Annotated in this window: 396 protein-coding genes, 1 tRNA gene and 1 pseudogene (1 of these 398 only partly in view); 172 read left to right on the plus strand and 226 right to left on the minus strand. The window is 67.1% G+C overall.

Annotation, left to right across the window (positions count from 1 at the left end):
* A protein-coding gene (locus AC1DFR_RS00530; protein WP_476872455.1) for a hypothetical protein crosses the window boundary here: on the minus strand, positions 1–253 show its 5' portion. Its footprint begins 134 nt before the window's first position; 253 of the gene's 387 nt are visible here — the first part of the coding sequence; the start codon lies at positions 251–253; its stop codon lies off the left edge, out of view.
* Between the two features lie 118 nt (positions 254–371).
* The gene (locus AC1DFR_RS00535; RefSeq protein WP_476872456.1) at positions 372–1,733 is read right to left on the minus strand and encodes a DJ-1/PfpI family protein; all 1,362 of its coding nucleotides are present in this window, start codon (positions 1,731–1,733) and stop codon (positions 372–374) included.
* A gap of 289 nt (positions 1,734–2,022) precedes the next feature.
* Here AC1DFR_RS00535 and AC1DFR_RS00540 point away from each other — a divergent pair, with 289 nt between their 5' ends.
* The 6 genes from AC1DFR_RS00540 (at position 2,023) to AC1DFR_RS00565 (ending at position 6,596) form a co-directional block, all read left to right on the plus strand.
* Positions 2,023–2,412, plus strand: coding sequence for a VOC family protein (locus AC1DFR_RS00540; RefSeq protein ID WP_476855789.1), 390 nt, complete (start codon positions 2,023–2,025; stop codon positions 2,410–2,412).
* A gap of 123 nt (positions 2,413–2,535) precedes the next feature.
* Positions 2,536–3,726 (plus strand): Fic family protein, encoded by a 1,191-nt coding sequence (locus AC1DFR_RS00545; protein ID WP_476855790.1) that lies wholly within the window; start codon positions 2,536–2,538, stop codon positions 3,724–3,726.
* 110 nt (positions 3,727–3,836) lie between these two features.
* Positions 3,837–4,244, plus strand: a complete 408-nt coding sequence (locus tag AC1DFR_RS00550; RefSeq protein WP_476872457.1) for a MerR family transcriptional regulator — start codon at positions 3,837–3,839, stop codon at positions 4,242–4,244.
* Entirely contained in the window at positions 4,226–4,597 is a 372-nt protein-coding gene (locus AC1DFR_RS00555; protein WP_476872458.1) for a hypothetical protein, read from the plus strand. The genes AC1DFR_RS00550 and AC1DFR_RS00555 overlap by 19 nt, the downstream gene beginning before the upstream one ends.
* Before the next feature lie 115 nt (positions 4,598–4,712).
* A complete protein-coding gene (locus AC1DFR_RS00560) occupies positions 4,713–5,162 on the plus strand; it encodes a cupredoxin domain-containing protein (RefSeq protein WP_230009278.1) in 450 nt (149 codons plus the stop codon).
* Positions 5,163–5,222: 60 nt separating this feature from the next.
* Positions 5,223–6,596 (plus strand): FAD-binding oxidoreductase, encoded by a 1,374-nt coding sequence (locus AC1DFR_RS00565; RefSeq protein WP_476872459.1) that lies wholly within the window; start codon positions 5,223–5,225, stop codon positions 6,594–6,596.
* A gap of 46 nt (positions 6,597–6,642) precedes the next feature.
* On the opposite strand, the gene AC1DFR_RS00570 is transcribed toward AC1DFR_RS00565, so the two are convergent.
* A complete protein-coding gene (locus AC1DFR_RS00570; protein ID WP_476849243.1) occupies positions 6,643–7,695 on the minus strand; it encodes a S66 family peptidase in 1,053 nt (350 codons plus the stop codon).
* Between the two features lie 141 nt (positions 7,696–7,836).
* Between AC1DFR_RS00570 and AC1DFR_RS00575 the strand changes: the two genes are divergently transcribed.
* From AC1DFR_RS00575 to AC1DFR_RS00585, 3 genes are all read left to right on the plus strand, one after another.
* Entirely contained in the window at positions 7,837–8,169 is a 333-nt protein-coding gene (locus AC1DFR_RS00575; protein WP_476849242.1) for a hypothetical protein, read from the plus strand.
* A gap of 160 nt (positions 8,170–8,329) precedes the next feature.
* Positions 8,330–8,569 carry a hypothetical protein gene (locus AC1DFR_RS00580; RefSeq protein ID WP_476849241.1) on the plus strand — a complete coding sequence of 80 codons (240 nt, stop codon included), beginning with the start codon at positions 8,330–8,332 and terminating at the stop codon, positions 8,567–8,569.
* A 201-nt stretch (positions 8,570–8,770) separates the two neighbouring features.
* Positions 8,771–9,259 (plus strand): GNAT family N-acetyltransferase, encoded by a 489-nt coding sequence (locus tag AC1DFR_RS00585; RefSeq protein WP_476872460.1) that lies wholly within the window; start codon positions 8,771–8,773, stop codon positions 9,257–9,259.
* A 451-nt stretch (positions 9,260–9,710) separates the two neighbouring features.
* Here the strand turns inward: AC1DFR_RS00585 and AC1DFR_RS00590 are convergent, their stop codons facing one another.
* Positions 9,711–10,385 carry a ScbR family autoregulator-binding transcription factor gene (locus AC1DFR_RS00590; protein ID WP_476870871.1) on the minus strand — a complete coding sequence of 225 codons (675 nt, stop codon included), beginning with the start codon at positions 10,383–10,385 and terminating at the stop codon, positions 9,711–9,713.
* Positions 10,386–10,826: 441 nt separating this feature from the next.
* Between AC1DFR_RS00590 and AC1DFR_RS00595 the strand changes: the two genes are divergently transcribed.
* Positions 10,827–11,621 carry an MBL fold metallo-hydrolase gene (locus tag AC1DFR_RS00595; protein ID WP_476872461.1) on the plus strand — a complete coding sequence of 265 codons (795 nt, stop codon included), beginning with the start codon at positions 10,827–10,829 and terminating at the stop codon, positions 11,619–11,621.
* 101 nt (positions 11,622–11,722) lie between these two features.
* Here AC1DFR_RS00595 and AC1DFR_RS00600 read toward each other — a convergent pair whose 3' ends face one another.
* Entirely contained in the window at positions 11,723–12,445 is a 723-nt protein-coding gene (locus tag AC1DFR_RS00600) for an AAA family ATPase (protein ID WP_476872462.1), read from the minus strand.
* Positions 12,446–12,568: 123 nt separating this feature from the next.
* Positions 12,569–12,994, minus strand: a complete 426-nt coding sequence (locus tag AC1DFR_RS00605) for a GNAT family N-acetyltransferase (RefSeq protein WP_476855800.1) — start codon at positions 12,992–12,994, stop codon at positions 12,569–12,571.
* A 191-nt stretch (positions 12,995–13,185) separates the two neighbouring features.
* On the opposite strand from AC1DFR_RS00605, the gene AC1DFR_RS00610 reads away from it, so the two are divergent.
* Positions 13,186–13,515: a hypothetical protein gene (locus AC1DFR_RS00610; RefSeq protein ID WP_476872463.1), complete on the plus strand. Its 330-nt coding sequence runs from the start codon at positions 13,186–13,188 to the stop codon at positions 13,513–13,515.
* A gap of 37 nt (positions 13,516–13,552) precedes the next feature.
* Here AC1DFR_RS00610 and AC1DFR_RS00615 read toward each other — a convergent pair whose 3' ends face one another.
* On the minus strand, positions 13,553–14,248 hold the full coding sequence (locus AC1DFR_RS00615; RefSeq protein ID WP_476872464.1) for a class I SAM-dependent methyltransferase: 696 nt from the start codon (positions 14,246–14,248) through the stop codon (positions 13,553–13,555).
* 96 nt (positions 14,249–14,344) lie between these two features.
* On the opposite strand from AC1DFR_RS00615, the gene AC1DFR_RS00620 reads away from it, so the two are divergent.
* Positions 14,345–14,935, plus strand: a complete 591-nt coding sequence (locus AC1DFR_RS00620) for a helix-turn-helix domain-containing protein (protein ID WP_459384676.1) — start codon at positions 14,345–14,347, stop codon at positions 14,933–14,935.
* Between the two features lie 23 nt (positions 14,936–14,958).
* On the opposite strand, the gene AC1DFR_RS00625 is transcribed toward AC1DFR_RS00620, so the two are convergent.
* The 8 genes from AC1DFR_RS00625 to AC1DFR_RS00660 all read right to left on the minus strand — a co-directional run bounded on the left by AC1DFR_RS00625 (position 14,959) and on the right by AC1DFR_RS00660 (position 23,117).
* Positions 14,959–15,498, minus strand: coding sequence for a dihydrofolate reductase family protein (locus AC1DFR_RS00625; protein WP_476855802.1), 540 nt, complete (start codon positions 15,496–15,498; stop codon positions 14,959–14,961).
* A 32-nt stretch (positions 15,499–15,530) separates the two neighbouring features.
* The gene (locus AC1DFR_RS00630; protein ID WP_476872465.1) at positions 15,531–15,983 is read right to left on the minus strand and encodes a hypothetical protein; all 453 of its coding nucleotides are present in this window, start codon (positions 15,981–15,983) and stop codon (positions 15,531–15,533) included.
* 215 nt (positions 15,984–16,198) lie between these two features.
* Entirely contained in the window at positions 16,199–18,844 is a 2,646-nt protein-coding gene (locus AC1DFR_RS00635) for a PEP/pyruvate-binding domain-containing protein (protein ID WP_476872466.1), read from the minus strand.
* A gap of 239 nt (positions 18,845–19,083) precedes the next feature.
* Positions 19,084–20,259, minus strand: a complete 1,176-nt coding sequence (locus AC1DFR_RS00640) for a PRC and DUF2382 domain-containing protein (protein WP_476872467.1) — start codon at positions 20,257–20,259, stop codon at positions 19,084–19,086.
* A 605-nt stretch (positions 20,260–20,864) separates the two neighbouring features.
* Positions 20,865–21,212 (minus strand): hypothetical protein, encoded by a 348-nt coding sequence (locus AC1DFR_RS00645; protein WP_476858480.1) that lies wholly within the window; start codon positions 21,210–21,212, stop codon positions 20,865–20,867.
* 159 nt (positions 21,213–21,371) lie between these two features.
* Positions 21,372–21,818, minus strand: a complete 447-nt coding sequence (locus tag AC1DFR_RS00650; RefSeq protein ID WP_476849222.1) for an Hsp20/alpha crystallin family protein — start codon at positions 21,816–21,818, stop codon at positions 21,372–21,374.
* Between the two features lie 326 nt (positions 21,819–22,144).
* Positions 22,145–22,411, minus strand: a complete 267-nt coding sequence (locus AC1DFR_RS00655; RefSeq protein ID WP_028276267.1) for a GlsB/YeaQ/YmgE family stress response membrane protein — start codon at positions 22,409–22,411, stop codon at positions 22,145–22,147.
* A 202-nt stretch (positions 22,412–22,613) separates the two neighbouring features.
* Entirely contained in the window at positions 22,614–23,117 is a 504-nt protein-coding gene (locus AC1DFR_RS00660; RefSeq protein WP_476872468.1) for a MarR family winged helix-turn-helix transcriptional regulator, read from the minus strand.
* A gap of 316 nt (positions 23,118–23,433) precedes the next feature.
* On the opposite strand from AC1DFR_RS00660, the gene AC1DFR_RS00665 reads away from it, so the two are divergent.
* The 4 genes from AC1DFR_RS00665 to AC1DFR_RS00680 all read left to right on the plus strand — a co-directional run bounded on the left by AC1DFR_RS00665 (position 23,434) and on the right by AC1DFR_RS00680 (position 26,551).
* Positions 23,434–24,273 (plus strand): hypothetical protein, encoded by an 840-nt coding sequence (locus AC1DFR_RS00665; RefSeq protein ID WP_476872469.1) that lies wholly within the window; start codon positions 23,434–23,436, stop codon positions 24,271–24,273.
* Between the two features lie 8 nt (positions 24,274–24,281).
* Positions 24,282–24,683 (plus strand): phage holin family protein, encoded by a 402-nt coding sequence (locus AC1DFR_RS00670; protein WP_043435594.1) that lies wholly within the window; start codon positions 24,282–24,284, stop codon positions 24,681–24,683.
* A gap of 18 nt (positions 24,684–24,701) precedes the next feature.
* Complete coding sequence (locus tag AC1DFR_RS00675) at positions 24,702–25,310, plus strand: DUF3618 domain-containing protein (RefSeq protein WP_476849219.1); 609 nt, start codon at positions 24,702–24,704, stop codon at positions 25,308–25,310.
* An 83-nt stretch (positions 25,311–25,393) separates the two neighbouring features.
* Positions 25,394–26,551 (plus strand): YihY/virulence factor BrkB family protein, encoded by a 1,158-nt coding sequence (locus tag AC1DFR_RS00680; RefSeq protein WP_476849218.1) that lies wholly within the window; start codon positions 25,394–25,396, stop codon positions 26,549–26,551.
* Here AC1DFR_RS00680 and AC1DFR_RS00685 read toward each other — a convergent pair.
* The 4 genes from AC1DFR_RS00685 to AC1DFR_RS00700 form a co-directional block, all read right to left on the minus strand.
* Positions 26,548–27,195: a CG0192-related protein gene (locus tag AC1DFR_RS00685; protein ID WP_476849217.1), complete on the minus strand. Its 648-nt coding sequence runs from the start codon at positions 27,193–27,195 to the stop codon at positions 26,548–26,550. The genes AC1DFR_RS00680 and AC1DFR_RS00685 overlap by 4 nt on opposite strands.
* A gap of 215 nt (positions 27,196–27,410) precedes the next feature.
* The gene (locus tag AC1DFR_RS00690) at positions 27,411–27,758 is read right to left on the minus strand and encodes a DUF6510 family protein (protein ID WP_243177459.1); all 348 of its coding nucleotides are present in this window, start codon (positions 27,756–27,758) and stop codon (positions 27,411–27,413) included.
* Positions 27,755–28,492 carry an FAD-binding oxidoreductase gene (locus AC1DFR_RS00695; protein ID WP_476872470.1) on the minus strand — a complete coding sequence of 246 codons (738 nt, stop codon included), beginning with the start codon at positions 28,490–28,492 and terminating at the stop codon, positions 27,755–27,757. Before AC1DFR_RS00695 ends, AC1DFR_RS00690 begins: the two co-directional genes overlap by 4 nt.
* Before the next feature lie 10 nt (positions 28,493–28,502).
* On the minus strand, positions 28,503–29,096 hold the full coding sequence (locus tag AC1DFR_RS00700) for a sulfite oxidase-like oxidoreductase (protein WP_476849338.1): 594 nt from the start codon (positions 29,094–29,096) through the stop codon (positions 28,503–28,505).
* 257 nt (positions 29,097–29,353) lie between these two features.
* Here AC1DFR_RS00700 and AC1DFR_RS00705 point away from each other — a divergent pair, with 257 nt between their 5' ends.
* From AC1DFR_RS00705 to AC1DFR_RS00725, 5 genes are all read left to right on the plus strand, one after another.
* Entirely contained in the window at positions 29,354–30,754 is a 1,401-nt protein-coding gene (locus tag AC1DFR_RS00705) for an MFS transporter (protein ID WP_476872471.1), read from the plus strand.
* 125 nt (positions 30,755–30,879) lie between these two features.
* Positions 30,880–31,440, plus strand: a complete 561-nt coding sequence (locus tag AC1DFR_RS00710; RefSeq protein WP_476872472.1) for a Chromate resistance protein ChrB — start codon at positions 30,880–30,882, stop codon at positions 31,438–31,440.
* A 5-nt stretch (positions 31,441–31,445) separates the two neighbouring features.
* The gene (locus AC1DFR_RS00715; protein WP_476872473.1) at positions 31,446–31,910 is read left to right on the plus strand and encodes a DUF1232 domain-containing protein; all 465 of its coding nucleotides are present in this window, start codon (positions 31,446–31,448) and stop codon (positions 31,908–31,910) included.
* Positions 31,900–32,505, plus strand: a complete 606-nt coding sequence (locus tag AC1DFR_RS00720; protein ID WP_476872474.1) for a cation efflux transmembrane domain-containing protein — start codon at positions 31,900–31,902, stop codon at positions 32,503–32,505. Before AC1DFR_RS00715 ends, AC1DFR_RS00720 begins: the two co-directional genes overlap by 11 nt.
* Positions 32,506–32,545: 40 nt before the next feature.
* Positions 32,546–32,698, plus strand: a complete 153-nt coding sequence (locus tag AC1DFR_RS00725; protein WP_028276278.1) for an LPXTG cell wall anchor domain-containing protein — start codon at positions 32,546–32,548, stop codon at positions 32,696–32,698.
* 170 nt (positions 32,699–32,868) lie between these two features.
* On the opposite strand, the gene AC1DFR_RS00730 is transcribed toward AC1DFR_RS00725, so the two are convergent.
* Positions 32,869–33,504 carry a LysE family translocator gene (locus AC1DFR_RS00730; protein ID WP_476872475.1) on the minus strand — a complete coding sequence of 212 codons (636 nt, stop codon included), beginning with the start codon at positions 33,502–33,504 and terminating at the stop codon, positions 32,869–32,871.
* Between the two features lie 167 nt (positions 33,505–33,671).
* The gene (locus AC1DFR_RS00735; protein ID WP_476872476.1) at positions 33,672–34,490 is read right to left on the minus strand and encodes an alpha/beta fold hydrolase; all 819 of its coding nucleotides are present in this window, start codon (positions 34,488–34,490) and stop codon (positions 33,672–33,674) included.
* 97 nt (positions 34,491–34,587) lie between these two features.
* Between AC1DFR_RS00735 and AC1DFR_RS00740 the strand changes: the two genes are divergently transcribed.
* On the plus strand, positions 34,588–35,652 hold the full coding sequence (locus tag AC1DFR_RS00740) for a hypothetical protein (protein ID WP_476872477.1): 1,065 nt from the start codon (positions 34,588–34,590) through the stop codon (positions 35,650–35,652).
* 27 nt (positions 35,653–35,679) lie between these two features.
* On the opposite strand, the gene AC1DFR_RS00745 is transcribed toward AC1DFR_RS00740, so the two are convergent.
* From AC1DFR_RS00745 to AC1DFR_RS00770, 6 genes are all read right to left on the minus strand, one after another.
* On the minus strand, positions 35,680–36,693 hold the full coding sequence (locus tag AC1DFR_RS00745) for a patatin-like phospholipase family protein (protein WP_476872478.1): 1,014 nt from the start codon (positions 36,691–36,693) through the stop codon (positions 35,680–35,682).
* A gap of 256 nt (positions 36,694–36,949) precedes the next feature.
* Positions 36,950–37,477, minus strand: a complete 528-nt coding sequence (locus tag AC1DFR_RS00750) for a DUF427 domain-containing protein (protein WP_476855816.1) — start codon at positions 37,475–37,477, stop codon at positions 36,950–36,952.
* 87 nt (positions 37,478–37,564) lie between these two features.
* Entirely contained in the window at positions 37,565–38,500 is a 936-nt protein-coding gene (gene ppk2 / locus AC1DFR_RS00755) for a polyphosphate kinase 2 (protein WP_028276283.1), read from the minus strand.
* A gap of 211 nt (positions 38,501–38,711) precedes the next feature.
* On the minus strand, positions 38,712–39,479 hold the full coding sequence (locus AC1DFR_RS00760; RefSeq protein ID WP_476872479.1) for an SDR family NAD(P)-dependent oxidoreductase: 768 nt from the start codon (positions 39,477–39,479) through the stop codon (positions 38,712–38,714).
* 105 nt (positions 39,480–39,584) lie between these two features.
* The gene (locus tag AC1DFR_RS00765) at positions 39,585–40,019 is read right to left on the minus strand and encodes an SRPBCC family protein (RefSeq protein ID WP_223916232.1); all 435 of its coding nucleotides are present in this window, start codon (positions 40,017–40,019) and stop codon (positions 39,585–39,587) included.
* An 81-nt stretch (positions 40,020–40,100) separates the two neighbouring features.
* Positions 40,101–40,463, minus strand: coding sequence for an ArsR/SmtB family transcription factor (locus AC1DFR_RS00770; protein ID WP_028276286.1), 363 nt, complete (start codon positions 40,461–40,463; stop codon positions 40,101–40,103).
* Between the two features lie 419 nt (positions 40,464–40,882).
* Here AC1DFR_RS00770 and AC1DFR_RS00775 point away from each other — a divergent pair, with 419 nt between their 5' ends.
* The 13 genes from AC1DFR_RS00775 to AC1DFR_RS00835 all read left to right on the plus strand — a co-directional run bounded on the left by AC1DFR_RS00775 (position 40,883) and on the right by AC1DFR_RS00835 (position 51,718).
* Positions 40,883–41,269 (plus strand): hypothetical protein, encoded by a 387-nt coding sequence (locus AC1DFR_RS00775; RefSeq protein ID WP_476858762.1) that lies wholly within the window; start codon positions 40,883–40,885, stop codon positions 41,267–41,269.
* Between the two features lie 58 nt (positions 41,270–41,327).
* Complete coding sequence (locus AC1DFR_RS00780) at positions 41,328–42,005, plus strand: PAS and ANTAR domain-containing protein (protein ID WP_476849203.1); 678 nt, start codon at positions 41,328–41,330, stop codon at positions 42,003–42,005.
* Between the two features lie 145 nt (positions 42,006–42,150).
* Complete coding sequence (locus AC1DFR_RS00785) at positions 42,151–42,768, plus strand: TetR/AcrR family transcriptional regulator (protein ID WP_018772833.1); 618 nt, start codon at positions 42,151–42,153, stop codon at positions 42,766–42,768.
* A gap of 193 nt (positions 42,769–42,961) precedes the next feature.
* Positions 42,962–43,354, plus strand: coding sequence for an ArsR/SmtB family transcription factor (locus tag AC1DFR_RS00790; RefSeq protein WP_476872480.1), 393 nt, complete (start codon positions 42,962–42,964; stop codon positions 43,352–43,354).
* The gene (locus tag AC1DFR_RS00795) at positions 43,351–44,331 is read left to right on the plus strand and encodes a TIGR03086 family metal-binding protein (protein ID WP_476849202.1); all 981 of its coding nucleotides are present in this window, start codon (positions 43,351–43,353) and stop codon (positions 44,329–44,331) included. Before AC1DFR_RS00790 ends, AC1DFR_RS00795 begins: the two co-directional genes overlap by 4 nt.
* Positions 44,332–44,379: 48 nt before the next feature.
* Entirely contained in the window at positions 44,380–44,718 is a 339-nt protein-coding gene (locus AC1DFR_RS00800) for a YciI family protein (protein WP_476872481.1), read from the plus strand.
* A gap of 481 nt (positions 44,719–45,199) precedes the next feature.
* Entirely contained in the window at positions 45,200–46,255 is a 1,056-nt protein-coding gene (locus AC1DFR_RS00805) for an ABC transporter substrate-binding protein (protein ID WP_476872482.1), read from the plus strand.
* The gene (locus AC1DFR_RS00810; RefSeq protein WP_476872483.1) at positions 46,252–47,190 is read left to right on the plus strand and encodes an ABC transporter ATP-binding protein; all 939 of its coding nucleotides are present in this window, start codon (positions 46,252–46,254) and stop codon (positions 47,188–47,190) included. Before AC1DFR_RS00805 ends, AC1DFR_RS00810 begins: the two co-directional genes overlap by 4 nt.
* Positions 47,190–48,083 (plus strand): ABC transporter permease, encoded by an 894-nt coding sequence (locus AC1DFR_RS00815; protein ID WP_476872484.1) that lies wholly within the window; start codon positions 47,190–47,192, stop codon positions 48,081–48,083. The genes AC1DFR_RS00810 and AC1DFR_RS00815 overlap by 1 nt, the downstream gene beginning before the upstream one ends.
* A 28-nt stretch (positions 48,084–48,111) precedes the next feature.
* Complete coding sequence (locus AC1DFR_RS00820) at positions 48,112–49,059, plus strand: TauD/TfdA dioxygenase family protein (protein WP_476855826.1); 948 nt, start codon at positions 48,112–48,114, stop codon at positions 49,057–49,059.
* Positions 49,056–50,480, plus strand: a complete 1,425-nt coding sequence (locus AC1DFR_RS00825; protein WP_476872485.1) for an LLM class flavin-dependent oxidoreductase — start codon at positions 49,056–49,058, stop codon at positions 50,478–50,480. The genes AC1DFR_RS00820 and AC1DFR_RS00825 overlap by 4 nt, the downstream gene beginning before the upstream one ends.
* Positions 50,481–50,568: 88 nt before the next feature.
* Positions 50,569–50,871, plus strand: coding sequence for a DUF4193 domain-containing protein (locus AC1DFR_RS00830; RefSeq protein WP_028276296.1), 303 nt, complete (start codon positions 50,569–50,571; stop codon positions 50,869–50,871).
* Between the two features lie 94 nt (positions 50,872–50,965).
* A complete protein-coding gene (locus tag AC1DFR_RS00835) occupies positions 50,966–51,718 on the plus strand; it encodes a lytic transglycosylase domain-containing protein (protein ID WP_476855828.1) in 753 nt (250 codons plus the stop codon).
* A gap of 86 nt (positions 51,719–51,804) precedes the next feature.
* Here the strand turns inward: AC1DFR_RS00835 and AC1DFR_RS00840 are convergent, their stop codons facing one another.
* The gene (locus tag AC1DFR_RS00840; protein ID WP_476855829.1) at positions 51,805–52,242 is read right to left on the minus strand and encodes a hypothetical protein; all 438 of its coding nucleotides are present in this window, start codon (positions 52,240–52,242) and stop codon (positions 51,805–51,807) included.
* Positions 52,243–52,724: 482 nt separating this feature from the next.
* Between AC1DFR_RS00840 and AC1DFR_RS00845 the strand changes: the two genes are divergently transcribed.
* Complete coding sequence (locus AC1DFR_RS00845; RefSeq protein ID WP_230009858.1) at positions 52,725–53,303, plus strand: histidine phosphatase family protein; 579 nt, start codon at positions 52,725–52,727, stop codon at positions 53,301–53,303.
* 9 nt (positions 53,304–53,312) lie between these two features.
* On the opposite strand, the gene AC1DFR_RS00850 is transcribed toward AC1DFR_RS00845, so the two are convergent.
* A complete protein-coding gene (locus AC1DFR_RS00850) occupies positions 53,313–54,212 on the minus strand; it encodes a C2 family cysteine protease (RefSeq protein WP_476855830.1) in 900 nt (299 codons plus the stop codon).
* A gap of 266 nt (positions 54,213–54,478) precedes the next feature.
* Between AC1DFR_RS00850 and AC1DFR_RS00855 the strand changes: the two genes are divergently transcribed.
* The 5 genes from AC1DFR_RS00855 (at position 54,479) to AC1DFR_RS00875 (ending at position 58,544) form a co-directional block, all read left to right on the plus strand.
* Complete coding sequence (locus AC1DFR_RS00855) at positions 54,479–55,201, plus strand: DNA alkylation repair protein (RefSeq protein WP_476849191.1); 723 nt, start codon at positions 54,479–54,481, stop codon at positions 55,199–55,201.
* Positions 55,202–55,322: 121 nt separating this feature from the next.
* On the plus strand, positions 55,323–55,811 hold the full coding sequence (locus AC1DFR_RS00860; RefSeq protein ID WP_476849190.1) for a histidine kinase: 489 nt from the start codon (positions 55,323–55,325) through the stop codon (positions 55,809–55,811).
* 77 nt (positions 55,812–55,888) lie between these two features.
* Entirely contained in the window at positions 55,889–56,734 is an 846-nt protein-coding gene (locus AC1DFR_RS00865) for a DUF4097 family beta strand repeat-containing protein (RefSeq protein WP_476849189.1), read from the plus strand.
* 32 nt (positions 56,735–56,766) lie between these two features.
* Positions 56,767–57,711, plus strand: a complete 945-nt coding sequence (locus AC1DFR_RS00870; RefSeq protein WP_476872486.1) for an ATP-binding cassette domain-containing protein — start codon at positions 56,767–56,769, stop codon at positions 57,709–57,711.
* Entirely contained in the window at positions 57,708–58,544 is an 837-nt protein-coding gene (locus tag AC1DFR_RS00875; protein WP_476849187.1) for an ABC transporter permease, read from the plus strand. The genes AC1DFR_RS00870 and AC1DFR_RS00875 overlap by 4 nt, the downstream gene beginning before the upstream one ends.
* Before the next feature lie 504 nt (positions 58,545–59,048).
* Here AC1DFR_RS00875 and AC1DFR_RS00880 read toward each other — a convergent pair.
* Positions 59,049–60,422 carry an MFS transporter gene (locus tag AC1DFR_RS00880; protein ID WP_476872487.1) on the minus strand — a complete coding sequence of 458 codons (1,374 nt, stop codon included), beginning with the start codon at positions 60,420–60,422 and terminating at the stop codon, positions 59,049–59,051.
* 93 nt (positions 60,423–60,515) lie between these two features.
* On the opposite strand from AC1DFR_RS00880, the gene AC1DFR_RS00885 reads away from it, so the two are divergent.
* Complete coding sequence (locus AC1DFR_RS00885; protein WP_476872488.1) at positions 60,516–60,896, plus strand: ClpX C4-type zinc finger protein; 381 nt, start codon at positions 60,516–60,518, stop codon at positions 60,894–60,896.
* A 185-nt stretch (positions 60,897–61,081) separates the two neighbouring features.
* Here the strand turns inward: AC1DFR_RS00885 and AC1DFR_RS00890 are convergent, their stop codons facing one another.
* The 11 genes from AC1DFR_RS00890 to AC1DFR_RS00940 form a co-directional block, all read right to left on the minus strand.
* A complete protein-coding gene (locus AC1DFR_RS00890; RefSeq protein WP_476872648.1) occupies positions 61,082–62,104 on the minus strand; it encodes an LLM class flavin-dependent oxidoreductase in 1,023 nt (340 codons plus the stop codon).
* Between the two features lie 120 nt (positions 62,105–62,224).
* Complete coding sequence (locus AC1DFR_RS00895; RefSeq protein ID WP_476872489.1) at positions 62,225–62,527, minus strand: hypothetical protein; 303 nt, start codon at positions 62,525–62,527, stop codon at positions 62,225–62,227.
* A 411-nt stretch (positions 62,528–62,938) separates the two neighbouring features.
* Positions 62,939–63,877, minus strand: a complete 939-nt coding sequence (locus AC1DFR_RS00900) for an NmrA family NAD(P)-binding protein (protein WP_476855835.1) — start codon at positions 63,875–63,877, stop codon at positions 62,939–62,941.
* A gap of 146 nt (positions 63,878–64,023) precedes the next feature.
* The gene (locus AC1DFR_RS00905; RefSeq protein ID WP_476872490.1) at positions 64,024–64,404 is read right to left on the minus strand and encodes a hypothetical protein; all 381 of its coding nucleotides are present in this window, start codon (positions 64,402–64,404) and stop codon (positions 64,024–64,026) included.
* Positions 64,405–64,410: 6 nt separating this feature from the next.
* Positions 64,411–64,728, minus strand: coding sequence for a hypothetical protein (locus tag AC1DFR_RS00910; RefSeq protein ID WP_476849183.1), 318 nt, complete (start codon positions 64,726–64,728; stop codon positions 64,411–64,413).
* 44 nt (positions 64,729–64,772) lie between these two features.
* Positions 64,773–66,071 carry a Y-family DNA polymerase gene (locus AC1DFR_RS00915; protein ID WP_476872491.1) on the minus strand — a complete coding sequence of 433 codons (1,299 nt, stop codon included), beginning with the start codon at positions 66,069–66,071 and terminating at the stop codon, positions 64,773–64,775.
* Positions 66,072–66,079: 8 nt separating this feature from the next.
* Positions 66,080–66,511: a LexA family protein gene (locus AC1DFR_RS00920; RefSeq protein WP_476849181.1), complete on the minus strand. Its 432-nt coding sequence runs from the start codon at positions 66,509–66,511 to the stop codon at positions 66,080–66,082.
* Between the two features lie 259 nt (positions 66,512–66,770).
* A complete protein-coding gene (locus tag AC1DFR_RS00925; protein WP_476855838.1) occupies positions 66,771–67,538 on the minus strand; it encodes an SCO1664 family protein in 768 nt (255 codons plus the stop codon).
* Positions 67,538–68,092, minus strand: coding sequence for a DUF3090 domain-containing protein (locus tag AC1DFR_RS00930; protein ID WP_476858506.1), 555 nt, complete (start codon positions 68,090–68,092; stop codon positions 67,538–67,540). Before AC1DFR_RS00930 ends, AC1DFR_RS00925 begins: the two co-directional genes overlap by 1 nt.
* Before the next feature lie 24 nt (positions 68,093–68,116).
* Complete coding sequence (locus AC1DFR_RS00935; protein WP_476872492.1) at positions 68,117–68,809, minus strand: histidine phosphatase family protein; 693 nt, start codon at positions 68,807–68,809, stop codon at positions 68,117–68,119.
* A 479-nt stretch (positions 68,810–69,288) separates the two neighbouring features.
* Positions 69,289–70,449 (minus strand): hypothetical protein, encoded by a 1,161-nt coding sequence (locus AC1DFR_RS00940; protein ID WP_476872493.1) that lies wholly within the window; start codon positions 70,447–70,449, stop codon positions 69,289–69,291.
* A 208-nt stretch (positions 70,450–70,657) separates the two neighbouring features.
* On the opposite strand from AC1DFR_RS00940, the gene AC1DFR_RS00945 reads away from it, so the two are divergent.
* Together AC1DFR_RS00945 and AC1DFR_RS00950 are read left to right on the plus strand one after the other, a co-directional pair.
* Positions 70,658–70,990 (plus strand): DUF1648 domain-containing protein, encoded by a 333-nt coding sequence (locus AC1DFR_RS00945; protein ID WP_476872494.1) that lies wholly within the window; start codon positions 70,658–70,660, stop codon positions 70,988–70,990.
* 42 nt (positions 70,991–71,032) lie between these two features.
* Positions 71,033–71,305 carry a DUF5808 domain-containing protein gene (locus AC1DFR_RS00950; RefSeq protein WP_476872495.1) on the plus strand — a complete coding sequence of 91 codons (273 nt, stop codon included), beginning with the start codon at positions 71,033–71,035 and terminating at the stop codon, positions 71,303–71,305.
* Between the two features lie 25 nt (positions 71,306–71,330).
* Here the strand turns inward: AC1DFR_RS00950 and AC1DFR_RS00955 are convergent, their stop codons facing one another.
* Both AC1DFR_RS00955 and AC1DFR_RS00960 read right to left on the minus strand, forming a co-directional pair.
* Positions 71,331–71,921 carry a dihydrofolate reductase family protein gene (locus AC1DFR_RS00955; protein WP_476872496.1) on the minus strand — a complete coding sequence of 197 codons (591 nt, stop codon included), beginning with the start codon at positions 71,919–71,921 and terminating at the stop codon, positions 71,331–71,333.
* A gap of 77 nt (positions 71,922–71,998) precedes the next feature.
* Complete coding sequence (locus AC1DFR_RS00960) at positions 71,999–72,442, minus strand: VOC family protein (protein ID WP_476850875.1); 444 nt, start codon at positions 72,440–72,442, stop codon at positions 71,999–72,001.
* 214 nt (positions 72,443–72,656) lie between these two features.
* Between AC1DFR_RS00960 and AC1DFR_RS00965 the strand changes: the two genes are divergently transcribed.
* Both AC1DFR_RS00965 and AC1DFR_RS00970 read left to right on the plus strand, forming a co-directional pair.
* Positions 72,657–74,588, plus strand: coding sequence for a glycoside hydrolase family 15 protein (locus AC1DFR_RS00965; RefSeq protein ID WP_476872497.1), 1,932 nt, complete (start codon positions 72,657–72,659; stop codon positions 74,586–74,588).
* Between the two features lie 147 nt (positions 74,589–74,735).
* On the plus strand, positions 74,736–75,173 hold the full coding sequence (locus AC1DFR_RS00970) for a DUF5956 family protein (protein ID WP_476872498.1): 438 nt from the start codon (positions 74,736–74,738) through the stop codon (positions 75,171–75,173).
* 224 nt (positions 75,174–75,397) lie between these two features.
* Here the strand turns inward: AC1DFR_RS00970 and AC1DFR_RS00975 are convergent, their stop codons facing one another.
* Positions 75,398–75,967 carry a hypothetical protein gene (locus AC1DFR_RS00975; RefSeq protein ID WP_476872499.1) on the minus strand — a complete coding sequence of 190 codons (570 nt, stop codon included), beginning with the start codon at positions 75,965–75,967 and terminating at the stop codon, positions 75,398–75,400.
* Between the two features lie 329 nt (positions 75,968–76,296).
* On the opposite strand from AC1DFR_RS00975, the gene AC1DFR_RS00980 reads away from it, so the two are divergent.
* The 4 genes from AC1DFR_RS00980 (at position 76,297) to AC1DFR_RS00995 (ending at position 79,223) form a co-directional block, all read left to right on the plus strand.
* Entirely contained in the window at positions 76,297–76,755 is a 459-nt protein-coding gene (locus AC1DFR_RS00980; RefSeq protein WP_476872500.1) for a T6SS immunity protein Tdi1 domain-containing protein, read from the plus strand.
* A gap of 262 nt (positions 76,756–77,017) precedes the next feature.
* Positions 77,018–77,332, plus strand: coding sequence for a hypothetical protein (locus tag AC1DFR_RS00985; RefSeq protein ID WP_476872501.1), 315 nt, complete (start codon positions 77,018–77,020; stop codon positions 77,330–77,332).
* A 182-nt stretch (positions 77,333–77,514) separates the two neighbouring features.
* On the plus strand, positions 77,515–77,640 hold the full coding sequence (locus tag AC1DFR_RS00990; protein ID WP_476870821.1) for a hypothetical protein: 126 nt from the start codon (positions 77,515–77,517) through the stop codon (positions 77,638–77,640).
* Positions 77,641–78,125: 485 nt separating this feature from the next.
* Complete coding sequence (locus tag AC1DFR_RS00995) at positions 78,126–79,223, plus strand: AAA family ATPase (protein ID WP_476872649.1); 1,098 nt, start codon at positions 78,126–78,128, stop codon at positions 79,221–79,223.
* A gap of 251 nt (positions 79,224–79,474) precedes the next feature.
* Here AC1DFR_RS00995 and AC1DFR_RS01000 read toward each other — a convergent pair whose 3' ends face one another.
* Complete coding sequence (locus AC1DFR_RS01000) at positions 79,475–80,761, minus strand: FAD-dependent oxidoreductase (RefSeq protein ID WP_476872502.1); 1,287 nt, start codon at positions 80,759–80,761, stop codon at positions 79,475–79,477.
* On the minus strand, positions 80,754–82,079 hold the full coding sequence (locus tag AC1DFR_RS01005; RefSeq protein ID WP_476872503.1) for an MFS transporter: 1,326 nt from the start codon (positions 82,077–82,079) through the stop codon (positions 80,754–80,756). Before AC1DFR_RS01005 ends, AC1DFR_RS01000 begins: the two co-directional genes overlap by 8 nt.
* Positions 82,080–82,128: 49 nt before the next feature.
* On the opposite strand from AC1DFR_RS01005, the gene AC1DFR_RS01010 reads away from it, so the two are divergent.
* The 4 genes from AC1DFR_RS01010 to AC1DFR_RS01025 all read left to right on the plus strand — a co-directional run bounded on the left by AC1DFR_RS01010 (position 82,129) and on the right by AC1DFR_RS01025 (position 85,794).
* The gene (locus AC1DFR_RS01010; protein ID WP_476872504.1) at positions 82,129–82,950 is read left to right on the plus strand and encodes an IclR family transcriptional regulator; all 822 of its coding nucleotides are present in this window, start codon (positions 82,129–82,131) and stop codon (positions 82,948–82,950) included.
* Between the two features lie 119 nt (positions 82,951–83,069).
* Entirely contained in the window at positions 83,070–84,200 is a 1,131-nt protein-coding gene (locus AC1DFR_RS01015) for a cupin domain-containing protein (RefSeq protein WP_476872505.1), read from the plus strand.
* Positions 84,200–85,036, plus strand: a complete 837-nt coding sequence (locus AC1DFR_RS01020; protein ID WP_476858537.1) for a fumarylacetoacetate hydrolase family protein — start codon at positions 84,200–84,202, stop codon at positions 85,034–85,036. Before AC1DFR_RS01015 ends, AC1DFR_RS01020 begins: the two co-directional genes overlap by 1 nt.
* Positions 85,036–85,794, plus strand: a complete 759-nt coding sequence (locus AC1DFR_RS01025) for a maleylpyruvate isomerase family mycothiol-dependent enzyme (protein ID WP_476872506.1) — start codon at positions 85,036–85,038, stop codon at positions 85,792–85,794. Before AC1DFR_RS01020 ends, AC1DFR_RS01025 begins: the two co-directional genes overlap by 1 nt.
* Positions 85,795–85,879: 85 nt before the next feature.
* On the opposite strand, the gene AC1DFR_RS01030 is transcribed toward AC1DFR_RS01025, so the two are convergent.
* The 7 genes from AC1DFR_RS01030 to AC1DFR_RS01060 all read right to left on the minus strand — a co-directional run bounded on the left by AC1DFR_RS01030 (position 85,880) and on the right by AC1DFR_RS01060 (position 92,960).
* Positions 85,880–87,343, minus strand: coding sequence for an MFS transporter (locus tag AC1DFR_RS01030; protein WP_476872507.1), 1,464 nt, complete (start codon positions 87,341–87,343; stop codon positions 85,880–85,882).
* 84 nt (positions 87,344–87,427) lie between these two features.
* A complete protein-coding gene (locus AC1DFR_RS01035) occupies positions 87,428–87,901 on the minus strand; it encodes a MarR family winged helix-turn-helix transcriptional regulator (RefSeq protein WP_476850889.1) in 474 nt (157 codons plus the stop codon).
* Between the two features lie 35 nt (positions 87,902–87,936).
* A complete protein-coding gene (locus AC1DFR_RS01040; protein ID WP_476872508.1) occupies positions 87,937–88,551 on the minus strand; it encodes a TetR/AcrR family transcriptional regulator in 615 nt (204 codons plus the stop codon).
* Between the two features lie 28 nt (positions 88,552–88,579).
* On the minus strand, positions 88,580–89,824 hold the full coding sequence (locus AC1DFR_RS01045; protein ID WP_476872509.1) for an NAD(P)/FAD-dependent oxidoreductase: 1,245 nt from the start codon (positions 89,822–89,824) through the stop codon (positions 88,580–88,582).
* On the minus strand, positions 89,821–90,015 hold the full coding sequence (locus tag AC1DFR_RS01050) for a ferredoxin (RefSeq protein WP_028276320.1): 195 nt from the start codon (positions 90,013–90,015) through the stop codon (positions 89,821–89,823). The genes AC1DFR_RS01045 and AC1DFR_RS01050 overlap by 4 nt, the downstream gene beginning before the upstream one ends.
* Positions 90,012–91,184, minus strand: a complete 1,173-nt coding sequence (locus AC1DFR_RS01055; protein WP_476872510.1) for a cytochrome P450 — start codon at positions 91,182–91,184, stop codon at positions 90,012–90,014. Before AC1DFR_RS01055 ends, AC1DFR_RS01050 begins: the two co-directional genes overlap by 4 nt.
* A gap of 54 nt (positions 91,185–91,238) precedes the next feature.
* Positions 91,239–92,960 carry an MFS transporter gene (locus AC1DFR_RS01060; protein WP_476872511.1) on the minus strand — a complete coding sequence of 574 codons (1,722 nt, stop codon included), beginning with the start codon at positions 92,958–92,960 and terminating at the stop codon, positions 91,239–91,241.
* A gap of 317 nt (positions 92,961–93,277) precedes the next feature.
* Here AC1DFR_RS01060 and AC1DFR_RS01065 point away from each other — a divergent pair, with 317 nt between their 5' ends.
* The 6 genes from AC1DFR_RS01065 to AC1DFR_RS01090 all read left to right on the plus strand — a co-directional run bounded on the left by AC1DFR_RS01065 (position 93,278) and on the right by AC1DFR_RS01090 (position 100,160).
* Positions 93,278–94,288, plus strand: a complete 1,011-nt coding sequence (locus tag AC1DFR_RS01065) for a phosphotriesterase family protein (RefSeq protein WP_476872512.1) — start codon at positions 93,278–93,280, stop codon at positions 94,286–94,288.
* A gap of 50 nt (positions 94,289–94,338) precedes the next feature.
* On the plus strand, positions 94,339–95,292 hold the full coding sequence (locus AC1DFR_RS01070) for a phosphotriesterase family protein (protein WP_223916327.1): 954 nt from the start codon (positions 94,339–94,341) through the stop codon (positions 95,290–95,292).
* 77 nt (positions 95,293–95,369) lie between these two features.
* Positions 95,370–96,512, plus strand: a complete 1,143-nt coding sequence (locus AC1DFR_RS01075; protein WP_476872513.1) for an FAD-dependent monooxygenase — start codon at positions 95,370–95,372, stop codon at positions 96,510–96,512.
* Between the two features lie 3 nt (positions 96,513–96,515).
* A complete protein-coding gene (locus AC1DFR_RS01080) occupies positions 96,516–97,448 on the plus strand; it encodes an alpha/beta hydrolase (RefSeq protein WP_476872514.1) in 933 nt (310 codons plus the stop codon).
* Positions 97,445–98,413, plus strand: a complete 969-nt coding sequence (locus AC1DFR_RS01085; RefSeq protein WP_476872515.1) for an MBL fold metallo-hydrolase — start codon at positions 97,445–97,447, stop codon at positions 98,411–98,413. Before AC1DFR_RS01080 ends, AC1DFR_RS01085 begins: the two co-directional genes overlap by 4 nt.
* The gene (locus AC1DFR_RS01090; protein WP_476872516.1) at positions 98,406–100,160 is read left to right on the plus strand and encodes a CocE/NonD family hydrolase; all 1,755 of its coding nucleotides are present in this window, start codon (positions 98,406–98,408) and stop codon (positions 100,158–100,160) included. The genes AC1DFR_RS01085 and AC1DFR_RS01090 overlap by 8 nt, the downstream gene beginning before the upstream one ends.
* A gap of 62 nt (positions 100,161–100,222) precedes the next feature.
* On the opposite strand, the gene AC1DFR_RS01095 is transcribed toward AC1DFR_RS01090, so the two are convergent.
* The 4 genes from AC1DFR_RS01095 to AC1DFR_RS01110 all read right to left on the minus strand — a co-directional run bounded on the left by AC1DFR_RS01095 (position 100,223) and on the right by AC1DFR_RS01110 (position 104,231).
* Entirely contained in the window at positions 100,223–100,810 is a 588-nt protein-coding gene (locus tag AC1DFR_RS01095) for a TetR/AcrR family transcriptional regulator (protein WP_476858548.1), read from the minus strand.
* A 36-nt stretch (positions 100,811–100,846) separates the two neighbouring features.
* Entirely contained in the window at positions 100,847–103,261 is a 2,415-nt protein-coding gene (locus AC1DFR_RS01100) for an ATP-binding cassette domain-containing protein (protein ID WP_476872517.1), read from the minus strand.
* A 104-nt stretch (positions 103,262–103,365) separates the two neighbouring features.
* Positions 103,366–103,785 carry a VOC family protein gene (locus AC1DFR_RS01105; protein ID WP_223916337.1) on the minus strand — a complete coding sequence of 140 codons (420 nt, stop codon included), beginning with the start codon at positions 103,783–103,785 and terminating at the stop codon, positions 103,366–103,368.
* Positions 103,782–104,231, minus strand: a complete 450-nt coding sequence (locus tag AC1DFR_RS01110; protein WP_223916339.1) for a helix-turn-helix transcriptional regulator — start codon at positions 104,229–104,231, stop codon at positions 103,782–103,784. Before AC1DFR_RS01110 ends, AC1DFR_RS01105 begins: the two co-directional genes overlap by 4 nt.
* Before the next feature lie 104 nt (positions 104,232–104,335).
* Between AC1DFR_RS01110 and AC1DFR_RS01115 the strand changes: the two genes are divergently transcribed.
* The 5 genes from AC1DFR_RS01115 to AC1DFR_RS01135 all read left to right on the plus strand — a co-directional run bounded on the left by AC1DFR_RS01115 (position 104,336) and on the right by AC1DFR_RS01135 (position 109,192).
* Positions 104,336–105,574, plus strand: a complete 1,239-nt coding sequence (locus AC1DFR_RS01115; RefSeq protein ID WP_476872518.1) for a type III polyketide synthase — start codon at positions 104,336–104,338, stop codon at positions 105,572–105,574.
* Positions 105,575–105,636: 62 nt separating this feature from the next.
* Complete coding sequence (locus AC1DFR_RS01120) at positions 105,637–106,347, plus strand: class I SAM-dependent methyltransferase (RefSeq protein WP_476872650.1); 711 nt, start codon at positions 105,637–105,639, stop codon at positions 106,345–106,347.
* A complete protein-coding gene (locus tag AC1DFR_RS01125; RefSeq protein WP_476872519.1) occupies positions 106,340–107,518 on the plus strand; it encodes an FAD-dependent oxidoreductase in 1,179 nt (392 codons plus the stop codon). The genes AC1DFR_RS01120 and AC1DFR_RS01125 overlap by 8 nt, the downstream gene beginning before the upstream one ends.
* A gap of 42 nt (positions 107,519–107,560) precedes the next feature.
* Positions 107,561–108,511 carry a hypothetical protein gene (locus AC1DFR_RS01130; RefSeq protein WP_476872520.1) on the plus strand — a complete coding sequence of 317 codons (951 nt, stop codon included), beginning with the start codon at positions 107,561–107,563 and terminating at the stop codon, positions 108,509–108,511.
* Positions 108,512–108,520: 9 nt separating this feature from the next.
* Positions 108,521–109,192 (plus strand): peptide deformylase, encoded by a 672-nt coding sequence (locus AC1DFR_RS01135; protein ID WP_476872521.1) that lies wholly within the window; start codon positions 108,521–108,523, stop codon positions 109,190–109,192.
* A gap of 27 nt (positions 109,193–109,219) precedes the next feature.
* On the opposite strand, the gene AC1DFR_RS01140 is transcribed toward AC1DFR_RS01135, so the two are convergent.
* Positions 109,220–111,289 (minus strand): S9 family peptidase, encoded by a 2,070-nt coding sequence (locus AC1DFR_RS01140; protein ID WP_476872522.1) that lies wholly within the window; start codon positions 111,287–111,289, stop codon positions 109,220–109,222.
* Positions 111,290–111,442: 153 nt separating this feature from the next.
* Between AC1DFR_RS01140 and AC1DFR_RS01145 the strand changes: the two genes are divergently transcribed.
* The 4 genes from AC1DFR_RS01145 (at position 111,443) to AC1DFR_RS01160 (ending at position 114,795) form a co-directional block, all read left to right on the plus strand.
* A complete protein-coding gene (locus AC1DFR_RS01145; protein WP_476872523.1) occupies positions 111,443–112,306 on the plus strand; it encodes a methyltransferase domain-containing protein in 864 nt (287 codons plus the stop codon).
* Positions 112,307–112,543: 237 nt separating this feature from the next.
* On the plus strand, positions 112,544–113,005 hold the full coding sequence (locus AC1DFR_RS01150) for an NfeD family protein (RefSeq protein ID WP_028276336.1): 462 nt from the start codon (positions 112,544–112,546) through the stop codon (positions 113,003–113,005).
* Between the two features lie 88 nt (positions 113,006–113,093).
* Entirely contained in the window at positions 113,094–114,050 is a 957-nt protein-coding gene (locus AC1DFR_RS01155) for an SPFH domain-containing protein (protein ID WP_028276337.1), read from the plus strand.
* Positions 114,051–114,447: 397 nt separating this feature from the next.
* Positions 114,448–114,795: an RNA polymerase-binding protein RbpA gene (locus AC1DFR_RS01160; RefSeq protein WP_026266329.1), complete on the plus strand. Its 348-nt coding sequence runs from the start codon at positions 114,448–114,450 to the stop codon at positions 114,793–114,795.
* A gap of 152 nt (positions 114,796–114,947) precedes the next feature.
* Here AC1DFR_RS01160 and AC1DFR_RS01165 read toward each other — a convergent pair whose 3' ends face one another.
* The 19 genes from AC1DFR_RS01165 to AC1DFR_RS01255 all read right to left on the minus strand — a co-directional run bounded on the left by AC1DFR_RS01165 (position 114,948) and on the right by AC1DFR_RS01255 (position 137,005).
* The gene (locus AC1DFR_RS01165; RefSeq protein ID WP_476872524.1) at positions 114,948–115,685 is read right to left on the minus strand and encodes a VOC family protein; all 738 of its coding nucleotides are present in this window, start codon (positions 115,683–115,685) and stop codon (positions 114,948–114,950) included.
* Between the two features lie 47 nt (positions 115,686–115,732).
* Positions 115,733–116,479: a polyprenol monophosphomannose synthase gene (locus AC1DFR_RS01170; protein WP_223916354.1), complete on the minus strand. Its 747-nt coding sequence runs from the start codon at positions 116,477–116,479 to the stop codon at positions 115,733–115,735.
* Between the two features lie 465 nt (positions 116,480–116,944).
* On the minus strand, positions 116,945–118,624 hold the full coding sequence (locus AC1DFR_RS01175) for an amidohydrolase (RefSeq protein WP_476872525.1): 1,680 nt from the start codon (positions 118,622–118,624) through the stop codon (positions 116,945–116,947).
* Between the two features lie 116 nt (positions 118,625–118,740).
* Positions 118,741–121,746, minus strand: a complete 3,006-nt coding sequence (locus AC1DFR_RS01180) for a DEAD/DEAH box helicase (RefSeq protein WP_476872526.1) — start codon at positions 121,744–121,746, stop codon at positions 118,741–118,743.
* A gap of 24 nt (positions 121,747–121,770) precedes the next feature.
* Positions 121,771–122,565, minus strand: a complete 795-nt coding sequence (gene tatC, locus AC1DFR_RS01185) for a twin-arginine translocase subunit TatC (protein WP_028275586.1) — start codon at positions 122,563–122,565, stop codon at positions 121,771–121,773.
* Between the two features lie 48 nt (positions 122,566–122,613).
* On the minus strand, positions 122,614–122,883 hold the full coding sequence (gene tatA / locus AC1DFR_RS01190; RefSeq protein WP_018772900.1) for a Sec-independent protein translocase subunit TatA: 270 nt from the start codon (positions 122,881–122,883) through the stop codon (positions 122,614–122,616).
* Between the two features lie 35 nt (positions 122,884–122,918).
* Positions 122,919–123,314 (minus strand): hypothetical protein, encoded by a 396-nt coding sequence (locus tag AC1DFR_RS01195; protein WP_476858558.1) that lies wholly within the window; start codon positions 123,312–123,314, stop codon positions 122,919–122,921.
* 5 nt (positions 123,315–123,319) lie between these two features.
* Positions 123,320–125,353, minus strand: a complete 2,034-nt coding sequence (locus tag AC1DFR_RS01200) for a helix-turn-helix transcriptional regulator (RefSeq protein ID WP_476872527.1) — start codon at positions 125,351–125,353, stop codon at positions 123,320–123,322.
* A gap of 108 nt (positions 125,354–125,461) precedes the next feature.
* Entirely contained in the window at positions 125,462–125,857 is a 396-nt protein-coding gene (locus AC1DFR_RS01205) for an FKBP-type peptidyl-prolyl cis-trans isomerase (protein ID WP_028275583.1), read from the minus strand.
* Between the two features lie 48 nt (positions 125,858–125,905).
* Positions 125,906–126,841, minus strand: a complete 936-nt coding sequence (locus AC1DFR_RS01210) for an FKBP-type peptidyl-prolyl cis-trans isomerase (RefSeq protein ID WP_476872528.1) — start codon at positions 126,839–126,841, stop codon at positions 125,906–125,908.
* Between the two features lie 111 nt (positions 126,842–126,952).
* Positions 126,953–128,317, minus strand: coding sequence for a Pup--protein ligase (pafA, locus tag AC1DFR_RS01215; protein WP_026538699.1), 1,365 nt, complete (start codon positions 128,315–128,317; stop codon positions 126,953–126,955).
* Position 128,318: 1 nt separating this feature from the next.
* On the minus strand, positions 128,319–129,026 hold the full coding sequence (prcA, locus tag AC1DFR_RS01220) for a proteasome subunit alpha (RefSeq protein ID WP_028275580.1): 708 nt from the start codon (positions 129,024–129,026) through the stop codon (positions 128,319–128,321).
* A 1-nt stretch (position 129,027) separates the two neighbouring features.
* Positions 129,028–129,870 (minus strand): proteasome subunit beta, encoded by an 843-nt coding sequence (prcB, locus tag AC1DFR_RS01225; RefSeq protein ID WP_028275579.1) that lies wholly within the window; start codon positions 129,868–129,870, stop codon positions 129,028–129,030.
* An 86-nt stretch (positions 129,871–129,956) separates the two neighbouring features.
* The gene (locus AC1DFR_RS01230) at positions 129,957–130,160 is read right to left on the minus strand and encodes a ubiquitin-like protein Pup (RefSeq protein ID WP_026266331.1); all 204 of its coding nucleotides are present in this window, start codon (positions 130,158–130,160) and stop codon (positions 129,957–129,959) included.
* Between the two features lie 90 nt (positions 130,161–130,250).
* Complete coding sequence (gene dop / locus AC1DFR_RS01235) at positions 130,251–131,924, minus strand: depupylase/deamidase Dop (protein ID WP_476850914.1); 1,674 nt, start codon at positions 131,922–131,924, stop codon at positions 130,251–130,253.
* Complete coding sequence (gene arc / locus AC1DFR_RS01240) at positions 131,921–133,732, minus strand: proteasome ATPase (RefSeq protein ID WP_459384756.1); 1,812 nt, start codon at positions 133,730–133,732, stop codon at positions 131,921–131,923. Before arc ends, dop begins: the two co-directional genes overlap by 4 nt.
* 84 nt (positions 133,733–133,816) lie before the next feature.
* Positions 133,817–134,914 carry a tRNA (adenine-N1)-methyltransferase gene (locus AC1DFR_RS01245; protein WP_476855878.1) on the minus strand — a complete coding sequence of 366 codons (1,098 nt, stop codon included), beginning with the start codon at positions 134,912–134,914 and terminating at the stop codon, positions 133,817–133,819.
* Between the two features lie 101 nt (positions 134,915–135,015).
* A complete protein-coding gene (locus tag AC1DFR_RS01250; RefSeq protein ID WP_476850916.1) occupies positions 135,016–136,203 on the minus strand; it encodes a site-2 protease family protein in 1,188 nt (395 codons plus the stop codon).
* Positions 136,196–137,005: an HAD family hydrolase gene (locus tag AC1DFR_RS01255; RefSeq protein WP_476872529.1), complete on the minus strand. Its 810-nt coding sequence runs from the start codon at positions 137,003–137,005 to the stop codon at positions 136,196–136,198. Before AC1DFR_RS01255 ends, AC1DFR_RS01250 begins: the two co-directional genes overlap by 8 nt.
* A gap of 153 nt (positions 137,006–137,158) precedes the next feature.
* Here AC1DFR_RS01255 and AC1DFR_RS01260 point away from each other — a divergent pair, with 153 nt between their 5' ends.
* Both AC1DFR_RS01260 and AC1DFR_RS01265 read left to right on the plus strand, forming a co-directional pair.
* The gene (locus AC1DFR_RS01260; protein WP_476872530.1) at positions 137,159–138,064 is read left to right on the plus strand and encodes a PAC2 family protein; all 906 of its coding nucleotides are present in this window, start codon (positions 137,159–137,161) and stop codon (positions 138,062–138,064) included.
* A 174-nt stretch (positions 138,065–138,238) separates the two neighbouring features.
* On the plus strand, positions 138,239–138,757 hold the full coding sequence (locus tag AC1DFR_RS01265; protein WP_476850919.1) for a DUF1269 domain-containing protein: 519 nt from the start codon (positions 138,239–138,241) through the stop codon (positions 138,755–138,757).
* Positions 138,758–138,833: 76 nt separating this feature from the next.
* Here AC1DFR_RS01265 and mshC read toward each other — a convergent pair whose 3' ends face one another.
* Together mshC and AC1DFR_RS01275 are read right to left on the minus strand one after the other, a co-directional pair.
* Positions 138,834–140,114: a cysteine--1-D-myo-inosityl 2-amino-2-deoxy-alpha-D-glucopyranoside ligase gene (gene mshC, locus AC1DFR_RS01270; RefSeq protein ID WP_476872531.1), complete on the minus strand. Its 1,281-nt coding sequence runs from the start codon at positions 140,112–140,114 to the stop codon at positions 138,834–138,836.
* A 15-nt stretch (positions 140,115–140,129) separates the two neighbouring features.
* The gene (locus tag AC1DFR_RS01275) at positions 140,130–140,963 is read right to left on the minus strand and encodes an undecaprenyl-diphosphate phosphatase (protein ID WP_079549659.1); all 834 of its coding nucleotides are present in this window, start codon (positions 140,961–140,963) and stop codon (positions 140,130–140,132) included.
* A gap of 50 nt (positions 140,964–141,013) precedes the next feature.
* Here AC1DFR_RS01275 and AC1DFR_RS01280 point away from each other — a divergent pair, with 50 nt between their 5' ends.
* Positions 141,014–141,949 (plus strand): aldo/keto reductase, encoded by a 936-nt coding sequence (locus AC1DFR_RS01280; protein WP_223916377.1) that lies wholly within the window; start codon positions 141,014–141,016, stop codon positions 141,947–141,949.
* A gap of 24 nt (positions 141,950–141,973) precedes the next feature.
* On the opposite strand, the gene AC1DFR_RS01285 is transcribed toward AC1DFR_RS01280, so the two are convergent.
* A complete protein-coding gene (locus AC1DFR_RS01285; RefSeq protein WP_223916379.1) occupies positions 141,974–142,246 on the minus strand; it encodes a hypothetical protein in 273 nt (90 codons plus the stop codon).
* Positions 142,247–142,285: 39 nt separating this feature from the next.
* On the opposite strand from AC1DFR_RS01285, the gene AC1DFR_RS01290 reads away from it, so the two are divergent.
* The gene (locus AC1DFR_RS01290; RefSeq protein WP_018772920.1) at positions 142,286–142,519 is read left to right on the plus strand and encodes a DUF5703 family protein; all 234 of its coding nucleotides are present in this window, start codon (positions 142,286–142,288) and stop codon (positions 142,517–142,519) included.
* A 72-nt stretch (positions 142,520–142,591) separates the two neighbouring features.
* Here AC1DFR_RS01290 and AC1DFR_RS01295 read toward each other — a convergent pair whose 3' ends face one another.
* Together AC1DFR_RS01295 and AC1DFR_RS01300 are read right to left on the minus strand one after the other, a co-directional pair.
* Complete coding sequence (locus AC1DFR_RS01295) at positions 142,592–143,755, minus strand: acyl-CoA dehydrogenase family protein (RefSeq protein ID WP_476872532.1); 1,164 nt, start codon at positions 143,753–143,755, stop codon at positions 142,592–142,594.
* A 16-nt stretch (positions 143,756–143,771) separates the two neighbouring features.
* The gene (locus AC1DFR_RS01300; protein WP_476850923.1) at positions 143,772–145,088 is read right to left on the minus strand and encodes a M20/M25/M40 family metallo-hydrolase; all 1,317 of its coding nucleotides are present in this window, start codon (positions 145,086–145,088) and stop codon (positions 143,772–143,774) included.
* Between the two features lie 164 nt (positions 145,089–145,252).
* Here AC1DFR_RS01300 and AC1DFR_RS01305 point away from each other — a divergent pair.
* The 5 genes from AC1DFR_RS01305 (at position 145,253) to AC1DFR_RS01325 (ending at position 148,872) form a co-directional block, all read left to right on the plus strand.
* Positions 145,253–145,335, plus strand: a tRNA-Leu gene (locus AC1DFR_RS01305).
* 668 nt (positions 145,336–146,003) lie between these two features.
* Positions 146,004–146,477 (plus strand): hypothetical protein, encoded by a 474-nt coding sequence (locus AC1DFR_RS01310; protein WP_476872533.1) that lies wholly within the window; start codon positions 146,004–146,006, stop codon positions 146,475–146,477.
* Positions 146,478–146,541: 64 nt separating this feature from the next.
* Complete coding sequence (locus AC1DFR_RS01315; protein WP_476872534.1) at positions 146,542–147,027, plus strand: hypothetical protein; 486 nt, start codon at positions 146,542–146,544, stop codon at positions 147,025–147,027.
* The gene (locus AC1DFR_RS01320) at positions 147,024–147,989 is read left to right on the plus strand and encodes a hypothetical protein (RefSeq protein WP_476872535.1); all 966 of its coding nucleotides are present in this window, start codon (positions 147,024–147,026) and stop codon (positions 147,987–147,989) included. The genes AC1DFR_RS01315 and AC1DFR_RS01320 overlap by 4 nt, the downstream gene beginning before the upstream one ends.
* Positions 147,990–148,014: 25 nt before the next feature.
* Positions 148,015–148,872 (plus strand): oxygenase MpaB family protein, encoded by an 858-nt coding sequence (locus AC1DFR_RS01325; protein WP_476858568.1) that lies wholly within the window; start codon positions 148,015–148,017, stop codon positions 148,870–148,872.
* Between the two features lie 183 nt (positions 148,873–149,055).
* Here AC1DFR_RS01325 and AC1DFR_RS01330 read toward each other — a convergent pair whose 3' ends face one another.
* From AC1DFR_RS01330 to AC1DFR_RS01340, 3 genes are all read right to left on the minus strand, one after another.
* The gene (locus tag AC1DFR_RS01330; RefSeq protein ID WP_476872536.1) at positions 149,056–151,035 is read right to left on the minus strand and encodes an APC family permease; all 1,980 of its coding nucleotides are present in this window, start codon (positions 151,033–151,035) and stop codon (positions 149,056–149,058) included.
* A gap of 121 nt (positions 151,036–151,156) precedes the next feature.
* A complete protein-coding gene (locus AC1DFR_RS01335) occupies positions 151,157–152,311 on the minus strand; it encodes an AI-2E family transporter (RefSeq protein WP_476858570.1) in 1,155 nt (384 codons plus the stop codon).
* 30 nt (positions 152,312–152,341) lie between these two features.
* Positions 152,342–153,859 carry a CYTH and CHAD domain-containing protein gene (locus AC1DFR_RS01340; RefSeq protein WP_476872537.1) on the minus strand — a complete coding sequence of 506 codons (1,518 nt, stop codon included), beginning with the start codon at positions 153,857–153,859 and terminating at the stop codon, positions 152,342–152,344.
* Positions 153,860–154,100: 241 nt separating this feature from the next.
* Here AC1DFR_RS01340 and AC1DFR_RS01345 point away from each other — a divergent pair, with 241 nt between their 5' ends.
* Positions 154,101–154,370: a hypothetical protein gene (locus AC1DFR_RS01345; RefSeq protein ID WP_230011455.1), complete on the plus strand. Its 270-nt coding sequence runs from the start codon at positions 154,101–154,103 to the stop codon at positions 154,368–154,370.
* 130 nt (positions 154,371–154,500) lie between these two features.
* Here AC1DFR_RS01345 and AC1DFR_RS01350 read toward each other — a convergent pair whose 3' ends face one another.
* The gene (locus AC1DFR_RS01350) at positions 154,501–155,559 is read right to left on the minus strand and encodes an alkaline phosphatase family protein (protein ID WP_476872538.1); all 1,059 of its coding nucleotides are present in this window, start codon (positions 155,557–155,559) and stop codon (positions 154,501–154,503) included.
* Between the two features lie 120 nt (positions 155,560–155,679).
* Positions 155,680–157,923 carry a 4-alpha-glucanotransferase gene (gene malQ / locus AC1DFR_RS01355; RefSeq protein WP_476872539.1) on the minus strand — a complete coding sequence of 748 codons (2,244 nt, stop codon included), beginning with the start codon at positions 157,921–157,923 and terminating at the stop codon, positions 155,680–155,682.
* A 155-nt stretch (positions 157,924–158,078) separates the two neighbouring features.
* Here malQ and AC1DFR_RS01360 point away from each other — a divergent pair, with 155 nt between their 5' ends.
* The 5 genes from AC1DFR_RS01360 to AC1DFR_RS01380 all read left to right on the plus strand — a co-directional run bounded on the left by AC1DFR_RS01360 (position 158,079) and on the right by AC1DFR_RS01380 (position 162,718).
* The gene (locus tag AC1DFR_RS01360) at positions 158,079–158,432 is read left to right on the plus strand and encodes a TraR/DksA family transcriptional regulator (protein WP_476850934.1); all 354 of its coding nucleotides are present in this window, start codon (positions 158,079–158,081) and stop codon (positions 158,430–158,432) included.
* Positions 158,429–159,217, plus strand: coding sequence for a M50 family metallopeptidase (locus AC1DFR_RS01365; protein ID WP_476850935.1), 789 nt, complete (start codon positions 158,429–158,431; stop codon positions 159,215–159,217). The genes AC1DFR_RS01360 and AC1DFR_RS01365 overlap by 4 nt, the downstream gene beginning before the upstream one ends.
* A gap of 9 nt (positions 159,218–159,226) precedes the next feature.
* A complete protein-coding gene (locus AC1DFR_RS01370; protein ID WP_476872540.1) occupies positions 159,227–160,294 on the plus strand; it encodes a glutathione S-transferase family protein in 1,068 nt (355 codons plus the stop codon).
* Positions 160,295–160,347: 53 nt separating this feature from the next.
* Complete coding sequence (locus AC1DFR_RS01375; protein WP_476872541.1) at positions 160,348–161,472, plus strand: serine hydrolase domain-containing protein; 1,125 nt, start codon at positions 160,348–160,350, stop codon at positions 161,470–161,472.
* Positions 161,473–161,554: 82 nt separating this feature from the next.
* Positions 161,555–162,718: an FUSC family protein gene (locus tag AC1DFR_RS01380; protein ID WP_476872542.1), complete on the plus strand. Its 1,164-nt coding sequence runs from the start codon at positions 161,555–161,557 to the stop codon at positions 162,716–162,718.
* Positions 162,719–162,816: 98 nt separating this feature from the next.
* Here AC1DFR_RS01380 and AC1DFR_RS01385 read toward each other — a convergent pair whose 3' ends face one another.
* Genes AC1DFR_RS01385 through AC1DFR_RS01395 form a run of 3 tightly spaced genes read right to left on the minus strand, consistent with a single transcriptional unit; the run spans position 162,817 to position 166,464 of the window.
* On the minus strand, positions 162,817–163,731 hold the full coding sequence (locus AC1DFR_RS01385) for a MaoC family dehydratase (protein WP_230009567.1): 915 nt from the start codon (positions 163,729–163,731) through the stop codon (positions 162,817–162,819).
* Positions 163,728–165,068 (minus strand): 3-oxoacyl-ACP reductase, encoded by a 1,341-nt coding sequence (locus AC1DFR_RS01390; RefSeq protein ID WP_476872543.1) that lies wholly within the window; start codon positions 165,066–165,068, stop codon positions 163,728–163,730. Before AC1DFR_RS01390 ends, AC1DFR_RS01385 begins: the two co-directional genes overlap by 4 nt.
* A gap of 10 nt (positions 165,069–165,078) precedes the next feature.
* Positions 165,079–166,464, minus strand: a complete 1,386-nt coding sequence (locus AC1DFR_RS01395) for an acetyl-CoA C-acetyltransferase (RefSeq protein WP_476858579.1) — start codon at positions 166,462–166,464, stop codon at positions 165,079–165,081.
* A gap of 61 nt (positions 166,465–166,525) precedes the next feature.
* On the opposite strand from AC1DFR_RS01395, the gene AC1DFR_RS01400 reads away from it, so the two are divergent.
* Positions 166,526–167,266, plus strand: coding sequence for a TetR family transcriptional regulator (locus AC1DFR_RS01400; RefSeq protein WP_476872544.1), 741 nt, complete (start codon positions 166,526–166,528; stop codon positions 167,264–167,266).
* A gap of 75 nt (positions 167,267–167,341) precedes the next feature.
* The gene (locus AC1DFR_RS01405) at positions 167,342–169,522 is read left to right on the plus strand and encodes an acyl-CoA dehydrogenase family protein (protein ID WP_476872545.1); all 2,181 of its coding nucleotides are present in this window, start codon (positions 167,342–167,344) and stop codon (positions 169,520–169,522) included.
* Positions 169,523–169,647: 125 nt separating this feature from the next.
* On the opposite strand, the gene glgA is transcribed toward AC1DFR_RS01405, so the two are convergent.
* On the minus strand, positions 169,648–170,853 hold the full coding sequence (gene glgA, locus AC1DFR_RS01410; protein WP_476850944.1) for a glycogen synthase: 1,206 nt from the start codon (positions 170,851–170,853) through the stop codon (positions 169,648–169,650).
* 102 nt (positions 170,854–170,955) lie between these two features.
* Here glgA and glgC point away from each other — a divergent pair, with 102 nt between their 5' ends.
* The 3 genes from glgC (at position 170,956) to AC1DFR_RS01425 (ending at position 174,505) form a co-directional block, all read left to right on the plus strand.
* The gene (glgC, locus tag AC1DFR_RS01415) at positions 170,956–172,371 is read left to right on the plus strand and encodes a glucose-1-phosphate adenylyltransferase (protein WP_476850945.1); all 1,416 of its coding nucleotides are present in this window, start codon (positions 170,956–170,958) and stop codon (positions 172,369–172,371) included.
* A 61-nt stretch (positions 172,372–172,432) separates the two neighbouring features.
* The gene (locus AC1DFR_RS01420; protein ID WP_476858582.1) at positions 172,433–173,941 is read left to right on the plus strand and encodes an SDR family NAD(P)-dependent oxidoreductase; all 1,509 of its coding nucleotides are present in this window, start codon (positions 172,433–172,435) and stop codon (positions 173,939–173,941) included.
* 96 nt (positions 173,942–174,037) lie between these two features.
* Entirely contained in the window at positions 174,038–174,505 is a 468-nt protein-coding gene (locus tag AC1DFR_RS01425) for a pyridoxamine 5'-phosphate oxidase family protein (protein WP_079549614.1), read from the plus strand.
* A gap of 34 nt (positions 174,506–174,539) precedes the next feature.
* Here AC1DFR_RS01425 and AC1DFR_RS01430 read toward each other — a convergent pair whose 3' ends face one another.
* The gene (locus AC1DFR_RS01430; RefSeq protein ID WP_476850948.1) at positions 174,540–174,983 is read right to left on the minus strand and encodes a universal stress protein; all 444 of its coding nucleotides are present in this window, start codon (positions 174,981–174,983) and stop codon (positions 174,540–174,542) included.
* Between the two features lie 309 nt (positions 174,984–175,292).
* Here AC1DFR_RS01430 and AC1DFR_RS01435 point away from each other — a divergent pair, with 309 nt between their 5' ends.
* Positions 175,293–176,024, plus strand: coding sequence for a response regulator (locus tag AC1DFR_RS01435; protein ID WP_026538734.1), 732 nt, complete (start codon positions 175,293–175,295; stop codon positions 176,022–176,024).
* Between the two features lie 33 nt (positions 176,025–176,057).
* On the opposite strand, the gene AC1DFR_RS01440 is transcribed toward AC1DFR_RS01435, so the two are convergent.
* Positions 176,058–177,758, minus strand: a complete 1,701-nt coding sequence (locus tag AC1DFR_RS01440; protein WP_476858584.1) for a GAF domain-containing sensor histidine kinase — start codon at positions 177,756–177,758, stop codon at positions 176,058–176,060.
* Positions 177,759–177,915: 157 nt separating this feature from the next.
* Between AC1DFR_RS01440 and AC1DFR_RS01445 the strand changes: the two genes are divergently transcribed.
* Positions 177,916–178,413: a pyridoxamine 5'-phosphate oxidase family protein gene (locus tag AC1DFR_RS01445; RefSeq protein ID WP_476850950.1), complete on the plus strand. Its 498-nt coding sequence runs from the start codon at positions 177,916–177,918 to the stop codon at positions 178,411–178,413.
* A gap of 100 nt (positions 178,414–178,513) precedes the next feature.
* Here AC1DFR_RS01445 and AC1DFR_RS01450 read toward each other — a convergent pair whose 3' ends face one another.
* The 3 genes from AC1DFR_RS01450 to AC1DFR_RS01460 are packed head-to-tail and all read right to left on the minus strand — an operon-like array spanning position 178,514 to position 181,879.
* Positions 178,514–179,365, minus strand: coding sequence for a transglutaminase family protein (locus tag AC1DFR_RS01450; RefSeq protein WP_476855902.1), 852 nt, complete (start codon positions 179,363–179,365; stop codon positions 178,514–178,516).
* Complete coding sequence (locus AC1DFR_RS01455) at positions 179,362–180,288, minus strand: alpha-E domain-containing protein (protein ID WP_026266338.1); 927 nt, start codon at positions 180,286–180,288, stop codon at positions 179,362–179,364. The genes AC1DFR_RS01450 and AC1DFR_RS01455 overlap by 4 nt, the downstream gene beginning before the upstream one ends.
* Complete coding sequence (locus AC1DFR_RS01460; protein WP_476858586.1) at positions 180,281–181,879, minus strand: circularly permuted type 2 ATP-grasp protein; 1,599 nt, start codon at positions 181,877–181,879, stop codon at positions 180,281–180,283. The genes AC1DFR_RS01455 and AC1DFR_RS01460 overlap by 8 nt, the downstream gene beginning before the upstream one ends.
* 142 nt (positions 181,880–182,021) lie before the next feature.
* On the opposite strand from AC1DFR_RS01460, the gene AC1DFR_RS01465 reads away from it, so the two are divergent.
* Positions 182,022–183,047: a YeiH family protein gene (locus tag AC1DFR_RS01465; RefSeq protein WP_476872546.1), complete on the plus strand. Its 1,026-nt coding sequence runs from the start codon at positions 182,022–182,024 to the stop codon at positions 183,045–183,047.
* A 34-nt stretch (positions 183,048–183,081) separates the two neighbouring features.
* Positions 183,082–185,733, plus strand: coding sequence for an aminopeptidase N (gene pepN, locus AC1DFR_RS01470; RefSeq protein ID WP_476872547.1), 2,652 nt, complete (start codon positions 183,082–183,084; stop codon positions 185,731–185,733).
* A gap of 128 nt (positions 185,734–185,861) precedes the next feature.
* On the opposite strand, the gene AC1DFR_RS01475 is transcribed toward pepN, so the two are convergent.
* From AC1DFR_RS01475 to AC1DFR_RS01495, 5 genes are all read right to left on the minus strand, one after another.
* Entirely contained in the window at positions 185,862–186,968 is a 1,107-nt protein-coding gene (locus AC1DFR_RS01475; RefSeq protein WP_476872116.1) for a lipoate--protein ligase family protein, read from the minus strand.
* Between the two features lie 132 nt (positions 186,969–187,100).
* A complete protein-coding gene (locus tag AC1DFR_RS01480; protein ID WP_018772953.1) occupies positions 187,101–187,358 on the minus strand; it encodes a type B 50S ribosomal protein L31 in 258 nt (85 codons plus the stop codon).
* Positions 187,359–187,527: 169 nt separating this feature from the next.
* Positions 187,528–188,337, minus strand: a complete 810-nt coding sequence (locus tag AC1DFR_RS01485; RefSeq protein WP_476849643.1) for a TrmH family RNA methyltransferase — start codon at positions 188,335–188,337, stop codon at positions 187,528–187,530.
* Between the two features lie 33 nt (positions 188,338–188,370).
* The gene (locus AC1DFR_RS01490) at positions 188,371–189,156 is read right to left on the minus strand and encodes a sulfite exporter TauE/SafE family protein (RefSeq protein ID WP_476849642.1); all 786 of its coding nucleotides are present in this window, start codon (positions 189,154–189,156) and stop codon (positions 188,371–188,373) included.
* A gap of 18 nt (positions 189,157–189,174) precedes the next feature.
* On the minus strand, positions 189,175–189,960 hold the full coding sequence (locus AC1DFR_RS01495) for an ABC transporter ATP-binding protein (RefSeq protein WP_476849641.1): 786 nt from the start codon (positions 189,958–189,960) through the stop codon (positions 189,175–189,177).
* 132 nt (positions 189,961–190,092) lie between these two features.
* Here AC1DFR_RS01495 and serB point away from each other — a divergent pair, with 132 nt between their 5' ends.
* Positions 190,093–191,025 (plus strand): phosphoserine phosphatase SerB, encoded by a 933-nt coding sequence (gene serB, locus AC1DFR_RS01500; RefSeq protein ID WP_476855908.1) that lies wholly within the window; start codon positions 190,093–190,095, stop codon positions 191,023–191,025.
* 98 nt (positions 191,026–191,123) lie between these two features.
* On the opposite strand, the gene AC1DFR_RS01505 is transcribed toward serB, so the two are convergent.
* The 3 genes from AC1DFR_RS01505 to AC1DFR_RS01515 form a co-directional block, all read right to left on the minus strand.
* Positions 191,124–191,900, minus strand: a complete 777-nt coding sequence (locus AC1DFR_RS01505) for an SDR family oxidoreductase (protein WP_476872548.1) — start codon at positions 191,898–191,900, stop codon at positions 191,124–191,126.
* Positions 191,901–192,048: 148 nt separating this feature from the next.
* On the minus strand, positions 192,049–192,468 hold the full coding sequence (locus AC1DFR_RS01510) for an Hsp20/alpha crystallin family protein (protein ID WP_028275538.1): 420 nt from the start codon (positions 192,466–192,468) through the stop codon (positions 192,049–192,051).
* A gap of 289 nt (positions 192,469–192,757) precedes the next feature.
* Entirely contained in the window at positions 192,758–193,483 is a 726-nt protein-coding gene (locus AC1DFR_RS01515; protein WP_230008961.1) for a beta-ketoacyl-ACP reductase, read from the minus strand.
* Between the two features lie 150 nt (positions 193,484–193,633).
* Here AC1DFR_RS01515 and AC1DFR_RS01520 point away from each other — a divergent pair, with 150 nt between their 5' ends.
* The 4 genes from AC1DFR_RS01520 to AC1DFR_RS01535 are packed head-to-tail and all read left to right on the plus strand — an operon-like array spanning position 193,634 to position 195,750.
* Entirely contained in the window at positions 193,634–194,098 is a 465-nt protein-coding gene (locus tag AC1DFR_RS01520; RefSeq protein WP_476872549.1) for a DUF3099 domain-containing protein, read from the plus strand.
* The gene (locus AC1DFR_RS01525; RefSeq protein WP_476849638.1) at positions 194,095–194,388 is read left to right on the plus strand and encodes a hypothetical protein; all 294 of its coding nucleotides are present in this window, start codon (positions 194,095–194,097) and stop codon (positions 194,386–194,388) included. The genes AC1DFR_RS01520 and AC1DFR_RS01525 overlap by 4 nt, the downstream gene beginning before the upstream one ends.
* Positions 194,389–195,267 carry an SURF1 family cytochrome oxidase biogenesis protein gene (locus tag AC1DFR_RS01530; RefSeq protein WP_476872550.1) on the plus strand — a complete coding sequence of 293 codons (879 nt, stop codon included), beginning with the start codon at positions 194,389–194,391 and terminating at the stop codon, positions 195,265–195,267. It begins immediately after the preceding gene.
* Positions 195,268–195,270: 3 nt separating this feature from the next.
* Entirely contained in the window at positions 195,271–195,750 is a 480-nt protein-coding gene (locus AC1DFR_RS01535) for a YbaK/EbsC family protein (protein ID WP_476855913.1), read from the plus strand.
* A 95-nt stretch (positions 195,751–195,845) separates the two neighbouring features.
* Here the strand turns inward: AC1DFR_RS01535 and AC1DFR_RS01540 are convergent, their stop codons facing one another.
* A complete protein-coding gene (locus tag AC1DFR_RS01540; protein ID WP_476855914.1) occupies positions 195,846–197,444 on the minus strand; it encodes an ABC-F family ATP-binding cassette domain-containing protein in 1,599 nt (532 codons plus the stop codon).
* Between the two features lie 327 nt (positions 197,445–197,771).
* Here AC1DFR_RS01540 and AC1DFR_RS01545 point away from each other — a divergent pair, with 327 nt between their 5' ends.
* From AC1DFR_RS01545 to AC1DFR_RS01555, 3 genes are read left to right on the plus strand one after another with little or no spacing between them, the layout of a single operon-like run.
* A complete protein-coding gene (locus AC1DFR_RS01545; RefSeq protein ID WP_476849634.1) occupies positions 197,772–198,419 on the plus strand; it encodes a biotin transporter BioY in 648 nt (215 codons plus the stop codon).
* On the plus strand, positions 198,416–199,222 hold the full coding sequence (locus AC1DFR_RS01550) for an energy-coupling factor ABC transporter ATP-binding protein (RefSeq protein WP_476849633.1): 807 nt from the start codon (positions 198,416–198,418) through the stop codon (positions 199,220–199,222). Before AC1DFR_RS01545 ends, AC1DFR_RS01550 begins: the two co-directional genes overlap by 4 nt.
* The gene (locus AC1DFR_RS01555) at positions 199,219–199,851 is read left to right on the plus strand and encodes an energy-coupling factor transporter transmembrane component T family protein (protein ID WP_476849632.1); all 633 of its coding nucleotides are present in this window, start codon (positions 199,219–199,221) and stop codon (positions 199,849–199,851) included. The genes AC1DFR_RS01550 and AC1DFR_RS01555 overlap by 4 nt, the downstream gene beginning before the upstream one ends.
* 79 nt (positions 199,852–199,930) lie before the next feature.
* Here AC1DFR_RS01555 and AC1DFR_RS01560 read toward each other — a convergent pair whose 3' ends face one another.
* The 8 genes from AC1DFR_RS01560 to AC1DFR_RS01595 all read right to left on the minus strand — a co-directional run bounded on the left by AC1DFR_RS01560 (position 199,931) and on the right by AC1DFR_RS01595 (position 207,155).
* A complete protein-coding gene (locus AC1DFR_RS01560) occupies positions 199,931–200,920 on the minus strand; it encodes a cyclase family protein (RefSeq protein ID WP_476855917.1) in 990 nt (329 codons plus the stop codon).
* Positions 200,917–201,174, minus strand: a complete 258-nt coding sequence (locus tag AC1DFR_RS01565; RefSeq protein ID WP_476855918.1) for a hypothetical protein — start codon at positions 201,172–201,174, stop codon at positions 200,917–200,919. The genes AC1DFR_RS01560 and AC1DFR_RS01565 overlap by 4 nt, the downstream gene beginning before the upstream one ends.
* 12 nt (positions 201,175–201,186) lie before the next feature.
* Positions 201,187–202,524: a TRAP transporter large permease subunit gene (locus AC1DFR_RS01570; RefSeq protein WP_476855919.1), complete on the minus strand. Its 1,338-nt coding sequence runs from the start codon at positions 202,522–202,524 to the stop codon at positions 201,187–201,189.
* Between the two features lie 81 nt (positions 202,525–202,605).
* The gene (locus AC1DFR_RS01575; RefSeq protein WP_476855920.1) at positions 202,606–203,394 is read right to left on the minus strand and encodes an NAD(P)-dependent oxidoreductase; all 789 of its coding nucleotides are present in this window, start codon (positions 203,392–203,394) and stop codon (positions 202,606–202,608) included.
* A gap of 20 nt (positions 203,395–203,414) precedes the next feature.
* A complete protein-coding gene (locus tag AC1DFR_RS01580; RefSeq protein WP_476872551.1) occupies positions 203,415–204,044 on the minus strand; it encodes an RraA family protein in 630 nt (209 codons plus the stop codon).
* Between the two features lie 36 nt (positions 204,045–204,080).
* On the minus strand, positions 204,081–205,082 hold the full coding sequence (locus AC1DFR_RS01585) for a tripartite tricarboxylate transporter substrate binding protein (protein ID WP_243177689.1): 1,002 nt from the start codon (positions 205,080–205,082) through the stop codon (positions 204,081–204,083).
* A 64-nt stretch (positions 205,083–205,146) separates the two neighbouring features.
* On the minus strand, positions 205,147–206,649 hold the full coding sequence (locus AC1DFR_RS01590; RefSeq protein WP_476872127.1) for a tripartite tricarboxylate transporter permease: 1,503 nt from the start codon (positions 206,647–206,649) through the stop codon (positions 205,147–205,149).
* Positions 206,650–206,651: 2 nt separating this feature from the next.
* The gene (locus AC1DFR_RS01595; protein ID WP_476872552.1) at positions 206,652–207,155 is read right to left on the minus strand and encodes a tripartite tricarboxylate transporter TctB family protein; all 504 of its coding nucleotides are present in this window, start codon (positions 207,153–207,155) and stop codon (positions 206,652–206,654) included.
* A 122-nt stretch (positions 207,156–207,277) separates the two neighbouring features.
* Here AC1DFR_RS01595 and AC1DFR_RS01600 point away from each other — a divergent pair, with 122 nt between their 5' ends.
* The gene (locus tag AC1DFR_RS01600; RefSeq protein WP_476855923.1) at positions 207,278–208,081 is read left to right on the plus strand and encodes an IclR family transcriptional regulator; all 804 of its coding nucleotides are present in this window, start codon (positions 207,278–207,280) and stop codon (positions 208,079–208,081) included.
* Between the two features lie 196 nt (positions 208,082–208,277).
* Here AC1DFR_RS01600 and AC1DFR_RS01605 read toward each other — a convergent pair whose 3' ends face one another.
* Together AC1DFR_RS01605 and AC1DFR_RS01610 are read right to left on the minus strand one after the other, a co-directional pair.
* Entirely contained in the window at positions 208,278–209,432 is a 1,155-nt protein-coding gene (locus AC1DFR_RS01605) for a thiolase family protein (RefSeq protein WP_476872651.1), read from the minus strand.
* A gap of 118 nt (positions 209,433–209,550) precedes the next feature.
* The gene (locus tag AC1DFR_RS01610) at positions 209,551–210,963 is read right to left on the minus strand and encodes a class I adenylate-forming enzyme family protein (protein WP_476872553.1); all 1,413 of its coding nucleotides are present in this window, start codon (positions 210,961–210,963) and stop codon (positions 209,551–209,553) included.
* A 58-nt stretch (positions 210,964–211,021) separates the two neighbouring features.
* Between AC1DFR_RS01610 and ypfJ the strand changes: the two genes are divergently transcribed.
* Complete coding sequence (ypfJ, locus tag AC1DFR_RS01615) at positions 211,022–211,909, plus strand: KPN_02809 family neutral zinc metallopeptidase (RefSeq protein WP_476849629.1); 888 nt, start codon at positions 211,022–211,024, stop codon at positions 211,907–211,909.
* 56 nt (positions 211,910–211,965) lie between these two features.
* Here the strand turns inward: ypfJ and AC1DFR_RS01620 are convergent, their stop codons facing one another.
* From AC1DFR_RS01620 to AC1DFR_RS01650, 7 genes are all read right to left on the minus strand, one after another.
* Entirely contained in the window at positions 211,966–212,562 is a 597-nt protein-coding gene (locus AC1DFR_RS01620; protein WP_476872554.1) for a hypothetical protein, read from the minus strand.
* A 181-nt stretch (positions 212,563–212,743) separates the two neighbouring features.
* The gene (locus AC1DFR_RS01625; protein ID WP_018772973.1) at positions 212,744–213,076 is read right to left on the minus strand and encodes a metal-sulfur cluster assembly factor; all 333 of its coding nucleotides are present in this window, start codon (positions 213,074–213,076) and stop codon (positions 212,744–212,746) included.
* A 13-nt stretch (positions 213,077–213,089) separates the two neighbouring features.
* Positions 213,090–213,887: a Fe-S cluster assembly ATPase SufC gene (gene sufC, locus AC1DFR_RS01630; RefSeq protein WP_476858597.1), complete on the minus strand. Its 798-nt coding sequence runs from the start codon at positions 213,885–213,887 to the stop codon at positions 213,090–213,092.
* A gap of 88 nt (positions 213,888–213,975) precedes the next feature.
* Positions 213,976–214,335, minus strand: a complete 360-nt coding sequence (locus tag AC1DFR_RS01635) for a non-heme iron oxygenase ferredoxin subunit (RefSeq protein WP_223917407.1) — start codon at positions 214,333–214,335, stop codon at positions 213,976–213,978.
* 31 nt (positions 214,336–214,366) lie between these two features.
* Positions 214,367–215,653 carry a Fe-S cluster assembly protein SufD gene (gene sufD / locus AC1DFR_RS01640; protein ID WP_476855926.1) on the minus strand — a complete coding sequence of 429 codons (1,287 nt, stop codon included), beginning with the start codon at positions 215,651–215,653 and terminating at the stop codon, positions 214,367–214,369.
* Complete coding sequence (sufB, locus tag AC1DFR_RS01645) at positions 215,653–217,116, minus strand: Fe-S cluster assembly protein SufB (protein WP_476872555.1); 1,464 nt, start codon at positions 217,114–217,116, stop codon at positions 215,653–215,655. Before sufB ends, sufD begins: the two co-directional genes overlap by 1 nt.
* Positions 217,116–217,979, minus strand: coding sequence for a helix-turn-helix transcriptional regulator (locus AC1DFR_RS01650; RefSeq protein ID WP_476858598.1), 864 nt, complete (start codon positions 217,977–217,979; stop codon positions 217,116–217,118). The genes sufB and AC1DFR_RS01650 overlap by 1 nt, the downstream gene beginning before the upstream one ends.
* Positions 217,980–218,150: 171 nt before the next feature.
* Here AC1DFR_RS01650 and AC1DFR_RS01655 point away from each other — a divergent pair, with 171 nt between their 5' ends.
* From AC1DFR_RS01655 to AC1DFR_RS01675, 5 genes are all read left to right on the plus strand, one after another.
* Positions 218,151–219,119 (plus strand): ABC transporter ATP-binding protein, encoded by a 969-nt coding sequence (locus AC1DFR_RS01655; RefSeq protein WP_028275511.1) that lies wholly within the window; start codon positions 218,151–218,153, stop codon positions 219,117–219,119.
* On the plus strand, positions 219,116–219,928 hold the full coding sequence (locus tag AC1DFR_RS01660; RefSeq protein WP_230008147.1) for an ABC transporter permease: 813 nt from the start codon (positions 219,116–219,118) through the stop codon (positions 219,926–219,928). The genes AC1DFR_RS01655 and AC1DFR_RS01660 overlap by 4 nt, the downstream gene beginning before the upstream one ends.
* Before the next feature lie 7 nt (positions 219,929–219,935).
* Entirely contained in the window at positions 219,936–220,880 is a 945-nt protein-coding gene (locus tag AC1DFR_RS01665) for a COX15/CtaA family protein (RefSeq protein WP_476872556.1), read from the plus strand.
* A gap of 307 nt (positions 220,881–221,187) precedes the next feature.
* On the plus strand, positions 221,188–221,691 hold the full coding sequence (locus tag AC1DFR_RS01670) for a hypothetical protein (RefSeq protein WP_476855930.1): 504 nt from the start codon (positions 221,188–221,190) through the stop codon (positions 221,689–221,691).
* Between the two features lie 307 nt (positions 221,692–221,998).
* Positions 221,999–223,159: an acyltransferase family protein gene (locus tag AC1DFR_RS01675; RefSeq protein WP_476872557.1), complete on the plus strand. Its 1,161-nt coding sequence runs from the start codon at positions 221,999–222,001 to the stop codon at positions 223,157–223,159.
* 45 nt (positions 223,160–223,204) lie between these two features.
* On the opposite strand, the gene AC1DFR_RS01680 is transcribed toward AC1DFR_RS01675, so the two are convergent.
* Positions 223,205–224,152 carry a threonine/serine dehydratase gene (locus tag AC1DFR_RS01680; RefSeq protein WP_476855932.1) on the minus strand — a complete coding sequence of 316 codons (948 nt, stop codon included), beginning with the start codon at positions 224,150–224,152 and terminating at the stop codon, positions 223,205–223,207.
* Between the two features lie 131 nt (positions 224,153–224,283).
* Positions 224,284–225,246, minus strand: a complete 963-nt coding sequence (locus AC1DFR_RS01685) for a heme o synthase (protein WP_026266346.1) — start codon at positions 225,244–225,246, stop codon at positions 224,284–224,286.
* Between the two features lie 497 nt (positions 225,247–225,743).
* Here AC1DFR_RS01685 and tkt point away from each other — a divergent pair, with 497 nt between their 5' ends.
* The 6 genes from tkt to pgl all read left to right on the plus strand — a co-directional run bounded on the left by tkt (position 225,744) and on the right by pgl (position 234,005).
* Positions 225,744–227,861, plus strand: coding sequence for a transketolase (tkt, locus tag AC1DFR_RS01690; RefSeq protein ID WP_476872558.1), 2,118 nt, complete (start codon positions 225,744–225,746; stop codon positions 227,859–227,861).
* A gap of 63 nt (positions 227,862–227,924) precedes the next feature.
* Positions 227,925–229,040 carry a transaldolase gene (gene tal, locus AC1DFR_RS01695; protein WP_476872559.1) on the plus strand — a complete coding sequence of 372 codons (1,116 nt, stop codon included), beginning with the start codon at positions 227,925–227,927 and terminating at the stop codon, positions 229,038–229,040.
* 6 nt (positions 229,041–229,046) lie between these two features.
* Positions 229,047–230,681, plus strand: a complete 1,635-nt coding sequence (locus AC1DFR_RS01700) for a glucose-6-phosphate isomerase (protein ID WP_476872560.1) — start codon at positions 229,047–229,049, stop codon at positions 230,679–230,681.
* Between the two features lie 15 nt (positions 230,682–230,696).
* Positions 230,697–232,259, plus strand: coding sequence for a glucose-6-phosphate dehydrogenase (zwf, locus tag AC1DFR_RS01705; protein ID WP_476849618.1), 1,563 nt, complete (start codon positions 230,697–230,699; stop codon positions 232,257–232,259).
* Complete coding sequence (locus AC1DFR_RS01710) at positions 232,256–233,197, plus strand: glucose-6-phosphate dehydrogenase assembly protein OpcA (RefSeq protein ID WP_028275501.1); 942 nt, start codon at positions 232,256–232,258, stop codon at positions 233,195–233,197. The genes zwf and AC1DFR_RS01710 overlap by 4 nt, the downstream gene beginning before the upstream one ends.
* On the plus strand, positions 233,187–234,005 hold the full coding sequence (gene pgl, locus AC1DFR_RS01715; RefSeq protein WP_290370274.1) for a 6-phosphogluconolactonase: 819 nt from the start codon (positions 233,187–233,189) through the stop codon (positions 234,003–234,005). The genes AC1DFR_RS01710 and pgl overlap by 11 nt, the downstream gene beginning before the upstream one ends.
* On the opposite strand, the gene AC1DFR_RS01720 is transcribed toward pgl, so the two are convergent.
* The 17 genes from AC1DFR_RS01720 to AC1DFR_RS01800 form a co-directional block, all read right to left on the minus strand.
* Entirely contained in the window at positions 233,958–234,353 is a 396-nt protein-coding gene (locus AC1DFR_RS01720) for an RNA polymerase-binding protein RbpA (RefSeq protein ID WP_079549567.1), read from the minus strand. The two genes, pgl and AC1DFR_RS01720, sit on opposite strands and share 48 nt — an antisense overlap.
* 118 nt (positions 234,354–234,471) lie before the next feature.
* A complete protein-coding gene (secG, locus tag AC1DFR_RS01725; RefSeq protein WP_018772994.1) occupies positions 234,472–234,729 on the minus strand; it encodes a preprotein translocase subunit SecG in 258 nt (85 codons plus the stop codon).
* A 48-nt stretch (positions 234,730–234,777) separates the two neighbouring features.
* The gene (gene tpiA / locus AC1DFR_RS01730) at positions 234,778–235,593 is read right to left on the minus strand and encodes a triose-phosphate isomerase (RefSeq protein ID WP_018772995.1); all 816 of its coding nucleotides are present in this window, start codon (positions 235,591–235,593) and stop codon (positions 234,778–234,780) included.
* Between the two features lie 108 nt (positions 235,594–235,701).
* Positions 235,702–236,928 (minus strand): phosphoglycerate kinase, encoded by a 1,227-nt coding sequence (locus tag AC1DFR_RS01735; protein WP_476872561.1) that lies wholly within the window; start codon positions 236,926–236,928, stop codon positions 235,702–235,704.
* 10 nt (positions 236,929–236,938) lie between these two features.
* Positions 236,939–237,949, minus strand: a complete 1,011-nt coding sequence (gap, locus tag AC1DFR_RS01740; RefSeq protein ID WP_028276841.1) for a type I glyceraldehyde-3-phosphate dehydrogenase — start codon at positions 237,947–237,949, stop codon at positions 236,939–236,941.
* A gap of 287 nt (positions 237,950–238,236) precedes the next feature.
* The gene (locus AC1DFR_RS01745) at positions 238,237–238,860 is read right to left on the minus strand and encodes a superoxide dismutase (protein ID WP_028276840.1); all 624 of its coding nucleotides are present in this window, start codon (positions 238,858–238,860) and stop codon (positions 238,237–238,239) included.
* A gap of 169 nt (positions 238,861–239,029) precedes the next feature.
* On the minus strand, positions 239,030–240,010 hold the full coding sequence (gene whiA / locus AC1DFR_RS01750; RefSeq protein WP_018772999.1) for a DNA-binding protein WhiA: 981 nt from the start codon (positions 240,008–240,010) through the stop codon (positions 239,030–239,032).
* A gap of 10 nt (positions 240,011–240,020) precedes the next feature.
* On the minus strand, positions 240,021–241,040 hold the full coding sequence (locus AC1DFR_RS01755) for a gluconeogenesis factor YvcK family protein (protein ID WP_028276839.1): 1,020 nt from the start codon (positions 241,038–241,040) through the stop codon (positions 240,021–240,023).
* On the minus strand, positions 241,040–241,963 hold the full coding sequence (rapZ, locus tag AC1DFR_RS01760) for an RNase adapter RapZ (protein ID WP_018773001.1): 924 nt from the start codon (positions 241,961–241,963) through the stop codon (positions 241,040–241,042). The genes AC1DFR_RS01755 and rapZ overlap by 1 nt, the downstream gene beginning before the upstream one ends.
* A 119-nt stretch (positions 241,964–242,082) precedes the next feature.
* Entirely contained in the window at positions 242,083–244,092 is a 2,010-nt protein-coding gene (uvrC, locus tag AC1DFR_RS01765) for an excinuclease ABC subunit UvrC (protein ID WP_476872562.1), read from the minus strand.
* A gap of 85 nt (positions 244,093–244,177) precedes the next feature.
* Positions 244,178–244,846 carry a lysophospholipid acyltransferase family protein gene (locus AC1DFR_RS01770; RefSeq protein WP_026266350.1) on the minus strand — a complete coding sequence of 223 codons (669 nt, stop codon included), beginning with the start codon at positions 244,844–244,846 and terminating at the stop codon, positions 244,178–244,180.
* Positions 244,833–245,609 (minus strand): HAD hydrolase-like protein, encoded by a 777-nt coding sequence (locus AC1DFR_RS01775; protein ID WP_476872563.1) that lies wholly within the window; start codon positions 245,607–245,609, stop codon positions 244,833–244,835. Before AC1DFR_RS01775 ends, AC1DFR_RS01770 begins: the two co-directional genes overlap by 14 nt.
* A gap of 189 nt (positions 245,610–245,798) precedes the next feature.
* The gene (gene uvrA, locus AC1DFR_RS01780; RefSeq protein ID WP_476855939.1) at positions 245,799–248,747 is read right to left on the minus strand and encodes an excinuclease ABC subunit UvrA; all 2,949 of its coding nucleotides are present in this window, start codon (positions 248,745–248,747) and stop codon (positions 245,799–245,801) included.
* Between the two features lie 67 nt (positions 248,748–248,814).
* Positions 248,815–249,207 (minus strand): GntR family transcriptional regulator, encoded by a 393-nt coding sequence (locus tag AC1DFR_RS01785; RefSeq protein WP_476849612.1) that lies wholly within the window; start codon positions 249,205–249,207, stop codon positions 248,815–248,817.
* Entirely contained in the window at positions 249,204–251,045 is a 1,842-nt protein-coding gene (locus AC1DFR_RS01790; protein ID WP_476872146.1) for an ABC transporter ATP-binding protein, read from the minus strand. The genes AC1DFR_RS01785 and AC1DFR_RS01790 overlap by 4 nt, the downstream gene beginning before the upstream one ends.
* Positions 251,046–251,158: 113 nt before the next feature.
* Positions 251,159–252,949, minus strand: coding sequence for an ABC transporter ATP-binding protein (locus AC1DFR_RS01795; protein ID WP_476872652.1), 1,791 nt, complete (start codon positions 252,947–252,949; stop codon positions 251,159–251,161).
* 134 nt (positions 252,950–253,083) lie between these two features.
* The gene (locus tag AC1DFR_RS01800; protein ID WP_079549556.1) at positions 253,084–253,863 is read right to left on the minus strand and encodes a trans-aconitate 2-methyltransferase; all 780 of its coding nucleotides are present in this window, start codon (positions 253,861–253,863) and stop codon (positions 253,084–253,086) included.
* A gap of 156 nt (positions 253,864–254,019) precedes the next feature.
* On the opposite strand from AC1DFR_RS01800, the gene AC1DFR_RS01805 reads away from it, so the two are divergent.
* The 3 genes from AC1DFR_RS01805 (at position 254,020) to AC1DFR_RS01815 (ending at position 258,605) form a co-directional block, all read left to right on the plus strand.
* Positions 254,020–256,566, plus strand: a complete 2,547-nt coding sequence (locus AC1DFR_RS01805; RefSeq protein WP_476872564.1) for a DEAD/DEAH box helicase — start codon at positions 254,020–254,022, stop codon at positions 256,564–256,566.
* A gap of 112 nt (positions 256,567–256,678) precedes the next feature.
* Positions 256,679–257,227: an N-acetyltransferase family protein gene (locus AC1DFR_RS01810; RefSeq protein ID WP_476872565.1), complete on the plus strand. Its 549-nt coding sequence runs from the start codon at positions 256,679–256,681 to the stop codon at positions 257,225–257,227.
* 19 nt (positions 257,228–257,246) lie between these two features.
* On the plus strand, positions 257,247–258,605 hold the full coding sequence (locus tag AC1DFR_RS01815; protein WP_476872147.1) for an alpha/beta fold hydrolase: 1,359 nt from the start codon (positions 257,247–257,249) through the stop codon (positions 258,603–258,605).
* A 151-nt stretch (positions 258,606–258,756) separates the two neighbouring features.
* Here AC1DFR_RS01815 and AC1DFR_RS01820 read toward each other — a convergent pair whose 3' ends face one another.
* The 3 genes from AC1DFR_RS01820 to coaE form a co-directional block, all read right to left on the minus strand.
* The gene (locus tag AC1DFR_RS01820; protein WP_028276830.1) at positions 258,757–259,785 is read right to left on the minus strand and encodes a TerC family protein; all 1,029 of its coding nucleotides are present in this window, start codon (positions 259,783–259,785) and stop codon (positions 258,757–258,759) included.
* 163 nt (positions 259,786–259,948) lie between these two features.
* Positions 259,949–262,030: an excinuclease ABC subunit UvrB gene (uvrB, locus tag AC1DFR_RS01825; protein ID WP_476872566.1), complete on the minus strand. Its 2,082-nt coding sequence runs from the start codon at positions 262,028–262,030 to the stop codon at positions 259,949–259,951.
* Between the two features lie 40 nt (positions 262,031–262,070).
* On the minus strand, positions 262,071–263,372 hold the full coding sequence (coaE, locus tag AC1DFR_RS01830) for a dephospho-CoA kinase (protein ID WP_476872567.1): 1,302 nt from the start codon (positions 263,370–263,372) through the stop codon (positions 262,071–262,073).
* Between the two features lie 22 nt (positions 263,373–263,394).
* Here coaE and AC1DFR_RS01835 point away from each other — a divergent pair, with 22 nt between their 5' ends.
* Positions 263,395–264,096 carry an IMPACT family protein gene (locus AC1DFR_RS01835; protein WP_476872568.1) on the plus strand — a complete coding sequence of 234 codons (702 nt, stop codon included), beginning with the start codon at positions 263,395–263,397 and terminating at the stop codon, positions 264,094–264,096.
* 4 nt (positions 264,097–264,100) lie between these two features.
* Positions 264,101–264,829 (plus strand): GNAT family N-acetyltransferase, encoded by a 729-nt coding sequence (locus tag AC1DFR_RS01840; RefSeq protein WP_476872569.1) that lies wholly within the window; start codon positions 264,101–264,103, stop codon positions 264,827–264,829.
* Between the two features lie 768 nt (positions 264,830–265,597).
* Here the strand turns inward: AC1DFR_RS01840 and rpsA are convergent.
* The 3 genes from rpsA to polA form a co-directional block, all read right to left on the minus strand.
* A complete protein-coding gene (rpsA, locus tag AC1DFR_RS01845; RefSeq protein WP_018773018.1) occupies positions 265,598–267,073 on the minus strand; it encodes a 30S ribosomal protein S1 in 1,476 nt (491 codons plus the stop codon).
* A 238-nt stretch (positions 267,074–267,311) separates the two neighbouring features.
* On the minus strand, positions 267,312–268,598 hold the full coding sequence (locus AC1DFR_RS01850; RefSeq protein ID WP_476872570.1) for a GNAT family N-acetyltransferase: 1,287 nt from the start codon (positions 268,596–268,598) through the stop codon (positions 267,312–267,314).
* Positions 268,599–268,683: 85 nt separating this feature from the next.
* Positions 268,684–271,563, minus strand: coding sequence for a DNA polymerase I (polA, locus tag AC1DFR_RS01855; protein WP_476872571.1), 2,880 nt, complete (start codon positions 271,561–271,563; stop codon positions 268,684–268,686).
* On the opposite strand from polA, the gene AC1DFR_RS01860 reads away from it, so the two are divergent.
* The gene (locus AC1DFR_RS01860) at positions 271,562–272,026 is read left to right on the plus strand and encodes a hotdog fold thioesterase (RefSeq protein ID WP_476872572.1); all 465 of its coding nucleotides are present in this window, start codon (positions 271,562–271,564) and stop codon (positions 272,024–272,026) included. The two genes, polA and AC1DFR_RS01860, sit on opposite strands and share 2 nt — an antisense overlap.
* A gap of 47 nt (positions 272,027–272,073) precedes the next feature.
* Here AC1DFR_RS01860 and AC1DFR_RS01865 read toward each other — a convergent pair whose 3' ends face one another.
* The 7 genes from AC1DFR_RS01865 to AC1DFR_RS01895 all read right to left on the minus strand — a co-directional run bounded on the left by AC1DFR_RS01865 (position 272,074) and on the right by AC1DFR_RS01895 (position 278,774).
* On the minus strand, positions 272,074–272,622 hold the full coding sequence (locus AC1DFR_RS01865) for a dihydrofolate reductase family protein (RefSeq protein ID WP_476872573.1): 549 nt from the start codon (positions 272,620–272,622) through the stop codon (positions 272,074–272,076).
* 74 nt (positions 272,623–272,696) lie between these two features.
* Complete coding sequence (locus tag AC1DFR_RS01870) at positions 272,697–272,918, minus strand: hypothetical protein (protein ID WP_028276822.1); 222 nt, start codon at positions 272,916–272,918, stop codon at positions 272,697–272,699.
* Complete coding sequence (locus AC1DFR_RS01875) at positions 272,915–274,120, minus strand: inorganic phosphate transporter (protein WP_476872574.1); 1,206 nt, start codon at positions 274,118–274,120, stop codon at positions 272,915–272,917. Before AC1DFR_RS01875 ends, AC1DFR_RS01870 begins: the two co-directional genes overlap by 4 nt.
* A gap of 265 nt (positions 274,121–274,385) precedes the next feature.
* Positions 274,386–275,072, minus strand: coding sequence for a hypothetical protein (locus AC1DFR_RS01880; protein WP_476872575.1), 687 nt, complete (start codon positions 275,070–275,072; stop codon positions 274,386–274,388).
* A 103-nt stretch (positions 275,073–275,175) separates the two neighbouring features.
* Complete coding sequence (locus AC1DFR_RS01885) at positions 275,176–276,045, minus strand: universal stress protein (RefSeq protein WP_476872576.1); 870 nt, start codon at positions 276,043–276,045, stop codon at positions 275,176–275,178.
* A gap of 33 nt (positions 276,046–276,078) precedes the next feature.
* Positions 276,079–277,395, minus strand: coding sequence for an erythromycin esterase family protein (locus tag AC1DFR_RS01890; RefSeq protein WP_476872577.1), 1,317 nt, complete (start codon positions 277,393–277,395; stop codon positions 276,079–276,081).
* Positions 277,392–278,774 (minus strand): MBL fold metallo-hydrolase, encoded by a 1,383-nt coding sequence (locus AC1DFR_RS01895; protein WP_476872578.1) that lies wholly within the window; start codon positions 278,772–278,774, stop codon positions 277,392–277,394. The genes AC1DFR_RS01890 and AC1DFR_RS01895 overlap by 4 nt, the downstream gene beginning before the upstream one ends.
* A gap of 339 nt (positions 278,775–279,113) precedes the next feature.
* On the opposite strand from AC1DFR_RS01895, the gene AC1DFR_RS01900 reads away from it, so the two are divergent.
* Positions 279,114–280,853, plus strand: a complete 1,740-nt coding sequence (locus tag AC1DFR_RS01900; protein WP_476872579.1) for a long-chain-fatty-acid--CoA ligase — start codon at positions 279,114–279,116, stop codon at positions 280,851–280,853.
* Between the two features lie 42 nt (positions 280,854–280,895).
* Here the strand turns inward: AC1DFR_RS01900 and AC1DFR_RS01905 are convergent, their stop codons facing one another.
* From AC1DFR_RS01905 to AC1DFR_RS01925, 5 genes are all read right to left on the minus strand, one after another.
* Positions 280,896–281,780 carry a hypothetical protein gene (locus AC1DFR_RS01905; protein ID WP_476872580.1) on the minus strand — a complete coding sequence of 295 codons (885 nt, stop codon included), beginning with the start codon at positions 281,778–281,780 and terminating at the stop codon, positions 280,896–280,898.
* A gap of 1 nt (position 281,781) precedes the next feature.
* On the minus strand, positions 281,782–283,491 hold the full coding sequence (locus AC1DFR_RS01910) for a multicopper oxidase family protein (protein WP_476872581.1): 1,710 nt from the start codon (positions 283,489–283,491) through the stop codon (positions 281,782–281,784).
* 117 nt (positions 283,492–283,608) lie between these two features.
* Positions 283,609–288,987 (minus strand): peroxidase family protein, encoded by a 5,379-nt coding sequence (locus AC1DFR_RS01915; protein ID WP_476872582.1) that lies wholly within the window; start codon positions 288,985–288,987, stop codon positions 283,609–283,611.
* Positions 288,988–289,600: 613 nt separating this feature from the next.
* Positions 289,601–290,797: a glycosyltransferase family 2 protein gene (locus AC1DFR_RS01920; RefSeq protein ID WP_476872583.1), complete on the minus strand. Its 1,197-nt coding sequence runs from the start codon at positions 290,795–290,797 to the stop codon at positions 289,601–289,603.
* Complete coding sequence (locus AC1DFR_RS01925) at positions 290,736–291,848, minus strand: SDR family NAD(P)-dependent oxidoreductase (RefSeq protein ID WP_476872584.1); 1,113 nt, start codon at positions 291,846–291,848, stop codon at positions 290,736–290,738. The genes AC1DFR_RS01920 and AC1DFR_RS01925 overlap by 62 nt, the downstream gene beginning before the upstream one ends.
* 382 nt (positions 291,849–292,230) lie before the next feature.
* Between AC1DFR_RS01925 and AC1DFR_RS01930 the strand changes: the two genes are divergently transcribed.
* Complete coding sequence (locus AC1DFR_RS01930) at positions 292,231–294,579, plus strand: FdhF/YdeP family oxidoreductase (RefSeq protein ID WP_476872585.1); 2,349 nt, start codon at positions 292,231–292,233, stop codon at positions 294,577–294,579.
* Positions 294,580–294,772: 193 nt separating this feature from the next.
* Here AC1DFR_RS01930 and AC1DFR_RS01935 read toward each other — a convergent pair whose 3' ends face one another.
* Together AC1DFR_RS01935 and AC1DFR_RS01940 are read right to left on the minus strand one after the other, a co-directional pair.
* The gene (locus AC1DFR_RS01935) at positions 294,773–295,090 is read right to left on the minus strand and encodes a DUF6457 domain-containing protein (RefSeq protein WP_476871529.1); all 318 of its coding nucleotides are present in this window, start codon (positions 295,088–295,090) and stop codon (positions 294,773–294,775) included.
* A 115-nt stretch (positions 295,091–295,205) separates the two neighbouring features.
* Entirely contained in the window at positions 295,206–296,195 is a 990-nt protein-coding gene (locus AC1DFR_RS01940) for a LysR family transcriptional regulator (protein ID WP_476871539.1), read from the minus strand.
* Between the two features lie 131 nt (positions 296,196–296,326).
* Here AC1DFR_RS01940 and AC1DFR_RS01945 point away from each other — a divergent pair, with 131 nt between their 5' ends.
* The 9 genes from AC1DFR_RS01945 to AC1DFR_RS01985 are packed head-to-tail and all read left to right on the plus strand — an operon-like array spanning position 296,327 to position 305,937.
* A complete protein-coding gene (locus tag AC1DFR_RS01945; RefSeq protein WP_476858629.1) occupies positions 296,327–297,205 on the plus strand; it encodes an FAD binding domain-containing protein in 879 nt (292 codons plus the stop codon).
* Positions 297,206–297,210: 5 nt separating this feature from the next.
* Positions 297,211–297,762 (plus strand): (2Fe-2S)-binding protein, encoded by a 552-nt coding sequence (locus AC1DFR_RS01950; RefSeq protein WP_476872586.1) that lies wholly within the window; start codon positions 297,211–297,213, stop codon positions 297,760–297,762.
* On the plus strand, positions 297,759–300,152 hold the full coding sequence (locus AC1DFR_RS01955; RefSeq protein WP_476872587.1) for an aerobic carbon-monoxide dehydrogenase large subunit: 2,394 nt from the start codon (positions 297,759–297,761) through the stop codon (positions 300,150–300,152). Before AC1DFR_RS01950 ends, AC1DFR_RS01955 begins: the two co-directional genes overlap by 4 nt.
* On the plus strand, positions 300,152–301,141 hold the full coding sequence (locus AC1DFR_RS01960) for an XdhC family protein (protein WP_476872588.1): 990 nt from the start codon (positions 300,152–300,154) through the stop codon (positions 301,139–301,141). Before AC1DFR_RS01955 ends, AC1DFR_RS01960 begins: the two co-directional genes overlap by 1 nt.
* Complete coding sequence (locus AC1DFR_RS01965; RefSeq protein ID WP_476872589.1) at positions 301,125–301,775, plus strand: nucleotidyltransferase family protein; 651 nt, start codon at positions 301,125–301,127, stop codon at positions 301,773–301,775. The genes AC1DFR_RS01960 and AC1DFR_RS01965 overlap by 17 nt, the downstream gene beginning before the upstream one ends.
* Complete coding sequence (locus AC1DFR_RS01970; protein WP_476849588.1) at positions 301,772–302,695, plus strand: AAA family ATPase; 924 nt, start codon at positions 301,772–301,774, stop codon at positions 302,693–302,695. The genes AC1DFR_RS01965 and AC1DFR_RS01970 overlap by 4 nt, the downstream gene beginning before the upstream one ends.
* The gene (locus AC1DFR_RS01975) at positions 302,688–303,995 is read left to right on the plus strand and encodes a vWA domain-containing protein (RefSeq protein WP_476872590.1); all 1,308 of its coding nucleotides are present in this window, start codon (positions 302,688–302,690) and stop codon (positions 303,993–303,995) included. The genes AC1DFR_RS01970 and AC1DFR_RS01975 overlap by 8 nt, the downstream gene beginning before the upstream one ends.
* A complete protein-coding gene (locus AC1DFR_RS01980) occupies positions 303,985–304,800 on the plus strand; it encodes an SRPBCC family protein (protein WP_476872591.1) in 816 nt (271 codons plus the stop codon). The genes AC1DFR_RS01975 and AC1DFR_RS01980 overlap by 11 nt, the downstream gene beginning before the upstream one ends.
* A 9-nt stretch (positions 304,801–304,809) precedes the next feature.
* A complete protein-coding gene (locus AC1DFR_RS01985) occupies positions 304,810–305,937 on the plus strand; it encodes an XdhC family protein (protein ID WP_476872592.1) in 1,128 nt (375 codons plus the stop codon).
* Positions 305,938–306,146: 209 nt separating this feature from the next.
* On the opposite strand, the gene AC1DFR_RS01990 is transcribed toward AC1DFR_RS01985, so the two are convergent.
* Positions 306,147–306,692 (minus strand): NAD(P)H-dependent oxidoreductase, encoded by a 546-nt coding sequence (locus AC1DFR_RS01990; RefSeq protein ID WP_476871521.1) that lies wholly within the window; start codon positions 306,690–306,692, stop codon positions 306,147–306,149.
* Entirely contained in the window at positions 306,689–307,558 is an 870-nt protein-coding gene (locus AC1DFR_RS01995) for an SDR family NAD(P)-dependent oxidoreductase (protein WP_476871520.1), read from the minus strand. The genes AC1DFR_RS01990 and AC1DFR_RS01995 overlap by 4 nt, the downstream gene beginning before the upstream one ends.
* Before the next feature lie 209 nt (positions 307,559–307,767).
* Between AC1DFR_RS01995 and AC1DFR_RS02000 the strand changes: the two genes are divergently transcribed.
* A complete protein-coding gene (locus AC1DFR_RS02000; protein WP_079549522.1) occupies positions 307,768–308,388 on the plus strand; it encodes an L-threonylcarbamoyladenylate synthase in 621 nt (206 codons plus the stop codon).
* Between the two features lie 70 nt (positions 308,389–308,458).
* Here AC1DFR_RS02000 and AC1DFR_RS02005 read toward each other — a convergent pair whose 3' ends face one another.
* From AC1DFR_RS02005 to AC1DFR_RS02015, 3 genes are all read right to left on the minus strand, one after another.
* A complete protein-coding gene (locus AC1DFR_RS02005; protein WP_476855967.1) occupies positions 308,459–308,722 on the minus strand; it encodes a hypothetical protein in 264 nt (87 codons plus the stop codon).
* A gap of 181 nt (positions 308,723–308,903) precedes the next feature.
* Positions 308,904–309,842, minus strand: coding sequence for an AfsR/SARP family transcriptional regulator (locus AC1DFR_RS02010; RefSeq protein WP_476849580.1), 939 nt, complete (start codon positions 309,840–309,842; stop codon positions 308,904–308,906).
* 356 nt (positions 309,843–310,198) lie between these two features.
* Positions 310,199–311,182 (minus strand): S1C family serine protease, encoded by a 984-nt coding sequence (locus AC1DFR_RS02015; RefSeq protein ID WP_476871519.1) that lies wholly within the window; start codon positions 311,180–311,182, stop codon positions 310,199–310,201.
* A gap of 184 nt (positions 311,183–311,366) precedes the next feature.
* Here AC1DFR_RS02015 and AC1DFR_RS02020 point away from each other — a divergent pair, with 184 nt between their 5' ends.
* On the plus strand, positions 311,367–311,870 hold the full coding sequence (locus AC1DFR_RS02020; protein ID WP_476849578.1) for an HtaA domain-containing protein: 504 nt from the start codon (positions 311,367–311,369) through the stop codon (positions 311,868–311,870).
* A gap of 24 nt (positions 311,871–311,894) precedes the next feature.
* Here AC1DFR_RS02020 and AC1DFR_RS02025 read toward each other — a convergent pair whose 3' ends face one another.
* Positions 311,895–312,644 carry an ABC transporter permease gene (locus tag AC1DFR_RS02025; RefSeq protein ID WP_476872593.1) on the minus strand — a complete coding sequence of 250 codons (750 nt, stop codon included), beginning with the start codon at positions 312,642–312,644 and terminating at the stop codon, positions 311,895–311,897.
* Between the two features lie 166 nt (positions 312,645–312,810).
* On the opposite strand from AC1DFR_RS02025, the gene AC1DFR_RS02030 reads away from it, so the two are divergent.
* Together AC1DFR_RS02030 and AC1DFR_RS02035 are read left to right on the plus strand one after the other, a co-directional pair.
* Entirely contained in the window at positions 312,811–314,736 is a 1,926-nt protein-coding gene (locus AC1DFR_RS02030) for an alpha-amylase family protein (protein ID WP_476872594.1), read from the plus strand.
* Positions 314,737–315,080: 344 nt separating this feature from the next.
* Positions 315,081–316,553: a sensor histidine kinase gene (locus tag AC1DFR_RS02035; RefSeq protein ID WP_476872595.1), complete on the plus strand. Its 1,473-nt coding sequence runs from the start codon at positions 315,081–315,083 to the stop codon at positions 316,551–316,553.
* On the opposite strand, the gene AC1DFR_RS02040 is transcribed toward AC1DFR_RS02035, so the two are convergent.
* Together AC1DFR_RS02040 and AC1DFR_RS02045 are read right to left on the minus strand one after the other, a co-directional pair.
* Entirely contained in the window at positions 316,501–317,211 is a 711-nt protein-coding gene (locus AC1DFR_RS02040; protein WP_230008877.1) for a response regulator transcription factor, read from the minus strand. The two genes, AC1DFR_RS02035 and AC1DFR_RS02040, sit on opposite strands and share 53 nt — an antisense overlap.
* Positions 317,212–317,306: 95 nt before the next feature.
* Positions 317,307–317,552 carry a hypothetical protein gene (locus tag AC1DFR_RS02045; protein ID WP_230008878.1) on the minus strand — a complete coding sequence of 82 codons (246 nt, stop codon included), beginning with the start codon at positions 317,550–317,552 and terminating at the stop codon, positions 317,307–317,309.
* A 316-nt stretch (positions 317,553–317,868) separates the two neighbouring features.
* Here AC1DFR_RS02045 and AC1DFR_RS02050 point away from each other — a divergent pair, with 316 nt between their 5' ends.
* Together AC1DFR_RS02050 and AC1DFR_RS02055 are read left to right on the plus strand one after the other, a co-directional pair.
* Positions 317,869–318,171: a DUF4193 domain-containing protein gene (locus AC1DFR_RS02050; RefSeq protein ID WP_028276793.1), complete on the plus strand. Its 303-nt coding sequence runs from the start codon at positions 317,869–317,871 to the stop codon at positions 318,169–318,171.
* A 219-nt stretch (positions 318,172–318,390) separates the two neighbouring features.
* Entirely contained in the window at positions 318,391–320,682 is a 2,292-nt protein-coding gene (locus AC1DFR_RS02055) for a putative bifunctional diguanylate cyclase/phosphodiesterase (RefSeq protein ID WP_476872596.1), read from the plus strand.
* Between the two features lie 38 nt (positions 320,683–320,720).
* Here AC1DFR_RS02055 and AC1DFR_RS02060 read toward each other — a convergent pair whose 3' ends face one another.
* Entirely contained in the window at positions 320,721–321,668 is a 948-nt protein-coding gene (locus AC1DFR_RS02060) for a cation diffusion facilitator family transporter (RefSeq protein ID WP_476872597.1), read from the minus strand.
* A gap of 202 nt (positions 321,669–321,870) precedes the next feature.
* Here AC1DFR_RS02060 and AC1DFR_RS02065 point away from each other — a divergent pair, with 202 nt between their 5' ends.
* The 3 genes from AC1DFR_RS02065 to AC1DFR_RS02075 all read left to right on the plus strand — a co-directional run bounded on the left by AC1DFR_RS02065 (position 321,871) and on the right by AC1DFR_RS02075 (position 323,642).
* Complete coding sequence (locus AC1DFR_RS02065; protein WP_476849573.1) at positions 321,871–322,236, plus strand: cupredoxin domain-containing protein; 366 nt, start codon at positions 321,871–321,873, stop codon at positions 322,234–322,236.
* Between the two features lie 44 nt (positions 322,237–322,280).
* A complete protein-coding gene (locus tag AC1DFR_RS02070) occupies positions 322,281–322,691 on the plus strand; it encodes a hypothetical protein (RefSeq protein WP_476872598.1) in 411 nt (136 codons plus the stop codon).
* Positions 322,692–322,805: 114 nt separating this feature from the next.
* Positions 322,806–323,642 (plus strand): CDP-alcohol phosphatidyltransferase family protein, encoded by an 837-nt coding sequence (locus tag AC1DFR_RS02075; protein ID WP_476872599.1) that lies wholly within the window; start codon positions 322,806–322,808, stop codon positions 323,640–323,642.
* Here the strand turns inward: AC1DFR_RS02075 and AC1DFR_RS02080 are convergent.
* Positions 323,639–325,141, minus strand: coding sequence for an FAD-dependent oxidoreductase (locus AC1DFR_RS02080; RefSeq protein WP_476872600.1), 1,503 nt, complete (start codon positions 325,139–325,141; stop codon positions 323,639–323,641). The two genes, AC1DFR_RS02075 and AC1DFR_RS02080, sit on opposite strands and share 4 nt — an antisense overlap.
* A 28-nt stretch (positions 325,142–325,169) precedes the next feature.
* The gene (locus AC1DFR_RS02085) at positions 325,170–326,609 is read right to left on the minus strand and encodes a DUF2252 domain-containing protein (RefSeq protein WP_476871511.1); all 1,440 of its coding nucleotides are present in this window, start codon (positions 326,607–326,609) and stop codon (positions 325,170–325,172) included.
* Positions 326,610–326,933: 324 nt separating this feature from the next.
* Here AC1DFR_RS02085 and AC1DFR_RS02090 point away from each other — a divergent pair, with 324 nt between their 5' ends.
* On the plus strand, positions 326,934–327,263 hold the full coding sequence (locus AC1DFR_RS02090; RefSeq protein WP_476849568.1) for a carboxymuconolactone decarboxylase: 330 nt from the start codon (positions 326,934–326,936) through the stop codon (positions 327,261–327,263).
* Positions 327,264–327,344: 81 nt separating this feature from the next.
* Positions 327,345–327,923 (plus strand): TMEM175 family protein, encoded by a 579-nt coding sequence (locus tag AC1DFR_RS02095; protein WP_028276784.1) that lies wholly within the window; start codon positions 327,345–327,347, stop codon positions 327,921–327,923.
* A 30-nt stretch (positions 327,924–327,953) separates the two neighbouring features.
* Here AC1DFR_RS02095 and AC1DFR_RS02100 read toward each other — a convergent pair whose 3' ends face one another.
* The 3 genes from AC1DFR_RS02100 to AC1DFR_RS02110 form a co-directional block, all read right to left on the minus strand.
* Positions 327,954–328,301, minus strand: a complete 348-nt coding sequence (locus tag AC1DFR_RS02100) for a GNAT family N-acetyltransferase (protein WP_476872601.1) — start codon at positions 328,299–328,301, stop codon at positions 327,954–327,956.
* Between the two features lie 97 nt (positions 328,302–328,398).
* On the minus strand, positions 328,399–329,436 hold the full coding sequence (locus tag AC1DFR_RS02105) for a pirin family protein (RefSeq protein WP_476872602.1): 1,038 nt from the start codon (positions 329,434–329,436) through the stop codon (positions 328,399–328,401).
* A 71-nt stretch (positions 329,437–329,507) separates the two neighbouring features.
* Positions 329,508–330,791, minus strand: a complete 1,284-nt coding sequence (locus AC1DFR_RS02110) for a class I SAM-dependent methyltransferase (protein WP_476872603.1) — start codon at positions 330,789–330,791, stop codon at positions 329,508–329,510.
* Between the two features lie 211 nt (positions 330,792–331,002).
* On the opposite strand from AC1DFR_RS02110, the gene AC1DFR_RS02115 reads away from it, so the two are divergent.
* Entirely contained in the window at positions 331,003–331,350 is a 348-nt protein-coding gene (locus AC1DFR_RS02115) for a hypothetical protein (protein ID WP_043436051.1), read from the plus strand.
* A gap of 210 nt (positions 331,351–331,560) precedes the next feature.
* Positions 331,561–331,827 carry a hypothetical protein gene (locus tag AC1DFR_RS02120; RefSeq protein WP_476849564.1) on the plus strand — a complete coding sequence of 89 codons (267 nt, stop codon included), beginning with the start codon at positions 331,561–331,563 and terminating at the stop codon, positions 331,825–331,827.
* Here the strand turns inward: AC1DFR_RS02120 and AC1DFR_RS02125 are convergent.
* Positions 331,817–331,954, minus strand: coding sequence for a hypothetical protein (locus tag AC1DFR_RS02125; RefSeq protein ID WP_164468558.1), 138 nt, complete (start codon positions 331,952–331,954; stop codon positions 331,817–331,819). The two genes, AC1DFR_RS02120 and AC1DFR_RS02125, sit on opposite strands and share 11 nt — an antisense overlap.
* A gap of 67 nt (positions 331,955–332,021) precedes the next feature.
* Complete coding sequence (gene ligD, locus AC1DFR_RS02130; protein ID WP_476855982.1) at positions 332,022–333,047, minus strand: non-homologous end-joining DNA ligase; 1,026 nt, start codon at positions 333,045–333,047, stop codon at positions 332,022–332,024.
* A gap of 70 nt (positions 333,048–333,117) precedes the next feature.
* Here ligD and AC1DFR_RS02135 point away from each other — a divergent pair, with 70 nt between their 5' ends.
* A complete protein-coding gene (locus tag AC1DFR_RS02135) occupies positions 333,118–333,807 on the plus strand; it encodes an alpha/beta hydrolase family protein (protein ID WP_476872604.1) in 690 nt (229 codons plus the stop codon).
* A gap of 23 nt (positions 333,808–333,830) precedes the next feature.
* Here AC1DFR_RS02135 and AC1DFR_RS02140 read toward each other — a convergent pair whose 3' ends face one another.
* The 4 genes from AC1DFR_RS02140 to AC1DFR_RS02155 form a co-directional block, all read right to left on the minus strand.
* Positions 333,831–335,054: a macrolide family glycosyltransferase gene (locus tag AC1DFR_RS02140; protein ID WP_476872605.1), complete on the minus strand. Its 1,224-nt coding sequence runs from the start codon at positions 335,052–335,054 to the stop codon at positions 333,831–333,833.
* Positions 335,055–335,228: 174 nt separating this feature from the next.
* Complete coding sequence (hrpB, locus tag AC1DFR_RS02145; RefSeq protein ID WP_476872606.1) at positions 335,229–337,922, minus strand: ATP-dependent helicase HrpB; 2,694 nt, start codon at positions 337,920–337,922, stop codon at positions 335,229–335,231.
* 63 nt (positions 337,923–337,985) lie between these two features.
* The gene (locus AC1DFR_RS02150) at positions 337,986–338,702 is read right to left on the minus strand and encodes an anti-sigma factor family protein (protein WP_230011360.1); all 717 of its coding nucleotides are present in this window, start codon (positions 338,700–338,702) and stop codon (positions 337,986–337,988) included.
* Positions 338,699–339,205, minus strand: coding sequence for a sigma-70 family RNA polymerase sigma factor (locus AC1DFR_RS02155; protein WP_230011359.1), 507 nt, complete (start codon positions 339,203–339,205; stop codon positions 338,699–338,701). Before AC1DFR_RS02155 ends, AC1DFR_RS02150 begins: the two co-directional genes overlap by 4 nt.
* Before the next feature lie 158 nt (positions 339,206–339,363).
* On the opposite strand from AC1DFR_RS02155, the gene AC1DFR_RS02160 reads away from it, so the two are divergent.
* From AC1DFR_RS02160 to AC1DFR_RS02170, 3 genes are all read left to right on the plus strand, one after another.
* Positions 339,364–339,792: a hypothetical protein gene (locus AC1DFR_RS02160; protein ID WP_476872607.1), complete on the plus strand. Its 429-nt coding sequence runs from the start codon at positions 339,364–339,366 to the stop codon at positions 339,790–339,792.
* On the plus strand, positions 339,743–340,414 hold the full coding sequence (locus AC1DFR_RS02165) for a hypothetical protein (protein ID WP_476872608.1): 672 nt from the start codon (positions 339,743–339,745) through the stop codon (positions 340,412–340,414). The genes AC1DFR_RS02160 and AC1DFR_RS02165 overlap by 50 nt, the downstream gene beginning before the upstream one ends.
* A 130-nt stretch (positions 340,415–340,544) precedes the next feature.
* Positions 340,545–340,811, plus strand: a complete 267-nt coding sequence (locus tag AC1DFR_RS02170; RefSeq protein WP_476871500.1) for a hypothetical protein — start codon at positions 340,545–340,547, stop codon at positions 340,809–340,811.
* Between the two features lie 70 nt (positions 340,812–340,881).
* On the opposite strand, the gene AC1DFR_RS02175 is transcribed toward AC1DFR_RS02170, so the two are convergent.
* Positions 340,882–341,214, minus strand: a complete 333-nt coding sequence (locus AC1DFR_RS02175; RefSeq protein ID WP_476872609.1) for a YegP family protein — start codon at positions 341,212–341,214, stop codon at positions 340,882–340,884.
* A 263-nt stretch (positions 341,215–341,477) separates the two neighbouring features.
* Positions 341,478–341,633, minus strand: a complete 156-nt coding sequence (locus AC1DFR_RS02180) for a hypothetical protein (protein ID WP_476849555.1) — start codon at positions 341,631–341,633, stop codon at positions 341,478–341,480.
* Positions 341,634–341,952: 319 nt separating this feature from the next.
* On the opposite strand from AC1DFR_RS02180, the gene AC1DFR_RS02185 reads away from it, so the two are divergent.
* Positions 341,953–343,020 (plus strand): quercetin 2,3-dioxygenase, encoded by a 1,068-nt coding sequence (locus AC1DFR_RS02185; RefSeq protein WP_476872610.1) that lies wholly within the window; start codon positions 341,953–341,955, stop codon positions 343,018–343,020.
* A gap of 117 nt (positions 343,021–343,137) precedes the next feature.
* On the opposite strand, the gene AC1DFR_RS02190 is transcribed toward AC1DFR_RS02185, so the two are convergent.
* From AC1DFR_RS02190 to AC1DFR_RS02255, 14 genes are all read right to left on the minus strand, one after another.
* A complete protein-coding gene (locus tag AC1DFR_RS02190; protein ID WP_476872611.1) occupies positions 343,138–344,379 on the minus strand; it encodes a DUF3500 domain-containing protein in 1,242 nt (413 codons plus the stop codon).
* Positions 344,357–346,105, minus strand: coding sequence for an FAD-dependent monooxygenase (locus AC1DFR_RS02195; protein WP_476872612.1), 1,749 nt, complete (start codon positions 346,103–346,105; stop codon positions 344,357–344,359). The genes AC1DFR_RS02190 and AC1DFR_RS02195 overlap by 23 nt, the downstream gene beginning before the upstream one ends.
* Complete coding sequence (locus AC1DFR_RS02200) at positions 346,105–346,950, minus strand: fumarylacetoacetate hydrolase family protein (protein ID WP_476872613.1); 846 nt, start codon at positions 346,948–346,950, stop codon at positions 346,105–346,107. Before AC1DFR_RS02200 ends, AC1DFR_RS02195 begins: the two co-directional genes overlap by 1 nt.
* 125 nt (positions 346,951–347,075) lie before the next feature.
* A complete protein-coding gene (locus tag AC1DFR_RS02205) occupies positions 347,076–347,939 on the minus strand; it encodes an alpha/beta hydrolase fold domain-containing protein (protein ID WP_476872614.1) in 864 nt (287 codons plus the stop codon).
* 97 nt (positions 347,940–348,036) lie between these two features.
* A complete protein-coding gene (locus AC1DFR_RS02210; protein WP_476872615.1) occupies positions 348,037–349,056 on the minus strand; it encodes an alpha/beta hydrolase fold domain-containing protein in 1,020 nt (339 codons plus the stop codon).
* Entirely contained in the window at positions 349,053–350,951 is a 1,899-nt protein-coding gene (locus AC1DFR_RS02215; protein ID WP_476872616.1) for a glycoside hydrolase family 3 protein, read from the minus strand. The genes AC1DFR_RS02210 and AC1DFR_RS02215 overlap by 4 nt, the downstream gene beginning before the upstream one ends.
* Entirely contained in the window at positions 350,948–351,967 is a 1,020-nt protein-coding gene (locus AC1DFR_RS02220) for an alpha/beta hydrolase fold domain-containing protein (protein WP_476855995.1), read from the minus strand. The genes AC1DFR_RS02215 and AC1DFR_RS02220 overlap by 4 nt, the downstream gene beginning before the upstream one ends.
* Complete coding sequence (locus tag AC1DFR_RS02225; protein WP_476872617.1) at positions 351,964–354,651, minus strand: family 78 glycoside hydrolase catalytic domain; 2,688 nt, start codon at positions 354,649–354,651, stop codon at positions 351,964–351,966. Before AC1DFR_RS02225 ends, AC1DFR_RS02220 begins: the two co-directional genes overlap by 4 nt.
* 6 nt (positions 354,652–354,657) lie before the next feature.
* Positions 354,658–357,156 (minus strand): beta-glucosidase, encoded by a 2,499-nt coding sequence (locus tag AC1DFR_RS02230; RefSeq protein WP_476872618.1) that lies wholly within the window; start codon positions 357,154–357,156, stop codon positions 354,658–354,660.
* Between the two features lie 104 nt (positions 357,157–357,260).
* The gene (locus AC1DFR_RS02235) at positions 357,261–359,588 is read right to left on the minus strand and encodes an alpha-L-rhamnosidase (RefSeq protein WP_476872619.1); all 2,328 of its coding nucleotides are present in this window, start codon (positions 359,586–359,588) and stop codon (positions 357,261–357,263) included.
* A gap of 110 nt (positions 359,589–359,698) precedes the next feature.
* A complete protein-coding gene (locus AC1DFR_RS02240; protein WP_476872620.1) occupies positions 359,699–360,706 on the minus strand; it encodes an oligopeptide/dipeptide ABC transporter ATP-binding protein in 1,008 nt (335 codons plus the stop codon).
* A complete protein-coding gene (locus AC1DFR_RS02245) occupies positions 360,703–362,841 on the minus strand; it encodes a dipeptide/oligopeptide/nickel ABC transporter permease/ATP-binding protein (protein WP_476872621.1) in 2,139 nt (712 codons plus the stop codon). The genes AC1DFR_RS02240 and AC1DFR_RS02245 overlap by 4 nt, the downstream gene beginning before the upstream one ends.
* Positions 362,838–363,791: an ABC transporter permease gene (locus AC1DFR_RS02250; RefSeq protein WP_476849541.1), complete on the minus strand. Its 954-nt coding sequence runs from the start codon at positions 363,789–363,791 to the stop codon at positions 362,838–362,840. The genes AC1DFR_RS02245 and AC1DFR_RS02250 overlap by 4 nt, the downstream gene beginning before the upstream one ends.
* 62 nt (positions 363,792–363,853) lie before the next feature.
* Entirely contained in the window at positions 363,854–365,410 is a 1,557-nt protein-coding gene (locus AC1DFR_RS02255; RefSeq protein WP_476872622.1) for an ABC transporter substrate-binding protein, read from the minus strand.
* Between the two features lie 248 nt (positions 365,411–365,658).
* Here AC1DFR_RS02255 and AC1DFR_RS02260 point away from each other — a divergent pair, with 248 nt between their 5' ends.
* Positions 365,659–366,504 (plus strand): IclR family transcriptional regulator, encoded by an 846-nt coding sequence (locus AC1DFR_RS02260; RefSeq protein ID WP_476872623.1) that lies wholly within the window; start codon positions 365,659–365,661, stop codon positions 366,502–366,504.
* Between the two features lie 196 nt (positions 366,505–366,700).
* Positions 366,701–366,997: a hypothetical protein gene (locus tag AC1DFR_RS02265; protein ID WP_223916956.1), complete on the plus strand. Its 297-nt coding sequence runs from the start codon at positions 366,701–366,703 to the stop codon at positions 366,995–366,997.
* Between the two features lie 24 nt (positions 366,998–367,021).
* Here the strand turns inward: AC1DFR_RS02265 and AC1DFR_RS02270 are convergent, their stop codons facing one another.
* From AC1DFR_RS02270 to AC1DFR_RS02280, 3 genes are all read right to left on the minus strand, one after another.
* A complete protein-coding gene (locus AC1DFR_RS02270; RefSeq protein WP_476872624.1) occupies positions 367,022–368,020 on the minus strand; it encodes a hypothetical protein in 999 nt (332 codons plus the stop codon).
* 99 nt (positions 368,021–368,119) lie between these two features.
* Positions 368,120–368,572, minus strand: coding sequence for a universal stress protein (locus tag AC1DFR_RS02275; RefSeq protein WP_476849536.1), 453 nt, complete (start codon positions 368,570–368,572; stop codon positions 368,120–368,122).
* Positions 368,573–368,671: 99 nt separating this feature from the next.
* A complete protein-coding gene (locus AC1DFR_RS02280; protein WP_476872625.1) occupies positions 368,672–371,236 on the minus strand; it encodes a helix-turn-helix transcriptional regulator in 2,565 nt (854 codons plus the stop codon).
* Positions 371,237–371,463: 227 nt separating this feature from the next.
* Between AC1DFR_RS02280 and AC1DFR_RS02285 the strand changes: the two genes are divergently transcribed.
* Positions 371,464–372,024, plus strand: a complete 561-nt coding sequence (locus AC1DFR_RS02285) for a potassium channel family protein (protein ID WP_243177831.1) — start codon at positions 371,464–371,466, stop codon at positions 372,022–372,024.
* A 254-nt stretch (positions 372,025–372,278) separates the two neighbouring features.
* Positions 372,279–373,796, plus strand: coding sequence for a transposase (locus AC1DFR_RS02290; protein WP_476872626.1), 1,518 nt, complete (start codon positions 372,279–372,281; stop codon positions 373,794–373,796).
* Positions 373,797–373,895: 99 nt separating this feature from the next.
* On the opposite strand, the gene AC1DFR_RS02295 is transcribed toward AC1DFR_RS02290, so the two are convergent.
* A complete protein-coding gene (locus AC1DFR_RS02295; RefSeq protein ID WP_476872627.1) occupies positions 373,896–374,726 on the minus strand; it encodes a class II glutamine amidotransferase in 831 nt (276 codons plus the stop codon).
* A gap of 282 nt (positions 374,727–375,008) precedes the next feature.
* Here AC1DFR_RS02295 and AC1DFR_RS02300 point away from each other — a divergent pair, with 282 nt between their 5' ends.
* The 4 genes from AC1DFR_RS02300 (at position 375,009) to AC1DFR_RS02315 (ending at position 377,892) form a co-directional block, all read left to right on the plus strand.
* Entirely contained in the window at positions 375,009–375,452 is a 444-nt protein-coding gene (locus AC1DFR_RS02300; protein WP_476872628.1) for a hypothetical protein, read from the plus strand.
* A gap of 94 nt (positions 375,453–375,546) precedes the next feature.
* On the plus strand, positions 375,547–375,933 hold the full coding sequence (locus AC1DFR_RS02305; RefSeq protein ID WP_230010772.1) for an SHOCT domain-containing protein: 387 nt from the start codon (positions 375,547–375,549) through the stop codon (positions 375,931–375,933).
* Positions 375,934–376,029: 96 nt separating this feature from the next.
* On the plus strand, positions 376,030–377,184 hold the full coding sequence (locus AC1DFR_RS02310) for an AI-2E family transporter (protein WP_476858668.1): 1,155 nt from the start codon (positions 376,030–376,032) through the stop codon (positions 377,182–377,184).
* A 39-nt stretch (positions 377,185–377,223) separates the two neighbouring features.
* Positions 377,224–377,892: a GAP family protein gene (locus AC1DFR_RS02315; protein WP_476858669.1), complete on the plus strand. Its 669-nt coding sequence runs from the start codon at positions 377,224–377,226 to the stop codon at positions 377,890–377,892.
* Positions 377,893–377,981: 89 nt separating this feature from the next.
* Here the strand turns inward: AC1DFR_RS02315 and AC1DFR_RS02320 are convergent, their stop codons facing one another.
* On the minus strand, positions 377,982–379,577 hold the full coding sequence (locus AC1DFR_RS02320; protein ID WP_476856009.1) for an MFS transporter: 1,596 nt from the start codon (positions 379,575–379,577) through the stop codon (positions 377,982–377,984).
* A gap of 341 nt (positions 379,578–379,918) precedes the next feature.
* Between AC1DFR_RS02320 and AC1DFR_RS02325 the strand changes: the two genes are divergently transcribed.
* Both AC1DFR_RS02325 and trxB read left to right on the plus strand, forming a co-directional pair.
* Positions 379,919–380,560, plus strand: coding sequence for a LysE family translocator (locus AC1DFR_RS02325; RefSeq protein WP_476872629.1), 642 nt, complete (start codon positions 379,919–379,921; stop codon positions 380,558–380,560).
* Positions 380,561–380,692: 132 nt separating this feature from the next.
* Entirely contained in the window at positions 380,693–381,685 is a 993-nt protein-coding gene (trxB, locus tag AC1DFR_RS02330) for a thioredoxin-disulfide reductase (protein ID WP_476872630.1), read from the plus strand.
* A 75-nt stretch (positions 381,686–381,760) separates the two neighbouring features.
* Here the strand turns inward: trxB and AC1DFR_RS02335 are convergent, their stop codons facing one another.
* From AC1DFR_RS02335 to ribA, 5 genes are all read right to left on the minus strand, one after another.
* Positions 381,761–382,891 carry a hypothetical protein gene (locus AC1DFR_RS02335; RefSeq protein WP_476872631.1) on the minus strand — a complete coding sequence of 377 codons (1,131 nt, stop codon included), beginning with the start codon at positions 382,889–382,891 and terminating at the stop codon, positions 381,761–381,763.
* Between the two features lie 260 nt (positions 382,892–383,151).
* Positions 383,152–383,658, minus strand: a complete 507-nt coding sequence (locus AC1DFR_RS02340) for a universal stress protein (RefSeq protein ID WP_223916985.1) — start codon at positions 383,656–383,658, stop codon at positions 383,152–383,154.
* A 141-nt stretch (positions 383,659–383,799) separates the two neighbouring features.
* Complete coding sequence (locus AC1DFR_RS02345) at positions 383,800–384,657, minus strand: SDR family oxidoreductase (RefSeq protein ID WP_476872632.1); 858 nt, start codon at positions 384,655–384,657, stop codon at positions 383,800–383,802.
* Positions 384,658–384,774: 117 nt separating this feature from the next.
* A complete protein-coding gene (locus AC1DFR_RS02350) occupies positions 384,775–385,572 on the minus strand; it encodes a dioxygenase family protein (RefSeq protein ID WP_028276744.1) in 798 nt (265 codons plus the stop codon).
* 43 nt (positions 385,573–385,615) lie between these two features.
* Positions 385,616–387,535 (minus strand): GTP cyclohydrolase II RibA, encoded by a 1,920-nt coding sequence (ribA, locus tag AC1DFR_RS02355; protein WP_476872633.1) that lies wholly within the window; start codon positions 387,533–387,535, stop codon positions 385,616–385,618.
* Between the two features lie 225 nt (positions 387,536–387,760).
* On the opposite strand from ribA, the gene AC1DFR_RS02360 reads away from it, so the two are divergent.
* Together AC1DFR_RS02360 and AC1DFR_RS02365 are read left to right on the plus strand one after the other, a co-directional pair.
* Positions 387,761–388,099, plus strand: a complete 339-nt coding sequence (locus tag AC1DFR_RS02360) for a YnfA family protein (RefSeq protein ID WP_476872634.1) — start codon at positions 387,761–387,763, stop codon at positions 388,097–388,099.
* Positions 388,100–388,132: 33 nt separating this feature from the next.
* Positions 388,133–388,537 (plus strand): type II toxin-antitoxin system VapC family toxin, encoded by a 405-nt coding sequence (locus AC1DFR_RS02365; RefSeq protein WP_476872635.1) that lies wholly within the window; start codon positions 388,133–388,135, stop codon positions 388,535–388,537.
* A 15-nt stretch (positions 388,538–388,552) separates the two neighbouring features.
* Here the strand turns inward: AC1DFR_RS02365 and AC1DFR_RS02370 are convergent, their stop codons facing one another.
* Positions 388,553–389,968: an aminotransferase-like domain-containing protein gene (locus AC1DFR_RS02370; protein WP_476872636.1), complete on the minus strand. Its 1,416-nt coding sequence runs from the start codon at positions 389,966–389,968 to the stop codon at positions 388,553–388,555.
* On the opposite strand from AC1DFR_RS02370, the gene AC1DFR_RS02375 reads away from it, so the two are divergent.
* Positions 389,967–390,971: a DMT family transporter gene (locus AC1DFR_RS02375; RefSeq protein WP_476872637.1), complete on the plus strand. Its 1,005-nt coding sequence runs from the start codon at positions 389,967–389,969 to the stop codon at positions 390,969–390,971. The genes AC1DFR_RS02370 and AC1DFR_RS02375 overlap by 2 nt on opposite strands.
* A 68-nt stretch (positions 390,972–391,039) precedes the next feature.
* Positions 391,040–391,714, plus strand: coding sequence for an FMN-binding negative transcriptional regulator (locus tag AC1DFR_RS02380; protein WP_476872638.1), 675 nt, complete (start codon positions 391,040–391,042; stop codon positions 391,712–391,714).
* 160 nt (positions 391,715–391,874) lie between these two features.
* Here the strand turns inward: AC1DFR_RS02380 and AC1DFR_RS02385 are convergent, their stop codons facing one another.
* The 6 genes from AC1DFR_RS02385 to AC1DFR_RS02410 form a co-directional block, all read right to left on the minus strand.
* Positions 391,875–392,276, minus strand: coding sequence for a hypothetical protein (locus AC1DFR_RS02385; RefSeq protein ID WP_476872639.1), 402 nt, complete (start codon positions 392,274–392,276; stop codon positions 391,875–391,877).
* Positions 392,277–392,316: 40 nt separating this feature from the next.
* The gene (locus AC1DFR_RS02390; protein ID WP_476849520.1) at positions 392,317–393,039 is read right to left on the minus strand and encodes an SDR family NAD(P)-dependent oxidoreductase; all 723 of its coding nucleotides are present in this window, start codon (positions 393,037–393,039) and stop codon (positions 392,317–392,319) included.
* 20 nt (positions 393,040–393,059) lie between these two features.
* Positions 393,060–393,827 carry an SDR family NAD(P)-dependent oxidoreductase gene (locus tag AC1DFR_RS02395; protein ID WP_476849519.1) on the minus strand — a complete coding sequence of 256 codons (768 nt, stop codon included), beginning with the start codon at positions 393,825–393,827 and terminating at the stop codon, positions 393,060–393,062.
* Positions 393,817–395,205 carry an MFS transporter gene (locus AC1DFR_RS02400; protein ID WP_243177850.1) on the minus strand — a complete coding sequence of 463 codons (1,389 nt, stop codon included), beginning with the start codon at positions 395,203–395,205 and terminating at the stop codon, positions 393,817–393,819. The genes AC1DFR_RS02395 and AC1DFR_RS02400 overlap by 11 nt, the downstream gene beginning before the upstream one ends.
* Entirely contained in the window at positions 395,205–396,092 is an 888-nt protein-coding gene (locus AC1DFR_RS02405) for a polysaccharide deacetylase family protein (RefSeq protein ID WP_476849518.1), read from the minus strand. The genes AC1DFR_RS02400 and AC1DFR_RS02405 overlap by 1 nt, the downstream gene beginning before the upstream one ends.
* A gap of 102 nt (positions 396,093–396,194) precedes the next feature.
* Entirely contained in the window at positions 396,195–397,214 is a 1,020-nt protein-coding gene (locus tag AC1DFR_RS02410; protein WP_476872640.1) for an asparaginase, read from the minus strand.
* 287 nt (positions 397,215–397,501) lie between these two features.
* Here AC1DFR_RS02410 and AC1DFR_RS02415 point away from each other — a divergent pair, with 287 nt between their 5' ends.
* Positions 397,502–398,542 carry a LacI family DNA-binding transcriptional regulator gene (locus tag AC1DFR_RS02415; protein WP_476849516.1) on the plus strand — a complete coding sequence of 347 codons (1,041 nt, stop codon included), beginning with the start codon at positions 397,502–397,504 and terminating at the stop codon, positions 398,540–398,542.
* Between the two features lie 214 nt (positions 398,543–398,756).
* Here the strand turns inward: AC1DFR_RS02415 and AC1DFR_RS02420 are convergent, their stop codons facing one another.
* A complete protein-coding gene (locus AC1DFR_RS02420; RefSeq protein WP_476849515.1) occupies positions 398,757–400,202 on the minus strand; it encodes a PucR family transcriptional regulator in 1,446 nt (481 codons plus the stop codon).
* 228 nt (positions 400,203–400,430) lie between these two features.
* Between AC1DFR_RS02420 and pxpA the strand changes: the two genes are divergently transcribed.
* The 6 genes from pxpA (at position 400,431) to AC1DFR_RS02450 (ending at position 405,165) form a co-directional block, all read left to right on the plus strand.
* Positions 400,431–401,138 (plus strand): 5-oxoprolinase subunit PxpA, encoded by a 708-nt coding sequence (gene pxpA, locus AC1DFR_RS02425; protein WP_308288969.1) that lies wholly within the window; start codon positions 400,431–400,433, stop codon positions 401,136–401,138.
* A gap of 36 nt (positions 401,139–401,174) precedes the next feature.
* The gene (locus AC1DFR_RS02430; RefSeq protein WP_028276237.1) at positions 401,175–401,414 is read left to right on the plus strand and encodes an acetyl-CoA carboxylase; all 240 of its coding nucleotides are present in this window, start codon (positions 401,175–401,177) and stop codon (positions 401,412–401,414) included.
* A 2-nt stretch (positions 401,415–401,416) separates the two neighbouring features.
* Entirely contained in the window at positions 401,417–402,769 is a 1,353-nt protein-coding gene (locus AC1DFR_RS02435; RefSeq protein WP_476872641.1) for an acetyl-CoA carboxylase biotin carboxylase subunit, read from the plus strand.
* Positions 402,766–403,671, plus strand: coding sequence for a 5-oxoprolinase subunit B family protein (locus AC1DFR_RS02440; RefSeq protein ID WP_476856024.1), 906 nt, complete (start codon positions 402,766–402,768; stop codon positions 403,669–403,671). The genes AC1DFR_RS02435 and AC1DFR_RS02440 overlap by 4 nt, the downstream gene beginning before the upstream one ends.
* A complete protein-coding gene (locus tag AC1DFR_RS02445; RefSeq protein WP_476872642.1) occupies positions 403,661–404,647 on the plus strand; it encodes a 5-oxoprolinase subunit C family protein in 987 nt (328 codons plus the stop codon). Before AC1DFR_RS02440 ends, AC1DFR_RS02445 begins: the two co-directional genes overlap by 11 nt.
* Positions 404,648–404,880: 233 nt before the next feature.
* Positions 404,881–405,165 (plus strand): hypothetical protein, encoded by a 285-nt coding sequence (locus AC1DFR_RS02450; protein ID WP_476872643.1) that lies wholly within the window; start codon positions 404,881–404,883, stop codon positions 405,163–405,165.
* 3 nt (positions 405,166–405,168) lie between these two features.
* On the opposite strand, the gene AC1DFR_RS02455 is transcribed toward AC1DFR_RS02450, so the two are convergent.
* From AC1DFR_RS02455 to AC1DFR_RS02465, 3 genes are all read right to left on the minus strand, one after another.
* Positions 405,169–406,380, minus strand: coding sequence for an alanine racemase (locus tag AC1DFR_RS02455; protein ID WP_476872644.1), 1,212 nt, complete (start codon positions 406,378–406,380; stop codon positions 405,169–405,171).
* A 113-nt stretch (positions 406,381–406,493) separates the two neighbouring features.
* Positions 406,494–408,395: a primary-amine oxidase gene (locus AC1DFR_RS02460; RefSeq protein WP_476872645.1), complete on the minus strand. Its 1,902-nt coding sequence runs from the start codon at positions 408,393–408,395 to the stop codon at positions 406,494–406,496.
* A 35-nt stretch (positions 408,396–408,430) separates the two neighbouring features.
* A complete protein-coding gene (locus AC1DFR_RS02465; protein WP_476872646.1) occupies positions 408,431–409,282 on the minus strand; it encodes an MIP/aquaporin family protein in 852 nt (283 codons plus the stop codon).
* A 198-nt stretch (positions 409,283–409,480) separates the two neighbouring features.
* Here AC1DFR_RS02465 and AC1DFR_RS02470 point away from each other — a divergent pair, with 198 nt between their 5' ends.
* Positions 409,481–410,260: a potassium channel family protein gene (locus tag AC1DFR_RS02470; RefSeq protein WP_476871461.1), complete on the plus strand. Its 780-nt coding sequence runs from the start codon at positions 409,481–409,483 to the stop codon at positions 410,258–410,260.
* A 70-nt stretch (positions 410,261–410,330) separates the two neighbouring features.
* The gene (locus AC1DFR_RS02475; protein ID WP_476871460.1) at positions 410,331–412,034 is read left to right on the plus strand and encodes an alkaline phosphatase D family protein; all 1,704 of its coding nucleotides are present in this window, start codon (positions 410,331–410,333) and stop codon (positions 412,032–412,034) included.
* A gap of 51 nt (positions 412,035–412,085) precedes the next feature.
* Here the strand turns inward: AC1DFR_RS02475 and AC1DFR_RS02480 are convergent, their stop codons facing one another.
* The 8 genes and pseudogenes from AC1DFR_RS02480 to AC1DFR_RS02515 all read right to left on the minus strand — a co-directional run.
* Entirely contained in the window at positions 412,086–412,403 is a 318-nt protein-coding gene (locus tag AC1DFR_RS02480) for a hypothetical protein (RefSeq protein WP_476856032.1), read from the minus strand.
* Positions 412,404–412,499: 96 nt separating this feature from the next.
* A complete protein-coding gene (locus AC1DFR_RS02485; protein WP_230008446.1) occupies positions 412,500–413,771 on the minus strand; it encodes an MFS transporter in 1,272 nt (423 codons plus the stop codon).
* A gap of 128 nt (positions 413,772–413,899) precedes the next feature.
* Positions 413,900–414,415, minus strand: coding sequence for a hypothetical protein (locus AC1DFR_RS02490; protein ID WP_476849503.1), 516 nt, complete (start codon positions 414,413–414,415; stop codon positions 413,900–413,902).
* A gap of 74 nt (positions 414,416–414,489) precedes the next feature.
* A complete protein-coding gene (locus AC1DFR_RS02495) occupies positions 414,490–414,798 on the minus strand; it encodes a hypothetical protein (protein ID WP_230008448.1) in 309 nt (102 codons plus the stop codon).
* Between the two features lie 265 nt (positions 414,799–415,063).
* Positions 415,064–416,149: a DUF3616 domain-containing protein gene (locus tag AC1DFR_RS02500; protein ID WP_476849501.1), complete on the minus strand. Its 1,086-nt coding sequence runs from the start codon at positions 416,147–416,149 to the stop codon at positions 415,064–415,066.
* Positions 416,150–416,186: 37 nt separating this feature from the next.
* Positions 416,187–418,151, minus strand: coding sequence for an aconitate hydratase (locus AC1DFR_RS02505; protein ID WP_476872647.1), 1,965 nt, complete (start codon positions 418,149–418,151; stop codon positions 416,187–416,189).
* Between the two features lie 123 nt (positions 418,152–418,274).
* Positions 418,275–419,336 carry a hypothetical protein gene (locus tag AC1DFR_RS02510; protein ID WP_476856036.1) on the minus strand — a complete coding sequence of 354 codons (1,062 nt, stop codon included), beginning with the start codon at positions 419,334–419,336 and terminating at the stop codon, positions 418,275–418,277.
* Positions 419,337–419,524: 188 nt separating this feature from the next.
* A pseudogene (locus AC1DFR_RS02515) lies at positions 419,525–419,923 on the minus strand (3-oxoadipyl-CoA thiolase); the annotation flags it as partial.

A 419,923-nucleotide genomic window follows, 5' to 3' on the forward strand; every position in this document is an offset into this window, starting at 1 on the left:
CGGTGATCGCAGTAAATGATTCGCTGACCAACAGCGGGACAAAGCCGGACTTGGCCAGCGCCGCATAAGCGAAGAGGGCGTACAGGGGTATGGATGCTGCGCTCCCGATTCTGAGTTTGGCCGGGAGGACGCGGTGTTGTCCGCCCCATGCCATTCTCCCCAGCGGTGCTCCCGCGATCAGCGCCACCTGGAAAACAGCCAGGCCGGCCAAGAGTGCGCAGGCGAGTATTGCGGAAAGCTGGTCCAACAGCATCTGGATCCATCCCCTTGTCGAGTCCCAGGCAGCAACGCGTGGTGCGCCGTGCGATGCACGCCGTGTTGTGGTGGCTGTGGAGAGCATATTCGCGAATCCGAGGCAATCACGGGACCCGCTAGCCGCGCCCTTCCCTTCGGCGCCGGATTGCGCTTCGAATGACCGCTGGGATTGAACCGATCAAGGTGGCGAGCAGGAGGCCGACCGCGATCAGTCCGGGAACCCGGCCAGAAGCTTCTCCGGCCGGAAGGTTGAGGTGCGCCGTCGGGTAGTCGATCATCTTAGCTGCCGATACAGCGGTTGTACGGTCGGTGTGCTGCGCCAGATACGTGATGGCGCCGTCGAACCCGAGCACCCCGCCGGCGCCAGCAAAAGCATCCACGGGAATGTCGCGGGACGCGGCCCAGCCGCGCAATTGCGGATCAATGCCCTCGTCCCCAGCCGCGCCAGGGGCAATGACGTTGTCCACCGGAGGTGCCTCGTGTTCCGGGACGGTCAGGAGAATCATCCCGTGTTTGGTGGTGACCGTGTCCGTGGCGGCAACCGCCACCGTCCGGGCAGCGAATGACATGTTGTAGACCTCGAATGCGCTGGCGACGTCGATTTCACCCACCCCGTTGAAGAGGCCGACGGCGATCGTCGGCCGGAACCAGGGGAGGAGGGCGTTGAGCCCGACGGGAATATCCGAGGCGGCGAAGGACTGGTCAGGTATCTGGGCTGCCGCCGCCACCTGCCAACCCGGGTAATTCATCAGCCGACCGACTCGCTCGGCTTCGGCCGTGCCGGCCAGGTCCTCCAAGACTTTCAGGGCACCGGGGATGCCGGAAGACACACCGGCCGTGGTGGTGATCCTGCCGTCCTGAACGAATCGCAGGCCTCCCATCCATTGGACCTCGGGATGGCTCCGCTTGAGCGCACCCAGGCGGGACCAGTGGCTCGTAGCCTTACGCCCGTCCAGCACACCGGCTTCGGCCAGGACCATTGATCCGCTGCACACGCCAAGGATGCGGGCGCCGCGCCCCGCTTGTTCCGCGATCCAGTCCCGCATGGGTGCTTCTTTTGTGCTCTCCGGGGCGCCGACGGCCGGGACCACCACCAGGTCAGGCTGCCGCGCCCTGCCCGAACGGATGTCCTCGAACGTGTACGTGGGCACAATCGCCGGACCCCCGTCGACGGCGGCAGGGACGGCCCGCGCTGCGATTGTGTAGACCGAAAAATCCGGGGAACTGGCAAACACTTCGTAGGGGGCCAGAACGTCACTTCCCACGGTGCCTGACGATCCCAGGACAACGGCGACAACTATCGCGCCGGAAGAGGAGGGCCGGTTCGTGGGCAGGTTGGTCAGTTCTTGAGCGGCGGGGCGGACGTGACTTTGCGCGTCCGCCACCACCGCGCCCGCGAAAGCCATCGCGGTCACAGCTAAGAGGGACAGGCCAACCGAGAGAGCGGCGTGAATGAGTCGTCCAGAGAGGGGAGCCATGAGTGAGTCTCGATTCCGTGTGAAGTTGCGGGGCTTGTGCCGTCCATGTCCCCAGCGTTGTTCTTTCACGCTACGGATCGCCCAATCCACACACATCGGCCCCGAGGACACTCCTGAACAGGGACAAGTGGTACCTGGGTACTACCCGGGCGCTCCATCGGATGCTTCCTGTACGCCGCAGGTTGCACGTCCCACTCCGCGGTGACCGACAAGAATCTGGCATCACCTGTAGGGCGCGCCTTTGATCCACGGCCTGTGCGCAGCTGGAAACAGGGGTACTGTGAGCCGCATGGAGATGCGCCTCGAGGTAGTGCAAGTACCGGTCAGTGATGTGGACCAGGCCAAGTCGTTCTATACGGACCGGCTCGGGTTCGTTCTGGACCACGACGTCGAATACATCCCGGGAATGAGGGTCGTGCAACTCACGCCACCGGGCTCCGCCGCCTCTATCGTCGTCGGTACCGGAATGACCAGCATGCCGCCGGGCAGCCTGGAGGGCCTGCAATTGGTGGTCCCCGATATGGCGTCCACGCGGGCTGAGCTGCTTCGGCGGGGAGCCGAAATCAGCGAAGTCCAGGACATGGGTGGAATCGCCTTCGCCTACTTCAGCGACCCGGATGGCAACCGCTGGGTGCTGCAGGAAGCCACGCGGCCGGACGTGAGGGAAGCCGGCTCCTAGGGCTGGACGATCGAGGGCAGCGCGCCCCGCCAGGGCAGGTTTTCCGAAGCACGCGTCGCGTTATTCATGTTTAGCCCCTAAAATCTAAATAGTAGGGTGACTATTTAGACTTCCGGAGGATCCATGACCCGCTGGCCCGCGCACGGCAGCAAGATGATGCCCTGGAAGTCGTCCGGGCGGCCGCCGCGCGAAGACCGGGAATTCACCGAGGTGGTGGTCTCGCTGCCACCCTTGATCGCCGGGAGCTGGTTCGATCCGGGGCGTGAGACCATCGTCGCCCTGGAAGAGGCCGCCGTCGCCATCGCGTCCCTGGACGTCACCGCCGGCACGCGGATGGCCGCCATTAGCGGGTTCCTGCTCCGCAGCGAGGCGGTCTCCTCCTCCAAAATCGAGCACGTCAACGCCAACCGCGACGACTACGCCCGGGCCATGATCGGGCTCAAGGCCAGTGACGACGCCCGCTCCATGGTGGCGGCCGCCGACGCCGTACAAGGAATGATCGACGACGCCGGGCGAACCGGCGAGATCCGGCTGGAGGCAATGCTGGCCGCCCATCGCACGCTCATGAAGGACGACCCGATGGACGGCCCACACGCCGGCCGGTTCAGGGAGGTTCAGAACTGGATCGGTGGCAGTGACCATTCACCACGCGGCGCCATCCACGTCCCGCCCCCGCCAGAGCTCGTGCCGGACCTGATGGAAGACCTGATGGTCTTCTGCAACCGCCGCGACGTGCCGATCATGGCGCAGGCGGCGATCGCCCACGCCCACTTCGAGTCCATCCACCCGTTCACCGACGGCAACGGCCGGATCGGGCGGGCACTCATCGGTGCGATTTCCCGGCGTCGTGGGCTCACCAGGAACACCGTCACCCCAATCGCGTCGGCGATGGTCGCCGACGTCGACACCTACTTCAGCCTGGTCAATAACTACCGCTCCGGTGATGCCGATCCGTTCGTGCTCTACCTGGCCCGTTCCGCTGTCCGTGCCTCGGATGCTGCCCGCGAATCCGTCGCCGCCCTCGATGCGCTGCCGGCGATGTGGCTGGAGCTGGCCAGGCCACGCAGAGGATCCGCGGACGAGAAGATCATTCCGTGGCTGCTGGAGCGGCCCGTGTTCGAGGCCCACAGCGCAGCCCACATTGCCGGCGTCGCCGAAAGCTCCGTGTACGCCGCACTGCAGCGGCTCTCCGCCGCCGGGGTCATTACCCCCGTCACCCAGTCCAAGCGCAGCCGTGCCTGGGCGGCGACCGAAGTCCTCGACGAGGTGGACCGGCTGAACAACCGGCTGGCCGACGTCGGTAAGGCTGGCTGACGCCGGGAAGACGGGCTGACCGGACGGGACGGGACGGGGCCGGCGGCCGGCACGCGGGGCCGGCGTAGGGTCTTGATCCTGACGCGGGGTGAGGATCTACGGTTGTTCCCATGACAGAGACGAGCGGTGCCGCGGATCAATGGAGCATCGGCGAGCTTGCCAAAGCGTGTGGCGTAACGGTCAGGGCGCTCCATCACTACGACGAGATTGGGTTGCTGCCGGCAGGCCGGCGGACGGCTTCCGGCCACCGCCGCTACACCGAGGACGACGTCCGGCGGCTCTACCGGATCCGGTCGCTGCAGATGCTCGGCCTTCCGCTGGCCGAAATCGGCGCCGCACTGGGAACCCCTGCCGAGGACATGGGCTCGCTGCGCACGCTCCTGGAAAGGCAGTTGCTGCACCTGCGCCTGCACGCCGAGCAGGTCCGGGCGGTGCAGGACCGGATACGCGACCTGCTTTCACGCATCGACGGGGCCGCATGCCGGCGCCGGAACAGTTCATGGCAACTTTGGAGATGATCACTATGCTCGAAGACTACTTCACCCCAGAACAGCGCCAGGAACTGGCCGGCCGCAGGGCCGAACTTGGCAGCGACAGCATCGAGGCCGCCAAAGTCCGGTGGGCCGCATTGGTCGAGGAGGGTCTCAGGCACGTCGAAAACGGGACGCCGGCATCCGATCCGTCCATCCGGGAATGGGCCACGGCATGGGACGAGATCGGATCCATGTTCCACGCAGGCGAAGAGACCAAAGCCGCTGCCCGTTCCATGTGGCAGGACAATAGGACTGCCCTCAGTGCCGGTCTGCCCTGGACCCCTGAGCAACTGGCCGGACTCATGGCCTACCTGCAAGAGTCCAGGACGCAGCCCTGATGGCCCGTGCTCTCTGTCGGAGCTTTTCAGCGGTGCTTTTTGATGGTGGCGGATGCAGAATGGAAGGAAGCCGGGCTGATTTCTCAGCCCCCTCCAGCGTCGAGGACGGCACATCATGACGAGCAACAAGACACGGACTGCACTTGTGTTGGCGACGGTACTGATCGGGTTGAGCGGCTGTGCCGGGGGCGGCGGAACGCAGGCGTCGGCGCCCGCCACGACCGCCGGGACCTCGCCCAGCATGTCGATGGAACCGTCTGCCCCGGCCGGCTCCACCGCTTCGGGGCCGGGAAGCGGGGCGGCAAACGCCGCCGCCGCCGCAATCACGATCAGCAACTTCGCCTACGAGATACCGGGTGCGGTGGCTCCCGGCGCGGAGGTGAAGGTGATCAACATGGACACCGCAGAGCACACGGTAACCGCAGACCAGAATGCGACCCTCTTTGATGTCGAGGTCAAGGAAAACGGCGGGACGGCCACATTCAAGGCACCTTCCGAACCGGGGACCTACGCCTTTCACTGCAACTACCACCCCAACATGCACGGCTCATTGACGGTCAAATGAGCGCGACGCCGCCGGCCGGCGCGCGTCCTTGACGATCTCGAACGAGAAAGGTGCCGTGGCGTGGCTTTCGGGACCTCCGCACCGTCGCTTGACCCATCCGCCGTCGATGGCCTGGGCTCGGCGCTCCGGGGCCGGCTGTTCCGGCCCGGAGACGCCGGCTACGACGAAGCCCGGAAGGTCTTCAATGCGATGATTGACCGCCGGCCGGACGTCATTGTCCGCCCTGCCGACGCCGAGGATATTCGCCGTGCCGTGACCTTCGCCCGGGAAAATGATCTCCCTGTCTCCATCAAGGGCGGCGGCCACAACGTGGCAGGGAACGCCGTCGGCGCCCATGGGCTCATGCTGGATTGCTCCGGCATGAAGAACGTTCAGGTCGACGCCGAACGGCGCGTCGCCGTGGCCGGAGCGGGTGCGCTCCTGGCCGACCTTGACGTCGCCACCCAGGCGCACGGCCTGGCCACGCCGCTCGGAGTCGTGTCGGTTACCGGCATCGCCGGTTTGACCATCGGAGGTGGCATCGGCTGGCTCAACGGCAAACACGGGCTCGCTTGCGACAACGTGCTGGCCGCCGACATCGTGACTTCGGATGGCAGGCTGCTGACGGCGAGCCCCGACCAACACACCGACCTCTATTGGGCCATCCGCGGAGGCGGAGGCAACTTCGGTGTTGTCACGTCTTTCACCTATCGTTTGCATCCGGTCGGGCAGGTTCTTGCCGGAGCGCTCTCATTCCCGGCCGAACGGACAAGGGAGGTCCTGGGCTTTTATCCCGGATTCGCCGCTTCGTGCCCCGACGAACTCTCGATGTCGGCCAGTCTGGGGTGTGACACCTCAGGACGCCCTGTCTTCGGCGTCGGCGTCTGCTGGAGCGGCGGGCATGATGAGGCGGAGCTGGCGCTCCGGCCCCTGCGCGACCTCGGCCCAGATGTGGACGCGGTGGTGCCCACCGACTATGGCGTTTGGCAAAGCGCCCACGACGGCGGCTTTCCGTCGGGCCGGCACCACTATTGGAAATCGAGCTTTTTGACTGACCTCACCGCCGACGCCATCGATGTCCTGCTCCAGTTTGCGGCCGAGATGCCTTCAACGGCGAGCGGCATCGGAATGCAACAACTGCACGGTGTGGCCGCTCGGGTTCCCCCTGCGGCCACGGCATTTCCCCATCGCCGGTCCCAGAGCGAACTCCTCATCCTGGCCCAGTGGTCCAATCCAGCAGAAACGGAGCGACACGTCGGCTGGGCCCGCGCCTTCTTCGAAGCGATGCAGCCCTTTGCTGCTAGCGGGGTGTACGTCAACGATCTTGGCCAGGAAGGGGAGGAGCGGGTGAGGGCAGCCTACGGCGCCAACTACGACCGGCTGGCCGCCGTCAAAGCCGCATACGACCCCATCAACCTCTTCCGGTCAAATCAGAACGTGCGTCCGACCGCATAGGAAATGATGATGATCCGACGTGTGCTCACGGCACTGCCTGCCACGATCAGGCATAGCTGGCTGTAACCCTCCTGGCTTCGCCGTCGAGTTGGATTCGACCGCCGTAGGGGAGGATCCACTGCGGCCGGGTGTGTCCGAAGGGGACCCCGACGCACACGACGGCGTCCGGGTTGTATCGTGCGATTTCGGTGCTGACCACATCGCGTTGTGCGGTGCGGAGCCGAGCCCGTTCGGCGGCAGGCGGAACCTGCCCGTGGCTGCTGACTGGAGGCCTGGCGACCATCACGCCGTCGACCGCCCCCAGGACACCACGCTCGCCGAGCGCTCGAACCCATCGCTTGACCCAATCGGCGGGAACCAGCAGTTCGCTGGATTCGAGGATCAGGATTGTGCCCCGGAGCGCGTCGACGGCGGGCAGCCTGTCGGCGATGGCGAGCTGGTCGAGGACTTCGATGCAGCCACCCCAGGTGTAACCGGAGACCGTGCGTTCGGGACCTGTCCACGTCCAGGGTTCGGTGGGTTCGCGGTCGCCGTAGTCGACGAGTGCCCGCGGCTCGAGCCAATCCGGCCCGAAGTCCTCCGACTCCCCGGGATCGGTGATCTCGAGCTCGCCTCCAGTGAGCAGCGCGGCCCGCAGGGAAGCGAGGTGGACGTCGTCAGCACCCGGTCCGGCGCCGAGGTGGACCTGGGTCGAACCGCCATAATATCCGCGTATCCCGAGTGACCACAGCCAGTTCAGCAGGTTGGTGTTGTCGCTGTATCCGACGAAGATCTTTGGATTCGCCCGGACGGCCGCCTCGTCGAGATGAGGTACGACCGTGATCTGGTCGTCGCCGCCGATCGTGGCGAGAATCGCGTGGATGCTGGGATCGGCGAACGCCGCATTGATGTCCGCCGCCCGTTCCTCGGGACTGGATCCGAGCTTGCGCGTCGTCGGGAATTCCACAGGAATCAAACCCGTAGCCGATGTAAGCCGCCGCATCGCCTGCTCATGCACGGCCGGGGCGAACCCGGGGGCGGCGAACGACGGGGAGAGAACCGCGACTCGATCGCCCGCATTGAGTTTCGGGGCGGACAGCTTCAGTTGCGAATGATCCATGCACTCATCGAACCAGACGGGACGCGGTTCGAGGCAACTCGACGACCCGACGTGCCGGTGCAGGATCCTTTAACGTGCTGCGGAGAGGAGCAGACCAAATAGCGGTGCCGATGACACGCCCAATAACTCCGTGATTCAGAAATGGTGTGGGTCAAAGCCGTATCTGGCGCGCACCCATTTTCGGTATTTGGTGCAGCCAGTGCTGTAGGCTCCGATTCGAACCTTGGGGGACTGATGCTGAACTACTTTCGCGAAACGCAAGAGGCACGATTTGCAACCCGTGCACGCCGGATCTATGGCTACGTCTCCGTCGGCTTCGTTGTTGCTGTCGGGGTCTTGGTGATTGCCGGACTGGCGCCGGTTTGGACTTCCTGGACGATCCTCGGCGTTTCTTGCGTTCTGGACGCTTTCCTGACCCGAAAGTGGATCAGAGAAGACGCACTCAGGGCTTATCGAAGCGACCGGGCCGGCTGACGCCGCCCCGGCGGTGGGCAACGGGCAATGCATTCACGGCGGCCGCAACGGCCACGGCCGACACTAAACGGGGGAAGCTATGGACAAACGTCCGTTAAGCCACAAGGGAAAGCCGTCAGTATGGTCCGTCGTCCAGCTGGCCCTCAGTCTCTGCGCGTTGGTGGCAACCAGTGTCGCGGCCATCCTGTGGAATCCGATCGACGCAGACTTCATCAATCGCGCCGACAATGCAGGGTGGGACGAATCCATGCTTCTCCCGCACCAAATGGAACTCTCGCTCGTCCTCAACGCGTCAGTTCTGGCAACGTTTGTCGTCGTCATGACCGCGATCATTGGCGTGCTGGCCTCACGCCGGCGGACCAACGCCACGCAGCCCGGAAATCCGTCCGCTATCGCCTGATCCGTGCCACTGCAGTTCCCGGCCCGATATTCCGAAGGTCTAAATGGACTCGTGAAACGGTGGCCCGAAAGTTGGAGCCGCAATGTCGCGTGGCTCTAGCCTGCGGCTTTTTGGCCAGCGGCAGTCCAGAATTCACCACGTAGTTTCGAGTCGACGGAGGCCGGCGCCTGACTGATTCGAGATGGCTGGAATACTGGGGAAATGACTCTCGCTGAACTGGAACTGCCTGGCGGCCCATTCACCATCAGGAAAGCTGAATCATGTGATGTGGCTTCGATTGTTGGGCTTCTGGCTGCCGACCAGCTCCGGGCCTCTGTCGACTCGATTGCAGTCGAGCACCGGCGTCCCTACGATCTTGCTTTCCAGGCAATTGATGCGGACCCCGCGCAGCTTCTTCTCGTAGTTGTCTCAACCGACTATGAAGTGGTTGCGACCATGCAACTGACATTCATTCCCGGCCTCGCCAGAGGCGGAGCGACACGACTGCAGATCGAGGCAGTGCGGGTCCGGTCTAGCCTCCGGAGCAACGGCCTTGGAGGGGCGATGATTACGTGGGCGATCGCTGAAGGGCGCCGGCGTGGCGCAAGGCTGGTTCAGCTCACGTCTGACGAGTCCAGGGTCGCGGCACACCGGTTCTATGAGCGTCTTGGCTTCGAAGCGTCGCACGTGGGCTTCAAACTGCCCCTCTGAGATTGCGTCTCGACGGTAAGCGGCGCAGTTTTGGCGTGGGTAGTGGCCTAGGGAAGGGCTCTCGAACGGCCTCACTCGTCCCGCTTCACGCCTCGGCACATGGGGGCGCCCCGATGCTATTGGGGGATGCATCGGGGCGCCACCCACAACCATAGGCGGAGGCCTGTTCAAGTTCAAACGTGACGGCGGCGGCCGCCGCCGTCACGTTTGGATCGCCATGGCGGACAGTCCAGGCCAGGGGTCCGTGCCGGCGCCCCCCAAAAAATGCGCGCCGACACAGCCGCTCTCCGAGCGGAGTCCCCGATGGATCCGAGACAAGAATAAATGACCACTCACCCTAAAACAAGGCGGTCATCCGGTTTATGGGAGGTGGACTCGCTGAAAGTCCCGCGGATGGCAAGCAAGGCGCCACCTGCCCGGGGCTGCAGTACTCGGTGGCCGTGTGAGCCCGTCACGGTGCTGGTGGGGTGGGATTCCGCGGCGGGTTGGGGCTTCCAGCGGAAACCAGTCCGGAGAGAGCATGGGGGTCACCGTTGAAATCGTCATGCATGATCCCCGGCAGCACGATCTCCCACATCTCTTCGATCCGTTGCATGACGTCCGCTCGGTCGGTAAGTACTCCGGAGACCATCTGAACCCCGGTGAACGAAGCAACAAGGTATCGGGCAAATGTCCCGGCGTCGACGGAGGGCCGGACCTGCAATTCTGCCTTGGCCCGTTCGGTAAGCTGCTCCATGACGGCGATCCAGTCCTCGTAGGGGCCGCGCACGGGCGGACCAAAAGCCGTCGCTTCAAACGTCAATCGGATGCCGGCCCTGACAACTGGCTCGTGCACGAGCTGAAGACCGAAAGCGCGGCACAGCAGGATCATTGCCGTCAGGCCTGGCCAATCCCCGGCAAGGATGCTCTCGCTTTCGGCCACGACGATCCGATGCTGCTCCTCGATGACCGCCCTGGCGAGATCTTCCTTGGACTGAAAGTGGAAATAGAGGGCGCCCTTGGTCACCCCGGCTGTCTCAGAGACCTGGGTCAGGCTGGCACTGCCGTAGCCGTGCTCCTCAAAGACCGCAGCGGCACCGACGACAATGGCACCGCGGGTGGCCTTCGCGCGATCCTGAATGACCATCTGTGAACCTCAACTTCAACTCTGGGATGTGGAAGCAGGATCTTTACCCACCCGCTGCGCGAGTTGATCGGGAGTTCCGCTGGCCTTCTCTGAAGCACCCTGGCGCGCATTTCCGGGATCCACCGGCCGCCAACTGAAAGGTAGGGGACGAAAGACTGGTCCGATCCTAGCAAAACGGTCAACCGTCTTGGTGCGCCAGCCGAGGCCCCAGCTGGCGACGGTGTACTGGGACCGAGGTTCCACGATTCCTCCTTGACAGGTATTTAGTCCTCAATATATGAGTTGCAGAACCTATCACTGTTAGGAAGAGGAGATGATGGGCCGCATCGACCATTGGATGAATGTCTCCGCCGAGCTGCGGGTCGAGCAAGTTCCGGGGGACAACCACGCCGTCCGCGATGTAAACGAGGCCAGCTCGTGTTGAGGCAGGTCGCGGAGGGTGTGCTGATCCACGAGAGCGAGTTCTGCGAGAGTAACGCCGTCGTCGTAAAGGGCCGGGCTGGCGTGTTGCTCATCGACGCCGGGGTGCACGGCTACGAAATGGACTGCCTCGCGAAGGATCTGTCCGATTCGGGCCAGACCGTTGTGGCAGGCTTCTCGACGCATCCTCATTGGGACCACCTGCTTTGGCACGCCGGGCTCGGCGCGGTTCCCCGTTACGGCACCGCGCGCTGCGCGGCTACCGCCCGGGATCGGCTGTCGGGCGGAGTGGACGCGGTCGCGAAGGCGGCCGGCATCCCCGAACAGGTACCGCTGGACCTCCTCGGCCTTATTACCGGCCTGCCCGTCGGGACGGTGCAGATTCCTTGGGATGGGCCCCAAGTCCGCATTCTCGAGCATCGAGCACATGCCCCGGGCCACGCGGCGCTGTTGATTGAGGAACGTGGGGTTCTCGTCGCCGGCGACATGCTTTCTGATGTTTTGATCCCGATGCTCGATTTGAACGACACCGAAGACCCGATCGAGGACTACCTCGCCGCGCTGCGGCTGCTCGAGGGCGTGGCGGGCGACGTCGATGTCCTTGTCCCCGGACACGGGTCCGTCGGCGGAGCTGAACAGGTACACGCACGGATCGACCAGGATCGGGCGTACGTGCACGCCTTGCGTGACGCCCATGAGCCCAGCGACCCGCGGGTCGGCCCATCGGCCGCTCCCGGGTGGGACTGGGTGAGCGGCGTTCACGCACGGCAACTCCAGCGCCTCGCCCAAAGGAAGTCTGGAAAGCTCGACACATGACATGAGCGTTGACCGCGGTCGGCGGTTCGTTTTTCCCCTGTGGCGTTGTCTGGCATTTTCCGTTCGGGGACGCCGTTAGTTCAACCCCGACCGGGCCGGCCTTATAGGTGTCTCAGGTATCTTTCGGGGGAGTCCATGAATGATCGCCAGTTGGAAACCAGATCGAGGTCCGACCATTCCTGCTGCCGAAGTCCCCACGGGCCGACTTCGAGAATCTGCGCGCCTGGAAGCGCTGCAAGAACTGGGGAGTGCGTGGACATGATGACTTGCGAGGAGCCTTCGGCGAGGAGATCTTTCAAGACCGCAAGGAGGCTGAGGCATCCCGCGAAGGACAGCGCTGATTCCGGTTCATCGAGCACCCACAATCCGGGTCCCCGGAAACGATCCACGGCCAGTTCCAGGAACGATTCACCGTGTGACATGTCGTGGAACGAGATGTCCGGACCCGCGGTGCTCGGGTTCTTCTCGAGGTAGGTGAAGAAGCCGTGCATGGTTTCCGCGCGCAGGAAGTAGCCGCGTCTTGTGGCGCCGGCGGTGCGGACAAGCTGCAGGTGATCGGCAAGTATGGACTCCGTGGATCGGGTGCTGTGGCGGGCGCCTGTAGATCCGCCTTCTGGAGACAAGCCATAAGCCAGTGCGATGGCTTCCACGAGAGTGGATTTTCCCGACCCATTTTCGCCTACGAAGATTGTGGCCGGGGTCAGGTCGAGCCCTTGGTCCAGAACCTGTGCGACAGGGAGCAGGTTGCCTGGCCACCGACGGCGGTCGAGGACGTGGGCCGGGTCTTCGGCCAACCGTCTGATCGGAAAGCTAGGCGGGGGCATGCCCCATTCTTACAGGCACCTCTCGCGGTCCTGCCCCACCGGGCAGGGTCACTGGGGAGTTCGCAGCGGCTCATTACGAAAGGTCCTGGAACATACCAGTCATTTCGAACTGAAACTCCGGGACTACCGAAATAGAGCGAAGACACGCACGGGTTCCGGAGCGAAGTTCGACCCCTCCGTAAAACCCATGGCTTCGTAGAAGGCGCGTTGCCCCGGTTCATTGTCAGTGATGAGTACTGTTTGCCGGACATGCGCGTATCGTGCCGTGACGTGCTCGACCAGAGCCCGGCCTACGCCCGTGCCTTGGAAAGGCGGCCGTACAAGGATGTCCTGCAGATAGCAGATGGTCGCATCGTCGGACACAACCCTCGCGAGGCCAACAAGCTCACCATCCGCAGTCCGGGCCGTCACGACAAACGAGGAACTTCGGATCGCTCTGGCGAGCAGTTCCGGATCCCGGGTATAGGCGGCCCACCCCACAGATTCGTACAACGAGAGAACCTCGGCATCGGAAAACTCGTTGGATGTGAGGATGCTGAACGCCGGCATCCGACCAGTGTTGCATGGCCTTGCCATTTGTTCATGGACACCGTGCGCAACTCCGATTACGGCGCCGACGAGAACGATCCGAAGGTCGCCCAGATCGAGCGCGAGGACCCGCTCGGCGGGTCCGGAGCATCCACATTCTGATTAGCTGGAACCCTCGGCGCTGAGAGGCACCCGGTGGCAGACTTTCTGCCATGGAGCCCATGGATTGTCTGGTCATTTACGTCCCCACCAACTCTGCGCCCGCGGTCCGGCAGGCCATTGGCGACGCCGGGGCGGGCAGGCTGGGCAATTACTCCCACTGCTCGTTCAGCCTCGACGGCACCGGGCGTTTTACCCCGTTGCCCGGCGCGAACCCGTCCGTCGGCGTCGTCGGTTCCCCCGAGGAGGTGCCGGAAACCCGGATCGAGGCCATTTTCCCCCGCTCCCGGCGTAACGCCGTCGTCAATGCCGCGTTGTCCGTTCATCCGTACGAGACGCCGGCGTTCATGACCTACCCGGTAGATGCCAGCCGGCCGGACTGAGCAACACCGGGGGTGCAGCGCGGCGGAAACTGTGAGGTCACCCGCGCCGGGTGGCACGCACGACGACGTCGTGCAGCGGCAACGCACGGTCACCGGGTCCGGGGAGTGTCCGCGTGATCTCCTCGGCACTCGTGATGCTCCATACGGCAGCGTTGAGACCCCCGGTGATGTCCGCGAGGGTGACAGTCGCTTCCGGGGGAGGGCGGTGCCCGTGCCCCGGGGAGGCGGGAGCGTGCAGGTGCCCGACGATCAACAGCGTGCCGCCGGGGGCTACCCAATCCGAAATGCGTTCGTAGAAGGCAAGTTGCGGCATCGCCGGGTGAGCGTAGTGGGTGGTCACAAGGTCGAACCGATCACCCGGTGCCCATGACGTCAGGTCCGCCTCGACCCAGGTCACCGCGCCGGACACAGACTGCCCTTCGGCACGCTCGGCCGCTTGGGCGAGGGCAGCGCCGGAGATGTCGGCGCCGGTGACCTGCCAGCCGTGCGCGGCGAGCCAGGTCGCCTCTGCCCCTGTCCCGCACCCGGCATCCAGCGCCGTTCCCGGTGCGATTCCGCTGGTTTCGCGGATGAGATGCGGGTTCGGGGCAGCCCCTCCCGAATCTGCCTGGGCGGGATCGTGGGCATGCTCCCAGTGCTGTTGCCAGTAGTCCTTGTCGAAGCTGTGCGTCATCGCGTCACCGTCGCGTCCGCCCGCTGCTTCCCCTGGCGATGTCTTTGCCGTCCCGGCCATGTGGAACCCCTTGCGATCTGATGTGCCTTCAGATTCCATGCTCCCGGGCCGGCAGGTGGATGTGCAAGCGGTATTGCCGAATGGCAAAATAGCCTCATGAATGACGATCTCGACCACACACTCAGCGCCGTCGGGCCGCGCCTCAAGCGCCTGCGACTCCGCCGGGACGTCACCCTCGCAGACCTCGCCGAGCAGACAGGCATCTCCGCCAGCACACTCTCCAGACTCGAAGCAGGCCTGCGGCGGCCCACTCTCGAGCAGCTGCTCCCGCTGGCCCGCGTGCACGGGGTAACCCTCGACGAACTCGTCGATGCGCCGCCGACCGGCGACCCCCGGCTCAATCTGCGTCCCGTCGCCGGTCCGGACGGGTCGACGATCTTGCCTCTCACGCGCCGCCCGGGCGGCATTCAGGCCTACAAGTTCATCCTCCCCAAGGGCAGGGATGGGCAGGAGCCTCAGCTGCGTACCCACGAAGGCTACGACTGGGCCTATGTCCTCAATGGCACCTTGCGCCTGGTCCTCGGTGAACATGACCTGATCCTGAGGCCCGGCGAAGCCGTGGAGTTCGACACCCGAACCCCGCACTGGTTCGGCGCAACCAGCGCCGGTCCGGTCGAATTCCTCAGCCTTATCGGCAAACAAGGTCAGCGCACCCATGTCCGGGCGGCACCCAAGCGCGATAGCTAGGCGCATCCTCTGATGTGCTCTCCTTAGGACCCTGCCGGCGCCATTCGGAGGGCCAGCATCCCGCCTTCGAGGAGTTCAAGTTCGACGATCCGCAATGTGTGCCGGGTTCCGTCCTCCGGCAGCATTTTCTTGCCACGCCCGAGCACGATGGGGGAGACCAGCAGGACGTACTCGTCCACGAGGTTCTCCTCCATGAGCGTCTTGGTCAGCGTCGGGCTTCCCCACACGAGCACGTTCTCCCGCTCGCGAAGCTCGCGGACCTGGCCGGGTATGTCGTCGGCGATAATCGTGCTGTTGTTCCAGCCGGCGTGGTCCAGTGTGGTCGACACGACATACTTCGGCATCGCGTTGAAAGTGTCGGCGGTGAAGTCGCCCGACCGCGACGGCCAGGAGGCGGCGAAGCCGTCATAGGTGACCCGGCCGAGCAGCATCGAATCCGCCCCGGCCAGAACTTGTTCGTTGTAGGCCACGGTGGCGTCGCTGAAGAACGGGCCCGACCAGAGCTGGGGCTCCTCGGCGACGTTGTCCAGAGTGGAAAAAGCCGTCACTGTCAGCTTGCCCATGAAGATCTCCTTCAGGTTGCGGCGCCTGGCTATTATCCGCGGTTTCGGAGCCGGAGTGTTCGGGCCTCGTGGATGGCGGCCAGGGCAACTGCGCTGGCGGCGAGCCTGAGGGCGTGGACCCTGTACCACCGCTTCAGCAGGGGGTTGCGGCGCGTCTCACTGAGCGGTTGCGGGCTGAAGAACAGGTCGGGGTTGATGGACCGGAGCAGATAGGCGGTCGCGGCCGCACCCGTCGTCGAGCTGGCCGCAGCGACTAGCAGCCATGGCCTGTTGTCGGCATGATTCCAGCCTGCCACGAGGGCACCGATTGCCGCCGGCGCATTGATCGGTGCAATCGGTGCGTAATAACGGCCCGGGCTTCCCGCCCCAAAGGGCGAGCGGGGCAGTTCACGGCTTGCTTCCGCCGCCGCGACGCGGTGCGGGATTTTGACGAGGACCTCATATAGATTGCCGAAAAACCAATGCGCGTGACTGAACTCCGCCACGCCCAAGATCCGATCAGCGAATAAATCCCGGCGGCCCGAGGAAGCCTGTCCCATGCCCACAATCTACCGCCGATGCCCACCGCCGGGCCATGGTGACCAGCTCGCGCGCCCCGGGGCGGAGAGTGCAGAACCCCGCGCTGTTGCCGTCAGTTCTGCTGAAATTCTGGCTGGCCTCCGTGGTCGGCGGAACTCGGGGAACTGTCCTGAGAACGCGGTCAGTCTGCGACCGTGACGGTGCCGGCGTCGCCGTCAACGCGGATCCGTTGGCCGCTGGTGAGCCGCTGGGTGGCCACACCGGTGCCAAGCACGGCCGGGATGCCGTACTCGCGGGCCACGATCGAGCTGTGGCTCAACGGCCCGCCGACGTCGGTCACCACGGCGGAGGCCATCGCGAACAGCGAGGTCCAGGCCGGGGTGGTGATGCGGGCTACCAGGACGTCCCCGGGCTCCATCTGACCGAAATCCTGCGGGCCCCTCAGGACGCGGGCCGGGGCGGTGACCCGGCCCGCGCTGGCGCCGACGCCCTTGATGGCGTCGCCGAGCTGGTCCTGTGGGCCCGCCGGCATCATTGAGCCGAAGGCCCGCTCCATCCACCGGCTCTCCGGCAACAGTTGCGGGGCAGCGGCCTTGGCCTGGCCCCGCCACAGCATCTTGCGCTCCTCGACGGCGCCGGCGCGGACGGGCCGGTCTGCCCCGGTAATTGCCACGGCTGCCGGTGTGCCCGACCCGGCAAGGCCGAACTCGACGGCGCTGCGCAACTCCCGGTGGCGCAGCCAGAAGACGTCGGCGGGCTCGGCGATGACAGCGGAGCCGACGAGCCGTCGTCCTAGCTCGAACAGCATCCGCCGCAGCAGCGGCCACGCCAGTCCGACGTCGGCAAGGGCGTCCTCGCGGATCGGAGCCGCATTTTGCGCCCACCGAAGCAGCCGGAGGAATGCGGCCCGGCGCCGCGGCCCGAGCCGGGCGATGATTTGGCTGGTTTCATCTTCGCGGCGGGCGGCCGAGAGCCGCTGGCGCTCGTATGGGTCATTGCCATGTCCCCGCAGGTAAAACTTCACGGTCTCCAGCAGCGGCGAGGGATCGTCAGCAGGCACCGGACTGACGAAGTCCAGGTTATAGACCGCATGGCCGAACCGGCCGAGGTGCTCCTGGAAGCGGGCCTGCCATTGCTGCCAGGGTGCCGGGTCCACTCCGGCAGGCGTGGACCCGGTGCGTTGCGGCCCGGCCAGCGCAGCGGTGGGGGCGTTGAGGATCGCCGGGGCCAGCCCCGGCACGTCCCGGGCCCAGGCCGCGAGGTCGTACAGCGACTTCTCTGCGCGGATGGGTTCGCTGTCGTAACCAAGGAGGAAGGTCTGGGCGGGGGGATCGCCGTCGCGCCGAACGAACTTGTCGTAGTAGGCCCGGAAGGAGATTTCGCTTGTTGCGGCGATCGGAATGATGGACTGCACGGCCGTGTAGTACACCGTGCCGGCGTCAAGCAGCGTCTGCGCACCCGCCAGCAGTTCCTCTCCGGAGAGCTCCCCGATGGGCTTCGCGGACCAGTCCTTGATCACCTGCTCGTAGCGGGGATGCGAAAATTCCCGCCAGCCGGCCACTCCCATATGCGCCTTGCCACGGGCCAGCGCACGCATCGCCGTCAGCGACTTGCCCATCACCCGCCACATTCCCGAGTTGCGGTAGTAGTAATAGGCGTAGCCGTTGATAGTGGGCAGCCCGACGTCGTCCTCGCGGATGACCTCCTTGCCGACGGCGCCGGCCATCAGGGCCCTCAGCGACCGTGACACCGAGCCGTCAATGAGGTCGGCGAACAGCGGCGAGAGCGGGTCGGGCAGCTGTTCAACGATGCTTGCCCGGAAGTACAGCCCGTGCCGGTAGGGCACCGGCCAGGTGTCCGGGATGTCGGCTGCCGGTTCGGGCAGAGCGGTGATGGGCCGGGATTGCAGGATGAAGAACTCGCCAGCGGCGCGTGCCCACTCGATGTCCTGCGGCGTCCCGAAATGCTCCGTAATCCGTGTTCCGTAACCGGCCAGCTCGGCCGCCGCCCGGTCGTCCAATACGGCCTGCCGGCGGCGCGTCGCCGGCACCGGCTGCTCCAGGGTGCCGCGCTCCGCGTAGACGGTCATGACCTCCTTGTCAGCTGTCCGGCGGGACAGCACACGGCCCGTCCCTGCTTCGACGACGACGTCGTCCGTGGTGACCGATCCGCTGACAACGGACTCGCCCAGGCCCCACGCGGCACTGATCACCGTCTGGTCGCGGCGCCCGTTGGCCGGATTGGCGGTGAACATCACCCCGGCAGCCTCGGCGTCGACCATCTGCTGGACCACGACGGCGAGGCGCACCGTGTCCGGGTCGATGCCTTCACGGGCGCGGTAGGCCATGGCACGCGCCGTCCACAGGGAAGCCCAGCACTCAGTCACGGCCGCGGCCACAGCCTCCGTCCCCCGGACGTTGAGGTAGGTTTCCTGTTGGCCGGCGAAGCTGGCTGAGGCGAGGTCTTCGGCCGTGGCGGAGGAGCGCACCGCCACGGCTGTGTCTCCGTCGCCGAGCCTCCCGTAGGCGGCGCCGAGTTCCGCCGCGATGGTGTGTGGCATGGTGCCGCTGGTGAAAAGGGCGCGGATCCGTTTCGAGGCTTCCTCGTACTCCTGTGGCGCCGCGTGCGGCGACAGTACAGCCAGTTCATGGATGCCGGCCTCGAGATGGTTGGCAGCCACATAATCCGCGTAGGCTGCGGTGTTCAGCACGAACCCCGGCGGGACCGGGAGCCCTCCCTGGCTGAGGCCGCCCAGTCCGACGCCCTTGCCGCCTGCCACGGCGACGTCGCCGCGCCCCACATCGCCGAAGTTGTTGATGTAGGTCATGACCTCGAGTCCTTTCCGCCCGGAGCCAGGCTCCGTGGTTCAGCCTGATTCCCAACATACTGGCACTGCCGCAGGCGAGAGGCCATAGCCGTACCGGTGGGCAGGGGATCCAGTTAATCCAACCGGCCGAGGGGTGTGGCCGGGGGGCCACCAATCGCTCGCACCCCCGTTCCGACAACAAAATGCCCGGGGCTATGGGTCGCAGCCCTTGCCCCGGGCATCTAAAACAATCCGCATTTTCAGCCGCGGCTGGCGTCGGTTCCCTCGGAGCCCTCTGATCCCTCGCTGTCCTCGCCGTCAAAGTGTTCCTTGTGGACCTTCTCACGGATGGTGACTTCATCTGCGACCGTTTCAGTAACGATGCGGACCCGTTCAACCGGGACGGTCTCCTTGGTCACTATGACTCGCTCTTCGTGAAGGATTACCTCGTCGTCGCTGGCCGGACGGTTCGAGACCTCGTCGCGGTCTTCCTCGGCAATCGGTTCCCGCTCGATACGAACCTCTTCGCGCTGCACTGGCACCGTCCTGGTGACGGTTTCCGTCGTGACGTATTTGCGCAGGCGCCCCCGGCCCTTGGCGTCGCGGGTTTCGGCGCGGTCCTTATCGGTGTCCTGTGGTGTGGCTGGGGTAGGGGCGGTGTCGGTGGCTGGCGTGGTGGTGCCGTATCCGGCTGTGCCGGCGGCGTCGCGGGTTTCGGCGCGGTCCGTATCGGTGGTGTCCTGTCGTGTCGTGGGTGGCGGGGCGGCGTCGGTGGTGGGTGTCGCTGTGCCGTATCCCGCTGGGCTGGTGGCGTCGCGGGTTTGGGCGCGGTCGGTTCCGGTGGTGTCCTGTCGTGTCGTCGGTGGCGGGGCGGCGTCGGTGGTGGGTGTCGCTGTGCCGTATCCCGCTGGGCTGGTGGCGTCGCGGGTTTGGGCGCGGTCGGTTTCGGGGGTGTCCTGCCGTGTCGTGGGTGGCGTTGCGGCGTCGGTGGTGGGTGTCGTTGTGCCGTATCCGGCTGGGCTGGTGGCGTCGCGGGTCTCGGCGCGGTCCGTTCTGGAGGCGTCCCGTCGTGTGGCGGATGCTTCGTCAGCTGTATCCGCGTCGGTGTAGGCGCGTCCGCTGTCCATCCGGTAATGCTGGTAGAGCCGGTCTTCCTCGGCAGGCTCCAGAGGCCGATCGGCGTCGATCCTTGGCGCGTCCTTGACCTGATTTTTGTTGTACGGGACGACGATGTCATTGCCCTCCAGCCGAGCACCCTCGAGGGGAACAAATGATTCGGACATCCCGAACAGGCCCGTACGGACGGTTACCCAGCTGGGCTGGCCGGCTTCGTTGTCTACGAACACCTGGCCGATGGAGCCGATCTTTTCTCCGTCTCCCGACAGGACATTTGCGCCTTGGCTGAGCAGACGGTCAATTTGTTCGGTGGTGAGCATGACGTCTCCTTGGATCTCTTAGGTTGAAATAGTGGGTCCGATCGGGAGCCCTTGATGGGTCGCCCGACCGGTACCGGACAGGTCGCTTTGGTGCTGTCCGGTGCTTGGGAAGCGTACGCGGCAATGCGAACCACGGGAGTGGGCGATGATTAGTCGGCAGTGCGCTCAGCTGAGGTTTTCCGAGGCCGACCCGCAGTTCTGGCAAGGTTGGGGTCCTGCGCGAGACCTTCGCGAGCGGGGGCCTGAAGTCGAAAGGGAGCGCAGACTGGGGATGAACGTTGTCGCCACCGCCAGTCCGGCTTGGAGCCGGTGGGAAATGTCCAATGGAATGCGCCGCCATTCGATCAGGAGGCTGGGACCGGTCCCGTTGCGCAGGGAGTTCTCCTGCGCCGTTTTTCGTGTTATATCACGAGCCCGGTTAGATTAGGAAGCCCCCTTATGAATAGGTGAGCTCCCGGTGGTTGGGCTCCGCCGGAGGGCACACGGGGGAAGCCCGGGCGCCCAGGAGACGGCCCGGTGAGGACACCCGCGGCGGGCATTCCGGGCCGTACAGGTGGGGTCCTTGCGCGAGGCGATGGCGGAAAGAGAATTGTGCTGGACCAAGTCTAGTCTTGGTCCAGTTCGTCGAGTAGGGACTTCGCTGCGGCGGCGACGTCGTCGTGGTTATTCTGGGCGGCCCGGCTCTCGATGGCGAGAATCGCGCAGCGATGCAGCCGGCGGAAATCACCGAAGGGAAAGCTGTAGCGCCCCTTCGTGTCGTGCGTCTTCTCGGCGTCTTCGCCCAGATGCCACGTGCCGTACTCCTTGTACCCGTGCTTGTCGATGAATGCATTTTCTGTCTCAGCGTCGGGCGCGTGCTCGCTCCAATCGTCACGGGTATCCCGGGCAAACCTCGAGTCCTTGATGAGCTGCCGAGCATGACGCAGCGCCGCGTCGTTGATCTTGATAGTCATGAGATGGTTTCCGCTCTGTGGCAATTTTCGGAGGCGGGGGCTGCGGAGGCCGTGGCGACGCAGGGCACCGGAAAGAATACCGATGGCCCCCTACGCCATGCCAGAAGGAGCCCGTGGTCGCTGGTCGGTGCCGGGCGAGTCAAGTGCCGAAAATGCCGTTCAGGTCACGAAGTTCTCTGGTGCTTCCGGTGACTGGTTTCCACCGCGGGAGACATGGACTTTCGTGGCGGACGGTCCGGACTGCTCCGGGATCTGGGCGCGGATTTCCAAGACACCGTCGATGTAGCTGGCCTCGACGGTGTCGGGGTCCGCGCCGCGGGGCAGCGGGACGCTTCGCGAATATTCGCCGTACCGCACTTCGCTTCGGTAACCCGGTTGATCCTTGTGCGCGGGCTCGGTGCGCCGGGCAGCGATATTCAAGTTGCCCTCGGTGACGGTGATATCGATGTCCTTGTCCGGGTCGATGCCGGGGATATCGGTTCTGACCACCAAGGTGTTTCCGTCCCGGTATTCCTCGACCCTGAGCCAGGTGTCCGTCTCGCCTTGCAGGAAGCGCCGGACTGGTTCGGGCACGTCGATGCCTGTGCGGCGGAATAGGTTGTCCATGTCTATCTCCTTGCTGTTTAGCATCTCTGGTCGCATGGTGTCGGATGCGCGCGGAGCAATGACTTCTGCCGCTTTGGCGATTACTACTTACGACAGCGGAACCGGCCGCCGGGGCTGCGCTCGGAGGCTTTCGAAGCTTGTTCTCGACGAAGCGTTGCGGGCGGGCGCCCGGCGTGAGGTCAACCGTCATGCCGTTGGACTCGGCGGCGCGGGCCGAGAAACGCCGGGTGGTTCCTCCCGGGGTGTTTCAGCAGCGGCCCGCAGCCGTCTAACAGAAGTCGCAGGGCGTCCTCAGTGGCAGCCCTGCATCCGGAGGATCGAGGCTGCTACGCCCTGGTCCTCCGACCGGCAAGAGCCCCATAGATCAGGAGCACAATAACGGCCCCGAGGATGGAGAGGAGCCAGGTCCGCAGGTCAAAGAAGTCAGCGAGCCCTCCGCCGAAGATCAACGAGCCGATCCAACCTCCGAGGATTGCGCCCACGACGCCAACAACGAGTGTAATCAGCCAGCCGCCTCCTTGACGGCCGGGAAGGACCGCCTTGGCGATAGCTCCAGCGATAAGGCCGAGAATGAGAAAAGCGAGAATTCCCATCTTTGTACTTCCTTTCGGTAGACCGGTCGTGGAATGCGGCCGTAACGGCGATTTAATCAGCATGCATAGTAACGCGCAATACCCGGCTCATGGGCCTTCTGTCTTGCTCGCCCCTTGCCGGTCCGAACTGCAATGGAAGCGGCGACTGCCCGTGGGCGCCGGGCGGGGGAGGCCCAGAGGCACCCAGCCGCGGGCGGCTAGTTCATTGGCGCCGGAGGCCGTCTTGGGCAAGGGAGGGCACGTCGAGCCTGGAGTTCCTGGTCGTGGAGCCTTGGGTGCCGGGCCGTGGAGCCTGGAAGAAATCCACAAACCGGGCGAGTTGCTCAGACAGGGCCTCCCACCCGTCGAAGTCGGCAGGAACGGCTGCGCGCTCAGCCTGGGAGGCTGCTTGCAGTGCGGCTGTGCCGGCGTCGGTAATCTCGACCTGAAATTGGCGCCGATCGTCCGGGTTGCGCGTCCTGGTGACGAGACCCGCGTCCTCGAGCCGGGCAAGGACGCGGCCGAGCGTTTGGCTTTGGACATGAACTCTTGCGGCGAGCTGTTCCTGGTACATGGGGCGGGGAGCCACGGCTTCCAGTGCGATGACGGCGGCACGCGTCAATCCCAGTGGCGCCAGGGCATCGTCGTGGAGGCGTTGCACTAAACGGGCCGCTGCGGTTAGAAGCCGGTAAACGTCCCGGGCGTGGGGCTCGCGGGCGAGGATCACGAAGACGACCTTCCTGATTGGGTGGCAACGAAAGTCACGCTACCTGCGACGGCGGCACAAAGCGCCGACGCTGGACCCCCACCATATGCATGCCGGACTCCTTTTTGGCAAGTATGCTTACTATTTTTCACGCGCGGCTTGCAGTGCGCGCCGCGCGTCACCAGACGGGCGGGAGGCGGCCCGTCCGATTTTCGATCGAGGCCTTGCGCGACATATAGCAAGTGTGCTTAGTATTTGGTTAGTAACCGTGCTTACTAATTTCATCCGGTAGCGCTAGTCACGATCCCAAGCGGACCATTCCTGAAAGAGAGCAACGATGACACAGAACCCATGGGCCCAGGCAGCACCCGAAGCTTCCCCGGACCGGTACGCCGGCGTTGGAGTTATGCCCCCACAAGGCACGGGACGCGCTGACTCCAAACAGGAAGCGGCCAAGGACGAAGCTGCGGACGTAACGCGGCACGCGGCAGATGCTGCCCAGAACGTCGCCGAGACGGCTAAGACGGAGGCAGTCAACGTTGCCGCCGAGGTCAAGACCAATGCCCGGGACCTGCTTCACCAGGCCAAGTCCGATCTCACCGAGCAGGCAGGAACCCAGCAGCAGAAGGTCGCCGAAGGTCTGCGGTCCGTCGCCGGCGAACTGCATTCCATGGCTGCCGCCTCCGACCAGCCCGGCGTGGCCACCGACCTTGTCCGCCAAGCTGCCGAGCGGTCCTCCGCTGTTGCGTCCTGGCTCGATGGCCGGGATCCGGGTTCGCTGCTGACCGAGGTTAAGTCCTTTGCCCGCCAGCGCCCGGGAACCTTCCTCCTGCTCGCGGCCGGAGCCGGTGTTCTGGCCGGGCGTCTCAGCCGCAGCTTGAGCGCTGGCGCCCCCGAAGCGACGGGCGCTACCGCTACGGGCACGTCCACTGGCGGCCGGATCCCCGATACCGGGGTAGCGGTTCCGCCGCCGCCGGTACAGATGCCCGCTCCGCAAACCACGACGGCGGGCCTAGCCGACACCTACCCGCCGAATCCGCTGGACTCCGATTTGGGAACCCCCGATCCGCTCCGCGACGCCGGGCAGGGGCGCCGGTCCTCAGAGTCCCTGGCCGGTGAGCCCTTGCAGCAGGCTGATCCGCTGCGCGATGACCCCTTTGACGGTGGCCGTCGATGAGCAGCGAAATGCCTCCCACAGCCGCGCAGGCGAAGGCTGAATCGACTTCCCTGGGTGACCTCCTCGGTGAGGTCACACGGGACATGTCCACCCTGATGCGACAGGAAGTGGAACTGGCCAAGGTCGAACTTAAGCAGTCCGCCACCCGGGCAGGCAAAGGCACCGGCATGCTCGCCGGCGCCGGCGTCGCTGGCCATTTCGTGCTCCTGTTCCTGTCTTTGGCGCTCTGGTGGGCGCTGGGGATCGTGATGGGACTGGGCTGGTCCGGCGTTGTTGTCGCCGTCATCTGGGCAGTTGTAGCCGCCGTTCTGGCAGCCATGGGCCGCAAGGAACTGAACGCGATCAAGGGCATGCCGAGGACGGCTGAAACCCTCCAGGAAATCCCGCCCACCCTAAAACCCAACTCCTAGATTCAGCGAGGAAACACGATGAGTGAAAACCCGGATGTCATCCGAGCAGATATTGAAGCAACCCGTGCCCGCCTGGGCACAAACGTGGACGCCGTCGCTGACAAAGTCACGCCGTCGCATATCGTCCAGCGGCAGACGGACAGAGTCAAAGAGAACGTCAAAGACGCCGTCTTCGGAGTGAAGGATAAAGTCATGGGAGCCGCAGACCACACCGCCGACCACGTCCACTCCACCACCGGAAGCGTCGGCTCGCATGTGAGCGACGCGGGCTCCGCAGTTGCGGGCGCGCCGGGCCAGCTGAAGAACAGGACACAGGGGAACCCACTGGCTGCCGGGCTGATCGCCTTTGGTGCCGGCCTGCTCGTTTCCTCCCTGATCCCGGCCAGCCAGAAGGAGCGTGAAGCCGCTGATGCCCTCAAATCGGCGGCCGAGCCACTCACCACGGAACTGACGGACGCCGCCAAGCAAGTGGCCGAAGGCCTCAAGGCGCCCGCCCAGGAAGCCATGGAGAACGTCAAGGCCACTGCCGCGGACGCAACCGATCACCTCAAGGCAGACGGGCAGGCCGCTGTGGAGGACGTCAAGGATCGGACTGCCGAAGCCAAGGACAACGTTCAGCAGGCCTGAGGCCGCGTCTGAATAAGGCCGGCTGCCCTCGCTGATGCGCTGGGCGGCCGGCCATTTCCCTTAACCCCACGAAGGAATTTCCAATGGCCAAGAACCCAACCAAGGCAGAAAATGAATCCATGACCGACGCCGAAACGGACGAGAGCAGCACCGCCAAGGCCCGGACGGCACCTGCCCCGGACGACTCCCGTAAACCGGACAGCCCGGCCGACGTCACTAAGCCCTCGTGGAAGTACATCGCCAAGAAGACCCTGCGTGAGTTCACCAAGGACCAGTGCCCGGATCTCGCCGCAGCCCTGACCTACTATTCGGTTCTCTCAATTTTCCCGGCGCTGTTGGCACTCGTGTCTTTGCTGGGCATCTTCGGGCAGGCAGAGAAGACCACGTCCGCGCTTCTGGAGGTCGTCCAGGGTTTCGCGCCTGCTGAAACTGTGCAGGCGATCAAACAACCAGTCGAGCAGCTCAGCAGTTCCTCCGCTGCCGGACTCACCCTGGTACTCGGCATCCTCACCGCCCTCTGGTCCGCCTCCGGCTATGTCGGAGCCTTTGGCCGGGCAATGAACCGGATCTACGAAATTGACGAGGGGCGGCCGTTCATCAAACTTCGGGGCACGATGCTCGCCGTCACCATTGCCACCGTGCTGATCGTTCTTGTGCTTTCGGCCATGCTGGTGCTGAGCGGGCCGGTGGCCGAGGCCGTCGGCAACGCGATCGGCTTGGGCGGGGCCGTCCTGACGGCGTGGAACATTCTCAAGTGGCCGGTGATTCTGTTGCTCGTGATTCTGGCGATCGCCATCCTCTACTACGCTACGCCGAACGTGAAGCAGCCCAAGTTCCGCTGGATGAGCCTGGGTTCCGCTATCGCCTTGGTCATCTTCCTGCTGGCGTCCCTGGCCTTCGCTTTCTATGTGGCCAACTTCAATAGCTACGAGAAGACCTATGGTGCGATCGGCGGCGTCATCATCTCGCTGCTGTGGCTCTGGATCCTGAACATGTCGTTGCTGTTCGGTGCCGAGTTCGACGCCGAGATGGAGCGTGGACGCCAACTCCAGGCCGGCATTGAGGCCGAAGAGACCATCCAATTGCCGCCACGGGACACGAAACAGAGCGACAAGCTCCAGGCCCGCGAAGAAGAGGACATTCGCCGCGGGCGCGAACTGCGGGAACAGCACGGGATCCAGCCTGAACGGCAGGAAGGCAATACCCAACCCCGGAACACGGACGGAGTGGGGCGCCCCTAACCCGCGGAACTGTCAGGCATCACTAAGGCGGCGAGTTTGACGTTGTCCTTCTGACCTTCCCAGGTGCCGGTCAGAGCGAGCGGGCCGACCGGTTGCTCATCCAGGTCCAGCCGCCGGATAACAAGCAAGTGAAGGTCAGCAGTCTCGATGGCGGTGCCGGCGTCGGTGGCGCGCGGTGCCGCTGAAGAGACGTCAGGGACTGCCTCGAGTTTCGGTCCGGTGCTTCGCACGAAGACCGTCTGGGCCAGAAGTTCCAGATTTTCCCCCTTTTGGAGGTATTGCTCTGCCTGCGGCCGGCCCAGCATGATGCTCGCCGCCAGCGCTGCCACGTAGATTGGATCGGCGCAGGCATCGTAAACCCACCTCGGGCCGAGAACCGAGTGCTGCATGGTTCCGACCAACCAGGATTCCGCTCCGGCCAAGGGCTGGGCCCTGTACGTGAGTGGGACTTGAAAAGTGGAGTTGCCCACCGACACGATGATGGTTTCTATGCCGACCTCGCCGGCGGGGTCGTCGAACCGGTAGGAGCCTACTTTGTGCAGCGCTGCCGTGCCGGGTTGCGTGAACCACGGCTGGCGGGGCAGCCACTGTGCGAGAAGTTCAAGTTTCGTCGGCTGCAGTTCTGCCTGGTGGATGATCGCCATGACTGCAAGCCTAACCGTGCACTGGCGACACGTTGATCAAATAACTAGAGGAAAGGTACTGACCACTGGTTGGCGATCGCCCGGCCGAGTGTCGTTGTTCCAGATCCACTGGCTCCCATGATGAAGGGTTGAGAGTGTTCAGCATCGTCGCAGGCTACCCCTTCACGCCCCCTGCGGTCTTGAGCACGCCGGGGTGCGGATAGCAGAGCAGCGCGTTAGGTCTCCCGGTCGATCTGGAGGTAGCTGAGTCCGCTGACATCGAGCCAGAATTTAGTCGGAGTCTCTACGAGACGCAGCAGGACGCCCCCGCAGGAACTGCAGCGCACAACCATTCCCGGGGCATCGGCATAGACCGCTGCTTCGCCGAAGACCCTGACAGCGCCACAATTCTTGCACCGACCGATCGCTGCAATGATGTCGATGCGGAACAGTTCCCACAAGGGTCCTGCTGCCGCGTTCCCGTCAAGATGAGGTATCGGATTGCCTGCGGTCCCGGCGATGTCCTGGTCCTCGAGGCGCGGGTCCTCAGCACCAGGGGAAGCGGAGCCGTTGTTGCCAGTCACCGTATTCCTCCCGTTCCGCCAAAGCGTTCGGTCTTGATCGAGGAGGCCGGGTAGCCCGCCTGCACCATCCACTCTGTGACCGTTTCGACAAACATCGTCTGACCGCAGATGAAGATGTCGGGTGCCATGTCTGCCGGCAGGATGCTTGCCAACAGTGTTTCAGCGGTAAGTCGCTTCGGGGCCATTGGCCAGCCCTCCGGAACTTTGCGTGTGTAGACATAGTCGACCGTCAGCTTGGGAGATCCCTGGTTCAAGGTGAGCAGCTCCTCCCGATAGAACCCTGCCTCGGGCGATTTCAGCGAGTACAGCAACCGGAACTGTGAAGGATTCCCGGATGCCTCGTGGGCGCGGATCATGGACATGAGCGGGACAATGCCGGATCCCCCGGCGATCAGCTGAACCGGGTTGGGGTCGGTCGGAAGCCAGACGAACCAGCCGCCGACAGGCCCCCGGATCTCCAACTGGTCCCCGACCATCAGGTCTCTGACCAGGTAGGGGGAGACCTCCCCGTTGGCCAGTTCGTCGACCGTGATCTCCAGGAGTTCGTCCATGCCGGCCGTGGCCACTGAGTAGGACCGCACTGCCGTGTATCCGTCGTCCGCCGTGAGCCGGATATCGATGTGCTGGCCGGCAAGGTTGCCGTTCAGCCCGTCCACGCGCAGGCCGATGGTTCTGGAGGATTCCGTTTCTGGAACGCCACGAATCACCTCGGCGACGCGCCACAGGGTGCTCATCTGTCCTGCCTCATGAGTAACGCTCCTCGCGCCACGGGTCGCCATAGATGTGGTACCCGTTCGATTCCCAGAAGCCGGGAACATCGTGCGGCATCAGCTCGATGCCATTGATCCACTTCGCACTCTTCCAAAAGTACAGATGGGGTATCAGCAGGCGGGCAGGGCCACCGTGGGCCCGTTCCAATGGCTCACCGTCGAATTGCCAGGCCACCCATGCCTGGCCGTCCAGCAGGTCCTGCAACGGGACATTGGTCGAATAGCCGCCGTAGGAGTGAGCGGTAGTGAACTCGGACGTTGTTTCCACATCCGCGAACAAGGTGTCCAGGGACACCCCGCGCCACGAGGTGCCCAGCTTGGACCAGCTGGTCACGCAATGAATATCGGTCCGGATATCAATCTGCGGTAGCGCCAAGAGCTCATCCCAGGACCAGGCGCGGCGCTGCCCAGTCTCCGTTGTAATAAAGAATTCCCAGTCAGCCCGGGCGATATAAGGTGCAGGGCCCGCCGTCAGTACGGGAAAGCTTGGCGTCTCGTATTGGCCGGGTGGTAACGCTGGATTGCCGGTGCGCCGTTTTCCATGAAAACCAGACGAGATGATTCCCATCATGTACCTCCGATGCGGAGCTCCGCCGGTCGAATGTAATCGGTGCCCCAACGATAGGGCAACGGCGGGACAGAGACCAGACATAAAAATATACTCCGGTGCCGCCAGGATACGCCGAGTACGTAAACGCAGCCGACGGCGTCGTCTGTCGCCAGAGCGACGGGCTGAACGTCCTTCCATAGGTGAGTCCGGCAACCGCCGGGGCGGGTGTAGCTTGAAGGATGAGTTCCCTACCGTCGGCGCGTACGCAGAGGCTCGTGCTGTGGATCGCGATTCTCGCTTCCTTTGTGTCGTTTCTCGACGGCAGCGTCATCAACGTAGCGCTGCCGGCCATTTCCCGTGAACTGGGCGGCGGACTGACAACGCAGCAGTGGGTTGTCGATGCCTACCTGATCACCCTGGGTTCACTGATCCTTGTCGCCGGTTCGCTCTCTGATTTGCTGGGCCGGGTTGTCGTTCTCCGGGCAGGCCTGATCGGGTTCGGCGCGGCATCAGTGATGTGTGCGCTGGCACCGACAGCGGACTGGCTGGTCCTGGCCAGGGCGCTTCAAGGCGTCGCGGGCGCCCTGCTTGTGCCCAGTTCCCTGGCTCTGATCACATCAAACTTCGACGAAGCGCCCCGGGCGAAGGCAATCGGCCAGTGGACTGCCGGTACAACCGTGGCTTTCATCGCGGGACCCCTGCTCGGCGGAGTGCTCGTTGATTCGGTGGGCTGGCGTTGGATTTTCGGAATCAACGTCCTGCCCATTGCCGTGACCTTGTACCTGCTAGCCGTGTTGAGGGTCAAGGACGTTCGCAAGGAGGGCGTGCGGATCGACTACGCGGGTGCCGTGCTCTGTGTGCTCGGGCTGGCGGGGCCGGTCTACGCGCTGATCGAACAAGGCAACTACGGCTGGGGGAGCCCCCTCATTCTGATGCCCTTCGTCTTCGGCATCCTGTGCCTCGCCGGGTTCATTTGGCGGGAAAAGACCGCGAAGTACCCGCTCCTGCCGCTCAGCCTCTTCTCCGTCCGAAACTTTGCCGTAGGCAACGTGGCTACGGCCTTCGTCTACGCCGCGCTGTCGATCGGCGGGTTCATCATCGTGCTTTTCCTGCAGCAGGTTGCCGGTTTTCCGGCGACGTCGGCCGCTCTGGCCTTGCTTCCCGTCAGCCTCGTCAACATCCTCCTGGCGTCATGGTTTGGCTCACTGGCCGGGCGGTTCGGCCCGCGGTGGTTCATGGCATTCGGACCTGCCCTCGCCGGGGGCGGCTACCTCCTGATGCTCGCGTCGGAAATCCCGGTCAACTACTGGACCCAGCTGATGCCCGGGATCCTCCTGTTCGCAGTCGGGCTATCGGCGACAGTCGCACCGCTCACCGCCGCCATTCTCGGTTCGGTCTCGGAACAGCAGGCCGGCATCGGCTCGGCAGCGAATAACGCCGTCAGCAGGGTTGCCGGTCTGATCGGCATCGCGCTGGTGGGCCTCGTCATGGGCGGCAAACTTGATCTCGACGGATTTCACCGGGTGGTGACCGTGACGGCGGTGCTGCTCATCCTCGGGGGCATCGTTTCCGCCGTCGGCATCCAGAATCCGCCTAAGCGGCCTGCACTTCGGGCCAGGCAGAAAGTCCCATCCCAAGGCACCCGGAGCTACCGTATTTTCAGACCGGGCCGATAGGGCTAAGGGATTCCATCGGACCGACCGAACGTACCGGCCGAGGCCCTCGGGTACCTGTGCCGTCCAGAGCAGCTGGTGATGTAACAACAGTTACTTACTTTGTTGTAGCAGTATATGATTGACGCATGGATTGGTTGGTTCTTGTTGTCCGGTTGACTGGTGAGGCCTCACGGACGAGGGTCGGTGTGTGGCGGGAGCTCCGGAGGATCGGTGCTGCGCCAGTGGCCTCAGGGGTGTGGACCGTTCCCGACACGCCGTTCTTCTCGGAAGCCGTGCCGAGGGTCGTGGAGCTGGCCGGCCGCGGAACCGGCAGTGTCCTTGTCCTGCCCACGCCGGGCAGCGGCGATGCGGGAGTGGAAGGCCTGCGCTCGGCATTCGAGGAGCTCAGGTTGGATGAGTGGAAGGAATTCACCGGCGATTGCGGGGCGTTCGAGGCCGAAATCGCCAAGGAAACCCGAAGCCGCAAGTTCACTCTGGCGGAGCTGGAAGAGGAAGAGCAGAGCCTGGACCGCTTGCGGCGCTGGTACCGTGATCTGAAAAGCCGTGACGTTCTGGAACTGCCGGAAGCGCAGGCCGCAGACGAGCTGTTGCGCGAGTGCTCCGCTGTATTCGACGAGTACGCCGAGAAGGTCTACGCGACTCTGCATGCCCCGGCAGGCCATGGCCTGCCGGGGGCCGGGGAGTAGGGGCCGTGCAGTGGTGGCAGACGGCGCTGGGTATCCTGGCCGGGCTCGTTGGCGTCTACGCGGTTCTTCTGCTCGGGTTGTGGGCCTATGCGAGGTCCCATCCGGAGACGGTGGGTATGCGGGACGCGTTGCGGCTGCTGCCGGATGTGTTGCGCGTGTTGAGGCGTTTGGCGGCCGACCCGGCGGTATCCCGCGGCGCCCGGATCAAGCTGTCGCTTTTGCTGGGATATCTGCTCTTGCCGCTGGATCTTGTCCCGGACTTCCTCCCGCTGATTGGCTATGCCGATGACGTGATTGTCATGGCCCTGGTTCTTCGTTCCGTGATCCGCTCCGCGGGTCCGGAGTCTTTGCGGCGGCATTGGCCGGGCACCCCGGCCGGGCTTGCCGTCATCGAACGGCTGGCCGGCCTGCCGGCACCCATCGCCGGAAACGCCGGGGGCGCCGGGAAAGAGAGCACAGATGCTGCCTGAAATCTTGGTGCGCCCTGAGATGGCGCGCCTGAGACGTCGCGGGTTCATCCTTGAGGGCATCACGCTGGGCTGGAACGTCGTCGGCGTGGCAGTTCTTGCCGTCGCTTCCATCACGGCCGGATCGGTGGCGCTGGCCGGCTTCGGCCTGGACAGCCTGATCGAGATCGGTGCCAGCACCGTGGTGATCTGGGAACTCTCCGGGACCGGGGAACGGCGTCAACGGTTCGCGTTGAGGCTGATCGCCGGGGCGTTCGTTGCCCTGGCCCTCTATCTGCTCATCCAGTCCGGACTTGCCTTGGCGGCCGGGCACCACGCACGGCCGAGCCCCGCCGGAATTATCTGGACGGCTGTCACGGCAGTGGTGATGTTCGCCCTCGCAGCCGGAAAGGCCCGCACGGGCAAGGCGCTGGGCAATCCCGTTCTGATAGCAGAGGGCAAGGTGACGTTTATCGACGGTCTTCTGGCGGCCGCCGTGCTGGCCGGTATCTTGCTGGACACCTTTGCCGGTTGGTGGTGGGCCGACCCCGTGGCCGGCATGGTCATCGTCTACTACGCGGTCCGCGAAGCCGTGGCCATCTTCCGCCACGATCACTGATCGTTCGGAATCAGCCACCTGGGTGGCTTAGGCTTTCCGTATGGGACTAATAATCACACTGCTTATCATTTGGCTTATTCTTTCGATCCTTGGCTTCGCTGTGAAGGGTCTGCTCTGGTTGGCCATCATCGGACTGGTGCTCCTGGTGGCTACGGCTGTATGGGGCTGGGTGAAGCGCAAGGCCAAGGCCTGACGCAACCCTGATCTTCATTCGGCGGCGGCCGGTCCTCTTCAGGACCGGCCGCCGTTTTCGTGAAATTCGCGGAGTCAATGAGCCAACTCGGGGGTGGCGTCCTCAACAGGAGTGGGTTGGCTTTCTGCCGCATAGGGAACGGCACGTGTCCGTCGAGGTCCGGCGCGCCGCTACGAGCTGGTGCTGGATGCCAGTACACCCAGGCCGAGCGCGGCGATGATGCCGCTGCTGCCGCGTTCGAGCCAACTGCTCACCCGGGGGCGCTGCAGCCAGGCCATTGCCTTCGCTGCCGCGACGGCTACAGCCGCCAGGTAGAGGAATCCAATGGCGCTTTCGATGGCACCGAGCACCATGGCTGTGTCCAGCGTGTTGCCGCCGTGTGGAATGAACTGCGGCACGACGGCGAGGTAGAACAGGCCGACCTTGGGGTTGAGCAGTGTGGAGAACGCGCCGGCGCCGAAGCCGGTCCTTCGGCTGTAGCTCCGGCGGGGAGCGTGCCCGGCCGTCGGGGATGGAGTTGTGCGGCGCGCCCGGATCAGCGACGAGATTCCCAGATACAGCAAGTACAACCCGCCTGCGATCTTCAGCCAACGGAACACTTCCGCCGAGTCCTCCAGCACGGCGGCGAGCCCCACTCCCACCAGCGCGGCCCAGACCAGGGATGCCAGAGCTGAGCCCAGCGCCGCCGCCAGGCCGGCCCCGGCACTTTGCAGCGAGATCCTCAGCACCAGGAAGGTATCCGGGCCGGGGGTAACGGAAAGCAGCAGGCACAGCCCGGCAAAGGCCAGGAGGGTCACGGCGGTCATGGGCACCATTGTCCTTTCGCTGGCCGCCCGACTGCAATCCGTCGCGATGGTTTGCTGCTTACCGGGCATTGCATGACGCCGGTTGGACGCCGCGGACGCATCGCCTTGCCCTTCTTCGGCGGAGCCATGACACAGGGATTCCGTCCGCATGCGGGCGCCACTGCCCGCTAGCTTTTGTCGTCTGACGCCTCACGCACGCGCATGAGCCAGTCGGCGGCAAGGGCTCGCACGAGGTTGGGTTGCTCATGGATCAAGGCGTGGCCGGCGCGGTCGAGTACGGCCAACGTAGCGCGTGGGTAGTGCAGGATCAGCTCCGACGGTCCTGTGTGCCCGGCGGTGGCATCCTGTCGCCCGGCAACGACCAACACCGGATGAGGATAGGCTTTCGCGGCTTCCGGCCGATCCCGCAACTCCCAGTGCGAAAAGATCCGCATCAGGCTCGACTCGTCAGCCAGGGACGTTGCGGGAGCCACATACGCCTGGAACCGACGCAGCGTTTCAGGCGTCTGCACAACGAAGTAGCTGCGGTAAGTAGCCTCGAGATCCGAGCCGAGTGCACCGGTCAGATCGACCGACGAAACAAGGACCTCGTGCTGAGGCACGTCGCGCGTCTGTTGGCCAACAGGGCAGATTAGCGCCAGCCCGACGGCCTGATCAGGTCGCAGACTCGCAATCGCACGGGCCAGGTAGCCGCCGTAGGACTGACCCACGATAAGAAACGGTTCATCACCAATAGTGCTGGCGATAAGGCCGAGCAGAATGTCCACGACGTCGTCATTGCTCGTGATCGTCTCAGGCGCCGGGGTCCGGCCCATCCCGGGCAGGTCCGGATACAGGCGCCGGTAGCCAGGCACGTCGTCGAAAATCGGTTCAAGGGCACCGGCGATCTCGCGATGATCCACACCGGCGCCGTGCAGAGCGAGAACCGGCGTGCCACTGCCGTACTCGGCGTAATGCACAGAAACTCCGCTAACCGTGGTCTCCATCACGCTATGGTAAAACGCGTTGCGACGATACCCGCCATCATCGACGGCACCTGAGACCGCTCCAGATAAAGCTGCGCTGTGGTGGGAGGATGATCTGATGACGCCAAGTGTGGACGTATTTCTGCGGGGGCCCCGGGGGCGCCGTCTGTGCCTCGAACTGGCGATGCAGCTGGATCCGGAGGTCAAAACGGCGGCCTTCTGGTTGGGATACGAACTTGATAGTGGACCGGGGACCTCGCGGATCCTGCTGAGCGCTGCTGCCTCCGGGGAGACCGCGACGCCGGCCTTTGCCGCGTCACCAGAACAGCTGGCTGCCAGGCTCGCCTCACTGGATTTTACCGACCTTGACAGCGACCTGGTCCAGGCGGCCCTCGAGCGGTCCGTGGACGCTGCAAGGTACTGGCAGGCACCCGATGGAGAGGACGTGCTCGCGGATCTCCCGGGTGTGACGGCGGCCCTGTCGCCCGTCGCGGAACAGGTCATGGCGCTGCCCGACATCCAGTGGTTCTGGCAGCCTCGCCGGGCGGAGCAGTGGGCCATCGACTGGCGATCGACAGACGGCCAGGCACTGCTGCCGAAGAATCCGCGACAAACACTGGCTGGGTGGGGCCGAGACGAACGAGCCGGTGAATTGCGGGCCGCGCGCGAACGCCCGGGCGACCCTCGCGCCAACTGGTCAGGAACCTGGTGGTCGATACCGCACGGGCTAGTCCACACCGTCGGGCAGGTCCCGGCCGCACTGAGCCTCGTGGAAGATTCCCTGGGGTGGGAGCAGGCGACCACGGTTCCAGTTCAGGGAGCGGGCCGGACACTTGAGATCGGCACAGCAAAAGACTGGATAACGCTGTGCCGCAGGTTCCCAATGGAGGTCACTGCATCCCGGCGACACGACTGGTTCCGCCTGACTGGACGCGACGGCCGGTGGGTCATCCCGGATTGGGAACAAGTGGCAGGGGAGTGGGACGCCGCGCACCTCTCCGTCCTGGGTTACCTCGACGGCGCGACGCGCCCACTACAGGTCGACGCCGAAACGGCGACGGTCATCGCCGGATGGGCCCCGGACAGCACGATCTGGCTGACAGATGTCGCGCACGAATCGGGTGGCCCGCGGCAGGCATGGCACCGCGCCTCGCACGGCGACCCCTGGACTCGCGCGCCGTAACAGTCGAACACCGACAGGTTTCGGCCGTCACCGCCAGATTTCGGCGACCAGCTCCGCGAGGGCTCTGCCCTGGCTGTAACCAGCTCGAGCCGCAGGCGGACGCAAGGACAGATCCATCGCATTGGCGCCGAACATGTGCTCGGCGGCGCTATCCGGGAAGATAGTTTGGACCCTGCTGCCCCCGGCGCGCAGTTCGTCGACTTGGGTGGCGAGATCCATGCCCCACTCGAGCGGCATCCGCGACCTGCCGCCGAAGGGTGACAGCACCAGCACAAGCCCGTATCCAGCCGCCAGGTCGGCGTTCTCACTGCGTCGATAGCCGCCGTTGATGTACCGGCTCCCGCCGATGCGGTAGCCGTTGCTGGTGCTGGCGGCGACGGCGTCCACCAGATCGATTCCGCTGTGGCGGTCGAACACGACCGGTTCCCCGGTATCCGCATCAACAGCCGCGATCAGCACGGGCTGTTGCGGCCAGTGCCGGCTGGGAAGCCGGGCCGCGACGGTGTCGCGCCAGCGCATCTGGGCAGAGCCGTCCGAAGCTTCCATCTCGAGTGCCGCGGCGCCCATCCTGCTGCGCATGTCGGTGGCATCCGCAGCAGAACCAATGATTCCGTTGGACCACTCCAGATAGGTCTGCCCCGAGAAATTCGTTGCGCGTCCCTTGTCCGGTCCGGAATGGCCGGCTTGTGGCCGAGGCACCTCGGCGAGGATGGCGGCGTACAGTTCGGCCGGCCGTGTCCCGCTGGTGATCTGGGCAGCCACTGTCGATCCTGCCGATGTCCCGATGATGAGATCGGCCTCGGCGACATCGATGCCGGCATCGGACAGGCCGGCGATGAGACCGAGTTCCCACGCATTGCCTGCCGCTCCGGCGCCGGCGAGCACCAAGGCCCGCGTGTGTGTGTTGCCGGTCCGTCGTGCGGCGCCGGTCTGTTGGCCGGGAACGGGCCAATTTCCGGGCTGTGGTGTCCGCGTCACTGCAACGGCACCGGATGCGGTCGTCGAACGGATGCGCGGAGTTGAAGAAGATGTTGTGTTCATGGGAGTCGCCTTTCGCGAATTTGCCCTGCGGCACTCCCGGAGACGACTACTTCAGTCGCGCGACCGTGTACTTCGGGGGAGCGCCCATTACGGATACTGCTTTCATGGGTCTCACCTCCTGAAGATTGATCACGATCACCGGAAAGCTATCACGCCGGCAAGGCGGGGCACAACGGGCTTCAAGCCGCCAGAGCGAGCACCGGCTGAGTCGCCACACGCACCGGCAGCAAGTCTTGCCGGCGTAAGCGCGATGTGCTCACCACCCGGCCGTGCCCGGGCCGCCCTTGAAAGGACCAACGATCTGCGTGGTGATCCAACCGCCGTAGAAGTCACCTTCCTGGAAGGTCACCTGCTCGCCGTCGACTTGGCAGGAGTCCATGTGAGCCGGGTAGAGGGCCACTCGGGAGCTGAGTGCCCCGAAACCCAGGGTGGGTTCGGGGTAGGTCCACCCGCCACGGGGAACGACGACTCCGCCGGCAACGACGTCGAAGTAGTGCGCTTCTCCCTTGAACTCGCAGAAGCTGGTGCCCCCGACCGGGACGAGTACACCGGCAGGGAATGAGTCCAATGGCAAGTAGTAGACAGGCGGGTGACTTGTCTCCAGGACGCGCACCGCATCGGTGGTGTCGGCAATCACCTGCCCGCCAAGCCGCACGATAACCCGTTCGGATCGGGGCTCCACCCTCGGCGGCCGCGGATAGTCCCACACCGATTCCTGGCCCGCCTTGGGTTTGATGGGCTGGGGACGCCGGAAAAGGCCTGAAGAACCGTGTGCAGGAGTCATGTCCCCATGGTGCCATCTTCTGCTGGGATCCCACCGTGAGCGCGACGCAGCCGTGCGTTCGCGCATCCGCCGACCGCGAGCCAGCCGCTAGTCGCCGGCGGCTTCGCGGCCGCGGCGCACGATCAGCCGGTCGGGGCTGTGGACCACTGACGTGTCCTTGTCCTCGTAGTCGAACTGGTTGAGGAAGTAGCGCATGGCGTTGATCCGACCCCGCTTCTTGTCGTTGAACTTGATGGTGATCCACGGCGCATGGTCCGTGTCGGTCCGCAGGAACGTCTCCTCCTTGGCGGCCGTGTACTCCTCCCACCGGTCCAGGGAGGCGAGATCGATGGGCGAGAGTTTCCAGCGCCGCACCGGGTCGATCTGCCGGATCGCAAAACGGGTGCGCTGCTCGTGGCGGGTCACCGAGAACCAGAACTTGGTCAGGTGGATCCCGGAATCCACCAGCATCCGCTCGAAGAGCGGGGCCTGAACCATAAAGGTGTCGAACTCCTGCTCCGTGCAGAAGCCCATGACCCGCTCCACATTTGCCCGGTTGTACCAGGAGCGGTCGAACATCACGATCTCCCCGGCCGTCGGCAGGTGCTGGATGTAGCGCTGGAAATACCACTGGCCCAGTTCACGGTCAGAGGGTTTACTCAATGCCACTGCCCGGGCCGAGCGGGGATTCAGGTGCTCGGTGAAGCGCTTGATTGTTCCGCCCTTGCCGGCCGCATCCCGGCCCTCGAAGACGATCACGTGCCTGAGCTCCTGGTCCTGGCCCCAGTACTGGAACTTCAGCAGTTCAACCTGCAGCCGGTATTTCTCCAGCTCGTACTCTTCGCGGGACATCCGTTGCTCGTAGGGGTAGTCTTCCCGCCACGTCTGGACGGCCGAGCCGCCGGGGTGAATCAGTTCCGGATCTTCGCCTTGCCCCCCGCGCACCGTGTACCCCATCTCCACCAGGTGGTCGATGGCCTCACGCAGGTTTTCCCGGAGCCAGCCCTGGTCCTCGGGTGTCCATGTCCTGTCCGCCGGCGTCATCCCGGCCCCCTTCCGGCCCCCTCGAACCAGCTGCCGGCCTTCCAGATGCCGGCGGTGTTCGATGCTCAACTGCGTTCATAGAATGCGACCAGCCTAAGCCGACAAGTGGAGCTCACGATAGGGACGGGCTGGGGGATACTTTCCGCCACCTGACCTGCCGGCAGGGACTACCTACCCTTGCGTGCCGGTCGGGCCGGGTCGATGGTTCGCTTCAGAAGAGCGTGATGCCGGTGAGTTCGGCCAGTTTGTCGGTGAGCTTGTCCTGGAAATCAGCGTCGGTGACCTCCGGGGCCGGTTTCCGCGGCCGGCGGTGGTGCCAGTACATTCCGGAGACCTGGGCGACCGGGTCAGGGCTGACGGCGAGCCAGCCCTGGGTGTCCTGGCCCAGGGCGAGGTCGTCGGGGGCGCCGGCGCCGCCCATCTTGGTGGGCACCCAGCCGGGGTCAACGGAGTTGCTGAGCACGTTGGTCCACTGCCGGGCGACGGCAGCGGAGAGCGCGGAAACGTAGAGCTTGCTCTCGGAGTAGGCGGCGCTGGCGTCCCAGCGCCGCCGGGTCCAATCGATGTCCTGAAGGTTTCCGCCGGCCGCGCGGTGCATCCCGCTGCCGAGGTAGATCAGGCGGTGCGGCCGCTCGATCAGCGCGGTGAGAATGTAAGGGGCCAGAACGTTGATGGCCAGGGTGCGGGAGTGTCCCTCCGGGGTCGCGACGCGCCCCGGCGAGAGGTAGACGCCCGCGTTATGGATGACGGCGTCCATCCGCCCGTGAGCGTTCACCTGCGCGGCCAGTTCCCGGGTTTCGGAGGCCCTGCTGAGGTCACCGATCACGATGCCGATGGCAAGCGGCGCGAGTTCTTCGAGGGTGGCGGCGCGTTCCCTGGAGCGGGCGTGCAGCAGGACCTCGTCGCCGCCGTTCAGGAGCGTCCGGGCGGTGGCGAGGCCAAGTCCGTCGGTGGAGCCTGTGATGAAAATCCGAGCCATGAGGATGGTCCTTTCTTCACCGTTACCTATGAAGGTTGCTGCTTGCCACTTGATGGCCTTAGCTGGGACGGGTCACCCTCAAGAATGAACGCCCTGCGCCCTCATCTAGGCGGATTCGAGAACGTTCTTGAGATTGGTCAACTGAGCGACCTCGGCATTCATGGTGCGGACAATCACCGGGCCCACGAGCTTCATGAGTCCCTTGGGCTCCAGGTCCAGGCTGAAACGAACGGTCGTTCCGCCCGGCGCTTCACTGAGCCGGTACGCACCGGCCGGACGGGCCGGACCGGCCACCACCTGGAAGCCCAGGAGCTTTCCGGGGTCCGCCGCGGTGATTTCATAGTCTCCGACGATCGGCCGGCCGCCGGGGCCCGAGAGGGTCTGGCTGTACACGGCACCGAGGTCCCCGGGTGTTCCACTCTTCAGTGCTATGTCCTGAACCCCGGAGCGCCATGCGCGGTTATTCAGCCCATCCGCGAGGAACGCATAGACGTCCTCCGGTGATCGGTTGATGGTGGTCTCGTTCTCGGCGTGAGCCATTGCTACCCCTGCTGGTTTTAGTCCGGACGCGTCCAGGCCGGTCGATCGATGTTGTCCATACAGTCCGGCGTGCGCCGGCATTTAGCGGATTGCTTCTTCAGGCTCTTCAGCCATGGGGCTCAGGGTCATCCGGGTGGTGACCAGGAGAGATCCGAGCAGGGATCGGGCGGCCGCGAGCAGCACATTAACCTCAGGGCTGGCCAGTTCATAGAACAACCTGCCCTCGCGCCGTGAGGGGACAATCAGGCGCTGGCGGCGGAGAATGCTCAAATGTTGGGAGAGGTTCGACGGCTCAAGGCCCGTGTTGTCGCGCAGTCGGCTTACGGCAACTGGTCCGTCGGCGAGCATTTCCAGCAACTGGATCCGGGCAGGGTGGCCCATGGCCTTGAACAGTTCTGCCTTCACATCGGTCTGGACCGGACTTGCAGGAAGATCATCCGGCATGGGTGCCTCCCTCCTTCACATTCAACTATTCTGAACCGTGCGTCTGTGCAGACCCCGGCGACAGGAAAACTAGCACGTGCAAGACAGAAAAGTCTGTCTTGCACACCCATCAATTGGTCAGCCCGCTTACATATCGTAGCGCCGGACCGCTGCAGTGTCGTCGCCGCCGCCGGACAGGGTGGTACCTCTTGCGCAGGTGAGTTGCATAGTTCAGACTTTCATGAATTCATCAATTCGATCCGGCCGGTACGAGTGACTGGCATCGTTCGGGTGGATTCTGCTGTTCCCGGTGACAACGGCGTCGCCGGGAACAATCGGGTCCCGGCTTCCAGGAGGGTTCTATGACAGGCATGTTCGAACTGTTCACCGATTCCGACACGTCCTACCGATTTCGACTTACGGCCCCGGACGGGACCGTCATGGCCCTCTCCAGGCCCTTTCCAGACCTGCCGGCGGCGGTGGCCGGGATCGCAGCAGTACGGGAGTATGCCGGCATGGGGCTGGTCTCGGAAATTTCGGCACCGCGAGATGACGCGCTGCTCCAGTCCGTAGCCGAGGGCATTCCCGTGGAACCCAGCGCTCAGAGGCGCGGAGTTCACGAAGCGCACGTGAAGGGCCAGCGCGCCCGGGCGAGACCGGCCCGCGGCTGGGCGCCCAGGTCTCCTGAAGGGCCGCCGCGCCTCCGCATCCCGTCCGCAGCGCGCTTCTTGGGCCGACTCGCAGGGACCCGGAACCAGCAGCTGATCGTGCGGTGGCGGCAGGCATTGGAGACGCGGACTGCGCAGGTTGGGCTCAGTTCGTGCTGACCGTGTCCCGGGACAGGGCGTCCGCCGCCGCCGGCGGGCCGGGCAGGCAGGCCCGGCCATGACGGAGTTGAAGGCGTTGCAGGCCTATTCCAGCGCGCTGGCCACCGAGGGCTGCCTCGCCGGGACCTTTCGCTACGATGCTGCCTCGGGGGAGCTGCAGTGGTCCGAGCAGATGTACCAGATCCACGGCTATCACCGCGGCGAGGTGGTGCCCACGGTGGGTGTTCTTATGCAGCACGTGCATCCTGACGACCGGAAGCCGTGCAGGGAAATCTTTGAGGATGTGTGCCGTGGCGGAGGTTTTTTCGCCAATTATCATCGTCTCTTCGACGCACGCCGGCGTGAACGCCGCGTCCTGACGGCGGGGGAGGGCGTGCTGGACAGTGACGGGAAGCTGCTGTTCGTCGACGGGTTCATCCTGGACCTCACCAGAACAGTTCAACTTGAAACGGACCGGTCCGCCCGCGAGGCCGTCGCCGGAGCCATCGGCACCCGAGGCCTTATCGAACAGGCCAAGGGCATCCTGATGGGAATACTCCACATCGGTTCCGACGACGCCTTCGAACGGCTTTCCGCCTACAGCCAGCACCACAACATCAAGTTGGCCCACACGGCTTCGGCCATCGTCCGGCTGGCCAACAGCACGCACGAATCCGCGACCCTCCGCAGCTTCGTCCACGCACTGGACGGTCGTTTCTCACAACGCCGCGATGGCGACCGGGTTCTGCATCCCTAGGTGGGGGTAAGGCGCCGGGCGGGTCCTCGGCCGGCCCGCCGGCGTCGTGCTGGCCGACAGCGCCGGTGGAATCCGGCGGAGACTGATAGCACACTCCGAGGCAGACCGGTCTGTACGCCTCGGTCCGGTGTAAAATTTTTTTATCATGACTGTCAACGACGCCGAGGGTCCTACGCTGTTGCCCGCCACAGCCATGGCCGGACGCGACGAGCCGGTGGACCGTATCCTCGCCACTGCTTACGAGTTATTCTCCCGCCGCGGCATCCGCGACGTAGGGGTCAATGAGCTGATCAGCAGTTCAGGGGTATCCAAGGCAACCTTCTACCGGCACTTTCCGTCCAAGGACGCCCTGGTGCTGGCCTTCCTGGAACTCCGCGACCAGGTGTGGACCGTGGACCTGATCGTGGCCGAGGCCAGCCGGCGGGGCAACACCCCCGAGGAGAGGCTGCTCGCCGTCTTTGACGTGTTCGGTGACTGGTTCCAGCGCGAGGATTTCGAGGCGTGCTCGTTTATCAATGTGCTGCTGGAAATGGGCGCCGGGCACCCGCTGGGCAAGGCGAGCATCGATTACCTCAGCCGCATCCGCGGGCATATCCAGGCGCTGGCCGAAGAAGCCGGGCTGGACCGCCCCGAGGAATTTGCCCGGTCCTGGCACATCCTGATGAAAGGCTCCATCATTTCCGCCACCGAAGGGGACGCGCTGGCCTCCAAGCGCGCCCAGCAGATGGCGCGATGGCTCATCGAGCACCACCGGGGCCTCTAGCCGCTGCGCCCGGGGATTCCCCGTCCCGTTTACCGGCATCTCTTTAACCCGGGACGCGGTAACCCGGCACGCGCCATAGCGCCCTGACAAACCGCTCCGATAACAGCTGCGCCATGCCCGGGCCGCGATCCGCAAGGGTGCCGGCCTGCGTTCCCTGATCCCTCTGACTGCTGGGCACTTGCGGAATACGTTAGTGATCACTAACGTATTAGTTGTGTTGGATGCCTTGGAGATTGCTGCGGAGCCGAACCGGCGACGCCTGCTGCATCTTCTCGCCAGCCACGAACAGGCTGTCGGGGAGCTGGCCGCCCATTTCACGGTCAGCCGCTCCGCGGTGTCCCAGCACCTGCTGCTCCTGGAGCAGGCCGGCCTGGTATCTGCCCGCAAAGAGGGCCGGAACAGGTACTACCGACTCGACCCAGGCGGCATGGGCCGGCTGCGTGACCTTGTCGAACAGTTCTGGACCTACGAACTGGACCTGCTGGCATCAGATGCGGCCGCACTTGCCGCCCAGCGTCACCGGCCCCCTCAACATCACACGACCACTTCCGATGCTTCGCCTCAAGACAATGGACCACTCTCATGACGTTCGATAAAACCATTCACCTGCCCGTCAGCGCCGACGAGGCCTTTGCGCTCATCACCGAGCCGGAACGTCTGCGCCGCTGGCAAACGGTGGCGGCCCGCGTTGACCTTCGGATAGGCGGCGACTACCGCTGGACCGTCACTCCCGGCCACCACGCCGCCGGCACATTCCAGGAGATCGAGCCGGGCAAGCGCATCGTCTTCACTTGGGGCTGGGAGTCCGGAATGGACCTGGCGCCGGGCGCGTCCACCGTGACCATCACGCTGGAGCCCGACGCCGGGGGCACCACGCTCCGCCTGGTCCATGCCGGCCTCAACGCCGAACAGGCCGCAGCACATGCCGAAGGCTGGAACCACTACCTGGGCCGCCTGATCGCCGAGACCTCCTCCCCGGACGGCGCCGGTCCGGACGCATGGTCGGCTGCCCCGGACCCGATCGATCACCTCAGCTCGGCCGAGGCTTCGCTCGCCGTGCTCCTGGGCGTGCTGCGCAAGCTCACCCCGGAGGACCGTGAGAAAGCCACTCCCTGCGAAAATTTCACGGCCCACGAGTTGCTGGAGCACCTGGCCGGTTCGCTGAAGCAGATCGGCGGGGCGCTGGGCGCGGACGTAAGCGACGACGCCGGGGCGGGCCCGGAAGTTCGCATCGCCGGACTCGCGCAGGCCACCCTGGAGGCGTTCAGCCGCCGCGGCTTCGAAGGCACCATCGACATGGGCTTCGCCGAGCTGCCCGCGACCGTCGTCGCCGGGATCGTCAACCTCGAGCTGCTCGTCCACGCGTGGGACTTCGCGAAGGCCACCGGCCAGGAACTAGTAGTTTCCGACGTCGTCACGGATCACGTTGAGGCCCTGGCCTTGGTGACCATCTCGGACCAGGTCCGCGCCAGCGGCAGCTTCGCCGCTGTCCAGCCGGTCGCGGAGACTGCGAGCAGCCTGGAGCGCCTGATCGCGTTCACCGGCCGCACCGTCGCCGTCTGAAGTTTTCCAACCTAAGCCCGTCAAGACCGCCAGGAAAGTAGGAGCAACATGACCAAGTTCGTCTTCATCTATCACGCCCCGATGACCCCCGCCGAGGCCGCGCCGCCCGCACCGGATGACATGGCAGCCGCCATGGAACAGTGGAACAACTGGGCCGCCAAGGTCGGCAACGGCCTGATCGACTTTGGAACGCCGCTGGCCAACGGTGTCCGCGTTTCCGCGGGCGGAGCCACTGCGCCGAGCCAGCGTGAAGTCGCCGGATACAGCATCATCGAGGCCGACAGCCTTGAGGCGGCCGTGGAACTGGCAAAGGTGCACCCGCACCTGAACATGCCCGGCGGCTGCGAAATCGAGGTTCACGAGGCGCAGCAGATCCCCGGAATGTAAGCAGCGGCTCGGCCCGATGATCAAGGCGTGTTCGCCGCTGCTTAAGAGCAGGGGCGGACACGCCTTTATTCGTCCTGTTGTGTGCCTGGTCGTGCTGGGCCCTGACCGCCGGTACCGCGCCGGCGCGCAACATTCGGCCACATCTCCAGCAATCTTTCCTCCCATGCACGACAGTGGCGCGGCGCCGGCCCCTTCACGCGCCGTCGCCGGGCGTCACCAAGACTTCACAGTGCCGGGCCGGTGTGGCACGGGTGTGTCCCAGGATGGGCGCAAATGACCGCGTGAGTCTTGCCCTGTTACGGACTGCTTCGCGCTGCGTCCGATCGGGTACCGGGGGTGCGTCCATGGCTGTTTCCGTCGCCGGATTACGCGCGGTTTCCTCGGGTGTCGAGGCACCTGCGGAACGGATTCGACTCTGCTCTGATGGTGGGCACGGTCCGGTAGCCCCGGTCCGCACCATCGAATCCAGAAAGAATCCGCTATGAAAAACCGACACCTACCCGCAGGACTTTTCTCCACCTTGGGCGTTGCTGCCGCCGTGGCGGTCTCGCTGGTGGTCTCCGGTTGCGGCGGCCCTGCGAGCGCCCAGTCCCCGGCCGGAAATACCCCCGGGGCACCCGAAGTGACCGAACTCCGCTACGAGGGCTCGGCCAACAACGTGAGCCTGCCGGAGCTGGCCGAGGACCTCGGCTACCTCGGCGACGTCAAGCTGAACTGGGTGGGCAACACCATCAGCGGGCCGGCGAGCATCCAATCAGCCGCCACAGGAGCCACCGACCTCGGCGGCGCCTTCTCCGGGGCCGTGGTCAAGCTCATCGAAGCCGGCGCGCCGGTCACTGCGGTGATCAACTACTACGGCGAGGACGAGAAGACGTTCAACGGCTTCTACGTCACCCAGGACAGTCCGATCCCGACGCCGCGGGATCTGATCGGCAAGAAAGTCGCCGTCAACACCCTGGGCGCCCATGCGGACGCCGTGATCAACAGCTACCTGAAGAAGAACGGACTGTCGCAGGAGGAAATCAGGCAGGTCCAGCTCGTCGTCGTTCCGCCCAATGACACCGAAGAGGCCATCCGCCGCGGCCAGGTCGACGTCGGTGCGCTCGGCGGAGTGCTGCAGGACAACGCTGTCGCCACGGGCGGCCTGCGGTCCCTGTTCAGCGACTTCGAACTCTTTGGAACCTTCGCCGGCGGCCAGTACGTCCTGCGCAAGGACTTCATCGAGAAAAACCCGGAAACCACGAAGATCTTCACCACCGGTGTGGCCAAGGCCATCGAATGGGAACGCACCACCCCCCGCGACGAGGTGATCGCGCGGTTTACGAGCATCATCAACAAGCGTCAGCGCTCCGAAAGCACCGCGGCGTTGAAGTACTGGAAGAGCGTCGGAGTCCCGTCCAAGGGGGCCATCAGCGACCAGGACTTCACCCGCTGGTCAGCATGGCTGAACGACACCGGCATCGTCAGCGGCGGGATCACCCCGTCCAAGTACTACACCAACGATTTCAACGGACTGCTGAACGGGGCGGCATCATGACCCGCGGTACCGGACCGACGCCGAAAATCAGCCTCCGCAACGTCGGGAAACAGTTCACCGTCCGGCCCAGCAAGGACCAGCCCGAGGGCTCCACCCTGACGGCGCTGGAGGGCATCACCCTGGACGTCGCCGCAGGCGAGTTCATTACTCTGGTCGGACCGAGCGGCTCCGGCAAAACCACCCTCCTGGACCTCCTCGCCGGGCTCACCCGGCCGGACGCCGGCCAGGTGCTCGTGGACGGCAAGGAGGTGACCGGGCCAGGCCGCGACCGTGCAGTCGTCTTCCAGCAGTACGCCCTTTTCCCATGGCGCACCGCGGCCGCCAACGTCGCCTTCGGCCTCGAAGGAACCGGCAGCGACGGGCGCCGCCCGAGCCGGAGGGAACGGGCCGACAAGGCCCGCCACTACCTCGAGCTCGTCGGCCTCTCCGGGTTCGAGGACCGGTATCCCCATGAGCTATCCGGCGGCATGAAGCAGCGGGTTGCCCTCGCACGGAGCCTCGCGTACGAACCCGACGTCCTGCTCATGGATGAACCGTTCGCAGCGCTGGATGCCCAGACCCGGGAACAGCTCCAGGAGGAACTCCTGCGCATCTGGCGCTCCACGGGCAAGACCATCATCTTCATCACCCACGGCATCGACGAGGCCGTGTACCTGGGCCAGCGGGTCGCCGTGCTTAGCTCCCGACCCGGCCGGCTCAAGCAGATTGTCGACATTGACCTGGGGGAGCGGAGCGGTGACCGGGACGTCCGCTCCGACGCCGTCTTCGTCGAACACCGCCACGAAGTCTGGTCGCTGCTGCACGACGAGGTCCGGAAGGCCCAGGCAGCCGGGCACGCCAAGATCCGGCCCGACGGGTCCGCGCCCGACGAGGCACCCCAGCTCAGCAAGATCGAGCCCAGCAAGGGACAGCTCAGCACGGGAAGGGCAGCCTGATGACCGCACCAACACTGACCAAAGACCTGACAGCCCCCGCGGCAGCCGCAACCGGGCGGCCCCCACAGCCCGCCGCCGCAACCCGACGCCTTCCCGCCCTGGTCCGGTCCGGCGCCCGCAGGGCCGGGCGGGGGATCTGGGCCTCGGGCGCGATCGTGCTGTTCCTCCTGCTCTGGGAACTGGGTCCCACCTATCTCGCCTCGGCCTCGACCAGGGTATTCCTTCCGCCGCTGCACGAGGTCCTGCGGGCACTGGGATCACTCGTCGCCAAGGGCCAACTGCAGAACCATCTGGCAGCCAGCCTGACCCGCTCCGCCAGCGGCTTCGGCATCGCCGTCGTGGCCGCCGTCACCCTTGGCCTGCTGGTCGCCTGGTACCGGTCCCTTGACCGGTTCCTCAACCCACTGCTGGAGGTCTTCCGGAACACCGCGGCACTGGCGCTGCTCCCGGTCTTCACCCTCCTGCTGGGGATCGGGGAGACCTCCAAGATCAGCATCGTCGCTTACGCTGCGTTCTTCCCCGTGCTGCTGAACACCATCGCCGGCGTCAGGACCGTCGACCCGCTGCTCGTCCGGGCCGCCCGCTCGCTGGGACTCTCCAACTTCCGGCTGTTCCAGAAGGTCATCCTTCCCTCGGCGGTGCCGACAATTTTCACCGGAATCCGGATGGCCGGAACGTCCTCGATCCTGGTGCTCATTGCGGCGGAGATGGTCGGTGCCAAGGCCGGACTCGGGTACCTGATCGTCAACGCACAGTCCAGTTTCCTGATCCCGGACATGTACGCCGGGATCCTCACCGTCTCGCTGCTCGGCCTGCTGGTCAACTACCTGCTGGTCGCCGTCGAACGGCACTTCTCCCGGTGGCGGACCGCCGTCGGATCCCAGTCCAATTAACCCCCACAGACCAAAGGACACAACCACCATGTCGACAACCACCGAAACCCGGCTCGAATTCCGGCAACTCAGCGCCCGCATCGGCGCCGAGATCCGGGGCCTGGACCTCAGCAATGACCTCAGCGACGCCACCATCGCCCAGATCCGTGCGGCCCTGAACACCCACAAGGCCCTGGTCTTCCGTGACGCCAACGTCCACGACGACGAAGCCCAGGTCCGCTTCGCCGCCCGCTTCGGCCCGCTCACCCAGGCACACCCAACCGTGGCCTCCGTCGAGGGCAAACCTGCCGTCCTGCCGGTGGACAGCGAAAACGGCAGCGCGAACAACTGGCACACCGACGTCACGTTCGTCGTGAACCCGCCGCAGGCCTCCACCCTGCGCAGCATCACCTTGCCGGCCTACGGCGGCGAGACCCTGATCGCCTCGGCCGCCGGAGCCTACACCGATCTGCCGGAGGAGCTGCGGAACTTCGCCGACACCCTGTGGGCCATCCACACCAATGATTACGACTACTCCGTGCCGAAAAACCTCGAGCACGCCAACGCCGGTGAGCGGCGGAAGGAATTCACCCGGATCCACTTCGAGACTGCCCACCCCGTGGTCCGGGTCCACCCACTGACCGGCGAGCGCGGCCTCTTCATCGGCGGCTTCGCCCAAAGGCTGCGCATCGTGGGACTGTCCAACACCGAATCCAAGGACATCCTGCGGCTGCTCCAGGCCTACGTCACCCGTCCCGAGAACGTGGTCCGCGTCAACTGGGAACCGGACCAGCTGGTGCTGTTCGACAACCGCATCACCCAGCACTACGCCCCGGACAACTATGACGGCCAGCCCCGGCAGCTGAACCGGGTCACGGTGGCCGGCGACGTACCCCGCGGCGTCGACGGACGCAGCAGCACGTCCATCCAGGGCGATTCATCCGTCTATTCCGAGACGGTGGAACTGCGGGCCGACGTTCCCGGAGTTCAGCTGTGAGCGGGGCACGGCAGTTGCACCTGAACGCGTTCCTGATGAGCACCGGTCACCACGAGGCCTCGTGGCGGCTGCCGGAAAGCGACAGTTTCGCCGGGACGGACGTCGCGCATTTCCAGCAGCTGGCCCGAACGGCGGAACGCGGCACGTTCGATTCGATCTTCTTCGCGGACTCACCGGTGCTGCACGGCGACGTCGGCCAGCGGCCCTACGGCACACTCGAGCCGACCGTCCTGCTCGCCGCCATCGCCGCCGTCACCGACCGCATCGGGCTGATCGCCACGGCGTCCACAACCTACAACGACCCCTACAACCTGGCCCGCCGGTTCGCTTCCGTGGACCACATCAGCGGCGGCAGGACCGGGTGGAACGTGGTCACCACCGCCGGAGACGCCGCCGCGAGGAACTTCTCCCTGCCGGACCAGCCGGCCCACGCGTTGCGGTACGAGCGGGCCGCGGAATTCCTCGACGTGGCCCGCAAACTCTGGGACAGCTGGGAGGACGACGCCGCTCTCGGCGACAAGGAAGCCGGGACCTGGGGAGACAACACTCGGGTCCACCCGGTCAACCACTCCGGCACGTACTTCAGCGTCCAGGGGCCGCTGGACGTGCCACGCTCCGCCCAGGGCCACCCGGTGATTGTCCAGGCCGGCTCCTCAGAGGACGGCAAGGACTTCGCCGCCCGCTACGCCGAAGCGGTGTTCACGGCGCAGCAGACGCTGCCGGACGCTCAACGCTTCTATGCCGACCTGAAGCGGCGAACCGCCGCCGCCGGCCGTGACCCGGGAACGATCAAGGTGCTCCCGGGCATCGTTCCCGTCATCGGCTCCACCGAGGCCGAGGCCGAGGCGCGGCGGCTGGAGCAAGAACTCGACGAGCTTATCCACCCGGAGCACGCCAGAAGGCAGCTTGCCGGGGTGCTGCGGGTCCCCGCAGCATCCCTGGCCCTGGACGCCGAGCTGCCGGACGACCTGCCCTCCGAGGACGAGATCGAAGGGGCCAAGAGCAGGTACACGCTGATCGTAGACCTCGCGCGGCGGGAACGGCTGACCGTGCGCCAGCTCATCGGCAGGCTCGGCGGCGGCCGCGGCCACCGCACCTTCTCTGGCACCCCTGGGCAGGTGGCCGACGCAATCCAGGAATGGTTTGAGGCCGGGGCGGCGGACGGCTTCAACATCATGCCGCCCGTGCTTCCGTCCGGCCTGGACGCCTTCGTGGACCACGTCATCCCGATCCTGCGGGACCGCGGACTCTTCCGGCGCGCATACAGCGGACGGACGCTCCGCGAACTCTACGGGCTGCCCCGGCCGGCCAACACCTTCGCCTCGGCTGCCCGCAGCAGTCCGGCGGGCCCGGGCCCGGCGGGATCCCAGGACCCCACGCCGGTGCCGGTCGACGAGGTCCCGGGACTCCGATCGGCCTGAAGGACTTGGTTCACATGAGGCAGCGACGCGCGCAATGGTGTACGTTGGCTTCCCGTCAGAACTAAACACAGGAATGAGAGTCACCCCCGTGGCAACCGATTACGACGAAGTCCGATCCGACGTCAAGGAGTCGCAGGATAATTCCCTGCAGGCACTGCAATCCGCCAACGCCCCGGATGCCCGCAGCGTTGTCCGTGAACTGGATGAAGCCGACGCTTTTGACGATGCGATCAGCCCGGGCGGGGAAATTGTCGCCGAGGAACTCGTCGTGCAGGTCATCCCGCAGGCGCAGGACGAATTCACCTGCTACTCCTGCTTCCTGGTCCGGCACCGGTCCCAGGTTGCACGCGAAAAGAACGGCCACGCTTACTGCGTCGAGTGTGTTGGCTAGGGCCATGGCCTCCCGCGTGTCCGGCGCCGGGGCGGTTTTCCGTGCCGCGCCGGACACGCGGGCCAGCACCGTCGCCGGCCGGCCCGCTTAGTCCATGCTCCGTCTGAAACGCCTTGCCGTGCTCGGCCTGTTTGTATTTTGCGTCATCACCGGGTTCTTGTTTTGGGTCTTCCGGTTCTCCGGGGCGGAGACCCGCGTGGCCCTGCCTGCGCCGCCGCGGGCAGAGGCGAAACTCGAATCGCTGTCCGCCGGCATCACCTCCGCCGTGAACATCACCCGGAGCGCGGACGCCGAGTGGCTCACCCATGCCGCCGCGCAGACCGGCATCCCCGCCCGGGCGCTCCAGGCCTACGTGGCGGCGGCCACTGCGGCCAACACATCGGCCCCCACCTGCGGGATCGGCTGGAATACGGTGGCAGCGGTGGGCTTCGTCGAATCCGGCCACGGAACGTACGGCGGCGGCAGCCTGACCGCCACTGGTCAGGCGAGCGGGCCAATTGTCGGTCCGAGCCTGAACGGTGACGGCTTCGCCGCGATCCCTGATTCGGACGCCGGAGCCCTGGACGGTGACGCCCGGTGGGACCACGCCGTCGGACCCATGCAGTTCATTCCCTCCACGTGGCAGATCGCAGGCCGGGACGGGAACGGGGACGGAACAGCCGACCCGTTCAACATCGATGATGCCGCGCTAAGTGCCGCCTCGTACCTGTGCGCACACGGTGGTGACCTGACCACCGCCGCGGGCTGGGCCGACGCGATCTACTCCTACAACCAGTCCGATCCGTACGTGGACCATGTCCGCGACCGGGCCACTGCCTACGCAGCACAGTCGGGCACTCCCGGATAGCGCCACCGTGCAGCTCGACTTAGTCTCCGGACACCTTGCCGGCTCCCATAGTGATTGGCAGCGGCCGGCCGCGGTCCGGCCGGGCCCTAAGCCCATGCCCTGGCAACCAGGTCTCCTGTAGGACCGAGAATGAAGTCCACATTGAGGGATGCGCTGGGCCCCTCACCCATAGAGATCTTCTGGTCGAAAGACCCAAAGGTTGCCGGCAAGAAGTACCCCACGTTGTCCCAGTAATACTGGAAGACATACAGGAGGGGATCTTCGATCGTATCCAGGTCCTCCCCAAGGCGGTACACAACAATGGCCTTCCGGCGGACCTCTTGCGAATTCGAGCACCAGGGCAGAATCAGCCCTCCCGCATTAGCCATATTTCCAGGCGGAACCTGATCCGTTTCCCTTGGAATGATCCCCGAGGGATCGCCCGGGCCAAAGAGGGGATTCCACTCAAGGTCCTCGTAGAACAGGTTCACGCCCACATCGGCTGGCTGTCCCGGCAGACGGGTTCGGTTGGTGAGCCTTTCCAAGCCTGAATTCCACAGTAGTGGTCCTCTGCGGTCCTGGGCACCGTACGAAACTTTCTTCCGCGACGCGGAAGTGGACGCCAGCGCCGCCTCTTTGGCGGCCCTGGCCGCAGTTACCGTCTTTGGGCCTGGGGGCGGTTGCTCGAGATCCATCCTTACTTCTCCTGTCCAAGAGGTGACCGGAGCGCTCCCGTTGTTGACCGCAAGCGGCTCCGCCTGGGAGGGGCTCAAGGGATGCAATATGCTCCGCCGTGCAGCGGTTGTTGCGGCATGAGGGCTGGGCCCGGACGGCTATCGGCCATCTGAGGAATGACTCTCGTGTGAACTTTGCGTCCGGTGCTTGCCATGCGTCAAGGGACTATGCGAAGTGGCGGTGTATTGTGATCGCTCTTTGCCGCTCTTTGCCGATGACGAGGATGCTCGCGGCGGCTCCCAGACCGGCGCCTCTGTCATCACCAGCCTGCCGTCAGGGCAGAATGGAAGGCATGACATCTACGACGTTCGCCCTCATCCGCCATGGCCAGACGGACTGGAATGCACAGCGCCGGCTGCAGGGATCCACCGACATTCCTCTGAACGACGTCGGCCGCGGTCAGGCTCGCGACGCCGTCGCCGTCCTGTCCGGCTATGAATGGGACGCGATCGTGTCGTCACCGCTGAGCCGTGCCGCGGAAACCGCCGATCTCATCGCCGCCGGGCTCGGCCTCAGCGTGGCCCGGCGCGTGCCGGAGCTCGCCGAGCGCAGCTTCGGACCCGCGGAGGGCCTTCAGGACGGTCCTGAACTGGACGCACTGCGCATCCCCGACGGGTTCCGCGGCGCAGAGAGCGAGGACGAGGCCGCCGGCCGAGGGTTGGCCGCGCTTGAGGCGCTGGCCGAGGAGTTCCGTGGCCGCCGCGTCCTGGCCGTCGCCCATGGCACGCTCCTGCGCGTGAGTCTCAGCCGCGCCGTCGGCCGCACCCTGGACAGCATCGACAACGCTGTGCTCAACCTGGCCCACCACCATGCCGTCGACGGCTGGCAGCTCGAATACTTCAACGGCGAGCGGGCCATGGCTGCCGTTTAGGGCTGCCGCTCAAGGATATGTTGGTATCGCGATGTACTGGTTGATGTTCGTTGACTGGAAGGTCGCAAAAGCCAGCGTGGTGTGGCCACCCTCCGGGTCACCTACCACAACCGTTTGGTCGGAGGGATTCAGACCCAGCAATGCGTAGGAATGGTCGGAGACCAGCTCGCCGTCGGAGTTGGACGTCCCAAAGGTCACGAGGCCTTTCGTGAAATCCTGCTGCATCTGCTCAAAGCTCACTCCCGTCATGGGGCCGCCGGGGTTGCGGTCGACGCCCACTTCGCCGGTGATGGCATAGAGGGCATTGTGTACATCATGATCCTGGGCGTTGCTGAGGTCGGTGCCATCGATGCCGTTGTAGCTGTTGCCGTTCGCGGCCGCCCACCCTTTCTCGATAATCGCGGCCCATGACACGTTTTTGCCATCGATATTTTCGATGCCGTTTTCGAAGGGCTTGCCGCGGCGGTACGGAAGATCACCGTTGACCGTGACCGTCACCGGATTGGACACCCCGTCGTACTTGCTGTGGAAGGAAATGGTGTAGGTGCCGTTGCCGTTGTCATGGACCATGTTCAAGACGGTCGCAGGGGCCCGTGACGCCACTGTCATCAACGCTGCGAGGAAATAGCAATCGCCGGCGTCACCCTGCTTGATATTCGTCAGGTCTCCGGAGAGATCCGGGTTTCCGGAATCATCAAGCGCAAACAGAACCTGATTCGGGACCTTCTGGAAAGCCGCACGTCCCGATACCGAAGGATTACTCACCGGGGCCCCGGACGCTCCCGGAGGCGGCGTGACCGGTGAACGGGTAGTCACGATCCACGCAATTCCAAGAATTACCATCACCGCCACCACTGAGAAAATGACGGCGGCGCGAATTTTTGCCGGCCTGGATCCTGCACGTTCCATGTTCCGAGCCCTCCCGTCCTGCGGGGTTCCAGCCCCGCAACGGCACCGCCGCGGCAACCTTCCGGGGGCTGCCGCCGTCGGGTCTCTCCCGGTTGATCAATTCATCACCTGATCAACAGCTTGCCGCAGGCAACCAGTCTGGGGCAAGGGGCAGCGGGCGATTCACAGGTGAGCACCGGACGCTCACCGGCGTGCGCGGCAACGGTGCAGTCGTCTGTTTTCGTCGCCAAGCCGCTTATTGCCGCGGGCGGCCGAACCGCCGACGTATGCTGAATCGCACAAGCAACGGACAGGAGGCCGAGGTGGCCCAGACGACGGAAACCGGAACGACGGCGGCCGAGGTGATGGCCGAGCTGGCTGACCTCGAGGACCCGAGGATCCGGGACGTGAACGCCAAGCACGGTGACGACCACGGGGTGAACCTCGGCAAGCTGCGGGCGTTGGCCAAGCGGCTCAAGACGCAGCAGGAGCTGTCCCGTGAGCTGTGGGGGACCGGTGATACCGCGGCGCGGCTCCTGGCGCTCCTGATCTGCCGTCCGAAGGCTTTCGACCGTGATGAGTTGGACGCCATGTTGCGCCAGGCGCACACTCCCAAGGTGCAGGACTGGCTCGTCAACTATGTGGTGAAGAAGAACCCGCATGCCGAGGAACTGCGCGTGGCCTGGTTTGCCGATCCGGACCCGCTGGTGGCAAGTGCCGGCTGGGCGCTGACCACCGACCGCGTTGCGAAGAAGCCGGAGGGCCTCGACCTGCCAGGACTGCTCGACATCATCGAGGCGCAGATGAAGGACGCCCCGGACCGCTTGCAGTGGGCGATGAACCACTGCCTGGCCCAGATCGGGATTGAGCACCCCGCACACCGCGCCCGCGCAATCGGCATCGGCGAGCGCCTCGAGGTGCTCAAGGATTACCCGACGCCGCCGAACTGCACCTCTCCGTTCGCGCCGATCTGGATCGCCGAAATGGTGAACCGACAGGACGCCAACTAGGACTCAGGGCGGGGGGCCTTTCACCCGTACTCACCCTCTTCGAGCCGCCGCACCAACCTGCGGATCACCCGTGACACCACGAAGGCTTGACGTGACACCACCGTGGTGTCACTATGGTGGCATGGAACTCGGACAATACGTCAACGACCTACAGCGGCAGCTAGTGGATGCCGCGGAGAACGGCTCGGAGGACACCCGCGCCGTGGCCGAGCGGCTCGCCGCCGGACTGGACGCCGCGACCCGGCTCGTGCTCCTCGACGTTCTCTCGGCTGCGGTCGGCGAGATCACCCGCGACCTCGCACCCGGATCAGTCGACATGCGGCTGCGCGGACGCGACGTCGAGTTCGTGGTGACCCAGCCGAACCCGGAATCTGACACCGACGAGCGGCCGGCCGCACCCCTCGACCTCGACGACGCGAGCACCTCACGCACGACGCTCCGCCTGCCGGATGCCCTCAAGACGCGGGTGGACGAGGCCGCGGCTGCTGACGGCCTGTCCGTCAACACCTGGCTGGTCCGTGCGGTCGCGGCCGCTCTCCAGCCCAAGCAGCGACGATCCGCGCAGCGCACGCTGCGCACCGGCGACAACTTCGCCGGCTGGGCGCGCTAAACCGCGCACAGCACCACACCCACCAACCACGCGGACCCGCGGGGTCGATCAAACACACCCAAAAGGAAGGCGCCAGCATGCCCACCTACGACACCCCCACTCCCATCGACCTCGCCATCAAACTGCAGGTCGGCGCGATCGAAATCATCGCCACTGACCGCGACGACACGGTCGTGACCGTCGCGCCGACGAACCCCGCGAAGGCAGTCGACCGCCGGGGCGCGGAAGAGACCAGGGTCGACGTCGACGGCCAGCGGCTCATCATCACCGGCCCCCGGCCCCGCATCAGCTGGATCGGCCCAACCGAGTCGGTCGATGTGAAGGTCGAGCTGCCTGCCGGGTCGCGGCTCACCGCCGAGATCGGGGTCGGCGGCGTGCGCGCCGTCGGACGCCTCGGCGCAACCCGGATCAAGAGTTCGATGGGCCGCGTTGATCTCGACTCCACCGGAGACCTGTGGCTGCGCGCCTCGCACGGCAACGCGACCCTCGGCACCGCCGAGGGCGGCATCGAGATCACGGCCGACCACGGTCAGATCCGGATCGGCAAAGTCACCGGCGACGCCATCCTCAAGGCGTCGCATGGCACCATCCTGATCGGGGAGTCCGGCGGCGACCTTGAAGCGAAGCTCTCCTACGGCGACCTCGAGATCTCGAAGGCACTCGGCTCTGTCGCGGCGAAGACCGCCTACGGCAGCATCCAGCTCGCAGAGGTCTCGAGTGGTTCCATCCAGGTCGAGAGCGGCTTCGGCCAGGTCACCATCGGCGTGCGGCCCGGCGTTCCCGCCTGGCTCGATCTGTCCTCGAAAGAGGGGCACGTCCGCAACCAGCTGGACAGCGACCGCGCTCCGGACGCGTCCGAACAGACCGTCGCAGTGCGTGCACGCACCCAGCACGGCGACATCAGCATCCAGCGCGCTCAATGACTCCGGGCCACCAACAGAAGGGAACCAAGCACATGAACACGCCAGCAATCGACGTCCGCGGGCTGCGGAAGTCCTACGGCGCAAAGGCAGTGCTCGACGACGTCGACCTCACCGTGGACGCGGGCACAGTCACCGCGCTGCTCGGCCCGAACGGCGCCGGCAAGACGACGACCGTGCACATCCTGTCCACCCTGGTGCGGCCCGACGGCGGCACGGCACTGGTGAACGGATGCGACGTCGTGCGCGACCCTGACGGCGTCCGCGCCGCGATCGGCCTCACCGGCCAGTTCTCCGCGGTGGACAAGCTGCTCACCGGCGAGGAGAACCTGCTGCTGATGGCCCGGCTGCGCCATCTTGGAGCGAAGCGCTCGAAGGCCCGGGTGGCCGAGCTGCTTGAGCAGTTCGACCTCGTGGAGGCCGCCCGTAAGCCGCTCGCCACCTACTCGGGTGGGATGCAGCGCCGCCTCGACCTCGCCATGACCCTCGTCTCGGCGCCCAGCGTCATCTTCCTGGACGAGCCCACCACGGGCCTGGACCCGCGCAGCCGCCACACCATGTGGGACATTGTCCGCAGCCTGGTCGCGGACGGCACCACCGTGCTGCTCACTACCCAGTACCTGGACGAGGCGGACGAACTCGCGGACCGCATTGCGGTGCTCGACGGCGGCCGGCTCGTCGCCGAGGGGACGCCGGACGAGCTCAAGCGCCTGGTGCCCGGCGGACATATCCGGCTCCGGTTCGCTGACGCCGGGCGGCTCGACGCCGCCTCCCGCCTGCTCGGCGAGTGCGCCCGCGACGACGCCGGGCTCTCGCTCACGGTGCCGAGCGACGGCGGTGTCGGCGCGCTGCGCACCGTGCTGGACCGCCTCGACACGGCCAACCTGGAGGTCGACGACCTCAGCATCCACACCCCGGACCTCGATGACGTGTTTTTCGCGCTCACCGGCCGGGTCGAGACGAAGGGAACCGAATCATGACCACCATCGCCGCCAAGCGTCGGACGGCCCAGGGCACCCGCCAGCAAGCGCACGTCATTGCCGACTCGGTGACGATGCTGCGCCGCAACCTGCTGCACATGCTGCGCTATCCGGGCCTGTCGGTGTTCACCATCGTGGGGCCGGTAGTCCTGCTGCTGTTCTTCGTGTTCGTGTTCGGCGGCACGCTCGGGGCCGGCCTGCCCGGCGCGGATCCGGCCGGCGGGCGCGAGGCGTATGTCGCCTACGTCATGCCGGGCATCCTGCTGTTGACCATCGCCGGCAGCGCAGGCGGCATCGCGACGACCGTGTCGATGGACATGACCGAGGGCATCACCGCGCGGTTCCGGACGATGGCGATCTCGCGGGCCGCGGTTCTCGCCGGGCACGTGCTCGGCAATACCATCCAGGCGATTATCGCCGTCGTGCTCGTGCTCGGCGTCGGCCTCCTGATTGGCTTCCGCCCGACCGCCGGGTTTGTCGAATGGATCTCCGCCGCAGGTCTGATCGTGCTCATCGCGTACGCGATCAGCTGGCTCGGGGTGGCCATGGGCATGCAGGCGAAGTCGGCCGAGACCGCCAGCAACCTGCCCCTCGTGTTGACCTTCCTGCCCTTCCTCAGCAGCGGCTTTGTGCCGACCGAGTCGATGCCGGAATGGCTGCAGTGGTTCGCGCAGTACCAGCCCTTCACGCCGTTCATCGAGGCCATCCGCGGGCTGCTGCTCGGTACCCCGCTCGGCTGGAGCCCGGTGCTGGCAATCGGGTGGTGCGTCGTGATTGTGGTCGCCGGGTACGCCTGGTCGATGGCGATCTACGAGCGCAAGTCGGTGCGCTGAGCCCAGGGTGCACCCGGTTTCTGCGGGCGGTCGCGAGCGCATCGCGGCCGCCCGTCCTGTGCTTCAGCCGAGGTGGCGTTCGGCGTCAAGGCTGCCCCGCGGGTGAGTGCCGGCCGGACCGGCGTCGTCGCAGTCGCACTGGCGTTGCAAGGCTGGATCCCGCAAGTGTCGACGGCGCGGTGCCCTTCGGGATGACGCGGGACCAGCCCAGTCATTTAGGCGGAAGACCTGGCCTTGTCCACGTATGGCTCAGGAACGCCCGTCATAACCTCCGCCAATCTGGCATGACCGAGATCGTTGGGGTGCAGGTGGTCCGGTTCCGAGTAGAGGAACGGCAAATGGTCGCCGTCGAAGACACCGTTTTGGCCCAACGGAAACGGTAGTCCGGTCTCCTCGGCACACTCGGCATGGAGATCGAACACCCGGCGGATCCGCGGTGGCCATTCCAGGGCAGGCCAATAGGGCTCGACGACGAGCTGTCTCCGTACACCCCAAGTCGCAAAGTCATTCCAGGAACGTACCACCCCTCGCTTTACGTCTTTGGCGGCGGCACGGCCCGAAGCCCAGGCTGCGAACCGGCGAGCAAGCTGGGCCGGCAGTCGGGGCGGTGGCGCAATCGAAGTCGGCCGGGAATTTGGTCCAGGTCCGCATCGGCGAGAAGGCGATGGGGACTGCGGAGGCGCCAGCGAGCAGGGCCCAGATCCAGAGCACGGGTTGGACGCCAATCCATGTGGCCAGGGCACCCCCGGTGAGGCTGGCGACCGGCATGACTCCGAGGGTAAAAAGTCTGTTGCTGGCCATGACTGTTCCGAGTCTGTGCGGCGGAGCGATGCGGGGGATGATGCCAGCCCCCGCAATGGAGATGACCACGATGAGGAAAGCCCAGCCGAATACGGACACGCCGAGCCAGAGGGCCGGGGACCAAGGCAGGACCGTGGCGAGAGGGTATATCGCGACGGCCGCCACGCAGGCGATGCTGGCGAGAATTCTGGTCTTTCCGATGCCGAGCTGCGTCAGGATGGCCGGTGCCGCGACGGAGGCGACAAACCCTCCCGCCGCGGCGAAGCTGCTCAGGAGCGCAAAGACGGCGGGGCTGAGTCCCAGAACGTTGAGGGCGTACACGGCTGTGGCGGCGCTGCCGAACATGGTGGCTGCGTTGAGAAACATCCCGGAGAGGAAGAGACCCTTGAGCACCGGGTGGTGAATGGTGAAGGACAGCCCGGCCCGTGCTGCCGGCCAGAATCCCTCGTGCTCCAGGGGTGGCTTGATGTCTTCGCTGACGTTGATGCTCTTGAGGGTCAGTGCAGACACGGAGTAGGAGATTCCGGCTGTCAACAAGGCGAACGGCGCGGCCATGGCGCTGAGGAGCGCCCCCGTCAGGGCGGGGGAGCCGACGGCGACCGTGCTGGCGGCCGTTTGCAGCCGGGCGTGCGCATCACTAATCCGTTCCCGTCCGACGACGGACGGGACGAAAGCTCCGTGGGCGGTGGTGAACACGACGTCGGCGACGCCGATCAGCGCCACGCAGACCAGCAGGTGTCCCATCGTCATCGCGCCGGCGATGAAGGCCGCCGGAACGCTCAGGACCGCCAAAGCGCGGATCACGTCCGCGGTGATCATCAGCCGGCGCCGCCGCAGCCGGTCCACCCAGACGCCGATCGGGAGGCCCAGGACAAGGAACGCGCTCATGCCGATCGCATTTATGGCCCCCACTTCCAGAGTGCCGGCACCGAGCATCGAAACGGCAACGATCGGGATCACGACCCGGCTTGCTTCGTCGCCGATGCCCTCGAATGCGCTGGCAACCCACAGCTTCCGGAACGCCGCCAGCCGCCTCAGCGGCGTTTTGGTGGGTGGCCGGGCTCCGGTATCAGCCATTCGTTGTAAGGTCACGCCTGACAACTTGTCAGGATTCACCTGACAAGTCAACTATGCTGAACTCTGTCAACTGTTAGCCGCCAGGAGGATGCCGTGGAACTGGAACCGCCGTTGACCGGCCCGATGATGTGCAGCTTCTGCGCGAGACCAGCCAGGATCTCGGGGCATCTCGTGGCAGGTCCCGGCGTTGCCATTTGTCAGGACTGTGCCGAGGCGTCCATGAGGCTGTTCAGCAGTTCGGACGGCTCACGGAGCGAAACGCCTTGGTTGCAGATGACTGATGATGAGCTCCTGGCCCACCTGCCGGAAATCGCCGCCGTCGCCTCCCAGGTCGAAGAGCGACTGACCGCCTGGGTGGGAACCGCGCGTCAACGGCGCATCAGCTGGGCGCGCATTGGCGCGGCTCTGGGCATGACCCGGCAATCGGCGTGGGAACGCTTTCAGCCCCCGCCGCCCATTACCCCCGGCGGCTGACGCACCTGAGGGTGAGGCCGCGTGCCAGCATCTCTTTCGCTCTGACCTGGTGGCTTCCGCCGCGTTGTTGTGGGATCGATGCCGTCCGAAATGGACCTCAGGTGCACACAGCGGTCCCGCAGTAGAGCGTCGACACCGCCGAAATTAACCGCGACTGCAGTGCCCGGGGAATCTGTCACGAGGGGTCAGCGCCAGCCGAGCTGCGGCGCCACATACTTCAGGATCGACTCGATGACGTGGGCGTTGTAGTCGACACCGAGCTGGTTCGGGACCGTGAGGAGCAGGGTGTCTGCCGCGGCGATCGCCTCGTCCTCGGCCAGCTTCGCGGCCAGCTCGTCCGGGGCACCGGCATAGGAGCGGCCAAAGACCGCGCGCGTCTTCTCGTCGATGTTGCCCACCTGGTCGGAGCTGTGGCGGTCGCGGGCGAAGTATTGCCAGTCGCGCTCGTCCATTAGCGCGAAGATGCTGCGGCTGACCGAGACGCGCGGCTCCCGCTCGTGCCCCGCCTCCTTCCAGGCCTGCCGGTAGAGCTCGATCTGCTCGGCCTGCTGGACGTGGAAGGGCTTGCCGCTCTCATCATCCTTGAGCGTGGAGCTCTGCAGGTTCATGCCGAGCTTCGCCGCCCAGATGGCCGTGGCGTTCGAGCCGGAGCCCCACCAGATGCGCTCGCGCAGGCCCCTCGAGTGCGGCTCCACGCGCAGCAGGCCCGGAGGGTTCGGGAACATCGGGCGGGGGTTCGGCGCCGCAAAGCCCTTGCCAGTGAGCACCTCGAGCAGACGCTCGGCGTGCCTGCGGCCCATGTCGGCGTCCGACTCGCCCTCGGCGGGGGCGAAGCCGAAGTAACGCCATCCGTCGATGACCTGCTCGGGTGAACCCCTGCTGATGCCCAGCTGCAGCCGGCCGCCCGCGATCAGGTCGGCCGCGCCAGCGTCTTCCGCCATGTAGAGCGGGTTCTCGTAGCGCATGTCGATTACGCCGGTGCCGATCTCGATGCGGCTTGTCCGGGCCCCGATCGCGGCGAGCAGAGGGAACGGGGAGGCGTATTGCTGCGCGAAGTGGTGGACTCGGAAGTAGGCGCCGTCCGCACCCAGCTCCTCGGCCGCGACCGCGAGGTCGATCGCCTGCAACAGCGCGTCCGACGCGGTGCGCGTGCCGGAATCCGGGTGGTCGGTCCAGTGGCCGAAGGACAGGAATCCGATGTTCTTCACACCGGAAACGAACATGGTGGCGGCGGTTCTTATTCCCACTGGATCGTGTCAGGTATTTCTGGCCCCCAGCCTCGCACCCCTCCCGCGGCACGCCTGGCGCCCTTAGGCGGGACCGGGGGATCAGCCGGCCGAGTAGGGGGTCCGGAACAGGGTGATTCCCCATTCCGGGTTGTGCAGCACGATTCCAGTCTCCCGCTGTGCAAACTGAAACGGAGCCTGAAGGTATCGATTCATCCGCGCCTGTTCCTGGTCCCACGGGAAGTTGCACGTGCCCAGGGAACTTTCCAGTGTCCCCACATCCGGCGTGATCGTTTCGCCGGCAATGCTGACCGTGACCGCATACGAAGCGCAGGGGATACGCACGGACATCACCGTGCGGCCGCCAACGCTGCCGAACCGTACCGCGTAATCGCCGGAGCTCATTCCCGGATCACGGGGCACAGAAGCCGGCGTCATGGAACCGGATGTGAAGTACTGGCACTCCAGCGCTCCATTGCCTACGACTTTCTCTGCACGCTGTGGCCGGCATTCATCTAAACCGTGCCCGGGGGCAGGCGGAATCGGCGGAGCCGGGGCGAGGGTCATGCCTGGTGACAGTCCGGCGCCCGTCGATGGTGCGGCCGTGGCGGCGGGCGGTTTGGTGACGGTTTGCTCGCCTGCCGACGTGCTGAGTGGGGGAGTTGACGCGCAGGCCGCGGTTAGCGCGACGACGGCGAGGCATACTACGGACAGCAGTGTCGGCGTCGTGTGCAATCCATAACGAGCGGGTCCCCCGGGCGCGGCCATGATCCGAACCCTAGGGGTTCGGGGCTTGTCCGTGCAACAACCCCCAGGCTAGGGGACCGGGGCCGGTGAGCTCTGCTGAACGTGCTGGTCCAGGACGTCCCGGGCGGTGGTCCACGTCCGGCTCCCGTACCGGTCGTTGCTGACGTAGTTCAGGGTCGCGTCGCCGCTGAACATGCTGGCGAAGTACTGCATGCCCTGCCACGGCGGGAACGGCTTGTCAGAGGCCGGCATGAGGGCTTTGACGGCCCGGCTCATAGCAGTCAAGGAGCCGACGCTGCCCGCGTAGAGGAGCCCGAATTGCGTTCCGGTCAGGTCGGACATGGTGGCTGCCAGGGTCCTTGCCGTGACCTGGTCTCCGGCGATCTGAAGGACGCGGGGCGCCCGCTCGTCGAGGGCGGCGGCGGCGGTGTAGGAGGCAGTGTCATCCTTCGTGGTGAAGTCGAGCACCTGGTCGGCGTCGGACCAGAAGAGCACCCGACGCCGCGAGAACAGGATCATGGGAGCCTGCCCGGAGAGCATGTCGGTGAAGGCGCCATTGAGGATGGAAGTGGCCCGGATTTCGGTGGCATCCAGCCGCTGTGCAAAGTCTCGGCGGAACTGCAAGTTCCGGTTGCTTCGGGGGCGGATTCCGCGGTAATCGATGGAGTAATCGGAAGGGATGAAACGCGGTACGCCCACCGCGGCCGCCGCCTCCAGCAAGCGCGATTGGGCGTCGAAAATTGCGCTGTCCACGCCGTTGATCGCGGAGACTACGCAGTCAACATCCGCGCAGGCCCTTCGGAGGGCCACCGGATCGTCGTAGCCCGCCTGGATCACTTCGACGCCTTGGGCGCGGAGCTGCGCAATGCGCTCCGTGCTGGTCCCAGGCCGTGTCAGGACCCGAACGGTGGCCCCCAGGGCGACCAAATTCTGCAGGATACGCCCGCCGAGATCGCCGGTGGCGCCGGCCAGAAGGACAGTGCCCGGAGTGGGAGTCGTCGGGATCATGGTTCGCACCTCAAGTGTCGGGCGGAAAGGGATGGTGGGCTAAAGACTACCAACGGCAGGGCAGCTGCGATTCCCGCGTGTGACTCAATGCATCCCGGGCCGGACTGATCAGCGGAACCGTTGGACGTCGGTTCGCGGGTCGGCCTCTACTGCCAGCGGTGGGATTCCAGCGCACGAAACAGGGGAGCGCGGCCGCTTTTCAGATGGTCAACGGGGCGGGACCCGCCGAGTTCCCGGCAGGGTGTAACCATCCAGGCCGTGAAGTAGTTGTGCGGAACCTTCAGTTCTATGGCGCGCTGGAAGAGGTCGACGACGGTCGGGTGGAGGTGGCCGCCGGCGACGAATTGGAATCCCGGGCAGAACGTGCCGTCGTCGATGAAGACGCGGACGAGCTGCTGCATTACAGGGTCGGGGTCGTCCATCAGTTCGGCGAGGCGGCGGCGGACCTGTTCCAGGGCGGGCAGCGTGAATTCTGCCCTGATCCCCGCCCAGGTCTGGTCGTTGATCGGCTGACGGTTCAGTGTCACCGTTGCCTAGCCGCCGTCGCTGATGTCGTCCAGGAGCCACTGGACGGAGCGTGGATTCCGGCGCAGCGTGAAGGTGCGCAGCGCTGAATTAGCCCCCAGCCGGGCCTCGACGCGCCAGTATTCGGTACCGGCCGGGTTGGCGCCAGCGGCGGCCGTGCATCGGGTGCCCCGCCCGGCGTCACCGCCGATCCAGTGCCGGGATTCGGTGGCCGGATCGACAAGCCAGATCCGTCCGTCGTGCCGGATGGCAAGGGGCTTGCCTGCCGGGTCGAGCCGGACTTGAAGGTCAAGGGTTCGTGTGGGGTTTTCGGTGCTGAGGGTCATGGGGGTGGTCTTTCGTGGTGCGGTGCTGCGGGGGCGTGTTGGCGTTAGGCGGCTTTGACGAGGGGGAGTTCGTCCCAATGGGTGGTGTAGCGGGGGGAGAGCATGTCCCGTTTCATGGTCCAGTCCGGTCCGCCCCGTATGCCGGCGTGGCCGAGGCCGATGGAGCCGCGCCCGTATCGGCGGGTCACATCCTCCAGGAGGGTTCCGATGTGGCGTTCCTCGTGCGGGTTCTGGAACAGGGCCAGCGGTGCCTGGTTGCCGGTGGGCCGCAGGTCGGTGACCATGATGCCGGCCCGGGCGTATTTGATGCCTTCCTGGATGTGGGGCAGGAGGGCGTGGGCGGCCCGGGTGAGCAGGACGGGATCGGCGGTGGGCATCGGCAGCGGCACGCACACCGAGGGGTAGGAGGTGTCGTTCGGGTTGAAGTGCGAGGTGCCGGCGAAGGCGGTGAGGACCTTGGCCTGGAGGCCGTATTTGGCCAGCCGTGCCGATGCCTGCTGGCCGTAGACGGACAGGACCTGCCGCATGCCGGCGGCGGTGGTGATGGGGGTGGCGAAGGAGCGCGAGAAGATGAGCTGGTCCCGGCCGATCCGTTCTTCCTCCATCGGGATGCACGGCGTGCCCTGCAGCTCCAGGACGGTGCGCATCATGACCACGGAGAAGCGGTCCCGGATCATCACCGGGTCGGCCCGGGACAGGTCAAGGATGGACTGAAGCCCTAAGGCGTTGAGGCGTTTGGTCAGGCGCGTCGCGACGCCCCAGATTTCGATCACAGACAGCCGGCCCATCAGCGCTTCCCTGGTGGCGGCGGGCACGGAGTCCCAGTGGCAGACCCCGTCGAAGGCCGGGTTGTGCTTTGCCCATTTGTTGGCCAGTTTCGCGAGGGTCTTGGTCCCGGCGATCCCGACGCACACCGGAACCCCCACGTTGCGCCGCACGGCTGCCTTCATGGTCTGGCCCAGGACCAGCAGGTCCCCCGGCGCGCCTTTGACGCCCAGGAAGGCCTCGTCGATGCTGTAAACCTCCAACCAAGCGCTGTAGCGGCCCAGCAGTTCCATCACCCGGGCGCTGATGTCCCCGTAAAGCTCGTAGTTGCTCGAGAGGGCAACAAGTCCCCACTCCTTAGCCCGCGGGGCGAGTTTGAACCATGGTTCACCGAGGCCGATGCCGAGAGCCTTGGCTTCCGGGGACCGGGTGACGGCGCACCCGTCGTTGTTGGACAGTACGACGACGGGCCGGCCTTCGAGGGACGGGTCGAATACCCGCTCGGCCGAGGCATAGAAGCAGTTCACATCCACGTGCGCGATCTGCGGCATCCGCCGCATCGGGGAGGGCTTAGACATGGTGTGCCTCAAACATGGTGCAGGCAGCGGGTCGCGACACCCCAGATGACCAGATCCGACACGGACGGAACGCGGATGTCCGGGTAGGCCGGATTCTCCGCCTGCAGCACCACCCCGGTTCCCGTGATCCGCAGCCGTTTGATGGTCAGCTCCCCGTCCAGGACCGCAACGACCACGGACCCGTCCACCGGTTCCAGGGCACGGTTGACGATCAGCTCATCGCCGTCGCTGATGCCGGCGCGTTCCATAGAGTCTCCGGAGACCCGCACGACGTACGTGCTGGTGATGTCCTTGATCAGATGCTCGTTCAGGTCAATCCGCCCATCAAAGTAGTCCTGCGCCGGCGATGGATACCCGGCCGCGACGGGGACCGGAGAGATCAGCACCGACAGCAACGACATGCCCGCGTCTATCACGCGGGGACCGACAACAACGCCCACAACACACCCTTATTCGAATATATGTTCGATGCATTCAGTGTAGCCGGATGGACCGACAAAAGATGGACTCTGCCCATATCCCTCGGCTGCGTGGGCAGCGCGGTTTCTCCTCAATATCGCAACACCTGACTGAAGGGGAGCTGTATATGGGACGCTCGGCGTGTCGTCTGCGGAAGGTGGGGCCCGCGGGCTTGGTTGAGCGTAGGCGCTGTTATCGGCGTATGGGCAGCCAAATTTTGACAGTTGAGCCGCAATTCCCTTAGAACAGCGGCCAGGGCACCGCCGACATCTCACCGCTCGGAGCCGGAAACCGCCCTGCCAAGCGCAACCGTGCGCAGCGCGCGGCGAGCGATGCGATTTCTTCGGCGCTGAGCAAGTCCGCCAGGTTTCGGCCCAGCCCACCGTGCAGTCCTTCGCTGACACGATCGATGCCGTCGCGTTCCTCGGCGGTCAGAGCGTCTCCCAGCCATCCCCACAGCACCGTGCGCAGCTTGTGGTCACGGTGAAAGGTGAGCCCATGGTCCACGCCGTGCCGGTGTCCGTCCGTCATGGCAAGAATGTGGTCGCCTTTGCGGTCGGCGTTGTTGACGACCATGTCGAACACCGCCATGCGTCTGAGCGCTGGCGAGTCTTCGTGAACGAGGGCGACCATCCGTCCGTTCTCATCCCGTCCCTCGAGAACATGTTTCCAGCCCGTCTCCGGCACCTGGTCCGTCGCGACCAGGTTCACGGCGCTTTGGGCGGGGTCTTGCTCCTGCCAGAGCTGCACCATTCCTTCGCCCAAAGGACCATCGCGCAGCCAGGTGCGCGGCACCACGTCCCAGCCTAAGACTTGCGAGACCAGGTAGGCGGCCACCTCCCGGTGAGCCAGGGTGCCGTGGGGAAAATCCCACAGCGGACTTTCGCCTGCTATCGGCTTATAGACGACCACCACGTCGCCGATGCTGCCCAGAAATGTAGCGTTTGAAGCCGTCGTGATGCGTCCGGTGAGCGTCAGCTCGGCGGTCACTAGGTCCGGCGCTGGCATCAGACCTCGGGAAGGGTGCAGATGTGCCCGTCGGCGTCTATGGGGTAACCGCAGAGCGGGCACGTCGGACGCCCGGCGCCCACGATCTCACGGGTGCGCTTGGCGAATGCGCGGGCGGTGCCGACCGGCATTCGCACCAGCAGCATTTCGGACTCGTTAGCGCCGCCCTCATCAAGCGGTTCCTCGTTGTCATCAGCATCGACATCGGCGATGGGGTAGGCCTCTATTACGACCTGGGCCGTGGTTGGGTCCCAACCTAAGCTCATGGCGCCGGTGCGAAACTGCTCCTGAACGGCCTCGAGCTGGTCATTGTCGACAAGTTCAATGGGAGTGCTCGTGGGAACGCTGAAGGGGTTGCCCTCGACGGTGATGAGCTGGTCGAGAATTTCGTCGATCTTCTCCGCGAGCAGAGCCGACTGCTGCTTCTCCAGGGCAATACTCACGATCTGCGTCCCTGCGCGCACCTGCAGGTAGAATGTGCGCGCCCCTGGAAGGCCAATGGTGCCGACGACGATTCGATCAGGCCAGGCAAACTCGTGAACACGTGTAGGCATGTCAGTATTTTAGGCACATGAGGTTCATGGCGCCTTTTGCCCTGCACCGCCGCCCACCGGCGCATCGCCAGAGTGGATGCCGTTCGACAGCCACGACAGGTCACCCGCGTCGGTGTTGGTCGCGTAGACGCTCGGCCGACTAGCGCCGTAGCGCACGATCGATACGGAGGCGGGGCCTACGTTAATACGCTGGAACAGGTCAAGGTGCATGCCGAGCGCGTCGGCGAGGATTGACTTGATGATGTCACCGTGACTCACCGCCACCCACACGGCCCCTGGCCCGTACTCGGCTTCGAAGGCTGCATCGTGGCGTCGAATCGCTGCCACCGACCGAGCCTGCATCGCGGCCATGGATTCACCGCCGGGAAAGACGACGGCGGACGGTTGCGACTGCACAACCGGCCAGAAATCCTCGGTCGCGAGATCACTGAGCGTGCGGCCCTGCCACTGGCCGTAATCGCACTCGGTGAGATCGAGATCGACCGGCGCGTACGGCGTGCCAGCCTGGCGATCGAGGATGAGCTGGGCGGTCTGCTGACAACGCTCAAGAGGGCTCGACACCACCCCGACTACGGGCACGGCCGCGAGCCGGTCTCCGGTCAGAGCCGCCTGGTCGCGCCCGATCTGGTCCAGGCTGACGCCGACGGCCCGACCGGCCAGCAGTCCAGTGGCATTGGCTGTGGTGCGGCCGTGCCGCACGAGAATAACTGTCGCCATTCACCCAGCCTAACCACCCGGTCGATGGCGGTGTGAACCGTACCGGGTCGCGCCTTACGTCCGCGACGCAGGAGCGGGTCATAAAGCGTGGGGGAGCCCTTCAAACACGCCGGCACGCTCAAAGCCGCCCAGACGGACTCGGCACGGATCAACCAGCTCATGGCCGGCGCAGCAAAACCGGAAGAACCGGCACAGCCAGACCCCCGGCCGAAACCGACCCCCGCATGGAGGACGTCCTGTACCCGCTCCGCGCCGGATCCAGTAGTTCCCGCCCTCTCAGAGCGGTTGCGTCAAGTAATTCTGGCCCCGGTAGGACGGTTATCGCTGGCCCCACTTCGTGCATGGAAAGACAGTTCCGGCAACGTCAAGTAGCGCGGTCAGATGGTTCGCGGTTCGACGGGGATGCTTCGTTGTCCGGACAGAATGCCGATCGTCAAATTTTGATGAGAAGCAGTCCTGGGACCATGGTGGCGCTTTGGTCAGGCCCACTTGGACAGGAGGGCCGCATTGGCTTCTCGCAGGAAGATTAGATCCTCTTGTGGTGGGGCTTGCGGAGGGGCTGCCCACCACTCGGTGAGGTTGTCCGCAGTCACTAGCCTCCGCCCAGCATCGAGAGGAGTTACACGCCAGCGGTCGGTGGGCTGGAGGTCTGGGTGGTCGGGTCCGAGGACCTGAATCGCGAAGATGCCGGGCACGGAGCTCTTCACGAATCCGTGGTCGGCGCTGAGCTCCAGGTCTCCGGGGCCGGGGACGAGTATCGCGTGGTGACCGCGGATGTAATTGTCCGGTAGGTCGGGGCCCGGGGTTGCCCTTTGGAGCATCACACTCCCCGGGGTGACTAGTCCGAAGATGATTGGGGACATTTGGGCGTAGTCGTACAGAGAGGCCGAGTCGGCGAGGAGCCGCATCAGGGACGCCCCGGCGTCGTCCTTGCCCTTCTTGATCTCGGTGCCGGCGAGGATCCAACCTTCACCGGTGAACCGGACGTACCAGTCCCCGTTGACTGTGGGGAAGATCAGGTCCGCCCATCCGATGTCCTCGCAGCAGCGGGTCAAGACGCCGGCGACCTGGTGTGGTTCGCATTGGGTCATCGTGAAGTGGATTCCCGCGAGGATCGGTGCGGTCGCGTTGGCTGCTGCCCAGCCGGCGATCTGGTCAACAATGTTCTGGAAGGCGGGGCTGTCCACGGCCCATCGGTCCAGGTTCTTCTTCACGGGTCGAAAGAAGAGGGGCGTCTCGTTGTTGTCCAAGGCTGCGTCGACGGAGCAGATCGCGGCGCAGTACGCGTAGCGCCCTGTGCGGGGTCTGGGGCCGGGACGGTCGGCGCATGCCGTGATGGTTCCGGTGAATCCGAGGGGCGCGATTGCGTCGGCGATCATGGTCGCAATCTCTACGGCGTGTTTGGGCGTCATAACGGGGTGCACGTAGATTGCCGTCCCCTTGCTCACTTCAACCGCATGGAACCGTTGATCGAGGTGCTCCGGCATTCTGATTCCGGTGATAGCGCCGTCGATGTCATCAGCTGATGGCTGGTCCGATCCGCCGTCAGGCTTGCAGAGGAATCCCTGGGTGAACAGTGCGTCGGTGTTCACCCTGCGGATCTTGACCTCGTCGATGGTGATGCCTGTGCGATCACCCATTGAGAGCCCTCTTCAAGCTGTGTAGGCGCAGTAATCCTCGGAGACCTTGGCCCCGCTCGCGACCGAGGTGAGCTGCCTGGCTAGACCTAGATCAGGATTCTGTTCACGGGCGGCATTTTCTCAAGAAGTTATGGGCCAAGGCAACACAGTGGACACCGGCCTGAGGCCAGATCCTCCGCGGTTTCCCTGGCTCTGGCCGGCCCCTGCAGTGATCGTCATCGTCGGCACGGTCATAACAGGCGTGATCAGCTACCCGTCGGTGCCCGACGCGCTCGCGGTCCACCAGGGCGCGAACGGCGCGCCCAACCGGCTGGCAGCCAAGTCGGTGGGCTCCGCGTTCTCTCAGGTGTTCGTGCAACCCGGTGTGACCGGGTTGCTAGTGGGTCTCGCGGCGGCCACCTTCCACAGCCGGCCCGACCTCGACCCGGCGCGCCCGCTGGCCTCGGCGCGCTGGTACCGGCAGTACATGTCGCTGGGCGTCAAAGCGCTCTTCGGGCTGGTCGCGATGATCGACGTGGGGATGCTGGGCTCGTCGCCTTGATGTGGACCGGGACGGTCACGCCGTGGGCAGTGGGCGGGACTGGTGGTCGCGCTCCCGATCCCGGCCGCCGTCGTGGTTGCCGTCGTGGTCCTGGCCAGGAACAACCGCGAGCGCGATGAGGGTGAGAAGGACACAGTGCTGACCCACCGGGACGACGACAAGTACTGGCACGGTGGCCTGGTCTATATCAACCGCGAAGACCATGCGCTGATGGTTCCGCGACGGTTCGGACTGGGGTGGACGCTCAACTTCGGCAATCCAAGGTCAGCGATGCTTCTGGACGGCGCCGCGGGCGCCCCAGCGTCCGGCGAGTGACCTCCGAGAACCAAGGGTCAGCCTGTCAGCGGATTACCCGATAGCGCACGTGCGTGACGAGGCGGGAACCGCTCACGTCCGTGGGCTCAAGCTTGAGGTCCGTCACGCCGTCCAGCAACCGCTCGCCCGCTCCCAAAACTATGGGCGCAATGTGGAACCGCAGCTCGTCGATCAGCCCCGCCGAAAGGAATTGTCGGGCGGTCTGCGCTCCTCCGGCTATGGCCACGTCCTTACTGCCAGCGGCCTTCCGCGCCTGGGCCAACGCCGATTCGATCCCATCGGCCACGAAGTTGAACGTTGTGCCGCCCTCCATCTCCAAGGGCTCACGGGGGTGATGGGTGAGAACGAACACAGGTGCGTGATAGGGCGGTTCCTCACCCCACCATCCCCGCCACTGCTCATCCCATGCCCCGGGACCGGCGTACATGTTCCGGCCCATGATGTAGGCGCCGGCGGCGAGGATGCCGTCGAGCTCCGCAGCGTTGGACTCGGCTTCTTCGAACATCCACCTGTGGAGGAGTTCTCCGCCCCGGCCCAAAGGCTCCGTCATGCTTTGGTTTGGGCCCGCAACGAATCCGTCGAGGGAAATAGTCAGATCGCATGTGACTCTGCTCATGCGCCCATCATGCCAGCACTCGGCGGGGCCCTGACATATCAAGGCGCAGGCGTGCTAGCGGGTTTGGAGTTGGCGAATCAGCCGATCCGCTCGGCCAGGGACACGATAATCCCCTCCGGACCGCGCACATAGGCCATGCGCCAGATGTGCTCGTACTGGCCGATGTCGCCGACCAGCCCGTAGCCGTCCGCGGCCAGCCGGTCGACGACCGCCTGGAGGTCGTCGACCTCGAAGGCCACGTTGCGCAGCCCCAACTCATTGGCCATCGCCGCGGGCGATCCAGGCTGGTGGTCGGGCCGGACAAAGCTCGAAAGCTCCAGCCGGGTACCTCCGTCGGGCGGCCGGAGCATGACGATCTCCGTACGGGAGTCGGGGATGCCGATCACCGTGTCGAGGAACTCGCCCTCGACGAACATCGGCGCGCCCTCGACCTCGAGGCCCAGCCCGACGAAGAACGCCGTCACCTCTTTGAGATCGGCAACGGTGATACCAACATGATCGAAACGCCGTACCTGTGACATGAGATCAATCCTCCGTTGTTCATCTTGTCGATCCATCGGAATTGCTGAGCCGACGGGGATTCTCAGCACAATCATCGGCGAAATCCTTCAGAGCCGCATCGCCGTCGTCCTCTGCGATGAAGCACTGACCGTTGATGAAGCACTGACCGTTGGGGAGGAAGCCGTCCAGGTAGCCGGGGTCCCGTTTCCACCCTGAGGGGAACATACTGGGGTGGTGAGCATCGACGCCCGGTCACGGGCGGAGGGGAGGCGGCGGCCCGGGGCCGGCACGAGCCCGTATCCGCCGATCGCCGACTATGGGTTTTTGTCTGACTGTGAGGCCAACTGCTTGATTGCATCGAGCGGGCAGGTCGAGTGGATGTGCGTGCCGCGTCACGACTCACCGAGTGTGTTCTCCACTATCCTCGACCGCGCCGCGGGTGGCTTCAAGGTGGCACCCTACGGCGTCCGGGAGCCCACTGCGCGCCGCTATCTCCCCGGCAGCTTGATCTTGGAGACCACCTGGCAGACCAGGACGGGCTGGCTGATCGTGAGGGATGCCCTGGTGATGGGTCCGTGGCACCACACCGACGAGAGGGCCGGCCGGTACCGCCGCCCGCCGACGAACTACGAGGCCGAGCATTGCCTGCTGCGCACCGTACGGTGCGTCAACGGTGCGGTTGAGCTGTCCGTGCTGTGCGAGCCGGTCTTCGGCTACGGCCAGCGCCGGGCACGGTGGGAGTTCTCCAGCCCCGCATACGGAGAGGCCGTGACCGTCAGCGGCGATGAGGGGGATCCGGTGCTGCATCTGACTACCGACCGCCGGCTGGGCATCGAGGACTCCATCGCGGTCATTCGCAGCCGGATGACCGAGGGCGAGCAGGCCTTTATCGCGCTCTCCTGGGGGTCGCTGCCCCCGCCGCGGACGTGGGAAGAAGCCACACGCAAGCAGTGGCAGACCACTGAATTCTGGAGGCAATGGATCACCGGGGGCGAGTTCCCGGACCACCCGTGGCGGGAGCAGCTGCAGCGCAGCGCGCTGACGTTGAAGGGCCTCACCTACGCGCCGACTGGAGCTCTGGTCGCGGCGCCCACCACCTCGCTGCCCGAGACACCCGGGGGAGAGCGGAACTGGGACTACCGGTACACATGGGTGCGCGATTCCACGTTCGCGCTCTGGGCCCTCTACACCCTCGGCCTGGACCGGGAAGCCGACGACTTCTTCGCTTTCATCCGCGACGTCGCCGCCGAGGACGACCTGCAGATCATGTACGGCATCGACGGCGAAAGGGACCTTCCCGAGGTTACTGTCGAGGGACTCGGCGGCTACGACGGCGCCCGCCCCGTCCGGATCGGCAACGCTGCCGCCCACCAGCGCCAGCTCGACGTCTGGGGCATGATGCTGGACTCCGTCTACCTCCACGCCAAATCCCGTGACCAGCTTCCCGAGCCGCTCTGGCCCGTCCTGCTCCGCCAGGTCGAGCAAGCCGCCGCCCACTGGCGGGACCCCGACCACGGGATCTGGGAGGTCCGTGGCGAACCGAAGCACTTCACCTCCTCAAAGCTCATGTGCTGGGTCGCCCTGGATCGTGGTGCCCGGCTGGCGCGCCTGCACGGTCAGGCTGATTACGCCCGAAAGTGGGACGCCATCGCCACGGAGATTCATGAGGACATCTGCCGCAATGGTGTCGACGACCGAGGCGTGTTCGTCCAGTCCTACGGCACAACGAACCTCGATGCCTCGCTTCTCCTTGTTCCGCTTGTCCGATTCTTGCCCGTCAACGATCCTCGCGTGCGCGCCACGGTCGTGGCCATCGCCGATGAACTCACCCGGGACGGACTCGTCCTGCGCTACCGTCCCGAGCAGACCGACGACGGTCTCACCGGCGACGAAGGGACCTTCACGACCTGCTCGTTCTGGCTCGTCTCGGCCCTTGTCGAGATCGGGGAGGTGGTTCGCGCCAAGGCACTGTGCGAACGTCTGCTGTCCCTTGCCAGCCCCTTGGGCCTCTACGCTGAGGAGCTGGATCCGGTGAGCGGCCGTCACCTCGGCAACTTCCCACAGGCGTTCACCCACTTGGCCCTCATCAACGCGCTCGTGCACCTCATCCGCGCCGAAGAAACCAACCGCGCGGCGCAGTTCGCCCCGGCCCACCGCACGCCCTGAGACGCAGACGAAGGTCAAGGTACGGATTGCAACGACGGGCTCAAGCTTCCACGGGAAGCCGCCCTGACGCGGGTCCCGGAACCGGATGTTCTGCCCCGCCGCAGCCGTGCGGAGACGTGACCCATTCGGAGAGGCAAGGAGCAGCCCATGTGGAGTGACGTGCAGGAATCCKAGCCCTCAGCTTCCTGGCTGGACCTGCCCGAGAATGGCTGGGGGGCGCTCATCGGCTGGGCAGCCGGCCTGGACAACTTACGCCGCCGCCCGTCCTCGGACGCCGGCAGGACAATCACCGGTTACACCGAGCGCGGGGGTAAGCAACAACCCTTCGAGGAACCGTTCACAGCTGCCGACCGGCTGGGAATCGACGATGACATCGACCGGTACCTCCGGGATGCCGGCCTCCCGCCGCGGCCGAGGGGCTACGTCTGGATGATCCGTGTCCCGGAAGGGCACGCATCATCCGAGGCCTTCTTGGCTGAGGTAGACACCGCAATCCTTCGAACCGCCGAAGGCTCTGTCAATCCGGAGCAGCTGCGGCCGATCGTCGCGGCTATTCTCCGCGATTTCTATGCGAAGGACATTTGATCAATCAATACGGAGACCTGAGAACGGGTGGTGGGGGAGCTGGGCTGACAGGACCGGGAGCGATCTAGGGGAGTTCGCCCGGTCGTGAATCCGGCAGCCCAATGGTAGCCGTGCAGGGAGCCTCCCGTGGATTCGGCGCCTATCCGGCAGCTCATTTGTCGCCGTCGGGGGCGTGCAGGGAAGCGGACCGCCCCGGGACGTCCGTAATGATCTCAAAACAGTGGTTACTCAGCTTGGAAGCTGAGCGTATTTATCCCGCTCGTCCAGGTCAAAGTGTCCTGCGTATAGGTCATTGAAATGGGACGTTTCAATAATTCATGAATCCAAGCTTGATGGTCACCGGAAGTACCGATGCAGCCGCTGGCGCCAGTGGCGATTTTTCCGAGGGTCATGATGTTTCCAGCAATTGTGGCTGGCCCGCTGATGGGGGAGCAGTCTGTTTTCATGGCCAGCTGCAGGGTACCTTCGACGGAGCTCAGTCGCACCTTGATGGTCCCGGCGGCCGCCCAGGGTAGAGCCATACCGTTTGATGTTGCGGCGACGCTGCTGTAGGTGGAGCAAGGCGCGGTAGGCAGGAAAGCTGCACACGTTTCCTGCGGCGGGCCGGAGGTGGCCGGGACGGGGCTGTTACCCACGGAGCTGGTCAGGGCACCCGGTGATGTTGCTGCGATTCCGGAAGTGGTGGGCGTGGAGGCTGCTGATCCCGGCACCCCTGATGGGGTGGCTGCGCATGATGTCATGAGCAATGCCGCCAGAACCGAAATTCCTATTCGAAGGCGCCAGGCGCGATCCATTGTTCCCCCTTGAGAATGAACGCTGAACCCGAGCATAGGCTCCCAAACCTAGGTTGTCTTTGGCTTCTGCTGATGAATTTGACGGTCAAGATTCACGCCCATACCCCAGTCAAGGGACAAGAAATTGACATGGCGTTTCCCGAGGCGGCCCAGACGCCCGAAACGGAGGCTGACGGGGTGGCCATTTTCTTGCCATGAACCCTGGTCCGTCCTTACATACCGCCTACTGGCATCTCTGCGATCAAGTTCGGGCGTATTTGATATGGAATAGCGCCCAACTTCTGGGAATTTCGCACGTGGGCCGCGAGTCTCTCCGCTAATGTCACGTTATGCAACATCTTCGTCGATTCCCGCCGGCTCTCTATGCCGAGGCTCTCGAGTCCTGGACGTTCCTCGATCTTGCCGACAAGCGTCCGCTTTTCACTTCGCCGTTCGGTGACGTGTTCTTGCAGACGGAGAGCGGATTCTGGTTCCTCGACGTCATTGCCGGTGAACTTACTCGGCTGTGGTCGAGCGAGGGTGATCTGATCGCGGTACTGAACTCTCGCGAGGGGCAAGCCGAGTACCACATGGTCGGTTTGGCCGACCAGGCAGAGAACGCGGGCCTCCAACCGGGCGAGGCCGAAATCTACGGTTTTCGCATACCACCAGTTCTCGGAGGTCCAACCGAACTTAGCAACGTCGAGTTAGGCGAATTTGTCGTGACCCTGAACATTGCTGGCCAGATTCACGATCAGGTCCGAAGTCTTCCCCCCGGAACACCGATCAGCGGAATATCCCTGGCCTAAAGGCGATGTACGAAGACGCATTGGCTGCGTGGTCCGAATGGTCGGGGGAGAGGGGGGCTGCCTGATGCATCTGATGAGATGCAGACTACAAGCGGGAAAGTACCTTACCGGTCTGAGTCCAGTTCGTCGGAGTTGGGTGGCTAGATCAGTCGGATGTTAGCGGCGAGAGGTCATGGGAATCCCATGCGGGCTGTTTCATGCCTTCCCCTGCCTAGCAGCGACAGGTACGCTCACGGTGAGAAACACTGGGGGAAAATTCCGCATGGACGTTGAGGGCACCGGCAAGGCTAGGTCCAGCAAGGCGACGTGGCAGTCCGTCTACTCCATGCTCGGGCCCTTGAAAATCGCCAATCTCACGATGCTGGTAGCCATCATCTTGGCCGTCGTGTTCCAACCCAAAGCTAATGATCCGAGCACCTACTGGGCAGCAGCTATGGTGGCCTTCGTTATGCTTGTGGCCGGCTTTTTCCTGGTTCGGGGAGGGCTCCGGTTGAAGCGCGTCCGGACATCCGCCGCGGAGGACCGGCGGCGTATCGCGGCGGGTCTTCCCCTGGACCCAGAAGACCCCGAAGACTAAATAGGCAGGGGCAGATAAGCCGCCCCCGGGGGAGAACCATATTCGTCGAACTCTGCCCCCGGTTCCGCCGATCGATTGCCCCTACGTCCCGAGGCCAGGACCCGTTCAACTTCGAGGTCGGCCAGATCGAAGACGCCTTGCAGCTCTGCCCGGGTGAACGCCAGATTCAGGATCGAGCGCTCATGGGCGAAGAACCCGTCGGCATCATCGACGGTCCAGTTCTAGCTGCACGGTACCTCGAACCAGTTGACCTTTACACGCCCGGGCTGTTGCCCGGCGCGGCGCCGGACGGGCCCGGATGCCTGTAACGGCGAGGACTTCGGCGTCCAGTCAGTCGAAACCGGGGAGTGCGTATCACCGGGTCCTAATCTGCAGATTCTGCACTTGGATTGATTCAACTTGACATAATGTTGATTATCGGCACTTAAAGGAGGATCGGAAAGTGGGGGTCATCTGGTTAGCCAGCGAAGGTGTCTGGGTCGTCCACAGTGGATAGGTCCGGCCGCGGATGAGCGCCCCGGCCAGTACCCAGACTGTGGACACAAAGCGCTGGGCGAACCGAACGTCGTATCTGTCAGCTTGCCTGGCCGCAGCCTGACTGCTGCAGTCTCAGGTGGTCAGAACCGAGACTGCATAGGACGCATGGTCGACTTGTTTTTCGTACAGGGATGGCCCGACGCTGCATATTCGCCCTGCAGGAGCTCCTGAGACTTTGCGGGATATGGCGCCTGATAGTGTGATATCGGTTTCACCACTTTCACCACTTTCACCTACTTTCACCCTGGAGGTCCCGGTGCGGAACCCGTTCAAGCCCACCGCAGGAGCCACACCGCCGGACTTGATTGGGCGGGCCGGGCTCTTGGATGAATTCGAGTACGGCCTGCAGCAAGGCTCGGGAGCACCCGGGCTTTTGACCATCATCACCGGATCCAGAGGCATCGGCAAGACAGTCATGCTGAGCGCCGCGGAACGGATCGCAGGGACTCACGGCTGGGCGGTTATCTCCCGAACAGCAAACCCCGGTTTCCTCGCCGGAATCGGCGACGACATGCTCCGGCTTGTCGAGGAGCTCGGAGACGGGCCCCCAACACGGAAAATCACAGCATTCTCGGCGGCAGGGTTCGGACTAACAACGCAACTCCCCCAGGAACGGAGTGCCGACTGGCGACGGACCGGGAACGACCTTCTGCGGCTGTTGGACGCAAAAGGTACAGGACTCGTTATCACCATCGACGAGATACATGCGGTCGACCGCACAGAAATATCCCAACTGGCCGCTGAAGTGCAGCATTTCATCCGCGACGGACTGCCCATCGGCCTCATCTTCGCCGGCCTGCCATCCGCCGTCTCCGACCTCCTAAATGAAGGAGTGGCGACCTTCCTGCGACGCGCCGACAGGATCAATCTCCACGAGGCAGCCATCGCCGAAGTCACCGCATCCTACAGCGAGCTCTTCAGCGAGGGAGGAATGGGCGTCTCCCCCGGCCTCGTCAGTGAAGCCGCGGAGGCTACCGAGGGCTACCCCTTCCTTATTCAGCTTGTGGGCTACTACCTCTGGCTGGAGGCGGGAAAGGCCAACTGGAAACTGGATGAGAGCAGCGTGCAGAGCGCCATCACCGCCGCTCAAAGACGAAACACATTAGTAGTCGTCGAGTCAGCACTATCGGATATCTCGGACAAGGACCGCGAGTTCCTCGACGCCATGGCCCTTCAGGATGGAGCATCGGCAGCGGGCCTGATCGGAAACATCATGACGGCCAAGCCCAACGTGGTGTCCAAGTACCGAAAGAGACTCATCGCCGCGGGACTGATCGAGTCAGCCGGCTACGGCAGGGTGGACTTCGCAATCCCCGGACTCCGCCAATACCTCCGCGAAACAGCGTCGGCCTGAAGCAGTGACATAACGTCAGCGGAGCTCCTCGACCAGCCCGATGATGATTCCGGCGGGGCCGCGGACGTAGCCCAGCTTAGGGGACCGGGAATTCTTGCCGTTGACGAACACCGTGCGTCGACAACATCCAGGAATCGGCGGAAAGTCCGCACTGGATCATGACCGAAGAAGCTCCGGGCCGGCTCCTTGAAGAAGCCGGCCCGGAGCTCGTAACGGGTCACCCAACGACGGCCCGTCGCCCGGAGCCCGGATTAGGCGGAAATCTTGTCCGCCATGCCGGATTGTGCCGCGCGGGCCGCCGGCACGCCGTCGCCGTCCTGGCCGTACAGCCAGTCGTTGTACCGGAAATCGTTGTCCATCCGGCTCTTGAAGAGCAGGTTGCGCAGCGTCCGGGCCAGCCCGGAGACGTGCCAGGATTCGCCCCAGACGCGGGCGCTGCGCTGGACCCTGGCGGTGCGGCCGGCGCGGAGGTTGTTGAATTCCTTGATCGCGCCGTCCCAGGCCGCGGGGTTGACGCCGTCGGCGGTGAACACGGTGCCGTTGGTGACGTCCTGCAGCACTGCCGCGTCCTCGAGCGCCTGGCAGGCGCCCTGGGCCAGGTACTGCAGCATCGGGTGCGCGGCGTCGCCCATCAGCACCATGCGGCCGGCCACCCAGTTTTCGATCGGATCGCGGTCGTACATGGGCCAGCGCATGCTGGTGCCCAGGTTTTTCAGCGCAGCCTGGACAGCGGGGACGCAGTCCTTGTACGCGGCCTCGAGCTCGTCGACTCCCCCGTACTGCTCCTCGCCGCGCTCAAAGGAGGCGGACTTGAAGACGGCCACGGTGTTCAGCAGCTCGCCCTTGCGTAGCGGGTACTGCACGAGGTGGCAGTCCGGTCCGAGGTAGACAATGACGTCCTCGAGGTCCGCCTTGGGTGTGTGTTCGGTAATCGGCACGGTGCCGCGGTAGGCGACGTAGGCCGAGGGGACCGGCTCGTCGCCGGCAACGAGCGGGCGCAGGGTGGACTTGAGCCCGTCGGCGCCGATGACGACGTCGGCCTCGTAGTCCACGCCGGCGGCCGTGTGGGCCACTCCCCTGCCGTTCACGGTCTCCACGCTCTCGACCATGACATCGTTGACCAGTTTCACGCCCGCCGCTTCGCAGCCCTCGAGCAGGACCCGGTGCAGGTCGCTGCGGTGGATCACCACGTAGGGCGCACCGTAGCGTTCCTCGAATTCCCCGCCGAGGCTCTGGCGCGTGAGCTCCTCGCCGGTGACGGCGTCGCGGAAGACCAGGTGCTTGGGCTGGACGCCAATCTCCAAGGCCTTGTCCAGCAGGCCCCAGCGTTTCAGGACACGGGAGGCGTTGGGCGCCATCTGCAGCCCAGCGCCGACCTCGCCGAATTCGGGCGCCCGCTCCACGAGGGTGACGTCGGCGCCGCTTTCCCGCAGCGCGAGGGCTCCGGCCAATCCGGCCATTCCCCCTCCGATGACGAGGACATCGGTGGACCGGCCGTCGGTGGACAGGAAACTGGTGGACGGGACGTGCTCAGACATTGCTTGCTCCTGTTAGTGAAGGGGAGGTTGAGAGTTTTGATTTGAGTTTGAGCCCGACGGCGGCCAGCAGGACCGCTGCTATCGCGGCTGCACCGGCGAAGGCCAGGAAATTGGAATTGACGCCCAGACCGGCAGCCAGCAGGAGGCCACCGATCTGGGGTGCGGCGACGGCGCCGATGCGGCCGGTCCCCAGTGCCCAGCCCAGCGCGGTCCCGCGCAGGTGCCCGGGATAGTGGCTCGCGACGGCGGCGATGATGAGGCACTGCGTGCCGTGGGTGCCGACGCCGGCGAGGACCAGCATGAGGTACACGACGGTGACCGGCGGTCCCGCAACCAGGACCACGAGAGCGCCGGCGGCGACGGCGGCCGCGGCGATCGCCGTCGGAATCGGACCGAAGCGGGTCCCGGCCCAGGCCGTGATCACCGAGCCGGCCACCGCACCCAGGTTGAGGGCCAGGGCGAAGGTCAGGGCGGAGCCCAGGTTGTAGCCGGCCAGCTGCATGAGGTTGGGCAGCCAGGTTCCCAGCCCGTACCAGGCGAACAGGGTAGCGATCGTCGCGAGGGCGAACAGCAGGCTCACCCCCAGGTAAGGGGCGCGGAGCAGGGACTTGAAGCCGATCGGCTCTTTGAGGTTGCGAGTTCCCCTGTCCGCGGCACTGACCGGGGCCAGCGTCTCGGGCAGGTATTTCAGTCCGAGAGGCACCACGATCATCAGTGCGAGCACGGCCACGAGGAACATGGACTCCCAGCCGAAGGCAGGGATCAGCTGGATGCCGACGAGGGCGGCGATGGACCCGCCGATCGGGACGCCGGACATCATCAGGGTGGCGATGGTGGACCGCCACTTAGTGGGGACCAGTTCGGCAACGAGGGCGTTCGCCGAGGGCACCAGGCCACCGAGCCCGATGCCCGCCAAGAGCCGCAGCCCCCCGAAGGCGGCCGCATTGGGGGCGAAGGCGCAGAGGATGGTGAAAATCGAAAAGACGATGGCGCAACCCAGGATGGTGCGGCGGCGGCCCCACGAGTCGGCCATCCGGCCGGCGAAGATCGCCCCGATCATCATGCCGACGAAAGCCATGGAACCAATGGTCCCGGCGGTGGCCTTGGTCAGCCCCCATCCGGTCTCGGAGATCAGGGAGGACTGGACCGTGCCGTAGACGATCAGGTCGTAGCCATCGAAGACCACCAACAGCCAGCAGACCAGGACGGCGGCTGCCGAGCCTTTGGAGAACCGTGATGCGGGCCCACCAACGGTTAAGGGGGCAGGGGCCCCCGGCGAAGACCGTTGCGGCACTGCAACAGATTGTGTGTGATTCATGCCACTCACTGTCCTAGCCGCCGCAGGTGAACCACAATACAATTCTGATGTGCAGAACAACCCATCCGCCAGAGCGGCCCGCAAGCCCGTCCAGAAACGGCCCACCTATTCCATCGAGGCGGTGGACAACGCGCTGCAGCTCCTCCAGCTGCTCCGCGACGGCGGAGCACTCCGGCTCAAGGACGCCGCCGAGGAGCTGGGCGTGGCGCCGTCCACCGCCCACCGCCTGCTGGCGATGTTGGTCTACCGGGGATTCGCCGTGCAGGATGAAACGCGCCGCTATGTCCCCGGCCCGGCAATGGGCGTCGGGCCGGCCGGCCTGAGCTGGACCCGGCTGCTCCGATCCCTGGCCCAGCCGCACATGGAGCTTCTCTCTGCACGGCTCAACGAGACGGTGAACCTCATGGTGCGGGTGGGGACGAAAGTGCGCTTCCTGGCGACGGTGGAAGGGAGCAATGTGCTGCGGGTTGGTGACCGGCAGGGGACGGTGATGGCCGCCAACAAAACGTCCGGAGGCAAGGCCATGCTCGCCGAACTGGAACCGCCGATGATCGATCAGCTCTTTCGCAGCAACAATGCCGAAATTGGCGGGGACACCATTGCGGCCGCGGAGTACCCGGCGTTCCTGCGTGAGCTTGAATCCGTCCGCAGTAACGGATTCGCGGCCAATTTTGAAGGCACGGAAGAGGGCGTGAGCGCGCTCGGGATGGCCCTGCACAACCGGCACGGGCACGTGGTCGGCGCACTCAGCGTCGCCACCCCCGCGACCCGCTTCCGCCGCGTGTTTGACGCCGGGCTGGTCCCCGCCCTGCGGGAAACCTGCCGGCAGCTGGAGATCGACATCGCGGCCAACCCGGCCGAGCCGGACTGAGCGCCGCGGGAGCCCGGTTCCGGGAATTCTGACCAGCAGAATATGTTGGGGGTCACACACCGGCATCCGTAGAGTCGAACTACGCCAACGAACTGTTCTGACCTACCGAGGAGGCCCACGTGTCCATCAGCGCCGAGAACACGACTCACGAATCAGTGGCCGCGGGGCACACTGCTCCGGAGCCGACGCCCGAAGAAGCTGCCCAGCTCAAGGAGCTGTACCGGGATTTTGACCGCGAAAACCTGATCCCGCTGTGGACCGAGATCGCAGACCTCATGCCGATGGTCCCGACCCCCAGGGCGGTCCCCCACGTCTGGCGGTGGAGCGACCTGTACCCGCTGGCTGCCCGTGCCGGCGATCTGGTCCCGGTGGGCCGGGGCGGGGAACGCCGGGCCATCGCCCTGGCCAATCCCGGCCTGGCCGGGACGCCGTACGCCACCCCCACGCTGTGGGCAGCCATCCAGTACCTCGGCGCCCGCGAAACGGCGCCCGAGCACCGGCACTCGCAGAACGCCTTCCGCTTCGTCGTCGAGGGCGAAGGGGTCTGGACTGTGGTGAACGGGGACCCGGTGCGGATGTCCCGCGGCGACTTCCTGCTGACCCCGGGCTGGAACTTCCACGGGCACCACAACGACACCGATGAGCCGATGGCCTGGATCGACGGCCTGGACATCCCGTTCGTGCACTACGCTGACGCCGGCTTCTTCGAATTCGGCACCGAGCGCGTCACCGACGAGGCCACCCCGGACATCTCCCGCTCCGAGCGGCTCTGGGCGCACCCGGGCTTGCGCCCGCTGTCGGGCCTGGATGACACCACGAGCTCCCCCATCGCGGCCTACCGCTGGGAACACACGGACCGTGCCCTGTCCGAGCAGCTGCTGCTCGAGGACGAGGGCCATCCGGCCACTGTGTCCCAGGGCCACGCCGCCGTCCGCTACACCAACCCCACCACCGGCGGGGACGTGATGCCGACCATCCGCGCCGAATTCCACCGGCTCCGCGCCGGGGCCAGCACCGAAGCGGTCCGCGAGGTGGGCTCCAGCGTCTGGCAGGTCTTTGAAGGCTCGGGCTCGGTGGTCCTCAACGGCGAAACCCGGACCCTGGCCAAGGGCGACCTCTTCGTGGTCCCGTCCTGGCAGGAATGGTCGCTGCAGGCCGGAACCCAGTTTGATCTGTTCCGCTTCAGTGACGCCCCCATTTTTGAACGGCTGAACTTCAACCGCACCTACATCGAAGGACGCAACAAGTAATGAGACTCCTCACCCTCCGCACCTCTGTTGGAGACAAAACAGTTAATAAGGCTGTCCGCCAGGACGGCGACACCCTGACCGAGATCGACGGCTTCGCCGACGTCGGAGAACTGCTCCGCACCCAGGACTGGGAAGCAACCGCTAAGGCGGCGGCCGGCGCCACGCACCCTCTCGAGGGCGCCGACCTGGACGCCGTCGTGCCCTCCCCCGGCAAGATCATCTGCGTGGGCCACAACTACCGCAACCACATCAAGGAAATGGGCCGGGAAGTCCCCGAGTTCCCCACCCTGTTCGCCAAGTACCAGGAATCCCTGATCGGCCCCAACGATGACCTGGCGCTGCCGCAGGAATCCGACGCCGTCGACTGGGAAGCCGAACTCGCCGTCGTGATCGGCAAAAAGGGCCGCCGGATCAGCGAAGCCGACGCCGCGGACCACATCGCCGGCTACGCCGTCCTGAACGACGTGTCCATGCGCGACTACCAGTTCCGCACCATCCAGTGGCTGCAGGGCAAGACCTGGGAGAAGTCCACCCCGTTCGGCCCCGCCCTGGTCACCAAGGACGAGTTCACCGCCGGGCCGCTGATGACCTCCGCGGTCGACGGCGAAGTCCAGCAGAGTACCCCGACCGGTGACCTCGTGTTCACCCCGGAGTTCCTGGTGTCCTACATTTCCACGATCATCACGCTGAACCCGGGCGACGTGATCGCAACCGGCACCCCGGGCGGCGTGGGCCACGCCCAGGACCCGAAGCGCTACCTGCAGGAAGGCCAGATCCTGGTCACCACCATCGAGGGACTGGGCCAGCTGAAGAACCGCGTCATCAAGGAAGCCTGATGGTTGCCCGCCAGGACCAGACGACGGACCCAGAACTGCTCGCGGCGCTGCTGCAGGCACGGCGCGGCACGGCGTTCTTCGCCCGCAAGCTCAACGAGCTCTCCGACGCGGAACTCGACGGCGACTCGCTGCTGCCGGGCTGGACCCGCCGCCACATCACCGCGCACATCGGCTACAACGCCCGGGCCATCGCCCGGCTCATCGAATGGGCTGCCACCGGGGTGGAGACCCCGATGTACCCGTCCACGGAGGTCCGGGACCACGAGATCGACTTCGGCGCCACGCTGAGCCCGATCGCGCTCCGGCACCTCTTCGACCACTCCGCCGTGCACCTGAACGTCGAATGGCGCGACCTGCCTGGGGACGCCTGGCACCACAAGGCCCGCACCATCCAGGGCCGGGAAGTGCCCGCCACGGAAACGGTGTGGATGCGCAGCCGCGAAGTCTGGATGCACGCCGTCGACCTCGCCAACGGCGCGAGCTTCGCCGACATCCCGGCGCCGGTGCTCGAACGGCTGCTGACGGACATTACCGGCGCCTGGACCACCCGCGGCACCGATCAAGGCCTCGTCGTCACGGTCACAGACCGCGGTCTGACCTTCGGGGACACGGCGTCGGCGACCCCCACCGTGGTCTCCGGACCGCTGGCCGCCGTCGTCGAATGGGCCGCCGGACGCGGCAATGGCGGCGTCACCGCCACCGGGCCCGGCACTGAAGCGAACGACGGGACGGTTCCAGCCGCCCCGAAGTGGATTTGAGCACTGGCTAAACGGCAGTAAAACGGTCGTAAAAGCGGAAGGCCCCCTCGCCGAGGGGGCCTTCCGCTTTTCGTGCCTGGTTGGCTCAGCCCAGGTGCACGACTGGAGTGTCGCCAGCTGATCCGGTGAACGTCTCGCGGTCGATGTTGATGAGCAGGAGCGCTACCGGGGCAATCAGGATCGCGACGCCTGCGGCCCAGAGGAACACCATGGCATAGCCTGCAGAGAGGGCCGATAGCGTCGCGCCACCGGCCGTGGCTGCTGCGGCGATGGTGCCGAACAGGGCGATGCCGAGGGAGCCGCCGATCTGCTGCGAGGCGTTGACCAACGCACTGGCCACACCGGAGTCATCCTTGTCCACGCCGAACAGGGCGAGGTTCTGCATGGGCACGAACACCATGCCCAGCCCGATGCCAAGCAGAAGCAGGGCGGGAAGCATGTTGACGAAGTAGCTGCCCTGGGCGCTGACCTGTGTGAGCCACAGCATCGCAGCCGCCATGAAGACCGGCCCCGCGGCCGTCGGGATTTTGGCCCCCAGTTTCGGCAGGTTCTTCGCGACGAGCGCTGCCGTGATGATTACCGCAACGGTCATCGGCAGCGAAGCCAGCCCGGCGAGGAACGGAGCGAAGCCCAGCACGATCTGGATGTAGAAGTTGATGAACAGGATGCCGCCAATGAGGACAGCGCCGGAAAGGAACGACGCCAGGAAGGCGGCCGCGCGGTTTCGTTCGGTGGCCACGCGCAGCGGCAGGAGCGGATGCCTGACTTTCGTCTCGACCAGGACGAAGAGTGCCAGGAGAACTGCGCCGCCGGCAATGAAGCCCCAGGCTTCGGGGGCACCCCAGCTGTGCTCGGCGTTGGTGAAGCCGTAGACAAGGGATCCCGGGCCGAGGGCTGCCAGAATGACCCCGGGCCAGTCGTACTTGGTGGACCCCTGGGCCTTGCTTTCACTGACCAGGGACCACACGCCGAAGAGGGCGATGGCGGCAATCGGCACATTCACGAAGAAGCACCAGCGCCAGCTCACGTGTTCGGTCAAAAACCCGCCCAGCAGGACACCGGCGGCCGCGCCGACGCCGGTAATGGAACCGAAAATCGCGAACGCCGTGCCGCGGTCCCTTCCGCCAGGGAAGGCGACGGTCAGGAGCGCCAAGGCTGCCGGGGCGAGCAGCGCAGCGAACACGCCCTGCAGCCCGCGGGCGCCGATCAGCTCCCAGGGCTGCTGCGCGATGCCGCCGACCAGGGACGCGGCGGCGAAGCCGACGGCGGCCACAAGGAACGTCCGCTTGCGGCCCCAGAAGTCTGCGATGCGTCCGCCGAGCAGCAGGAAGGCACCGAAGGCCAGCGCGTAGGCCGTGACCACCCAGGAGCGGGTCGAGTCGCTGATCCCCATCTCGAGCTGGAGGCGCGGAAGCGCCAGATTCACGATCGTGCCGTCCAGCACCACCATGAACTGCGCGAGGGCGAGGAACACCAGCGCCCACCAGCGGTTCCCTGGCCTGCTCCCCCGCCGGACGACTGCCTCTCCCAACTGCGTTGCCATACCCATGTCCCATCCTCCAAAGTAGTAATACTTATAAAAGTATAACTAGCAGGGGCGACGCGTCATGACCGTGGCAGGGGGTGATGTGGGTTACTCGGGTTCGGAGAGTATCGAGGCGAGGCGCTGCAGGGCCGGGAGGCTGGCGGCAATTTGCTCGCGCTCTTCAGGCAGCAGCCGGGAACTGGCCGACTCCAGCGCCTCCGCCCAGGCGCCCTCGAGGAGCGCCTTGATCCGCTGGGATTCGGCCGTGGGGTGGAGGGCGACGTAGCGCTTGTCCGCGGCGTCGCGGATCCGGGTGACGAGGCCGGCGGCGACCAGCTCACGCAGCTGGACGCTGACATTGCTGAACTGCCGGCCCAGACGGGAAGCGACTTCCGCGACGGTGATGCCCGGGTGGCTCTCGATGACGCGGAGGATTTCCAGGACGCCGTTGGACAGCGGCCGGACGCCGGTGTCATTGTGCGACTTCCGCCGGACGTCGGCGGAAATGTCGATCACGGCGACGGCCAGGGCCCGGTGGTCGACGGCCTCGTCCAGCACTTCGCCTGCGCCAATACTTTCCATTCCATAAGCATAGGCGTCCGTCTGCGAGGGCAGGCTTAGCCTTCGTCGCAGAGCAGGTGATACCAGTTATCGGCGAGTACCTCGAGGGCGTGTTCCCGGTTCGGTTCAAACTTCCGTCGGGTCCAGAGCGTGGCCACGTAGTCGAGCGAGGTGAAGGCAAGGGTGCCGCGAATGTGGTGCGTCTCCTCCGGGAAGCGCCCTGCCAGCTCCATTCCGCGCACGAGGTCCGAGATGACCTCCTCATGCCATCCCTCGACCAAGGCGCGCACTTCGCGATCGTTGGCGGCGGCCTCCTCGAGCACGTCGAGATACGGGCGGAAGACCGGCCAGAGCGCCGCCCGCGACTCCAGCCAGGCCAGGATGCCCGCCAGCTCGCCCGCACGCACGACGTCGACGAGCTCGGCCGCGGTCGATCCCCGTTCGGGGCCGGCCGCGCGGTCCAGTACGGCATTGACGCGGGCCATGAAGTCCCGCATCAGGTCGCTGCGCGTGGGGTAATAGGCGTAAAAAGTCACCCGGGTGGTACCGGCCGCAGCGGCGATCTCATCGATCGTCGTCGCGGCGTACCCCTTCTCGGTGAAGAGCTCCAGCGCCCGCTCGACGATCACGTCGCGGGTCAGCTGCTTCTGGGCTTCTCGCAACGACGACATGGATCAATCCTAACGGTGTTGTGCGGCGTCAGGTTCGAGCGGGCGCCGCCGCACGCAGCGCGGCCGGACCGGCGTCGGCGAACCGGCGCAGCTTGGGGGCGGGGATCCGGTAGTTGAGCGCGGCGGCGGTACCGGAACCGTCCGTGTTGTCCCAGCGAAGCAGCATCGAGTCCGCGCCCCCGCCGGGCTCGCAGTAGTCGGGAGGCCCGACAGCCGGCGCGAAGCCCGCCGACTTGAGCGAGAGGCCGAAGCCCTCCGTCCAGAAGTAGGGCTGGAAGTCGAACTCGGGCGCCGTGTCACCCTTCAGGAGGCCGACGCCGGCGACCCTGGCCTGGTCGATAGCGCTGGTCCACAGGGGCACCCGTTCCACCCCGCGGCGGGTCGGGAAGGACGCCACATCGCCGGCGGCGACGATGTCCGGCCGGAGCCTGCCGCGCGAATCGACCCGCAGCTCTCCGTCGACGAGAAGGTTCGAGCCGGCGAGCCAGCCGATGTTCGGCTCATCGCCGATGGCGGTGACCACCAGGTCAGCCTCCAGCACGGTGCCGTCGGCCAGGACGACCTTTGCCCCGGCACCGTGATCGACAAGCCGGGCCTTCCCGCCGCCAACCACGCGCAGTCCGTGCCGGATGGCGGCGGCGGTGAAGATGTCCGCCAGATGGTCGCCAAGCTGACGCGCCAGGGGCTTGCCGTCGGAGACGAGGGTGACCTCGCAGCCCACGTGCACGCAACCGGACGCGACCTCCATGCCCAGCGCTCCGCCGCCGATCACGATAACCGACGGGCGCGATGCGACGCGTTCCTTGAGGAGGATCGCATCCTCGATGGTGCGCAGGGTGAGTTCCCGGTGGGAGCCGTCCCGTTGCGGTCCGGCTGTTCCCTTCTTCTGCGTCTCTTGCGCACCCGCCCCGAGTCGCTTTGCCCGGGAACCCGAAGCGATGACGAGGCCGTCATACGGCAGCTCCCCTCCCCCGTCCAGGCGCACCAGCCGGGCCCCGACGTCCAGGCCCGTGGCGCTGACTCCGAGCAGCTCCGTTGCTTCGTGGGTCGGCTCGGGGAGCACATGGGGTTGGAGTCCGCCGTCGCTGTTCCCGTCGCTTTGCCCGTCGACAGCGTGCAGCAGCGCCTTGGAGAGGGCCGGCCGGCTGTAGGGCTGGTGGCGCTCCGCGCCCACAACGGTGAGCTCGCCGTCGAAGCCGGCCGAGCGCAGTGAGTCGCAGGCCGTGAGTCCGGCGATGCCGTTGCCGACCACCACGATCTTTCGCATCGTCATGCCGCGGCCAATCGCAGTGCGGCAACCGGGCAGACCCTTACCGCCGCCTTCGCGGCGTCCAGGTCAGCGCCTTCGACGTCCGGGACGTCGAGTACCAGCTCGCCGTCATCGTCGAGGTGCATCAGCCGGGGCGCGGCTTCTTCACAGAGGCCGTGACCCTCGCAGCGCGGCCGGTCAAGTTCGATCCTCATGCTGCCACCACCTTGGCGACCTGGAGCGACTCGAGGCTCCGCGTGATGTTGCTCGGCTCCCGGACCTCGTCGGTAACCGTCAGCGTTTTCACCCTGCGGGCAAGCGCCTCAATGATCGCATGCGCTTCCAGTTTCGCCAGGCCCTGGCCGGCGCAGCCGTGCGGTCCGTAGCCGAAGGACAGGTGGTCCACCGGGTTCCGCATCACGTTGAAGGTGTCGGGATCCCCGTAGTGCCGCGGGTCGCGGTTGCCGGCCCCAAAGAGGATGCCCACCTGCGCACCTGCCGGAATCGTGACGCCCTCGATCTCCACGTCGCGCATTGCCTTGCGGCCCCAGATGTGGACCGGGGCCCAGTAGCGCAGCACTTCGGCGAACGCTGCGGGGACCAGGTCCGGGTTCTTCCGGACCAGGTCGAACTGCTCGGGGTGGCGGCCGAACAGCGCAATGATGTTCCCGATTGACGCGATTGTCGTGTCAACGCCCGCTCCCAGGTACTGGTGGATGATGTGCCCCGCAGAACCCTGGGGTATGTCGCCGCGTGTCTCGGCATCGAAAATACCTCGGCCGATCGAGCCAGGCGCCAGGTCTTCTGCGGTGACCGACGAGCACCAGCCGTAGAGCTCGCCGGCGATCGGGAAGCTCTCCTGGGTGCGCTGGTTCAGCGGGCCGAGGACCTGCATCGCGGCCTGGCCCCAGCGCAGCATGTTGTCCTTGACGTGTCCCTGGAAGCCAATGAGGTCGGCAACGATTTCGATCGGGAAGGCGCGGGCCAGGGAATCGATGGCCTCGAAGCTGCCGCTGGCGGCAAGCTCGGCGACGAGCTTGTCAGCCTTTTCGTCGATGACGACTTTCAGGCCGCGGAGCGCCCGGGGGGTGAGGTTTTGGGACAGCGTGGCGCGGAGCTGGGTGTGGACGGGCGGGTCGGAGGCAAGGGAGGTGCCCTGCAGGGCCTCGTTCACCATGGGGTTGAAGCCGATGCTGGTGGACGAGAAGGTCTCCGGATCGCCGAGCGCGTCGCGGATGACGTCGTAGCGCGTCAGGAGGTAGAGGTCGTTCTTGGGCAGGTGGACCACTGCGGCCTGCTCGCGGAGCGCGGCGTAGGTGGGGTAAGGGTCGACCAGGACGTCGTCGTCCCAGATGTCGATGCCGGATTCGGTGGGTGCAGTCACGGTGTTCTCCTTGTGGATTTTAGGTGGTCAGGTCAGTGCCGGAGGCCGTCAGGCTTAGACGGCGGCCTCGGCGTTTACTTCGGTGGTCTCGGCGATGGCCTCGGGCGCGGGCGCCGAGGACCGGGCAGAGATGAAGAGGGTGAGAGTGGCGGAGAGGATCGCCGCGATGCCCGCGGTGAGGTATACAGCCTGGAACCCCTGGCCCAGTGAGGTCCCTGCCACGCCCTGGATTTGCGGCTGTGCGGCGTTGAGGGCCTGGACCATACCGTCGACCGCCGGGGTGGGCGCGCCGCCGGCCAGTGCCTGGCCGGAGAACTGGGCGATGACCCCGTCCCAGCCGGCGAGGAAGCCCAGCGGCGGCACGTTCGCCAGCCCGCTGACGGCCTCTGCGGGCAGTCCCGCCCCGCCGAGGATCCCGGCAAGGGGACCCGCGAAGGCCGTGGCTCCGATGCCGAAGGCGATGGCTGAGCCGACAACGGGGCCGAGGGCGAAGCCGAGGTCGCGCAGGAGGTTCGTCGTCGCCGAAGCCATGCCGATCTGCTGGGGCGGGACGGTGTTGATGGCAACAGCGGTGACGGAACCGACGGTGAGCGCGAATCCGATACCCAACAGCAGGAGCGGCGGAATGAAGGCCGTCCAAGGGGTGCCGCCGAAGGCCTCCGGAGTGCCGAGGGCGAATGTCGAGAGCCAGAAACCGGAGACTGCCATGAAGACGAAGCCCGCGGTGAGCACCCAGCGCGGTGCTACGTGGTGGATGAGCCACCCCACCACCGGGATGAAGGCGAATGCCGGGCCCTGGATGAAGACGAACAGCACACCGACCTTCCAGGTCTCGGCCAGTGCGAGTCCACTGACGGCGACGCTGGTGCTGAAGCAGATCGCGAGGAAGGCGAACATGCCGGTGACCGCCACAATGCCGGTGATCGAGTAGGCGCTGTTCTTGAACAGCGACAGGTGAATCAGGGGCTGCGCGGTGCGTGATTCGATGACGACGAAGGAGACCAGGAGGATTCCGCCCGCGACGTAGCTTGCAATCACCTGGGCGCTGCCGAAGCCGGCATCAACCGCTGTCACCGTGGCGTAGAGGACGGCGATAAGTCCGAGCGCGAGCGTAATCTGGCCGGGGATGTCCAACTTGCGCCCCTCGGCTGCTGCGGAGTCCTTCGCCCGGAGCGCGACGAGGAGTACGAGCACGGCAATTGCGGCCGCAATCAGGTAGGCCGCCCGCCAGCCGCTGAACTCGTTCGGCGCACCCGGCGCAGCACCCGGCACGGTGAAGAACTGCGCGGTGAAGCCAGCGAGCACTGGGGAGATCACCGCGCCGAGGGACAGGAACCCGGCCCACGTGGCGATGACCTTCGCCCGTGCGCGGTGATCCGGGGTGATCGCGGCGATCATGGACAGCGAGATGGGGAACAGGATGCCCGCCCCAATGCCGCCGACGGCCTGGGCGGCGATCATCATCTCGGTTGTCGGCGCCAGCGCAGCCATGACGGAGCCGACGATGCTGACCCCGGCTCCGATGTACAGAAGCTTCTTGCGTCCGAACAGGTCGCCCAGGAGGCCCCAGCTGAGTTCGAACACGACAATACCCATCAAGAACATGCCCGCGATCCAGGTCAGGCCCGCGCCTGAAGTATGGAATTCCGCGGCGAACGTGCCGCTGAGGGCGCCCGGCAGCGCGTTGGTGATCTGGGCCAGTGTGACCGCGCTGTAGGCGGCTATGAAAGTGGCTCGCACCGAGCTGCGGCTCGGTACCGAAATGGTCTGACTCATCGATGAAACTCCTTTGTTCCGGGTCGATCCTCCGGTGACGCGCCATGACTGGTGCCCTGCCGGAGCAAGAGCCGGCAGGCGGAGGTGGATGTGGCGCTCACCACAGTCTGATATCAATCTTTACGAGATGTCAAGAAAACATACTCAACGTTTGCTTCATGAACGCATCGACACCCAAGGGACGTGAACGGCTCGTCTGTTTTCTTGACACAATGTAAAGAAAGATGTGATGCTGGCTACACCGCAACGGGGCTACGGCACGGTCAGGCACCCCGGCGCCCCTGTATTCAGCACCCGATCTTCAAGGGAGAAGCCAAGTGAGTCACACCACACCCGTCGATAGCGGGGACGCGTTCCACGCCCCCACCGGGCAAACCGTCAATACGGTATTGGGTCCCGTCCCTGCCTCGGAACTGGGCGTAGTCGCGCTCCATGAGGCCCTATTGTCAGTGGTCCCGGGCGCCCAGTACGCACCAGAGATCTCCATGGACAGGGCACAGATCTTCGAGGCCCTGGCGGCCAAGCTCGCGGACTTCCGCGAGCACGGCGGGCAGACGATCGTCGACAGCACGGGCATGTTCCACGGCCGCGACCTCAAGCTCTACGAGGCGTTGTCCCGCACCACCGGCGTCCACATCGTCGCCTCCACGGGCCTGGGCCCGGAGGAAGAACTCGGCGGATACTTCCTGACGCCGCAGACCAACCCGCCCACCCCGTGGCCGGCCGAAAAGTTCGCCGATCTCTTCGGCAAGGAGGTCACTGAGGGGATGGTGGTTCCCCGGGTCGAGCGCCGCGCCGCCGCCGGCATCGTCGCGACCATTGCCGACCGCGCCGGCATGACCCCGACCGAGGAAAGCCTGTTCCGCGGCTCCGCCCGCGCCGCCAGGAACACCGGCGTCCCGGTCTCTATCCGCTTTGGCGCCGATGTCCTGCACGATCTGGACATCGTCCTGGACGAGCAGCTCGGGGCCGACCGGGTGCTCGTCGGCGACCTCGACCGCAGGGACGCTGCCGGCTCCGCCATCGAGGTGGCCCGCCGGGGAGCCTTCGTCGGCATCGACCATGTGGGCCTGAACGACCACGCGGACTACCTCACCGACCATGGCCGCGCCGAACTGGTGTTCGGGCTCGTCAAGGCAGGCCATGCCGACCGGATCATCCTGTCGGGCAACTCGATCGGCGTTGCCAAAGGGCTGCCGGAGTACAACCTGCCCTACAGCCACGTCCTGACGACGTTCATGCCGTACCTCAAGGCCCACGGCCTGAGCGACGAAGACGCCCGGCGCATCCTCGTGGATAACCCGCGCAACCTGCTGACCGTGCGCTAAGCACCGCTCGGTCCACACACAACAAGCTTTCGAAACCCTGAGGTGAACGAATGACCAAGGTCAACACCGTGCTGGGAACCATCCCGGCCGAAGAACTGGAAATCGTGGCGGTCCACGAGCACATCGGCTACGGCATGCCCGGGTCCGAACTGGATACCAGGTGGTGGAAGTCGCCGGAGCAGGCTTACGAGGAAACCGTGCCGAAGCTGCGGAAGTTCCGAGAATACGGCGGCGGTACCTTCGTGGACGCCACGGGCATCTGCAACGGCCGCGACGTCGACTACTACAAGTCCCTGTCCCGGAAGACGGGCGTGCACATTGTTGCCTGCACCGGCTTCGTCGGCGGAGACACCGCCCTGCCGCACTTCTCCCGCGCAAGCGTGGACTACCTCACGAAGGTCTTCATCCACGAGATCACCGTCGGCATCGGCAACACGGGCGCCAAGGCCGGCGTCATCAAGGTCGGCGTGAGTCGCGGCGGACGCATGACGGATCTGGACAAGCGCATTTACCGGGCCGCGGCCCGCGCCGCCGTCGTCACCGGCGCTCCGGTCCTGACCCACCTGGCCATCGACCCGGAACCGGCAGTGAACATCTTCAACGAAGAAGGCCTCCCGCTGGACCGCGTGCTCTTCGGCCACGCCGACGACGGCCTGAACGCTCCGGTCACCCCGCACGATTGGATCTACGAGCAGGGCGGCCGCATCGGCTTCGACACTTTCGGCTACGACCTCGAGCTGCCTGATCCGCCGTTCTGGGGCCGCAAACGTGCCGAACGCATGGAGCACTTCGTCAACCTCGTGAACAAGGGCTATGCGGACAAGCTCCTCGTCTCGGCGGACGCAAACTGCAGCCCGCTGGGCTGGCCGGGCGTGAAGGGCCACACCATCAACTACATCTTCGAGGACATGATCCCCGACATGCGCGCGGCCGGCATCGACGACGCCACCCTCAAACTCCTGCTTGAGGACAACCCGGCCGGCTTCCTGTCCCTTCACGCCTGACCGGACAGACCCCCACAACTTGCCCGTTCCGCCAGACATGGCCCGGGCCCAGAAAGAGTCAAGAAAGAGATGAAACCATGAAGGCTGAAGACATCAAGAACCTCAAGATCGCCATCGTCGGCGCGGGGTACGGCGGCGCAGCGGCGGCCAAGGCCCTGAGCCTGCTCGGTGCCGACGTCAGCGTGTACGAACAGGCATCCCAGATGCGGGAGGTCGGCGCCGGCATCGGGCTGCGTCCTGCCACCATGCACCGGTTCAGCCAGTGGGGCATCTTCGACACGATCGCGAACGTAAGCTCCCCGAGCGACTACTTCGAAATCCTCACCGCCACGGGTGAGCCGATCATGAAGGACACCTGGCCGGAGTTCGGCGGGCAGAGCCAGACCCACCTCATCCACCGCGGCGACTTCATCGATGCACTCCTAAGCGTGCTGCCGCAGGGCATGGTGCACCTTGGCCACAAGCTGGAGACCATCGAGGACAAGGGCGGCCGTTCCGTCCTGACCTTCACCAACGGCACGACGGTCGAGGCGGACCTGGTGGTCGGCGCCGACGGCATCAAGTCAGTGGTGCGCGAGCAGCTCTTCAGCGACAAGGGCCCGGTGTTCTCCGGCGAACACGCCTACCGCGCTGTGATCTCCGCCGACGACGCCCACGGCATGGTGGTGGACGACAACCTGCGGATGTACATGGGCAGGGGCACGAAGGTCTACCTGCTGCCGCTGCGCCACCGCAACCAGATGTCCTTCGATATCACCGCACTGTGCCCGGACAGCACCTGGGCCCCCACCATCACGAAGGATGACCTCGTGGCGACGGTGGAGGGCTTCGACGAGCGGATCGTCAACATCGCCCGCGGCCTCGACATGGACACCGTCAACATCCGCGCCGTCTACGACATCGACCCGGTCGGCACGTGGCACACGGACTCCGTCGTGCTCATGGGCGATGCGGCCCACTCGATGCTGCACCACCAGGGCCAGGGCGCCAACTCGGCCATCGAGGATGCCGGTGCGCTCGCCGATGCCTTGGCGGAGGCTGGCTCTGTCAAGGATGCACTGGCCCTGTTCCAGGCAACCCGCAAGCCGGTAACGGACGAGCTGCAGCGCATCTCGCGTCAGGGGTGGACCGAGGACGAGGTCAATGACGTCTTCCCGGGGCAAAAGCCCACGTCCCAGAAGCCCGCCGCCGTCAACGCACCAGCAGAGTCGAAGGCCTGACCCATGACCATCCATCCCGAAATTGCCAAGATCCTCAGCACCCTGCCGGCGCCCGACGGCTCGCCGCTGAACCCGGGGACCATGCGCGCCGGCGAGGCCGCGCAGGTTCCCGCATTGGAGGACCGTCTGCCGCTGCACTGCGTCGAGGACGCCACCGCAGTGACGCCATCGGGCGAGGTGCCTGTGCGGATCTACACGCCGGCCGGGGCCGACGCTCATGGGCTTCTGGTGTACCTCCACGGCGGGGCGTTCTTCCTCGGCAGCCTGGACACGCACGACCACGTTGCCCGGGCCCTGGCCAAGGAGACAGGTCATAAGGTCATCTCTGTCGGCTACCGCCTGGCGCCCGAGGCTGCTTTCCCTGCCGGCCTCGACGACTGCTACGGGGTGGTCCGGTGGGCCGCCGAGCAGGGTACGAGCCTGGGCTGGGACGGCAAGAACCTTGCCATCGCCGGCGACAGTTCGGGCGGCAACTTCGTCGCTGCCGTCGCAGCGATGGCCCACGACGACGGGTTCGACCGGATCACGCATCAGGTCCTCTTCTACCCGTCCCTGGACCTGGACTTCGACGTCGACCGCTACGCCTCGCTGCGGGAGAACGCCGAAGGATTCGGGCTGGAGACGGCGGGCCTCAAGCCGTTCAACTCCTTTTACCTGGAGAGCGGGGCGGACCCGGCGGACCCGCTGGTCTCCCCCATCAAGCGCGATGACCTCACAGGCCTGCCGGCGGCGCTCATCATCACCGCCGAGCACGACCCCCTGCGCGATGAGGGCGAACTTTACGGCCAGCGACTGGCGGAGGCCGGCGTCGTGGCGGCCGTCAGCCGCTACCCGGGGGCCAACCACGGCTTCGTCCAGAACTTTTCCTGGATCCCGGAGTTCTACCGGGCCTTCGAGGAAGCAGGCGACTTCCTGAACGCGGGGGCCGGGCAATGACGGGGCCAGTCGCTGTTCATCCCCTGGTCTCGCCGTGGGGCCGGTTCGGACTCTACAGCTTCTTCATCGACGCTCCCGAGCCCGCCATCGTCGACACCGGGATCGCGTCCTCGCCTGCCGAAGGCATGGTCCCGGCACTGGAGGCGATCGGCCGCCGGATCGAGGACGTGCGCTGGATCCTGCTGACCCACGGCCACATCGACCACCTCGGCGGTGCGCACGCCCTATGGGAGCTCACCGGACGGCGCGCGAAGGTCGTGATCCACGTGGCCGACGCGCCTCTGCTGCGCTCCCGGCGCGCGCACGTCGACCAGTACGTGGACGTGCGCCAGCAGTACATCGACAATCCGAATGCCATCGAGGAGCAGACGAAAGCCGCGAACCACGTCATCTCCGGCGAGATGGAGCCGACCATGCTGGTTAGGGGCGGCGAGACCATCGCCCTGGGCGGGGACGTCACCGTCTCGGTCCACCACATCCCCGGCCACACGGCCGGGTCCGTCGCCTACGTCGTGGACGGGCAGCAGTCGGTCTTCGTCGGCGACGCCGTGCAGATCCACGGAGCGGCCAACGGCTTCCCCGGCTACGAGGATCCGGCCGCCTACCGCTCAAGTCTGCGGTACCTGCGCGACGACGTCCGCCCGCAACACCTGTACCTGGGCCACCCGTACCGGGGCGCTGACGGCGTGCCGTACGGCGTTGAACTGGACCGTGAGGCGGCCCGGAATGCCCTGCAGGGAAGCCTGGACCTCGAGACCCGAATCGACGACGCCGCCCGCCGGTACCTTCGCGACGGCCTCCAGGAGACGGACTCGCCATACTCGCCCTTCGCCCACGTCGCTGCAGAACTCGGCTACGCGGGCGACCCCAGCCTCGAGCCGTCCCCGTTCTTCACGACGCTCCACGGCTACCGCACGGCCTTTGACCGCCTGACCAAAGATGAGGAGCTTCGCACCCATGGATGACCTGAAGATGTTGGATGCCGGCGCGGAGAAAATCGCCGTCCGCAAGGACCTCCGGGTCCCGATGCGGGACGGCGTCGAGCTCGCCGCGGACGCCTATCACGGTACCGGGGACAAACCGCGCCCCGCCCTCGTAGCCCTGAGCCCCTACGGCAAAGAACTGCAGGCGCTGGCCCTCACAACCCCGCCACAGCGGCGCCCCAGCCCGATGTGGGACGGCTGCATCGAGGCCGGCGACATCGCCCGCATCGTCAAGGAGGACTACGTTCACGTCATTGGCGACCTGCGCGGCTCGGGTCACTCCGGCGGCGAACATATCGGCAATTACAACGCCGGTGGCGTGTCGCTTGGCCAGGACGCCTACGACTTCATCGAGTGGGTCGCCGCGCAGCCGTGGTGCGACGGCAACGTCGGCATGGTCGGCATCTCCTATTTCGGCTCCATGCAGGTGCTGGCAGCGGCCGAGCGGCCGCCGCACCTGAAGGCGATCTTTGTCTCCGGCGGCCACTACGACTTCTACGAGACCACCTACCACGGCGGCATCATGTGGTTCATGCCCCGTGCCGCCCGCGAGGGCCGCGGCGGCGACTCCGGCTGGGCGTTCACCGACGGCGTCAAGTCCCGCATGATCGAGAAGTACTCCCCCGGGGAATTGACGAAGCTGGTTGCCACGCGTCTTGCGGACCCGGACGTGGCCGCCTGGCCGAACCTGGTCCATGTCCTGAACTACCCGAAGAACCACGAGGCCTGGTTCGACATTGTGATGAACGAGCTCGACGGGGACTGGTACGAGGAGCGCAACCCCATCACGCTGGCCCCGAACATCGACATCCCGGTCTACCTGCAGATCGACCAGGGCCGTGGCTGGACGATGGACGGCACCATCGAGCTGTTCAACGCCCTCAGGGGCCCCAAGAAGCTGGACATCGGCCCGTACCCGCCGATGCAGTCGCGTCCCTTCATCGAAGAACACGACAAGATGTTCCGGTGGTACGACTACTGGATCAAGGGCATCGACAACGGCGTCATGGACGAGCCGGCCGTGAGCGTCTTCGTGGAGGGCTCGCGTGAGCTGGTAACTGCGGAGGCGTGGCCGCCGAAGGACGTCGAGTACAAGTCCCTCTATCTGCGCCCGCGGCACAAACTGTCGACCGAGCCCGAGCTGATGGGCGCGGAGTACGCCGCCCCGGACGGCTTCTACCAGGCGCCGCTGACAGTGACCGACAAGGTGGAGATCATCAGCTGGTCCACGCCTGCCTTCGAGGAGGACACGGAGATGATCGGCACCGGTGCCGCGCACATCTTCGCCGAGATCGACCAGCCGGACACCAACTTCATCCTCCGCCTGTGGGATTACGCGCCCACCGGCGCGCGCCAGCTGATCACCAGCGGATACCTGAAGGCCTCGCACCGCGAACTTGACGACCGCAGCACCGAGGGCAACCCGCTCCACCCGCACACCCGCAGTGTGCCGGTGGAGCCGGGGACGATCGAGGAGTACGTCCTGCGCCTCTATCCGTTCGCGAACACTTTCAAGCCGGGCCACAAGCTCATCGCAGAGCTCTCGAACGGCGAGCCGCTGGCCGACGAGCACAACGCGCTGCTGCCGCCGGATGCCTTCCATCTGCCGGTGGGTCGGCCCGTCACCCACAAGATCTACCGCGACGCCGCCCACCAGTCCAGGCTGGTCCTGCCGTTCACCTCCCGCCAACCGGCGGAGGGCCAGCCGGCGGTCGTCCAGGCGCGCTGATGCCATGCGGCAGCTGACAACACCAGGGCGCAGCCAACAGGCTGCGCCCTGGTGTTGCCTGCTCACTCAGCCAGCAGGAAGCACCAGTTCTCGACCATCAGATCCAGTGAAGTATCGCGGTCCACGGTCCAGCCGAGCCGCATCCAGCGCCGGGAAAAGAACTCCAGCTCGCCGAAGGCCAGCGCGCAGCGGACCCGGCGGCTGGCCGGGGCAAAACGCCCGGCGCTGTCGAGGCCCGCCTGCATGTCGTCGATCGCCGTGTCGAACCACTGGTCCAAAGCCGCCTGGATGTCCGGTTCGCTGGCCGCGGCCTGGTGAGCCGCCACAACATAGGGGCGGATGTCGGCCCACTGGTCAAATTTCCGGGCCAGCCAGACCCTGATCAGCTCGCGGTCTCCGGACTCCACCACCGAATGCAGCGGCGGGACATCGGCCTCCGTCAGCATCTCGTTGGACCGCTCGACGAGCGAGCGCATGAGCTGGGCTTTGGACGGAAAATGCGAATAGAAGGTTGCCCTGGTGGTGCCCACGGCAGCGGAGATGTCATCCACCGTGGTGGCGGCGAACCCTTTCTCCTCGAAAAGCTCCAGCCCCTTGTCGAGGAAAAGCCGGCGGGTCATCTGCTTTTGAGCGTCTCGAATGCTTGCCACGCCCCCCAGATTAGTCCCCCGATTCACCGCATTCGTTCACTTGATGCTGTTTTCAGCCACTGAACCGACGTAAGCCGCGAGGTGCTCGCCGGTGAGGGTGGAGCGGGCGGCCACAAGGCTGCCGGGCGTGCCCTCGAAAACGATCCGGCCGCCGTCGTGCCCGGCGCCGGGACCAAGGTCGATGATCCAGTCGGCGTGCGCCATGACCGCCTGGTGGTGCTCGATGACGATGACCGATTTGCCGGAGTCGACGAGCCGGTCCAGGAGTCCCAAAAGGTTCTGGACGTCGGCGAGATGCAGGCCGGTGGTGGGCTCGTCGAGGACGTAGACATCACCCTTCTCCGCCATCTGGGTGGCGAGCTTGACGCGCTGCCGCTCGCCACCGGACAGCGTGGTGAGCGGCTGGCCCAGGGTGAGGTAGCCCAGCCCGACGTCGACGAGCCGGTCGAGGATCTTGTGGGCCGCCGGGGTGCGGGCCTCCCCTTCGCTGAAGAACACCGCGGCTTCGGTCATTGACATGGCCAAGACCTCGGCAATATTCCGGCCACCCAACGTGTACTCCAGAACTGCCGCCTGGAACCGCCGGCCCTCGCAGTCCTCACAGGTGGATTCGACCGTGGCCATGACACCGAGCTCGGTGAAGATGACACCCGCGCCGTTACAGGTGGGGCAGGCACCCTCCGAATTGGAGCTGAACAGCGCCGGCTTCACGCCGTTGGCCTTCGCGAACGCCTTGCGGATCGGCTCGAGGAGGCCCGTGTACGTCGCAGGGTTGCTGCGCCGCGAACCCTTGATGGCGCCCTGGTCGATCACCACCACACCGTCCCGGCCGTCCACCGAGCCGTCGATCAGCGAGCTCTTGCCCGAACCTGCAACACCCGTGACGACGCAGAGCACGCCGAGCGGGACGTCGACGTCCACGTCCTTGAGGTTGTGCGTCGAGGCGCCCCGCACCTCGAGCGTGCCGGACGGGGTACGCACGGAGTCCTTCAACCTGGCCCGGTCGTCGAGGTGCCGCCCGGTGATGGTGTCGCTCGCCCGCAGGCCCTCCACGGTTCCCTCGAAGCACACGCTGCCGCCCGCCGTACCAGCGCCGGGGCCAAGGTCAATGACGTGGTCGGCGATGGCGATGGTCTCCGGCTTGTGCTCGACGACGAGCACGGTGTTGCCCTTGTCCCGCAGCTGCAGCAGTAGCTGGTTCATCCGTTCGATGTCATGCGGGTGCAGGCCGATCGTCGGCTCGTCAAAGACGTAGGTGATGTCGGTAAGGGACGAGCCCAGGTGCCGGATCATTTTGGTGCGCTGGGCCTCGCCGCCGGACAGGGTGCCCGCCGGACGGTCCAGCGAGAGGTAACCCAGCCCGATTTCGGCGAACGAGTCGAGCAGGTGCTGCAGGCCTTTCAGCAGGGGTGCGACGGAAGGGGCGTCAAGCTCGCGGATCCATGCGGCGAGGTCGCTGATCTGCATTTCGCAGAGGTCCGCGATGTTCTTGCCCTGGATCTTCGCGGACCTGGCCTCCGGGCTCAGCCGGGTGCCGTCGCACTCGGGGCAGGCCTGGAACGTGATGGCGCGTTCCACGAAGGCCCGGATGTGCGGCTGCATGGCGTCGACGTCCTTGGAGAGCATCGACTTCTGGATCTTCGGGATCACGCCCTCGTAGGTCAGATTGATGCCCTCGACCTTGATCTTGGTGGGCTCCTTGTAGAGGAGGTCGTGCATTTCCTTCTTGGTGAACTTCGCGATCGGCTTGTCCATGTCGAAGCCGGCGCCGCTGAAGATCCGGCCGTACCAGCCGTCCATGCTGTAGCCGGGGATCGTCAGGGCACCCTCCCTGAGCGATTTGCTGTCGTCGTACAACGCGGTGAGGTCGAAGTCCGAAACCGAGCCCATCCCCTCGCAGCGTGCGCACATGCCGCCCAGGTAGACCACATCGCGCACCACGCTCCGCTCGACCCGGCCGCCGGCTTTCTCGGTACTCATCACCCCGCTCGCCTTGCGCGTCGGGACGTTGAAGGAGAAGGCAGTGGGTGGCCCGATGCGGGGCATGCCCAGACGGCTGAAGAGGATCCGGAGCATGGCGTTCGCGTCGGTGGCGGTGCCGACGGTGGACCGGGGGTTGGCGCCCATCCGCTCCTGGTCAACGATGATCGCCGTCGTCAGCCCCTCCAGGTGGTCCACCTCGGGCCGCGCCAGGTTGGGCATGAAGCCCTGCACAAACGCGCTATAGGTCTCGTTGATCATCCGCTGCGACTCGGCGGCGATGGTGGCGAAAACCAGCGAGCTCTTGCCCGAGCCGGACACGCCGGTGAACACCGTCAAGCGGCGCTTCGGGATCTCGACGCTGATGTCCTTGAGGTTGTTCTCCCGTGCGCCCTGCACGCGGATCAGGTCGTGGCTGTCCGCTTCATGCAGCGCGGGCGGCTGCGTGTCCGTGCTCGTGGCAATGCTCATCGTGTCTCCATCTGTTGGGCGGGGCAGCCCCAAGCGTCCCCGTCGTCGTCGACTGGCTCTATCTAACCAGCTGGCGGCTGGTCCGGCGGTGGCCGGCGGGCACCTTAGATCGGCTGCTGGATGCGGATCAGGTTGCCCGCGGGATCGCGGAAGGCGCAGTCGCGCACCCCATAGGCCTGCTCTGTCGGTTCCTGGACCACCTCGGCGCCGCTGGCCTGCAGCCGCTCGAAGGTGGCGTCGACGTCCTTGGTGGCCAGGAGGATGCGCGCATAGGTGCCCTTGGCCATCATCTCGTCGATGGTGCCGCGCTCTTCGTCGGTGACGCCGGGATCGGCGGCCGGCGGTTCCAGGACGATGGATGTGTCCGGCTGGCCGGCCGGGCCGACCGTGATCCAGCGCATCCCGCCGTAGCCGACGTCGTTGCGGACCTCGAAGCCGAGGGTGTCCCGGTAGAAGGCCAAGGCGGCGTCGGGATCGTTGTGTGGGAGGAAACTCGCGTGAATGTTGATGTCCATGGACTTCATGCTAGTTGCGGTTCGGGGGCCGGGACTTCTCGATTCCTGACCGGTCTGGTGACCTGTTTCGCGACGCATGAGGGCATCCCTGCGGTTGCCCTGGCTGCCTCGCGCCGGTAGACGCTGGGCGGCACGCCAACCAGTTCGGTGAAGCGGGTGCTGAAGGTGCCCAGCGACGAGCAGCCGACCGTAAAGCAGACCTCGGTGACGCTCAGGTCGCCGCGGCGCAGCAGGGCCATCGCGCGTTCTATGCGCCGTGTCATGAGATAGCTGTACGGCGACTCGCCGTACGCCAGGCGGAACTCGCGGCTGAGGTGCCCGGCGGACATGTGGGCGCCGCGGGCGAGGGCCTCGACATCCAGCGGCTGTGCGTATTCCCGGTCCATTCGGTCGCGGACGCGGCGTAACAGCGCGAGGTCGCGCAAGCGCTGCGCCCGGTCGGGTTTGCTGGTCACAAGTGCGATCGTGCTACGTCGTGCCGGAGTTGTCCAGCCCGGAGGTGTTCCTGAATCTCCGGCCGTTCCATTGTCTTTGGCGGCAGGCTCGCTGAGAATGAACCATGACGGTCTACCTGAGGTCTCTGGAAACTGCAGTCCCGCCAACCATTCTGGTCCAGCCCGAGGCCAGGGCCGTGTTCGCCGCCCAGCCGGGCCTCACCCGGCTCGGATCCCGGCTCGTCAACACGTGCTTTGACTCTGCAGCCATCGACACGCGGCACACGGCGGTGGAGGAACTCACCGCGGACAGCAAGGCGGAAAACCCCCAGTTCTTCGACCCCGCCACCGGCCTGGTGCTCAGCCCCAGCACCAAGACCCGGAACGGCATTTTCGCCACGGAAGCGACCAAGCTTTTCATTGAAGCAGCCCAAAAAGCCCTCGATGCCTGCCCGGGCGTCGAGGAGCGGGACATCACCCACCTGATCACGGTTTCCTGCACCGGATTCTTCAATCCCGGCCCGGACTACAAGATTGTCCGGGCCCTCGGCCTGAATCCGGCTGTCCAGCGGTACCACCTCGGCTTTATGGGCTGCTATGCAGCCTTCCCGGCGATGCGGGCGGCGAAGTCCTTTTGCGAGGCGGATCCGCAGGCGACGGTGCTGGTGGTCTGCGCCGAACTCTGTTCCCTTCACGTCCGGACCTCCAATGATCCGGACACCATCATGGGGTCGGCGTTGTTCGCCGACGGCGCTGCCGCGGCCATCATCACAGCGCGGGACATCCCCGGGGAAACGCCCCTGCTGCGGCTGGACCACTTCGAAACCGTCCTGACGCCCGTCGGGGAGGACTCGATGGCCTGGAACATCGGTGACGAGGGCTTCGAGATGGTGCTGGGCAACTATGTCCCGCACATCATCGATGATCACATTATTGGCGCGCTGGAACCGCTCCTGTCCCGCGACGGCTCGCTGAAGGGGCTCCCCTACCGGGAGATCGAGCACTGGGGCATCCACCCGGGCGGCCGGAGCATTCTGGACAAGGTCCAGTCCAGGCTGGAGCTCAGCGACGAGCAGCTGGTCCCGGCCCGCGAAACCCTCCGGAATTTCGGCAACATGAGCAGCGCCACCGTCCTGTTCGTCCTCAAGCACATCCTCGAACTGCCGGCAGCGGACGATGCCTCAGACGACGCCGGGGCCGGCCCGGGCGCGGAACGGATCTGTTCCATGGCCTTCGGCCCGGGCCTGACGGTCGAGACGGCGCTCTTCACCCGGGTGGCGGCCCCGCGGCCCGCCGCAGCTCCGCGGCAGGAGCCGGCGGCGGAAACGGCGGAACCAGCACAGTCCGTAGCGGTGCGGGTCTGAAAGCGGCCACGCTGAAACCGTTCAGCGCGAAGCGGGGCAGGGAACACCTTCGGGCGGCCCTCCTGCGGGACCGCGCATCCGACGCCGTCGAGGAAATGGACCTGCCGGGCTGCGACCCCGGCCGCCTGGAGCGCACGTATGCCCAGTTTGCGCTCGTCAACCGTGCCGTCGCCGGCTGGCGCGGCATCTACCGGTCCCGTATCAGGCCCCGGCTGTCCACCGCTTCCGCCACGTCCTTGCTGGATATCGGGTGCGGCGGGGGCGACGTTTCCGTGCTGTTGGCCCGGTGGGCGGCCCGGGACGGACTGCGTCTCGAGGTCACCGCCATTGACCCGGATCCGCGGGCGATCCTGTTCGCCCGCGCCCGCCACGCGACGGCGGACGTGACGTTCCGCCAGGCGGCCAGCGCGGAGCTGCTCGAAGAGGGCAACCGGTACGACCTCGTGGTATCCAACCATGTCCTGCACCACCTTGACGGGCTGGAAGCGTTTCTCGCCGAGTCGGCCCGGTTGTCCCGCGGCACAGTGGTCCACAACGACATCCGCCGCAGCCCCGCCGCCTACGCGCTGTTCTCTGCCGGCTCCTGGGTGCTCACCGGCTCCTACATCCGGCAGGACGGGCTGACCTCGATCCGCCGAAGCTACACCGCCGCGGAGCTGGCCGCCGCCGCTCCCCCGGGCTGGACCGTCGCCCGCCACGCCCCCTTCCGGAACCTGCTGCTGCACGGCACTCCCGGCGGCGCCAACCAGTCAGGGCCCGGTGCCAGTGGCTGAGGTTCTGATCATCGGTGCCGGTCCGGTGGGGCTGTTCATGGCCGCGCTGCTGCTGCAGGACGGCGTGGATGTGCAGGTGCTGGAACAGCGGGGCGCACCGGAGCCGCAGTCGCGCGCCATCGGCATCCATCCGCCGGCGCTGGCCGCGCTCGCGGGAACCGGAGTTGCCGAGGCCATGATTGCCGAGGGGGTCCAGATCCGCCGAGGAATGGCACTGGCCGGCGGAAAATGCCTCGCCCGGATGTCTTTTGCCGGCGTCTCGGACCGCTTTCCGTTCGTCCTGTCCCTGCCCCAGGCCCGTACTGAGGCGCACCTGGAACGGCGGGTCAACGAGCTCGGCGACGGCGCCCTGCACCGCGGCGTCCGCCTCACCGGGCTGTCCGACGACGGCGGCCGGGTCAGCGTGGAAGCCGACTCCGGGAGTGGCACCCTGCGCTATTCGGCGCCGCTGGTCATTGCTGCCGACGGCGTGCGTTCCACGGTGCGGGCGCTGCAGGGCGTCGACGTGCGCGTGAAAGAGTACCCGGACAGTTACCTGATGGGTGACTTCGCGGACGGGACGGGGTTCGGTCCGGACGCGGCACTGTTCCTCTCCGGCGCCGGCATCGTGGAGTCGTTCCCCTTGCCCGGCCAGCTCCGCCGCTGGGTGGTCCGGCTCGGTACCGGCGACTCAACGGCCGGCGGCTCCCCGCCCGGCGGACCTGATGCCGGAGGACCCGGCGCCGACGCCCGGTGGCTCACGGGCTGCGTGCGCGAACGGACGGGGCTCGCCATCGACGCCGGGACCAACAGCATGCTCAGCCGCTTCGGCGTCCGCACGCGCCTGGTCCCCCGGATGGTGGCCGGCCGGGTGGTGATGATCGGGGATGCGGCCCACGAGGTGAGCCCCATCGGCGGGCAGGGCATGAACCTCGGCTGGCTGGATGCGGCGGAGCTGGCACCGATCGTCTCGGCGGCCGTGCGCGGCCAGGATGTCACGGATCGCCTCCGGAGCTTTGAGCGAACCCGGTTGCGGGCGGCGGCGAGAGCCGCACGCCAGGCGGAAATAAACATGGCCCTCGGCCGGCCCCTCACGGACCGTCTCCTGGCGCTGCGGAACCGTGGCATCTCAGGCGTCGCCGCAGTTCCGCCGGTGAATTCCCTGATCGCCCGCCGTTTCACGATGCACTAGGCAACGCATTGGCACGGGTTTGCCCCGGAATAGACTGTGCGCATGGACGGACTTCCCGTGATGCGCGGCGCCGCATCGTATTGGGTGTTGCGGGCAGCGGCCGCCACGGTGCTGCTCGGCGCGGCGGCGTCATGCAGCTCCGGAACGGCCGGCGGCACCGCCTCCCCGGCAAGCGCGCCGGCGTCGGCGACCCCGATCCCCGCAGGCCCCGTGACCGCGGAAATCAGCCAGTTCCGCGACAACTACAGCAAGCAGATCATCGAAATCCAGCTCACGAACACCACCGGCCATGCCCTGACGGTCCTCGGTGCGGAACTGACCAGCCCTCTCTTCGCGGCCCCGATCATCTGGTCCGCCCGCACCGGCGGGATCGAGCTTCCGCCCGGACAGCCCAAGAGCCTGCCGGCGCAGCTGCCCGCCCCGGATTGCGGCAGCCCGGCCGGACCGGGAGCCACCTCCGGGGCTGCGGGGGACGCCCGTGTATCCCTGCGGCTGGCCACGCCGGAAGGTGCCGTGCCGGTCCCGGCCATGGCCCCGGCAACAGACCCGTTCGGCGTCCTGGCGCGGAACAATTCGGAGCTGTGCCTTGCCCAGGAAGCCTCGGCCGTCGCCACGATCGCGCTGGATCCCGAGCTCGAGGTCGCCGCGGACGGTCAGACCGCCGTCGTGCGTCTGCTGCTGCAACCGCGCGCCGCCGGCGCCGGTGAACTGGTGATAGACCGGATCGAGGAAACCACGCTGCTGGCGGAGGCCTCACAAGCCCCGTGGCCCCGGTCGGTGACGGTCCGCGCCGGCGGTGCCCCGGCCCAAGTGCGCCTCGGCATCAGGCCCTCCCGCTGCGATCCCCATGCAGTGGCCGAAGACAAGGTGGGCACACTCCTTCCCCTGCAGGTCAGGGTGGCGGGCCGCGAGGGAATTGTGAAGATCGACGCCGGCAGCCAACTTCGCGCCCGCATCTACGACTTTGTTACAAAGGCGTGCGGGCGCCAGTAGTGTGGGGGCATGCCCTATGACGCCAGGCCCACTGACTACAGCGCCGCCCGGATAAGCGAGACCGTCCAGGAGATCCTTAGCGCCGGCATCCTCCCGCCGATTGTCCAGGCCGGACACCCGGTGCTCCGGCACGTGGCGGCGCCGTACGATGGCCAGTTGACTGATGCCGAGCTCGGTCACCTCATCGACCTCATGCGCAGCGTGATGCACAAGGCCCCAGGCGTGGGCCTGGCGGCCCCGCAGCTGGGGATTCCGCTGCAGATCGCTGTCCTGGAGGACCAGTTCGACGTCGATCCCGACGTCGCTGCCGTCCGCGGGCGGGAGGCGCTGCCGTTCTTTGCCATGCTGAACCCGGGCTATCGTCCCCTGGGCGCGAAGTCCGCGGCGTTCTACGAAGGCTGCCTCTCCATTGGCGGCCTGCAGGCGGCGGTCGTGCGGCCGGAATCAGTCCAGCTCGATTTCACGGCGCCGGACGGCACGAAACTCCAGCAGACTTTCTCCGGCTGGCAGGCCCGGATTGTCCAGCATGAAACCGACCACCTCCAAGGGATCCTCTTCCTGGACCGGGCCGAGCTGCGCTCCATCAGCAACAATGCCGAATACTCCGCCCGCTGGGCCCAGCCGGACATCAGCCGCGCCCGGCAGGAACTCGGGTTCCTGCCGGACCCGGCCGCGGACTAAGCCTGCGGGCCAGGGCCAGGGCCAGGGCTAGGGCTGCGGCGCCGGATTCGATGCGGACGGCAGGTAGCGGGCCCACCACTTCAGGATTTCATCGAACCGCTGCTTCCGGTGGTGCGGGGTGCCGGAGCGGGACAGCTCATGGTTCTCGCCGGGGAAGACCAGGAATCCGGTCTCGACCCCCTGTTGCTTGAGGGCGGTGAAGTACCGCTGGCCCTGCTCCACGGGACACCGGAGGTCCTCCTCGCTGTGGATCACCAGCGACGGCGTCCGTACATGCTGCACGCGCGCCATGGGACTCTGGGCCGCCATTTGCTCCGCCGCCGGGCCGGTGTATTCGCCACCGAAGAACCAGCCGATGTCGGAAGAACCGGTGAAGCTCACGGGGTCCAGGAAACCACGCTCGACTATGGCGGCCCGGAAACGGTGGTCGTGGCTGATGGTCCACGCCGTCAGGTAGCCGCCGTAGGATCCGCCCATGATGCCGACATTGGCGGAGTCCAGATCCTCGAACTTCCCCACTGCCCCGTCCAGGAACGCCAGGACGTCCTGCATGTCCACGGTTCCCATCCGCTCCTTGATGGACCGGCCATGTGCCTGGCCGTAACCGGCAGAACCCCGCGGATTGCACATGAGCACGGCGTAACCGGCCCCGGCATAGACCTGCGCTTCGTCGAACAACGCCACTCCGAACTGGGCAAACGGGCCGCCATGGATGTTCAGCAGCACCGGGTGCGGGCCAGGGCCCGCCGGCTTCACGAGCCAGCCATGGACCGGGTACCCGTCCGCCGCGGGCAAAGTCAGTTCCTGCGGCTCGCTGATCCCCGCCACGCTCCGCAGCTGGGCCGAGAAGTCCGTCAGGCGGCGCACCTGCCCGCGCTCGAGCACGGCAACATCACCGGCCGTCGTCGAATCGCTGAAACTCACCACGAGCGTTCCGCCACCCTCCGCGGCGCCGGTCACCACCCGGCTGCCTTCCAGGAGGACGGTGTGGCCGCCCGTCGCAACGAATTCGTGCAGCTCCACGGTTCCCCGCGCATTGTTCAGCACCAGGGCGCCCGCGCCGCCGCGCAGCTCCAGCCGGCTGCCGCCGGACAGGTCCAGCGCCTCGGCATCGCTGAGCGCCGTGGCGTGTCCGCCGGCGGCAGGCATCGCATAGAGGACGGTGTTCCTGGCCACGAAGTCCAGCCCGGATGCGCCGAGATCCTGGGCCAGGAAGAAGATCCACAGCCCATCGGCGGATTGGCGCACGGCGCTGATGCTCTGCCGTCCGGCGTTGGCCGGCACCACAGCCTGCGGCTGCCCTCCGGTAACAGGCAGCGCGCAGATTCCGCTGACGAGGTCAGTATCCCGCCCATCGTGCAGGGCTGCGGTGAAGTAGATGGTGCCGCCGTCGGCGCTGAAGCCGGCGCCGTTGTGGTCCGCTGGTGCGGTGGTGAGTTGTTTGGCGGCCGGCAGCAGCCCGGCAGCATTCTCCGCGGGATCGGCCGCGGTGCCGAGGGCCTTCAGGGCGCGTCCGGCCGGCGCCACCTTCGGTTCGGCGTCAAGCTGCGGGACCTCGAGGATGAACAGCTGAAGCGGCTTGTCAGCGGTGTAGCCAACACCGTTCATCCGGTACTGGAAATCCGTGATCAGCCGGGCGTCCTCGCTGCCCGCACTCACGCCGTCGATGCTGCCATACCGGCCCTCGTCAGGCGTCCTGGCGCTGAAGAGAATACTGCGGGAATCAGGCGACCACGTGAAGGAGCTGACCCCCAGTGGGGCCGCCGTCAACAGCTGGGGTTCGCCGCCGGCGGCTTCCACCACGAACAGCTGCGGCTTTCCGTCCGCTGCCGCACGCAGGAAGCCAAGGGCACGGCCGTCAGGTGAAAAGTTCGGTGCTGTGTCACGGAAGCCCCGGGTCAGCCGGCGTGGCCTCTGGTCCGGGTCGTTGAAGTCCGGGTGGGTCGGGTCCTGGCCCAGGGGCACGGTCCAGAGCTGGCCCACGTAGGCATCGGCATCGAAGTCCGGGCGGAGCACGGAGACCACGGCGCGGGAACCGTCGGGGTGCACGGCAGGGGCGGACACGGAATTGAGCAGCGGAAGATGTTCAGATTTCACGATTGCGAGCCTAGCCCGTGGCGTGCCCGCTGTGAAACACCTCACGTTGCGCCGGTGCGGCGAGGCACGCCGCGGCGTGCCCGGTGCCCGGCACCCCTGTAGCCAATGTCCCGTCCGCGCGGCGGGCCGGGGTCCGCGCATAGGATGAAAGCTATGCCCGCCGCCGATCTCCCCCTCCTGTGCCCGGTGTGCCGCCAGGGCCTCCGTTTCACTGGCGGCGCCCGCACCCTGGTGTGCGGAGCCGGCCACAGCTTTGACGCGGCCAGACAGGGCTACTTCAACTTCCTGGTCGGCAAGGGGACGGTTTTTGAAGCCGACAGCGCAGAAATGGTGGCGGCCCGCTTCGACTTCCTCTCCGCGGGGCATTACCAGCCGCTGGCCGATGCCGTGGCCGGGCTCGCCACACCGGCGCTCCGGGAGGCCCCCGCCGGCCGGCCCCTCGTGCTCGACGCCGGAACGGGCACCGGCCACTACCTCAGGGCCGTGCTGGACCGGGCCGCGGACAGTGGTCCGGCCGCGGCAATCGGCCTGGACATTTCCAAGTTCGCCCTGCGTCGCGCAGCCAGGCTGAACCCCGAGGCTTTGAACGTCGTCGGGGACGTCTGGCAGCCGTTGCCGGTCGCGGAGAACGCCGTCGACGTCGTCACCGTGGTCTTCGCGCCGCGCAACGCGCCCGAGTTCGCCCGGGTCCTCCGCCCCGGCGGCCGCCTTGTCGTGGTCACACCGCGGCCCGGCCACCTGGTGGAGGTTGCCGGGCCGGCCGGGATGCTGGGGATCGAGCCGGCCAAAGACGAGCGGCTCGCCGCGTCCCTGGGCCAGCACTTCGCGCCCGGCGCAGCATTTGATCTGGACCTGGCATTGAACCTTGGCCCGCGCGACGTCGCCAACCTGGCCTACATGGGACCGGCCGGCCACCACCTGGACCGCCCCGCACTGGTAGCCCTCGAGGCCGCGCTTCCGGAGCGGACCTCCGTCTCGGCCCGCTTCCGGATCAGCGTCTTTCAACCCATCTGCTGAACATTCCCGCTCCCGCCGCTTCGCGGGTGCCGTCAGGTACGCCCTGAAACCACCCCCGGGAGGGGACGGGGACGGGGGCGGAAGGCCAGGCCGGGGAATCGACCCGCGAAATAACGACTTGGCCACTTTGGCCATCAATTCCCTACCGCCGGTCCCAGCTATTGCCTTTCCGCTTAGGATGGAATCACAGTTACTGGGGACCTGTGCCTGCAGCTCCCGGAACTCTAGGGGGAATTGATGTCTGAATGGCTGATCGAGAATTGGTGGGCGTTGTGGCTCACGCTCTTTCTCCTGTTTGCCGTGGTCGAGATGATCACACTCGATCTGTTCTTCATCATGCTCGGCGGCGGCGCCCTGGCCGGGCTTGTGGCGGACTTCGCCGGCGCCGATCCGTGGCTGCAGATCATCGCCTTCTGCGTGGTGTCCCTGCTCATGATCGGCTTCGTCCGGCCGGTGGCCCTCAAGCATCTCCACCGGGGACCGGCGGATCAGCGCACCAACATTGAACGCCTCATCGGCGAATCCGCCGTCGTCATGGAGGCTGTGAGCGAAAACGGCGGGCTCGTCAAGATTGGCGGGGACGTCTGGAGTGCGCGGTCCGAATCGGGAGTGCTGGCGCCCGGACAGCAGGCTGTGGTCAGTGCCATCGAAGGGGCCACCGCGATCGTGGCTCCGCAACCGGAATCCGCCGTCCAATAAAGGGCGCTGTCCGGCGGGCACTGCTGTCCGGCCGGTGCGGCGCTGCCGGCGCGAGACTAAAACAAAACAACTGGGGAATAGGTGATGTATGAATATCGCAGTCGCAATTGTGCTGCTGGTACTAATTGTGTTTGTAATTATTGTGCTGGTCCGGTCGGTCCGGATCATTCCACAGGCCCGTGCCGGCGTCGTTGAACGGCTGGGTAAATACCAACGCACCCTGAATCCCGGACTTACCCTGCTGATCCCGTTCGTGGACCGCCTGCTGCCATTGCTCGACCTGCGGGAGCAGGTGGTGTCCTTCCCGCCGCAGCCGGTCATCACCGAGGACAACCTGGTGGTCTCGATCGACACCGTGGTCTATTTCCAGGTCACGGATGCCCGGGCCGCCACCTACGAAATCGCCAACTACATCCAGGCAGTGGAACAGCTGACCACCACCACTCTGCGCAACGTGGTTGGCGGCCTCAACCTGGAGGAAGCGCTGACCTCGCGCGACCAGATCAACGGCCAGCTCCGCGGCGTCCTGGACGAGGCGACCGGTCGCTGGGGCATCCGGGTCTCCCGGGTCGAGCTCAAGGCGATCGATCCGCCCCACTCGATCCAGGACTCGATGGAAAAGCAGATGCGGGCCGAACGTGACCGCCGCGCCGCCATCCTGACGGCCGAGGGCACCAAGCAGTCCGCGATCCTCACCGCGGAAGGCCAGCGCCAGTCCTCCATCCTGAAGGCCGAAGGCGACGCGAAGGCGGCCATCCTGCGGGCCGACGGCGAGGCGCAGGCCATCCAGAAGGTCTTCGACGCGATCCACAAGGGCAACCCGGACCAGAAACTGCTGGCTTACCAGTACCTCCAGACCCTCCCGAAGATTGCCGAGGGATCCTCGAACAAGCTGTGGATCATTCCCAGCGAGGTTGGCGAGGCGCTCAAGGGGATCGGCAGCGTACTGGGTGCAGGCGCGGTGCAGGAGCAGACGGCCTCAACGCCGGACGTGGCACCGTACTCACCGCCCGCCGCAGCCGACGGCCAAGGGAACCGGCCCTGATCCTGCTCCCGCACTGGGTCTCTCGGATCGGATAGTTCCGTCCTGGCCCCCGCAGACCGGCCGTTTCGGCCCGGCTGCGGGGGCCAGCCGGCTTAAGGCCGGCCCGGTCGGGTACAGGATACGCAGTTCACGCCGCGGGGCTACTCGCTTTACCGCGCCCGCACCACTCCCGTATACTTGAATATTTGTCCGGTCAGTTCAGCCGTCCGGAACAAAAACGCTCCGCACAGCGTTGATTCCAATGACGTTCCAAAGAGTTTTGTCCACTGGTGACTGTCATCTGGCCGGGCCACTCCGGGCCAGGTACGGTACAGCGCGGTGCAACCAGAAGTCCGGCGCCTGACGGTCCCCGGACAACGCAGGGCTTGACCCTGCGAACCGAATAGAGGGAGAAAAGATGAGCGATCGCAGCCTGCGGGGTATGCGCCTTGGCGCACAGAGCATGGAGACCGAATCCGGCGTCGAACCGGCTCCGCGCCAGCGGGTTGAATACCGTTGCGAGGATGGCGAGCAGGTGTTCGTGACATTCTCCTCGGAAGCCGAGATCCCCCCGGTTTGGGTTTCGAAGACGGGCAAGGAGGCGTTGCTGGTGGACGGCGAACGTCCCGTGAACAGCAACGAGAAGGCAGTGCGCACGCACTGGGACATGCTGCTGGAGCGCCGCTCGCTTCCCGAGCTTGAGCAGATCCTCGAAGATCGCCTCACCATCCTGCGCGAACGCCGCGGCGAACGCCGCTCGGCCTAGTCCCCCAGCGCACCGGCTACGGCAAGGGCCGGGCCCGCATCGAATGATGCGGGCCCGGCCCTTTTTCTGTTCCTGCGCCTCCATGCTCTGCGCCTCCCCTGCGCATCCTGCGGCTGCACCGTCTGGACGCGCACAGGAGCAGGGATTCTGCGTCAGCCGGGGGTGAGGACGCAGAACTCGTTGCCCTCCGAGTCGGCGAGGCAGACCCAGGGCACATCGCCTTGGCCGACGTCGGCGTCAGTGGCGCCCAGAGCCCGCAGCCGGGCCACCTCCGCCGCTTGATCATCACCCGGGTACGGCATCAGGTCGAGATGGACACGGCCCCACACGGTCTGCACGCCGGGCGTGCGAAGGAACTCAAGGTACGGCCCGACACCCTGGGCCGAACGCAGTCTCGCATGATCATCGCCCACCTCGTGCAGGGTCCAGTCCGTCGCCCCGCCCCAGAACCGGGCCATGGCCCGCGGGTCTGCGCAGCGGACCACCACCGCGGCGATCGGCCCGGTGTCCTGGTAGATCGGGCGGGGCTCCAGCACGCGGAACAGGTTGCCCTCCGGGTCGGCCAGAACCGTCCAGGGCTCAGCACCCTGGCCGACGTCGGCGGGCGTCGCGCCGAGCCCCAAGAGATGAGCGACCAGCTCCGCCTGGTGGGCCGCAGAGGTGGTGGCGAGATCGAGGCGTGCCCGGTACCTCACCGTCTCGGGGTCCGGGACGGTGACGACATCGATGCAGACGGCGGCGGGGTCCGGCCAGACGAAACCCAGGGGTTCAACATTGGTCACACCGGGTCCCTCGCTGGACACGCCCCAGCCGAGTGCCTCCGCCCAAAACCGGCCGAGCGTTGAGTCATCCCGAGCCTTGAAATTCACCTGAACAAGTCGCAGCGCCATACCGCCCGACCCTATACCCAGGCGATGCCCGGACCGGGAGACACGCCTCAGGCGTTCTGCCTGCTGTCCTGCTTGCCCCGGAGCTTGTTCCAGCGGGCCGTGAGTCCCCATTTGGTGACGTTGATCATGGCTTCGACGACGATGTTGCCGCTCATCTTCGAAGCGCCGAGCTCGCGCTCCACGAAGGTAATGGGCCGTTCCACGATGGTCAGGCCGAGTTTGGCCACGCGCCAGGCCAGATCCACCTGGAAGCCATAGCCTACCGAGTCGACCGCATCCAGGTTCAGCTTCTCCAGGGTGGTCCGCCGGAAGGCGCGGAAGCCGCCGGTGACGTCCTTGATCTTCACTCCGAGCATGATCCGCGCGTACGTGCTGCCGACGCGGCTGATGGCCTGGCGGTAGAGCGGCCAGTTGACCACACGGCCGCCGGGAACCCAGCGGGAGCCCATGGCGAGGTCCGCGCCCTGCTCCACGGCCTCAATCAGCTGCGGCAGCTGCTCGGGCTGGTGCGAGCCGTCAGCGTCCATCTCCACGAGGATGTCGTAGCCGGCGTCCAGGCCCCACTTGAAGCCCGCGATGTACGCCGCTCCCAGGCCGGCCTTTCCGGCGCGGTGCAGGACGTGGACCTGTCCGTCTTCTGCGGCCATGCGGTCCGCCAGCTGCCCCGTGCCGTCAGGGCTGTTGTCGTCGACAACCAGCACGTCGGAGGCGGGCACGGCTGTGCGCAGGCGACCGAGGGTCTTGGGCAACGATTCCAGCTCGTTATAGGTCGGGATGATGGTGAGGACACGCACAGCGAGGCCTTTCCTTGAAGGGAGCGGTCGGTGCGCCGAAAGTCAATGGTTCCGGATATTCAGGCGCAACTTCCCATTATAGGGAGTTGCGCGCCCGTGGGGCGCCCGTGGGGCGGCCGTGCGGCCGCCCGGGCAGGTCCACCCGCTTCGGGCCAGTTCCGGCAGGCCACGAATTGCGGCGCCGGAACCGTTTTCTGCTGCGAAGTAGACCCGCCCCCTGGGGGTGCCCGTGGTCATGGCCAAGTAAAGCTCCCGCGGGTGCGGCAACCTGGGAAGGACCGGGGACTGCCGGAGTCTGCGCGGTACGCAACCCTCCGTTGCCCCTCAATGCTACGGGGGCGGGCCGATCTGTCAACCGAGCCGTGACCTGCCGTTTCGTCTGTCGGTGCAGGTCAGGGCGGGGTCGCGGGTGGAAATGTTTCCGCTCCGTACGCTGGATGACGGGCCGGATCAGGCGCCAGGTGGTCAGGCGTGGAGGGCGCCGCTGGCATAGAGTTCCTGGCCGTCCCGTACCGTCAGGAGGCAGGCAGGGTCGCTGCCGGTGTCCAGCGCCGGAAGCAGCGGGGTGCGGGCGCGCGGGTCGGTGCTCCACGACTGCACGCGCCCGTCGGCCACCTGGACCATGAGCTCCTCAACCTCCCAGACCGCAAAGCTGGCCGGAGCGCCCGGCACCAGTTGCCCGGCAATGGGGTTGGGGTAGCGGGCTGCCCGCCAGCCGGCCCGCGTGTGGCCGAGGAACGCGGCGCGGGCGGAGATCTGTTCGGCGGGATTGGTGTGCTGCAGGCACGCTCGCACGCTGGACCACGGCCGGAGCGGCGTCACCGGGCTGTCGCTGCCGAAGCAGATCGGCACACCGGCCGCGTAGAGGCTGCCAAAGGCATTCATTCCCAGCCGGCGGGAGCCGAGGCGCTGCTGGTACAGGCGGTCCCCGCCACCCCACAGGGCGTCGAAGACCGGCTGCGCGCTGACGCTGACCGAATAGCGGGCCAGCCGGCTGATGGCCGCGGCATCGGCGAGTTCGACGTGCTCGAACCGGTGCCCCGCGGCACGGACGCGCTGCTCCCCCACCTCAGCCGCGGCGAGGTCGAGGGCGTCGAGGGCCGCGTCCAGGCCGGCGTCGCCGATCACGTGGAAACCCGCCTGGATCCCCAGGAGGGAGCACGCCGCGAGGTGGGCGGCTGCCTCGGCCACGGAGAGGTACAGGTTGCCGCGCTCTCCGGGCGCGTCGGTGTAATCCTCCCGCAGTGCGGCGGTCCGTGAGCCGATCGAGCCGTCGATGTTCAGGTCACCGGCCAGGCCCAGTACAGGCAGGCCCAATTCGTCCAGGATGGACTGGGCATGTTCGGCGGATCCGGCGAGCTCGCCCCAGTACGGCAGGATCTCCGGCGCTGCCACGCCGTCCACCCCGGTCGGTCCTCCGCCGGAGGTGCTGTTCCAGGCCACCGCGAGCCGCAGGTCCTCGATGCTTCCGATATGCGGCGCGGCCATCTCGGCGAGGGCCACGTAGCCGTTGGCCGCAGCCTCGGCGAGGGCGCGCTGCTGGTACGCGCGCAGGGCGTCCGCCGGCAGCCGGCGGGCCGCCAGGCGGGCCGCGGTGTGGGCATCGCGTTTGACCTGGCTTCCGGCGCCGCCGCCGTCGAGCCCGTCCAGTCCGGCCGATGCGGCCAGGGAGTTCGATACCAGGGCCGAGTGGACATCCACTCGGGACAGGTAGACCTGGCGGCCGCCGGCCGCGCGTTCGATTTCGTCCCGGGAGGGCAGGGCGGGATCGGCCCAGGTGGTCTCGTCCCAGCCGTGGCCCAGGACGGGACCGTCCGCGCTGGAGGCGGAGGCGGCGGCGACGGCGTCGAGCAGTTCAGCGGAGGAGCGCACCCCGGCCAGCTGGAGGCCCTCCAGCGCGATTCCGGTTTCCGTCAGGTGGATGTGGGAGTCGACGAAGCCGGGTGCCAGGAGCGCGCCCTGCAGATCGATCACCTCCATGGAGGAATCGGCGATGGACGTGGCGGCCTGCTCGGAACCAACCCAGGCGACGGTGTCGCCGTCAACCAGCATCGCAGTCGCAAAGGGATCGGCAGCTGTGTAGACCGAGCCGTTGCGGTACAGCGTGACGTTGCGGGGGGCGGGGGCGGCCGGCGAATCGGTCATGGGGCGGGAACTCCTTGTTGCTGGGGCCGGCCGAGCGCCGGCGGGTTCGAAAATCTGGGAGGCCGCGGCAGCGGCCCAGCGAGTGGTGCAGGCAGCGGGCCGGTCCGGCCCGCGCCCTAGGCCACGGAGGAATAGGCGACGACGCCGCGTTTGACGAGCTTGATGGCCTCCGCGCACAGCCGCGCAATCCGGGGGTCGAGGTTCGGGATGTCGGCGAGCTGGTCCAGGAGGTCGATCACCTGTTTGACCCAGCGGACAAAGTCGCCCGCGGCCAGGTCGGTGCCGCTCAGCACGTCCTGGAGGTGCCGGCCCTTGGCCCATTTGAAGATCGGCCACACGAGGCCGAGCTCGGGCTCGCCAGTGAGGGGCAGCTTGTTGGCTTCCTCGACGTCCTCCAGCGCGGACCATTCGCGGACCACGGTGTCTACCGCGGATTCCAGGGACACGCTCGGCATCTTGGGCCGCAGGCCGCGGTCCTCACGCTTGGCCTGGTAGACGAGCACACTGGCCAGCGCGGCGATCTCGGCGGCGTCGAGGTCGTTGAAGGCCCCCATCCGCAGCGACTGCGAAATCAGCAGGTCCTTTTCGCCGTAGATCCGCCGCAGGCGTTGCCCGTCCGGGCTGATGGACAGCGCACCGGTGTCCGAGGTTTCCAGGTAGCCGTAGCCCGTCAGGACGCCGCACACACGGTCGAACGTCTTGGCGATGGTGTTGGTCCGGCCCTGGATCTGGCGGATGAGCCCGTCCGTTTCCTGGCGGAGTTTCCACCAGCGTTCGGACCACCGGGCATGGTCCTCGCGTTCGCTGCAGCCGTGGCACGGATGGGCGCGCAGTTCCCGGCGCAGCTCGGCGATCCGCTTCTCCTGGTTGGGCGCGGCGGAGGCCCGGCCGAAGTCGTCGTCGCGGCGCGGCGGCGCCGGCGGCCGGTGCTCGCGGATGGCGTTGCGCACCGAGGACGCCAAATCGCGGCGGGACTTGGGAACCTTGGCGTTGAAGGTCTTGGGAATCCTGATCCGCGTGATCGGCGACAACGGACCTTCGACGTCGTGCAGGCCGATCCGGCGGAGCTGGTTGTCCAGAGTCATGACGGCGGGGCGGGGCTCGCGGGATTCGTGGTCGGAGCTGAGCACCACCGCGAGCCCGGGCGACTTCCCGGCCGGAACATCCACCACGTCGCCCGGAAGCAGCCTGCTCAGGGAGTCCTCGGTCAAGGACTTCCTGGCCCGGGACGTGCTCCGGGAGGCCATGGTTTCGGCATCGCCCAGGGCCCGCCGCAACCGCGCGTATTCGGTGAAGTCGCCCAGGTGGCAGGTCATGGCCTTGCTGAACCCGGCAATGGATTCTTCCCGGCTCCTGACCTGCCGGGCCAGTCCCACCACGGAACGGTCCGCCTGGAACTGGGCAAAGGATGATTCGAGGATCTCCCGGGCGCGCGGCCGGCCGAACTGCGCCAAAAGGTTGATCGACATGTTGTACGTGGGCCGGAAGCTGGAGTTCAGCGGGTAGGTCCGCCGTGAGGCCAGGCCGGCGACGGCGGCCGGATCCGTTCCGGGCTGCCACAGCACGACGGCGTGGCCCTCGACGTCGATGCCGCGGCGGCCGGCGCGGCCCGTCAGCTGGGTGTACTCCCCCGCCGTGATGTTGACATGGGCCTCGCCATTGAACTTGTCCAGCTTTTCGAGCACGACGCAGCGGGCCGGCATATTCACGCCCAGGGCCAGTGTTTCGGTGGCGAAGACGGCCTTGACCAGCCCGTCGACGAACAGCTTCTCCACAACCTCCTTGAAGGTCGGCAGCATGCCGGCGTGGTGCGCGGCGAGCCCGCGGAGCAGGCCGTCCCGCCAGCTCCAGAAGCCGAGCACATCGAGGTCATCCGAGGGGATGTCCTGGGCCGCCTCGTCGACGCGCCGGGCGATGATCTGCTGTTCGGCTTCGCTGGTCAGCCAGAGTCCGGCCGCGACGCACTGGGCCACGGCGGCATCGCAGCCGGCGCGCGAGAAGATGAAGGTGATGGCCGGCAGAAGGTCCTGCCGGTCCAGGCTGGCGATGACCTGCGGCCGGCTGGCTTTCCGCACCGGGCTGCGCTGGGCTCCCTGCGGTTGGTCCCGCTGGCTGCGTTGCTGCCGGCGCTGGTTCCGGCCGCCGTGGCCGAAGCGGCCACGGAAATTCATCTGGCTCTCGGCCCGGGCCATGGACAGCAGTTCCGGGTTGACCTCGAAGCCGGCCCGCCCGGGCACTTCCGAGGTGACGGCGGCCGCCCGGCCCCCGACGACAGCCTCGGCTACGGCATCGGCGGACGCCTCACTGGCACTTGTCTCACTGGCAGTTGCCCCCCTGGCACTTGTCTCACTGGCAGTTGCCCCCCTGGCACTTGTCTCACTGGCAGTTGCCCCACCAGGCAGGGCGATCTCGTCAAAGCTCGTGTCGCCGGCAAACAGGTCCACGATCTTCCGGCCCACCATGACGTGCTGCCACAGCGGCACCGGGCGGTGCTCGGAGACGATCACATCGGTCTGCCCGCGGACGGTGTCGAGCCACGCACCGAACTCCTCGGCGTTGGAGACCGTGGCACTCAGGGACGCCACCTGGACCTCGCTGGGCAGATGGATAATGACTTCCTCCCACACTGCGCCGCGGAAGCGGTCGGCGAGGTAGTGGACTTCGTCCATGACCACGAAGCCGAGATCATCCAGGGTGTCCGAATCCGCGTAGAGCATGTTGCGGAGCACTTCGGTGGTCATCACCACCACCGGGGCGTCGCCGTTGATGCTGGTATCTCCGGTGAGCAGGCCCACCTGGGCGGCGCCGTACTTGGCGGCCAGTTCGGAGTACTTCTGGTTGCTCAGGGCTTTGATGGGGGTGGTGTAAAACGCCTTGAGCCCACGCTGGAGGGCCAGATAGATGGCGAACTCCCCCACAATCGTCTTCCCGGCGCCGGTGGGGGCGGCCACCAGCACGCCCCGGCCGGCCTGCAGGGACAGGCATGCTTCGCGCTGGAAGTCATCGAGTTCAAATTCGAGCGAGCGGATGAACCCGCCCAGATAGGTCTTGGCTTCAGCAGCCCGCTCGACGCTGGCGCGGTAACGTTCGGACGGTGATTCCGGCCCGGGGTGTGAGGACATGTTTCCAGCCTAGTGCGCGAAAGGCTAGAGATTCTCCAGCTCGGAGCTGGGGGTGGCGTGGTCGGCGGTGGCTTCGGTCTCGGCGTCGCGTTTGACGGCGCGCCGCTCGCGCCGGCGGTCGTTGAGCAGGCACAGCCCGATCGCGGCGAAGAACAGCGCCAGCATGGGTCCGGCCAGGTAGAACATGCTCATGGCGTCGGCGCCGGGAGCGGCCATCGCGGCGAACAGGCAGACCAGGAAGACTGTGATCCGCCAGCTCTTGAGCAGCTGCTGGCCCTTGATGAGCCCGGCCAGGTTCAGCCCGAACAGGACCACCGGGAGGAGGAAGGCGATGCCGAAGGCGAGCAGCAGCCGCAACACGAAGGACAGGTACACCTGGGCGCTGATGAAGTTGGAGCCGCCCGACGGCGTGAAGTCGGTCAGGACACGGACCGCGTTGGGCAGCACGAGCCAGGCCAGCAGGACGCCGCCGACGAAGAGCGGCACGGCCGCCGCCACGAAGGACAGGGCCAGGCGGCGTTCCTTCTTGTGCAGCCCCGGCACGATGAAGGCCCAGAGCTGGTAGAGCCAGACGGGGCTGGCGATAATCAGGCCCAGGAACACGGAGACCTGGATCATGAGGTCGAAGGAGCTCGCGACGCCGTCGAAATTCAGGGTCGCCTGGCGGCCTTCGTGTTCATTCAGGTCGCGGATCGGCTTGATCAGCGCCGCCAGCATTGGCTGGTAGACAAGGAAACCCACTACCGTCCCAAGGACGACGGCGATTGCCGCCTTGAAGAGCCGGTTGCGCAGCTCTTTGAGGTGGTCGAGGAGCGCCATCCTCCCCTCGGGGTTCGATCGACGGCTCATGGTTACTGCCATGCGGTCTTAGGCGCGGGTCGACGGCGGAACGTCGGTTCCGTCGCCCGTGCGGCTTTCCGGTGCGCCGGCCTGCGGGTGGTTGATGACCCGTCCTTCAACCGGCTCGGAGCCATCCTTGGCATCGGTGGTGCCGTCCTTCTTCATTTCCCGGACTTCCGACTTGAAAATGCGCATCGACTGGCCCAGGCTGCGGGCCATGCCCGGCAGCTTCGGCGCAGCGAACAGCACCAGTGCCAGAACGATGATGATGATGAGATGCCAGCCTTCAAGCCTCATGGGGAGAGGTCCTTTCGTTTGAATACATCCTATGTCTAACGCGTTTCGATGTCGCGCAGTGCCTGGGGTTGCCCGCGGTCCTTCTTGCGTTGGATGCGGCGCAGCCGGCGGGCGTTTTGCCGGGCGAGCTTGGATGCGTGGTAATCATGTCGCATCCGCGCGGGCGAGGCAAAAATGGCGTCGCCGGGCGCCGGCCGAAGAGACTCGTCCGCGCTGACCGGGTCACCAACGCCGGCCGCTGTCGAACCGGCCGCTGAAACGGTGCCGGTGCCCGCTGGTGAAGGCAGGGTGGAAAAGCGGTCCGCGGCTTCACCCAATTCGGTGAGCGTCGTCGTGGCCTGCCGGAACAGCCGGAAGCCGAGCACGCCGAAGAACAACAGCGACAACGCGACAAGCGCTATCCAAATAACGATCCAGGACCACCAAGGCATGCTGATCAGTCTATCGGGCGATCCGGGAAGGCTTCGTATTGCGTCAGGGCCGCGGCGAGCCACTCCCGCGACGCGGCCGCGAGGGCCTCTGGCTGCAGGATCCGGACCATCCCGCCGTGCTGGGCCACGAACATCGGCAGCCAGTCCGTGCTGCCAAACCGGATTTCGGCGAGCATTCCGCCGCCAGGCAGGGCCGCGGTCCGCTCGGCGTAATAGTCGTCAGCGAGGCCGGTGCCGCGGGGTGCGAGTTCCACCACCACCACCGTGTCGTCGTCGTTCGGGGTGAACAGTTTCACCGGAAAGCTGTCCGCCGGCTTTGCCGTCGCGGCCGCCCGCCGGCCGTTGGGCTCAAGGGCTTCGATCCTGTCCAGCCGGAAGTTACGGAGGCCCTGGGCGGAGTGGCAGTACGCCTCGAGGTACCACGTGTTGTCCAGCGAATAGAGCCGCAGGGGGTCCACGTCGCGTTCGGACACGGCGTCGCGCTGCGCCGAGAAGTACCTCAGGTGCAGCTGCGCGCCGGATTCGAGGGCGGCGCGGGCGGTGTCGAGGACGGCGGAATTGCCGGGGGCCACCTCGGGGCCGGAGAGCGCCGCCGCTTTGACGCCTTCCTCCCCCGCCGCGGCCATGAGTTTCAGCGTCACCGATTCCAGGGCGCCGCCTTCGGCGAGTTCGGGCAGGCTGTTGAGGGTCTCCAGGCCGGTCAGGAGCGCACAGGCCTCGTCCACGGTGAACCGTACGGGGCGGGTCAGGTCCAGTGCCTGGGTGATGAATACGTGGTCATCGTCCCACTGGATGTCCAGCAGATCGTCGGGGTACCCCTCCGGGAGGCCCGAGCAGATCAGGATCCGCAGGTCGTCCTCGAGTGCCTTGCGGGTGATGCCAAACCTGGCGGCGACCTCGCTGATGTGCAGTCCCTGGTTGTGGACAAGGAACGGGACGAGTTGCAGCATCCGCTTGAGCTGGTCCTCCGAGGTTCGTTTCCGGGTACGGCCGGCGCGGCCCGCCGCCGGGAAGGCCACATCCGGCAGGGGCCTGTCGGCGAACTCGGCGGCTGCCGTGAGGCGGCGGTGGACGGCGCCGGCGAGTTCGGGGGGTGAAATCACGGTGACGCGGGGACCATAGGAGGCCAGCTCCTCGCCCAGGGTCTCGGCATCGCGGAAGGGCACCGCGAGGCGGTCCGTCCCGGCCGAATGCCCCGGTGTTCGGGCTTCCGGCGCTGCGGCTTCCGGCGCTGCGTCCGGAAGCGGCTGGGCGCGTTTGCGGAGGCCCAGGAGCCGCCCGTGTTCGACGTCGACCACGGCGCTCTGCACCGGCAGCTCGGCCAGGCCGGCCAGCTCGGCGCGGACGTTGAACCCGGCCGGCGGCGTGAAGCTCTCCTTGTCCATGACGGTCACGGCGGACGTCAGGCGGGACAGGCGGAAGAACCGTTTGTCCCCCCGGCCCCGGTCGTGGCCCACGAGGTACCACTGGCCGAAGCGGCTGCCCAGGCCCCAGGGCTCCACCAGGCGTTCCTGGTCCTGGCCGGTGCTGCCGGCGAGGTAGCTGAACCGGACCGGGTGCTGGGCGTGTATCGCGGCGACCAGGTCCTCGAAGGCCTGGCCGGCGGGGCGGATGCGCGGCTGGACGCCGGTGGAGAGTTCGGCGTCGACCAGGCCGCCGGCGGCCTGCAGCTTCCGGACCGCGTCGACGGCGGCGGAGCCGAGGGCGGCGTGCTCCCAGAGCTGGGCCGCGAGGATCAGGACCGTGCACTCTTCGGGGGTGAGGGTGACGTCGGGCAGCCGGTTCGATTCCTTGCCGATCCGGTAGCGGGTGGTTGCCGGGTCGTCGGAGCCCCAGCCCGTGTCCGTCACGGCCTCGACGTCGAAGCCAAACTGGCGCAGCTCGCCCTTGTCGCGTTCGAACATGCGGCCGAAGGCGACGTCACTGCTCGTGGTGTCGTGGTAGACCTTTTCGCGCAGCTCGCTGCGGCGCAGGCCGTACTTGGTGTTGAGCAGGGCGATGAGCAGGTTCAGGAGGCGTTCTGTACGTGAGGCGGACACCCCGCAAGGGTACTAAAGCCGGTCGCGGAAAATGACGAAAGCGCGGCAACAGCCGGAAGAACTTTTCCGATTGTTACCGCGCTTCGTTCCCCGGGGGGCGGGTGGGGACTAGCGGACGGCGACGAGGTCCACGACGAAGATCAGGGCCTCGTTGGGGCCGATCGCCCCGCCGGCGCCACGGGAACCGTAGGCAAGCTCGGACGGGATCTCGAGCCGGCGGCGGCCGCCGACCTTCATGCCCAGCAGGCCCTGGTCCCAGCCCTGGATGACCTGGCCGACGCCGACCCTGAAGTCCAGCGGCGCGCCGCGGCCCCAGGAGGCGTCAAATTCTTCACCGGTGGACCAGGCGACGCCCACGTAGTGGGTGGATACGGTGTCGCCGGCTTTGGCCTCGGCGCCGTCCCCTTCGATCAGGTCGGTGATGACCAGTTCGGTGGGGACGTCTCCTACGGGGAAGTCAATTTCCGGCTTCTCGCGGTCGAGGTTGCGCTGTCCAAATGACATGGTTACTCCTTTGAGGTGACGTGTAGTGGTGGCAGATGTAGCGGTGGATTACTTGACGCCGAGGATATCGACGACGAAGACGAGGTCGCCCTTCGCGTCGCCCTGGCCCTGATCTCCGTAGGCGAGGTCCTTCGGGACGACCAGGAGGACGCGGGAGCCGACCGTCTTGCCGGTCAGGCCCTGGGTCCAGCCCTTGATGACGCCGGTCAGCGGGAAGGTGGCCTTCTTGCCACTCTCGAAGCTGGAGTCGAAGACCTTGCCGGTGGCGAGGGCGACGCCGACGTAGTTGACGGTGATTGTGTCGGTCTCCTTGAGGGCCTGGCCCTTGCCGGTGATGAGGTCCTGGGAGACCAGCGCGGTCGGCGCCTTGACGCCGGCGACCGAGACCACCGGAACGCCCTTGTCGTTTTCCTTGACGGTCGGCAGTCCGGCCGGCGGGGTGACGGCGTCGCCTTCGGGCTTGTCCAGGACCGGCGGTGCGTCCTTGGCTGAGAGCACCTTGACGATCAGGAGCTGCGTCGGCTTGGCCTCGGCACCCTCGGCTGCGGCCTGGCCGGGAACGGCGAGGGCGAGGTGCGAGCCGATCTTGGCGCCCACGAACGCGTTGTAGATGACGGGGCTGCTGCCCTTGAGCTCGTCGTTCAGTTCCAGCGGCTCGGGATCGTTCGGGAACGTGTCCTCGAGGGTGGAGCCGTCCTTGCCGTTGAACGCCACAATCGAAATGTCGGCGATCTGGTTGGCCTTGACCCGGTCGCCACTGCCCTCGGTGACCACCTTGACAGTGGGTTCCTTGACGTCGAGCGGCTTGGTGAAGTCGACACCGGGAGCCTTCTTGTCACCGTTCTCAGTCAATTTGACCGAGTCCAGCTTGGCGGTCTCACCGGCGGACTGGCTGGTGGGTTCCGGAGCCGGAGGCGCTTCGTTGCCGCCGCAGGCGGTCAGCAGCAGCAGTCCGGGAAGAAGAATTGCTAGTAGTCGGCGCAATTGGAAACTTTCGTCGAGGCAGGGTGGACTCAGTGCCGTTCGGTTTCCCGTGGCAAAGAAAGCGGCGGCCGCAGGGCGGCCCTACCCCAGAATAACGTGCGAAGCTGGGTATCAGCCCATCGAGTCCAGCAGCGCATCCACCCGGTCGTCCACGCTCCGGAAGGGATCCTTGCACAGGATGGTCTGGTGGGCGCGGTCGTTCAGCTTCAGATGGACCCAGTCCACGGTGTAGTCGCGGCCGAGTTCCTGGGCGCGCCGGACGAAGTCGCCGCGGAGTTTGGCGCGCGTGGTTTGCGGCGGGGCATCCACCGCGTCCTTGACCGCGGTGTCGTCCACCACCCGGCGCACGGCCCCGCGGGCCTGGAGCAGGTAGAAGAGCCCGCGGCCACGGGAAATGTCGTGGTAGGTCAGGTCCAGCTGCGCAATCCTGGGAGCGTCAAGGCCCAGCCCGTGCCGTTCCCGGTAGTTGTCCATGAGCTTTTTCTTGATGGCCCAGTCCACTTCGGTATCGATCGTGCTCGTGTCGCCGCTTTCGATGGCGTCCAGCGTGCGCTCCCAGAGGTCCAGGATCAGCGGCACGTGGGGGTTGTGCGCGCCGTGTTCGGCCACGAACGCGGTCACCTTGCCGAGGTATTCGCGCTGGATTTCCAGGGCCGTGAGCTGCCGGCCGTTGGCGAGCCGGACCAGTGCCCGGCCGCTGAGGTCGTGGGAGATTTCCCGGATGCTGCGGATCGGGTTCTCCATCCGCATGTCGCGCATGATCACCCCGGCCTCGATCATCCGCAGGATCAGGTCCACCGTGCCGATTTTGAGCAGCGCCGTCGTTTCGGACATGTTGGAGTCGCCCACGATCACGTGCAGGCGCCGGTAGAACTCGGCGTCCGCGTGCGGCTCGTCCCGGGTGTTGATGATGGGCCTGGAGCGGGTGGTGGCGGAGGAGACGCCTTCCCAGATGTGGTCGGCCCGCTGGGAGAACGCGAAGGTCGCCCCGTGCGGGGTCTTGAGGATCTTGCCGGCCCCGGCGATCAGCTGGCGGGTCACGAGGAACGGGATGAGGATTTCCGCGAGCCGGGAAAATTCCCCGCGCCGCGGGATGAGGTAGTTTTCGTGGCTGCCGTAGGAGTTCCCGGCCGAATCCGTGTTGTTCTTGAACAGGTATACGGTGCCGTTGAATCCCTCCGCCGCCAGCCGTTCCTGGGCTTCGTCTACGAGGTCGCACAGGATCAGTTCCCCGGCACGGTCATGGGCGATCAGCTGGGCGAGGTCGTCGCACTCGGCGGTGGCGTATTCCGGGTGCGACCCGACGTCCAGGTAAAGGCGCGAGCCGTTGGTCAGGAAGACGTTGGAGGACCGTCCCCAGCTGACCACCTTGCGGAAGAGGTAGCGGGCTACTTCCTCCGGTGCCAGCGGCCGGGACTCCGGGCTTGAATAGGAAATTCCGAATTCGGTTTCGATGCCGAATATGCGCTTGTCCATCTCACTTCTCCTCAGCCAGCAATGCCACGATGTCCGGGTCCTCAAGCCGGCGGAACGCCCGGCGGGTGCCGCGGCCGCTTTCCGATCCCCGGTCCAGTACCGCAACTTCCAGTGCGGATACGGGCAGGGTGGTGGTTTCCTTGTCCGCCACGAGCCCGGCGAGGGCCAGCCGGATGGCGCCGGCGAAGTCGAGTTCGCCCTGCCAGCCCGCCGCGACAGCCTCGGAGACCTTGTCCGCCTGGCCGCCCATCACAATAAAGCCGTGCTCGTCGGCGATGGACCCGTCAAAGGTCAGCCGGTACAGATGGTCCGCCTCCTGGGCCTGACCGACTTCGGCCACGGCCAGTTCGACCTCGAAGGGTTTCTGTTCGGCCGTAAACACCGCGCCGAGGCTCTGTGCGTAGACGCTGGCGAGGCCGCGGGCCGTGACGTCCTCGCGGTCGTAGGAATAGCCCCGGACATCGGCATACCGCACCCCGGCTTGCCGCAGGCTCTCAAACTCGTTGTACTTCCCGACGGCCGCGAACGCGATTTTGTCGTAGATCTCGCCGATCTTGTGCAGGGACGGGGACGCGTTCTCCGCCACGAGGGCAATCCCGTCCCGGCAACTGATGACCACCACCGAACGTCCACGGGCGATGCCCTTCCGTGCGAAGTCCGCACGGTCCTTCATCAGTTGTTCGGGAGATACATAGAACTGCTGGGTCATCTCAGGCCTCCCGCTGGGCGACAGTGCGGGATTCGATGACGCGGCCGGCCACGGCGGCAAGGTCGCGGTCCGGTACCCGGAAGGCACCTGTCCGGTTCACGATGTACACCACCGGCCAAAGCTGCCGGACGGGGTCCGGGCCGCCCGTGGCGGAGTCGTCGTCGGCGGCGTCGTACAGGGCCTCGACGGCGACCGCCACGGCGTCCTGCTCCGAGAGGCCGGGACGCCAGAGTTTCTTCAGCGCGCCGCGGGCGAACATCGAGCCGGATCCCACCGCGTGGTGCTCCTGTTCCTCGTAGCGGCCGCCCGTGACATCGTAGGAGAAGAGCCGGCCGAAACCTGCGGGCCGGTCGAATCCTGCGAACAGGGGCACGACGGCGAGGCCCTGCATGGCCATGGGCAGGTTGCCGCGGACCATGGCGCCGAGCCGGTTCGCCTTGCCGTCCAGGCTCAGGAGCGTGCCCTCGATCTTCTCGTAGTGTTCGAGTTCAACCTGGAACAGCCTGGTGATGTCCAGGGCGATGCCGGCGGTCCCGGCAATGCCCAGCACTGAATACTGGTCGGCGGGAAAGACCTTCTCGATGTGCCGGCTCGCGATCACGTTGCCCATGGTGGCGCGGCGGTCCCCGGCCATCAGCACTCCCCCGGCATAGGTCATCGCCACAATCGTCGTCCCGTGCGGGGCCTGCAGCGGTGCTCCCGGCTGGCCGGCGTGCCCGCCGGCAGGCAACTGGTTGAAAGGCACTTGGCCGAAGGGCATCAAATCGGGCCGTTCGCGCTGCAGATGCTCGGTGAATGAGGACGTCGCGTTGGCTGCTACTCGGTTGGCTGTTGTTTCCTGCACTAACGCTCTCCCTCAACGTGGTGGATCAACGACTCTTCCGGCCCTTAGCCCCTCCCGCCGCCCTCATCCGGCGGCCGGCGGCGCTCCTACTGGCCGCCCTTTTGGACGAATGCGCGCACGAATTCCTCGGCGTTGGACTCCAGCACGCCGTCGATCTCATCGAGGAGATCATCGACGCCCTGGGTGGCTGCCGACGCCTGGGCGTCCGCCGGGGCCGGCGGCGCGGCGGGGACGTCCTCGTCAACCTCGGTGTCCCGCGACTGCGGCTGCTGCTGCTCCTGGCCTGCCATTGTTTTCTCCTTCATGTCCGTCCCTTTTCTCCTAAGGGACATCCTCTAGCAATAGTGCCACGCCCGGGGCGCCCGCGGGGGGCTTTGTTTTCAGGAACCGGGGCTGAGCCCGAGCAGTTCCGCCAGGAACGTCCCGGCCTCCCGGTGCCGGGCAAACAGGCCGCCGGTGAGGGCTTCGGTTCCGCGCAGCGGCTCGCGGGTAGGGACCCGCTGGAGCCTGCCGCGGCCGGGGACATCGAAGATCACCGAGTCCCAGCTGGCCCCCGCGAGGTCTGCACCGAACCTGCTGACGCAGCGCCCGCGGAAGTACGCCCGCGTGTCCGACGGCGGTTCGGTCACCGCACGGGCAATCGCGGCGTCGTCGACGATTCGGTGCATCCGGTCGCGCGCCAGCAGCCGGTAGTAGAGCCCTTTTTCGGGGCGGATGTCGGCCCACTGCAGATCCACGAGGCCCAGCCGTGCGTTGTCCCAGCCCAGGCCGTCACGCTGGCGGTAGCCCTCGAGCAGGGACAGTTTGGCGAGCCACTCGACTGAGGATGCGGCCGCCGCCCGGTCACCGCCGAGTTCGCTCAGCGTGGCGGACCACCGCTCCAGGACCTCGTGGGTGTGGCCGTCACCGTCCACGGCGTCCGCGACGCCGGTGTCCTGCGCGTGCTTGGAGGCGGCCTCGAAATAGATCCACTGGAGGTCCAGGGCGCTGATCCGCCGGCCGTCGCCCAGGCGCAGCAACCCGGTGAGCGAGGTGTCGTGGCTGACGGCCTGCAGCGCGGCGACGGGCTCATGAACTTCGATCCGCGGCGCCAGCCCGGCCTCGATCAGGCTCAGGACCATCGCGGTGGTGCCGAACTTGAGGAAGTTGGAGGCCTGGCTGAGGTTGGCGTCGCCGATGATGACGTGCAGCCTGCGGTATTTGTCCGCGGTGGCGTGGGGCTCGTCCCGGGTGTTGATGATGGGGCGGCGGATGGTGGTTTCCAGGCCCACTTCGGTTTCGAAGAAGTCAGCGCGCTGGCTGATCTGGTAGCCGGCCCGGGCGCTGTCCTGCCCGAGGCCCACCCGCCCGGCACCGCAAATGATCTGCCGGGTGACGAAAAACGGCGTGAGGCCGCGCACGATTTCGCCGAAGGGCACCGAGCGGGGCATCAGGTAGTTCTCGTGCGAGCCGTAGGAGACCGACTTGTTGTCCGTGTTGTTCTTGTACAGGTTGATGGGCGGCAGTTCGGGATCCGCAGCGAGGCGCCGGACCGCGGCCAGTGCCACGAGGTCGCCGGCGGCGTCCCACGTGACGGCGGCGCGGGGGTTGGTCACCTCGGGGCTGGAATACTCCGGGTGGGCGTGGTCCACGTACAACCGTGCGCCGTTGCCCAGCACCATGTTCATCAGCAGCGTGCCGGACTCGTCCTCGCCGTCGGCCTCGAGTTCCTGCCGCCCGTAGGCGAGGGCGATCGCCTCGGCGTCGAGGACGGGAGGCTGGTCGGTGAGTTGTTCCGGGTCCGCGCTGCTACGCTCCAAGGTCCAGCCGCGGGCGTCGTGCAGCGGTTCCTCGTCCGTGTAGTCCCACCGGGTCTCGGCGCCGCCGGCGGCCCGCTGCCGGGTCACCTGCGCGTACGCCTGAATGACCCGGGCTGACATCATCGTGGCGTTGGCTCCCGGGGCCGAGGGCGCGTGGATGCCGTATTCGGTCTCCGATCCCATGACCCGCATCGCCCCGCCGACCGGCAGCCCGCCCGCGGTGTCGGCGGGCTTGCCGGGGACAACAGCCGTCACAGGTACTGGCCTGTGCTGGGCATCGTCTCGATGGACTTCCCGGGCTCCTGGCCGGCCTTGCCCTGGACAATGGTGCGGATGTACGTGATGCGCTCGCCCTTCTTGCCGGAGATGCGTGCCCAATCGTCCGGGTTGGTGGTGTTGGGCATGTCCTCGTGTTCACGGAACTCGTCCACGACCGCCCGGAGCAGGTGGTCGATCCGCAGGCCCTTCTGGCCGATGGTCAACAGGTCCTTGATGGCGTACTTCTTGGCCCGGTCCACGACGTTCTGCACCACGGCGCCGGAGTTGAAGTCCTTGAAGTAGAGCATTTCGGTGTCGCCGTTGGCGTAGGTGACCTCGAGGTATTCGTTGGACTTCTCCGTGGAGTACATCGCCTCGACGGTGCGTTGGACCATGGCGTCCACGGTCGCCTGCACGTCGCCGTTGTGCTCGCCGAGGTCGGACTCGTGGAACGGCAGGTCCGTGGTGATGTACTTGTTGAAGATGTCGGCCGCGGCCTCGGCGTCGGGGCGCTGGATCTTCACCTTCACGTCCAGGCGGCCAGGGCGCAGGATCGCCGGATCGATCATGTCTTCCCGGTTCGAGGCGCCGATCACGATCACGTTGTCCAGCCGTTCGACGCCGTCGATCTCGCTGAGGAGCTGCGGGACGATGGTGGTTTCGACGTCGGAGGAAATGCCAGTGCCACGGGTGCGGAACAGCGAGTCCATTTCGTCGAAGAACACCACCACCGGGCTGCCCTCGGACGCCTTTTCCCGGGCGCGCGCGAAGATCAGGCGGATGTGGCGTTCGGTCTCGCCGACGTACTTATCGAGCAGCTCGGGTCCCTTGATGTTCAGGAAGTAGCTCTTCATGTCCGTCTTGCCGGCGCGCTCGGCGGCCCGGGCGGCCAGCGAGTTGGCCACGGCCTTGGCGATCAGGGTCTTGCCGCAGCCGGGCGGGCCGTACAGCAGGATGCCCTTGGGCGCCTTCAGCCCGTGCTCCCGGTACAGGTCCGGGTGCAGGAAGGGCAGTTCGACGGCGTCGCGGATCTGTTCGATCTGCGGGCCCAGTCCGCCGATGTCCTGGTAGGTGATGTCCGGGACTTCCTCGAGCACGAGGTTCTCCACTTCCGAGCGCGGGATCTTTTCCAGCGCGTACCCGGTCCGGGAATCAATCGAGAGCGCGTCGCCGACCCGGAGCCGCTGGGCGAGCAGGGCACCGGAGAGCCGGATGACCCGCTCCTCGTCGGCGCGGCCCACCACCAGCGCACGGTCAGGCCCCAGCATTTCCTTGAGCGTGACGAGGTCCCCGGCCCGCTCGTAGCCGAGTCCGGCGACCACCATCAGGGCCTCGTTGAGCAGGACTTCCTGCCCGACGGCGAGCTGGCTGATGTTGACCAGCGGGCTGATCCCAACCCGCATCTTGCGGCCGGCGTTGAAGATATCCACGGATTCCTCCGTGGCCGCCTGGCCGCTGTTCCCGGCCGTCGGCTGCCGTTTGGGGTTGAGCTGGAGGATGGTGCCGAAGCTGTACGGTGGCTGTCCCTCCTGGTCGAGGGCGTTTTTCAGCCGAAGGATCTCGGCCTTGGCCGTTTCCAGCATGCTGACCAGTTTGGAGTTGTTCTGCGTCGCGGCGGCGAGCTGGCGGTCAATGTGGCGGAGCTTGTCCCGGAGGATGTTGACCTGCCGCTCGGCGACGGACAGTTCATTGGCGGCATACCGGTCACCCTCGCCGGCTGCGGCGCGGGCCGCATCCGTGCGGGCGGCAGCATCCGCTGCGTCCTCGGCCGGTGTGCGGCCCGGGTCAGTATTCGGAGTCTCCATCGTGCATCAGCCCCTTCCTGCTCTTCTGTTAAGACCATAGCCCTAAGAAGGCGGGTGCCGCTGGAGACATCCGAAATATGCTGCCTAGTTCGTTATCTCCGGGGCGTCGACGACGTTCGTTCCGGCGATTGCGTCGCGGGCGGCGCGGCGCAGCTTTTTGTCCGAGACCGCACGCTCGCCCACAGCGCCCGGGGTCCAGGCGTTGACGTCTTCTTCGTTAAAGTCGGTCTTGGAGGGGCGGCGCTTTACCGAAATGCCCGTGACGCCGTCGGCGAGGCGGCGGGTTACCAGCAGGAAACCCGTGTGGGCGACCATGCGGTGGTCCGGGCGGACGGCCAGGCCTTCGAGATGCCAGCCGCGGACCATGGATTCCCACGCGTCGGGTTCGGTGAAGCGTCCGTCCGCGCGGATGGCTTCGGCTGTCCGCGAAAGCTGCGTCACAGTCGCGACATAATTGATCCACACGCCGCCGGGGGCCAGGACGGTGGCGACGGCGTCGAGGCATTCCCACGGCGCGAGCATGTCCAGGACCACGCGGTCCACGGAGCCGGGTTCCTCGGTGCGCACCACTTCCTCCTGGAAGTCGCCAAGGGAGATCTTCCAGGCCGGGTGCGGTCCGCCGAAGATGGTCTCGACGTTGCCGCGGGCGATGTCCGCGAACTCCTGGCGGCGTTCGAAGGAATGCAGGTAGCCGTTGTCCCCCACCGCGCGCAGCAGGGAGATGGACAGGGCGCCCGAGCCGACACCGGCTTCGACAACGCGTGCGCCCGGGAAGATGTCCGCCATGGTCACGATCTGGCCGGCGTCCTTGGGGTAGACGACGGCCGCGCCGCGGGGCATCGAGAGCACGAAGTCCGAGAGCAGCGGACGCAGCGTCTGGTACTGCTGTCCGACGTTGTTGACCACCACTGAGCCGTCGGGCTTGCCGATGATCTCGTCATGGTTCAGGAAGCCCCTGTGGGTGTGGAAGGCCCCGCCGACTTCGAGGGTAATCGTGTTCATGCGGCCGCGCTCGTCCGTGAGCTGGACGCGTTCGCCTTCGCGGAAGGGTCCGCGGCGGCGCGCGGCGCCGGTGGCACCATTAGCGCTGGCGGCAGTGCTGCCCTCGGCGGTGGGAGTGTCGGTGCCTGCGGCGGCGGTGGTGTTGGCAGTGTTAGTGCCTGCGGCGGTGTCGCTGCTCATGAAGATGTTCCTCGCTCCTGTAAAGCTGTGTGGCCGCGGACATGCCGGCGGGCACCGGTCCTTGCGCGTGGGGGCCGGAAATTCACGACCGCCCAGTAACTCTACCGGTTCTGCCCCTGGTTCTGGCGTTCGTTCCGGTACTTGCCCGTTATGGCCCGGACGACGGCGGACTGGCGCAGCAGCCCGGTGACGGCGCCCTCGCGGTTCACCACCGCGTACTCCTGGCCTTCGAGCTGGGCCAGGTACTGGACGAGCTCCTGGCCCTTGGACCATTCCGGGACATAGGCGCCCGCGCCAAGGGGGTAGGAGACCGCGGTCAGGGCGGTCGCTGCGGCCAGTCCGGCAGGCACACTGGCTGCGGCGCCGGCGTCGACGATGGCCACGGGACGGCCGTCCCGGTCGCACAGCACCACGGTGGGCTTTCCTGCCGGCGCCCGGTCCAGGAGGTCCGCGACCGTCGCGGTTTCCGGAAGGCCGAGGGCGGGTTCGGCGAGGGCCGCGGCGTCGACGAGGTGCAGCCGGCCCCGCAGGCGGGCCTGCTGGATCGCGGCCGACGCCCCCATCCACAGGAAGCTGCCCACCAGGGCGGTGATGAGGGTGAAGGAAATATCCGGACGTGCGCCGCTGACCAGCGGCAGGACTATGAACCACAGGGCGAGGGCGATCACGATGATCCGGCCCGCCCAGCCTGCCGCAATTGTGCCCTTCTCCTGGCTGCCGGTGGCTTTCCACACGGCGGATTCGACCAGCCGACCGCCGTCCAGCGGAAGGCCGGGAAGGACGTTGAAGATGCCGATCAGCAGGTTGGCCCAGACGAAGATGTTGGCCAGGATGTCGGCCACGCCGTTCAGGTTGCCGTAGGCAAGCGGGAGCCAGCCTGCGCCGGCAAGGACGAAGTTCGCGGCCGGGCCGGCCATCGCCACCAGGACGGAGCGGCCGGGTGAGGCCGTGAAGCTCTGGAACTGGGTGTGGCCGCCCCAGAGGTTGAGGACAATTTTCTCCGTGGGCCAGTGGAACAGCTTCGCGGTCAGCGCGTGCGCGAGTTCATGGGCCAGTACGGAAATCAGGAGCAGCAGCGCGTAGGCGAAGGCGACGAAGAAAGCGGTGACGCCGAGGCGCGGATTGTTGCTCTGCAGGACCGGCCCGTAGGCGATCACCGTGAAGGCCGCGATGATGAACCAGGAATACGCCAGAAATACCGGAATGCCGGCGATCCGGCCCAGCGGAATCCCTTCCCGGCGGTTAGCGGGAGTCTTTCCGGGTTGCCCCTGGCTGCCGGTGTCAGCCACGGGCGTGGCCCGCGGTCGAGAGTGTGGTCGAGACCGTGGTCGAGACCGTGGTCGAGACCGTGCCTAAGCGGCCGGTTGGGTCCGCGGCGGCGCCGAAGGTGGCGTCGGGGAAGTCGTGCCGCAGGGCCACGAGCTCCTCCAGGTCAGCGACTGTCCTGCCCTCCAGGGTGTTCCAGGTGGCGCGGCGGGGATCGTGCGGGAGGGGCAGGATGTGCGGGATGGCGACCGTGACGACGCCGGAGGCCACGGCGGCGGCGACACCCGGCACGGAATCTTCCAGGGCCACGCAGTGGTGCAGGCCGAGCTCGGGATCCTGCTGCTGCAGGAGCTCGACGGCCGTGAGGTAAGCCTCCGGGTGCGGCTTGCCCTGGGTCACAGTGTCTCCCGTGACGAGGAACTCGAAGTAGGGCTCGGGCAGGCTCGCAACGATCTCCCGGGCCAGCGGGGCCTCGGACATGGTGACGAGGGCGCAACGGACGCCGGCGTTGTAGAGTTCGTCGAGCAGTTCGCGGGCCCCCGGCCGCCAGGGAATGGAGCTCCGGACCTGGCTGATCACGTGGCCCGTGAGGGTGTCGATGATCTCGCGCCGTTCCAGGGCCACGCCGGCTTCCTGCAGGATTCCCGCGGAAAACATCAGGGACTGTCCCACGAGCTGCATGGCCTGTTCGTGGGACCATTGTCCGCCGTGGGCTTCGACGAGTGCGTGTTCGGCTGCGATCCAGTAGGGCTCGGTGTCGACAATGGTGCCATCCATGTCCCAGAGCGCTGCTTTAAGGAGGGGCCGGGAAGCTGAGGATCGCATGCCTTCCAGTCTACGGGGAAGCCCGCGGCCGGGCGCCCGCGCTACGCCTACGGCGAATTCCGCGCGCCTGACCCTGGGATTTCGGGCGGAAATTGCGGTTCCTTGGCGCGCGATTGCCTGCGCGCGGCGGGTTCTTGGACGTAGGGTGATGGCATGAACAGCTTCGAGGCAGACCCCACCGAACCAGGCGCCGTCTCCGAGCCGGAGCGGCTGCTGCAGCCGGTCCCCGAGGGCCGGCGCATCACCGTCATGCTCGCGGCCTTCGAAGGCTGGAACGACGCCGGAGAGGCCGCCAGCGATGCCCTGCGCTTCCTGAACAAGCTCTGGGGCGGCAAGAAGGTCGGGGCAATCGACGCCGACGAGTACTACGACTTCCAGTTCACCCGGCCCACGATCCGGCGGACAGCGGCCGGTGAGCGGAAGATCAAGTGGCCGTCCACGCGGATCTTCAAGGCCAGCGTCCCCGACTCGAATGTGGACGCCATCTTCGTCCAGGGCACCGAGCCGTCCTACAAGTGGCGTGCCTACACCGCGGAACTGCTGGTGCATGCCGAGGCGCTGCATGTCGACTACGTCATCCTGGTCGGTGCGCTGCTGGCTGACGTGCCGCACAGCCGGCCCATTCCGGTCAGCACCTCCACGGACGACGCGGCACTGCGTGAGCGGATGGACCTGGAGGCCTCGCAGTACGAGGGCCCGGTAGGGATTGTGGGCGTGCTCGGCGAGGTGGCCCTGCTGGCCGGGCTCCCGACCGTGTCGCTCTGGGCGGCCGTGCCGCACTATGTAGCCCAGGCCCCGTCGCCGAAGGCGCAGCTGGCCCTGCTGCACCGGGTCGAAGAGCTGCTCCAGGTCCCGCTGGACACCACCGAACTCGTGGAGGAGGCCGACGCGTGGGAACGCGGCGTGGACGAGCTCGCTACAGAGGATCCGGAAATTGCGGCGTATGTGCGCCAGTTGGAGGAGGCCAAGGACACCGCCGACCTTCCGGAGGCCAGCGGTGAATCGATAGCCCGCGAATTTGAGCGCTACCTCAAGCGTCGGGGCAAGGACAAGCCCTAGCCCGCGTCCCGCTTTTCCCTCCCCCTTCCCCTTCCCCCTCCCACCTTTCCCGCGCACTTCCCCTATGGGGGTCTTCCCCCGGACCAGAGTCTTATGACCCTGCCGGCGGCCGCCTGTCGCGGCGAGAGTTGGACCTGGCCGCGACGCCGGCCAACACCGAGTGGAGGGCACACCATGACAGATCACAACTACATCTTGTTCGTGTCGTCGTACGCCGACGAGGGCTCGGCGGCAGAGGATTTCAAGGCGATCAAGGGCATGGATGACGCGGCCGTCGCGGCTGCCGTCGTCCTGTCGCGTGACTCCTCGGGCAAGACCGAGGTCAAGGAGCACGGCGGCGGACTGGTCGCCGGGGGCACCAAGGCCGGCGCAGTCGGCGGGCTGGTGGTCGGACTGTTCGCTCCGCCACTGCTGCTGTCCGGCGTGATCGGGGCCGGGATCGGCGCCGGTGTGGGTGCCATCAGGAAGCGGCACGAGGAGAAGTCCATCGGCGTCAACGCGGAGGAGTTTCTGCCGCCGGGCTCCTCGGCGATCGTTGCCATCGTCGATGACCTCTACCTCGACCGCGTCGACAAGGCGATCAGCAAGGCCACCAAGAAGGTCAGCAAGGCTGTCGACAGTGGTGACTACGACGCCGTCGTCAAAGCCGTGAACGAGGGCGACGAGAAGATCATCGAAGCCGCTTCGTCCTGACCGGCCGACGCAGCCACCGTGGAGACGGCCGCTGGGTTTTGGGATCTTCCTCCGGGCGGGGCCGACCGAAGACCGGTTAGAGTTCGACGCCGAGCAGGGCGTTGACGGCGTCGCTCACCAGCGCGGCGTCCGTGGCCGAGGCCTCCCCCGGGGCTGCCAGGGCGGCCTTGGCCCAGGCGTCGACGGCGGCGAGTGCGCCGGGCGCGTTCAGGTCGTTGGCCAGTTCGGTCCGCAGCCTGCCAAGCAGGGCCGCGGCGGAGCCTTCCGGCGCCACGGCGAGGGCCTCGCGCCAGGTGCGGAGCCGGTCTTTGGCCTCGGCGAATCCGGCGGCGGTCCAGGACCAGTCCGTGCGGTAGTGGTGGGCCAGGATCGCGAGGCGGATCGCGGCAGGTTCTTCCCCGTCAGCCCGGAGCCTGGAAACCAGGACAAGATTGCCCTTGGACTTGCTCATCTTCTCCCCGTCGAGGCCCACCATGCCCGCGTGCGCGAAGTGGCGGGCCAGCGGCACGCCCGCCAGCGAGTACGCGTGGCCGGCGCCCATTTCGTGGTGCGGGAAAATAAGGTCCGAGCCGCCGCCCTGAACGGTAAACGGCTTGGGCAGGTACTCCTGGGCGATCACGGTGCATTCGACGTGCCAGCCGGGCCGGCCCTCCCCCAGCTCGCCACCGGGCCAGCTGGGCTCGCCCTCGCGGGCAACCCGCCAGAGCAGCGGATCCAGCGCCTGGCGCTTCCCGGCCCGGCCAGGGTCGCCGCCGCGTTCGGCGAAGAGCTCCAGCATTTCGGCGTCGGAGAGTCCGGAAATGGATCCCAGGGTCCAGGCGTCGACGTCGTCCGTCGAGTGCTTCCCGGCGGCTTCGACGTCGTAGTAGACGTCGCCGTCGGGCTCGCCGCCGGCGCCGGGGACGCGGTACGCGAGCCCGTTGCGCAGCAGGCGCTCGATGGCGGGAACGATCAGGGGAACGGCCTCAACGGCACCGATGTAGTGGTCCGGGGCGAGGACGTTCAGGGCCTCCATGTCGGTCTGGAACAGCTCGATTTGGCTCGCGGCGAGGTCGCGCCAGTCGACGCCTGTGGCCGTGGCGCGCTCCAGGAGGGGATCGTCGACGTCGGTCACGTTCTGGACGTAGGCGACGTGCTGGCCGCCGTCCCGCCACGCGCGGTTGAGGAGGTCGAAGGCGACATAGCTGGCCGCGTGGCCCATGTGCGTGGCGTCATAAGGGGTGATGCCGCAGACATACATGGACTGCTCACCCGTGGCCTCCAGGGTCACAATTCCGCCCTTGGCGGTATCGAAGAGGCTCAGGGCGGGCATGCTGCCGGGGAGCTGGGCAACAGGGCGGGAGGTCCAGGATTTCACAGACCAAGCCTAGTGCTAGGCACTGATGACATTGAAACCGAGCAGCAGGAACAGGGACATTCCCAGGATGATCCGGTACCAGACGAAGAGCCGGTAGCCGCGGGTGGAGACGTATTTCAGGAACCAGCCGATGATGACGTAACCCACAATGAAGGCGATCACGGTGGCCAGGGCGGTTTCCGGGAGACCGTACGGGCCGGTGATGCCTTCCTTGGAGACCACCTTGTACAGCTGGTACAGGCCGCTGCCGAAAACGGCAGGGATTGCCAGCAGGAAGGAGTAGCGGGCCGCCGCCTCACGGGTGTAACCCATTAGGAGCCCGGCGCTGATCGTGCCGCCGGAGCGGGACACGCCGGGGAAAAGGGCCAGGGCCTGCGCCAGTCCGTAATAGAGCCCATGTTTGTAGGTCAGCTGCGTCAGTTCACGGTCCTGCCGGCCGATGGTGTCGGCTACCGCGAGGACCATGCCGAAGATAATCAGCATGGTCGCGACGCCCCACAGGCTTCGGAGTACCGATTCGATCTGGTCCTGGAACAGCAGGCCCAGGACGATGATCGGGATGCTGCCCAGGATCACCAGCCAGCCCATGCGCGCATCCGGGTCCTGCCGGGACACTTTGCCGGTCAGCGAACCGGCCCAGGCACGGATGATCCGCAGGATGTCGCGCCAGAAATAGACGATCACCGCCGTCTCGGTGCCCAGCTGCGTGATGGCCGTGAAGGCGGCGCCGGGATCGGACGCTTCCGGGAGGAAGGCGCCGACAATCCGCAGATGGGCGCTCGAGGAAATCGGGAGGAACTCGGTCAGCCCCTGTACCAGGCCCAACAGAGCCGCTTGTATCCAGTTCACGTTTATAGACCCTACGTTACGAAGCAGCCCGACCCCGTAAGCTAGCTGACATGCAGCAGCGTTATGTCGGCAACAGTGGGTTGCGCGTGTCCGCCCTATCCCTCGGCACCATGTCCTGGGCCAGGGAAACCGAGGAACAGGATGCCGCCGCCCTGGTGCGCTCCTTCGTCGATGCCGGCGGAACCCTGATCGATACAGCGGCGTCCTACGCCGACGGGCAGGCCGAGGCGATGCTCGGCGGAATACTGGGCGACGTCGTGGCGCGCTCCGAAGTGGTGATCTCCACGAAGGCCGGACTGACGACGGCGGACGGTCGCCGCAGCGTCGACACGTCCCGCAACGGCATGCTCTCCGGGCTGGACGCGAGCCTGGCCCGGATGGGAACCGATTACGTGGATCTCTGGTTCGCGCACGCGTGGGATCCGAATGTTCCGCTGGAGGAAACCCTGTCAGCGCTGGACCACGCGGTGCGGTCCGGCCGGGCGCGTTACGCCGGTGTCTCCAATTTCAACGGCTGGCAGACGGCAAAGGCCGCCGCAATCGCGGGCTTCCCCCTCGTGGCCAACCAGTCCGAATACTCGCTCCTGCAGCGCAACGCGGAGATTGAGCTCATTCCGGCCATCGAGGACGCGGGGCTGGGCCTGATGGCCTGGGCTCCGATGGGACGCGGCGTCCTGAGCGGCAAATACCGCGGCCACATCCCGGCTGATTCCCGGGCCGCCAACCAGCGGCTGGCGACGTACGTGGAACCCTATCTCGAGGGACCGGCGTCCAGCGTAGTGGAAGCCGTCGCCATGGCGGCGAAGGGGCTCGGCCGGACTGCCCTGGATGTGTCGCTGAGCTGGCTGTTGTCCCAACAGGGGGTGGCAACCGCCGTCGTCGGCCCCCGGACACCGGTTCAGCTCAAGGAGATCCTGGATTCGGCGCTCGCGCCGCTGCCGCCGGAGATCGCGCAGGCGCTCGAAGACGTGTCCGACCCCGGCTGAGGCCGCGGAGATCCGCAGGTCCCCCTAGTTCTCCGAATTCTCGAGGATCTCGAGGTCCTCTTCGTCGTCGACATCGTCTTCGTCGCCGTCTTCGTCGCCGTCGATCACTTCGAGCGGCGTCACTTCCCCATACGCCTCATACAGGGCGTCGTCGTAGACTTCAAAGGCATCGGCAACGGCGAAGAACGCCGCCTCGACCGCGGGATCCCCGTCACTTCTGCGGGCGGAGGCCGCCGCCAGGTGTTCTTCCAGTGCAGAGGTCAGGGACTGAAGCGCGACACGCGGATCGATGCTCATGACTTCACGTTAGTCGGAAAAAGACGAAAATGGAGAGCAATGAAAGAACATTTTCTGAGCAGCTCGGTCCGGCGGGAACGGGACTATGTCAAGCAGTACGAGTACCTCGTTCTGACGGTCGGCCCTGAGGATTCGCTCCCCGAGGCCCGCCGCCGGCTCGTGGAGCATTCCGAGTACGGCAAATGGGAACTGGAACGCAGCCGCCTCTACGTGGGCGGCGGGCGGCGTTTCTGGCTGCGCCGGAAAGTCATCCAGGTCCAGCGCACCGTCTAGGCCGCACACGGATCCCGGCCGCGCATCGGCCGGGACGGGCAGCGGCGAACGCCGCGGGGAGTCCTGGGCCCTCTAGGGTGTCTCCAGCGGGCCCAGCCAGGCGTTCGCCACGGTATTGTGCGCCGACTCGTCATCTGATGGGTGGAACATGCCGGCGAGCACGTCCCGGTACAGCCGCTCCAGCTCGGAGCCGCGGAAGTAGCTGGAGCCGCCGGATACCCGGATGGCGAGGTCCACCACGGTGCGCGCCGTCTCCGTGGCCCGGACCTTGAGCCCCACGAGCCGGGGGAACCATTGGCTGCCGTGGTCCGCGAGGGCGTCGACGTCGGCCGCCACGGAGGACAGCTGCGGATAGAGCGCATCCATGGCCATCGCCGCCTCCGCCACCTTCCAGCGGATGTCCGGGTCCTGGGCGTAGCTGCGGCCGCCGTTCTTGAACGATGTCCGGCGCTGCACCGCTTCCACCCCGAGCGTGAGGGCCCGTTCGCCGATTCCGGTGTACACAGCGGCGAGGAGGGTCTCGAAGCAGGCGAAGATCGCGAAGATCAGTGGGTCGGCGTTCGGGCCCACCGGCAGTTTCCGGAAAATCCGTTCGGCCGGGACGACGGCGCCCTCCAGGAGGGTCGTGTTGGACTGGCTGGCCCGCATGCCGAGCGCGTCCCAGTCGGGCAAAATCTCGTAGCCGGGGGTTTCCCGGGTGATGAACCCGTGGACCAGTTCCCCGGCGCCGTCCGCGGCGTTGGCGTCCTTTCCGAAGATGCCCAGCCGGGTCCACGCCGGTGACAGGCTGGTGAAGATCTTGCGGCCCGTGAAGCTGTAGCCGCCGTCGTGCAGCGGGACGGCCTCCGTGCGGGAATCGAACAGCACGGAATCGTTGCCTGCCTCCGAATTGCCGAAGGCGAAGACCTCACCCTGTGCCGCCTCCTGGAGGATGAAATCCAGCGAGGAGTCACCGCGGGCGGCAAGGACGTGGGCGACGCCGGTCCACACCAGGTGCATGTTGACGGCCAGCGCCGTGGCCGGCGCCGCGGTCGCCAGCAGGCGTTGCAGCTGCGCCGCTTCCGCAAGCCCGAGTCCGAGTCCGCCGTCGATCACCGGGACGAAAATTTTCAGGTAGCCGGCCGCCGTGAGATCCGCGAGGTCCTCGTGGAAGAAGGCGTTGTCGCGGTCGTAGCCGGCGGCGCGGCCGCGGATCCGTTCCAGCAGCGGACCACTCAGGATGTCCTCGGGCGTCATGTCAGGCGGTGTCCGCTCAGTAGTTGGTGAGCAGGGTGTCCAGCACCCGTGCGCCGAATTTCAGGGAATCCGCCGGGACCCGTTCGTCGACGCCGTGGAACATGCCGGTGAAGTCGAGCTCGTCCGGCAGCATCAACGGGGCGAAGCCATAGCCGGTGATGCCGAGCCGGCTCAGGGACTTGTTGTCGGTCCCGCCGGAGAGCGTGTACGGCAGCACCTTGGCGCCCGGATCCTCGGAATGCAGGGCGTCGATCATCGAATCGACGAGGTTGCCGGCGAACGGCACCTCCAGCGAGACGTCGTTGTGCACGTAGCTGATGTCCACTCCGGTGCCGGCGAGTTCGCGCACGATTTCCAGCACCTGCTGTTCCTGCCCGGGCAGGGTCCGGCAGTCGATGAGGGCCTCGGCCGATTCCGGAATGACGTTGTGCTTGTAGCCGCCTTTGAGCAGGGTGGGGTTGGTGGTGTTCTGCAGTGTGGCGCCGACAAAGCGGGCCACCGTGCCGAGTTCCTTGAGGATCTTCTCCGGATCGTCGGGATCGAATTCGACCCCGGTGAGTTCGGTAACGCCGTCGAGGAACTGCCGCGTGGTCGGCGTGAGCTCGATCGGCCAGTTATAGGCACCAATCCGGGATACCGCGCCGGCAAGCCTGGTCACGGCGTTGTCGGTGTTGATCTGGGAGCCGTGGCCCGCGCGGCCGTGGGCCACCAGACGGAGCCAGGAGAGGCCCTTTTCCGCCGTCTGGAGCAGATAGGTGCGCTGGCCGCCGATGGTGGCGGAGAAGCCGCCGACTTCGGAGATCGCCTCCGTGGCGCCCTCAAAGAGTTCGGGCCGCTTCTCGACGGCGTAGCGGGCGCCGTAGGTGCCGCCGGCTTCCTCGTCGGCGAAGAACGCGAAGATGAGGTCGCGCTTGGGTTTGCGTCCCGTGCGGGCGAAGTTGCGCAGCACGGACAGGATCATGGCGTCCATGTCCTTCATGTCCACGGCGCCGCGTCCCCAGATCAGGCCGTCCTTCAGTTCGGCGCCGAAGGGGTCAACCGACCACTGTTCGCGCAGGGCCGGGACGACGTCCAGGTGGCCGTGGACCACCAGTGCGCTGGCGGAGGGGTCCTCCCCCGCCAGCCGGGTGACCACGCTGGCGCGGCCGGGGGCTGCTTCGAAGATTTCGGCGTCCAGCCCGACTTCGGCCATGAGCCCGGCGGTGTATTCGGCGGCCGCGCGTTCACCGGGGCCGGAGCCGTCGCCGTAGTTGGACGTGTCGATCCGGATCAGCTCCTGGCAGATCCTGACGACCTCATCCTCTGGCCTGGTTTCGGTCCGGGTGTCAGTCATAGCGGCTCCTCGTGGCGGGTGGCTCAATTGCTTGCTTCAGCCTACCCACACCACCCCCGCGGACCCCGATTATTTGTTTCCGGAAAAGTCGTGCTAGAGTCTTTCTCGCTGCTTCCGAGAAAAGCAAAACGCTGAAAGGCGAAACGAACTCGGAATTACCACCTGCGCGGGTGGCGGAATGGCAGACGCGCTAGCTTGAGGTGCTAGTCCTCGAAAGGGGGTGGGGGTTCAAGTCCCCCTCCGCGCACAAGGGAAAACCCCTGGAATCCACGGATTCCAGGGGTTTTTTTCTGCTTCCCCGCCGACGGGCCGCAGCTTCGCCCCCGCTGCCGCTGAATACCAATACCCGCTGCCCCGACCCGGAGCCCACCGGACGTGCCCGCCAGAGGATGGCCGCGCAGCGTTCTCGCCCCGTGGCCGCCGGCGTAGAGTCTGCGCAAGAGACTTGCAAGCGGATCGAGGGATGACAAATGACAGTTAGAGGCTGGAACCCGCTGGTGCTTTTGCCCGTCGCGTTCATCGTCGTCTTCGTGGTTTGGGCAGCTCGACGGGCCCGAGGCCGGAAGTCCAAGGACTAACGACCCGCTGGGCCGCTGTGCGCTTGCCGGTACAAGGGTGCTGAGCCGGCGCGGCCAGGCCGACCAAAAGACCGCATCCCTGCCGGCCCCCCAAAAGCTCCTGCAGGAATGCGGCCGTCGTGGCGTCAGCCGGAGCGTGGCTCCCCTGACGGGCAACCCTTAGGCTGCGTGCCTCCACTATGGAGGCGTTACCGGAGGCGTGGCCCGGTACCCCCCGATGCAGAAATAGACATGTCCAATTCTGTTTTCAGAGGGTAATGCAAAATTATTGGACATGTCCAATCGGATGATATTGTCTTCTGGATCCACCCTTCGACCGCAGCAAAGGAGCCCTGTCATGAATGACGCATCAGTCGATTCCGGGCCGGGCGCGGCACTCGCAAGGAAGCTGAACCTTCTCCTTGATTCCTCGGAAGCCGCCGGGAAGAAGATCACCTTCAACGACGTCAGCGCCGCCATGAAGACGGCCGGCACCCCGATCTCCCGCGCCCGCTGGCACTACATGCGCACCGGGTCCGGGCCCGAGGTGAAGAAGACCGAGCTCCTGCAGAACCTCGCAAAGTTTTTCGGCGTGAACCGCGACTACCTGCTGCACGACCAGGACGAACTGCCCCGGAAAGTCGAAGCCCAGCTGGACCTCCTGGCCAGCATGCGGGCCAACAAGGTCCGCAATTTCGCTGCCCGGCAACTCGGCGGCCTGTCACCCGAGACGCTCCTTCAGATCCGGGACCTCATCGACGAGCAGCTGGCGGAGGCGAACGTCACTTCTTCCGACACGCCGGGCGCCGGAAAGGCCTCTGAACAGGGCTGATACGCTCCTCCTTGGAGTCGGAGGGACTCCGGCCCCCTATCGGACCATCCCAAGGATCAGCGCCATGGACTACAGCGTCGCCCGAGTGCGGGCCCGGACTGCGGAAGAAGGCCTGCGGCTGCAGGAGCCGGTCTCCATGCGTTCCATCCAGAGCCACCTGGAGACCGCGAGCGGGCGTCCAATTGTCATCAAGCCGATCGACAACACCCCCACCGACAAGGTCTGTGGCCTGTGGTTCGGCCTGGACGGCCTGGACCTCATCCTCCACGCCAAGTCGGCGTCAGAGGTGCACCGCCAGCAGATCGTCCTGCACGAGTTCGCCCACATGATCCTCCGCCACGAGCAGGAAGTCCTCTCGCACGACTACGCCCAGGTCTTCTTCCCGGACCTCGACCCGGAGCGCGTCGTCTCGGCCCTGAAACGCACCGACTTCGCCGACGAGCTCGAGGTAACGGCCGAACTCCTTGCCGACCGGCTTGCCTCCCGCATCCGCCGCTCCTACCACCAGCCGGACGCGGAGCCGGGCAACTTCGGGGCGGTCTTCGGATGATGCAGTTCCTCATGGCCGCGGCACTGTTCCTGTTGGCCGGGGCCCGCATTCCCGCCCTGCTTCGCAGCCGGAGCGACCTGGTGTTCTCCTGTGCCGTGTACGGAGGCGTGGGCTCTTTGCTCATGTCCCCGATTGTCTACGTCCCCGTCGATACGGCCCTGGGCGGCATGAACCTGGTCAAACTGGTCCTGAACTCCCTGATGATTATCTCGCTCTGGTATCTGCGCCTCGCCGCATACGCCGCCATCGCCCCGGAAGCCGGCGGCCGCCGTTCCTGGTGGACCCGCACACTGCCTTTGACGCTCACGCTGAGCCTGCAGACCGCGTTCTTCCTCCTCACAGGACCCACCGTCACGACCCCCGCCTGGGGCATCTACGAGGACCGTTTCCCGGCCCTCCTGTTCTCACTGATGCTCACCCTCTTCATCTGTTCGATGAGCGCGGAAATTGCCGTGATCTGCTTCCGCTACGTCCCGCGGATGAGCCGCCCGTTCCGCGCCGGTTTCTCCATGCTGGGCGCCGGCTGCATCATGGGCTTCCTGGTGATGGCCGAGATGTGTCTGTCCCTGTTGGCCCGGCACCTGACATTCCTGGCCGTACTGGTCAGGCCTGGCTTCCCGTACCATCAGCTGGAACTGGTTGCGACCGTCCTGGCCGGCGCCGGGCTCACGATCCCGGCGGTTGCCGGCAGGGCTGTCCGCAAAAACCTGCACCGCCGGAACACCGAAACCCTCGCACGCGTCGAGGCCATCTGGTCCAAGGCGCTGAAGAGCACGTCGCTTGACCGGACCCTTGAGGCCGACCCCCAGGCACCGGTACAGGACAGGCTGCACCGGATGGTTGTCGAAATCCGGGACGCTGAACTCGCTGCGGGCACTTCGGCGACCTTCCTGACCGCGGAGGAGCGCAGCTACCTGCTCTCCGTTGAAGCAAAGCTCCATAACTCCCCCGCCCCGGCATAGCCCGCGACAGCTACAGAAAGCCGCCATGCAACTCCTCACGCACCCGACCCGCCGAACACGCCCGAGCGGTACGGACATGTACGGGATCTACCGGAACATGGTCCTCTTCGATTTCAAGACTGAAATCCATTCGGGCTTCTTCGTCGCCTATTACCGCAACTTCGCCATCCCCTCCACAGCGAGGACCCTGGCGGCGACCGGAGAGATGAAATCCCGGCCGATGAAGCGCTCCTACGACACCGGCATCGTCCTTCACGAGATCATCGCCAACGGGTTCGAGCACGAACGCAGCCAGGCCATGATCAAACTGCTCCGCCGGGTCCACAACGGGGTGCCCGGCACCCCGGACGACTTCGTCTACGTCCTCATGACCTTGCTTGTCCTGCCGCTGCGCTGGACCGAACGTCACGGCTGGCGCCGGCTGACGGAGTTGGAGAAGCGGGCCGCCACGGATTTCTACGCCGAACTGGGCCGGCAGATGGGGCTCGAGGGCATCCCGGCCACCTTCGCGGAGGCGGAACGGTTCCTGGACGAATACGAGGACCGGAACATGGGCCCGAGCCCCGAGGGCTCGATGCTGTTCAATGCGACCGTCGCGGCCTTCGCCAGCCGTATCCCCGCCCTGCTTCGCCGGTTCACCCCGACCATCCTGGCGCTGATGATGGACAAACCCCAGGTCGCTGTTGCCCTGGGCCTGAAACCTGCCCCGGCAGTGCTGCGCGTACCGTTCAACGCGGTGCTGCGGTTCCGCTCCCTCAAGGCCAGGCTGCGTCCCTTGCCGACCGAGCCCATATTTGTGCCGGGAAGGATGAACGTCGTGGCATACCCGGACGGATACACCCTGGACCAGATCGGCCCTTGGGGGAAATCAGCCAACGTCTGAGGCCCGGGGACGGCCGGGCTGCCGGCCGCCGTCGACCCTGGGGTGGACCCGACGCACCCGAGACGGGCCTGCGTGCTGACCGAAGGCGACGGCGCGGATCCCGGCCACGCGCGAACAGCCCCGCCGGAACCTGAACTGCTCAAATCCCGGCGGGCTGTTCGTTGTGGTCAGAGTGCGCTCTGCCTAGCCCACGTGGATGGCGGGCCGGAGTGCCTGGTCGGGTTCGGTCTCGCGGAGGATTTCGCGCACCAGCGGCGCGGTGTCGCCCTCGCCCAGGAACAGGTACCGCATGAGGTGGCCGACGGGGCTGCCCTCGGACCACTCGAAGTAGCACTGGGGCTTCGTGCCGGTCGAGTCGCGCATGGCCAGCAGGACGGCCGCGATCGCGTTCGGCACGGCCGGGGACTCCACCCGCAGGACCCGGTAGCCGTCCACTTCGACGCCTTCGACCCGGAGCGTGTGGCTGAACGCCGAAGGATCGGAGATTTCCACTTCCAGGAAGATGACATCCGCCGGGCCCGGGACGGGGTTCAGCCCGCGCTGTTCGTACTCTTTGTCCGCGTACTCAGCCTTGTCACCGGCTTGGCGCTTGTTGGCGATGACGTTCAGTTGCCCGTCGAAGGCAATCGAATCGGTGATGAACTGCCGGGCTGCCTCGTCGAACTCGATAGTTTCCAGCCGCAGTTCGGTGGTGCGCTGGACCCGGGAGATGAGCGAGACGACGATGATGCCGGCGATGAAGAACGCCGAGATCGCGATGCCGTCGGGCTTTTCGATGACATTGGCGCCCAGCGCGTACAGCAGGACCAGGGTCAGCGCACCGAAGCCGATGGTTCCGGCGCGGCTGTGCCGGCGGATCGCGGAGACGGTCACGGCGACGGCTCCGGATACCATCATGGCCAGGATGCCGGTGGCGTAGGCACCTGCCTGGGCGTTGACGTCGGCGTTGAAGGCGATGGTGATGCCGACGCTCAGCACGGTGTAGACGATGACGACCGGGCGGACGGCCCGGCCCCATTCCGGCGCCATGCCGTAGGCCGGCAGGTACCGGGGCACGATGTTGATGAGCCCGGCCATGGCGGAGGCCCCGGCGAACCAAAGGATCAGGGCGCTGGAAATGTCGTAAACGGTGCCGAACCCGGCGCCGAACAGGTCGTGGGCGAGGAACGCCAGGGCGCGGCCGTTGGCCTGTCCGCCCTCCTCGAACTCCTTGGCCGGGATCATGACCGTGGTGAGGAAGCTGGTGGACATCAGGTAGACGCTCATGATGGCCGCCGCCGTGGTGAGCAGCTTGCGGGTGTTCCTGACCCGGGACGCCATGACCTGCTCGGGGCTGTCGCCGGTGGCCTTGATCAGCGGCATCATCGAGACGCCTGTCTCGAACCCGGACAGGCCCAGGACCAGCAGGGGGAAGGCGATGACGGCGGGCCCGATCAGGTCCATGGGGCCGCCGCCGGCGCTGGCGAGCAGCCGGTCGGTCCAGCCGGCGATCAGGGACGGTTCGGAGAGAACATGGGCGAATCCTGCGGCGACGACCGCGGCGTTCAGGAGCAGGTAGACGGCCACAAGCGGAATGGCGACGCCGACGGCCTCGTTGAAGCCGAGCAGGAACACCCCACCCAGGATCAGCAGCAGGATCACCGTGATGATCACGGCACTGCCTTTCAATCCCGCAGGCACGATCGGGTTTTCGAGCAGGTGCACCGTCGCGTCGGCTCCGGAGAGGGTGATGGTGATGATCCACGAGGTCGCAACGAACCCGAGCAGCAGCAGGACGAAGAACTTGCCGCGCCAGAACGGGAGCAGCTTCTCCAGCATGGCAACCGAGCCCTGCCCGTGCGGGCTCTCCTGCGCGACCCGGCGGTACATGGGCAGCATGCCCAGCAGGGTCAGGGCCACAATGAGCAGGGTTGCCAGCGGCGAGAGGGCACCGGCGGCCAGGGCGGCGATACCGGGAAGGTAGGACAGGGTGGAGAAATAGTCGACGCCGGTCAGGCACATGACTTTCCACCAGGCGTTGGGCTTGTGATCTTCCTCGGCTTCGGGGCCGGCGGGTGCGACCTGGTTGGCCAGTAGCCAGCGGACCAGGGGCTTGTGGTCCGGGCGGTCGGCCTGCTTCAGGTCAACTTGCGCCGGGACGGCGTGGTCAGAAGTGGTCTGCATCGGATCTTTCTGTTGGTGGCCGGGCGTGTGCCGGGCAGGAGCAAGTCCTGGGAACCGGTCAATTGTAGTGCCGGGCCCCCGTTGCCGCGGTCAGCTTCAGGCAGCGTCCGGAACGGCGGGCCTACCGCGGCTCCGGTCCGGGCAGCTCTGGCCCGGGCGGCTCAAGTCCGGCCAGCTCAGGTCCGGCCAGCTCCGGCCCGGGCGGCTCAAGTCCGGGCAGCGGGTCCTTGCCGGTCCATGTCTTCACGACCGTCCACGTGACGGCGGTGATCGGCACGGCCAGCAGCGCGCCGACAATGCCGGCCAGTATGGTGCCCGCCGCCAGGACGAGCAGTATCGCCAGGCCGTGGATGCTGAGGACCCTGCCCATCAGGACCGGCTGCAGGAAGTGGTGTTCGAGCTGGTTCACGCCGATGACCACGGCCACAACAATGAGCGCCTGGACCAGCCCGTTGGAGACCAGCGCGACGACAATGGCCAGGGTTCCTGCGACGGTAGCACCGACGATCGGGATGAATCCGCCGATGAAGATGAACACTCCCAGCGGCAGGGCCAGCGGCACTCCCATGATGGCGAGGGTGATCCCGACGACGAGACCGTCAACCGCGGCCACCATGGCCGTGCCGCGGACATACCCGCCCAGGACGACGGTACTGCGATCCGCCGCCAGCCGTGCCCTGGCGCGGTGGTCGGCCGGCAGCATGCCAATGAGAAAGGCCCGGATTTCGGGACCGTCCTTGAGGAAGAAGAACAGGGTGACGGCCATCAGCACCGCGCCGGTGAAGATTTCCACCGCGGTGCGGGCACCGGTGAGGGCTTCTGCACTGAACGTGCTCGAGGTGAAGAACTCCCGCACCGAGTCCATGACGGCGGTGATCTGTTGGTCGCTGACAGGGACAGGTCCGTGGTTCAGGAATGAGTGCAGTTGCTCGACCCCCGCCGCGGCCCGGGCCGTGAGCTCGCCCCACTGGTTGGAGACCAGAATGACGATGCCGGCGATGACGCTGCCGAAAACGGCGAGAATGGCCACGAACGAGGCAACCACCGCGAGGGCGCGCGGCCAGGCGTGCCCGGTGAGCCAGCGGACCAGCGGGGAGATCGCTGCGGCCAGGATAACGGCGATGAGGACGGGGATGATGACGAGCGGGATGCGGCTGGCGGCCCAGATGATTGCCCACGCGAGGGCGGACACGGCGAGGACCTGCACGGAGCGGATGCTGGCGCGGCCCAGTCCGTCCGACCAGATGGCCGGCATTGCGTTGCGGGGTTCGATCATAGGGGTTCTCCCGGCGTTCGGACGCGGCGGCTAGGCCCAGCGCAGGGGCTTCGGCCTGGACTGTTGCCACGCATCGTAGAACCGCAAGCGGGCTTCGTTGCCGCGCTGCTGCTCGAGGGCGTGCAGGCGCCCGAAGGTAAATCCGCTGCCGGGGGCATCCGCGGCCTGCCCCGCCAGCACCAGTAGGGATTCCCGGGTGACGACGCTGTCCTGGAAGTCTCCGAGGATCTCCTGGATGCCCTCCGCGGCCCGGGCAACGTTCGTTGCTTGAGTGCCGAAAATGGGGGTAGCCGCCTCTGCGGCATAGCGCAGCCGCTTGGCAGCCTTCCGAACTTCATGCAATGCGGCATCCTGCGGTGTCCCGCCTGTGCCGCCGTCAAGGGACCGGACCGCCGCCTTGAGGCGTTTTCGTTCCGCGGAAACGAGCCGGCCAACCGTCCCCGGCGCATCATTGCCTGCCCCGCCGCTCAGCGGAGGTACCGCAAGGAAGGCATCGAGGGCATCGAGGAGGCGGAAGTAGCGGGCGCTGTCCAGCGCCGCCAGTCCGGCGGCAAGGCCCTGTTGCTGGACAGTGCCGAGGTGCTCCTGGATCTGCTGCGCGACTGGCCCGATCAACAGCTCCGCAGGTTCGGCACTGATCATTTGCGTCAGCCGGGCACGGATGACCTCGGCGTCCCTGGCCTGGCCCACGTTGCCGGCGAGCCACTGGAGCTCGCCCCTAAGGAACCTGGTCGACGTCGTATCTGTGAGCGTTCGAAAGGTTGCCAGTGCCGACCGCAGCCGGCGGGCGGCCACCCGGAATTGATGCACGGCATCGGGCGCATTGACCCGGACGCGAGGATCATGCAGCTTCACGGCGCGTATCTGTTGGGATACGTACGAGAGCATGACGTCCGAGGCCGGCCCGCTCGGGCTCGGTTTCGGAACCGTGCCCGGATTCTCCGGATAGTCCGGTCCGAGCGCCCGGGCGAGCTTGGACGGGTGGGTGGCGATGGTGACTCCCTCTGCGGCGCACAGAGCGTCGGCGTCCTGCAGCAGCCGACGGGGGCCGCCGGCGAGTTCCAGTTCCCATTCCCGCCACCGCGACGGTCCCGCGCGGGTTAGCAGGGATTGGGCCTCGACACGGTCGTCACTGAAGTTGGCAAGGATTGCGCCGTCGGCGGCGTACAACCGCGTGACCCTCCGGCTGGTCCGGATGTGTGCAACCGGCATCAGCGCGTGGCAGCGGGTGTGGACGAGCACCAGCTGCCGCAAATTTTCCGGCACGGCATCCTGATCGCCGCCAAGCGGCTCCCGAATCGCCCGGCGCTCCCCCACGGCGACCGGCAGTTTGAGATGCCATCCTGCATCCGGACCGCCTGACCGCCGGCACAGGGTGATCCGTTGCCTGGCCAATGCCAGTGCTTTGGTATCAAAGTAGACGGCGTCCAGCATTTCGTTGACGGGCTGCCCGGCGCGATCTACCCCTGGGATTGATGCCAGTGGCGGGAGGGCGTCGGATTCCGAAGGGCTGTACTTGCGTTCCACCTCGATCGCGTCGGCGGCCATGCTTCATTTTAGGAACTCCCGCACGCGCCGGGCGTGTGCCCAAAGGCCCCTATCGGAGGAGAATGTCACGGGAACCGGGCGCTGGGGACGGGCGGCCGTCCAGTTCAGGGCCGCGGCCCTCCGGAGGGCACACAGACGCGGCGGTATGAGGCTGGAAAAATGACTTGCCCGGGCATGCGGCGGCGAGTAACTTTCGGAGCAGTGGACCGGCGGACCGCTGGCCCCCTGCGAGAGGACCGCCATGCCAACCATAATCGGCCACCACGATGTCAAGGACAAGGATCATTGGCTTGCCTCGCCGAAGCGCGAAGAGGTGTTCGGCCCACTGGGGATCACCAACATTCGTACGTTCGTCAACCCCGAGAATCCGACGCAAGTCGCAGTGATGATGGATGTCCCTGACGTGGATGCCCTCATGGCCGCGATGCAAAATGACGTAATGGGCGAGGCGATGGCCTACGACGGCGTACTGCCCGAGACCCTGGTCTTCCTCGTCGAGGCCAAGCCCTAGCTTCACCCGGGCGGACACCGCCGGCGGTGCAGGCGGATGTGGCGAAGCTCCGGTCAAATAGCGGTTGACCGGAGCTTCGGGTCCATTATGGGCAGTGGTTCCTGTGTATTGGCCGGGAATAGGCTGACCGCTAGTGGTTCAGCAATTCGCCCATGAGCGGCGCATTGCGGACATCATCGGTCAGGGGGCTCAGCCCCCACACGTCCTCGATGGTGTGCAGCAAGGAATAGTGCGAGTAGGCGGCATTGGATGTGAAGTGCTTCCGCGCTGCCGGGCCGGCAAAAACCGTAGCCACCCGGTTGTCGTCTTTGCTGCCTTCATCCCACGTGATCACCAGCAGGGAGTTCTGCGTCGTGAAGGCCGGGGATCCCAGGATCCTGGGCACTTCGCGGGCGAGCCAGTCGTCTCCGGTGCCGATGGAGCAGTCGTGGGTGTCGTTGCACATGTCCGGGCTGATGAAAGAGTAGTCCGGCAGGGTCGACGGCGACCGCAGGTCCTGCCCCAGCCGGTCATACGGAACAACATGGTCCGAGCAGGAGGCCACGTCGTCCGTCACGGCAGGGTAATACATGAACGGATTATGCTTCACCGCATACCGGCGGGAGTCATGCGCGGCGCAGGGCGCGGGCATGCCCTCGGCGTACATTTTCCAGGTCCGTCCGGATTGGGTGATCTCATCGGCGATCGAGCGCACATCGGCGGTGCACGAGTCCGGCTTGCAGTCGCTGGTGATCCCCGCGCTGGTTCCGCTCGTGAGGGCGAGATAGTTGGGCAGGCTCGGGTGGGTGATGGCCCGGTAGTTGGCGGCCACGGAGAATTCCGCTGCAAGCTTGTTGAAGTAGCCCGCTTCGCTGGCGCCCATGATCTGCGAGGCCGCCTTATTCTCCTGGACGATGACCACAATGTGCGCGATTCCGCCGCTGGCCTGCCCGCCCGGAGCGGGGTGCGGGGCCGGCTGCGCGAAATACGGGGATGGTGGTGGGGTCGCGGCGGGCGTGTCCTGGCCGGGGGACGTGGGCGGCGATTCGGTCCCCGCCGGCCCGGCAGGCAGGGACCCGGCCGGTGGGGACCCGGCAGATGGGGGCTGCGAAGGCGGGCCGGCCTGGAGGGGCTGCACCGACGTGCACCCCGCCAGCAGCATCGCCAGCGCCCATCCGCCGGCCAGGGAGAGTCGGCCGATCCGCGTCATCGGTCCATGCTAGCGGCCGGTATTGGTGCGGCCAATGCTGTCTGCATTCCCGGCCTCAGGCCAGGCTCAGGTCAAGAAGGGGCCCGCGCCCGGTCCACGGCCCGGCTCCCCCGTGTCCGGTCACCCTCCGGGATGCAGCGCGCCGCGGACGGTGCCCAGCAGGGACAGGAACCGCTCGTTGTCCGGCAGGTCGTCTATCAGCACCACACCCTCGGGAGCGGCCAGCGGAATGCGCCAGTTCGGGTATTCGGTGCTGGTGCCCGGCTGGTTCTGGGTCCGGGTCTCCCCCACGGCGTCGACCAGCGCCACCCCCAGCAGCGCTGACGGGGCCAGCGCCGTGTAGGCGTACAGCGCCTCCACCGTGGTCCGGACGTCCGTGCCGTTTTCCGCCAGCAGGCCGCGTGCCCGGACCCGGGCCAGCATGGCCTCCTGCTCGGCCGCGGCCTCGGCGCGTTCTTCCGCCACTGGCCGCCGCAACAGCCCGAGCGATTCGCGCAAGGTGACGTGTTCACCGGCGAGGTAGCCCGCCGTCGGGGGCAGATCGTGGGTGTTGACGCTGGTCAGGCACTGCTCGCGGTAGTGCTCCGGCGGAATCGGGCCATCGGCGTCGTGTTCGAACCACAGGATCGACGTGCCGAATATCCCCCGCTCGGCCAGGTAGCCGCGGACCCACGGCTCGAACACCCCCAGGTCTTCGCCAATCACGATCGCCCCGGCCCGTTGCGCCTCGAGGGCAAGGATACCGATGAGCGCCTCGTGGTCGTAGTGCACATACGTGCCGCTCTCCGGCCCCCCGCCCTCGGGGATCCACCACAACCGGAACAGGCCGAGGATGTGGTCCACCCGGATGCCGCCGGCGTGCCGCAGCACGGTACGGAGCATGTCCCGGTAGGCGGCATAGCCGGATTCGGCGAGCCGGCCCGGATGCCATGGCGGCTGCGACCAGTTCTGGCCCAGCTGGTTGAACATGTCCGGAGGCGCACCAACGCTCACGCCCCGGGCAAGAACGCCGGAGAGGGTCCAGGCGTCGGCACCGCCGGGTTTTACCCCGACAGCCAGGTCATGGACGACGCCGATCCCCATCCCCGCCTGGCGTGCCGAACGCTGGGCCGCCTCGAGCTGCTGGTCGCAGAGCCACTGCAGCCAGCAGTGGAATTCGATCCGGGCTGCCAGCCTCGGCCGCTGCTCGACACAGTAGGGCGACGCCGGGGATGCCGCCGCTCCGGCCCATTCCGGCGCCGACGGCGGCAGCTCTTCGGCGAGCGCAGACCACAGCGCAAAGTCCTCGAGCCCCTGCCCCTGCTCTGCGCAGAAGTCGGCGAACTGCCGGGTGCGGGCCGGCCCGCGGCGGACCGCAAACACGCGTTCCAGGGCCGCGAGCTTTGCCGCGTAGCTGGCGTTGCGGTCCAGGAGGTCCGGGGAACGGTTGGCCGCCTGCAGGCCGTCGGCCAGGCGTGCCACCTCGGCCCGGCCGGCTGCGTCCAGGTAACCGTATTCCGGGATTTCCTCCACCCGCAGGTAGAGCGGGTTGAAAAAGCGCCGCGTGGTGGGCAGGTACGGGGAGTCCTCGACCGGCGGCACTGGTTCGGCGGCATGCAGCGGATTGACCAGCACAAAGCCGGCCCCCTGCTCTCCGGCAACCTCGGCGAGGTCCCCGAGATCGGCGAAGTCGCCAATCCCCCAGGACCGGGAGGACCGCACGGAGTACAGCTGGGCCGTCAGTCCCCAGGTGCGGCGTTCCTTGAGCAGGGCCGAGGCGCGGAGCCGGTCTGGCGTAACAACCAGCGGACACTGCGCCGCCGTGCCCGCGGCGTCGGCTCTCAAGGTGTGCCAGCCGAGACCGAGGCCGCCGGGTATGGCGAACGTGGCACGTCCCGTGAGAACGCCGTCGACGTCGACCGGCTGGTCCCAGTTCTCCCGCTGGGCGGCCTCATAGCTGCTTCCGTCCTCGGCGTCGATCCAGACGCGGACCTCGCTTCCGTGCGGGACGTGGACCTCGACGTGGGACTCCTGTCCCTCCCTCACTACAAGGACCGGGGGCAGGATGCGCCGCCAGGGTGCCAGCCGGGACTCGGCCAGGGAGCGTTGCTGTTCCTGGGGCCCGTTGGCGGGGACTCCGAGGGCCGCCAGCACGTCCTGCAGGGTCCCGGCGGCCACGGAACGCTGCACTCCGTCCCAGCCCCAGTAGCTGGTGTCGACGCCATAGGCTGCGGCGAGTTCGCGCAGGAGCGCGTCGGCCGTATCAGCGTCCCCGGTCTGCCCGGGACTCCCGGGGGCCGCGGCGTTGCCGGCGTCTGCAGGATGATCGGGGTTTGGACGGTCCTCGGGGTTTGCGGGGGTCTCGGGGTGCGTCTGGTCCACCATGCGCCCACTCTAGACGCTGCCCCCACCGCCCGCGCTCTTTCCGTGGATGTGGGAATCATCTACCAGTTCGTTGAGTCCTTGGCCGGCTCCCGGCGCGGACGGCTCCTTCGGCCCGTTTAGGCGCCCCCGCAGCGGCCGCGCTAGCCTTGAAGCCTATGGTTGACGTCGAACGGTTCCGGATCCTCCTGCGCGAGGAACGTGACCGGAAGCTTGCCCTCCTGCCCGCCCTCCGCCGGGACATCACCTCGGTCAATGCCGCCCGCCTCGACTCCAACGTCGACGACGAACACGACCCCGAGGGCACAACGATCGCCTTCGAACTATCCCAGGCCTCCGCGCTCCTGGAACAGAGCAGGGCTTCCCTGCTGCAGATCGATGCCGCTCTCGCGCGGATGGACGAGGGCACCTACGGAATCTGCGCTGTATGCGCCACCCCGATCCCCGAGGACCGGCTGGAGGCCAGGCCCTGGACCGCGTACTGCATCGCGCATGCCTCGGGCAGGGCATGACCCCGCCCGGCCTGCTGGGGGAACCGAACCTGGCCCTGACATGGTGGGAGCGGATCGTTGCCGGATTCACCCACGCCCCCAGCCCGCATGTGAGCAGTATTGAGCTCGTTGCGGTGGTCCTGCTGGCAGTGGCCGTCTCCCTGCCCCGCCTGTCCTGGCGCTACTTTGGCCTGCTCGCCACCGTGACCCACGAACTCGGCCACGCGTTTGCCGCCCTTACCACCGGCCAGCGGCTCGGAGGCATCCGGCTGGGCCTGGACCACTCCGGCACCACCACGACGTACAGCAGGAGCCGCCTCTCCGCCGCCTGGTCGACGTTCTGGGGCTACCCCGTGCCGGCCGTCGTCGGGGCGGCGATGGTCTGGTGCGGTTTCAACGGCTGGGGGCCGGCCGCGATGTCGGTGGGCACGCTCATCCTCCTGGCATCCTTCCTATTCCTCCGCAACGGCGTGGGCCTCCTCATCACCGCCGCCGCCGTACTGGCCTCGGCGCTCCTGGTGCTGTTCGTGCCGCCGGTATTCAACGGCCACGTGATGATCGTGCTGGGCCTGGCGCTACTGGTCGCTGCCGTCAGGGACCTCGGCAAACTGGCCAACGTCCATTTGCGGCACCGGGACAGGCTCCCGACGTCGGACGCCTATCTGCTGGCCCGGGCCACCTCCATCCCCGCCGCGGTGTGGATTGCCCTCTTCGCCGTGGTTGTGGCCGGGGCATGGTGGTTTGCCTGGCAGCCGATGGCGCCCGTGTTCACGGCCGCGTTCGGGCCGTTCCCTTCCCGGCCTTAGGCTGGGACCATGAGCCTGAGTACCCACACCGACGATCCGGGATTCAGCACCAAGGGCGCGTATGTGACCGGCGGCGAGGAATTCACCCGGGATACCAACTACATTGAGGACCGGATCACCCGGGACGGTGCCACGGGCGCCCACGGCGAACCCGGCTGGCCCGTGGAACCTGGCCGCTACCGCCTCATCGCAGCGCGCGCCTGCCCGTGGGCCAACCGCACGGTGATCGTGCGCCGGCTCCTCGGCCTGGAGGCGGTCATCTCGCTCGGCCAGCCCGGCCCCACCCACGACGCCCGGTCCTGGACGTTCGACCTCGATCCGGACGGCTTGGATCCGGTCCTCGGCGTCGAACGCATCCAGGACGCCTACTTCCGCCGCTTCCCCGACTACCCCCGCGGGATCACCGTCCCGGCGATCGTGGACGTCCCCAGCGGGCAGGTAGTCACCAACAATTTCCCCCAGATCACGCTCGACTTTTCCACGGAGTGGACCCAGTACCACCGCGCCGGCGCGCCGGAGCTGTACCCGGAGCACCTGAGGGAAGAAATAGACGCCGTCAACAAGCGTGTCTTCACCGAGGTGAACAACGGCGTCTACCGCTGCGGCTTTGCCGGTTCCCAGGAGGCCTACAACGCCGCCTACGATCGGCTCTGGACGGCCCTGGACTGGCTCGAGGAACGCCTGGCGGGCCAGCGGTACCTGGTCGGCGACACGATCACGGAGGCCGACGTCCGGCTCTTCACCACACTGGCCCGCTTCGACGCCGTCTACCACGGGCACTTCAAGTGCAACCGGCAAAAGCTCAGCGAAATGCCGGTGCTGTGGGCCTATGCACGGGACCTCTTCCAGACCCCCGGCTTCGGCGACACCACCGACTTTGTGCAGATCAAGCAGCACTACTACATCGTGCATGAGGACATCAACCCCACCGGAATCGTCCCGCGCGGGCCGGAACTGGGCAGCTGGCTCACCGGGCACGGCCGCGAAGAACTCGGCGGCCGGCCGTTCGGCGACGGCACACCCCCGGGACCGGTCCGGGCCGGCGAAGAGGTTGCCCCGGGACACGGCGCAGCCTGAAGCCGCCGGCGCCCGGGACGGCCGTTAGGGTGTTGGTCATGAATATGGGGTCCATGGAACACGCAGCGCAGTCCCTCTCGGCCGGCTTTGCCACCCGGGAATTCGCCGAGGTGCGTGAGCTCTTCGACTCCTTCCTTTCCGAGGACCAGGACTACAGCGCGCAATTGGCCGTCTACCGTTTGGGAACGAAGGTGGTGGACCTCCGCGGCGGCCCGGGGTTCGCTGCCGGCGACATCACGGGCACGTACTCGTGTTCCAAGGGCGCCGCCGCCATGGTCATCGCCGTGCTCGTCCAGGACAACCTTCTCGATCTGGACCGGACCGTCGCGTCCTATTGGCCGGAGTTCGGCGTCCACGGCAAGGGCCTGCTCACCGTCCGGCAGGCGCTGTCCCACCAGGCCGGGCTGCCCGGCGTCGCCGGCGGGTTCGCCCTGGCCGACTTCACCAAACCCGAGGCGGCCCGCTGTCTCGCGGCCTCAGCGCCGCTGTGGCGGCCGGGCACGGCTTTCGGCTATCACGCCCTGACCATCGGGATCCTCATGGAGGAACTCTGCCGCCGCACCGCCGGAGTGCCGCTCCAGCGGCTCTACGACGAGCGTATCCGCCGCCCGCGGGGCATCGACTTCTTCCTGGGCCTGCCCGAGGACCAGGAACCGCGGTACCGCGAGGTGCTCTACGACCCTGACCCGGCCCAGCCGTGGCTGGACCCGCTCAGCCTCGACGGCCTGAACAGCAACGCGCCGGTCAGCACCATCATGGAACTGCCCAACCACCGCGTCGTCCGTGCCGCGGGAATGAGCAGCGCCGGCGGCGTGGGCTCGGCCGACGGACTGGCCAGACTCTACGCCGCCGCCACGACCGGGGTGGACGGCGGTCCCGCGTTCCTGAGCCCGGCCACCATCGAACTCATGGCCGCTGAGCAGGTGTGGGGACTGGACCGGTGCTCCGGGCAGGACAACGCCTTTGCCGTCGTGTTCATGAAACCCCAGCCGGGGCGGAACTTCGGCAGCCACCTGGCCTTCGGACACGAGGGCGCCAACGCGGCCCTCGGCTTCGCGGATCCCGGTTACGGGCTCGGATTCGGGTACGTGCCGCGCCGCAGCGAAGAAGGCCGGACCAGCGGCCGGGCCCAGCGGTTGTCCGCGGCAGTGCGGCGGGCCGCCCGCGCCGCGTCCTGACCGGCCCCCTGCAGGCTCCTGCGGCGCCGCAGCAGGTTCGTCCATTTGTAGCAGCAACCACGCGGCCCTAGGGTGAGCCGGGATGGTCACTCCAGAAAAGACAACAGACAAGCCGCCCTCCTGGCTGCGCATACGGGCCCATGGCGCGGCCAGCGGCGTCGCGGCGGCGCTCGTGTGGCCGCGGCTCCAGCTGGCTCTGAAGGCGGCGCTGGCAGCGGGCATTGCTTTCGCGATCGCGCCCTTCATGCCGGGCTCCGCCGCTGACTACCCCTACTACGCCCCGCTCGGCGCCCTGGTGGCCATGTACGAGAACGTTGCCGGTTCCATGCGCCAGGGCCTGCAGGCGCTGGTCGGTCTGGCGATCGGGGTGGGACTGGCGTTCATGCTTTTCAGCCTCGGCTCGCCGTCGCCGTGGACGGTCGCGGTGGTCATGGGACTGGGCGTTATCCTCGCCGGCCTGCCCAAGATCGGTTCGGGCCGGGACTGGATCCCGACGGCGGCCCTGCTGGTACTGCTGGTGGGCGGCCACAACCCGGACTCGTTCTCGTTCGGGTACCTTTTCCAGATGGCGGTCGGCGTCACGGTGGGCATCGTCGTGAATCTGTTGGTCTTCCCGCCGCTGCATTTCCGGGCCGCGGCCCTGAGCATCGTGGAATTGCGCCAGGCGCTCGCCCAGCAGCTCTGGGACATGGGCAAGGCGCTCAAGGAGAGCTGGCCGCCGGAGCATGTTGACTGGTCCCGGCGCTCGGAAGCGCTCGCGGCGCACGCCCGCTCAGTGCGGCTCGCCGTCGAGAAAGCTGACGCCAGCCGCCGGGCCAATCCCCGCCGCCGGCTGCATCCGCGCGACATCACCCTCGACTACCGCAACCTGCGGGACCTGGAGCGGCTCACATTCCACGTCCAGGACGTCACCCAGGTGCTCTCCGACGTCATCTGGGCCGAGGACACCCCGTTCGTGATTCCGGACGCATACGCGGCACCCCTCGGTGACGCCATGTCCGCCGTCGGCGACGTGCTGCGAGCCACGGAGGAGGACAACCCGGATCGCCAGGCCGAGCTGGCCCGCACCGCCGACGCGGCGATCAACGAGCTCACCGCCAGGCTTGGCTCGGTGCCGCACACCCACGACGCCCCCAGCGCGGTGGAATCCATTCTCTTGAGCATGCACCGCATGCTGCGGGTGGCGAAGCCCGGCCGGCCGGAAGAGCAACCGGCGGACCCGTCCGAAACCCCGTCCGCAACCTAGGCAACCGGCAGGCACAACGACGGCGGCTCCCGCCGGGGTAACCCCACAGCGGATGCCGCCGTCGGACTGTCTGTCCTGCCCGGCTATGGCAGTACCGGTTAGTCCAGCGCGGCGACCGATCCGCTGAAGTGCCGGCGACCGGACAGCGGGTTCCACGCCACGTAGTCCGAACGCCGCCAGCCGCCGCCCTCGGTCTGGACGGTGCTGATGTCCAGCGCCACCCGGGCGGGCAGGAACACGGGCGCCTCGAAGGCCACCTCCCAGCTGAACGCGTCGCCTTTGACGGCACCGACGTCGGCCAGTGCCCGCGACGCGAGGTACATGCCGTGGGCAAGGGACCGCCGCTGCCCGAGGGCCTTGGCGGTCAGGACGCTCAGGTGGATGGGGTTGAAGTCTCCGGAGACAGCCGCGTAGGCACGCCCGGTATCGACGCCCAGCTGCCACAGGGCCGTGGGATCCGGCACGGAGAACGGCGACGGCGGCACGGCCACCGAGGCCTTGTCGATCCCCGGGAGGAACACCCCCTTGGCCAGGTAGGTCGAAACCCCGCGCCAGAGGACCTCTTCCTGCCCGGCGGCGCGCACCTCCGCGACGACATCGAGCTGCGTACCGGCGCGGTGCCCCCGCAGGTTCTCCACGCGGGTCCGGATGTCCAGGGCCTCCGTGAACAGGACCGGCCCGGACTGCACCACCCTGTTCGTCAGGTGGATCATGCCCAGCAGGGGCAGCGGGAAATCGTCCCGGTTCATCACGCTCATGGCCAGCGGAAAGGCCAGGGCATGAATGAAGCCCGCAGGCAGGATATCGCTCGCGGTCTCGCCGATCAGGTGCTGATACGCCGTCAGATTGGCGACGTCGGCCCGCATGCCACGGACCTCGTGGATGTAGGCGGGCAGTTCGGTGCCGCCGTGGGTGCCCAGGACCCGGCGTCGTGCCGCGGCGGCGGCCGCGTTCACGTAGAGCTTGGACAGGGCGGGCATCTCGCCCAGGATGACGGTCTGGAAACCGTTCATGCGCCGACCAGGTTCTGCCCGCAGACGCGCAGCACCTCCCCGGAAATCCCGCCCGCGGCGTCGCTGGCCAGGAACGCGATGGCCTCGGCGACGTCGCCCGGCCGGCCGCCCTGCTGCAGGGAGTTGAGCCGGCGCGCCACTTCGCGAGTGGCGAACGGGATCTTGGCAGTCATCTCGGTTTCAATGAACCCCGGAGCCACGGCGTTGATGGAGCCGCCGCGCTCGCCGATGAGAGACGCCGTGGCGCGGACCATGCCGATCACGCCGGCCTTGGACGCGGCATAGTTGGTCTGGCCGCGGTTTCCGGCGATCCCGCTGGTGGAGGCCACGGACACGATCCGGGGCGAGTCCTGGAAGTGCTCCGAGGCCAGGAGGGCCTCATTGATCCGCAGCTGCGCGGCGATGTTGACGGCGAGCACGGAGTTCCAGCGGCCAGCGTCCATGTTGGCCAGGAGCTTGTCCCGGGTGATCCCTGCGTTGTGGATCATGATGTCCAGCCGGCCGTGCCGTGCCGCGGCGTGGCCGATGATCCGCTGGCCGGCGTCGTCGCGGCTGATGTCCAGCTGCAGGGCCGTCCCATGGACCTCGTTGGCCACTGCCGCCAGATGCTCTCCCGCAGCCGGAATGTCGACGAGGATGAGCGTGGCGCCGTCGCGGTACAGGGTGCGGGCAATCGCGGCCCCGATGCCGCGCGCGGCGCCGGTCACCACGGCCACCTTGCCGGCCAGCGGCTTCTCGACGTCGTCGGGCAGCTGGCCGGCGCCGGAGCTGACGGTCAGGAACTGCCCGTCCACGAACGCCGAGCGGCCCGAGAGGAAGAACCTCACCGCCCCCAGTGTTGCCGGGCTCGTGGTCCGGGCGCCGTCGGCGAGCAGGATGCCGTTGCCGGTGGCGCCGGCACGGAGTTCCTTCGCCAAAGACCGCAGCAGACCGTCCACGCCCTGCCTGGCAGCCGCCGTTGCCGGTTCCGTGGCCGAGCCCGCCGTGCGGGACACGGTGATGACTCGGGCGTTCGGGGCGAGGTCACGCAGCGACGCGGCGGCGGTGAGGACCGGTTTCTCAAGATCGCCCGGGTGGGCCAGCTCGTCCAGCACCAGGATGATGGCGCCGAGCTTCTCCTTGGGTATCGCGTGGCGACGGACATCGAGGTTCCAGTCCAGCAGGGTGGCGGCGAGCTCGTCGGCGCCGCCGGTTGATCCCTGGACCAGGACCGGTCCGTCGATGAGGCGGCGGCCGGGCTCGTGCCGCCGGAGGACCACTGGCTGCGGGAGGCCGAGACGCTTGGCGAGGTCTTTGCCGAGTCCGTGGCTGACCAGCCGGGTGTACTTGTCGCTCATCCGGTTCTCCCTAGAGTGCTTCGAGGATTGCGACGACGCCCTGGCCGCCGGCGGCGCAAATGGACACGAGGCCGCGGGCCGGACGCCCGTTGACGTCGCCCTTTTCGTGCAGCATTTTCGCCAGCGAGGCCACGATCCTGCCACCCGTGGCCGCAAACGGGTGTCCGGCGGCCAGCGAGGAGCCATTGACGTTCAGCTTGGCCCGGTCGATGCTGCCGAAGGCGCCGTCCAGGCCCAGGCGGGTGCGGCCGAATTCGTCGTCCTCCCACGCAGCGAGGGTGCTCAGCACCGTGCCGGCGAAAGCCTCGTGGATCTCAAAGAAATCGATGTCCGCGAGGCTGAGATTGTGGCGTGCGAGGAGCCGGGGCACCGCGAAGGCCGGGGCCATGAGCAGCCCGTCTTTGCCGTGGACAAAGTCGACGGCGGCAGCCTCGCCGTCGATCACCGCGGCGAGCTTGGGGAGGTCGTGGGCGTCGGCCCATTCCTCGGACGCCAGCAGAACGGTGGAGGCGCCATCTGTCAGCGGGGTGGAATTGCCGGCCGTCATGGTCGCCTCGGCGCCCAGGTTCTTGCCGAAAACGGGCTTGAGGGTGGCCAGTTTCTCCGGGCTCGTGTCGGCGCGCAGGTTGGAGTCGCGGCTCAGTCCCCGGTAGGGGGTCAGGAGGTCATCGAAGAAGCCGGCGTCGTAGGCCGCGGCCAGGTTCCGGTGGCTGTTGAAGGCCAGCTCGTCCTGGGCCTCGCGGGTGATCTTCCACTGCGCCGTGGTCAGCGCCTGGTGCTCGCCCATCGACAGGCCGGTGCGCGGCTCCCCCGTGTTCGGGGCATCGGGCGCCAGATCCTTGGGACGGAGCCGGCTGAGGACCTGCAGTTTCCGGGACATCGTCCTGGCGCGGTTGAGGTCAAGGAGCACCTCGCGGAGTCCCTCGCTGACGGCGATGGGGGCGTCAGAGGCCGAGTCGACGCCGCCGGCGATCGCGGAATCGATCTGGCCCAGCTTGATCTTGTTCGCCAGGCCAAGCACCGTTTCCAGGCCGGTGGCGCAGGCCTGCTGGAGGTCATACGCCGGGGTCTCGGCGGAGAGGGCCGAGCCGAGCACCGCTTCCCGGGTGAGGTTGAAATCCCGGGAGTGCTTGAGGACCGCCCCCGCAGCGACTTCCCCGATCCGCTCGTCCTGCAGGCCGAAGCGGGCGATCAGGCCATCCAGGGCGGCCGTGAGCATGTCCTGGTTGGAGGACTTCGTGTACGCGCCTCCGGTCCGGGCGAACGGGATGCGGTTGCCACCCACGACCACGGCCTTGCGGAGTTGCGCCGGGCCCGCGCCGGCGTGCTGTGTCTTCCCGGCGGCGGGTGCGGCGGCTGGCTGGGGGCGGGGCACTGACTGTCCGTTGACGGACATGGGCTGTCTCCTTCGATCAAAGCGATTACCGATACCCAGCGTACCTGATACGCTGGGTATCGTGAACATCCCCAAAGCCGCCGTGCCCGCCGGGCAGGCCGCCGTCGACGGCCGCGCTTCCCGCTGGCAGTCCCACCGCGAGGAACGGCGGCGGGAGCTGATCAAGTCCGCCCGGAAGGCGGTGCATGCCCTCGGCAGCGACGCATCCATGGAGGACATTGCCGCAGCCGCGGGAACGTCGAAGTCCGTGTTCTACCGCTATTTCGGCGACAAAGCCGGACTCCAGCAGGCCGTGGGCGAGGTGGTCCTGAGCCAGATGCAGCGGCGCATCCAGGAGGCGGCCCAGAGCGCCCAGACGCCCCGCGAAGGCCTGTTCGCAATGGTGTCCGCGTACCTGCAAATGGCCGAGACCAGCCCGAATGTCTACACGTTCGTGACGCGCCATGCTTCCGGCGAGGCCGAAACGGCCGGCCCGTCCATGTCCACGGCGGGAGCCTTGAGCCACTTCTTCGCCGCCATCAGCGACATGATTGCCCGGCCGATGCGCAGCCATCTGGGCGGCGGCCAGGACAAGGAAGCCATGATCGGCTATTGGCCCAACGCCGCGATCGGCCTGGTCCGGAATGCCGGCGAACAGTGGCTCGCCAGCCCGCCCGGGCCGGCCAAGCCCGGCCAGGAGGCCATGGCGCGGCAGATCACCGATTGGCTCTGCTTCGGCATCGCCCCCGAGCTGCAGGCACCTCCTCCCGCAGAAGCAGCACAAACGGAACGAACAGACCCGGCAGGCCAGGGCGCGCCGTAGCAGCGGCACACCGGTCCCCGCCCGCGACCTGAACTGTCAGCACTAAAGATTGTCAGAACCACAGAAGGAAGCGACATGACTGAACTAGCCGACCGCACCACCGGCAACGCACCCCGGCGCCGGCCGCAACCACAACAGCCGGCGGCAACCACGGCAACCGGCCGTTCCGGCCAGCCCGGTACCCCTGAGGCGCCCGCCGTCGACGTCGCGGCCCTTGGCGAACAGCTGCTCGGCAAGTGGGCCGACATCCGGCTGAAGTCCAGGGGCCTCGCCGGCCGCCCGGAACTGCACAAGATCGAGGGCCAGACCCACACAGAACACCGCCGGCGCGTCTTCGGGCAGCTCAGGATCCTGGTGGACAACGGGGCCGTCCACCGCGCCTTCCCGGAGTCCGTGGGCGGCTCCGATGACCACGGCGGCAACGTGGCCGGCTTCCAGGAACTGGTCATCGCCGACCCGTCGCTGCAGATCAAGGCCGGCGTGCAGTGGGGCCTGTTCGGCTCCGCAGTGAACCACCTCGGCACCGCGGAACACCACGAGAAATGGCTGCCCGGCATCATGAGCCTGGAGATCCCGGGTTGCTTCGCCATGACCGAGACCGGGCACGGCTCCGACGTGGCCAGCATTGCCACCACCGCCACCTACGACCCCGCCGCCGGGGAGTTCGTGGTCCACACGCCGTTCCGGGCAGCGTGGAAGGACTACATCGGCAACGCCGCCACCGATGGCCTGGCCGCCGTCGTGTTCGCCCAACTGGTGACAAAGGGCGTCAACCACGGCGTGCACGCGTTCTACATGGACCTCCGGGACCCCGGGACCAAGGACTTCCTGCCGGGCATCGGGGGCGAGGACGATGGGGTCAAGGGCGGCCTGAACGGCATCGACAACGGCCGGATTCACTTCACGAACGTCCGGATTCCCCGCACCAACCTCCTGAACCGCTACGGCGACGTCGACCCCGAGGGCAACTACACGTCCCCCATCGCCAGCCCGGGCCGCCGCTTCTTCACCATGCTCGGCACGCTGGTCCAGGGCCGGGTCTCCCTCGACGGAGCCGCCGTGACGGCGTCGAAGCTGGCCCTGAAGACCGCCATCCAGTACGCCACCGAACGCCGGCAGTTCAATGCCTCCTCCCAGACCGACGAGGAAGTGCTGCTGGACTACCAGCGGCACCAGCGCCGGCTCTTCACCCGGCTGGCCACCACGTACGCCGCCAGCTTCGCCAGCGAGCAACTGCTGCAGAAATTCGACGATGTCTTCTCCGGCCGCCACGACACCGACCAGGACCGCCAGGACCTCGAAACCCTGGCCGCGGCCCTGAAGCCGCTGAGCACCTGGCACGCCCTGGATACGCTGCAGGAATGCCGCGAGGCCTGCGGTGGTGCCGGATTCCTGATCGAGAACCGGTTCGCCTCGCTCCGCGCCGACCTCGACGTCTACGCCACGTTCGAAGGCGACAACACCGTCCTGCTGCAGCTGGTCGCCAAGCGCCTGCTGGCGGACTACGCCAAGGAATTCCGCACCGTCAACGTCGGCGTGCTGGCCCGCTATGTCGTGGGCCAGGCCACCGGTGCGGCAATCCACCGCACCGGACTGCGCGGCGTCGCCCAGTTCGTGGCCGACACCGGATCAGTGCAGAAAGCGGCGCTGGCGATCAAGGACGAAGCAAGCCAGCGGACCCTGCTCACGGACCGCGTCCAGACCATGGTCGCGGAGGTGGCCACGGCCCTCAAGGGCGCGAACAAGCTCCCGCAGCAGCAGGGCGCCGCCTTGTTCAACGCCCACCAGCACGAACTCATCGAAGCCGCCCAGGCCCATGCGGAGCTGCTGCAGTGGGAGGCCTTTACGGAAGCCCTCGGCAAGGTGACAGACCCGGGCACGCACAAAGTCCTGACGTGGCTGCGCGATCTCTTCGGCCTGTCCCTGATCGAGAAGAACCTGTCCTGGTACCTCATGAACGGCAGGCTGTCGATGCAGCGCGGACGCACTGTGGGCGAATACATCAACCGCCTGCTCGTGAAGATCCGTCCGCACGCCTTGGACCTGGTGGACGCGTTCGGGTACGGCCCGGAGCACCTCCGCGCTGAGATCTCCACCGGCGCGGAGAAGGTCCGCCAGGACGAGGTACGGGACTACTTCCGCAAGCAGCGGGCCAGCGGCCAGGCGCCACTGGACGAAAAGATCCTGCTTGCCCGCGCCGTTCACGGCACAAAAGCTCACGGCACCAAGGCCCAGGGCACCAAGACCCGCGGCTGACCCAGTCGAAATGCGACGGCGGCGCCGCCCCCTCAGCCGGGGCGGCGCCGTCGTCGCAGTGCTGTGACTCTGAAGTGCAGTTACTCCGTGCTGCAGTGACGCTGTGGTGCTGTTCCGTCGCGGGGTCAGGAGCCCTGCTGGAGCACCGAGCGGTAGACCTCGAGCGTGGTCTCCGTGATGGATTCCCAGGAGAAGTGCTCCTCGGCCCGGCGCCGGCCGGCTTCGCCCATGGCGCGGGCCCGGGCAGGATCGGACACCACTTCGATGAGGGCCTCGGCAAAGTCGGTGACGAACTTCTCCGGGTCCAGAGGGATTCCGGTGCCGTCCGTGACCTGCTCGATCGGAACAAGCAGTCCGGTCTTGCCGTGCTCGACGACCTCCGGGATACCGCCGGTGGCGCTGGCCACCACGGCGGCACCGCACGCCATCGCCTCAAGGTTGACGATGCCCAGCGGTTCGTAGATGGACGGGCACGCGAACGCGGTCGCGTGGCTGAGCACCTGGATGACCTCGTTGCGGGGCAGCATCCGCTCGATCAGGATCACGCCGCTGCGCTGGCTCTGCAGCTCCTCGATCAGGCGTGCCGTCTCGGCCGCCAGTTCCGGCGTGTCCGCGGCACCGAGGCACAACACCAGCTGGACGTCGGCCGGGAGCTTGGCGGCGGCCCGCAACAGGTACGGCACGCCCTTCTGCCGGGTGTTCCGGCCCACAAAAACAACGCTGGGGCGCTCCGGATCGATTCCGAGCGGACGGATGATGTCATCAGCCTCGTCCCGGTTCCACTGGCTGACATCGATGCCGTTGTGGACCACCTTGACCTTGGCCGGGTCAACGTCCGGATAGCTGCGCAGGATGTCCTGGCGCATGCCTTCCGAGACGGCGATGATGGCGGCCGCGGCCTCGTAGGCGGTCTTTTCCACCCAGGAGGACACCGCGTAGCCGCCACCGAGCTGCTCGGCTTTCCACGGGCGCAGCGGCTCCAGGCTGTGCGCGCTGAGGACATGCGGGATGCCGTGGAGCAGCGACGCGATGTGTCCGGCCATGTTGGCATACCAAGTGTGGGAGTGGACCAGGTCCGCGCCGGCGATGTCCGGAACGATCCTCAGGTCCACCCCGAGGGTCTGGATGGCGGCGTTTGCAGAGCCCAGGTCTTCGGGCACGGGATACGACGTGACGGTCGCTCCGTGGTACCCGGGCTCGCGGGGCGCGCCGAAGGCACGCACCTGAAGGTCCACGCGTTGGGCCAGCACTCGGCTGAGCTCGGCCACGTGGACCCCGGCGCCGCCGTAAATTTCCGGCGGGAATTCTTTGGTCACAATATCTATTCGCACATGCACCAAGGTAGTCGTTACGGTGGAACTGATCTAGTGTGAAGACGTTCGGGCATGCCGGACTGTATTGGGGAGTAACGAAGGCGTTCAGGAGCTATCACCATGCCGCATCAAAAGAGAGTTTTGGCAATTGTCCTCGCAGGTGGCGAGGGAAACCGGCTCATGCCGTTGACGGCGGACCGGGCCAAGCCTGGTGTCCCGTTTGCCGGAAGCTACCGGCTCATTGACTTTGCCCTTTCAAATCTTGTGAATTCCCGCTATCTGCAAATTGTGGTGTTGACGCAATACAAGTCCCACAGCCTTGACCGGCACATTTCCGAAACGTGGCGGATGTCCACCCAACTCGGCAACTATGTGGCCTCGGTTCCGGCCCAGCAGCGCGTCGGCAAGAGCTGGTTCCTCGGCAGCGCCAACGCCATTTATCAGTCGCTGAACCTCATTCACGACGCCAACCCCGACATCGTGGTCGTGGTCGGCGCAGACCACGTCTACCGGATGGACTTCTCCCAGATGGTGGCGCAGCACGTCGCGAGCGGGGCCAAGGCCACGGTCGCCGCGGTCCGCCAGCCGCTGCACATGGCGGACCAGTTCGGCGTGATCGAAACCGATGCCGACAACCCGGACAAAATTGCCGCGTTCGTGGAGAAGCCGTCGTCGACTCCCGGCCTCGCGGCCGACCCCAGCCAGTTCCTGGCCTCCATGGGCAACTACGTGTTCGACGCCGATGCCCTGATCGAAGCCCTCCACGTGGACGCCGAGCGCCTCGATACCAAGCACGACATGGGCGGGGACATCATTCCCTACTTCGTGAACCAGGGCGAGGCCGGTGTCTACGACTTCACCCTCAACGACATTCCCGGGTCCACCGAACGCGACCGCACCTACTGGCGCGACGTCGGCACCATCGATTCGTTCTACGACGCCCACATGGACCTGATCTCCCCCGTCCCGGTGTTCAACCTCTACAACTCCGAGTGGCCGATCTACACCCGCCAGACCATCTCCCCGCCGGCCAAGTTTGTCCGCGGCAAGTCCAACACCGTGGGCACGGCACTGGATTCCATCGTGGCCAGCGGCGTCGTCGTCTCCGGCGGCATCGTGGAAGGCTCCGTGCTCTCCAACGACGTCTACGTGGGCACCTCGAGCCGGGTCCTGGACTCGGTCCTGATGGACAAGGTCAATGTCGGCGAAGGCGCCGTGATCAAACGCGCCATCATCGACAAGAACGTCAAGATCCCGGCCGGGGCCACGATCGGACTCGACCCCGAACTGGACCGAGCCCGCGGGTTCAAGGTCACCGACTCCGGAATCACGGTCCTGTCCAAGGGCCAGCACGTCCCGGACCCCAGCGACGCGGAAAGGGCGCTCTCTGCGGCCAACCTGCGCCTGGTGCCCGACGCCGTCCGGACCGCCACCGAGAACTGGCCCGAGCTGCGGGAGTCCGTGGACAAGGTTGCCGACGTGCAGGCCGCCGCTGTGGGCACAGACGCACCGGTCAAGCACTCACCCACGGCATAGGCAGGCGGGGGCCCGGCAGGCACGTCCGGCCGGGCTCCCCGCACCCTGTAAAATTAGGGCAATGAGCTCCCCCGATCTGTCCTCCGACTTTCCCTCTGCCGAATCTGGTCTTCCCGGGTCTGATCTCGCCGGACTGACCCCGGAGGAAATCCAGGCCTGCCTGAAGGTCCTGAACACGATCCACGCCTATGACGAGGAGCACCCGGACTACGTCTCAGTGCGCCGCGCCACCGGGAAGATGTTCAAGGCCGTCAAGCGCCACCGGCGGGTCAGCAAGCGCGATGAGATCGCCGAGGCGGACCGCGCCGTGATGGCACAGACGGCGACGGCGGCCCCCGACAGGATCGACGACGAGACGCGCGGCAACAAGCTCGCCACGTCCGCCACCGGGGAAATCGCCGGCCACCTGATCAGGTCCCGGCCCTGCTACATCTGCAAGCAGCACTACACCCAGGTGGATGCCTTCTACCACCAGCTGTGCCCCGAGTGCGCCCTGTTCAGCCACAGCAAGCGCGACGCCCGCACCGATCTCACCGGCCGCAGGGCCCTCCTGACCGGCGGCCGGGCGAAGATCGGCATGTACATCGCGCTCCGGCTCCTCCGGGACGGTGCGCACACCACCATCACCACCCGGTTCCCGAAGGACGCCGCCCGCCGCTTCGCTGCGATGGAGGACAGCGCCGACTGGCTGCACCGGCTCCGGATCGTGGGCATCGACCTCCGTGACCCGTCCCAGGTGATGGCCCTGACGGATTCCCTGGATGCCGCCGGACCGCTGGACATCATCATCAACAACGCGGCCCAGACCGTGCGGCGCTCCGGCAACGCCTACAAGCCGCTCGTCGACGCCGAGGACGAGCCGCTGCCCGCCGCCCTCCAGGCTGCCAACGGGGGCCCGGAGCTCGTCACGTTCGGCCACGCCCACGACAAGCACCCGCTTGCCCTCGCCAGCAGCGTGCTCGACCATCCCGTGCTGGCCGGGGACGCGATCACGTCCCTGGCCCTGTCCACCGGGTCGGCGTCGCTGGAGCGGATTGCCTCCGGCACCGCGATCGACGCGGGCGGACTGGTCCCGGACCTCGCCACCATCAACAGCTGGACCCAGGTGCTGGACGAAGTGGACCCGCTGGAGATGCTCGAAGTGCAGTTGTGCAACGTGACGGCTCCGTTCCTTCTGGTCAGCCGGCTGCGGGGGGCCATGAAGCGCTCCACCGCGCGGCGGAAATACATCGTCAATGTCAGCGCCATGGAAGGCCAGTTCTCCCGCGCCTACAAGGGCCCCGGGCACCCGCACACGAACATGGCCAAGGCGGCGCTGAACATGATGACGCGAACCAGCGCCCAGGAAATGCTCGACGCCGACGGCATCCTCATGACGGCCGTGGACACCGGCTGGATCACGGACGAACGGCCGCACTACACCAAAGTCCGCCTCATGGAAGAGGGCTTCCACGCACCCCTGGACCTCGTTGACGGCGCCGCCCGCGTGTACGACCCCATCGTGATGGGCGAATCCGGCGAGGACCAGTACGGCGTGTTCCTCAAGGACTACAAGCCCAGTCCCTGGTGACCGGCGCCGGCGGGCCGCGGCATCCGTCACTTACGTGTCCGCTGCGGGACCTATGGCCCTAATCGGGGTCCGGGCCGGCCCGTAGTGTGGCTCGACATGGACTCAACCACGCCCTCGCCGGAATACTCGCTGACCATGGACCAGTGCTGGGCGCTGCTCGACACCGAAGTTGTGGGGCGCGTAGCGCTGATCGTAGACAACCATCCGGAGATCTTCCCGGTGAATTTCGTCCTCGAACGGCGGGCGATTGCCTTCCGCACCGCCGGCGGAACGAAGCTGTGGGGCGCGATCACAGGCAAGCCGGTTGCATTCGAGATCGACGGCTACGACGCCCGCGACGAGACGGCCTGGAGCGTAATGGCGCGCGGGGAAGCCGAGGTCATCGAGAGCCAGGAGGAGAAGGACGAAATTGACTCCCTGCTCCTGGAGCCCTGGCAGCCCGGCGAGAAGGCCTACTACGTGCGGGTGGCTCCCAAAGCCCTGACCGGACGACGCTTCAAGGTCAACCGGCCCGACGTGTGGACCACCCGGCTCGCGGATCCGCGCCGGGCCACCTTCGAATAGAACCCTCGGGCACCCTCCCGGCAGGATTGCGGCGTCAGCCGTGTTCTGGCGAGTGGACCACCAGCACCGGGCAATGCGCATGTGCCACACAGGCGGAACTCACAGATCCCAGTAACAGTCCACCGAATCCGCCGTGGCCGCGGCGGCCCAGCACGAGCATGTCCGCGGCTTTGCTCTCCTCGATCAGCATGCGGCGGGGGTGCCCCTGGATGAGGCGGGCCTCGACGTTGTCCGGGGTGTCCGGGCCGAAGGCCTTCGCCACCGCATCGGCCAGGATTTCCCCGGCCCGGACGTCGAAGTCCTCGATGCCGACGGCGACATAGCCGTCGTACACCGGCGGGTAGTCCCAGCATGCCACTGCGACGACCTTGGCGGCCAGGGGCACCGCGAGGGCCTGCGCATGCCGCAACGCGGACACCGAAGCGTCCGAGCCGTCAACGCCTACCACGATCTTCCGGACGTCCCTGACTTCGTTCATCGCAATCCTTTGCCCTCGTACCGGCCGAGCTTCCCGCGCCAGATGGCGACGCTCCCATGATTTCCTTCGGCCGGCATGACGCCTAGGGCCAAAGGGCATGCACGCAGCCCGGCTGGCGGGCCACCCGAAAACGTTCCGGGCGACTGGCCGGAGGCGGCCTGTTGGGCACTATGACCCTTGTCCGCGCGGCCCCGGTGCACAAGAATGGCAGAGGCTGGGGTCAGCAGACGAAGGACAGCATCTCGTGACAAAGAGCATGGTGTCATTAACAGTATCGAGCGGTCGCGCGAGCGGCCGGACGGGAGAATCATGATTGCCTGGGCAGACGCAGGTCTCACTGCACCTGATGGCGGGCAGGCGGTGATCCGCGTCTTTATCCTTGATGATCACGAACTTGTCAGGCGCGGGCTGCAGGAACTTCTCGAAGGCGAGGGGTTTGCCGTCGTCGGCAGTTCCGGATCCGCGGTGGAGGCGACCCGGCGGATTCCCGCGCTGCATCCTGATGTCTGTGTGCTGGACGCCCGTCTGCCGGACGGAACCGGCATCGAGGTCTGCCGGGACGTGAGGTCGGTGGACCCGTCCCTGAACTGCATCATCCTGACGAGCTTCGACGACGAACAGGCCCTGCGCGGCGCCGTCCTGGCCGGGGCACGCGGATACGTGCTGAAGGAGATCGGCGGCACGGACCTGATCGGCGCCCTGCGGCGGGCAGCAGCGGGCGAGTCCCTCTTCGAGGAAGGCGTGGCCGCCGGCGTCGTGGACAGCCTGGTGGAGGCCGAAGAGGTCGACCCGCGCACCTCCTCCCTCACGCCCCAGGAACGCAAGGTCCTGGAGCTGGTGGGCGGCGGACTGACCAACCGGCAGATTGCCGCCGAAATGTTCCTGGCGGAAAAGACCGTCAAGAACTATGTGTCGTCCCTGCTGGCCAAGCTCGGATTCGAACGCCGCACGCAGGCGGCCGTCTTCATCGCCAGCCCGGCATTTCCGGCGGCCGCCGGCGGGAGGACCGGCGAAGTAATCCGGCCCCGCAGCGTCGGATAGGCTCCGCGGAAACCGGACCTTCGGGCGTGCCGGTTACAGGGGCACCGACCATTCCAGGCTGGTACCGGAGTCGGGCACGCTCGTGATGGTGCATTCGCCGTCGAGCATGCGCGCCCGGTCCTCGAGGTTGCTTAGCCCGTTGCGTTTTTCGGGTTGAGTGAATCCGGCGCCGTTGTCGCTGATCACCACCGTCACCCTGCCCTTAACGACCGCAACCGAGACCGAGATTGTATCCGCCCCGGAGTGCCGGATGGCGTTGCTGAGCCCCTCGGAAACCACGGCCACGACGTTGTCGGCCTTGTCCGGTGTCACGGCATCCACGGGTCCCGTGATGGTCAGGCGCGGCGGGAACGGCATGGACTTGGACGAACTGCGAGTGACCCGACGGATCCGGCCGCTCAGCAGTTCGATCTCGCCTGTGTTGCTCTTGAGCGAGTAAATGGTGTCGCGCAGGCTGCGGATCGCCTCGTCGAGTTCGCCGGTGATGTTGCGGATGCGCTCCAGCGCCAGATCCTCCTTGGTGAAACGGGTCAGGCTCTGTACGCTCAGCCCGGCGGCGAACAGCCGCTGGATGACGAGGTCATGCAGGTCCCGGGCGATCCTGTCGCGGTCGGTGAAGACCAGAAGCTCCTCGCGCAGCCGGTGCACCCGGGCAAGTTCCAAGGCGAGGGCCACGTGGGAGCCGAAGACGGCCCCCATTTCGATGTCGGTCCGGGCGTAGCGCACCGACTCCTTGTCCCGTGCCAGCAGCAGGAGGCCATGGTGGGCGCCCTGGGTACTCAGGGCCACTGCCAGCAGCGGGCCGGTGACTGCACCGTCGACCTCCCCCAACACTTCGGATGCGTCGTCGAACAGCACTGGCTCGCCGCCTTCGAGGACACCTTCCAGGAGCTTTGACTCCAAATGCAATGACCGTCCCGAAAACGCCGTGCCGCGCTCACCCGCAACGCCGATCACCACGTGGGCCATGGCGTTGGCGGCGGGGGCCACCAGGAGGGCGAGTGAGGACGCGGACTCCTGGAGCGCGCGGCCGGCTATCGGGTCCAGGCCGCCCGAGGTGTAGTCGCGGTCCGTGCTCAGCATCAGCCCGGAGACGTCCATGCAGGCCTCCAGCCAGCGTGCCCGGCGGCGGGCGTCGTCGTAGAGCCGGGCATTTTCGATGGCGACGCCGGCCGCCGCCGCCAAGGCGACGGCCAGGGCCTCGTCTTCGGCGGAAAAGTCGTCTCCGCCTTCTTTTTCCGTGAGGTAGAGGTTGCCGAACACCACGTCCCGGACGCGGACCGGTACCCCCAGGAAGGACTGCATGGGAGGGTGGTGCGCGGGGAACCCGTAGGCCTCGGGGTGCTTATTCAATTCATGCAGCCGGAGCGGCCGCGGGTCTGTGATCAGGAGGCCGAGGACGCCGTGGCCGGTCGGCAGCGGACCGATCTGACGCGCCAGTTGGCCATCGATGCCGACAGTGATGAAGTGGCTGAGCGCGTGGTCATCACCGATGACGCCAAGGGCGCCGAACCTGGCGTGCAACAACCGGCAGGCCGATTCGACGACGCGTTCCAGGACGGCATCCAGGCTCAGGTCCTCGGCCAGGGCGACGACGGCTTCCAGCAGGCCGGTGATGCGTTCCTTGGATTGGAGCAGCTCTTCCGTCCGGGCGCCGAACCCCATCAGCAGTTCCTCAACGACGGGATTTGGTTCGGACACGGTATGGCCTGAGCCCTCACCCGCTGAATGCATGTCATTGCCCCCATTCGCTCCGGCCAATGTAGACGCTGACGGCCTTTTGCCAGAATACCGCGAACCACTCAGGAAAGCCTCAGAATTCGCAGATTAACCCGGCGGCTGGGTCCATTTGCCCTAGCCGCCGTCAGCCCGGCCGCGTACGCTCGCCGGCATGAGCACTGAATCGAGCCCGGGCCGTCACGAGCCAAAGGACCAGACCCACGCCGTCGAAGACCTCGACCACCACGAATGCTGGCGGCTGTTGCGCAGCGTCTCCGTCGGCAGGCTGGCGGTCTGGGTGGACGACCATCCCGACATTTTCCCCATTAACTACAAAGTGGACCACGGCACGCTGGTGTTCCGCACCGCGGAGGGCACCAAGCTGCAGGCGGCCACAGGCGGCACGCCGGTGGCGCTGGAGGCCGACGGCATCAACGCGGACACCGGCGTCGCCTGGAGCGTCGTCATCAAGGGCCAGGCCGCGCCAGTGCAGAACCCCCAGGAAGTCATGGACACGGTGGGCCTGTTGCTGTTCCCGTGGCAGGCCGGAAAGAAAGAACATTTCGTCCGGATTGCTCCGGACACCGTCACGGGCCGGCGGTTCAAGGTGGTGCCGCCCCAGACGTGGTGGACGCCGTTGGACGACGCCACGCGCTCCGGCCTCGAATAATCCGCCCCCCTAAAAACACATCTTGCGCTTTCAGATCGGGTTGCCCTGAGGGCTTCAGGGCAACCCGATCTGATAGCGCAACGTGGGGCGCGGCGTGCGGTCAGGCGACGCGGGTGATCTCCACGCTGACGCTGAGGGCCGATCCCCCGCCGCCGGACAGGATGCCCTTGAGCGGCGGCACGTCGCGGTAGTCGCGGCCCCGGGCCACGGTGACGTGGAAGTCCCCCGCGGGTTTGTGGTTGGTCGGGTCCCAGCTGCGCCATTCGCCGTCCCACCACTCGAGCCACGCATGCGACTGGCCGGCAACTGTCTCGCCGAGCTCCGCCGTCGAACGCGGGTGAAGGTAACCGGACACGTAGCGGGCCGGGATACCGCAGCTGCGCAGTGACCCGATGGCGAGGTGCGCCAGGTCCTGGCAGACGCCCTGCCGCTGGTTCCACGCCTGTTCGGCGTTGGTGGTGACGCCGGTGGAGCCCTTCATGTAGGTCATTTCACCGCGCATCCAGGCAAAGACCGCCATGGCGGCCTCGTGCGGCGATTTCCCCTCGACGACGCCGGGAATGATGGCGAGCACCTCGGAGCCGGGACCTGTCAGCTGGGACTGGGGAATCCAGTCGCTGAACTGGTTCAGGGTTTCCGGTGCGGCCAGGACGTCCCAGCCGACGATGTCGGCCTCGGTTGCGATCTTCTCGACCCGGTGCACCTCGACGGTGGTGGTGGACAGCACCTCGAGGTGCTCGTGCGGCATCTGCATGTCGAAGGCGGTCACCCGGGTGCCCCAGTAGTCGCGGTAGCTGCTCAGGGCCGCCTGCGAGGGCGAAACCTTCATGGAGGACTCCAGTACCACTTGCTGCGGGTCCGTCAGCGGGGTCATCCGGGCCTCGTTGTAGGACAGGGTCACGCGTTTGTTGTACTTGTAGGCCGTCTTGTGGACGATGTTCAGCCGGGTCATGAAACTTCTCCCACCCAGGCCAGTTCGTCTGCCTGATTGAAGTACTTACGGGAAATGGCGTCCGAGGCCTGCGACACGGCCTTTTGCACACGCTCCATGTGCTCCGGCAGCTCCGACATGAGGTCATCGGTGCGGTGGAACTCCAGGAAGGTGCGGGCCTGCCCGACGATCCGGCGGGCGTCGTTGATGAAGCCGACGCGCTGGGCCGAGGGGTCGAGCTTCGCCAGGCACTCGTCGGCGTCGCGCAGCGCGTAGACGATGGACCGCGGGAACAGCCGGTCCAGCAGCAGGAATTCGGCCGCGTGCTGGTCCCCGAACGCAGCCCGGCGGGTCCGCAGGAAGGATTCGTAGGCCCCGGCGCAGCGGAGCATGTTCACCCAGGACATGCCGGCCGAGAGGACATCGCGGGTGGAGAGCATGCGCGCGGTCATGTCCGCACGCTCCAGCGACCGGCCCAGGACCAGGAACTGCCAGCTCTCGTCGTGGCTGACGGTGGTGTCGGCGAGGCCGCTGACCATGGCGGTGCGCTCCAGGACCCAGTTGCAGAACCGGTAGGTGCCCACCACGTCCTTGCGGTGCTGGTTGAGCCCGTAGTAGGTCGTGTTGAGGCTTTCCCAGAGCCCGGAGGAGACGGTCTCGCGGGCTCGGCGGGCGTTTTCCCGTGCGGCACCGAGGGAACCGGCAATGGAGGTGGCACTCTGCTTGTCGTAGGCGAGGGCGTTGAGCAGTTCGGGCAGGCCGAAATCGTCGCTTTGTGCGCGGGCACCCATGACGGCGAGGAGTTCCTGCGCCACGCTGCGCTGTTCCTCCATGGGCAGATGGTTGAGCCGTTCGAGGTGGACGTCGAGGATCCGGGCGGTGCCGTCGGCCCGTTCCACGTAGCGGCCGATCCAAAACAGTGACTCGGCAATACGGCTAAGCATTCGCGGTTACCTCCTGCGCGTCAGAAATCTGCTGCTGCTGTTGCTGCTCTTTCTGGCTGTCGCGCCAGTTGCTCTCCACCGGCCAGACCGAAACCCGCTCGCGGACTGCGATGGTGGGTCGCGGGATCACTTCGACGGGGACCTGCGGGGAATCGGCCAGGACCCAGGTGTCCTTGGAACCGCCGCCCTGGCTGGAATTGACGATCAGCGATCCCTCCTTGAGCGCCACGCGGGTCAGTCCGCCGGGGAGAACCCAGACGTCCTCGCCGTCGTTGACGGCGAAGGGGCGGAGGTCCACGTGGCGGGGGCCGAACTTGTCGCCGCTGAGCGTCGGCACCGTGGACAGCTGCAGGACCGGCTGGGCGATCCATCCGCGGGGGTCGGCGATGATCCGCTTGCGCAGGGCGTCGAGTTCCTCCCTGGACGCGTCCGGGCCGATCACGAGGCCCTTGCCGCCCGAGCCGTCCACCGGTTTGACCACGAGCTCGTCCAGGCGGTCCAGGACGTGTTCCCGGGCTTCCTTCTCTTCGAGCCGGAACGTGTCCACGTTGGCGATCACGGGCTCCTCGTTGAGGTAGTACCGGATGAGGTCGGGCACGTAGCTGTAGACCAGCTTGTCATCGGCGACGCCGTTGCCCACGGCGTTGGCGATCGTGACGCCGCCGGCGCGGGCGGCGTTGACCAGGCCGGGGCAGCCGAGCATGGAGTCGGCACGGAACTGCAGCGGGTCCAGGAATTCGTCGTCGATGCGTTTGTAGATGACGTCCACGCGCTGCTCGCCCGCGGTGGTGCGCATGTAGACCCGGTTGCCGCGGCAGATGAGGTCGCGGCCCTCGACGAGTTCGACACCCATGAGTCCGGCGAGCAGGGTGTGCTCGAAGTAGGCGCTGTTGAACACGCCGGGGGTCAGGACCACCACGGTGGGATCGTCGACGCCGGAGGGCGCCGTCTTCCGCAGGGCGGACAGGAGCCGGCGGGGGTACTCCTCGACCGGACGGATGAGCTGCTGGCCGAAAGCCTCGGGCAGGCCCTTGGCCATGGCCCGGCGGTTCTCGAGGACGTAGCTGACGCCCGAGGGCACGCGCACATTGTCCTCCAGGACCCGGAACGTGCCCTCGGCGTCGCGGACGACGTCGATTCCGGAAATGTGGACCCGGACGCCGCCGGCCGGCTCAAAGCCGTGCACCTGGCGGTGGAAGTGCGCGCTCGTCGTGACGAGCTGGCGCGGGATGACGCCGTCGGACACCACGGTCATCTTGTCGTAGACGTCATTGAGGAAGGCTTCTAGGGCGCGGACGCGCTGGGCCACACCGCGTTCCAGAACGCTCCACTCATCGGCGGGGATCACGCGGGGGACGATGTCCAGGGGGAAGGGCCGTTCCTCACCCGCGAAGTCGAAGGTCACACCGCGGTCCAGGAAGGTCCGGGCCATGGAATCGGCGCGGGCGCTGACGTCAGCCAACGAGAGTTCGCGCAGGGCCAGGGCCACCTGCCCGTAAGATCTCCGGGCCTGCTGGCCGGGGGCAAACATCTCGTCGTAGGCGCCGGTGCGGCCGGCGGCCTCGGAGTATTCCTGGAATAGGTCAGACATGGTCACTAGCCAACCACTTTTTTGTTGCGAAATCATTTCGGCGGCCCGCGGCGCGGCGCTCAGTGCTGGCCGCGCAGTCCGGGCCGCCTGCCGGGACGGCCGCGGTTACGGGTTTTCCGGCCGGGTACGGCAATGTAGGGGCGTGCCCCCCAAGAGATCCGCCCCCGCCTCAGCCCTGACAGACGCCGCGCCAGGCCTGGCCGGCGCCGCGGCGGCCGTCGCCGTCGCCGTCGCCGCCCACCTGCTCCTTCCCGCGCTGCCGGCGATGACAATGGCCGTGCTCCTCGGGCTGCTGGCGGCCAACCTGCCGGGCGTGTCTGGCTGGACCGCCGGGCCGGCGCGGCCCGGGCTGGACTTCGCCGGCAAGCACCTCATGCGGGCCGGGATCGTGCTGCTGGGGCTGAAAGTCAGCCTCGGCGATGTGCTGGGCCTGGGCTGGGCTGCGCTCCTGCTCGTGACCGCCGTCGTGCTGGCCGCTTTCGCCGGGACGTACGGCATCAGCAGACTCTTCCGGCTGCCGCCCCGCGTGGCGCTGCTGGTGGCCACGGGATTCGCCATCTGCGGGGCGTCAGCGATCGGGGCGATGGCCGCCGTGCGCCGAATCCGGCAGGAGGAAACCGTGCTGCCGGTGGCACTCGTGACCCTGTGCGGCACGCTGGCGATCGGTGTGCTGCCGCTGCTCGCGCGGCCGCTGGGCTTGGGTCCGGAGATCTTCGGGGCGTGGACCGGCGCCTCCGTCCACGACGTCGGGCAGGTGGTCGCCACCGCCCAGACCGCCGGCACCGCGGCGCTGGCCGTCGCCGTCGTCGTCAAACTCACCCGGGTGATCCTGCTGGCACCGATGGTCGCCGCCGCGGGCTTCCATCACCGGCTGGGCACCGCAGCCGACGGCGCCAAGCGCCCCCCGGTGGTCCCGCTGTTCGTCATCGGATTCGTGGCCCTGGCGGGCCTGCGCACCACCGGGTGGCTCTCCCCCGCGGCCCTGGACGCGGCCGCCGCCGTCCAGGACCTGCTGCTCGGCATGGCGCTGTTCGGGCTGGGCTCCGCCGTCCGGGTGGGCCAGCTGCTGCACACCGGCGCACGCGCGCTGCTGGCCGCGCTGGCGTCCTGGCTGCTGATCGCCCTGCTGGGCCTGGCGGCCGCCTTCCTGATGTTCCCGCTGGCGTGACCGGGCACACACGCTCCCGTGATTAGATAGCGGGGTGTCAAACCAGAATCTGAGCCGCGACGAGGCCGCGGACCGCGCCGCCCTCATCACCACTCACAGCTACGATGTCTCCCTCGACGTCCGGCAGGCGGCCGACCCGAACGTCGCCGGCTACACGAGCCGCAGCATCATCTCCTTCTCGGCCAGCGAACCCGGCGCGACGACCTTCGTGGATTTCATCGCCGGCAGCGTGCACAGCGTCTTCCTCAACGGCAAGGGACTCGCCGTCGCCGACGTCGTGGACGGTTCCCGGATCCGGCTCGAAAACCTGCAGCCGGAGAACCAGGTCACCATCACGGGAACCGCCCTGTACAGCACCTCCGGTGAAGGCATGCACCGCTTCGTCGATCCCGCCGACGGCCAGTGCTACCTCTACACGCAGTATGAACCCGCCGACGCCCGCCGGGTGTTCGCGAACTTCGAACAGCCCGACCTGAAGGCCGAGTTCACCTTCCACGTCATGGCCCCCTCCGACTGGCAGGTGTCCTCCAACGGCGCCGAGGTGCTGCGCACCCAACTGACGAGTGATCCCGCCACGAGCCGCTGGGACTTCGCGCCCACCAAGGCGATGTCCACCTACATCACCACCGTCCTCGCCGGACCGTACTTCAAGGCCGAGGACGCCTGGCGCGGCACGCTCGCCGACGGCACCGTTCTGGACGTACCGCTGGCGCTCTACTGCCGAGCCTCCATGGCCGCGTCCTTCGACACCGACGCCCTGTTCCGCCTCACCAGGAACGGGCTGTCCTTCTTCAACGAGCTCTTTGATTTCCCTTACCCGTGGGGCAAATACGAGCAGGCGTTCGTCCCCGAGTACAACCTCGGCGCCATGGAAAACCCGGGCCTGGTGACCTTCACCGAAAGCTACGTCTTCACCTCCCGGGCCGCCGATTCGCAGTACCAGGCCCGCGCCAACACGCTCCTGCACGAGATGGCGCACATGTGGTTCGGGGACCTCGTCACCATGAAGTGGTGGGATGATTTGTGGCTCAAGGAATCCTTCGCGGATTACATGGGCACCCTCGGTGTGGACCGGACCACGGACTGGGACACGGCCTGGGTGAACTTCGCCAACAACCGCAAGGCGTGGGCCTACGTCCAGGACCAGCTGCCCACCACCCACCCGATCGTCGCCGACATCCCGGACCTGGAAGCCGCGAAGCAGAACTTCGACGGCATCACCTACGCCAAGGGCGCCTCGGTGCTCAAGCAGCTGGTGGCCTACGTCGGCTTCGAAGCCTTCATCGCCGGGTCCCGCCAGTACTTCCGGGACCACGCCTACGGCAACACCACCCTCGCCGAACTGCTGGCCGCCCTGAGCGCGGCGTCCGGCCGCGACCTCAGCGAATGGGCCCGCCAATGGCTCCAGACCTCCGGCATCTCCACCCTGTCCAGCGAGATCACCGAATCCACCGAATCCACCGAAGACAGCAGCGCGCTCAGCTCCGTCGCCGTCCTGCAGGACGCCGTGGATCCCACCACCGGCCGGCAGGAGCCCCGCCCGCACCGGCTGCGGATCGGCCTCTACGATTTCGACGACGCCGGCGCCTTGGTCCGCACTGACAGCGTCGAGACCGATGTCCGCGGCGCCCGGACCGATGTGACCGCGCTGGCCGGCAAACCGCGCCCTGCGCTGCTGCTGGTCAATGACGAGGACCTCAGCTACGCCAAGGTCCGGCTGGACCCGCATTCCGAGGCGACTGTCCGCGGCTCCCTGGACAAGCTGGACGACCCCATGGCGCGGGCGCTGTGCTGGACGGCGCTGTGGGACTCGGCCCGGGATGCCGTCACACCGGCCGCACTCTACGTCGACGCCGTCGAGCGCTTCGGGCCCGCCGAGCCGGGCATCGGCGTCCTCCTCAATGTCCTGGGCAATGCCTCGACGGCAGTGGAACGCTACGTGCCCCGGGGCCAGCGCGATGCCGTGCGCCACGGCTTCCTCACCACGGCCGCCGAACAGCTGCACGCGGCAGCGCCGGGTTCCGACCAGCAATTGGCCTGGGCCCGGACCCTTGCCGCAACCAGCCGCTACGACGCCGGCCGGCTGGACCTGCTCAGGGGCATCCTGGACGGCAGCACGGTGATCGATGGCCTCGCCGTGGACGCCGAACTGCGCTGGAATCTCTGGCATGCCCTGGCGGCCAACGGCCGGGCCCCGCAGGAGCAGCTCGACCAGGAGCTCGCCCGGGACAACACGGCGGCAGGCAAGTCCGGGCACGCCACGGCCCTCGCCGCGCGCCCCGAGGCATCCGTCAAGGCGGCCGCCTGGGAGGCCGCCGTCCACGGCACCGGCCTGTCCAACCAGCTCCTCGGCGCCACGATTGCCGGGTTCAACACCGGCGCGGCCTCCCTGCTGGCCGGGTTCATCGACCCGTACTTCGAATCCCTCGAGGACGTCTGGGCGGACCGGAGCATCGAGATCGCCAGCCGGATTATCCGCGGCTTCTACCCCGCGGCACAGGACCTGGACGGCGGAACGCCCGAAACCCACGCCGTGATTGTCCGCACCGACCAGTGGCTGGCCGCCCACCCTGATGCGCCGCGTGCCCTGCGCCGGATCATCATCGAACAGCGCAGCCAGCTGCACCGTTCCCTCAGGGCGCAGGCACTGACGGCACCGGCCCAGGCACCATCGACTGCTCCGTAACGGCCCTTTTGACGGCTGAAACCGGCAGCTGGGCCCACGCCGGCAGGGTTCCCTGGCCGAGCTTGCGAGGCGAGGGTGCCGGTGGGGATGAGGGCTGTTAGGGAGCGGGTTTTTTAAAGAACAGGCTTCTACGGGACCCGGTGCAGCCACTCCGTGGTGCCGAACTTGGTCTCCACGCGGCGGCGGGCGGCCTCCAGTTCGGCGTCGGTGAGGACGGACGGTGTCGCGCCGTAGCGTTCGGCGAAGACGTCCATCATCGCTGCAACGATTTCGGCGCGGGCCAGGCCGGTCTGGCGGCGGAGCGGATCCACGCGCTTCTTGGCGCTCCTGGTGCCCTTGTCGGACAGTTTCTCCTTGCCGATCCGCAGGACCTCCACCATCTTCCCGGCGTCGATGTCGTAGCTCATGGTGACGTGGTGCAGCATGCCGCCGTTGGCGAGCCGCTTCTGCGCCGCCCCGCCGATCTTGCCGTGCTCTGTGGCGATGTCGTTGAGCGGCACGTAGAAGGCGCTGATGCCGACCTTTTCCAGGGCCGCCATCACCCAAGCGTCGAGGAAACGGTACGAGTCCGCGAAGCTGATGCCGTCCACGAGGGTCTGCGGCAGGTACAGCGAGTAGGTGATGCAGTTCCCGGCCTCCATGAACATCGCTCCCCCGCCGCTGATCCGCCGGACCACGCTGATGCCGTGCCGGGCCACGCCCTCGGGATGGAGTTCGTTGCGGACGGACTGGAAGCTGCCGATCACCACGGAGGGCTCCTCCCAGTCCCAGAACCGCAGGGTGGGATTGCGCCGCCCGGCGCCGACTTCCTCGGTGAGGACCTCATCCAGGGCGACGTTGACGTGGGTGGGGAGGACGGACGGGGCGATGATGTTCCAGTGGTGGTCCGCCCAGCCGGTGGCCTTCGCCAGGGCGCGGCGGACGGTGACGGCGACGGCGTCGGCGGAAAAACCGAACAGCACGGTGCCTTCGGGCAGCGCCGCCGTCACGGCGTCCGCGATGTCCGCGGCACTGGTCTCGACGGGCAGCCCGGTGAGCGCCCGGTTAATCTCCGGCAGCGCCTCGTCGGGTTCGAGGAAGAAGTCCCCGCTCAGCGAGACGTGGGCCAGGACGCCGTCGACGACGTCGAAGTCGGCGACCACGAGCTTGCCGCCCGGGACCTTGTACTCGCCGTGGTGACGGCCGCCGCCGTCGTCGTCGGGGCTGGGGGCGGTGGCCGCGGGATGGGATGTCATGACCTCCATCCTGCCGCATGCGTCCGGGAACCCGGGAACCCGGGTCCCCCGGTTAGCCGGAACGGCAGCAGAGACGCAGAAAGCCCGCACCGTTGCCGGTGCGGGCTTTCCATAAGACCTTGGGGAAGAAAGTTACTTCTTGCCGCCGAAGCCCTTGAAGCGAGCGTTGAAGCGCTCGACGCGGCCTGCGGAGTCCATGATGCGCTGCTTGCCCGTGTAGAACGGGTGGGACTCGGAGGAGATTTCGACGTCGATGACCGGGTAGGTGTTGCCGTCTTCCCACTCGATGGTCTTCGAAGAAGACACGGTGGACTTGGTCAGGAACTTGACGCCGGAAGCCAGGTCGTTGAAAACAACAGCTTCGTACTTCGGGTGAGTATTAGACTTCATAATTGGACCTTTGTTCGCACAACTGGATTTTGCCAGTTGCCAGGTATGAATGGGATGGCCGGCGGAAAGCACCGGACGGCCAGCTATCAATGATAGCCGATCCCCGGACCGCTGACGAACACCATTGGCGCACGTCAGCGCGGCGCGGCCGCCGCACGATGCAGGGGCCTCAGTCCTTCGGGCGGAGCTCCCAGAACGCCACCGCCGACGCCGCGGCGACGTTGAGCGAATCGACGCCCGGGCGCATCGGGATTTTCACTGCGAGGTCGACGGCGGCCAGGGTTCCTTCGCTCATGCCCGCGCCTTCCGTGCCCAGCACCAGGGCCAGCCGCTCCGGGCGGCGCGCCGCGAGCACGTCGAGGTCCACCGCGTCATCCGTGAGTTCCATGGCCGCCACGGTGAAGCCTTGCTCCTGCAGCGCGGCCAGGCCTTCCGCCCAGTCCTCCAGCCGGGCCCACGGAATCTGGAACACGGTGCCCATGCTGACCCGCACGCTGCGGCGGTAGAGCGGATCCCCGCAGCGCGGCGAGACCAGGACGGCATCCACGCCCAAGGCCGCGGCCGAGCGGAAAATGGCCCCGACGTTCGTGTGGTCCACGATGTCCTCCAGCACCGCAACCCGGCGGGCTCCGGCGAGCAGGTCCGCCAGCGGCACCGGGGCGGGCCGGTGCATGGCGGCCATGGCGCCGCGGTGCAGATGGAAACCGGTGATTTGCTCCAGCAGCGCCGCGGGGCCGATGTAGGCCGGGACGTCCGGGTACTGCTCAAAGACGTCGGCGAGGTCCCCGGCCCACTTCTCGGCCAGGAAAAAGGACCGCGGCCGGTGCCCTGCGGCCAGGGCCCGGCGCAGGACGCGGGAGGACTCGGCGATGTACAGGCCCTCGGCGGGTTCCCGGATTTTACGCAGGTGCACGTCCGTGAGCTGCGTGTAGTCCGCAACCCGCGGGTCGTCGGCGGATTCAAGAAAGTGAAAGGTCACGGGCAGGTCATTCCTGGGAGGCTGTTGGAAGGGCTATTTGAACAGGTTGGCGGTCATGAACCCCAGCGCCACCAGGCCCAGGGTGAAGATGACCCCGCGCAGGACCGCCGGGGAGAGCCGGCGCCCCACCCTGGAGCCAATCACGCCGCCGATCAGGGAGCTCACGGCGATCAGCCCGACCACACCCCAGTCGATCCGGTCGAAGGCGAACAGGAGGTAGGAGGCTGCGGCCACCACGTTCACGCCCAGGACCAGGAAGTTCTTCATCGCGTTGGCGTTCTGGATGGTCCCGGTCATGAACACGCCCAGGATGCCGACTAACAGGATGCCCTGGGCCGCGACGAAGTAGCCGCCGTAGACGCCGGCGAGGTACACCAGCACCACGAGCAGGACACCGTGGCGGCGGTCCCGGATCGCGTGCTCGGGGTTCTCCTCGCGGTTCCTCACCCACCGCTGCAGCCGCGGCTGGAAGACCACCATCAGCAGGGCCAGCACGATCAGGACGGGGGCGGCGTAGTAGAAGACTTTCTCGGGCAGGTGCAACAGCAGATAAGCGCCGGTGACGGCACCCAGCAGGGAGGCCGGCAGGAGCCGGAGCAGCTGCTTGCCGCGGCCCTCGAGTTCTTTCCGGTAGCCCCAGGCGCCGGTGGCGTTGCCGGCCACGAGCCCCATGGCGTTGCTGATGGAGGCCGTGACGGGGGCGTAGCCCAGGGCGATCAGCACCGGGAACGTGACCAGGGTGCCGGATCCGACGACGCTGTTGATGGTGCCCGCCCACAGCCCGGCGAAGAATATGAGGGCGCTATTGAGGAGCTCCACGCGCGGTCAGCGGCCCCGTCAGCGGCTGGCGGTCGCGGTGTACCGGCCCGCGTTGACGCTGACGTCCAGCGGCAGGCCGAACGTTTCGCTCAGGTTTTCCGCCGTGAGGACCTCCTGCAGCGGGCCGGAAGCCACGACGCCGCCGTCGCGCATGAGCATCGCGTGCGTGAAGCCCGGCGGCACTTCTTCGAGGTGGTGGGTGACCAGGACGATCGCCGGGGCGGCGTCGTCGCGGGCGAGTTCGCTCAGGCGCTGGACCAGGTCCTCGCGGCCGCCGAGGTCGAGCCCCGCGGCCGGCTCGTCCAGGAGCAGGAGCTCGGGATCGGTCATGAGGGCGCGGGCAATCTGGACGCGCTTGCGCTCCCCCTCGGAAAGCGAGGCGAAGGGGCGGTTGAGCAGCGGGCCCATCCCCCACTCGTTCAGCAGCCCGAAGGCGCGCCGCTCGTCGTCCTTCTCGTAGCCCTCGCGCCAGCGGCCGGTCACGCCGTACGCGGCGGTGACCACCACGTTGAGGACCTTCTCGTGCTCGGGGATCTGGCTGGCCAGCGCAGCGGAGGACAGCCCGATCCGGGGGCGGAGCTCGAAGACGTCGACGGCGCCGAGGACTTCCTCGAGGATGCCCGCCATTCCGGAGGTCGGGTGGATGCGGGCCGCGGCCAGCTGGAGGAGCGTGGTCTTGCCGGCGCCGTTGGGGCCCAGGATCACCCAGCGTTCGCCCTCTTTGACCTGCCAGTCGACCTTGTCCAGGAGCGTCTTCGCCCCACGTACAACACTGACCCCGGCCATTTCAAGAACATCACTCATAGGAGTAGACACTAGGACAAAAAAGCGGGTGACTGATAACCGGCGCCGCGCCCTGCCGTGGAGCGTCACGCGGCGCCTGCCCGGGCGCAACGAATTCGGGCCGCCCGCCGCCCGCTCGCTAGGATTGAGGCCATGAGTTCGAACGTGACCGCAGTGAGCTACGGCCTGAAACTGTCCCTTCCCGACATCCAGCGGCTGCGTTCGCTCCTGACGGCCGCCGGGCTGGGCGTCGGGGCGGAAACCCGGACCGGCGACGCCCGCTTCGAGGTATACGCCGTCGACTGCGCACTGGACGCCTCGGGGGCAGGCTCGCCCGACGCCGCCACAGCCGCCGCGGTTGCGGAAGCCCGCCTGGACGGTGCGCGCCGTGCGCTGGCGGCCGCCGGCATCGAGGGCGTCGACACGGCCCTGGTTCCGGCAGCACTGCGCAGCGCGCCCCGGAAGTTCCTCATCATGGACGTGGACTCCACCCTCATCCAGCAGGAAGTAATCGAGCTGCTGGCCGCCTACGCCGGCAAGCGCGAGGAAGTGACGGCGGTGACCGAGGCGGCCATGCGCGGCGAGCTGGACTTCGCCCAGAGCCTGCACGCCCGGGTGGCGGTCCTCGCGGGGCTGCCCGCGGACGTCGTCGAGTCGGTCCGCGCCGAGGTCAGGCTGACCGAGGGCGCCGCCGAGCTGGTGGCGGCGTTCCAGGCTGCCGGCCATGCCGTGGCCGTCGTGTCCGGCGGCTTCAACCAGATCCTCCGGCCGATCGCCGAAGACCTGGGGCTGCACTACTGGATCGCGAACGAACTCGAAATCGTCGACGGCGCCTTGACCGGCAAGGTGCTCGGCGACGTGATCGACCGGGCGGCCAAGGAGAAGTACCTGCGCGAATGGGCTGCGGCCGAGGGCATCCCGATGGAACACACGATCGCCGTGGGCGACGGCGCGAACGACCTCGACATGCTGGGCGCCGCCGGGATCGGCATCGCCTTCAACGCGAAGCCGGCCGTCCGCGCTGCCGCGGACGCCGCCGTCAACCTTCCCTATCTTGACGCCGTCCGGTATATCGCCGGAGTCTGATGCATTAACCGGGAAGGCACGTTCCGGCAATGTTTAGTCAAACATTGCCGGGACGTGCCTTCTCTACGCGCCATCCCGGCGCGCGTGGCGGCCTGCGCCTAGCTGGAGCTCTTATCCGCTGCCTGGTCCGCGGTCTTACCGAAATAATCCGCACCGCCAACGTATTCCGTGTGGCCGGTTTCGACATCGTCCGAGGCCATCTTGGCGACCTCGGCGGCAAACTCCTTGACCGAGTACAGCTTGCCGGCTTCTGCGCGGCGGGCCTCGATGGCGCCGGGGTTGGACCGGTCAAGCAGGGTGGCCGTGACGGTGCCCTCGATCATGTCGCCGGAGACGACCACGAGCGTGATCCCCTTCTCGGCCAGGTTCGGGACCAGTGCCCGGAGTGCATCCTCGCCGGCGCGCTTGCTGCGGGCCACGGGCTCGTACTCGGGCATGGTGGGCACCGTGTCGATGAAGTGGGCCTGGTGGCTGGTCACGAAGACCACGCGCGAGCCGTGGGGCATGAGCGCGACGGCGGCGTTGAGCATGTTCACCTGGGCGTCGCGGTTCAGCTTCAGCGCGTAGCCCTCTTCCATGCCGGTCTCCATGCCGCCGGAGGCGTTGAGGACCAGGAGGTCGAGCGAGCCGAAGTTCTCCATCGCGGCGCTGGCGAGGGCCTGGACGCCTTCCTGGGTGGTGAGGTCCGCCCCGACGGCCGCGGCACGGCCGCCGTCGGCTTCGATCTCGGCGACGACCTTGTTGGCGCGCGGCGCCTTCTGGCGGTAGTTGACGACGACGGCCGCACCCTCGGCGGCGAGGATTTTGGCCACTTCGGCGCCGATTCCGCGCGACGAACCGGTCACGATCGCAGTCTTGTTTTCCAGCAGTCCCATACGAGCTCCTTTGTTCCAAACGTCCAAATACTGTGGGTCTGCAATCCATCATGCCAGCGGACCGCGCCATTACAGTTGTTCAGCATCCACAAAGAAGCCCCGGCGGCGTAGTTCCGTCGTCACGTGGCTTGAACATGCCGGGGGTGGGTCAGCCGCGGTCGATCCGGATCTTCGTCGTCGCTTCACCGGTCACAACCTTGGGCGCCGGTGCGCGGACTTCCAGGACGCCGTCCTTGTACGTGGCGGTGATGTCTTCTTCCCTCACCCCTGCGGGCAGCGCGATGCTCCGGGCGGCCCGGCCGTAGCGGAACTCCGAGCGGTAACCGTCCTTGCTCTTGTGCTCGGACGACTCCCGCCGCTCCACCGCAATATTTAGCACGCCCTCGCCGACCGAGACGTCGACGTCCCGGTCCGGGTCGATCCCCGGCGCTTCCGCCCGCACCACCAGGGTGGTGCCCTCCTGGAACTGTTCGATCTTGATCCCTGGCGCTATGGACAGATCACCGTCAAGGAAGCGGCGGACCGGTTCCAGCATGTCCGAGGGCGTCCATTTGCTGAGATCACTCATGATTTCCTCCTGCGTCCACGCCCCTGCCGCGGCATGGTCAGGGGCTGTGAGCCCATTACACGCTCCAGGAGCCCCGGAGCCAAGGGCAAAAAGGCCCGGCGCGGAACCCGGCACGGTTCCCGGCCCGGAAAAGTGTGCGTCTCCAGTGGCCCGGTCCGGGTTGCAATAGACAGCGGACTCAGAACAAGCGGACACAGAACAAGCGGACACAGCACAGCGGACGACGGCGGAATCCGCCGTCGTCCGCTGTGCTCCGCAGGAGTCCTGCGTCGTCCTGCTGTGTCAGGGGCTAGTGGCCCATTCCGAGGCCGCCGTCGACCGGAATGACCGCACCGGAAATGTACGACGCCTCGTCGCTGGCGATCCAGCGCACGACGTTGGCGACCTCGGAGGCCTCGGCGAAGCGGCCGGCGGGAACCTTGGTCAGGTAGTCCTTCTGCGTGGCCTCGGGCAGCTCGGCCGTCATGTCGGTGTTGATGAAGCCGGGCGCGACCACATTCGCGGTGATCCCGCGTGCGCCGAGCTCGCGGGTGAGCGACCGGGCGATGCCCACCAGGCCTGCCTTGGAGGCAGAGTAGTTGATCTGGCCCGGCGCGCCGTAAAGGCCGGAGACGGAGGAAATCAGCACCACGCGGCCCTTGCGCGCCCGGATCATGCCCTTGGATGCGCGCTTGATCACCCGGAAGGCGCCCGTGAGGTTCGTGTCGATCACCGAGGTGAAGTCGTCTTCGCTCATCCGCATCAGGAGCGTGTCCTTGGTGATGCCGGCATTGGCCACAAGGACTTCCACCGGGCCGTGGGCGGCTTCGACTTCCGCGAACGCGGCGTCCACCGACGCTTCGTCCGTGACGTCCGCTTTGACGCCGAGGATGCCCTCGGGCAGCGACGATTCGCTGCGGAAGGTCACGGCCACCTTGTCGCCGTTGGCCAGGAAGGACTCGGCGATGGCCAGGCCGATCCCGCGGTTTCCGCCGGTGATCAGAACGCTGCGGCCAGTGGTGGATGTGTCAGTCATATGGGGCTCCGGGATTCTGCGGCAGGGAGGGCCGCGCTGGGGGCTGGAATTTTCCTGCCTCCGATCTTAGCGCCCGGTTCGCTTCCGTTTGGGCGGCTCCGCCGATGGTGAGAGAATCGAAGTAAGCCTTGGGAGCGTGATCTGACAGCCGTGACACTCAAAAACCGACCCGGTGCTCATGTGCCCGGGAGGCCGGACTCCGAGTCCGGCGGTACCGAGGTGCACAGCATCACCGACGCCGCTGCTGCGCACTCGGACGAGATGCACCAGCGGATGGTGAAGTATGCCATCGCCATGGGCATCCGCATGGTCTGCCTGATCCTGATTTTTGTCGTGGATGGCTGGTTCAAGCTCCTGCCGATTGCCGGCGCCGTCTTCCTGCCCTGGGTGGCGGTGGTGATCGCCAACGGCAGCGACAAGGCGGAAATCCACAGTGACTCGCTCCTGGACTATGCTCCGCTCGCAGAGCTGGACGCACCGGACACCGCGGGCCCCGCCGGGCAGGATCCAAAGGGGCAGGATCTGAGCGACGGCGCAGACGGTTCAGGGACGCTGCTGCAGGGTGAGCTGATCGAAGATGAGAACGACGACGACCACGGACGGGCAGCTTCATGAATCTCTTTGACCTGGCCGGGACCGGTGGGGACAAGGCCGCGGCCCCGGGCACCGTCTGCTCGCGGAAAGCCTGCCGCGCGGCGGCGGAATGGCAGCTGCTGTGGAACAATCCCAAGATCCACACCCCGGAGCGGCGCAAGATCTGGCTGGCGTGCGGGGAGCACCGCGCGTGGCTTGAGGACTACCTCCAGACGCGCGGACTGTGGAAAGAGACTGTGGTCCTCGGCGCAGAGAACGTCCCCCTCCCGCCAGTGACCGCCCCTCTCGACCCGTCAGGCAGGATCGGCTGAATGTACCGCTTTCTCTTCTCCAGTAAATGGCTGGGGTACTTGTTGCTGGCCGCGATTTTCGCTGCCGGCTGCGTTGGGCTGGGCCGGTGGCAGATGGACCGCCGCGCCGAGACCCTGGCCGAAATCAACCGGGTTGTCTCCAACTACTCGGCCACCCCCGTGCCGTTCGCCGATGTCCGCGACCAGTTCAGCCGGCTGAATCCGGAGCGGGAGTGGACCCAGGTGAAACTGAAGGGCAGCTACGACGCCGCCGGCCAGCGCATTGTCCGCAACCGCCCGCTCAACGGCCAGCCCGGCTACGAGGTGGTGGTCCCCTTCAAGCTCCAGTCCGGCGAAACCGTGGTGATCGACCGTGGCTGGCTGCCCATCGGCAACAACACCCCGGGACGGCCCGACTCAGTGCCTGCCCCGCCGCAGGGGCCGGTGACGGTGGTTGCCCGCCTCAAGCCGGCCGAGCCCGAGCTGCAGCGCGGCGCCCCTGACGGACAGCTGGCCTCGATCGACCTTTCCGCCTATTCCGGGCAGCTGGGCTATCCGCTGCTGACGGGCGCCTACGGACAGCTGGCCTCCGAGTCGCCGTCGGTGCAGGACATGCCGTTCCCGTTCCCTAAACCGACCACTGATGAGGGCACCCACCTGTCCTACTCCCTGCAGTGGTTCGCGTTCGGCGTGCTGATGTTCGTCGGGTTCGGCTACGCGGCCAGGCAGCAGGCCCGCAACGCCGCGATCGACGCGGAGGACGCCGAAGCCGAGGCCGCCGAGGGCGTGTTCCTGCACTCCAGCGGCCCGGTGGCCCGCCGTCGTCCTGCTCCGCGGAAGCGCAAGAACGCGACGGCGGAAGAAGAGGAAGACGCCATCCTCGACGCCCAGGGGTTCTGAGCGATGAGCCCTGACGCCTTTCCCGGCCCGGTGGCCAACGTCAAGCGGGCCCTCACCGCCCTGGGCGCCCAGGACACCGTGACGGTGTTCGACGCGAAGGTGCCGACGGCGGCAGCGGCCGCCGCGGCGCTGGGCTGCGATGTCGCGGCGATCACCAACAGCCTGGTGTTTGAGCTCGAGGGCACCCCGCTGCTCATCCTGGCCAGCGGCGCGGCCAAGGTGGACGTCCGCAAGGTCGCGGACCGGCTGGGCACGGGCAAGATCCGTCGTGCCTCCCCCGAGTTCGTCCTGGCCCACACCGGCCAGGAGGTCGGCGGCGTCGCCCCGGTAGGCCACCCGGAGAAGATCCGGACTCTGCTGGATGAGTCGTTGTCGGCCCACCGTGTGCTCTGGGCGGGCGCAGGGGATCACAACTCGATGTTCTCGATCAGCTACGCGGACCTGCACCGGATCACGGCCGCGGAAGAGATGCCGGTCCGCTGACCCTGCTGCCTCGCTGCTGGGGCCACCCGGCTGCCTCGCTGCTGGGGCCGTTTTCAGTGCCGGGAACGGCCCCGGCTGCGGGTCGGTTGGGTGACTTACGCCAGCGTGATGAGGTCCAGGTAGTCTTCGTTCCAGTGGTCCTCGATGCCGTCGGGAAGCAGGACGACACGCTCCGGGTTGAGCGCCTCGACGGCGCCCTCATCGTGGCTGACCAGGACGACGGCGCCGGTGTAGTTGCTCAGGGCCCCGAGGATTTCGGCGCGGCTGGCGGGGTCCAGGTTGTTGGTGGGTTCGTCGAGGAGCAGCACGTTCGCGCTCGAGGCCACGATGGTGGCCAGCGCCAGCCGGGTCTTCTCGCCGCCGGAGAGCACACCGGCGGGCTTGTCGACGTCGTCGCCGGAGAACAGGAATGAGCCCAGGATGTTGCGGACTTCCGCGTCGTTCATGTCCGGGGCGGAGGAGCGCATGTTCTGCAGGACAGTGCGGTCCACGTCGAGCGTCTCGTGCTCCTGCGCGTAGTAGCCCACCTTCAGGCCGTGGCCCGCAACGACTTCGCCGGTGTCCGGCTTGTCGACGCCGGCCAGCATCCGCAGCAGCGTGGTCTTGCCGGCGCCGTTGAGGCCCAGGATGACCACCTTGGACCCGCGGTCAATGGCAAGGTCGACGTCGGTGAAGATCTCCAGCGAGCCGTAGGACTTGCTGAGGCCGTCCGCGGTGAGCGGGGTCTTGCCGCAGGGTGACGGATCCGGGAAGCGCAGTGCTGCCACGCGGTCCGTCGCGCGCACGGCTTCGAGGCCGCCGAGCAGGCGCTCGGCACGCTTGGCCATGTTCTGGGCGGCGACGGCCTTGGTGGCCTTGGCGCGCATTTTGTTGGCCTGGTCGATGAGGACCTGGGCCTTCTTTTCCGCATTGGCCCGCTCACGCTTGCGGGCGCGCTCGTCCGTTTCGCGCTGGTTGAGGTAGCGCTTCCAGTCCATGTTGTAGAAGTCGATCTGCGCGCGGTTGGGGTCGAGGAGGAAGACCTTGTTGACGGTCGCTTCAAGCAGTTCGGTGTCGTGGCTGATGACAATCAGCCCGCCCTGGTGGTTCTTGAGGAACTCACGGAGCCAGGAGATGGAATCGGCGTCGAGGTGGTTGGTGGGCTCATCGAGGAGCATGGTTTCGGCGTCCGAGTACAGGATGCGCGCAAGCTCGACGCGGCGCCGCTGTCCACCGGACAGGGTCTTGAGCGGCTGGTTCAGCAGCCGGTCCGGCAGGGCGAGGTTCGAGCAGATCGCTGCCGCCTCGGCTTCGGCGGCATAGCCGCCGGCGGCCAGGAATTCGGATTCAAGCCGGTCATAGCGGTTCATCGCCTTGCGCTGGACCGTAGCGTCCTCGCTGGCCATCTCTTCGTGCGCCAGGCGGAGCTTGCCCACGGCAATGTCCAGGCCGCGGACGGACAGGATCCGGTCCCGCGCGAGCTGCTCCATGTCCGGGGTGCGCGGATCCTGCGGCAGGTAGCCGATTTCGCCGGTGCGGGTTACCTTACCGGCGGCGGGCAGGCCCTCGCCCGCAAGCACCCGGGTCAGCGTTGTCTTGCCTGCACCGTTACGGCCGACCAGACCGATCTTGTCTCCCTTGTCGATCCGGAAGCTCACCTGGTCCATGAGGAGGCGGGCGCCGGCGCGCAGTTCGAGATCCTGGACGGTAATCAATGCAGCTAAGGCCTTTCACAACAGGGAATGCCGCGGCACGACGGGTGGAGTCTGGGCGGGGCCGGGGCAGGGCGATGCGAGAGCACGGCCTCTGCAAGTCTACCGGCACCACCCCGGCTCCCTGACATTGGCACGTATGGCAGCAGGCAGCCGCCGTCGCGATGCTGGCCCGGCCGGCTGGCCGTGTTCATTGGCGGTGCCCTCCAGCAACCGGGCCGCGCGTTAGTGGGGCGCCTACAAAAAACCGTCCGCGCGGCGGCCGTACAGTCAATATCACAATCCATATTTCCGCCGCAGCTCCCTGAGCAGCACCCCGACAGGAACATCATGACGCAAACCGACCGTCCCGCCGCAGCCAGGACCCCGCGCCGCCGGGTCCGCTGGAATGCCACCGACCTTGGCCTCATCGCCGTCTTCGCCGCCCTGGTGGCCGCTTCGGCACTGATCGCCGCCATTCCCGTAGGCGGCCTCGGCGTGCCCATCACGCTGCAGACCCTAGCCGTCATGCTCACGGGCCTGGCCCTGGGCCCTGGCCGGGCCTTCGCCGCCGTCGGCCTGTACCTGCTCCTGGGCTTCGCCGGCTTGCCGATCTTCAGTGGCGGCCGCAGCGGGCTGGGCGTCCTCGCCGGACCCTCCGCCGGCTACATCATCGGGTTCCTGCTGGCCGCCACGGCCGTCGGCTGGCTGACCGTCGTCGTGCTCAAGCGCACCGCCAACCGCAAAGGCAGACTGCGTGCCATCCTCTTGTTCGCCGCCGCCATGGTGAGCAGCATCGTCTTCATCCACGGCCTGGGCATCCTGGGCATGATGGTCAACGCCAAGCTGGACTTCTCCAAAGCCTTCCTGGCCGATCTCGTGTTCTACCCCGGCGACATCATCAAGAACGTCCTGGCCGTCAGCATCGCCTTGGCCCTGCACAAGGCCTTCCCGGACCTGCTGCTGCGCCGTGTCCGGACGGTTGACACCCGCCCGTGAGCATCATCGTCCTGGACCGGGTTTCGGTGCGGGTGCCGGTTGACGGCCGCCCCGCACCCAAGACGCTGCTCCAGGAGTTTTCGCTCGACCTGACGGAACGGCGGATCGGGGTTATCGGGGCCAACGGCTCGGGCAAGTCCACCCTCCTGAGGCTCCTGAACGGCCTCGTGGCACCCAGCGACGGCACCGTGAGAGTCGACGGCGCCGATACCGTCCGGGCCGTCCGTGAGGTCCGCCGCCGCGTGGGCTTCGTGTTCACCGACCCGCTCTCCCAGCTCGTCATGCCCACCGGACGCGAGGATGTGGAACTGTCCCTGCGCCGCTCCATCCGCAACGCCACCGAGCGCAGGGCCCACGCGGAGTCGGTGCTGGAACGGTTCGGTCTCCTGCCGCTGGCGGACCAAAGCATCTATGAGCTCTCCGGCGGCGAACGCCAGCTCCTGGCGCTGGCCGCGGTCCTGGCCGTCGATCCGGAGGTGCTGGTCCTGGACGAGCCGTCCACGCTGCTGGATCTGCGGAACCGCGAACTCCTGCGGCGCACCCTCGCCGGGCTCCGCCAGCAGGTGATTCTGTCCACCCACGACCTCGAGCTGGCACTGGACATGGACCGCGTCCTGGTGGTGGATGCCGGGAAGGTGGTGTTCGACGGCGAACCGGCAACCGCCGTCGCCCGTTACCGCGCCCTGAGCGCGGCGGGCCTGCCAGCGGCTGACGGCGTCCCAGCAGGCGGTGGGCTCGGCGGCGTAGCCGGCGGCCGGCTGGAGCGGGCCGTGCCCGACCAGGCCCGGCGGGAGCAGGCGTGAGCGGTCACGGCTTCCTGCTGGCGGCGTATGTGCCGGGCTCGTCCCTGGTCCACCGTGCGCCGCTGTGGCTGAAGTTCCTGCTGGTCGTTGGGTGCGGAATGACGTCGTTCCTGATCGCGGACTGGGCCGTGTCGGCCGTCATGCTGGTGCTGCTCTGCGGACTGTTCCTGCTCAGCGGGGCCGGCCCGGCCCGGCTGTTCCGCGCGGTACGTCCGGTTCTTCCGGTACTCGTGGCGATCGGGCTTTTCCAGTGGTGGCAGCTGGGCGCACCGACCGCCGCCCGGATCGTCCTGAACGTCCTGGTCTGCGTCGTCGCGGCGTCAATCCTGACCGCCACCACTCCCGTGCAGGCACTCCTCGACGGCGTGGCGTCGCTTGCCCGGCCGTTCCGGCGCTTCGGTGCGGACCCGGAACGCTTCGCCCTGACCATCGCCATCATGCTCCGCAGCATCCCGTTCGTTGCCGGGGCCTACACGGACGTGCGCGACTCGGCCAGGGCCCGCGGACTCGAACGCAACCCGCGGGCCCTGGTGTTGCCCGTCTTCATCAGCACGGTGGCCTTCGCCCGGCAGACCGGCGAGGCCCTCGCCGCCCGTGGGCTGGGTGAGCCGGAGGACCCGGAAGACTAGGCCCGGATGGCCGGGCCGCGGTTCCGCTGCCTCCCCCGGTGGACATGCCCTCCCCTGGCCGCAGCCAGTGGACCTGCCCTCACGTCGCTGCGGTGGCGTTCGCAGGTGACCCGGTGCCGCCGGTGATGTTCAGCGGTTTGATGCTGACGAAGGCGTCCCAGGTTCCGGTCTTCTTCATGTGTCGGCTGAGGGGTCCCAGCTTCCAGAGTTCGCCGAGCGGCATGCCGAGTTTGGCCAAGAGCTGTTGGTGCATCATGCCGTGGTCGTTGGGCGCCGATAACAGAAAGGGGCTTTCGGGAATGACGGGCAGGCATTCGAGGGCGAAGTTGTCGGCGGCAATCAGCGCGAGGCGGTGGTCCCAGGCCCAGGCGACGAATTCCTGTGATTGGGCGATGCCGGTGGCGCGGCGGCTCTCCCGGGTCTGTTGCTTGTCCGCCATGGTCAGGGCCAGGAACCATTCACACCATCCGGTGTGGAGCATGAGGATGTCGCCCGGCTGGATGGTGAGGGATTGGGCCTGGATGGCTGCCTGGATCAGGTCAAGCCCGAGGGGCTCACCTGCTGTGTGGTCAATGGGAGTGCCTTCGCCGGTGCGGTAGCCGTCGAGGTCGACGAGCACTCCCCTGCCGACGATGGGTTTGTCAGCCCATTCCTGGATGCCGAGGTCCGGGGTGCCTTCCGTAATCCGGTCATCGCGGGTGCCGTTGTAGAAGCCGATGTCGTCTGCCCGGCGGTGCCGGAGCCCGTCGACCTGCGTGGATCCCTGGAGGTAATACCCGTCCAGGTAGTCGTCCCGGTGGGCCGGGTGGGAGGAGTAGATGGTGTGACGAGGGGCGCTGCGCTTGAGTGACATTCCGGGATCGAAGGCATCGGCCGGGTAGTCCAGGCCGAAGACCACGCCGGTCCTGATGCAGTTCCTGGCCTCCAGGGTGGTGTCCTGCGTGATGAAGGACGGCGTTCCGCGGTCAGGTTGGGGAAACAGCCCCCACGACGTCCCGGATAGCGCGCCCTCCCGTTCGAGAAGTTCGGCGAAGGACGGGTAGGTTCCGGATTCCCTGGTGTCGGTCATCGCGTCGCTGCCTTCTGGGGAGTCTGTTCTTTGTTTTCGTAGCGCTTGTAGTTGAGGAAGAACCCGGCGATCGCACAGATCGATGCCGCAAGGCACATCGGGGGCTTGACGGATTCGTTGAAGAATACGAGCCATTCGCTCTGGCCGGCGGCAAGGGCGATGGCCTGGCCCGTCACGAACAGGACTCCGCCGGCGAGGAGGGCGGCGAGGCTCACGATGAAGATGACTTCGATGGCTCGTCTGATCTTGTGCATGTCGCGGTTCCTTTAGATCGGCAGGATGCCGAGGATGATGAGCACGCCGATGCCCAGCAGGGGCAGGGCGTAGTGGGTGAGCAGTCGGGCGAAGGTTTTGATCGGGTCCACGTCCGCGATGCCGCAGGCGACATACAGGGGCGCGCCTCCGGGGGGAACGGCGGCTTCGCAGGATGAGAAGACGAGCACGGCGACGGCGGCGGTGGTCGCCGGAACACCGGCGCTAACGAGTGTGGCGACACCGACGGTTCCGACGGCGGCCATGGTGGCCGTGGCGGAGAGGGGCGCGGCGACGGCGATGACGATCAGCCCGATGAGGATGGCGAGGAGCCACAGGGGCAGGTTCATCCGGTTGAGCAGTGCCGTCATTTGCTGGGGCAGGCCGGTGGCGGCGAGGGCGTTGGCGCCGGCGAAGGCGAAGACGACAGTGATGCCGACGATCCCGAACCTCGGGGCGGACTCCTGCAGCAGGGTCCACCAGCCCCGGCCGCTGCGTGGGAGGTTTTTTCGGCCGAGGACGGCGCCGGTGATGATCAGGACCACCGGGATCCAGACGATGATGCTCAGGGACTTGGTGATGTCTCCGCCGGTCCAGTCCGACAGTGCGGTGGCGATGAAGCCGGAGGTGATGATCAGTGGGATGGCCACCACGACGAACAAAAGCAGCGTGGCCCAGCCGCGGCCGAACGCCGCCCGGACCGGCAACCGGTGCGCGGCATCCAAGGGTGTCATCCCGCTCTTGCGGATCAGCAGCCAGGTGACGATCAGCCGGTGCAGGAAGCACCACAGCCCGCCGATGAACAGCGGAAGCACGAGTTCATTGACGTTGAGCAGGGGCCCGACTGTGGCGGAGCCGACCAGGACGAACATCGAAGCGCTGAACGGGAAAGTGATGCCCATTCCGGCGTTTCCCGCGACGAGGGTCGCGGCCGCGGGCTTGTCGAGCCGGGACTTTTCCATCCACGGGATGGTCACGGAACCCACGGTCGCGGCGATCGCCGCCTGGTTGTGGACCACCCCGCCGAGGCCTGCCGACGCCACGGTGGACACCCAGGCGGGGCCTCCCTTGGTACCGCCGATCAGTGAGTTCAACAGGTCGATGAGCCGGTCCAGCACTCCGGTCTTGTCCAGCAGGTACCCCATGAAGACGAACGCCATGGTGGCGTAGACGATTTCATCAGTCACCGCCGTGTAAAGGGAGGACCAGCCGATCTGCGCCGCTGTGACCCCCGTGAAAGGCAGGACGACCAGGAATCCGAGGATCATGGCCTCTCCAACGCTGCGCTTGAGAAGGGTCGTCCACAGCAGGATGACGGCCAGATAGGCTGCCAGGGCCCAGATGCCGATCATGCTGCTGCTCCTGACGGGGTAGTGCTGGTTTGCGGATGGTTCATCATTGATTCCTGTAAACGATTCTGCCTGAGGTCGGGGTCAGCGCAAGGCCGGCGCCGCCTGTGCTGATTTCTCGGCGATGCGCGTAAGTGCCGCAGCGGAGGCTGTGGTCATTTCGGCGGGGACTCCGAGGTCGGTGAGGTAGCCGGCAGTGTCCTGCATCTCCTTGGAACGGCGCAGGGCGTGCTTGGCTGTGCCGGTGAGGAACCTGTCGATGACTGCCTGGCCGTCCCCCGCCAGCTGCCTGGCGATCTGACTCCGGATCCAATCTTCCAGTCCCGCGGCCCGTCCCGCCGTGACGGCTTCGACCACCACGGAGGCCAGGCCTTTCATCAAGACGCTGCGGAGCAGTTTGTGGGCCATCGCGGCCCCGGGCTCGCCGTCGGCGATTTCGACCTCGGCACCAAGCGGCGCCAGGAGATCGGCAACGGCCCGGGACCCCGGGCCACTGACCATCAGCGGGGTCTTCTCGCCCAGCGCGGCTACGGGCCCGAGGATGGCGACGTCAACGAAGAGTGCCGGACTGGGCAACTGCCCAAGTTCCCGCATGACGTGCGGTGAGGACGAGGTGAAGTCGGCATAGCAGCTGCCCTCCGGCAAAACGGGCAGGCATTCCTGGGCCACACTGCGGGCTGCGGCCGCTCCGGTGAGGACCAGGACAACGTCTGCGCCAAGGCACGCCTCGGCCGCGGTTGCTGCCCTGGTGACGCCGGCCGGGGTGGATGGTGCGACGGGATCAAATCCTGTGACGCTGTGGCCTGCCGCAATGAGTGCAGTCGCGTAGGTGGCTCCGGCTTCGCCGAGGCCGATGATGGTGCACGCGGTCATAGTTTTCTGTCTTTCTTGCTTTAGTGTCGGTCGGCGATGATGGCGGCCCGGCGGGTGGTTTCGTCGTCGAAGACTGCTTCGGCGGCTTCGGCTACAGCAATTGCCTGTTCCCTGGGGATGACGACGACGCCGTCGGAGTCGCCGATGATGATGTCCCCGGGCAGGACGGGGATCCCGCCGAAGGAGATGGGCGTGCCGAGACGGGAGGGTCCGTTCTTGTATGGTCCGGCCGGGGTGATGGCGCGGGCAAAGACGGGCATGCCGATCTCGCGAAGGGCTTCGGCGTCGCGGGCTGCCCCGTCCAGGGCGAAGCCGGCGAGGCCAAGATTGATGGCCCGTTCGCCGATGAGCTCGCCCAAAAGTGCCCGGGATTCGTCTCCGCCGCCGGCGACGACGATCACGTCCCCGGCGCGGGCGAGCTGCAGTGCGCGGTGGATGCCCTGGTTGTCCCCGGGGCGTGTCCAGACGGTGAAGGCTGGTCCGGCGAGGCGGGCGCCGGGCCAGATTGCCTGAATGGCTGAGTCCGCGATTCCGAGGCGGTCCATGGCGTCGCCGATGTTGGCGGCGGGAAGTTTGGCAAGGCGGCCTATCAGGTCCCGGTCGGGGCGGACGAAGTTTGCGTCGATGTCCTCAAGGACAGGAGTTGTCATGGTGGATTCTTCCGTGGGTGGCGGCTGGTGGTTGGACTAGTCTTTTTTCTGGACCAGCGGGAGGACCTTCTTGAAGTCCTCTTCCTGTCCGGCCCAGAACTTCTCGTAGTCGGTGCCGGAGAGGTAGCTGGTCTGCAGGCCCAGGGCGCTCATCTTTTCCTTGACGGCAGGATCCTCGATGGCCTTTTGGAGGGCGGCTTCCAGCTTCTTGGCAACGGCGTCCGGCAGCCCGGCCGGTGCGGAGTAACCGCGGACCGTACCGGCTTCCACCTCGTAGCCGGATTCCTGGAAGGTGGGAACGTCAGGCAGCGAGGGTGAGCGTTCGGCGGTCATGATGCCCAGGACCCGGGCCTTGCCCTGCTTGGTCAGGTCGGTCACGTCACTGACGTTGGCAACGAGGACGTCCACGTGCCGGCCGAGGAACGCGGTGGTGGCCTGGGAGGCGCCTTCGGAGAAGTGCACGGGGGCGAATTCGGAGCCGGTGGTTTCCTGGATCTGGGCCAGGGCGAAGTGTTCGCCGGTCTGCAGTCCGGTGGTGCTGGCGGTCATGGATTTCGGGTTTGCCTTGGCGGCGTCGAGGAGTTCCTTCAGCGTCTTGTACGGGCTGTCCGGCTGGACGGCAATGACGGCGGGGTCGATGACCTGACGGCCGAGGGGCTGGAAGCTGGCGCGGGTGTATTTGGCGCCGCGGGCCGGGTCCAGCGGTGAAACGACCACTGACGGTGAGCCGGTCGCGCCGATGGTGTACCCGTCGGGCTTGGCGCTGGTCAGTGCCGTGTAGCCGATCTGTCCGCCGGCGCCTGGCTTGTTGATGACCTCGACGTTGGTGCCGAGTTCCTTCTCCAGGATCGGCTGAACGAGGCGGGCTGCGGTGTCCACGGCTCCGCCGGAGGAGAAGGCAACAATCAGGTCGATGGACTTGCCCTTCTTGGGGAAGTCCTCCCCTGAGGTGTTGGAGGCGCTGGCGTTGGCGCCGCAGCCGGTGAGGGCGATAAGTGCTGCTGCTGCGAAGGCTGCGGTGATTTTATTGCGTGACAAGGGTCTTCTCCTTTGAAGAAATGCGTTGGTGGCTGGTGGGTGTTTGGACGGTGTATTAGGAGGGTCAGGCTTCGGGATCCTCGGTGAGGGCCTTGGGTTTGCGGAACTTGAGCAGCGGGCTGCAGATGATCAGCACGCCGGCGCCGATCAGGACGGCGGAGATGGGGCGGCTGGTGAAGACGCTGAAGTCGCCTTGGGAGATTTCCAGGGATTCGCGTAGTGAGCGTTCCATCAGGGGGCCGAGCACCAGGGTGAGGACCATCGGTGCCAGCGGGATGTCCAGGTTCCTCAGGGCCAGGCCGAGTAGGCCGAAGCCGATCATCACGAACACGTCGAAGACGCTGAAGTTGATGGTGTAGGCGCCGATGACCATGAAGAGCAGGATCAGTGCGGTCAGGATGGGCGTGGGGACGCGCAGGATGGAGGTCCAGAGGCCGACCAGGGGGACGTTGAGGAGCAGCAGCAGCACGTTGCCGATGAAAAGGCTGGCGATGATGGCCCAGGCGATCTCGGAGTGGTCGGTGAACAGCGCGGGCCCAGGGGTCAGGCCCTGTTGCAGGAACGCGCCCATCAGCACGGCGATGGTCGGGGATGCGGGGATGCCGAGGGTGAAGAGCGGGATCAGGGCGGCATTGGCGTGGGCGTTGTTGGCGGTTTCGGGACCGGCGACGCCTTCGACTGCGCCCTTGCCGAGTTGGTGGCGGAAGCGGGAGAACTTCTTTTCCGCGGCATAGGACAGCAGGGACGAGACTGATCCGGTCATGCCGGGAATAAGGCCGAGTCCGAAGCCGACGCCGGTGCCCCGGGCCATGGCGGGGGCGCTGCGGCGCCATTCCGTCCGGGTGGGGAGCAGCGAGCGGAGTCCGGGGGCATGAACCAACGGAGTCTCCGCGTTCTTGCGGTGGGACAGGATTTCGGAGAGCCCGAAGACGCCGACAATGACGGCCACGAAACTAACGCCGTCCAGGAGCCGGTCCATCCCGAAGGTGAAGCGCGGGGCACCCGCAACGGGGTCGATGCCGACCATGGAGATCAGCAGGCCTAGGGCTCCGGAGATGATGGCCTTGACCATGGATTTGCCAGCCAGGGCGACCAGCAGGGAGATGCCGACGACCATGAGGGCGAAGAACTCCGGCGGACCGACGAGCAGGCCCAGTTCGCCCAGGGGCTTAGCAGCAGCGACCAGTCCGATGGTGGCGATGGTTCCGCCGACGAAGGAACCTACTGCGGCCAGGGTCAGCGCCGCACCGGCCCTGCCGAGCTTGGTCATCGCGTAACCGTCGATGGTGGTGATCGCCGACGACGCCTCACCCGGAGTGTTCAAAAGGACACTGGTGATGGTTCCGCCGTACTGGGTGCCGTAGAAAATGGCGCACAGCATGATGATCGAACCGGTGGGGTCCAGGTTCAAAGTGAGCGGGATGAGCAGGGCTACACCGGCCACCGGGCCAACTCCGGGAAGGACCCCAATGATGGTGCCCAGCAGGCAGCCCAGGAAGGCGAAGATCAGATTTTGCCAGGTCATGGCGGCTGCGAAGCCGCCGAGCAGTTCGTTAAGTGTGTCCACGTCTATAGTCCGATCAGGTTCAGCGGAGCGAATGCCGAGACGGGGAGTGCGACGTTCAGCCCGTAGTTGAAGGCATAGAACGCACCGACGCTTCCGGCAAGGGCGATGATCAGGGAGGACACCCAGGTCCGGCGGCCCCGCAGTTTCAGGTGATAGAGCAGGAACAGGAACATGCTCAGCTGAAAGCCCAGCAAATCCATGACGGACGCCACAAGCACAAGGCTGACCGCGACCGCGATCACCAGACCCCTGTCGATCCCCTCGGCCCTCTCGCTCGGCCGGCGCAGCTCCTGGACCAGCCAGAGCGCTGACATCGCGACCAGCACCCCTCCCATGGCGAACGGGAACAGGCCGGGGCCTGGCCCCAACGACGTCCAGAGGCCGAGGCCGACCGAACTGACCAGAACATAGACGCCGACGGCGGTGAACGTGCCGATGCCCGCAAGCACCGACGGAGCGACGCGGATGGCGCGCTCGGGTTTAGTCAGTAGTGACTCCGTTGTCATCGTTTTCCTTCTTACGTTTCGAGACATTCTATTTCATAGAATGAAAGAACATTTCGTCTGAAGAAATAGTGACAGGAGACACAAACGCTGTCAAGCGCAGTGCAGTTACATAGAATGAAACAATGACAGTGACTTCGACACATTCGGCCGGCTCCGCTGAAGAGGGCGGCCCCAAGGCCGGGAACATGCGCTCCCTGTCCAGGTCTATGGAAGTTTTCGCCGAACTCCAACGTGCGGAGCGGCCCCAGCGCCTCAGTGACCTGGCCAGGACCTGCGGCATGAGCCTGCCGACGACGCTGCGGATCCTGCGGGTCCTTCAGGATTTCGGCATGGTCAGCCAGACGGACAAGTCCTACCGGATCGGCCCCGCGGTCCTGCCCGCGGCCCGGAGCTACCTGGAGAACGACCCCCTCGTGGTTGCCGCGCGGCCGATCCTCCAACAGGTGGCCTCCCAGACGGGACTCACGGCATCGCTGTACACCAGGCTGGGCTTTGAAAGGATCCTCGTCGCACGTGTCGACGGCGACTCGCCCCTCCGCTATGACCTGCCGCTGGGTAAGCGGCTCCCCCTCACCGTCGGAGCGGCAGGGAAGATCCTGCTGGCCACCGTTTCCGATGCGGAACTCGGGCAAGTGGTAGCCGCGGCCGTCGCATCCGGCCATGAGGAGAGTACATTTACTGCCGACGAGCTCCGCGCACGCCTGCCTGAGCCCGGCGTCGATTACGCGTATTCGGCCGATGAGCGTGCCACCGGCGTGCTGTCGGTCGCCGTCGCTGTGCCGAACGGAACCCGACGCCCCAGTGAGTCCATGGCACTAACCAGCCCCGTTGAGTCAGCCACCGAAGCCGGCCTCGAGGCCGGCGTTCCTGAACTCCGGCGCGCCGCCGGCCGACTCTCAGAACTCTTGGAAGGGTCCGTCTACTAGGCACGGCCTCACCGCCGCCACGCCACCACGTGCCCGCTCCCCGTGCCCAAGAATGGGCATGTCCTTCCCCGAGGCCACGCCGGGGCATGCCCGCACCGGGTACAGGGACATGCCCTCCCCTGCCCGCAGCCAGTGGACATCTGGCCTATATGTCCATCCTGCGCCGCGAAGAATGGGCATGTCCCCCTCCCGGGGCCTAATTGAGGCGCGCGTAACCCAGCAGCGCGGCCGTGCCCATGCCGCCTGCGATGCTGATCATCGCCAGGGAAAGCTGCCCCGGCTCCGGGGACCTGCGGGCCTGTGCCAGCAGCCGGGTGACCAGTACCGCGCCCGAGGCTCCATAGGCGTGACCGAGGGCCAGGGCGCCGCCGTCGAGGTTCGCCAGCTCTGGGTCAATCCCCAGCTGGTCAAAGCATGCGAGCGTCTGGGCCGCGAAGGCCTCGTTGAATTCCACCAGGCCCACGTCCGCGGCCGTCAGTCCGTATGCCGCGAGGAGCTGTCCGGCCGCCGCGGCCGCGCCGATGCCCAGCAGCTGCGGCGCCACCCCGGCGGTGTCGGTTCCCAGGACCAGCAGCCCGTCGGCGGCACCCAGGTGCCGGGCCCGCTCCATGGACGTGACGAGGACAGCGGCGGCACCGTCGGCGTCGAAACAGGAGTTACCGGCCGTGACCGTGCCGCCGCTGGCAAATACAGGCGGGAAACGGGCCATCAGGGCCGGGCCAAGACTCGGCCGCGGACCGTCGTCGGCTGCCGCGGACCCCCCGGAGCCGGCGGCGAGGGGCACGATTTCGGCGTCGAACCTCCCGTCAGCGGCGGCTGCCAGGGCGCGTTGGTGGCTGCGGAGCGCGAAGGCGTCCTGGCGTTCCCGGCTGATGCCGAAGCGGGCGGCGACGTTTTCGGCCGCCACCCCCATGTCGGGGTCGCCGAGACTGAGAGGCGCGAACTGGGCCCGGCTGTAATAGTCCGGACTGCCGTCGTCGTTGCGGTAGGCCCGGAGCGGAGCCGTGCTGATGCTCTCCACGCCGCCTGCAAGGTACAGGCCGCCGCCGCCCGCCGCGACCAGCCGGGAGGCCAAGACGATCGCGTCCAGACCCGAGCCGCATTGCCGGTCCACGGTGACGCCGGGGACGGTGACCGGCAGGCCCGCCTCCAGCGCGGCGAGCCGGGCCACGTTCCCGCCGCCGCCCACGGCGTTGCCGATCACGACGTCGGTCACGGCCTCTGCGGTTGCGCCGGCGCCGGCATCGGCGAGCAGGCCGCGGAGCACCGGAGCCAGGAGTTCGTGGGCGCGGAGCTTCTTCAGGGCCCCGTTGGCGCGGCACAGCGGCGTCCGGCGCGCGGCGATGATCACCGGCTGCCTGTCCTCGGGCAGCAGCCCCGGGAACGACGGCCCGGGAACAGACCGCCCGGGGAACGGCGTTCCGCGGGTCGGCCGCCCGGGTGCTGCGGGCCCGCTGCCCGCGCGCGGCTCAGCCAAGACGCCGGATCCTGGGATCGTTCCGGGCCACCCAGTCCAGCAGCAGCTGCCGGCTGATTTTGCCGCGGTCCGTCAGGGGCAGCTCAGTCAGCACGAAGTACTCCAGGGGGCGCTTGTTCCGGGCCAGCACATCGTCGATCCCGGACCGCAGCTGTGTGGCGGTGACCGCCCCGTGCGAGGGCACGACGCCGGCCACGACGCGCTGGCCGCGAAGATCGTCAAGCATGCCGGCCGCCACGGCCGCCGCGACGCCCGGGACGGAGGCCAGCGCCATCTCGACCTCATGCGGGTAGACGTTGGTGCCGGCGGTGATGATCATGTCGGAGCGGCGGCCCAGCATGTGCAGGGTCCCGTCGGAGAGGTAGCCCTGGTCCCCCACGGTGAACCAGCCGTCGAAACAGCGTAGCGCCTGGCCGTCGTCACCCCACAGGTAGCCGTTGCTGACCATGCCGCTGCGGACGCAGATGTTGCCGTCGCTGCCGTCCGGGAGTTCGGCGCCGTCGTCGCCGAGGATGCGGATTTCGACGCCGGGAAAGGGCTTCCCGATGCCGGTCCCGCCCGGCTCGACTGGCTCGCCCGGACGCAACCCTGCACCCGAGACGAAGCTGAGCTCGGAGGCGCCGTAGTACTCGAAAATGGTCGCGTTGGGGGCCCAGCGCCGGGCCGCCTCCAGCGTCCGGGCGTCCAGCTTGGAACCGGCGCAGATGATGCTGCGGATGCCGGAGGCATCGACACCGCCGGTAAGGCCCCGCTCGCTGAGCAGCCGGAGCATGGTGGGCACCAGGACCAGGCGGGTGATGCCGTCGTGGCTGACGGCCGCGTGGGCGGCACCGACGTCGAAGTGGTCCAGGCTGTGGAACTCGGCGCCGGCATACAGGCATTCGGCGAGGGCATAGAGGTTCAGGCTTGCCGCGAGCGGCCCGGGAGCCAGGGACTTGTCGTCCTGCGTCAGTGCGAAGAATTCGATGGAGGCCTCGAAGGATTCCTGCCAGGACCGCCGCGAGCGGGTGAACGCTTTGGGCACCGAGGTGGTGCCGGACGTCAGGCCGACCAGGAACGAGGTCTCCGGCGGCCCGTCGACCAGGAACGGGTCCGGCCCGGGAGCTGCACGCGCCGGACCCGTTTCCGTCCCGGCGATGCGGGCGGTGATGCCGTCCTGGAGTTGCTGGGGCCAGGCCGGGTCCAACACGGCGCACTGACGCTCACCAGCCACGGCCGCGGCGAACGCTATGGCGAAGTGGGTTGAATTTTGTTCGGACAGCACAGTGATGGCCGGCGCCGAAGGCACCAGGGCCGCCGCTTTGTCCCGCAGGGCCGACCAGCTGAGGTGCTCTCCGGACACGACGACGGCTGTCTCGTCGGGACGGTCATCGGCCCAGCGCTGGAGTCTGTCGAGAAAAGGCATCGAACCAACTTTAGCGTTGCCGGGCGCCGCGGCTGCGTGTGCGGGATATTGTGACTCCATGAGCTTTAACGACAACGCCCCGCTGGACCCGTCACAAGTCCAGGACCGTCGCGGGATGGGCCGCGGCCCGATGATCGGCGGCGGGATCGGCGGTGGCATCATCCTGCTGCTGGCAGCCCTCTTTGGCATCAACCCCCAGCTTCTCGAGGGTCTGGCCGGCACCGTCCAGGAGCCCCAGTCGCAGAGCCAGGGCTCTGCCCCCGCCTGCCAGACCGGCGCCGACGCCGACGCCCGCCTCGACTGCAGGATCACCGGCACGGTCAACAGCCTGAACGCCTTCTGGCCGGCCTATCTGTCGCAGTACAACACCAAGTACCCGCGGCCGAAGGCCGTGATCTTCACCGGCGGAACCAACACCGGCTGCGGCGCCGCGACCTCGGACGTGGGGCCGTTCTACTGCCCCGTTGACACCACGGCGTACTTCGATCCCGGCTTCTTCCAGGAGCTTGTGGACCGGTTTGGCTCCTCAGGCGGTCCCCTGGCGCAGGAATATGTGGTGGCCCACGAATTCGGCCACCACGTCCAGAACCTGCTTGGCGACCTCGACCGGGCGCAACAGGATCCGCAGGGCCCCGGCTCCGGGGGTGTCCGGGTTGAACTCCAGGCAGACTGCTACGCAGGGCTGTGGGCCCACTATGCAACGACGCAGGCGGATCCCAAGACCGGCCAGCCCTATCTCGACCCCTTCACTGACCAGGACGTGAAGGACGCCCTGTCGGCGGCCTCCGCCGTCGGTGATGACCGCATCCAGAAGGCCGCCACGGGCCGCGTCTCACCGGAGGCATGGACCCATGGCTCAAGTGCCCAGCGGCAGAAGTGGTTCTACCAGGGGTACACCACCGGGGACATCAACAAGTGCGACACGTTCGCGGTGGCAACGCCCTAGCCCCAGCCCCCTGGCCCCAACCCTTCGGCCCAACTCTCGGGCCTAAACCCGAGGCCTCACCCGCGCGGCCGGCGCCGGACCGGGACCTCGACGTAGCTGAGGAATCCGGCGTGGCCCAGGTGCCGGTGCTTTGCGTGCCACACGGGCCGGTATTGGTGCCCGAAGGGGTCGGTCACGAGGACCGATTCCAGCCGGTCGTTTCCGGCCAGGAGGCGGTCGACGTCGGCCAGCGCATTGCGCCGCGTCGCCAGACCGTCGATGTCCAGGCTCCAAAGCCCCAGCTCAGCATCGGTTCCGCGTTCCAGCTGCAGCGTCTCGAACAGTCCGGCCACGAGCCCGGCGAGCCCGACGGGGTCAACCCGTTGCAGCCGGAGGGACTCGGGATGCACGTCACGCGCCTCGGCGAGGGCCTGGCGCAGCCAGTGGAACTCCACCGATCCCAGGGGCGGTCCCATGCGCAGGTGGCGGTTCTCGTCCAGCTCCAGCCGGTAGGTAGTGGCGCTGCGGTCCATGATGCACGGAGCTTCGCCGACATATTCGAAGTCGGCCAGCAGGGCTTCCCGGGACCGGTAGTAGGAGAACTCGCCGCTGTCCTCGACCACCACGAAGTCCTTGCCCGCATCGGAGGGCCGCGGCGGTGGCGTGGCATCCATTCCCGTGTGCCTCCTGTTCGACGGCGTGCCCGGCCCGAAGCGTGTGGACCCGTTGTCTTTATCAGACCACCGCCGGGACGATATGGGAACGGCGGCGGGAACGCCGGAACGAAATGACGACGGCGGCCCCGCCTCAATGAGGTGGGGCCGCCGTCGGCGTAATTAGGGAGGCGGTGGGGACCTAGATGTTGAAGCCCAGGGCGCGCATCTGGTCGCGGCCGTCCTCGGTGATCCGTTCCGGACCCCATGGCGGCATCCACACCCAGTTGAGCCGCCAGTCGTCGACGATCCCGTCCAGGGCCTTGCCGACCTGCTCCTCGATCACGTCGGTGAGCGGGCAGGCAGCGGTGGTGAGCGTCATGTCGATCAGCAGGGCGCCGTCGTCGTCCGAGTACTTCAGACCGTACAGCAGGCCCAGATCAACGATGTTCACCCCGAGTTCCGGGTCGATCACATCCTTGAGCGCCTCTTCGACATCCTCGAGGCCCGTGCGGGCCACATTGAGTTCGGTCATTGCGGAGTCCTAACTACGCCTGGGCTGCAGCCGTGGCGGCAGCGATGGTGGCCGCCCCTGCGCCGGTGGCGTAGCGGTCGTAGCCTTCGTCTTCGAGGCGGTCGGCGAGCTCCGGGCCGCCCTCTTCCACAACCTGGCCATCGACGAACACGTGCACGAAGTCCGGCTTGATGTAGCGCAGGATCCGGGTGTAGTGCGTGATGAGCAGGGTGCCCATGTTGCCTTCGCCGTGGGCGCGGTTGACGCCCTCGGAGACAACCTTGAGCGCGTCGACGTCCAGGCCGGAGTCGGTCTCGTCGAGGATGGCGAACTTCGGCTTGAAGAGCTCGAGCTGGAGGATCTCGACGCGCTTCTTCTCGCCGCCGGAGAAGCCTTCGTTGACGTTGCGCTGGGTGAAGTCGGCGTCGATGCGCAGCTGCGCCATGGCGGCCTTGACGTCCTTGGTCCACGTGCGCAGCTTGGGGGCTTCGCCGTCGATCGCGGTCTTGGCGGTGCGCAGGAAGTTGGTCATGCTCACGCCCGGGACCTCGACGGGGTACTGCATGGCGAGGAACAGGCCGGCGCGGGCGCGCTCGTCGACGCTCATGGCGAGGACGTCTTCACCGTCGAGGGTGATCGTGCCGGAGGTGACGTTGTAGCGCGGGTGCCCGGCGATGGTGGACGCCAGCGTGGACTTGCCGGAGCCGTTGGGGCCCATGATGGCGTGCGTCTCGCCGGTCCTGATGGTCAGGCTGACGCCCTTCAGGATTTCCTTGGTGCCCTGCTCGGTGTCAATGCTGACGTGCAGGTCCTTGATCTCAAGAGTCGACATGTGTCTTGTTCTCCTCTGCACCGTGCCCTCGGCACTGTGCGTTTTCTTGGCGATAAGTTTTCTTGTGCGGGTTGCCGGCTGCAGGCAGCTAGCTGAAGTTGGGAGCCTCGGCGCCGTTCAGGACGTTGGTGAAGTCCACGTAGACCTCGTCATCCAGGACGGTCACGGCAAACACGGGAACGGGATCATAGGCCGGCAGCTGGAGCGGCTCGCCGCTGCGCAGGTCGAACTGGGAGCCGTGGCCCCAGCACTCGATCTTGCAGCCTTCGACTTCTCCTTCGGAGAGCGAAATGTCCGCGTGCGAGCAGGTGTCGCCGATGGCGTGGATCTCCCCCATCGAGTCCTTCACGATCGCTACCGGGTAGTCGTCGATCAGGATCCGCAGCGCCTGCTTGAGTTGGATCTCGCTGGCGTTGCAGACTAGCTCGCCCTTTGGCTGTTCAGTCATTGATGTCGTCCGTGTTCTCTGGTGCTGCGCACTAGTGGTTGGTCGCCGCGAGTTCGCGCTCGACGGCTTCCGTGAGGCGCTCTTCGATGGCCGGAACGTTGATCTTCTGGATGATCTCGTTCAGGAACCCGCGGACCACCAGGCGGCGGGCCACCTCTTCCGGGATGCCACGGGCCATCAGGTAGAACAGGTGCTGATCATCGAATCGTCCGGTGGCGCTGGCGTGGCCGGCGCCGGCGATCAGGCCGGTCTCAATCTCAAGGTTCGGCACGGAATCGGCGCGGGCACCGTCGGTCAGGACCAGGTTGCGGTTGGCCTCGTAGGTGTCGGTGCCTTCTGCTTCCTTGCGGATCAGAACGTCACCGACCCACACGGTGTGCGCGTTGCGGCCCTGCAGGGCGCCCTTGTACAGGACGTTGGACTTGCAGTTGGCCACGGCGTGGTCAACGAACAGGCGCTGCTCGAGGTGCTGGCCGGCGTCGGCGAAGTACAGGCCGAACAGTTCCACTTCGGCGCCCGGGGCGGTGAAGCGTGCCGAAGGCGTGACCCGCACAAGGTCGCCGCCGAGGCTGACCACAATGTGCTTGAACTTCGCGTCGCGGCCGAGCTTCGCCTGCTGGGAGGAGGCGTGGACGGCGTCGTCGTTCCATTCCTGGAGCGAGATGACGGTCAGCTGCGCGCCGTCCTCAACGAGGATTTCGATGTTTTCCGAGACGACGGCGGTGCCCTGGTGGTCCAGGACGACGACGGACTTGGAGAACTTTTCCGCGACGATCACGACGTGCTGCGCGGAAGCTTCGGTGCCCTGGCCGGTCAGCAGCACGCTGACCTCGCCCTCCACCTCGACCTCGGACGGGACCGTGATGACGGTGGCCTCGGCGAAGTTCTCCCAGGCGTTCGCGGAGACGCGGTCCTCGGGGATGGCGGCGGAGCCGATCCGGCGGTCGTCACGGCCGACGGTCTCGACCCTGACGCTGTCCGGAGCGGTGACGCTCACGGCCGGCGCCGCACCGGTGAGGACCTCGGTGTGCAGGCCGCGGAGGCGCTTGAGCGGGGTGAAGCGCCAGTCCTCCTCCATGCCGGTCAGCGGTTTGAAGTCCGCCAGCTTGTAGGAGGTCAGGCGGCCGGCGCGTGAGCTGTCCGGTACGCCGACGCCGCCGCCGTGCGAGTGGCGCTTGACGGCTTCGCCGGCCAGCGGCGCCTTGGACTCCGCGGCGTTCAGCGGTGAGAGGCTTTCGCCTTCCTCGGTGAAGCCGTTGATGAACGGCTGGGCTGAGGGCGCGCCGATGCGGGCCTTTTCAGTAGTGATGTCAGTCATTAACCGACCGATCCTTCCATCTGCAGTTCAATCAGTCGGTTCAGCTCGAGGGCGTATTCCATCGGCAGTTCGCGGGCAATCGGCTCGATGAAGCCGCGGACGATCATCGCCATGGCCTCGTCTTCGCGCATGCCGCGGGACATCAGGTAGAACAGCTGCTCTTCGCTGACCCGCGAGACCGTGGCCTCGTGGCCCATCGTGACGTCGTCCTCGCGGATGTCGATGTACGGGTAGGTATCCGACCGGCTGATGGTGTCCACCAGGAGGGCGTCGCAGCGGACCGTGTTGGCCGAGTGCTTGGCGCCTTCGCGGACCTGGACCAGGCCGCGGTAGGCAGCACGGCCGCCGCCGCGGGCCACGGACTTGGAGATGATCGAGCTCTTGGTGTTGGGCGCGATGTGGACCATCTTGGAGCCGGTGTCCTGGTGCTGGCCTTCGCCGGCGAACGCGATGGACAGGGTCTCGCCCTTGGCGCCTTCGCCCACGAGGTAGACGGCCGGGTACTTCATGGTGACCTTGGAGCCGATGTTGCCATCGATCCACTCCATGGTGGCGTTCTCTTCGCAGATGGCGCGCTTGGTGACCAGGTTGTACACGTTGGTGGACCAGTTCTGGATGGTCGTGTAGCGGACGCGGGCGCCCTTCTTCACGATGATTTCCACGACGGCGGAGTGCAGCGAGTCCGAGGTGTAGATCGGCGCGGTGCAGCCTTCGATGTAGTGGACGTAGGAGTCCTCGTCGGCAATGATCAGCGTGCGCTCGAACTGGCCCATGTTTTCCGTGTTGATGCGGAAGTAGGCCTGCAGCGGGATGTCCACGTGGACGCCCTTGGGCACGTACACGAAGGAACCGCCGGACCAGACGGCCGTGTTCAGCGACGCGAACTTGTTATCGCCCACCGGGATGATGGTGCCGAAGTACTCCTGGAAGATCTCCGGGTGTTCGCGCAGCGCGGTGTCGGTGTCCAGGAAGATGACGCCCTGGGCTTCCAGGTCCTCGCGGATCTGGTGGTAGACCACTTCAGACTCGTACTGGGCGGCGACGCCGGAGACGAGGCGGCTGCGCTCGGCTTCCGGGATGCCCAGCTTCTCGTAGGTGTTCCGGATGTCCTCGGGCAGGTCCTCCCAGGTGGCGGCCTGCTTCTCGGTGGAGCGCACGAAGTACTTGATGTTGTCGAAGTCGATGCCGGACAGGTCCGCGCCCCAGGTGGGCATGGGCTTGCGGTCGAAGTACTTCAGGCCCTTGAGCCGGAGGTCGAGCATCCATTCCGGCTCGTTCTTCTTGGCCGAAATATCGCGAACAACATCCTCATTGATACCGCGGCGGGCGTTGGCCCCGACGTCGTTCTTGTCGGCCCAGCCGTACTCATAGGTGCCAATTCCGTGGAGCTCGGGATTCTTTTCCAGAATCTCCGAAATCACAGTAGAGTCAGCAACCTTCTTCTCTGATAGTTGGTCCGTCATCACGGCCTTTCTTGGAGATGGTTGGATACTTCGTCCGGGTTGACCGGTGCAGCGGGACTGGGAGTCCCGACGGCGGCCGGACGGCCCGTAGGTATGTGGGTGGTGCAGACGTGCCCGCCGCGCGCCAGGGTGGACAGCCGGCGCACATCGACGCCGACCAGCCGGGAGAACACTTCGGTCTCCACGTCGCAGAACACGGGGAACTGGGCAGCCAGGTGCTGGATGGGGCAGTGCCCCTGGCAGAGCTGGACGCTGGAGAGCGCCGCCGGGAGCGGGGCCTTGGCTTCGATCGACTGCGCCGAGGCGACGAACCCGTCGCGGCTCAGCGCCGCGGAGAGAGCCTGGGCGCGGGCCGTGATGTCCGGTCCGGCCTGCTCGATCTCCGGTGCGTAGCGGCGCTCCATGTCGGCGAACCGCTCGACGGCGAACTGCCGCACGGCCTCGGGGCCGGCCGCCTCGCCGAGCCGGCGCAGCGCCACGGAGGCGATGTCGAGGTAGTCGTTGCCCAGGTTCGACTGGCCCTGGGAGCTCAGGACGTAGCGGCGGGCGGGCCGTCCGGCGCCGGCACCGGCGCGGGCAACCCGCTTGACCTCAATCACTCCGGTGCGCGCGAGGTGGTCCAGGTGGCGGCGCACGGCGGCCGGAGTGAAGCCCAGGAGGTCGCCGAGTTCGGCCGCGCTGATGGGTCCGTGCTCCAGCACCGCGTTCAGGACGCGGTCACGCGTGCGCTCTTCGGCGTCGTGCGTGTGGGTGCCGGCAGCCGCGGGAACGGCGTCCGGAACGGCCGCCACGTGTACCCGGGCAGGCCGGACGCGCGCGGCGCCGCGCCCGGACGGGACTGCGGACGCAGCGGCTCCGGACACAGGGCCTCCGGACACAGCTGCTCCAGACACAGCGGCTCCGGACACAAGGGGGCTCATGGAATACACAACACAATCATGTCGTAATTTAGTCCGGCATTCCAGTAAGGCATGGCTTGCCTGCGGGACGCCCCCTCCGGGGAGCCGACGTACTACATCGCGTAGAATGCTGTGGTGCGATCTCCCGAATCCCCCGTTCTGACCATCAGCGGGCTTGTCAAGGATGTTGGTCCACTGCCCACCCTCGACGGCAAGATGCTGCGCGTGGTCAGCGGCCTTTCCCTCATCGCCGAACGCGGCCAAGTCACGGCCCTGCTCGGCGCCAATGGCGCGGGCAAGACCACCACCATCGAATGCGCCCAGGGGCTGCAAAAGCGCACCGCCGGCGCCATCAGCCTACTCGGCCACGATCCGGATTCGGCGGGCGCGGGCCTCCGCGCCCGGGTGGGCGTGATGCTGCAGGACGGCGGCCTGCCGCCGTCGGCCCGGCCCATCCCCCTGCTGCGGCACATCGCCGGCATGTACCAGGACCCGTGGCCGGTGGATGAACTCATCGGCCGCCTGGGCATCGACTCCTTCAGCCGCACCAACGTGCGGCGCCTGTCCGGCGGGCAGAAACAGCGCCTCGCCCTGGCCGCGGCGCTGGTCGGCAATCCGGAGGTCCTGTTCCTCGACGAGCCCAGCGCGGGCCTCGACCCGCAGTCCCGCCAAATGGTCTTCGATCTCATCTCCGAACTGCGGAACAGCGGCATGGGCATCATCCTGACGACGCACCTGATGGACGACGCCCAGCGGCTGGCGGACTATGTCTACATCATCGACGCCGGCCGCAACGTCGCCGAGGGCACCGTCGCCCAGCTCCTGCGCCACCAGCTCCCGGCGGGCGACGCGTCGCAGCACATACGCACCTTGTTGTTCGAAACCGAACCAGGCCTGGACTTCGCCGGCGTGCTGCCCGACGGCGTCGACGTCACCGAGGCGCGGGCTGGCAGTTACGCCGTGACCGGAGCCCTGACCCCCGCCGACCTCGCCGCGATCACCGCGTGGTGGGCCCAGCGCGGAATCATGCCCAGCTCCCTGAGCCTTGAAGCGCGCAGCCTCGAGGACGTCTTCCTGGACATCTCCGGAAGGGAGATCCGATGAACCGCGTAACAGGTGGTGCCCCGCTGGAGAGCGCACGCCGTGCCGGCGCGCCCCCCGCCGCGCATGGCAGCGCGCCCGCTTCCCTGCTGCGCCGCATCCTGCTGCAGGGGCAGTACGAGACAGTCACCATGCTCAGGAACGGCGAGCAGCTGATCCTCGCGATCGTGCTGCCGCTGCTGGCCATGGTTGGGCTGACCGTGACGCCGCTGCTGGACGGGCTCGGTTCGAGCCGCATCAATGTCGCCGTCCCCGGCATCCTGGCCCTGTGCGCCATGTCCACGGCCTTCACCGGGCAGGGCATCTCCACCGGCTTCGACCGCCGCTACGGCGTCCTGCGCTTTCTTTCCACGACACCTCTGGGCCGCACCGGCCTGATTGCGGGGAAGGTCCTGGCCGTCCTGGCGGTGCTGTTCCTGCAGGTGCTCATCGTGACCGCGGTGGCCGTGCTGCTGGGCTGGCAGCCCAATCCCGCGGGCTGGCTGCCCGGACTGGCCATCCTGATCCTCGGCGCCGCCGCCTTCACGGCACTCGGGCTGCTGGTCGCCGGGACGGTCCGGCCGGAGGCGACCCTGGCCATCACCAACCTGCTCTGGATCCTGCTCGGCGCGCTGGGCGGAATCGTGATTCCGGCCGAACGGCTCCCGGCGCTGGCCCAGGCCGTGGTGCATTTCCTCCCCTCCGGCGCGCTGGGCCAGGCGCTGAGGGATGCTTTCCTGTACGGCAGCGTCAATGGTGCCGCCGTTCTTGTCCTGCTGCTCTGGACGGCGATCGCCGGCGGCGCAGCAACCCGTTGGTTTAAGTGGAATTGAGAAAACTGTGAGCACGGCGTCACGAACTCCCCGGATTGTCTCCGGAATCACCTCCCGGCTGCCAGTCCGCGTCGATAAGACGATCAGGCGGCTGGCCGTGCTGTCCCTCATTGGCCAGATCGTCCTGGTGGTGACCGGCGGTGCCGTCCGCCTGACGGCCTCGGGCCTTGGCTGCCCCACGTGGCCGCGCTGCACGGAGGGATCCCTGACGACCACCCCGGAAATGGGGATGCACGGAATCATCGAATTCGGCAACCGGCTCCTGACGTTTGCGCTGGCGGCCGTCGCCGTGATGATGCTGGTCTATCTGTGGAACCTCCGCAAGGAGCGCCGCGACCTCTTCCTGCTGGCCCTCGGCCTGCTCGCCAGCATCCCGGCCCAGGCCGTCATCGGCGGCATCACGGTGCTGACCCAGCTGAACCCATGGGTCGTAGGCCTGCACTTCCTCGTGTCCATGGCCCTCGTGGTCCTGGCGACCCTTCTGGTGAACCGGGCGTACGGCCGCACGGGCAAGGCCCGGACCGTGCAGCTTCCCGCCCTGCCGGGCGTTGCCCGCCCGGTGATGACCGCCGTCGCGGTCCTCTCCGCCGTCGCGGTCTGCCTCGGTGTGGTGGTGACCGGCGCCGGTCCGCATGCCGGGGACGCGAACGCCCCGCGCAACGACCTCGACTGGGACCTGTTCGCGCACATCCACGCCGTGCCCGCCTACCTGGTGACCGCTGGCGCGCTGTTCGCGTTGGTCCTTGTGGTCCGCGGGCGGATTCGGGGGCCGTTCCGCTCCGCGGTGTTCATGCTCCTGGGCGTCACGGGGCTGCAGGCCGCAATCGGCTTCACGCAGTACTACAACGGCATCCCGGCGCTGCTCGTCGGCGCTCACATGCTGGCGGCGGCACTGCTGATGAGCGCGGCGACCAACGCCGCGGACCTCGCCCGCTACAGCCCGGTGGACTAACCGGTGGACTAATCAGCCGCAGCACCCCTGAACAAAGCATCGCGGGGTCACTTACCGCCCTTCCGGCACGTCCGGACGGGCCGTAAGTGGCCCCGCGTTTGCTGTCTGTTGCTGTCTGGGCCCTCGAACGGGCGCTGCGGCAACAATGACCAGTAGCGCATTCACCTCCCGGGGGCTGGCCTTGACGGGATTTCCGGGTGGACTATGGGATGGCATGGATATGGATCGTCGCGGCCGTGGGCTTTCCTCGTTCGTTCCCGTGACGCTGACCGGAAGGCCTTCTCTGATGCAAGCGACAGAACCGACCGTGCCTCCTTCACCCTCAGCCCGCCAACGCGCGGCGAGCCTCAAAGAACGTGTATACATCATCTTCACGAGCCTGGCCGTGGTGTTGGCGCTTCGGAGTCACGCGGACGAGACCACGCCGCTGGCAGCGGCGGCGACGCTCAGCATCGTGGTGATCGGCTCCCTGCTGGGGATTTTCGTCGCCGACCTCCTGAGCCACCTGACTGTTCATTCGAAGCTTCCCACCGGTGAGGAGCTGCACCACATGATCGCGGTCAGCGCGGGCGGCCTCGGCGTCCTGGTCACCCCGCTGCTCCTCCTCACGGCAGCCGGCCTCGGTCTGTGGTCGACGGCCGTTGCCCTCGGGTGGGCAGTCGCTGTTCTGGTTGTTTCGCTCGGCATCGTCGGGTTCCTCGCGATCCGCCGCCTCGAGATCCCGCTCCGTCACAAGGCCGCCATCATGTTCGCCGAAGTCGTGTTGAGCCTGCTGGTAATCGGGCTGGAGCTGGTGGCCCACAATCTCTAAAGAAGCCTAGAGGCGTCGCCCCTCGACGCCCGGTTACCGGCCGGTCACTTGTCCAAACAGGAAAGATTTCGGAATACTGGAAGGTGTGGCCCCTTTTCGGGCCCGCCCTACAACCAACCGCAGAGCCGGGCAACTGCAGAGCCGGGCAGCCGCAGAACCGGCGTCAGGTTTCGTCCAGCCAAGGCGGGAATACTTGGATAGGGCGCAGGACTGGCGCCGCAATCGCATCCATGGATATACGGACGGCGCGGTTTTGCCTTGATGCAGCTGGAATCGGAACCGGCCAGACAGAGGCACCGGAGGATATGTGGCGTTACTAGTCGGCGAAAGGCCCGCACAGACGGTCCAACATACTGCAAAGCGCCCACGGCTGGATGGCCTGGACGTTCTTCGCGGTGCCGCCGTGGGCGCCGTCCTGCTCGGACATTCCTGGCCCGGCATATTCCAGGGCGCCGGCATCGTGGGTGTCATTGCCTTCTTCGTGTTGAGCGGTTACCTGATCACCAACGTGCTGGTCGGCGATATCGAACGGCACCGTAAGATTCGTTACGGGCGCTTCTATGCGCACAGGGCCTTCCGGCTGGTGCCGGCACTGGTTTCTCTTCTGGGCGTCTACGCGATCGTCGAATTGGCCACCGACGTCCTCGGTGACCGGTCCAAGGGAATCGTGGGGTACACGGTCCTCGCCGGTCTTGGCTACCTCAAAGACCTCCCCCTGCCGTTCGACGTCAGCATGGCGATCGGACCGCTCTGGACGCTGGCGGTGGAAGAACAGTTCTACCTGATCTGGCCCGTGCTGCTGGTGCTCGCCCTGCGGCGCAACCGCCAGGGAAAGCTGATTGGCTGGTCCGCCGCCGTCGCGCTGTTCCTCATGTCGGCCAGTGTGCTGGCAATGGTGACCCTGGCCCCGCAACTTCACTCCTTGGTCTACGCGCTGCCGACCACGTGGGGCCTGGGCCTGATCATCGGTTCGGCCTTGCGGTTGTACAGGGTCCATGTGTTCAACTGGTTCAGCGGCCGCTGGCTCAGGCGCGCGGCCCTGCTCGGTTCCGTCGCCGTCCTGGCCGCGCTGATCTACTTCCCGAAGGCCAACGAAACGCCGGCCTTCATGTTCATTGGCGGCCCGCTGGCCATGGCCGCCGCGGCCGTCCTGGTCGCACTGGCCGCCTCCCGAACCGCGGCGATGCCGAAGTGGACGCGCCCGGCGCAGCTGCTGGGCACTGTCTCCTACGCAGCGTACCTCTGGAACTACGCCGTCATTCTCTGGCTCAACGGCGGCTCCACGGCCGATCTGCCGCCGCTCATCGCGGTGTCGGCCATTGCGGTGACCCTGCTCATTGCGGTCATCAGCTGGCACACTGTCGAACGGCTCGGGCGGATCGCGCGGGCCCGCTTCGACCAGCACTATTCGGCCCGCTACCCTCCGGACCGGCAGCAGGCCGGCAGCGCCGCGTCCCGGCACGGTTAGTCGGCACTGTTCAGGCGGCACCCCTCAGTCGGCAGTCGGCGCTATTCAGTCGCTGCCAGGGTCGTTCTCCAGCGTGCAGGCATCGGTGTTCGCCCCGCAGACGATCACCGCGACGCGTTCCCCGTCGGCGGGTGTGTACGCCCCTGAAGTGAGCGCCGCGAACGCAGCCGCAGCCCCGTATTCGGCGGGGATCCGGTAATCGCCCCACAACTGTGACCGGGCCGCGATGATGGCGGCGTCGTCCACCAGCACAGAGGTCGGCGGGACGCGTGAGGCGATGCTGAAGGCGATCCCACCCACGCGCCTGGCCCCGAGGGAGTCCGCGGCGACGCCCGAAACGGCCACATCGACCGGGCGGCCGGCGTCGAGGGCCGCGTGCAGCGTGGGGATGGTGAAGGGCTCGACCGCGACGACGCTGGCCCGGCCCTCGGCAGCTGCCGCCACGCCCGCATAGAGTCCGCCGCCGCCGACGGCGACGACGATCGTGTCGATGCCGGGCTCGTCCTCGAGGATTTCCTCGGCCAGGGTGCCCGCGCCTGCCGCAATTTCCAGCTGGTCGTACGCATGGCAGAACAGGGCGCCGGTATCTTCCACGTAGTGCATTGCTGCCGCGAAAGCCTCTGCGTACTCGGCGCCGGCCTGCCGGACCGTGGCGTTGTACGCGAGGAGACGCTCGACCTTTACCCGCGGGGCGTTCTCCGGGACGAACACCGTCGCCGGCACACCGAGGACCGCGGCGGCGTACGCGTTCGCCAAACCCGCGTTGCCGCCCGACGCCGCCACCACACCGACTGCCGGGTCAAGCTCCCCGCGCTCCCGGGCGGCGAGCTGGCGGTTGAAGGCGCCGCGTGCCTTGAAGACGCCCGTGTGCTGCAGGAACTCACATTTGAACCAGAGCGGGGCGGCAGCGGTACCCCCGCGGAGCAACGGCGTGCGCCGCACGTGGCCACTGATGCGGTTCTGTGCCTGAAGTACATCGCTGCGGTTGATCACGGGCTCCCCCTGGGGTTGTGTCGCCTGGCCGGTTCGTAAGGATACCCCGGGACCGAAAAGGACCGTCCCCCTGATACAGCTGACGCTCCCCCACCACTGGTGAGGGAGCGTCAGGCAGATGAACGGGGGGATCAGCCGCCCATGATGGCCGAGCCGACGAACGGGTCGACGGCCAGGGCAATGAAGAGCAGGGTCAGGTAGCTGATGGAGCCGTGGAAGACCTTCATGGCTCCCTTGTTGGATACGTCGCCGGCCTGGGCGCGGTTGTACAGGGCGTGCGACTCGTACAGGAACCAGGCACCGGCGCCGACGGCGGTCACCGTGTAGACCCAGCCGGCACCACCGGCCGGGATCATCAGCAGCGAACACGCCACCATGGCCCAGGCGTAGAGGACCACCTGCACCGAAACCACCTTCGCCCCGGCGATGGCGCCCAGCATCGGCACGTTGGCGTTGCGGTAGTCCTCGCCGTAGCGCATCGACAGCGGCCAGTAGTGCGGCGGGGTCCAGAGGAAAATCACCATGAACAGTACGACGGCGGGCCACTCGACGGTGTTGGTGACGGCGGCCCAGGCGATCAGGACCGGGAAGCACCCGGCGGCGCCGCCCCAGACAATGTTCTGGGCCGTGCGCCGCTTCAGGATCATGGTGTAAATGACCACGTAGAAGACGATGGCGCCGAGTCCGAGCCACGCGGCGAGCGGGTTGGCCCCGAACCAGAGGATGGCGATCGCCGCCGCGCCCAGCAGCCAGGAGAAGATGAGGGCTTCGCGGGGTGTGACCTCACCGGTGACCAGGGGCCGGTTCTCCGTGCGGTGCATGAGCTTGTCGATGTCGCGGTCGATGTAACAGTTGAAGGCGCCTGCGGAACCTGCCGCGAACGCGCCGCCCACCAGCGTCGCCAGGATCAGGCCGATCGACGGGAAGCCGCGTTCGGCATAGATCATGGTGGGGAGCGTGCTGACGAGCAGAAGCTCGATCACGCGGGGTTTCGTGAGCGCCAGGTAGGCCTTGGCTTTGCGGCCGAAGCCCATTCTTCCCGAGGCCGGGGAGGCGTTCAGCGGCGTATTAGTTGTGCTCACGGTGGCAGTCACTCTGTTCTGTCTGGCTGTGCAGTTCTGTCTGGCTGGGCAGCCCCGGGTGGATTTCGCAACGCACTGTGCTGCAGACCGGGCTCCGCGCTCGGCGCACACCCGTGTCCTTGCCCCAGTCGAAGGCCACCACCCATCATACCGTGGAGCTCCGGGCCGGAGGGCCGCCGAATGCCGCGCCATGATTCCGGCGCGTTAACGCCGGCTCACCGGCCCCGCGGCGGACGGTGATTCATATAAGCGAAATCAGGTCCAATTGGTGAGATATACGCTGACCACAAAGTGGAATGGGACTAGGCTGTCATTAGATCAGCGCACACGGGCACGCATTTAGGCACTTGCCGGAACACGCGGCTCTGCATCTGCGTCTGAATGATAGATCAACGTTTCGATGGTGAACGGCTGGTACGAACCGCAGCGGGCACCGAACTGTGCCCGGGCGGGAAAAGAGCGTACCGCCGGCCGTCAGCACAGAGAGGGGCCCGGTTTTCGTGCCACATTTGGAAGAGCAAGAACTGTCATGGACTGACTTGGACCAGCGCGCAGTGGACACCGTCCGGGTGCTGGCCGCGGATGCGGTGGAGAAAGTCGGAAACGGCCACCCGGGGACGGCGATGAGCCTTGCTCCGGCCGCGTATTTGTTGTTCCAGAAGCTGATGCGCCACGACCCGGCGAATCCGGACTGGCTGGGCCGCGACCGGTTCGTCCTGTCCCCCGGGCACACGTCCCTGACCCTGTACATCCAGCTGTTCCTCGCCGGCTACGGCCTGGAACTGAAGGACCTGGAGGCGCTGCGGACCTGGGGCTCGCTGACCCCGGGCCACCCGGAGTACAAGCACACCAAGGGTGTGGAGATCACCACCGGCCCGCTGGGCCAGGGCCTGGCGTCCGCGGTCGGCTTCGCCTATTCCCAGCGCCGGATGCGCGGCCTGTTCGACGCCGACGCTCCCGCCGGCACGAGCCCGTTCGACCACACCGTCTGGGTGATCGCCTCCGACGGCGACCTGCAGGAAGGCGTCACCTCCGAGGCGTCCTCACTCGCCGGTCACCAGGAACTGGGCAACCTCGTGGTGATCTACGACGAGAACCACATCTCGATCGAGGACGACACCGATGTGGCGTTCACCGAGGACGTCCTGGCCCGCTACGAGGCCTACGGCTGGCACACCCAGCGGGTCGACTGGACCCGGACCGGCGAATACGTCGAAGACGTCCAGGAACTGCACGCCGCTCTGCTCGCCGCGAAGGCAGAAACCGGCAAGCCCTCCATCATCTCCCTGCGGACCATCATCGGGTACCCGGCGCCGAAGAAGCAGAACACCGGCAAGATCCACGGCTCCGCCCTCGGCGCTGAGGAAGTCGCAGCCCTGAAGAAGGTCCTGGGCTTTGACCCGGAACGTGCCTTCCAGGTCGACGAGGACGTCCTGGCCCACGCCCGTGCCGTCCAGGACCGCGGCGCGGCCGCCCGCGCCGACTGGCAGGCCTCGTTCGAGGCGTGGCAGGCCGGCAACCCCGAGTCCGCTGCACTGCTGGAACGCGTCGAGGCGAAGAAGCTCCCGGGCGACTTCGAAGCCGCCCTGCCGGTCTTCGAAGCCGGCAAGGACGTCTCCACCCGGGCCGCCTCCGGGAAGGTCCTGAACGCGATCGGCCCGGTCATGCCCGAACTCTGGGGCGGCTCCGCAGACCTCGCGGAGTCGAACAACACCACGATCGAGGGCTCGCCCTCATTCATCCCCACGTCCCGGTCCACCGCGGCGTGGAAGGGCAACCCCTACGGCCGGGTCCTGCACTTCGGCATCCGCGAGCACGCCGCGGCGTCGATCGTGAACGGCATCTCCCTGCACGGGCGCACCCGGGCGTTCTCCGGAACGTTCCTGATCTTCTCCGACTACCAGCGCCCCGCGATCCGGCTCGGCGCCCTCATGGGCGTCCCGTCGCTGTATGTTTGGACGCACGACTCGATCGGCCTGGGCGAGGACGGCCCCACGCACCAGCCCGTTGAGCAGCTCGCCTCCCTCCGCGCCATCCCGGGCCTGGACGTCGTCCGCCCGGGAGATGCGAACGAGGTGGCCGCGGCCTGGAAGGCCATGCTGGAAAACCACGAAAACCCCGCCGGCATCGTCCTGACCCGGCAGAACATCCCCACCTACGCCCGCGGCACCGGCGTGGCCGACGGCGACACCTTCGGCTCCACCGCCGGCGTCGAGAAGGGCGGCTACGTCCTTGCCGAGGCGTCGAAGGACGGCTCCACCGTCGAAGCCCAGGTCATCCTGATTGGCACCGGCTCCGAGGTCCAGCTCGCCGTCAACGCCCGCGAAGCGCTGCAGGCCGAGGGCATCCCCACCCGTGTGGTGTCCATGCCCTGCGTGGAATGGTTCAACAAGCAGGACGCCGCCTACCGCGACGCCGTGCTGCCCCCGGCCGTGAAGGCACGCGTCTCGGTCGAAGCCGGACTGGCCCTGGGCTGGAAGGAATTCGTCGGCGATGCCGGCCGTTCCATCTCCCTGGAGCACTTCGGAGCGTCCGCGGACTACAAGCGCCTCTTCCAGGAATTCGGCATCACGGCAGAAGCAGTCGCCGCCGCCGCGAAGGAATCCCTCGCCGGCCTCACCAACTGATCCACCACCACGGTTCCGGGGGACGCTGTGCCCCCGGAACCCATGATTTCCAGGAGTTATGAAATGACTACCCCCACCCAGCAGCTCTCCGACGCCGGCGTCTCGATCTGGCTCGACGATCTCTCCCGCGGCCGCCTCCAGACCGGCACCCTGCGCAAGCTGATCGAAGAGAAGAACGTCGTTGGCGTCACCACCAACCCGTCGATCTTCCACGCCGCCATCACCGCCGGCCACGACTACGACGCCGTGATCGCCGCCCAGGCCGCCGCCGGCGCCACCGTCGAAGAGACCGTCTTCGAAATCACCACCACCGACGTCGCCGACGCCTGCGACCTGTTCGCCCCCGTCGCAGCGGCCACCAAGGGCGTCGACGGCCGTGTCTCCATCGAGGTCGACCCCCGCCTGGCCTGGGACACCGCAGGCACCATCGCCGAAGCGAAGCACCTGTACAAGAAGGTCAACAAGGACAACGTCCTGATCAAGATCCCGGCCACTCTCGAAGGCCTCGAGGCCATCACCGCCACCCTGGCCGAGGGCATCAGCGTCAACGTGACCCTGATCTTCTCGCTGGAACGCTACCGCGCCGTGATCAACGCCTTCCAGTCCGGGCTCGAGCAGGCCAAGGACAACGGCCACGACCTGTCCACGATCCACTCGGTCGCGTCCTTCTTCGTCTCCCGCGTCGATGCCGAAATCGACAAGCGCCTCAACGCCATCGGCACCGAGGAAGCCAAGGCACTCAAGGGCAAGGCCGGCCTGGCCAACGCGCGCCTGGCCTACCAGGTCTATGAGGAGCTCTTCTCCACCGAACGCTGGGCCCTGCTGGCCGAGGCCGGCGCCCTGCCGCAGCGCCCGCTGTGGGCCTCCACCGGCGTGAAGGACCCGGCCTACCCGGACACCCTCTACGTCACCGAACTCGTCGCCCCCGGCGTCGTCAACACGATGCCGGAGAAGACGCTCGACGCGACGTTCGACCACGGCACCGTGACGGGCGACACCGTCTCCCGCGGCTACGACGACGCCAACGCCACGCTGAACTCCCTCGACGCGCTGGGGATTTCCTATGACGACGTCGTCGCCCTGCTCGAATCCGAAGGCCTGGACAAGTTCGTGGCCAGCTGGAAGGAACTGCTGGGTGACGTCGAAGGCGCCCTGGCCTCTGCACGGAAGGCTTCCTAACCCACCATGAGCACACTCAGCTACGACGCCACCGGCGCAGCCCGCCAGGCACATGAGCAGCACCTCCCGGCACTGCTGGAAGACCGCATCGCCACCCGGATCTTCGCGAAGGACCACACCCTGTGGGGTCCGGACGCAGAGCAGGAATCCGCTGTCCGGCTGGGCTGGGTCGAGGCGGCTTCCGTCTCCCAGCCGCTGGTCGGCGACATTCTCGAACTCCGTGACGCGCTGAAGGCCGAGGGCGTAACGCGGATCGTCCTTTGCGGCATGGGCGGCTCTTCGCTGGCGCCTGAAGTCATCGCGGGCACCGCTGGCGTCGAGCTGACTGTTCTGGACAGCACCGACCCCGAACAGGTCAGTGCCGCGGTGGCGGACCGGCTGGACGAAACCGCGATCGTGGTTTCGTCGAAGTCCGGCTCCACTGTGGAAACCGATTCCCAGCGCCGGATCTTCGAGCAGGCGTTCACCGATGCCGGGATCGATGCGAAGAGCCGCATCATCATCGTCACCGACCCGGGGTCGCCGCTGGACAAGGCCTCCCGGGAGGCCGGCTACCGCGCCGTCTTCAATGCAGATCCGAACGTCGGCGGCCGTTTCTCGGCTCTGACCGCCTTCGGGCTGGTCCCGTGCGGGCTGGCCGGCGTCGATATCCAGGCTTTCCTGGATGAGGCCGAAGAAGCCGGCGAGATCCTCAATGAGGACTCGGAGGACAACATCGGCCTCGCCCTCGGCACCGCCCTGGGCGGCACCACCCCGCTGCGCAACAAGATCGTCATCGCGGAGGACGGATCCGGGATCGTGGGCTTCGCCGACTGGGCCGAGCAGCTCATCGCCGAATCCACGGGCAAGCTCGGCACCGGCGTGCTGCCGGTCGTAGCCGGTCCTGCCTCCCCGGAAGCCACCCTGGGCGCCCCCGACGTCCTGGTCATCCGGCTCGTCGCGGCGGATGCCGACGTGCAGCTCGGCGAGAACGAGGTCGCCATCGCCGGCGGCTTGGCCACGCAGATGATGGTGTGGGAATTCGCCACCGCCGTGGCCGGCCGCCTGCTCGGCATCAACCCGTTCGACCAGCCGGACGTCGAGGCAGCGAAGATCGCCGCCCGCGGCCTGCTGGACGCACAGCCCGCACCGACGCCGGCGAATTTCACCGATGGCGCGATCGAGGTCCGCGGCGGGGAATGGCTCGGCAACGCCGGCACAGCGGCCGAGGCCGTCAGCGCCCTGCTGGGCGAACTCGGCCCGGACAACTACCTCAGCGTCCAGGCCTATTTCGACCGGCTGGCCTATGCCAGCCTCGAGGGCGTCCGGGACGAACTGGCCGCGGCCAGCGGACGCCCGGTCACCTTTGGCTGGGGCCCGCGGTTCCTGCACTCCACCGGCCAGTTCCACAAGGGCGGACCCGCGATCGGCGTCTTCCTGCAGGTCACGGCCGCATCCGCGGCTGACCTGGCCATCCCGGACCGGCCGTTCACGTTCGGCGAGCTGATCTCGGCGCAGGCCGCGGGCGATGCCCAGGTCCTGTCCGAGCACGGCCGTCCGGTCCTCCGGCTGCACCTGGCCGACCGCGCCGCGGGTGTGAAGCAGCTCCAGGAGCTCGTCACCTCCCTTGCCGGCCAGGCAGCACCCTCCACTGAAAGCTAAGGCACCCACGCAACCATGCCAGAAACCTACAACGGCGGCAGGAACACGGCCGGCCGGGGGCGCAATCCGCTCCGGGACCCCCGTGACCGCCGTCTGAACCGTATTGCCGGACCGGCGTCGCTGGTCCTGTTCGGGGTGACCGGGGACCTCGCCCGCAAGAAGCTCATGCCCGCCGTGTATGACCTCGCCAACCGCGGGCTGCTGCCGCCGAGCTTCGCGCTGGTGGGCTTTGCCCGCCGCGAGTGGGAGAACGAGGACTTCGCCGCGGAGGTCAAGGAGTCCGTCAAGGCGTACGCCCGCACCCCGTTCGATGAAACGGTCTGGAAGCAGCTCTCCGAGGGCATCCGCTTCGTGCAGGGCGAGTTCGACGACGACGAGGCGTTCAAGCGGCTCTCCGACACGATCGATGAGCTCGACGAACAGCGCGGGACGCGGGGAAACCACGCGTTCTACCTCTCGATCCCGCCGAAGGCCTTCGAACAGGTCTGCCGTCAGCTCTCCAAGCACGGCCTGGCCCAGGCCGCGGGCGACAACTGGCGCCGCGTGGTGATCGAAAAGCCGTTCGGACACGACCTCGAGTCGGCCCGGCAGCTCAACGACATCGTCGAGTCGGTATTCCCGCCGGACGCGGTGTTCCGGATCGACCACTACCTGGGCAAGGAGACGGTGCAGAACATCCTGGCACTGCGCTTCGCCAACCAGCTCTTCGAGCCGCTCTGGAACGCCAACTATGTGGACCACGTCCAGATCACCATGGCCGAGGACATCGGGACCGGCGGCCGGGCAGGCTACTACGACGGCGTGGGCGCGGCCCGCGACGTCATCCAGAACCACCTGCTGCAGCTGCTGGCCCTGACGGCGATGGAAGAACCGATTTCCTTCAACGCGGACGACCTGCGTGCCGAGAAGGAAAAGGTCCTCGCCGCCGTCCGGCTCCCCGAGGACCTCTCCTCCCACTCTGCCCGCGGGCAATTCACCGGCGGCTGGCAGGGCGGCGAGGAAGTCCTCGGGTACCTGGAGGAGGAGGGCATCCCGGCCGATTCCAAGACCGAGACGTTCGCCGCGATCCGGGTGGACATCAACACCCGCCGCTGGTCCGGCGCGCCGTTCTACCTGCGCGCCGGCAAGCGGCTGGGGCGCCGGGTGACGGAGATCGCCGTCGTGTTCAAGCGCGCACCAAACCTGCTCTTCACGGACCACGGCGAGGACGACTTCGGCCAGAACGCCGTGGTGATCCGGGTCCAGCCTGACGAGGGCGCCACGATCCGGTTCGGTTCCAAGGTTCCGGGCACCCAGATGGAGGTCCGGGACGTCACCATGGACTTCGGCTACGGCCACTCCTTCACCGAGTCCAGTCCCGAAGCCTACGAACGCCTCATCCTGGACGTGCTCCTCGGCGAGCCGCCGCTGTTCCCCCGGCACCAGGAAGTTGAGCTGTCCTGGAAGATCCTGGATCCCTTCGAGGAATACTGGGCCGGCCTGGACGAACAGCCCCAGCCCTACGCTCCCGGCAGTTGGGGCCCCGCCTCGGCCGATGAGCTCCTAGCCCGCGACGGACGAACCTGGAGAAGGCCATGATCGTAGATCTTCCCGATACCACCACCTCCAAAATTTCCAAGAAGATCATGGCCCTGCGCGAGCAGGGCGGCGTGATCGCCCTGGGCCGGGTCCTGACCCTCGTGGTCGTCACCCGCTCCGGGCTGGAAGAGGAGGCCATCGAGGCCGCCAACGAGGCCAGCCGCGAACACCCGTGCCGGATCATCGTCCTCGCCGACGCCGGGGCCTCGGCCCCAACCCGGCTGGACGCCCAGATCCGCGTCGGCGGCGACGCCGGCGCCTCCGAGGTGATCCTGTTGCGCGGCTACGGCGAACTCGCCGAGGAAAGCGAATCCCTCGTCGCGGCCCTGCTGCTCCCGGACGCCCCGATCGTGGCCTGGTGGCCGCACGGCGCGCCCAGGAACGCGTGCCAGACCTCGGTCGGGGGCATCGCGCACCGCCGGATCACCGACTCGGCCAATGAAGCGGACCCGGTCGCGGCGCTGGAGAACATCCGCCGCACGTACAAGGCCGGCGACACGGACCTGGCCTGGACCCGGCTGACCAACTGGCGCATCCAGCTGGCCGCGGTCCTGGACCAGGTGGACGACTCGCCGGTGACGGCCGTGGCCGTCGAGGGCGCCTCGGACTCACCCAGCACCGTGCTTCTCGCAGCCTGGCTCACCCTGGCCCTGGACGTTCCCGTGACGATCGTGGCGGATCCGGCCGGAACCGGCATCCGGCGCGTCCGGCTGACCCGGCCCGGCGGCGACATCCAGCTCTTCCGGCCCGGGCTTACCATCGCCGAACTGACCCAGCCCGGCCAGCCCGCCCAGCGGATCTCGCTGCCCCGCCGCAGCCTCAAGGACTGCCTGGCCGAAGAACTCCGCCGCCTGGATCCGGACGAAGTCTTCGGTGAAGTGATTACTATGGGACTGCCGCGTACCAATCTAAGGAGTGTCCGTCCCAGTGAGCGCTGACCCGAGAGTAAGCATCCATCCTGACTCGACCGTTCTGATGGCGGCGATCGCAGCCCGCCTGATTACCAAGCTGGTGGATATCCAGGACCGGCACGGCGAGGCCACGGTGGTGCTTACCGGGGGAACGATGGGCATCGGCTCGCTCAGGGCCGTGGCCGAATCGCCCGCGGCGCGGGCCGTCGACTGGTCCAAGGTGAACTTCTGGTGGGGTGACGAGCGCTTCGTGGCGGCCGGCGACGCCGAGCGCAACGCCCGCCAGGCCCAGGACGCCCTCCTGTCCCACATCAATGTTGATCCGGCGCGCGTCCATGTGCCCGGTTCCACCGATGACTTCGACAGCCCGGACGACGCCGCGGCCGACTATGCCCGCCGGCTCGCCGAGGCGGCGGCCGGTGAGCACGCCGCGGACATGTCCGACGACAGGCCGGAACAGCCGGCGCGGCTTCCCCGCCTGGACATTGTCCTCCTCGGCGTGGGGCCGGACGCGCACGTCGCCTCGCTCTTCCCGGAGCAGGCCGGCATCCGGGAGAAGGAACTGACTGTCGTGGGCGTCCACAACTCCCCCAAGCCGCCGCCGGCGCGGGTGTCGCTGACGTTGCCGGCGATCAACACGGCATCCGAGGTGTGGATGGTGGTGGCCGGTGATGACAAGGCCGGCGCCGTAGGGCTGGCCCTGGCCGGCGCCAATCCCGTACAGGTGCCCGCCGCGGGGCCGCGCGGCCGCCGGGAAACGCTGTGGCTGATTGACGAGGACGCGGCCTCACGGGTCCCGGAGCAGCTCGTCCGGAAGGGTCCGTCCGGAGCGTAGACGTTCCAGCGCTCCAGCCAGCACGTCTTCGGCGTCCTGGCTGGAGCGCCGCTCTTTAACGTATTCCAGATGCGTCTTGAAGCCTTCTGTTGGCGTTTCCTCCAGGGCAAACTTTGATTCGTCGCGGGTTGCGGTGCCGCCGCAGCGCCGGCAGTCCCAAACTCCGGGGATCTGTTCCTCCGGAAGCTGTGCGAACACGAGCGAGGTTTCATGGCCCTTGGCGCACCGGAACGATACACGAATACGGGGCTGGCGTACGCCGGCCCCGTTCAGTGGTTCGTGGCGGGGAGTTGCCCCCTCGGTGGCGCCCACACGGATTCCTTTGAATCCGGAAGCAGAATGCAGCATCGGGAACTCCTGGCTACTTGGCTGGTGGAAGTGCAAGACGACAGCCACAGTGTAGTTCGTGAGTTCCCGATGCCGGGAGGGCCATAAGGACCCCATATGAAGTTGTCGGACGGGCGTCCTAGGAATCGGCGCCTGTGCTGAACCGCATGAGCAGGCCGAGGGCGATGATCACCACGCCCCAGGTGATTCCCAGGATGACCGTGAACCGGTTGAGGTTCCGTTCCGCGACGCCGGAGGAGCTCAGGCCCGAGCTCATGCCGCCGCCGAACATGTCGGACAGGCCGCCTCCGCGTCCTTTATGGAGCAGGATGAGCAACGTCAGCAGGAGGCTGGTGATGCCCAGGAGGACCTGCAGAATGACATGAAGAACGTCCACGACGGCCTTTCAGAAGGATTGGATTGCGGGGGTCAGGCTGTGTCCGGACTAATCCGTCAACAGGTGACTCTCGAACCTGACAATATTAGCAAACTCGGCAGCGTCCAGGCTGGCACCGCCGACCAGCAAGCCGTCGACGTCGCGCTCCTTCAGGATCGAGGCCGCGTTGTTGGCCTTGACGGAGCCGCCGTACAGCAGGCGGGTCTTGGCGGCGACGTCTGCTCCGAAGAGGGTGGACAGTTCGGCACGGATGGCGGCGCACATTTCCTGCGCGTCCTCCGGGCCTGCGACCTCGCCGGTGCCGATGGCCCACACGGGCTCGTAGGCGACTACAAGCTCGGCGGCCTGCTCCGGGGTGAGGCCCTCGACGCCGGCGCGCAGCTGGGCGAGGGTGTGGTCCACGTGGGTGCCGGCCTGCCGGATCTCCAGGCCTTCACCGACGCAGAGGACCGGGGTGATGCCATGCCGGAAGGCGGCTTTGGTCTTGGCGTTGAGCACGGCGTCGGACTCGTTGTGGATGGTGCGGCGTTCGCTGTGGCCGACCAGGACGTAGCTGCAGGCGAGCTTGGCGAGGAACTGGCCGGAAATGTCGCCCGTGTAGGCGCCGGAGTCGAACTGGGAAAGGTCTTGGCCGCCATAGACGACGGCGAGCTCGTCGCCCTGGACCAGGGTCTGGACGCCGCGGAGATCCGTGAACGGCGGGAAGACGGCGACCTCCACCCGGCTGTAGTCGTGCTTGGCGTCCGACAGGGTCCACGCGAGCTTCTGCAGGAGGGTGATGCCCTGGACGTGGTCCATGTTCATCTTCCAGTTGCCGGCGATGAAGGGCTTGCGGTCGAATTTACCGTTGGTTGACGTGGTCACGTGATCTCCAGGAGTTCTTGGTGTGTGGGAGCAGCCGGCAGGGCGCCCGGTTCCCTGCGGAGGGCACCCTGCCGGCTCAAATGCCGGTGCTTTTAGCGGTCAGTGCTTCTAACGGTCGAGGACGCTCAGGCCGGGGAGTTCCTTGCCTTCAAGGTACTCCAGGCTTGCGCCGCCGCCGGTGGAAATGTGGCCGAACGCCTCATCGGCGAAGCCGAGTGTCCGGACCGCTGCCGCCGAGTCGCCGCCGCCAACCACGGTGAATGCCTCCGTCTCGGTCAGGGCCTGGGCGATGGCCCGGGTACCGCCGGCGAAGGCCGCGAATTCGAACACGCCCATGGGCCCGTTCCAGAACACCGTCCGGGCGTCCTTGATCCGTTCCGCGAACGCCGCTGCCGAGACCGGTCCGATGTCCAGCCCGATGCCCTGGGCTCCGAAGCTGCCCGACTCGATGGCGTCGGCGGCAACAGTCTCGTGCTCGGCGTCGGCGGCGAACTTGCCCGCCACCACAACATCGGTGGGCACGACGAACTCGGTACCGGCGTCGGCGGCGCGCTTCAGGTAGTCCTGGACGACCGGGATCTGGTCCTCTTCGAGCAGGCTGCCCGCGACCTTGTGACCCGCGGCGGCGAGGAAGGTGAACAGCATCCCGCCACCCACCAGGATCGTGTCCGCCTTGCCCAGGAGGTTGTCGATCACAGCGAGCTTGTCGGAGACTTTGGAGCCGCCGAGGACAACGACGTAGGGCCGCTGGGTGTCGGTGGTGAGCTTGCGCAGCACCTCGACCTCGGTGCGGACAAGGTCGCCCTGGTAGGACGGCAGCCGCGTGGCGACGTCGTACACGCTGGCGTGCTTGCGGTGCACCGCACCGAAGGCATCATCGACGAAGGCGCCGTTGTCCCCGGTGAGGGCGACCAGCTCGTCCGCGAAGGCGCCGCGCTCGGCGTCGTCCTTGGAGGTCTCCCGCGCGTCGAAGCGCACGTTTTCCAGGACCAGCACTTCGCCGTCCTGCAGCGCCGCGGAGAGCTCCTTGGCCGACCCGCCAACCGTGTCGGCGGCAAGGGAGACCTTGAACCCGGCAAGCTCGGCCAGCCGTGCGGCTGCGGGCTTGAGGGAGTACTTCTCCTCCGGCGCGCCCTTGGGGCGGCCGAGGTGTGCTGTGACCAGCACGCGGGCACCGGCGTCCGTGAGCTTCGCCAGCACTGGCAGGGAGGCCTTGATACGGCCGTCGTCAGTCACTGTAGAGCCGTCGAGCGGCACGTTCAGGTCACTTCTGACCAGAACGTACCGCCCGCGGACACCATCAGCGATCAGTTCGTTGAGGGTGTGAAATGTCATGAGTCTTACCCTAGCCCAGCTTGGACGCGACAAGCTCCGTGAGGTCCACGAGGCGGTTGGAGTAACCCCACTCGTTGTCATACCAGGACACAACCTTGACCTGGTCGCCGATCACCTTGGTCAGGCCGGAATCGAAGATGGACGATGCCGGGTCGCCGACAATGTCGGAGGAGACGATCGGCTCGTCGGTGTAGGTCAGCAGGCCCCTGAGCTCCTCGGTCTCCGATGCTGCCTTGAGGGCGGCGTTGACTTCGGCGACCGTGGTCTCGCGGGAAACCGTGACGGTCAGGTCGGTGGCGGAGCCGGTGGGAACGGGCACGCGGATGGCGTAGCCGTCGAGCTTGCCCTTGAGCTCCGGCAGGACCAGGCCGATTGCCTTGGCCGCACCGGTGGAGGTGGGCACCATGTTGATGGCGGCGGCGCGGGCGCGGCGGAGGTCCTTGTGCGGGCCGTCCTGCAGGTTCTGGTCGGCGGTGTAGGCGTGGATGGTGGTCATCAGGCCACGCTCGATGCCGAAGGCGTCATTGATGACCTTGGCCAGCGGGCCGAGGCAGTTGGTGGTGCAGGAGGCGTTGGAGATGATGTGGTGCGTGGCGTTGTCGTACAGGCCGTCATTGACGCCCATCACGATCGTGATGTCCTCATCCGACGCGGGGGCGGAGATGAGGACCTTCTTGGCGCCGGCGTCGATGTGCTTCTGCGCATCGGCGGCCTTCGTGAAGAAGCCGGTGGACTCGATGACGATGTCGACGCCGAGCTCGCCCCAGGGCAGCTTCGCGGGATCGCGTTCGGCGAGGACCTTGATGATGTTGCCGTCGACGACGATGTTGCCGTCTTTGACCTCGATGGTTTCGGCCAGGCGGCCGCCCACGGAGTCGTACTTGAAGAGGTGAGCGAGGGCTTCCGGGCTGGTGAGGTCGTTGACCGCAACGATCTCGAGGTCTGCGCCCTGTGCGAGGGCGGCGCGGAAGTAGTTGCGGCCGATACGGCCAAAGCCGTTGATGCCAATACGGGTCGTCACGTTTTCAGTCTCCTTGGTGCTCTTGCGAGCACGACTAGTTGAGAAGGCGTTCAAGCCAACTAACAGATCCCGCACGCCATTGGGCAGAGATAATTACCAGATCGGAGGGCGACCAGCCACATTGCTGAAGGCTAACCGCCTTCCGTGATCCATCTTACGTTTAACCGGGACTGCCCCCGCAAGTGCAGGGGCAGTCCGTCCACATTTCGGGCCGAAGGGCCCGTAATGTGAGGTTTGTTACAAACGGAAGTCGATTCCGTCACCCTGTGCAGGGTAAAGGGACCTGCCTAGAGGGTGATGAGACCCGTCGCGTTCTTGCGGGCGGCGTCGAAGCGCTTGGCGACGTCGGCCCAGTTCACGATGTTCCAGAAGGCCTTGACGTAGTCAGCCTTGACGTTGACGTAGTCCAGGTAGAAGGCGTGCTCCCACATGTCCAGCATCAGCAGCGGGGTGGTGCCGAGTGCGACGTTGCCCTGCTGATCGTAGAGCTGCTCGATGACCAGGTTGCCGCCGATGGGCTCGTAGGCCAGGAAGCCCCAGCCGGAGCCCTGCAGGCCCAGTGCCGCGGCGCTGAACTGCGCACGGAACGCGTCGAACGAGCCGAAGGCGTCGTCAATGGCCGCCGCGAGCTCGCCCTCGGGCTTGTCGCCACCGTCCGGTGAGAGGTTCTTCCAGAAGACGGAGTGGTTGATGTGGCCGCCGGTGTGGAACGCGAGGTCCTTGGAGAGGCGGTTGATGTTGGCGAAGTCGCCCTTTTCGCGCGCCTCGGCCAGCTGGGCCAGGGCGTTGTTGGCGCCGGCCACATAGGCGGCGTGGTGCTTGCTGTGGTGCAGCTCCATGATCTTCGCGGAGATGTGCGGTTCCAGCGCTGCGTAGTCATAGTCGAGCTCGGGCAGTACGTACTCGGTCACAAATTCCTCCAATGTCGTGGACGGGTTGTCCGGTTCGGTAACTCTTTTGATTGTGCATCCGGATGCGGGGCATCCGGAAAATTGCGGTGGGATCCAACGGCGACAACCAGCCGCGGCTCCCGGATATTTCATTCCCCGGGATATTCCTGCTGTTGATTCTAGGGGCGGGCTAGTCGTCGAGCATTTCGGGCGTCACATTGGCTTCCGTGCCCGGGATGCCGAGGTCCTGGGCCCGTTTGTCCGCCATGGCCAGCAGCCGGCGGATCCGGCCGGCGATGGCGTCCTTGGTCATGACGGGGTCGGCGAGCCGGCCCAGCTCGTCCAGGCTGGCCTGCTTGTGCGCGACCCGGAGCTCACCGGCATACTTCAGGTGGTCCGGGACGTCGTCGCCCAGGATTTCCAGGGCGCGGTCCACCCGGGCACCGGCGGCCACGGCGGCCTGCGCGGAACGGCGCAGGTTCGCGTCATCGAAGTTGGCGAGCCGGTTGGCCGTGGCGCGGACTTCCTTGCGCATGCGGCGTTCCTCCCAGACCATCAGCGCGTCGTGGGCGCCCATGCGCGTCAGCAGCGCGGCGATCGTGTCGCCGTCGCGGATCACCACGCGGTCCACTCCCCTGACCTCGCGGGCCTTGGCCTGGATGCCCAGGCGGCGGGCCGCGCCGACGAGGGCCAGGGCTGATTCGGGGCCGGGGCAGGTGACTTCCATGGCCGAGGAGCGGCCGGGCTCGGTGAGCGAGCCGTGGACCAGGAACGCGCCGCGCCAGACAGCTTCGGCGTCCGCGGCGGAGCCGTTCACCACTACCGACGGAAGGCCGCGCACGGGGCGCCCCCGCGCGTCCAGGAGTCCGGTCTGGCGTGCGAGGGCCTCACCGTCGCGCACCACCCGCACCACGTAGCGGCTGCCGCGGCGCAGGCCGCCGCCGGAGACGACGATGATCTCGCTCTGGTGGCCGTACACCTCGGCGATGGCGGCGCGCAGCCGCCGGGCGGTCGATGCGAGGTCGACTTCGGCCTCGATCACAATCCGGCCCGAGATGATGTGCAGCCCGCCGGCGAAGCGGAGCATCGCCGATACCTCGGCCTTGCGGACGGAGGACTTCTTGATATCCAGACGGGAAAGTTCTTCCTTGACTGATGCTGTCAGTGCCATGGCACCTTTCCTAACTATTCCCGAAAATATCGTGATACGCCGTCGCCAGCCGCAACGGATCGTGGACCGGACGGCGACCAGACGCCCCCACTTTACCCAAGACCACCTCGGCACCGAGCATTCCTGCCGCCGCCTCGAAGTCGGGCAGGTTCTGCACCGACGCCGGGTCGGCCAGGATGACGTCGATCGTGAACTCCGGCGCGTATTCGCGCAGCACCCGGAGGTGGTCGGCGGCGGACATGCCGGCCGTCTCCTTGGTATCTGTGGCCAGGTTCATGGTCAGGCACCGGCGGGCAGCGGTGTTGGCGAGGGCCTCGCGCATCTCGGGCAGCAACAGGTGCGGCAGCACGGACGTGTACCAGGAGCCCGGCCCGAGGATCACCCAGTCGGCCAGCTCGATCGCCGTCAGCGCCTCGGTGCAGGCCGGAGCGTTCTCAGGCAAGAGCCGGACGTGCTCCAGGGACCCTGCCACCGCGCACTTGGCCTGGCCGGTGAGGGTCTGCAGTGCCGTCGCGCCGTCCGGGGCGGTGACCCGGACCTGGCCCTCGATGGTCAGCGGGACGCTGGACATCGGCAGGACTTCGCCGCGCGCGCCGAGCAGGGCGCCGGCCCACTTCAGGCCTGCGACGGTGTCGCCCAGGAGCTCCCAGAGCGTGACGATCAGGAGGTTGCCCATCGCGTGCTCATCGAGGGAGCCGCCGCGGCCTTTGCCGGGGGCGAAGCGGTGCTGCATGACATCGCGCCACGTGCGGCCCCAGTCGGTGTCGTCGCACAGCGCGGACAGGGCCATCCGGAGATCACCGGGCGGCAGGACGCCGTACTCTTCGCGGAGCCGGCCGGAGGATCCGCCGTCGTCCGCGACCGTGACGACCGCGGTGAGTTCGGAGGTCAGCAGGCGCAGGGCCGACAGCGAGGCGGAGAGGCCGTGGCCGCCGCCGAGCGCGACGACGGAGGGGCCTTTGTCCTGCTGGCTGGCGAAGGCCGCGCTGGCGGGCGGGACAAGGGGCAGCGGGCCGGTCAGCAGCGCCATTACTCGCGGCCCAGGTCCCGGTGCGTCGTGGTCACCGTGACGCGCGGATACTGCGCCAGCCTCCGTGAGAGCTCGACGGCGACCGCCACGGAGCGGTGCTTGCCGCCGGTGCAGCCCACGGCGATGGTGGCGTAGTGCTTGTTCTCCCGCCGGTACCCGTCCAGGACAGGTTCAAGGGCCAGGACGTAGCGTTCCACGAAGTCGCTGACGCCTTGGGCCTCCAGCACGTAGTCGCTGACGTCCTTGTCCAGTCCGGTGTGCGGGCGCAACTGCGGCACCCAGTGCGGGTTGGGGATGAAGCGGGCATCGGCCACGAAGTTGGCGTCCACCGGCAGCCCGTACTTGAAGCCAAAGCTCATGACGTTCAGCCGCAGCGCCACCGGCCCGGTCTCGCTGAAGAGTTCGGTGATGGCGGTGGCGAGGCCATGGACGTTGAGGGAGGACGTGTCCAGGACGATGTCGGCGGTGTCCTTCAATTCACGGACCAGCTCGCGTTCGGCGGCGATGCCGTCGAGGATCCGGCCGCCGCCCTGGAGCGGGTGGGGCCTGCGGCCCTGTTCGAAGCGGCGCACCAGGACGTCGTCGTTGGCGTCGAGGAACAGCACGCGGAAGCTCACGCCGGTGGCTTCCAGGGCGCGGAGGGCCGCGCGCATGTCGACGAACAGTTCCTTGCTCCGGACGTCCATCACGACGGCGAGCTTGGACATGGAGTGCGGTGTCCGGGACACCAGTTCGGCGAGCGTGCCGAGCATCTGCGGCGGCAGGTTTTCCACGACGTACCAGCCATGGTCCTCAAGGGCGTCCGAGGCGGTACTGCGGCCGGCTCCCGACATTCCGGTCACCACGAGCAGTTCAGCCTCGACGGGTTTGACGGGTGTCATGCCGTCCGCATCCGTCTCGGATCCTGCCGTCGACTCTGCCATCAGTGAAGCCCCATCTCTGCCTGTGCGATTTGCTGTTGTCAGGTTTGCGCGCGGGCCGCGGTGATGCCGCTGCCGTGCCGTACCCAAGTCTTTACCCTAGCTAAGTTTGGCGGCACTAGCTAAGCGTCGAGGATTTCGCCGGTGGTCATGTTGACGGCAGGAACCGTGGCGGCTTCCTCGACGCCGCCGCCAGCGAAGTGCCGGACGATCGCGGCGGCCAGGGCGGGGCCGATCCCCTTGGCGCCGGTGAGTTCCTCCTGCGTCGCGGCTTTGATCCCCTTGACGGAGCCGAACTCCGCCAGGAGGGCCTTGCGCTTGGATTCGCCCAGCCCGGGCACGCTGTCCAGAGCGGAGGCCGTCATGGCCTTGCCGCGCTTTTGCCGGTGGAAGGTGATGGCGAAGCGGTGGGCCTCATCGCGGATCCGCTGCAGCAGATACAGGCCGGCCGAGGCGCGCGGCAGGATCACCGGGAAATCGCTGTCCGGCAGCCACACCTCTTCGAGCCGTTTGGCGAGGCCGACCACATACACGTCCTCGATGCCGAGCTCTTCCAGCGCCCTTGCGGCGGCATTGACCTGCGGTTTGCCGCCGTCGACGACGACGAGGTTGGGCGGGTAGGCGAATTTGCTCCGCGGTGTTGGCGTCGTGGAGTCCGCGACCGCCGCGGCGGTTGCCGCGTCCAGGGCGGCCTGGTGCGCCGGTTTGGCCGCGGCCGCCGCCTGCTCGTCTTTTTCTTGAAGATAGTGCCGGAACCGGCGGGTCAGCACATCATGCATGGCCGCCGTGTCGTCAGTGGCCGCGGCGCCGGTCACGGCGAACTTCCGGTAGTCGGACTTTTTCGGCAGGCCGTCCTCGACCACCACCATGGAGCCGACCACGTTGGTGCCCTGGACGTGTGAGATGTCGAAGCACTCGATCCGCAGCAGCGCCACGGGAAGCTCGAGCGCTTCCTGGATTTCCTGCAGGGCCTGGGAGCGCATGGTGAGGTCGCCGGCGCGCCGGGATTTGTGAAGTTTGAGGGCGTGCTCCGCGTTTTCACGGACCGTGGACAGGAGGGCGGCCTTGTCTCCGCGCTGGGGAACGCGGATGTCCACCCGGGCCCCGCGCAGGCCGCTGAGCCATTGCGCGAGCTCCGGGGCGTTGCTGGGTTCGGCAGGCACCAGCACTTCCCGGGGCAACCTGCCCTGGAGCCCGGCTTCCTCGCCGTAGACCTGCTGGAGCAGGTGTTCGACCAGTTCCGGGGTGGTGGAGTCCTCGACCTTTTCCACCACCCAGCCGCGCTGGCCGCGGATCCGTCCGCCCCGGACGTGGAAGACCTGCACGGCGGCCTCGAGCTCGTCTTCGTGCAGGGCGAAGACGTCGGCGTCCGTGCCCTCGGCCAGGACGACGGCGTTACGTTCGAAGACCTTCTTAAGCGCCACGATGTCGTCCCGGAGCCGGGCCGCGCGTTCGTAGTCGAGCTCAGCAACTGCCGCGGCCATCTCCCGTTCCAGCCGGTTGACGAAGGGCTTGGCTTCGCCGCCCATGAACGTGCAGAAGTCCTCGGCCAGGGCGCGGTGGTCCGCGGCGGAGATCCGGCCGACGCACGGCGCGGAACATTTGTCGATGTAGCCGAGCAGGCAGGGCCGGCCGCTGGCTTCGGCGCGCTTCAGCACCCCGGCGCTGCAGCTGCGGACCGGGAACACCCGCAGCAGGGTGTCCATGGTGTCCCGGATCGCGCCGGCGGTGTACGGGCCGAAGTACCGGGTTCCCTTGCGCCGGTCGCCGCGCAGCACCTGGACGCGCGGGTACTTCTCCCCCATCGTCACGGCGAGGTACGGGTAGCTTTTGTCGTCCCTGAACATCACGTTGAAGCGGGGCGTGAATTCTTTGATCCAGGTGTATTCCAGCTGCAGCGACTCGAGTTCGCTGCCCACCACGGTCCATTCGACGCTGCTGGCCGTGTGGACCATGGCGTAGGTTTTGGGCATGAGCCCGGCGGGGTTGGCGAAATAGGTGTTCAGCCGGGCACGGAGGTTCTTGGCCTTGCCGACGTAGATGACCCGGCCGTGCGGATCGCGGAAGCGGTACACGCCCGGATTGGTCGGAATTTCACCCGTCTGGGGTCGGTAACTCGCTGGATCTGCCACACATCAAGTCTACTGAGCCGCCGGCGGTGCCGTTGCACGTGCACCGCCGCATGCCCGGCGGATCACGGGGGCCGGGAGCTGCGCGCTATTCGGCCGACTTGCTCTGGTTGTAGCTGGTGGAGCGTTCCTGGCCGCTCAGGTCTGCGATTGCGTCCATGATGCGGTCCGTGACCTGGCGGCGGGCCGGCAGGGAATGGTCCGGTCCGGTTTTCTCGAAGTACAACGGCTCGCCGACCTTCATGGTGAAGTGCTGCGGTTTGACGGACTTGCTGTCCGCGGGCTGCAAGTGTTCGGTGCCGATCAGGCCCACCGGGATTACGGGCGCGCCGGTGGTGAGGGCCAGCCAGCCGACGCCGGTGCGGCCGCGGTACAGGATGCCGTCGCGGGAGCGGGTGCCTTCGGGATAGATGCCCACGCCCTTGCCGGAGTCGAGGATGTCCAGCAGCGTTTTCAGCGCCTGGACGCTCGCCGCCTGCTCGCCGCGTTCCACCGGAATGGAGCCGACGGCCTCGAAGAAGGACTTCATGGCCTTGCCTTTGATGCCGCCGGTGGTGAAGTATTCAGCCTTCGCGAAGAAGGCCACGGGCCGCGGCATGAGGGCCTGGACGATCACGCTGTCCAGGAACGAGAGGTGGTTCGGGGCGACAATGAACGGCCCATCCTTGGGCACGTTTTCCAGGCCGATGACCGTGGGACGGCACGTGGTGGTTACAAGCCCCCGCGTGGTCCAGCGGATTGCGTCAAACATTGCCATCGGTGTGCACCTCGTTCAGGGCTGTGGTTCCCGGGCGTTCGGAGAGCCGGTTGATCGTCGCGTGAAGCGCCGTGGTGTTGTGCACGATCTCGACGGCACCGGCCGCGTGCAGTTCGCCGTCAGGCGCAAACCCCCAGCCTACGCCGATGCAGTCCAGTCCGTTCGCAGCGGCCCCGGCGACGTCCTGTGCCCGGTCCCCCACCATCACGGCCCGGCCGGCGGCCGCAGGGTCCGCGGAAGCGAGGTCTGAGAGCGCGGCGGCGACGATGCCGGCCTTACCTTCGGGAACGGAGCCGTCGGGAACGGAGCCGTCGGGCACGGAGCCCGTTCCGGGGCTGGCGGCCTCGTCCGCGGCGGAGCCCCGGATGCTGTGGAAGAGTCCGGCGATGCCGTGGTGCGCCAGGACAGTGCGGGCAAGCCCTTCCGGCTTCTGGGTCGCGACGGCGATGGGCCGCCCCGCGGCGACGAAGTCCTCGAGGAGGCCGCGGATTCCCGGGTACAGCCTGCTCTGCGCGATTCCCGTGGATGCGTAGTGAGCACGGTAGATGCGAATGGCGTCTTCCAGCTGTGCGGCCGGAACGCCGGCGATTTCCGTCAGGGAATGGCTGAGCTTGGGCCCAATCATGGCGTCCATCCGGGACTTGTCCGGAACCGGCAGGCCAAGCTCGGTGAGGGCCGCGGCGATACCGTCGGTTATACCCCCGGCGGGATCGACAAGAGTGCCGTCAAGGTCAAAGATTACGGGCACTGTTGTATGCGTCACCGGCTTAGTTTCTCATGAGTGTGCGGTTGCCAGAAATTCGCATGCTCCTTCAGGAATACATCGGGAATACATCAGGGACTACATCACGCGATACATCAGCGGATACATCCGGTGGAGACGTCCCTGCGGGCGGGGACGCGTGCGGCGGAAGCCTACCTGGCCCGCCGCACGGTCCCTGGCGGCCGGTGTTCAGGCGAGGAGCTCGGCGAGGAACGCGGCCGTGTGGCTCTCGCTCGACTTGGCCACCTGCTCGGGGGTGCCGGAGGCGACCACACGGCCGCCACCGGACCCGCCGTCGGGGCCAAGGTCCACGATCCAGTCGGCGCTCTTGATGACGTCGAGGTTGTGTTCGATCGTGATCACCGTGTTGCCCTTCTCCACGAGGCCCTGGAGCACCATGAGGAGCTTGCGGATGTCCTCGAAGTGCAGGCCCGTGGTGGGCTCGTCCAGGACGTAGACGCTGCGGCCGTTGGAGCGTTTCTGAAGCTCGGCTGCGAGCTTCACGCGCTGGGCCTCGCCGCCGGAGAGCGTGGTGGCGGGCTGGCCCAGCCGGACGTAGCCAAGGCCGACGTCGACGAGCGTGTTGAGGTGCCGTGCGATCGGCGAGAAGGCCGCGAAGAACTCGGCCCCTTCCTCGATGGGCATGTTCAGCACGTCCGCGATGGTCTTGCCCTTGTAGTGGACCTCCAGGGTTTCGCGGTTGTACCGGGCGCCGTGGCAGACCTCGCAGGGGACGTAGACGTCCGGCAGGAAGTTCATCTCGATCTTCAGGGTGCCGTCGCCGGAGCAGGCCTCGCAGCGGCCGCCCTTGACGTTGAAGGAGAACCGGCCCGGGAGGTAGCCGCGGACCTTGGCCTCGGTGGTCTCGGCGAAGAGCTTGCGGATGTTGTCGAACACGCCGGTGTAAGTGGCCGGGTTCGAGCGCGGGGTGCGGCCGATCGGGCTCTGGTCGACGTGCACCACCTTGTCCAGGTGTTCGAGGCCCTGGACGGACTTGTGCCTGCCGGCCACCTGCTTGGCGCCGTTGAGCTTGTTGGCGAGCACCTTGTAGAGGATCTCGTTGACCAGGGTGGACTTGCCCGAGCCGCTGACGCCGGTGACGGCGGTGAAGAGGCCCAGCGGGAAACTGGCGTCGATGTTCAGGAGGTTGTTCTCCTTCGCCCCGACCACCTTGAGCTCGCGCTTCTTGTCGTATTTGCGCCGCTTCTTCGGGATCTCGATTTTCCGCCGGCCGGAGAGGTAGTCGCCGGTGAGCGAATCCGTGTTTTCCAGCAGCTCCTGGTAGGACCCGGAATGGACCACCATGCCGCCGTGCTCGCCGGCGCCCGGTCCGATGTCCACCACCCAGTCGGCCTCGTGGATGGTGTCCTCGTCATGCTCCACGACGATCAGGGTGTTGCCGAGGTCCCGGAGCCGGGTGAGTGTCTCGATCAGGCGGCGGTTGTCCCGCTGGTGCAGGCCAATCGAGGGCTCGTCGAGGACGTACAGCACGCCCACGAGGCCGGAGCCGATCTGGGTGGCCAAACGGATGCGCTGGGCTTCGCCGCCGGACAGGGTGCCGGAGGGCCGCTCCAGGTTCAGGTACTCGAGTCCGACGTCGAGGAGGAAGGTCAGGCGGGCCTGGATCTCCTTGAGGACCTGGTGGGCGATCTGGGCCTCGCGGCCGGTGAGGACGAGGTTTTCGAGGAAGTCGGCGCATTCCCGCATGGGCAGCGCGGCGACCTCGGCGATTGACTTGCCGTTGATCAGCACCGAGAGCGACGCAGGGTTCAGCCGGGCACCGTTGCAGGCCGGGCACGGGACCTGGCGCATGTATTCCTCGTAGCGGTCGCGCGCATAGTCGGAATCGGTCTCGCCATGCTTGCGGTGGACGTACTGCACGACGCCCTCAAAACCGGTGCTGTACTTGCGTTCCCGGCCGAAGCGGTTGCGGTATTGCACCACCACCTTGTGGTCCTTGCCGTGCAGGACGGTCTGCCGGACGTCGGTGTCGAGCTTCTCCCACGCCGTCGTCATGGAGAAGCCGAGTTCCTCGGCGAGACCGGCCAGCAGCCGGTTCCAGTACTCCGTGGTGGCGGTGCCCAGGGACCACGGCGCAATGGCCCCCTCGGAGAGCGAGAGCTCGGGGTTGGGGATGAGGAGTTCCTCGTCGACCTCCAGCTTGGTGCCGATGCCGCTGCACGCGCTGCAGGCGCCGAAAGGGTTGTTGAATGAGAAGGAGCGGGGCTCGATCTCATCGATCGCCAGGGGGTGCTCGTTGGGGCAGGCGAGGTGTTCTGAGAACGCCCTGATCCGCTCGGGATCGTCTGCTTCGAGGTCGACGAATTCGGCCAATATGCGGCCCTCCGCCAGTCCGAGGGCGGTTTCGACCGAGTCGGTCAGGCGCTGGCTGATACCTTCCTTGACCACGAGGCGGTCCACCACCACTTCGATGGTGTGCTTGAACTGCTTGCCCAGCTTCGGCGGATCACTCAGGTGGACGAGCTCGCCGTCCACCCGGGCCCGCGAGTAGCCCTTGGCGGTGAGTTCCTTGAAGAGGTCCACGAATTCGCCCTTGCGGCCGCGGACCACGGGTGCCAGCACCTGGAAGCGGGTGCCGTCCGGGAGCTCGAGCAGCTGGTCGACGATCTGCTGCGGGGTCTGCTTGGTCACGGGCTCCCCGCAGACGGGGCAGTGCGGCCGGCCCACACGGGCCCAGAGCAGGCGCATGTAGTCGTAAATCTCGGTGATGGTGCCCACGGTCGAGCGAGGGTTCTTGGACGTGGACTTCTGGTCGATGGACACCGCCGGCGAGAGGCCCTCGATGAAGTCGACGTCGGGCTTGTCCACCTGGCCCAGGAACTGCCGGGCGTAGGCGGAGAGGGATTCGACGTAGCGGCGCTGGCCCTCGGCGAAGATGGTGTCGAACGCGAGGGAGGACTTTCCGGAGCCGGACAGGCCGGTGAACACGATCATGGCATCGCGCGGCAGGTCCAGGTCCACGTTGCGCAGGTTGTGCTCGCGGGCGCCCTTGACGACGAGGCGCGTCATGTCCGGACGCTTCAGGACGGGGCGGGACGGGGCCGCATCCCGGACTGCCAGCGGCTCGACGGCGGAATGGACTTCAACGGCTGGATCTTCAGCTACAGCTTTAGGCACGAATCTAATGCTAATCGAAAACTTCTTCGAAAAACTATTCCGCGCGCCACGGGCGGCGCCGGATGTGCTATTGGCGGTCGTAGGCGGCGGCCAGCAGCTGCACGGCCTCGGCGAAACTGGCGCCCTGGGCTTTGGCGGCCGCGGCGAACTCGGCGGCGGCGGCGGACAGCGAACTCCAGGCGGCATCGCGGGCACACACAACGGTCCCGTTTCGGCCCTTCGTCACTACGACGCCGGCGGCCTCGAGTTCCTTGTAGGCCCGCGCCACGGTGTGCGGGGCCACGCCCAGTTCGCCGGCGAGGCTCCGCACGGCCGGAAGCCTGGTGCCCGGCGCGAGTGTGCCGTTGTCGGCGCGTTCGATCACGTAGAGCCGCAGCTGTTCGAAGAGCGGGACGGAGCTGGCCGGATTGGTCCGCCAGGATCCGGGAAAACGCTCCCCCACGGCGTCCGCGGGGCTCACTGTTCGGCCTCCTGGACGGCCGGGACCTGTTCGCGGCCGGCGAACTGGGCCTCGTACAAATCCTTGTAGAGCCCCTGCCGGGCCACCAGCTGCTGGTGGGTGCCGTGTTCAACGATTCGTCCGTGGTCCATGACGAGAATTAGATCAGCGTCCCGGACCGTGGACAAACGGTGCGCGATCACGAAGCTCGTGTGACCGGCCCGCAGCTGCTCCATAGCATGCCGGATCTGCACCTCAGTGCGGCTGTCGACGGAGCTCGTCGCCTCATCCAGCACCATGATGCTGCGCCCGGCGAGCTGCGCCCGTGCGATCGAGACGAGCTGGCGCTGGCCCCGGCTCAGGGAATCGCCGTCGTTGCCGAGCATCGTGGCGTAGCCGGCCGGCAGGGACCGGACAAACTGATCCACGTGGCTGGCGTGGGCCGCCGCAACGATATCGGCTTCGGCGGCGCCGGGCCGGCCGTATTCGATGTTCTCCCGGATGCTGCCGGTAAACAGCCAGGCATCCTGCAGGACGATTCCGAAGGCGCGCCGCAGCTCGTCCCGCGGGATGGTGGCGATGTCCGTCGAGTCCACCAGGATCCGGCCGGAGTCGAGTTCGTAGAAGCGCATCAGGAGGTTGACCACGGTGGTCTTGCCGGCACCGGTGTGTCCCACGATCGCCACGGTCTGTCCCGGGTCCACCGTGAAGGAGAGGTCCTTCACCACGGGGGTGCCGGGGCTGTAGCTGAAGCTGACGTGCTCGAACGTGACCCGGCCCGCCACTGCGCTGGGATCCAGCAGGTCGCCGGGCGTGCCCGGGGCAGGGGCTTTGCGTCCGTTGGAGGATTTGCGCGGGACATGGAGCTTTCGCGCGGCCGTGAAGCCTTGCAGCTTGCCGGCGCCGTTCGCCGAAACGGCCGGCACGGCGCTGTCCGCAGGGATCTCCGGGGCGTCCAGCAGCTCAAACACACGCTCCGCCGAGGCCAGGCAGGACTGCACGAGAGTCAGCATGCCGCCGATCTGGCTCACCGGCTGGCTAAAGAGACGGGAGAACTGGACAAAGGCCTGGATGCCGCCGATCGTCAAGAGCCCCGCGGTGACCTGCAGCGCCCCCACAACAGCAATTGCGATGTAGTTGAGGTTGGCGACAAACACCAGCAGCGGCTGCACGATGCCGGACAAATACTGGGCGCGGGTGCTCGATCGGGTGAGCTTCTCGTTGCGCTCCCGGAAGCTCGCCGCCGACTCTTCCTGCCGGCCGAAGGCCTTGACCACTTCATGCCCGGTGAAGAACTCTTCGAGTTGGGCAGTCAGCGCCCCGGTGCTGCTCCACTGCTCCTTGAAGTGCGCCTGGGAGTGCCGGGCCACGAGCACGGTGATCATCGTGGACACGGGCACCGAGAGGATCGCGATCAGCGCCAGCAGCGGCGAGAGCCACAGCATCATGGCGAGAGCGGCCGAGAGCATCAGGACGGCCATGATCAGCTGGTTGAGGAGCTGGTTGAGCGCCTGGGAGATATTGTCGACGTCGTTCGTGGCCCGGCTGAGCACGTCGCCGCGGCGCTGCTCCTCGAAATGGCTGGACGGCAGCACATGGAGTTTTTGTTCCACGGAGCCGCGGAGGCCGTAGCTGAGTCGCTGCACCGCGGTGGCGGTCAGGCTGCCCTGGATCCAGCTGAACAGCGACGCCCCGACGTACATGGCCGAAACGGCCAGCAGCCGCCCGGCCAGCTGTTGCTCGTCGAGGGAGCCGCCCAGGAAGCCGTCGACGACGACGTCGGTGGCGTCGCCCAGCACCTTGGGCGCCGCCACGTTGAGTGTCACGAACGCGCAGGTCGCGGCGATGACGCCGGCCATCCGCCACTTCAGCGGCAACAGCAGGCCAAGCAGCCGGGCGGCGGTGTGCCATTTGATGCGCTCCGGCACGCCGGGTCCCGCAACGGTCCCGGCGCGGTGTGCCCGCGCGCGGCTCACGGGGCTTCCTCCAGCACCAGCTGGGACGCGGCAATTTCCTGGTAGCTGGGCGAGGACTCCATGAGTTCGCTGTGCGTGCCCTGCGCGACCACCCGGCCGCTCTCCAGTACTAGGATCAGCCCGGCGTCCACGATTGTTGACACCCGCTCGGCCACGATCAGCACGGTCGCCGAGCGCAGCAGCGGCTCGATCGCCGCCCGGAGCCTGATGTCGGTGCCGTAGTCCAGAGCCGAGAAACTGTCGTCGAAGAGGTAGGCGGGGGCCCGCTTGAGCAGGGCCCGCGCGATGCACAGGCGCTGCCGTTCGCCGCCGGAGAAGTTCGTGCCGCCCTGGCTTACGGGCGTGTCGAGCCCGAGCGGCAGGGCGCGGACAAAGTCGGCGGCCTGGGCAGCTTCAAGCGCCTGCCATATTTCGGGCTCGCTCGCGGCGGGCGCCCCGAACCGGAGGTTCCCCGCGACCGTGTCCGCGAACAGGTAGGACTGCTGCGGGACTATTGCGATCAGGCCGCGCAGGTCGTCCAGGGGCATCGCCCGCACGTTCTCCCCGCCGATGCTGATCTCTCCGGCCGTCGCGTCGAGGAAACGCGGCAGCAGGTTCAGGAGTGTCGTCTTGCCGCTGCCGGTCGCGCCGATGATCGCCGTCGTGGTACCGGCCCTGGCGGTGAAGGAGACGCCGTCCAGCACGGGTGCTTCCGCGCCGGGGTAAGCGAAGGACACGTTCCGGAACTCGACAGCGCCAGAGCGGCCCGGGGCGCCGGCGACGGCGGGCGCACCGGCGGTGCCCGCCGCACTGGCCCCGCCGGCCGGAATGGTGGCAGGGGTGGCCCCGGCGGGAACGGCCGGATCCGCGATGGCCGGTTCCGTGTCCAGCACCTCGCGGATCCGTTCCGCGCAGGCCGCCGCCCGGGGGGCGGTCATGAAGACGTACATCGCCATCATGATGGCAATCAGGATCTGCAGGATGTAGGCGATGAACGCCGTCAGCGCCCCCAGCCGCATTTCGCCGGCGTCGATGCGATGGCCGCCGAACCACACCACGAACACGGAGGAGATGTTGACCACGAACATGATCATCGGCATCATCGCCGCCACCAGGAGGGCGGATTGCAGATTGTTCCGGGTGAGGTCCTTGTTGGCTTCATCGAACCGGCGGACCTCGTGGTCCTGCCGGACAAAGCCGCGGATGACATTCGCGCCGATGATCTGCTCCCGCAGCACCCGGCCGATCCGGTCCAGGAGGCCCTGGCCCTGGCGGTACAGGGGAATCAGGCGGCGGACGATCACCGTCATGATCACCGTCAGGACCGGGATCACCACAACCACAATCCAGGACAGCACCACGTCCTGGTGCACGGCCAGCACGATGCCGCCGATGAAGATCGCCGGTGCGGCAATCAGCATGATGAACACCAGGACGGCGAGGTTTTGGATCTGGGCGACGTCGTTGGTGGCACGGGTCACGAGGCTGGGCGCACCGAAAAGGCCCACCTCCTGGGAGGAGAAGGACTGCACCTTCGCGAAGAGCTCCCCGCGCAGCTGGCCGCCAATCTCCATGGCGACCACGGCGCCCAGATATCCGGCCGCGACGGCCGTGATCACCTGGACGGCAGCGATTCCGGCCATCCAGGCCCCGAGGTGGAGGATCTCCCCGGTGTCCCCGCCGATGATGCCGTCGTCGATGATCGCGGCATTCAGGGTGGGCAGGAGCAGGTTGGCGGTGGCTTGCACGAGCTGCAGCACAACGATGGCCAGCACGGTCCCTTTATGCGCGGACAACAGCCGCGACATCAGGCCTATAAGCACTGAACCTCCATTACTAGCCCAGGGCCCGGAATGGTGATCAGCCTAACGGCCGCCCCACACCGCCACGTCATTGTAAGCCCCATTCCGGAGTGCTTCGTGTCATGCGGCTGACACGCCGCCTACCCGGTCTTCTGCGCCACCGCGAACGTGCGGCGGAACGGGAAGACCGTCCCGTGCCGGCCTGCCGGATATGCGTCGTCCAGGCGTGCCGAATACTCGGCCTCGAACTCCCTGGCCTCGTCGTCGGGGAGGGCCGCGAGGACCGGCCTGAGTCCGGTTCCGCGGACCCACTCCAAAACGGGGTTGGCGCCCGGGAGCAGCTGAAGGTACGTGGTCTCCCAGGCGTCGGCGGCACAACCGGCGTCGAGCATGATCTCCAGATATTCCGCTGCCTCCCCCACCACGTCGTCGTGGCGGAGCACCCCGGCGAGCCGCCCCGCCCAGGCCGGAGAATCGGCCAGCTCCCGCATCAGGGTGTGCGACGGTGCATTGAAGTTCCCCGGCACTTGCAGCGCGAACCAGGCGCCCGGTTTGAGGGCATCGAGCCATAGGGGCAGGAGCTTTCGGTGGCCGGGCACCCACTGCAGGGCCGCGTTGGTGACCACCACGTCCGTGTCCCCGGACGGCAGCCAGTGCTCAATGTCGGCCAGCTCGTAGGAAAGATTGGCCGCCGCGGCTGCGTGGTCCTTGGAAGTGGCCAGCATTTCCGGCGACGAATCCAGACCCACCACCTGCGCGCCCGGCCAGCGGTCCGCGAGCGTCGCGGTCAGGTTGCCGGGACCGCAGCCGAGGTCCACCACGTGCCGCGGGGCTTCGGCGTGAATCCGACCGGTCAGATCAAAAAATGGTCTGTCCCGGTAGTCCCCGAACTGCACATATTTCTCCGGATCCCACTTCATGGCTGCCTCCAGTTCCCGGCACGTTGTCCTAACCGAAGCCTAGTCCCGGCCCGTGGGCCAGCCAAGGAAGCACGCCTGCGCTGCGGGCGGCTCACGGCGCGCGCCTGCACTGCGTGCGGTGCCGCGGCTACCACGCGGGCACTAAGCTGGACAGCAATGAAACTCGTTGATCAGCTCCCCGCCCCGGCCGCCCGTATCCCCGGCAGGACGGGCCTGGACCCGGACGAGCTCTACACCCGGTTTGTCGAGTGGACCGAGACCCGCGGACTGGCCCTGTACACCGCCCAGGACGAGGCCATCATGGAGCTGGCCGCCGGCTCAAACGTCATCCTGGCCACCCCGACCGGGTCCGGGAAATCCCTCGTGGCCATTGCCGCGCACTTCCAGGCCATGGCCCGCGGGCAGCGGAGCTACTACACCGCCCCGATCAAGGCCCTCGTCTCGGAAAAGTTCTTCGCCCTCTGTGAGATCTTCGGCGCCGACAACGTCGGCATGATCACCGGCGACTCCGGCGTGAACCAGGACGCCCCAATCATCTGCTGCACGGCCGAGATCCTGGCCAACATCGCCCTGCGTGAAGGTTCTGCGGCGCAGCTCGGCGCCGTGATCATGGACGAGTTCCACTTCTACTCGGACCCGCAGCGCGGCTGGGCCTGGCAGGTGCCGCTGCTTGAACTGCCCCAGGCGCAGTTCCTGCTGATGTCGGCGACGCTCGGCGATGTCAGCCGGTTCGAGGACGGCCTCAGCGACCTGACCGGCCGCACGACGACGACAGTCAGTTCCGCGGAACGCCCCATCCCGCTGCACTACTACTACGAGCAGACTCCGGTCCACGAGACGCTCGAGGAGCTGCTCGCCACCAAGCAGGTCCCGGTCTACGTGGTCCACTTCAGCCAGGTCGAGGCGATCGACCGGGCCCAGAACCTGATGAGCATCAACGTCTGCACCCGCGAGGAAAAAGACAAGATCGCCGAGCTCATTGCCGGGTTCCGCTTCGCCGCAGGCTTCGGCAAGACCCTTAACCGCCTGGTCCGGCACGGGATCGGCGTTCACCACGCCGGCATGCTGCCGAAGTACCGCCGGCTGGTCGAACAGCTTGCCCAGGCCGGTCTGCTGAAGGTCATCTGCGGCACGGATACGCTCGGGGTGGGCATCAACGTGCCCATCCGCACCGTGCTGCTGACGGCACTGAGCAAATACGACGGCGTCCGCACCCGTCTGCTGAACTCCCGTGAGTTCCACCAGATCGCCGGGCGCGCCGGCCGCGCCGGCTATGACACCGCAGGAACCGTGGTGGTCCAGGCCCCGGAGCACGTGACGGAAAACGTGAAGGCGATGGCCAAGGCCACGGCCAAGTTCGGCGACGACCAGAAGAAGCTGCGCCAGGTGGTCAAGAAGAAGCCCCCGGAAGGCTTCGTGTCCTGGGGCGAACCGACGTACAAGCGGCTGGTCGAGTCCGTTCCGGATCCGCTGACGTCGAGTTTCACCGTGACGCATGCGATGCTGATGAACCTGATGGAACGCCCCGGCGACCCGTTCCAGGCCGCCCGCCGCCTGCTCACCGAGAACCACGAGACCCGTCCGGCCCAGCTGCGGCTCATGAAGAAGGCCCTGGGAATCTACCGCGAGCTGCTCGCGGCCGGCGTCGTGGAGCGGATCCCGGCCGGGGAGCAGGGTGCTGACGGCCGCACGGTCCGGCTCACGGTCCATCTGCAGGCAAACTTTGCCCTCAACCAGCCGCTGTCCCCGTTCGCGCTGGCGGCGCTGGAGCTGCTGGACCCGGAGTCGCCGTCGTATGCCCTGGACGTGGTGTCGGTGATCGAGGCCACCTTGGAGAAGCCGCGGCAGATCCTCTCGGCACAGCAGAAGAAGGCGCGCGGCGAGGCGATCGCAGCGATGAAGGCCGACGGCATCGAGTACGACCAGCGGATGGCGATGCTCGAGGAGGTCACCTACCCGCAGCCGCTCGCCGGGATCCTCGGCGAGGCGTTCGACGTCTACCGCAAGGCCGCGCCCTGGGTCGGCGACTTCGAGCTCGCGCCCAAGTCCGTGGTCCGGGACATGTACGAGCGTGCCATGAACTTCGGCGAGTTCGTCCAGTTCTACGGCCTCGCCCGCTCGGAGGGGATCGTGCTGCGCTACCTCGCCGACGGTTTCAAGGCGCTCCGCCAGACGGTCCCGCAGGATGCCCTCCGTGAGGACCTCGAAGACCTCATCGCCTGGCTGGGCGAACTGGTCCGGCAGGTGGACTCCAGCCTGCTGGACGAATGGGAAGAGCTCACATCCGGCGCGGCGCCCACACCGCATGACGCTCCGCCGCCCCCGCCGCCGTCGCTGACCTCCAACATCCGGGCCTTCCGGGTGATGGTGCGCAACGAGATGTTCCGCCGCGTGGAGCTGTTCGCCGATGAGGCCGCCACCGCCCTGGGCGAGCTCGACGCCGGCTCCGGCTGGGACGCCGAGCGCTGGGAAGATGCCCTCGATGACTACTTTGATGAGCACAACGACATCGGTACCGGACCGGACGCCCGCGGTCCCGGGCTGCTGATCATCACCGAGGAACCCGGGGTGTGGAAGGTGCGGCAGATCTTCGATGACCCCGCCCGCAACCACGACTGGGGCATCTCCGCCGACGTGGACCTGGCGGCCTCGGACGAGTCCGGGACCGCCGTCGTCCGCGTCACGGACGTCAACCGGCTCTAGGCGGGACGGCACGGGGGGCTGGCCTGCACGAGGGCGGACGCCGGGCCTGGACGGCGCCGGGCCGGCGCCGTCGCCCCAGCCTGGGCCTTCGCGCCGCGGGTAAACTCGGACAATGAGTGTAATCCGGCCTGCCACAGCGCTTGACGTCCCTGCCATCCTGCAGATGATCCACGACCTCGCCCTCTACGAGAAGGAACCGGACGCAGTCCGGAACACCCCCGAGATGCTCACCGAGGTCCTTTTCGGCGAGCATCCCAAGGTCTTCGCCACCATGGCGGAGAACTCCGCGGGCGAGGTCCGCGGCTTCGCCCTCTGGTTCCTGAACTACTCCACGTGGGAGGGCGTCCACGGGATCTACCTCGAGGACCTCTACGTCCGGCCGGAGGCCCGCGGCGAGGGCCACGGCAAGGCACTGCTGCAGCACCTGGCAGCGACCGCTGTCGACCGGGGCTACGCGCGCGTCGAATGGAGTGTCCTGGACTGGAACGAGCCCTCCATCAACTTCTACAAGAACCTCGGCGCTTCGCCGATGGAGGAATGGTCCACCTTCCGCCTCACCGGAGCGGCGCTGACGGCCTTCGGCAGCCGCCCGGCAGTTGCCGGCGCCGGCTCCCCTGCCGGCTCCAGCTCCAGTTCCCGCGAGGCGGCCACCCGTGGCTGATCTCCCAATGACGGGGCTCATGGGAGCCTCCCTGCTGGAGACTGCAACCAGCGCCGGGCGCAAGGTTCCGCACAGCGTCCGGGCACGACACACCTACCGGGGAATGCGGACCGCGGAACACTACTTCCAGGTCCCCCTTGACCACTTCAGCGAGGCGGGGCGCCGCGGCGAAACCATCTCCGTGTTCGCCCGCGAGTACGTGTCCACCGAACACAGCGAGGCAGAGGCCGCCGGGCTGCCCTGGCTGCTTTTCCTGCAGGGCGGTCCCGGCGGGCGTGGAAACCGGTTCCCGTCGCTGGGCGGCTGGAGCAAGGCCGCCGCGAAGGACTTCCGGATCCTCATGCTGGACCAGCGCGGCACCGGCCTGTCCTCGCCCGTCGACCGCAACACGCTGCCGCTGCGCGGCACCGACGCGGAGCAGGCTGACTACCTGACGCACTTCCGCGCCGACTCGATCGTTGCCGACGCCGAAGCGATCAGGGCAGCCCTGGACTCCGCCCCCTGGACCATCTACGGCCAGAGCTACGGCGGTTTCTGCGCGCTCAGCTACCTTTCCTTCGCCCCCGAGGGGCTGCGCGAGGTCCTCGTGACGGGCGGGCTGGCCCCGCTGGGCGGCTCCGCCGACCGAGTGTACCGGGCCACGTTCCAGCGGGTCGCGGCCCGGAACGCCGAATACTTTGACTGGTATCCCGAGGACCGGGCCGCCGTCACCCGGATCGCCCGGCACCTGCGGGAAACGGAGGAGGTGCTGCCCGACGGCGGCCGGCTCACGGTGGAACGGTTCCAGATGGTGGGCTCGTTCCTGGGCGGCAACACCCGGGTGGACGCACTGCACCACCTGCTCGAGGACGCCTTCGTGGCCACACCGGGCGGCGACCGTCTCTCGGACACCTTCCTGGAGCAGGTCCGGGGCCTCGTGTCCCGGGCCGCGAACCCGTTGTACGCGTTGATGCACGAATCTATTTACGCCCAGGACGGTGCCACCAACTGGGCCGCCTGGCGCGTGCTGGAGGAAGTCCCCGAGTTCCGCCCCGACGCCGGCGAACCGCTTCTGACCGGGGAAATGGTGTACCCCTGGTATTTCGAGCAGGACCCGGCCCTGCACCCGCTGCAGGACGTGGCCCGGCTCCTGGCCGAAATGGACGGCTGGGCACCCCTCTACGACCCGGAGCGCCTGGCGCTGAACACCGTGCCCGTCGCCGCGGCCGTCTACACCGACGACATCTACGTGGACCGGGAGCTGTCCCTGGAGACGGCGGCCGCGGTCCGGGGCCTGCAGGTCTGGGAAACCGGCGACTTCCACCACGACGGCATCGCGGACGACGGCGAGGCGATCTTCGGGCGCCTGCTGGGGATGGCACGTTCCGCCCGACGGTGACCCGGGCGCGGCCAGGCACGGGCCCGGGCCGATGGCGCCCGGCTTAGCAGGTACTGCTTAAACAGGTACGGCGCCGGACCCGTGAGGGTCCAGCGCCGTACTGCTATGTGCCGCGAGGTGTGTCCTGCACTCTCACCCCGGCGGTTTGGTACTAGTCGACGTCGCTCAGGCTCTTGCGGGAGTCCTCTTCCAGCCGGGCATCCAGCTTCGACTTGGACGCCTTGGAGCTCATGAGGCTGGCGACCACCGCGACGACGATGGTGCCGATGATCACACCGAGCGAGACGTAGGTGGGGATCTCGGGGGCCCATTCGATGTGCTGGCCGCCGTTGATAAAGGGCAGCTCGTTGACGTGCATGGCGTGCAGGACCAGCTTCACACCGATGAACGCCAGGATCACGGACAGGGCGTGCTTGAGGTAGATGAGCCGGTTCATGAGGCCGCCGAGCAGGAAGTAAAGCTGGCGCAGCCCCATGAGGGCAAAGATGTTGGCGGTGAAGACAATGAAGGCGCTCTGGGTGAGGCCGAAAATGGCCGGAATGGAGTCGACAGCGAAGAGCAGGTCCGTCATGCCGATGGTCACGAAGACGATCAGCATCGGGGTGAACACCTTCTTGCCGTCGACGACGGTGCGGAGCTTGCCGCCGTCGAACTTCTCGGACATCGGCAGGACCCGGCGGATCCGGGCGATCAGCGGGTTTTCCTTGTCTTCCTCGTCCTCGCCCTCGTCCTGGGCCTGCTTCCAGGCGGTCCAGAGCAGGAAGGCGCCGAAGATGTAGAAGACCCAGCTGAACTGCTCGATCACGATCGCGCCGAGCATGATGAAGATGCCGCGGAGGATCAGGGCGATGATGATGCCCACCATGAGCACTTCCTGCTGATACTTTCTCGGTACCGAGAAGCGCGCCATGATGATGATGAAGACGAACAGGTTGTCGATGCTCAGGCTGTATTCGGTCACCCAGCCGGCGATGAACTGGCCGCCGAATTCCGGGCCGGTGAAGGCGAACATGGCGCCGGCGAAGACCAGGGCCAGGGCCACGTAGAACGCGACCCACAGTCCGGCTTCTTTCATGGAGGGCTCATGCGGGCGTTTGAGGACCATCAGCAGGTCGATGGCCAGAATGACGCCGAGGACGACAAACGAGCCGATCTCGAACCACAGGGGAAGCTCGGGCACGGGGGAAATACCTTTCGTAGGGTACAGCTCAGCGGTGTAAGTCTCTCCGACCGCCGGCGCATGACGCTGCCTGGCTGCCCGCTACGCCCGGCGCGGCATCGTAGCCGTGCGTGTTGACGATCGTAGCGTTTGGGATACTCCCCTACGTTTGACCGAGTTTACCCTAGGCGTGCCCCGCGGATTGCATTTGCCGCAGTTCCTTCTTCAATTCCCCCACCTCGTCGCGCAGCCGGGCGGCCAGTTCGAACTGCAGCTCCCCGGCTGCGGCGTGCATCTGTTCGGTCAGCTGTTCGATCAGCCCGACGAGGTCCTCGGCCGGCGCGGCGGCGAGCCCGTCCGTACGGATGAGCGAGGTGCCCTTGCCCTTGCCGCGGTTCTTCCCGGCCGCGGCCAGCAGCTCGCGGGTGTCCGCGTCTTCCTTGGCCAGCTGGTCGGTGATGTCCGCGATCTTCTTTCGAAGCGGCTGGGGATCGATCCCGTTCTCCGTGTTGTAGGCCACCTGGATGGCGCGGCGGCGGTTGGTCTCGTCGATGGCATGGGCCATCGAATCGGTGATCCGGTCCGCGTACATGTGCACCTGGCCGGAGACGTTTCGGGCGGCACGCCCGATGGTCTGGATCAGGGATGTCGAGGAGCGCAGGAAGCCTTCCTTGTCCGCGTCCAGGATGCTGACCAGCGACACCTCCGGGAGGTCCAGACCTTCACGGAGCAGGTTGATGCCGACGAGGACGTCGAAGACACCCATCCGCAGTTCGCGCAGGAGTTCCACGCGGCGGAGGGTATCGACGTCGGAGTGCAGGTATTCCACCTTCACACCATGGCCCAGCAGGTAGTCCGTCAGGTCCTCGGCCATCCGCTTGGTCAGGGTGGTGACCAGGACCCGCTCGTTCTTCGCGGTCCGGGTCCGGATTTCGCCCAGCAGGTCATCGATCTGCCCCTTCGTGGGCTTGACGACGACCTCGGGGTCGATCAGGCCGGTGGGGCGGATGATCTGCTGGACGAAGCCGTCGGACTTGCCGAGCTCGTACTTGCCCGGCGTCGCGGACAGGTAGACGGTCTGGCCCACGCGGTCCTGAAACTCGTCCCATTTGAGCGGGCGGTTGTCCATCGCCGAGGGCAGCCGGAAGCCGTGGTCCACGAGATTCCGTTTGCGGGACATGTCGCCCTCGTACATGGCGCCGATCTGCGGCACTGTGACGTGGGATTCATCGATCACCAGGAGGAAGTCGTCCGGGAAGTAGTCGATCAGGCAGTGCGGCGCGGTCCCGCGGGCCCGGCCGTCGATGTGCGAGGAATAGTTCTCGATGCCGTTGCAGAACCCCATCTGCTGCATCATTTCCAGGTCATAAGTGGTGCGCATCCGGAGCCGTTGGGCCTCGACCAGCTTGTTCTGGCTTTCCAGCACGGCGAGGCGCTCGGCCAGTTCGTCTTCGATCCGCTTGATCGCCCGGCCCATCCGTTCCGGACCGGCGACGTAGTGCGAGGCGGGGAAGACGTACATTTCGTTCTCGTCCCGGAGCACTTCGCCGGTCAGCGGGTGCAGGGTCTGGATATTTTCGATCTCGTCACCGAAAAACTCGATCCGGATCGCCAGTTCCTCGTACATCGGGATGATTTCCACGGTGTCCCCGCGGACCCGGAACGTGCCGCGGTGGAAGTCCATGTCGTTGCGGGTGTACTGCATGGAGACGAACTTCCGGAGCAGGTCGTCACGGTTCATCTCCGCCCCCTTGCGGAGGGTCACCATCCCGGCGATGTATTCTTCCGGGGTGCCGAGGCCGTAGATGCAGGAGACGGTGGCAACCACGATCACGTCGCGGCGGGTCAGCAGCGCGTTGGTGGCGGAGTGGCGGAGCCGTTCGACTTCCTCGTTGACGGAGGAGTCCTTCTCGATGAAGGTGTCCGTCTGGGCGACGTAGGCCTCCGGCTGGTAGTAGTCGTAGTAGGACACGAAGTATTCCACCGCGTTGTTCGGCAGCAGTTCGCGGAATTCGTTGGCCAGCTGCGCGGCGAGGGTTTTGTTCTGCACCATCACCAGGGTGGGCCGCTGGACCTGCTCGATCAGCCAGGCCGTGGTCGCGCTCTTACCGGTACCGGTGGCGCCAAGCAGCACGACGTCTTTTTCGCCGTTCTTGATGCGCTCGGTCAGCTCTGCGATGGCGGCCGGCTGGTCACCCGCCGGCTGGAACTCACTGATGACCTCGAAGGGCGCCACGACGCGGTTGATTTCCTGGGCAAGACTCATGTACCTAATCTACCGCCGGGCTGTGACAGGATGCCCTGATTCAGCTTTGGGCGGTACCGTGGCCGGCGGTTGGTGCCGTTGCGGTGGCGCCGCCGCCGGTGCCGGCACCGGCGTCGTCTGCTCCGGCGTCGTCCGCGTACGACGGCGGTTGCCATCCCGTGCGCTGCACCCACGCTTCCATCCGGGGCCAGGCATACTCGGTGAACCAGCCCTCCTTGTCGGCCGCGTAGCCGGCGGTGGACTTGTCGACGCCGTGCAGCCCGGCGACCCGTTGCTTTTCGGCGACATAGTCCGCCCGGGCTTCGGGATCGGCGCGCAGCCAGTCGCGGAAGCACAGCGCGTACCGCCAGCCCGGCGAGCCGGCCGCGCGGAGGTGGAGATTCACCGGCCGGCCGGGGTCGGCGTTGCCGTGCAGCCTCTTGCCCCAGTCGGCAGGGTCCGGGTGCGAGGGCTTCGGGTTGTCGGCGATGATGCCGGGCCAGCGCGGGAATCCTGCGTCGGCCAACAGCGGCGCGATCCGGTCCGCGGCGTCGAGGTCCCGGACGCTGAGCTGGAGGTCGATCACATCTTTGGCGTCGAGGCCAGGGACGGCCGTGGACCCGAGGTGGTCGACGGCCAGGACATCCTGCGGGACCGCTGCCCGCAGCCGGGCGATCAGCCGGGCGGCCTGCGCGGCCCAGGCCGGATCGGCCGGGGCGAGGACCGGCCCCGCCGTCCGCGGGGCGATCCTCTGCTCCTTGAGGTTCAATGCGAACGGCCTGACCCGCTCCTCCCACAGCGCGTCGACCGCGTGCCGGAGGTCCTCCGGGGTGCCCGAGTTATCCAGCACGACGTCCGCGGCGGCCAGCCGGTCCTCGCGGCCCGCCTGGGCTGCCATCCGGGCGCGCGCCTCGTCGGCGGTCATGTTGCGGTGTTCGGCCATGCGGCGGACCCGGACGTCGTCGGGGGCATCCACCACGACCACCAGATGGAAGTTCTTCCCTTGCCCGGTTTCGACCAGGAGCGGGATGTCCTGGACCACGACGGCGCCGGCCGGGGCGGCCGCGACCATTGCCGCGGCGCGCTCCCGCACCAAGGGGTGGACGATGCCGTTCAGTGCGGCCAGGCGCTCCGCATCACCGAAGACAAGGGCACCCAGCCGGGCCCGGTCCAGCCGGCCTTCCGGGGTCAGGACGGCGGCACCGAAGGTCTCCACCACACTGGCCAGCCCGGGCGTACCAGGTTCCACGACCTCCCGGGCCAGCGCGTCGGCGTCGACAAGCACTGCTCCGAGGTCGCGCAGTCGCACGGCAACCATGGACTTCCCTGAGGCGATTCCGCCGGTCAACCCGATCTTCAACACCTCACCAGACTAAACTGAACCGGTGGCAGATGCGGCGGAATCCCCCGAGAGCAGGACGGCCGTCTACACCACCCTCGCCGCGGGGCCCGGGTTTCGGCACGAAATCGAGGTCAAGCGGTCCCGTTTCATCACCGTGCTGGCCCGCACGGCGGACGAGGACGCCGCCCGGGCCGTCCTCGGCAGCTTGCGCCGGGAATTCCATGACGCCCGGCATCACTGCTTCGCCTTCGTGCTCGGCCCCGACCGGGACATCCAGCGGTCCAACGACGACGGCGAGCCGTCCGGCACCGCGGGCATCCCCATGCTCGAGGCGCTGCTGAAGCGGGAGACCGCACCCGGCGTCGCCGATCTCAGCGACGTCGCCGTCGTCGTCGTGCGCTATTTCGGCGGCATTCTCCTGGGTGCCGGCGGCCTGGTGCGGGCCTATTCCGAATCGGTGTCCGGAGCGCTGGAGCTTGCTCCCCTCGTGCGGCGCCGCCGGTTGCGCATTTGCTCGGTGCCCGTCCAGCACGCCGTGGCCGGGCGGCTCGAGAACGATCTGCGCGCCGCGGGGTATGTCATGGCCGAAACCCGTTACGAGGCGCAGACTACTGTCCTGAGGCTGGCGCTGCCGGATGATCCGGAAGAACTGGCCCGGGCCGCGGACCGCGTGGCCGCCATGTCGGCCGGGAGCGCGTCGCTGCTGCCCGGAGAAACGGAGTGGATCGATGTGCCCATCAGCTGAGCCCGTGCCCGCGGTCGCGCTGCTCGACGTTAGCGAGGACGTGCTGGAACAGCTCCTGGAAGTTGCGCTCCGGGACGCCGACGCCGACGAGGTCACCCCGCCGCTGGGCACGACCGCCGGCTGGAACACCGACCGGATCAGCTGGTTCCGCGAATTCCACCGCGCCGCCGCAGCCGGCCTGGACGGTCCCGCGGGGCAGAAGACGTGGGCCATCAGCTGCGACGGGCAGATGGCAGGGTCCGTGCGCCTCAAGCGGATGGACACGGCACCGGCAGCAGCGGATAAGGGCTTGGCCTGTGGTGGCGCCGAGGCTGTTGGTGCCGCCGGGGCTGTTGCGGGGGGTGGCGGCTGGGCTGTTGCGGGGGGTGGTGGCTACGCCGGGCCGAGTGATGGCGCCGAAGCTGGTGCAGGTGGTGGCGCCGGGGCTGTTGCGGGGGGTGGTGGCTACGCCGGGCCGAGTGATGGCGCCGAAGCTGGTGCAGGTGGCGGCCGGGCGCTGGAAACCGGCATCTGGCTCGCCCGGAGCTTCCGCGGTCGGGGTGTGGGCCGCGAGGCGCTGCGCCTCGTAAAGGCTCGCGCCGCGTCAACCGGGGCAGCCGTCCTGGTGGCCGAGACGACCGCCGGCAACGTGGGAGCCCTCGCGTTGCTGAAGTACGCGGGCGCCGAACTGGTGACCGGTGCCGCCTCGCAGACGCACACGGTGCCGGTCATAGCGAAGATCCCGCTGCGCTGACGGCATGGCATCCGGGCCGGTTCCGGGCTCCCTCCCACCATTGGACATGCCCTCCGTCGTCAGCGCCTGGCTGCCGTCACGGAGCCTACATTCCATGGCGCGGCCCAGTGCTTCCACCTGACAAGCAGGAAGCGCGTGCAACGGCAGCCCGGTGCCCAGGGCCAGGAATGGGCATGTCCGGCGGCCATGGCACGATGCGGACACCCGGCGCTGGACATGTCCCGCGCCCGGGGCCAGGGCTGGGCACAATCCGCAAATCCATGGCCCGGCTCGAAAAGTGGGCATGTCCCCGGTGGGAGGGCTTCAAAAATGGGCATGTCCGGTGGTCCGGGCGCCCGCGGGGCATATCCGGCACCAGGGCATGGCGCCGGCCTCCCCGCACTGGACATGTCCCGCGCCCAGGGCCAGGACTGGGCACAATCCTCAAATGTCCACGGCCCGGCTCGAAAAATGGGCATGTCCCCGGAGGGAGGGCTTCAAAAATGGGCATGTCCGGTGGTCCGGGCGCCGCGGGGCATGTCCGGCGCCACGGCATGGCGCGGGCCTCCCGGCACTGGACATGTCCCGCGCACGGGGCCAGGACTGGACACAATCCACAAATGTCCAAGGGCCGGCTCGAAAAATGGGCATGTCCCCGGAGGGAGGGCTTCAAAAATGGGCATGTCCCCTCGGGGCACACAAAAAGGTGGCCGCCCCCGAGGGGACGGCCACCTTCAAGCTACAAACTGCCTGGCCTCAGGGAGCTGACTCCTTGAGGAACGCGGGCAATTAGTTGCCGGTCAGCTTCTCGCGCAGAGCGGCAAGAGCCTCGTCCGAAGCAAGCGTGCCTGCACCGGTCTCGGCTGCAGCCGGCTCGGAGGAGTAGCTGGTGGTGCCGGAATCGCTCTCGCCGGACGTTGCAGCTGCAGCGTCGTCGGCAGCGTGCTGGGCAACCTGCTTCTTGTGTGCTTCCCAGCGGGTCTGGGCGTCAGCGTACTGCTGCTCCCAGGCTGCGCGCTGGTTCTCGTAGCCTTCAAGCCACTCGTTGGACTCCGGGTCGAAGCCCTCCGGGTACTTGTAGTTGCCCTCTTCGTCGTACTCTGCGGCCATGCCGTAGAGAGCCGGATCGAATTCGGTGCTGTCGGCGTCGACGCCCTCGTTGGCCTGCTTGAGGGAGAGCGAGATGCGGCGGCGCTCGAGGTCGATGTCGATGACCTTGACGAACAGCTCGTCACCAACGGAGACAACCTGCTCGGCCAGCTCAACGTGGCGCACGGCGAGCTCGGAGATGTGGACCAGGCCTTCGATGCCGTCTTCAACGCGAACGAACGCGCCGAACGGAACGAGCTTGGTGACCTTACCCGGAACAACCTGGCCGAGGGCGTGGGTGCGGGCGAAGGTCTGCCACGGATCTTCCTGCGTAGCCTTGAGCGACAGGGAGACGCGCTCGCGGTCCAGGTCGACCTCGAGAACCTCGACGGTGACTTCCTGGCCAACTTCGACAACCTCGGACGGGTGGTCGATGTGCTTCCAGGACAGCTCGGAAACGTGAACCAGGCCGTCTACGCCGCCCAGGTCCACGAAGGCACCGAAGTTGACGATGGAGGAAACGACGCCGGGACGGACCTGGCCCTTTTCCAGCTTGTTGAGGAACGTGGAGCGGACCTCGGACTGAGTCTGCTCGAGCCATGCACGGCGGGACAGCACAACGTTGTTGCGGTTCTTGTCCAGCTCGATGATCTTGGCTTCGATCTGCTGACCGATGTACGGAGCGAGGTCGCGCACACGGCGCATCTCGACGAGGGATGCGGGCAGGAAGCCGCGCAGACCGATGTCGAGGATAAGACCACCCTTGACAACCTCGATGACGGTACCGGTGACAACACCGTCTTCTTCCTTGACCTTCTCGATGTCGCCCCAGGCACGCTCGTACTGAGCACGCTTCTTGGAGAGGATCAGGCGGCCTTCTTTGTCTTCCTTGGTGAGCACCAGGGCTTCGACCTGATCGCCAACGGAGACGACGTCTCCGGGGTCAACGTCGTGCTTGATGGAAAGCTCGCGGGAGGGAATGACACCTTCGGTCTTGTAACCGATGTCGAGCAGGACTTCGTCGCGGTCGACCTTGACGACGGTACCTTCGACGAGGTCTCCGTCGTTGAAGTACTTGATGGTGGCGTCGACAGCTGCGAGGAAGTCCTCAGCGGTACCGATGTCGTTAATGGCGACTACGGGGGTACCGGGCTTCTCGGTGGAGGTGATGGTCATGTAGTAGGGGCTCCGTTGTGGATAGTGAGTCGGTCAGGCAAACCGCTTCGCCGGCATTATGGAATGCAGGCCAAGAGCACGGCGTCACAGCAAGCGTTCCGCCGGGTCATCCTGATTTTGTGGATTGTAGATGCGCGCACGTAGTACGCGCCTGTTTAGTCTAGTCGTTTACGCGAACGCCGGTCAAAGCGCACGGGGCCGTCCGTGTCGCCTTCGGCGCCGAAATCGGACCGGAGGCCTAGAAGTGCGTGAGGCAGTGCGGTGAACGTTCGACGGCGAACATGAGCCGCGCCGTCAGCGCCGCCCCGGCGGTGTGCTCGGTGATCCGGCCGGCAGCTTTCAGCGTCACGGGACAAACGGCGCCCAGATAGATGGAGCCGAGGTCCGCGACATCAAGGGAAAGGTCCGGCTCAGCCCCCGGAGCCGGCCTCACCGTGGACTCTCCCCCGCTGACTGTGAGCGCGAAGGTACCGGCCGCGAAGCCGAGACTGTCCCTGACCGCGAGAACGACCGTCCCGTCGGCCGAGTAGCGCCGGGCCCCCAGCACCCGGGCCGGGTCCAGGACGCGCAGCCACAGCATGTCGCGGTGGTCCGATGCCTCGACGCATCGCGGGTCCTCCAGCGCCCAGGTCAGGGGGTCGTCCACCGGTGCATCCTGCCAGCTGATCCTGTCCACGAGGTCGATGCTGCCCAGGAACTGCCAGAGTTCCAGGTACGCGGCGTCATTCGCGGCCACGAGGTCCACGATCTCCATGGTGTACGGCTTGGCGTCCCACCCGGCGAATTTATAGGACACGTAGCCGTCCACGGTTCCGGCGGCGTCGTAGTGCAGGGCGCAGCGGATTGCCTCGTCCTCGCTGCCGTCCCGGCCGAGCATGCCCGAAGACCGCAGCCGGTACGCTTCCTGCCGCGAGATCGATCCGGGCATGGACGCGTGGACCCGGCCAAAAACCTCGGGGGCCAGTTCCAGCAGGACCTTGCGGTCCGCAATCTCCACGGTGCCGGCGGGCGCATGGCGCAGCCGGAAGCGCGGCCCGGTGTCGACCTTGATGCTGCGCTCGAAGGTGGCCACACCGTAACCGAACCGCCCGTAGATCGAGGCCTCCGAGGCGGTCAGTGCCGCCAGCGCGACGCCGTCCGCCTTCGCCGCGGCAAGGTCCTCGGTCATCATCCGCCGCAGCAGTCCCTGCCGGCGGTGGGTCCCGCGCACCGTGACGGCCGTGACCAGCTGGGCTTCGAGCTGACGGCCGTAGCCGATGTTCAGGTCCTTGCGCAGGGTGGCGAAGGTCGCCACCGGGACGTCGGCAGCCAGCGAGTGGGCCGCGACGCCGTCGGCCTGGTAAACGCCGGTCATTTCACGGTTGTCCACGCGATACATGGCCATGATCTTGTCCGCGAAGTCGTCTTTGCGCGGCTCGTCGTAGAAGCCGATCCCGACCCCGCGCAGCCACGCCGTGCCTTGCGCGTAATCCGCCTCGTCCTTCGCGACCGCGCGGAACCGCCTGAGCTCGTACTTATCTGCCACGTACTTCTCCCCCTGAGAATCCCGGGTCCCGGCATAGCCGGAACGAATACTGCCCGACCGAAACCTTGCCGGTTCCGGTCCAGCTTTAGTGCCCCGCCTCGTACCAGCTGGAGCCAATGCCGATCTGGACGTCCAGCGGAACGCTGAGGTCCGCGGCCGAGCCCATTTGCTCGGTCACCAGCTTCTCCACGGCCTCGCGCTCACCCGCGGCGACTTCGAGGACAAGTTCATCATGGACCTGCAGGAGCATGCGCGATTTCAGGCCCCGTGCCGCCAGTTCCGCGTGCACACCCAGCATGGCGCGCTTGATGATGTCAGCCGCCGATCCCTGGATGGGCGAGTTCAGCGCGATGCGCTCCGCATTCTCACGCAGCTGGCGGTCGGTGCTGGTCAGGTCCGGGAGGTAGCGCCGGCGCCCCTCGATGGTGGCGGTGTAGCCGTCGATCCGGGCCTGGTCCACCACGCCGCGAAGGTAGTCGCGGACGGCGCCGAACCGGTCGAAGTAGTCCTTCATGAGGGTCCGCGCCTCGTCGACGGAGATCTCCAGCTGCTTGGACAGACCGAACGAGGTCAGCCCGTACGCGAGGCCATAGGACATCGCCTTGACCTTGGACCGCATGGCGCTGGTCACCTGGTCGGTGGGCACATGGAAAATGTTAGAGCCCACGAACCGGTGGAGGTCTTCGCCGTCCTTGTAGGCCTGGATCAGGCCGGCGTCGCCCGAGAGGTGCGCCATGATGCGCATTTCGATCTGCGAGTAGTCCGCGGAGAGCAGGCACTCGTAGCCCTCGCTGACCACAAAGATGCCGCGGACGCGCCGGCCTTCCTCGCTGCGGATGGGGATGTTCTGCAGGTTGGGGTTGTTGGAGGAGATCCGGCCCGTGGCTGCGACGTTCTGCGCGTACGTGGTGTGGATCCGGCCGTCTTCCGTGACGGACTTCTTCAGCGACTCCAGCATCTGGCGCAGCTTCGACGACTCCCGGTGCGCCATGAGCTGGACCAGGAATTCGTGCCCGGTCTTTTCCAGCAGGTTTTTGAGTGACGCGGCGTCGGTGGTGTAGCCGGACTTGATTTTCTTGGTCTTCGGCAACTGCAGTTCGTCGAACAGCACGGTCTGGAGCTGCTTCGGCGAACCGAGGTTGACCTCGTGGCCGATCGCGGCGAACGCCAGCTCCTGGGCGTTGTCGATCACCTTGGCGAGATCCGACAGCTGCTCGTCCATGCGGGGCATGTCGATGGCGATTCCCGCGAGTTCCATATCGGCGAGGACGCGGCTGACGGGCAGTTCCAGCGTGGTGAGCAGGTCCTGCGCTTTGCGTTCCGTCAGTTCTGATTCGAAGAAGCGGCTCAGGGCCTGCACGACGGCGGCGACGTGGACCAGCGCGCCCGCAGCGGCGGCGTCGTCGCCGTCGAACGCCAGCTCAAGCTGGCCTTCCTTGGCGGCCTCCGTGGAAACCGCGATGTTGAGGTGATGCTGTGCCAGCTCCGCAAGCTCGTAGCTGCGGCGGTCCGGCTGGATGAGGTAGCCGGAGATCGAGGTGTCATCCACCACGCCTTCCAGTTCCAGGCCGCGCGCGGTCAGGGCCTTCAGGGCAGCCTTGAACCCGTGCATGACCTTCGGTGCGTGGGCGTCGCGCAGCCATGCGGCCAGAACGTTTTCGGCGGCGGCGTCCTGGCTGGCCAGGTCGATATAGACGGCAGCGTCGTCGCGGACGATCGCCACCGCTGCGGCGTCCTCGCCGATCCGGCCGGGCACAACGTCGACCGCCACAGCGGAGCGCTTGCCGGCACCGGCCTCGAGGAACGCGCCAAGTTCGGCTGCGTCCGCCGGGATCACGAAGTCCGGGATGTCGAGGCTTTCCCGCTCGGCTTCGGTGACTTCACTGCCGTAGAGGGCAAAGAGCCGGGTCCGGATGGTCTTGAATTCCAGGGCGTCGAACAGCTCCTCGAGGGCGGCCTGGTCCGGCCGCGGGTCCGCGAGCTCGTCCAGCGTCACTGGCAGATCCAGGTCGGTGTGCAGCCTGTTGAGGCGCCGGTTGCGCTTGACGTCGTCAACGTATTCGCGCAGGGAGTCCCCCACCTTCCCGCCGATCGCGTCGAGGTTCTCCAGGACCCCCTCCAGTCCGCCGTAAAGGTTGATCCACTTCGCTGCCGTCTTGGGGCCGACGCCGGGAACACCGGGGAGGTTGTCCGCGGATTCCCCCACCAGGGCGGCGAGGTCCGAGTACTGGGCCGGGCTGACGAAGTACTTCTCCTGGATGGCGTCCGCGTCCATGCGGGGAATATCGCTGACACCCTTCTTGGGGTACAGGACGAAAACGTTGTCGGTGATGAGCTGGAAGGCGTCGCGGTCGCCTGAGACCAGCAGCACTTCGTAACCGGCCTTTTCCCCCATTGCGGCGAGGGTGGCCAGGATGTCGTCAGCTTCCCAACCGGGCATTTTGATGGTCTTGATGCCCCAGGCGCCCATGACCTTGTCGATGAGGTCGATCTGGCCGCTCATTTCCCGCGGGGTCTCGTTGCGTCCGCCCTTGTACTCGCTGTACTCGGCCTTGCGGTGCGTCGTGTCATCGGAGACGTCGAAGGCGACCGCCACGTGGGTGGGCTTTTGCTCCTTGATCAGGTTGATCAGCATGGACGTGAAGCCGTGGACGGCGTTCGTGTGCTGGCCCGTGGCGGTGGAGAACTTGTCCGCGGGCAGGGCGAAGAACGCCCGGAACGCCATGGAGTGCCCATCGAGGACGAGTAGCCGCGGCTGGTCCGTGATGGGAATCACGGGGGCCTCAGTGGCGGAAACCGACGCCGCGGCCCGGCTGGATTTTCCGGCACGCTTGGCCGCAACCCCTGAATCCGGCTCAGCTGCCAGGAGTTGGTCTGCGGCAGTGTCCGCGGAAAGGGAGGCTGCATTCTCGAGGGCAAGGGCCGGTTTGGTAGTTTCACTCACAGGTGCCAGCCTAGTTCCCATGATGGACAATTTCACGCCCGGCCCGTACGCGGCCGAGCTCGCTGCGGCCGGTGTACCCGAGGACATGCACGATTGGCTGGGCCAGTACGGCGTCGGAGCCCTTGTGGTGAAGATGGGGATCCGCTTCCTCGAGATGAGCCCGGAGCGCACTGTGGCCACCATGCCGGTGGCGGGGAACACCCAGGTGGCAGGCATCCTGCACGGCGGGGCCCACGTGGTCCTGGCCGAAACCCTGGGTTCTTTCGCGGCCGGCATGCATGCCGGACCGGACCGGCAGGCGCTCGGGATCGAGGTCGGGGCGACGCACCACCGGGCGATCTCCGAGGGCACCGTCACCGGCACCTGCACGGCCATTCACCTCGGCCGGACGCTCGCCACCCACGAAATCGTGATGACCGACGAACGCGGCCGGCGGCTCTCCACCGCCCGGATCACGAACCTGATCCGCGATATCGCGCGCTAGGTCCGCGATAACGCGGAGGGCGACCGGCCCGGCGGCGCCGGATCCGGCTAGGGCCGGGCCGCGAAGCGGTAGCGCAGCTCCACGATGCCCCGGCCCAAGGTGCGGGAAGATGTCAACTCGAGCGGCGGCGTCGGGCCCGCCATGGGCAGCAACTGTTTGCCGCCGCCCAGGACCACGGGAATGACCGAGACAATCAGTTCGTCCAGCAGCCCGGCGTCAGCGAACTGCGCTGCGAGCACGCCTCCACCCACAACCCAGACGTTTCGGCCGCCGGCCGCTTCTTTGAGGTCGTCCACGAACTCGCCTACCGCCCCGCGCACGAACGTCACATCCGCGCCCTTCGGGGCGGCGTGCTCGTGACGGGTGAAGACCCAGGAGGGTGTGCCCGGATACGGCCAGGTGTCCGGTTCGTGCTCCCGAAGCCACGCGTACGTCTCGCCGCCCATGACGATGCAGCCGACGTCGGCCATGAACGCGTCATAGCTGTCCTGTCCGCCCTCAAAGCCGTCGAACTGCAGCAGCCAGGCGAGATTGTCGTCGGCAGTGGCGATGAACCCGTCGAGTGAGGACGCCACGAAGTATTGGAAGCTCACCATGGCCCCAGCCTAGCCACTGCGGTGGCCGGTGTCCCATCCCCCGAACGCAACGGCTGCACGGCCGCGGGGACGTCTTATTTGTGGAAGTAAGGAATGATCAGGTAGAGCCCGAAGAGAATGGCGGCGCCGCACAAAGCGAAGCACGTGTAAGCGAGCGGTCGGGTCCAGGCCGCCGGGGAGGTCCGGGTGTCCCCCGCGATGGCCGTGAGCCGGACGCCGAGGGAGTAGAGAACTACCACGGTTACAGCGGACACAAGCGTGGCACTCGCCACGCTGAACAGTTCCAGCCATTTCATCGCTGGGCACCGCCGTTCTTGATCGACTTGGTGGCGGACTTTTTCTTCCGGAACTGCACGGCCTGGCCGACTTCCTCGATCTCGACGGCGTTGTTGCTGCCCACAGGCGACTTCCGTGAGCGCACAAACATGTAGGCCACTGCGGCGGTGCCGGCAGTTGCCGCGATGATCACGCCTACGACCCCGGTCTGCACGAGCAGAGCCGTCAGCGCGCCCATGATTCCGGCGGCCGGCAGCGTGAACAGCCAGCCAATGGCAATCCGGCCGGCGGTTCCCCACCGCACCGTAGTGCCGCGGCGTCCCATGCCGGAGCCCACGACCGAGCCGGAGGCCACCTGCGTGGTGGACAGGGCGAAGCCCAGGTGCGAGGACGCCAGAATGGCTGTGGCGGTGCTGGTCTCGGCGGCAAAGCCCTGGGCGGGCTTCACTTCGGTGAGCCCCGAGCCCATGGTGCGGATGATCCGCCACCCGCCGGAATACGTGCCGATCGCGATGGCGAAGGCACAGGCGGTGATAACCCACCACTCCGGACCGGAGCCGGCAGGCTGCAGGCCGGCGGAGATCAGGACCAGGGTGATGATGCCCATCGTCTTCTGGGCGTCGTTGGTGCCGTGGGCCAACGCCACGAGGCTCGACGTGAAGACTTGACCGGTCCGGAATCCGCCGCGCTTCTGCGTGAGCTTGTCCCCGGTTTCGGGGTCATGGCGGGCGGTCAGGCCGTACGCCAGCCGCGTGCACAAGTAGGCTACGCCGCCCGCGATGATCGGGGCGAACACCGCGGGAAGAATGATCTTTTGGAGAATTGACTCGAAGTTGATCGCGTGGATGCCGATACCGGCAATCGCGGCCCCGATCAGGCCGCCGAAGAGGGCGTGGGAGGAACTGGACGGCAGGCCCTTGAGCCAGGTGATCATGTTCCAGAGGATGGCGCCCATCAGCCCGGCGAAGATGATGTCCGGGGTGATCTGGACCCCGTCCGAGCCTTCCTTGATGATGCCGCCCGAGACGGTCTTGGCGACTTCCGTGGAGAGGAACGCTCCCACGAGGTTCAGCACCGCCGCGAGGGCAACTGCTGTTTTCGGTTTGATGGCGCCGGTCGCGATGGGGGTAGCCATGGCGTTCGCGGTGTCATGAAATCCGTTGGTGAAGTCAAAGAACAGCGCCAGCGATATCACTAGCGCCACCATTAAGGTGATTTCCACCTGTTGCCCAATCTGAAGTGTTCACGGTCGGCAGTTCCACATCCCCGTTGCTGCATGGCCACGACGTCCATTCGATGCCTGATCAGATGAATTCGGTGGCGCTAACGCGATTTGAAACCTTATCGATGGTACGTGGGAAAGACGGCTGGGCAAAACATGCCAGAAGTCCCTAAATTCAGTCCTCCTGTGCGGCACGGGCCTTCACGGTGGCGGTGCGATGCCGGTCACAGCGGGCACCGCCCGGCTCCGCCGGCTGCGGCCCAGCTCAGACGGCCCGGCGGACGTCCGGCGCCGGGCCCGCGCCGAGCATCGAAGCGATCCTGTCCTCCAGCGCCGCTAGCGTCGCCTCGGGCAGCACGATGAGCCCGTCGAGTTCCCGGCGGGCGCGGCGGTAGGCCGTCTGCCGCTCGGCGGGAGTTGCGGCCGCGTCCGACGCTATCCGCAGAAGTTTCCGGGCTGTCTCGAGCCGCTGGCGTTCGGGACCGGTGAAGTTGCTGTCCCTGATCCGTTTGGCTTCCCGTTCGGCGACGTCGAATGCGAGCTCAAAGCTGGTCACGGCCGCCCGGTACTCCGCAAGCCGCGCGGCGGTCCTGACTTCCGCCGGGGCGGCGGGGCGCAGCCCGTCGGCCTCGCGTTTGGCCCGGAGGAAGGCCACGGTGAGGGGCTCCCGGACATCCGTCATGACCGGGTAGTCGATCAGCTTCCCCACGTCGAGTTCGTAATCCAGCCAGCGTTGGTTGACGGTGTCGTGCGCCTTCATGAGGGCCAGCACGTCGGCCTGGCTGGCCTGCTCTGCCTGCGCCGCCTGGTTCTTGAGCGTATAAAGCTCCACGCGGCGGCGGTGCCGGCGTTCGGCGGCTTTGGACCAGGACCGCGCCCACCCCCCGGCCAGTCCGCTCAGGGGAAAGACGAGCCACCAAAAATGGGTGATGAAATTGAAGAAGGGGTCCACTGCATCATCCTCCCATCCGTTGGCGGCGCCGGAAAGCCCCCGCCAAAAGGGGGCTCTCCGGCCCGTTCCGGGACCTTGCCGGCACGGGTTGCTTGCCGGGCGGTCAGTCGCCGTGCTTGACCTTATGCACCTTCGTCACGATGGTGGGGCACGGCACGTTCAGGAGTACAGCGTGCGCGGTGGAGCCGAGCACGGTCCGGGAGAACCCGCCACGTCCGCGACTTCCAATCACCAACTCCCTGGCGTCGGCGGCAATATCCACGAGGGCCTTCGCCGGTTCGGTGTTCGTCTCAAGGCGCTGATGGACCACCAGGTCGGGGTATTTGTCGCCGAGCCCGGCGACCGACTCGGCGAGAACAATCCGGTCCTCTTCGACGATGCTCTCGGCGAGACCACTGGTCGGCAGCTGCTTCTCGACCCACCGGGCAGGGCTCTTGAACGCGAGGACCACGGTGAGCTCGTCTCCACCCCGATCAGCTTCGGCGGCCGCGAAGGCGACGGCCTGCAGCGACTCCTCGGAGCCGTCCACGCCGACCACGACGCCCTTGACCCCGGTGGCCGGTTTCGCCGGCACGACGGCTACCGGGCATTCCGAGGCCGAGACAACCTGCAAGGCCCGGTCCGTCATGGGACCGCCGCCCATCCAATGTTTGTCATGGCCGCCAACCACGATCATGGCTGCCTCCTTGGAGACTTCCCGGAGCACCGAGCCGCCGCTGCCATGACGGAGCTGGATGTCGACAGTGACGTCCGGGGCCTGCTCACGAGCGGCCGTCTCAGCGTCCCGAAGCAGGTCCATCCCCGATTCCCGGATGATCTCGTGGTACTGAAAATCCGGTGACATCCAGCGGTCGTCCACCGCGTGGACGACCGTGACCGGGAGCTTGTCCCGGGCGGCCCGGTCAAGGGCCCAGGCCAGGGCGGCGCTGCTGCCCGCGGACCCGTTGATGCCGACGATGATTGCTTTGCTCATGCTGATTCCTGCTTTCCTGGAATGCACACCGGCCTAGAATCCGGTGGGCTCGGTCTCGAACTCCGGTTCGCGGGGCGGGCGTTCATGGTGCACCGGACGCAGCGCTGCGGTGTGTTCCAGCCAGATGAGGGCGTCGTAGCGCTCCCCCATCCGGGTCGGAACATAGTTTCCGGCGTCCCGTTCCGGGTGGTAGACGACGCCGATCGCCCGGTGTCCGAGCCATGTCGAAAGCCACGGCCCGGTCCTGTCGTCGCCGAACACCAGCACTGAGGGCACCCCCAGGGCCTGATGCAGGAAGTCTTCGTGGCTGCCCGGGCGCGCTTCCGGCACCGTCAGGATGCGTTCGGGGCGGCCCCACCCGTCGGAGGCGAGCACGGAGCCGCGGTGGGATGCGAAGCCGACCAGCAGCACGCCTTCGCCCGCGTGGCGTTCGCGCAGCAGATGCCCGACGTTGACCAGGCCGTCCTGCGCCATGTCGGTGGCCCGGGCATCGCCGATGTGTGTGTTGTGTTCCCAGATCAGTCCCTTCGACGTCGGCCCGAGGTGCCTGCTGACCCGGTCGATGGTGTCGGCCATATGGTGGTCGCGGACGTTCCAGGACTGCCTGTCGCCGCGGACCATGATGCGGTAGTAGTGCTCGGCGTTGGCCGCGACTTCAGCGTTCTGGACGGCGTCGAAGGCGTCCTCCTCCTGCCGGCCGGGGCTGAAGGCCCGGTTCCTGACCTCGGTCAGGAGGGCCACGACGTCGGGCTCGCAGGACTGCGGCACCAGCCGCGTGCTCCAGGCGTACTGGTGCGGGTCCTCGTGGTGGGGCAGGAAGCACTGCCAGGCGCGCTCCGCCGCGGGGACGGCGTCGGGAACGTTCGCCTGCAGCCAGCCGATGATTTCGCGCAGCGAATCCCAGAGCGAGTAGACATCCAGCCCGTAGAAGCCGACACGTTTGTCCAGCGGCCTGGCCAGGTTCCAGCTGCGCAGCCAGTCCAGGAACGCCGCGACTTCCTCGTTGGCCCACATCCAGGTTGGCCAGCGTTCGAAGCCGGCCAGCAGCGCGTGGACGCCCTGGTCCTTCCCCTCCTGGCCGCGGACCCATCGGTTGATCCGCCGGCAGTCGGGCCAGTCCCCTTCCACCCCAATCCAGTTGTAGCCTTCCTCCGCGATGAGCCGCCTGCTGAGGGTGTCGCGCCAAGTGTAGAACTCGTGGGTGCCGTGGGAGGCCTCGCCGATGGCGACAAAACGGCAGTCGGCCGCGCGCCGCACGAGGCCGTTGAGGTCCCGATCGGTTTTCAGCGGCCGGGCGAGATCGTGGACCTCCTTCAACACGGTGGTCCGGGTGACGGCCTCGGGGTTCATCTCGGATCCTCGATGTCGATCGTCTCCAGGTATTCGGGCACCCTGGCCCGCCAGCCGAGTTCGCGTTTGATCCTGATACGCAGGGCGTCGGACGCGTCCGGGTCACCGTGCGTGATGTAGGTCATCCGGGGCGCTACTTCTGCCGCCCTCATCCACGCGATGATGGCGTCGCCGTCGGCGTGCGCGGACAGGCTTTCCATCTGGATAACCTCGGCCCGCACCTTGACGTCTTCCCCGTAGATGCGCAACTCGCGTTCACCGGCAGCAAGGGTGGCCCCCCGCGTGCCGCTGGCCTGGTAGCCGCTGAGGATGATGGCGTTTTTCGGGTCGGGGCCGTACGCCGCGACGTGGTGCAGGATCCGTCCGCCCGTCAGCATGCCGCTGGCCGAGATGATGATCATGGGGCCGCCGCGCAGGTTCAGCAACTTGGATTCGTCCACGGTGCGGGTGAGTTTGGCCAGTTTGTACATGTCCACGTATTCCTCCCGCTTGAGCCGGTGTTCTTCGGGGTGGCGCTGGTACATTTCGGAGGCGTCGATGGCCATGGGGCTGTTGAGGTAGACCGGGATGCGAGGAATCGCGCCCTTGCGCAGGAGCCGGGACAGGTACAGCATCAGCGTTTCGGCCCGGCCGACGGCGAACGCGGCAAACATGATGACCCCTCCGCGTTTCGCGACGCGATTGATGATCTCTCCCAGCAGCTTCTCCGGATCCTCAGTGGAGTGTTTCCGGTTGCCGTAGGTTGATTCGGTCACCAGGATGCCGGTTTCGCCGAGCGGGCGGGGCGGATACATGAACGGGTCATCGGCCCGGCCCAGGTCCCCGGTGAAGTGCACCGACTGGGAGCCAACCCGGACGTGCACCTGGGCGGCCCCCAGGATGTGTCCGGCCGGCACGAACGTCAACTCCATGCCACCGCCAAGGTCAAGGGGAACATCAAACCCGACGATTTTGAATCTGTTGAGGGACGCGACGGCGTCCGCAGCCGTGTAGAGGGGCAGGGCGGGATCATGCGCGGATGACCCCCGCTGCGAGGCATACCGGGCCTCCTCCTCCTGCAGGTGGCCGCTGTCCGGCAGGATGAGTTTGCATAGGTCTGTGGTGCCGGCCGTGGCGTACACGGGGCCGCCGAACCCGCCCCTGACCAGAGCAGGGACATATCCGGTGTGGTCCAGGTGCGCGTGGGTCAGCACCACGGCGTCGATGGACCGCGGCGGCACTGGAAAGGGCGCCCGGTTGCGCTCGCGGCTGCGCTTATAGCCCTGGAAGAGTCCGCAGTCCACCAGCACGCGCCCGCCGCCGGCGTCGATCAGGTAGCGTGAACCGGTCACGGTGTCGGTGGCACCAAGGAAGTTCAGGCTCGGCTGCTGCTGCTTCATGGCGCCCCCGTGGACCTTCTTCTTGCGTAAATTGTGCGTTAATTGCGCGCGAACCTGTGACCTGCGCAAACCTGTGACCAGCGCGAACCTGTGTCCTGAACGACCCCAGAGAAGTGCGCGGACCCGCGGCTCGCGGTGTACGCCCCAGCTTCCGCCCGGGCTTGCCGGGTGCCAAGGGCCAAAAGTCACCTCCGGGCCGGCGTCGGCCGCCGCCGGGGCCTCCGCGGCACGCGTCCAGGCGGGCCGCCCCCGGTAGGATTTCTTGATGGGCCCGGCCGGGCCCGAGGCCGGCAGCCCGGCACCGCCCAGCACAGCGCAGCCCAGTCGCAAGGACACACCATGAGCACCAAATCCGCAGGGCCCAGGCGTCCCGACCGCCCCTGGACCCGCCACTACAGCCCCGGGGTTCCCGCCAGCCTCAAGCTCCCGGAAGGGTCCCTCGTTGACCTGATGGACTCGTCGGTCCGGCGCTACGGGAAGAAGACCGCACTGGAATTCTTCGGAGCGCGTACCAGCTACCGGGACCTCGGCACCGCCATCAACAGGGCGGCCGCGGGCCTGAGGAAGCTCGGCGTCCGGGCCGGTGACCGGGTGGCGCTGGTCCTGCCGAACTGCCCGCAACACATCATCGCGTTCCACGCGGCACTGCGCCTGGGCGCCGTGGTCGTCGAACACAACCCCTTATATACGGGCCGTGAGCTGCGCCACCAGTTCGAGGACCATGGCGCCACCGTCGCCGTTGTCTGGGACAAGGCCGTGGACAAGGTCCGCCAACTGCCGGCCGACGTCGGGCTGCAGAGCATCGTCTCCGTTGAGCTGATTCCGGCGATGCCGCTGCTGCAACGGGTCGCGCTGCGGCTCCCCGTGCCGGCGGCCCGCGCCGCCCGCGCCGCCTTGACCGCCGGCAAGCACACGCGCCGGACCGTGGCGCAGCCGGCGCGCCGGACCGTGCTGGCGTGGAAAGACCTCCTTGGCGCAGGCGACCTGAAGAAAAAACATCCGCGCCCGGCCGCCACTGACCTGGCTGTCATCCAATACACGAGCGGCACCACGGGCCGGCCCAAAGGCGCCATGCTTACCCATGCCAACCTGCAGGCCAATGCCGCGCAGGGCCGCGCCTGGGTGCCGGGGCTCAAGGACGGCCGGGAAACCGTGTACGCGGTGCTGCCGATGTTCCACGCCTACGGCCTGACGCTGTGCATGACGTTTGCCCTGAGCATCGGCGCGAGGCTGGTGCTCTTCCCTAAGTTCGACGTCGACCTCGTGCTGAAGGCACACAGGAAGTCGCCTGCCACATTCCTGCCGGCGGTGCCGCCGATCTACGACCGCATCGCCGCCGCAGCCGCCGAGCGCGGTATCGCGCTGGACAGCATCCGCTTTTCCATCTCGGGGGCGATGAACCTGCCGACGGCGACGGTGGACACGTGGGAGAAGGCGACCGGGGGCTACCTGATCGAGGGCTACGGGCTGACGGAAACCTCGCCCATCGCCTTGGGCAACCCCTTCGGTCCCAGCCGGAAACCGGGAACCGTGGGGGTCCCGTTTCCCCTGACGGACATTCGTGTGGTGGACCCGCGGAACGTCCTCCTGGACCGCGCCCCGGGAGAGGAGGGCGAGCTCCTGGTCCGCGGCCCGCAGGTCTTTGCCGGCTACTGGAACCGGCCGAAGGAGACCGAGGAGGCGCTGCTGGAGGGCGGCTGGTTCCGGACCGGTGACATCGTCTCGGTAGATAAGGATGATTTCGTGACTGTCCGGGACCGGATCAAGGAACTGATCATCACGGGGGGCTTCAACGTCTCCCCCACGGAAGTTGAAGATGTCCTCTCCGGGTACCCCGGTGTCCGGGACGTGTGTGTGGTGGGACTGCCCCGCCCGGGCGGCGGCGAAGACGTGGTTGCCGCCGTCGTCCCGTCCGCGGGCTCCGGCCCGGACCCGGAGGCGCTGCTGGCGTTTGCCCGGGAGAACCTGGCCGCCTACAAGGTGCCGCGCCGCGTTGCCGTGGTGGATGAGCTGCCGCGTTCGCTGATCGGCAAGGTCCTGCGCCGCGAGATCCGGGACACACTCGTGGCCGGCCGGTAGCTTGCCCCGGCCGGCCACTGGTGCGCCCAGTGTCCGGACTCCTCAGTGTCCTGAATCGTCGGGGCCTGGGGTCGTCGCGGTTGTGCCGCTGCCCGAATCATCGCCGCCTTCCTCATGCGAGTGCGTCCCGCTGTCCCCCGCGGACGGTTCAGGCTCCGCCGGTTCCGGTTCGCGGGACATGTCCACTCCCTCCCCCGTGGTTGAACGGGGAGCCAGCGTCACGTCCGCTGGCTGGACCCCGGCGCCGCGGGCCATGCCGTTCCGCACGGATTCCACCAGCGAGTCGCTGAGCAGTGGTCCCGTGTACGTGACCGTCAGGGCTCCGCCATCCATCGACGTGCCGTAGTTCCCGAGCGCGTCCGAGAGAATGCCTTCCTCGGCGATGGCAGCCGCCAGGGCTGCCGGATCGGCGGCAGCGACGCTGAACTTGAGGTCGTGGACGAGGACTGAGGCGACGTGGACATGCTCCACGCCGGGGTAGCTGCCCTCCGGGCCGAAGGCGCGCTCCGCCAGTTTTTCGGCGTCGTCGCTGGTGCTTCCGGGCGGAAGCGCCAGAATCAGTTCCGGCGCGAGGTGCTCCAGGATCGCTGGTTCGAGCACGTCCGGGGGGATATCGGAAAGGACGACGCCGCCGGCAGCCGCGGTCTGCTCGAGCCGTGCGCGCGGCGCGCCCGGCTTTCCGCCCTCGGCGGGGTGGATGGCAATGACCGCGCGGCGTCGAACCATCAGCCCGTCGTGGCTCACGGCCGGGCGGCCGTTGCCGACGTCGGTCCCAGTCTCCAGGGACACGGGCGCCGCGCTCTGCACGGCGCCGGCGGCCGGCGCTGCCGTCGGAGAGAGCTGGGCCGGTGACGGCGCTCCGCCTGTGCAGGCGCTCAGCGCCAGTACAAGCAGGGCCGCCGCGCCCAGCGCCCCAACGCGGCCCATCTCAGGTCCCCGCCGGCAGTCCGGGCCGGTACACCGGCGGGAACGCGTCCAGAGCAGTGGTGTCCAGGGTCGGCGGGTCGGAAGTGATGGGGTCGTTGGTGCGGAGGTCGCCCACGGAGAACTGCACCATCATGTCGTGGTCCTCATGGACCAGGTTGTGGCAGTGGATCATGTAGCGCCCGCCCCCGCCGGTACCTGTGTCGAACTGCATGAGGGCGGTGACGGACTCGTTCTCGCCGGCGTAGAAGACATCCTTGGGGCCCTTCTCCCAGGCAAACGGCTGGCCGCCGTTGGTGTTTCTCGCGATGATCTTGGCGTCAATGAGGTGGATGTGCACCGGATGGAACCATCCCCCGGACGCATTGATGATGGTCCATTGCTCGACGTCGAAGGGCTGGGGGTTGCCGAACAGCTTCGTGAACCCGGACTTCTCCACGTCGGCCCACGTGACGCCGTTGACGGTCCACTGTCCATGGTCCCGGAAAAATCTCAGTTCGCGCTTCGCCTTCGCCATCGCCGGGGTGAGGCTCATGGTGGGGATGCCCCCCTTGGAGGCGTTGACGGAGCCGCCGTCGTCCAGGGTCGTTGGAATGCTGGAAATGGATCCGGCCCCGGACCCGGAGTCGGCCACCACCTGGAAGCGCATGATCTTGTTGGTGTTGGCGAAGTCGATGTTGTTCTTGTTGCTGAGGTTCCGCAGCTCGATCAGCTGGCCGGTCCGGTATTTCCGGAAGTCGATCAGCACCTCATAGCGTTCCGCTGTGCCCTGCCGCCACGATTTCACGGCCTGCACTTTGGGCGTCATGCCGGCGTCGGTGCCTACCACGTAGACGGGGTCCCCGGTGGAGAGCGTGGGCCGGTAGGAGCGAGAGATGGATGCATCAAGCACCCGGAAGCGGTAGATTCGGGGCTTGACCTTCATGGTGGGCCACGGCACACCGTTGACCATGATGATGTCCCCCCACAGGCCCTTCACGTCGTTGTCGTTATAGGCGAGGGACCCGTCGGCCTTGAACATGGCGTCCGAGATCATTAGGGGCACGTCGAACTCCCCTTGCGGCAGCTGGGCGCGCTCGAACTTGTCAGAGATCGGATAGAAGGCCGCGAGTCCTGAATATACGTTCTGGGCGGTGATGTGGTGCTTGTGGTCGTGGTACCAGAGCGTTCGGGCCGCCTGCCAGTTGGGGTAATGGTAGTTCTTGACGTTTCCCGGGACGGTGATGTCGTTGGCGTAGCCGTCATATTGTGGCAGCGACGCCGAGCCGTGCAGGTGGGTGACTGTATCAAAGCGGGCGGGCTGCACGAGCCCGGCGGCCGGCAGGGCGTTGCGGATCCGCACCTCGGTCCGGGTGCCCTGGGTGGCCCGGATGGTCGGGCCGGGGAAGATGCCGTTGTAGCCCGCCACGGTCGTGTTCAGTCCGGGCACGAACTGGGCCTGGCCGAGCTTCTGGGTGAGGGCGTACCGGGCGAACGGACGGGCAGGGTCGCCGTCGTCGAAGCCCGTCTCGAAGGGGACGAGCTCGGGCGGGCGGCGAAAGACTCCCGCATAGGGAACAGGCATGTTCTGGGGTGCAAGTTGGCTGGCGGTGACCGGCGTCGCGGCCGGCGCGCTGGTGCCCGTCGTCGGGATGTCGTCGTCGCCGCCTTTGAAACCGGCAAGGCCGAGGGCGCCGACAGCGCCCAGTTTGAAGATCTCTCGTCGTGTAGTCATGGCCCCTCCAAGTGGGCAATAGTGCTGTATACCGTGTCGAAAAGTGGCTTTCCAACAAGTGAGGAAGCCGGCTGGCGGGCCGTAGCGGCCCCGCCAGCCGGCGTTCTCAGACTGCTGCTACAGTGCTGTTCCCGTGGTGAATGTCCACGAACGGCTGGGCAACGGGTTGCCTGCCAGATCGCGGATCCGGGTGGTGCCACCGGTGATGATGACCCTGTACTGCGTGCTGGCGAGAAGCGTCGCACTGGGGTTGATTGTCAGCACCCTGGTTGTGGCGTTGTACGTCACCGCGACCGCGATGTCTGCCCCGGTGGAGGCCCGCACGATCCGGACACTGCCTGCAGTGGTGTACCCGGTGATGGGCTCACTGAACGTCACCGTCGTGTTGCTGTTCCGCAGCACCCCAATGGCTCCCGCAGCGGGGGTCGAGGAGGTGATGACCGGAAGAGGTCCCGACGTGAACGTCCACGTGCTCGTCGCCATCGTGTTGCCCGCAAGGTCACGGACGCCGGAGACGGTCACGGTGTAGAGGCGGTCTGCCGGCAGCGTTGCCACCGGGTTGAGCGTCGCGACGCGGGTCAGCGGGTTGTAGGTTACGACGGCGGCGATCGCCGTGGTGCCCTGCCGCAGTTGGAAGTTCGTTCCCGTCACCCCCGTCACCGCTTCGCTAAACGTAGCCGTCACGTTGGCGCCCTGGCTGACCGACAATGCCCCCGGTGCAGGGGACCGCGCGGTCAGGGTGGGAGCCACGAATTCGGTACGTGGTGTCACCGCTGCGGTGCGGGCTGAGAATCCGCCCGTACCCACTGCGTTGACGGCGGCGACGTCGAACGTGTACGCCGTCCCGTTCGTCAGGCCCGTCACGACGACGCTTCCGACGTTTCCGCTGACTGCCTGAGTCTTGAACAGGGCAGTTCCGGCGAAGGCCCGCACCGAGTAGCCGGTGATGGTGGATCCGCCGGTGTTCGCCGGTGCGGTCCACCTCACGGTCACCGAGGCATTCCCTGCCGTGGTCGTCCCGATGGTGGGCGCTCCCGGTACGGTGGCCGTCGTCGGGCTCACTGTGTTGGAGAGTGCCGAGAACGGGCTGTCACCGAGGGCGTTGCTGGCCAGCACCTGGAACCGGTACTGGGATCCGTTCGTCAGACCCGTAACCACCAGGCTGGTGGCGCCTGCCGGGGCGGTGCGCAGGGCACCGACCTGGACGCCGGCCGGGTTAGTCGTCACGTCGAGCACCTTCACGGAAAAGGCGTCTGCAGGGCCGACCGTCGGGGCCGTCCAGCGAACCGTTGCCTGCCCGGGGCCGGCGGTTGCCGTGCCGATGACCGGAGCGCCTGGCAGTACGGTGTCGGAGAACTGCAGGAACTCGATGTTGCGGATCGTGTCCGTGCCATCGACTCCAACGTTGTCCACCACCGTGGTGGTTGAGCCAGCCGAACCGATGGTGCCGGTGCCGCCTGTCGTGGTGATGGTGTAGTTGGCCCGCGGTCCGGAGAAGATCGCGACGTCCCGGTTGCCCGCGGTTTCGAGGGCGGTGGGGGTTACGAGTTCGCGGACAGCCACCAGGTTCCCCGGGTTGACGACGCCGGCCGCTACGGCGGCCGCCAGGGTCTGAGGGTTACCTGCCTGGTACGGGCGCTCCATGAGGTCGGTCGTGCCGATCTCCGCACCTGCGTCGTCCCGCACGCTGATGCGGATCTTCAGGTACCGGTCGCCGTCGATGACATCGTTGCCGCCGCGGCCTTCGAGCTTGTCGCTGCCGAGGCCGCCGACAAGGATGTTACCGTCGCCCCAGACCGGACCGGTCAGGGGGCAGACGCCCATCGGTGAGAGTGCTTCGACCGGTGCAAGCGGGGTGGTCGGTGCAGGCAGGATAGCCTGCAGGCCGGCGATCCGGTTGATGCCCGTCTGGTCGAGGACGTCGCAGCCACTGAAGCCTGCACCACCTACGGTGCTGGGCACTGCGTCGTCACCTCGGATGACGTCGTCAAACTTGGAGCCCGAGTTGGCCTCCACTTCCTGCCACCGGTCGCGGTTGACCACGACGGGCAGCGGAACGCCAACGAGGTTGTTGTTGATCTTCATGTCGTCGTCGGCTGCCACGGTGTCGTACTGGTGCGAGGCCCAGTCGAAGCCGGCTGCACCGGCGTAGCGGTCGATCGCAGCATTGCTCGTCATGATGTCGTCGCCGCCCTCGGCGTCGTAGTCGTTCTCTCCAACCTGTCCGACGAAGATGTCGTTTCCGGGCTTCGTCTGGGCCGGGTCATCGAAGAACGGTGCGCCGTGATCGCCGATCAGCAGGTCCTGGCCGGATCCGCCTTGGATCCAGTCGTCGCCGCCGTCACCGAACGTGGCATCCGCACCGTCACCGGACTGCACGAAGTCGTTTCCTTCGCCGGCAAAGGTTTCGTTGTCGTTGGCGCCGCCGTTGGTGAAGTCCTGGCCGTCGCCGCCCATGTTGATGTCGTCGCCGATACCGGAGTTGAGGTAGTCGTTGCCCGGACCGCCCTTGAGGACGTCGGCCCCCGAGAGATCGGTGATCCGGTCGTTGCCCGTGCCGCCGAGTGCGATGTCGTCGCCGCCGTTGCCTTCAATGACGTCGTTGCCCTCGTTGCCGAGGAACGTGTCGTTGTCGTTGCCGCCGGTGACCCGGTCAGCGTTGGCGGTGCCGTTGTACACCGATTGGCCGTTGATACCGCTCGGATCGACCGTGTTCTTCTCCATGTACTGGATGGTGCCGTCCGGCTTGCGCAGGAGCAGCAGGTTCTCCTTGCACTCGCTGGTCGGGTCGTCGGCGACCGTTGCCCCCGAGGCCGTGTAGCCGGTCGGCGTACCGGCCAGGTTGCCCAGCTGGAACTTGCAGTCGGCGGTTCCGAAAGCATCCGCCTTGAGCGAGTGCGCGTTGGTGTTGCGCATGATCATCTCCGCGAAGGAGTTGCTCTCCAGCTGCGACCGCAGGTTCATGCCCGGCGTGCGCGCCAGGTAGTACAGGCGGTCACCGTTCTGCAGGTCGGTCATCTGGTTCTCGAACACGTAGTTGAACGTGCTGCCCAGGAGTCCGCCGAAGAGGTTGGTCTTCTCCGCCAGGCCGCCAACCCAGAGGTCGACCCGGTTCAGGCCGGTCTCCTGAGTGGCCCACGGTCCGGCACTGTTCATGAAGTCGCTCATGTCAGCCGTGGGAGGAGTCGCCAGGGTGCCCGGATCGACGATTGCCTTGGCCGCTGCCCGCTTGCCCGCCAGCGTGGTTTCGCTGGTGATGGTCGGGTAGGTGCCGTAGGCGGCAACAAAGTTGACCAGCGATTCCGGGTGCTTGAGGTTCTGCCCGAAGTCGGCCCAGCTCGTATACGGAGCCAATTGAGCGTCGCCCGTGGCGTCGTTGATCTGGCGCCGCAGCTCATTGAGCGGCGGGACGCCTTCGGAACGTGCACGGGTCATGTTGATCGTCGCCAGGTCCAGGGGAAGACCCAGCAGGTTGTTGCGCAGCGTGCCCGTCACGAACTCGTCGAGTTCGTTGCCGACCTGGTCGCTCATGCCCATGACGATGCTGCCCGCGGCCTCTTCCGAGGTCAGGGACCCCGCCGATCCGCCGTTGGTGTACTCGGGCGGGTTCAGGAATCCCTCAAGCAGGGAGATGGAGTTGTCGCTGCCGTCCGCGTTGGTGCGCGAGATCGTCTCGGTCAGCATGGAGTGGCCGAAGCGGTAGACCGCGTGGGCGAACTCCGCCTTGATGGCCGCGTTGAGGTCCGTGTGGTAGACGTGGAAGGGCTGGATCGCGGGTTGGACCTTGCGGCCGAACTCCTCGAACACCAGGTGCTGGTATTCCATTTCCGTGACGAACCGTGCCGCCTGGAATATGCGTTCGCCGTTCCAGCCGTTGGCACCGGCGGCCAACTTCCACTCCGCCAGCGCGGCGACGCCCTTGGCCGAAGTGTCGTTGGTCAGGGTGTTCTCGATGTCCGCGACGAGCCGGTCATGCTCGGAGTGGAACACCTGGTGGATGGTGGTCAAGCCGATGTTTTCGTTGACGCGGCCGTCACCGGCACAGAAGTGCGCGTTGAGCATTTCGTCGTCGTAAGTGCCGGCGGGCTGGTTCGCAAAATCTGCCGAGGCCGTGTTGTCGGTGTCCGGGGTGGGCGCGACGGGCGGCGTGGCAGGGTTGTGGTCCGCGTCCTGCGGCGACGGGTCTGCGTTGTGCGCGATGTCGGTCAGGAACGGGGTGTCGAAGTACCGCACGTTTGCCGGCACCGGGACAGGATTTGCCGTGTTGCCCTCAACGAGTCCGGTCAGCGTGACATACTGCGGCAGGCCCCGGGCGGGGCCTGGGATGAACTTGCCGTACGGGTCAGCTGCGATCATCGGGATGTTGGTGACGTCCTTGTCCTCGAGCTTGAGGCCAAGGAAGATCGCTGCTTGCGACTTGACGTCCGCCCACGTGGCCATGCCGCCGGCGGTGGGGCCGGCAGGACCGCCCAGGAGCTTGCCGGTTGAAACCGGCCTGCCGGCGGCGTTGTTGATGTACTCCCGCAGGAACACCTGGTGCGAGGGGTGGGACGTGTAGGTCTGGGACTGGTCCACGTAGGGCGAGTCCGTGTTGGCGGCTTCCTGGACGTCATCCGCGGTGCCGAGGATGCCGTCGTTGCCGGGCTGGTTCTGGGCCCGGGTGAGGACCATGAACGCGTTCGGGCTGTTGGGGGCCACTTCGTCACCGGTACCGGCCTTGCCATCAGGGCCTACGGTAATCAGCGGGTCGTCGGCCTTGAGCGGCACGAACACCGTTCCGCCGCCCTTGACCGTCTGGTCCACGCCGTGGTCGAAGAACTGACCGAACAGGGTGAACAGGGAGTTGTACGGCGGGGAGAGGCCGACGTCGGTGGTGACGTTGGGGATGAACAGCGTGTCACCCGTGGGGACGCAGCCGGCCGGCACAGCCTCGACCGGCGGAGTCGCCAAGGGGTCAGGATCAGTGGTGCAGGGGAACAGACCGGGGTTGCCCTGGGTCCGGACCGGGAACCCGGCAGCAGCCACTGCGGCTGGATTGGTGGAGGTCTGGTCCACGATCAGATTGCTGATCTGGCGGGGCTGGGCGTCGAACACATTGCCCGACTTCTGTGCGTAGGAGGACGTGCCGGCAGGGCCGAACCCTGCGGGGACGGCGTCGGCGGTGTTAAACGACGGCGTCGCGTGACGCGGGAATAGCTGATCGGCGGCCCCATACGTTTCGCGGCCCTTGATCAGGTTGTTGCAGGAGCCGTCAACCGTACGGAGGCCGTAGGAGGTGAGGGCGTCCGGGATCTGGTTGGGGCCTGGCCCGACCAGCGCCCCGCAAGGGCCGGTCGCCGACGTCGTATTCGCGACGTGCGCCTCGGCGATCTTGATTTGCTTGAGGATATAGGCCAGGTCGGCCGCGGTGACGGTGAAGCCTGCGCCGACGGGTGCCGGCGCGGCGCTGGCGCCAAGCGCCGTTGTGGTGAGTCCAACAAAACTGAGCAAGGTCATCGCTGTCCCTGCCGCTACTGCGCGGGTCGGCCGGCTAAAGGCACGTCTTTGGCCTTCAACCTTCCTGCATGCGAACAAATTCATTGCACACCTGCCTCTTAGAGTGAGTGATGGTGCAACAGTGCTGGGTGATTCCTTGGGGAAAACTGGGACCGGTCGGTAACTTCGGATCCGGACCGCAGTCCGGTGCTTTCCGGGGCCTCTGGCCACCCGGACCATGCTCTGGGGCTACGTGCGCAGACGCTTTGGGCTACTCGCCCTGTGCTCGACGGCGCTGCCGCAGCCTACGCGGGAACGACTGCACGGGCGTACTGTCGACGAATAACGGCCGAGTAACGGATACCCCCCGAGGACCCGTTTTTTGGCCTCCGCTACCTGAGGCCGGCGCACAGCAGATCCCCAGCTTGCGCCAAGGTGGTGCTGGTAATGGTGGCCCGCACAGGAGCTGGACGGTGCACTCGATAGTGGCGGCATAGGCCCCCGGGTTGCCTGGGCAGACCCGGGGGCTTTGCGACCGTTTGACCCTTCTGGACCAGCGGGCGACGGTGGGCGCTCGAATGCCGCTGGCTGGCCGAGCCGCGAGCAGCGAGCTTGAGGGACAAGGGCACCCTGGCTATGTGCCGGCTACACCCACTGCGTTCCTTCGCCGTGGGCTCGTCGCACGGGAACCGCCAGAGCCGCGGCGAAACCTGATGAGTCCGAAGTTCTTCTCAGGAATTGCCATGGCAAAATACCAAACCATGCCGAGGGGCAGAATGATCAAGCTTGTGATGAGTGTGTAGAAAGGCATCAGCAAAAGCCAGCGATTCCGATTTTTCCAGTGGATGCCATAAATCATTCCGAAGTAAAGAACGGCCGCGGCCAGCAGTGACAGCCCGGGATGCACGAGCGCTTCCCACCGAAGAAGGAGAAAAGCAAACAGTACGACGCTGCCGTATGTCCAGAAGAACGGATGCCAAAAGCAGAAGCGGATATTCACAATATATAAGCGGAATTCCCCGCCCGCCCAGGCCAGGCGCTGCCGCCACCAGGCCCGCAGCGTCGCTGGTACCTCCGTGTTCACGGCGAACGGAATGTGCGTCATACGGTATCCAAGGCGCTCACCGAGCAGTCCTGTCTCAACATCATTCCCCTGGAAGAAGAGTGAATGCTGCGCCATGATGGCACGCATCGCAGATGTTTTTCCTGCGTGGCATGCCCCGCTCAGAAGCCACGGCATGACGAACCGGAGGCGCATGGCCAGGCGGTACTCATGCCGCTGCAACTGGACCAAGGCGGGACCCTCCGCCTGCGGCACCAGTTCAATGGAGGCGACATCGTCACCCCGCTTCCGAAGCTCTCCCACCAGCTCTGACAGCGGGCGGACCGACGTCGAGTCCGCATCCAGGCATACGACGTATTCAGCGTCAACGGCAGATTCCAGTGCGTCTCGAATGACTCGGTCACGGACCGTACCGCCAGTTCGGCGACCAGTTCCGGCAGACGGCGCAACGTAATCGCTGAGGAATACCCGGAAACCATGAGCCGTCGCAATTTCGTTGAGCGACTGCCTGAAGCCATCGGACTCACCGGAGGTCGTACAGAGGATGACCTGGGAGCCGTAGCTGTGGAGAAAGTCGACGTTAGTCAAATACCGGATATCGCCATAGATGGGAACCAGCACGTCGAATGACAAGCCCTGAAGCGACAGACTGCCGGATTCCCGGACCGCCGTTCCGAAGCGGCTGCTGCGGGCCGCCCCGACAGCGTCAACTAAGACTGCGAGAAGTGGCAGTGCCAAGAGCGCCAGAAGAGAGGCTGTCCAGTCCATCGTTTACCTTTCCGGCCGTATTGAATTCGAGGGCCTCGCGAACGAGTGCAGGATGCGCGCCGTGATCGACGAGCTCGCGAAGAAGTTCCAGTGCAGGGTCAATCGGATAGGATCCAACATCGACCTTCAGGATGCGCGGATGAGGCGTGGCGTAGTGGGTTTCGCGCAAGTCGAAAAGTTCCTCGGACATCTTTTCGCCGGGACGCAGCCCGGTGTACTCAACTGCAGGCATCGGGCAGTCAACCATTTCGACGTACCGGCGCAGCAGCGACTCGATCCGCACAGGGGCGCCCATGTCCAGCACGTACGTTTCCCCGCCGGAACCGAGGCAAGCGGCTTCGATCACCAGGCCGGCTGCTTCGGGGATGGTCATGAAGTAGCGTGCGACACCGGGATCGGTGATCCGGATCGGCTGTCCCCTCTCAATCTGAGTCATCAGCGTGGGCAGGAAGGAGCCTCGGCTGCCAAGAACATTTCCAAACCGGACACTTGCCAGTTTGGTCTCTGAGGTGCCGGCATACTTGCCGGCCACGTGCTCGGCGAGCCTCTTGGACCATCCCAATGCCGATGTCGGATTGGCCGCCTTGTCTGTGCTGATGTTGACAACCCTGCTGACACCAGCAGCAATTGCTGCTCGGACTACAGACTGGGTTCCAAAGACGTTGGTCTTGACTGCTGCCTCAGGTGCCCGCTCGAGAAGCGGCAGGTGCTTGTGGGCTGCGGCATGAAAGACGACATCCGGGCGGACCTCCTGCATGATGCGCCGCATGAGCTGTTCGTCCCGGATGTCGGCCAGCCGGTACACGTCGTCGTCCAGCAGCGCCAGGCCTTCCAGGTCCATTTGCAGGTTATAAAGGGCGAACTCGTCGTCGTCGATGCAGAAGACCTTGCCAGCTTCCAGCGTATGCATCTGGCGCACGATCTCTGAGCCGATGGAACCCCCGGCGCCCGTCACGAGGATGGTTCTGCCTTGGATCAAAGCTTTCGCAGCAGACCCGTAAACGTGCATCGACTCTCTGCCAAGTAGTCGGTCGGCCCAAATCTTTTCCATCGCACTGCCCCCATGTTCACAAAATTGTTCGGCTTCTTATTGAGCAAATTCATCGCAGGACAGATCTCTTCGGCTCCGCCAGGAGGCGGCCGAACGCAAATGAATAACCCGCATGCCGCAGGGCCGTGACCCTGGAATCCGTTGGTTTTCCCCCACTGAGACCTTCCACCCCAACAACACACGGCTTCTTTCTCGGCAACACGAGTAGCTGGTACCTGTAAATGAGCGTGAGCGCTACTTGGTAAAGAGGACTTGCCTACGGGCACCGGCCGGTCAATTGCTTGCGGCGCTCCGATCAAGCTGATAGGCCTGACGGTAAGGTGCAGAGTGGCAGATCAGCACGCCGCCCCATCCGGGTGGTGGTTGCAGAAGGGAAGTTCACGTGACTCGCAAGACTCCTCACATCGAGGAACCGTCCGAAAAGGATCTCGTCGTCGGAGACGGGCCGAAAAGCTGGGCCGCCGGCGTCCCGGGCGTGTACCACTCCATGAAGCCAGCCATCGAACAGATGGGGCTGAACCGGACCCGCAAGACCGTCATGGCGATGAACCAGAAGGACGGCTTCGACTGTCCGAGCTGCGCGTGGCCGGATCCCCACCACCGCAAGGCATTCGAGTTCTGCGAGAACGGGGCCAAGGCGGTCACCTGGGAAGCGACCCCGGTGGTGGTTCCCGAAACTTTCTGGGCCGAGAATGCCGTCAGCGACCTGCGCAGCCAGACCGAGTACTGGCTTGGCATGCAGGGCCGCCTGACCGAACCGGTGTACAAGGCCGCCGGCGAGGACCACTACAAGGCGGTCAGCTGGGACGAGGCGCTCCGGCTCGTGGCCGACAAGCTCAAGGGTCTGGACTCCCCCGACCAGGCGGCGTTCTATACGAGCGGCCGGACCTCGAACGAGGCTGCCTTCCTCTACCAGCTCATGGTCCGCGGCTACGGCACCAACAACCTGCCGGACTGCTCCAATATGTGCCACGAATCCTCCGGCTGGGCCATGGGCCAGACCATCGGCATCGGCAAGGCGACGGTCAGCTTCGACGACTACGCCAAAGCCGACCTGATCATCATCATGGGCCAGAACCCCGGCACCAACCACCCCCGGATGATGACCGAACTCGAGGCGTGCAAGCGCAACGGCGGTGAGATCGTGGCCGTCAACCCCCTCCCCGAAGCGGGCCTGCGCCGGTACAAGAACCCGCAGCAGGTCAACGGGGTCGTCGGTCACGGCGTCCAGATCGCGGACCAGTTCCTCCAGATCCGGATCGGCGGGGACATGGCGCTGCTGCAGGCCGTGTCCAAGCGCGTGCTCGACGCCGAGGCCAAGAACCCCGGGACGGTCCTGGACCACGCCTTTCTGGCCGAACACTGCGAGGGGCTCGAGGAGCTCAAGGAACACCTCGCCGGGCTGGATGAAGGCACAGTGCTTGAGGCCACGGGCCTGCGCAGCGAGGACATCGATGAGCTGGCCGCCCGCTACCTCAAGGCCGAGAAAGTCATCATCACCTGGGCCATGGGCATCACGCAGCAAAAGAAGGGTGTTGCCACCATCAAGGAGATCATCAACCTCCTGCTGCTGCGCGGCAATATCGGCAAGCCAGGCGCCGGCGCCTCCCCCATCCGCGGGCACAGCAATGTGCAGGGCGACCGGACCATGGGCATCTGGGAGCAAATGCCGCAGTCCTTCATGGAGGCCCTCGGCGAGGAGTTCGACTTCGAGCCGCCCCGCGAACACGGCGCGGACGCCGTCGAGACCATCAACAAGATGCGCGCGGGCGAGATCAAGGTATTCGTCGCCCTGGGCGGCAACCTGGTGGGTGCCATCTCGGACACGAACGCCGCCGAGGCTGCCATGCAAAACACGGAGATGACGGTCCAGATCTCGACCAAGCTGAACCGCTCGCACACTGTGACGGGCCGCGAGGCCCTGATCCTCCCCACGATGGGCCGGACCGAGATCGATATCCAGGAATCCGGTCCCCAGTTCGTGTCGGTGGAGGACACCGTCTGCGCCGTGCACCCGTCCTGGGGCAGCGTCGAGCCGGTGTCCCACCATCTGCTCTCGGAGCCGGCCATCGTGAGCCGGCTGGGCAAACTCCTGGTGGGCGACAAGATCAGGGCCGACTGGGACGGCTATGAGAAGAACTACGACCTCATCCGGGACCATATTTCGCGCGTGGTGGGCGGCTGCAAGGACTACAACCAGCGGATCCGGCAGGAAGGCGGGTTTGTCCTCGCCCACGGTCCCCGCGACTCCCGCACTTTCCCCACGCCCACCGGCAAGGCCGTGCTGACCGCCAATGATCTTGAACTTGTCGAACGGCCGGAGGGAACCCTGATCCTGCAGAGCATGCGCTCCCACGACCAGTTCAACACCACCATCTACTCGCACAACGACCGCTACCGTGGCATCAAGAAGGGCCGCCATGTGGTGTTCGTGAACCCTGACGACATCGCCGAACTCGGCCTTGCGGACGGGCAATATGTGGACGTCCGCGGCGTATACGACGACGGTGAGGAACGCGTGGTGCGCAAGTTCCGTGTGGTGTCGTACCCCACGGCACGCGGTTGCGCTGCTGCCTATTACCCCGAAGCCAACGTGCTGGTGCCGCTGAACCACACGGCCGAAGGCAGCAACACGCCAGTCTCGAAGGCAGTCATCGTCCGGCTCGAGCCGAGCCTGGACCAGACACCCGACGGCGCGGCAACAGCCCCTGCCCGGGTGGCCTCACGCTAGGCACCCGTCAGCCGGGGCCGGGCCAGTCCGCACCACCGGACATGCCCCGCCCCGGCCACGGCGAGTGGACATAACACCAACATGCCCATGCCCGCGCCCCACCGCGGAGCATGTCCAGTGGCTGCGGACCGCGCGCATGGCGTGATCCCTGTGCACCAGGTCCGGCGTGCTTCCAGGGTGCTCGCGGGGCGGGCTACTGGGCCCTCTTGGTCCAGCCTTCTTCGTCCGGGCCGCCCGACTCGCCATGTTCGCAGAGCTCGATGACCTTGTTCGACGCGGCGTGCACAGCCTCCTGCGTGCCCTTGCGGCCCTTGGTGGACGCAGTACCCGCCGCGTAGCCCACGATGAACGCACTGATCGCGTCCGCATGCGGCCCGACGGCTTTGACCGATTCCTCCGCCACCTGGACGATCTTTTCGTGGTCGACTTCCAGGTCGAGGATCTGCAGCGCCTGGATCAGCCGGCTGCTCCAATGCCGCAGCGAGCTGTCTTCGTCTCGGGACAACGTCATTGCTACTCCTTCTCGCAGGGTGAATGGATCGTCTAACCCTCAAGGGGTAGCACCCGCCCCCGGCGTTGCGCAACGCGACACAGCGGCAGGCGGCAGGTGGCACGCAGGCGGCCCCTCAGCTCCAGAGCGCCACGTGGAACTTGGATCCCCGCCGTTCCAGCCCTCGGGAACCGCCGGGGGCCACCATGGCCGCGGTGGCGTCGGCGGTGCCGGCAAACCGTTGGAGGGTCCGCGCCATGGTGGTGGCCCGGCCGCGGTCCAGGGTACTGGCCCACCAGAGTCCGGAGATCGGCGTTCCGGCTACCGGCACACGGACCAGGGAACCGCTGCGGATTTCAGCCCGGACAATATGCCCCAGCGCCAGCATGGTTCCCTCTCCGGCCCTGACGGCGGCCAGGGCCTCCGTTTCGCTGCTCAACCGGACGATCTCCGGCGCCACCGACTGGGCAGCCAGCCACCGGCCCTCCTCGCTGGCCGCCTGAATGCCGGCGGGGCCGGCAAACCAGGGTCTGCGCACCAGTTCGGCCGGCGCGACCGGCCCGTGGAGGGCGGCGATCGGATGCCCGGCGGCCGCCACGACGATCCGCTGGTACCGCAGGAACGGGACGGAGTCGATGCCGACGTCGCCAGTACCGTTGGCAAGGGAGCCGTTGCGGGCGGCGGGCCTGGCCCCCAAAGCGATGTCGTAGACGCGTTCCCGCATCAGCGAGGCGATGTCCTCGGCCTCCTCCACCACCACATCGACGGAGGCCCCGGGAACCCGGCGGGTGAAAAGGTCCAGCAGGCGCCCCGCCGCGTGCTCAGCAAACGGCGCCGTCGCCACGATTTTCAGCCGCCCGGTCTCGGTCTGGGCATGTGCCACCTCCCACCGGGCACGGTCCGCCAGTCCCACGATGTCCTGGGCATGTTCGGCGAGCGCCCGGCCGCCGGGAGTCAGCGCAATCCCGCCATGGGCGCGCACGAAGAGCGGGTCGCCCAGATCCTGCCTGAGTGCGGCGAGCGCCGTCGATACTGCCGGTTCGCTGACTCCGAGCTGGACGGCGGCCGCATGGAGGGAACCCAGCTTGGCCACCAGGGCGAACGTCCGCAACTGTCCCAATGTCATCGCCACGGCTTCATAACCTTTCGCTTATGACGATATTGACAGCCCTGTCAGGCCGGGGCAAGACTGACCTCAATCCGGCGCCAGGCAGCTGCTACTCCACGCCGCCGGCCTTTCGGAGTGAGGTAGGGACTATGCAGATTCCGGCTCCATTTGACTACGTGCGCGCCACTACGGTGGAGAACGCACTGGAACTCCTTGCCCGGTACGGACCCGAATCGCGGGTGGTTGCCGGCGGCCATAGCCTCCTGCCGATGATGAAGCTCCGCCTCTCCCGGCCCGAATGGCTGATCGACATCAATGACCTATACGAGCTCGATTTCATCTTCCGTGACGGCACCAAGCTAAGGGTCGGCGCCCTGACGCGCCACACCACCCTGCTCGAGTCGGACGAGGTGGCCGGGCTGTTCCCCATCGTGCGGGACGCCGAGCGGGTGATCGCCGACCCCGTGGTCCGCAACCGCGGCACCATTGGCGGCTCGCTGTGCCAGGCCGACCCGGCCGAGGACCTCTCCACGGTGTGTGATGTCCTGGGCGCCGAGGCAGTGATCCGCGGACCGGGCGGCGAGCGCATCCTGTCCATGTCCGAGTTCCACCGCGGACCCTATGAAACCGCGGTCGGGCACGATGAACTGCTCTGCGAACTCAGGTTCGGCATCCGCCCCCGGTCGGGCAGTGCCTACGAAAAGGTCGAACGCCGGGTCGGAGACTGGGCAGTCGGTGCCGCCGGTGCCGCTGTCACCCTCACCGCGGACGGCACTGTCGACGACGCCGCCGTCGGGCTCACCGCCCTGGGCCTCGACCACCCCCTGGCCGGGGCCGCCGCCGTGCTCCGCGGCCGGCATCCGGACGAGGAGCTGTTCGCCGAGGCGGGCAGGCTGGCAGCGGAGGCCTGCGATCCGGTGGCTGACCAGCGCGGCCCCGTCGACTACAAGCGGCATCTCGCCGATGAGCTCACCCAACGGGTACTGCGGCGGGCCTGTGCCCGCGCCGCCCAGATGCAGGAAGGCTGAAGCCGATGCAGATCAGCATGACCGTGAACGGCACCGACGTCACGAGCGAGATTGAGCCCCGGGTGCTCCTGGTCCACTACATCCGCGAGGTCCTGGGCCTCACCGGTACGCACTGGGGATGCGACACAAGCAACTGCGGGACGTGCGTGGTCCTGATGGACGGACAGCCCGTGAAGTCCTGCACCGTCCTGGCCGCCATGGCCGCGGGGCACGACATCCGCACCGTCGAGGGGCTGGCCAGCGGCGGCACCCTCGACCCCGTCCAGCAGGGTTTCATGGAAGAGCACGGGCTGCAGTGTGGCTTCTGCACCCCGGGGATGATGCTCACGGCCCGCGCGCTGCTGGATAAGAATCCGCACCCGGACGACGCCGAGATCCGGCAGGCCATTTCCGGGCAGATCTGCCGGTGCACGGGCTACGCCACGATTGTCCGCTCGGTGCAGTGGGCCGCCGCCCATCCGGCCGGCTCCGGCCTGGCCGACACGGACACCGCCGTCCCGGACACCGCCGTCCCGGATGTCGCCACGGAGACAGAGGACTCAGAGGTGAAGGCATGACCGTCATCCATGACCGGCCGTCAAACCCGGCCGCCGGCGATGAGGACCGTCCGATCGGCTATGGCCGCATCCAGCGGAAGGAAGACCCGCGCTTCGTGCGCGGCAAGGGGCACTACGTGGATGACATCGTGCTGCCGGGGATGCTGCACGGCGCCATCCTGCGCGCTCCGGTGGCGCACGCCCGGCTCGTGTCCATCGACACCACCAACGCCCTGGCTCACCCGAAAGTCGTGGCAGTCATCACCGGCAAGGACCTTCTGGGCCTGAAGCTCGCGTGGGCGCCGACGCTCTCGGCGGATGTCCAAGCTGTGCTGGTGACCGACAAGGTGCGGTTCCAGGGGCAGGAAGTCGCGTTTGTCGTGGCCGAGGACCGTTACACCGCACGGGACGCCCTGGAGCTGATCGACGTCGAATACGAAGTCCTTCCCCCGCTGGTGGACGCCCGCAAGGCGCTGGACCCGGACGCCCCGGTGATCCGCGATGAGATCGAGGGCCGGACGGACAACCGGATCTTCGACTGGGAGATGGGCGACAAGGCCGAAACGGATGCGGTGTTCGCCTCCGCGGATGTTGTGGTCAGCCAGGAGATCGTCTACCCGCGGGTCCATCCCGCACCGATGGAGACGTGCGGCGCCGTCGCCGATTTCGACGCCGTCAACGGCAAGCTGACGCTCTACGAGACCACCCAGGCACCGCACGCGCACCGGACCCTGTTCGCGATCGTCGCCGGCATCCCCGAGCACAAGATCCGGATCGTCTCCCCCGATATCGGCGGCGGTTTCGGCAACAAGGTCGGGATCTATCCCGGCTACATCCTCGCCGTCGTCGGTTCGATCGTCTCCGGCCGCCCGGTCAAATGGGTGGAGGACCGCTCCGAAAACCTGATGTCAACCTCGTTCGCCCGGGACTACATCATGCAGGGCGAAATCGCGGCGACCAAAGACGGCAAGATCCTCGCCCTGCGCACCCACGTGCTGGCCGACCACGGCGCGTTCAACGCCACGGCCCAGCCCACCAAGAACCCGGCCGGATTCTTCTCCATCTTCACCGGCAGCTACGACCTCGCGGCCGCCCACTGCTCCGTCACCGGTGTCTATACCAACAAGGCGCCCGGCGGGGTCGCGTACGCGTGCTCGTTCCGGGTCACCGAGGCCGTCTACCTCGTGGAGCGGATGGTCGACATTCTTGCCCGCAAGCTGGACATGGACCCGGCGGAACTGCGGCTGAAGAACTTCATCAAGCCGGAGCAGTTCCCCTATGCCAACAAGACCGGCTGGGTCTACGACTCGGGCAACTACGAGGCCGCCATGCGCCTCTCGATGCAGCTCGCCGGATACGAGGACCTCCGCCGCGAGCAGGCCGAGAAACGCGAACGCGGGGAACTCATGGGCATCGGGGTTTCCTTCTTCACGGAAGTCGTCGGAGCCGGGCCAAGGAAGCACTTCGACATTGTGGGCCTCGGCATGGCCGACGGCGCTGAACTGCGCGTCCACCCCACTGGCAAGGCCGTGGTGCGCATCTCGGTGCAGAGCCAGGGCCAGGGCCACGAGACCACCTTCGCCCAGATCGTGGCGGAAGAACTCGGCATCCCGCCGGAGGACATCGAGGTGGTGCACGGGGACACCGACCAGACGCCGTTCGGCTTGGGCACGTACGGCAGCCGTTCGACGCCGGTCAGCGGCGGCGCCGTGGCCCTTGTAGCCCGGAAGGTGCGCGAGAAGGCGAAACTGATCGCCGGGGCGATGCTGGAGACCCGCCCCGAGGACCTCGAATGGGAAAAGGGCCGCTGGTTCGTCAAAGGCGATCCGAGCGTCGGCAAGACCATGGCCGAGATCGCCATGGGCGCCCACGGCACCGTTGCCTTGCCTGAGGGCGTGGACGGAAACCTCGACGCCGAGGTCACCTACGACCCGCCGAACCTGACCTTCCCGTTCGGCGCCTACATCTGCGTCGTCGACATCGATCCCGGCACGGGGCAGGTCAAAGTGCGGCGCTTCATCGCGGTGGATGACTGCGGCACCAGGATCAACCCGATGATCATCGAAGGCCAGGTGCATGGCGGGCTGACGGACGGTGTGGGCATGGCCCTGATGGAGATCATCGAGTTCGACGAGGACGGCAACTGCCTCGCCGGGTCCTTCATGGACTACCTGATCCCCACGGCCATGGAAGTGCCGGACTGGGAAACCGGATTCACTGTCACGCCCTCCCCGCACCACCCGATCGGGGCGAAGGGCATCGGCGAGTCCGCCACAGTCGGCTCACCGCCGGCGATCGTCAACGCTGTTGTCGATGCCCTGGCGCCGTTCGGCGTCACACATATGGACATGCCCTGCACCCCGGCCCGCGTCTGGGCTGCCATGCAGGGCCGGGCCCGGCCGCCGATCTGATGGCCTCCACCGCAGGATCCCTGGCCGCCAGGGCCGATGAACTCGCCAGCCGCCGCGAGCCGTTCGTCCATGCCACGGTGGTCCGCGCCCAGCATCCGACGAGCGCCCACGCCGGGGACACCGCCCTGGTGCTGCCCGGCGGAGAGATCCACGGCTTTGTGGGCGGAAACTGCGTGGAGGAGTCGGTGCGCGAGTACAGCCGGCAGGTCCTGGCCACCCAGGAACCCCTCCTGCTGCGGGTGCTGCCCGGAGAACCGTCCCGCACCGCGGAGGAAGGCGCCGTCGAGGTCACCAACCCGTGCCTGAGCGGCGGGGCGATCGAGATCTTCCTCCAGCCGCGGATTCCGGCGCCCCGTGTCGTGGTGGTGGGCACGACGCCGGTGGCGCAGGCCCTGGAAACGCTCGGCTCCGGCGTCGGCCTCGAAGTCGAACTGACGGACGGCGAATCCGCAGATCCCCGCGGGGACGACGCGGCATTGATTGTCGCCTCGCACGGCAAAGCGGAAGAGCGTGCCCTGGAAGCCGCCCTGCGGGCCGGTGTCCCCTACGTTGCCCTCGTGGCCAGTAGAACCCGCGGCGCCGCCGTCCTGGAATCCCTCGACGTCGACGACGCCCTGCGGCGGCGGGTTTTCACACCGGCCGGGCTGCAACTCGGCGCCCGGACCCCCGGGGAGATCGCCCTGTCCATCCTCGCCCAGCTGGTCGGTGAACGGTCCAGGGCGCGGCGCGCCGCCCCGCCCCTGGCGTCCGCTGCCGCGGCGGCCACGAGCTTCGGCACGGAGCCAGTACCATCGGAGCCAGTACCATCGGAGCCCGCACCACCGGGGACGGGGCCGGCGAGCGCGGTCGACCCGGTGTGCGGCATGTCTGTCCCGGCCCTCGAATCGTCCCTGCACCTGGTTCACGAAGGGGCCGCCGTCTACTTCTGCTCGCCCGGCTGCCGGGCCGCCTTCCGCAAAGATCCGGAACGCTATGCCGTTACGACCTGAGCGGTTGCCGGCGGCAGAAAGCCCCGGGCCCCGGACCGCCGGCATCATCCTGGCCGCGGGCGGTTCCCGGCGACTGGGCCGGCCGAAGCAGCTGCTGCCCTACGGCGCCGGAGTGCTGCTCGATGCCGTCCTGGCGACTGCCCGGGACTGTGGCTTCGGCCAGACGGTGCTGGCCCTGGGCGGCGCAGCGGCCGACGTGGAGCGCACTGTGGACACCAGCGGCTGCGATGTGGTGCTCAACCCGGACTTCGGCGAAGGGTGCGCGTCCTCGATCGCCACGGCGCTCGCCGCCCTCCATCCGGGCACCAGCGCCGTCGTCCTGCTGCTCGGCGATCAGCCCGGTGTCCGGGCCGCGAGCGTCCGGGCAGTGCTTGGCGCCCTGCAGCCCACTCCTGCGCACACTGCCGGCATCGCGGTGTGCCGCTACGACGACGGCGTGGGCCACCCGATGGCGTTTGCCCGGCGCCTGCTGCCGGACCTGGCCGCCCTGCACGGGGACAAAGCCGTCTGGAAGCTCCTGGCACAGCGGGCGGACGACGTCGTCGAGGTCCGCACAGCCGGCCCCGTCCCCCCGGACGTCGACACCGAAGACGACTACCGGCGCCTCCTTGCCGGGCTGCTGGGGGCCCTATGACGGCGGCGGCGCGGGCCGGCGCGGAGGAGGACGTGCGGCGCCGGGTCCCGGATGTCGGATCGCTGATGGCCGCGCTGGACCGGGCCAACTACCTGGCCGACGTCGGACTGGCGACGGCCCTGTTCCTGGCTGTCCGCCTGCCGCAGCCCATCCTGCTCGAGGGCGAGGCGGGGGTCGGGAAGACGGAGGCCGCTAAGGCGCTGGCCGAGCTCCTCGACACCCCGCTGTACCGGCTGCAGTGCTACGAGGGAATCGACGCCGGTGAGGCCCTCTATGAGTGGAACCACCAGCGCCAGCTGCTCGGCATCCGGCTGGCCGAAGTCCGCGACACCGAGGTCACGGAAACGGACCTGTTTGCCTCCCAGTACCTGCTGCGGCGCCCGCTCCTGCAGGCGCTGGAACATCCCGGCCCGCGGCCTGCCGTGCTGCTCCTGGACGAGATCGACCGCGCCGACGCCGAATTCGAGGCCTTCACCTTTGAACTGCTGGCCGAATCCGCCGTCACCATCCCGGAGCTGGGCACAATCCGCGCCACCCATCCCCCCATCGTGATCCTGACCTCCAACCGGACCCGGGACCTTCACGACGCCCTGACCCGCCGCTGCCTGTACCACTGGATCGACTACCCGGGACCCGCCCGGATTGCCGAGATCGTGCGCCGCCGGGTTCCTGCCAGCAGCGGCCCGCTGGCCCTCCAGGCCGCTGCCGTCATCACCCGGCTGCGCACCCTGGACCTCGCCAAGCCGCCCGGGATCTCCGAGGCAATCGACTGGGTCTCGGCCCTGGCCGTGCTGGGGGTGGAGCGGATCGACCCCGGCACCACCGAGCAAACGTGGGGCTCCATCGTCAAGAACCGCGACGACCTCGAACTCGTCGGCTCCCGCGGCGCGGCCTGGCTCGTGGACGGCACCGATGGCTGAAGACCACGGCCCCGCCCAGAACAACAGTGCCACCGATCAGCCGCCGCAGCCGCCACTGGTCGAGGCGGCCGCCTTGTCCGCCGCGTTCGTCACGGCCATCCGGAGGGCCGGCCTGGCGACCTCGCCGGACCGGGCGGCGCGGCTCGCCGAGGCGCTCCACCTGATCCCCCCGGCCCGGCTTGAGCAGCTCTACTGGACCTGCCGCGTGGTGCTCGTGTCCGCCCGCGAAGAAGTGCCCGTGTTCGATGCCGTCTTCGCGGCCGTGTTCCGCGGGAACGCCGCCCCCGGCCAGCCGGGCAGCGTGCCCGGGGCGGCAGCGGCGCCGCCCGCGCCGGCCCTCCGGACCAGGCCCGCAGCGCCAGGGAGCCAGACGCCGGGCCCGGCCCCCGGCACGCCGCAGCGGCCGCGCCTGGCCTTCCCCGGCCGGGACGGCTCCGCGGAGGACGGCCGCACTGACCGGGAGGCCGTCCTTGCCATGGTTTCCGCAGACGAACACCTGCAGGCGACATCTTTCGCCGAGCTTTCCGCCGATGAAGTAGCGGCGGTACGGCGGCTGGCGGCGGCGCTGCAGCTCGCGACGCCGCTGCGCCTGAGCCGCCGCACGCGCACGTCGGCCCACAGCACGGCGAGCCTGGACGTCCGGGCGACAGTGCGCGCTGCCCGCCGGTCCGGGACCGACGCCCCGCTGCTGCTCTATGCCCGCCGGCGCGAGCAGCGCCGCAAACTGGTATTGCTCTGCGATGTTTCGGGATCGATGGAACCCTACTCCCGGGTCTTCGTATCCTTCCTGCAGGGCGCCGTGACCCGGGCCGGGGCGGAAGCCTTTGTCTTCTCCACCAGGCTGACCCGGCTGACACGGCAACTGGCCCTGCGTGATCCGGACCAGGCCCTGGCCCGCGCCGCTGTCTCCGCGCCGGACTGGGCTGGCGGAACCCGGATCGCCGAATGCCTCCGGCGCTTCGTCGACGAGCACGGCCGCCGCGGACTGGCGCGGGGCGCTGTGGTGGTGGTGTTTTCCGACGGCTGGGCCTACGAGGATCCGGAACAGGTCGCGGCGCAGATGGCCCGCCTGCGCCGGCTCGCCCACCGGATCATCTGGGTGAATCCGCGCAAGGCAGCCCCGCAGTACCGGCCCCTCGTGGGCGGCATGGCGGCGGCCCTGCCCTACTGCGACGCCTTCGTCAGCGGCCACAGCTTCCGGGCCTTGGCGCAGGTGGCTGCCGCCATTCGCGGCGAGGGGCCGCCTTCACAGGACACGCACGAACGAGCGAGAGGCAAGGAACCAGCCCATGCACATTGACAGCACGTTCTCGGTGGTCGCACCAATAAGCCAGGTGTGGGACACGCTGATGGACTTTGAACGGGTGGCCGGTTGCCTTCCGGGGGCCAGGATCCTGAACAAGCTCTCGGACGACGCCTACCAAGTGGGCATGACGGTAAAGCTCGGCCCGGTCACGATGCAATACAAGGGCCTGCTGAACGTCATTGAACGAAACGCCCCGGAACATCGTGCGGTCCTTGGCGGCAAGGCCCAGGAGACCCGCGGACAAGGCACCGCCGAGGCCACCGTCACCCTGGTGCTGGCCGAAGACGGAGCGGCCACACGGGGTTCCGTCAGCGCAGACCTGGCGCTGTCCGGCAAGGCAGCGGCCATGGGCAAGGGGGTGATCGGCAGCGTCACGGAGCAGATGATGTCGCTCTTCGCGAAAAATCTGCAGGCCATGCTCACTGAGGCAGCACCCCCTGCGCAGGAAGCCCCTGCGGGGCCGACCCCTGCGGCGGTCCCCGAACCCACCCCGGCTCCGGTCCCCGCGGCGGCCGCGCCGGAACCGATCCCTGTGCCTGTCTCGGCGGCGGCCGCGCCGGAACCGGTCCCTGTGCCTGTCTCGGCGGCGGCCGCGGCGGAACCGATCCCTGTGCCTGTCTCGGCGGCGGCCGCGGCGGACGGCAGCCTGGATGCGCTGAGCCTCGCCAAGGGAATCGCGGCGGAGCAATTGTCCAGCCCGGTGAAGGTCCTCGGCGTTATCACCGTCGTGGCGTGCATCGCGTACTGGGCCGGCCGGCGTTCGGCGTTCCGGCTGCTCCGGCTGTGCGGCAGGCTCTGAGGAGCGCCGATGCGTGATGTCCTCGCGGCCATGTTGCCCGACTGGCGAAGCGGTGCCACGGCAGGCCTGGCCACCGTCGTGAGCACATTCAGATCTGCGCCCCGGCTCCCCGGGGCCGCCATGCTGGTGACGGCCGGCGGCGAAGCCGTGGGCTCCGTCTCCGGCGGCTGCGTCGAAGGCGCCGTCTACGAGCTCGCCACCCAGGTCAAGGACGACGGCGAGCCGGCCTTGGTGCGCTACGGGATCAGCGACGACGACGCCTTTGCCGTGGGCCTCACCTGCGGTGGAATCATCGATATCTTCGTCGAACCTGTCTCCCGGCAACACTTTGCCGAACTCGACGCCGTCGCCCAGGACATCGCCGCCGGGCGCCGCGTGGGCGTCGCCACGATCATTGAACACCCTGATGCCGGCCGTGTGGGGCGGCACCTGGTTGTCAGGCCGGACGGTTGCGAGGGTGACCTGGGCTCGGACCGGACCAGCCGCGCCGTCGGCGACGACACCCAGGGTCTTCTCGCCGCCGGCCGGACGGGCATCCTGAACTACGGCGTGGACGGCGAGCGGCTGGACACCGGCATGCGCGTCTTCTTTGCCAGGTATGCGCCGCCGCCGCGCATGCTCGTCTTCGGCGCCATTGACTTCGCCGCGGCGCTGGCGCGGCTGGGCGCGTTCCTGGGCTACCGGGTGACCGTCTGCGATGCGCGGTCCGTCTTCGCGACGCGGGCGCGATTCCCTGACGCCGCCGAGGTGGTCAACGCGTGGCCACACCGGTACCTGAGCGAGCAGTTTGCCCAAGGGCTGCTGGATTCCAGGGCTGTGCTCTGCGTCCTGACCCACGACCCGAAGTTCGACATCCCCGTCCTTGAGGTGGCCCTGCGCGGCAGCCCCGTGGCCTTTATCGGCGCCATGGGATCCCGGCGCACGCACGAGGACAGGATGGCACGGCTTCGGCAGACGGGACTGACTGAGGCCCAGTTGTCCAGGCTTCACAGTCCTGTCGGCCTGGATCTGGGCGCCCGCACCCCGGAGGAAACGGCGGTGTCCATCGCCGCAGAGTTCATCGCCCAACAGTGGAGCGGCAGCGGGGAGCCGTTGCGGCAGCTCGGCGAACGGATCCACCACGACGAGCAGTTGTGACTGTGTGGCCATGACGGCGGACGACGCCCTGGGCTGGACGCTGGCGGTGCTGCTGCCGGCGGCAACGGGCTACTCGGCCGGGCAAAACTTTCGTGGAGCCGGGCCGGCGGGTCTGCTTTCATGTTCGCTGCCCAGGTTTCATGTACGCCGCCCAGGCCGCCTGACCGCCGCTCCCCCAGTTGCTTCGGATCCGACGCACCGGATTCCGGCTACCGCGCGGCGACCGCCGCGGGAGCCAGCAGTTCGCGGTACCGGGCGGCGTGCCGGCCGAGTTCGTCGGCGTCCACCCGGGGTGCCGAATGCAGGATGAGTGGCCGGGCCATCTCCAGGCCGCACAAGTGCGCGGTCGCGTCGAGGGGGCGCAGGAGCTCCTCCATCGTGAAGCGGTTGTGTCCTGCCGGCGCGTAGGACGATTCAGGGCCGCCGGTCGACAGCACCAGCTGGAGCCGCTTTCCGTGGAGGGCGTCGCCTCCGGCGCCGTACGCGAAGCCGTACGTAAGCACCTGGTCCATCCACTCCTTCAGGACCCCCGGGACGGAGTACCAGTGCCACGGGAACTGCCAGACGATGGTGTCGTGCCCGCGCAGCAACTCCTGTTCCCGGGCGGTGTCGAACCGCCGGTCCGGGTGGGCGGCGGAGAGGTCATGCACCGTCACGTGCTCCAGGTCCATGATGGCTGAGGTGAGGTGCGCGGTGATCCGCGAGCTTTCCAGGTCAGGGTGGGCAACAAGGACGAGCGTGCGCTGTGGGGTCATGGGAGGTTCGTGCTTCTTTCAGAGTCGGATTCAAGGCCGACCAGAGCCGAGCTGACCTGCCAGAGGCGGTCAATATCGGACTGGCTGTAGCTGCGTTTTGATGATTTCTTGGGAGTGCTGCTGGCAAAGTACTGGCCGGTGACGTTTTCGAGCTCCGGCGCCGAGGCAAGATATATGGAGGTCCGGGCGCCCTGCTCCGGGGTTTTCATCCACCGCTGAACCAGCGGTGTCAGGAACTCTTGCAGCCGGCCCGGATCTTCGGCTCCGAACGCCGTCGCCACGACTCCGGGGTGGAGCACATTTGCGGTGACGCGGGTGCCGGAGAGACGTGCGGCGAGTCCGTAAGTGAACAAGACGTTGGCCAGTTTCGACTGGTTGTACGCCCGCTGCCCCGAGTAGGACCGTTCGGCCAGCAGGTCGGCGAAGTCCATCCGGGCCATGGCTTGGGCGCCGGACGAGACCGTTACGATCCGCGCCGGTCCGCTCTCCTTCAACCGTTCAAGGAGCAGGTTGGTGAGCAGGAAAGGAGCAAGGTGGTTAAGGGCGAAGGTGTACTCAAGTCCATCCACGGTGACGCGGCGGGTGTTCCAGAATCCGCCCGCATTGTTGACCAGCACATCGAGGCGGTCCAACGTATTCAGCACCTCCTCGGCCAGCCTGCGGACTTCCCGCTGGGAGGAGAGATCGGCGGTGAACACCTCGACGGGGGCCGACGCCACAGCGCGGATCTCCTCAGCTGCCCGAGATGCCCTGTCAGCATTGCGGCCGGTGATGGCAACCCGCGCACCCAGGGCGGCCAGACCCAGAGCCGTGGCCTTGCCGATCCCGCCGGTGCCTCCCGTGATCAGAACTGTCTTTCCTGCCATTGACAGCATTCGGTTCTCGCTCCCGGTGTTCGTTGCCGCAAGCTGCACGTGTGGGGTGTAGACAGGTTTGTCTACACCGGGAACGAAGGTATCAGACAGAACTGTCTGTGCACAAGCAGCGGCCGGCCCTGCTCCGCCGCGGGGCGTTCGGGTCGGCTGACGGGCTCCGCAGTGGCCGTCCGGGCGGCCGCCGGGCGTATGCTCTTGGCATGGCGAGATACTTCGATGTGCACCCCGAGAACCCCCAGCACCGTTCGATCCTCCAGGCGGTGGACATCGTGCGCTCAGGCGGCCTGATCGCTTACCCCACGGATTCCTGCTATGCGCTGGGCGCTCAGCTGGGTAACCGGGAGGCCCTGGACCGGATCCGGACCATCCGGCAGTTGGACGGCAAACATCATTTCACCCTCGTCTGCAAGGACTTCGCCCAGTTGGGCCAGTTCGTCCAGATCGACAACGATGTGTTCCGCAGCATCAAGGCCGTCACGCCCGGCAGCTATACCTTCATCCTGCCGGCGACCAGGGAGGTCCCGAAACGGCTGCTGCACCCGAAGAAAAAGACTGTTGGCGTGCGCATCCCGGACAACCACGTCGTGCAGGCGCTGCTCGCTGAGCTCGGCGAGCCGCTGCTGTCGAGCACTTTGCTGCTTCCCGATGAGGAAGAGCCACTCACTCAGGGGTGGGAGATCAAGGAACGCCTGGACCACGTGGTGGACGCCGTGATCGATTCCGGCGACTGTGGTGCCGAGCCAACCACGGTGATCGACTACTCCAGCGGCGTCGCGGAAATCGTCCGGCGCGGCATGGGTGATCCGTCGCGCTTCGAGTAACAGTCGCGCTTCGGTTAGCAGACGACGCCGGCAACGGCATGGCGCCTGCCGGCTGACCAGGCGGGGCGGACTAGGCGGATTCCGCCGTGGCCGCCTGCCGGTTCCGCAGCCACCGGCGCACGAGGTCGATGGCGGCGACAAGCCCGGCCAGGGGCGAGAGCACCGCTGCGGCGTAGACGAACATCATCCACGTCAGGGTGGTCACCGGGCTTTGGCGGGTGCTCAGGAGGGACAGTCCGCCGAAGAGGCCCAGGACCCAGAACAGGATGACTCCGGACAGCACAGCGGCTGCGGGGAAGTACTCGTTCGTGACGACTTTCTTCAAGGTTTCCATGGGCCCTCCTCACACCTGGCGGTGGGACTGCCCGCCGGGGATATTCCCAGTATGGGGCCCGGCGCGGCGGAATTCCCCGAGAATCCCGGCCACGTGACGAAGCTAACGCCCGCGTCCGGTTGGCGGCCATCCCGGTCATCAATTGGGCGCCGCCGGTCCACCGGTGGCGGCCCCGCGGGGGTCAGACCGCGGCCCGGACGCGCTGGAGGAAGGAATCAAGCACCCGCCCGGCGTTCTCATGCATGCGCCGGGACTCGGCCGCCGGCAGCTGCCGGCTCTTGGGCCCGTTCAACCGCTCGCCCAGATAGAGCAGCGCCGCCAGTACCTCGGAGAGTTCGGAGTTGCTTTCCGCACGCTGCCGGAGGAGCCGCAGATGAGCTTCCTGGAGGGCCGGACCGGGGCTGCAGCCAAGGTCGCGGTCGAAGAGCCGCCGGCAGCGGTCATAGGCCGAGAGGCCCTCCGCCGGCAGGCCTGCCTGTTCATAGGCCGTCACCAGCACCGTCCAGGCCCGCTCGTTCAGGGGCTCCGCGCGAATGGCAGCCTGGACCAGGTTGACGGCATCGTCTGGTTTGTCCAGCAGAGCCGCCGTTTCTGCCGCGAGGATCTGCAGCGCCACCTTTTCGGCTGTATGACGTGCGCGCGCCTCTTCGGCCCAATCGGAGGCAAGTTCGAACCCGAGCAGCGGCTCGGCGGAAATCTCCAGGGCCTCGAGCATCAGGGGGTAGGCCTCTGCCGGAGGCAGCTCACCCGCGTCGCGGACCAGGTCACGGAACCGGAACAGATCGAGGTCCACGAGCGTAGGGTCCAGCACGTAGCCACTGTTGGCCGTGCGGAGCGGGCCGGTCTTAGTCTGCCCCGGCTGGATGGCACGGCGGATACCGCTGATATAGCTCTCGAGGGTCGCTACGGAGCCGTCACTGGCTCCTGCTCCCCAGAGAAGATCGATCAGGCGGGTCTTGGACACGGGCGTGCCAAGGTTCAGGAGAAGGATTTCCAGTATGTGCCGGGGCTTGCATCCGCCCATGTCGGCGGCGGTGAGCGCCACGCCGTCCCGGCGCACTTCGAATGATCCGAAGAGGCGGACCGAAATGGAAGGTGCTGTTTCCTTTGGGCTATCCACGATGTTCTCCGATTTCCCCAGGTAAAACGAACTCAATCGTCTATGGAGAGCCGGATCAACATTGAAACCAGGCCGTACTGAGGCTCTGTTCCCTCCGGCTTTCCAATGACACCGTGACACGCCCGGCGGGGCGCAACAAGGCATGCCGCTACCCGATCTTTCGCCCAAAGAAAGACGCGTACAGGGGTCAGTACCGCTGAGTAAGCGGGCGGAGCGGAGGGCAGGTGATTGCGGCGCCAACCAAGTAATTCCGCGGGCCGCCGCCATGCGGACCCAAGTAGTTTAGGCGGGCAAGGAATTGGCCCCCGGCGGCTAAATTCCAGCACGTTGAAACCGCGGGTCCGGACCGGGTTTCCCTACTGGTTATCGGTCATCTCGGCGGGCACAGCCACCAGTCGCAGGTCCGCGCCGTCCCGGAGCACGGCAAGGTCCAGCGGCTCCCCGATCGCTTCGGCGAACAGCAGTTTCTGCAGGCTCTCGGCGTTGGACACATACATGTGTCCAACCTTCAGGAGGATGTCGCCGGCCCGTAGCCCGGCCCGCTCGGCGGGGGAATCCGGGAGGACTTCGACCACGAGCAGGCCCTCCCTGCGGCCCGTCCGGACGACGGCGCTCGGCTGCAACTGGATGGGTGTGTTGACCAGGCCCAGGTAGGCCCGGCGGACGCGGCCGTCCTTGAGCAGCGAAGCGATGATCCGCCGGGACGTCGCGTTGATGGGAACGGCCAGGCCGAGCCCAACACCGGCCACGGCCGTATTGATGCCGACGATCCGCCCGCGGGCGTCTGCCAGCGCCCCGCCGGAGCTGCCGGGGTTGAGGGCCGCGTCGGTCTGGATGACGTCCTCGATCACGCGCCGGCTCCGTCCGGACCAGACCGGGATCGAACGGCCCAGCCCGCTGACCACCCCGGCGGTGACGGAGCCGGCGAGCCCGAGCGGATTGCCCACGGCGATGACCAGCTGGCCGACCCGAAGGGACTCGGCATCGCCGAGTTCAGCCGGTGCAGCGGTGGGTGCCCTGCCGTGGACCACGGCAAGATCGGAGAGCGGGTCGGCGCCCACCACGTCAACAGCCGTGCTGGTGCCGTCGGCGAAGACTGCGTGGCCGGACTGGGCGCCTCCCACCACGTGGGCGTTCGTCAGCAGATATCCGTCCGTGGTGAACAGCACGGCCGACCCCGCACCGACCCTCAACCTGCCGTTGCGCCCGTTGCCGGTCATCTCGAGCGCGGCGACGTGCTGGGTGACAGCCTCGGCCACGCGGATGACCGTTGCGGAATAGGAATCCAGCGGGTCTTCGGACACATCGGATCCGGATACCCTGCTGATGGACGCGGCCACGGTGCACCTCCTGCTGAACGGTACTCATCCAAGTCAACCACCGCCGTCCCGGGAGTAGTCCTGGCGGGCCTACGCCGTCAGAGAAATACGCAGGATGAAGCGGCGGCGGTGCAACAGTTCAGCCCGGCGCGGATCCGCGGCTAGGCTCGGACGTAGATCCGCCCGACAGCCCAGGAGAACCTACGTGACACCAACGTCCGCCTCCCCCGCCCCGCTGCCCCTGCCGGGTCTGACCTGGGGCATCAAGCGCAGCTTTATGGATTACATTTCGGGACTCCCGGACGGTGCTGTTTCCGCGGCCGACGGCGCCACGGTCACTGCGTCCGGAGAGTTCTGTTTCGCTCCCGCCGGTTCCGAGTACGATCCCGCCAGTGGCACCGGGGTGCTGCGGTTCCGCGGCGATGTCCGCGTCGCCGGTCACCACGGAATGATGTTCGTCCGGCTGCTGGACCCATGGGTCGAGTTCGCGGCCGGGCACGGGGTCCTGTCCATCAGCACGGGCGACGGCGGCGGGACCGAGCGCTCGGATGTCGGCACCCTGCGCACTGCCGCGCCCCGCAACATGGAAGGGTTTCTCGTCTGGGAGCGCGTCGAGGTCGCCATCTCCCAGGCCGGTTCGGAACTGTTCGACGGCCAGTACGCCGACGGCCAGGCGATGGACCCCCTCGTCATCCGGGTGCCGGCGTAGTCAGGACGGGCCACGGCGCGGACGCTAGCGTGGACGCACCGGACGCACCCTCACCGGCCCGATGATCCCGATCAGGGCCACGGCGGTCATGGAACCTGCCGCCATGATCGAGGCGAGGACGACGATCTGGAAGCGGCCCGCTTCCAAGGGTGAAAGGCCGCCGAAGATCGCACCCACAAACGCCCCGGGCAGGGTGACGAGTCCCGTCGTCTTAGTCTGGTCGGTCGAAGGGATGAGGGCTGAATAGACGGCGCGCCGGGCCAGCTCCAACGTCGACTGACGCCGGGTCGCCCCCAAAGCCAGCCACGCTTCAACCTCATCCCAACGTTCATTCACGGACTCGGCAAAGTGCCGGCCGGCCAGGGTGGCGATGGTCATCGCATTGCCGATCACGATCCCCCCAATTGCCAGCGCGTAGCGGGGCGTCAGGGCTATCGCGCCCGTGCCGAAAACGATCGCCAGGGTCACCAGGATGCCGGCCGCCATCGAGCCCCCCACTACCGCCAGGCGGCCCCAACTCCACCCCAGGCGACGCGCGGCCGTCACTGCGGCCACCGAAAACATCACGAGAAGTGCGGCGCCGACCCAGACCGGACTGGTGATGACAGTGCCCAGTATGAGGCTGATGACAGCCAGTTGCACAGCCCCGCGCAGGATGGCCAGCGCCGGCGCCGTTCGGTGCGGGATCCGGAAAACCGCAAGCAACCCCACGGTGACCAGCATCAGGAGCCCGACGCCCAGCAGCGTGGGCAGGAGATCAGTCAGGGCGGTCATCACGCCAGCCTATAGACCTTCCCGGCAGCACCATGGGCGGCATCGGCTGTCGGCTGCCTTCCCCCGCCGGACACGGCTGCCGTGCTGGGCACCCGCGCGTCCGTCTGCAAGGATGTGAACGGTCGTCGCGCCGTCGGGGATTGAAACTGGTCAAAGGAGATGCTCCATGGTTGAACCCGCCCTCTTAGCAGACGGCGTCGACAGCGAGGCCCGCCGGCATGTGCTCCGGGCCTTAGCGGCGGGCACGGGCATCGGGTGGGACGGCGCGGACCGGGCCGTCTTCGAAGAGCGCTTCGACCGTCATTTCCCGGCCTTGTTCCGGCTGTTCCACGATCTCTACGGCGCACGGCCGGATTGGCTGGATCAGCTCACCGACCTTGTGATGCAGTCTGCCCGCTCGTGGGCAGAGAGGCCTGCCGCGCTCAAGGGCCTCGACGCCGAACGGGAACACAACAGCGGCTGGTTCCAGTCCAACACCATGCTCGGCGGCGTTTGCTACGTCGACAGATACGCCAGGGACCTCGAAGGCGTCCGCGCCCGGATCCCCTATTTCAAGGAACTGGGCCTGACCTATCTGCACCTGATGCCGCTGTTCCTGGCCCCCGAACCGCACTCCGACGGCGGCTACGCCGTTTCCAGTTACCGGGACGTCAATCCCGGGCTGGGCACCATGGAGCAGCTGCGCGACCTCGCCGCCGAGCTGCGGGAGAACGGTATCAGCCTCGTGGTCGACTTCATCTTCAACCACACCTCCGACGAGCACGAATGGGCCCGGAAGGCGGCCGCGGGCGAGCCGGCCTACAGCGACAACTACTGGATCTTCCCGGACAGGTCCATGCCGGACGCGTTCGAGCAAACTGTGCGCGAAATCTTCCCGGACGACCATCCCGGCTCATTTGTGGATTTGCCGGACGGACAGTGGGTCTGGACCACGTTCCACACCTTCCAGTGGGACCTGAACTACTCCAACCCGGACGTGTTCCGGGCCATGGCGGGCGAGATGCTGTTCCTGGCCAACCAAGGCGTGGACATTCTCCGGATGGACGCCGTCGCCTTCATTTGGAAGCAGCTCGGCACACCCTGTGAGAACCTTCCCGAAGCCCACACGCTGCTGCAGGCGTTCAACGCCGTGTGCCGGCTGGCGGCGCCGTCGCTGCTGTTCAAGTCCGAGGCGATCGTCCACCCCGACGAGGTGGCCCGCTACATTGACCCCGCCGAGTGCCAGCTCTCCTACAACCCCCTGCAGATGGCGCTGACCTGGGAGGCGCTGGCCACCCGCGACGTGTCCCTGCTCACCCAGGCCCTGGAGCGGCGCCACAATATTCCAGACGGCACGGCGTGGGTGAACTATGTCCGCAGCCATGACGACATCGGCTGGACGTTTGCGGATGAGGACGCTGCCGAGCTTGGCATCAATGCCTTCGAGCACCGGCGGTTCCTCAATTCCTTCTTCGTCAACCGTTTCCCTGGCAGCTTCGCCCGCGGCGTGCCTTTTCAGGACAACCCCCGCACCGGCGACTGCCGGATTTCCGGCACAACGGCGTCGCTCTGCGGGCTCGAGGGCGGAACCGCTGCGGCGGTGGACCGGATCCTGCTGGCCCACTCGGTGGCCTTCAGCACCGGGGGCATCCCGCTGCTGTATCTCGGTGACGAGGTCGGCCAGTTCAACGACTACGGGTACGCCGCCGAGGAAGGCCACGGAACGGACAGCCGCTGGGTGCACCGGCCGCACTACCCGGCCGCAGGGTACGCGCGGCGCGCGGAGCCGGAAACCCCCGCCGGGGCGGTCTTTGCCGGGCTGCGCCGGATGGTGTCCGTACGGTCCGCGACGCCGGAACTGGCCGGGACCCGGCTGGTCGGGTTCGCCACGAACAACCCGGGTGTCCTGGGGTACCAGCGTCCCGGAAATGGAACGCTGATCCTCGCCCTGGCCAACTTCAGCGACGACCCCGAGGAGGTAACGGCGTTGACGCTCTCCGGCTTCGCGGCCGGCGCCGTCGACGTCCTGACCGGCGCCCACGTGTGCCTCGACGCGGGACTGGTCCTGGACGCCCGGCAGTTCGTCTGGCTCCGGGTGACGCCCCGGCCTTGAGGCGCTGGCCCGCGGCTTATCGGCATGGAATATCGGTAGCGGCTGTGTCGGCGTCCGCTGCGCCGCTTCGCCCGGGTGCCGTGTCCGGCCGCACACTGGTTGAGGAGAGCGTGCGGCCGGAATCTGTGGACGAACGGCCCCGTGGCGGCCGGCGGCCGGTCTTATGCGGCCTATTTCCACTCTCCCCCATCCCGCTGAGAAGAGACTGAGAGCAGCCTCTCCCTGGGGACGTGCGCGCATGCAGGAGCGCTCCGGCCACCGCCGGGGGTGCCGGCCGGGCGGGCGGCGCCGGCAATGCGGCCGCGGTGGTTGTCCCGAACCGCGCATTGACGCATTCTTGGAGCATGGCACTGGGCAAACGGGCCCCCTCCGGCCCCGGCACGGGCGAGATTCGATGGGGCGTGCGGAAGCGCTCGACGGCGGTCGCCGTCGGCGTCGTAGCCGTGGCGCTGCTGCTCGGCGGCGTCGTCCTTCTGGTCCTGCTGCAGGCGTCCCTGGCGCGGTCGAGCGACGTCGCAGCCCAGCAGAAGGCCCTGGACGTGGTCGCCGAGATGGAGGACATGGACATCGAGGATGCCCGCGCCTACATCATTGACACCGCGCATGCGGGCCAGTTCGTCCAGGTGCTGGATGCCGAAGGGTACGTCCTGGCCAGCTCGGACCCCGAGGTCGCCAACGCCCCGCTGTCAGCCCAGCGGCCCAGCCCGGGCCAGACCATGACCCAGGACGTCTCGAGCCTTCCGAGCATCGGAGACACCGACGACTACCACATCGTCACCGTGGGAGCACGGACCGGCACGTTGAGCTATACCGTGGTGGTGGCCCAGGCCTCACAGATACAGGCGGACACCATTTCCACCGTCGCGTGGTTCATGCTGGGAGCCACGCCGCTGCTGCTCGGGACCGTGGCCGTGGCCGTATGGCTCCTGGTGGGGCGTTCCCTCCGCCAGGTTGAGCGGATCCGTGGCCAGGTGGCCCGGATCAAGGCCGAGCGGCTGGACGGGCGCGTCGACGTCCCGCCCACCAACGACGAAATCCACGCCCTGGCGCTGACCATGAACACCATGCTGGACCGGCTGCAGGCCTCGGACACCGAACAGCGCAGATTCGTCTCGGACGCCAGCCACGAGCTGCGCAGCCCGCTGGCCACGCTGAGGGCCGGGATCGAGATCGCGGCGGCGGACCCGACCGGGGCGATGTGGCTTCAGATGAAGGATGTCCTCTCCGAGGAGACGGCCCGCATGAGCTTCCTCGTGGAGGACCTGCTGACACTGGCCAAGGCCAATGACGGCGGCCTGCGCGTGGAGCAGAAGGACGTCGATCTTGACGACGTGCTGGACCAGGAGATCCGCCGGCTGCGGTCCACCAGCCGGCACCAGATCTCGGTGAAGCTCGTTCCGACCCGGATCCGCGGCGACGCCCGGCGGCTGGCGCAGGTCCTGCGGAACGTCCTGGACAACGCGGACCGTCACGCCCTGTCCCGGATCGCCGTGGACCTGCACACCGCCGCGGACCGGGTCATCCTCACTGTCGACAACGACGGCGACCCCATCCCGGAGGCGGACCGGGAACGGATCTTCGAACGGTTTGTCCGGCTCGATGGCAGCCGTTCCCGGGAAGGCGGCGGCAGCGGACTGGGCCTGGCCATCGCGGCTGGAATTGTGGCCGCCCACCATGGGAGCATCCGTCCGACGGACGGACCGGCGGGTCACTGCCGCTTTGAGATCACATTTCCCCTTCCGGAACCTGTGCAGCCGGCCGACGTCACTCCTCGGAACTCCCGGCGGCACGGGGTTCAGGGGTCGGGTCGGCGCTGAGCAGATAGCCCATGCCACGCACCGTGGTCAGGCTGTGGATCCCGAACGGGACATCAATCTTGCGCCGAAGGTAGCCGATGTACACCTCCACCACATTGTTCGCGCCCTCGAAAGCCGGATCCCAGACGTTTTGCAGGATTTCCGCCTTTGAAACGATCTGGTCATGCCGGCGCATCAGATAATGCAGGAGCCCGTACTCCCTGGCCGTGAGGCTGATGAGGGTGTCGCCGCGGCGCACACTGTGGCTGACGGGGTCCAGGGACAGCGTGCCAAGTGTCATGATGACAGGCCTGGCGGGCGCTCCGCGCCGGATCAACGCCCTGATCCGGGCCACCAGCACCAGGAAGCTGAACGGCTTGGTGAGGTAGTCATCAGCGCCTAGGTCGAAGGCATCGGTCTGGTCGTATTCGCCGTCCTTGGCCGTGAGCATCAGCACCGGAGTCCACACCTTGCGTTGCCGCAATTCCTTCAAGACGTCGTAGCCGTTCATCCGCGGCAGCATGAGGTCCAGCAGGATGGCATCGTACGCGTTCTCCAGCGCCGCCGCGAGTCCCCGCACGCCGTCGTGGGCGACGTCGACGACGAACCCCTCGTTCTTCAGCCCGCGGCGGACTGTTTCCGCCAGGGCATGCTCATCCTCCACCATCAGGATCCGCAATCCAGCCCCCTCTCTTTGGGCCAGTATGGCCCTTCCGGGGCCGTGCTGGAAGGAACCTGGCGGGTCCAGTGGGAGGGATGCCCGTCGCTGTTCGGTCAGGCCTGTTGGGGAGGACCGAACAGCCACCCCGAAACGTCGCTGCGCAGGACCACGTGCGGTCCGCCGGTGGAACTGACGCTCCCGTTGGGGACGTAGTAGCCGCGCCCGGCTCCGGGGCCGCCGGCTGCGCGGTCGATGGCGTCGGTCAGGCGCCGGGTCAGGTGCCCGCTGGGGCCCAGGGACCGCAGTTCATTGAGTTCGTCCTGCGTGAGCCGTCCCAGCACTGCAGCAATATCGGCCATGGTGAATCCTCCCGACGGATGGTGCGGATGGTGCGGATGGTGCCCAAGGTGGATGGTGCCTAAAGAATCAGGTTAGGGCACCCAAATTAACGGCGCGTGACGCCCCGGTGACCAGTGGCGAACAAAGCAGGAAGGCCGGCGTCGGGGGCGTCCGCCTCCGGGTGTCATGAGCGTCACTGCCGCGACTGCCCCGGTCCCCAGCATTTACACGGCGTCATGCTGTACGGTTCAATCCCGGAGATCCGGAGATACAGAGATAAGTAGATCCGGAGAGACTCCGAATCACACCCCCAGCAACTGAAATGAGTATCACCAGGTGGCAACCGATTATGACGAAGTACGCTCCGACGTCGCGGAATCCCGCAACGCTTCCCTGGAGGCGCTCCGTTCGGCGAATGCGCCTGACGCGCGAAGCGTTGTCCGCGAACTCGACGAGGCGGATACCTCCGAAGGCGTGGAACTGCCGGGGGCAGACCTGTCCGGCGAGGAACTGACCGTCACGGTCATCCCGCAAAAGGAGGACGAATTCACCTGCTATTCCTGTTTCCTGGTGCGGCACCGGTCCCAGCTGGCCAAGGAGAAGGCCGGCCACGCCTACTGCGCAGACTGCCTCAGCTAGAGCCCCCGGCAGGACCGGCTCAGCCGGTCCTGGGACGTTCAGCGCGGCAGGTGTGGTTCCGGCACCGGACGCTACCCGCCGGGCCACCCGTCGAATACACTTCTGTCACATGCTTCACAATAGTGTCGGGAGGCGGCCGGACATGACCAGCCCGGGCACGTTCGGCTACGCTCCTGTTTGACGATGCGGCGATTGCCGGCACACGGCCGGAGGCTGATCATGCGTAAATCCACCAGCAGCTTGGCTGACCCTGCTGCTGTGCCGCCGTCGGCCGCCGCCAACGACGCCAGTGGACCCGAACGATCCGACGGGCCGGCCATGCCGTTTGAAGGGCCGGCGGGCACCCGTACCCCCCGCACCGGCAAACCCGCCCGCGCAGGGAGCCTGCAGCGCGAATGGTCCAGGGCATTCATCCTGGTGATCCTTGCCCTGCTCGCAGGGGCCGCGGTAACTCTGGTCGGCGTCCGTTTTGTCACGGACCAGATCCAGCACGCCGCCGCACAGCACCGCGTCGAGTCGGAGGCCATCTCCGAGCTCCGGACCGGCATCGAGACCCACGAACAAGCCGGACTCCAGCTGTTGTCCGCAGGACCCGCAGATCCGGCCGCCTTTTTGCTGCAACAAAAGGACCTCTCCGCCCAGTTCGATGCCACCGCCCGGATCCTGCCGGAGGCGTACGGCATGCGGGCCACAGTCCGCGGGGCCCGGGCCGCCTGGCAGGAGGGACTGTCCGCGCACAATCTCTGGGGAAGCCAGGTGGCCACTCTCCACGGCAACCGAGTGGCGGAGGCGCCGGCGTTCGCCGAATCCAGCGCCAAGGCCCGCGCCCTGCTCGCCGACGTCCGTCGCGCTTCGCTCGACGCGCTTGACGACGGCGTCGCCCGTGCGGCCGGGCTTCAGCAGATGGTATCGACCGTCCGCACGGCCCTCTTTGCGCTGGCCGCGGGCGGGGTGTTCTTTTTCCGCCGGCGGATGACCAAGTACCTGATGCGCCCTGTGGAGGGTCTGTACCGCGGGGTCGTGAAGCTGCAGTCCGGTGATTACAGCCACCGGATCAGCGTTGTCCGCAATGACGAACTTGGCCAGCTGGCCGAGGCCTTCAATTCCATGGCGGCCACCGTGCACGACAACCACCTGGAACTGACCTTCCGCGCCACCCACGACCCGCTCACGGGACTGGCCAACCGGGCAGTCCTCACCGAACGCCTCACCGCCGCGTTCGACCCCGGGGCAAAGAACCCGGAAACAGCTGGCGCCGAGGTCTGCGACGGGCGTGAAGGCCTGCTGGTCATCGACGTCGACGACTTCAAAGACGTCAACGACTCGCTGGGCCATGAGGGCGGCGACGCGTTGCTCATCCAGCTGGCCCAACGGCTGCGGGGCTGCGTGCGCGGACATGACCTCGTCGCCCGGCTGGGCGGTGACGAATTCGCGATCGTCGTGACGGATGAGGGCGGCACGGCGACGGACGACGTCGCACGGCGCATCCAGGACACGCTGCGGGACCCTTTCTGCATCGATGACGTCCGGCTGAAGGTAACCGTCAGCATGGGCGCCGCCCAGCGCAACGCCGGCACTGTAGATCCGGCCGAGTTGATGCGGCAGGCGGACTTCGCCATGTACATGGCCAAGCACGGCGGCAAAGGCCGCTACCAGCTCTTCGATGCCCGGGGATATGACGAAATGACCTACCGGGCCGCTCTCCGGGCGGACCTCGCCACAGCCGTGCAGGCCGGGCAGTTGCGCCTCGACTACCAGCCGGTCGTGAGTCTCGGCACCGGCGAGATCGCCGGGGTGGAGGCCCTGGTCCGCTGGGAGCACCCGACCCTGGGCCGGCTGGGACCGGCCGACTTCATCCCCTTGGCCGAGGAAACCGGCGAGATAGGGCCCATCGGCTGCTGGGTCCTGGACACCGCCAGCCGTCACGTCGCCGGCTGGCGCCGGTCCCCCGGCACTGCCGAAGACTTCTGGGTCTCGGTCAATCTTTCCACTCTTCAGCTATCGAGTGACCGGAACCTGGCAGCCCTGGAGCGCATCCTGGCCCACCCCGCCTCGCAGGCCGACAAGGTGATCCTCGAGGTCACCGAATCGGCCCTGGCCACGAGCGCCGACGGCGGGGTCGCTGCCCTGAACCGGCTGAAGAGCTTCGGCGTCCGCATCGCAATCGACGACTTCGGGACCGGCTTCTCCTCGCTCAGCACGCTCGCTGCGCTGCCCGCGGACATTCTCAAGATCGACCGTGCCTTCCTGTCCGGGCTGCCTGGGGACGCCCCGGCCGCGGCGATGCTCGAGGGCATTCTGGAAGTGGCCCGGAAACTGGACCTGGCTGTCATCGCCGAGGGCATTGAGCACACCGGGCAGCTGGATCTCCTGCGCTCGCTCGGCTGCGACATGGGCCAGGGCTTCTTTCTGGCCAGTCCCAGCCCGTCCCCCGTTCTCGAGGCGCTGCTGGCCTCCGGGGCCCGCCTGCAGCCACCGGCAGGTATGGACGCGACGGCGGCCGGCGCCTGAGCCAGCCGAAGGACCGGACCCGGAGGTCGGCGTTGTGCTCAAACGGCGGGGAAGTCCAACGAGGGCTCGTCCGCGGTGGCGAGTGTCAGGACGGCCTCTTCCACCGTTTCGTGATCCTCAAGTTCGCGTTCAACGCGGCGTAGGGCCGCGGCGACGTCGTGTTCCCGGAGGTCCCCCTGTATGTCCACGGCCGCCACGACGTAAAGCTTGCGCGGGCCGACGTATTCGACATGCAGGTACGTGATGCGTTCGATCGCTGGGTGCTCGAGGAGGCGGCGGGCCATGGTGCCCTCGATATCGCCGGTCACGGCTTGCCCCACCAGGAAGCGCCGGTTCCGGTCGATCAGCACGACGGCAACCACGGCCAGGAGGATGCCCACCAGAATGGACCCCACGGCGTCCGGCACGGAGGACCCCGTGACCTGGTGCAGGAATATCCCGGCGAAGGCGATGAGCAGGCCAACAAGCGCTGCCCCGTCCTCGGCGAAGACGGCGCGCAGCGTGGGGTCGGAGCCCTTGAGGACCTGCTCCAGGGTGTTCCGGTCCAGCTCTCGCGCCGCCTTCCGGTTTTGCCGGAACGCCTGGATGAAGGACACGCCTTCAAGGACGAACGCGATGGTCAGCACCAGGTAGGCGATCCCATAGTCACCTGGCGGTTCCGGGGTGATCAGCTGCTGGATGCCGTGCATCACCGACACCACCGCGCCGGCCGTAAACAAGCCAAAGGCGGCGATCATTGACCATACGTAGGCCTCGCGCCCGTAACCCATGGGGTGGGCTTTGTCGCGTTTCCGCGCGGCTTTCCGTTCGGCGATGAGCAGGAAGACCTGGTTGCCGGTATCGGCCCAGGAGTGGGCCGCCTCGGCAGTCATGGACGCCGAGCCAGAGATAAGTGCGGCCACTGTCTTGGCTGCCGCGACAAGGACGTTCGCTGCAAAGGCAATCAGCACCGTGAGCGATGCGGACCAGGACTTCTTACGCTTCACGCCATTTTCCTCCCTCGGCTGCAGGATGCATGCCAGGGACTACGCTATCTCCCCGGGCTGTCCCGGACCGGCGTTCGACGCAGACTGGTTCCATTCGTGCCGGTCAGGCGCACAATATAGCTAGTACGTTCATCCGCTCGTTTCCTCAAGCCGCTCGGGGTGGTGCGCAATGAATGCTCGTCGGAAGCTGTCATCGCTATGGGTGCTCCTGATCTTGCTGGGCGCCGGCGGGTGCGCCGGCGGCAGCGGATCGCCGGCGTCGACGTCGGCGCCCCCACCCGGCCCCGCCTACGGGGCCGGCCCGACGGCGGGCACCGCCGCCGCCACCACCATCACCATCAAGGACTTCGCCTACGGCGACCCGCTCACCGTGGCCCCCGGCGCGGCGGTCACCGTAACCAACATGGATGCCGCGGCGCACACGGTCACGGCTGACGAAGGCTCAGCGTTCGATGCCCAGGTCAAGGGCGGCGGCACTGCCACCTTCACCGCGCCGACGAAGCCCGGATCCTACGCGTATCACTGCACCTACCATCCGGGCATGCACGGGACGCTGGTGGTCAAATGAGCGCCCAGAGCCCCGGACGGGCCGTGCGGGTCCATACGGCCGGCATGACACTGCGAATCCTCACGGCCGTTGCCCTGTTCATTGACGCCGCCGTCCACATCCACCTGGCCCCGGGCTACCAGGCGGGGAACTCCGCGGGAATCGGCCAAGGGAACCTGTTCCTGCTGGAATCAGCTGCCGCTGTGCTGGCCGGGTTGTACGTGCTGCTGCGCGGCAGCAGGGCGGCCTTCGCCGTCGCATTCGTCGTCGCGCTGAGCGCCTTCATGGCCGTGGTGGCATACCGTTACGTGAATATTCCCGCGTTCGGGCCTTTCCCGTCCATGTACGAGCCCATCTGGTTCTTCGAGAAGTCTGTCAGCGCCGTGGCTGAAGGCGCCGGAGCCGTCCTGGCAGCCATCGGTTTCGTCCGGGCCGGACGGCGGACGAACGGGCAGGGCACCCAGTCCAAGCATTGACCAACCCCGGGCCGCGGACTTGCTAGCATGTGGGCGGGGTGGTTCAGGCTGAAGTCGTTTGCAGAAGGCACGAAACAAGAGGACACGGCGTCTACAGGCACGGGGTCAGCAAACGTGCCTGGAATCCGGCCTGCAGAACCGACGAGGGGCACCGCTTCCCCGGCGCCAGGGCAGACCGGGCCGGGATCGGCAGCCGCCCGCCGTGCCGTGGCGGATGCCGGCACCGCCGTCGGCGCCTATCTTGTGGTGTGGGCCTGGCTCGGCGCGGCGGTCCTCACGGATCCTGTGCCCTGGCTCCTGGCCCTGGCGGCGGGGGCCGCGGTGATCACCCGGGCCGCCGGCTCCGTTCTGCGGCGGAAACCCCCTTTTTCCACCCCCGCGGACCGCGTCACCCTCGGCAGGGCCGGCATCGTGGCCTGCTGTGCCGCCGAAACGGTGGTGGGGTTGATCGCCGGAGCCGGAACCGGACCAGACCTTCTGGTGGTGGTCCTGGGCACGGCCGCGTTCCTGCTCGATGCCGTCGACGGACGGGTGGCCCGGTTCACGGGATGTGCCACGGCCGAGGGTTCACGCCTGGATTCGGATACGGACGCCGCGCTGGTCCTGGTGCTGTCCTGCGCCGCGGCGGGAAAGTTCGGCCTGTGGCCCCTGGGCATCGGCCTGATGTACTACGCGTTCCTCGCAGCGGCCTGGTTCCGGGCGTCCCTGAAGAACCCGCTGCCGTCCAGCACGGTCCGCAGGGTCATCGGAGCCACCCAGCCGGCCGCCCTGCTGTTCGCCCTGTTGCCGGGGGTGCCTCCGCCGCTGGGAGCCATGGTGCTCGGGCCGGCGCTTGGGCTGCTGGCCTTTTCATTCGGGCGGGACGTGGTCAAGCTGGAACGGCTCCGGGCAAGCCGCGCTTCGGCCGCCGGCTCCCCCGCCATACGGGCCGGAACACCGGCAGGAACCTAACGCGGTGCGGGTCTCGGCGCCAGGTCCATCGTCGCCGGGCCCTGGATGACGGCGCCGTCGGCGGAAAACCGCGAGCCGTGGCAGGGGCAGTCCCACGTCGAATCGTCCGCGTTGAACGCGACCGTGCAACCCAGATGCGTGCAGATGGCCGAGACGGCGAGGAGGCCCCCGGCAGCGCCAGCGTAGACGGCGGTCATTTCGCCATCGATCTCCACGACGGTGCCTTCGCCGGGTCGCAGCCCGGCGACGGCCGGTTGATCCGGCAGCCGGTGTGGGGGCGGCTGGTCCGGTTGCTGCCGCACCCCGCCGGCGTGGCCGGCGGAAGGGCGGTTGGTATCGAATACCGCGGCCCAGGGGTTGTGACGGCCCGACAGGGTGTCGGCCAGGATCAGGGCGGCCGCGGTGCCGTTGGTCAGGCCCCATTTGCGCAGGCCGGTGATCACATGAAGGTGCGCCGCCGTCGGAGTCAAAGTCCCGGCGTAGGGCAACCCGTCGACGGGCATGTTGTCCTGCGTGGACCAGCGGAAGCTGGTCCCCCCGGTGCCGAGGCGTTCCCGGGAGAAAGCCGCGAGGCGGCGGTACCGCTCGGCGGCATCGCTGGCCTCGGCGGCACGGTGCCCCTCGCCGCCGGTGAGAACGAATCGGGAACCCTCAATGTCGATCGCCAGGATGGAGCGCATCGGCTCGTCGACGCTGATGAAGGTCCCGTCCAGGAGCACGGCGGGTGCCAGGCTGGCAACGACGTAGGAACGGTGCAGGTAGCAGCGCCCGGCAAACAGGCCGGCGTCGCCAACGGGGACGTTGGTGGCAATGATCAGCTCGCGCGCCCGGACGGTGCCGCTCCCGGTCCCGACGACGGCGGGCACCCCGTCTTGGACCGAGGTAACGCGCGAGTCCTCCAGTACGTGGCTTCCGCTCCCGTCCACGGCGCGGGCGAGGCCTTGGAGGTACTTGACCGCGTGAAATTGCGCCTGGCCGTCGAACCGGACTGCGCCCCGGGCACCGAACGGCAGCGGCACCTCGGAGGTAAAGACGGCTGGCAGGCCGAGCCGCCCGGCCAGGGCCGCCTCGCCGCGGACCCGGGCGAGGGCGTCGTCGGATTCTGCGTAGGTGTAATTGGATACCCTGCGGAAGTCGCAGTCGATGCCCTCCTCCGCGACGACACGCGCAATGTGCTCGATGGCGGCCTGGTTGGCCTGCCCGTACGTGCCAGCCACGTCCGGTCCGTGCCGGTCCGCGAGTTCGGTGTAGGCCAGCCGGTGCAGGGAGGTGACCTTGCCGGTGGTGTGCCCAGTGACGCCGGTGCCAATGCGGGCTGCCTCCAGGACCGCGACGGTGCTGCCGGCGCGCTTGAGGGCCAGCGCCGCCGTCAGGCCGGCGATCCCTCCCCCGACGACGGCGACGTCGACCTCAAGATCCGTGTCCAGGGAGGGATAGCGGGTGGTACCGGTTGTGGCGATCCAGAGCGAAACCTGCCGTCCTTCGAGCCATTCACCCACGGCGGCGCCTTCTGCTGAACATCCGCGATCAGAGGCCCTCAGTAGCTTCCAGCCGCCCCGAGCGAACCGCCTCGGCGAAGGCCTGGTAGTCCTTTTCGTTCTGGTCCGCGTACCGCTCGGAAAAATCGCTGATGGAGCGTTCGAACTTGTCGCTCTTACCCAAGTAAGTGGCGATTGCGATCGGGTCCCCTGACCGGGCGTGGGCACGGGCGAGGGTCCAGCCGCAGGCGTTGGCGTAGAAACCCATGCCGAGCGGTTTCATGCCTTCCACAATGGCTGAGCCCTTCATGTCACGCAGTTGGCGCCAGTAGAGGTACCGGTTGTCCTGCACGCCCTTGGTCCACCCCAGGAAGATGTCGCTCGCGGCCTGCATCATCCGCTGGCCCTGCACCACGCGCTCGCCCGGCTGCTTGAACTTGCTCTTCGGCAGGTGGTCCTCGAGCACTGACCTTGTGGCCTCCTTGACCTGCAGAAACAGCGGATCCTGCTCATCGCGGCCCTGGAGCAAGGCGATGAACGCCCGTGTGCCGACGCTGCCGACGCCCACCACCTTGCGGGCGACATCGATGACCTCGAAGCGCTCCAGCAAGATTCGTCGGTCGTCTGGCAGCGTGGCCCGGTAGGAACGGAGCTGCTCACGAACCGCTTTCTGAATCCCATCCGCAGACATGCCGAATGATTCCCCCAGCTCCCGTGAGGGAATGACGATCGGCGGCTGGCTGACGATCCGGTACTCCCCGTCCACCCGCTCGGCGAGCTTGGAGAGTGCCTGCAGGCTGTCGCGGGTGTGGGCCTTGGCGACGTTCTGTTTCGCCGTCTTTTCCATGCCGTGGGCTGCCTTCTTGAGGGCCTTGCCCTTTTGGGTTGCCACGGCCAGCTCAATGGTTTCCATCAGCTGTTCCTCGGACAGACGGGCGTACCAGATGTCCAGGGTGCCCATCTGTGCGAACTCTGCCATCGCCTCGCGGTAAGCCCGAACGGCGGTGAGTGTCGCGTCGCGCGTTTCTTCCTTGGTGAACGCGTTGTTCCGCGCCGCGATGGTGAAGCTCGCGGCCATGCGTTTGACGTCGTACTCAAATGGGCCGGGAAGTGTTTCGTCGAAATCGTTGAGATCGAACAACAGGGTTCGCTCTGGTGAGGCGAAGACGCCAAAGTTGGAAAGATGGGCGTCGCCGCACAGTTGGGATACCAGGCCGGCCCGGGGGGTGTCTTTCAGATCGGTTGCCATGATCTTGGCGGCGCCCCGGTAAAACGTGAACGGTGAGACCAGCATCCGGCCGTGCCGCACCGGCACGAGGTCTTGTTCGCGGGTGAGGTTCTGTTCCTCGAGCAGCGCGACCGGATCCGGGCGGTCGGGCGCGGGAACCCAGCCTGTGTGGCTGGAGACGGGCGTTTTTTCCCGGCGGCCCTTGCCCTTCGCAGCACGCTCCTCGACACTCGGATGCTTGACTTTTTTGGTCTCGGCCATGATCGGCGACCTCCCTGTTAGGTCCGGAACCGCCACCGGCACTGCTTGCCTGGGTCAGTCCCCGCCGAGCGCGCCACTGCGTCTCGGCTCAAGCTACTGCGATTCTGGCCCCGAACCGGCCCATCGTCAACGCATCGCTGATGGATCCCGCAGCGCAGGCTCAAAACGCCATCTGTTCCGCAGCCGGGCGACTGACCCATCGATTCATGCGGTTCGGGTGATGCCACCCCTGGTCGTGGCGGGTTACGTTCATGACGAGTCGGGCCGATCCGCTCACGTCGCGTCACTCGGCGCACAACACTGAAACCAGATGGAGACATAACCATGGCCGAAGAAGAAGCACCTGTTCTCGCCGTCCTCGCCGACATCACCGCCGTTTCGCTCGAACGCTCCACCCTTGAGCCTCGCGAACTGATGCTGGCCCGGATTGCGGCGCTCGCGGCAGTCGACGCCCCGGGCGCCTCCTACCTGTTCAACGCCGGTACCGCCGTAGACGTCGGCATCACCTTGGAGGATGTCCGGGGCATCCTGATCGCCGTTGCACCCATCGTCGGCACTCCCCGGATCGTGGCGGCGACCACCAATCTCGTCCAGGCGCTGGGCTTTGCCCTCGAAATGGCGGAGGAAGAACTCGAAGCAGGGACCCCGGACTAGTACCCTTACTTACGAACCGCACGTCACGGCGTCGGCAGTTCCTCGTTGCATCTGCCACGATGCCCTGACTAAAGGCGGCCCATGAACAAGAACCGGCTGGAGGCCTTCAGCGACGGCGTGCTGGCGATCGTCATCACCATCATGGTGCTGGAGCTTCACGTCCCCGCCGAACCGACCTGGCCGGCCCTGCTTCACGAGCTTCCAACGCTGCTCAGCTACCTGCTGAGCTTCATCTATGTCGGGATTTACTGGAACAACCACCACCACATGCTGCATCTGGCCGGGCGGATCAACGGTGGGGTGCTCTGGGCAAACCTGCATCTGCTGTTCTGGCTCTCCCTCATCCCCTTCACCACCCGGTGGATAAATGACACGGGCCTGGCGGAGGTACCCGTCCTCGTCTATGGGCTGGACCTGCTGTTCGCCGCCATTGCCTACTACATCCTGAAAACAACCCTGATCCGCCAGCAGGGACGCGGCGGCGCGCTGGACCGGGCCATGGGGCAGGACTGGAAGGGCAAGGGATCGCCGGCGCTCTACATCGCCGGGATGGGGCTCAGCCTGGTGAACCCGCTCTTGGGGATCGCCGCCTATTCGGTGGTCGCCGCGATCTGGCTCATCCCGGACCGGCGTGTGGAGCGGTTCATCGCACACACGTGAGTCCAGAGGCGCAGGTGTGTCCCGGAGCGGCTACTGCCGGACGCGTTGGGCCAGCGAGGCGCTCAGGAACCGCAGATGCGCCGGGGCCGGCGGTACCACGTGGGCCGCGTAGCCCGGGTGCTTGCCCAAGTACTTCTTGATGTAGGGACACACCGGAACGATCGTGAGGCCCGCGGCGATAGTCTCATCGAGTGCCTGCGCGGCCAGCACCCCGGCCAGCCCGCGGCCGCCATATTCCTCGTTGATCTCCGTGTGGTAGAAAATCCGCTGGCCCGCCCCGACGTCGTCCACGTAAGCGGCCTGGCCGATCACGGTGCCGGCGTCGAGCACTTCGAAACGGCTGCGCTGCGGGTTGTTACTGATGGTGATCGTGGTCAATATGGTCTCCTTGAGCGGGCCGGATTGGCCCGGCAGTCGGGCTTACGGGTGCAGGGCTGGCTGGGCTTGCCAGTATGGGCCTGCCGGAATGAACAGGTCAGCCGCGGGGCCGGATGCGGGCATTCGGCAGGGCCGGGGCAGGGAGAGCGGCGGGGCCGCCGGGCGGGAACGGGCCGAACCGCAGGTCGGATGCTCGCCCGCCGGCGTCCGCGCCGGAGTCCGCAGTGCCGGCGCCCGCGCTGGAGTCCGCAGTGCCGGAGTCCGCGCCGATCTCGGACTGCCACTGGTCCCTGTACGCGACGATCTCCTCATGGCTGCGGCCGACGAAGTTCCACCACATCACGATTTTTTCGCCCAGCGGCTCTCCGCCAATGAGGAGAACGCGGGCTCCCTCGCTGCCCGCGACCAGGGTCAGGGACCCGTGGCCGACGGGCAGGTACGCGAGGTTGTCCGTCGGGACCGGCTGCCCGTCCAGGGCAAGGTTGCCCGAGTCCACGAGCAGGCCGTGTTCGAAGGACACATCTGTTGCGAGCGTCAGCTCCGTCCCCGCTTCGAGCAGGAGCTCGGCACCGAGCAGGGGCGTGTGGGTGGTGACGGGCGAGACGGACCCGGCGAGTGCGCCCAGGAAGACGCGCATGGTCCAGCCGTTTCCGCTGACCGGCTCCGGACGGTAGTGCTCAAAGGTGGGCGCCATGTGGCGTGCCGTGTCCGGCAGCGCCACCCACAGCTGCGCGCCGTGCAGGACGGTGGTGTCCGGGGTGGAAAATTCCGAATGGCTGATGCCGCGGCCGGCGGTCATGAGGTTCACTTCACCGGGCCGCACCGCAGCGTGGAAGCCGGCCGAATCCCGGTGTTCGATTTCGCCTGTGAACAGCCAGCTGACGGTTTGAAGCCCGGTGTGCGGGTGGCGCGGGACTTTCATGCCGCCGGAATCGCCGACCTGGTCCGGGCCGTAGTGGTCCAGGAAGCACCACGCCCCAATGAGGCTGCGCTGGCGCTGCGGAAGGGTGCGCCGCACATCCATCGCGCGGGGGCCGCCCAGCGGGACCTGCCGCGGAACCAGGAGTTCGACGCCGGCGCAGGTCCCGTCCGTTTCGCAAAGGATTTCCTGGGGCGCGACTTCGGTATTGCTCATGATGACAGCCTAGCTTCGCGCGGTCCGCGGGTCAGCCTTCGGCACACGGCATGGACTTCCAGGACCGGGCCTCACATCCAGGCCGAACGGCGCAATGGGGGTTCCGCGCCGCCCGGGCGCTGGACCAGGATCTGGTTCACGCCCGTGATGCCAGCCTCGAAGCCGAGTGCGCTCGCGGCCATGTAGAGCCGCCACACCCGGGACCTACCCAGCCCGGCCAAGCGCACGGCCTCGTCCCAGTGCTCCTCCAGGTTCCGCACCCACGCCCTGAGCGTCAGGGCATAGTGGGGCCGCAACGCCTCGACGTCCATGATCTCCAGGCCCGCCGATTCGAGTGCAGCGACCATCTCCGAGAGGCTGAGCATCTCGCCGTCCGGAAAGACATAACGGGGAATGAAGGAGTCAGGGTCCGGCGGGGTCGCGCCGGCGTTCCAGGAAATCGCGTGGTTGAGCAGCCGTCCTCCCGGCCGGAGCAGGCCCTGCAGGTGGGAAGAATAGTGCTGGATCTGCTCGCGCCCTACATGCTCTGACATGCCGATGGAGCTGATCGCGTCGAACGGCCCGTCGTCCACGTCGCGGTAGTCCTGCACCCGGATGTCCACCCGGTCCGTGAGTCCGGCGTCCGCCGCCCGCTTACGGGCCAGGGCCGCCTGTTCGACCGAGAGCGTCACCCCGACGACGTCGGCCCCATAGTGTTGCGCGGCATGCAGCGCCAGGCTGCCCCAACCGCATCCCACATCCAGCACCCGCATGCCCGGCTGGAGCCCCAACTTGCGGCAGACCAGATCGAGCTTGGCGTTCTGGGCGGCGTCTAGCCCGGTCTCGTCCGACTCCCAGACCGCGCACGAGTACACCATGGAAGGGCCCAGGACGAGGGCGTAAAAGTCGTTCCCGACGTCGTAATGGTGGGAGATGGCCGCGGCATCGCGCCCCTTGGAATGCCGCCGGCCGTGCCGGCTCACGCGCGCTTCCTCCGGCGGCGGCGCCGGGTTCGTTCCGAGCGCGCCGAGCCGGACAGCTGTTTTGACCAGCGCGAACACCTCGCCGGGCGTCGGCGGCCGGAACGGTCCGGGCTCGGCGAACTTTCCCGCCGCACTGATGGCCGCGAAGGCAGCGAAGATGTCGCCGGGTGCCTCGATATCGCCGGCCACGTAGGCGCGGCTCAGTCCAAGCTGTCCCGGGGACCACAGCATCCGTCGAAGTGCCCGCCGGGACCGGAAAACGACGACTGGAGCGTCTTCCGGTCCCGCTTCCGAGCCGTCCCAGGCCTTCAGCCGCAGGGGGATGCCGTCGGTGCCAAGGATGATCGCCAGCGCGTCAGCCAGCCGTGAAGCCGCATTCGTGGATGCCGTCATGTCCAGTGCCTCAATTCCAGTGCCTCGTCTCCGGTGCTGCGGGCTGAGCCCGCCTGTTCCAAATCTAAGGGCATGACACGCCCGGCAACCAGAGCTTTGGTTCCGATTCCTTTCCCCGCCCCTCCCGTCTTCCCTGCACACCACGCCTGCCCAAAGCATCAGCGGCGGACGCCTCTGGCGCGTGGGGGTGCTGTTGCCTATGGTGTGTCCTATGTCTGAGTCTTTCTCGTCCCTCGTGGACACGTTCAAGAATGTCGGTGTGTCCCGGGCCTACGGGCCCGCCGTGAACATCGCAGGAGAAGAGATCGTCCCGGTAGCGGTGGTGTCCTTCGGCTTCGGCGGAGGCAGCAGCCCGGAAGACGCCCAGCCCGGCAGCGGCGGAAGTGGAGGCGGGGGCGGCGGCTTCGTCTTGCCCCTGGGCGTCTACGCCAAGGGCTCCTCGGGCCGCATGACGTTCCGGCCCAACACCGTCGTCCTTCTGGTGGCGCTGGCCCCTCTGGTGTGCGCCGTTGGCGTTTCGATCCGCGGCATTCTTCGCACTGTCCGTTCCCACCGCTAGCACCGCGGCCGCAGGGCCAAGGATTCCCCAAGCCCGTCCGGGCATCGTTGGGTCTGGCAGCCTGGGTCTCGGGCAGCCCTGTGGTCGGGCGTCGGACGGACTTGATCGACGATGAACTTATTCAGAACTGCATGTGCAGCAAGCCTGGGCGCGGCGCTCCTGATGACGGGTTGCGGCGCTCCCCCGGCCATACCGGGCCCCACAACCACGGTGACGGCGACGGCCCCGCCGTCCGTGGTGGTCTTCGATCCGCAGACCAGCGGCAAGGTTCTGGCCGAGCGGATCAAGGCCCGCGCCAAACCCACGGACCCTGGTGTCACGATTTCCGAAGTGGAGTGCAAGAACTTCCCGGATATCAAGGTCAACACGCATACGGATTGCCAGATGGTGGTTAACGGGGTCAAACGCGGGTACCGGGCCACGTTCACCGAGCGGGACGGCCACTACGTAATAAAGGCCCAGGAACTTACCTGGTAGGGGTCCCGGCGTAGGACATGGCGGGTTCCCGGTCGTCGTCGGCGTCGACCCAGGCCGCGAAGTCCTTCAGCGACATGAAGCAGTAGTAGTCGCAATACCGCAGGTTCTTCTTCTCCGACTTGCTCATGCCGGTAATTCGATGCAGGAGCGGCCACGGATGGGCCGGCGGGTGTTGCCCGTCCGCGCGGGCAGCCTCAGCCGCTGTTGCGCGCCCGGCTCGGCTGCACCCGCGGCGGTTCCCCCGGCATCTTCGGGAAGTCCGGCGGGAACGGCAGCTCCCCCAGCCCGGCTTCGAGGTCTCTGTTCCACCATTCCAGCAAAAGATCGACGGAGCCGGCGCCGCCTGCGTGCATGCCCTCCCACGGATCGCCGGAAACTTTGAGCCGCTCCGGAACGGTGGCGATCGTGAAATCAGCCGGGTCGACGGACCCGAGCTCTTCCCAGCGGATCGGGCACGACACCGTCGCGTTGGCGAGTGCGCGCGGGCTGTAGGCCCCCGCGATCGTGCGGTCGCGGTTCGCCTGGTTGAAGTCGACGAAGATGCGGGCGCCGCGTTCCTCTTTCCACCACGCGGTGGTGACTTGCGCGGGCATCCGACGCTCGAGTTCGCGGGCTGCCGCGATGACGGCGTGGCGCACGTCCAGGAACTCCCGGGTCGGCTCGATCGGGGCAAAGACGTGAAGCCCCCGGTTGCCCGAGGTCTTGATGAAGGCCTCCAGCCCGGCCTCCGCGAGTACGCGCCGCAACTCGCGTGCAACCGGAACGGCATCGACGAACCCGGTACCGGGCTGCGGGTCGAGGTCGATCCGCAACTCGTCCGGATAATCCGGCTTGCCGGCCCGGGAGGCCCAGGGGTGGAAGACCACCGTATTCATCTGCACCGCCCACACCGCGGCGGCGATTTCGTCAATGACCAGCTGGGGATGCGTGCGTCCGCTTGGATAGACGACGTCGACCGCGCGGATGAAGTCCGGGGCACCCTTGGGCGGGTTCTTGGAGAAGAATTGCTCGCCGTCCACCGTGTCCTTGAACCGCTGGAGCGTTACCGGCCGGTCCCCGTTCGCGGCCAGGAAGGCGTCCCCGACGTCCACCAGGTACCGGGCCAGGTCCAGTTTGGTCAGTCCCGGGCCGGGCCAGAGAACCCTCGCCGGGCTGGACACCCGCAACTCCCGGTCGCCGTGCGGACCGCTGACGGTGAGGTGGACTTCTTCCTTGGCCATGGGGACAACCTACCCCGGCGGCGTGGACAGTTGAAGAGCGGAACAGCCGTCCACCCGGCATGATGGACACATGACAACGCCCGAGTTCCCGATCACCCTTGAAGCCGGCGACGCCGCAGTGTCGGGCGTCTTTGCCGGGCCCGAGGACTCCTTCGCAACCCTGGTTGTTGCCCACGGCGCCGGGGCGGGAATGGACCATCCGTTCCTTGTGGGCTTCACCCGCGCCCTGAACGAACTCGGCGTCGCCACCCTGCGCTTCAACTTCCCCTACCGCGAGGCAGGACGAAAATTCCCGGACCGGCCGCCGGCTGCCATCGCCACCTGGCGGGCGGCCATGGCCGCAGCCGCGTCCCGTTCCGCGGGCCGGCCGTTGTGGGCCGCCGGGAAATCGTTCGGCGGACGCATGGCCTCAATGGCCGTCGCGGAAGGCATGCCTGCCGCCGGGTTGGTCTATCTGGGCTACCCGCTGCACCCGCCGGGGAAACCGGAAAAGCTCCGCGACGAGCACCTCTACGGGCTGACGCTGCCGATGCTGTTCCTGCAGGGCACGCGGGACACGTTCGCCACCCCGGAACTGCTCGAGGCCGTGGCGGCCAAAATCGGGCCGTCCGCGACGGTGGAGTGGCGCGAGGGCGGGGACCACTCCTTTGCCGTTGCCGGCGCGAAGCGCAGTGCCGACGAGGCGGGGGCGTCACTGGCGGCGACGGTCGCCGACTTCCTGAAAACACACGGCGATATTCCCGCGGCCGCGCTCCCCTGACCGGTCTGGCATCACGGCCCGGCCTAGCCGACGTCGCCGAACCGGCCCGCCCCGTGCTGCACACGCGCCTCGATGGCGTCGGCGGCAGCCACGGCCCCTCCCGCGCTGCGGACAACATCGCGCATCGCGGCCAGGTTGCGCCGGACCAGCTCGTCCGTATGGACCGCGGTGACCGCGGCCCGGAGCGCGTCGGACCCGACATCCTCCGGAGCAAGGCGCCTGCCCAGACCCAGTTCTTCCAGCCGGCGGGCGGTGGCCGCCTGTTCCGGCTGCTGGGGCACGGCCACCATTGGGACGGAGTAATACAGCGCTTCCATGGTCGAATTCATGCCGGCGTGGGTGATGAAGACGGCGGTCCGGCGCAGTACCTGCAATTGCGGGAAGAACGGCCGGACCCGGACGTTCGGCGCAATCGTGCCGAGATCGGCCAGGCTGGTCTGGTCCCCAACGGCCATCGCGACGTCCCACTCGCTTCCGCCGAAGGCATCAAGGCACATCCGGAAGAAGTCCGGCCGGCGGTTCAGCGGGGTGGTGCCCAGCGAAATGAACAACAGCGGTCCCGTTCCCTCACGCTCCCATTCGCCGTCGGTATCCCGGCCGCCGACGCTGGGACCCACAAACCGGAACCGGTCATCGAAGGTCGCCCCCATGGGCTGGAATTCGCGGGGTAGGAACACGATGTTGAACGGCGCAGGCGGACCATCGAACATCCGCGGTGTCCGCACGCCCTGCCCGGCCGCGAACTCCGCCAGCAATCGGCCCATGGCCAGCGCAACCTTGGCCATCTCATCGGCGCCGTCCGGTGGCTGGGCAGGCATCAGCGATCTCAGCGAGAAGTGCTCGTTGGTGGCATAAGTGGGCATGAGGGCAATGGCCGGGGCGCCGATCTTTTCCGCCGCCATGCTGCCGCTAAGCGTCATCGCGTCAAAGCAGATAGCGTCCGGCGGGTCCTGGCGGAGTTGATCGACCAACGCCGGAAAGCTGGTTCTGAGGTCCTCGAACACGCGGTGCATGATCGGCAGCATCAGGTGCGCCTGTGCCCGCTGCCCGGGCCCCAGGGCGGGCAGCGATGCCATCCAGTTCCCGCCGGACGCGTGAAAGTCCGCGCCGGCCTTGCGGATCAGCGGTCCGAAGTCGGCGGACGTGAAATATGTGACCCTGTGCCCCCGGGCCACGAGCTCCGCCACCAGCGGCAGGGTCGGGTTCACGTGTCCGTAGGCGGGAATGGAGACGAACGCAAGGTGCATGGCCATCACTCTTCATCGCGTGGCTGATTATTGTTTGACCGGCCCGTTTGACCGGCCTGTTTGCCCGGCGTCCCGCGGGCCGGGAGGCCCGCCGGTGTCGTGCTCCTTCATCATGCCCCTGTTGCCCGGGCGGCGCGAGTGGTCAGTTGGCAGCGCCGGGCTGCCGGTCCGGCGTCAGTTCCGCGGCTTGGTCCGGGCTGTCGCGGGTGCGGTCCATGGGTCTTCTGGCCACGGGTGCCGCGGATAGCGGCCGCGCATTTCGGCCCGGACCTGGGCATAGGGCCCGGACCAGAAGGACGCGAGATCGTCTGTCACGGCCAGGGGCCGGCGGGCCGGCGAGAGCAGATGGAACAGCACCGGCACGCGCCCGTCGGCCAGTCGCGGCGTCTCGGCCCAGCCAAAGCACTCCTGCAGCTTGACGGCCACTACGGGCCGGCCGGTGGCGTCTGCCGCGTCCGGGTAATCGATCCGGATCCGGGATCCGCTGGGGACCGCCAGCGACTCGGGTGCCAGTTCGCCCAGCCGGGCCGCCTCGGGCCACGGCAGCAGCCGGCTCAGCGGGCCGGCGAGGTCGATCCCGCCCGTCGACGCCCCGCCGGCCAACGCCGCGAGCTCCGGGGCCAGCCAGTCCTGCAGCCGGGCCAGCAACGCCGGTTCGGAAACGTCGGGCCATGCCCCGCCCAGCTCCCGGTGCAGCAGGGCAAGACGGCGGCGCAAGCCGTCCGCCGCGTTCGACCATCCGATGGTGGCCAGCCCCTCGCTGGCCAGGGCGCGGGCCACGGCTGCGCGGCCCTCCTCCGCAGGAGGCCGCACCGGGGTGGACGAGAGCACGATCGCGCCCAGGCGGCGCTCCCGCCGGGCCGAGACCCGGCCCTGGCTAAACCGCGCCTGCAGCGTGTCGCTCAGGAGGTTGCCGGCGGCGGCCTCTGCGGTGTCCGCGGTCAGCGGCGCCGCAGAGCGGATGACGGCACCGGTCCCCGCGGCGTCGCGCCCTTGTGCGCGGGACACTTCGGCCACTCCCAGCCATTCGTGCCCGGACAGGGCGCTGCCGGCCGGCAACCCGGCCCGCGTTCCGGAGGTCAGCAGGTATTGCGCCGGCCCCTGGCCCGGAACGCGGCGCGCCACCCGGTCCGGGAAAGCCAGGGCGACGACGAACCCGACCGCCTCCGCGGCACCAACGGCCCCAGCAGATGCAAGCGGCGCGGCGCCGGATGGCTTCTGATGCCCGCCACCGGTGGATTCCTGCCGGGCGATTGACTCCATCCGCCGGACGTCCTCCGACCAGCGCCGGGATCCGGGATCCCGGCCCGTCCGCAGCGCGGCAAGCAGCCTGGTGAGGTCTGCGCCCGGTGCGCGCTGGTCCCCCGAGACCAGGGCAACGGCCTCGGCCGCCGTGCGGTAGCCCACCGTCGCGGCGCCGTCCAGCAGGGCGCGGGCCAGCCGGGGATCAGTCGGGACCCGGGCCAGGGTCTTGCCCACCTCGGTTGCGTGACCCTCCGCGGTGACGGCGCCGAGTTCCCGCAGCACTTCGACGGCCTCGTCCATCGCGGCCCGGGGCGGCGCGTCCGGCAGCGCCAGTCCCCGGCCGCCGGGGGATCCCCAGCAGGCCAGGACCAGGGCGGCGCCGGTCAGGTCAGCTGCCGCGATCTCCGGCGCCGGGTGCGCCGGCGCAGCGCCAAAGGCCCGCTGGTCATAGCAGCGGATCACCGTGCCCGGGCCCTGGCGTGCGGCACGGCCGGCACGCTGGTCCGCGGACGCCCGGGAGCAGGACACCGTCACGAGTCCGGACATTCCGCGGCCGGCGTCGCGCCGCGGCTCGCGGGACAGCCCGGAATCGATGACCAGCCGGACGCCCGGAACAGTGAGGGAGGACTCGGCGAGTGCGGTGGAAACGATGATCCGGGCAGCCCCGCCGGGCTCACGCCCGGAGACGGCGCGGTCCTGCTCCGCCGGCGGGGCCTGGCCGTGGAGTTCAAGAACCTCGGCGCGGCTCCGGCCGCGGAGCCGCGCAGCCACGTAGGAAACCTCCCAGGCGCCGGGAACAAACACCAGGGCGTCCAGATCCCGTCCGCCAGCCAACGCGGCCGCGTGCCCGGCCGCTGCCGTGTCGGCCACATGGTCCAGGAAGGCCCGGGCCACGCCCCGCTCATCCAGCCGCGGCGCCGGCGCGGGGGCCCATTCCACGTCCAGCGGAAACAGCACGGACGGACAGTCGATGACCGGTGCCGGGCCGCCGCCGTCGTCATTTCCGTCCGCCGCCCCACCGATCGGTGCGTCTCCAATCAAGGCGGCGAAGCGGGGGGCATCGAGGGTGGCCGACATGGCGACGAGGGCGAGGTCGCCGCGCAACTGGCGGACTTCGGCGAGCATGCCAACGAGGAGGTCGGTCTCCAGCCCGCGTTCGTGGACCTCATCGAGGATCACGGCGTCCGTGCCCTCGAGCCCCGGGTCCGCGAGGAGGCGGCGCAACAGGATGCCGGGGGTAACGAACTCGATCACGGTACCCGGGCCGGTCTGGCGTTCCCCGCGGACCGTGTAGCCCACGCGGTCGCCGAGCCGGGTGCCGTCCAGGGCGGCCATGCGCCGGGCGGCCGCACGGGCAGCGACGCGGCGCGGCTGGGTGACCACGATCCGCGGGCGCCCGCCCCCCACGCCGGCGGCGATGTTGGCGAGCAGCGGCGGCACCAGTGTTGTCTTGCCTGTGCCAGGAGGCGCCTGCACCACCGCGGACGCCCCCGCACCGCCGGCCTGCAATGCCGCCGCGAGGGCTCCCAGCGATTCCGCAAAGGCCAGGCCAGCCCCGATGGCGCCGAGGTCGAAGAGGCCCTTCGCGCAGGCTGGGTCCAGGGGTGCGGTCGCGGAAGTCACGCCTCCATTGTCCCTGCAATGGAGTCCTGGCCATCCATCCGGCGCCGCGCCGCTGTGCCGGCGCTACGGGCGCGCGGCCAGCAGCGTCTTGCCGCTCGCGACGGCGCGGATTTCAATGCTGCGGATATCGGCTCTCGGGACAACCGTGGTGGCCGTCGGCGTCGCCACTGTCCCCGGCGTTGCCGTCCAGGTGGCCACCTGGGTCGTGGCGCCGCGGGAGTCGACAACCACCAATCCGTACTCTTCCGGCGCGCGGAGACCACCCGGCAGAGCGTAGTCGGCCGGGGACGGCGTGTACGTGCACTGCCAGTCGATCTGCGTTCCCCACGGCTGCGTGGTCAGGGATCCGGTGGCCACCATGGCGCTGTCGGCGACCGGCGTGAAGTCCAGGGCCGTCGCGGATGCGGCCTGGATCTGGGCAGCCGGGGGCGGGGAGGCCGTGACCTCAACGTAAACCGCGCCTGCGGCGGCAGCGGCGCCCAGCATGATCCCGGCGACAGCCAGGCGGGTGCGCCGGCGGCCGCGCTGGACCTTATGCGCCAGCCCGGGCTGCAACGTCGGCGTCCGCCGTTCGCCGTCCGTCCGCCCGAGGGACTGGGCTTCCTCGGGTGAGAGTGCTGCCAGCAGCGACGGCAGTCCGGCAAGGTCGGCGACGGCGGCCCTGCAGCCCGCGCAGCCGGACAAGTGCTCCTCGAACTCGCGCCGCTCCGAGGAGATGAGGGAACCCAGCACGTACGCGGCATCCCAGCGGCGGTACTCATCGGTTCCGTTCTGGTTCATGGCGTCACGCCTCCCTCCTGCAGGGCCAGCCGCATCGCCCTCAGCGCGTAGTGCAGGCGCGACTTCACCGTTCCCTCGGCCAGTTGAAGATTTTGCGCGATCTCGGCGGTCGTCTCCCGCAAATAGTACGAATGAATGACGACGGCCCGGTGCTCGGCGGACAGCCCGGCGAGCGCATCCGAGACAAGCCACCCGTCCAGGATCCTGTCGACCCGGTCCGCCTCCGGAATCTCAGGCAGCTGATCGGTTCCCGTTTCGTGCCGGCGCCGGGCGCTGCGCCGGTCATCAATGACGAGGTTGCGGGCAACCGTGTAAAGCCAGGCCCGCACCGCCGTCTCCGGGCGCCGCAGAATCGCCGGGTGTTTCCACGCGCGGATCAGCGTCTCCTGCACGACGTCATCCGCCAGGGCGCTGTCACGGGTCATCCCCATGACGAACCGCCATAGCGCCGGGCCGTAAGCCTCCTGCAGCGATCGCAGTAACTCGGCCTCCTGATCGGACATTTCCGCCTCCTTGGAGGTAGGACGACGCCGGGGGGCAAACAGTTCACTTGCGCCCGGCGCGGTCAATGGCCGCAGCCGGCGTTGAACCTGCAGGCTGCCGGAACCGTTGTAGGGACAGGTCCGGCCGCCCCTGGCCGGCCATCCCAAAGGAGAGCACAATGAAGATTCTTCGCCCGGCGACTGCCGCCGCGGCGTTGGGCGCCATCCTGCTGCTGGGGGCCTGCTTCGCCGGGCGCACAGCGACGCCGGCACCGGCCCCCTACACAGTCCCGTCAGTTCCTGCGACGGGGACCCCCACGCCGTCGCCCAAGGACCCAGCCGGCAACGCGGCTCCGCCGTCGACGGTTGCCCCGCCCGTTGTGCCGGCTCCGCCGTCGACCGTTGCCCCGCCCGTTGTGCCGGCTCCGCCACGGTACGCTGCGCCGCCCGCCCCGGCACCCATGATCCGGCCGCCGGCGCCCGCCCCGCGGCGCGTCGTTCCACCGGCGCCGCGGCCCATGGTTCCGCCGCCCGCCCGGGTGCCTGCCGGAAACGATCATGATGCCGACAACAACGGAGGACCGGACGACGGTGACGGCAACAGGTAGCAGCCACGGGGCGCTTGGGCCGGGCACCGGCAGGGGGCTCCTGTTCGGGGTGCCGGCGGCGCTAGCGGCTTTGGCCCTCAGCGCGTGCGGCAGTCCGGCCGGGAACCAGACGGCGGCGCCTGCCTCCGGCCCCACCCCGTTCGCGTGGTTCCGTGCCGGACCGGCCCCGGCAGGATGGCAGCCGCTGGAGCTTCCGGACACCACAGCCGTGCTGGCCATCCCACCTGATGCCGCTCCCGTGCCGGGCGACCCCGGCAGCGTGTCCGCGACCGTCACCGCCCCCGACGGGGACCTCCAGATCTATCTCAACGCCACGCCGCAGCAGGGCGACGAGTCGCTGGCCAATTGGCCCGAATTCCGGCTGGCCCATCTCACGGGCGAGAACGCCGCATCCGCGAGCCGGCTGCAGTACCGCGCCGGAATGGGGTTCCGGGGAGGCACCGGTTCCTGCGTGGAAGACACCTATGTAACGCGGATCGGTGCCCACAAATACCGTGAAATTGCCTGCCTCGTTGCAGGAACCCGGGGAAGCAGCGTCCTGGTTGTGGCCACGCCGGCCGATTCCTGGGACCGCTTCAGCCCCGTGCTGCAGCAAGCGGTGGACGCGTATGCCCCCGAATAGGGGCACGGCCCCATCCCCATCGAGCAGGGTGGCCTGGACCGTCGAAGGAAGCCGGCTGGTCCTGGCCGGTTGGTTTAGTCACAGCGAAGGCGGGAGACTGGATCAACTCGATCACGAAAGTGGGAACCACATGATCAATCTCAAGCAAGACGCCGAGGGGTTCATCCGCATGAACCGGCACTTCCCGGAAAAATCGCTCATCAGCATCACGTTCACCGATGGCTCAGAACACGTCTATTCCGGGCACCGGCTCAACGGCATCTACGACAAGGCCCTGGCAGAGTACCGGGCGCAGAACCACCTGGATGCCAAGGGGTTCTCGCGGGCGCCCAGGAAAACGGTTCAACCCGCGAACAAGATCGAATTTGTTCCGGTGCACGCCGGAATGGACCCGTAGCGGCGCCCCTGGCCACCCAACGTCCGCCTGGGCCGTTTGCCGCGGCCGGGTCGCCGCGGGCCCTGCCGGATCAGCCGACGCCAACCGCGCCCGGCCCGTGCGCCGGGCGGCGGAGGGCGCGGGCGCGGATCCGGAGGTCGTTGTCGTGCACCCGCCGGTCGACGCCGGGCACCGGAGTCGGAGTGCTTCTCGGCCGCGGAGCCACCGGACTTGCCGGCGGCTCCGGGCACAGATCACTGATCAGCCCCATGCCGGCGTACTCGCGCACCGCGGTGATGCCGGCAACCGCTGCAGGCTTGTCCGCGAAGCCCTTTGACACGGCCAGTACTGCCCCGTCCGGTGCCCTGAGCCGAAACCTGAAGCAGGCATCGGCGTCAACGAAGAGTTCAAATGTGCCGGCCATGGCGATCCTCCCGATTCGCGGGCTCCCCGTCCGGACATCATTGCCACGGGGTGAAGGGGAAAGCGTCGCTGCTGCCCGCTGGTTTGGTTTGTCCCTGAGGCTGAACGGATGATGTCAGCCCGTCATTAAAGTCTCGCTGCGGCCGTGGAACGCCCACAAGGCAAGTCACGTAAATCCCAGGTAAATAAAAGCCAACAGCCGTGCGCGGGCAGCCGCCGTCTGGGTCCGCCGCGGGCAGGAACACTGGCGCCTTCGCGGTACCCCTACAGGGGCGGCCAATGGTCGCGGCAGTAGTCACCGCGGCTGGCGCCGGGAGACCCTTGCGGGATGACGCGGTCCCAGGAGGGGGCGACGGCCTCGCTCCGCTCTGAAGGCTCGGCTGCCGCGGTGCGGCCTGCGTCGCCGGGAAACCAGGTCATGACTGAATCGTTGGACAACGTACCCCCCATTGTTCTTGGCTGGAGGCGCACCGGCTCGCATTACGGACCGCCATGCGCCTCACGCAAGACTAACCGGGAGCACTGACACCAAAACAGGGACTTTGGACCGTATCGGCGAAAGGCCGCGGGCGCCTACCCGTGACCGCCCGCAGGCCGCCGCCAACGGCTTCCCGGCGCCCAACAGCCCGGAGCGACGGGCAGAAGTGTTTCATTCATTGGAAATGGAGGTCGCCGCGGCGGAGAATCAGGGGCAGTCTTGGGGGCAGCCCGCGCTCCACAGACAGGAAAGAAGGATGCGATGTCCCTCAGCGTTGAGGAAATGAACAAAGAGCTCCCGTTGGCGAATGTGCTGCCGGGCGACGCCGTCCCGTACTACATGGCGTCGGGCGAAGGCGCCCGCTATGAGATCAACGGCCAGCTGGTCACGGTGATCGCCCGGGCTGCGGACACCGGCGGCATTTTCAGCGCCGCCTACATCTCCGGCGGCATGGGGACCGAATCGCCGTTTGTGAGCCACGCGGTGGAACACAAAACGCTGTATGTCTTCGACGGCGTCCTGCACGTCTGGCTGCCGGGCGAAAGCCGCATCCTGACTCCCGGGGATTCCGTGGTGATCCCGCCGGGAACCCCGCACGCGTACCGGATGGCAAGCCACTACACCCGGTTCCTGAACTGGATGACCCCGGGCGGCGCCGAGGCCTACTACGAACGCGTCGGCACACCCATCGATTCGCACGTCCCTCCTGTCACCCCGGGCCGGAAGCCCAGCCTGCAGGAGTGCGCGGCGGTAGGAGCCGAATTCGGCATGACGTTCCCCGACGTCGAACGGGTGGCACCGTCTTTCCGGCAGGACGCCGGGCTGCCGGCGGCCCAGAGCCCGTACTTCCTCAGTGCCGGCGAGGGCGAGCGGATGGTCAGCTACCAGACCATGTTCACGTACCTGTCCCGGCCGGCGAACACGGGATCGAACTACTTCGCCGTCCACACCAAGGGTGCCAAGTCCCCCTACATTCCGCTGCACTTCCACGAACAGCACACGGAAAACTTCCTCTGCACCGAGGGCCGGATGTGGATCTACGCCAACGGCCGCGAAGTGCTGCTCACCAAGGGCGACTTCCTCCACGCCCCGGCCGGGACCATCCACTCCTTCGCCTTCGATTCCCACAACACCCAGATGGTCGGGTTCCTGACGCCGTCGGTCTTCAACGGTTTCTTCGAGTACTTCAACAAGCCCACGGAGGACTACATATACACCGAGGGCGGCGAGCCCTACATGGACATGGAGGGCTTCGGCCGGGCCCAGGCCGAGATGGACCTGACCGTGGTGGGTCCCCCGCCGCAGCGCAGGGCTGCGCTGGACATCTAGGCGGACCGGGGCATCTGGCCCGGTTTTCCGGTCCGGCTGCAGGTCCCACGCGAATGGCCCGGAACCCTTTTCGGAGGGTTCCGGGCCATTCGCGTCGGTGGACGGCTTGTCAGCGGTTCATGATGCGTGCAGAGCCTGGCGCACCAGCTCGCGCCCGTAGTCGTTGCCGTTCGGGGTGCGCAGCACCGTGTGCATGTGGAACGGGGCCGGGGTGTCATTGCTGAGGAAGACGCCCGTGTGGTGGTCCAGTTCCATGACCAGCACGGGGCTTTGCAGCCGGAAGTAGAAGGCGTCCTGCGCCTCCCATCCGCCGATCCAGCAGAACCAGGTTTCGTCCCAGTGGGCCGCGATCTCCCGCCGGCGGGCGGTCCGCGGCCCGTCGGGGAGGAACGCGATGAAGTCTGCCACGAGCTCGTCCAGGATCGCGCGTGCCGCGGCGGGCATCGCGTTGACCGGGATGCCCTCGTAGGGAATCACGCGGTTGTCCTGGAAGCAGCCGGCCAGGTGCCGTTCGTCCCCGGGGTGCAGCCTGCCCTCCGGCATGGCCGGGTCCTGCATGTCCGCGAAGAGCGTGGCCTCGTCCCGCAGCGGCCCGGGCAGGGATTGCATCAGGCGCCGCGCCAGGGCGATCCGCTCCTTGAAAACGGCCACGCCCTGGTGCGGGCCGGCGTCGATAACGTCCGGTTCGGCGCCGAGGAACACCGGCGAGACCACCAGCTGGGTCCCGGCCACCAGGACGTTGAGCGCCACGTGGTGGCCGAAGAGCTGCCAGCCCCACGGGGCCGTCTCCGACGGGTCACCGTAGAGGGCGAAGTTGTAGCTGAACTCGTTCATCAGCTCCGGCAGCTCCACCAGGCCGCCCAGGAATCCATTGATCCGCATCAGGTTCCGGACCAGCCCGTAGCCGGCCGGACTCAGGCTCGCCGCAAAGATAGCCAGGATCTGTTCGCGCACGCCCTGGTCCAGCTCGTCCAGGCGCAGGCCCGTGTCATGTTGCAGGAATTCCGGGTTGGCCCAGCTCTGCCATTCGTGCGCGTCCACCCCGTAGCGGAGCTGTTCGGCCTGGGCCGGCGTGAGTCGTGCCAGCAGGTCCCGGGCGGCGGCCGTCATGGCGGCCGCCGGCGCCTCCTCCCCCGCCGGTGCCGGCTCGAGGGGGTACAGCCCGGCCCGGTGGACACCGTCGCTGGTCACCCCGGTGAAAGGCTCGGGGTATTGGGCGGCCCAGCCCTGGATCATGGGACCCGCGAAGGGATCGGTCTTTGCCGCCTCGGCATAGCCGCGGGCATCCAGGCCACGGATCTGCGCCACCCGCGGATGGTCGGGCGGGTAGAGATAGTCACGGAAGGACGGCACGGACACGTGTTCTCCTGTCGGGTTCTTCGGATGGTGTTGCCAGCGGCCAGCCGGCGGCCACGCCAATGGCCGCGGCGGCCCCCGCGGGGTCGGTCCCCCGCCAGGCGACGTGCTGATCCGGGCGGACCAGCACCGCGGCGGCCTGCCAGTGCGTGGTCATCGGGGTTCCGTGCTGGTCGGGTCCGACGTCGACGACGGACAGCGGGATTTTGTGGATCGCGGCGGCGGCCAGGACCGCCGTGCAGGCCTGTCCGGCGGCCGCGCCGCCCAGGCTGTCGCGGTCCACCAGGAGGGTGAAGCCGGTGTCCAGCAGGTCATAGAGCGACGTTGTCGCGTCGAGCCAGGCGTGCGGCAGCAGCGATCCGGGGCTGGCGGAGGGGTCGTAGCTGACGGGGTCCTCGGCGGGGACGGGCAGTCCGTCCGGGACGACCAGAGGCGAGGAGCCGTACGTGTAGCCCAGCACAAGTCCCAGCGAGTCGAACTCGCTTTGTTTGACGGCCAGCGCCTCCTTGGCGACCCGCCGGGCTGCCTCGCCGTCCGCATCCGCCCGGCCCAGGGCCGGGTCCGCGAAGTGGTAGGCCAGCGACTTCCCGTTGGCGGCGGCGTCGCGGATGGTCCGGGCCGCGACGGGCCGGCGCTCCAGCTCGTAGCTGCCGGGCAGGGCCGGGCCGGCCCAGCCCGCCAGGGCGGCGGCGATCTTCCAGGCCAGGTTGGCGGCGTCGCCGATGCACGTGTTGAACCCGTGCCCGCCCCAGGGCGGATTCAGGTGCGCCGCGTCCCCGACCAGGAACACGCCGTCGTGCCCGTATCCCGGGGCGAGCAGCATGCGGGCCGTCCAGGGGTCGGTGGCGATGACCTCGACGTCGACGTCGGCCCCGACGAGCGAACGGACCAGGCGTCCGGCGTCGGGTGATGCGCTGCCGTCCACGCCCTGGATGATGGCCCACCAGGTGCTGCCGAGGTCCAGCCGCCCCACCATGCCCGAAACCTCGGGTCCCAGGACCCAGTACTGGACGGCCGGGTCCAGGGTGATCGCGGCGGCGAGGGTGTCGGAACGGAACAGGACACTGATGTTGGAGAGCTCGGCGGAGCCCCCGGCGAGGCGGATGTTCAGCCGGCGGCGCACGGTGGAGGAACCGCCGTCGGCCGCGGCGACGAAGCTGCAGTCCACGGCCTTGCGCCGCCCGGTTGCGTCGGACACCGCCACGCGCGAGCCGAAGCGCGGCCGGCCCGGGCCCGGCGTGCCGCCGCCCTGGTTGATGTCCAGGTCTTCCACGCTCAGGCCGGTCAGCAGCGTGACGAGTGGGGATTCGGCGGCGGCCTCCCGCAGCACGGCCTCCATGACGGGCTGCGGGACCTGCTGCCCGCATTCCGGCTGGGGACCATACCGGCCAGGGACGAGCTGGAAGGCCTGGCGGAACCGGGTGACTTCGTGGCCGGTGAGGGCGGAGCAGAAGATGACGTCCTGGGCGTAGGAGACCGGCAGCGGCGCGGCGTCGCGGAGTTTGTCGGCAAGCCCGAGGCGGCGCAGGTGCGTCATGGTGCGGGCGTTCGTGGTCTTGGCGCGCGGCCGGTCCTGGTCAATGGTGGTCCTCGGCTCGATGACGAGGCTGTGGATGCCGCGGTGCGCCAGGTCCAGGGCCAGGTACAGCCCGCTGGGTCCTCCGCCGGCGATCAGCACCGGCACCCGCTCCGGCAGGTCGCCGAGGGCCGCGTTGTTGACGGCCGTCATCAGGCCCGTGCCCGCAGTGACGGGCCGCCCACGGGCGTGGTGAGCGTTCCCAGGGTGTCGATTTCCACTTCGACCGTGTCGCCGGGCTGCAGGAGCCACGGCGGGGTCCGGACGTAGCCGACCCCCTCCGGGGTTCCCGTGGCAATGACGTCACCGGGATGCAGGGTCATCGTCTGGCTGATCAGGGCGATGATGGCCGGGACGGAGAAGATCATGTCCCGGGTGTTGCCGTTCTGGACCTCGGTGCCGTTGACACGGGTCCGGACCTGCAATCCCTCGCGTAGGTCCCCGGCCTCGTCGCGGCTGACCAGCGGGCCGAGGGGGCCGCTGAAGTCGCCGTTCTTTCCCAGGGTCCATTGGGCGGTGAGCTTTTGGGCCCGCCGCGCGGTGAGGTCGTTGAAGGTGGAGTAGCCGAAGACGGCTTCCGCGGCGGTGGCCTCGTCCGCGGATTCGACCCGCCGGCCCACGTAGGCGGCGACTTCGCCTTCCCAGTCCAGCCCGGCCTCGCCGGCGGGCACGGGCGCGGGGACATTGCCGACCGAAAGGGACGCGGTCCACCGGCCGAACAGCGTGGGGTATTCGGGCACGGAGAAGGAACCCTCGGCGGCGTGGGCGCGGTAGTTCAATCCCACGCAGATCACGCGGGCGGTGGGCGGGACCAGCGGGACTTCGGTGACGTCCGCCCGGTTCAGCGACGCGCCGCCGGCCGTCAGGGACAGGGACTTTTCCTGCCAGCCGGCGGCATCCGCCCAGAAATCCTGGACCGGAGCCAGTGGGTAGACCCGGCTGTCGGCCAGGGCCGCAACCCAGGCCGCGCCGTCGTGGGTGATGCCGATGTACTGCATGTGAAGGGCCTTTCAGGTTCCGCCCGGACGGGCGCGGTGAGGGAAGTGGTGATCGTGGAAAATTGGCACGGCAAAGCTGCCCTGGTCAGGCCGAGGCCTGCACTGGCTTCGCGGGGACGGGTCTGTCAGGGGAGGTGGGCCTGGCGGAGGAAGAAGTCGACGGTGGCATCCATGGCCTTCTGCGCGGCCGCCTGGCTGTGATCGGGCAGTACCCACATGTGGTCCGCGTCCTCGATCAGGAGCAGTTCGACGTCGGTACCGGCGGCTTCCAGCGCCGCCGCGAGGGACGTCGACTGGGCCGGCGGGACGAAGCGGTCGGCGGTCCCGTGGACCAGGAGGAAGGGCGGCGCCGCTGGGGTCACATGGCCCATGGGGCTGGCGGCAGCGGCCTTGCCGGGGGCCTCGGCCAGCACCGCTCCGATGAGCAGTTCTTCGCGTGAGGCGGGGTCGTCGGCACGGGCGACGGCGTTGGGCAGGCTTTGTTCGGCCATCGTGGCCAGGTCCGCGGGCGCGTACCAGGCTGTCACGGCAGCGACCGCGGCGTCGCCGGTGTCGCCAGGGGTGAGCCCCACGAGGCTGGCGAGATGCCCGCCCGCGGAGTCGCCCCACGCGAAGATCCGGTCAGGATCCACGCGGAACTCCGCCGCATGGTTCCGAAGCCAGTCCACGGCGGCCTTCGCGTCCTCCAGCTGCGCCGGGAACCGGGCGGCCGTACTGAGCCGGTAGTCCGCGGAGACCACTACGAAGCCTGCGTCCGTGAGCCGCCGGAACGGGCTGAAGCCGAAGCCGTCCAGGACCGGGCCGAGGGAGGATCGCTCCCCCGTCCGCCAGCCGCCGCCGTGGAAGTGCACGATGGCGGGGAACAGTTTCGGGGACGGCCCTTCGGCGGGGTGTTCTTCGGCGGCGGGGAGGTAGACGTCCAGCAGCAGGGGTTCGGCGCCCCCGGGGCAGGCGAACTCGATCCCTTCCAGGATCTGTTCTGCTGTCATCGTCGGCTCCATCTGCTGCTGGCCGGCCTCTCGAGGTGTTCCGGCGTCTGAATCAAGGGTGTCGGATACCGGGCCGTGCCGGCACCGGGCATTTCAATCATTGGAACGGCTTTGCCTCCACCAGGGCCCGGGCCAGGAAGGCGAGGCCGTCCTGCACGATCCTAAGCCCCGCGGAATGGTTGAGATAGCCGTGGACGGCACCGGCTTCGAGGCGGAAGTCGACGTCGGTTCCGGCACGCCGGAGCCCTGCCGCGAAAGCCTCTGCCGAGTGCCGCAGGTCGTCGTATTCGCATGCGATGATCGCCGCGGGCGGCAGCCCGGAGGGGTCCGCGTTGCCGGGCATGGCATAGGAGGACGCCATGGCGACAGGACCGCCGATGTAGTTCTCCACGAGGGCGCGGCAGTCATCGGCAGTGAAGCGCAGCAGCCGCGGAAGCCCCTCGAGCACGCCGGCTACGTCCGGCGCCGGGACGGAACCGGGCCCGGCGATGGATCCGGGGCTGGAAGCGGTGTTGGATCCGGTGCTGGGCGCTGGCAGGTCGGCGTGCAGGAACGGGTACGCGAGCAGCAGTTTGGCCGGCAGTGGCAGGCCGGCGTCCTTGAGGAAGAGCGCGGCCCCAACGGCGAGATTGCCGCCCGCGCTGGCGCCGCCCAGGCACACGCGGTCGGGGTCGGCGCCCAGCTCCGCGGCGTGCTCCACGGTCCAGAGCCAGGCGGCCAGGACGTCCTCGTGCGGGACGGGGAAGTGCACGCCGTCGCGGGCCAACCGGTAGTCCACGGACACCACCACGCCGCCGCTGCGGGCGGCGACTTCCCGGGCGAGCTGGTCCGCTTCGCGCATCTCCGGCCCGCCGCCGGCAAATCCCCCGCCGTGCATCCACACGAGCGCGGGACCGTCATGGCCCGGGGCGCCGCCGTAGACCCTGACAGGGACGGTCCCGTTCGGACCGCGGGCCCCGGTTTCCCGGAAGCGGACGGCTGGAGCCTGGTAGGGCACGGCGCCGCCGCTGAAGGCCTCGAGCCGGTCCAGGCCGCCGGGCTGGCCCAGGAGGTCAGTGATCGAGCCCGCTCCGGCCAGGTGGTGCAGGGCGCCGGCCAGGTCCGGGTCCAGGCTCATGGCCGGGACCCGGTCGCGGTCCGTGCCCAGGCCAGCGGAGCCCCCAAGTCGACACTGTCAACCGTGTCGGCAGAGTCGGCAGTGTCGGCAGTGCCGGCAGCGTTGGCAGTGCCGGCAGCGGCCCCGGCCGCGCCGGCGCGTCCGGACCGGGGCAGGGACAGTCCATGGCCAAAGCGGAAGACGGGGTCCTCGGTGTCGAACGGCATGTCTTCCCGGGAGGCTTCGACGGCGGCCATGGACCGCGGGAGGTCGAACGGCAGACAGCCTTCCGGCACGGCACGCCCGGTGAGGATGTCCGCCAGGGCATCGGAGTCGGATCCGTAGTTGGCCAGCAGGGCCGCGGCGTGGTCGGCGAGTTCGGGCAGGACGGCGGGCCGTTCCAGGTTGATGTCGATGACCGTGGGGACGGCCCGGCAGATGGCGGTGACGCGTTCGATCTCCTCCGGCGCGAAGGCCAGGTTGCCGCAGTGGAAGAAGGATTCGAAGCCCTCGCCGCGGACTTCGAACGGGGTCCGCAGCCGGAGGATGGCGAGGTCCGCGGCCTCCGGCGTCGGAACCGGGATGAAGCCCGGCCCCAGGTCCGCGGCCGTGATGCCTTCGAGGTAGACCCTGGCGCCGGCGGCGAGCGGCAGGACGGGGCCGCCGTCGACGTCCTTGTTGGCCAGGAGCGTGTAGGAGCGGCGCTGCATGGCCCGGCCCGCGGCGCGGAACTGCGGAGTCCCCACTGCGGAGTCGGAGGCGGCCGCGTCCACGAGGGGGTTCTCGAAGAGCCCCAGGAGGAACTTCTCCTCCAGCAGTTTGCGGACGGAGACGTCGAGCCGGTCTTCGCTGAGCTTGCCCGCCCGGACGGCGCCGGTCAGGAGGTCGACGCAGCTTTCGCCGCCGATCTGGTCCACGCCGGCGTCCAGCGCCTTGAGCAGCCGTTCCTGCGGTGTCAGGTGTTCCACGCCCCAGGCCCTGGCCGGGAACACCCTGCCAAAGATGTCGCCGTCGGTGAGGATGCCCCAGTCCGAGCAGACGATCCCGCCGAAGCCGAGTTCTTCGCGCAGGAGTTCCGTGAGGATGCGCTTGTTGAAGGCGAAGCCCACTTCCTCGTATTCCGTGCCGACCGGCATGCCGTAGTACGGCATGACCTGCCGTGTGCCGGCGGCGACGGCGGACCGGAAGGGCAGCAGGTGATAGTCGAAGTTGCCGCCGGGATAGACCTGTTCGCGGCCGTAGCTGAAGTGCGGGTCCTCGCCGTCGAGCTGGGGGCCGCCGCCGGGGAAATGCTTGGTCATGGTGGACACGGACGCCGTCCCGAACGCGTCGCCCTGGAAGCCGCGGACGTAGGCGCCCACCAGCTCCGCCGCGAGCTCGGCGCTCTCACCGAACGTGGCCGCGCCGCGGGACCAGCGCGGTTCGGTGAAGACGTCCACCTGCGGGTGCAGGGCGGCCCGGATGCCGACGGCGAGGTACTCCTGCCGGGCGATATCGGCGAACTCTTCCACGGCGTCGGGGTCTCCGACGGCGGCGAAGCCGAGCGCCTCGGGCCACTGCGAGAACGGCCCGGCCAGGGCCCCGGTGCCGGGGTTGTCGGTGTAGGCGTGGCGCGGGTCCGTGGAGAGCGTGACGGGGATGCCCCAGCCGGTGTCCAGGGCGAGGCGTTGGATGCTGTTGTGCCATTCGGCGAGTTCCCTGGCCTGGGTTGCGGCGCCGATGATGTTGAAGTGGTTCATCCGGCGCCCGCCGATCAGCTCCACGGCCGGGCCGGTGCCGAGCGCGAACGGCAGCGCGCCGTGGAACATCAGGCCCGCTTTGTCCTCGAGCGAGAGCCGGGAGAGCAGGTCCTGGACGCGTTGCCCGACCGGCAAGGTGGCGTCCTGGTAGGGGTAGCGGGCGGTGGCGGGGGTCATGGCTGGCTCAATTCGTTGGAGAGGAAGGTGATGGCGGTATCCAGGATGCTGTCGATCCGGTCTTCTGCGCCGAAGAAGCAGTGGTCGGCGCCCTCGATGACGACGACGTCGTTGCGGACGCCGGCGGCGCTGAGGGCCTGCGCGAGGAGCTCGCTCTGGGACAGGGGCACGAGGGCGTCGCTGTCGCCGTGGATCAGCAGGAACGGCGGCGCCCCGGCGCTGACGTGGCCGAGCGGACTCGCGGCCGCCAGCCGGTCCGGGTCGCTGGAGCCGCCAACGAGCATGGGTCCCGGTTCCATGCTCATGCCTGCCGGAACGGCGGCCACCATGGGTCCGGTGAGGAGGCCGGCCGGGAGCTGCATCGGGGGCATGAGGGGCAGCGAGGACACGCCGTAGAAGTCCACGACGGCGCTGACGGCGCTGGAGTGTCCCTGCGCCCCGAGTCCGCCCTCGAGGTCTTCGCGGCTGCCGGTCAGGCCCAGCAGCGCGGCCAGGTGGCCGCCGGCCGATTCGCCCCAGGCGCCAAAGCGTTCCGGATCGATCCGCAGCTCCTGTGCGTGCGCGCGGAGGTAGCGGACCGCCGCTTTCAGGTCATGCAGCTGGGCCGGGAAGGCGGCTTCGAGGGCCAGCCGGTAGTCGACGGTGGCGCAGGCGATCCCTGCCGCGTTGAGCCGGGAAAATACGGAGTCCGCGGGGAACGTGGGCGGCAGCTCACGGCGATCCCCCAGCTGGAAGGCGCCGCCGTGGACCCACAGCACCAGCGGAACCGGCCGCGGCACCGGACCCCCGGCCGTCCGCGGAAGCCAGATGTCCATGCTCAGCGGCCGGAACCCGACGGTCCGGGCGTAGCTGACTTCGCGGTGTACCGCGGAGACCTCGGATACCTGCACGGCCGTGCCCGGGCCGTCGAAGGCAGGGAACGCCGGTAACGCTGGACCAGAAGGCGGGCCGTCCTTCCCTGCGGCGGCGTCGGGGCTTGCCTCGGTGTCAGTCGTTGGGGATTCGATTAAGGTCATGGTGCGCTCCTGGTGAGGTGGGGCAGGGATGCCGGGACGGCCGGGCCATACGGGACGGAGAAGGTGTGCGTTCCGGGCCCGACGACGGCTCCCGCCCGGCCGGGCAGGCGGATTTCGGCGCTGGTGCCGGCCGGGACGACGGCGTTCAGGGTCAGCTCGCCGTCGTCGATCCGCCAGCTGGCCGAAACCAGGCCCTGGGGGCCGCGGTGGGATGTGCTGGCGGATGAGAGGCTGGCGCCCGGGCGCGGTTCGATGATGATTTGTTCGTAGGCCGCGCTCCCCGGCGTCTGCCGGAGTCCGGCGGTGTAGCGGTGCAGGAAGGACACCACGGCGCCCTTGCTGTAGTGGTTCAGGGACTGCTGCGCTGTGCCGTCCGGGCCGATGCCGTTCCAGGCTTCCCACATGGTGGTCGCTCCGCGGTCCACCATCACCAGCCAGGACGGTTCGGTGTCCTGCATGAGCAGCTCATAGGCCAGGTCAAGGTGGCCGTTGTCGGCAAGGACCGGCAACAGGTCTGCGGTGGCGAGGAACCCGGTGCCCAGGTGGGTGCCGGCGTCCCGGATGAGGCCGGCCAGTTGCGCCGCGACCGCCGCCCGGTGCTCGTCGGCGACAAGGCCGAAGGCGAGTGCCCGGACACAGTTTGCCTGGCTGGGGTCGAACAGTTGCCCGGTGTCATTGACGTATTCGCGGGCCCAGGCGTCGCGGACATTGGCGGACAGCTCTGCCAGGGCGGCGGCCTCCGTGTCCTTGCCCAGGACGGCGGCGATCCCGGCCATGATGGCGGCGGAGTGCCGGTAGTAGGCGGTGGCCACGATGCCGTGGTCGGCGGACCTGGCCGCGAACAGGTCCGGTTCCGGCCCGTCGGGTTCGAGCCATTCACCCCAGTGGAAGCCGGTGTCCCAGAGGAACTGCTCGTGTGGTTCCGGCGTAGGTCGGGTGACGGCCCGGGCCGGGTGCCGGGCGCCTCCGGCCGCGCTGCTGATGAACCCGAGCCAGCGGTTCATGGCCTCCCAGTTCTGTTCCAGGATGGCCGTGTCACCCGTGGCCCGGTAGATTTCCCACGGCACCAGGACGATCGCGTCTCCCCAGCCGGCCGAGCCGTTGACAAAGGCCATGTGATCGGCCGCGGTGGCGTCCGGGCCCGGCGACGGCGAAATGTTGACGACCACTCCGTCGTCCCACTGATCAGCCCGGACATCGTTGAGCCACTTCCGGGAGAAGCCGGCAACGTCGAAGAGGTAGGCCGCGGTGGGCACGAACACCTGCCAGTCGCCGGTCCAGCCGGCTTTCTCCCGCTGCGGGCAGTCCGTGGGGACCTCGCAGGCATTCCCTCGGAAGCTCCACTCGACGATCCCGTGCAGCGTGTTGAGCCGGTCATCGCTGCAGCTGAACGTGCCCACGCGTTCGAGGTCGGTCTGGACCATCCGGCCCACGAGATCCCCCGGTTCCAGCGGGTCCGCCAGCCCGCGGACCGAAACGTACCGGAAGCCGTGCGCCGTGTGGCGCGGCTCGAAAATTTCGCCGGGCGCGCCGGAGGACACCACGGAGTCGATCTGCCCGGCGGACAGGAACTGGCCCGGGTTGCGGAAATCGTGCGGTCGCAGGTGCTCCTGCGTGACCTCGCCCGCGTCGTCCAGGGCTTCGCCGTACACCAGCGTCACGGCGTGGCCCGGGGCGCCGAGCCGGGTCAGGCGCACCCAGCCGTTGATGTTCTGGCCCAGGTCCACCACCTGGTGGCCGCCGGCCAGCCGGGTGACGGACACCGGGGCGATGTCCTCCACGGCGCGGGTGGGCGGTGCGACGGGACCCGTCAGTGTTTCGAAGCTGCCGTCACGGAGCACAGCGTGCCCGCGACGGTTTCCGGAGCGAACGCCTGCGGCACGGAAGTCGACACGCTGCCCGGCCATGAGGTCCGCGCTGACAATTTCGGACGGCTCCACCAGCCAGGTGTCATCGGTCCCGACCACCGTCCGACCCGCCGCGGATGCCAGCTCGATCTGTACCAGCAGCGCCGTCGTCGTTCCGTACATGTCGGCGTCGCGCGTGTACCCGAACGTGCCGCGGTACCAGCCGTCGGTGAGGACGCCAGTGACGGTGTTGCTGCCGGTCTGCAGCAGCGTTCCGACGTCGAACGTCTGGACTTGCAGGGTGCTGTGGTAGCTGGTGGAGCCCGGGGTGAGCTCCTGGTCGCCTACCCGGTGGCCGTTGACGAAGAGCTCGTAGATCCCGTGGGCGGTGGCGTACGCCCGGGCCGAGTCCGGGACCGCGTCCAGCTCGAAAGTGGTGGACAGTGCGTAGCCCGGGCGCTCGCCGGCCGCGGGGATGGCGGCCTCGCGCGGGCCGATCCACTGTGCGGCCCAGTCGGCGGGGTGCAGCAGGCCCAGTTCGACCGGCATCGGGTCCGCCCACCTTGAGGCTGACTCGCTGCCGTCCGCGGCAAGGTCCCAGGTCCGCACAGTCCATTCAAAGTGGTCCCGGGAGCCCAGCGCCGGGCCGCCGTAGGGCACAAGGCGGTGGGTTCCCGATTCCACCCGGCCGGTGTCACAGCCGTTGCTGGCGGTGATCTGGTAGGCGCTCTGCCGCACCGTCCCCTCCGGCGGGGTCCAGCTGAGCCGGGGACGGGTGGCGGTGATGCCGAAGGCCTCGCTGAGGTGCTCAACGCGCAGGCGTGTGGGCTGGTTCACGGCTGCCTACCTCGTCCCGTCGAGGGCGGGGACTGACGCCGCCGGCCTGACGGAGGCCGCGAGGGGTCCGGCCAGCGCGTCGCGCGCGTCGCCGGCGTGCCCGGCGGGCGCGATCCTGAAGGTTGTCTCCTCCCCGCACCAGCCGCGCCCGGCATCCCAGTGCTGGAAAGACCGCCCGGGCAGTGTGACCCGGATGTCCCGGCGTTCCCCGGCGGGGATGAGGGCCGTCGCGAAGCCTGCCAGCCAGAACCCGGGCCGGTCCACGTCCGTTTCCGGGGCGTCGGCGTAGATCTGCGCCAGGTATTTTCCGGCCCGGGCACCGGTGTTGCGGACCGTCAGGACGGTGTGCACGTCCTCCCCGGGTGCCGCTTCCTCCAGCTGCGCGAACCCCTCCACGGCGAAGGTGGTGTAGCCCAGTCCGTGGCCGAGCCAATACGCCGGAGCGGCAGCCTGCGTGGATTGCGCGGCTTGTCTTGCCCAGCCGCGGTAGCCGACATCCAGCCGTTCCGTGTACTCGAGCTGGCCGTTCCGGGGGTGCGTGTCGCGGACGGGAGCATCGGCCAGGGCGGCCGGCCAGGTGGTTGGCAGGTGGCCGCCGGGCTCGGCGTCGCCGAACAGCACATCGGCCAGGGCGTTTCCGAATTCCATGCCCGGGAACCAGACCAGGAGCACCGCCGCGGCGTCGTTCCGCCAGGGCATCTCCACCGGGGCGCCGGCGTTGACCACCACCACGGTGTGTGGGTTCGCTTCGATGACGGCGCGGACGAGGTCGTCCTGCCGGCCCGGCAGCGCCAGGGAGGTCCGGTCAAAGCCTTCGCTTTCGACGGCACCGGAGGTCCCGACCATCACGACGGCGACGTCGGCGGCGCCGGCCGCGGCAGCCGCCTTGGCGATCTCGCGGTCCGCCGATTCCCGGGGTTCGTCGATGGCCAGCCCTATGCGGAACAGAGTGGCCTCCGGATGCCAGGTGTAGCGCAAGGTCAGTCGCACCGGGGTTCCGGCGGTCAGGACGACGCCGGCTGATTCGTCCGGCGCGCCGATCAGCACGGCTTCAACGTCGGCGTAGCGGTCCCGCGAGTCGGCGGCCGCCACGGCGTCGCCGTCGATCTCCAGGCTGGCGCGGCCGATGCCCTTGAATCCCAGCTTCCAGGTGCCGGAGACGTCCGGCGTGAAGATCGTTTCGATGTCGACGGCGGTGGCGCCGGCGGGGATGGCGCCCGTACCCCGGGTGAGCGTGGTCCGGGGACCGTATTCCTCCGCAACTGTGCCGGCGGGCCCCCGCCAGGTCAGCCGGACGCTTCCCTCCCCCTGGCCCGGGGCGTGGCATTCCGCGTTCCGGGGTTCGCGAAGGCCCCCGGAGAGCCAGGCACCCTGGACGGTGGTGAGCCGGACGCCGTCGCCGGCCCGTGCGCGCAGCCCCGCGGCGGGCGCCACCGTGTAGGCCGGGAACACCGAGGCGCTGCCGCCGCCCTGGGTCCGGGGATCCAGCGCCGCCGGTCCCACCACGGCGATGGAGGTGAGGTCCCCGGGCGAGAGGGGAAGGACGCCGGCCGGATTTTCCAGCAGCACGAATCCTGCCGCCGCGGCCTCCCGGGCCACGGCGGCGCCGGCTTCGGGTGCCGCGGGTTCGTTCCGGCGGCCCTCCTCGACCCGGCGGCCCAGGGTGACGAGCCGGCGCACTTTCTCGTCAATCACGGCCTCGGGGACCAGACCGGCGGAGATGGCTTCGACGAGCCCGTCGCCCCACAGCTTCTCCGGTCCCGGCATGGCGAGGTCCGTGGCCGAAAGGGCGGAGTCCACGGTGGAGTACACCGCGTGCCAGTCCGAGACCACGGCGCCTTCGAATCCCCATTCGGTCTTGAGCGGGTTCTCCGTGAGGGGATTTTCGGTCATGGCCTTGCCGTTCACGCCGTTGTAGGCCGCCATGATCATCCAGGGCCGGGCCTGCCTGACGACGCGTTCAAACGGTGCGAGGTACACCTCATGCAAAGTCCGTTCGTCGAGCACGTTGTTGACGGTGGTCCGCTCGGTCTCGGCCTCGTTGGCGACGAAGTGCTTGGGGCAGGCGCCGATGCCCTGGCCCTGGATGCCGTCCACGTACGCGGCCGCCAGTTCACCGGTGAGGAGCGGGTCCTCGGACAGGCACTCGAAGTTCCGGCCCGCCAGCGGTGAACGGTGCAGGTTCATGGTGGGGCCGAGCACCACGTCCACCTGCTGACGGCGCGCCTCGGCCGCCAGCAGCTTCCCCACCCGCGCCATCAGCCGCCGGTCCCAAGAAGAGGCCAGGCACGTGGCGGACGGCAGGTTCACCGAGCCGGCTGCCTCGGTGTCGCGGTGGCCGCGGACGCCGACGGGCCCGTCGGAAACCGTGATCTTCGGCAGTCCCAGGCGCGGCTCGGCCTGGGTGTGCCACAGGCCGGAGCCGCTCAGGAGCCGGACTTTGTCTGCCACCGGCAGGGTGCGGATCGTTTCTTCGACGTCGGCGTCAAAGCTCGTGGAGGTCATTCGTTGGTGCTCCTGATCGTTGGTTTCGTCAGCTATCAGCATGGGTTTGCGGCGGCGCGCCCGGACAGCGCAGTTTCATTGGTTGACACGGCGCTGGGTGGAATTTAGGAGGCGACGGCCGCTGAGGTGGCGGCGGCGGTCAGGCGGTGCGTGCCCGCCCCCACGCTTCGGCCGTCCTGCCCCGGCAGCCTGATCTCCGCCTCCACGCCGTCGGGGATTTTTGCTTCGACTTCCAGCACCCCGTCGCCGGTGGTCCGCCACTCGACGGCGATGGTGCCGTGCGGGCTGCGCAGGCTGGTCTTGGCCCAATCGATGCCCTCGCCGGGCAGGGGCGCGATCAGCACCCTGGAGTAGCCCGGGGCGAGCGGCCGGATTCCACCGACGTACTTGTGCAACCAATCAGCAATGGCGCCGAGCGCGTAGTGGTTGAAACTGGTCATTTCGCCGGGGTTGATGGTGCCGTCCGGGAGCATGGAGTCCCACCGTTCCCAGACGGTGGTGGCCCCCATGGTCACCGGGTACAGCCATGAGGGGCATTCCTGTTCGAGCAGGAGCCTGTACGCCGCGTCAGTGTGACCGGTATCGGCCAGGGCGCCGGTGATGAAGGGGGTCCCGGCGAACCCGGTGGAGACGCGGTAGTTGTTGTTCCGTACCAGTTCGGCGAGGCGGTTGCCGGCAAACTCCCGCTGCCGGCCGGTCTGCAGGATGTCGAAGGCGATGGCCAGCGCGTAGACCGTGGTGCAGTCGCTGTGCACGGTTCCGTCGGCGGCCACGTAGTGGGTGTTGAAGGCCGCTTTGACCCGTTCGGCGAGGCGGCCGAACGCGTCGGCGTCGGCGTCGTGTCCCAGGAGCGCAGCCGTCCGCGCGGTGATGGACGCCGTGCGGTACAGGCACGCTGTGGCGACGACGCCGGTGTCCGCCTTGGCCGCCCACGGCTGGTCCGGCGCGGCGTCCGGGTCCAGCCAGTCGCCGAACTGGAAGCCTTCATCCCAGAGCCCGGCGGGCGAGAGCAGTCCCTCTACCCGGCGGGTGTGGGAGGCCATCGAGTCGTACTGGTCCTTCAAGACGGTGTCGTCGCCGTAGGCCTCCCACAGCGCCCACGGAACCCACACGGATGCCTCGCTCCAGATGGCAGAGGATTCCGGTGCCGGGAATTCCGGCGGCTGGGGGCAGTACTTCAGTGCGTCCGGCACGGTGATGGGAACGAGTCCGCCGGCAGCCTTTTGTTCCGCGGCGAGGTCCAGGAGCCAGTCCTGCAGGAAGCCCTTGACGTCGTAGAGGAAGGCGGCCGTGGGGGCGAACACGGCGATGTCCCCGGTCCAGCCGAGCCGCTCATCGCGCTGCGGGCAGTCGGTGGGGAGGTCCAGGAAATTGCCCTTGAGGCCCCAGACGATGTTGCGGTGCAGCTGGTTCACCAGCGGGTTGGAGCACTCGAAGCTGCCGGTGCGTTCAAGCCGGGAGTGCACCGCCACGGCTTCGAGGGATTCCGCCGTCAGCTCGCCGGGCCAGCCGGATACTTCCGCGTAGCGGAACCCGTGGAAGGTCTTGCTGGGTTCGAAGAAGTCCTTGGCACCGGAGAGGATGAACGTGTCGGTGGCGGCGGCCGAGCGCAGCGGCCGGGTGCCCAGCTCACCGTCCTCGAGGACTTCGGCGTGGCGCACGGTGATGGTGGCGCCGGCGTCGCCCTGGACGGTGAAGCGCAGCCAGCCGACCAGGTTCTGGCCAAAATCCACCAGCGTCTTGCCGGCCGGTGAGGTGAAGACCTCCACCGGTTTGATGACCTCGTTGCGCACCACCGGCGGCCCGACGGGATCCGCCAGCCGGCCGGCGTCGAACTCCAGGGCATGGACCCCAGTCCAGGCGCCGGCCCCCACAGCGGCAGCGTAGGCCTCCGGACCGGCTGCGTCCGCGGCGAAGCCCGGCCGGGCCCAGCCTGCCGGTTCCCGCCGCGCGTCGATGCGCTGTCCGTCGTAAAGATCGTTGGCCGTGGTGCCCGAGGGCCCGGACTGCCAGGACGTGTCCGAGGCGACCGACTGGACGTGGCCGTCGGCGAATTCGATGTCCAGCTGCCCGAAGAACCCGAGCTCATCGCCGTACAGGCCCGACTTGCCGTGCCAGGCCAGTCGTCCGCGGTACCAGCCGTTGCCGAGCGCGACGCCGATCACCGTGGCCGGCCCCACGAGCGCGGTCACATCGTAACTGCGGTAGTGCAGGCGCCATTCGTACGAGCTCCAGCCCGGACTCAGCACGTCCTCACCGACCGGGACGCCGTTGATCTGCGCCTCGTAGATCCCGAACGCCGTGGCCCGCAGGAGCGCGCGCTTCACGGGTCCGTGGCCTTCGTCCAGCCGGAATTCCTTGCGCAGAAGCGGGGCGCCGTCGAAGGCTCGATCCGGCGCGATCATCGTGGCGGACCAGGGTGCGGGGGTCATGTGGTGTCGTCCATTCTTGTGGGGAGTTGCCATGCTGTGGGGAGTGCCATGCTGTGGGGATTTGGTCGGTACCGCCGGTGCCGCGGGATCAGGCTCGGGACCGGTGCCGCTCAGGCGTAGTGGCAGGCGACGTCGGACGCGCCCACCTTCCGCAGGGCCGGCCGTTCGGTCCGGCACAAGTCCGTGGCCAGCGGGCAGCGCTGGCTGAAGGGGCAGCCGCCGGGAGCGGCAGCGGCGGCCGCCGCGGTCCGCACGCCCAGCGCTTCGCGTTTTTGCCGCCGCTCGGCCTGCTCCACCGGGCGGGGCACGGGCGAGGCCGCCACGAGCGCCTGGGTGAAGGGGTGTTGGGGCGACTCCGTGACGGCTGCCGCCGGGCCGCTTTCCATGACCTGGCCGCGGTAGAGCACCACGACGCGCTGGGCGAGGAACTGGACCACGGAGATATCGTGGGCGATGAACAAATAGCTCAGCCCCCGCTCGTCCCGGAGGTCGGCCAGGAGGTTCAGGACCTGGGCCTGCGTTGAGAGGTCAAGGGCGCTGACCGCTTCGTCGCACACCACGAGTTTCGGCTCGCAGATCAGTGCCCGGGCGACGGCGATCCGCTGCCGCTGGCCGCCGGAAAACTGGCCGGGAAAGCGGTCCACGGCCTCGCGCGGGAGTCCCACCCTGGCCAGCATGTCCTCGGCGCGCTGCCGGGCTTCCCGGGCGGCCACGCCACGGATCCGCAGCGGTTCGGCCAGTGATGTACCGATGCTCAGCCGGGGGTTGAGTGAGGAGTTCGGGTCCTGGAACACGGCCCGGAGTTCGCCGCCCAGTTCACGCCGCCGTGCGGGGCTGGCATGTGTGATGTCCGTGCCGTTGTAGCTGACCGAACCCCCGCTGCTCTTTTCCAGGCCGAGGATGGCTTTGCCGATCGTGGACTTTCCGGAGCCGGACTCCCCCACCAGGCCCACGGTCTCCCCGGGCCGGATGCTGAAGCTCACGCCGTCCACCGCGGCCGGTCTGGCGGCGGCCTTCCGGCCCCGGCCGTAACGGACCACGAGGTCCACCACGTCCAGGAGCGGCTGCTCGGGAGCCTGCGCTGTTCCGCCCTGGCGTACCGCTGTTTCGATGCTCATGTCCTGTCCTTCTCAACTGTGCTGTCCATCTCAACTGTGCTGTCCATCTCAAGAATGTCGAGGACACGGTGGGCGGGTACTTCGGTGGCCACCCAGGCCAGGCCTTCCACGGCCAGTTCGTCGGCCTTGACACAGCGCACCACGCCGTCGTCCGAGCCCGAGGGAACCAGCGGGACCGGCGCCACGCAGGCCGAGCCGGCGAACTGGCAACGCGCCATGAACCGGCACCCGCCCGCCCAGTCCTTGGGCTGCGGCACCTGGCCGTTGATGGTGGCGAGCCGCTCGGGCATGTCCTCGGCGGTGTTGGCGTGCGGGTCGGCGGCCAGCAACGCCAGGGTGTACGGGTGGCGGGGGTTGTCCAGGATGTTGGCGGTCCGGCCGCTTTCCACCACCTGGCCGGCGTACATCACGGCCACGGTGTCGCAGATGTCGGCCACTACGCCGAGGTCGTGTGTCACCATCACCACGGACATGCCGGTGTCCTTGACCAGTGCCCGCAGCAGCGAGAGGAGCTCGGCCTGCACTGTCACGTCCAGCGCCGTGGTGGGTTCGTCGGCGACCAGCAGCCGGGGACTGCCGGCCAGGGCCAGGGCGATGGCCACGCGCTGGGCCATGCCGCCGGAGATCTGGTGCGGGTAGGTGGTGAGGATGCGCGCGGCGTCCACGATGCCCACCTTTTCGAGCAGGCTCAGGGCTTCGGTGCGTGCTTCGGCTTTGCCCATGCCCCGCAGGCGCCGGATGGCGGAGACCAGCTGGTAGCCGACCGTGAACATGGGGTCGAGGGCACGCATGGGTTCCTGGGAGATCAACGCGATCTCCCGTCCCCTGAGGCCGGCCAGCTCATTTTCCGTGGCGGCCGCGAGGTTCCGGCCGTTCCACAGGATCTGGCCTCCGGTGACGGATACGCCCGAGGGCAACAGGCCCAGCAGGGACAACGCCGTCATGGTTTTGCCGCAGCCGGATTCGCCCACCAGCCCGAGCACGGTTCCCTGTTCGACGTCGAAGGAGACCTCCGTGACTAGGGGCGTGCCGGCGTCGACGCCCACCGAGAGCCCGCGGACACTCAGCCGGCCGGCCGCGTCCGGCGCGGCGGCATCGGTGGACGGCGCGGGGGCATCGGTGGACGGCGCAGCCGCGGACGCAGCGGCCCGGCGTCGGCGGTCAGCGGCGGAGGGCAGGTGGGAGGCGGCCGCGTTCGGGCTTTTCCCCAGGGCATTGCCGATGGCATTGGCCGCGAGGACCGTCAGCGCCAGGACCGCACCGGTGGGGACCATCAGCCAGGGGGCGTCGTAGACGTGCTGGGATGCGCCCTGGATCATGCCGCCCCAGCTGGGCTGCGGGATGGGCGGCCCGAATCCGATGAACGCCAGACCGGCCTGGATCAGCATGCCCACCGCGAAGATGAGGGCGGACTGCACCACGATCGTGGTGTTCAACCCGGGCAGCACGTGCCGCAGGCTGATGCCGAGCGTGCTCACGCCGTCCACCTTGGCGGCGTCGACATAGAGCTGTGACTGCAGCGCGGTGGCCTGGCCCAGCATCACGCGGTAGATGCCGGCCGAGATGAGGACGCCCAGAATCGCCATGACGACGGGAATGTTCGTGCCCACGGCACCGATGACCGCCAGGATGATCACCGTACCGGGCAAGGACATCATGACCTCGGTGACGCGGCTGATCGGCCCTTCGGTCCGTTGTCCAGCGGCGGCGACCATCGCCAGGACGGTGCCGAGTCCGACGCCGACAATCACCGTGATGAGCGATGTCCCCAGGGTGCCGGCGGCCGCGGCGAAGATGCGGCTGAGCAGGTCCCGCCCCAGTTCGTCGGTGCCCAGCCAGTGGGCGGCAGTGGGGCCGGACAGGATGGCGGCGAAGTCCTGGTCCTCGGTCTTGTACGGCAGCCACCACGGCGCCGTGAGGGAGGCAACCACCAGGACCGCCAGCCAGAGCACTCCGGCCACGGCACCGGGCGCCGCGAACAGGCGGTGGGCAGGCCTCCGGCCGACGCCAGTTTTGGGACCGGGGCCGGGACCGGGCCGGCCCGTGGCGGTGTTCGCGGGTGGGGCTCCGCCTGTGCCTGTATCTTCCGCATTCGCGGTGGCGGGGACGGGCGCGGGGGCAACGGAAGGGATCATGAGGCACGCAACTTCGGGTCGAGAAACTTGGTGGCGAGCTCCAGCACGAGGTTCACGGCCACCACCACAACGGTGGCGACCACCACAACGCCCTGCACGGACGGGGCGTCGTGGGTGCTGACGGAGGTCTGGACTGCCTGGCCAAGGCCCGGCATGGCGAAGAGCTGCTCCGCGATCACCGAACCGCCGAACAGCCCGATGAACTGCAGGGCGATCCCGGCCACGATCGGCAGGCTGGCATAGCGCAGGGCGTGGACGTACAGGATCTTCCAGGTGGGGGTGGCCGTTGCGCGCAGGGTCCGGATATGTTCCTGCTGCAGCGCCTCCAGCATGGATGCCCTGGTCTGGCGGGCGATGAACGCCGCACCGCCGACGGCGAGGGTGATCACCGGCAGGGCCAGGGACAGGGCCCAGTCCTGGGGTGAGACCTCGAAGGGGACGTAGCCGGTGGCCGGAAAGACCGAGGACTGGACGGCGAAGAGGTACACAAAGATGATGCCGATCCAGAAGGCCGGCAGCGCCACGGCGAGGCCGCAGACGGCTCCGACGATCCGGTCGACCACGCCGCCGCGGACGGCTGCCGTGACGCCAAGACCGATGCCGAGCACGGCGCTCAGGACCGTGGCCCCGGCCGCGAGGGCCGCCGTCACCGGCAGCCTGCTGGCCAGGTCGGCGCTCACGGACCGGCCGTCGATCAGGGACACCCCGAAGTCTCCCTGCGCGGCGCTGCCGAGCCAGCGGAAGAACTGGACGGGGAGCGGATCGGACCAGCCGAGCCGGCTGTTGACCTCGTCAATGGCTTGCTGGGTGGCGCCGGCGCCGAGGGACACGGCGCCGGGGCTGCCCGGCATTGCGTGCACCAAGAGGAACGCCAGCACCGCGACCACCAGTACGGTGGCCAGCGCCATGAGCAGGCGCTTTGCGACGTAAATCGCCATGATGACCTCCATCGGTCAGGTCCTGCCGGACGGCCTTCGCCTTAGGGGTGAAGGCCGCCCGGCAGGGTGGGGGGTCAGTTGGCCGGGGCGTAGGACGAGAGCAGCGGGTACACGTTGCTGCCGGCGAACTCCACCGGCTTGACCTTCTTGGTGTTGTAGCCCTGGTTGGTGAGGGATTCGAAGAGCGGGATCATCCAGCCGGATTCGACGAGCCGGGTGTTGAGCTTGGTCAGCGCGGCTTTCCGGGCGGCATCGTCCTTGGCGGCGGCGACCTCGCCGGTGGCGGCGCTGAGCTGGTCGTCCGTGGCCTTCTGGACGTTGGTGAAGCCGTTGAGGATCGCGCCGTACATCAGGCCCACCGGGTTGTCCCAGCCCAGCGGCGCGTAGCCCAGCGGGGTGGTGGCGACGGCGGCGAACGCCTCATCTGTCGACGTCGCCATCTTGACCTGCATGGTGATGCCGACGGCGGCCAGGTCCTTCTGGACCGCCTGGAGGTCGGTCTGGGTGGTGGCGCTCGCGACGATGGTGAATTCAAAGCCGTTGGCGTAGCCGGCTTCCGCCAGCAGGCTCTTGGCCTTCGCGGGGTCGTAGGCGAACTGTGAGTTCAGTGTCTCCGTGAAGCCGGCCGAATCCTTGGGCAGGGCGTTCCACGCCGGGATGTCACCCTTGTGCAGGGCATCGACCAGGGCCTGCCGGTTGATGGCGTACTGGAACGCCTGGCGGACCTTTTCGCTGGCGAAGGCCGGCGACGTCTTGCCCGTCTTGTCGAAGGCGACCATGGTCTGGACCGTGCCGCCGATCTGGGAGACGCCGACACTCTTGGCCTTGACGAAGTCAACGGTCGGTGAGGTCAGCTGGGCGACGTCCACCTGGCCGGAAACGAGGGCGTTGGCCCGGGCCTGCGGATCCTGGATGACGCTGAAGACGATCTTGTTGTAGGGGTATTTCGCGGCGTCGGTGCTCTTGTCGTTCTTCTGCAGGACGTACTTGTTGCCCTTGACCGTGGTTCCGGAGTCCAGCGTGTACGGACCGGAGCCGTCCGGCTTGGCGGCCAGGCTTGCCGTGTCCGCGGCCCCCGCCTTGCCAACGATCATGCCGAGGGTGGAGGTCAGGTTCTTCTCGAAGCCCGGCTGCGCCTTGGCGAACTTCAGCGACACCTGGGTGGGGCTGATGACGTCCACGGATGTCAGTTCCTGGGCGCCGCCCTTGGCGATGGCTGAGTACGCCGAAAGGGCGGGATCCGTGCGGCGGTCAAAGTTGGCCTTCACCAGTGCCGCGTCCAGCGTGGACCCGTCCGTGAACGTCACGCCCTGCTTGAGCGTCAGGGTCAGCACCGTGTTATCGGCGTTGTAGCTGAAACCGGTGGCCAGGCCCGGCCCCACGGAGCCGTCCGCCTTCAGGGTCATGAGGTTCTCGTAGAGGCCTTCGAAGAACTGACGCTGCGCGTCGGAGACCCGCAGCGGGTCGAATCCGAAGGACGCGCTGTCACTCTCGACGCCGATTGTCAGGGTGGTCTTATCCACGGTGGATGCCGCCTGGCCGGAGCCGCCGCAGGCGGTCACGGAGCTGAGCATCAGGACGCCGGCCAGAACGGCCGCGCTCCGTCGGGCGGTGGGGTTCAGAAGTTTCATGTAGTGCGCCTTCGCATTCGTTCCAAAACAACGGGGGTTTTCGGCATCTGGTGGTGGTCGGGACTGGAGCGGACCGGCCGGACGGTGGCCGCCCGGACGGTGCGTTCCGCGCCCTTCCCCCAGATGCGGTCGGGTGGACCGGCTCCATCAAGAGTCGTAGGCGGACGCAATGACGTCACACGAGAATTTCATTGGTTGGAACACTATTGTGGTGAACGTCACTGGCGACGAAGAAGGAACGATGACGAATGACAGCACCCGCGGATAAGCATTCCCCCGCTGAAAACCCGCCCGCCGCGCGCGGCAAGCGGCCCAAGCAGGGCGAACCGGTGATCGACCGGGCCCTGAGCCTCCTCGCTGTCTTCACGGACCGCCGCCGGGCGCTGACCCTGTCAGAGATGGCCCGTTATGCGCAGATGCCCGCCCCGACGGCGTTGCGCCTCATTGCCCGGCTGGTCGCCTGGGGCGCTCTGGAACGGCTCGACGACGGACGCTACGTTGTGGGCGTCCGGCTGTGGGAAATAGCGTCCCTCTCCCCGAGGGGCCACGGGATCCGCGAAATCGCGTTGCCCTACCTAGAGGACCTCTTCGAGGTGACGCGCCATCACGTCTTGCTCGCCGTGCGGGACAAGGACCAGGCCGTCCTGATCGAACGGCTTTCCTCCAAGCAGGCCACGGAAGTCGCCTACCGGGTGGGCGGCCGGCTCCCCCTGCGCTCCACGGCCGTCGGCCTGGTCCTGATGGCCGGCGCGGACGCGGCATTCCAGGAAAAGATCCTCAAGGAACCCGCGGAAACTGAACCGGGCGTGGCTCCCATGCCGGAAGGCCAGCTGCGGCGCACCCTGTCCGACGTCCACCGAACGGGGATTGCCATGATCCGCCGGTCCGCGCCGTCGCTGACTGTTTCCGTGGCGGCGCCCGTCTTTGATGCCCAGGGCACGGTGGTGGCCGCACTGTCGATCGTTGTACCGGACGGGACCACCCCGCCCAATGTCCTGGCTCCGGCGGTGATGGCCACCGCGAGGGCAGTCTCACGAAACCTTGGCTACCGGACTGCCCTGGCCGAGGACGTCCGGACCCTGTCGGACGGCTGACCGCGGAGCTGCCCACCGCCGGCCCTTCCAACCAGTGGAAAGGCCGGCGCGGCGTCGGGATGAAGGGTCATAATGTTGAACCTGCGGGGCGCCCGGCTCCCCGGACCCCCGCCTGCTTCCGCGAGCCCTTGACACGCCCGGTGGCGGCGTCTAGGACTGGCCTTGTCCAGTCCAATCCACCAGCCTAGGAGTTGTTATGGCCACCACGCCCTACGGAATCGTGCACTTCTTTCCGGGAGGCACCAAGGAACAATACGAGGCGTCGCTTGCAGCCGTCCATCCAGGCGCGGGGCTCCTGCCCGAGGGGCAGATCTTCCACGCCGGCGGGGCATCCGAGGGGGGCTGGACGGTCTTGGCAGTCCACGAATCGAAAGAAAGCTGGGAAAAATTCCGGGACACGATCCTCCTGCCCCGGATGCAGGCGGGTATTGAGGGCGGCTTCGCCGCTCCGCCCGAAGAGACGGTGATCGACCTCTACAAGGTTCTGCCCTAGCAGCACGTAACCCACACAGCCACTTCAAACGGCGCGCCCGTACCAGTCGAGTACGCGCAACGCGCGAAGGGTGTTCCACCGGCTGGACCGGCCGTCACCGGCATCAACCGGGAAATGGACGATCCCGGGATGCGTGTTTTCGAGCAACCAGGTCCCGTCCGGCTGCTCCTTTGACCGGAGCACCTCCACGGCTTCGGCCATGCGCGGGTCCGGGGGCTCTCCGGTCGAACGGAAGTACTCCAGGGCACGGAGCACGTCGTAGTGCCAGCGGGTCGGAAAGGAGAACGTCAGCCAAGCCGGGTCTATGACCGCGCCGGTGCTCTTGCGTCGGAACAGGCCCCGCTCCAGCAGATACTCCTCGCCCCGGCGCCGCGCGTCCACGGACTGCGCCGAGCCGCCCGTGACCCGTTCGTGGGCCAGGAGGCCCTCGAGGACGTTGATCGTCGTGGCGGCCGAGGACACCACGGCGCCGGACTCCGCCCAACAGTTCCACCCGCCGTCGTCCAGTTGCCCGCTGACAAGCCGGGAGACGACGCCGTCGACGCCCTGATCGAAGTACGCGCCGAGCGCCACTGTCATTCCGTTGATGCACGGCTCCACCTCGCCTTGGAAATACGGCTGGCCGCCCTCCTCCCAGCGGCAGTTGTCCCTGACCAGCGCTATGGTCTGGCGCATCTGCTCACTTCGCGGGTCGATCCCGAAGTCACGCAGCAGGAGCAAGCTGTACGTTGTGGCGGTCCAGGGCTGGGGGACACGGTCCCAACCTGTGTCACCACCGGCATCATCCGCACCGCCGCCCTCGGCACCGCCTCCGTCGGGGCGGTCGCCCCGGGCGGGGAAATATGCGCCATGCGCCCATTGGCCGTCCTCGTCCCGCAATGCCAGCAGGCGGGCACCCCAGCCTTCGGTCGCTACCCGCGCGCGCTCTGCGGTAACGACCTCGGGCGCGGCGTTGCTGAGATCCTGCAACACCTGCCATCGAAGGGAAGGATCTGAATCCATCAGCCAGTCCAGGACGGTCATACGCCGATGGTAGCGCTCCCGGCTCGCTGGCATCGGGTGCTCACCGTCGAGTGGGCACGCGGCATCGCCCCGGACGTCCGTGGCCAGCGGGCCGGACGCTCAGGAAGCCTTCGGCCGGATCACCAGGACAGGGCACGGGGAGTGGCTGGCCACCTGGGCGGAGACCGATCCGATGTGCAGCCCGGCGAAACCGCCGTGGCCGCGGGAGCCGACGATCACCAGGTCGGCTTCCCGTGCGGCCTCAAGTATTGCCGACGCCGCTGAGTCGTTCTTGATGGACCGCGTCACGACATTGACACCCACTGCGGATTTCGCCGCCTCGGCGCCCAGCGCTTCAGCCTGCTGCTCCGGGGAGTCCTCCGCCACGATTTCGCCTGCCGCGGTTTCCAGCATCGCCGGATACCACGCCATTGGCGCCTTATTCCAGACAGTCAGGACCCGGAGCTCCGCACTGCGGTACCGGGCCTCTTCAACACCCCACGCCAAGGCCTCGTGGGATTGCTTCGAGCCGTCAAATCCGATCACGATCACAAAGGGATCAACTTTTTTCATGGTTCCAGACTTTCACTGCCGGTTTGCGGCGCCTAGGGGCCTCTGACCCCATCCGGGACCGGTGCCTCGCCGCGAAGGCCGTCAAGGCCGCCGCAGCGTTCAGACGATGCCACGCTTGGCGGCCGTCTTGAGCGCGTCGCGCCTGCTTACCGCCCCGAGCTTGCGGTAAATGGACCGTTCGTGGGTCTTGACCGTGTTCACGGAAATGTACAACGCCTCGGCAATTTCAGCAGCGGTCATGATCGAGCGCATGTAGGAAAGGACTTCGCGTTCGCGCTCGGTCAGGTTCCAGTAGGACTGTGCACGAAGGCGGGTCTCACCCTGTGCCTCGCGTGCCATCAGCGCTGCGATGAACGACTCGTGCGCGGTGCCCCACACAGCGTGCTCCACGAGCAGATCCGCCAATTCCTCTCTCCGTTCGGCGAAAGGACGCAGGACGGTTTCAGGCTCGGCACGAAGGACAGCATGTTCAATCCGCTCGTGTGCCGCCGCGGCATCTCCGGCTCCATGGGCCATGATCGCCTCGGTCAGGCTCAGGCAGGTGTCGATATATGAGCTGCCGCGGCGATCGGCCAGTGACTCGGCACAGCGTTGCGAAGCGGCGGTGTCACCTTCGCGGCGCAGCAACTCCGCCAGCAGCGTATCCGCCAATGCGCCGTGCCCCCCGGCACCGAGTGGTTGGACGGTCCGCAAAGCTCCGTCCCGGTCGCCCCTGGCTTCGGCAATTTTCGCCACCGCGATGGTCTCCAGGGCATTCCATGACACGGCGTACCGTCCCCGCCCGTGAAAGGACTCCAGCGCCGCACCGGAGTCGGCCAGGCCGACCAGGTCGCCGGCGGCGCAATCAACCAGGACCCGATAGATGGCGCTGAGCGGACCGGTCGGGAACAGCTCGCTGCCCAATCGCTGCGCTTTGGTAAGACAGGTCCGCGCAGCCTTCAGATCATCATTCCAGTAGCACGCGATGCCACGGGCCAGCCAGGCCGGAGCCATCCGCTGCCGCGAATTCCAACCCAGCGCCTCTCCCCGTTCCAACGCCGCCGTGCCAAGTTCGTCGGCGCTCACGAGGTCACCGGCGATGGCGTGAGCCAACGCGAGCTCGGCCTGGGCGCAGAATTCCACGGCTTCCAGCTGTTCCGGGTTGCCTGTGGCCGCCGTTGCCTGGAGCAGCGCCGTGCCAAGTTCGCCGGTGCGGTGCAGCCGGAACTCTGCCTGGGCCAGCAGGAAGAGTCCTGTCGAGAAGGAGCTGGAGCGGCCATCTCCTGAAATGTCCGTCGTCGACCGGCCGTCGTCCGTCTCGGTGTGCGGGTCCAGCCGGCCGTCGGCGGGCAGCGGCTCGTAGAGCGCCCGGTAACTCTCCAGTCTCCGGCGTCGAATTGCGTCCAGCGCGAAGGTCCGCGACAGCGCCCGGTCGGTGAGCTCGGCCGCGGCGGTGCCGTCGCCGGAAAGGGCACGGCAGACCGATCGGATCATCAGGATCTCCGGATCCTCGCCCCACGGTGCCGGGAGGTCCAGGCACAGCCGTTCCAGGGTCTGCACGTCGTTTCCGAGCAGGAATTCGAGCCAATGGGCGCCGAGGGAAATCACAGCTTGCCGGGGTGCGCTTCCTTGCAGCGCCTGGGCGACGCCCTCGACGACGTCGACGTCCTGGTAGTACCTCGCCGCCACGCGGTGCAGACGCTCGGCGAGCAAAGGGTCACGCCGCTGCAGGATGCGCCGGCACTGCGCCGCGAAGAGGGAATGCCACCGGAACATCGATTCGCCCGCACGGTATTCGTGCTCCTCGATGAAGAGCCCGTTACGGAGGCAATCCTCAAGCAGCACGCCGCCGCGGGGACGGCCTTCGAGTTCGACGGCGAGCCGGCGTCCGAGCCAGTCGCTGGTAGTGGCCCTGAGAATGAATTCGGCCAGCGACGGTTCGATCTGGTCGAGGATCTCTTCCGCGACGTAGTCGGCGAGCGGGACGTGCGTAGGCGCGGAGCCTGGCGTTGCAAGCGGCACGTTGCGGGCCTGCGCCAAGGAGACCAGGCTGGCGTGGACTGCCACAGGCCAGCCGGCAGTCATCTTCCAGAGCGACCCGGCGTCGAACGTTTGATCTTGTCCCAGCGCACTGGCGAACTGGGCAACTTCCTCCCGCGTGAAGGCCAGTTCGGCGGCGCGAAGTTCACCCAGTCCCTCGCCGTACCGGAATCTTTCGAGCTGAATGGACGTATGGCCGCGTCCCGAGAGGACCAGCCGCAGTGAGGGGGGTGCCGATGCGGCGAGCACCCCGACGATTCCGTTCGCCAGCCCCGGCCCGGCCAAATGGACGTCATCGATCACCAGGACAATCGGTTCAGTGAGGTGCTCGAGTGCCCCGAGGAGAAGGTCGTAGGAGGCCGCCCGGTCGTGGGCAAGGCTCGGGTCCAGGGCGAGGAGGGCGTCGGTTCCGGGTAACGGCAGTTTGCCCGCCGCGGACTGGATCGCCCCAACAACACCGTGAAACAGCCGCGCGGGCTGCGTGTCGAACCTGTCCAGCGACAGCCATGCGCACGGCAGAGCGCACTTGCGGACCCAATCACCCAGAAAAGTTGACTTGCCGTAGCCGGCCGGGGCCGCGACGAGGGTCAGGCGGTGCGAATCCGCGGCCGCGGACAGGGCGCTTTCCAGACGTGGACGCTCCAACGCTCCGAGACCGCGCACAGGCGGGCGGATCTTGAACTGTGGGCCCGGTACCCATTCGGCTTCTAGCCTATCTCTCACATTCCACATGCTAGGTGGGGGCAAAAGGGCACCAACAGGGCGCAAAGACCCCTTGTGCGCCGCTCCTTAGTGCGAAAATACGGCGATTAGGGCGCCCCGATTGCGGCACGGCACGAATTGGGTGCCCGGCTGTATCATCAGTCATGCCTATGAAGCACGGCAGCCCGACAGACCCGATTTTCCTTCATGACCTCGACAAGGCCGACCGCAGGCGGGTCATTATTTTCGCGATTGCACGTCTCATCGCATTTTCGGTTGTGGTCCTCGCCCTGTATTTCTTTATTCCCGTCGGGGGATTCAATGACGCCGATCCCGCGGCCGCCTGGATCCGCCTGGCGGGTGTCGTGCTGGTCTTTTTCGCAGTCCTGGCAATTCAATTGCGGCTGATACTCGTGGCGCATATCCCGAGGGTTCGGGCGGCCGCGGCTGTCGCCGAAACCCTGTTGATGTTTTTGTGTCTCTTCGCGCTGCTTTACACATCAATGTCGATCACATCTGCGGCGGCGTTTAGCGAGCCCCTGAGCCGAACCGATGCCCTTTACTTCACCACTTCCACGTTTGCCACCGTCGGGTTCGGGGATATTACGCCGGTAAGCCAGCTGGCGAGGGGTGTCGTGTCCGTCCAAATGATTGCCGATTTAGGTGCACTCCTATTGATCGCAAAAGTGGCATTCTTCGCGGCAGGGCGGCGGCTGGGCGGCGAATCCTGAACCCGCCGCCGTCATCACCCAAAACGGATGACAGCAGGCCGGCCGGCTGAAATTTCGCGGGCAGGGCCGGGATTCGGTGCGCCACTTTGCACGTCCGACGCGCGGCGTCCAGCCCGTAGGGACGGCCGTGGCGGGCCCTTCCCCGGCGTGACAGATCACCCTGTGTGGGTGGGGCTGGACCGGCACGCCGAGTGAACAATGAAAATAGCCGTGAAATGCCCAGCCGCGGAACACAAGCTAAGGCGGATCCCCTCATGTCGCTGAACGATCAGCCCGCTGGCCCCGCTAGCCCGGAACAGGAAGAAATTCTGCGGTTACGGGCCGAAGTCGCCCGTCTCCAGCAGGAACGGGACACTGCCCGCAAGGCCCCGCCGAGGCCGGCCGTGCGGCATCCGGGGCTGGCCCGGCGCATTGTGGCAATCGTGCTGGTGGTTATCACTGGCCTGTTGGCCTTCGCGACAGTTCCGGCCCTCTACCTTCGCAGCGAAGTCATCGACACCGATCGCTACGTCGCCACCGTCGCACCGTTGGCCTCGGACCCTGCGATCCAGGCCGAAATCGCCGACAAGGTCACCCAACAGATCAACGACGCCGTGGATTTCCAGACCATCACGCGCGATGCCCTGAACGAGCTCGCTAAAACGGCGCCCCGCGTGGCGGCCGTGCTTACCGGGCTGGCCCCGATGCTTGCGGAGCAGACCAAAACGCTCATCCATACCGCCGTTGCCAGATTCGTGGCGACACCGCAGTTCCAGGACCTTTGGATCCAGGTGAACCGGGTGGCGCACCAGGGGCTGGTCAACCTTGCCACGGGAAGCACGGGAGGCACGGTCAGTATTGATGAGAATGGCACGGTGTCGATTTCCACGAAAGAGATCATCGCCCGGGTCAAGACTCTCCTTGTCCAGCAAGGGGTGGATATCGCCTCGAGGATCCCGGAAGTTGACGCGCAGATCGCCCTGTTCCAGTCTCCTGAACTGGTCCGTGCCACGGAAACCATCCGGACCTTGGACCGGCTCGGCCCAATACTGGCGTGGCTGACGGTGCTCAGCGCCGTGGGCGCCATTGCCGTTGCCCCCCGGGGCCGGAGACGGAGCACGACGAGCGGCGTGGGGTTGGCCGTGGCGGTGTCGATGGCGGTGCTGGCGCTGTCCCTTGTGATCGGGCGAAGTTACGTCCTGAACTCGATTCCATCGAGTGCTGTCTCCCCTGCGGCGGCCGAAAGCCTGGTCGAGGCACTCCTGGTACCGCTGCGCACCAGCCTGCGCCTTGTCTTCGTCGTCGGACTGCTGATCGCCCTGGCAGCTTTTCTGGGCGGCCACTCGCGTCCAGCGGAGTATGTCCGGCACGGCCTGGCGACGGCGGGCGACTACATCACCGGCAAGATCGGCGGTGGCCAGGCCAAGCCATGGCAGTTCTGGTTGGCCCGGTACCGGCGGATCATCGAAGCCACCGTCGTCGGCATCGCTGTGCTGGTGCTGATCTTTTGGCAGGACCCGACGGCGGCCGTCGCCATCTGGACGGCCGTCCTGGCCGTGCTGGTCATTCTCGTGGTCGAACTGCTGTGCCGGCCGGCCGTAGCCGGCGGGCCGGGCGCCGAACCCGGCGCCGAACCCGGAGGCGAGCCGGGCGTCGATCCCAGCGGTGAGTCCAGTGTCGAGTCCGGCGGCGTGCCAGGCGGTGAGTCGGTCACGGCTGGCGGCCCTCCCGATGACACGTATCCCACGATCCCCATCCCCCGGGCGCCCGACGCCGGAGGAACCAGCGTGTGAAGGACCGGCGGGACCGGACCACCAGTTAGCGCCGCGCCAGCTGGTGCTGCGCGGCAGCGGCACTCGCCGCAGACGCTGAGGGGGGCTCCGCCGCCGGCACTAGGGGGCGGTCGGCGTGAACGGGAACAGGTCCTCGCCGGCGCCGTGCACCACCACGCAGGTAGCCTCGGGTACTTCCCGCCACGCCCCGCGGAGATCCCCCAGCGGTTCGGAGACGACCAGGCGCGCGTTGTCCGCCAGGTCATGAAGCAACGGGTTCTCCGGGTACTGGACGCGAAGGGTCGCGACGTCGGTGCTGTGGAACAGCGACCGGGACTGCCGTTCACTCGAGTAGCGGAACGCCCAGGTGGTGTCGCCGTCGGTCGTGGCCACTGTCATCTGGATTGGCTGCTCGATCCCGTGGCGCCGGCCGACGTCTTCAATCAGTCCAACCGCGGCAGCTACGGCCGCCCTCGGGTCCTGCTCCAGCCCGAAGGTCAGGGCGAGGAAGAAGAAGAGCTCTGAGTCCGTGGCTCCCTCGATCAGCGGAAAGAGCGATGGCTCAACGGCTATGGCCAAGTCGCGCTTCACAGTCGGGAACTCCCGGATGAGTCCGTTGTGCATCCATAGCCAGCTGCCGTGGCGGAATGGATGGCAGTTGGTCTGTTGGACTGCCGATCCGGTCGAAGCCCGAATATGCGCGAAGACCCGGCCGGCCGACGCCTGGGCCGACAACTCGCGGAGGTTGCGGTCATTCCAGGCCGGCTCCGTGCTGTGGAACAACCCGGGATACGGTGCGGATCCGTACCAGCCCACGCCGAAGCCGTCCCCGTTGGTGGTTTCAACGCCCATTCGAGCGTGCTTGCTCTGCATCACGAGCGAGTTGGTCGGTTTGTACAACAGCTCCTCCAGTTGCACCGGCGAACCCGAATACGCTAGCCAACGACACATGGCATCCTCCCTCAGTTGTGGACAGCAGTCCATCACGGCGACGGAGCGGGCACATCATCACCCCGGGGTGATTCGGGCCGCGGGGTGGGAGGTAATGGGGTCCCACCCGTGTTCGATAGTTCCGGCGTCGCGTCCCCGCTGGTCAGCGGCGCGCCCGGCATGGAGAGCCGCGCGAAAGGATCACCCGCGGCGGGTGACGCGCAAGCGGGCCCCTCACCCAACACTGGTGGTACCTGCCAGTGATTGGGCTGCCAGGCGAAAGCCCATGGAGAGGTGAGTCCAATGTCGAAACCAAAACCAGTCCTCGCGCGAATGTCTGCGCTCGGGGCGGCGGTTGCGCTGCTCGCCGGCTGCGCCACCTCGGGACCCAGCAGCAGCCCCAGCGCGAGCCCGACGGCGAGCGTTTCACCGGTTTGCGCTGCCGCCACTGGCTTTTCAACAGCCCTGACGAATTTCAAGGACTCCCTCAAGCCAGGCGCCACGATAGGCCAGATCCAGGCGGCCCGGGATCAGGTTCGGAAGAGCTACGACGATCTGGTCAACGCGGCCAGCGACGCGGCCAAAGATCGGGTGGATGCCGTCAAAGCAGCCCAACAGAAGTTCACCTCCGCTGTGAACTCCGTTCCCGACGACGCCACCCTGACGCAGGCGGCCAACTCGCTCAAGGACGAAGCCGCGAACGTGCAGGCCGCCATCAGCGATCTCTCAAATGACGCCAAGTGCTAGCCCGGGTCTTCCGGGATATCCGCGGTGAAACCCATTCCCATCCAAGGCTGCGTTCGTAGGCGACGCCGCACCAAGCGAAAGTAGGGAAGCCAAAATGAATTTCTTCGAGAACTTTTGGGATATTCTCTGGTGGCTGTTTATCTTCTATGCAATTATCGCCTTCCTGTATGCAGTGTTCATGGTGATCGGCGACCTCTTCCGCGACGACGAGCTCAGCGGCTGGTGGAAAGCCGTCTGGATCGTTCTTCTGGTCTTCATTCCGTTCCTGACCGTGCTGGCATACATGATTGCCCGCGGCAAGGGCATGGCGGAGCGGTCAATGGCGCGGGCCCGCAAGTCCCAGCAGGAAACCGATGCCTACATCCGCAGTGTCGCCACGGCCAGCCCCACCGAGGAGATCGCCAAAGCCAAAGCACTCATGGACGCGGGAACCATCAGTGCGGAGGAGTTTGCCCAGATCAAGAGCAAGATCGTCGTCTGACTCCGGGTTGAGGCGCGAGGAGCAGGCCTGGCCAACTCGCTATTCATGAGGCCATGAGGCTTCTAAGATATGGCTAGGCTGAACCAAGGAGGGCTCATGGAGCCGGAACCATCGGAATCCAATCCACGTTCGGCCCTCCCCCGCACCCTCATAATCCTGCTCGCCCTGGCCAGCGCGACGATTGCAGCGTTCGGCCTCGGCGCGATCCAGGGAATAGTCACCCCCGTCTTTTTTGCCTTCGTGCTGACGCTTTGTGTCCATCCGCTGCGCCGCTGGATGCAGGCACGGGGAATTTCCCGGGGCATCGCCACCGGGACCACTATCGCGGCTGTCTTCGGGTTGCTGACCGCCTTCGCCGCAGTCCTGATTGCCTCGCTCGCCCAGTTCTCCGCGCTGCTGCCGCAATACGCCCCCCAAATGGCCGAGATCGGCGCCAGGATCTCCGCACTGCTGGAATCTGTTGGATTTGGCCCGGAGCAAGCCCAGGCAGTCCTGAACGGGTTTACGCCGGGCCGCATCATCGGGTTCCTCGGCGGCCTCCTGGGAAACGTCGCGAGCCTGGTGACCAGCCTCGTGATCATACTGACGATGCTCATTCTTATGGCGATTGACGGCTCGCGCGTGCCGGCGCTCCTGATTCATCTGAACTATCACCGGCCGGCACTGGTTTCAGCGCTCAACGGCTTCGGAACCGGTGTGCGCCGCTACATGGTCGCCACCACGGTCCTCGGAATCGCGCAGGGGTTGTTCAACTGGCTGGTTCTGGTCATCCTGCAGATCCCCGGCGCCCTGCTCTGGGGGCTGCTGTCTTTCATCTGCAGCTTCATCCCCAACATCGGGTATTTCATCGCCATCATCCCGCCCTTGTTCTTCGGCTACCTCACCGGGGGCTGGCCGACCGTCGTGGCAGTCATCATCATCTATGGCGGAATCAACAGCATCATCCAGTCGATCATCCAGCCGAAATATGTGGGCAACGCGGTGTCGCTGAGTGAGACGCTGACCTTCTTCTCCGTCCTCTTCTGGGCAGTGGTCCTGGGTCCTGTCGGCGCCGTCCTCGCCGTCCCCCTGACGCTCTTGTTCCGGACCATCCTGCTCGATTCTGACCCGACACTTGCATGGTGGCGGCCGTTGACGGGCGACAAGAAGGACCTCGAACTGCTCATCAAGGAAGAAGACAAGGCGATCCGGGCCCGCCGCGGACGACTGAAGACGGGCCGTCCGGACACCGGAAGCGGGCCGAAGGCATGACATGCCGTCGGGGTGCTGCCGGGGGACGGTGAGGGGAGCATGCTGAGCACTCTCAGCAGCCTGGCTCTCTTTGCCCTGGCCGGGGCTCTCAGCACAGTGCCTGTCAGCGTGACGATCATGATTCTGCTCTCGCCAACTCCGCGCCGCGGCGCCCTTCCCTTCCTGATCGGCAGCCTCGCGGGTTCGATCGTGGTCGTGGGCCTGGCAGCGGTCGGGCTGCAATTCCTGCCCGTCAAGCCGCCGCGCCTGCGTAGGGACGAATGGGTGGCACAAATTGCCATTGTGATCGGTGCGCTTCTGGTTGCGTACGCCGTGTACCTCCTCGTGAGCAAGGGCGGCCGGGACAACGCCATGCTTGGCAAGATGAAGTCGCGGTTCCGCTCCGCCCGGCCCTGGGAATTCGTCGTACTGGGCCTGGGCTTTAACCTTCGTCCGAAGGCGCTCCTGCTGGCCGTCACCGCCGGTGCCGTGATCGGTGTCCAGGAACTGCCGCCGCTGCCAAGCAGCCTGCTTGTCCTCGCCTACGCCGCCGTGGTCCAGTCAGCCGTCATCATTCCGGTCGCTGTGTGGCTGCGCTCCCCCGAACGGGCCCAAGTGCCGTTGACCGCCCTATACAACTGGCTGCAGCGCAATGGCCGCAGGATTGCGGCGATCGCGACGCTGACGATCGGGATCTTCCTCGTCGGCTACAGCCTTCTCCAGCTCTAATCGGACTACCCCGAAACCACGCACCCCGCCGGATCCCGGGGAACTCCGCTGTCAAGGGGGTGCAGCCTGGACGCTCGCCGCTGTGAACTTCAGCCCAGGACGCTCCCCTCGCCGGTGCCGGCGGGCTTGGGGTCAGGGATCCGAATCATGCGGAACGAGGTGCCGAGCCCGGCGAGGCCGGCAAGGATCGGGACGAACAGTGCAATCTGGAGGGCCAGGGGCCGTGCCTCCGTGTTGATGCGGATGATTTCGTTCTGGATGTCCTCCGGCTGGCCGGCGATCTGTTCCTGGAGTTGCGCGTCGCTCATCACCTGGGCGTCGTCTTCCAGTACCGTCGCGACCTGCTGCTTGTCGTCGGGCGGGAGGACCGTGCTGGCATCCGACAAGCCGATGAAGATGGTCGAGAGCGATGCCAGCATGATGCCGCCGGCGAACGCGAGTCCGAAGGACAAGCCGAACGATCCCGCGGCCGAGTTCACGCTGGCGGCCTCGCTGACCCGCTCGTCCGAAATCGGGGACAAGGTGTAGTTGTTGAGCTGGGATACCAGCAGCCCCAGGCCAAAGCCTGAAATGATCAGCGGGATCAGCAGCCACCAGCCGGAGTCAGCTCGCGGCACGATGGGGACCAGCACCACCAAACCCGCGATCAGAAACAGAAAGCCCCACCGTATGAGGCTGGCCGGGCGCCGCCTCCCGGACCTCTTCCCGACGATCATGGCGACAGCGAACATGGTCAGCGAGAGCGGGGCGATGGACAGGCCTGACTGCATCGCGTTGTATCCGAGCACCATCTGAAGGTAGATGGGCAGCACGATCATGGTGCCGCCCAGAGCGATCTGCTGGAGCATTTGTCCCGTGGCACCAAAGCGGAAGGCTTTTGCCTGGAACAGGTCCGGATCCAGCAGTGTCGGCTTGTTGCGGCGTTTGCGCTGAAGGAGCCAGTAGACCAGGCCGCCCAGTCCGACGGCGCCCACAGCCAGGAGTGCGCCCACTGCCTCGCCGCCTTCCTGCCAGACCAGGATTCCGAGCACGACGCCGCCCATGCCGACGATGGACAGAAGTGATCCGAAGAGATCCAGTTCCCGGGGCCCGGTGTACGGCACGTCTTTGACGAGCTTGATTCCGGACAGGACGACCGCGATGATGAGGGCCTCGAGCAGGAAGGCGACGCGCCAGGACAGGAACGTGGTGAGGAAGCCCCCGAGCAGAGGCCCGACGGCGGCGGCGATCGCGGCCGACGCACCGACGAGGGCGTAGACCCGGTGCTGGGCATCTCCCTCGAAATTTCCGTGGATGAGGGACTGCATGGCGGGAAGGAGCAGCGAGGCGCCAAGGCCGCCGATCAGGGCCCAGCAGATGATCACCGGGAGGAGAGTCTGGGCCAGGGTCATCGCCACGGCGCCGACGGCGTAGCAGGAAAGCCCAATGACGTAGGCGCGCTTGCGCCCGATCAGGTCGCCGATCTTGCCGCCGATCAGGATAAAGGCCGCGGATACCAGCGCCTCGAGGGCGATTGTCGACTGGAGTCCGCTGACGGTCGCGCCTATGTCGTCCACCACCGCGGAGATCGAGACGTTCATGATCGATGTGTCGACAACCAGCACGAACATCGCCATCGCCAGCAGCAGCGCCAGCCTTTGGTTGAACTGCACCGGCGGGGTCGCGGCGTCCTTTGGAGAGTTCATCGCGGTCCGCCTCCCACACTCGATGGCTCGCTCGGGTCCACCACACAACCGGACATGTCGCCTCCTCTGGAGCAGACCGGGCAGTTCACGCATGAGCATGGTCCTGCAGGCACATCCCACCAGCGCCCACCGCAATGCGATGCTGATGCAAAGCTAGCGGTCCGGCCTCCTGACCGAATCATGCCCAGCGGGTGAGGTTGCTGCCACCTTCCGCCGGCAACGAGGCGGGGCTGCGCTCCGGTGGTGCCCGCGATGGCCTAACGTAGAAGGCTGCCCGGGTTTCGTTCCCGGGCGAAATTCACCACCCACCGCTACAGACTGACGCCCGGAGGAAATCCCAGATGCTGGAACAACTGGCAGCCTTCGTGCTGACCTGCCTGGTCGTAGTGGTGGTGCCCGGACCCGACTTTGCGCTTGTCCTCAGGAATGCCCCCCGCGGCACACGGGCGGCAACCACAGCCGCCGCCGGCATCATGGTTGGCAACACGATCCTTGCCGTACTGGCGGTGCTCGGTGTCACGGCGCTGCTGGGGGCCTCGGAAGTTGTCGGGACCGGGATCAGAATTGCCGGAGCCGCCTACCTGCTCTACCTGGGCCTGCGCGCCTTCGCTGAGGCGTTCGCCAGAAAACCCAAACCCAGCCAACCCCCGTCACCGGCAGCAGAACGCCAACGCGGCGGCAGCTCACCTTTCGTGCAAGGAATGGTGAGCAACTTGCTCAACCCTAAAGTCGCCGTCTTCTACTTGTCGCTGTTCCCGCAGTTCACTGTCGCCCCGTTGCCGCCCCTCGCCCAGCACGCATTGATGGCGGGCATCTTCCTGCTTATCGCGTTGGCCTGGTACGTGCTGCTGCTCAGCGCGCTCAAGAAAGTGACCGGAGTCCTCGCCCGGCCCCGGACCAGCCGGATCGTCGTCGGGAGTTCAGGCGCCGTCCTGGTCGGGGTTGGCGGCACCATCCTGACTCAGACGCTGGCCTCCGCCTAGCCGCCCGGGCACGCTCCCGCGCAGCGTCCCCGGGTGTCTAAACTCCGGATCAACCCCGGGGGCGTTGATAAGCGCCCCACAGGGCGGGATGATCAGCACATGCCCGGCAACCGTCACCGAAGGAGCCCGACCGTGAGCGCCGCCATCAAGACAACCGAGAAGCTGATCATCATCGGGTCCGGTCCCGCGGGCTACACCGCGGCGATCTACGCCGCCCGGGCCGGGCTCAAGCCTCTCGTCATCGCCGGTGCGGTCACTGCCGGGGGCGCTCTGATGAACACCACCGAGGTGGAGAACTTCCCCGGTTTCCCGGGCGGCATCCAGGGCCCCGAACTGATGGACGGCCTGCAGCAGCAGGCCGAAAAGTTTGGCGCGCAGGTGGTGTTCGACGACGTCACCGAGGTCCGGCTCGCCGGGCACCTGAAGCGTGTGGTCACCGGCGCCGGGGAGAGACATGAAGCGCCCGCCGTCATCCTCGCCACTGGCTCGGCGTATAAGGAACTGGGCCTGCCGGAGGAGAAGAAGTTCAGCGGCCACGGACTGTCCTGGTGCGCCACTTGCGACGGCTTCTTCTTCCGCGACCAGGACATCATCGTGGTCGGCGGCGGCGACTCGGCGATGGAGGAGGCCACGTTCCTGACCCGCTTCGGCAAATCGGTGACCGTGGTGGTCCGCAAGGGCGAACTGCGCGCCTCCCGGATCATGGCCCAGCGGGCCAAGGACAACCCGAAGATCAGGTTCGCCTGGAACTCCGCCGTCACCGCGATCCACGGCAACGGCAAGGTCACCGGAGTGACCCTGACCGACACCCGCACCGGCGACACCCGGCAGCAGGCCGCCACGGGCATCTTCGTCGCGATCGGGCACGTGCCCCGGACCGAGCTTTTGGCTGGCCAGATAGACCTCGATGCGGACGGCTACATCCAGGTCGGCTCCCCCACGACGGTCACCAACCTGACCGGGGTCTTCGCCTGCGGCGACGCCGTGGACCACCGCTACCGCCAGGCCATCACCGCCGCCGGCACCGGCTGCGCCGCGGCCCTGGACGCCGAACGCTTCCTGTCCGCGCTCGAGGACGCCGACAGCATCGCCACCGCGCTGGTCGAAGAACCCACGCACTCCTAGGCGAGCCTTGAAGCGGCCCATCCCGACGGCACTCTCCGGCGTCGGCACTTCCGTCGTCGGCAGACCCCGCGGTACTTACGGGTCGGTCGCCGCGCTGTCTGTTGCGGAAACTGGCCGGTCCGCAGGCTCAGCCGGCGCTGACAGCGGGGGGACAAGCAGATTAGCCTCAAGCTGGTCGGCATCGACGGCTGCGAGGTTACGGATCAGGATGATGAGCCAGGCGAAGATCAGCGACGCGGCGATCAGCTCCACTGCGGTCAGGTTGTAGTAGCCGACCGGGAACCACAGCACCGCGGCGGCCACGATGACCGCCAGGAAGAGCCACCCCAGCGCAGCGAAGGTGGCCGAGACGGACGGAACCAGCGTGCGGATGCGGACAATGAGGGACGCGAAGACCACCACCATGCCGGACGCGACCAGGGTGTGGAGCCCGAAGCGCTCATCGACGGGGAACAATCCCACGCAGGCGAGGAAGACGCCGATCAGGGCGATCCCGCCTTCGAGCAGCCTCACCCGATGCAGCGCGGACGGGGACTTAGCGGTCACCGCGAGGGTCGCCGTCGCATATCCCGCCAGCGTGGAAATGACGACGCCGGCGACGATCAGGGTGAAGTTGAACGCCACTCCGGAGACGTCGGAGCTCATGCCGAGGGCACTGAGGTTCTCCTGCCACCACAGTGGATTCTGTGCGGTGAGCATGCTCGTGAGCAGGCCGGTGACCAGGAAGCCGGCGAGGAGGGCGGCGAGCCGGTAGGCGGTCATGCTGAGCGCGGACAGGTAGGCGATATAGGCGCTGATGGCTCCCGTGGTCCCGACCAGGACAGCGGCCGCGAACGGGTAGACGACCGCACCGATGAACGCCTGCTGAAACAGCGAAAAGAGCGCCAGCCAGCCGAGCAGGAAGATGCATGCGTGCGCCAGCGCGAGTGCGGCGATATCGATGGACGTGCGGATCCGGCCTCCCCCGCGGGCCTCCGGTGCCACAGCCGGACGACGTTGCAGGCAACCGGCCACCACCGCCCCGGCGCCCAGCACAGCCGTGCCGATCGAGGCAATGTCACCGACTGAACCCCGTCCGGACAACGGGACCGGTTCCCGCCCGATCAGCAGAATAGCGATGCCGCCCAGGACGAGGAAGGCGGCGCTGCCGACGAAGAGCGCCCGGGCCTCTGACGTGACGGCTGCTGGCTTGTTCGGGTTTACCATCACTCACTTCGATTCGCTGGCGTTGACGGCTCGTGCAGTTCCGCCGTCAGCGTCAGCCCCTCGTGCTCCAGCAATCTTTCGCATCCCGGGCGCTCGCACACCGGCGGTACTCCAACGCTATGGCCGCGGCGGCCCGGGGCCGTCACCCGGAACGGATGAACCCGCGCCGCCGGCCTTCGGTTTGTTGGCGCGCTGCTGGCCCGCTGCTGGCCCGCTGTTGGCCCGCCTTCGGTGGACGGAACGCACGGCCGGCGCGTGCGTCACTGACCCGCGTGCGGAACGACCAGTACGGGCCTGCCCTGCAGACGGGTCAGGGAAACGCTGACCGAGCCCTCCAGGAGCCGGCCCATCTGGGCAATCCGCCCAGGCCGCTGCCCGCCGACAATCAGCGCAGCCGCGTCCGCGCTCTGCGCCAGCCGGTCCAGGGCGTGGGCAACTTCGCCGTTCAGCACCCGGAAGGACCATGCCCCGCCGGGAGGACCGAGAATGCCCTCAAGGCAGCTGAGCAGCTGTGAGGCCGGGTATTCGGCTTCGACATTCGGGGCGGGATCCAGTGAGGTGCCATCCAGGACTCCGGCGGGCTCCCACTCCGTGAGGTAGCTCGCCGGGTCCACGAACGCGCAAATCAGGTGCACTCCCATGATCGCGGCGAGCCCGGCGGCGGCCCGTACCAGGCGCCCGTCGAATTCCCACGGCACACCGACAACCAGCGGGCCGTCCGACCATTCGCCGGCCCCGGCCTGCTGAAAATCACCGGGAGTTTCCATGGGTCCTGTCAGTCGAGGCGCGCACCCGCAGGATGTCTATGCCCTGCGGGCGCAGCGGGAATCCACGCCTTCATTATGCCCACTCCCGGCCTCCCGGTCTCGCGGCCTCCCTGGGCAGCGCGGCCCCCTGGGCTGTGCGGATTAGCTCGCGGCGGCGGACGTCAGAGCCTGCAACAGCGGCGTCGTCGGCCGACCGATCAGCCGGGACAGCTCGCCCGTGACGGTGGCCAGCAGGCCCGCCTCGGTGTCCGCGTCCAGGGCTGCGAGGAATCCCGCGGTGCCCGCGTCGAGGCCGGCGGTGGTCAGGACCTCAACCAGTTCCGGGGCGGAGACGGGCTGGTAGACAACTTCCCGGCCCGTGATCCGGGTGATCGCCGTCGCCAGTTCCTTGAAGTTCCAGGCGTAGTCGCCGGAGAGTTCGTACGTGCGGCCCTCGTGCCCGGCGGAGCTGAGCACCGCCGCGGCCGCGGCCGCGTAGTCAGCCCGCGTCGCGCTGGCCACCCTGCCGTCACCGGCAGCGGCCACGACGGCGCCCGTCTGCTTGGCCGTCGCCACGGTCTGGGCGTAGTTCTCGGTGTACCAGCCGTTGCGCAGGATGGTGTTGTCGAGTCCCGACGCGCGGATGAGCTCCTCTGTTGCCTTGTGCTCGGGCGCCAGGATCAGTTCGGTGGTGTCCGCGGCCAGGACGGATGTGTAGGCGATGAACCCGACGCCGGCGGCCCTGGCCGCGTCGATGACGTTGCCGTGCTGCGCCACCCGGGAGCCCACCTCGCTTCCGGAAACCAGCAGGAGCCTGTCAACGCCCGTAAGCGCAGCCTCGAGAGCCGCGGGATCGGAATAGTCCGCGACGCGCACCTGGACGCCACGTGCAACCAGCTCCCGGGCTTTCGCGGCGTCGCGCACGATGGCCACCAGCGAATCCGGTTCCTGGCTGGTGAGCAGTTCATCGAGGACCAGCCTGCCCAGCTGTCCTGTCGCACCCGTTACTGCAATCGTCATGTTGTGCTCCTCATCAGTGGTCAAGCCACGTCACGTTATGGTTGGCCGGCGATCCGGCACTGGCGGGCATAACCGGACCCCGGTCCGGTTCATTCCCCTTGTTACGTTGTGCGACCTCTACGTCAGGGTCCACGACCGCTTGGACAACCCGAACCAGAACCCGTCGATTGCTGTCCTGGCCTGGATGTCTCCCGAGCCGTACGCAGCCCCGAGGGCAACATAGAGCGGAGCCCAATGCTCGCTGCGGGGGTGCGCTTCCCGGGCGGCGGGTGCCTTGTTCAGGAAGTCGAGGATGGAGTCGACATCGCCGCGGGCCATGGCCTCCTCCGCCCAGTGGTCGAATTCACTGGAGGCCGCGGGAGGGGCGGAGTCCGGTCCCCCGGCGGGATTGAACCAGCGCAGGTTGTGCGTCGTGAATCCCGATCCGACAATCAGCGTGCCCCGCTCCCGCAAGGGCCCCAGCGACATGCCGAGGTCGAACAACCCCTGAGGATCAAGCGTCGGCATGGACATCTGCACGACCGGCACGTCGGCGTCGGGGTACATCTCCTTCAGCGGAACGTAGGCGCCATGGTCGAGCCCGCGGCTTTCATCGCGCTCCACGTGATGGCCGTGGCCGGCGACGAGCTTCTCGACTTCGGCAGCCAGCTCGGGCGCCTGCGGGGCGTCATAGGCCACCTCGTAGTACTTTTGCGGGAAGCCGCCGAAGTCGTAGACCAGGCCCGGATCCCGCCCGGTTGCACTGAGCGTCACGGGGGCGTTTTCCCAGTGGGCGGAGACCATGAGGATGTCCCGGGGCTTGCCGAAGGTGCCGGACCAGTCGTGGAGTTCGCGGGTCCACGTGGAGTCGTCGGCCAGCGGCGGTGCGCCATGGCTGAGGAAGAGAACCGGGGGGCGGTCAGTGGTCTGAGTCATGGGATCACCCTAATCCATTTTGATTGAACCTTCAAGCTTTCGGTCAGAACGAGGGCACACTGAACCCAAGACCCAGAAGGCCCCGGCCCGCCTGCTCGAGAACCGGATCCCTCGTCAGCGCCGCATGGTTCATCAGGACACTGACGTCGCGCTGGATCCGCTGGAGCGGATGCGACAGCCGGTGCACGCCCCCGCCGGATCCCAGCATGATCACCCGAACCGCCTCGGCCGACGCCTCGCCGCTCAGGGCGAGGGACAGCCGGTACTGCCCGCGGTCCGGCTCCGTCATGGTCGAAGGCCCGCGCGCATGGGCGGCACAGACCACCCGGACCGCCTCCTGCCAGTGCAGCCGCGCGGTGGCCACCAGCCCGAAGGCGTGCGCATACCGGACTTGCGCGAGCGGGGAGTCCGCCTGGCGGTTCTCCACGGTGTGCTTGACCTTCCGGACCAGAATCAGCTCGCGGAACAGGTCGAGCGCGTATTCGGCAGACCCCAGGGCAGCGGCCGGGGCCACCATGTTCAGCAGCGCGCCCATGGGGGTATGGATCAGCGGATCCGCGTGGAGCAGGCTCCCCGGATTGGTTTCCGCGCCCAGGAGTTCCCAGTCCAGAGTTCGATGCTCCGGGACGAACAGGTTCCCTGCCCGAATGTCGTTGCTCCCGGTACCCCTCAGGCCGGCCGTCTGCCACACGTCGAGGAGCTCGACGTCGGCCAGCGGCACCAGGCACTGGAGGCGCACGTCGCCGTGCTGCGCGGCGAGCAGCGCCCACTGGGCATGCATGACCCCGGAGGCAAAGGTCCACCGGCCCGAGATGGAATAGCCTCCCGGCACTTTCCTGGCCACTCCAGCCGGCGCCCCGGTAGCGGCCGCCAAGGGAGCCGGTCCGTTCGCAAAGACCTCGTCCTGCGCCTCCCGCGGCCACCGCGCGAGCATCCAGACATGTTCGATCAGATGGCCGGCACTCCACGCCGTGGAGGCGCACCCCCGGGCAAGCCGGCGCACCACCTCCACATAGGTTTCCAGGCCCATGCCGAATCCGCCGACCCCCTTCGGGGAAAGCATGTGGAAGATTTCGGCCGCGTGCAGCTCCTCCATGGTGGCGTCCGGAATGCGCCGGAGCTCCTCGGTTTCCGCGGCCCGCTCGCGCAGGCCGGGCACGAGCCCCTGGACCCGGGCGAGCATGTCGTCATGGGTCGGGACGGCCGCCGCCGCCCGGGCACCGGCCCGGGACGCAGCCCCGACGTCGCCAGGGGCACCGCCGGGCGCACCGGCGACGGGTCCGGCGTCGGACGGGAGCACGAGCGTGTGGCCGGTATGGTCGCGTTTTGCGGCCAGGTACCGAAGATTGGCCGCCGAGGCATGGACGCCGGTGGCGACCTGCCCGGACACTTCGAGGCCGAGGCCGGTCAGCTGGGCTGCCTTGTCCGGGTTGTTGCTGAGCAGCCGCAGCGTGCCGGTACCCATTGCCCCCAGCATCTGGGCCGCCGCCGTGTAGTCCCGCTCGTCTTCGCCGTGGCCCAGGGCCAGATTCGCGGCGTAGGTGTCCAGGCCGCCATCCTGCAGTGCGTAGGCGTCAAGCTTCGAATACAGGCCGATGCCGCGGCCTTCCTGGCGGAGGTAGAGCAGGAAGCCCCCCTCGGCGGCAATCCGCTCCACGGCCTCCCGCAGCTGCGGGCCACAATCGCACCGCTGGCTCCCGAATACGTCGCCGGTGAGGCACTCGCTGTGCAGCCGCACCAGCGGTCCGGCACCGCCTTGCGCCGCGCCCTGCAGTGCAGCCTCCCACTCGCCGAGGGCCAGCAGCAGGTGCTCCTTGCCGTCGGTGAGCCCGCTGAAGCTCAGCACTTCGGCAACGGCTTCGAACCCGTCCGGGAAGCGCAGCGGCACGACGACGCGGCTGCGCACGGCGGCCGAAGGTGCTGCGGCCTTCGGGGTTGCAGTGGTTTCTGGCGCAAGGGTCATCTCGGGTCCTCAGGTATGGGGCAACAGGTGCTGATGTTGGCGGGGGCGGAGCCGTCAAGCCAGTCGGCTTCGAGCGGCACAACCTTTCCCGCCAAGTTTACTTGAACCTTAAAGTTATAGGCCCGGGTGGCCGGTGATGCAAGCGATGACCCCGCATGACGGCCGGGCGGGCGCGTCGGCGCGCACCGGCCCGGATAGGCAACCAGCCGGTGCCATCATGAGGGCGTGACTATCCCGAAAACCATCCTGTTGTTCGTCCTCGCCGCCATTGCCGAAATAGGTGGGGCCTGGCTCGTCTGGCAGTCCGTCCGCGAGGGCCGGGCCTGGTGGTGGGCCGGGCTGGGTGTCGTGGCGCTGGGCATCTACGGCTTTGCCGCGACATTGCAGCCGGACGCACACTTCGGGCGTATCCTCGCCGCGTACGGCGGCGTGTTCGTGGCCGGCTCACTGGCCTGGGGCATGATCTTCGACGGCTTCCGGCCCGACCGGTGGGACGTCCTGGGTTCGGTGATCTGCCTGTTCGGGGTCGCCGTCATCGTGTTCGCGCCCCGCGAGGCCGGATGACCGCCGCTGTACCCAGGAAAGGATCCAGTAACCATGACCCGATTCGTGATTGGCCCGGACGTTGCCCTTCATCTTGCCCTCGAAAGGCCGGCGGTTTCAGACGATCACCAGCTGCTGGCACCGACGCTCCTCCGCTCGCAGGTGCTCTCACACCTGTACCAGTCAGTCCGGCGCGGCGACGTGACGCGGGCCGATGCCAATCGTCAGCTCGACTACATCCGGGGCCTTCGCATCCGGCTCCTCGGCGACCGCGTCCTGCAACGCACCGCGTGGAGCCTCGCCGAGGAACTTGGCTGGGATGACACCCTCGACGCCGAATACGTGGCCCTGGCCCGGCTTCAGGCAGACGCCTTTGTGACGCTCGACGCCGGGCTCGCCCGCTCCGTGCAGGGCCTCGTGACGCTCGCGGCACCTGAGGCGCTACTCACTCCGCCATAGGGCGGCGGCGGCCGACTACCGCCCGGCGGTGCGTTCGAGCACCTGGCCGAGGATCCGCGCGCCTTCCCTGAAAGCACCCGGATTGGGTCCGGCGAAGTTCAGCCGGATGAACGGTCCGGCCGGTTCGGCCGGGAACCACTCGGTACCGGCCGCGATGATGACCCCCGCGGCCTCGCAGTCCCCGACGAACTGGTCGACGTCGGTCCCGTCGGGAAGGCGGGCCCAGAGATTGAGTCCGCCCGTGGGCACGTGCTCCACGTGGGCCAGCGGGGCAAGTTCCCGCAGGCTGCTGAGCATGAGATCACGGCGGGACTGGAGCTGCAGCCGCAGTCCGCGCAGGTGCGTCTGCCATCCCGGCTGCGTCACGACGTCGAGGGCGGCCGCCTGGAGAACACCGCTGACATACATCGATTCGGCTCCCCGGTCGGCCAAAATGCGCTCACGCGCCGGGCCGCGGGCGATCACCGCGGCAATGCGTATGGCCGGGGACACGCTCTTGGTCAGCGAGCGGAGGTAGACGACGTGGCCGGAATCGTCGAGGCTGGCAACGGGCACGGAATCGGTGGTGATGCCGAAATCATGTGCCCAGTCATCCTCCACCAGGAACGCACCGTGTTCGCGCACCACGTCGAGCACCTGCTCGCGCAGACGGGCGGGCCATTGCGCGCCGGTGGGATTCGCAAAGTTCGGCTGCGCATAGAACACCCGCGCGCCGGTCTCCTCAAAGGCGCGGGCCAGGTCCTCGGGGTCCGGACCTTCGGGACCGCTGGGGACCGGAACAACACGGACACCGGACTGCGCCGCAGCCCGAAGCGCCCCCCAGTAGGTCGGGGACTCCACCAGCAGCGGCTGCCCACTGCCCACCAGCGCCCGGAACACGGAGCTGAGCCCGCTCTGGCTCCCCGGCAGCACAATCACGTCGCGTGGTGTTGGCGGGGTGACGCCTGCCGGGGTGGAGGCCCGGAGTTCGTGCGCGAACCAGGACTGCAGCTCGGGCAGGCCCGCGGCGGGCGGACGCGACCAGGCAGCCTCCCCCCGGGCTGCCCGGGTCAGGGCCGCCCTCACCAGCCGCTCGGGCAGGAGTTCCCGGTCCGGATAGCCTGAATGGAATGCGATGACATCGTTCGGCGCGTCGCGCATCGCTGTGGAGACGGGGCGCAGCGGCGCCCGCGGTGATCCCAGCGCCGTCGTCTGCCAGCCGTAGTCCGCGGGCCGGACGGTCCGCACGGCCCGCACGAACGTCCCGACGCCGGGGCGGCTCTCGATCAGGCCCTGCGCGGAGAGGGTCCGCAGGACCTTTTGCACGGTCACGGGGCTGGCCTGGTACTCGGCCACCAGGGAACGCGTGGAAGGCAGCCGGGCGCCCGGCGCGGCGGCCGCAATCCATTCCCGGAGCCGCGCCGCCATTAGCGAGGTGCTATCGTAAGACATGGAAGACAATAGTAGCGCTACTCAGGGAATCGATCAACCGTTATCGTCCCGGCCGGCAGTCGGACTGTGGTGGGGATTCGTCGGCGTCGCCGCATTCTCCTTCACTCTGCCGTTCACCCGGGTGGCGGTTGCGGGGTTGTCTCCGTTGTTCATCGGATCGGGCCGGGCTGTTGTCGCGACCGTTCTCGCCGCGTTCGCCCTCACTTTGACCCGGCAGCGCCTGCCCCGGGGAGCCCAGTGGGCGCGTATTGCGGTGGTCGCCGGCGGGGTGGTGATCGGATTCCCGCTGCTGACCTCCTTCGCCCTCACCTCGGTTCCCGCCAGCCACGGCGCGGTTGTTATTGCGCTGCTCCCCGCGGCGACCGCAACGATGGCGGTCATCCGCGGCCATGAACGGCCGCCCAGGTCTTTCTGGGTGATCACCGGCGCGGGCGCAGTGGCGGCGATTGGTTTCGCCTCTGCGCAGTCCGGCGGCATCGGGCAACTGCAATTGGCCGACCTGCTGCTGTTCGGCGCCGTCCTCTCGGCGGCAATCGGCTACGCCGAAGGCGGACTGCTGGCCCGCGAACTCGGCTCGTGGCAGACCGTCTCCTGGGCCCTCGTTCTGTCCTCGCCGCTCATGGCCGGCATCGCGGCGTTCTCTATGGCCAGCCAGCCTCCCTCTGCTACTCCCGTGCAGTGGGCGGCCTTCGCATACTTGGGCGTCGTGAGCATGTTTTTCGGCTTCTTCGCCTGGTACCGCGGCCTGGCCATCGGACCCATGGCGCAGGTCAGCCAGATCCAACTCGTCCAGCCGGTCTTGAGCATCTGCTGGGCCGGGCTCATACTGGGCGAAGACTTGACCTGGGCGACCATCATCGGCGGCACGGCGGTCATCCTCTGCGCCGGCCTGGCCGTCCGCTCCCGGCCAAGTGCGGCGAAGACGGCGGGAAGCAAAGCGGACGTGCTGGACAGCCCGAAGGACAACGCGAGGGACGCTGTGACAGTGAAACAATCCGGCTGATCTGATCACCTGCCCCGCCCCCGAAGCCGCCCAGCCCCAGACCGATCCGCAATCCGAATGGAAGTTCCGTGTACATCCCCGCACATTTCGCCGCCGGCCCCGATGCAGTCCGGCATCTGCTCACGCGCCCGTCCGCGGCCAACCTGGTCACCGCCACCGCGAAGGGCATGCTTGCCACGCTGTTGCCCTTCGTCTTCGACCCCTCGGCCGGTGAGCACGGCGCCCTGCACGCGCATCTGGCCCGCAACAACCCCCAATGGTCTGAACCCGCCCTCGGCGAATCGCTCGCCATTATCCAGGGCGCGGACGCCTACATCTCGCCGCGGTGGTACGCGTCCAAGGCGGAGCACGGACGCGTGGTTCCCACCTGGAACTACTCCACGGCCCACGTGTACGGCACCCTGGTCATCCACGACGATCCCGCCTGGCTCGCCAGCCATGTGAGGCGGCTGAGCAACCACAACGAGGCCGGCTCCGAGCGGCCCTGGACTGTCGAGGATGCCCCGGAGCGCTACATTGCCGGCCAGCTGCGCGCGATCGTCGGCGTCGAGCTTCTCATCACGCGGATCGAGGCGAAGCACAAACTCAGCCAGAACCGGCCCGACGCCGATGTTGACGGTGTGGTGGCCGGGCTGCGGGCCCGCGGTGACCTGGCAAGCGCCGCGGACGTCGAGAACGCACGTGAGGGCCGCGAGCAGATTCGCTGCCCGCACTCCGACTCCCCGGCCGGTCCTGCTTCCTGATCCTGGCACCGGCTGCGCCTGCATCCTGATGGCCGAAGGCTGACCCCGGCACCTGGGCCCGGCCCGGCCGTTTCGCTAGGTTTTCGCTACGAATTCGGGCCGGCGCCGCGGAAAAGGTCAGGCGCTACGGGGATCCCCGTAGCGCCTGACCTGTGGCGTGTCACGTGTCCGTTTCCGTAGCGGAATCCTGTGCCATCTCGTGGCCGAGGTTCATCACCCGGCGCGCCAACTCCCCCGGGTCCGGTTCCCGGGCGCCCAGCGCCCCCGTGCCCAGTTCACCCGCTCCCAGTTCACCCGTGCCCAGTTCACCCGCTCCCAGGTTCCCGGCGGCACGCAGGTCTTGCCGCTGCAGCCCCGGCCTGCCCAGCAGGACAGCGGACCACAGCGCCTGCACGGTTGATACGGCCACTGTGGCTCCCGTCGGTCCCGCGACCAGCCAGCCGCCGCTGGTCGCGGCCACTTTCGGGGCTCCCGGCCAGGATTTGCTGGCACCATTGATCGTTTGGGCGACGATCAGGTGCTGCCGCAGCGTTCTGACCGGGCCCAGGACGGGATCGCTCACCACATTTCGTCCGCACGCACCGCACATGTGAGCGTCCCTCCTAGGGCATGACGTCGCCGGAATTGGGCCCGAGTGTCTGCCCCACGTACAGGTTGCCGCCGGGATCGCTGGCCAAAAGCAGCGCCGTCGGGGCAACTTCGGCCGCCAGCCCGAAGCGCAGCAGCGGCAGCCCGGCACGCTTCGCCGCTTTCCACTCTTCCGAGATGCCGTCAACCAGGGGCGTTTCGATGGGTCCCGGGGCAATGTTGTTGACCAGCACGTTGTCGGCGGCAGTTTCCAGGGCCAGGGCCTTGGTCAGCCCCACGACTCCGGCTTTGGCGGCACTGTAGTGGCTGAGCCCGGTGCCGCCCTTGATGGCCAGCTGGGAGGCGATGTTGATGATCCGGCCCCACTTCTGCTGCCGCATCTCCCCCACCACCTCCCGGCAGCAGAGGAAGACACCGGTCAGGTCAACGGCAATCGTCTCGTTCCACATGGCAAGTGTCATGTCTTCCAGCGGCGATTCCGTCAGCAGGCCGGCGCTGTTCACAAGAATGTCGATGCTGCCGAGCCGGGACCGTGCTGCGGCAAAGGCCGCCTTCACGCTCGCCTCGTCTGAGACGTCGACGGCGATGCTTCCCGCCGCGCCCGACCGGTCCAGGATGGCGACTCTGTCGCCGTTGGCGGTGAAGGCCTCGGCGATGGCCTTGCCGATGCCGCTGGCTCCGCCCGTGACCACAACGGCGCGGCCCTCCGTGTTTCGGGAGGCGTCAGGGTTGTTCATGTTTGTCCTTCCGAGGCTTTTCAGGCACGCATCTTGATGGTGAGGCCGCCGTCAACAATCAGGGACTGGCCCGTGACGTAGACAGCGTCATCGGAGGTCAGGAAGCCGATCACGCTGGCAACTTCCTGGGGCCGTCCGACGCGGCCCCAAGGGATTTCCAGACCGGCGCGCTGCAGGCCCTCGGGCCCGAGGGAATTCACCGGATCCAGGGACTGGGGAGTTTCGATCAGTCCGGGGATAACGGCGTTGGCGCGGATGCCGCGCGGCCCCAACTCGGCGGCCACACTGCGGATCAGGCCGAGCACGCCGGCCTTGGCGGCCGCGTAGTGGGCATGTTCCTCCCAGCCGTAGACGCCGCCGGCAATGGAGGATACGGCAACCAGCGATCCGCCGTCGGTCATCTTCGCGGAACCGGCGCGCAGGGTCCGCATCACGCCGGTGAGGTCGACGTCGAGCATGTCGTGCCAGCGCTGGTCGGTCATCTCCGCCAGGGGCGAGTTGCGCAGGATTCCGGCGTTGGCCACGGCGTAGTCCAGGCGGCCGTATTCCTGTATGGCGCGGTCGGCGAAGGCATCGACTGACGGGGTACTGCGGACGTCCACTTCGTGGATGACCCCCTGGCCGCCCGCGTCCTTCACGAGGCGAAGGGTTTCCTCCGGGTCGTGCGGGTCGCCGGGAAAGGTTCCGATGACAGAATGCACGCCGCGGTGGGCGTAGTGGACCGCGAGGGCCCGTCCAATGCCGCTGGCCGCTCCGGTGATCACGGCCACCCTGTTCTCAGGCGTCATGGGGGTGGTCCTCGAGCAGGGCTTCGACCGGCGGCTTCGCGGCGATCATCAGCAGGCCGGAGAAAAGGGTTCCGGCCGCGCCGACCCACAAGGCTGCAGCACCGGTTCCTACGCTGGCGGCCGCTAGCGTGAACAGGAAACCACCGAGAATGGTGCCGGGCTGGCTCATTGCGCCGATAAAGGCTGTGCCGGTGGCACGGCAGCTGACAGGGTAGCACTCCGCCATGAAGTACTGGATCGCGGCGTACGGTCCGACCAGGAAGAACAGTCCGGCGCCGTAGGTGACGATGATCATGAAGGGGTCCGTGGCAAGGGGGCTGAGCATGATGGCGAAGGAGATGCCGGAGATAATCCAGCCTCCGATGATGGTCCGCTTGCGGCCGATCTTGTCACCGAGCCACCCATGGAAGACATAGCCGAAGTACGCCAGCCCGTTGATGACGATCAGCATCCAGAAGGCGTCAGAAAGTTCCACACCCTTGGCGTTCTTCAGGACAGAACTGCCGAGAATGCTGAAAATAAGGATGCCGAAGAAGTTGAAGATCCAGGCCAGCGACAAGACGATCGTATTCCGGCGCAGGTGCGGCTCCCAGATGCGCTTGAGCGGGGCCGCGGAGGAGTGCTCGACGCCGAAGGCGTGGGCCAGGGAATGGGCTTCCTCGGTCTTGCCGCTCTTCTCGAGTTGGGTCAGCTTGTGGTGCAGTTCGAACTGCGGCGTCTCCTTCAGTTTCTTTGCGATGACCCACACGATGATCGCGGCCGGAACGGTCGCCATCAGGTACAGGGCGCGCCAGCCGAGGGACGGGAGGAAGACGAGGGCGAGGGCGCTCGCAAGCAGGAAGCCCAGCGGCCAGCCACCCTGGATGAAGGAGTAGTGGAAGCCGGGGCGCTTGCGCTTATCCGCGACTTCGGTGACCTGGTAGACCTCGTTCATGTAGGTGGCGTTGACGGCCTGCTCCGAGAACCCGAGCCCGCCGAAGGAACGGACCAGCACCAGCAGACCGTTGCTGAGGAACGGGATCCCGGTCGGAATCAGGGCCGTCAGGCCCGAGACAATGGCGGTCCCGCCGATAGTGGTCATCATGCCCTTGCGGCGGCCGAGCCGGTCAATGACCGGGCCGATTCCGAAGCAGACGATCGCGGTGCCGACGGCGATCCAGGTGTTGATTGCGTACGCTTCGGTCGCGGTCCAGCCGAACTCCTGCTGCATGGCCGGCAGGAGGGTGCCGAAAAGTCCGAAGTCGAACACGGCGACCGTCCAGGCACAGAGCGCCAGGACGGTGGCGACGGTTGTGTGGTGCTTGGAGAATACCGGGAAGCGGCGTTTTTCGTCCGGTCCGGGTTGCGTCAGATCGACGGCGGGCTGCTGGATGGTCATTACTGGTTTTCCTTTCGGGGGCTGCGGGCGAGGAAGGAGTCCGCGATCTGGTCGAACTTCAGCCAGCTGACGCCTTCGTGGGAATTGATGTGTTCGATGAGGCGCTCGAGCATGAGCAGCACTTGGGGGCGGCCCGAGACATCCGGATGGATGGTCATGGTGAAGACGGCCTGATCCATTTCCCGGTACACCCAGTCGAACTGGTCGCGCCACATTTGTTCGACGTCCCGGGGACTGACGAATCCGTGGGAGTTCGGGGCCGCCTTGATGAACATCATGGGAGGCAGGTCGTCCAGGTACCAGTTGGCCGGGATCTCGACGAGGTCGGTTTCGGTGCCCCTGACCAGCGGCTCCATCCAGGTTTCCGCGGCCTTGGTGTAGTCGATCTTCTTCCAGCTGTCGCCGACCCGGACGTAGTAGGGCTCGAAGTCCTTGTGCATCAGGGAGTGGTCGTATTTGATCCCGCGTTCGAGCAGGATCTCGTTGGTGACCGGGGAAAATTCCCACCAGGGAGCAACGTAGCCCGTGGGCCGACGGCCGGAGACTTTCTCGATGAGTTCGATCGACCGGTCCAGGATGGCCGTCTCCTGCTCGCGGGTCATGGCGATGGGGTTTTCATGCGAGTACCCGTGCACGCCGATTTCGTGCCCGGCGTCGACGATCATCCGCGTCAGGTCCGGGAAGGTCTCGATCGAGTGGCCCGGCACGAACCAGGTGGCGGGCAGGCTGTACTTCTCGAAAAGCCGGATGAGCCGAGGGCCGCCGACCTCGCCGCTGAACAAGCCGCGGGAGATATCGCAGGGCGAGTCCTCGCCCCCGTAGGAGCCGAGCATTCCGGCAACTGCGTCCACGTCCACGCCGAACGCGACTTGGATGTCCTTAGTCATGAGATCAACCTTTCACTGGCTTTTTGTTGAGGTTTGGCTTCTTGTTGAGGTTTGGCTTTGGGCTGTGGATTGTTGGTGACGCTTGGCTTTGGGCGGGATGAACTAGTCAGGGAGCGTGCCCCTCAGGGCGAAGGCCTCCGCGATCCCGGCGGCGGGAGTGCCGAGCCTGAGCAGAAGGCTCAGCAGGACAAGCGATTGGGATGGCTTGAGCAGCCCGGCGGGGATGGCACCGGCAGCGCGCAGGTCCTCGCCGCCGCCGTCGCCGTAGCGGGGCACTACGGCACCGGCTTCCACGCGGGTGCTCGTCACCACCACGACGCCGGCCGCGGTGGCGTCGGCGACTTCCTGGCAAAGCACGCGGTTTGCGTTGCCCGTTCCCGTCCCCTGGAGCACGATCCCTGCCGCCCCGGCCTGGAGGGCAGCCCGCAGGAGGGTGGCGTCGGCTCCGGGGTAGGCAGCAATGAGGTCCACGCGCGGCGAACCGGCGTCCGCGCCCGGCAGGGGCAACGGGGGAAGGCCTGGTCGTACCGGCTGGATCTCGACCTCGCCGGAGTCGGACACCGATCCGACGGTTCCGAAGTCCGGGTTGGCGAAGGCATCGAGGCTGGTTGTGTGGCGCTTGCGCACTCCGGCCGCAGGGAAGATGCTCCCGGCAAACGCCAGCAGCACACCGATTCCGCGCGCCCGCGGAGAACCGGCGACGGCGATCGCGCGGGAGAGATTGCCAGGACCGTCCGGAGAGTCGGCGTCGGCAGCCTGCTGCGCTCCGGTGAATACGACCGGGCGGGGATCATCGTGGGTGAGGTCAACGAGATAGGCCGTTTCCTCCATCGTGTCCGTCCCGTGGGTGACGACGACGCCCAGAACCTGCGGATCGGCCAATGCTTCCCGGATCGCGGCGCAGATGGCGATCATGTCCTCGACTGTCAGCAGGTACGAGCCCTTCCGGAAAACGTCGAACACGCGGACCGGATGGGCCGCTGGCACGCCCATGCTGGCAAACACCTGCTCCCCCGTGTCGGACGCCACCGCGGCTCCGCCGGCCTCGGACGCACGGGAAGAAATCGTTCCTCCCGTGGCCAGCAGGACCACGTGGGGGCCAACTAAATCTGTGACGGTCATGTCCACTCCGTTTGTTCTGTAACTGTTTCCGCATGCTTACCCAATCGATTGGGTTGTTAGTTAAAAGTTATTCCTGCCATGTTTCCTGCAGATGCTCCCGGAAGTTTCAGGGGGGTAAATACTTCGCCGCCGGCTCCCGGGATTCCGTCTACCCAATCGATTGGGTACGCCGTTTGATTGACTATAGAATGTGAGGTGGGACACGTCAAGAGTGCCTGGACCAGAGATCCGGGCATTATCAGGCACTCTTGGTGATGACGACCTTTTGAGCTGAGGCAAGGGACTGAATGGAAGAGAGCACGGCCGATGGCCGCACCATCACGCTGAAGGATCTCGCGAGCGAGCTCGGAATCCACCCCTCGACCGTATCCAGGATCCTGCACTCGGGCTCCGAAGTGGCGCGCGGGGCAGCCTCTGTAGCTACCGCCGAACGCGTGCGCGAGCTCGCGCGGAAGCGCGGCTACTCCCCCGACCCGCAGGCCGCCGGCCTGCGGACGCGGCGCACGCATCTCATGGGCGTGATAGTTCCCCGGCTTTCGGACCTCGTTCTGGCGATTATGTACGAGGGCATCGACGAAGCCGCGGCGGAGCTCGGCTATTCCACGTTTGTTATGAACTCGCGCGATGAGCCCGAGGAACAGCGCCGCAAGACGGACTCCATGCTGGCCCGACGCGTGGACGGGCTGATCATCGGCGACGCACACCTGGACAGCGGCCTGTTGCGGGAGCTTGCCTCCCGGAAGGTGCCGTTCGTGCTCATGAACCGGCGCGTCCCGGGCTTCCCGTCGGCCACCTGCGACGACGTCCTTGGCGGCGAGCTTGTGGCCGACCACCTGTGGGGCATGGGGCACCGGGACGTCGCCGTGATCGCCGGCGAGCCCTATGCCAGCACGGCCGTCGACCGGACGGCCGGTTTCGTGGACCGCTGGCGCGCGCTGGGCGGGAAGATTCCCCCTGACGCCGTTGTGTGGTCCCGATTCGATACCGGCGGAGGACGGGAAGCGGCCGAGACCATCCTGGCTCACGGCAACTCCCACCCGACTGCACTGTTCGCCGTCAACGACTTCGCGGCCATCGGCGCCATGGGAGCCCTGCGGTCCCATGGCCTCGGCGTCGGCCGCGACGTGGCGGTGGTTGGCTTCAATGACACCTCGCTGGCCGCGGAACTGCCCATCCCACTCTCTTCGGTCCGCTCGCCCATGCTTGATATCGGGCGGACGGCGGTGCAGCTCCTCAAGGGCGTCCTGGACGGCCGGGAGGTCGAATCGGTCAGGCTGGAGCCGGTCCTGTGCGTGCGGGAAAGCAGCGGCTTCGGCATCGCGGTGTGACACTGCAAGAGAATCCTCCAGTCAGTCGAATCAGTGAGTGGAATCGGGAGGCCATGCGGGCACGCGCCGTCCGTCAATCCGTAGCCCAACCGTGCAGGCTCCACGCCCATGAGTTGAGGAGCCCATGACTTGAGAGTAGTGACCCGGGTCACAGCGTCCTATCGGAGGTTCGCCCAAGATTGGGGCGACTTTTAGTGCAAACTGCCCAGTCCCTTTAGCGGGCGGCCGCAACGATGCCGAGGGCGAGCATGCACGTGGCGCGGACTTCGCCATCGGACAGGTCCAGTTTCAGCAGCTCCTCGATTTTCCGCAGCCGGTAGCTGAGCGTATTCCGGTGGATGAAGAGTTCATCGCAGATCTTCGCGGAGTTCCCGCTGTGGCGCAGGTACGCGCCGAAGGTCTCCCGCAGCGAGCTGCCGCCGTCGGAGGCCAGGGGCGCCAGCAGTCGTTGGCACATCGCAACCAGACCCGGACTGGGCAGTCCCTGCACAATGCCGGCGAGATCTGCCAGCGGCGCCTGGTGCACCCCGGGCCGTCCCACATGACGGCGGGCAAGCTGAAGCGCCAGCGGCAGTTCGCTGAGGCCCGCGGATTCCGAGACGATGACGGACAGTTCCGGGGCGTCCGTAAAGAATCCGCGCGCAGCATCCAGTAAGTCGGCCGCCGAGTGCCGGTGCTGCAACAAGAGAGTCGTGAGTCCGGCCTCTTCCATGAACCGCACAGTGCCGAACCCGGCCTGTAGACCCACCCGGGCGCGCCATGCGATGGCGCGCAGCTTTGCGGGGGCCACCTCTTCTGAGCTGCCGATCAGCACCGCACCCCAGTCGCTGTCAGGATCGAAGCCGGACTCGAGGGCGTAGCGGCGCAGCGGCGTGGACGGCTCGCCGCGGTCCTCATAAAGGGCCTCCATGAAGCGTGCGGCTTCCCGGGAATGCAAGGGCGAATGGGACCCGAGGGTATAGCTAAGCTGCATAGCGATGACGGCGGCCACGGGGCCCAGAATGGGCTGCAGCACAATGTTGCTCCCGATCCCCTCAATGGCAAGCCTGAACTGCTCGGACTCGCCGCTGGGAAGGCGCAACGCGGTCCGCGCGGTCCCGCCGTGAGCCGCTCCCGCGGAAACAAGCTCGAAGGCGTTCTGGTCGATCACGGCCACCCTCGCATCGATGGCATCCGCCACCCTCTCCAGGACCTCCGCCAGGGAATGCCCGTCGGCCGCCAACCGGGTGCATTGGTCCGCCAGTTCCCAGCCCTTCCGCAACTCCTCATAGCGCTCGGCAGCGATGACCCGCTCCACGTGCCGCATGACCAACACAAAGGGCACCTGCGGCGCGAGCTCCAGCAGCGGCAGGCCGTGCACCTCGCAGGCACGGAGCAGGCCGGCCGGCAGCTCGCTGTGCGCCGCGCCCAAGCCGAACGCCAGCCCTGAGACGGGGACGGAAACCAGCCGTTCCACGTAGGCGTCCCAGGTCCTGAAGTCCTTGACGTTCAAGCCCATGCCGTTGGTCAGCACCAGGGCGTTCACGCTGAGGAAGGGCGTGGGGTCCATGTGTTCGGTGGGAGCGCACCAGGTGATGGGCCGGGCCAGTCGGCCCTCGCCGCCCGCAACCCGAAGCCGGATGTTGAGATCGGCGTTGTCTGCTAAATCAGAAATTCGCACGGGGCCCTCCCACTACGGCGGGCGTCCCCCACCGGACAGTGCAATAACCATAATTGATGCCCGCAGATTCAGCGACCTGCACAATATCGGGCACGTGAATTGCTGAGTAGCGTTGCACCCATGCAACCCAATGTGACTCCCGACACTTCTTCAGGCACCTCAGCCCACGCCTCTCCCTTCAGCGCTCCCCCCGCCTCTCCTTTCGGCGCTCCCCCCGCACAACGGAGGGTGCTCTTGAACTCCGATATGGGCGAAGGCCTTGGCCTCCACGAGTTCGGCAACGACGAAGAACTCATGCGCATCATCGACGTCGCCAACGTGGCCTGTGGGTATCACGCCGGCGATCCCGACGTCATGGAACGGACCGTGGCGTTGGCTGCTGAGCACGGCGTGGCGGTCGGAGCGCACCCCGGCCTGCCGGACATTGTGGGGTTCGGACGCCGCCGAATGGTTCTCACCCCGGCCGAGGTCGAATCGATCATCCTGTACCAGACCGGAGCCCTGACGGCGTTCCTCGCAAAGTACGGGCTGGAACTGAACCACATCAAACCCCACGGTTCCCTCTACGGCATGCTGGCCGGCGACGAGGAACTGATGCAGGCTGCCGCCGGCACAGCCTTGCAGTTCGGCGTTCCGTTTTTCGGGCTCGCGGGGACCGCCCACGAAAGCGTGTGCCGGTCCATGGGGGTGGATTTCGTGCCCGAACTCTATGTTGACCTCAACTACGGCCCGGCCGGTGAGCTGCTGATCCAGCGCCGCCCGGCGCCCACCGATCCCGACGCCGCCGCCGAGCGTGTCAGCAGGGCGCTGGCCGGCAAGCCCGTCCTCGCCGTTGACGGCACCGAGCTGGACATCCGGTTCCAAAGCATCTGCGTCCACTCCGACGCACCCAATTCTGTCGCAGTGGCCACCGCAGTGCGTGCGGTCCTGGGCTGAACCGATCTATCCAAACCATCTGAAAGAGAGCATCCCGTGGCAACCATCGTTTCCCCGCTCCCCGGCGTCTTTTATCGCAAGCCCGGCCCCGGCAAGCCGCCTTTCGCCAATGAAGGCGACGCCATCGAGGTCGGACAGACCCTCGGCATTATCGAAATCATGAAGCAGTTCACCGAAATCCAGTCCGATGTGGCCGGCACCCTGGAGTCGTTTGAGGTCAACGAGGGCGACATGGTCAACCCAGGCGACGCAATCGTCGTCGTCCGGGAAGGATAGCCATGAAGAAACTGCTCATCGCCAACCGCGGCGAGATTGCCGTTCGCATCGCCCGGACCGCCCGTGAAATGGGCATCGAAACATTCGTGGTGGCCAGCGAAGCCGACGTCGAATCCTTGGCTGCCCGGTCCGCTGACCACGTCGTCGTGGTGGGTCCGGCGCCTGCCACCGCCAGCTACCTGAACCAGGACGCCATCGTCGCCGCGGCCGTGGACAACGGCTGCGATGCCGTCCACCCGGGCTACGGGTTCCTCTCCGAGAATGCGGACTTCGCCCGGAAGGTCGCTGATGCGGGCCTGATCTGGGTGGGGCCGCGTGCGGACGCCATCGCCATGATGGGCAATAAGTCCTTGGCGAGGGAATCGGCCCGGAAGGCCGGCGTCCCCGTGCTCCGTGGCTCGGACGGCCCCCTCGATCCGGCGGCCGACGCCGTAGAAATCGCCCGCAGCATCGGCTACCCGCTCGTGATCAAGGCTTCCGCCGGCGGCGGCGGCCGGGGCATCCGCTTTGTGCACAGCGAAGGCAAGCTTCTGGAATCCATTGAGCAGACACGCGGCGAAGCGGCTGCTGTCTTCGACGATCCCACCGTTTACCTGGAACGCTTTGTCCAGCATGCCCGTCACGTGGAGGTACAGGTCCTCGGCGATGGAACAAACTTCATCCATCTCGGCGACCGCGACTGCTCTATGCAACGGCGCTCCCAGAAGGTCATTGAAGAAGCACCGGCGCCGGACCTCCCAGACCACGTCCGCCAGAGGATCCGGGATTCCTCCGTGGAACTCGCCCGCGAGTGCGGCTACAGCGGCGCCGGAACGGTCGAATTCCTCTATGACCCGGTCAACCATGAAGCGGCGTTCATCGAAATGAACACCCGTATCCAGGTTGAGCACCCGATCACCGAGCAAATCACGGGCGTCGATCTGATCCGCGAACAGCTGCAGATCGCGTTCACCGGGGCGATGTCCCTCCGCCAGGACGACATCGCATTCAATGGCCACTCCATCGAATGCCGTATAAATGCCGAGGACCCCGACCACCACTTCTTCCCCAGCCCTGGCCTCATCACGGCCATGGACTGGCCCGCCGGCGCAGGCGTCAGGGTGGACACCGGGGTGGAGACCGGTTCCACGGTCACTCCGTACTACGACTCCCTGATGGCCAAGCTGATTGTGCATGCGGACACCCGCGAAGCGGCCATTGAGGCGATGCTGACGGCCCTGGATGAGACCCGCATCGAAGGCGTCAAAACCACCATCCCGGTGCACAAGAAGCTGCTGAGCCGGCCCGAATTTGCGGCCGTCACCCACCACTCGAAATTCCTTGAAACCGTCCCCGATCTGATGGAGGCACAATGAGCAGCCCGGAACCCGCCGTGTTGGAGGCCCGTTACACCTGGGGCGGAGACGAATTCCTGTTCGTTGAGGTCGCGGAGTCCATGAGCCTGGCCGCCAACTTCCGGGTGATGTCCATAGCAGCGAAGCTTTCGGCCATGCAGCTGCCCGGCATCGTGGACATCTGTCCCGCCAACGCCTCGCTGCTGGTGCGGTTCGATCCCGATGTCCTGCCGCCGTCGACCCTTGAAGAGACCGTCCGGACCATTGAAGGGGATCTGGCGCACCATCACGACCATTCGCTGGAAACCCGGATCGTCGAGGTCCCGGTCTGGTACGAAGACCCGTTCACGGCGGAAGTGGCCGAGCGATTCCGCGAAGGATTCCATCAGGAGCCCGGCGGCACCGACATTGACTACGCAGCCAAGGTCAACAACCTCAAGGACGCCGCCGAATTCATTCAGCGCCACCATGAGCAACCATGGCTTGTCTCCATGGTTGGCTTCGTCGCAGGCCTCCCGTTCCTCTTCCAGCTGGTGGAGCAGGAAAAGCAACTCGAAGTACCCAAGTATCTGAGTCCGCGCACCGACACCCCCAAACTGACCGTGGGCCACGGCGGCTGCTTCGGCTGCATTTACTCCGTGCGCGGTGCCGGCGGCTACCAGATGTTCGGGGTCGCTGCCGCGCCCATCTTCGATCCTGCCCAGTCCCTGGCCGATTTCAAGGACTTCATGGTGTTCTTCAAGCCGGGCGACATCGTGAAGTTCAAGCCCGTCACCGAGGCCGAATACAACACCATCCAGTCTGAGATCTCCGCCGGAACGTTCCGCTACCGGCAGGTGCCCGTGACATTTGATCTGTCCAGGGCGCTGGCGAATCCCGCGGGCTACAACCAGGAACTCATGGAGGCCCTCAATGGCGTTTGACATCAAGAACCCCGGCCTGGCCACCACAGTCCAGGACCAGGGACGCACCGGCCACTACAACGTGGGCATCCCGCAGAGCGGTTCCCTGGACCAATACTCGGCCGAACTCGGAAATGCCCTGGTGGGCAACACCGCCAAGGAAGCCGTCCTCGAATGCACGTACCTGGGCCCGGTGCTGACCACCGACCAGGATGCCGTCGTCGCCGTCACCGGGGCACCGGTTGAGGTAAAGGTCAACGGCGACGCCCGGCCCCAGTGGACCCGGCTCCAGCTGAAAGCCGGCGACGAACTCAGCTTCGGGGTCATCCGGGGAGGCACGCGCTACTACATCGCCGTCCAGGGCGGCATCGATGTTCCCGAGGTGCTCGGCAGCCGGTCCACCTACAGCCTGGGCGCTATCGGCGGGTTCCATGGCCGCAAGCTGGAGGCCGGGGACCGGATTCCGGTGGGCGCCCCGCTCAACGCCGGAGCCCTGCCCGACGCCGATACAGTTCCGGAGGAATTCCGTCCCCTATTCGCCAAGGAACAGGCCGTCCGGATCGTCCTGGGCCTTTACGACCACCGGCTCACCGACGAAGGACTGGACAATCTCCTGCACAGCGAGTGGAAGGTGACCCCGGTGGCTGACCGGATGGGGCTGAGGTACTCAGGTCCCGGGGTGCAGTGGAAGGAGCGGGAGCAGCCATTCGGCGCCGGCTCCGATCCGTCCAACATCGTGGATGCCGGCTATGCCGTCGGGTCCATCCAGATTCCCGGCGGCACCCAGCCGATCATCCTGCACCGCGATGCCGTCTCCGGCGGCGGTTACGCCATGGTGGGCACGGTCATCAGCGCCGACATGGATCTGGTGGCCCGCGCCGCCCCCGGCACATCCACCAGGTTCGTGGCAATCAGCCTGGACGAGGCCCTTGTGGCGCGCAAGGAACTCGCCGAGCTCAAGAGGAACGCCCGTGGGGCCATCGGCGCCGGCGGCTGAGTAGCGGCCGGCGGCTGAGTAGCGGACCGGCGGCTGAGTAGCGGACCGGCGGACTAGGGCGAACGGACCGGCACACGAACCTTGTGCTTCTGCGCCCGCGGGTCCTTACTGGTGGGAGGAGACCAGGCCGCCCGCCGCCAGGGCGCGATATCGCAAGGATCCAGCTCCCGCCCGGTTCAGCGGTTGGGGCGGCAGGCGCTCCAACCGTCGAACCTGGATCTAGGAGGACAGTCATGTTCGCTCGCGTCAGCACGTATCAGCCCGGCCCGGACAGCTCCGGGGCACCCACAGACGACACCGTCAACCGGGTGCTCCAGCTGCCGGGATGCCTGGGCATCTATTACCTGCTGGGGAAGGACAGCAAGTCACTGTCAATCACGCTGTGGGAGGACGAGGCGGCTCTCGCCGGCAGCGAACAGGCCGCCGCCAAGATCCGCGCCGAGACCAGTGCGGAGCAGCACATGGAGATCCTGGGCGTGGAGGAATTCGAAGTGCTGACCCGGCAGCTCAAGGATTGAGCGTCAGGACGGGGCGTAGCCAGGGGCCAGGGACGACCGGCGGAAGTCGGTCTGCCACACGTCCGTGTCCTGCCCGTCGGCGTCGGTGAGGACGTAGTCGGGCCAGCGGTCAAACGCGGAACAAGGATGGGATATCCCGAAATCCAGCGTGTCGGTGACATCCACTCCGGACACCCCGGAGAGCACCGTGTGATGGTCGAAGAGATTGCGCACCGCTGCGGTTGCGCCGGGCTTGAGGGCTCCGTCCGCGGTCCGGACCGAGAGGACGCTGGGCAGTCCGGCGTCGTAGGGAAGGTCCCTTTTGCCGGCTCCGACGACGGCCATCCCGTCTTCGGGGGTGGACAGGACCATCGCGCGAACGGACAGCGCCGGAATGAGTCCCGGAACGGGGCTGACGGCGGCATAGGTGCCGTGGTCGTGGGTGACGTAGCAGCCCGATCTGAGAACAATTCGTGTTCCGGGCACCTGGCCGCGATCGGGAAGGAACTCAACCACGCGGTCCGGGAACGCGGAACCACCCATGGAGTAGATGGGAGTGGCTGTCTCAAAGAACTCCGCCGCTTCCAGATAGATGTCCCGCACCAGCCGGCAGTGCCGGTCAACCGCTGTGACGTTATCCTCGGCCCTGCTGTTGGGCACGACGCCTTCATACCCGGCAACACCCACCAGCCTCAGTCCCGGCGTGGCACGGACCAGCCCGGCCAGGCGCAGACCCTCGGACAGGCTGCGGATGCCGGTGCGCCCGCCGGGGGTTCCGACGTCGATCAGCACCTCCAGGTCGGCCGCCGCACCATCGAAGATCTCGGCAGCCACCTTCACGCCTGCTGCCGAATCGACGAAGCAGCGGATTTCCCGGGCGGGATCTTCCTCCAGCCAGGCACGGATACGCGTTAGCCCGGACCTGTCGACGATCTCGTTGGCGACGAGGACGCGCTGATGACCCCAGCGCAGTGCGGAGGCGACTTGATCCACGGTGGCGACTGTGACGCCGACGGCGCCGGCCGCCAACTGCCGCTCGATGATCGGTGCCGACATCGTTGTCTTGACGTGCGGCGCGAGGTCCACGCCCCGCTCCCGGCACCACGCCGCCATGACCCGGATGTTGTTCTCGAGGGCAGCGCTGTTGAGCCGCAGTTGCGGATACGCCGGCGCCGTGAGGGGCGTTGCCGCGAAGTCCGCATCGGTTCCGTCCGATCTTCCGCTCAGCCTGCTCACACGTATCCCCTGTTCTTCGGTCCCAAAATGCTGCCTCGACTCCGACAAATCTACTTCAGTGACGTGTCTACCGGAGTGACGTGCCTCTGGCGGCACGCCCAGGCCCGGGCCGCCTAGACGTCCAGCGCCGGGTTCCGGTCGAAAAAGCCGGCCGGCTTGAGCCAGAACGCGACTGTGTCCACCGGCATGACCGGCCACTCCTCCGGTCGTGGGATGTGGTGAATGCCGAAAACGTACCAAAGGACGACGTCGGTATTTTCCACGGACCGCCCCTGCCGCACCCATTCGGGCATTCCCAGCCCGCCTGTGCCCTGGTTCACGAACTCGCCGGCCGGCCAGCGTTCCGCGGCATCGTTGGGCGTCACCCATACCGTGTGCCCGATGACCTCCGCACGCTGGAAAACCGGAGATGCCGGGTCAAAGAACGACGGGAAAGCTGCGCCGGGCACCAGCTTGTACGACACCGGGGTCCCGAGCCCGTTGACCGAGTTGTCGTTCGTCACCGTCCAGGCCCGCTGGGTCTCCCAGGAGTAGTCGTCGTGCCCCTCGGTCGTGATGGGGGTCTTGTCCTGATGCAGGGCGAGCCCGTACGGATTGTCCGGACCCATCGGGACCATCGCGGTTTCCGAACGGTAAACGGTATTTGCGGTGCCGTCGATGTCCAGGTCGAGCCGGGCCACAAGGAAATGCTGGTGGAAGGGTGCGTAGGTCCGGTTGTCCACCAGCGTTCCGCTCGGATGCTGCTGGCCCTCGCCGAAATGGCTGACCACCATGATGCCGGTGGCCCTCACCTCGCACTCAATGTTCCCGTCCTGATAGAAGCGCCAGTACACCAGGTATTCATAGTTGGCCACGGTGACATGGAAAGAAATCACCAGTCGACGTATCCGGCGCACTTCCATGCCGCCGTCGTGGTCGATGTGCTTCCACAACACCGCCCCGTCCTCTTCGTGGATGCAGATGGCGTTCCTGATGGTGTAGGGCTCCCCCGCAGAATTGTGCATGATCGCATCCAAATACCGGATTTCCCCGAGGCAGTCGCAGCCCAGTTCCAGCGACGTCGTCATGAATCCCAGACCCCATTCGCCGACGTCGAACGCGGTGCGCCGGTAGTGGTCATCGCTGGGATCCCGGTAGGGAACGGCCATTTCGGCGAAGGACAGGCGGTTCGCGATCGGCCGTTCGCGGCCGCCGTCGCGATAGCTGACCCGGTGCAGCGTCAGACCTTCGCGGTAGTTGAACCCGACGCGCAGGGACCAGTTCTGCCAGCTGATCCTGTTGCCGTCCATCTGAAAGGAAACGCCTTCGGGCTGGACAATGTCCAGCGGCTTGAGCGGTTCGCGGGTGCTTGCGTCGCGGAGCCGGTCCGGGATCAGCGCCGGGACATATTCGCCCATGATCTCGGGACGGTCCACCGCAAAAGTGTCCTCGATGTCCAGCAGCTCCATGGAAGCCAGGTCAATGACGCAGTGGAACCCGTTGACCGGCCCCGCATACGGGTTTGCGCCCGCACCGGCACGGACCCACGTGTCGGACCAGCCGATCCGGCGCCCCTGGTGCTTCTCCGGGATCATTGACAGGCCATAGGTCCACACGTCCATGAAGACCAGGGACAGATCAGTGATGCCGCGCTTGGCAAGCGCGGCGATCACCTGCGGGTGGCTGCGCAGCGCTGCGTCAGCTTCTTCCCACTCGTCGACGGTCATGTTCGCCTGAACGCCAGGGATATGGGTGAAGGAGAGGACAACCCCGTGGGTCAGCGATAGCCGCGCCTGGTAGGTCTTGTTGGAGGACCGTTCGAAGCAGTTCACCCCGACGATCCGTTCCGGAGCCGGCGCGCCGGCATCGGCTTCGAAGGCGGCGACAGCGGACTTTTCCGGTTCGATCAGCTCGATGGCTGCCAGCCGCCACGCCGGAAACGTGACGCCCTGTGCGCTGGCGAGCAAGGACGCAGCTGCACGGAACTCGTCCTCGCCCAGCGGATCCAGCGGATGAGACGGTGCGGCCCTTCTCATGGCGCTCTCCTTCTGCGGGTCACGTTCACGGCCCGCTACGGCTTCTCTTCCTCGGCGGCCTCGGTGAAGAGGGCACCCTGCGCGGCTCCCGAGCCCGACCTCCCGCCGCCCGCTCCGCGCAGGATGAATGCGATACCGACGGCGGCCGCCGCGCCGACCAGCGGCCCGGCGACATATACCCAGTAGTCGCTGAAGTTTCCGCTGGCGAGATCCGGTCCGAACGTTCGTGCCGGATTCATCGACGTGCCGGAGATGGGGCTGCCCCACAGGCCTGCCAAGGCAATGTACGCGCCGACACCGAACGCCCCAAAAAGCCCGACGTTCTGGGCCCCGGAGGCGGTTCCCAGGATGACGCTGACCAGCACCATCGTCAGCAGCGCCTCCATCAGGAACGCGGCGCCGGCCGTATAACCAGCCGCCGGATAGTTTGAACCGTAGGTGGCGGAGACGCCGATCACGCCCTGCAGCAGCAGGCAGGCGAGCGTCGCGCCAATGAGCTGAACGACGATGTAGCCCGGCACCCGGCGCCACGGGAAGTCACCGCGGAGCGCGAACGCAATGCTGACCGCAGGGTTCAGATGCGCGCCCGAGATCTTGCCCATGAACAAGATGATGCCCATCACCATCAGGCCCGGAGCCACCACTGCCGCCGTGCGGCTGATGACACCGGGGAACGCCTGGCCCATCATGCCGCCGCCGGCCGCGACGACCACGAGCAGGAACGTGCCGTATAACTCCGAGAACAGGCGCCGCCATTCCTGGCGCGGATCATTAAAGTCCTCAATCCGCTGCAGGACGCTTTGCTCCACTATTTCAAGTATGTTGGGTATGACGTCGTGATGCGCGTGGTCCCGGCGAGCGCCGTTTTTGTCCTGATTTGCCGCCATGGCTGTCCGCCTCCGCAGGTTCTGGCCATGTGGTCTGCCGTGCCCAGCCTCGGTCTGCCACCTCAGAAGGCCAATGTACCGCTGACGGCGACAGTTGTCAGCGCTCCGCGGGTGGCTCGCTGCCAGCGGGTGGCTCGCTTAGGGTCAGTGTGGCAATTTCGTAAGGACATCCGAGGGACAAAGTCCTAGCATTCAGCCATGAGGCAAGAAACCTGGCAAAAGTATTCCGAGTGGCCCCTCGTCGGTGCGGCTTTTGTTTTTCTGGCGGCCTACTCCATCCTCGTCATTGCAGAACCGCCGCAGCCCTACGCCGACCTTCTCGGAATCGTCGTGGGGTCAACGTGGGTCGCCTTCGGCGCCGACTACATTGTGAAGTTGCTCCTGGCGCCCCAACGGGGCCGGTGGTTCGTCCGCCACCCCTTGGACCTGCTCATGGTGGTGCTCCCCGTTGCGCGGCCGTTGCGGCTCCTGCGTCCGTTCACCTTGCGCCGGGTCATGGAACGGGCCCCGGGCACCGCCATCAGGACCCGCGTCCTGGCCTACGTCATTGTCTCCGCGGTCCTCCTGCTCTACACGGTCGCCTTGAGCGTCTTCAATTTCGAAAAGGGCGCACCGAACGCGAATATCACCTCGATGGGCGACTCGTTGTGGTGGGCAATTGTCACCATCACAACGATCGGCTATGGCGACTACTACCCCGTAACCGTTCCGGGCCGGTGGGCTGCGGCCACGCTGATGGTCGGCGGGTTTGCAGTCCTGAGCATGGTCACGGCGGTGGTGTCCTCCTGGCTAGTTGAAAGTGTGACGGCAGCAACCAATCTGCGGAGGCGGTCGGACGAAGGCATCGGCAGCGAAGAACGTGCCCGCCTCGTGGCCCAGATCAGCAGGCTCCATGACCAGCTGGCCCAGGGACCGGGCGATTCCGGCAGTACCCCGGCCCTCGGAGGGACACCCAAGGAACCGCCTCAGGGGCATTGACGCTGCCTGCGTACGCTTGGACTTTCCTGACGCCATGGCCGCAGCCGGCCGGAGCAGGTACAACTGATTCATGACCACCCCTTCCCTGGTGCTCGGCCCTATGGTGCGGTACGTGGATGAGACGTCGGCGAGTGTCTGGGTGGAGACCCAAACCGCTGCCCGGGTTTCCATCCGTGCCGGCGGCCGGGGCTGGGAGGCCCGCACATTCGCAGTTCACGGCCACCACTACGCGCTGGTGGAATTGGACGGGCTGGAGTCCGGCACGGTGACGCCGTACGCCCTCGATATCAACGGAACGCAGGCCTGGCCCGACCCCTCATCCGGGTTTCCGCCGTCCATGATCGCCACACTGGCCACCGGCAAGCCGCTGCGGATGGCCTTCGGCTCCTGCAGGACCAGCGTCCCGCACGATGCATCCGGCAACCGGTCCCATGGCGTCGACTCACTGCGCGCCTATGCGCTGAAGATGGCCTCCGGCGGAGACCTGCCGTGGCCGGATCTGCTGGCCTTCCTCGGAGACCAAGTGTACGCCGACCTGACCAGTGAACAAATGCAGGAGTTCATCCGCGGCCGGCGCGACATCAAGGCACCCCCCGGCGAAGAGCTCAAGGACTACGAGGAATACGCCCACCTGTACTTTCTGGCCTGGTCAGACCCCGCGAACCGATGGCTGCTGTCGACCCTGCCCAGCGCCATGATCTTCGATGACCACGACATCCGCGACGACTGGAATACGTCGCTGAGCTGGAAGAAGAAGATGGAGGCGACCTCGTGGTGGCGTGGGCGGATCGTCGCGGGACTGGCCTCGTACTGGGTTTACCAGCATCTGGGGAACCTGTCACCGCAGGAACGGGCTGAGGATGCCGTGTGGCAGCGGATCATCGGGCACACAGGCGGGGATGAGCTCGATGTGGGCGCCGAGCTGGACAGCTTCGCGGAGCGGGCTGATCGGGACCCCAAATCCTACCGGTGGAGCTACTGCCGCGACTTCGGCGACACCCGGCTGATCGTGGTCGACTCCCGCGCAGCCCGGGACCTGACGCCGGACGACCGGGCGCTGGTCGATGCGGTGGAAATGGCGTGGCTGGACGACCGGATGCAAGGCGGCTTCCGCCACCTGCTCGTGGCGACGTCCCTGCCTTTCCTGTTGCCGATGGGCCTGCACTACGTCGAGTCGTGGAATGAGGCCGTCTCTGAGGGCGCGTGGGGTAACCGTGCCGCCTGGGCCGGCGAGAAGCTGCGCCAGGCGCTGGACCTGGAACACTGGGGCGCATTCCAAAACAGCTTCCGGGAACTGGCGGCCATGGCCAGCGAAGTCGCCGACGGCAAACGCGGCCCGGCACCGGAAACAATCACCTTCCTCTCCGGGGACGTCCACTACTCCTACGTTGCGGAGGTGGAGCGTGCCTCGGGCAGCCGGATCCTGCAGGCCGTCTGCTCCCCCATCCGCAACCCGTTGCCCCGCCTGATGAGGTCCTTCGCGGCCATCATGTCCTACGGCCTGGCCACCCCGGTGGGCGCCTTGGTCGCGCGCTCCGCCAAGGTGCCGGACCCGCCATTCCACTGGTCCGGCATCCGGGGGCCCTGGTTCCAAAACAACGTGGCCTATCTGGAGGTGGTACCGGAAGGGCTGAAATTGTGGTGGCAGACCGGGGTGGTGGACGACGGCGACCACCTGCATCCGAGGCTGGAACGCGTCGCCACCCTCACGGTGTCTCCGCGGAGCGCGCACGACCCCGTCCAGGGGCAGCAGGGGCAACAGCGAAACGCATGACGTGAGCTTCTAGTGATCCCCGCGTCTGATCCCCGCGTCGGCGCAGACGTTCTACCGAAGGTCGCGGTCAGCGGCTGCCACGTTCTCGACGGCGACCGTTTCGATGATTCTGGTCGATGGCTCACCAACCAGCGCCGGCGCCGTCACACCCGTTTTCCACGTATCGTTCTGCAGCCGGCCCAGGAAGTCCACCGCCGCCGCCTGCGTATCGAAGTCCATCTCCAGCATTACGTAATCCTGCTGGTCAAGCGGGCGCGAGATCCGGAATGACCGCACGCCCGACGCAGCGCGGTCCAGCGGATCGCTGTCGAAAGCCCTCCGCCACATGTCAAAATCCCGGACCTGGTGTTCGATCTGCAGGGTAATCACTGGGGCGCTCCTGTCGACGGTTCTACACGCCCACTGTAGGCCCCGAAGGCCCCGCCAAGTAAGGAGCATGGCCGAAGTGTTATTCCGGCTGGCGTCTTACGCCGGCTGGGATCCGGTGTTGGTGCTGGTCGGGGCGTTGGACTGATCGGCCTGGTGGCGTTGCCGGCGGCTCGCCAGCAGGAACGGCACCGCGATCAACTCGATCACGCCGCCGATGGCCAGCGACGCGGCATAGCCGTACACATCTGCCGCCCGTCCGAGCAGCGGCTGGACCACGACGCCACCGCTTGAGCCCATGAGTGAATCGAAGCTGAGCACTGTGGCGCGCTGCTTCGAGGCGATCATGTCGTTCAGGTACGCCTGCCGCACCGGTATGCCCGCCGATGACACCACTGCCCAGAGCGCCAACAGCACCAGGGCCAACCAGAATACGTGGGTGAACCCGAGCACCACCAAGATCACCGTGTCCACGACGCTGCTCAGGATCAACACGGTGGTGCGCCGGCGGACAAGGCGCCGGATGCGCGGAGCCATCCAGCCGCCGAGCACCTGCGCCGCGGCCACGATGGCCGCCGCCAGGCCCGCGACAGAATACGCGTGGGGGTCCCCATAGAGCTCGAGCAGGTACGGCTGCAGGGCGTAAAACACATAGATCCCGACGCCGAAAGTGAACGGCGCGGCCAGCATCACGTAACGTACGGGCGGATTCTTCAAGCCGTTCTCGATCGAGGCGGCGAGTACAGCACGGGTCGCCTGGAGGGGATGGGTCGAGCGTTCGGGGGTGAACCCGACGTCGCGCATGAGCCCAAACGCCACCGCGAACATGGCCAGCAACACGCCCACGCGCATCAGGAACGGCACGCCCAGATTGGTGGCCTGCGCGATCACGCCGCCGGCAACAGAGCCGGCGAGCATCGCGACTCCGGCGACCATCTGGCCTCGACCGAGCACCGCTTCCATCCCGCCCTCGAACCCAGAGAAGCGCAGTGCATCGACGAGCCAGGCCTCCACCGCTCCGGAGAAGAAGGTGAAGCCCAGGCCGAGCAGGACCGACACCACCGCCCACCACCAGAACGGGGCGGAGAACTGCCAGAGCAGGTAGTAGAAGTAGGTCGAGACGGCAAGGGTCACGGTTCCGAGCAGGAACGAGACGCGCCGGCCCCAACCGTCGGCAACCACCCCGGTGGGCACCTCGAACAGCACCATGCCGGCCGTGAAGAAGGCATTCGCGGCAAACGCCTCGAAGTTGCTGAGACCGGCGTCGAGCAGGAAAAGGGTGTTGATCCCCCAGATGAACGAGGCCGCAAGGGTATTGCCCAGCGTCAACGTCAAATAGATGCGCTGAATCTTTCGGGCGGCGGCGTTCATCGCGTCGCCGTCCCCGCCAGGGCGAGGAGGGAGCACGAGCCCATTCTCGTCTCCGCTGCCGGCACGCGCCAGTGCACACCAGGCGCAGGGCAGGACGCGAACGGTCGAGCCGACGATGCCCGGTCTGCTCAGCTGCCCTGGTTCGTGTAGAACGACCGCCGGCGGGCGTACTCATGGACCCGGTCCAGGGTGGCGATCTGGTCGCGTGCCTTGGTGGCCAGTCCGTCGAACCTGGAACCGTCCAGTCCCAGATCGCCGGAGAGATCCTGCAGCGTCTGCCACAGCCCTAGTTTTCCCATCACCGCCGACCGCATGACCTCGGACTCCAGCACCAGCGTCATCGGCGAGCGGCTCACCACCCGCCCGTTGAGCTTGAGTCGGCCGGCACGCTCCGCAACCCACGCCGCCACCCGCCGCGGAGTTCGCCGTGGCAGGCCAAAATCCCCCACTAGTCCGCGCAGGTACTCCCGCTCCTGCCTGATTTGGGTGGCAAGTGCCGCAAGTTCGGCGTGGAAGGGGGTGTCCGTGAAGTCGCGCGCCATGCGCTCTATGCGGCCCTGCCCCGCTGTGGCTCCCGCGAGGTGGTCCGAGAGGTAGAGCCCGAACAATTTCTTATCGATTTTTCCGGAAATCTGCGGTGCCATGAATGCTCCACTCTGATCGAAGGGTTGCTTCGGGAAACATCACCCTACCGGAGGGCATGGCGGGCCCAGAAGTTCTATCGGGGCGCGGAATCGTCGTGCGCCGGCCGCACTGACCCGGCGTCGGGATCCATCGCCACGAGCCCGGCGTCGTCCTTCACCTCTGTCAGTTCCTGCGCCACGTCAGGCTTGAGCCAGGACGCCACCACGCTGACTCCGCCTCCGTCGTCGCGGTCGATCACGACGTCGATCTCGGAGGCGGCCGCCCCCATGCGCGACAGCTGCTCGCGATATGACGCGACGAGCATCTCCAGGCTTTCCTCGGTCCACTCCCCCGGCCGCATCCTCGTTGAGATTTCGACCGGTTCAGGCTGATACAGCGTCATGAAAGTCCTTCCCGTGGGGTTCGATCAGGGTGAGCACGACCCCATTCTCGCCCCCTGCGCCGGTGTGCGCCAGAGCAGGGACATCGGGCCGCCATGGCGCCAGGGCGTTCCGAAGTGAACTACGGCTATTCCCAAGTACTCCCCGCACTCGATCACCTGGGCGCGATGCACAGCGACGTCGTCGTTCCTCTCCTGCAGGCCTGGCTGGGAAAAGTGGGCCGGCAGCAATAGGAACATCTCCCCGGGACTGTCGCGGCGCCGGTTCCTATGTGCTGAGGCGGAAAACGTCGGCTTTGATCGCGTGGCGTCCGGTCTTGCGCTTCCCCGACGGCGTCCCATACAACACCAAGGCCGACCGGTCATCGTCGAGAACGGTGATCCCCTCGGCATGGTCCTCGTCCTCACCGAACGGCGCGTCAAATTCGCAATGCAAGTCGTCTTTCGGCAGGACGGCCTCGGCCTGCGACGTCAGCGCGCCCCGCCAGCGAAACACGGCCGCGCGCCCGTCGAGTTCCATGGTGGGTCCTGCCAGGACGAGCAGGTCCCGTCCGTGACGGCACAGATCCCGCACGCCCAAACCATGCAGGCGAAGGAAGTGCTTGCGGTAGCGACGATTCCCGGGACCGATCGGCTGCGGCTCCAAGCCGGGCCCGCCACCAACCTGGAGCTCTATGATCATCGCCCACCCACGCAGCACCGGCCCGCGCAGACCGATGAACACCCGGTCGCCCGCTACGGCGAGGCCCTCGCAGTCAATGCCGTTGTCCTTGCCCGGGATCGGGCGACCGGTCGTCGAGGACTGGATGAAGCTTCCAAGATGTGGGTCATCAGCCAGCAGATCCACCAGGTCCGTGCCCCGGCCGAGGCCCAGCACGGCGGGGCGCTGCTGCTGCCCCGTCCGGCCGCCGTCCGGATCGAGGAGGACCTTAGTCGAAAGCCGGGCCAACACCCGACGGCGCTGGCTGACCTCCACTGTCGCCAGGGAATCCTGCGCTTCTGCGGGTGTGGCGTTGTTCTTGACCTGTTTGCGGGCCGAGCTGTGCGATCCAAGCAGCCACAGCGTGTCATCCTCGACATCGAGGCCCTCGATGTCCATCTCACCCCTGTCCCCGGGCAGCTCAAGGAGGTGGGTGAGGTCGAAGCTGCGGTGGGTGCGGGCCTGGCCGCCGGCCTCCAGGGTGAGCCGTTCGAGGCTGGTCGTCTCGTCATTGGCGACCCAAAGGTGGGAACCCTGCCGGGCGACCGCGGACAACCCGTCGCGCAGGTCAGCCTTCGGATCCAGGGTGCTGCGCTGGTCGAGTACGAGGCTGATTTCGCCGGAGGGCTCGTCCGGCCGCGGCCATCCGCTCACCGCGGCACACCCATCCTCGTCAGCGGTGATCGGCAGCTCATTCCCGCGCTCTCCGTTCGCGCAGCCAAGGGATGAGGCCACCTGCCAGGAGCATGTCCACCTGACGGCTGGAGAGACTGTGCCGCACAGGGTAGACCTCGTCTCGGGTCCGGTTCTCCACGAGGATCTCCTTGCCTGTGAGCAGGGCGTCGTGTATCCCTGTCAGCGCGAGCACATCGTCCTGTTCGATGCGGTCATGATCGGCCGCATTTGTGAACTCGACTGCGAGGACGCCGAAATTGGCCAGGTTCTGCCAGTGGATCCGCGCGAACGAGACGGCCACCACTGCGCGCAGCCCGAGGAAGCGCGGGGTGATAGCTGCGTGTTCCCGTGAGGATCCCTGGCCGTAGTTCGTGCCCCCGACCAGGATGTGCCCGGTGGAGTCGCGGGTTTGGGCGGCGCGGGCGGCGTAGGTGGGGTCGAGCTGGTCGAAGGTGAATTCGGCGAGTTTGGGGATGTTGCTGCGGTAGGGCAGAACGCGCGCACCGGCTGGCAGAATCTCGTCCGTCGAGACATCGTTGCCCACCACCAAGGCCACTGGTGCCTCGATGCGGTCGGCGAGTGGGCCGAAGACCGGAAGCGAGGAGATGTTTTCGCCCTTGACCAGCGCTACTTTGCCGGCTTCCTCCGGCGCCAACGGCTCCTCCAGCATTGCCACGTTCACGCTCGACACCGCGGGAAGTTCGATCTCGGGATACTCAAGGTCGAAAAGCTCCGTCAGGTCCCGCGGGTCGGTGATAATTCCGGTGAGCGCAGCAGCCGCAGCCGTCTCCGGCGAGCACAGGTAGACCGAGTCCTCCTTCGTGCCCGAACGGCCGGGAAAGTTGCGGGGCATCGTGCGCAGGCTGTTGCTTCCGTTCGCGGGGGCCTGTCCCATCCCGATACAGCCCATGCATCCGGTCTGATGCAGTCGGGCTCCGGCGCTGATCAGATCAAACGTGGCCCCCATCCTGGTGAGGTCCTGCAGGATCTGCCGGGAACTCGGGTTGACGTCGAAAGACAGTCCAGGGTGGCACTGCCGTCCCTTCGTGATGGCGGCGACAATTGCGAAGTCGCGCAGGCCCGGGTTCGCTGAGGACCCAATCACGACCTGCGCCACCGGCCTCCCAGTGACCTCCCGCACCGGAACGACGTTCCCGGGCGAGCTGGGCAGGGCGATGAGCGGCTCGATCGAGGCCAGGTCGATCTCGTCGGTCACGTCGTAGGTGGCACCGGAATCGGCGAGGAGTTCGGTGAAATCGTCCTCGCGCTGTTCGGAGCGCAGGAAGGCCCGCACCTGGTCGTCGGCCGGGAAGACCGTGCTCGTCGCACCGAGTTCGGCGCCCATATTGGCAATCACGTGCCGGTCCATCGCGCTCAGTGTGGCGAGGCCGGGACCGTAGTACTCGATGATCCGGTCCTTGCCGCCCTTCACGCCGTGCCGGCGAAGCATTTCGAGGATGACGTCCTTGGCACTGGTCCACGGTGGCAGCTTGCCGGTAAGCCGCACGCCCCAGATCTCCGGCATCTTCAGGTAGAGCGGCTCGCCCGCGATGGCCAGGGCCACCTCGGTGCCGCCGACCCCGATTGCCAGCATCCCCAGCGACCCAGCGGCCGGGGTGTGACTGTCGGAACCGACCATGGTCGTGCCCGGACGGCCAAACCGCTGCATGTGGGTCGGATGGGACACCCCGTTTCCGGCCTTCGAGAACCACAGACCAAACCGGCGGCAGGCCGAGCGGAGAAAATCATGGTCCTCAGCGTTCCTGCTGTCGGCCTGCAACAAGTTGTGGTCCACGTACTGCACGGCTACTTCAGTTTGTGCCCGGTCCAGCCCGATGGCCTCCAGCTCGAGCATGACCAGCGTCCCGGTCGCGTCCTGGGTGAGGGTCTGATCGATACGCAGGCCAATCTCACGGCCGGGAATCATCTCCCCGGCCACCAGATGGGATGCGATGAGCTTTTGGGCCACGTTGTAGGCCACGGTGTGTTCCTTACTCGATGGCGAGGCCGGATGCCTCCGCCGTCAACGAACCGGGCACCGGGCACTCCCCTTTATCCCCAAATTAGCCCACTCCGGGCGCCGGGAACAGTGGGGATTTGACGCTCATCGTGGCCCTGCCGGAAACGGTGCGCTCCTGGTGTTCAACGAGCTGAGGAAGGCCAGTGCCGCGGCCAATCCCGCACTCAGCACAACGGCTCCCAGCCACATCGACACTGGCCATTGAATCGATGCCGCCAGGGCGATCCCAGCCAGTTGGCCGGTCCAGATGAGTGCCGCCAGCACGGCGGTGACCGCCGGCAACGTGCGCCTCAGCCACGGGCCCGGCCGTCGGGCAAGCAGCAGATCCGCCGCTACCGCGATGATCGTGGCTCCGGCAGCACCGGCGACCGCGGCCGGGCGCAGCCCCGACATGGCCAGCGGCAGCCACGCCACCACGGCGACCAGGATGGTGGCAATACCGAAAGGCGGCCTTCGGGCTCCGGAGAAGGTGTAGAGGAAGGGGGCGATAATCAGCGCTGTGGTCACCAAATAGCTGGCCAGTCCGAGGGCCGGAGGCAGCTCCGCCTGGGTGTGCCCGGGGCTCCCGATCGGCGTCTGCAGATAGGGGACGGCCGGCGGGGTCCGGACGAACGCCGAGCAGTAGATGAGGAAGAAGGCTCCCAAGCCCGTCATCAGGGCGAGAGACAACAATGCAGCCGGCGTCCATGAGAAGGCTTCTGCGCCGCCGGCGGCCCGTGCACTGCGGATACCGGTGCCGAGGATGAGGAAGAGGCTGAACCCCAGCAGCAAGTGGGTGGGGCTCACCAGCGCATCGAGGGAGACTTCGATGCCCAGGATCTCGTGCCAGGCCAGATCCAGGACGCCCGCGACGGCGAACAGGACCAGTCCGATGACAGTGCCCCGGTAGCCGGCCGGCACCGACCGGGTCAATGGCCGCCCGGGCTGGCGGTTCCTCCAGATCACGCTTGCCGTCCACGCGGCGGTGGCCACGAGGCCCGAATAGAGTGCCGCGTGCCAGGGGGTGAAGAAGGTTTCCAACCCGGGAACGTGCAGGTGGGCCCAGCCGTCCAGGAACACAGCCAGGAGGAGCCAGATGCCCAGCAGTTGCGTCACAAGGTCGTTGCGCGCCCCGGCCCGAAGAGTCTGCGCTGCCGTGTCAACCATCGTCGCTCTCCTCGCACCCGCCGTGCCGTCACACTCGCCGCGCAGTCCAGGGAGGCCGGGATGCCCACACTTGGCCCGCGTCGAATGGTTAAAGCTTGGACCTCCCGGTGTCCGACCGCCAGTGCTGCATTCCCTCAGTCCGTCGCTGGTTGTGCCGACAGGTTATGCCTGCGGGTTAAGCCTGCGGGTTATGCCTGCCCGGTGGTGACGTTTTCGAGCACGACGGCGAGGCCCTGGCCGACGCCGATGCAGATCGCGGCGACGCCCCAGCGCTGCCCGGAGGCCTGCAGGGAACGGGCCAGGGTGCCCAGGATCCGCCCGCCGGAGGCGCCGAGCGGGTGGCCCATGGCGATCGCGCCGCCGTGCCGGTTCACGATTCCCGCGTCGATGTCCCAGGCGTTGATGCAGGCCAGGGACTGCGCGGCGAACGCCTCGTTCAGTTCGACCGCGCCGACCTGGTCCCAGCCGATGCCGGCCTTGGCGAGGGCCTTGTTCGCGGCCTCGACCGGGGCGTAGCCGAAGTACTGGGGATCGTTGGCGTGCGCGCCGCGCCCGGCGATCCGGGCCAAAGGCTCCAGACCCAGGAT

Source organism: Arthrobacter sp. 05T410 (assembly GCF_056396505.1).

Bases quoted from the DNA above. Each gene is read 5' to 3' on its own strand.
- AC1DFR_RS00535 (WP_476872456.1), bottom strand. From the start codon at position 1,733: ATGGCTCCCCTCTCTGGACGACTCATTCACGCCGCTCTCTCGGTTGGC.
- AC1DFR_RS00540 (WP_476855789.1), top strand. From the start codon at position 2,023: ATGGAGATGCGCCTCGAGGTAGTGCAAGTACCGGTCAGTGATGTGGAC.
- AC1DFR_RS00545 (WP_476855790.1), top strand. From the start codon at position 2,536: ATGACCCGCTGGCCCGCGCACGGCAGCAAGATGATGCCCTGGAAGTCG.
- AC1DFR_RS00550 (WP_476872457.1), top strand. From the start codon at position 3,837: ATGACAGAGACGAGCGGTGCCGCGGATCAATGGAGCATCGGCGAGCTT.
- AC1DFR_RS00555 (WP_476872458.1), top strand. From the start codon at position 4,226: ATGGCAACTTTGGAGATGATCACTATGCTCGAAGACTACTTCACCCCA.
- AC1DFR_RS00560 (WP_230009278.1), top strand. From the start codon at position 4,713: ATGACGAGCAACAAGACACGGACTGCACTTGTGTTGGCGACGGTACTG.
- AC1DFR_RS00570 (WP_476849243.1), bottom strand. From the start codon at position 7,695: ATGGATCATTCGCAACTGAAGCTGTCCGCCCCGAAACTCAATGCGGGC.
- AC1DFR_RS00575 (WP_476849242.1), top strand. From the start codon at position 7,837: ATGGTGTGGGTCAAAGCCGTATCTGGCGCGCACCCATTTTCGGTATTT.
- AC1DFR_RS00585 (WP_476872460.1), top strand. From the start codon at position 8,771: ATGACTCTCGCTGAACTGGAACTGCCTGGCGGCCCATTCACCATCAGG.
- AC1DFR_RS00590 (WP_476870871.1), bottom strand. From the start codon at position 10,385: ATGGTCATTCAGGATCGCGCGAAGGCCACCCGCGGTGCCATTGTCGTC.
- AC1DFR_RS00600 (WP_476872462.1), bottom strand. From the start codon at position 12,445: ATGCCCCCGCCTAGCTTTCCGATCAGACGGTTGGCCGAAGACCCGGCC.
- AC1DFR_RS00605 (WP_476855800.1), bottom strand. From the start codon at position 12,994: ATGCCGGCGTTCAGCATCCTCACATCCAACGAGTTTTCCGATGCCGAG.
- AC1DFR_RS00610 (WP_476872463.1), top strand. From the start codon at position 13,186: ATGGAGCCCATGGATTGTCTGGTCATTTACGTCCCCACCAACTCTGCG.
- AC1DFR_RS00615 (WP_476872464.1), bottom strand. From the start codon at position 14,248: ATGGCCGGGACGGCAAAGACATCGCCAGGGGAAGCAGCGGGCGGACGC.
- AC1DFR_RS00620 (WP_459384676.1), top strand. From the start codon at position 14,345: ATGAATGACGATCTCGACCACACACTCAGCGCCGTCGGGCCGCGCCTC.
- AC1DFR_RS00625 (WP_476855802.1), bottom strand. From the start codon at position 15,498: ATGGGCAAGCTGACAGTGACGGCTTTTTCCACTCTGGACAACGTCGCC.
- AC1DFR_RS00635 (WP_476872466.1), bottom strand. From the start codon at position 18,844: ATGACCTACATCAACAACTTCGGCGATGTGGGGCGCGGCGACGTCGCC.
- AC1DFR_RS00640 (WP_476872467.1), bottom strand. From the start codon at position 20,259: ATGCTCACCACCGAACAAATTGACCGTCTGCTCAGCCAAGGCGCAAAT.
- AC1DFR_RS00645 (WP_476858480.1), bottom strand. From the start codon at position 21,212: ATGACTATCAAGATCAACGACGCGGCGCTGCGTCATGCTCGGCAGCTC.
- AC1DFR_RS00650 (WP_476849222.1), bottom strand. From the start codon at position 21,818: ATGGACAACCTATTCCGCCGCACAGGCATCGACGTGCCCGAACCAGTC.
- AC1DFR_RS00655 (WP_028276267.1), bottom strand. From the start codon at position 22,411: ATGGGAATTCTCGCTTTTCTCATTCTCGGCCTTATCGCTGGAGCTATC.
- AC1DFR_RS00665 (WP_476872469.1), top strand. From the start codon at position 23,434: ATGACACAGAACCCATGGGCCCAGGCAGCACCCGAAGCTTCCCCGGAC.
- AC1DFR_RS00670 (WP_043435594.1), top strand. From the start codon at position 24,282: ATGCCTCCCACAGCCGCGCAGGCGAAGGCTGAATCGACTTCCCTGGGT.
- AC1DFR_RS00675 (WP_476849219.1), top strand. From the start codon at position 24,702: ATGAGTGAAAACCCGGATGTCATCCGAGCAGATATTGAAGCAACCCGT.
- AC1DFR_RS00680 (WP_476849218.1), top strand. From the start codon at position 25,394: ATGGCCAAGAACCCAACCAAGGCAGAAAATGAATCCATGACCGACGCC.
- AC1DFR_RS00685 (WP_476849217.1), bottom strand. From the start codon at position 27,195: ATGGCGATCATCCACCAGGCAGAACTGCAGCCGACGAAACTTGAACTT.
- AC1DFR_RS00695 (WP_476872470.1), bottom strand. From the start codon at position 28,492: ATGAGCACCCTGTGGCGCGTCGCCGAGGTGATTCGTGGCGTTCCAGAA.
- AC1DFR_RS00700 (WP_476849338.1), bottom strand. From the start codon at position 29,096: ATGGGAATCATCTCGTCTGGTTTTCATGGAAAACGGCGCACCGGCAAT.
- AC1DFR_RS00710 (WP_476872472.1), top strand. From the start codon at position 30,880: ATGGATTGGTTGGTTCTTGTTGTCCGGTTGACTGGTGAGGCCTCACGG.
- AC1DFR_RS00720 (WP_476872474.1), top strand. From the start codon at position 31,900: ATGCTGCCTGAAATCTTGGTGCGCCCTGAGATGGCGCGCCTGAGACGT.
- AC1DFR_RS00725 (WP_028276278.1), top strand. From the start codon at position 32,546: ATGGGACTAATAATCACACTGCTTATCATTTGGCTTATTCTTTCGATC.
- AC1DFR_RS00730 (WP_476872475.1), bottom strand. From the start codon at position 33,504: ATGACCGCCGTGACCCTCCTGGCCTTTGCCGGGCTGTGCCTGCTGCTT.
- AC1DFR_RS00735 (WP_476872476.1), bottom strand. From the start codon at position 34,490: ATGGAGACCACGGTTAGCGGAGTTTCTGTGCATTACGCCGAGTACGGC.
- AC1DFR_RS00740 (WP_476872477.1), top strand. From the start codon at position 34,588: ATGACGCCAAGTGTGGACGTATTTCTGCGGGGGCCCCGGGGGCGCCGT.
- AC1DFR_RS00745 (WP_476872478.1), bottom strand. From the start codon at position 36,693: ATGAACACAACATCTTCTTCAACTCCGCGCATCCGTTCGACGACCGCA.
- AC1DFR_RS00750 (WP_476855816.1), bottom strand. From the start codon at position 37,477: ATGACTCCTGCACACGGTTCTTCAGGCCTTTTCCGGCGTCCCCAGCCC.
- ppk2 (WP_028276283.1), bottom strand. From the start codon at position 38,500: ATGACGCCGGCGGACAGGACATGGACACCCGAGGACCAGGGCTGGCTC.
- AC1DFR_RS00760 (WP_476872479.1), bottom strand. From the start codon at position 39,479: ATGGCTCGGATTTTCATCACAGGCTCCACCGACGGACTTGGCCTCGCC.
- AC1DFR_RS00765 (WP_223916232.1), bottom strand. From the start codon at position 40,019: ATGGCTCACGCCGAGAACGAGACCACCATCAACCGATCACCGGAGGAC.
- AC1DFR_RS00770 (WP_028276286.1), bottom strand. From the start codon at position 40,463: ATGCCGGATGATCTTCCTGCAAGTCCGGTCCAGACCGATGTGAAGGCA.
- AC1DFR_RS00775 (WP_476858762.1), top strand. From the start codon at position 40,883: ATGGCCCTCTCCAGGCCCTTTCCAGACCTGCCGGCGGCGGTGGCCGGG.
- AC1DFR_RS00780 (WP_476849203.1), top strand. From the start codon at position 41,328: ATGACGGAGTTGAAGGCGTTGCAGGCCTATTCCAGCGCGCTGGCCACC.
- AC1DFR_RS00785 (WP_018772833.1), top strand. From the start codon at position 42,151: ATGACTGTCAACGACGCCGAGGGTCCTACGCTGTTGCCCGCCACAGCC.
- AC1DFR_RS00795 (WP_476849202.1), top strand. From the start codon at position 43,351: ATGACGTTCGATAAAACCATTCACCTGCCCGTCAGCGCCGACGAGGCC.
- AC1DFR_RS00800 (WP_476872481.1), top strand. From the start codon at position 44,380: ATGACCAAGTTCGTCTTCATCTATCACGCCCCGATGACCCCCGCCGAG.
- AC1DFR_RS00805 (WP_476872482.1), top strand. From the start codon at position 45,200: ATGAAAAACCGACACCTACCCGCAGGACTTTTCTCCACCTTGGGCGTT.
- AC1DFR_RS00810 (WP_476872483.1), top strand. From the start codon at position 46,252: ATGACCCGCGGTACCGGACCGACGCCGAAAATCAGCCTCCGCAACGTC.
- AC1DFR_RS00815 (WP_476872484.1), top strand. From the start codon at position 47,190: ATGACCGCACCAACACTGACCAAAGACCTGACAGCCCCCGCGGCAGCC.
- AC1DFR_RS00820 (WP_476855826.1), top strand. From the start codon at position 48,112: ATGTCGACAACCACCGAAACCCGGCTCGAATTCCGGCAACTCAGCGCC.
- AC1DFR_RS00835 (WP_476855828.1), top strand. From the start codon at position 50,966: ATGCTCCGTCTGAAACGCCTTGCCGTGCTCGGCCTGTTTGTATTTTGC.
- AC1DFR_RS00845 (WP_230009858.1), top strand. From the start codon at position 52,725: ATGACATCTACGACGTTCGCCCTCATCCGCCATGGCCAGACGGACTGG.
- AC1DFR_RS00850 (WP_476855830.1), bottom strand. From the start codon at position 54,212: ATGGAACGTGCAGGATCCAGGCCGGCAAAAATTCGCGCCGCCGTCATT.
- AC1DFR_RS00855 (WP_476849191.1), top strand. From the start codon at position 54,479: ATGCTGAATCGCACAAGCAACGGACAGGAGGCCGAGGTGGCCCAGACG.
- AC1DFR_RS00860 (WP_476849190.1), top strand. From the start codon at position 55,323: ATGGAACTCGGACAATACGTCAACGACCTACAGCGGCAGCTAGTGGAT.
- AC1DFR_RS00865 (WP_476849189.1), top strand. From the start codon at position 55,889: ATGCCCACCTACGACACCCCCACTCCCATCGACCTCGCCATCAAACTG.
- AC1DFR_RS00870 (WP_476872486.1), top strand. From the start codon at position 56,767: ATGAACACGCCAGCAATCGACGTCCGCGGGCTGCGGAAGTCCTACGGC.
- AC1DFR_RS00875 (WP_476849187.1), top strand. From the start codon at position 57,708: ATGACCACCATCGCCGCCAAGCGTCGGACGGCCCAGGGCACCCGCCAG.
- AC1DFR_RS00880 (WP_476872487.1), bottom strand. From the start codon at position 60,422: ATGGCTGATACCGGAGCCCGGCCACCCACCAAAACGCCGCTGAGGCGG.
- AC1DFR_RS00895 (WP_476872489.1), bottom strand. From the start codon at position 62,527: ATGAGCTCCGGCGATTACGCGGTACGGTTCGGCAGCGTTGGCGGCCGC.
- AC1DFR_RS00900 (WP_476855835.1), bottom strand. From the start codon at position 63,877: ATGATCCCGACGACTCCCACTCCGGGCACTGTCCTTCTGGCCGGCGCC.
- AC1DFR_RS00910 (WP_476849183.1), bottom strand. From the start codon at position 64,728: ATGACCCTCAGCACCGAAAACCCCACACGAACCCTTGACCTTCAAGTC.
- AC1DFR_RS00915 (WP_476872491.1), bottom strand. From the start codon at position 66,071: ATGTCTAAGCCCTCCCCGATGCGGCGGATGCCGCAGATCGCGCACGTG.
- AC1DFR_RS00925 (WP_476855838.1), bottom strand. From the start codon at position 67,538: ATGCCAGCGCCGGACCTAGTGACCGCCGAGCTGACGCTCACCGGACGC.
- AC1DFR_RS00930 (WP_476858506.1), bottom strand. From the start codon at position 68,092: ATGCCTACACGTGTTCACGAGTTTGCCTGGCCTGATCGAATCGTCGTC.
- AC1DFR_RS00935 (WP_476872492.1), bottom strand. From the start codon at position 68,809: ATGGCGACAGTTATTCTCGTGCGGCACGGCCGCACCACAGCCAATGCC.
- AC1DFR_RS00940 (WP_476872493.1), bottom strand. From the start codon at position 70,449: ATGGGTGATCGCACAGGCATCACCATCGACGAGGTCAAGATCCGCAGG.
- AC1DFR_RS00955 (WP_476872496.1), bottom strand. From the start codon at position 71,921: ATGAGCAGAGTCACATGCGATCTGACTATTTCCCTCGACGGATTCGTT.
- AC1DFR_RS00960 (WP_476850875.1), bottom strand. From the start codon at position 72,442: ATGTCACAGGTACGGCGTTTCGATCATGTTGGTATCACCGTTGCCGAT.
- AC1DFR_RS00975 (WP_476872499.1), bottom strand. From the start codon at position 75,967: ATGGATCGCGCCTGGCGCCTTCGAATAGGAATTTCGGTTCTGGCGGCA.
- AC1DFR_RS00980 (WP_476872500.1), top strand. From the start codon at position 76,297: ATGCAACATCTTCGTCGATTCCCGCCGGCTCTCTATGCCGAGGCTCTC.
- AC1DFR_RS00985 (WP_476872501.1), top strand. From the start codon at position 77,018: ATGGACGTTGAGGGCACCGGCAAGGCTAGGTCCAGCAAGGCGACGTGG.
- AC1DFR_RS00990 (WP_476870821.1), top strand. From the start codon at position 77,515: ATGGGCGAAGAACCCGTCGGCATCATCGACGGTCCAGTTCTAGCTGCA.
- AC1DFR_RS01000 (WP_476872502.1), bottom strand. From the start codon at position 80,761: ATGTCTGAGCACGTCCCGTCCACCAGTTTCCTGTCCACCGACGGCCGG.
- AC1DFR_RS01005 (WP_476872503.1), bottom strand. From the start codon at position 82,079: ATGAATCACACACAATCTGTTGCAGTGCCGCAACGGTCTTCGCCGGGG.
- AC1DFR_RS01020 (WP_476858537.1), top strand. From the start codon at position 84,200: ATGAGACTCCTCACCCTCCGCACCTCTGTTGGAGACAAAACAGTTAAT.
- AC1DFR_RS01025 (WP_476872506.1), top strand. From the start codon at position 85,036: ATGGTTGCCCGCCAGGACCAGACGACGGACCCAGAACTGCTCGCGGCG.
- AC1DFR_RS01030 (WP_476872507.1), bottom strand. From the start codon at position 87,343: ATGGGTATGGCAACGCAGTTGGGAGAGGCAGTCGTCCGGCGGGGGAGC.
- AC1DFR_RS01035 (WP_476850889.1), bottom strand. From the start codon at position 87,901: ATGGAAAGTATTGGCGCAGGCGAAGTGCTGGACGAGGCCGTCGACCAC.
- AC1DFR_RS01040 (WP_476872508.1), bottom strand. From the start codon at position 88,551: ATGTCGTCGTTGCGAGAAGCCCAGAAGCAGCTGACCCGCGACGTGATC.
- AC1DFR_RS01045 (WP_476872509.1), bottom strand. From the start codon at position 89,824: ATGACGATGCGAAAGATCGTGGTGGTCGGCAACGGCATCGCCGGACTC.
- AC1DFR_RS01050 (WP_028276320.1), bottom strand. From the start codon at position 90,015: ATGAGGATCGAACTTGACCGGCCGCGCTGCGAGGGTCACGGCCTCTGT.
- AC1DFR_RS01060 (WP_476872511.1), bottom strand. From the start codon at position 92,960: ATGAGTCAGACCATTTCGGTACCGAGCCGCAGCTCGGTGCGAGCCACT.
- AC1DFR_RS01070 (WP_223916327.1), top strand. From the start codon at position 94,339: ATGACCAAGGTCAACACCGTGCTGGGAACCATCCCGGCCGAAGAACTG.
- AC1DFR_RS01075 (WP_476872513.1), top strand. From the start codon at position 95,370: ATGAAGGCTGAAGACATCAAGAACCTCAAGATCGCCATCGTCGGCGCG.
- AC1DFR_RS01080 (WP_476872514.1), top strand. From the start codon at position 96,516: ATGACCATCCATCCCGAAATTGCCAAGATCCTCAGCACCCTGCCGGCG.
- AC1DFR_RS01085 (WP_476872515.1), top strand. From the start codon at position 97,445: ATGACGGGGCCAGTCGCTGTTCATCCCCTGGTCTCGCCGTGGGGCCGG.
- AC1DFR_RS01090 (WP_476872516.1), top strand. From the start codon at position 98,406: ATGGATGACCTGAAGATGTTGGATGCCGGCGCGGAGAAAATCGCCGTC.
- AC1DFR_RS01100 (WP_476872517.1), bottom strand. From the start codon at position 103,261: ATGAGCATTGCCACGAGCACGGACACGCAGCCGCCCGCGCTGCATGAA.
- AC1DFR_RS01105 (WP_223916337.1), bottom strand. From the start codon at position 103,785: ATGAAGTCCATGGACATCAACATTCACGCGAGTTTCCTCCCACACAAC.
- AC1DFR_RS01115 (WP_476872518.1), top strand. From the start codon at position 104,336: ATGACGGTCTACCTGAGGTCTCTGGAAACTGCAGTCCCGCCAACCATT.
- AC1DFR_RS01130 (WP_476872520.1), top strand. From the start codon at position 107,561: ATGGACGGACTTCCCGTGATGCGCGGCGCCGCATCGTATTGGGTGTTG.
- AC1DFR_RS01135 (WP_476872521.1), top strand. From the start codon at position 108,521: ATGCCCTATGACGCCAGGCCCACTGACTACAGCGCCGCCCGGATAAGC.
- AC1DFR_RS01145 (WP_476872523.1), top strand. From the start codon at position 111,443: ATGCCCGCCGCCGATCTCCCCCTCCTGTGCCCGGTGTGCCGCCAGGGC.
- AC1DFR_RS01150 (WP_028276336.1), top strand. From the start codon at position 112,544: ATGTCTGAATGGCTGATCGAGAATTGGTGGGCGTTGTGGCTCACGCTC.
- AC1DFR_RS01155 (WP_028276337.1), top strand. From the start codon at position 113,094: ATGAATATCGCAGTCGCAATTGTGCTGCTGGTACTAATTGTGTTTGTA.
- AC1DFR_RS01160 (WP_026266329.1), top strand. From the start codon at position 114,448: ATGAGCGATCGCAGCCTGCGGGGTATGCGCCTTGGCGCACAGAGCATG.
- AC1DFR_RS01165 (WP_476872524.1), bottom strand. From the start codon at position 115,685: ATGGCGCTGCGACTTGTTCAGGTGAATTTCAAGGCTCGGGATGACTCA.
- AC1DFR_RS01175 (WP_476872525.1), bottom strand. From the start codon at position 118,624: ATGACCGATTCGCCGGCCGCCCCCGCCCCCCGCAACGTCACGCTGTAC.
- AC1DFR_RS01180 (WP_476872526.1), bottom strand. From the start codon at position 121,746: ATGTCCTCACACCCCGGGCCGGAATCACCGTCCGAACGTTACCGCGCC.
- tatC (WP_028275586.1), bottom strand. From the start codon at position 122,565: ATGGCGCTCCTCGACCACCTCAAAGAGCTGCGCAACCGGCTCTTCAAG.
- tatA (WP_018772900.1), bottom strand. From the start codon at position 122,883: ATGAGGCTTGAAGGCTGGCATCTCATCATCATCATCGTTCTGGCACTG.
- AC1DFR_RS01195 (WP_476858558.1), bottom strand. From the start codon at position 123,314: ATGCCTTGGTGGTCCTGGATCGTTATTTGGATAGCGCTTGTCGCGTTG.
- AC1DFR_RS01205 (WP_028275583.1), bottom strand. From the start codon at position 125,857: ATGTCATTTGGACAGCGCAACCTCGACCGCGAGAAGCCGGAAATTGAC.
- pafA (WP_026538699.1), bottom strand. From the start codon at position 128,317: ATGGACAAGCGCATATTCGGCATCGAAACCGAATTCGGAATTTCCTAT.
- prcA (WP_028275580.1), bottom strand. From the start codon at position 129,026: ATGACCCAGCAGTTCTATGTATCTCCCGAACAACTGATGAAGGACCGT.
- AC1DFR_RS01230 (WP_026266331.1), bottom strand. From the start codon at position 130,160: ATGGCAGGCCAGGAGCAGCAGCAGCCGCAGTCGCGGGACACCGAGGTT.
- arc (WP_459384756.1), bottom strand. From the start codon at position 133,732: ATGGAGACTCCGAATACTGACCCGGGCCGCACACCGGCCGAGGACGCA.
- AC1DFR_RS01245 (WP_476855878.1), bottom strand. From the start codon at position 134,914: ATGAGCAGCGACACCGCCGCAGGCACTAACACTGCCAACACCACCGCC.
- AC1DFR_RS01255 (WP_476872529.1), bottom strand. From the start codon at position 137,005: ATGCGATCCTCAGCTTCCCGGCCCCTCCTTAAAGCAGCGCTCTGGGAC.
- AC1DFR_RS01260 (WP_476872530.1), top strand. From the start codon at position 137,159: ATGAACAGCTTCGAGGCAGACCCCACCGAACCAGGCGCCGTCTCCGAG.
- AC1DFR_RS01265 (WP_476850919.1), top strand. From the start codon at position 138,239: ATGACAGATCACAACTACATCTTGTTCGTGTCGTCGTACGCCGACGAG.
- AC1DFR_RS01280 (WP_223916377.1), top strand. From the start codon at position 141,014: ATGCAGCAGCGTTATGTCGGCAACAGTGGGTTGCGCGTGTCCGCCCTA.
- AC1DFR_RS01285 (WP_223916379.1), bottom strand. From the start codon at position 142,246: ATGAGCATCGATCCGCGTGTCGCGCTTCAGTCCCTGACCTCTGCACTG.
- AC1DFR_RS01290 (WP_018772920.1), top strand. From the start codon at position 142,286: ATGAAAGAACATTTTCTGAGCAGCTCGGTCCGGCGGGAACGGGACTAT.
- AC1DFR_RS01295 (WP_476872532.1), bottom strand. From the start codon at position 143,755: ATGACGCCCGAGGACATCCTGAGTGGTCCGCTGCTGGAACGGATCCGC.
- AC1DFR_RS01300 (WP_476850923.1), bottom strand. From the start codon at position 145,088: ATGACTGACACCCGGACCGAAACCAGGCCAGAGGATGAGGTCGTCAGG.
- AC1DFR_RS01310 (WP_476872533.1), top strand. From the start codon at position 146,004: ATGAATGACGCATCAGTCGATTCCGGGCCGGGCGCGGCACTCGCAAGG.
- AC1DFR_RS01315 (WP_476872534.1), top strand. From the start codon at position 146,542: ATGGACTACAGCGTCGCCCGAGTGCGGGCCCGGACTGCGGAAGAAGGC.
- AC1DFR_RS01320 (WP_476872535.1), top strand. From the start codon at position 147,024: ATGATGCAGTTCCTCATGGCCGCGGCACTGTTCCTGTTGGCCGGGGCC.
- AC1DFR_RS01325 (WP_476858568.1), top strand. From the start codon at position 148,015: ATGCAACTCCTCACGCACCCGACCCGCCGAACACGCCCGAGCGGTACG.
- AC1DFR_RS01330 (WP_476872536.1), bottom strand. From the start codon at position 151,035: ATGCAGACCACTTCTGACCACGCCGTCCCGGCGCAAGTTGACCTGAAG.
- AC1DFR_RS01335 (WP_476858570.1), bottom strand. From the start codon at position 152,311: ATGATCGAACCCCGCAACGCAATGCCGGCCATCTGGTCGGACGGACTG.
- AC1DFR_RS01340 (WP_476872537.1), bottom strand. From the start codon at position 153,859: ATGGCCGCCGACGCGATCGAGGTGGAACGCAAGTACAGCCCTTCGGAA.
- AC1DFR_RS01345 (WP_230011455.1), top strand. From the start codon at position 154,101: ATGCCAACCATAATCGGCCACCACGATGTCAAGGACAAGGATCATTGG.
- AC1DFR_RS01350 (WP_476872538.1), bottom strand. From the start codon at position 155,559: ATGACGCGGATCGGCCGACTCTCCCTGGCCGGCGGATGGGCGCTGGCG.
- malQ (WP_476872539.1), bottom strand. From the start codon at position 157,923: ATGGTGGACCAGACGCACCCCGAGACCCCCGCAAACCCCGAGGACCGT.
- AC1DFR_RS01360 (WP_476850934.1), top strand. From the start codon at position 158,079: ATGGTTGACGTCGAACGGTTCCGGATCCTCCTGCGCGAGGAACGTGAC.
- AC1DFR_RS01365 (WP_476850935.1), top strand. From the start codon at position 158,429: ATGACCCCGCCCGGCCTGCTGGGGGAACCGAACCTGGCCCTGACATGG.
- AC1DFR_RS01370 (WP_476872540.1), top strand. From the start codon at position 159,227: ATGAGCCTGAGTACCCACACCGACGATCCGGGATTCAGCACCAAGGGC.
- AC1DFR_RS01375 (WP_476872541.1), top strand. From the start codon at position 160,348: ATGGAACACGCAGCGCAGTCCCTCTCGGCCGGCTTTGCCACCCGGGAA.
- AC1DFR_RS01380 (WP_476872542.1), top strand. From the start codon at position 161,555: ATGGTCACTCCAGAAAAGACAACAGACAAGCCGCCCTCCTGGCTGCGC.
- AC1DFR_RS01385 (WP_230009567.1), bottom strand. From the start codon at position 163,731: ATGAACGGTTTCCAGACCGTCATCCTGGGCGAGATGCCCGCCCTGTCC.
- AC1DFR_RS01390 (WP_476872543.1), bottom strand. From the start codon at position 165,068: ATGAGCGACAAGTACACCCGGCTGGTCAGCCACGGACTCGGCAAAGAC.
- AC1DFR_RS01395 (WP_476858579.1), bottom strand. From the start codon at position 166,464: ATGTCCGTCAACGGACAGTCAGTGCCCCGCCCCCAGCCAGCCGCCGCA.
- AC1DFR_RS01405 (WP_476872545.1), top strand. From the start codon at position 167,342: ATGACTGAACTAGCCGACCGCACCACCGGCAACGCACCCCGGCGCCGG.
- glgC (WP_476850945.1), top strand. From the start codon at position 170,956: ATGCCGCATCAAAAGAGAGTTTTGGCAATTGTCCTCGCAGGTGGCGAG.
- AC1DFR_RS01420 (WP_476858582.1), top strand. From the start codon at position 172,433: ATGAGCTCCCCCGATCTGTCCTCCGACTTTCCCTCTGCCGAATCTGGT.
- AC1DFR_RS01425 (WP_079549614.1), top strand. From the start codon at position 174,038: ATGGACTCAACCACGCCCTCGCCGGAATACTCGCTGACCATGGACCAG.
- AC1DFR_RS01430 (WP_476850948.1), bottom strand. From the start codon at position 174,983: ATGAACGAAGTCAGGGACGTCCGGAAGATCGTGGTAGGCGTTGACGGC.
- AC1DFR_RS01435 (WP_026538734.1), top strand. From the start codon at position 175,293: ATGATTGCCTGGGCAGACGCAGGTCTCACTGCACCTGATGGCGGGCAG.
- AC1DFR_RS01440 (WP_476858584.1), bottom strand. From the start codon at position 177,758: ATGCATTCAGCGGGTGAGGGCTCAGGCCATACCGTGTCCGAACCAAAT.
- AC1DFR_RS01445 (WP_476850950.1), top strand. From the start codon at position 177,916: ATGAGCACTGAATCGAGCCCGGGCCGTCACGAGCCAAAGGACCAGACC.
- AC1DFR_RS01450 (WP_476855902.1), bottom strand. From the start codon at position 179,365: ATGACCCGGCTGAACATCGTCCACAAGACGGCCTACAAGTACAACAAA.
- AC1DFR_RS01455 (WP_026266338.1), bottom strand. From the start codon at position 180,288: ATGCTTAGCCGTATTGCCGAGTCACTGTTTTGGATCGGCCGCTACGTG.
- AC1DFR_RS01460 (WP_476858586.1), bottom strand. From the start codon at position 181,879: ATGTCTGACCTATTCCAGGAATACTCCGAGGCCGCCGGCCGCACCGGC.
- AC1DFR_RS01475 (WP_476872116.1), bottom strand. From the start codon at position 186,968: ATGACATCCCATCCCGCGGCCACCGCCCCCAGCCCCGACGACGACGGC.
- AC1DFR_RS01480 (WP_018772953.1), bottom strand. From the start codon at position 187,358: ATGAAGTCTAATACTCACCCGAAGTACGAAGCTGTTGTTTTCAACGAC.
- AC1DFR_RS01495 (WP_476849641.1), bottom strand. From the start codon at position 189,960: ATGAGTGATGTTCTTGAAATGGCCGGGGTCAGTGTTGTACGTGGGGCG.
- serB (WP_476855908.1), top strand. From the start codon at position 190,093: ATGAGTTCGAACGTGACCGCAGTGAGCTACGGCCTGAAACTGTCCCTT.
- AC1DFR_RS01505 (WP_476872548.1), bottom strand. From the start codon at position 191,900: ATGGGACTGCTGGAAAACAAGACTGCGATCGTGACCGGTTCGTCGCGC.
- AC1DFR_RS01510 (WP_028275538.1), bottom strand. From the start codon at position 192,468: ATGAGTGATCTCAGCAAATGGACGCCCTCGGACATGCTGGAACCGGTC.
- AC1DFR_RS01515 (WP_230008961.1), bottom strand. From the start codon at position 193,483: ATGACTGACACATCCACCACTGGCCGCAGCGTTCTGATCACCGGCGGA.
- AC1DFR_RS01525 (WP_476849638.1), top strand. From the start codon at position 194,095: ATGAATCTCTTTGACCTGGCCGGGACCGGTGGGGACAAGGCCGCGGCC.
- AC1DFR_RS01530 (WP_476872550.1), top strand. From the start codon at position 194,389: ATGTACCGCTTTCTCTTCTCCAGTAAATGGCTGGGGTACTTGTTGCTG.
- AC1DFR_RS01535 (WP_476855913.1), top strand. From the start codon at position 195,271: ATGAGCCCTGACGCCTTTCCCGGCCCGGTGGCCAACGTCAAGCGGGCC.
- AC1DFR_RS01545 (WP_476849634.1), top strand. From the start codon at position 197,772: ATGACGCAAACCGACCGTCCCGCCGCAGCCAGGACCCCGCGCCGCCGG.
- AC1DFR_RS01560 (WP_476855917.1), bottom strand. From the start codon at position 200,920: ATGACCGACACCAGGGAATCCGGAACCTACCCGTCCTTCGCCGAACTT.
- AC1DFR_RS01565 (WP_476855918.1), bottom strand. From the start codon at position 201,174: ATGCACAAGATCAGACGAGCCATCGAAGTCATCTTCATCGTGAGCCTC.
- AC1DFR_RS01570 (WP_476855919.1), bottom strand. From the start codon at position 202,524: ATGATCGGCATCTGGGCCCTGGCAGCCTATCTGGCCGTCATCCTGCTG.
- AC1DFR_RS01575 (WP_476855920.1), bottom strand. From the start codon at position 203,394: ATGACCGCGTGCACCATCATCGGCCTCGGCGAAGCCGGAGCCACCTAC.
- AC1DFR_RS01580 (WP_476872551.1), bottom strand. From the start codon at position 204,044: ATGACAACTCCTGTCCTTGAGGACATCGACGCAAACTTCGTCCGCCCC.
- AC1DFR_RS01595 (WP_476872552.1), bottom strand. From the start codon at position 207,155: ATGACAACGGAGTCACTACTGACTAAACCCGAGCGCGCCATCCGCGTC.
- AC1DFR_RS01600 (WP_476855923.1), top strand. From the start codon at position 207,278: ATGACAGTGACTTCGACACATTCGGCCGGCTCCGCTGAAGAGGGCGGC.
- AC1DFR_RS01610 (WP_476872553.1), bottom strand. From the start codon at position 210,963: ATGCCTTTTCTCGACAGACTCCAGCGCTGGGCCGATGACCGTCCCGAC.
- ypfJ (WP_476849629.1), top strand. From the start codon at position 211,022: ATGAGCTTTAACGACAACGCCCCGCTGGACCCGTCACAAGTCCAGGAC.
- AC1DFR_RS01620 (WP_476872554.1), bottom strand. From the start codon at position 212,562: ATGGATGCCACGCCACCGCCGCGGCCCTCCGATGCGGGCAAGGACTTC.
- AC1DFR_RS01625 (WP_018772973.1), bottom strand. From the start codon at position 213,076: ATGACCGAACTCAATGTGGCCCGCACGGGCCTCGAGGATGTCGAAGAG.
- sufC (WP_476858597.1), bottom strand. From the start codon at position 213,887: ATGTCGACTCTTGAGATCAAGGACCTGCACGTCAGCATTGACACCGAG.
- AC1DFR_RS01635 (WP_223917407.1), bottom strand. From the start codon at position 214,335: ATGACTGAACAGCCAAAGGGCGAGCTAGTCTGCAACGCCAGCGAGATC.
- sufD (WP_476855926.1), bottom strand. From the start codon at position 215,653: ATGACTGACATCACTACTGAAAAGGCCCGCATCGGCGCGCCCTCAGCC.
- sufB (WP_476872555.1), bottom strand. From the start codon at position 217,116: ATGACGGACCAACTATCAGAGAAGAAGGTTGCTGACTCTACTGTGATT.
- AC1DFR_RS01660 (WP_230008147.1), top strand. From the start codon at position 219,116: ATGAACCGCGTAACAGGTGGTGCCCCGCTGGAGAGCGCACGCCGTGCC.
- tal (WP_476872559.1), top strand. From the start codon at position 227,925: ATGACTACCCCCACCCAGCAGCTCTCCGACGCCGGCGTCTCGATCTGG.
- AC1DFR_RS01700 (WP_476872560.1), top strand. From the start codon at position 229,047: ATGAGCACACTCAGCTACGACGCCACCGGCGCAGCCCGCCAGGCACAT.
- zwf (WP_476849618.1), top strand. From the start codon at position 230,697: ATGCCAGAAACCTACAACGGCGGCAGGAACACGGCCGGCCGGGGGCGC.
- AC1DFR_RS01710 (WP_028275501.1), top strand. From the start codon at position 232,256: ATGATCGTAGATCTTCCCGATACCACCACCTCCAAAATTTCCAAGAAG.
- AC1DFR_RS01720 (WP_079549567.1), bottom strand. From the start codon at position 234,353: ATGCTGCATTCTGCTTCCGGATTCAAAGGAATCCGTGTGGGCGCCACC.
- AC1DFR_RS01735 (WP_476872561.1), bottom strand. From the start codon at position 236,928: ATGACATTTCACACCCTCAACGAACTGATCGCTGATGGTGTCCGCGGG.
- whiA (WP_018772999.1), bottom strand. From the start codon at position 240,010: ATGGCACTGACAGCATCAGTCAAGGAAGAACTTTCCCGTCTGGATATC.
- AC1DFR_RS01755 (WP_028276839.1), bottom strand. From the start codon at position 241,040: ATGGCGCTGCTGACCGGCCCGCTGCCCCTTGTCCCGCCCGCCAGCGCG.
- rapZ (WP_018773001.1), bottom strand. From the start codon at position 241,963: ATGGCAGAGTCGACGGCAGGATCCGAGACGGATGCGGACGGCATGACA.
- AC1DFR_RS01770 (WP_026266350.1), bottom strand. From the start codon at position 244,846: ATGGCAATGTTTGACGCAATCCGCTGGACCACGCGGGGGCTTGTAACC.
- AC1DFR_RS01790 (WP_476872146.1), bottom strand. From the start codon at position 251,045: ATGGCCGGCGTCATCGCCGCGACCTGCGCGTTCGTGACACTCAACGTG.
- AC1DFR_RS01795 (WP_476872652.1), bottom strand. From the start codon at position 252,949: ATGTCGCGGCTGTTGTCCGCGCATAAAGGGACCGTGCTGGCCATCGTT.
- AC1DFR_RS01800 (WP_079549556.1), bottom strand. From the start codon at position 253,863: ATGAAGTGGGATCCGGAGAAATATGTGCAGTTCGGGGACTACCGGGAC.
- AC1DFR_RS01805 (WP_476872564.1), top strand. From the start codon at position 254,020: ATGAAACTCGTTGATCAGCTCCCCGCCCCGGCCGCCCGTATCCCCGGC.
- AC1DFR_RS01810 (WP_476872565.1), top strand. From the start codon at position 256,679: ATGAGTGTAATCCGGCCTGCCACAGCGCTTGACGTCCCTGCCATCCTG.
- AC1DFR_RS01815 (WP_476872147.1), top strand. From the start codon at position 257,247: ATGGGAGCCTCCCTGCTGGAGACTGCAACCAGCGCCGGGCGCAAGGTT.
- uvrB (WP_476872566.1), bottom strand. From the start codon at position 262,030: ATGAGTCTTGCCCAGGAAATCAACCGCGTCGTGGCGCCCTTCGAGGTC.
- rpsA (WP_018773018.1), bottom strand. From the start codon at position 267,073: ATGACCATCACCTCCACCGAGAAGCCCGGTACCCCCGTAGTCGCCATT.
- AC1DFR_RS01860 (WP_476872572.1), top strand. From the start codon at position 271,562: ATGATGGACAATTTCACGCCCGGCCCGTACGCGGCCGAGCTCGCTGCG.
- polA (WP_476872571.1), bottom strand. From the start codon at position 271,563: ATGGGAACTAGGCTGGCACCTGTGAGTGAAACTACCAAACCGGCCCTT.
- AC1DFR_RS01865 (WP_476872573.1), bottom strand. From the start codon at position 272,622: ATGGTGAGCTTCCAATACTTCGTGGCGTCCTCACTCGACGGGTTCATC.
- AC1DFR_RS01870 (WP_028276822.1), bottom strand. From the start codon at position 272,918: ATGAAATGGCTGGAACTGTTCAGCGTGGCGAGTGCCACGCTTGTGTCC.
- AC1DFR_RS01885 (WP_476872576.1), bottom strand. From the start codon at position 276,045: ATGAGCAAAGCAATCATCGTCGGCATCAACGGGTCCGCGGGCAGCAGC.
- AC1DFR_RS01890 (WP_476872577.1), bottom strand. From the start codon at position 277,395: ATGAACCCCGAGGCCGTCACCCGGACCACCGTGTTGAAGGAGGTCCAC.
- AC1DFR_RS01895 (WP_476872578.1), bottom strand. From the start codon at position 278,774: ATGAAGCAGCAGCAGCCGAGCCTGAACTTCCTTGGTGCCACCGACACC.
- AC1DFR_RS01900 (WP_476872579.1), top strand. From the start codon at position 279,114: ATGAGCACCAAATCCGCAGGGCCCAGGCGTCCCGACCGCCCCTGGACC.
- AC1DFR_RS01905 (WP_476872580.1), bottom strand. From the start codon at position 281,780: ATGGGCCGCGTTGGGGCGCTGGGCGCGGCGGCCCTGCTTGTACTGGCG.
- AC1DFR_RS01910 (WP_476872581.1), bottom strand. From the start codon at position 283,491: ATGACTACACGACGAGAGATCTTCAAACTGGGCGCTGTCGGCGCCCTC.
- AC1DFR_RS01915 (WP_476872582.1), bottom strand. From the start codon at position 288,987: ATGACCTTGCTCAGTTTTGTTGGACTCACCACAACGGCGCTTGGCGCC.
- AC1DFR_RS01920 (WP_476872583.1), bottom strand. From the start codon at position 290,797: ATGGACTGGACAGCCTCTCTTCTGGCGCTCTTGGCACTGCCACTTCTC.
- AC1DFR_RS01925 (WP_476872584.1), bottom strand. From the start codon at position 291,848: ATGGAAAAGATTTGGGCCGACCGACTACTTGGCAGAGAGTCGATGCAC.
- AC1DFR_RS01935 (WP_476871529.1), bottom strand. From the start codon at position 295,090: ATGACGTTGTCCCGAGACGAAGACAGCTCGCTGCGGCATTGGAGCAGC.
- AC1DFR_RS01940 (WP_476871539.1), bottom strand. From the start codon at position 296,195: ATGACATTGGGACAGTTGCGGACGTTCGCCCTGGTGGCCAAGCTGGGT.
- AC1DFR_RS01945 (WP_476858629.1), top strand. From the start codon at position 296,327: ATGCAGATTCCGGCTCCATTTGACTACGTGCGCGCCACTACGGTGGAG.
- AC1DFR_RS01950 (WP_476872586.1), top strand. From the start codon at position 297,211: ATGCAGATCAGCATGACCGTGAACGGCACCGACGTCACGAGCGAGATT.
- AC1DFR_RS01955 (WP_476872587.1), top strand. From the start codon at position 297,759: ATGACCGTCATCCATGACCGGCCGTCAAACCCGGCCGCCGGCGATGAG.
- AC1DFR_RS01960 (WP_476872588.1), top strand. From the start codon at position 300,152: ATGGCCTCCACCGCAGGATCCCTGGCCGCCAGGGCCGATGAACTCGCC.
- AC1DFR_RS01965 (WP_476872589.1), top strand. From the start codon at position 301,125: ATGCCGTTACGACCTGAGCGGTTGCCGGCGGCAGAAAGCCCCGGGCCC.
- AC1DFR_RS01970 (WP_476849588.1), top strand. From the start codon at position 301,772: ATGACGGCGGCGGCGCGGGCCGGCGCGGAGGAGGACGTGCGGCGCCGG.
- AC1DFR_RS01975 (WP_476872590.1), top strand. From the start codon at position 302,688: ATGGCTGAAGACCACGGCCCCGCCCAGAACAACAGTGCCACCGATCAG.
- AC1DFR_RS01980 (WP_476872591.1), top strand. From the start codon at position 303,985: ATGCACATTGACAGCACGTTCTCGGTGGTCGCACCAATAAGCCAGGTG.
- AC1DFR_RS01985 (WP_476872592.1), top strand. From the start codon at position 304,810: ATGCGTGATGTCCTCGCGGCCATGTTGCCCGACTGGCGAAGCGGTGCC.
- AC1DFR_RS01990 (WP_476871521.1), bottom strand. From the start codon at position 306,692: ATGACCCCACAGCGCACGCTCGTCCTTGTTGCCCACCCTGACCTGGAA.
- AC1DFR_RS01995 (WP_476871520.1), bottom strand. From the start codon at position 307,558: ATGGCAGGAAAGACAGTTCTGATCACGGGAGGCACCGGCGGGATCGGC.
- AC1DFR_RS02000 (WP_079549522.1), top strand. From the start codon at position 307,768: ATGGCGAGATACTTCGATGTGCACCCCGAGAACCCCCAGCACCGTTCG.
- AC1DFR_RS02005 (WP_476855967.1), bottom strand. From the start codon at position 308,722: ATGGAAACCTTGAAGAAAGTCGTCACGAACGAGTACTTCCCCGCAGCC.
- AC1DFR_RS02025 (WP_476872593.1), bottom strand. From the start codon at position 312,644: ATGACCGCCCTGACTGATCTCCTGCCCACGCTGCTGGGCGTCGGGCTC.
- AC1DFR_RS02030 (WP_476872594.1), top strand. From the start codon at position 312,811: ATGGTTGAACCCGCCCTCTTAGCAGACGGCGTCGACAGCGAGGCCCGC.
- AC1DFR_RS02035 (WP_476872595.1), top strand. From the start codon at position 315,081: ATGGCACTGGGCAAACGGGCCCCCTCCGGCCCCGGCACGGGCGAGATT.
- AC1DFR_RS02045 (WP_230008878.1), bottom strand. From the start codon at position 317,552: ATGGCCGATATTGCTGCAGTGCTGGGACGGCTCACGCAGGACGAACTC.
- AC1DFR_RS02055 (WP_476872596.1), top strand. From the start codon at position 318,391: ATGCGTAAATCCACCAGCAGCTTGGCTGACCCTGCTGCTGTGCCGCCG.
- AC1DFR_RS02070 (WP_476872598.1), top strand. From the start codon at position 322,281: ATGACACTGCGAATCCTCACGGCCGTTGCCCTGTTCATTGACGCCGCC.
- AC1DFR_RS02085 (WP_476871511.1), bottom strand. From the start codon at position 326,609: ATGGCCGAGACCAAAAAAGTCAAGCATCCGAGTGTCGAGGAGCGTGCT.
- AC1DFR_RS02090 (WP_476849568.1), top strand. From the start codon at position 326,934: ATGGCCGAAGAAGAAGCACCTGTTCTCGCCGTCCTCGCCGACATCACC.
- AC1DFR_RS02095 (WP_028276784.1), top strand. From the start codon at position 327,345: ATGAACAAGAACCGGCTGGAGGCCTTCAGCGACGGCGTGCTGGCGATC.
- AC1DFR_RS02105 (WP_476872602.1), bottom strand. From the start codon at position 329,436: ATGAGCAATACCGAAGTCGCGCCCCAGGAAATCCTTTGCGAAACGGAC.
- AC1DFR_RS02110 (WP_476872603.1), bottom strand. From the start codon at position 330,791: ATGACGGCATCCACGAATGCGGCTTCACGGCTGGCTGACGCGCTGGCG.
- AC1DFR_RS02115 (WP_043436051.1), top strand. From the start codon at position 331,003: ATGTCTGAGTCTTTCTCGTCCCTCGTGGACACGTTCAAGAATGTCGGT.
- AC1DFR_RS02125 (WP_164468558.1), bottom strand. From the start codon at position 331,954: ATGAGCAAGTCGGAGAAGAAGAACCTGCGGTATTGCGACTACTACTGC.
- ligD (WP_476855982.1), bottom strand. From the start codon at position 333,047: ATGGCCAAGGAAGAAGTCCACCTCACCGTCAGCGGTCCGCACGGCGAC.
- AC1DFR_RS02135 (WP_476872604.1), top strand. From the start codon at position 333,118: ATGACAACGCCCGAGTTCCCGATCACCCTTGAAGCCGGCGACGCCGCA.
- AC1DFR_RS02140 (WP_476872605.1), bottom strand. From the start codon at position 335,054: ATGCACCTTGCGTTCGTCTCCATTCCCGCCTACGGACACGTGAACCCG.
- AC1DFR_RS02150 (WP_230011360.1), bottom strand. From the start codon at position 338,702: ATGAACCAGAACGGAACCGATGAGTACCGCCGCTGGGATGCCGCGTAC.
- AC1DFR_RS02155 (WP_230011359.1), bottom strand. From the start codon at position 339,205: ATGTCCGATCAGGAGGCCGAGTTACTGCGATCGCTGCAGGAGGCTTAC.
- AC1DFR_RS02160 (WP_476872607.1), top strand. From the start codon at position 339,364: ATGAAGATTCTTCGCCCGGCGACTGCCGCCGCGGCGTTGGGCGCCATC.
- AC1DFR_RS02165 (WP_476872608.1), top strand. From the start codon at position 339,743: ATGATGCCGACAACAACGGAGGACCGGACGACGGTGACGGCAACAGGT.
- AC1DFR_RS02170 (WP_476871500.1), top strand. From the start codon at position 340,545: ATGATCAATCTCAAGCAAGACGCCGAGGGGTTCATCCGCATGAACCGG.
- AC1DFR_RS02175 (WP_476872609.1), bottom strand. From the start codon at position 341,214: ATGGCCGGCACATTTGAACTCTTCGTTGACGCCGATGCCTGCTTCAGG.
- AC1DFR_RS02180 (WP_476849555.1), bottom strand. From the start codon at position 341,633: ATGACCTGGTTTCCCGGCGACGCAGGCCGCACCGCGGCAGCCGAGCCT.
- AC1DFR_RS02185 (WP_476872610.1), top strand. From the start codon at position 341,953: ATGTCCCTCAGCGTTGAGGAAATGAACAAAGAGCTCCCGTTGGCGAAT.
- AC1DFR_RS02195 (WP_476872612.1), bottom strand. From the start codon at position 346,105: ATGACGGCCGTCAACAACGCGGCCCTCGGCGACCTGCCGGAGCGGGTG.
- AC1DFR_RS02200 (WP_476872613.1), bottom strand. From the start codon at position 346,950: ATGCAGTACATCGGCATCACCCACGACGGCGCGGCCTGGGTTGCGGCC.
- AC1DFR_RS02205 (WP_476872614.1), bottom strand. From the start codon at position 347,939: ATGACAGCAGAACAGATCCTGGAAGGGATCGAGTTCGCCTGCCCCGGG.
- AC1DFR_RS02210 (WP_476872615.1), bottom strand. From the start codon at position 349,056: ATGAGCCTGGACCCGGACCTGGCCGGCGCCCTGCACCACCTGGCCGGA.
- AC1DFR_RS02215 (WP_476872616.1), bottom strand. From the start codon at position 350,951: ATGACCCCCGCCACCGCCCGCTACCCCTACCAGGACGCCACCTTGCCG.
- AC1DFR_RS02220 (WP_476855995.1), bottom strand. From the start codon at position 351,967: ATGACCTTAATCGAATCCCCAACGACTGACACCGAGGCAAGCCCCGAC.
- AC1DFR_RS02230 (WP_476872618.1), bottom strand. From the start codon at position 357,156: ATGACCTCCACGAGCTTTGACGCCGACGTCGAAGAAACGATCCGCACC.
- AC1DFR_RS02235 (WP_476872619.1), bottom strand. From the start codon at position 359,588: ATGACCCCCGCACCCTGGTCCGCCACGATGATCGCGCCGGATCGAGCC.
- AC1DFR_RS02240 (WP_476872620.1), bottom strand. From the start codon at position 360,706: ATGAGCATCGAAACAGCGGTACGCCAGGGCGGAACAGCGCAGGCTCCC.
- AC1DFR_RS02245 (WP_476872621.1), bottom strand. From the start codon at position 362,841: ATGATCCCTTCCGTTGCCCCCGCGCCCGTCCCCGCCACCGCGAATGCG.
- AC1DFR_RS02250 (WP_476849541.1), bottom strand. From the start codon at position 363,791: ATGGAGGTCATCATGGCGATTTACGTCGCAAAGCGCCTGCTCATGGCG.
- AC1DFR_RS02255 (WP_476872622.1), bottom strand. From the start codon at position 365,410: ATGAAACTTCTGAACCCCACCGCCCGACGGAGCGCGGCCGTTCTGGCC.
- AC1DFR_RS02260 (WP_476872623.1), top strand. From the start codon at position 365,659: ATGACAGCACCCGCGGATAAGCATTCCCCCGCTGAAAACCCGCCCGCC.
- AC1DFR_RS02265 (WP_223916956.1), top strand. From the start codon at position 366,701: ATGGCCACCACGCCCTACGGAATCGTGCACTTCTTTCCGGGAGGCACC.
- AC1DFR_RS02270 (WP_476872624.1), bottom strand. From the start codon at position 368,020: ATGACCGTCCTGGACTGGCTGATGGATTCAGATCCTTCCCTTCGATGG.
- AC1DFR_RS02275 (WP_476849536.1), bottom strand. From the start codon at position 368,572: ATGAAAAAAGTTGATCCCTTTGTGATCGTGATCGGATTTGACGGCTCG.
- AC1DFR_RS02285 (WP_243177831.1), top strand. From the start codon at position 371,464: ATGAAGCACGGCAGCCCGACAGACCCGATTTTCCTTCATGACCTCGAC.
- AC1DFR_RS02290 (WP_476872626.1), top strand. From the start codon at position 372,279: ATGTCGCTGAACGATCAGCCCGCTGGCCCCGCTAGCCCGGAACAGGAA.
- AC1DFR_RS02295 (WP_476872627.1), bottom strand. From the start codon at position 374,726: ATGTGTCGTTGGCTAGCGTATTCGGGTTCGCCGGTGCAACTGGAGGAG.
- AC1DFR_RS02300 (WP_476872628.1), top strand. From the start codon at position 375,009: ATGTCGAAACCAAAACCAGTCCTCGCGCGAATGTCTGCGCTCGGGGCG.
- AC1DFR_RS02305 (WP_230010772.1), top strand. From the start codon at position 375,547: ATGAATTTCTTCGAGAACTTTTGGGATATTCTCTGGTGGCTGTTTATC.
- AC1DFR_RS02310 (WP_476858668.1), top strand. From the start codon at position 376,030: ATGGAGCCGGAACCATCGGAATCCAATCCACGTTCGGCCCTCCCCCGC.
- AC1DFR_RS02315 (WP_476858669.1), top strand. From the start codon at position 377,224: ATGCTGAGCACTCTCAGCAGCCTGGCTCTCTTTGCCCTGGCCGGGGCT.
- AC1DFR_RS02320 (WP_476856009.1), bottom strand. From the start codon at position 379,577: ATGAACTCTCCAAAGGACGCCGCGACCCCGCCGGTGCAGTTCAACCAA.
- AC1DFR_RS02325 (WP_476872629.1), top strand. From the start codon at position 379,919: ATGCTGGAACAACTGGCAGCCTTCGTGCTGACCTGCCTGGTCGTAGTG.
- AC1DFR_RS02335 (WP_476872631.1), bottom strand. From the start codon at position 382,891: ATGGTAAACCCGAACAAGCCAGCAGCCGTCACGTCAGAGGCCCGGGCG.
- AC1DFR_RS02340 (WP_223916985.1), bottom strand. From the start codon at position 383,658: ATGGAAACTCCCGGTGATTTTCAGCAGGCCGGGGCCGGCGAATGGTCG.
- AC1DFR_RS02345 (WP_476872632.1), bottom strand. From the start codon at position 384,657: ATGACGATTGCAGTAACGGGTGCGACAGGACAGCTGGGCAGGCTGGTC.
- AC1DFR_RS02350 (WP_028276744.1), bottom strand. From the start codon at position 385,572: ATGACTCAGACCACTGACCGCCCCCCGGTTCTCTTCCTCAGCCATGGC.
- ribA (WP_476872633.1), bottom strand. From the start codon at position 387,535: ATGACCCTTGCGCCAGAAACCACTGCAACCCCGAAGGCCGCAGCACCT.
- AC1DFR_RS02365 (WP_476872635.1), top strand. From the start codon at position 388,133: ATGACCCGATTCGTGATTGGCCCGGACGTTGCCCTTCATCTTGCCCTC.
- AC1DFR_RS02375 (WP_476872637.1), top strand. From the start codon at position 389,967: ATGGAAGACAATAGTAGCGCTACTCAGGGAATCGATCAACCGTTATCG.
- AC1DFR_RS02370 (WP_476872636.1), bottom strand. From the start codon at position 389,968: ATGTCTTACGATAGCACCTCGCTAATGGCGGCGCGGCTCCGGGAATGG.
- AC1DFR_RS02390 (WP_476849520.1), bottom strand. From the start codon at position 393,039: ATGAACAACCCTGACGCCTCCCGAAACACGGAGGGCCGCGCCGTTGTG.
- AC1DFR_RS02395 (WP_476849519.1), bottom strand. From the start codon at position 393,827: ATGACGCCTGAGAACAGGGTGGCCGTGATCACCGGAGCGGCCAGCGGC.
- AC1DFR_RS02400 (WP_243177850.1), bottom strand. From the start codon at position 395,205: ATGACCATCCAGCAGCCCGCCGTCGATCTGACGCAACCCGGACCGGAC.
- AC1DFR_RS02405 (WP_476849518.1), bottom strand. From the start codon at position 396,092: ATGACTAAGGACATCCAAGTCGCGTTCGGCGTGGACGTGGACGCAGTT.
- AC1DFR_RS02410 (WP_476872640.1), bottom strand. From the start codon at position 397,214: ATGACCGTCACAGATTTAGTTGGCCCCCACGTGGTCCTGCTGGCCACG.
- AC1DFR_RS02415 (WP_476849516.1), top strand. From the start codon at position 397,502: ATGGAAGAGAGCACGGCCGATGGCCGCACCATCACGCTGAAGGATCTC.
- AC1DFR_RS02435 (WP_476872641.1), top strand. From the start codon at position 401,417: ATGAAGAAACTGCTCATCGCCAACCGCGGCGAGATTGCCGTTCGCATC.
- AC1DFR_RS02440 (WP_476856024.1), top strand. From the start codon at position 402,766: ATGAGCAGCCCGGAACCCGCCGTGTTGGAGGCCCGTTACACCTGGGGC.
- AC1DFR_RS02445 (WP_476872642.1), top strand. From the start codon at position 403,661: ATGGCGTTTGACATCAAGAACCCCGGCCTGGCCACCACAGTCCAGGAC.
- AC1DFR_RS02450 (WP_476872643.1), top strand. From the start codon at position 404,881: ATGTTCGCTCGCGTCAGCACGTATCAGCCCGGCCCGGACAGCTCCGGG.
- AC1DFR_RS02460 (WP_476872645.1), bottom strand. From the start codon at position 408,395: ATGAGAAGGGCCGCACCGTCTCATCCGCTGGATCCGCTGGGCGAGGAC.
- AC1DFR_RS02465 (WP_476872646.1), bottom strand. From the start codon at position 409,282: ATGGCGGCAAATCAGGACAAAAACGGCGCTCGCCGGGACCACGCGCAT.
- AC1DFR_RS02470 (WP_476871461.1), top strand. From the start codon at position 409,481: ATGAGGCAAGAAACCTGGCAAAAGTATTCCGAGTGGCCCCTCGTCGGT.
- AC1DFR_RS02475 (WP_476871460.1), top strand. From the start codon at position 410,331: ATGACCACCCCTTCCCTGGTGCTCGGCCCTATGGTGCGGTACGTGGAT.
- AC1DFR_RS02485 (WP_230008446.1), bottom strand. From the start codon at position 413,771: ATGAACGCCGCCGCCCGAAAGATTCAGCGCATCTATTTGACGTTGACG.
- AC1DFR_RS02490 (WP_476849503.1), bottom strand. From the start codon at position 414,415: ATGGCACCGCAGATTTCCGGAAAAATCGATAAGAAATTGTTCGGGCTC.
- AC1DFR_RS02495 (WP_230008448.1), bottom strand. From the start codon at position 414,798: ATGACGCTGTATCAGCCTGAACCGGTCGAAATCTCAACGAGGATGCGG.
- AC1DFR_RS02510 (WP_476856036.1), bottom strand. From the start codon at position 419,336: ATGGTTGACACGGCAGCGCAGACTCTTCGGGCCGGGGCGCGCAACGAC.